Below are 458,743 nucleotides of genomic sequence, written 5' to 3'. Positions count from 1 at the left end.
TGGCGGCGCTGCCGCCCGATCCGGCGGTCGGCGTCATCATACTCGATGCCTGCCGCGACAATCCGCTCGCCAGGACGCTGGCCGCCTCGCTGCCGAAGTCGCGCTCGTTGGGGTCCGGTCTGGCACCGATCGAAGCAAGATCGGACGGCGTAGGCACGGGCGGCATCCTGATCGCCTATGCAACCGATCCGGGCGCCATCGCTTTCGACGGCAACGGCGTCAACAGCCCTTACTCCACGGCGCTCGCCAGGCACCTGACCGAACCCGGCATTGAGATCCAGAGCGCGCTGACGCGCGTGCGCGGCGAAGTGACCGAGACGACGCAAGGTCGCCAGAGGCCTTGGCACAACGCGTCGCTGGGGCGCGAGGTCTTCATTGGAAAACCCGTTGTCGTGGCGGCGCCTGAAGCAAAGCCTGCCAATGCCGGGGCGGCAACCGCTCCCACGCTGGTGGTTGGTGACCCGCCTTCCTGGGAAGTCGAGCAGCGGCTCTGGGATGAAGCCTCCAAGCGCAACTCGGTGCCGTTCTACGAGGCCTATCTCGAGCAGTTCCCAAACGGCCGCTTCGCGACGGTGGCGCGGCTGAACATCGACGAATTGAACGACCCGGAAGCCCAGAACCGGCAGGTCGCGGCACTCGATACGGACCAAGCGAACGCCAGTTCCGGCTCCGCAGTGCGCACCTCGGTTGGCGTCCCCGACGAGGTGAAGCAAACACCGGGCACCGAGTTGACGGAAAATGCCATTGGCCTCGACCGCCAGGGTCGCATCGACCTGCAATTGCGCATCGAAGCGTTAGGCAACGAGCTTGGCCGCGTCGATGGAAACATAGGCCCACAGACCCGCCAGGCGATCGGCATCTGGCAAGTGGAGAACGGCCTGCCGCAGACCACCTATCTGACACGCGAGCAACTTGCATTCCTCGTGATCCAGACTGATCCGATGATGGAAACCGTGCGCGCCAGATATGCTGCCGATCAGGCCCGTGCGACGCAGCCGAAAAAACAGGTGGTAAAGAAGGTCCGCACGCAGAGACCGGTGGCACAGAAACCCCGCAAACAACAGCAGGTCGTTCAGAAGCGGCGCAACCGGGACACCGTGGTGCGGCAGGATGATGATCTTCCGCCGCCCCGGGATAACAACGACTTCCTCACCAAGGCGCTGATCTTCGGCACCGGTGTGGCTGTGGGCGGCGTGCTCAAGAACTGACCGCCGGCGTTCCTCGAACAGTGGCACGCGGCAGCGTGCTATTGCGTCTTTATCCGCATTTCCACGCGGCGGTTAACCGGATCGTACGGATTCGGGCTGCGCGAATTCTTTTCACCCATGCCGATCGCGTTGATGCGGGCAGCCTCAACGCCGCTGGCTGTCAGGAAGGCTGCCACCGATTGCGCTCGTCGTTGCGACAGGCCCTCGTTGTAGTGGACCGTGCCGGTGGCATCGGTGTAGCCTTCGACAACGAAGTTGAATGTGCTCAGCCGCCTGTCCTTCAGGGCCTTGGCGAACTCGTCGAGTTCACTGCGCGCTGTCGCGTCGAGTTCGGCCGAATCCAACCCGAAATTGATCAGCATATCGAGGCTGGATTTTTCGGCCGGCGTGTCTTTTGCCTTGGTCTTGCTCTTGCACTCTTCCTCGGTTCCTACACAAATTCCTCGCGACTTGCCGAGGTCGGCGGCGCCAGCAAAAAACTTCACGATGTCTTCTGATTTCTGAACAGGGTCGGCGGAAGCGTGAGTCGAGAAAAACACGACTGCCAACACAAAGGCTGAACTGCCCCACTGCATAGCGGTTACTCCTGTTTGAGCATCCGATTTCGATGGTGGTGATCATACCAAATTCCGGGGCAATTGTCTGTCGATAAACGCCAGGGGATGCGGCGATGCCGGCAGTTGTTGCAGCGTCACCGGTTGAGACTTGACCCGCGCCGCGCCTGGGGCTTGAGTGGTTAGAGCTTCTCGATGAAAGCGTGGCGGTCATGGCCAATGAGCTCCGATTCAAAACGGCACAGGATCTCTTCATGGCTTGTCCCGCTATTGCCCGGGACATGAGAACCCTTCCGACCGAACAGCAGTCGATCGAGTTTTGCCGCGACCTGCTCGCCGGGCGCGTTCCCGAAGAGGCGATCACGTTCTGTGCCTACCTGCTTCCCGATCGGGCTGCGGTCTGGTGGGCGCATGAATGCCTGAGCCATCTGAGCGAGTTGCTCGATGGGACTGATCACGAGTTGCTCGCCAATGTTCGCGACTGGGTTGGTGAACCGGACAGCCCCCACCACCGCGCGGCAGTGAGCCAGACAGAGGCAACGCCGCCAACAACGCCGGGCGCCTGGATTGCCCGGGCGGCGGGATGGCGTGACAATGGTTCTTTTATTGTCGGATCTGTTGTCGGCACAGAAGCACCATCGGCCTTGCAGCCGTTTCCTGCCGCCCATGCAGTCAATGCGGGTGTTCTGGCCGGGCTGGCGCGTGTCGCACTGGCGGACCGCTTTGCCGTTCTTTCCGCGTTTGTCGAAATGGGCATCCAGATGGCCGAGATCGAGGCGCTGCGCCAATCGGCGGATGCCTACTTGCAGCCACCTTGAGCCCATTTGGCAAGCGCCACCTTGAAGCGCGTTCCAAGTGGATGTTGCAGGCGCAAAACAGAAGCATCGTTGGTGGCGAAATTTTTCGCCTGTTCGCACAGCCGTGCCTCGTCCCATTCATGGCAGCCGTCGCAGTGTTTGTCCTCCCATACCGACTTGTCCAATCCCTCCACCGGGCTGAACAGGGGTTTGCCCTTGATCAGCTGGGCGATGCTCTTGCCGTCGATTGCCGGATCGCCGAAATCGATCGGATGGTCGAAAAAGATCGGGGCGTCCGACGCCAGCCTGGGGATCTTCTGACGCAGCACATCGAGCGCAAGCTGGTCGTCGCTTTGGCCTGATGCGCTTGCAGCGCCGGTGTTGCGCGCGTCGGATCCGCCTTCGGTCTGAGGCGCGCTCGCCTCGCCCACGATCAATGGCGCATTGAGATCGACCTTGTGCAGAACGACCTCCGTGGTCAGCGACACGTTGATCCAGGGACGCTGCTTGCCGGCGGTTGCCTTCAAGACGTCGCTGGTGACCCCGTTCATGGCCTCGGTGATAGAGACGTTGGGTGCGCCGATATGCTTGAGGAGCGCCGAGGTGAAAGGCGTATGTTCGCCCGACCCGTCATAGGCGAGTTGATTGGGACTGGCGGCGAAAGCGACGAGCGTGCCGGCGCCACCTTTCTCTATCGGGATTTCGGCAAGACCGCTGCTTGCGCCTTTGCCGCCGGCGGTCTTGGCCAGCATCTCCGCGAGGTCGCGGCAAGCGTCGAGAAACACCAGCCTGATGCTGGTCTCTCGCGACATCTGGCGCAAAACGAAATCAACTGACACGGCCTCGAAGTCGAGGGAGGTTTCGTCCTCAAGCGCCGCGTCGACTGGAAGTAGGTAGTTCTTGCCCGAAACCTGCAAGCCGTGGCCGGCGTAGAAGAACAGGGCGATGTCGGCACCGCGCCCCTGCTTTGCGAACTGGGCGATCGTTGCCTGTGTCTGCAGCTTGGTCAGGTCGAAGCCGGAAAAGACCTCGAAGTCGAGTTTCTTCAAGCGTTCGGCCATGGCCTGGGCGTCGCGCACCGGATTGGCGAGCGGCGCCGCGTGCTGGTACTGGGAATTGCCCAGGACCAGCGCGACGCGGCGCTCGGCACTGGCGGCCGTTACAGTCAAAAGCAAGGCAAGCGCGGCAAGCCCGGCGGCACGAAAGAGGCCACCGCAACAGGCGATCAGATCGGACCTCACCGGACCCTCAGTTCACGAGCTTGGTGGCGGAAAACTCGATCCGCCGATTGAGCGCCTTGTTCTTCGGCGTATCGTTGGCGGCAACCGGCCGATCTTCGCCATAGCCGGCGGCTCTGATCTGATTGCGCGGAATGCCCTCGGCAATCAGGGCGTCGGCAACCGCCTGGGCCCGCCGCTCCGAGAGCAGCTTGTTCGCGTCCGGCGACCCGTCGGAATCGGTATAGCCGGAGACCTCGACCTTCAAGCTCGGGCATTTGCCGACGACACCTTCGACCTCCGTCAGCAACGGGCGGCTTTTCGCATCGAGCCGCGTACTGGCGGGACGGAAGTAGATGGCGCCGGTGCGCGAGAGCACGGTAAACCTGTTCAGGCATTCCTCATCGCTGAAATTCGCCTTCGCGGCATCGGTGGCAACGGGGCCGACGTCGGCCGTGCTTGCCGCGACCGTCTGGGCGGCGGCGGGCTTGCTGCCGTCGGCGGTGAAGACGAAATCGAAGGACACCGACGCAGTCGGAACGATGTTGGTCACATTGGCCGCCTGCTGAAGCTTGTCGACATTTGGCAGCAGTCCGAAATCCTCGACATGGACAGCGACCGGAGTCTCCGAAGCGACGGAGACCATGTTGTCACTGATCATGGTGACGACGATGCTGGCCTCGAGGTCCTTGTCGACGCCGTGCAGATTGAGACGGAAAGGCAGCGTTGACTTCACCCTGCGCTTTGTCGCGAGATCGGCGAATGCGGCGGGATCCACCTTGGCCGTCAGCTCGGCCGTCGGGTACTTGAATGTCTCGAAGAACAGGAAGCGCATGCGGACGTTGCGCAAGTCGACGCCGGTATCGACCGAATTGAGGTCGAATGTGACCTTGGCATCACCCGCCGAACTAAGCGTGCCGGTGATGTTCCTGATCTTGTTGGTCTCGACGATCGTGTTCTTCTTGACCGACTGGTAGGTGATGACTGAGGCGGACGGATCGAGCGTCCAGTTCGGCGCGGCGTTGGCGGCTTGCGATCCGAGAAGCAGCAAGCCGGAAAGCGCGACGATCAGGCAAAGACTTCGTGTCGCGGGGCCTTTCAGCCTTGTCATCCACCAGAATGCGACGACTTCGAACATGGAACGCCCCTGCCCAGGACCACCGTATCGACACGACACCTGGCGGGAGCATAGAGCAGTTGCACCCGCTTGGCGAGCAGGTGCGCCGGTCGTCGCGAAAGCGTGAAAATGTCGCTCGCGCTCGAGTTGCGGGATGGCGCACAAAGGCAGGTATAGGGACGCGAAGGCTGCATCCTGGGTAGCAGCGCTTGTTGGCGGATCGGGGTGATTTGGCGTCTGGATTTACTGATTGCGGCGGAAACGCCTCCCCCTTTTACACGTACTGGTCAACCTCCTCCCCAGCCGCCGCCACCGCCGCTGCTTCCGCCTCCACCCGCAGTGGGAAAGACAGGCGGCTTTACAGGGGCTTCTTCAACCGGCTGGACCTCCTCAACCGGTTGGACCACTTTCTTGGCGATCTTCTTCTTGACGACCTTTCGCGGCGGCGCCGTGCGAACGACCTTCGGCTGGGGCTTCGCCACAAGCGGCGTCGGTTCAAGCTGGGGCACCAAGGACGTGCAGCCCATGAGCCCCGCCAGGACGCCGGACAGAATTGTTCCGATGATTGCTTGCTTCGATATCCTGCCCACCTTTGCCTCCCAATTGATCAGAACAAGTCCCGACGCGGATTGGCTTCTTCCCAGACTCGCCTGGCCACGCTGACCAGTTGTGCGTCCAGCGAACCGGACGCGGGAAGCTTCGACTTGAGTTCCTGGCGCAGCGCTTTCAACGCCGCCGTTTTCGGCTTCGCCCCGAATTGTGCCAGTATCTTCTGGGCGTCCGGCAGTTCCTTGCGAAAATCGAGCGCGACCGCGAATGCAAGGAAACGCACGGCGACGGCCTGGTCGGCCTTGTCGGCCTTTTGCATTTCGAGGGCCGCGCGGTCATAGGCACTCGACTGGTCGCCCCGCGCGGTCGCCAGTTCGAACAGCCTTTGCGCTTCGGCGACGTTCTGCTCCACCCCGACGCCGTCCCGGTACATGCGCGCAAGGCTGCCCGGAGCGTAGGGCTGGCCGAGGTCCATGGCCTTCTGGAAGAGCCCCAGCGCCGTCTTCGGATCCTTCTCAACGCCCTGACCGTTGAGATAATTGCGCCCGAGCAGGTTCATCGAATACATGTCCTGCCGCTGCACGCCGGCCTCGAGGAAAGCAAAGGCCCGGGTCGCATCGGCGGGCACGCCGTTGCGGCCCTCGGTGAAGATCGCGGCGAGATCGTTCATGGCATAGGTGTGCCCCATCGCCGCCGCCTTGAGCAGCAGGTCCAGGCCCTTGGCGGTATCGGGCTTGACGCCCCTGCCGTTGAACAAGATACGGCCCCAGGACGTCATGCCGTAGGGATCGCCCTTGTCGGCCGCCGCCTTGTAGAGGGCGTTGGCCTGCGTGCGGTCAATCGCCATTCCGGTTCCGGTCGCATACAGGTAGCCGAGTTCGAAGACGGCGCGGACATGCCCTTTCTTGGCGGCCTGCTCGATGGCCGCCTTGGCTTCCTCGACCTTGCCGGCTGCAAGCAGCGCGCGCCCCAGTTCGTAGCGGAAGCGTGGGACATCGGGATAAGCCTTCACAGCGGCTTCGCAAACCTCCACGGCGCTGGCGCCAATTTCGTTCGGCAGCAGGCCGGGAACGACGCCCTGCAGGTCCAGAGGCTCGCCGGCGGCGGAGTCGCACGGATCGACGGTTGGCGACAGTTTCATCGTGGCGGGCTTGGACGAACTGCTGTCCGCACGGATTTCGAAGCCGACCTCGACCGGCGCGGCTATGCCGATCTGAGGTTCGTAGCGCAGCCGGTCGACCTCACTGGCCATCAGGCTCGATTCCGGCGACAGGGTTCGATCCGGCAACGAGAGGGTTCCCGTCGCCGGATATCCCGAGACCTTCAGGCTGACCACGGGATCGTCAGTCGGGAAATCCAGGTTCAGCGCAACCGGGCCCACGCCCACGAGAACATCGATGTCGCGGTTTTCGATCGCCTCGGCGGCACCGATGATATGAATGCCGCGCTCCAGCACCTGTTGCTTCTGTTCGGCCTCGAGCGAGGCCATGATCTGTTCGCCATGGGCGCCTTCGCCGCTTTTGACGCGGAACACCAGGATGCCCTGGGTTTGGCCACCCCAATTGTCATGCGTGGCGTAGGCCAGCATATCCACCTCGTCCTGCACGGCGACCCCCTTGGGCACATCCATCTGCAAACGCGGCAGGTCCTTGCCCTGGATCGGTTCGCCCACCTCGACAGGTTTGCCGTCCAGCATCAGGCGGCCGAGCGCCGGTGGTCTCTCGATGCTCACGGTGATCGTTCCGCCGTCGACATCGACCGGTTCCGGCAGGCCGAGATCGACCGGGCCGACCCCCGACAACACGACCTTTTCAAGCACCGGCGGCAGCGAGGGGCGGTTGCTGCGGCGCATCAGCACGACTTCGTCGATCAGCGACGAATTCTCCCAGGGGACCTGCAGGCCGTTCGTTGCCTCCACCACATCCCGGCGCACCGCCGCCATGACCGTGCGGATCTCCTGGTTCGGGGCCAGCGCACGACGGGAAAACGCCGCCGAAAACGGGCTGAGATCGCCGTTGCCGTCATAGGCCGCCGCCCCGGGCTCGGTGGCGAAGGCAATCAGGGTGTTCAGCGAGCTTCTGACCTGCGCGAGGCCGGCGTTGCCGGCGGTGATAAGCTGATCTCTCAGCCAGTAATTCTTGCGCGGGAACGGATTGTTGCGGCAGGCATCGAGGACGATCACCTGGATCTTCGATTTCGAACGCATCTGTTCCAGCACGTCGTTGAGCTTGATGGCCTGGACCTCGATGTCCGCCGCCTGCTTCAACGAAGCATCGACCGGGATCAGGAAATTTTCGCCGCCGATCTGGAAACCGTGACCGGAATAGTAGACGACGGCCAGATCGGCGCCGTCGACGGCGGCAAGATAGTTGCGGAACTGCTCTTCGAACTGCAGCTTGGTGAGATTGCTTGCAACGAAAACCTCGAACCCAGCCAGTCGAAACGTCTTGGAGACGTCCTCGGCATCCTTGACCGGGTTCTTCAGCGCCGGGAATTGCCGGTAGTCGGAATTGCCGATCACCAGGGCGACCCTTCGATCGGCCGACGCATCGAAGGTCGTAAAGGCCGCCAGGAGGAAGACTGCGATGAATCCGCAAAGCCGGAGCATGGCAAATCCCTTAACCGCTGCTACCTGGCGACCACAAGAACGCAGCTTGCGGCATCAGGGGCTGTTAATCAGCTCACAATCTGCCGAGACAGGAATAGAACAAAGCACCGTCGCGACAGCAGGCATCTTTCCCATCCGGGTCTAAATTACCTCAGAGCCGAACCATCCGCAATGAGTGTCAAGACTGCACCGGCGTGCCCGTCCGGATCTGACCCGTCCGCCAAGCTTCAATCCGGCAGACGCCGGTCTCGCCATGAAAATGACCAGTCGTAGGACGAGCGGCAGTTCCGTGCCGAACTGCCGGCTCGGTTCAGCGGAGGCGCACCGGCGGACCGGTTCGTGCGATCTTGATAGTCGCCATGCGTCCCGGTTCCTAGCCGTGCATCGCTGTCTGACCATAGCGCCAGACGCCCACCACAAAGCGCGCCGCGTACTGGGCAGCAACATGCGCCTTCACGCTGGATGCGCAAGTCGGCTTAGGAGCCATGCGCACCCCCCTGTACGGCTTACTGCCCGCGCGCAACCAGCCAAACAGATGCTAGCCGGGTGAGTGGGCCGACGATCACGCCAGCCCAGGTGGTGGCGTGCTGTCGGCGGTCTTTGCATTCTTGGCGGATCATATTTTGGACATCGGAGTAACCAAGTGGGGTCAATATCCAGCTGTTAAGCTGGGACGATCTTCTCCACATTGGGCTGTTGTCGTCCTCACAGCTAATCGGAATATTGAGACGATCCGCCTTCCGGAGCAGTCGCCGCGTTTTTATCTCCGCAATCTGTTCATAGTATAGGAACGTTTCCCAATAATGTCGGTACTCAGCCTTTTCCCGCTCCGCGGGCGTGCAAGCATTTGCCAGGTCGACGTCATAGGCGTGGTCGAGCGTCCTGATGGTTCGCCGGTACGCGTCAATTTCCAACAACTCTTTGATTTGTAGGGGTATCATACGGCTCCCCAGCCTGCGCGCCCAAAAGAGAACGCTACAAGCTCATATGGCGTTCAGTCCATTCCACTACTTGGATGAGCTCACAACGCAAAAGAACTAGGCGGCGAGCAGCACCAGGCGATCTGGTTCCGAAAAGCTCCGGCTCGCAAAAAGCCGCCACGAACCGGCGCTGGCAAAGGCAAAGGGGTCTGGGCAGCAAGGCTGGTAGGACAGTATTCCGACCGTGCGTTCGGACCAATTGCGTTTGAAAGTCCGGCTTCTGGTCCGGACTTCCAGGTGCCCGCTGTAAAAGGCAGCAGTTGCCGCCGCTGATCGGGAAGTGTGGATTGGTCGGTCGCCCGCGCCTGCCGATCGGCGCGGACCATGTCACCGGATTGGACATGACAAAAATTGTTCTCGAAAAGAAAGCTCGCCAAGGCGGATGGCGGCCGAACTATCCCGATATCAGCACTCCCCTATACCGGGAACAACCGATAGGCTTAATTGCGCGGTTGCTAATGTGCCTGTAAATTGACAAATGCGGGTGCGTAACCCCAAGCCCGCCGTAGTGGCCGGTGCGGTCCTCACGTCCCCCGGAGGGTTACCCACCCGCACCGGCCATTTCTCTTACGCTCTGGGTAGCGCTTACGGCTCGGTGCGTTACCGACCGGACAAAGCGCGAGAGGGTGGCGTTGACCACGCAGGGGACCGATCTGATGACTGACGCGCAACGAAGCCCACCTGATGGGGCTAACGGCATCGGCAGCGGCTTGCTAACATGGCAACCTGGCTGTCTTCGATAGCATCCACCCGGCAATGGGATGCATTATGTGCTCGAACCTAGCTGCCGACCTCGGGGCGAAGGTTGATGTGCTGGGGAACCTTGTCTCCGACTCGCATCAGCGAACCGCCATCGCAGCCTTTACGCCGCTGGAGACGTCGTCAACGAGATCCGGTCAGATCGCCGTCGCATTCGGTCACGCGGCAGTTGCTGCGACCGACATCCACAATTACCTGAGCAAGACCGACTGCGAGCACCGGTTGCGCGGCGGCATCAACTCGAAATGTAAGACCGATCAAATCCGGCTGTTTTGATAAGTCCAGCATGATCATGCAACTCGACCACACCATTGCGGAATGAAGCCAATCCGCTTTCTCGCAAATCCTTCAACACGCGACTTACATGCACAGCTGAAAGCCCCAACGCGTCGGCCAGCTCGGCCTGCGTCAGCGGGCATTCAAAGCGGTCCGGATAGGTCGTTGCTGATCGATGTGCGCGGCAGGCCAGTTCAAGAAGAAAATGAGCCGTGCGTTCCACAGGATCCCTTCTACTGACTCCTGCCAGATGTTCCGCAACCCTGGAGTACCGCCTTGCCTCAGCCAGCAGGATAGCCTCGCAAATGGACTGCGGATAGCGCGATAAACAAGTACGGACAGGACCGATCAACTCGATCGCGGTCACATCGGAGAGAGCCGTTACCGTCTCGCCCCCTTCTCCGCTGAACTCGATCGAGGCAATTTCACGAGGAAGTGCAAAATCGACGATGAGTCGCGAGCCATTCGGCAACGTCTTGGCGAATGCGGCCCACCCCGCAGTCACTACCAGGATAAGGGATCTAGCCTGATGCTCGCGTGCAATCGTCGTGTTCGCTGGATAGAGGCGGCGCACAGCTCCCGGCAGTACAGAGAATTCCTTTTCCCAACTCGCGTCAGCAAGCGTAGGTTCCCTCGCCAATCCAAGAGCCTGTTTTGATAAGCTCATTTCGTCCTGATAACCCCACCCCGTGATCGCCCCTTCGATCAACCTGAAGCTGCAAACCATCAACTAGACAAAAAGTTCCCTCTATCCTTTCAGCCGAATGGCATCGCAGTGTACCACGGTTGGGTATAGCCTTACCACTTTGGGTGGATCCGGACGTTCATCAGGCAGGTCGGCTTGAAGACCGCCTTGCCTCTTGAACAATCGTCACCATGCAGCGCCGGCATTAGGCGCAATGACGTCGTGGCGCGCTGGTACGAAATCGACATGCTGGAGGATCGCGGCACTTTCGTCGCGCTCACAGCGACTGTGTGAACCATTGGCAAGGATTTTTCCGAGGGAAACTGGGATGAAGGTCGAACCAAGCGCCGGTCATCTCGGTCGAAGCCGGCTCCTATAATCCACCTACCGGATCGGCTTCGGCAAGTTGCCGTGGGCCTGCCCGCAGCCAACGCCCGCGGTCGAACTTGTCCTTTGGGCTGCGCCCGGCGGGACCGTCACCGCTACTTTTGCGGGTCGCTTCAGCTGGTTAAAACCTCGCCAGACAGAACTGCTCAACTTGAAAGCAGCCTTGTTCGACGCTCTTCTGAAAGCACGTCGGGTCCTGCTGGTCGCGTTGATGCCGGAAGCGCGGATCCCACTGGCGGATCGGGCGGTTGCAACTCTTGCCAAGGCGGACCAGGGATCACCTGCGTCTCACATTCGAGACTCTCCGTTGCGCCTGCCGAAACGATTTGCTCCATTGTTCTGGCTGCCGGTTTTCGGCGCGGGTGAAGCAGCGAGGGACGCCGGGCGTTGTAAGTCTGCCGTCTTTCTTCGGCAACTTCCAGGTCATCGAGTGCCGATATGACCGATGCAAGGCGATCCTCGATTTGGCTAAGACGCTTCCGGGTGGAAAGCAGTGCAACTGAAACCAGCAAACTGTAGGCAAGTACCACAACGACTGCTCCTACGGGGGTTTCGATGCCGAACACAATCAAAGTGCCAGCCCCAATAAAAACGGCAGGGGCCCCATAGCCCAGCAACCTGTCTTTCTTCAGAAGAAGGATCAGCGGCCAGGTTGCGGACAGCATCAGAATGGCTGCCGGTCTGTTGACCACCCAATCTAAAAGCCCCGGAACAATGTCGCTGTAAGTATCCATTTCAACCTCAGACTAGACGAGGCCGGCCGCTTTCTTGTCGTCTGGGAGCGCAGGCTCTCCTGCGCGCGCCTGATCGATGATAGCGTTTAGGCCTCCCGGATAGATGCCCCGGCGAATGTCCTAAGGTCTGAAAGGCTTGTCGGGTAGACCAGATCGACCTTTAGCCGATTTACTACTCAATAATGGTAATGGCGGCGATGTACGCGAAGCTGTTATGTTTCCGGCTGACCGGCGACGCGATCGGTCTTTGGGCGGGAGCGATTTGGACATGCCGGATGGCGGGGCGCGAACCCTGTCATGCGCTTTCAGCGCGCTTAACAGGCAACTGCCCGAACTATTTTGAAGTGAAGCACATTCAGCCGACGCTGAAGGGGTGGGAGTTGTTCTGCTGATCGCTAAGGATTCGGAAATGGCAAGTCCAACTGACAATCCGATCATAACCCGAGAGTTGCTGCCGCTCGACGTCAGAGAAATCCTTGATTTCTTTCTCCGGCGATGGAAGCTGGTGTGCAGCATTGCAGCGCTCACCTTCGGCGTTTTTGTGGTCGCTGCCTATGTCCTCCCACCATCGTACACGGGGACCGCACAAGTCTTACTCGATTCCCCGATCGATTATATGACTCCACAAGATTATCCCAATTCTGATTTTACCGACAAATCAACATTTATCGAAAGTCAGATTGCAGTTCTGAGATCCACTTCGCTCCTTCGTAAGGTCGTCGACAGTGAAAAGCTGACGGAAGATCCAAAGATCGGGTTGGGGGCATTGGAATGGCTGAAGGGCGCGCTGGGAGTCTCGCGCGTCGGGATGGCGGACGTTATTGAGATTTCCGTGACCGCTTACGACCCGGGAAAAGCAGCATCCCTGGCGAACGCGATTTCCCAAACCTACCTCGCTGATCGAGTAAAGTCCCGCTACGAAGGGGCCAGGAAAGCGTCCACATGGCTCAGTGAGCGGGCCGCATCTCTGCGAGAGGAACTGAGCCGTTCGGAACAAGTTGTCCAGAAGTTTCGGATCGATCACAATTTATTGGCGACGCCAGCAGGAAGTTTGACTGACCAGCAGCTGTCCGAATTGAATATCGCGTTAATTAACGCGCGCGCCGAATTGTCGGAGAAACGGGCACAATTTCAGCAAGTTGACAAATTGCTGACCAGCGGAGGCGACATCCAGTCGATACCGGACGTGTTGCAGTCCGTGGTGATCAGCGCACTTCGGGCTCAGGTCTCTGGAGTGACACGGCGGGAAGCCGACCTTAAATTGAAATATGGCGAACGGCATCCGGATGTCATGACGGCCCAGGCCGAACGCCGCGACATCGAGGGACAGATTGCCGCCGAAGTCCAGCGTCTCATCGGCAACCTGAAGAATGAAGTCGACGCCGCCGAAGCCCGGGAGGCTTCTTTGGCTCGGGCTTTGGATTCGGTATCCAACCGGTCCGAAATCGAAGGTCAGGTTGGCGTCCAGTTGCGTGATCTGGAGAGGATTGCCGCCGCCAACAAGGAACTGTTTGAGACATTCCTGTCACGCGCCAAGCTCACCGAGGAGAAGGCCACCCTCCTCAACAGCGGCGCACGTGTGATCACCGATGCGGGCGTTCCGGACTCACCAAGCTTCCCGAACAGGCCTCTTTTTGCGGCCCTGGGACTTGTCCTCGGCCTCTTCGTCGGGGGCGCTGGCGCCGTTCTTCGCGAACTTTTCGCTTCCGGCTTCATGGCAAAGAAACAGATAGAAGACGAGCTGGCAGTCCCAGTTCTTGCGTCCATGCCAAGGATGTCCGGCTGGTCGAGAGATGCTCAGTCCCACGCCCAGCCTGTGGCCTATCTCGAACGCAGACCACTATCCAGGTATAGCGAAGCCGTGCGGCGGCTCCGCCTGGGTCTCGATGCGACACCGGAGCTGGTCCGTTCGCCGCGCCTCATGCTGGTGACATCGGCGATGCCCGGCGAAGGGAAGACAACCCTGGTATTGAGCCTGGCCTGCTCCGCCGCGGCCGACGGCGAACGGGTTCTGGTCGTCGATGCTGACTTGCGGCTTTCGGCGACCACGGCCTTCTTCGGCATGGCGGACAAGGTCGGGTTGGTCGACCTTCTGACTTTGCCGGTAAAGGCCGCAAACGCGATTCATCTGGACGAACGCTCGGGGATTTCCCTGCTCCCTGCCGGCGCAAGGACCCGGAACCCGCCTGCCCTTCTTGCTTCGGCGCGAATGCGCTCGGTCCTCGACGAGCTTCGCGGAAAATTCGACACGGTGATCATTGACGCACCACCTGTTGGACCTGCGGCAGATGCCTCGATCCTAGCGAGGTATGTCGACAAAGTCCTCTTTGTCGTGAAGTGGCGTGAAACCTCGCGCGAGGCCGTTGCCGAAGGAATTCGACATCTTGGCGGCCGGTCCAAGATTGCCGGCATCGCCTTGACAATGGTGGACGAACCAAAGCTGCCGAAATATGGCCGCTACACGTCCCTCGAAAGTAGTGTTTCGGACAGTTACTATCTTAACTAGAGAAATATTCCGCCATGCAGCGCGTTGACTTATACCATAATCGCTCTCCAGAGCCGGTAGGAAAAACTCACGACGGGGACCCTGCGCGTTGGTGCGTGGTGCAGACGCACCAACATTCCGAGAGCTTGGCAGAGCGGCACCTGCTATCGCAAAACTTCCGAACCTACCTGCCCAAACGGAGGCGAACCGTCCGGCACGCTCGCATTGTCAGAACCGTCTCCGGTGCGTATTTCGACTGCTATCTGTTCGTCTCGCTGGCTGTTCAACAGCAGAGCTGGTACCCGATCAACTCAACCGTTGGCGTCCGGAAACTTGTCATGAGCAAAGGAATGCCGATACCAGCACCATACGGTGTGGTTGAGTCTTTGATATCAGCAACCGACGACGACGGAATCTTGCACCCGGATATTCTATTGAGGCCAGGTCAAAGAATTAGGATCATAGACGGGCCGTTTTCTGAGCAGCTTGGCGTTCTTGATCATGTTGGGAGTGCTGGAGCAGTCAGAATTCTTCTTGATATTATGAACCGTTCGATACCAATTACGATCGATCGGGATAAATTTTCGGTAATTTCCTGATTCTATGCGTTAGTTTTCATTTAATACTTTTTGCACGGAAGATGCCGAAACCACCCGGCAAGGAGGGATGAGTTGGCACCCAATTCACCCTCGATGCGGCAGCTTGCAAAGGCGACATCCGAGCCTGCAGGCCGGCATTGAGAACATTGGGTGCTGCGTTCCAACGAAGTCAGCCGCCAATGGGTTGGCTAGGCCAATTCGACGATCTTCCGGCGACGATGACCGAATGACCCTCGACGCGATCAACTAGGGGAAACCCCTTGCAACCTTCACGCAAATCCAAACCCGGAAGCTGCCGTCCCGCGGACCCTGGAGAGCCTCGGGATGGCCTGCAGCCGCAACAGTATCGTCGCTGGGCTCCAGAGGCCAAGGCAAGCATGCTGGCCGAAGCGTTGACGCCGGGGGTGAATGTTCCAGCGCCAGCCAGGGTGGTTGGGGCAAGCCCGTCGAGCAGCAAAGCAGATGCGGGTCTTTCTCAAATTGACGCAAGCGCCCCCTTCCTGGCCCTCGAAACGGTACCGCCCCTGGCGATCGCCATCGAACTGTTTCGAGCATTCAATGAGGGCGGCCTGAAGTACGGAATAATTCAGGATCTCGCATCCCTGCAAAACGGACTTGCGGGCCGGGACGATCTGGACGTTCTTTTGGACAAACACGACTACCCGGTCTTCTGCTCGATCGTGAGCAAGCTGCACGGCTGTCGCGGCGTGAGCCTGTCCTGCTACGACAATGTCTGCGCTGGCCGAGAGGACTGGTTCCTGCCCGACTTTTCGCGTGGCTGCTATCTCCATCTCGACATGCATATCGGGGTCCGGGTCGGCTGGGAGTTTCGCAAGCGATATCCGGTATTCGACTATGCGGCGATTACACGATGGGAGTCGGTTTGTGTGGACGGCGTATCGATTCCGGTCGTCTCTCCCGAAGACGAGATCCGGATAGCGATTGCCCGCTTCGCCTTTAGGGCCTGGGCACTGCCTTGGAGACAATGGACCACGGTCGGTGATGGGTGGAGGGACCAATTTGCACGCCTGCCACTTCCGTCAGGCGAGCAAGGCTTGCATGTCGTGGAATACTCGCTTGGCGGCGAGAGGACGGCGAGCTGCAGGTTTCTGCAAAGCGCCGACGGTTTGGTCGCGCACCGCAGAGATCTTGCCAGGCTTCGGCGTTCAATCCGAGAAATGTGTGGTTTCACGGGACGTTACGGAGTCGCCGATGCCGGCGTTCATCTGGCCCGCAAAACCTCGTATCTCGCGTTGAGGTTCCTTCAGCGCTTGATGCCCGGCAGATTTCCACCAAAGAGACGGCCTGCTGCTGGTGGCATTGTGGTGGCGCTCATAGGCCCTGATGGCATGGGGAAGAGCACTCAGGTTGATCGGCTGACACGGATATTTCGATGGAAATTCGGGTGTGCGCAAGCATATGTCGGAATCGGAGACGGCAATGGGTGGTGGCTTCGCAAGGCGTTGCAGTCTCTGGTTTTTCCCCATAGACGCCGCCTTAAGTCCTTGGCCCAGCGCGATAGCAACAATTCCCTCAGCCGAAATTGGTCGAAGGGGGGAGTTGTCGCCGCCGCGTTGGCATTGTGGGCAGTTTTGATCGCGTTTGAGCGATATGCTGTCGTGAAACGTGCACATCGATGGGCGACGCGCGGCCTGATCGTCATTTGTGACAGGTGGCCGCAGGCGCTCTGTAGAGGATATCTGGATGGGCCAACCATCCCGCCGCACCTGTTCTCCGTCCCAGGCCTGTCAGTTCTCGCCCGCCTCGAGCAAAGGCTCTATCAGAAGATGGCAGAATGCCGGCCACAACTCACTTTGCATCTCGTATCGGATTTTGCCGTCTCCGAGCAGCGAAAGCCGGGAGAAATCAGGAAAGAAGCGTTCGATGCGCGGCTATCGCTGATGGCGGAGCTGCGAGCCAAGGACAAGAACATCCGAACCATTGACGCGAGCGCCGGCATAGAGGCGGTCGGCCAGGAACTGTTCAGGCATATCTGGTTGTCTCTGTAGAGACAGAGCTGGCGCCTCAACCGCCGACATTCAACACCATAGCAGACGCGAACAGGCAGCCTTGCCACGATCGCGCCAAGCGACAGTCGATCCCGCCGAAGGAGCTGCCGAACGCTCCCGCTCGATGCGCGCGATCTTTCACACGGGATGCACTGCCCCGGATTTCCTGTCCCCTGAGGTATAAGCTAATGAAGATCGTTCATGTGCTCACCCGACTGCTTCGGGCAGGCTCCGAAGAGAACACATTGGCCTGCTGTCTCGCTCAGGCCCGGCACGGCCACGAAGTGCTTTTGGTCCACGGCGAGGAGTATGATCCGAGTTTACGGGCGTCCGCTGCCGAAGCCATTCAAGTTGTGACCCTTGAAAAACTCATCAACTCGATTTCGCCATCCCGTGACATTTCTGCATTTGGGCAACTCACTCGCCTTATGCGCGATTGGCGGCCTGACATCGTGCACACACATCAAAGCAAGGCCGGCATCGTCGGCCGCCTTGCCGCCAAGGAAGCCAATATCCCTTGCATCATCCATGGCGTGCACATTTTGCCTTTCATGCATGTGGGAAACGCACAGAGGCTGATATTTCTGGGTGCCGAACGCCTGGCCGCGAAGTTCACACGCGCATTCATCGATGTCAGCCAGGCTATGCGCGACATTTGCGTCGCCAACCATTTGGGCAACCCCGATCAGCACCACGTCGTCCACTCCGGCTTCGATCTGACCCGCTTCGCGAACGCGCAATGGCCGCAAGAACCGCATCTGCTCCTGGGGACGGCTGTCGGAGAGCCAAAGCCACCGGTGGTCCTGATGCTGGCTGCACTGGAGTCGAGAAAACGCCATGTCGAGTTCATTGAAGCGTTTGGGCAAGTGGTCGACCGAATTCCGAACGTACGACTGCTCCTGGCCGGTGAAGGGCCGGCTCGAGCCGCTGTTGAATCGGCGATTGAACGATCCCCGTTCGCAAACAACGTGCGCATGATCGGCTACCATTGCCAGCCTGAACGACTGATCAGCCTGGCGGATGTGTGTGTGCTGACATCGATGCGAGAAGGATTGCCTCGGGTCATGATGCAGTATCTGGCGGGTGGTCGAGCCAGTGTGGTCTCGCACTTGCCGGGAGTGGAAGAGGTCGTCAAGCATGGCGTGAATGGAATTGTGACGCCTGCAGAGGACGTGGGCGCCGCAGCGGGAGCGGTCGCCGATCTTCTCCAAAACGAGCACTACCGCGCTCGACTGGCTGACAGCGCGAAACTCACCGACCTTTCGTCCTGGGGACTGGATGCCATGTGCGACAGGGTCGAGCTGATTTATCAGTCCGTTCTTGAGTCGGCCCTTTCAGCCGCAAGGCCAAACGACGTTCGAATCCGCGATGGCCTCGCCAAGCAAACCTTGGGACTGCACGGATTCTGATCCCTTTTGCTCGTTCGACCGAGAGCGGATTTCCAAGGCTTACTTCTCGAACCCACCGAATACCCTGCTGTCACGTTCCAGCCGACGAATGTCGATTGGTCCTCACGGCAAGCAAGACAACCGGAGTACAACGATGCGTACTGACCAGCAATTTCCTTCCCAGCCTTTGCGAATGAAGGATTGGGGCCGACGGCTATTTCCCAGATCCGAACCCGCGGCCGGCCGTATGCTCGCAATGATTGGGGGCCTCGCCATTGCCTTTGTCCTGCTCACGGCAGACGCAACCCGTGCCGATGGATATACATTCGACACCGGCGACGTCCTGCGGGTGACCGTGATTGGCGAGGAATCCTATCCGCTGGAAGTCGTGGTCGATGATCGGGGCTCGATATCACTTCCCATGTTGGGCGATATCCAGGCGCGCGCCCTCACCACCGTTGCCCTTTCGCAGGCCATTCAGCGTGCATTTCAGCAGCAGAAGCTCATCCTCGAGCCCTTCGTGAAAGTGGAGATCGGTCAGTACCGGCCATTCTTTATTTCCGGGACGGTGGCTCATCCCGGATCGTACCCGTTTCAACCCGGAATAACGGTTCGCCATGCACTCGCCATAGCAGGTGGCTTTCGGGCTACCGCCGTGGGAAACATGGAGCCCGCCCTGCAAATAGCAGATCTGCGCAGCGCGCGCGCAGGTCTGGCGATCGAAGAATATCGTCTGAAGATTCGGCTCGCCCGGCTCCAGGCGGAAAGCCGGGGGGACAAATCCTTCGTTGCTCCGGCGGATCCGCCGGTCGAGTTTGGCGGGCACTTGATCGCCGACATCATAGCGTCCGAACAAGCGCAACTGGACGCCCGGCTTGCCGCATATCGGGATGACATTTCCTTCCTCGAAATCTCGGTGGATCGGGCCAGGAAGGAAGCAGATATGGTCGCTGCCACGCGAAAGGAACGCGAAAAGACTGCGAACATTCAACTCGAGGAACTGCAGTCTGCCCGGTCGCTGCGGGAAAAAGGTCTGATAACCAACTCGAATGTCATGACGGCGGAAAGAGCCCATACGAGCTATCGCGCCGAACTTGCGCAGACTGAACTGCAGCAGGAGCAGGCGCAGCAGGCGATGCTGAACTCGGAGAGCGAGCTGAGAAAAAAGAAGCAGAGTTATGAAATGGACTTGATCTCGCAAACCCAGGACACGCAGGTCGATCTGGGAAAAATTCAAAGTCAAATAAGGTACGTTGCCGACAAACTGCTCTTTATCTTTACATATGGCGAACAGAGGACCTTCGACGACTTGCAAGGTTCCGTGAAGATTTCGATTTTCAGGCGAGACCAGAAAGCCGCTCACGACATCGTCGCCGATGAAAACACGGAAGTCCGAGCTGGCGATGTCCTCGAGGTTTCGATTGTGGCCAACAAAGGGTTCTACGCACCAGACACTTCGGGAACAATAGTGGCCCCAAATGCGGAAGGCCCCGCCCTCCAGCCAAGCATTATCGGCCAATAGCACGAACACGTGCCCGCTTCCTCGGGACAAGGCTTTGCTTCAGGGCTACGGTCGTCGCTTCGCAACGCTCCTGCGTTCGTTGTGCCTTGGGCTAGCGATCGCAGCCTGGGCTTGCTGCCCATGGTAGCCGCCCGCAAGGCAAGGCGAAGGGGCGGGTTGCCAGGTGCCTTCGCGAACGCCGGCGCAAAGCCCTCGATAAGAGACATCCAGCCACGCACTGGCGACCGCAGGGTGCTCTCCTACCTGATGAAGCCTTTGACGGACCAGATGATGCGTGCGTTCAGGGACCAATAGCCGCGCGGCGCAGCTTGTCGTGCGGACCAGTGCAGTTCTGGCTCACCTTTAGCGACGGAGACTTGTCATGACAGCAACACAGCTGAAACCTCCGATTTTTCTGATCGGCAACTATCGGTCAGGCACTACAATTGCGCAAAAATTGATCGGGCTGCACCCCGACATCGTTACCTGGTACGAGCCAAAAACATTGTGGCTATATGCCGACCCGGCGCGGCGCCATGACGAATTTGGCGAAACCGATGCCACCGAAAGAGTCGCTCGTTACATTCGTGGCCGGTTCCTTGAATACCAGTCGCGGCACGGCGACCGACAAATCATGGAAAACACGCCTGCCAACGTCTTGCGCGTGCCGTTTGTCCACGAGATTTTTCCGGACGCCATATTTCTCTATATTACGAGGAATCCGTTTTCATACATAAGCTCTATGGAGCTTAAGTGGCAGAGAGCAAAGTCTTTCAAAGGTCTAATACGCCTCTTAAAAATCACTCCCGTGACGCAGATCCATTATTATGTAAAAGATATTATAAAACAGGTGGTCACAAAAAGGCTGTTGGGGCGAAAATACACATCGATCTATGGGCCGCGCTACAACGGAATAGATCGGGATTTGAAAGAGAATGAAAAATTGACGGTGATCGCGCGCCAGTGGGCACGCGGCAATCGAAAGGCTCGAGAAGATCTCGCCAGGCTGGGCAACGGCCGCGTGCTGTCCTTTCGTTATGAGGATTTGATACAGGATCCCGAGTTGGTCTTGCGCCGCGTCTATGAGCATTGCGGGCTGAACTGCACCGACGATATCGCTCGCCAGGCCAAGGAGATGATCGACCCCGGCCGCCAGCAGAAATGGCTCCGCCTCGAACGGAAGGATCTAACCGCGATCATACCGGAGGTCCGGGATGAGATGGAGTTCTATCGCTACGAAATTCCCTCGCTTCTTCAGTAGGTAAGGCGCGCCAGGACGGGCGGCACCACAGCCGGGGCCCTTCGTGACCAATGCGATCGTGACGTCGTGCGGCTGCGGGCGCGTCGCCGAGCATCACCCAATCTAGTCGTGTCGCTCGGCGAACCCCAGGAAGACGCAATTGCCGCCTGTTTGGGTCGGCCGAGGATTGGAGAAAAGCGTGAGCAAAAACCGGGGGCTGGCAAAACAAAGTGTCGTGGGCATGTTCTGGACGTCCCTGTCCATGGGCGCCCTCGCGGTCGCGGAGCTTGTCGCTCTTCTCATCCTGGCCCGGCTTCTCTCGCCCAATGAGTTCGGCCTTTACTCCGCGGCGCTGATCGTCATCAAGTTTTCGGCGATCTTCCAGGGGCTTGGCATTACCCCCGCGATCGTCCAGCGACCTGTGCTGGAAGAGCGGCATCTTCGGGTCGGGTTCACCTTGTCGTGCCTCCTCGGCCTCGTTGTGTTCGCGTTGGTCTGGGCGATGGCACCGGCAATTGCCGGCTTGCTTCGACTCGCCGATCTGGCTCCGGTCGTTCGTGCCATCTGCTTCGTGTTTCTTTTCCAAGGGGCTTCCATGGTGGCATTGGCCGCGGCTCAGCGCGCGCTGCGATTCCGCTGGCTGGCGCTCGTCGATGCCTGCGCCTTCGCGACGGGCTACGTCGTTGCCGGTCCGGTCCTGGCTTGGCTTGGCTTCGGCATCTGGGCCCTTGTCGGCGCGCTCCTGATCCAGCAATTCATCCGCATGGTTGTGCTGCTCGCTGGCCAGCCGCATCCGATGCGGCCTTTGCTGGAGCGGCGCGCCATCAGCGAACTGCTCTATTTCGGAAGCGGTTTCACCATTGCCCGGCTATGCAATTACCTCGCCACCCAGGCGGACAAGCTTGTCGTGGGCCGCTGGCTCGGCGCCGATGCGCTTGGCCTGTACGGCCTGTCGTCACAGCTGATGACGACGCCCGCGGTCATCGTCGGTCAGGTTCTCGATCGGGTGCTGTTCCCGACCATGGCGCTGGTCCAGGAGCAGCCCGCGCGGCTTGCTCGTGCCTATCGCAGCGCAGTCGCGGGTTGCGCTCTGCTTGTCCTGCCGGCCAGTGTGGTCGTGGCGATCGTCGCGCCGGAGTTGGTTGCGGTCATTCTCGGGCGGGGATGGGTAGGGGTTGTCGCCCCGCTCCAGATCCTGGCGTTCAGCATGCTGTTCCGCACGAGCTACAAGCTTAGCGATTCCGTCTCGCGCGCAACAGGAACGGTCTACGCTCGCGCCTGGCGCCAGGCGGTTTTCACCATCGGCGTCTTCGCCGGCTCCCTCATAGGGCAATTCTGGGGCATAGAGGGCGTGGCGTTCGGCGTCGGCGCGGCCTTCGGGATCAACTTCTTCCTGATGGCACAGTTGAGCCTCCGCGTGACCGGGATGACATGGGGGGACTTCCTTGTGGCACACCTGCCCGGGCTCGCGCTCGCGGGCGTTGTCGGAACCGGCGTCTGGGCACTCGTGGAATGGCTGCGCGAGTTCCATCTATCTCCGCTTCCCCTGCTCATCGATACGGCATTGCTGGCATCTGCCGGCGGCTTGCTGCTGTGCTGGATCCTGCCGTCAATGTTCCTTGGGCGGGACGGGCTATCACTGCTGCGCCTGCTCGCCTCGGTAGCGCCCGGCTGGCCCAGGATGAAGAAGGCAACAGACTGATCAACGCAGACATTTGACCGCGGCTTTCGTGCGCTGCGTTGCCGTCGCCATGCTCGATCTGGGTGTCGGAACTGACGCCCTGTCGGGCACGTCGCGATTCCGGTCTTAGTCGAGAAAAATGCGGAAAGGAAATCCAACATGGCTAAACTGGCCGAGCTTCCCTGGGGTGCCGCGAAACTCTTGATGACGGAGTTCGGCATCGACGCCTGGATCAAAGGCGACTGGCTGAACATCGACAATTGGACCCAGCCGAGCGGAGCAGCGAGCGGTAGCGAGCCGGCTCGCGTGCTCTCCGATCTTGGCGATGGGCTCGCTGCCGAAACCGGCAAGGGCAGTCACACTACCAGCTTGGATTCCGCCGCGAACCAGCTCGATCTCGTCTCCGCGCATGGGATCACGCCGACATGGGGGAGCGACGGCGGATTGAAACTGACTGGCCTCACCGAGGCGGCAGCCAGACTTGGCATTCATCTGGACAGCACCTTTCTGGATAGGCTAACGGCGAAGGTCTCTGGCTTATGGCACAATGTGGAAATGGGTCACGCCGACCGCTTTCTGACCTCCACCTCCACTACCTCCCCTGAGGCAGTTGCTGACATCGGCACGGTCTCGACGCACGCCGCGGTCACCAGCAGCCTCCTCGCCGCCAGCTCTAGTGCGATCGACCCGATCTTCGAGACAAGGGTGGCGGCCGCCGGCGACGATGTCGAGGAGAAGGGCTCGGGCTCGATCTCGAGCAACATCAACGACCTGGAGCTGGGCTATGACAGCAGCACCCGCCAGACGGTAGGCATCCGCTTCACCGGCATCGACATCCCGCAAGGCGCCATCATCACCAGCGCCTACATCCAGTTCCAGGCCAATGAGGTGAAGACCGGTGCGACCTCGCTGCTGATCAAGGGCGAAGATGCCGACGACGCGAGCGCCTTCACCAGTGTCAGCTTCAACGTGTCCTCACGCGCGACGACGGACGCCTCCACCGCCTGGACGCCGGACCCGTGGACCACGGTGGGCGCCCACGGCTTGGCCGAGCGCTCGCCGGACCTGTCGGCGATCGTGCAGGAGATTGTCAACCGCTCGGGCTGGGCGGCGCTCAACGACATGGCATTTATGGTCAGCGGCACCGGCACGCGCACGGCCGATTCCTACGAATATTCGCCGACCAGCGCTCCGCTGCTGCACATCGAATATCTGCTGCCTGTATCCGGCAATCCGGTGGCCTTCAACACCCCGGCCGACGCCGACGCCGACGCCAACCAGATCGCCGAGCTTGCCGCGGCAGGTGCACCCACCGGGATCACCGCCTCGGCCACGGATCCCGATGCCGGCTCGACCGTCACCTACAGCATCAATGACTCGCGCTTCGCCATCAATTCCAGCAGCGGCGTCATCACGCGCTCAGCCACCGGCGCGCTCGACTTTGAGACCCAGTCGTCGATCAATCTGACAGTGACGGCAACCTCGTCCGACGGAAGCACCGCCAACCGGGCCTTCAGCCTCGCCGTCCTCAACAGCGCTGAGCCGGTCGTCTTCAACTCCTCGCCGGATGCCGACACCGCCGTCAACCAGATTACCCAGAACGCCGCCGCCGGCACGGCGATCGGCATCACCGCCTCGGCGACGGATCCCGACGCCGGATCGACCGTCACCTACAGCCTCAACGACTCGCGCTTCGCCATCAACGCAAGCAGCGGCGTCATCACGCGCTCGGCCACCGGCACGCTCAATGCTGCAACCGAGCCGATGGTGGTGCTCACCGTCACGGCCACCTCGTCCGATGGCAGCATCGATACCCATGCCTTCAACGTCGACGTCACGGCCAACCAGCTGCCAGTGGCCTTCAACACGCCGCCCGACGCCGACCCCATTACCAACCAGATCGCCGAGCTTGCCGCGGCAGGGGCACCCACCGGGATCACCGCCTCGGCGACGGATCCCGATGCCGGTTCGACCGTCACCTACAGCCTCAATGATGCGCGTTTCGCCATCGACGCCAGCAGCGGCGTCATCACGCGCTCGGCCACCGGCGCGCTCGACTTCGAGACGCAGTCGTCGATCAATCTGACGGTGACGGCAACCTCCTCCGACGGAAGCACCGCCAACCAGGCCTTCACCCTCGCCGTCCTCAACAGCCCTGAGCCGGTCGCTTTCAACTCCTCGCCGGATGCCAACCCCGCCGCCAACCAGATCGCCGAGCTTGCCGCGGCAGGTGCACCCACCGGGATCACCGCCTCGGCCACGGATCCCGATGCCGGCTCGACCGTCACCTACAGCATCAATGACTCGCGCTTCGCCATCAATTCCAGCAGCGGCGTCATCACGCGCTCAGCCACCGGCGCGCTCGACTTTGAGACCCAGTCGTCGATCAATCTGACAGTGACGGCAACCTCGTCCGACGGAAGCACCGCCAACCGGGCCTTCAGCCTCGCCGTCCTCAACAGCGCTGAGCCGGTCGTCTTCAACTCCTCGCCGGATGCCGACACCGCCGTCAACCAGATTACCCAGAACGCCGCCGCCGGCACGGTGATCGGGATCACCGCCTCGGCGACGGATCCCGATGCCGGCTCGACGGTCACCTACAGCATCGGCGACCCGCGCTTCGCCATCAATTCCAGCACCGGTGTCATCACGCGCTCGAGTACCGGCACGCTCAACGCCCAGTCCGAGCCGTCGGTCGCCCTCACCGTCACGGCCACCTCGTCCGACGGCAGCATCGATACCCATGCCTTCAACCTCAACGTCACGGCCAACCAGCTGCCGACGTCGGTGACCCTGGCACATACTATCCTGACTTCGCTGTGGTCGCCGCCGAGCCCCGACCCCACTGATATCGTCTATATCTCCCACCTGGGCACGCTGCTGGTTGCCGACAGCGAAGTCGAGGAGATGTCCATTTTTACCGGCAAGAATCTCTACCAAACGACTCTGAGCGGCAATCTGGTGGGAACGCTCACATCCATCAAATTCTCCGACGAGCCCGCCGGGATCGCTTATAATCCTGCTAACCACCATCTCTTCTTCGCGGACGATACCGGCACGAAGAGCGTGTACGAACTGAACCCCGGCAATGATGGACTTTACAACACGTCCGACGACATCGTGACCTCGTTCAAGACGTCGGCATTCGGCAGCACGGATCCGGAAAGCATTGCCTATGATACCAACCGTGGCGTCCTGTATGTCGCGGATGGCTCGACACAGACGATCTACACCGTCGCACCGGGTCAAAACGGCAAATTCGACGGCGTCGCGAGTACCGGCGGCGATGACATCGTGACGAGTTTTTCTGCTCGTGCGCTGGGAACTCCCTCGGACGAAAGCATCGCATACGACCCGGTCCACGACCTCCTTTACATCATTCAGTCGCGCAACTCGGTGGCAATGGTGACAACGACAGGCGAGCTGTTGGATACGCTCGATATCTCCTCGGCCGACGCGAAAAAACCGGCGGGATTGGCGCTGGCGCCGAGCAGCGATGATCCGAGCCATACGAGCCTCTATATCGTCGATCGGGGCGTGGACAATGACTCGAATCCAACCGAGAACGACGGCAAGATCTATGAATTCCATTTCAATGATTGGTTGATCGTCTGAACCCCGGCGCGGCGCGATGGTTCAATTGCTCGGCGCGCGTCACGCCGGCCGAAAGGTTGAGTGGGTACCGAAGCGATGATGCTCAATGCAACGTGAGGCGCGTCGGCGCGGGCGAACAAATGCCCGAGCCGCTCGCGGCACTCTGGGTGCGACGAGCGATCCGGGCTTGCTCCTGAAAGATTAAGGCTCTTCGTCCTTCGCAACTATTTATTTTTACCCACCTGGCCGGGAGGGCCGACGTGAATATGGTTCTTGTCTCCCCAACCGTTGCCCGGGCGCGATCCGCCCGATTTGGCAATCGCCCTGGAGTTCAAGCTTGTGCCGAGCAAAAGCGTCACAGCCGGCGGCGTAACCGCCGCAAAACGCCCCGCCCTCTTGAGAAAGTCACGGCGCGCTTGAGCCTCCGAGACCAGGGTCTCCTGAATCCGTTCCGAGCGTTTTGTGCTTTCAGTTGACATGTCAAACCTCTCCACAACTGTCTCAAGTTCAGAGATTGAGTTTATGCTTTGTGATACTGGGGCTCTAGTTCTCCAAAAGGCTTAGATTTTCGTGCGAGGGTTGAAAAGCGTGCGGGCGATGCGACGCAAGAGGTCGGACGGTCCACGTCGCGCCAAACCGTAGGCACGTGAAAACCGCCATGTCCCCCACACCAAATTGCCGGCCAGGCGCAGCGGGGCACCGATGATGGGGTGGGTCGCCGTGAAGATGCGCCTCCAGTGCTGGAAACGGACCATCCGGCTTTGTCCAGACTTTGCCGGGATTCTGGTTCCAAAGAAATGGTGCAGGGCCAGCAGCTGGGTGTCGAGCGCATTGCGGGCGCTTCGATCCGACATGGATGCCTGCAGTGCCGTCCAGTCCACGTCTTCGCTTTCCGCCAGGCGTGCCAGATCGTGAAGGTGTCTGAGATCTATCCTTCCGCGCCAATAATCTCCCTCCTTGAGAAGGTCGTGCACCACCCAGTGCAGGGCGCGAGACTGAGCGGGAGGAATTTTCACCCGAAGGCCGTCCCGGCGGACGAGCTTGGGGGGGGCAAAGCCGTTCGCCCGGCTCGTCCGGAGTTCCAGCATTCCGGCGTCCTGGTGGCGGGCCATGCCTCGAGCGCCCGCCACATCGACGTAGCCAAGCTCTTCAAGACAGGCTCGGGCGATCGTCTCTTCGGGCAATTCCACGGCTAGATCGAGATCACTCGTCATCCTGCTGGGAACCCGGCCGGCCGGCGAAAGGAACAGGGGAATGGCCCCCTTGAGCAGGAACGGAACGACGCCGCGGCTGTTGAGGGCCGCAACAGCTTCACGCAGTTGGGTACGCAAGCGCAGGTTCCGTTCCCGATTGCAGTCGTGAACGAACTGAAGGTACTCGCGCACGTCCTGCGGAAGATGGTGGATCTGTCCGGCGCGCGCGAGCGACGAGAACAAATCGGGGGTGAGCAGAGTGTGATTCGCCAGAGCAATCACGGCCCGCCAATCGGTCCGGTTGGTCGGACTACCGCGCAGTCCAGCGATCAACGCCTCAAGCGCGTTGCCCCTGCTGATCATCGGCACGCTTTCGTGATCAGTTGTACTGCATCATCAAGCCTCGAATAGGTCAGGCGATAGGTTTCCGCCGATGCGATGAGTTGGATCAGGACGTCGAACGCGGTGCCGCTCAGCTCTCCGCCGGGTGCAAGCGCGCCATTGAGAAGACCGCGCAATGCATGAGTTGGATCGACCGGCTCCAGGCTAGCTTTCGAGTCGCGACCTCGACGGAGCAGGACCACACAGCCGATAGGTAGGGGAGCGGGAGGCAAGGGCACGAACGCCTCGGGCACAGCAAACCGTACACGCCTGCGATCTGGGCGGCGACAGACTGGGACGGCATCGAGGTCGGGGCAGTATTCGGCCAGCAGCGGCCATGCTCCTGCCTTGACTGCTGGGGCGAACGGAAGACCGACGCCATGCCCCCTAGAGTCCAGCAGCGTCACATCATCGGCGACAAAGCCGAATCCTGCATGGACCAATGCCAAGGTCAGCGTTGTCTTGCCCGCGCCCGGATTGCCACAAAGAAGGACGATACGTTCATTTCTGAAAAGCGCTGCCGCATGGAGAGCAAGTTCATAGGCGCCGTAATCCAGAACCTCGGTCAGCAATTGCCCCTTCAGCATGACGGGTAGTTCGTCGAGAGAGCACGACAAAATCCATTCGCCATCCCGCAACAGATGGACCCTCCCCCCTTGCTCGACCACTTCGAGCAGAACGTCGGCAGTCTCTCTTTGGACCTCAAGGTGCCGAAATACGGTGACCGCGGGATAGGCGCAGGCTGCCGGATAGACGATGCGTATGTTGAGGCCCGCAACGGCGACCACCTGGCTCACAGGCTTTTGAGCTGATGAAGTAGACAAAGGCGCGCAGGGCCGTATCAGGTTCAGCCGCTGCCAATCCCCAAGCGCAGCCTCGACATGCCTGTTAGCCTCAAGCCTATCAATGCCATTGCGCATCATCTCGACCGAGATGGCTTGCGGTGGCATGCCTTCTTCCAGAGAGCGCCAGATGTCGGCAGCAGTATCGTTGACGGCGAAAATGGCCTGCTGGGATGGGCTGAACAGGATGTTTTGTCCTCTGACGCGTACCAACCGCCCCTGGATCACAAACGTCCCAGGACTGTGATCGGCGGGGCCTGATGCCACGTTTCTGTCAATCGTCTCGTGCTGGTTCATCGCGGTGACGGTCCAAGCTGTTGTTGCAAAGCAGGTGCATTCAAAGGGCGAGAGCCACTGCCTTCGCAGTTCGGATAATCATTGCCGACGGCTGCTACTTCTCACAGCACTTCGTCGGAGAACCGGACCACGTCCTGATGCGCCGAGATCCACTGGCGATGCGCCTTGTTCCAATATTCGCGGGCGTTGGCGCCCGTCAGCAATCTGAAACCAGACGGCGGCAGCGGCAATGCGGAAGGGATTGGATCGTCGGGCAGCCACAGCAACACGTTGTCCCGGCTTTCAATCGTCAGCCTCCATGTTCGTTCCAGGCGACGAAATCCACGCATGTTAGCCGCAGCCAATGCAAAAACCGATTCCGTGATCCTCAACCTGGGTGACTGATCGACAGCCTTGATCGGCGCCTGATGTGTGATTTCGCCCTTGGAGAGAAAGGCGTGCATACGGATGAGGGATCCATCGATCCGCACCGTTTCCCCTGTTCCGTCCCGTTCGTTAGACGCAGGATCCAGGCTGATCCCCGAGAAACATCCGTCGAACAGGCAATCTTCGATGATACCGCTGAGGAGATAGTCGTTCTCCACCGCATCATCCCTGATTTCGCTGAGCCAGCACCCTTTTAGGCGAAAGCCGTCGGCGTGCTCGGCAAAACGAATACCATCCCAGCAGCGACGCGCACGCACACCCTCTATTGTCGCGTCGGTGGTTCCGTCCCTGACAAGCAGAGCCGCGCTGTTGCAGTAGGTGTCCCGCCAATCAGACGTTAGCGGCACCTGGCCGTCGAAGCGGCCGCCGATAAAGCGAACGCCGGGGCAGTTGCGGATGACGACGGGATAGCGATTGACCGGCAACGACCCCTCGTCGCAGCCCATCATCGCGCTGGGATCGCTGTTTCTGCTGTTGGCAACTGTGAAGGCAGCATTGCGAGCGTTGATAATTGCTCCCGGCTGGAGATTCCGGATCGATTGCTGTTCGAAGCCATACTCACCTGCCAGAACGAACTCCTTGCCTTCCGGCGTTTGTCCACCTTGGGCTTGGCACAAGCCCGGCAACAGGACGATTACAGGATACAAGCCGGCGACGCCCATGAATGAACGGCGGTCCATTCTCGTGCTCATTGACCTACCGAATCGCACAGCCGATGCCGTTCGAGGCAGGCCAGAAGCACAGCATCGAGAACCCTTTCGGCGACGTCTTCGGGTGATGCAAACCTTTCCACGACGACCGCCGCCAGTACGCCGGCGTGATCTTCCGTCCCCATCCCCCCCTCAAGATCGGCCGCAATCTCGCGGCAAGCACGGTCCGCCGTCGACCAGAGATCAAAGTCGCGGTCAGGAGATGCCCTTTGCATCCGCGAGGACCGATCGCCCCTTTTCTGAAGTCGATCTCGTGCCACGCCGACCTCGCCGCGCAGATGGACAAAAGCTATGTCGTGCACGCCAATGGCGAACAGAATATCAAGCCACTTCTCGGATGTTGCCCGATGCCGGCTCTTGAGCAAGATGGACAAGAACCCCTGCAACAGACCCTGATCCATGATAGTAATAGTATTTTTTTCTGGTCTCTCGCTTTGGACATAGGCAACCAGAAACGAAAGGTTCCAGATGACTTTGGCTGCATCGACAATTGATGATTGCCCGCTTTCGATGACAAAGCGTGCAATTCGCGCGAACAGGGAGCGAAACTCACGATCCTTAAATCTTGGTGCAACAATACCGATCCTATAGATCTGGCGGCCGATGAAATTTCTTGTCTCCCACGCTATTCGCACATCACCGACCAACGGACCGCACCGACGCAAGCCGTTCGCTAACAGGGTGGATGCGGTTGTCTTTCCAATCCCGGGAAGACCAAAGAATTCCACAAATCGAATGTCTGTTTGAAGCGCGCATGGTTCGGCGCTTGTCGGCAAGCCTGCCGTCAGGTCACGAACTGTGTGCGTAATCATTGGATTCAGGTGGTAAAGTTGATTTCTCGGAAGATTGAAAAAACAGCTCAATGTTGAAATAGCTGGGACCCGGTCACCGCGTACAACTTTGGACGCTCAAGATCGGTCTGCAGTGATCGTTGCATGCCGCGGTAGAAGATGAGCAAAGCCAACGGCAGCCAGAAGAAAGCCGCCGTTGACGGACCGAAAGAGTCGCTCATCTGGTTTGCGAGGATGTAGTTCCACACGGAAACCGATGTTCCGAGCACCATCACATTCACCTCCGTCGCGTGGTCGCCCCTGTCATTGCCAAGCAATGTGCTGAGGACGGCGCTGACCAGATATGCCATGACCAAGAGAACCATCATCGACACCAACGCGACGCCGGGCACTCCCAGTGTTCTAAAGAAGTCGATGAACAAATTATGGCTATGGGGAGCGATATCACCCACCGGCTGCCCTGCCCCCACTCCCATGAACGGATGCGACAGGCCGAGATCCATCGATATAGACCACAGTCGCTGCCGCGATACCACCGAATGCGCCTCGCCTCCGGAAAGTTGAAGGGCCAGGAGGTTGTAAGCCCGTGGGTTCAGGGACTGCAATGCCACCAGGCTCACTTGGAGCAATATCGGAGCGGCAACGGTCCCCACGATTACTTTTATTGGGCTCTGCTTTCGTCTTATCAGATATATACTGTATAGCCCAAAGAAAGCACCGAGTCCTGCCACGCCGAGAACGAAGTTTGTCTTTGAACCCGATTTCACCAAACCCAAGAGCACCGCAACGAGGCAGCCTAAGAGGAGAACTCGATGCTTGCGAGATGAGACCATCTTCGCGGCGATAAGCGGCAGACCAGCCGATAAGGCGATCCCGAGTTGGTTCGAGTGCTTGAAATAGCCTTCCGCCCGATCGGCGAATCTGGCATCGCCCAGCCCGATTGCGACAAGACAGGATGTTACAACACTCATGATGACTATCGTCATCACAACCCTGTCGATTGCCACGAGACCCTTTGGTCTCGTGGAGATCGCTGCGACTGCTGGAATAATAGCGAAACCAAACACTTGTGCGAAAACCGCGCGCATCGTCCTGATCGGATTGTCTGCGTAGAGCATCGACAGTAGGGACAGAATGATGATGAAAGCAGATATCGTCAGCACCGCAGTCGCCAAGGCCGCTTCGGCCCGATGCAGGCGTCTTGCCGTTTCGGCATAGGCAACGATACTTACGAGGGCGCAGAACAGAGCCAGCAAGAAGGAAAGCGAGCCATCCGTTCCGGCAATCCGCGTTGCGCCAGGGAACCAGATGGACACGATCAGCAAAAGAACGGATGCCTGCAGCATAGATGGGATGTCACACCGAAAGCTTTATGCTTCGCGCCGACGCAGCCGTGCCCCGATGCGCACCGTCCAGCGCCTTGTTGTCCTGAATAGCAACACTGATAAACACAGGCTCAGCGTCCCTTCCCGGATTATGATTCATTTACATGCTGCCGCACGGCGGGTGAATCTCCGCATTACCTATTTACGAGCAGCGTAGGCTCGGCGGGTGGACAAGGAAATGAGCGAAAAGGGGGCATTGGGACAGGGTGCCCTACGCCTTTTGTGCAAAGCGGCGGCGTTGCAGCGATTTCCCGCCACTTGATCGAGCGTCAGCGAGGTGCAGCCGGATTGAGTGTTGGTACCGATTCGCAGATGTGGGAGACTTAGGCATGGCACACTGAGTCTTCCACCCATAGGAGATCGCCGTGCTTTGGGGCCTTGTCGCCGTCGGTGTGATCGGCATTTTGCTGGGATTTCGTTTTCGAGCAGCTGCGCTCATCATCATGACCGCGGTGACTGTCGTTGGCGGCGTCGTTGCAGGCGGCATCGGCAGTGTATTTAATTGGCACCATCTGCTTTCAATCCTGCTTCTCGTTGTCGTTCTGCAGTGCGCCTACTTGCTTGGCCTCTTCCTTGGCGTCATCTGGCACCGTGGCATGTCACGTGAGCAGTGACGGTCCACGGCTGCCATTTCGCCGCGCCCGGCGCCGCAACCTGTTCGCCATTGCGGTCGCGAAAGCACGCTGCGGTTTTGGGGCAAAGACATGCATGAGGGCAAGAATTTGCGATGCGCTTTAATCACGACGCACGGTCGAATTTCATCACGGCGAAGACAGTCCGGACGAGAATGACGACATCGGCCCATAGAGACCATTCCCGCACATAGCGGCTGTCGATAGAGACACGACTGGGATAATCCATTGCGTCTCTGCCCGTCACCTGCCACAGGCCGGTTAGCCCAGGCCGGGTTTTTAGATAGTCGATCGCACAGGAGCCGTAACGTTGTAGCTCGTCGGGAACGACCGGACGAGGGCCGACGCAACTCATCTCGCCGCGTAGCACGTTGATGAGTTGAGGCAGCTCATCCAGGCTCGACTTCCTGAGAATGTGCCCCAGGAATGTGATGCGCGGGTCCTTCTTGAATTTCCAATTCTGCTCCCACTCCTTGGCGGCTTCGGGATTGCTCGCGAGATAGTCGGCCAGAACCCGCTCCGAGTTGGCCATCATGGTCCTGAACTTGTAGCAGGCGAAGCGCTTGCCGTTGAACCCGACCCGGGTGTGGGAGAATACCGCCGGTCCCCCGTCGGTTACCAATATCAACAGGGCAACCGCCAGCATGACCGGAGCAGCGAGGATAAGCGCGACCAACGCGATAGTCATGTCCATCATCCTCTTGGGCCGGCCTCCAAGCGGATGGACGTCTTGGCCGATGCGGATGCCGCGCCTGCGGCGCTTTAAGTCAAATGCGCTGATTGTCACGGGTTTCACCAAGAAACGCTGCTGGTATTGCTGCCCAACTTCACAGCGGCTTGTCATTCTCGGCAAGAGAAGCAAAGGAGGTAGCGCCATACCCTGCGCTCGTTACCCCCTTAGCCTGATAAGCGCGTCGCTGGCGTAGCGTCGGTAAGCCTTCTGATCAAACGGCGTATACCTGCATCCATTTGCTGCGGTAGCAGATCGGGCAGGTTCGGCTGTATTGCCGGAGCCTGCATTCTAATTCGTTCGGCGACCATGAGGTCGGAGTGCCAACCAAATTCAGGCCGTCACGCTCCTGGCGAGGATAGAATATACAGGGATCACGTCTGCTAAATGCGCAGGGCCGCTAAGGCGTCCGTCAATGCAATGCAGGAAGTGCACATGCATGCACTGAGACGAGACCCGGCAGGCAGTTGATCCGCTCAAAGGACATCGCCGGCCTATCTGATAGTGGGAGCGCGCAACGTGGTGCCCAGCTTGATGCCTTCATCACGTGATTTTCCCGCAAGGTCGTTTGCTGGTGATGTCGCGGAAATCGACATTGCCGGAGTGCTTGCTATCGTGCGCAAGCAGATAGCCTTGCTTGATCTCGATCTCTCTGGCCTCACCGTTGTCGTTGGCGCTACGACAGGGTACCAAGCAGTGACTGCCACGGTGGCGGCGCTCGCCAATGCCAGCCGTGTCGTTGCGCTCACCCGCATATCCTCCAGACATCCGAGCCTGGCGGCAATTGCAGACGCGACGTTGGCATTCGCCAAATACGCCAAGGTCTCCGAACGCGTTGAAGTGACGAACCACATCGACAGCCGCAAATGGCAGGACGTCGACCTCGTTACCTACTGTCTCCAGGTCGGGCCGATTTCGAGATCGCTCATCGAACTCTTACCCTCGCATGCGGTTGTTTCGCTAATGGCTGAACCATGGGAGCTTCGGCCGGGCGTCGTGGACTTCGACGCCTGTGACGAGGCCGGCATCAAAGTTGCGGCTCCCAATCTCAGTCACCCAGCCATAAACCTGCTGCCTGAATTCGCGCGGTTATGCTGCATCTTGCTCGGCGATGCCGGTGTCGATCAACGTGCCGCGAGGATCGCCATCGTCTGCGACACGCCCTGTGCACCATCGCTTGAGCATGCGCTACGCGAGGGTGGGGCGAGAGTAAGTGTTTTTTCGCACCCCGTGCTCCTGACCGACGATGCATGGGATGTGATCGTGGTCGCGATGAGGCCCTCCGAAAAACCACCAATGGACATCAACAGCCTAGGCCGTATTGCCCGGACCTCGCGCCAAGCGCTGCTGGTGCAGTTCAGCGGCGGGATCGATCGCTCGGCCGCCAGCTATTTCGGCCTCGGGGTCTGGCCACCGAAGCGACCCACCCGCGGTCAGTTAGGCCTTCCACTTGATATACTCGGATCGGCTCCACTGGTCCGCAGACTGACGGGAGGGCTGAAGGCCGCCGAAGCCGCATATCGGGGCGCGGAGCTCGGAGGGGACAGCGTTGGATTTCTGGTGAAGGCAGGGTCCGCGACGGTTGGCCGGGAGCGTGCCTAAACACCCGCCAAGCGTGCCTCTTTCGCGAAAAGGCTTGGACGAGACGATCGACCTTCGGAATCTTAGATCAGAACGGCGAACCTGTGGTCCCGCCTTTTACGCATCCAGCAGTTGTATTGCCAGAGCGTCAGGGCAACGACCGATCGAGGCAGCCGTCAAAGCAACATCTGTCTAAGCTTGTACGCTACCTCCGTGCGGTTCGTAGCCTTCAGTTTTTTCATGATATTGCGGATGTGGACCTTGACGGTGCTCTCGCAGAGGTTGAGCTCGTAGGCAATTATCTTGTTCGCCTTGCCTTTCCTGAGCGCCTCCACGACCGCAGCCTCTCGTATGGTGAACATGCCGGCGAGCGGGCGGGCACCGTTTGCGGCCGAGTGGATGATCTCTCGAAGCGCCAGCACGCAGCTGGCGGGTACAAAGATCCCTCCGGCGCGAGCGAGACCAATGGCCTCGGCAGCGACCTTCACCTTCACGCTTGTGGGAATGTAGCCTCGGGCGCCGCATTCGAGTGCGGCGAGAACCTCCCCCGGCTCGTCGGAATCCACCACGACGATTACGGGTACGGCGCCAATCTTAGCAATGAAATGCGCAAGTTCCACCTGAACACTCTGGTCGGAGACCTTTCTGGCGCCAAGAATGACGAGGATCGCGGACGGCTCCGCTTCCCCGGCAATATGCTGGATCTCGTCGAGCGATCCTACCGCGCTAACGCGCAAAGTGGGATTGTGTTCGATAAGACCACGAGCAAGGCATTCACGTTCAAGTGCTCGCTTGTCGACAATCATGACAAGGCCTTCGGTTCGATGTCCTTCTTCGAGATCGGACCTGCTAAGGCCATTCGCGTCCGGCATATGCCCGTTGTGTAGCGGTCTTGTCGCGTCATTCGAAAAATCGGAAGTTTGGAGGTGTCCCATTGACTTACCTGCTCCTCTCCGCCGCTGACTTTGCCTTCTCTCTCTTGGTTTGGCTCCCTCGCAAAGCTTGTCAGGGCGTGAACTGATACGCTCGTTTATCGTGTGTCAGGGCTGTTTAGATCTTAGGAATGGATTCAAGGAGTAGGGCATACGCCGCCCCAACGCACGGACGTATGGCTTCCCTGCCCTTTAGAGGTAACCCAACCTGGACGGCATACTACGATGCTGTGGAAAAGACGCATTAATCCTGGTTAACAATTTGTAATTATATCTTAGCTAGCTAATATACCAGGCCCTATAACAACCTGGAATTGCGTAAGCCTGATTTAACACCAAAAAGTGTATGCGGAATTGTCTCGACCTAAGAGCGCAAACTTGCGATTCGAAGGAATCGGACCGCGATTTTAGAACCGCACTGACCGCTGCCGGTGCCACACTCCCGTCGCGAGCGCGTCCCCATGCTGCTCGACCCTAATTCGTCGTACGCCAAAAGGAGATTGCGCGGAGGACCAGAAAAACGCTCGTAACCCATGCCGGCCGGAAGACCGCCACGTCCCGGCCTTCCCCTCGTCGGGCACGTGTACAACGCCAAACACATTGCCTAAGGCAAAAGCCGGTCGTCGGCTGCTTCCGCCTCGCTGAGATTCAGATGGAAGATGCAACGCAGTCCGGATTTCTCGAAATCCAGGACGACTCCGCCGGCGGAGTCGTAGGCAAAAACCCGTTTCAGCAACTGTGTGCCAAATCCCTTGCGCACAACCCGGGCGACGGGGGGACCTCCTTCCTCACGCCATTCAAGCTCGAGATGGCGAACGCGGTCATCGCCGACAATGTTCCAGGCAACTGAAACCGTCCCGGTTGAATTCGACAGCGCCCCGTATTTTATGGCGTTGGTGGCAAGCTCGTGAAGAGCCAACGCGAACGACAAGGCCACGTTTGGCGGAAGCCAGACGTCCTCTCCGCTAATCTGGAAACGGTCAAGCGCTGCGTGCGGCTTGATCGAGTTCATGATCAGATCGGCAAGATCGGCGCCGCTCCAATTCTCGCGGGTAAGAATATCATGCGCCTTTGCCAGCGAGACGAGCCGACTGGACAGGTTCAGTCCTGCCTCGGTGAGGTCGGAGGCGTTGCGAATCGTCTGGTTGGCGATGGATTGAACGACAGCCAGCGTGTTCTTCACACGGTGGTTGAGTTCATTGACCAGCAACTGGCGCTGCTCTTCGCCGCGCTTGCGTTCGGAAATGTCCAAACTGATCTGCACGGCGCCTATGATGGAACCACCCGGATCGCGAATGGGACGCGCGCTGGAGAGCAAATGGCGCTGCACGCCCGATGGAAGCGTATAGGCGAATTCCTGATTGTCGATAGTCTCGCCGCGCATTGCCCTGCTCAAGGGACGGTCTTCACGAGTAACCGTGTGACCATCCTTGACTGCAACGGTGTCAATGACGCGGTCGGGCGTGCCGAACGACTTGCGGGTCAGCAGCCCCATGAGCTCCGCTGCAAAGCGGTTGCGAATAACCTGGCGAGCCTGAGGGTCATAGGTGAACCAAACTGCCGCTGGCACCGTTTCCAAAACAGTCTCCAGTTCGCGCGTTCGCTTCGCGATTGCTCGCTCTGCATCGACCATCGCCTTTGCAACGGTGGCGAACTCGGCGACCGAGGTGGACATCGGTTCCACCTCACGGCCAAGGCCAAGTGCCTCGGCGCGACCAGCCAGATCGATGGTGGCTTCGGTCAGTCGTTTTCCAACGACGTAGGCAAGAGCAAGGGATAGCAGCAGCGCTGCAAGGCCTATTCCACAAATCGCCGCGAGCGAGCGCCAAAGCGGCGCCTGTACATCCGAAAGCGGCACATTGGCCGCGTAGAACCAACCGGAGTAGGTTGACCGATAATAACCCGCCAGCAGCGTCGCGCCCTCGAAATTGCGAGACTTGAAGCTGCCGGCCGAGCCGACGATTTTGTCCACATATTCGGGCAGTCCTGGCTTGCCGGTCACCTTCTCGTGCTGGGTGGACCGCGTAATGTAATTGCCGCCGCGATCGCCGATCCCGACCGTCCAGCCCTCTGGCACGGCAGGCAGCATGACATCGCGAATGCGGGTAGTCGGAACCGAGATCGAAAGAAGCCACTGTTCACCCTTGGGTCCGAGTACTCGCCGTGAGACAGCAACGCGATAGCCGCCCGAGCCCCGGTCCGCAAAGACATTGCTTACCAAGACACCAGCGGACTTCAGCTTTTCACTCTCTTCAGCCGTTGCCGGTTCGACGAGGAGCAAATTCTCACCTTGCGCGATGTCGGTGTTGGTCAGCTGATTGCCACCGGCATCATTCAAGGTGAGGACCTGATCCGTGCCTTGCACAAGGCGACTCGTCTCATCGTGAAACGCTTTCAGATCGCCGTTGGCGAGAGTGGCCGATTTAGAGAGACCGTCAAGAATGGTCTGCAGGTTGACAAGCTCTGCCTCGACCACCAGCGAGACTTGTCGTGCCGTCCGCAACGCGTCCTGTTCGAAGCGAGTTTGCTGTTGCAGTGCATACTGGACGAGCAGATATGCCGCGAACAGCCAGACCGGCAGAACTGCCGCGGCGATAAGACCAAGCAGATGGGCTCGAGCCGATCGACGAAGCACGCCCGTACCCTCTTATTTTTGAATTCGCTAAAGCATAGCGGCAAGCGGCGAAACGACAAGCGCTAGCTATGGCGAACCGAAGGCGGTCGGCGACGGGATTTACTTCCGAAGCAGCGATGTGCCAGATCAGCAAAACAGTCAGGAAGCAGCACAAAAGCGGTGGGGCTCTAGCGCGCCGTGAAAAACGGAAAGCGAGAGGCCCCATTCCTACGCTGTCGCCGCCGTTCCCCTACTCCCCCTCTGTTTTAGTCAGCGCCAGTGTGGCTTCTCGAATATGCTCCCGACGTCGGTCGTCACCGGCTTATTCTCCATCGGTTGACCCCCGAATTGTTGCTCTCATACTTCGTTCGTATGCTTTGCGCATATTTAGCATGATCGCATATAGTCCCCCAGCCCCCGGCGCCGTTTCTCACAAACTGCCCGTCGGTTAGGCCCGGTGTCCTAGCCCCATCCCAACAAGGGGTGCCGGGCCGCTCCATCCAAACCCTCGTTGACTAAAGACCCGCCGCCCCATTTGCGAGGCGACGGGCCCTCGCCCCAGCCCACACCTATCAACGCAATTGCGGTGCCAAGCGTACTGACCCATAACGGGTCACGTTTGGCCCAGCGGCGGATGGGTTTCACATCAGGGCTGGCAGCAACGACAGCTCAACCTGATTGGCATGTTTGGTCGCGATTTTCAGCAGAGTTTTAGCCGTTTCACTGGGATCCACCCCTGCGCTTTTTAGGCAGTCACCAAGGTTGCGGAGGCGGCTCCAAGGTTACCTCGCAGTTGACCTCTCTATCTGTCTATTCTCTGGCAAGAATGGGGGTTCAACCGTCTGGGACATTGCGCAGCAAGTGGCTCGCGGACAGGTTGCAAATGCATTGTGGCGCAACGCCTGCCAAGAAAGCCCGCGCCTCTGGCGGAGAGCGCGGGCCGATCAGGGGGTTATTGCCCCGATCTTCGGCAGGTGATGGAGGGCATCCCCTGCTGCAAGCACAACATTTTAGAAGTCACTAATGTTCCATCAGGCCGATTCTTTACGCTTCCCCTCGTCGCAAGTCGCGTTCCAGTCTGGGTGGGGCCCCCCACTGCAGGCCTTCGTAGTCGGGAAGCATCTGAAGAACACCGGCCGGCGATCGCGGTCCCGCGGCCTTGCAATCCGAGCCAAAGCCCGAGTGCATCTTAAGGCAACCCGACTAAACCGATATTACTCTTGGACGGATTGCAGGCGAGTTCTCCGGCTTGTTCCGCGGAAGGAAAACCTCCGTGCCGCTATCGCGGGTTGCTCCGGTCTTCGCGCTTACTTCAATGGTCGTCATGACCATCAGGCAAACCTCAGGCGCCGGTTTGCGCCATGCTAGCGCGCCGGGCGATCGCCGTCATGGCGGCGCCACTGCTCCACGATGGCGTCGTTGCCAGACTGCTTGGTGACGTCCAGTTCCTGGTACGGACCGCCGCCACTGGCCTGACCCACGCTGGCGATCTGCTTGAGCTTGTCGGTGCGGCGAGCCCCGAGCACGACCTTGGCGCCCTTGCTGGCCAGCAGCTTAGCCGTAGCCTCGCCAACGCCGAAGTATGCGCCGGTGCTGATAGCGACTTTGTCCTTGCTCATGATGATCCTGTTGCAGCTTCAGGCGGACCTGACCCATTGATTGACCATTTCATGGACGCCCCCATGCGGTATAATGATAAGTCTTCTTGCCTGATCTTCCGGAAGCGCAGATCTTGGGAAGACAGCGGCGGGCAGGAGGGTTATGAAGAGCCCGTGATAGGCTTGGAGATGACTATGTCCATCAGGGACCAGATCGGATCGCCTGGTACATTGCAGGCCGCCTTTCGGATTGCATCATTGTTCCGCCGCGAGAAGCGCTATTCGCCAAGGAACGGCCGGTGGTGGAACGCGGCGACATGCTGATCCTCAAGGATGACGAGCGCATGAAACTGCGCCCCGGCGAGAAGCGCGAGGGGTACTTTTGACCATGCGCCACATGGCAAAGAACCTCGCACCCACCGACGGCGTCCGCGACTATCTGGCGGCGCAGGAGAAGAAGTCGCTGCTGCGCTTCCTGACCTGCGGTTCCGTCGATGACGGCAAGTCGACGCTGATCGGGCGCCTGCTGTCCGACACCAAGCAGATTTTCGAGGACCAGCTCGCCGCGCTCGAACGCGATTCGCGCAAGCATGGCACGACCGGCGACGACATCGATTTCGCGCTGCTGGTCGACGGCCTCGAGGCCGAGCGTGAGCAAGGCATCACCATCGATGTCGCCTACCGCTTCTTCGCCACGCCGAAGCGCAAGTTCATCGTTGCCGACACGCCCGGCCACGAGCAATACACCCGCAACATGGCGACCGGCGCCTCGACCGCCGACCTGGCGATCGTGCTGATCGATGCCCGGCAGGGTGTGCTTCGCCAGACCAGACGCCATTCGATCATCGCCTCGCTGCTCGGCATCCGCCACGTCGTGATGGCCGTCAACAAGATCGATCTCGTCGGGTTCGACCAGACGGTCTTCGACCGCATCGTCGAAGACTACCGGCAATTCTCGCGCGATCTCGGTTTCCAGACCATCGTGCCGATCCCGATGTCGGCCCGCTATGGCGACAATGTCAGCCGCCGCTCCGAAAGCATGGAATGGTATTCCGGCCCGACGCTGATCGAGCATCTCGAAACCGTGTCGGTCGACGAAACGGTGGTCGAGCTGCCGTTCCGTTTTCCGGTTCAGTATGTCAATCGCCCCAATCTCGACTTTCGCGGTTTTGCCGGTACGATCGCCTCAGGCTCGGTTGCGTCAGGCGACGAGGTCGTCGTTGCCAAGTCCGGCAAATCCTCGCGCGTCAAGCGGATCGTCTCCTATGGCGGCGACCTCGCCCAGGCGGCGGCCGGCCAGGCGGTCACCCTCGTCCTTGACGATGAGGTCGAGATCTCACGCGGCAACATGCTGGTTTCGCCTGCCGCACGGCCGCAGGTCGCCGACCAGTTCGCCGCCAACATCGTCTGGTTCGACGAGCATGCCCTGTTGCCCGGCCGCTCCTACATCCTGCGCACCGAGACCGACCAGACCAGCGCCACCGTCACCGACCTGAAATACCGGATCAACGTCAACAATTTTGCGCATGAGGCGGCCAAGTCGCTCGACATGAACGAAGTCGGCATCTGCAACATCTCGACGCGGACGCCGATCGCCTTCGATCCCTTCGCCGAAAACCGCACCACCGGCGCCTTCATCCTGATCGACCGCATTTCCAACGCCACGGTCGGCGCCGGCATGATCCTGCACGCGCTGCGCCGCGCCGAAAACATCCATTGGCAATCGCTCGATGTCGGCAAACACGTCCGCGCCGACATGAAGAACCAGCGGCCCGCGGTGTTCTGGTTCACCGGGCTGTCGGGCTCCGGCAAGTCGACCATCGCCAACCTGTTTGAAAAGAAGCTGTTCGCCACCGGCCGCCATACCTATATCCTGGACGGCGACAACGTCCGTCACGGTCTCAACCGCGATCTTGGTTTCACCGACGCCGATCGCGTCGAGAACATCCGCCGCGTCGCCGAAGTGGCGCGTTTGATGGCCGATGCCGGGTTGATCGTCATTGTTTCGTTCATTTCGCCGTTCAGCGCCGAGCGGCGCATGGCGCGCGAATTGATGGCCGACGGCGAGTTCATCGAGGTGTTTGTCGATACGCCCTTCGAGGAATGCGCCAGGCGCGACCCGAAGGGCCTCTATGCCCGCGCCCTGAATGGCGAGATCAAGAATTTCACCGGCGTCGATTCCCCTTACGAAGCGCCGGAAAACCCGGAAATCCATCTCAAGACGATCGGCAAATCGGCCGAAGAGATGGTAGACGCCCTGGAACACTGGCTGATCGAGCGCGACATTGCCGAAGACTACGACAGTGACGGCATCTGACGATGAACCGACGGGCGCGAGGTGATGCGTGTGTTCCACAGCCGGCTGTCCGGTCGACCGCGGAAGGAACCGTGTGTCATCGGCTCTTGCTGATGCAGCATATAGCAATGGCCATGTGTCATTTTTCCAGCGTAAGATCGCGAGTTGGCTTTCTACGCTCGATACTTCGCGCATTTCGTCGCGCGACTCTGAGTTCGACAAGCGTCGGCTGCCACCAACCCCTAGAATATTCGCTCGATCCGGCCGCATGACGGGCTGGCCATGTCTCGATGAGCTCCGCCAGCGTCGCTGAGCGCCAGGCGCCCCAGACGTAGTCGAGGCCCGCTCTCACATGCGGATAGACAGCGGATAATTCAGATGGCTCCACGAGTTCGCCCGATACCTCAGCGAAGACCACAACACCGTATTGCTCCGTGGCAACGGCGCGGCCGACCGGCGGCAGGTCTACGGCCAGCACCGGATAGCGATGGCGGCGCCGTTCGGCAGCCCGCGAGTGAGCTGCCCTCCCCGCTTCGGAGATGCTCTCCTCCGCTCGTCGCCGCTGCCTTGCTTCAGGTTCGGCTTGTTGGGCGGCCTGTTCAATTTTCGGCCAGTGCTGCCGCAATTCCTCGTAGGATCGAAACGGTACACGCCACGCGCGTAGTTCATCGTCCCACCTGGCCCAAGGAATTTCGCGCAGTTCCTTCAGGACGGTCCTCGAGTAAGGCGTGCGAATGCGCAGGTCTTGGGCAACTTCGAGATATGGGCTTGAAATCGGATCGAATGTGAAGGCGTCACGCCCCTTGCTGTCTGCGTGGATCGAAACCCGCTCGGCTTCGCGCGCCAGCCAGCGGGCGATGCGCCGGGCGGCCGTCTTTCCCGGTACAAACCAGCTCTTGCGCTCATCGCTCCACCGCGCTCCCGGAAAGGCCTGGCGGAAACGTTCGACCGTCATTCGATCATAAGCAAAGTCAGCAATGGCACCTGGGGCGTCTTGCTCCTGCGGCGCGGAATGGGTCTCAGATACTTTCATTGTCATGCGTCAATCATGTCGACTTGCGCAGGAAACGTCTGATCGGGTGCAATGGTTCACGCGCAAGCATGAAGCGAATTCGATCAAGGTCGCGACAGCCTGCGTGGCTCCCTTCTCCTCTTGAGACGACTGGGGTGCACCCTCTAAGTGTCTGACCCGAAAAGAAGTTGGGTGATATCAGCGGCTTGTGATTCAGTCGGTGTTGCGAAGCATCGACGGAGAATCCCATGTGGACCGATATCACCCGAGCCAAGCATGCCCGCAAAGGGCTGCGGTATTCAAGCGATTTGACGGATATGGAGTGGGCGGTTCTTGATCCGGTGATTCCGCCCCGGTCCCGACTTGGGCGCCCGCCGAAATGGTCGCGGCGCGAGATCATGAATGGACTGTTCTACGTGCTGCGCAGTGGCTTGCCATGGCGGATGCTGCCCAGGGACTTGCCGCCGGTGTCGACGCTGCAGCGCTACTTCTACGCTTGGCGCGACTGCGGCCTTTGGAGCACCATCAATCATCTGCTGCTGATGAGCGTGCGTCTGGCCACCGGTCGCCAAGCCTCACCCAGCGCCGGCGTGATCGACAGTCAAAGCGTGAAAACCACGGAGAGCGGCGGGCCTTGCGGTTACGATGCCGGCAAGAAGATCAAAGGCCGCAAGCGCCATATCCTCACCGACACCCTGGGTTTGCTCGTCGGCGCGGTCATCCATACCGCCGATATCCAGGACCGCGACGGCGCTCCCGACGTTCTGGCCTCCATTCGAGCCAGCTTTCCTTGGCTGCGCCACGTCTTCGCCGACGGCGCTTACGCCGGTGAGAAGCTTGAGACCGCCCTTCATGGGAAAGGCGACTGGACGCTCGAAATCATCAAACGATCCGACACCGCCAAGGGCTTCGAAGTGCTTCCACGTCGATGGGTCGTCGAGCGCACCTTTGCATGGTTCGGACGAAACCGACGCCTGGCCAAGGACTTCGAGGCCACGATCGAAAGTTCCACCGCATGGCTCTTGCTGGCCTCCGCTCAGCTCATGACGCGCAGGCTGGCAAACCATTGATCCGCTTCAAAAACATTATGAGTCAGACTCTAAGGTCGGGTTTCCTTCACTTACGCAGGAAACATGATGGACCAGGAGGCCGCAAGGACCCTGTCCGGGCTCGGCGCTGGGCATTGCGTTGACCGAACAGAAAAGCGTCACCGGGAGCCCTCTTCTGATGCTGTATTTTCGGCCGTTAACTGTTCCTCCTTTTGGATGTTGACGCTTACTCTTCATTAGCGTTAAGAATGTGCTAATATAAGCATCACCTAAAAAACCTGACCGGCAAATCAGGGAAATGGGCGACGCCAAAGGGAACGCAGCGCGGCCAGGAAAACTCGTCGCAGCTACCGTCGTTGAGATAAGACCCGTCTGTGGACGGCCATGTTGATACATGGCCGATCGCGGAATTGCGACGACGCCTGCAATTCCTGTGGATTGTGCGCTGACAATAAACGTCGGTCAAAACCAGCATGTCGATCATCCTACAAGTTTAAATGGAGAGTAGATAGCCGACCGATGCGGCACTCAAATAGATGATGGGGCATCTTTTTTGTGCTGATGTAAGAGTAAAAAAGGGGTGGGGATAAATGGCTTCTTGTCAAAGCACAGATGCCGACGGAACTGCGACATCGTTTCCAAATACTCCGCCGACCGGAGACGGCGCCTGCAGCTTTGCCGAAAATACGACCATCCTCATTTCCACAGCCCTGACCGTTATTTCCCTCGATGTGTTGAGCAACGATTTAGCCGGAATCGCACTTTGCTCCCTCGATGATGGGTTTCCTGCCTCGACCGATACGAAGAGACCCGGGGGCGCCGATTGCGAAGATCCAGCCGACATCAGGTATTCGGCGGACTCGCGAGCGGGGGCGTTTGGCGGCGGTGCAAATGTCAGTGGTCTGAACGCGAACTCATTGGTCCTGGCGCTCTCGCCCAGGATCAAGCCGTTTGTTGGCGAAGGCGAACTTGCTTGCATAGATTCGCAATTTTTGAGCGACCCCGCCGCAAGCGGCAGGTCGACATCGGCAATTCTTGACCGACAAGAACAACTGGCGAGATAGGGGACGGGACATGGCAACGACCATTGGCACAAGCAGCAACGACAATCTGGTCGGCGGCAGCGGAGACGACCTGCTTTTGGGGGGCGCCGGAAGCGATCGCCTGAATGGCGGATCAGGCGCCGATACGCTCGATGGAGGCAGTGGTTTCGATACGGTCCTGGGCGGATCGGGGGCGGACACGCTTATCTATCGTGCGTGGGAGAATCAGTACAAGATTGGCAGCCAAATCTACGGCACTGGGGCAACGGTCGGACAAACAACCTTTTCCGGCAACGACGTCTACGACGGCGGTAGCGGCAATGCTGCGAAAGGCACTGCCGAGATCGATACGCTCGTTATCCATCTAAGCAATGACCAACTAGCCAATGCGTCATTTATGACGGCGTTTAACGCTGAAATTGCTCAGTTTCGTGCCTTCATTGCTGCGAACTCGAACTCGAATACCGGTCAAGCAGGTCAAGCGGAATTTACATTCACCAGCATCAATCTGAAAGTCTCCGCGATCGAGCAAGTTATGGTTCTCGACAGCGCCGGACATGTCCCTGTATCCGTAAATATTGTCGACTCCTCCTTAAATGATAATGACAACAACTCTGTCGTGACGTTCACTTTTCTTGGCCCGGTGACAGGCTTCACTTCAGCCGACGTTACGGCGACCCACGGCACGCTGACTGATTTTGTGGTGATCGATGCTTCGCATTACACGGCGAAGTTCACGGCAGCAGACGGTTTCGATGGCCTTGGCTCCGTTTCGGTGACAGCCGGCGGTTACACCGACACTGCCGGCAACGCCGGCGCTGCGGGCGGCGATACGGTCAGCATCGACACATCGGCGGATCTGGGCCCGGCCCTGGCGCTGACCATCGATGCGGCGAACCTCGTCACCAACAACGCCGAGAAGACCGCGGTCGGCTTCACCGTCGCCGGCCTCGATGCCGACGCCACCGGCGTCGTCACCTTCACCGACGCTTCCAGCAACACCGTCACGGTCAACGTTTCGGCCAACGGCTCCTACAGCGCCAACCTGTCCGCGCTCACCGACGGCCCGATCAGCTCGGTCCTCAACGTCACCGACGACGCCGCCAACACGGCCAGCGCCAACGGCGCCGCCATCGACCTCGACACATCGGCGGATCTGGGCCCGGCCCTGGCGCTGACCATCGATGCGGCGAACCTCGTCACCAACAACGCCGAGAAGACCGCGGTCGGCTTCACCGTCGCCGGCCTCGATGCCGACGCCACCGGCGTCGTCACCTTCACCGACGCTTCCAGCAACACCGTCACGGTCAACGTTTCGGCCAACGGCTCCTACAGCGCCAACCTGTCCGCGCTCACCGACGGCCCGATCAGCTCGGTCCTCAACGTCACCGACGACGCCGCCAACACGGCCAGCGCCAACGGCGCCGCCATCGACCTCGACACATCGGCGGATCTGGGCCCGGCCCTGGCGCTGACCATCGATGCGGCGAACCTCGTCACCAACAACGCCGAGAAGACCGCGGTCGGCTTCACCGTCGCCGGCCTCGATGCCGACGCCACCGGCGTCGTCACCTTCACCGACGCTTCCAGCAACACCGTCACGGTCAACGTTTCGGCCAACGGCTCCTACAGCGCCAACCTGTCCGCGCTCACCGACGGCCCGATCAGCTCGGTCCTCAACGTCACCGACGACGCCGCCAACACGGCCAGCGCCAACGGCGCCGCCATCGACCTCGACACATCGGCGGATCTGGGCCCGGCCCTGGCGCTGACCATCGATGCGGCGAACCTCGTCACCAACAACGCCGAGAAGACCGCGGTCGGCTTCACCGTCGCCGGCCTCGATGCCGACGCCACCGGCGTCGTCACCTTCACCGACGCTTCCAGCAACACCGTCACGGTCAACGTTTCGGCCAACGGCTCCTACAGCGCCAACCTGTCCGCGCTCACCGACGGCCCGATCAGCTCGGTCCTCAACGTCACCGACGACGCCGCCAACACGGCCAGCGCCAACGGCGCCGCCATCGACCTCGACACATCGGCGGATCTGGGCCCGGCCCTGGCGCTGACCATCGATGCGGCGAACCTCGTCACCAACAACGCCGAGAAGACCGCGGTCGGCTTCACCGTCGCCGGCCTCGATGCCGACGCCACCGGCGTCGTCACCTTCACCGACGCTTCCAGCAACACCGTCACGGTCAACGTTTCGGCCAACGGCTCCTACAGCGCCAACCTGTCCGCGCTCACCGACGGCCCGATCAGCTCGGTCCTCAACGTCACCGACGACGCCGCCAACACGGCCAGCGCCAACGGCGCCGCCATCGACCTCGACACATCGGCGGATCTGGGCCCGGCCCTGGCGCTGACCATCGATGCGGCGAACCTCGTCACCAACAACGCCGAGAAGACCGCGGTCGGCTTCACCGTCGCCGGCCTCGATGCCGACGCCACCGGCGTCGTCACCTTCACCGACGCTTCCAGCAACACCGTCACGGTCAACGTTTCGGCCAACGGCTCCTACAGCGCCAACCTGTCCGCGCTCACCGACGGCCCGATCAGCTCGGTCCTCAACGTCACCGACGACGCCGCCAACACGGCCAGCGCCAACGGCGCCGCCATCGACCTCGACACATCGGCGGATCTGGGCCCGGCCCTGGCGCTGACCATCGATGCGGCGAACCTCGTCACCAACAACGCCGAGAAGACCGCGGTCGGCTTCACCGTCGCCGGCCTCGATGCCGACGCCACCGGCGTCGTCACCTTCACCGACGCTTCCAGCAACACCGTCACGGTCAACGTTTCGGCCAACGGCTCCTACAGCGCCAACCTGTCCGCGCTCACCGACGGCCCGATCAGCTCGGTCCTCAACGTCACCGACGACGCCGCCAACACGGCCAGCGCCAACGGCGCCGCCATCGACCTCGACACATCGGCGGATCTGGGCCCGGCCCTGGCGCTGACCATCGATGCGGCGAACCTCGTCACCAACAACGCCGAGAAGACCGCGGTCGGCTTCACCGTCGCCGGCCTCGATGCCGACGCCACCGGCGTCGTCACCTTCACCGACGCTTCCAGCAACACCGTCACGGTCAACGTTTCGGCCAACGGCTCCTACAGCGCCAACCTGTCCGCGCTCACCGACGGCCCGATCAGCTCGGTCCTCAACGTCACCGACGACGCCGCCAACACGGCCAGCGCCAACGGCGCCGCCATCGACCTCGACACATCGGCGGATCTGGGCCCGGCCCTGGCGCTGACCATCGATGCGGCGAACCTCGTCACCAACAACGCCGAGAAGACCGCGGTCGGCTTCACCGTCGCCGGCCTCGATGCCGACGCCACCGGCGTCGTCACCTTCACCGACGCTTCCAGCAACACCGTCACGGTCAACGTTTCGGCCAACGGCTCCTACAGCGCCAACCTGTCCGCGCTCACCGACGGCCCGATCAGCTCGGTCCTCAACGTCACCGACGACGCCGCCAACACGGCCAGCGCCAACGGCGCCGCCATCGACCTCGACACATCGGCGGATCTGGGCCCGGCCCTGGCGCTGACCATCGATGCGGCGAACCTCGTCACCAACAACGCCGAGAAGACCGCGGTCGGCTTCACCGTCGCCGGCCTCGATGCCGACGCCACCGGCGTCGTCACCTTCACCGACGCTTCCAGCAACACCGTCACGGTCAACGTTTCGGCCAACGGCTCCTACAGCGCCAACCTGTCCGCGCTCACCGACGGCCCGATCAGCTCGGTCCTCAACGTCACCGACGACGCCGCCAACACGGCCAGCGCCAACGGCGCCGCCATCGACCTCGACACATCGGCGGATCTGGGCCCGGCCCTGGCGCTGACCATCGATGCGGCGAACCTCGTCACCAACAACGCCGAGAAGACCGCGGTCGGCTTCACCGTCGCCGGCCTCGATGCCGACGCCACCGGCGTCGTCACCTTCACCGACGCTTCCAGCAACACCGTCACGGTCAACGTTTCGGCCAACGGCTCCTACAGCGCCAACCTGTCCGCGCTCACCGACGGCCCGATCAGCTCGGTCCTCAACGTCACCGACGACGCCGCCAACACGGCCAGCGCCAACGGCGCCGCCATCGACCTCGACACATCGGCGGATCTGGGCCCGGCCCTGGCGCTGACCATCGATGCGGCGAACCTCGTCACCAACAACGCCGAGAAGACCGCGGTCGGCTTCACCGTCGCCGGCCTCGATGCCGACGCCACCGGCGTCGTCACCTTCACCGACGCTTCCAGCAACACCGTCACGGTCAACGTTTCGGCCAACGGCTCCTACAGCGCCAACCTGTCCGCGCTCACCGACGGCCCGATCAGCTCGGTCCTCAACGTCACCGACGACGCCGCCAACACGGCCAGCGCCAACGGCGCCGCCATCGACCTCGACACATCGGCGGATCTGGGCCCGGCCCTGGCGCTGACCATCGATGCGGCGAACCTCGTCACCAACAACGCCGAGAAGACCGCGGTCGGCTTCACCGTCGCCGGCCTCGATGCCGACGCCACCGGCGTCGTCACCTTCACCGACGCTTCCAGCAACACCGTCACGGTCAACGTTTCGGCCAACGGCTCCTACAGCGCCAACCTGTCCGCGCTCACCGACGGCCCGATCAGCTCGGTCCTCAACGTCACCGACGACGCCGCCAACACGGCCAGCGCCAACGGCGCCGCCATCGACCTCGACACATCGGCGGATCTGGGCCCGGCCCTGGCGCTGACCATCGATGCGGCGAACCTCGTCACCAACAACGCCGAGAAGACCGCGGTCGGCTTCACCGTCGCCGGCCTCGATGCCGACGCCACCGGCGTCGTCACCTTCACCGACGCTTCCAGCAACACCGTCACGGTCAACGTTTCGGCCAACGGCTCCTACAGCGCCAACCTGTCCGCGCTCACCGACGGCCCGATCAGCTCGGTCCTCAACGTCACCGACGACGCCGCCAACACGGCCAGCGCCAACGGCGCCGCCATCGACCTCGACACATCGGCGGATCTGGGCCCGGCCCTGGCGCTGACCATCGATGCGGCGAACCTCGTCACCAACAACGCCGAGAAGACCGCGGTCGGCTTCACCGTCGCCGGCCTCGATGCCGACGCCACCGGCGTCGTCACCTTCACCGACGCTTCCAGCAACACCGTCACGGTCAACGTTTCGGCCAACGGCTCCTACAGCGCCAACCTGTCCGCGCTCACCGACGGCCCGATCAGCTCGGTCCTCAACGTCACCGACGACGCCGCCAACACGGCCAGCGCCAACGGCGCCGCCATCGACCTCGACACATCGGCGGATCTGGGCCCGGCCCTGGCGCTGACCATCGATGCGGCGAACCTCGTCACCAACAACGCCGAGAAGACCGCGGTCGGCTTCACCGTCGCCGGCCTCGATGCCGACGCCACCGGCGTCGTCACCTTCACCGACGCTTCCAGCAACACCGTCACGGTCAACGTTTCGGCCAACGGCTCCTACAGCGCCAACCTGTCCGCGCTCACCGACGGCCCGATCAGCTCGGTCCTCAACGTCACCGACGACGCCGCCAACACGGCCAGCGCCAACGGCGCCGCCATCGACCTCGACACATCGGCGGATCTGGGCCCGGCCCTGGCGCTGACCATCGATGCGGCGAACCTCGTCACCAACAACGCCGAGAAGACCGCGGTCGGCTTCACCGTCGCCGGCCTCGATGCCGACGCCACCGGCGTCGTCACCTTCACCGACGCTTCCAGCAACACCGTCACGGTCAACGTTTCGGCCAACGGCTCCTACAGCGCCAACCTGTCCGCGCTCACCGACGGCCCGATCAGCTCGGTCCTCAACGTCACCGACGACGCCGCCAACACGGCCAGCGCCAACGGCGCCGCCATCGACCTCGACACATCGGCGGATCTGGGCCCGGCCCTGGCGCTGACCATCGATGCGGCGAACCTCGTCACCAACAACGCCGAGAAGACCGCGGTCGGCTTCACCGTCGCCGGCCTCGATGCCGACGCCACCGGCGTCGTCACCTTCACCGACGCTTCCAGCAACACCGTCACGGTCAACGTTTCGGCCAACGGCTCCTACAGCGCCAACCTGTCCGCGCTCACCGACGGCCCGATCAGCTCGGTCCTCAACGTCACCGACGACGCCGCCAACACGGCCAGCGCCAACGGCGCCGCCATCGACCTCGACACATCGGCGGATCTGGGCCCGGCCCTGGCGCTGACCATCGATGCGGCGAACCTCGTCACCAACAACGCCGAGAAGACCGCGGTCGGCTTCACCGTCGCCGGCCTCGATGCCGACGCCACCGGCGTCGTCACCTTCACCGACGCTTCCAGCAACACCGTCACGGTCAACGTTTCGGCCAACGGCTCCTACAGCGCCAACCTGTCCGCGCTCACCGACGGCCCGATCAGCTCGGTCCTCAACGTCACCGACGACGCCGCCAACACGGCCAGCGCCAACGGCGCCGCCATCGACCTCGACACATCGGCGGATCTGGGCCCGGCCCTGGCGCTGACCATCGATGCGGCGAACCTCGTCACCAACAACGCCGAGAAGACCGCGGTCGGCTTCACCGTCGCCGGCCTCGATGCCGACGCCACCGGCGTCGTCACCTTCACCGACGCTTCCAGCAACACCGTCACGGTCAACGTTTCGGCCAACGGCTCCTACAGCGCCAACCTGTCCGCGCTCACCGACGGCCCGATCAGCTCGGTCCTCAACGTCACCGACGACGCCGCCAACACGGCCAGCGCCAACGGCGCCGCCATCGACCTCGACACATCGGCGGATCTGGGCCCGGCCCTGGCGCTGACCATCGATGCGGCGAACCTCGTCACCAACAACGCCGAGAAGACCGCGGTCGGCTTCACCGTCGCCGGCCTCGATGCCGACGCCACCGGCGTCGTCACCTTCACCGACGCTTCCAGCAACACCGTCACGGTCAACGTTTCGGCCAACGGCTCCTACAGCGCCAACCTGTCCGCGCTCACCGACGGCCCGATCAGCTCGGTCCTCAACGTCACCGACGACGCCGCCAACACGGCCAGCGCCAACGGCGCCGCCATCGACCTCGACACATCGGCGGATCTGGGCCCGGCCCTGGCGCTGACCATCGATGCGGCGAACCTCGTCACCAACAACGCCGAGAAGACCGCGGTCGGCTTCACCGTCGCCGGCCTCGATGCCGACGCCACCGGCGTCGTCACCTTCACCGACGCTTCCAGCAACACCGTCACGGTCAACGTTTCGGCCAACGGCTCCTACAGCGCCAACCTGTCCGCGCTCACCGACGGCCCGATCAGCTCGGTCCTCAACGTCACCGACGACGCCGCCAACACGGCCAGCGCCAACGGCGCCGCCATCGACCTCGACACATCGGCGGATCTGGGCCCGGCCCTGGCGCTGACCATCGATGCGGCGAACCTCGTCACCAACAACGCCGAGAAGACCGCGGTCGGCTTCACCGTCGCCGGCCTCGATGCCGACGCCACCGGCGTCGTCACCTTCACCGACGCTTCCAGCAACACCGTCACGGTCAACGTTTCGGCCAACGGCTCCTACAGCGCCAACCTGTCCGCGCTCACCGACGGCCCGATCAGCTCGGTCCTCAACGTCACCGACGACGCCGCCAACACGGCCAGCGCCAACGGCGCCGCCATCGACCTCGACACATCGGCGGATCTGGGCCCGGCCCTGGCGCTGACCATCGATGCGGCGAACCTCGTCACCAACAACGCCGAGAAGACCGCGGTCGGCTTCACCGTCGCCGGCCTCGATGCCGACGCCACCGGCGTCGTCACCTTCACCGACGCTTCCAGCAACACCGTCACGGTCAACGTTTCGGCCAACGGCTCCTACAGCGCCAACCTGTCCGCGCTCACCGACGGCCCGATCAGCTCGGTCCTCAACGTCACCGACGACGCCGCCAACACGGCCAGCGCCAACGGCGCCGCCATCGACCTCGACACATCGGCGGATCTGGGCCCGGCCCTGGCGCTGACCATCGATGCGGCGAACCTCGTCACCAACAACGCCGAGAAGACCGCGGTCGGCTTCACCGTCGCCGGCCTCGATGCCGACGCCACCGGCGTCGTCACCTTCACCGACGCTTCCAGCAACACCGTCACGGTCAACGTTTCGGCCAACGGCTCCTACAGCGCCAACCTGTCCGCGCTCACCGACGGCCCGATCAGCTCGGTCCTCAACGTCACCGACGACGCCGCCAACACGGCCAGCGCCAACGGCGCCGCCATCGACCTCGACACATCGGCGGATCTGGGCCCGGCCCTGGCGCTGACCATCGATGCGGCGAACCTCGTCACCAACAACGCCGAGAAGACCGCGGTCGGCTTCACCGTCGCCGGCCTCGATGCCGACGCCACCGGCGTCGTCACCTTCACCGACGCTTCCAGCAACACCGTCACGGTCAACGTTTCGGCCAACGGCTCCTACAGCGCCAACCTGTCCGCGCTCACCGACGGCCCGATCAGCTCGGTCCTCAACGTCACCGACGACGCCGCCAACACGGCCAGCGCCAACGGCGCCGCCATCGACCTCGACACATCGGCGGATCTGGGCCCGGCCCTGGCGCTGACCATCGATGCGGCGAACCTCGTCACCAACAACGCCGAGAAGACCGCGGTCGGCTTCACCGTCGCCGGCCTCGATGCCGACGCCACCGGCGTCGTCACCTTCACCGACGCTTCCAGCAACACCGTCACGGTCAACGTTTCGGCCAACGGCTCCTACAGCGCCAACCTGTCCGCGCTCACCGACGGCCCGATCAGCTCGGTCCTCAACGTCACCGACGACGCCGCCAACACGGCCAGCGCCAACGGCGCCGCCATCGACCTCGACACATCGGCGGATCTGGGCCCGGCCCTGGCGCTGACCATCGATGCGGCGAACCTCGTCACCAACAACGCCGAGAAGACCGCGGTCGGCTTCACCGTCGCCGGCCTCGATGCCGACGCCACCGGCGTCGTCACCTTCACCGACGCTTCCAGCAACACCGTCACGGTCAACGTTTCGGCCAACGGCTCCTACAGCGCCAACCTGTCCGCGCTCACCGACGGCCCGATCAGCTCGGTCCTCAACGTCACCGACGACGCCGCCAACACGGCCAGCGCCAACGGCGCCGCCATCGACCTCGACACATCGGCGGATCTGGGCCCGGCCCTGGCGCTGACCATCGATGCGGCGAACCTCGTCACCAACAACGCCGAGAAGACCGCGGTCGGCTTCACCGTCGCCGGCCTCGATGCCGACGCCACCGGCGTCGTCACCTTCACCGACGCTTCCAGCAACACCGTCACGGTCAACGTTTCGGCCAACGGCTCCTACAGCGCCAACCTGTCCGCGCTCACCGACGGCCCGATCAGCTCGGTCCTCAACGTCACCGACGACGCCGCCAACACGGCCAGCGCCAACGGCGCCGCCATCGACCTCGACACATCGGCGGATCTGGGCCCGGCCCTGGCGCTGACCATCGATGCGGCGAACCTCGTCACCAACAACGCCGAGAAGACCGCGGTCGGCTTCACCGTCGCCGGCCTCGATGCCGACGCCACCGGCGTCGTCACCTTCACCGACGCTTCCAGCAACACCGTCACGGTCAACGTTTCGGCCAACGGCTCCTACAGCGCCAACCTGTCCGCGCTCACCGACGGCCCGATCAGCTCGGTCCTCAACGTCACCGACGACGCCGCCAACACGGCCAGCGCCAACGGCGCCGCCATCGACCTCGACACATCGGCGGATCTGGGCCCGGCCCTGGCGCTGACCATCGATGCGGCGAACCTCGTCACCAACAACGCCGAGAAGACCGCGGTCGGCTTCACCGTCGCCGGCCTCGATGCCGACGCCACCGGCGTCGTCACCTTCACCGACGCTTCCAGCAACACCGTCACGGTCAACGTTTCGGCCAACGGCTCCTACAGCGCCAACCTGTCCGCGCTCACCGACGGCCCGATCAGCTCGGTCCTCAACGTCACCGACGACGCCGCCAACACGGCCAGCGCCAACGGCGCCGCCATCGACCTCGACACATCGGCGCCATCAGTTGTGATCACGGACGACGAGCCTAACACAGCCAACATTGCGGGCGGCAACGTTGTCTACACCTTCCAGTTCAGCGAGGCGGTAACCGGCTTTGATGCCAGCGACGTCACAGTCGCAAACGCCACCAAAGGCCTGTTCACCGCAATCGATGCCGACACCTACACGCTAGCGGTGACGCCGAGCGCGGGTTTCGTAGGCAATATGACCGTCGATGTGGCGGCGGCTGCCGCTCTCGACGCGGCCGGTAACGATAGCACGGCAGCGGCGCAGTCGGTGCAGGCGGTCGACACCTTCGCGCCGACGGTGTCGATCGGCACCGATGACAGCGCCCTGAAGATCGGCGATGTCGCGCACCTGACCTTCACCTTGAGCGAGCCATCGACCACCTTCGCCAGCGGCGATGTCGCCGTCACCGGTGGCACGCTGAGCAATTTTGCTGGCAGCGGCACCAGCTACACCGCTGACTTCACGCCCACCCTGGCTAGCACCACCACCGCCACCATCAATGTGGCTGGCAGCACCTTCACCGACGCAGCGGGCAACAACAACACCGCCGCCACGCAGCTAAGCATGACGGTCGACACCGTCGTGCCGACGGTCTCCATTGGGATCAATGATACCGCGCTCACGGTCGGCGATGTCGCGACGGTGACCTTTACCTTCAGTGAGGTACCGTCGAACTTCACCGCTGCGGACGTGAGCTATGACACCACGAGCGCAACCTTGGGCGCAATCACGCCCACGGGCGATTCGAAGGTCTTCACCGCCACTCTAACGCCGATCGCGTCGATCAATGACCCTACCAACGTCATCACCGTCGGTACTTCCTGGCAAGACCCGGCAGGCAACGCCCCGACTTCTTCAAGCAACTCTGTCAACTATACTGTTAACACCGCTGACTCGACACCGCCGACTGTAACAATAACTGGTACGTCCTTGGGCGGTACAGTTGGCTCTACCTCAACAGTAACATTCCAATTTAGTGAAACCGTGACTGGTTTCGACCCCAGCAGTGCGACCGATGTTACATTGACACGCGGCACGCTGAGCAACATTATTCACGTAGACGGTGATACTTGGACAGCGACTTTAACTAGAACAGCTAACGGCTCTGTAAAGGTTGACGTGCTAGCAGGTAGCTATACGGACTCGGCGCTTAACCCGGGCGCTGCAGGGAGTCTAGGACCCCTCAACCCCGCCGGCATCGCCGGCGAGCCTATCAATCTGGCCCTGACCGATCCATCCCATGAAGGCGCGCTCATCACCGTCACGGTGAAGGACGTGCCTTCGGGCTGGACCATCGACGGCGCAACCCACAACGCCGACGGAAGCTGGACGATACAGACCAACGGCCTGCAAGCCCTGACGGTCACCACACCGTCAGAATTCACCGGTGCAGCAGTGCTTGATGTCTCGATGACCTGGATCAACGCGGACGGCACGACGGGAAGCATGTCGGTTGCCGACAATGTCGAGGCCTATACTCAGGGTTCGCCGATCTTTGCCTGGTCCGGCGACGACGTGCTGACCGGGTCGAGCGGCAACGATCTCTTTGTCTTCTCGCAGCCGATCGGCTTCGACACGGTGCATAATTTCGACGCCGCGGCCGACCAGATCGACCTTATCGGCTACAACGGATTGGCAAGCTTCTCCGATCTCCAGACCCATATAGCCGACGATGCCAACGGCAACGCGGTGATTGCGCTCGGCGACGGGCAGTCGATCACGCTGGATGGCGTGCACTCGGGCGCGCTGACGGCAAGCAATTTCGTCTTCGACCAGACACCCGTGGTCAACAATTCAGGCACCATGACGATCGGCGACGGCGCCTTGCTGCCGCTGAGCGGCACGATCAACAATACGGGCCTCATCTCGCTCAATTCAACGGGAAGCGAAACGCTGCTTCAGGTCATCCAGCATGGCGTGACGCTGCAGGGCGGCGGACAGATCCTGTTGTCCGACAGTGCCGCCAACGTCATCTCCGGCACGGGGCCGGACGTCACTCTGGTCAATGTCGACAACACGATATCGGGCGCCGGCCAGTTGGGCGGCGGGATGCTGAGCCTCGACAACAGGGGGACCATCATCGCCACCGGCTCGAATGCGCTCGTCATCGATACCGGGGGCAGCGTCGTCAGCAACTCCGGAACATTGGAGGCGACCGGTTCAGGTGGCCTGACGATCACCGGCGGGTTGGCGAATTCCGGCATGCTGTTGGCCAATGGCGGCGACATCGTCATCCACGGCCAGGTTACCGGCGACGGCGATGCCATCATCGGAAACATGTCGCAGCTGGAGTTTCACGCCGCCTCTTCCGCAGACGTCATTTTCGGAGCGGATGCAGCTGGCACATTGCGGCTGGACGATTCATTTGATTTCAGCGGCAGCATCGCCGGCATGACCAATGACGACAAGATAGACCTCGGAGATATCTGGTTCAGCACCGGAACATCCGCTGTCTATCAGGCAAACCAGGATGGAAGTGCAGGAACGTTGACCGTTTCGGACGGCACCCATGATGCTACGCTCCACATCCTTGGCACTTACGATGCGGGCAGCTTCACCGTAGCCGACGACGGCACTGGGCGGACAGTGGTTGGATATAACCCGGCGGACGACTTCCACTTCGTCTGACGTTGAAGGCCGCAGGCTCCAATGTGATAGCGGGCGCCTGATTAATCCGGCGCCCGCTTCACATCGGAGCCTCCGATATCTAGCAGGCGGGGCGGGCCTATCTCTCCCGGAAGGCGCGTTGGAACGAATCCATCAGGGGCTTGGCCAGGTAGGCCAGAAACGTCCGTTCGCCGGTTGAGATGAACGTTTCGACCGGCATGCCTGGATAGATCTGTTCGGGCTTGATCTGCGGCGGCAGCTTGTCGGCCATTTTAAGCCGGACGGTGAAGTAAGGCAGTCCCGTGCTGGGTGTGATCAGCCGGTCCGCCGAAATGTAAAACACCTTTCCGGGCACTTTCGGCGTCGTGCGCGCGTTGAGCGCCGTGAACATCATGTTTGCGTCCTGCCCCACCCGGATTGAGTCTATATCTTCGGGCTTGATCCTGGCCTCGACAATGAACTCGTTGGTGGTCGGCAGAAGCTCCATCGCCACCTCTCCTGGACGGATGACGCTGCCTTGGGAATTGTAGAGCGATCTAACGATGATGCCGTCCACCGGCGCCCGGATGGTCGTCCGGTCCAGGACCGATCGACCAGCGTTGATTTGTTCCTCGAGATCAGCGACCTGCGCCCGTGCTTTGTTCAATTCCGTAACGGCATCCTCGACCCGGCTGGTTGTAAGTCGTTCAATCTGCTGACGCGCTTCCACAGTTTGCGTCGCCGAGCTGGCAATCTGCGCCTCCAGAGACCCCGCCTGGCCTACCAGCTCGGCGGTGCTGCGCAGAAGATCGGTGTATTCAGAACGATTTGTGAGTCCTTTTTCCAGCAGGTCTTTTTTTCGCTCCGTCTCCCCGGTGACGATCGCAATTTGATTTTCCGCTGCCTTCTTTTGAGCCCTTAGCCCAACAATCGCGTCCTGGAGAGCCGTTACCCTTTGCTTCAGAATCCCCTGTTCCGCGGCATAGCGCGCCAACCGAGCCTGAAATTCCTTGTTTTGCTCTCCGAAGACATCGCTATATTCGGAAGCGCCTGAATAGGCTCCGAGGTCGCTGGACAAGACAATTTTCTCGAGGCCGTCCCGCTCTGCCTCGAGCCGCGAGATTTCAGCTTTTTGTGCAACCCACTGCTTGAGAACGCGGTTGAGCTGGGACTGCGCCACCGTCGGATCGAGCACAATCAGGGCCTGGCCTCTTGAGACCCTGTCGCCCTCCCGGACCTTGATCATGTTGACCACGCCTCCTTCGAGGTGCTGGATCATGACATTTTGCCCTGCTGCTGCTACCACCCCTGGCGCGATCGTTGCTCCTGCAATCGGTGCAGTGGCTGCCCAGAATCCGAAGCCGAGCAAGAAAACGGCCACGCTTCCATACCCCGCCAGCGTGATCCGATCGGTGCGTGTATCGACGTCGCGTTGCCAGCGATACGTCTTGGCGCCCGCCTGAATGGTTTGGCTAGGAACCGTCATTGGCGACCTTTATCTCCACGCGTGTCGGTGACGGGAAAGGCACCACTCCTACGTTGTCACGTGACTGGGAGGTTGCGGGCGATGTGGCTTGGCCCTGTCGCTCGGCAAGTTTGTCGAGCACGTCCTTGGTCGAACCGTAGATCTCGACCTGACCATTGCGCAGCATAAGTATGCGATCGCATTTGGCTGCGAGGGAGGGTCGGTGGGTGATGACAAGCACGGTGGTTTTTCGTGAACGCGCCTGGATGATCGCGCGCACGAGCGCGGCTTCGCCATAAGTATCAAGATTTGCATTGGGCTCGTCGAGCATCAGGATCTTGGGATCGCCGTAAAAAGCGCGCGCAAGGCCAATACGCTGACGCTCACCGCCGGAGAGACGAACGCCAGCGGGGCCGATCACCGTCGAGTACCCGTTCCTCTGCCCCAAGATGAGCTCATGCACCTGCGCCTGCTGGGCCGCCCGGACTAACTTTTCGTCGGCTGCATCCGGCTCAAAACGCGAAATGTTCTGGGCGATTGTTCCTGGGAAGAGTTCCACATCCTGCGGAAGGTAGCCAATGTGACGGCCGAGCTCCTCGGGATCCCAGTTTCGAATATCGCCGCCATCGATGCGGATCGCGCCAGAACGAGGTTGAATGGCACCGACGATAAGCCGCGCCAGCGTCGATTTTCCGGCCTGGCTCGGACCGACGATAGCGACGGTTTCGCCAGCGGGGACCTCGAAGGTCACCCGTTTTATGAGCGGCAGCGCGCCGTCGGTCGATCCGGGAAGCTGATAGACTATCTGATCCGCGCTCAACGCTCCTTCAGGGGCCGGCAATGCTATGTTTTCCTGCTTGTCCGGTCCAGATCGGGAAGCCGAAAGCCTCTTCCATGCGAGATTGGCGTCGGTGATCTGCCGCCAGCTTCCAACGATCTGATCAAGAGGTTGCAAAGCGCGCGCGGAAATCATCGAGGACGCAAATATCATACCGGCGGTCATCTCGTTGTGCAGAACCAGATAGGCGCCGACACCTAATATCGCGATTTGCAGTACCGATCGCGTGGTGCGGGACACACCGCCATAAAATGCGTTGATGCGAGCGAGCCCATCCGAGGCGTGCAGCGAGCCGGAAAAACGGGCACCCCAGAACTCTATGGCGTTGGACACCATGCCGAGTGCACGGACCGTTTCGAAGTTTCGCGCGAAGGCCTGCGCCGAATTCATTGAGGCACTGAGATTCTCCGCCGCCTCCTTGCCAGGTCGCGAACTCGCGACCTGGTTCAGCACCGCGATGGCAACCATGAGAACCGCTCCGACGACCGTTACAAGGAAGAGCAACGGGTGGATAAAATAGAGGAGGCCCACGAAAATGGGCCCGAAAGGAAGGTCGAAGAGAAAGAAAATGGTTCGTGAAGCGATGAACCCCCGCAGGGTGGCCAAGTCGCGCAAGGCCTGGATATCGCCGAGCCCAGCGCGGGGGCCGCTCATTGCGGCGAGAAAAGACGATGTGCCCAAAGAGACATCCAGTCGCGCGGCCAGTCGGCTCGCATATACCCCCCGTACGATTTCGAGCACGCCGAAGAGCAAGAGCGACGAAAGCGCAAGAAGGGTCAGGTAGGTGAGAGTATCCAGATTGGCCGCGGGCAAGACGCGATCATACACCTGCAACATGTAGAGAGGCAGAATTAACACCAGGGTGTTCATCACCGCGGAGAAGAGGCCCATTTCGACCACGCTCCTCGATAGCACCCTTCTGTTCGTAAAGCTGGGCATCCAATCCCTTCTGTTCGTAAAGCTGGGCATCCAATCCCTTCTGTTCGTAAAGCTGGGCATCCAAAATTGCCCCCCGGACAAGCGATCACATTAGACAGTCTTTATATATCATACGGTGTCGTGATGCCACCGATTCAGATTCTTAGTAAAGCGCCGAAGCGGGCTGAGGCGCTCCGACAGGTAGGCCTGCTGCGGTTTTGAATACTGGATGACTCTGTTGGCTTGGTGCAGACAAAGACATTGCCTGTGCCTTCGTCCCACAGGCACGCCGAGCAAGACAGAAGGCGATTAGCCCGCTGAAACTGCGCTATTGACGTCTTCCCCGTACTCCACTCGACTGTTCAAAATATTGTATAACCAATTGAAATCGCTGTTAAATATTTTTCAACGCCGCGCAAATGCAGACATCAAGACCGTCATGAAGTTGGTCGGTGTCGCAGTTCAGCGGACATACGCATATTCCGCAGGGCACAGGCGCAGTTCGAACACTTGATCAGGGGGGAGCATCCGGCGGTCGATGAGACATTTCCGCCGGGCTACCGCGTGATCTTAGAAGCCTGATGAGATGACGGCACGCTCCATCTGCCCGATTTCGACTGGTCGCGGCTCTCGCGCTTTCGCGGGCGAGTTAAGCACTGCTCAAGTTTGGAAGTGCTGCCAAATCAATTTCCGTGATGTGCCAGCGACCAAGATTAGCGGTGTAGAGTTTGTCGCCCTTGAAGGCGATGTTGGTGGGGTGAGCCAGGGTGGTCGCCGTTGGATCCTCGATCAGCACTTCGAGACCTCGGTCTTTTCGCCAGCGATAGATCCGGCTTGGCTCGTAGCATGAGATGAACAGCGAGCCGTCAGGCGCGAAGGCGACGCCATCTGGAACATTGTGCACGCCTTCAACGACAAGTTTGCGCGCCCCTGCCGTGCCGTCGGTGCGGATCGGTACATAACTGATGCAAGGCGCGTTGCTCTCCACGACATAGAGGCCGTTGCCGTCCGGCGCCATGGCCATGCCATTGGCGAACGACATCGCCTCCTGGCACCACAGACCGCCCTCGCCCGTCTTGAGATCGTAGCGGAAGATGCCCGAGCGATTGTCCTCGCCGACACTGTCGGACACGTAAAGCCAGCCTCTCGCCTCGTCGACGATCGGATAGTTCGGCACACGGATGCCAGACGACGCGAAGTGCTCCATGCGCGCTGTCGCGGCATCCCAACGAAAGATCGCAGCATGCTTCAGGTCGCAGGCAAAACAGTTGCCGGCGCTGTCGAAGGCAATGCCCAGCAGAAAGCCATCCGTGCCGCCGATGCGCTCGACCGAGCTACCATCGGCGGTCAGCCGCAGGAGATCGCCGGTTTCAGTGCCGCACCAGATGGACCCATCGCTGTGGATGGCCACGCCCTCCGGATGCGCGACGCGTGGGCTGGTGAAGATGCCGTCGAAGAAGACGCGCGCGGCGGACATGTCGAGCAGCGGCTTTGCCATGAATCAGCTCCTTACGGTGCGCGCGCTTTGCTGTGCGGCGATACAGTGCTCGACCATGGCGCGGTCGGCGGCCAGAATCTCGGCGATGAGTGCACCACGCTCCTTCGCGCTGACGAATTCCAGGCGACGCAGGCCGAGCGGGTCGATCCGATTTCGCAGGACGGCGAGCGTGTCGTTGGAAGGCTGCGATATTTCCCGGCACCCGGCATCGAACGTCACCGCAAATCCTGTGGTGTCGCGGATCTGCTGATGCGTGATGCCAGGCATGGTTTCGATGACGGTCAATTCCCTGGATGTCGGATCGAGCCGAAAGACGCAGAGATCGGTGAAGACCAATGCCTTGCCGGTGCGATAGCCCATCGGCTCGCGCTCAGCCGGCGTCAGCAGCCCGCGAGCCGAACTGACGATCTCGACGTTGTCCACTAGTGACTGAACCGAATGTCGGGGGACGTAGAGAAGGTAATCGCGATGCATGTTGGCGACGTCGGCCATGCCGCCTTGCCCAGGCAGCCGGATGAGGCCACCATCACGCTTGCGCAGCGCGATGGTGTTGACGCGGCCGCGCCGGTCGACCTGTGCCGCGCCGACAATTTCATGCGTCACGGCACCTGCCTGATAATAGGTCGAGTAGGTGTCGTCGCCGCCGGCATGCGCCACCGCCGTCTCGCAGTCCAGACTTTCGATCAGCGAGAGGATCATCGGGCTCGGCGCGATGTCGAGATGGCCGCAGCTCATCGTCGCGATGATCATATCAGGCGCGTGCGTCGCCTTGGCCAGTCGGTAGGCGACGTTGGCCAGCGGCGACACCGCGCCAGCGCTGGCAAAGCTTTCATTGTCAAGTTCGGCGGCGATGCGTGCGGCAATGATCTCGTCAACGGAGGACGTTAGTTCGCTGCGCGCGAGTGCTGGCATGGCAAGGATCGTCTCAGCGCCGACCTTTGCAGCTTCTTGAAGCAGAGCCGGCACGCCTCCGGAAGGTTGGCGCAGATTGTCCGACAAAGGTGCTTCCCTGGTCGCGAATGCCTCCGACAATGCCTGATAATCGGTGACATAGAACGGTAGGCAAGACGCCGGATAGGCGCCGCCCGGCGCCAGCGCTATGGCCGAGACCTGATTGCGGGTGAGGATGCTCTGGCGCCCGTCCTGCCGCAGTGCCCCAACCGGGACGATTTCCTCGACCGTGACCAGCACCTGCCGCGCCGCGCCCGCCATTGCGAAGTCCAGTGCGCGTGGCCCGATGATCTGGACGTTGCCGCTTTCGTCCGCGCGCTGCGTGTGGACGACGAATGTATCGAGCCGCAGCGGAGGGATAAATCCGGTAGCGCTCCCTGAAATCGGATCGGGCCTGCCGCTCGCACCCGGCACGCGCGCCAACATGTCCGATCCCAGCGGAATCTGGAACGGCATGGAAGGCAAGTTCTGCTGCGCCGCCCGCAGCGCCTGAATCATCGCCAGCGCTGTCCAATCGCGGACTGGAATTGCCCCGGTCTCGGCAGCGGCACGGAACCGCGGTGGAAGGCCAAAAACATCCAAGCTGGAAAAGCAGAGGTCGATCTCGGCCACCGCATCCGCCTCGAGCAGCAGTTCAAGCGGCAAGCCGCCGGCCCAGCAAACATAACGCAAGTCCTTGGTGCCGGACCGGGCGATCGCGCGCAGCAATGCGATCGGCAGGCGGGCAAAATGGTGACCACCGACGCCGAAGGAGTCGCCTTGGCTGACCATCGCGGCCAGTCCCTCGACATCGGTGAAGCGCGGCCGGTTCGACTTAACCAGAGAGACTGCCGTACGATCTTTCACAGCGCGGATGCCTCGATGCGATAGCGGGTCACGAACGGTCTTTCGGGCGAGAATTCCAGCGCCGTCGCAATGCCGGCTTGCGCGATCGGATTGTCGGCCAGTGCGGTCGCCGGGCCGAGCCCGAAGGGCGAGCAGATCGGCTCGATGCCGATGGCGACATGGCGCCCATTCCATGGCGCAGCCTTGCGGCCGCGATTGGAGTACCAGAGCAGAAGGCTCGGAAAATGCTCCTTCTGCCAGGAGAGTTTTACCCTGTAGCCGTCCTCGTGGTTGGCGAGCGCGGCCGTGCCGTCGAGGCCTTCGATCTGCAGCAGTTCCTCCGTGTCGGCAGCCAGAGGCAGCAGTGAGGCATCGATCGCACCCCCGGTGCGCGATGGCACGGCGATCAGTTCGAAGAAGGTTTTGTTCCTGGCAAACAGCGCCGCGCCGGGCTCCACATCGTGTGGATAGGTACGGCCCTCATCGAAGCCGCCGAGTTCGAGCGTGGCAGCGCCGGTCTCTGCCGGCAACCGGAACACCGGGTGCAGGCCGATCGGCAAGCGGCAGGCACGGCGGACGACGATCTTGAATTCAATGTCGATGGCCGGCGCCGATGGATCGGGCGTCACTGTACGCTCTACGCGCTCGACCGGGCTTTCCTGGGGATAGGCCAACACCAGGGACAACGACCCGCTGTCGCTGTCGCGCCAGGTCCAGTCATGATTGGAGCCATGGCCGTGGACTTCTTCGTCCGGCTCCGGCGGCCCCATCACGCGCGCCCAGTCCTCGGGCCATCCGTCGGCAGGCACCGAATAGCCGAACGGCACGCAAGGCCACTCGCCGCGCAACCGGCGCAGAATGCCCGGCAGCGCTTCCGCTCCCGGTTCGTTCGACCAGGGTGCGATATGCATCGGCGATATCTGACGGCCGCCCGCCAGCACGAACGTGACCGGCGCCAGCATCGCGCCGAGCCGCTGGACCGTCAGCGCGCCGTGCGCCCAGCCCAGTCCGCGATGGTCGTCGCCGGCCTTCATGGGCCGGCCTTCTTCACTCGCGCGGCGCTCTTGTCGGCGAACTCCTTGACGCGCTGCTGGCCGATCTCGCTGCGATAGAGGTCGCCCAATTTGACACGTTCCATGGCGAGACCTTCGGCCAGATCACCAGACACGGCATGCGCCGTCAGGGCTTTCAACCCTTCGATCGCGTCGCCGGGCTCGGCGGCGATCATCTCAGCCAGTTCCAGCGCGCGCGGCATCAGCCTGTCGACATCGACGATCTCGTTGACCAGGCCGGCAGCGACGAATTCGGAGGTCGGTACGATGGCGCCGGTCATCAGCAGAAGATTGGCGCGGTTGCGGCCGAGCTTGGCGACGCTGCGCTGCGTGCCGCCTCCGCCAGGAGCCAGCCCGAGCTTGATCTCCGGCAGGCCGAGTTTTGCAAACTGGTTCGCGATCACGATGTCACAGCACAACACCAGTTCCATGCCGCCGCCCAGGGCGAAGCCGTTGACCGCCGCGATCACCGGCTTGCGGTTGTTCTCGATCGCCGCATACATGCGCGTGCCGGCAGCCTGGAACGTGTCAAACTCGGAGGCGGTCTGGGCGGCATATTCCTTGATGTCGGCGCCGGCCATGAAGCCGCGTCCTTCGCCGGTCACCACGATCGCGCCGACGCCCGAGTCGTCCGACAACGCCTCGAAGGCCTCGGTGATCTCACCTTGCATCACCCGGTTCATGGCGTTGAGCTGGTCGGCGCGCCGGAAGGTGACGATCGCAACGCGGCCCGAAGTTTCGACCGTAAGTGTCTGATAGGTTCGCATCGTCAGGCCGCGTCCACGGTCATGTCGCCGGACGCTTCCAATGCGGCAATCTCGTCCTTGGACAGGCCGAACTCGGCCAGGATCTCGCGGCCATGCTGGCCGACCAGCGGCGCTGGCCGCTCGATGGTTGCGGGCGTCTCGCTCATCTTGACTGCGGGTGCCACCACTCGCACCTTGCCGCCGCGCGGATGATCATAGCTGGTGATCATCCCCATATGCTTGACCTGCGGGTCCTCCGCCGCGCGGCGGATATCCTTCACTTCGGCGCACCAGATGTCGACTGCCAGCAGCCGCGCCAACAGATCCTGCGTGGCGAACTTCTTGGTCTCGGCGTTGACCTTGTCGAACACCTCGTCGCGCTTGTCGAACAGGGTTTTCAGGTCGTCGTAGACGGCAAGCTGCGGCGCCTCCAGCACCTCGTAGAGCGTCTTGAACGGGCTCATGGCGATAGATATGTAGCCGCCGTCCTTCGTCTCGTAGATGCCGAACGGCGCCTGCATGCCGGGATGGCCGATGCCGGAATTCGGTCGCGCGAAGTCCTCGCCGAGATTGAGAACGGCGACATATTCCTGGTTGAGATGCGCCAGCAGACCAGCCAGCAGGTTGACCTCGATCTTCTGGCCCTTGCCGGTCTTCTCGCGATAGTAGAGGGCCGAGAGGATACCATAGACCATGTTCATGGCGCCGATCTGGTCAGCGAGACCGGCGCCGGCGGGAACCGGGGCCTGGTCTCCGCGGCCGGTATTGGCAATCAGCCCGGCAAGCCCCTGGATCAGCATGTCCTGGCCGGGGCGCTCGACATAAGGGCCTTCCTCGCCATAGCCGGAGCCCGAGCAGTAGATGATGCGCGGATTGACGGCCTTGAAGTCCTCATAGCCATAGCCGAGCTTGGCCAGCACGCCGGGACGGAAATTCTGCACCACCACGTCGGCGCTCTTGGCCATCTCCATGAGGATGGCGTGCACCTTGCGGCTCTTCAGGTTGAGCGCGATAGAACGCTTGTTGCGGTTCCAGGCGAGGAAGTTCGGGCTCTCCGAACCACCCACCCATTTGGCGAAGAAGGTCATGCCGCGGAACATGTCGCCGGCGCCGGCGCGCTCGACCTTGATGACGTCGGCGCCCATGTCGCCCAGCAATTGCGTGGCGAACGGCCCCTGCAGCAGATGGCTGAAATCGAGGATGCGGACGCCTTCGAGGGCCTTGTTCATTTCATGTCTCGTTTCGTGTTTTCAAAGCAGTTCAGGAACGTAGCGCGGGGCGGCGGTCAGGCCTCCGTCGACGCGCAGGTCGGTGCCGGTGGTGAAGCCAGCAGCGTCGGAGGCGAGATAGACAGCGGCCTCGGCCACTTCGGAAGGCTCGCCGATGCGGCCGAGCGGATGCATCTTGACCCACGCCTTGGCGAGGTTGCCGCCGATCTCCTTGATCAGCCTGTCGTTCATCGGCGTGTTGATGGTGCCGGGCGAAATTGAATTGACGCGGACGTTCATCGGACCAAACTCGACCGCCATCTGGCGTGTCATCGCCATCACCGCGCCCTTGGCGCCGGCATAGGCGGTCCAGCCGTCGAGGCCGATATGGCCCTGCGCCGAGGCCATGTTGATGATCGAGCCCGATCTTTGCGCGATCATGTGCGGCAGCGCGTATTTGCAGCCGCGAAACACGCTGGTCAGGTTGACCGCGATCAGCCGGTGCCACTGCTCGTCTGTCATCTCGTGCACCGGCATGCCGCCAATGGCGATGGCCGCGTTGTTGACCATCACGTCGAGGCGTCCGGTCTTCTTGACGGCGCTGTCGATGAGGCTGACGATATCGGCCTCCTTCGACACGTCGCAATGCACATAGTCGGCACGGTAGCCGGCCGCGCGCAGCGCCGCCGCAAAATCCTCGCCCGCCTTGTCGGCGATGTCGCCCAGGAAGACATGTGCGCCCTCCCGCGCCATTGCCTCGGTGATCGCGTGGCCGATGCCGTCGGCGGCGCCGGTGATGACGGCGATCTTTGCTTCGAGTCGAGCCATATCAGTCTCCTTGCGCCCGGCGTCGCTTCGCCTCGTCGAAGGCGACGGCGGCGATGATGATCATGCCGGTGATGACCAGTTGCCATTCGGTCGGCAGGCCAAGCCCGCGCAGTCCGTTGGACAGGAACTGCAAGATCAGCACGCCGAGCGCCATGCCGGTCAGGCTGCCGATGCCGCCGGCAAGGCTCACCCCGCCAAGCACGGTTGCGGCGACGACCTGGAATTCAAAGTTCAGTCCGGCCGTATGCTGTGCCGAGCCGACGCGTGCTGCCAGGATGATGCCGGCAACCGTTGCCAGCAGCGAGCTGATGATGAAGCAGATGAACTTGACGCGCCGCACGTCGTAGCCGGCCAGCCGCGCCACTTCCGGATTGCCGCCGACGGCGTAGATCTGACGCCCGAACGGCCGGTGCCGCATCATGTAGGCGAAGACGGCAAGCAGGACGATGGCGATGACAGCCGAATACGGGATGATGTTGAACAGGCGGCCGTCCGACAGTGCGATGAAGCTGTCGAGGGAAGCATCGTCCGGGATCGCACGCTGGCCGGTGTAGAGATAGACGCCGCCACGCATGATGAACATCGTGCCCAGGGTCACTATCAGCGAGTTGATGCCGGCATAGGCGGTGAGATAGCCGTTGACCGCACCGATGATCAGACCGAACAGCAGCGCGCCGCTGACGCCGAGCAGCAGCGAATTGGTGTCGTTCATGAATGATCAGAGGCAGGGCGATGGTCGCCAGCAACGATCCGATCGAGATGTCGACCTCGCCGGAAATGAAGACGATGGCGCAGCCAATGCCGGCGGTGAGCGCGAGCGAAGCCTGCCCGAGGACGTTGGTCATATTGCGCACGGAAAAGAAATTCTCGACCGTGAAGGAAAAGAACGCCAGCACCAGGATGAGGCAGGCGAGCAGCGCCAGTTCCTGGCGGGCTAAGAGCCGCGCCAGCATAGATGGCTGAGCTTTCACGGCACCGGTGCTTGCAAGGCTCATCGCCTGCTCCCTTCGAAGACGTGATCTGGACCGCAGGGAGTGCTGCCACAAAACATCATGGTCTTATCCGATCGCCGCATTGAGGATTTTCTCCTGCGTGGCTTCGTCGCGCGACATGATCGCGGTCAAACGGCCTTCGCACATCACAGCGACCCGGTCGGCAAGGCCCAGCAGCTCCGGCATCTCGGACGTCATCATGACGACCGCCAGGCCTTCACCGGCGAGCCGGTCGATCAGCGCGAATATCTCCGACTTGGCGCCGACATCGATGCCGCGGGTCGGCTCGTCGACGACGATCACCTTCAGCCCCCGCATCAGCCAGCGCGAAATCAACACCTTCTGCTGATTGCCGCCGGACAGATTCTTCACTTGCTGGAACAAGCTGGGGGTCTTGATGCGGAAGCGGTCGACATAGTCCTGCACCGCCCTGTGTTCTTTCGTCTCGTCGATGAAACCCATGCGGGCGAAGGAGCCAAGCGAGGCGAGGCTGGCATTCTGGTAGACGGGCAGCTCGCCCATCAGCCCTTCGCTCTTGCGGTCCTCGGTGAGCAGGCCGATGCCGAGCCTGACGCCGGTGCGCGTGTCGTGTGGCGCAAGCCGCTGCCCCTCGACGACGATCGTGCCGGAGGTAATCGGGTCGTAACCGACCATTGCCTTGGCGAGCTCGGTTCGGCCCGCACCCATCAATCCGAAGAAGCCGAGGACCTCGCCGGCGCGTGCCTCGAACGATACATCCTTGAGCTTCCTGGCGGTGCTGAGCCCCGCGACCGAAAGAGCGACCTTGGTTCCAGGCTCGCCACGCTTGCGCGGAAACAGATTGTCGATGCGCCGGCCGATCATGTCCTGGATCAGCGTGTCGTTGGTGTGCTCGCCGATCGGCTTGGTCGAGATGTGGCGTCCGTCGCGCAGCACCGTCACCGTGTCGGCGATCTCGAAGACCTCGTCGAGTTTGTGGCTGACATAGACAACCGCGATGCCGAGTGCGGCCAGCCGGCGAATGACGGTGAAGAGCAACGAGACTTCATTCGGGGTCAATGAAGACGTCGGCTCGTCCATCACCACGACACGGGCTTCATGGGCGAGTGCACGGGCGATCTCGACCATCTGCTGCTGGCTGACCGGCAGCGATCCCGTCCGCGCCGCCGGATCGACGTTGAAGCCGATGCGGTTGAAGAGTGCTGCTGAATCGGCGCGGATCTTCTTCCAGTCGATCGAGCCGGATTTGCCGGTCGGATAGCCTTCGAGGAAGATGTTCTCGGCGACGGTGAATTCGGAGATCAGCGCGATCTCCTGGAACACGACCTTGATGCCCTCTTTCAGGCTGTCGCGCGGCGACTTGATGTCGACCTCGCGTCCGCGCAGGCGCATGGTCCCGGCATCCTTGCCGTAGACGCCGGCCATGATCTTGATCAGCGTCGACTTGCCGGCGCCGTTTTCGCCCATCAGGGCATGGATCTTGCCGGGTTCCAGGGTGAAGTCGACATTGTCCAGCGCCACGACGCCCGGAAAGCGCTTGTCGATGCCACGCAGTTCCAGCGCCGGCACGTTTGTGTCGATGGCCGCGCCTTCGCCGGGGTGGAGGAAATCAACGGACATTGGCTCTGTTCCGGATGATGTCGAGATAAGTTGCCAGGATGATGACGACGCCCGGCACCACCATTTGCAGGTCCTGGTTCCAGCCGAGAATAATGATGCCGTTGTCGATCACCTTCAGCACCAGCACGCCGAGCAAGGTGCCGAACAGCGAGCCGCGGCCGCCGAGCAGGCTGGTGCCGCCGAGGATGACGGCCGCGATAACCGTCAGCTCGAAACCGCGCCCGGCGGTCGGCTGCCCGGCGTTCATCAGCGACGACAGGATCATGCCGGCAACGCCGACACACAGGCCCGTGACGACGAAGGCAAACAGCTTGAGGCGTTCCGAGCGCACACCGGACAGGCGCACCGCCTTTTCATTGGCGCCGACCGCATAGAGGTAACGGCCAAGCGTGGTGAAGCGCAAAGTGACATAAGCAACCACGAAGATCAGGGCTGCCAGGATGACGGGCACCGGCACCGCGCCGACATAGCCAGCGCCGAGATCTGTAAAGCTGGTCAGCCGATTGTGGTTCTGCACCGCCTCGCGTGTGAACAGATAGACGCCGCCCTGCAGCATCATCATCGTGCCGATGGTGGCGATCAGCGAATTGACCCTCAGCCTGGTGACGACCAGCCCGTTGAACAGGCCAACCCCGCCAGCAAAGGCAAGTGCCGCCAGCATGCCGAGCGCGAAGCTGTGCGTCGAATTGAGCACGGCCATCCCGATACAGCCGACAAAGGCGAGCGAGGCGCCGACCGACAGGTCGACCTCGGCGGTGATGATAAGCATGGTCATGCCCGAGGCGACGATCAGCACCAGCGCGCATTGGCGCAGGATGGCGATGATATTGGCCTCCGAATAGAACTGTGGCGCCGCGATCGAGATGGCGATGCACAGCACCGCCAGGATGACGCCCAGCACAAGCTGGCTGCTGCCCAGAAGCTGGCCGCCGATAAAACGCCTGGGCGCGGAGGCGTGTGTGAGTTCGCTCATTTCAGTTCGTTCCCGAGCAGGCGCTGAATCCCGACGCTTTGTCCATGCCGCCAGCAGCACCTGGCGCAGGCCCTCCCGCGACGCGGGAAGGGCAATGTCGACCAGCCTTATTTCTTAAGGTCGGCCGAAGTCTTCATGCACTTTGCCGGCGGCTGCAGCGCATTGACGGCATCCCATTTGATGGTGCGGGTGGTGCCGTCGTAATCGTAGAACTTCTTCCAGTCCTCTCCGTTCATCGGCGCGGTCGGGCTGACGATGTGCTCCGGCACTTCCTCGTTGTTGAAGAGCTTGACCGCGGCATCGATTGCCGTGAAGCCTTCCTTCTCCGGGAACATCGCGGCCTCGATCCGATAGGAGGGCTCGTTCTGCATCGCGTTGATGAAGGCAAGCCCCTCGCCGCCGGTGCCCACTGTCAACAGGCCATCCTGCGACTTGCCGGCCGCCTTCCAAGCCTGCAGGCCGCCCAGCGACGATGAATCGTTGATGCCGTAGATGATGTTGACGTCGGCGTTCTTGGCGAGCGCCGCCGAAGACACTTCGAGCGCGCGGTCCGGATTGCCGCCGCCGTCGAGGTCGTGGACCATGACCGCATCCGGCACGATGGTCTTCAGGCCGTCCATGAAGCCCTGCGAGCGCAGCACTGTGGCGGAGAGCAGAGGCAGGCCGACATTCATCACCTTGGCAGTGCCGCCCAGCTTCTCCTTGGCGTATTTGCCGGCTTCGACACCGGAGAAATAGCCGGTGTCATAGTCGCAGATGGCAACCATTGTGGTCATGCCCTTGACCGGGTTGCCCTCAAGCACCACGGGGATGTTGGCAGCTTTGGCTTGACGCAGCAGCGGCACCACACCTTCTTCATTCACCGGGGTGATGATCAGCACGTCAACGCCCTTGGCGATGAAGTCTTCGGCCGCGGCGACCTGCTTGGATATGTCGAGATTGGCGTCCTGTACCTCGACCTCGATCCCGAGTTCCTTGCCGTGAGCCTTCATGCCCTTGATGACGTTCTGGTACCACTCATGGGTGGCGTAATTGGTGACGTAGCCGATGCGCTTGGGCATGTTCTCGGCATGCGCGGCTGCCGCGCCCATGGCAAGCACAGCCGCGGATGCAAACAGGATTGACTTGGACCAATGCATTTTTCTTCTCCCAGGTTTGTCGCTTTTTGTTAATCGCTGAACGGGTAGTCCCGCCGTTCCGGGTCGGCACGTAACGCAGAGGTGGCTTCGCCCCAGCCGAGTGTTGCCGATATTTTCTCGGCGGCAGCACGGGTGCGTTCGAAGACGGTTTCGCGATCAAACCGCGCCGCCTTCTGCGGCAGCAGTGGCACGGTGAGCGCGGCGATGACGGCGCCGGTGTGATCGCGCACCGGCATGGAAATATTGGTGCAGGCCTCGACGGCCAATGAGGCGCGCATCTCGTAGCCAAGGCTGGCAACCTCGTTCAGCCGTGCTTCGATCTCGGCCCGCGTCCCCTGCCCTTCGCCGGCGGCCATGATGCGTTCGACGATACGGTCGCGTTCGGCCGGGTTCGAATGAGCGAGCAGCACCGCGCCAGAACTGGTTTCGAGCATCGGAAAATGCGACCCCAGCGCAACCGAGTAGCGCATCGGCAACGGCGAATCGATTTGCAACACCACCAGCGCGTTCTGTCCTTCGCGCACCACCAGGTGGCAGCTTTGATCGGCATTGGCGGTCAATTCGCGCATCACCGGCAGCGCGCATTCCACAAGCCGGTTTACCGGCGGATGCATGTGCGCCAGTTCGAACAGCTTCAGCGACAGCCGGAAGCGGTCCGATTGGGTGCGGAAGATGTAGCCGCGCTTCTCCAGGAGAAGCAGGATGCGGTAGATTTCGTGGATCGAGCGGCCCAGGCCGGCCGCGATCTCTGTCTGGGTCAGCGTTTCGGCGCTGGCAGCCATGAACTCCAGAACGTCGAGCGCCTTATCCACCGCCGGCACGCGGTAGCCGTTGCGGCCGCTTTCTTCGTCGAGTGTTTCGGCAATGCTGGTGGCCATCACGCAACGCTCCGTTCCGGCTGACCCTGCCTGGTTTCGTGGTAGAGGCCATTGACGTGGTCGGCGAGTTCGGCCGCCGACATGTCACCGGCGATGGCAGCGGCCGCATGCGGAGCGCATTCGCGGAAGAAGGCGATAAATCCCGGATGCGTCGGACGCAGATAGGACGAGCCGATCGTCCGCAGCGTCGAGGTGAAGAAATCGCCGGAAAGCTTGTTGACCTCGGCATCCTTCCAGGCCGCCAGAGATCCCGGCTGTCCGCCTGCCTTCACATAGTCGCCCCGCTGATAGGCGGACGAGCACAGGAACAGCGCGTAATCGACGGCCGCCTGCTTGTGCTTCGACTGGGCGCTGACCCCAATGCCGGCACCGCCGAGCAAGGCGCCGGCGCAGCGCGGTGTCGGCACGTCGGCGAAGCGCAGATTTGGCCTCTCGGGCTTCGAGGCGTAGTTTACATAGCCGAAGGCGAACGGCACATAGACAACATCGTCATGCGCGATCATGTGGTCATAGCAGCGGATCGGATTCCATTTCGATGAGTTCGGATGCGACAGCGCGGCGAGCTGGCGCAACTGCGCGATGGCCTGCTCAACCGCCTCCCTTGCCATGAACTGCTCGCCGTTTTCCTGCGGATGGCCGAGCGTCAAAAGCATGCACATGGCATCCGTAGGTACGAAGGGAAGTCCGAGCCACTTCCCGTCCTTGCGCGCCTGCCGGCCAAGTTCGACCACCTCGTCATGCGTATGCGGCACTGGTCCATAGCGCTCCAGAAGATCCGGGCGGTAGGAGGCGACCTGGCAAGGCGCCCGTTCTTTTCGTAGGAACGCCAGGATGCACCAACTGAATCCTGTTCGAAGAGGCGTATCTGCTCCGCCGACAAATAGGCGTCGAATGGCACCATCAACTCGTCATGCGCGATGTCGCCGATGAAGGGGTGGTCGAACACCACGAGATCGTAGGTGCCGAGCACCGGACCAAGCGCGCCCTCGCCGAATTCATAGAGGCTTCGGCGATCCCATTCGATTTCCAGGCCGCCATTGCCAGCGCAATACGGCCCGACACTGGCGTCGAGCGGACCCCAGCAGCGTCGATGATCCCACGCAAGACCGCGCAGTCTTGTCATATCCGGCAATTCCTCCCTGAACCGAGCACGCGCCCGGCCCGCCGACTCCTAGCAGGTATTTTCACATAGACAAGTAACTTTTACATATGCAAATTGATCGCGCGACCGCTTGATAGAATCAAGCCAACCCGAACTGCTCGACGGCGCGCATGATGCCGCGCAACTCGGCGAGGCCTTTCAGCCGGCCGATCAGCGAGTAGCCGGGATTGATCCTGGTCTTGCCGATGTCGTCGGCGAGCAGATGGCCATGGTCCGGCCGCATCGGGATACGCCAGTCGGCACGGCCTTCCCTGCGGCGGCGCGCCTCTTCCTGCATCAGAGCCAGGATGACATGCGCCATATCGGTGCCGCCCTCGAGATGCTCGGCCTCATAGAACGAGCCGTCATCCTCGATGGTGATGTTGCGCAGATGAGCAAAATGGATGCGGCCGGCGAATTCCTTGACCATGGCGACGATGTCGTTGTCGGCGCGTGTCCCGTAGGAGCCGGTGCAGAACGTCAGGCCATTGGCCGGACTGTCGACGGCGTTGAGGATGAAACGTGCATCCTCGGCGGTCGAAACGATGCGTGGCAGGCCATAGAGCGAGAAGGGTGGGTCGTCGGGATGGATGCACATGCGCACCCCCTCCTCTTCGGCCACCGGAATGATCTCGCGCAGGAACCAGGCAAGGTTGTCGCGCAACTCCTTCGGTCCGATCGCATGGTATTCCGCCAGGGCCTCGCGAAAACTGTCCCTGTTATAGCTGCGCTCGGTCGCCGGCAGGCCGGCGATCAGGTTGCGCTCGATCCTGTCGATCGCCTCGCTGCTCAACTCCTTCAGCCGCGCTTCCGCCTCGGCGATGCGGGCGGCACTGTAGCTGGCCTCGGCATTGCTGCGCTTCAGCACGAACAGATCGTAGGCCGCGAAATCGATCGCATCGAAACGCAACGCATAACCTGTCGTCGGAAGCCGATAGGCCAGATCCGTGCGGGTCCAGTCGACCACAGGCATGAAATTGTAGCAGATCGTCGCAATGCCGGCCTTGGCAAGCGCGCGGATTGAGTCGCGATAGTAGCCGGCGTAGCGCTCGCGTTCCGGTGCGCCGATCTTGAAAGAGTTATGGACCGGGATGCTCTCGACAACCGACCAGGTCAGGCCAGCGGCCTCGATGATCCGCTTGCGCTCCAGAATGCTCTCGAGCGGCCAGGCGCGCCCGTCATAGATATCGTGCAGGGCCGAAACCACGCCCGTCGCACCTGCCTGCCTGACATGATCGAGTGTTACCGGATCGTTCGGTCCATACCAGCGCCAGCACTGTTCCATAAAGCCTCCTAAACGTCAGAAGGCAACCTTATTTGTTGGACCACAGACCTGTCAACAAGCAAAAATTTGGCTCTATCCAGACCAATCTAACTTTTTCTAGCACTTTCTGTTGATTTCTTATCTGCTCGGCCTTAGCCTTGGTCCAACAAATACCCAGGAGGCAATCCCTTGGAGCAGGCTGATCACGACCCGGCGGAAGCGACGGACGATGCTGGGCCGAGCAGTTCGGCCGTCGACCAGACGGTGCGGCAGATTCTCGACCTTATTCGCAATCGCGCCATGTCCGTCGGCGACGTCCTGCCTACTGAAAGGGAGCTCTGCGAACTGTTTGGCACCAGCCGCAATACGATACGCGAAGCGCTGCGCACCATCCGCACCTATGGCCTGATCGACCCCAAGCCGCGTGTCGGCGCGGTGCTGGCCGATCGCCAGAATGTCGCGATCCAGAACTTCTTTGCCGCGCAGATGGACATCTCGAGGACGTCCTTCAACGATATCCAGGGGTTTCGCCGCATCATCGAAGTGAGCATCGGCGACCACATCATTCTCAATGCCAGCGCCGCCGAACTCGACGCCCTGGACGAGGTCAACGGCCTTATCGAAACCAGCAAGGATGTCCAGGAGGCGGCGCAGCGCGATTTCGATTTCCACCTGGCGCTGATGAAGCTCGCCGGCAACCGCATGCTGGTGCAGACCTATCAGTTCCTGTCGCCGGTTATCCAGCACATCATGACCGTCGGGAAATCCATCCGGCCGGTGCTCAGCGAAACACGCCGCGCACATGGCGAGATCATTGCGGCGCTGCGCGCGCGCGATCGCATCGCCTATTGTTACCTGATGAGCCGGCATCTCGATTTCGGCTTGCGCTTCGTTCCCGACGACCTCGAAAACGCGCGGACCTCGCCGGCGCAGCCGGACCAGATACCTTCCAAGGATTTGCACCATGTCTGATTTTGAGAACAAGGTTGCGCTGATTACCGGCACGACCGGCATCGCGCTCGCAACCGCAAGGCGCTTGGCGCAAGGCGGCGCCGCGATTGTCGCCTGCGGCATCGACCGGGCGGCCAATGCCGCCATGCAGGAAAGCCTGGTCAAAGCCGGAGCAAATGCGCTGGTGCAGACAGTGGATGTCTCCGTTTCCGATCAGGTGCGCGCCGCAGTCGAGGCCGGCGTTGCGACGTTCGGCGGCATCGATATCATCGTCAATTCCGCGGCGATCCATCCGTACGGGACCGCGACAACGACCGACTGGGAAACCTGGAACCGGGCGATGACGGTCAATATCGGCTCGATCTATCTGACCGCGCATTTCGGCATCCCTGAAATGATCAAGCGAGGCGGCGGCGCCATCGTCAATGTCGCCTCGGTGCAGGGTTTCGCCTGCCAGCAAAACGTCGCCGCCTATGCCACGACCAAAGGCGCCATCCACACGCTGACGCGCTCGCTGGCGCTCGACTACGCGGCGGCCGGCATCCGGGTCAATTCGGTCAGCCCGGGCTCGATCCGCACGCCGATCCTCGAGAAGGCCGCGCGCGGCGACAATGGCAGCGACGCCGATGTCGATGAGGCCTACAGGCGCTTCGGCGCGGCCCATCCGCTTGGCCGCATCGGCGAACCCGAGGAAGTGGCGGAGCTCATTGCTTTCCTGTGCTCGTCGAAAGCCGGCTTCTGCACCGGCGCCGACTACAAGATCGATGGCGGCCTGACCGCCGGCATTGGCGTGAAATGATCATGAAGATCGGTCTTGGCCTTTACCGGGAGTCGCTGACATCAGGCAATTTCCGTTTCGCCCGTCAGGCTGGCGCCACCCACATCGTTGCCCACCTCACCAACTATTTTCGCGGTCGCGACCCATCGCTGTCGGCCGGCAGCGAAACGGAAGGCTGGGGCGACTGCTCCACCGATGAACTCTGGAGCTACGAGGACTTCGCTGGCCTGGTGAAGACCGTGCGCGACAATGGACTGGAGATCGCGGCGATCGAGAATTTTTCACCCCGCTTCTGGTCCGACGTGCTGCTCGGCGGGCCCGATCGCCCGGCGCAGATAGAAGGGTTGAAGCGCCTTGTTCGCGATGCCGGGCGCGCCGGCATTCCATGCATCGGCTACAACTTCTCGATTGCCGGTGTCTGGGGCTGGTCGCGTGGCCCGTTCGCGCGCGGTGAGGCCATGTCGGTAGGGCTGGACCTTGCCGCCATTGATCCCGATCTGCCCATCCCCGACGGCGTCGTCTGGAACATGCGCTACCGCCCCGGTCGGCCGAATGCCGAGCCGGTGAAGGTCAGCACCGATGAGCTTTGGCAGCGGCTCGGTGTCTTCCTGCGCGAGATCGTACCGGTGGCCGAAGAGGCCGGCGTCGTGATGGCGGCGCACCCCGACGATCCGCCGGCCGAGGCGCTGCGCGGTGCTGCGCGGCTCGTCAACCGGCCGGAAAAATACGACCGGCTGATGGATATAGTCGACTCGCCGTCCAATGGACTGGAACTCTGTCTCGGTTCGCTGCAGGAAATGCCTGATACCGATGACATTTACGAGCACGTCCGGCGCTTCGCCCGACGCCAGCGCATCGGCTACATCCACTTCCGCAACGTGCGCGGCAAGGTGCCTAGTTACCACGAGACCTTCGTCGATGACGGCGATATCAACATGGCCGAGATCGTCCGCATCCTTCGCGATGAAAACTATGACGGCGTGATCATCCCCGATCATACGCCGGAAATGTCCTGCGACGCACCGTGGCACGCCGGAAAGGCTTTTGCCCTGGGCTATATGCGCGCGCTGGTTCAGAACGCCGCGGCGCTGGGACCTTCCCGCACCGCCAATTCCACGAGCACCCAAAGGCAAGGTTCATGACAAGATCGACGCGCCTCTATGCCGACGACGCTGAAATGTATCGTTTGTTCGAAAAAGAACTCTTCGTCGCAGTGGTCGGGGACGTGATGGATACGCTGGGGCTGCAGCATCAGTTCCTTCCGCCGGTGTTCAAGCCGGTCGACGAAAAGACACGCTTGCTTGGTCGGGCCATGCCGGTGCTCGAATCCGACATCTTTCTGTCCAACGAACCGACCCGCAATCCGCTGATGACCAAGCCGTTCGGGCTGATGTTCGAAGCGCTGGATGATCTGAAGCCCGGCGAAATCTACGTCGCCAGTGGCGCTTCACCGCGCTACGCACTGTGGGGCGAGCTTATGTCGACCCGTGCGAAGATCCTCGGCGCGCATGGCGCGCTGGTCGACGGCTTTGCTCGCGACACGGACGGCATCAAGGCGCTGGAATTCCCGTGCTTCTGCACCGGTTACTATGCACAAGACCAGGGCGTTCGCGGCAAGGTCATAGACTATCGCTGCGCACTCGAGATCGGTGGTGTGCGGATCGAGCCGGGCACGCTCCTGTTCGGTGACAAGGAAGGGGTCCTCGTTATTCCACGGCAAGTGGAGGAAGACGTTGTCCAGCTGGCCCTCGAAAAAGTACGTGGCGAAAGGCTCGTCGCCAACGCGATCCGCGAGGGCATGAGCGCGGTACAAGCCTACAGAACCTTCGGCATCATGTGACACGGTGGTTGATCGACCTGCGCAAGACGGTCGACACCGTTTGCCGAAGCAACCATACGAAATGATCCCGAAGCTGCTCAGATTGTGTTTGATGACCAAACTGGATCTCGCGACCCTTGCCAGATGGTCTGCAAAATTCGGTGGCTTACTCGCGTCCCGGCAGCGCCTCTCGTCAGCAGCGGCACCTGGAATTCGGCGCACTTCAAAAACGCCGAATATGACAACGTGGTGAAAGGCTATGTCGCCGCTTTGGACCTCGAATCCCAACGCTGGCCGCCCATCGAGGCGGCCTTTTCATTAATTTTCATTGACATGCATGGTTCACCAGGTCGGGTCGGCCCGATTTACGAAGCTCCGCAAGCAACTTCGCTGCCACCCTGCCGTAACTAACACAAACCTGCTCGGCCATCGGCAGCGAAGTCCATGCGGTTAGTTCGGCAACCAGGGCGGCGTTGTCTCCGTTTATCGGCGCGGAAATAAGCTGTTCGTTCTTATCCATCATGATTGCGACGGTGCCGTCTACACCAAACCCAATGGCCGCCATTCTCTGAATTCGAATGTCATTCTCTACGCGAACATCGAACAAGACAGATCCGCCAGTTTTCTCCGCAACGTCACCCAATCGATCCGAAAACGGCCGATACATGCCGTCTGTGTTGGCGAGCGACTGCTCCAGTAAGACCAGCTCAACATACTCCGCCTGCATGCCGTGAGAGTGCCCGGCGGGCCGCGCGGGACCAATAGGCCATGGATGGCTATCCACACAAAACGGCCGCCTTTGGTATATGGCCTGTCCGTTGGGGTCACGCCTTCTTCACGAACTCGGTTTTAAGCACGAGGCCCTTCACCTGCTTGGTGTTGACCTCGATCTCACCGGGATTTCCATTGAGGCGGATACCGTCAGTCGCGCGTTACGGACAGTCCCGCGAGAAGCGGAGCGTACGCGGCGAGCCTGCGGGATACGAATTCCGTGAAGAGCCGCACGCGCTTCGTCTTGCGTGTCTCCCCCTGTGTGAGAAGCCAGAGCGTTCCGTACATGTGCAGGTCGGTGCCCGGCACCCTCACCAGTAGGGGGTCGGCATCGCCAATGAAGCACGGCAGTGTCGTGATCCCGAGCCCTTGCCGTACAGCAACGATCTGCGCCTCGCCGTCCGTGATCCTGAATGGAACCCCCGTGGTGCGAACCTCACCCTCGCTGGCCCAGTCCGGGATGCCATGAATGCTTATGACGATCCACCGGATGGGATCAGACGCGCCCGCACGCCACGCGGCTAGTCGATCGCGAGACATGTAGACGCTGCCGAACAGCTCCGGTCCCTTCAGGCCGTGAAGATTGAGCGGCAGGGTTTTGCGGTCGTAGACGACGCGGATCGCCACGTCGGCCTCTCGGTTGGTCAGATTTGCCAGCTCGCCGGACGACAAGATTTCCATCTCGATGTCCGGATGCAGACGCGCGAAATCGGCGAAGTCCGGCATGAGCAGGTGTGTCGCGAGGGTCGGAGCCAACGTCACCCGCAGAAGCCCGCGCACGCTCTGGTCGCGCCCGAAGACGCGCGTCTCCAGTTGGTGCGACGACGCTTCCATCTGGTTCGCGAACTCGAGGACCTCCTCGCCCGCAGCCGTCAGGCGGTAGCCCGAAGGCAGCTTTTCGAACATCTGCGCCCCGAGGCGTTCCTCGAGCTGTGCGATGCGTCGCAGCACGGTCGAGTGATACACCCCGAGGCCCTCGGCGGCACCCCGCACTGAGCCTCCGCGCGCGACGGCAAGAAAGTAGCGAATATCATCCCAGTCGATCATGGTGCAATCCGGCACCGCGCGGTGCGCCTTCCAAAGCCCGTATCTAACACATCGTACGGCAGTACGGGCGGTCATCATAGCTTACGTCGACGAGCGCGGCCTAATTCCGAACGGCGGACACCGATCGTCGCGGCTGGCGTCAGTCGTCCAGCCGGATCGATTTTGCACCACCGATGTGCGCGCTTCCGCACTCAACAACTGACGGCGGCGGACCCATTTCGAGGTTCTCGGAGGCAGATGCTGTCTCGACACCACGAAAGGAAAAGTCATGGGAAAGCTTGAGGGTAAGGTTGCAGTCATCACGGGTGGATCGAGCGGCATGGCGCTGGCGAGCGCCAAGCGGTTCGTTGAAGAAGGCGCCTATGTTTTCATCACGGGCCGGAAACAGGAGGCGCTCGATGAGGCCGTCAAGCTGATCGGCCGGAACGTGACCGGCGTGCGCGGCGACGCGTCCAATCTCAACGACCTCGACCGCCTGTTCGATACAGTCAAGCGGGAAAAGGGCAAGATCGACGTCCTCTACGCGAGCGCCGGCATGGGCGAAGCCGTCCCACTGGGCGAGATTACCGAGCAGCACTTCGATGCGGCCTTCAACCTGAATGCGCGCGGCACGCTGTTTACGGTTCAAAAGGCGTTGCCGCTGTTCAACGATGGCGGATCGATCTTCATGACCGGGTCAGTTGCTTCGATCAAAGGTTTTCCCGGTTACAGCGTCTATGCGGCGAGCAAGGCGACGCTGCACGCATTCGCACGCGGGTGGCTCAACGAACTCAAGGGCAGGAATATCCGGGTGAACGTGCTGCACCCAGGGCCGATCGCCACACCGATGCAGGACCAAGTTCTCACCGAGGAAGCGAAGCAGATGTTCGAATCCCTGATCCCGCGGGGAAAGATGGGGCGTCCTGAGGAAATTGCGGCGGTCGCGCTGTTTCTTGCTTCCGACGATTCGAGCTTCGTGAATGGGCTGGAGTTGTCTGTCGACGGAGGCTTCTCGGCCATCTGAAATCGCGCCGGATCGCGGGAATGGTGAAACGACTTCCGCGCTGAAGGATCGGCCGGCCGCGCGAAGTCGTTCACGGCCGGACGTCTACGCGAAGATCGCCATTCAGCGAAACGGACAGCCCAGCGCCGTTGAGGGCCGGGGAATCAATATCAATACGGATCGGAGAAACATTATGAGCTATGCGATTGTAGGATTCGGTAAGATAGGCCAGGCCCTCGCCCACGCCTTCGCCCGTAGAAACATCGACGTGACCGTCGCGAGCCGCCGGCCGCCCGAGGCGTTGGCGCCGCAGGCTCGTGCGATTGGACCCACGGTCGTCACCAAGTCGCTGCGGGATGCACTCGAGGCCGACACAATCATCTTGGCGGTCCCGTTCGGGGAACATCGCGAGGTTGCGGAGGCCCTGCCGAGCTGGAAAGGCAAGACGGTCATCGACGCGATGAACGCGTTTCCAGTCCCTGAAGAGCTGGGCGGTCTCCCGTCCTCCGCCTTCGTCGCGAAGGCGTTCACCGGCGCCAAATTCGTGAAAGGTTTCAATCACCTGATTGCGGCCACCCTGGCTGCCGATCCGATCGTCGAGGGCGGGCACCGGGTCGTCTTTCTGTCGAGCGACGACGAGGACGCGATCGCTCCCGTGGCGGATTTGGCCAAACAACTCGGGTTCGCACCCGTCAAGCTGGGAAAGCTCAACGAGGGTGGCGCGCTGGTGCACGCACGCGGCCGCACTTGGGGCCAGCTCATCTTCCAGGACCTGTTCAAGAAGGAGCAGTAATCGATCTACGACGGTGTGATCGACGCCGAGAACTGGTCGCGCGCGCTAACGTCTTCGAGCAGCGCGCGACCAAATATTTGAAGGCCACAAAGTCGCGAAGGTTGGGGTGGGCCTAACGGCGTATTGGCGCCGTTCGAAGAGCGGGGAGACGCCCGACAGAGCGGCAGATCTGCGGGTCGCCTAGAATCTATCGACTGCTATCGATAGCCTAGGCTTCGCCCTGGTGTCCTCTGCTATCCGATACTACTCCACCGTACTCCCCTCACTCCCACTCGATTGTAGGCTACCCGCTGCTCAACCAGCCAGCCTGAGGTAAAGCGTCTGTCTGACGGGCCGGCGGTTAGCCGCCGCCGCCCATGGTCACGGACATGAAGGCCCGGAAGGCCGCCGCCGCCGGGTCGATTGGTCTGTCACGCGACCAGGCCAGGCCGACATCCATAGTGGGGATCGGCTCGACAAGCCCGCGCACTTCGATGCGCTGCCCCTCCAAGGACCAGGGGCGGTAAACCATGTCGGACAGGACAGTGACCCCCATGCCGGCAGCCACGAGCGACCGCACGGCCTCGACCGAACTGGTAGTAAGGACGGCGCGGAGCGAAAGGCCCGCGGCATCCCAGTAACGGGCGGCCGTCGTGCGTGCCTCGTCCACCGTCAGCATGACATAATCTTCCGCCGCCACATCGGCGAGGCTGATTTCCTGCCGCGCGAGCAGATGATGATCAGCCGAAAGCCAGAGCCGGCGGTTCGATCGCATCAAGACCTCCTGCGCCAATTCCTCGGTGTGCTCCAGGTTGGACACCAGCATAACGGCCATGTCGATGTCCCCGCACATCAAGCCGCTTTCGAGGGCGTCTCGGGGCAGTTCCAGCACCTCGACCTCGATCTCGGGATAGGTCTTTCGAAACCGCGCGTAGTGGCGCGACATGTAGTAGCCGACGACCGTGTAGCTCATGCCCAGCCGCAGCTTGCCCGCCAGGCCTTTCCTATCGCGCAACGGGCTTCGGACGGCGGCTGCGACGGCCCCGGTGATAACACGCGCATGTTCAAGAAACCGCGCGCCCTCCATCGTCAATCTTACGCCAGCGTGGTTACGCTCCAAAAGCCGTACGCCCAGGTCAGCCTCAAGCGTCTTTATCGCAGCAGTGACCGCCGATTGTGAGATGTTGAGTTCCACCGCGGCATGACTGACCTGTCCGCTCTCGGCGGTCGCGATAAAATAATCAAGCTGTTTCAAGGTGATGGTCATGGTGCGCTCCGGCCCAGAACCATTATCTGTTTTTTTGATATCACAATCAATAAACAACTATTTCACAAATTCCCTGGTATGCGCAAAAATGCTGCAACGCCGCAAAGACGGCAGCTTCGAGGGGTAACAATGCGATGGCAGTGACGCTAAACTGTGACATGGGCGAAAGCTTTGGCCTCTACAAGGTTGGCGATGATGTGGGCATGATGCCGATCATCGACGTTGCCAATGTCGCATGTGGTTTTCATGCCTCCGATCCGGATCACATGCACGCCGCTGTCCGCAGCGCCAAGGCGAGTGGCGTAAAGATTGGCGCCCATCCAGGCTTGCCGGACATTCAGGGTTTCGGTCGGCGCGAGATGCGGATGACCCGCGACGAAGTCAGGAACACCATCATTTACCAGGTGGGAGCGCTTGCCGGCTTCCTCAAGGCCGAGGGTGTGGAACTCCACCATATCAAGCCGCATGGCAGCCTTTACTTCATGGCCATGCAGCAGGAGGCAATCGCCCATGGCGTGTGCGACGCGGCAGAGGTTTTCGGCGTACCCCTCTTCGGCATGACGGGCACCCTGCACGAGAAGATCTATCAAGAGCGCGGTATCCCATTCGTCGCCGAGTTCTATGCCGATCTCGACTACGATGCCTCCGGCAAGCTGATCTTGACACGCGTTCATGACGCCAAGGACCCCGCAGAGATGGCCGAGCGTTGCGTACGCGCCATCAGCGAGGGCGAGGGCACGGCAGAGGACGGCAGTTTCTTCCCTGTACGCTGCGAAACCATCTGCGTGCATTCCGATACGCCGAACGCCATCGAAATAGCCAGGGCCGTGCGCACCGCAATCGCCCCTTGGCACTGAACTCGACCGAACCCGCCCGCGCAGGCGGTTCCCAATTAGTCTGTCTGCAGTTTTCCGGAGCTTTTCATGGCCCAGATTCTTTCGCCTCTTCCCGGCACTTTTTATCGGAGCGCTTCGCCAGACCAGCCGCCCTACAAGGCGGATGGCGACGCGGTTTCCGCCGGAGACGTAATCGGTCTCATCGAAGTGATGAAGTCGTTCCACGAAGTGAGGGCCGAGACGGCCGGTACGAACATCCGCTTCATTGCCGACAATGAGGACCCCATCATGGCCGGCGCACCTATTGCGGATCTCGACTGATGCTGAAAAAGCTTCTGGTTGCCAACCGGGGCGAGATAGCGGTCAGGATCATCCGGGCCGCACAAGATCTGGGCATCCCCACCGTGGCGGTGTACTCGGCCGCAGACGCCGAGTCGCTCCACGTCCAGCTTGCGGACGAAGCGGTCAACATCGGCCCACCAGCAGCAAAGAAGTCCTATCTCAACGTCGAAGCACTTCTGAAGGCCGCCCGCGACACCGGTTGCGACAGCGTTCATCCTGGCTATGGTTTCCTTGCCGAGAATGCCGCGTTTTCCGACGCTGTCACAGGCGCTGGATTGGTCTTCGTCGGCCCGTCGGGAGATGCGATCCGGATGATGGGAGACAAGGTCTCGGCGCGATCTGCCGCTGCCGCCGCGGGTGTCCCTGTGGTGCCTGGCTCGGCTGGCCGGGTCGAGGGCCTCAAGGCTGGCCACGAGGTGCTGACCGAAACCGGTTTTCCGGTGATGATCAAGGCTGCGGCGGGCGGCGGCGGGCGGGGCATCCGCATTGCGAACTCGTTCGCCGAGTTCGAACAAGCCTTTCCTCAGGCCGAAGCAGAAGCCCTCGCCGCCTTTGGCGACGGTGGTCTCTACATGGAAAAGGTGATCGGCAAGGCCCGCCATATCGAGGTGCAGGTGCTGGCAGACGGAAGCGATGCCATCCACTGCTACGAGCGGGAGTGCTCGCTGCAGCGGCGACGCCAGAAGGTTTGGGAGGAGGCGCCGTCGCGCGCACTTTCCGACAGGCTGCGCGAGGAGCTCTGCGCTTCGGCGGTCGCTTTGGCCAAGGCGGTCAAATACTCTGGTGCCGGGACGGTAGAGTATCTTTATGACGATGAAGCAGACCGCTTTTACTTCATCGAGATGAACACCCGTATCCAGGTTGAGCACCCGGTCACCGAGGCGATCACCGGCATCGACCTCGTTGCGGAGATGCTTCGCATCGCCGGCGGCGAGAAGCTGCGGATTCGGCAGGGCGATGTCTCCGTCAAGGGGCATGCGATCGAAGTCCGGCTCAATGCCGAAGACCCGGCGAAGGAGTTCGCTCCATTCCCCGGGCAGGTGGCCGAGCTTCGCATCCCCGGCGGTCCGGGCGTACGCTTCGATTCGATGCTCTACCAAGGCTATCAGGTGCCCCCCTTTTACGACTCGCTGCTTGCCAAGCTGATCGTGCATGCAGAGACGCGCGAGGCGGCGATAGTGCGCCTGATCCGCGCGCTCAACGAGTTGAAGATCGGCGGGCTCAAGACCACCAAGCCGCTGTTTCTTGCGCTGGCCGCCGATCCGGCGGTGCGGGCGGGAGACGTGCATACCCGCTGGCTGGAAGGCTGGCTCATCGAAAACGCCGCAGCATTGGCGGGTTAAGGAGGACCGATGTCGATACGATTCAACTTCGGCGGTGACGAACATATCTTCGGCGAGGTGTCCGAGGAAATGTCGCTCACCTCCTTCTTTACCGGCCTTTCGATGACCAACGCGGTGCGTACGGCAGGCATCCGAGGTGTCACCGAGATCTGCCCAGCCAACGCCAGCTTCCAGATTCGCTTCAACCCCGACATCGTCAAGCCGCAGGATTTGCTCAGCGAACTGAAGTCGATGGAAGAGGCGGCCTCAAAGGCGGACCCGGTGCTGAAGACCCGGATCATCGAACTGCCGGTTTATTTCCAGGATCCATGGACGCGTGAAACCTGCTTGCGCTTCCGCGAGCGCCATCAGGACCCGTCCTCCACCGATCTTGAATATTCGGCACGCATCAACGGCTACGCCACGGTGGAAGAGTTTATCGCGGCCTATTCCGGCCAGCCCTGGTTCGTATCCATGGTCGGCTTCGTCGCTGGACTGCCCTTCCTGTACCAGATGGTTGAGCGCAAGAAACAGATTCAGGCGCCGAAATACTTGCGTCCACGCACCGACACTCCCAAGCTCACCATTGGCCATGGCGGCTGCTTTGCAGCGATCTATTCGGTGCGCGGCGCTGGCGGCTACCAGATGTATGGCATAACCCCGGCCCCGATCTACGACCCGACCAGGAAGGTGCGCTACCTCTCCGATGACATGTGCCTGTTCAAGCCAGGCGACATCGTCAAGTTCAAGGCCATTGGCCGCGATGATTACGACGCCACGCTGGGGGAAATCGAAGCCAATCGGTGGCAGCCGACGGTTCGCGAGTGCACCTTCAGCCTGAAGGACTTCAACAGCGATATTTACGGCACCAATGCAAAGCTGATGGAGCTTATCAATGGCCGTTAAGGTAATCTCTCCCGGCCTCTCCACTTCCGTGCAGGACCTTGGCCGACCAGGCCACTATCATGTCGGCATTCCCGAAGGCGGCGGCATGGACCGCTTCGCCACACGCATCGCAAACCTGCTTGTTGGCAACGATCCGGGTGCTGCGGTGCTCGAAGCCACCTTCATGGGCCCCGAACTCGAATTCACCCAATCCGCAGTCATCGCCGTCACGGGAGGAGAACTCCCACCCAAACTTAATGGCGAGGAACGGCCGACCTGGGAAAGTTTTCCGGTGAAGGCGGGTGACCGGCTTTCCTTTGGCTTCCTCAAGGGCGGCGCGCGCGCTTATCTGGCCGTCTCCGGCGGCGTCGACGTACCGGTGGTTCTCGGTTCGCGCTCGACTTATATTCTGGGCGCACTCGGCGGCCATCAGGGCCGCACGCTGAAGGCGGGTGATGAGCTTCCCGTCGGCGAAGGTTCCGGCAAAGCCGGTCTTTCACTGCCTGCAAATCTGCGCCGCGCGCGGAATAATTTGGCGGAACTCAGAATGCTTCCCGGCATGTACTGGCATCGGATCACTGAAGCTGCCGGCAATCGGTTCTTTGAGGAAACCTGGAAGGTCGCGCCCGAAGCTGACCGCATCGGCTATCGCTTCCGTGGCGGAACGCCGCTGGAGTTCGTTGAGCGCGAGCAGCCTTTCGGTGCAGGCTCCGACCCCTCGAACATCGTCGATGCCTGCTATCCTTATGGATCCGTCCAGGTGCCGAGTGGCACAGAGCCGATCGTTCTTCACCGGGACGCGGTTTCGGGTGGCGGGTACATGATGCTGGGCGTGGTAATATCGGCCGACATGGACCTGATCGCCCAGCTCCAGCCGCACACCCCGGCGCGCTTCGTTCCGGTGACGCTGGAAGACGCGCTTGCCGCGCGAACCGAACAGCGCGCCGCGCTGGCGCGTGCTGAAGGGCATCTGGCCGGCTGACGTCAGCCGGGAAAATGCCGGCGGAGGAGCCGGAGGCGAGGAGATCGGTCGGCCAAAACCGACCGCGCGTGGCGGAAGACAAAATCCGGTGCGCGAAACGACAAGACGACGCCGGGCAACGGCGTGAATTTGGCATCCGAGCAGTCCGCTAGAGACCGCCGGAACCGACAGGGGAAGACATTTGCAACGTGACTGGCCGCAAGGCCGGATGCTTCGCGCCTTTCCGTCGGTAAAAAGAAGGAAAGGGACATGAGTCATCTGAGCGCGGAGAACGTCTCGGTATCGTTTGCGGGGCTGAAGGCCCTGTCATCGGTAGACCTCCAAATTACGCCCGGCCGCATCAGTGGCCTCATCGGCCCGAATGGCGCCGGCAAGACCACGCTCGTCAACGTGCTGACCGGCTTCCAGGCACCGACGGAAGGCACCATCAAGCTCGACGGGGCAGCACTCACGGGTCTCAAGCCGCACCAGGTCCGGCGGCGCGGCATTGCCCGCACCTTCCAGGGTGGGCGGCTCTTCCGCGACCTGCCTGTGCTGGACAACCTGGAGGTAACGGGGGTTGGTCTGGGAATGAGCCGGCGCGCTGCCATCGCCGAAGCGGAAGCGATGCTCGACTGGATAGGCATCGGTGCGCTGGGCACCCGCATCGCCGGAACGTTGCCATATACGGACGAGCGCCGCGTCGCCATTGGCCGCGCCCTGATGGGACGGCCCGCATACATCCTGCTCGACGAGCCCGCGGCTGGCATGAGCGCGCTGGAGGCGCGGGAGCTTTCGGCCCTGATAAGACACATCGCCGCCGATCTCGGCTGCGGTGTCCTGCTCATCGAGCACAATGTCGGGCTGGTGCTCGGCCTTTGCGAGCATATCGTCGTGCTCGATTCCGGAGCGATCATCGAGGAAGGCCCGCCTGCCGCGATCCGCGACAGCGAGAAGGTGCGCCACGCCTATATGGGCACGGCCGCGAACACCGACCTGCCTGTGCTGGAGGCGATGGAATGAGCCTGCTCGCCCTTTCCGATATCACCATCCGCTACAGCCGTCTCACGGCGGTCCGCAATGTCTCCTTCTCCATGGACGAGGGAGAAATCCTGTTCATCACCGGCCCGAACGGAGCCGGGAAGTCTTCGCTGCTGCGCGCGATCGCCGGTGTTACGCCGGTGGCGGGCGGCCGGATCGACCTTGCAGGTCATGAGATCACCGGCCAGGCGCCGGAGAACATCGCCCGGCTCGGATTCTCCATGGTGCCGGAGGGGCGCGATGTCTTCGGCTCGCTGACGACCGAAGAGAACCTTCTGGTCGGAACCGGCATGCACGCCCGCGAACGCGGCTGGCGCAGCCGAGCGGCCGACGAACTCGAAGCCGTCTACGCAACCTTCCCGATGCTGAAAGAGAGGCGGCACGGGCAGGCCGGATTGCTGTCCGGCGGGCAGCAGCAAATGCTGGTCATCGGACGCGCGCTGATGACCAATCCGCGGCTTGTAGCCATCGACGAGCCTTCGCTGGGCCTCGCCCCCAACATCAACGACCAGGTCTACGAGCGGCTGATCGCGCTGCGTGCGCAGCGCCAGCTCACGCTCCTGATCGTTGAGCAGAGCTCGGCCCGGGCGATGATGGTGGGCGGGCGGATGATCCTGATGCGTGGCGGACAGATCGTGCTCGATGGCGACGCCCGGACGCTCGGCAACGGCGAGGCGATCCAGGCTGCTTATTTCGGTTACGAGGACCACTGAGATGCTCCAGATCCTGTTCGACGCACTCTCGCTTGGTTCGCTCTACGCGCTCGGGGCGCTTGGCATTGCCCTCATCTTCGGCGTCATGCGGCTCGTGAACTTCGCGCATGGCGACGTCATCGCCTTCTGCGTCTTCGCGCTGCTATGGCCGTCAACAGACGCCATGGCCATCGTCTTCGCTGGCCAATTGCCGTGGTACCTGCTGGTGCCCTTCGTGCTCCTCTGCGGGGCCGGGCTATCGGTGCTGTGCGAAATCGTCGTCTTCAGGCGGTTCCGCAAGGCAAATCCGGCAACGATGATGATCGCCTCCTTCGCGCTCGGTTTCGTAATTCGCTACTTCCTGCTCATGCTTTTCTCCAGTCGGCCGAAATCGATCTCGCTGCTGCCCGAACTGTCCCAGCCGGTGGAGATCCTTGGTGCCCGGCTTCCCCTCCTCCAACTCATAACGATCGTCGCCACGATGATCATCCTGATCGGCCTGACGCTGTTCCTGCGTCAAACCCGCTTCGGCCTGGAGATGCGGGCGGCGGCCGAGAACTTCTCGATGGCCCGCATGCTGGGTGTGCGTGCGAACCGGGTCATCATGGGCGCGTTCGCCCTCTCCGGCGCGTTGGCCGCCGCCATTGCGCTGATCTTTGGCGCACAGACAGGCACGCTGGACATCCAGATGGGCGCCTCGATCATGTTGATGGCCTTCATCGCCACCGTGATTGGCGGCCTCGGCAGCCTCGGGGGGGCAGTGCTCGCCGGCTTCCTGCTGGGTGCCGCCTCGGTGATCATGCAGGTCATGCTGCCCATCGACGCCCGGCCATTCCGCGATGCCTTTGTCTATGGAGCGGTCATCCTCGTTCTCCTCTTCCGCCCGCAAGGGCTTATTGCCGCGCGCGGCACCAAGGAAAGGGTCTGATTTCATGGCTGTCGCCGCCTCCCTAGCCAACTCTACCGCTCCTGGTGCCGCGGCTGCCGAGCGAAAGCCCGCCCGCTTCGCGCTTGCCCGCCGCACAATCCTGACGCCGGTCCTGCTTTCTCTGCTGCTGCTGGCCATCGCGCTGATCACGGTGATGACCGGATCGCGGCCCTTCAACCAGACGGTGATCGACGTGTTCGTCCGTGTCATCCTCGTCGTGGGTCTATACATCTTTATCGGAAATTCAGGCGTTCTCAGCTTCGGGCATATCGGCTTCACCTGCCTTGGCGCCTACGCGGCCGCGTGGCTCACCATCAATCCGATGATGAAACGCGGTTCGCTGCCGGGACTGCCCGAATGGCTGCTGGCGACCCGTTTGCCGTACTGGCAATCGGCTGTGCTGGCGGCGTTGTTCGCCGCCCTCGCCGCTCTCATTTTCGGGCGTGTGCTGATGCGGCTATCGGGCATCGCAGCATCGATCGCGACCTTCGCGATGCTCGCCATGATCAACACAATTTATTCCAACTGGGAGAGCGTGACCGGAGCGACCTCATCGGTCGTCGGCATTCCGATCGTGCGCGTGATCTGGCCGTATCTCATCGGCGCCGTGGTCGCAATCTTCATCGCCTGGGCGCACGCGATCTCCCGGTCCGGCCTGGCCCTTCGTGCTGCCCGCGACGAGCCCACCGCCGCCGCGGCTTCCGGAGTCGACATTCCTAGGGAAAGACTGGTGGCGTTCGTCGTATCAGGCGCGGTGATGGGGCTGGGCGGTGCGCTCATGGCTCATTCCATCGGCGTGGTCACACCCGATACATTCTATCTCGGTCTCACCTTCATCACCCTTTCCATGCTCGTCGTCGGCGGCATGGGCAGCCTGTCGGGGGGTGTGGTGGGTGTCGTCCTGCTGTCCGCCCTCATCCAGGCGCTGCGCTGGCTGGAGGCAGGCGTATCGCTCGGCGAGTCCACGTTCGCCCTCCCGAAAGGGGTTCAGGAAATAGCCCTCGGCGTCATCATGATCGTGATCCTCGCGCTTCGCCCCTCCGGACTCATGGGCAACCGCGAGCTCACCTTACCCCGCAGTAGTCGCAACAAGTGACCGGCGGCACAAGCCCGACCGGAAAACAAAAAAGGAGACGTGCATGGCATACAAAATGAGAATTGTCGCAACCGCTCTGGCCTCGATGTCCATCGCATACCCGGCCCTGGCCGATGACAAGACTATCGTCATCGGCTTCGCCACTGCGGAGTCGGGCTTCATGGAAGCCTATGACAAGCCTGCCCAGGAGGCGGCCTTGATCCGCATCGACGAGATCAATGCGGCTGGCGGTCTGCTTGGAAAGCAGATCAAGGTTGTCAAGGCCGACACCAAGTCCGACCGGGCCGAAGGCGCCAAGGCGGGCCTCTCCGTGCTCGACCAGGGTGCGGATCTCGTGGTCGTCTCCTGCGACTACGACTTCGGATCGCCGGCTGCGCTCGCGGCCGAGGACGCAGGCCGTATCTCCTTTTTCCTGTGCGCGGAATCGGTCAAGGCCGGTATCCAGGGTGTCGGCCCGCACAGCTTCTCCGCGTCGGTGCTGGCAGCCGTGCAGGGCGCGACCATGGCCGAGTGGGCATTCAAGGAAAAGGGCGCAAAGGACTTCTACCGTCTGCTCGATACCTGGACGGCCTACAACAAGGGCATCTGCGACGGCTTCGACTGGATGATGCCGAAGCTCGAAGCCCAGGGCGCGAAGCTTGTCGGTGAAGACACCTTCAAGAACGAGGATGCCTCCATCGCCGCGCAGATCACCCGCATCAAGTCTCTGCCGAAGGAGCCGGATGCGATCATGCTTTGCACGATGATGCCGGGCGCCGTCTCGGCCATCAAGCAGCTTCGCGCCGCGGGTATCAACTCCATGATCCTGAACGGATCGGGCGTCGACGGTAGCTATTGGCTCTCGGCTGTGCCCGATCTGACGAACTTCTACGTCCCCGTTCAGGGATCGATCTATGGCGACGATCCCAATCCGGCCGTGCTGAAGTTCAATGCCACCTACAAGCAGAAGACAGGCGCCGATCCCTCGAGCCAGTACGTCTTTCCGGGTTACGTCATGGTCGACGTCTGGGCCAAGGCGGTGGAGCGTGCAGGCACGACCGATGCTGACGCGGTCGTCGCGGAACTGGAAAAGATGAAGAATGAGCCGACGCTGTTCGGGCCTCGTACCTTCACGCCGGAACTGCATCACCAGAACCAGACGCGGTACCTGATCGTCGAGACCAAGGCCGGCAAGCCGGGTGTTGTAGGCAACTGGACGATTTCCGAGCCGGTACCGATGGAAGCCTTGCTCAAGTAGGAGAAGATGGGCCGGATAAGCCCGGCCCTTCATATGCGAAAGACCCTGTTCCTTTGGGACGACCGGGCCTTTCGCCTTTTGAGGATCTTGCCTTTGGACAAAAAATGAGGGCGGCCCGCTTGGACCGCCCTTGTCGCCCGATGAATTCAGATTTTCGCTACGCTCGCGCTTTGCGATAGGAATCCTTGAGCGCTATGAGCTCCCCCGAGAAAGCGAAGATATCGCAGCCGTCGACTTCGATTTTCTGCCCCGCTGCCGTGGTGCCTGCGAAGCGCCATGATGAAAGCCCGGTGTCGCCCGTCACGACGTGCCGTCCCCTGGTCCACTCGGCTTTCGGGAAGGCATCGAACAGCGCTGCATAGGCGACGCGCACGGCGTCACGCCCCATATGCTTGCGCCCTTCGGCATCGGGTCCAGCCGAGCCGTGGAAAGCGCAATTCTCAGCCATGCAGTCCATCAGCGCGCCCACGTCGCGAGCGTTCCAGGCCGCGAGGAACCGGTCGAGCACGGCGAGCCGCCTGGCTGCGAGGTCGCCAGCCTCAACGACCTCGACCTCCAGGAAGGCGAGCGGCGCATCGCCGGCATTGATGACGTTGTGAGCCACACCCGTCCGCCGCGAATAGGGCACCCCTTGGGTGAGAGCGGCTTGCGACTGCGCGCCGTCTGGGCCTTCGAGACCGAGCTTGCCGTCCGTAAGCGGCACGATGACGTAGTCATGGCCATGGATGTGCCAGCCGGTCTCGGCCCCGGTGGCAAACCGCCATTCGGTGACCCGGAAGCGTTCGTCGTCGATATGGACGACCGGTTCGGCTTTCATACGGGTCATTCAAGTCCCTCCTTGGCAACCGCACCGGTCAGGCGCTCAAGCGTCCGGCCCATGCGCGTCATGATTTCCTTCACATCGTCTTCTGTCGAGATCATCGGCGGACAGAGCGCGAGCTGGTCGCCGATGGCGCGGAAGATGAGGCCTTCCTCGTGGCCGATCCCTGCTGCGATACCCCCTGCGCGCCCAACCTTGGCGAAGGGGCGTTTCGTCGCCTTGTCTGCCACCAGCTCAACCGCACCGATAAGACCGGCGCCCCGCGCTTCGCCGACAAGCGGGTGATCTGCGAATAAGCGGATGCCGGCCTGGAACAACGTCTCAAGGCGTGCCGCGTTTCCGATCAAGTCCCGCTCCTCGAAGATGGCGAGGTTTTCGAGACCCACCGCCGTGGCAACCGGATGACCTGACGCCGTGAAGCCGTGACCGAAATTGCCGATCGTTGCGGTGTTGTCGGCGATCGCCTGATAGATCGCCTCCGAGAACATCACCGCGGCCAGCGGCATGTAGGAGGAGGTGATCTGCTTGGAAAGCGTCATGATATCAGGCGTGAAACTGAATTTCTGGCAGCCAAATGGCGTACCAAGCCGCCCGAAACCACAGATCACCTCATCTGCTATCAGAATGATATCATTTGCCCGGCAGATTTTCTCCACGCCTTCCCAGTACCCGACCGGCGGTGGCAGAACGCCACCGGCTGCCATAAGCGGCTCGCCTATGAAGGCTGCGATGGTGTCAGCCCCTTCTTCCGCGATCACCGCTTCCAGCTCAGCGAGCAGACGCGCCGTGAAGGCGGCTTCGTCTTCGCCTTCCATGCCGAAACGATAGAAGTGCGGGCAGGTCAGGTGGCGAACGGGAATCGCCGGCAGATCGAAGTCGCGATGGTTGATCGGCAGGCCTGTCAGGCTGCCGGAGGCCACGGTGATGCCGTGATAGCCCTTGGTCCGTGCCAGGAATTTCTTCTTTTTGGGCCGGCCCAGCGCGTTGTTCATGAACCACATCATCTTGACGATGGTGTCGTTGGCTTCCGAGCCCGACGACGTGAAGAAGACACGCGTCAGGTTTTCCGGCGTCATCTCCACGAGTTTCTCCGCGAGCCGGATGGACGGCTCATGCGCCTTGGAGGAGAAGGTGTGGTAGTAAGGCAGCTTCAGCATTTGCTGATAGGCCGCGTCGGCCAACCGCTTTTCCGAAAAGCCGACGGCCACCGACCACAGCCCGGCGAGCCCTTCGATATATTCCTTGCCGCGCTCGTCATAAACACGGATGCCGTCGCCGCGGCTGATGATCAGCGGTCCGGTTTTTTCGTGCTGACGCAGGTTGGTGTAGGGGTGCATTGTGGTGGCGATGTCGGCGGCGGCGAGAGAGTTGGAAAGCGCGTCCATGGAAGTCCTCAGCGGCTTGTGGAAATGGTTCGGGCAGTGAGTTCGAGATAGTCCCCGATCCCGTGCGTGGAGCTTTCACGATTCGGAAGAATGAATCATGGGAGGCCGTTGGAATGGGTGTCGATGATCCGCCGCATCAGCGCGGCGACGTCGCGCGCATTCGGCGGATCGGAGTGGATGCAGACAGTGTCGAAGTCGACCGGGCGGACCGTGCCGTCTGTCGTGACGAGTTCGCGTCGGCTGAGTGCCCCCACCATTCGGTGCTCGGCAAGTGTCAGGTCGATGGCCGACTGGACGCGCGGGATGATCAGGCTGCCGCCGGGAGCGTAGGCAAGATCGGGAAAGAACTCGCCCACGAAGGCAACGCCGAGTTCGGCTGCCGCCGTCTCGTGACAGGTTCCCGCCATGCCGAAGAGCGGGATGCCGAACGGCTTGACCGCCGCGGCAATCGCCCGGGCAGTGTCCATGTCTTTCGCGGCCATGCCGTAAATGATGCCGTGCGGCTTGACATGGCTGAGCTGCCCGCCCTCGGCGGCCAGCATTCCTGTCAGCGCACCGATTTGGTAGAGGAAGGCGGCTGTCAGTTCCTCCGGCTGAAGTTTCATTTCGCGCCGACCGAACCCCTCACGATCGGGAAGGGAGGGATGCGCGCCAACTTGCTTTCCGTGCGAAAGGGCGAGCCGCACGGTCTTCCGCATCGTCCATGGATCGGAGGCGTGGAAACCGCAGGCGATGTTGGCGCAATCGATATGAGGCATGATGCCGGCATCGTCGCCGAAGCGCCAGTTGCCGTAACTTTCCCCCATGTCGCAGTTCAGGGTGACCATGGTTTGCTTGCCTTAGCCCAGAGTGTTTGCTGCCCAGCCGGGGGCGATGTGCGGGAATTCCGGCGGTGGTTCGCGCTCGTGCAGCAGTCGAAGCACGCGCGGCGGCGTCAGTGGCAGCTGCTGCACCGGCTTGCCGATGGCGCGCGCCACCGCACAGCCGATCGCCGCGCCCACGGCCAGGATCGGCACCTCGCCCGCGCCCTTGGTGCCTAGAGGCCCCATCGACGGTGCGCCCTCGTAGAGGTCGGCGGCGACCGGAACCACGTCCTGCGCCAGCGGCAGGCGATAGGTTTCGAAATCGTCCTGCGCGATGCGTCCGTCGGCGGTGAGCGTCACCTCCTCATGCAACGCATAGCCCAGCCCCTGCACCACGCCGCCCTGTATCTGGCCCAGGATGGCGCGCGGGTTGAGCGCGCGGCCGACATCTTGAACCACGCGATAGGCCAGCACCTCGACATGACCAGTGTCCGGATCAACCGCCACCTCGGCCTCGTGGACAACGAAGACGGGGATGTCGAGCGCATCGATGAAATGCCCCATGGCGCAGCCGGACATTGCCGGAGTGTTCTTGGCGGTAAAGGCTCCGCTTCCTGTGATCGGGCCGGTGGTGGCCTGCGCATGGGCGACGACGGCGGGGATCGACATGCCGGAACCGGGACGTCCGGTGATCTCGACACGACCCTCCCGCAGCACCAAGTCTTCCGGTCGGGTCTGGAGCATCTCGCCGGCGGTCCGCAGCAGCTTCTCCCGCACCTCTGCACAGGCGGCGATGCTCGCAGCACCAATGGACACGGTGGTGCGCCCACCGCCAACGCCGACATCGAGACCGGCGGCATCTGTATCGGCTTCGCGCACGATCACCTGGTCGGGAGCGAGGCCGAGCTGCCCAGCCACGATCTGCGGCAGGGATTGTACCATCGTGCCCGATCCGATCTCCACACCCGACGTGACCAGCGTTGCGCTGCCGTCGGAGTTCAAATTCACCGTCGCCGCCGAGGGTCCGACGAAAACGAACCATGTGCCGACCGTGGTCGCAATTCCATAGAGCCTGCCGTCGGCCTTCGCTTCTGTTGTGCCGGTACTGGCACGCAACGCCTCCATACGATCGAGCATCGGACCCAGCACGTCGGCTTCGAAAACCTGGCCAGTGGCACCGAGATCGCCATCTCCCAGGACATTTTTCTTCCGGAACTCCATTGGGTCGAAGCCTAGCGCATCGCAGATTTCGTCGGTGTGTCGCTCCAACGCGAATGTGTTGTAGACGCCGTTGCAAGCTCGGAAAGCGCCGTTGGGTGGTGTGTTGGTGTATACGGCGCGGCTGACGAGCCGCGTTGCACCGACCTTGTAATTGCCGCCCAGCGTGTGCGCCGTCATCGTCGTCAGGAAGACCTGCTCACCGCCATACGCACCGCAATCCATCAGCACGACCGCCTCGCGCCCGGCGATGTATCCTTCGGCGGTGACAGCGGACCGAATGCGGATTTCCGCATTCTCGCGGCAGAGGCAGGTTGCCATCTCTTCCTGCCGGGTATTTTCCAGGACCACCGTGCGCCCGGTCATCCGCGCTAGAAGTGCCGTGATAGGCTCGATGGACGCATCGAATTTCAGGCCGAACCCGCCACCGACAGGGGGTACAGTGACCCGCACCCGCCCGGGCGGAAGCTGCATGACCCTTCCTGTGACGTTGCGCACGGTCCAAGGCACCTGCGTCGAGGTCTGTATGTGAGCACGGCCGTCCTCCCAGGAGCCGATGGCAACGCGCGGTTCGAAGGGCACATGGCTCTGCCGGCCGACGGTGAAGCTGCTCTCGACAATGCGTATGTCGGGACGGGCGAAGGCAGCATCGACGTCGCCGCGACTGGATTTTGCCTCCCATGCGATGTTGCCGGCACGTGCACCACCCTCCGTGATCACCTCGTAGCCGCGCCAGCCCTCGTGGACGAGGCGGGCGGCGGGCTGGAGCGCTTCGGCCATGGTGAACACCGGTGCCAGCGGCTCGACCTCGAGCATGATGGCGGCAAGTGCCGCCCGCGCCTGCTTCTCCGTCTCGGCGGCGATGACGGCGATTGGCTCGCCGTGATAGCGGATCGTGTCGATGGCCAGGAGCGGATGATCGGCAATGCCGATGCCGTAGAGCCCTGGCGCATCGGCGCCGGTCGCCACCGCGCGCACGCCAGGACAGCGAAGTGCCGCCGAAACGTCGAGCTTGCGGATACGCCCAGCGGGAACGGTCGACCGCAGCAGCACGGCATGCAACATGTCGGGGCGAACCCGGTCGTTGGTGTATTTCGTCCGCCCGCGCAGCTTGTCCTGCGCATCGCGGCGGGGAAGATTCATCACCGTGGCGGACAGCTCAGACATGGATGCCTCCCACCAACTGGCCAGCCTTCCGCGCTTGGTCGAGGCAGTCGGCCACGGCGTCGACGATCCGCTCATATCCCGTGCAGCGGCAGATGTTGCCGACCATCGCCGCCTTGATTTCGGGACGGCTCGCATGCGGATTGTCACGCACGAACGCCGAAAGGCTCATGACCATTCCTGGAAAACACATGCCGCATTGCACGGCATCGGCCGCCTCGAAATTGGCCTGGAGCGGGTGCAGCGCCTGGTTTCCGGAACTCAATCCCTCGATGGTCGTCACCGCGCATCCCTGGACGAGTCCAACCGGCTTCAGGCAGGACGGCACCGCTTCGTCGTTAACATGCACCGTGCACGCGCCGCAAAAGCCTTCGCGGCACACGGCTTTGGTCCCCGTCAGGAATCGTTCCTGCCGCAAGATGTCGACGAGCGGCGTCATCGGATCGCCATCAAAGCGGCAGTCCTCGCCATTCAGCTGGAATGTCACGGTCATGCCAGGCCCCCAGTCTTGAGAAGTGCGGCAACACCGCGCTTGACCAGCGGCGGAAGAACCTGGCGCCGGTACCAACCCTCCGCTTCCTTGCCGTCGCGGCCCTGAAAATCATTGTGCTCCAGTGCAAGCTCGGCGGTGCGTTCCGGATCGAGCGCAGAGGCCGGGCCTGGCCTCATGGCCTGTTCGAGCGCCGTCCAGCGCCGCGCTACCGGCTCCACCGAGCCGACGGCGATGCGACATCGTTTGTCCTTGTCCACCCCGAGGGAGACGATGGCGACCGGATAGTCGCCGGCTTTCCGAAGCGGCAGGCGGATATGAGCACTTGCGACAAGGTCGCGGCGCAGATGAATTCTCGTCACAATCGCTTCGGCCAGCAGCGTATGCCTGTCTTTGAGGAAATCTGAAATACCGAGGAGTTTTGGGCCTTCGAACGTCTCCAGTTCCACCGCCGCCTCACAGACGAGAAGCGCAGGGGCGAGATCGGCGGCGGCAAAGTCGAGGGCACAAAGGTTGCCGCCCACGGTGGCGACCCTTCGGATGCCGGGATTGGCCGCATTCTCCGCCGCGGCAACCAGACCTTCGAAGCCCGCTGCCCCGTGCAACGCGCGGCCAAGGACTGCATGGGTAACGGCTGCGCCGATCACGACATGGTCCGGTTCGATTTCGACCTTGGACAAGGCGGGTATTCGGTGGAGTGCGACCACCGCCTCGGGAAGGTCGACCCCGCGCCGTGGATCACGCATCATCCAGGTGCCGCCGGCAAGCACAGCCGCGCCTTGCCGGCGTGCGGCCATTGCCTCTTCAATAGTGCTGGCTGCGGTGAACGATCGTTCCACGCTTGGTGCCATCTGTCATACCCCTCGGAAGCAGCCAACTTTCGCGGCGCTGCAGCATTGTTGCTCCAGCTTTAGGCTCCTGTGAAATAGTAATTCTTTGAGTATGGTATCGAAAAAACAGATAACTCTGGCGGCGCGCTCCTTGGCGCTCAGGCCCAGTGAGCGACCGTGCGTTTCTCAAAGCTCTCACGGAACTGGGCGGTGGTTTTGGGGAGGAGTTCGCCAGTCTCCCAGTCGAGGATCACGGCATAGTGCCGAACCGCATCGAGCGTATCGATCTCGCCGGAGCGGTATTTGCGCGCGACCTCCTCAGGATCCATGCGTGCCCAGTCCTTCCGTTTCGCCCGGATGTCGGCACGGCAGGCTTCGGTTGCCGTCCCGTCGATTTCGTATTGGCACAGGTCGCGGTCGATTTCGCGGATCACCACGCCGTAGTCAGTCTTGGCGCGCTCCAGAGAAACGTAGTCGTCGATCACGTCCTCCATCACCTTGCGGGGCTCGCGCTCCAATGGATCGCCGAAACCGCCGCCGCCGGCCGTCGGACGAGCGAACTGGTCGCCTGTGTGGACCGAGTAATCGGAGAACACGGAGCCGAGCCAGATCTCGGTCTCTTCTCCGGCGCGCTTCATGGTCAAGCCGTGGGGCATCGACGGCAGGCCTCCTTCGACACCCCAGACGACAGCGCGCTCGCGGTCGCAAATATAGGACATGACGGCATTTTCAGCCTCAAGCAGCAACGAGGTCTTCTGCACGCCGACGCCGCCCCGCCATTTGCCGGGCCCGGCTGAATCCTGCTTGATCTGGAACTCGACCGTCCGAGTGGGATTCACCCGTTCGTTGCCTTCGTTCGGTTGCGACATCAACCCGGTTCCGAAGCAGGCGGTGGTGACATCGGCACCATCCTTGCCGTGGCGCCCGCCCCAACCGCCGGGCAGCCATTCGTAGAACATGAAGATCGGCTTTTCGGGTTTGCGCGCGTCCCGTCCCCCGGCCAGCAGATATTCGAGGTTGAAGGCGCAGGCGATAGCGCGTTCGGGCATGATCTTCGACCACATCTCGAAGATCGCGTTCATGATCTTTTCGAACGGCATCAGGAACCCGGTCACCGCCACCGGCCATTCCGCGCTGACGATGCTGTTCTTTGGCGCGGTCACCTCGATCATCCGGTAAAACCCGCTGTTGAGTGGAAGGTCCGGAAAGAAGGTCTTCATGCCGGCGACCACGGCCGAGAAGGTCGCGCCCGGGGCGGAATTGTACATCGAGGCAATGGTCGAATGGCTTCCCGTAAAATCGTAGTGGATCGTGTCGCCCTTGATCGTCATCTTGATGCGGATCGGGATCATGCCTTCGCCGGCACCGAGATCCCGGTCGATGTAGTCGACCGTCTCCCAAGTGCCGTCGGGCAGCTCCGCGAGACGCTTTCGCACGGCACGTTCGACGTAGTCCTGAACCTCCTCCATACCGCGCATGACCTGGCCGCGTCCGTACTTCTTGACCAGCCGCAACAGTTCGCGCTCGGCGGCCTGCGTCGCCTGCGCCTGGGAATGGATGTCGCCAATGATCGATGCGGGATCGCGCGTGTTGGCTGCGATCATGTTGGCGACGTCGGAGCAGAAGCGGCCGCGCTGGAAAAGGCGCAACGGCGTGATCCGCAGGCCTTCGCGGAACATGTCGCGGGCGGTGACGTCGAAGGAACCCGGCACCGAGCCGCCGAGATCCGACCAGTGTCCGTTTGACTGGGAGAAGCCGATCAGTTTGTCTTCATCGAAGATCGGCCGGACGAGCCGAACATCGCTGAAATGCGTACCGCCGGCATAGGGATCGTTGATTGCGTAGACGTCGCCGGGTGCCATATCGCCTTCGAAGACTCGGATCACCTCCTTGCACGTGTTGTGCAGTGTGCCGACATGGACCGCGATGTCGTAGTTGCCCTGGGCGACGGAGTTGCCATCGGCGTCGTGCAGGGCGTTCGAAAAGTCTCGGTTGTAGATGACGAAGGAATAGCAGGTGCGAAGCATCTGTTCGGCCATCTGGTCGACAGTGGTGATGAAGGAGTTCTTCAGCACCTCGAACGTTACCGGATCGAGGCCAGGGCTCGTTTCAATCAGCTTTGTCATGTCTCAGCCTTTCGTCACGATGAGAATGTTCAGGAAGCCATCGACGGTCGCGCTCATTCCCGGCGGAACCACGGTGGTGGAATCGAACTGTTCGACAATGGCAGGCCCTGTGAAGGCAGCGCCGGCGCTGAGTTGCTCACGCTCATACACGGCTGCGTCATGAGATACGCCGTCGAACCAGACGCGGCGGCGGCCGACCGGCTGTGGCTTATGCGGCAAGACTTCATGCCGCGGTATCTCGGCTTTCGGGACGATGCCGATCGCCTTGACCGCGATGCGGAAGATCGACACCGGCGCCTCTTCGCGGCGGTAGTTGAACTCGCGTTCGTGCTCGTTGTGGAATGCCTCGATCAGCGAGCAGATGCTCTCGATCCGCGCCGGGGCTGACACCGCGAGCGAGCGCCACTGGCCCTGGTACATCATCTCGACCGTACGCTGCAGCGCCATGTCTTCCCGCGCCACGCCCTCATGGGTCAGACGCTCAACGGCCTGTTCTTCCATCAAAACAAAGGCCGTCTGCATCTCGGCGGGCGAGACCGTCGAAGCATCGGCCATGAAGCTTTCGGAGAAATCGTGCTGCACGTCGACGAGAAGGCAACCGAGCGCGGAGGTGACGCCAGGATTGGGCGGCACGATCACGGTTGGAATCGAAAGCTCCTTCGCCACGGCCGCTCCGTGCAAGGCGCCTGCACCGCCAAATGCGACGAGCGCAAAGTCTCGTGGGTCATAGCCCCGGCTGATGGAGAGAAGCCGGACGGCATTGCCCATATTGGCGTTGGCGACGGCGATGATCGCCTCGGCCGCTTGGTGGAGTTCCATGCCGAAGGGTGCCGCCACAGTCTCCTGCACCGCCTGGACGGCCAGGGCGGGGTCGAGCGTGATCTTGCCGCCCGCAAGGCTGGTGCCGAGACGGCCGAGCACGACATTGGCATCGGTGTTGGTGGCGGTGCGGTTGCCATTCTTGTAGCAGGCCGGGCCCGGAAAGGCGCCGGCGGACTGCGGTCCGTTGCGCAAGCTGCCGCCCTCGTCCTGCCATGCCAACGACCCGCCGCCCGCGCCGATGGTCAGCACCTCGATGGAGGGGAAGCGGATCGGATATCCGAATTCGATGTACCAGTCTTTTGTGATGCGCGACTCCCCGTTCCATGCGAGCGAGACGTCGGTGCTGGTGCCGCCCATGTCGAAGCCGATCGAGTTCGGGAAGCCACAGAGATTTCCGATGAAGCGGCTTGCGATCGCGCCGGCAGCAATGCCCGATCCTGCGAGCCGGGCTGAGAAGTCCCTGACGCTTGCGGGTGTCATGACCCCGCCACCGCTGTGCAGCAACAGGAGATCTCGCTTGTATCCGGCCGCGGCAAGCTTTTCTCCAAGACGCGACACGTAGTCGACGACGACCGGGGCGCAGACGGCGTTCGCCATGGTGGTGGAAAAACGCTCGTGCTCGAAGATTTCCGGCATCACCTCCGAGGAGATCGAGACCGGCAGATCCGGCATGGCCTCCTTCAGAATCTCACGCATGCGGCGCTCATTGGCGCCGTTGACATAGGAGTTCATGAAGCAGACGGCGATGGACTTGACCTGCCGTTTCACGAGAATTTCCGCGACGCGGTGAGCCGCCTCTTCGTCCAGCGCTTCCAGGATCGTCCCCTCGGCACTGACCCGTTCCCGGACTGTCAGCCGGTCACGGCGCGGGATATAGGGCTTGGCGACATCCTTGTAGGTGTCCCAGAGGTCTTCCTTGTTGGCGCGGCGGATCTCGACAACATCACGGAAACCCTCGGTGCAGACCATTGCGGTGCGTGGCAGGCGGCGGGTGATCAGCGCATTGGTGGCGACCGTCGTGCCATGAGAGAACATCGTCACCTGGGAAAGATCGATGCGGCCCTGCTCCACGCCATTCATGATGGCCTGCATGGGATCGTCAGGCGTGGAGGCGGTCTTCTCGATGCGGATCGCGCCGCTATCTTCGTCCATGATGCAGATGTCGGTGAAGGTCCCTCCGACATCGACGGCAACTCTTATTCTGCTCATGACAGTTCCTTCGCGGGGTCTTTGCGGGCAAGGCCCGGCTTTCGCCGCCCCTTGCAGGGGTGACGTCGCAATAGATTATGGAATTGGCCCGGATTTCGTCGGGTCTAGTGCCGCTCTCTTGAGGTCGAAGCGCGGCCTGCCCGGTTCGCCGCTTCGCGACGGGTATCGGTCGGTGCGCAGCCGAACCGCGTCCGGTAGTGCTTGCAGAACTGAGACTGGTCGGCGAAGCCCCAGCGGTAAGCGATCTCGGCAACGCTGCTGATGTTGGTCACCGACATCAGTTCCTCGGAGCAAAGTTCAAGCCGGGCGTCGCGGATGAAGCCGTTGATCGACTGGTTGCTGTCCTGAAAAAGAACCTGCAGGTAACGCAGGGAAATGCCGCAGGCATCAGCCACCGCCTGCGGCCCGAGGCCGGAATTCTTCAGGTTGTCGCGAATATACTGCTCGGCACGGTGCAAATGGCCGGCCCGGATCGACGAGATGCTGCTGTCCAGCACGCGATCGTCGCTTACGATCGAGAGGCACAGCATTTCCAGGATGTGCCTGCCCATCATCTCACGAGCGACTTCAGTGATCTCATCGACATGGCCGATCGTGGTTCGCACCGTGTCGAGGAAGAGCGCGGCGACGCCTTGGGTCGCGTCGAAACTGAGTGCACTGAGCCGTTCGGCGGATCCGATCCGCGCCCGAACGCTCGATGACGGCACCTTCAGGACCCACAGCGCGTTTGGCTTGCCGTGCCAGAATTCGTAAGGCGCATCTCCCCTCTCAACGAGGAAGCCGCCCGGACCGCAATTGACGGTCCTCGACCCTTGCGAGAAATTCACCTCCGACATCTCCGGGATGGTGATGAGCAGGCTGGCGTCACGCTCGTTGAGGAAGTGGCGGCGATGGCGGCGATAGCTTACGGCATCGCAGCGCATTTTAGACACGCTGACGAGCCCAAGCGAGAAGGTTTCCAGCGTGCCTGAAAATTCACGACGGTTCCGATACTCGGTGTCGAGCGGAAAATAGGCTTCGGTAACAGCGGCTTGCCAGGCATCACCGCCGGCGGGACCGCCGATCGTATCGACGACGTATTTCATTCCCCGACCTTTCTGGTTGGCCCCGGTTAGCCCGGTGTTTTTCTGAAGATTACAGGAATCCGCCGGCGCGTATTGGTCAAAAACGAATAAACTTATGTGGTCGTTGGCAGATGGCTCGCTTTCCCATGCCGTCGCGATTGTCTCAAACTTTCCCCAAGCGCGCAGTTTCGCGGGCGCGCACGCAATTTATCGAAGCGGCATCGCCACCGGCCGCATCGGCGTTCCCGTGGCGCCGCGCAGCTTGATGCAGGCACCGAAAAAGGCAAACTCATAGACCTTTTCCGCCGCCAGTTCCTCCAGTTGGGCCATTTCCAAGATGGGAACGCCGGCTTCGGCCAGAAGATAGGTGTGAACGGGGAAGAAATTCTCCTGATGTGCCGAAGGTGTTTGTTCCAGTGTCAGATTGTCGGCGCCGATCATGATCACGCCGTGCTTGGCGAGATACTCGGCGCCTTCGCGATTGAGCCCCGGCGTGTTGCTGGCGAACGCCTTGTCGGGCCATAGCAGCATTTGGCCCGTGCGAAGCAGAACGACATCACCAGGCTTGATCGACAGGCCCTGTTTCTTCAGGCAACCCTCGATATCGGCCTTGCCGATCGGATGGCTCGGCGGCAACGTATCGACGCCGTGGAGAGCCGCGACATCCAGCAGAATGCCGCGCGCAAAAATCGGCGGATATTTTTCCGGTCCGCATTTTTGCCACGCGCGGCTGCCGAGATGGTCCTGCGCGGTAAAGCCGTTGAATATCTCGCCATTGTAGCCGAAGTGGTTGAAGGTATCGATGTGGGTCCCACAATGGGTGTACATCGATATCGCATCGCCGGAATAACCGACGAGCTTGTTGGCTTCGGGGGTGACGCCCATGGCGTTGGCAACGATCTCACCCTGCGGCGTGTGCGTCATCCAGATCTGATATGGCTGATCGCCGGCACCGAACCAGCCGGGCATGCCGATGAAATGATCCACTGACAGATCGAACACCTTGGATGGATCGGTGCGACTCATGATGGCCGAGCGCGACTCGGCATCGATGAGGTTCAGCATGCCGATCTCGTCGTCGCTGCCGTAAGGGCTCTTGGTAACCTTATGGAATTCGGCATTGTAGGCAATGATCCTGCTCTTCATCGCCTCGTCGACGTAACACGCCATGCACATTGATGTTCTCCTTGTTGTTCGGTTGGGAAACCCGACTGAAGGCTTCCATAGTCGTCTGAGTGGCAGCGCTTATTCGCCGCGAATGACCGCTTCGGCACAAAGCGCCACCGACAGCAGCTGCTCGTCGCGCGCGGGCAGCGCCGACAACAGGAAGCCGACCGGCATGCCGGCCTCGCCCGTGCCGCAAGGTATGGAAACCCCGCACCAGTCCAGGAAATTGCCGAGCAGCGTATTTCGCAGCGTGCGCATATTGGTTTTGACGAACAGGTCGTCATCGGTTTTCAACGGTTCTATCGGCGGGGCGACATGGACGACGGTCGGGAAGGCGATCAGCGCTCCGGCATCCACAAGTCGAGCGACCTCCCCGATCAGCCGGGTGCGCGAATTGACGATCTTCAGATAGTCGACAAGCGTAATCTTGGCGCCGAGCCGCGTCCGTGTCACCACGCGCGGATCCATGTCAGCTGCCTCCGGACTGGCAAGCCGTTGCTGATGCAGGGCATAGGCCTCCGCCGTCACCAGCGCGCCATGCCGCGCCGTCATATCCAGAATCTCGTTGAAGGCGGGGATGGCAAAACGCACGATCTTGACGCCTGCCTTGGCAAGACGGGTTATTGCCGCCTCGAACGCGTCCAACACGCCGGGCTGGACATCGTCGAACACCACGTTCTGCGGGATCACGATGGTCAGGCCCCGGAGGGTGCCGTGGCCAATCGAGGGCGCCGACAGGCCGCGCATGGCTGCATCGATCCAGACGGCATCCTGCACCGTGCGGCAGAGCGGCCCCAGTGCATCGAGGCTCCGCGCCAAGGGAAAGACGCCGCGCATCGAATAACGCCCGCGGGTGGCCTTGTATCCGACAATTCCGCTGAAGGCGGCAGGGATGCGCACGGAGCCGCCGGTGTCGGTTCCGATCGAGACCGGAACCAGACCGGCCGCGACAGCAACGCCAGAGCCCGACGAGGAGCCACCCGGAATACGCGGCACATCTGTACTTCTGGGGTTCTTCGGTGTGCCGTAGTGGGGATTCATGCCGAGCCCCGAAAACGCAAACTCGCTCATATTGACGCGGCCGGTGGCAACCATGCCGGCCGCCTTCAAATTCGAGACAACATCGGCATCCTCGAGTGCCGGTGCGTCATGGGCAAGAACCTTGGAGCCCGCCGTCGTTGCCAAGCCGGTGATGTCGAACAGGTCCTTCCAGGCAACCGGAATGCCATCGAGAAGGCCAAGTGAGCGGCCATCCCTGATCCGGCGTGAGGCAGCACCCGCCTCGCTCATTGCCCGGTCGCGTAACAGGCTGATGAAAACGGCCGGATCGGCATGGGCGGCAATTGCGTCGAACGTCGCTTCGGCCACCTCGATCGGGTCAACCGAACCGGACTGGATCATCACCGAGAGTTGGGCAACAGACAGGGAATTCAGTTTTTTTGTGATGGCTATGTTTCCTTTCCGAGGCGCTCTCAGGCCGCGACAAATTGCATCCAGCGGCGCACGAGATAATTGTGTTCGTCCATGGTGGTGTTCCAGACGGCAATGGAATTGGCACGTTGCCAGTATGAGCCGCCGCTTCTGACCGCTCCCGCCTTGACCCGAAGCAATCCATCCGGCCCCGGAAGGTCGTTCGCCGCCGGCAATCCCTGGTACCAGTAGTCCCACTCGGCAGGCGTCATGTGCGCCCGGGACCGTTCGGGCGTCGACATGTAATAGCCCTGGCGCGCAACCACGGCGCCTGGCCATCCCGACAGCCACCAGTTCAGATACTCGTAGGCCGCGTCCAGCATGCGTCCGTTCAGCCGCTTGGACAGGCATAGCCCGCCGTGCCACGCGCGGTAGCCCTCCACCGGATTTGCCAGCTCCACGGGAACGCCGCGCAGGTCCAGCTTGCTGATGCCGAGCGACCACATGCTTTCGATGACGGCGTCACCGCAGGTCATCAGATCGGCGGCATCTTCGGCCGACCTCCAGAACCCCTTGAAGAATCCGGATTTCTTGCGCGCCTCCAGAATATCCATCAGCTTGTCGATTTCCTCGACCGACATGTTGCCGAGATTTTTGAAAGTCATCAGGCCCGCCGCCTGGGCTGCGAGCGCCGCGTCGAAAATGCCGATCGCCGGCTCGTTGACCAGCGCCGCATGTCCGTGAAATTCCTCGTCCAGCAGCGCTGCCCACGAGGTCATCCGCGCAGAGTTTTTGTTTATAACCTCGGGACTATAGGCAAAGCTGTCGAAATTGTGGGTCGTCGGCAGCATGGAAATCCAGCGCGACGGCTTTTCGTCCAGGGCAAGGTTCGGTTGTACGAAAAGCTTGGTGACCGGCGCATCGCCCTGGCCGATCCGCGCGTTCGGACCGATGCGCCCCGTCTTGGTCAGATCGGTGATTTCATCCCAGAGGCCGATCCGATCGATATCGATCGGCTGCACCGCCCGCCAGTACCAGACGATATCGAGATTGTGAAAACACTGGTCGTAAATATCATAGGTGTCCGGTTCCAGCGCCGCCTTGTGCTGCGCCGTCATGAAATCCTGATTGTCGAATTCGATATCCATGCTGAGATCGCGCTCGGCGCCGAGTCGTAGTTCCTCCAGCAGGGAAATTGCCGTGCCGAGAATGCGAAGCTTCGGCCGGCCCTCTGTGTGAAGTGCGGGCGACGACAGCGCCGATGGCTTGTGATGCTTGTTCATGGCCTCTACGCGGTCTCGGTGATCTTCACTGCGGGCTGTGGCAGCCCGAGCCGGTTGAAGGCAGAAAAAGAGCGTCGGATCAAATCGGCATCCAGTCCGTCAACAATGAAAACGATGCGGGAACGGCGATCATCCGATGGCCATCCCGTCATGTGAACAGGGCTATGGACGAGATGCTGGACGCCGTGAATGGCGACGGGGTTGTCCTCTCCCTCGATATTGAGGATGCCCTTGACCCGCAGAACCTTGTCGCCATGCCGATTGAGCAGCATGGTCAACCACAGCCCGAAGGCGGTCCAGTCGATACGAGCGTCGATGGTCATGACGAAGGAATGCACCGGCTTTTGGTGGGCGCTGCCCGCTTCGCCAATGGCGGACACCGGCTCCTCGCAATAAAAGCCACCCTTTGAAGGCGCGCCCTCACCCGAACCCGATGCTCCGCTCAGCAGACGATCGACATCGAAGTGATCGCCTTGCGCGTCGACAAAGGGGGCATCCGGATTGATCCGGCGCACGCGCTGCATCAGCCGGGCGATCGCCGGCTCATCGGTCAGATCGGTCTTGGTCAACACGATCGCATCGGCGATTGCCGCTTGCCGCACCGATTCGCCATGGGTTTCGAGCTGGACCAGGCCATTCACCGCATCGAGGGTGGTGATGACATTTGCCGCCTTGAAATGATGGCGCAGCACAGGATCGGATTTGAGAGTGGACAGAACCGGGAACGGATCGGCAAGCCCGGTGCTTTCCATGATCAGCCGCCGGAAGGGCGGGACGATGCCGCGCTCGCGCTTTGACAGCAGGTCGCGCATCGCCTGCGCCAGTTCGCCCCGGATGGTGCAGCACACGCAGCCCGATTGCAGCAGCACCATGGTGTCGTCGATCCGCTCCAGCAGATGATGGTCGAGGCCGACTTCGCCGAACTCGTTGATCAGCACCGCCGTATCGGACAGGGCCGGATCCTGCAGCAGACGGCGCAGAAGCGTTGTCTTGCCGGAGCCCAGAAACCCGGTCAGCAGGTTGACCGGCGTGAAGTCGGGGAAAGCATCAGGCATCGCCGCCGCCCTCCAGCTTCTCGATCAGCGAATGAGACAGCGGATCGCAGACGCGGCCGGATATCTTTTCCGCCAGCGGCCACAGATGTCCGAGGTCTTCGACCATCTCCGTCTTGCCCGTCCGGGTCGACAGCAGGAACGAACTCCCCTGCCAGTCCGACAGGGTCATGCCGAACTCGGTGAGAATACGGCCGGCGATGCGAACGCGCTTGGCCCGCTCACGGCGGCGGTCGACACGCTCGGTGTTGCGTGTAAACACGCCCGGACGCGCCACCGCATCGGCCCAGTGCTCATTGCTTCCGAGAATTCCGCACAGCGAACACATGACAACGACCTCGTGACGGACAAAGCGCAGGCATTATCGACCTTATTTCCGACGCGGAAAGCGCTTGGCGAAATCATCGGCGATCTCGTTCATCGTAACGAATTTGACGCCGGGATGACTGCTGATATGGGCGTAGAGCCGTTCTAGCATCATCAGAACCTGTGGCCTGCCGGCGACATCGGGATGGATGGTGATCGGGAAGACCGCGTAGTCCATCTCCCGGTAGACCCAGTCGAACTGAGCCTTCCACATGTCCTCGATATCGCGCGGATTGACGAAGCCGTGACTGTTGGGTGACTTCTTGATGAACATCATCGGCGGCAGATCGTCGAGATACCAGGATGCCGGGATTTCGATCAGGTCCGTTTCGTGGCCGCGCTTCAGCGGCACCATCCAGTCGGCGGGCTTTTTGGAATAGTCGATCTTGGTCCAGCTGTCGCCGACACGCACGTAATACGGTGTGAAATCATTGTGCATCAGCGAGTGGTCGTACTTGATGCCGCGTTCCAGCAGCAATTCGTTGGTGACGGTCGAAAACTCCCACCATGGCGCCACATAGCCGGTCGGGCGCTTGCCCGACAATTTCGTCACCAGTTCGATGCACTTGTCGAGAACCTCGACCTCCTGTTCGCGTGTCATCGCGATCGGATTTTCGTGGGTGTAGCCGTGAATGCCGATTTCATGGCCCGCGTCCGCCACGGCCTGCATCTGCTCCGGGAACGTCTCGATCGAGTGACCGGGAATGAACCATGTGGTCTTGATGCCGAACCGTTCGAACAGTTTCAGAAGGCGCATGCTGCCGACTTCGCCGGCAAACAGGCCGCGTGAAATATCGTCCGGCGAATCCTCGCCGCCATAAGACCCGAGCCAACCGGCAACCGCATCGACATCGACGCCAAAGCTGCACAGAATTTCCTTTGCCATGTCATTTTCTCCTTGGGGTTTTCCGGTCCATTTATGGGCTCGATGTTTTTCAGGTCGCCGGGATGACTGTTGCCTGACCAGGGTTCCAGGTAAGCAGGATGTGCGATCCCGCGGGAAAGACGCCCGGCGGATACTTGTCGATATGCGCCTCGAGCGCGATCGCCCGCCCATCCGGCAACTCGACCGAAAGATGGGAAATGTGGCCGACGACGTCGAAGCGGCTGACCTTGGCGTCGATGACATTGCCGCCTGACTGCCCGGAGATCGCGGCGCGCGTGGCGCTGCTCAGCGTATGAACTTCCATGGCCTCGGCCGGAATGACGACATTGACCGCGGCACCTGGGCTCATATCGCCATTGGCGCCGCCGGCAAGCGTTCCAAGCGGCGTGTCGACGATGATGCGTCCGTCTTCAATGCCCTTGACCGCGCCGGTGAAGATCGTGTTGCGGCCGATAAACCGGGCAACAAACGGGGTGTTGGGGCGTGTATAAAGCTGATGCGGCGGGCTGATCTGTTCGACCCGGCCCTGGTTCATCACCACGACGCGATCGGACAGCGCCAGGGCTTCCGACTGCGCATGCGTCACGAACACGAAGGTGATGCCGAGCGTCCTTTGCAGCAGCTTCAACTCGTTCTGGATGGCTTTACGCAGATTGGCGTCGAGCGCACCCAGCGGTTCGTCCAGAAGAAGAATATCCGGCTCGACCACCAGGCCGCGGGCAAGTGCGATGCGCTGGCGCTGGCCGCCGGAAAGCCTGTCGGGTTTTTTCTCGGCAACATCATCCAGGCCAAGCGTCGAAAGCATGCGATCGACCTTGGCGTCACGCTCGGCCTTCGCCATGCCCTTGACCTCGAGGCCATAGCCGACATTGCGGCGGACCGTCATGTGCGGGAACAAGGCGTAATTCTGAAAGATCATCGATGTCGGGCGGTCGGCAGGGCGCATGTCGTTGATGCGAACGCCCTTGACCATCATGTTTCCGGAGGAAATGCTTTCGAACCCGGCGATCATTCGCAGGGTCGTTGTCTTGCCGCAGCCCGACGGGCCGAGGAATGCGATGAACTCGCCCTTGTTGACGGACAGATTGAAGTCGATCACGGCTGGCGTGCCGTTGTCGTAAACCTTGCCGATCCTGTACAGCTCGAGATCGTAAATCATCGCACTCACTCGCAAAAAAGGGCGTGGGGCGGGCAAGCAAGGCTGGTCGCCCGCCCGCCCCGTCAGACATCAGGCGCTCAGGAACTCATCCCACTTCTGCACCAGGTGATCATATTCTTCCGGCCATTGGTGCCAGTAAGCGACGTTGGCCGCGCGTGTTTCGAGAGAGCCACCATCACGCAGGTCGCCTTCCTTGATGCCGCGCTCTTCAGCGCCGACCCAAGGCTTGCCTTCATACCAGAAGGCATATTTCTCAGGCGACATGACCTCCTTGATGTTGGTCGTCGGCGAATAGTAGCCCTGCTCGGAAACGGTGATGCCCGGAGGACCTGACAGCCAGTAATCGGCGTAGGCTTCGACAGCGGCCTTGTTGGGCGTGCCCTTCAGCATCGTGTTGCCGATCGACCAGCCGCGATAGCCTTCCTTGGGGATGGCGTATTTGCACGCCTTGCCTTGAGCCTTGACGGCCATGACGGCCGGCTGCCAGGCGTCGCACACGACGATTTCGCCGGAGGCGAGGAAGTTGACGAGTTCGCCGAAATCGCCCCAAAGAGCGCGGAACTGGCCGTCCTTCTTCTTGGAAATCAGGAATTTCGCCGCTTCGTCGATCTCGGCCGCCGATGCATTGCCTGGGTTCTTCACATCCGAGAGGCCAAGCGTGTTCATCGCCATCACGGCTTGGCCGAAAGCGGTCAACGGGTCGGTGTTGAGGCCGGACTTGCCCTTCCACTTGGAATCGAAAATAGCCGTCCAGCTGTTTGCCTCTTCTTCGGAAACGATCTCCGGATTGTAGCCAATGGAATCGAAGTTGAAGACGGAAGGCACCATCCACAACGCCGTCTGTGTTGCGTCGGTCCAGATCTGGCCGACGATCTGCGCCGAGGCCGGCCACTTCGGATCGGGAGTCTTGAAGATGTCACGGATGTTCGACCAGTTCTTCAGCGCCGAGGTCGCGATCGGATCGGCATTGTCGGTCATGACAACGGACGGCAGACGCTCGCCTATGGTTTCCCAGACGTCATAGTCCTTGGAACCGGACAGGATCTTGGTCTGCGCATCCGGAAAGGTTGCCGCCGTGCCCGAGGTCGTGCCGACGCCGCTTGCCTTCTTGAAGTCGGCCAGGATGCGTTCCTGAACGGTCACCGAAAGACCGATGGTGCGCAGCTGCTCGGATGCAAGCGCGGTGCTCTGCGCGTAAGCGGCGCTGGAAGACAGGAAATGCGTGCCACCTCCCATCGCAAGCGCCATGGCGCCCGCGGAACGCTTCAACAGTGAACGACGATTGATTTCTGACGAAACTGACATTGCTTTGTCTCCAGTTGTTCTTGTGTTCCCCGGAGCATCCCCTTGTGGACACCCCTAATCTGTTGTTCTGGCGTAATAATTCCGAAGGCCCGTTGAGGATTTTCGGAGGACGTCGTGTGCTAGTACCGGCCTACAAGGAGGCCACCATCCACGACCAGCGTCTGACCGGTCATGTATCTCGCGCCGCGTGATGCAAGGAATGTGATCACGTCGGCAATTTCCTCGGGCTCGCCGATGCGCCCCATTGGAATGAAGGCGCCGGCGGCTTCGGCGCCCGCCGCCCCCAGCGAATTTTCCTCCGACAGAAGCTGGGCGGTGCGGATATAGCCAGGCGCCATGCCGTTGACGCGGATGCCGTCACGGGCGAGTTCCACGGCAAGGCCGCGCACCAGGCCGACGACGCCGGCCTTGGCGGCGGAATAGTGCACGTGTTCGTCCCAGCCGTAGGACGTCCCCATGATCGAGGAGAGCGCGACGATGGCGCCAGATTTGCGTGCCTTCATTGCGGGGACCGCGGCACGCGCAACGCGGAAAATGCCCTTCAGATCGATATCGAACGTCAGGTCCCACTTATCGTCGTCAAGCGTTTCGAGCGGCGCCTTGTGGGCGATGCCGGCATTGGCAACGACCACATCGATCCGGCCCAGACGCGCCTCCACATCGGCGACCAGCGCATCGACGGCGGAGGTCGAGCGCACGTCCAGCAGATGGAATTCTGCCGACCCGCCAGCCATCCGGACGGCCTCGACCGTGTCGTTGCCCTCGCGCTCCAGCACATCGGTGACGACAACATGGTCGCCAAGTGTTGCGAAGGCCTTGGCTGTCGCATGCCCGATGCCGATGCCGGCACCGGTGATGAGAACGACACGGGAAGAAAGCGGCGTATCGGTCATGATCGTCATTTCCTCGCTCACAGCATCACATCGCCAGAATTCGGACCGAGCGTCTGGCCGACAAACAGGCTGGCCTGCGGCGAAGCGAGAAAGGCTACGGTTGCCGCCACCTCCTCAGGCTCGCCGAAACGGCCAAGCGGCAGTTCGGATGCCTTGCGGGTGCGCCATTCCTGCGACAGCTCCCGAACGAGCGGCGTGTTGATGGGCCCGGGCGCAACCGCATTGACGCGCACGCCGCGGGTCGACACCTCTCGGGCCAGCGACTTGGTCATGCCGATGATTGCCGATTTGGCGGCCGCGTAATGCGAAAGCTCAATGCCGCCGACCTGGCCAAGCTGCGACGCAACATTGACGACGACGCCCTTGCCGGCCTTCAGCATCGCCGGCAGAACCATCTTCGTCATCAGGAAGGTTCCGCGCACATGCACCGCAAACATGCGGTCGAAATCCTTCAGCTCGAGATTTTCAAACAGCGACTGATGCACGATGCCGGCATTGTTGATCAGCAGGTCCGTGTCGCCGAAGGCCGCGACAGCCGCCGCATGGATGGCCTTTGCGTCCGCTTCGGATGAGACATCGCCGGCGGCAGCGACAGCCTTTCCGCCGGAGACGGCAATTTCCGAGACCATAGCCTGCGCGCGCCCGAGATCGAGGTCGTTGACCAGTACGGCGTAGCCATCGGCGGCGAGGCGGATGGCTATTGCCCTGCCGATACCGGACCCGGCGCCGGTGACGATTGCGCTCGCTGTCTCGCCGGGCATCATGCCTCCTCCTGAATGGCGACCCGGCGGGCGCGGCGGATCGACAGCATCATCAGCGCCGCATAGGTTCCGAGCAGTGCGAAGGAAAACAGCGTCGTCAGCACGCCGAACGCAAAGACGTTCGGATGGACCTCCACCGAGAACGTTCCGTAGATCGCGAGCGGCAGCGTCAGGTCACGGCCCGAGGCAAACAGGGTGCGCGAAAACTCATCGTAGGACAGCGTGAAGGCGAACAGCATGGCCGAGAGGACGCCAGGAAAAATCAGCGGAAACGTCACTTTGCGGAACGTTTTCACCGGCGACACGCCAAGCGACCAGGAGGCCTCCTCGACGGTCTGGTCGAAGCGGTTGAGGATTGCCAGCATGACCAGGAACGCGAAGGGATAGGTGTAGACGACGTGCAGGACGAAGGTCGTTCCCCACCAGTGCCGGTCGATATCCAGTGCATTGGCGATCAGCACCATGCCAAGCCCGACAAGCACACCGGGCACCATCATGCCGAGCACGATCAGGTAGAAAGCAAAGCCGGAGCCGGTGAATTTCTTGCGGAATGCCTGTGCCGAGGTAACCCCGAGAACGGTCGAGACGATCATCGTCATCACCGCCAGGACGAGCGAGCGGACGAGCGCCTCCTCAATCGGCAGCGGTGCGATGCGCGTCGGCGGTGTCATGCCGAAAAGATGCTTGTACCAATAGACCGACCATTCGATGATCGGAAACTGCGGACCGCCTTCCGGCCCCGTCTGGAAGGACAGAATGGCGAGAACCACCATCGGGCCATAAAGGAACACGAGGAACAGTGCCGTGTAGATGCCAAGAGCCAGCTTCGTGCCGCTTGCCTGCATGATCAGAGCTCCTTCCTGAGATCGACCACACGCAGCAACGCAGCCACGACGATACCCATCAGGATGGTCAGGATCACGCCCGCCACCGCCGCGAAGGCCCATTTCAACGATCCGACCTGCGTCACGATGATATTGCCCAGAAGATTGACCTTGCGGCCGGACAAGGCTGCCGACGTCGCGAATTCGCCAAGCACCATCACCGACACGAAGATCGCGCCGACCACGACGCCTGGCATCGACAACGGCAAGATGATGGTGCGGAAAATCCGCCAGAAGCCGGCACCGAGATCCTGTGCGGCTTCAATGACGCTTTGGTCGATGCGGCCCATCATGAAGGCGATCGGCCCGACCATGAACACGCAATAAATCTGCGTCATGCCGATGATGACGGACAGTTCGGAAAACAGCAGCACCTCGATCGGCTTGTTGATGAGGCCGACACCCTGAAGGATGAGGTTGATCGCGCCCTCCTTGCCGAGCATGGGACGCCAGGCGAGAACGCGGATCAAGAACGACGTCCAGAACGGAATGACGCAAAGCACCAAGAGCACCGTCTGCAGGGTCTTGTTGCGCACGAAGAGCCCGACAAAAAGGGCAGCCGGATAACCGACGATCAGGGTAGCGGCCAGGACGATGAGCCAGATGCGAATTGTCGTCCAAAGCGCGCTGAGATAGGTGTCGCTTGAGAAAAACGTCACCCAGCTCTTGATCGTCAGCGTCGGCGTTATCGCAAATGTGGTCTGCGTCCAGAACGAGACGTAGACCATCATCAGGATCGGCACGACGAGAAAAAGAACCATCCAGATCACGCCAGGCGCAAGCAGCCAAAACGTCCTGTCGGGCATTCTCTTCGCGGGCCGGTCAGCGGACACAGGTTCAGCCGTGGCGGCAGTCATCGCCATCGTTCAATCTCCATTCCGCCGGCAAAAACAGGACCCAAGCGCGGTTCATGCATAGACAAGCGCATTCTGGCGTCTCCAGACGAGGGCGTAGCGACCGTGCGGCACGCAACTCTGTGGTGCGGCCTGGCTGAGATGCGACTCGACTTCGATCACGCGCCCGTCATCGAGCGCGAAAAAGGAGTTGATGGCCGCGCCTGAATACTCGTCGGCAATGAACGTGCCCTCGATGCGGACTTCCTCTGCTGCAACGGGGGCTGCGAGCGGCCTGACGGAGATTCGATCGTAGCGGATGGCGTAGGCTGGCTGACCGCGCACATCGGCCTTTTGACCCTGCAACGGAAATCTTCCCACCGGACTGACAAAATCATCCTCCGAGAGCTGTCCCTCGAAGAGATTGTAGCAATTGAGAAATCTTGCCACCGCCGCCGACCGCGGCCGGTTGTAGACGGTGTCGGCGTCATCAGCCTGTGCGATGCGTCCGCGATCCAGCACGAGAACGGTGTCACCCATCGCCAGTGCCTCGGTTTCACTGCCGGTCACATGCAGGAACGTCACGCCGCAGCGCTCGCGGATTGCCCGCAGTTCGGCGCGCATGCGCGTGCGCAAATTGGCATCGAGCGCACCAAGCGGCTCATCCAGCAGGACCAGCGATGGCTCGGTTATCAATGTTCGGGCCAGCGCCACGCGCTGACGCTGGCCGCCTGAAATCTGTGCGACGCCGCGGTCTTCAAGACCGGTTAGACCGACGAGAGCGACGATATCCCTAACCTTGGCGCGAACGACGGCCGAATCCGTGATCGGATTCAATTCCCGGTTCTCCAGGCCGAACGCTATATTCCCAGCGACGGACAGATGCGGAAACAGAGCGAAATTCTGGAACACGAAGCCGATGTTGCGGCGATGCGGCGGAACCGCTTCGACGCGCTCGCCCTTGAAAAGGATGCTGCCGCTATCGGGAGCCTCGAAGCCGGCAATCACACGCAACAGGATCGTCTTGCCCGATCCACTCGGACCGAGAAGCGAGATATAGGCATTGTCGGGCAGTGAGATATCGATGCCATCGAGCGCCCGCAGAGCGCCGTAAGCCTTTGTCACCTGAGAGAGCTGCAAAACTGCCGCCACGATTTCCCTGCCGGTTTCTCGCAAGTAAACTGTCGCTTACGTCACCGCGTGGTGCTGCGGAAACGCTTCCGCGAACGGGCAAGCCGATAGCGGGCTGCGCGCATGATTGGCGCGCGCATCGAAGCATTCGTTTCTTGTGGTTTGTGGTCATCCACCTCGGGATGCTTCTTCCGGCATCCGCTTCAAAATTTATGACATAAATGATTTTTGTATTCAATAGGCTTTTTAGCATTTCGCTATTTGAGCGCATCGAGTCAAATAGCGCTGACCGGGCGCTGGCGCCTGCATCGACATTTCACAAGCCCCTTTCGCCCTGTCGAAATGGAGCAATGGGCTTGTAACAAAGTAACGGTTTATGCCTAGGCAATGCGAAAACGCTGCCTGTTTGGAGCAAACAGAGCCTAAATTTACGGCACGAATCGACTCTCTAGCGCAGATTCGCTGGCCGCCATGGGTTCAAAGCAATCGCCATGCCAACTGTACGCGCGCCGAAAATTCCAGTGCTGTCGGCCAGACTTTTCATATTTTGTATGCAAAAGTCATTATTTGTCGATGTGAAACGTTCGCAAAATAGCGTACACACAGACATCCAGTTTCCTGTCCTCATCAGGGTCAAAGACGGAGAATGCCTCTCGCCATGACACGCAGCAATGCAGGCCAGAACACGCAGCGGCGCTACGAAATTGCCGAAGATGTGCTGCGCAACAATATTAAAGACGGGTTGCTTCCTCACGGGCTGGTTCTTCTCGAAGGACCGATCGCAGAAATCCTGCAGACCTCTCGGGCTCCCGTTCAGCGCGCGCTTCTGCGTCTCGAAGCCGAAGGCCTTGTCCACCGCTTCAAGGGCAGAGGGTTTCTTGTCGGCCCGCAAGGTCGCGATATCGTGCCCAATCGCACCGACATAAAGTCGCTCGGCCTTGTCGTTCTGCAGCATGCCGATGAAGCGCTTCAAAGCCGCTCGTCCTGGGAGCGCATCTACAACACGGTCGAAGCCGACGTTGCCGGTTGCGTCGTGTTCGGCAAGTACCGGATCATCGAGATAGAAATCGCCAATCACTTCAATGTCAGCCGCACGGTGGTGCGAGACGTCCTTAGCCGCCTGCAGGAACGTGGCCTTGTGCGCAAGAACCAGAGTTCCCATTGGATGGCCGGCCCCCTGACCGCCCAGACGATCAAGGATCACTTTGCGCTCCGCCGCATGCTGGAGCCGTCGTCGCTGCTGGCGGGTGCACCGCTCATTGACCGCGACAGGCTGACGAAACTTTTTAGCCAGCTTGTGACCCTTGAGGAACTGGATACCACCGATCACCTCAAGAATATCGAGGAGCTTCAAACGCGACTGATCGAAACCTGCATACTGACCACGGAGAACGAGCAACTGCGCGAGCTCATCCGCAACAACTTGCTTCCCGTCGGCGCGTCCGAGCGGCTGCTGCGCAAGCTCGGGCTTCCCGGCGATCCGACGGTCATCACCGAACTGCGCCTGATTGTGGAGCTTCTCATCCGCGGTGCCGTGACAGCCGCGGCTGCGATGCTGGAAACACATCTCGACGCCGCGATGAAACGCATGATTGCCCAGATGAAAATCGTCGCGATCATTCCAGGCCCGAGTGTGACCGCCGGCTACCTGACGCGGGTCGAGTAGCCGGACCACAATTATCTTCCCGTGCGCTCAAGCAAACACGCTGATGCGATCCCGCAATGCCAGACGGGGGCGGTTTCATGGCAGGGTATGGTCGTCACAGAGATCGCTATCAAGGCCTGCGGTCAAACAGCCGGAATGCTGTCGCGGCATTTCCGGCGTTCAAACCATCCCATCCTATTCGCATGTCGTTGCCGCCCTCTGCCGCGCGCATCGACCAAGGGCCTTTCCAATCTTGAAACAGCTGCGGCATGTGTGGCTGCAAGCAATCTGACCGACGAACAGGAGCAAGATTAGAAGACAGAGATCGGCACCAGATCGCTCTTCCCTGTGCTGGAAGGCATTCCTGCGGAAAACAATCAAACCGGGTGCTATGGTGTAGCGAAACTAGATTGACCCACGTCACATCCGTCAGCACCCTGATTCACCTAACGGTATGTGTCAGCCCTGTTGGATGCTTCCGAATACCCCGTCAGATTTTCTCGCTGCTTTCTTGATCGCCAGCAGCGCCGTTAATCAACGAGATCGCAGGTAATACTACTAAAATGGCCGTTTCGCCGAATTTCCCAGGTCGTTACCCTCACTCCCACTCGATTGTTCAAACAGCATATAACCAATTGAAATTGCTGGCAAATATTTTTCAGCTTCGCGTAAATTCCGACATCAAGACCGTCAAAAAGCTACGCTTTTGATTTCAAAGGGAAAATCACCGCAAAAAATATCTTCAGGTTTCACCAACAATCGGGACCAATCGGGCGATTTCTTTCACATTGGGACGTTGGGCCACGTGCCCAAGCTGTCTCGAAAAGTACCGTCATCGCTCAAAACCAGGGCATTTTTTCGTTGCAAGATCACGGCGGGGCCGGGGCGCGCAATGGAAGGATTGCTTTCATTGGTTTTTTCGTGGGCTAGAATCATCAACATCCCAGCATTATTCCGTACGGTCCCGTAACCCCGGCCATGAGGTCCCGGCCATCTCGCGACCGGTGACAAGACCTCATGTGGGGCACGGCGTTTTCGAGCAAAGCGGAAACCGGTTCGCTCAAAGAAAACGCGACGAATCGAGAAGCTCGGCTACGCCGTCCAGTTCCTTGTGCAGGCGATGCCAGCGACGGTCGAGATAAACCAGCGAATGCGCCTCCGGAGGGACCTCGTCCGGCTGCACCTCGCCGTCCAGAAGCTCGGCCGCGACCAGCGTCGCGCCCTCGATCGGCAGGACGCCGAGCCGGCGGGCGCGGAACCAGGTCGAAACGCCGGTATAGCGCGGTTCGCCCGTGGGCAGCCGCGCCCAGGCGCCCCCCGGCGGGAAGCGTTCCGCGCCGCTCGAGGCGCAGAGTTGCGCCAGGTCGATGTCGGTGAAGCGCAGCAGGTGGATCACCATGGTCTCGGCCCGCAGCATGGGCTCGGACGAGGTGGACTTCATCGAGAGGGAGAACGCGACGACCGGCGGTGCGGCGCTTACCGAGATCAGCGAGGACACGGTCATCGCGACCGGCTGGTTGCCGGGGTCGGCGGTGATCACGGCAACGCCGGCCGGGTGGTGGCGAAAGGCTTCGCGGAAGGCGTTGGTCATCGGATGCGGGAAACTCATCGACATCTCTCTTCTGCCTCATGAAAAAGGGGCCGGACGGCATCCGCTGTCCGGCCCTTCGAACTACTTCTTCTCGATCAGGTCGTAGAACTGCCAGGTGCGATCACTCCACACGCCGCCGATGTCCCGGCCGGCCGAGGTGACGATCGACGGTGCGATCGTGAAGTGGTTGGCTGCCACCATCATCTCGCGGAAGGTGCGCTGGATCACACCGGCGCGCAGCGACGCGCCGCCGCCCGCGCGGTAAGCGAAGTTGCAGATATCGACGCCAACCTCGTGAATCTCGGATTTGGCCAGATGGACAAGGCTGATCTGCCGCGTCGATACGCTGTTGCCGGCTTCGACTGTCGCCTCGATGTCGCGCCAGACTTCGAAGACAAAGGCGCGGGCAGCGCGATAGCGGGCTTCGGCGCGGCCATAGTCATGCCAGAACTTCTCGCTCTCGCCGATCAGTCCGGCGCGGCCTGACTTGGTGCGGGCGAACTTGGCGATCTCGTCCAGCATCCGCCGCCCGGTGCCGAGCGCCCAGCCGATATGACCGATGGCGGCGAGACCCACGACACCGAGACTGAAGAACTCCTTCTGGCGCAGCGGCGGTGCGGTCAGGATCGGGAAGACGAGATCGTCGGCGATGAAGACGTCCTCGGCCGCATAGTCGATGCTGCCGGTGCCGCCGAGGCCCAGAACGTCCCAATTGCCGAGCTGCTTGTGCTGCGAGATCGGCGCATGGGCGCACATGATAATCACATTGCCCTTGTCGTCCTTCGCGGGCTTGCCGGTGCCGTCATCGACGAAGGCGGCACTGTGGCTATAGGTGGCGTGGCTGAAGCCGCTGCCATAGCTCCACTTGCCGTTCAGCCGGTAACCACCGTCGACCTTCTTCAGCATGCCGAGCGGCGCGCCCTGCCCCGAGAAGCGGTTGTCGGTGCCCGGCGCGAACAGCCGCTCGACCGCGCTGTCCGGCAGAAAGGCCGCCGACATCGCACCGATGCAGCAATGCACCATGGAAACCCAGCCGGCCGCTCCCGAATACCAGGTGATCGTCTCCAGCAGTTCGAGACCCTGGGTGGGTCGCAACTGCGCGCCGCCGAGGCTCTCCGCGGCGAAAATATGCGACATCCGCAGCGGCTTCAGCAGCGCGAACGTGGCCGGAGTCAGTTCGCCGCTCTCCTCATCGGCGGTGGCGTTGGCTTCCAGGGCCGGCCCGATCTCCGTGATCTGCCTAAGCAAATCGCGATAGTCGGTGGTCGTCCCCCACGAGCTGTGCTTGATGGGTTTGTTCATGTCTTCTCCTCCTTTTTCAAATGCGGTCAGCCGGCGAGGAAGTCGCCGATCTTCCTGAGCGTTTCGGGTTTTTCCTGCATGACGAAATGGCCGGCATCCTCGACCAGGATCAGCCTTGCATTAGGCAGCGCCTCGACAAAAAGCGGCGCCTGGCTCGCCGGCAACAGACGGTCCTTGGTGCCCCAGACGACCAGCGTTGGGTTGGTGATGCGCGCCAGGAAGCGGCGCAGGTTCGGATGGCCCATGCCGAATGGCGTCAGCAGCCGGCCGAGCGTCTCGCCTTCGCGGTCGCGATCGGCGCCGAAGGCCTCCGCGAAGGCGGGGTCCGAGCCATCCGGGAAATAGCGCAGCGCCACCGAGACATCGTGCGCCAGATAGGCCGGCAGTTCTTGCGGTGCGACCGCGCCCAGATTGGTGGCCGGGTGCGCGGGATCGTCGAGCCCTGCCGGCGCGATCAGCACCAACTTGTCGAAGCGTTCGCGCGCAAGGCCGGCAAGCTCGGTCGCCATCCAGCCTCCCATGGAAAAGCCGATGAGATGAGGCTTCTCCGGCAGGTCCAGAACATCGAGCAGGTTCAGGTAGTGCAGAACCATGTCGGACATCCCGGCCACATGCGGCGCCGGAGCCGAAAAGCCGAAGCCCGGATGGCTCGGGCACAGCACGCGGAAGCGGTCGGCGAGGCCTTCGGCAAAGTCGAAGCGTTCAAGCGTCGAGGCGCCGTGCAGGAACAGCACGGGCTTGCCTTCGCCGATGGCCTTCACCACCGTTTTCGTGCCACCGATATCGTATTCGAGCGTTTCGAATTGAACGGCCATTTACACTCTCCTCAAACAAGGTCCGGCCTCAAACAAGGTCCGGCTGGATCAGCACTTTGCATTGCGTGGTGCGGCGGCGAAGGCTCTCGAAGACCTGCGGAACCGGCGGGAGATCGATCCGGTCGGTGATCAGCGCCTGAGGTGCAAAAGGTCCGCCGCTCAGCGCATCGAGGGCAACGCCGAATTCGTTGCGCTGATGGAAGAAGACCGAGAACAGCAGGTTCACTTCCTTCATCAGCGCAATGAACGGGTCCCACTGATCCCCGCCAATGCAGAGGCCAACGCCGACCACCGTGCCTTGCAGCCGGACGGCTTCGACCGCCGCGCCGATGAGGCCGCGCTTGCCGACGCATTCGAACACGATATCGGGTGCTCCGCCGCAGAGATCGGCGAGGTTCTCGGCCAGCTTTTCGCCCGAAAGCGCGACGCCGGTCGCCCCGAGAGCAAGCGCTCGCTCGCGCTGATGGCCGTGGATGTCGGCGACGACCACGCGCGACGCCCCCATCCGCCGCGCCCAGAAGGCGACGAGCAGACCGATCGGTCCGGCGCCAAGGATGGCGACCCGGTCTCCCGGCTGCATGCCCGAGCGGATGATGCAATGCAGCGCGACCGAGAGCGGTTCGGCCAACGCACCATCCTCGAGCACCACGTCGTCGGGCAGGATATGGCACTGGCGCGCGGCGACGGTCGCGTATTGCGCATAGCCGCCGCCGATCAGCTCCATCTCGCGACAGCGCCCCGGATCGCCTCGCCCGCAGGCCTCGCAATGTCCACAGCCGCGCATCGGTACGACGGCCACACGGTCGCCGATCCGAAGGCCGGTCACTTTCGATCCAACCGCGACGATGTCGCCGGCGAATTCGTGGCCGAGCACAAAGCCTGCCCCGATGCCGAAGGGCACCGGATCCTCGGTGATGTGCAGGTCGCTGCCGCAGATGCCGCAGGCGGCGACACGCAAGACGACCTCGTCCGGTGCCGGCGTCGGATCCGGCACCATGCCGATCCGCAGCGGGACGCCGACCGTATCGAAGATAGCCGCTTTCATGAAATCCTCTCTCTCAATGTTTCGGATCGACGAGCTTGCGCCGGATCGGGAACCATGGCGCATCCCATCGTTTCGAGATCAGGCCCCAGATGCCCGTGCGGGCGTAGAGCGCCACCAGAAGCGTCATCAGGCCGAGGACGACGAAATAGGTTGCGCCGTACTCGCCGAACCAGCGGTCCGCGATGAAGAAAATCAGGGATCCGATCAGAACGCCCTCAATGGAACCGATCCCGCCGACCATGACGATGAAGATCGCGACGTTCGCCCACATCGGATCAAAGGCCGAACCCGGTGTGATGCGCAGCTGCGCCATGAAATAGATCGCGCCCGCAAGGCCGCAGCCGACCGCTGACGCGACGTAGATCAGGAAGCGCAGCTTCACGACATTCACGCCCTGGCTGGCAGCCGCGACCGGATTGTCGCGCATGGCGATCAGCGCAAGGCCGAAGCGCGAGCGAAGCAGCCAGTAGCTGCCGCCCAGCGTGACGAGCAGCATTCCCGCGCAGAGCAGCGACATGGCGACATTCCGCTCGAAGGCCGAATAGTCCTTCATCACGCGAAGCGACATGCCCGCCCCGGAATTGACGAGCGGCAGGTTCGAGGCGGTCAGCCGGAAAACCTCGGCCACGACCCATGTGCCGATCGAGAAATAGGGGCCATCCAGGCGATGAAGCAGCAGGTAGATCGGCACGGCCAGCGCGGCCGGCACCAGGAGCGAAAGGAAGACCGCCACGAACGGATTGATGCCGTAAGTCTGCGCCAACACGAAAAGCGCATAACCGGCCGCGCCCATGAAGGCGTGCTGGCCCACCGAGACGAGGCCGGCATAACCGGCGAGCAGGTTCCACATCTGGGCGACGGCGATATAGCAGCACAGCACCAGAACCGATCGGATGGTGCCGGTCGAGGCCCACCACGGCATGGCGGCGACACCGATCATCGCCAACACCGCCAGCGTCATCGCGATGCGACCGGACCGGGTCTGGCGCTGGACCAGGACCTCGGGCACCTCGGTTGCCGTATAGGGGATCGCACTCATGACAATGCCTTTCCGAACAGGCCCCGCGGGCGGGTCGCCAGCACGATCAGGAAGACGATATGTCCGGCAAGCACGCCGAAGCCCGGATCGATGCGGAAGCCGATGGCTTGCGAGATGCCGAGCACCATCGAGCCGGCGAAGGCGCCCCATACCGTACCCATGCCGCCGATGATCACCGCTTCGAAGGCGTAGATCAGCTGGGCAGGTCCATCGGCCGGTGCAACGGTCGACCGCAACGCCTGGAAGACGGCTGCAAAGCCTAGAATGCCGACCGCCGCCGCTGTCGCCGTCGCATAGACGGCGCGCGGGTTGATGCCGGTCATCGCCGCCGCCTCGACATCGGCCGACGCGGCGCGGAGCGCGCGGCCGAAGCGCGTGCGCTTCAGCGTCAGGTCGAGGCCCCATGTCAGCCCTGTCGCGACCGCCAGTACGATCAGCGGCAGGAGGCCGATATAGATACCGCCGATCTCGATGGACTGGCTCTCGATCCCATGGCCTGGCAACGATCGGCTGTTCGCGGACCATATCTGGAGCATCAGATTCTGCAGCGCGATCGACAGTCCGAAGGTCGCGATCAGCGAGGGCAGCGGATCGCTGCCCACCACCCGGTTCAGCACGGCCTTCTGCAACACCCAGCCCATCAGCACCGCGAGCGGCACCAGTACGATCAGGACAGGCAGCGGCCCCAGCCCCCAGGCCGTGGCGATCGAGATGCCGATCAGCGACAAAAGGATCACCAGATCGCCATGGCTGATGTTGACGATCCGCATGACGCCAAACATGAGCGCCATGCCGAGCGCATACTGGGCATACATGCCGCCCAGCAGGATCCCCTGCACCAAGGCGTCAAACCACTCCATGGCCCGCTCCAAAATAGGCTTTGCCGATCTGCTCGCGCGTGATCTCGGCGGACTTGCCGGTCAGGGTCACGCGCCCCTCCAGCATGCAGTAGAGGCGGTCCGAGGCGGTTCGGGCGAGGCCGACATCCTGCTCGACCACGATCATCGCCGTTCCGGTGGCGCGGATTTCGGGCAAGGCGGCATAGATCTCGCGGATCACCTTGGGGGCGAGGCCGAGGCTGATCTCGTCGCAGAGCAGCACGCGCGGCTGGCACAGCAGCGCGCGGCCGATCGCCACCATCTGCTGCTGCCCGCCCGAGAGGCTCTGCACCTGTGTGCGGGCCTTCTCCTTGAGGATCGGGAACAGCTGATGCAACCGCGGCAGCGTCCATCCGCCCTTGGCGCCCATACGCGCGGCCTGGTCGATGGCGACGCGAAGATTGTCCTCGACCGACATGCCGGTGAAGAGGCGGCGGCCCTCCGGCACGATGGCGACACCCTTCTGCACCATGCGGTCGGTGGCGGTGCCGCCGACGGGCTCGCCGTCCAGCAGCACCATCTCGCGCCCGACCGGGAGCAGGCCCATGATCGAACGCAGGAGGGTGGATTTTCCTGCCCCGTTGGCGCCGATCAGAGCCACGGCCTCCCCCTGATGCAGTTCGATGTCAACGCCGTAGAGCGCCTGGAAGTCGCCATAGCGGGCCAAGAGCCCGTGGGTGGAAAGAACGGCCGTCATGCCTCGATCCCCATGTAGACGCGCTGAACCTCGGGCAGCGCGATCACTTCGGCGGGCACGCCTTCGGCGATCTTCTCGCCGAAGTTCAGCACCAACAGACGGTCGGCCACCGCCAGCAGCGCGTGCAGCACGTGCTCGATCCACACGATGGTGATGCCGCGGTCGCGAATGCGGCGCACCAGCGCGACCAGCGCCTTCGATTCATCATCGGTCAGCCCGCCCGCGATCTCGTCCAGCAGCAGCAGCTTCGGATCCGACGCCAGGGCGCGCGCCAACTCCAGCCGCTTGCGGTCGAGCAGAGTGAGAGCGCCCGCCGAGACATTGGCCTTGTCGGAGAGTTCGCAATCGCGCAGGACCTGGGCGCAGAAGGCATAGCTCTGCTTCTCGGACCGGCCGCCGCCGAAAGCGGCGGCGACCAGCAGATTTTCGAAGGTGGTCATGCCGGAATAGGGACGGGGGATCTGATAGGTCCGCCCGATCCCCATCTGGCAGCGCCGGAAGGGCGGCTCGCCGCGAAGTGCTGTGTCGCCGAGTTGGATCTCGCCGCCTGACGCCTTCAAATCGCCGCTGATCATGTTGAACAGCGTCGTTTTACCCGCTCCGTTCGGGCCGAGGATGCCCAGCACCTCGCCCCGATGCACGTCGAAGCTCACCTCATGCAGGACGCGGACAGCGCCGAAGGATTTCGACACGCCGTGCGCTTTCAGCAGGATTTCTCTATCCATAGCTCTGCCCGCGTCCCCGCTCATGTCACCAGGCGATCGGCTGAATAGCCTGTTGGGGCGCGAAGAGCTGATTGACCGTGTTGTCGACGATCTTCAGGTCATAGGGCCATTTCTCGCCCTTCACCCACTGGCCGCCGAAGATCGGCGTCTTGCAGATATTCTTGTGGGGCGCGCCGTCGAACTTGATATGCCCGACCAGCGTCTGCAGATCGGTAGCGACCAGAGCGTCACGGTTGGCCGTACGGTCGAGCGGATTGGAAGAGCGCTTCAGGATGTCGAGCGCGACCTCGAGCAAGGCATGCGAATAGCCCAGCGGCTGCGTCCACTGGCGCTTCGAATCGGCTTCCCATTGGCTGGCGATGTCGCTGCTGACCTGCCCGGTCAGCGACGACTTGAACGGGAAGGCCGGCGTCCACCAGACCTCCGAGGACATGCCATTGCCAAGCGGCCCCATCGCTTCGACGCCGCCTGGAAACAGCAGCGCCGCCGCCACCGTGACCGCCTTCGGCTTGAAGCCCTGCTGGTTGCATTGGGTGACGAAGGTCTTCAGATCGTCGGGATATGTGATGCCGCCGATGATCTCACAGCCCTCCTTCTTGAACTCGGCGATCTGTGCGGAGAAATCATTGGTGCGCGGCTGGAAATAGCCGGGCACCACGACCTCGTAACCGGCCTTGCGGGTCGGCGCCGGCAGGCCGTATTCGTCGTTGCCCCAGGTCTCGCCGTCGATGTTCTGAGGAAACAGCATACCGACCTTCTTGTTGGTCTCCAGATGGTTCCAGAGCCCGACGAAAGTGTTCAGCGCCTCGTCGAGGCCCCAGAAGAAATGATAGGTCCAGTCGAAGGTCTGCTTACCGCCGCCGCGCGGCATGATCACCGCTTGCCAGGGAGCGCCAGAGGAGATGCAAGGGGTCTCATAGAGCTCGGCCTGCTCGGCCGCGGGCAGGATCGTGTCGGTGGTCGAGGCCGGCACGAGCAGATGCACCTCGTCGTTCAGGATGAGGTTGCCGGCTATTTCCGATGCCTTGTTCGGATTGGACTGGCTGTCGCGATCGAGGATCTCGATCTCGTAAGTATTGCCGTCGGCGCATTGCAGCTGGCCGCCGAGCAGAGCGCGGATCTTCTGCAAGGTATAGCCGTCCGTTTCGCCAAACAGGGCGAGCGGCCCGGTCGTGGGGCTGAGATAGCCCAGCTTGATCTTTCCCGCGGTCGCGGCGCGCACATAGGCCGGCATGCCCAGCGTGCTGGCGGCAAGGCCGGCTCCAATCCCCTTCAGCACGCTTCGGCGGCTGGGCCGCAAGCCCGATTTCACCAGTCTGTTGTAGTAGGTCATCGTCGGTTCCTCCCGTTGTTAAGCTCTCCCCGGCCCGCCCCCAATCGGCAGTGCCGGTCTCCGTTCATTGCGGCTTCAGGTCATCCTCAGCAGCGAGCCGCCATCGATGACGATCAGCGAGCCCGTCACGTAGGACGCGGCCGGCGACGCCAGATAAAGCGCCAGGCCCTTGATCTCTTCCGGGTCGCCGATCCGGCCGAGCAGCGACTGGGCCTCGAAGGCCTTGCGGTCCGCCGGATTGCGCAGCCGGCCGCCGGCGATGTTGGTGATGAAGGGTCCGGGCAGGATGGCGTTGATGCGGATGTTGTAGGCGCCGAGCTCCATTGCCATGTGGCGAACGAGATGGTTCACCGCGGCCTTGGCGGGCATGTAGGGCGTGCCCACGATGCTCTCGTTGATCAGCGAGGCGATGGACGACGTGACGATGATCTGGCCGCCGCCATTCGGCTTCATGTGCCGGACGGCATGCTTGATCGTGGTGTAGACCGAGGTGAGGTTGATCTCGATCACCTTGTCCCAGTGCGCATCGGGCAGGTTCTCGATGGCGCCCTCGGGGTTCCTTTCGCCCGTCGGGGTGTTGAAGCCCGGCCCGGCATCGATCCCGGCATTGGCGAACACGACATCGATCGAGCCGGCCTTCTCGGCCACCTTGTCGAAGGCTGCGGCCATGGCCGCACGGTCGCCGACGTTGACGACCTGGCCCCAGACATCGCCACCCGCCGCCCTGATCGCCGTCACGGTCTGCTCCAGCCCGGCAGGGTTCAGGTCGAAGATGCAGACCTTCGCCCCGTGCTCGGCCATGATCTCGGCATAGGCCTGCCCGATGCCGCTGGCGCCGCCGGTGACGATCACCGACTTGCCTCTGACATCGAACATCTTCTCGAGTGCGGCCATCAGTTTCCTCCCTTGCGCGACAGCACGAAATCGAACTCCACGTCGTAGAACGGGGCCGCGACCTGGACCCTGGCGGCGGCTTCGGCGTCCTCGACCTTGCGGAATTCGGCGAGCAGGCTCTTCTTCACGCCGAAGACGGCATCTGAATCGATGTACGGGTCGTCCGGATCGAAGATGTGCGTGGTCAGCGCCTCGAAACCTTCGGCCTCGACGATGTAGTGGAGATGCGCCGGACGATAGGGGTGGCGCCCCAGCGCGCCCAGCAGCTTGCCGACCGGGCCGTCATCCGGGATCGGGTAGTATTTGGGCTTCACGCCGCGGAACCAGTAACGTCCGTCCGCGCCGGTGCGGAAGACGCCGCGCAGATTGAAGTCGGGCTGGATGCCCTTCTGCTGCACGTCGTAGAAGCCCTCGTCATTGGCCTGCCAGACGTCGATCTTGGCGCCTGCGATCGGCTTGCCCTCGGTGTCGAGGATGCGGCCATGCACGAACATCGGCTCGCCCTTCTGGTCGAGGCAGATGTTCGAACCCATCGGCAGTTCGGGTGCATCGGCTACGTGGAAGGGTCCCAGCACCGTGGATTCCGAGGCGCCCGACGGCTTGCGGTTGTTGATCGCATCGACCAGCATCGAGACGCCGAGAACATCCGACAGCAGGATGTATTCCTGCCGCCACTCGTTGCAGATCTGGCCCGTCTGCGTCAGGAACATGATCGCGCCGAACCATTCCTCCTGTGTCGGCTCGATCTCCTTCACCGCCTCGTGCAGCTTGCGGGTGATGACCTCCATCACCTCTTTAAGCCGCTCATCCCCAGCGTTCCGGTTCCGCGCCACGACGACCTCTGCCGAGTTCGCTTCGGTGAAATAGCCGGATTCGTGTTCGTCGATCATGGGATCCTCCTCAGCGCGCCAGAACGGATTTGAAGACTCGGCGCAGTTCGGCCGCGAGGTCGGCCGCCAGCGTTTCGGAGCGCCAGGCGACGTGGTGGTCGGGACGGACGATCAGGCAGCCGGTGTCGCGGATCTCCCGCGCGCCGGCCCAGTCGCCGGTATGATCCTCGATCGCGCGGCGCGGGCCGATCACATGGCTGCGGATCGGCAGACCGAGTTCCGCGCCCACCGTCTCCGCCGCGGCGACCCACGCCTCGCCACCAATACCGGTCAACAGCGTGAACTCGCCATGCCCGCAAAGATCGAGTGTCGAGACCTTCCTGCCCGAGCGCTCGAAGACCCAGACATGCGGCAAGCGCGCGCCCGGCCACGTCGTCGGCGCATAGTACAGCTCGCGATCCTTCTCGAAAGCCGGCTCGCCCTGGCCGTCGGTCACCACCGCTCCCGACGCATAGCGCTGGTTCATCTCGACGCCATGGGCGTCGAACTCGTACTTCTTGAAGGCGATGGCCTTGCGGAGCGCCTCACGCTGCGCTTCGGCGGCGGGCGTCGCGTCGGCGCGAGCCTCCATGTTCCTCTGGATCTTGTCGTGATCGACGCCGCCATCCATGCCGAGCGCCTCGAAGATCGGTCCGAATTCGGCGATGGACTGGTTCGCGCGCGTCACGATCTGGCGCGCGATCGGTGCGCGCTCGGCCGAGTAGCTGTCCAGAAGCCCGATGCCTGCCTGCTCTTTGACGACCTTGGCAAGCTTCCAGGCGAGATTGAACCCGTCCTGGATCGACGTGTTCGAGCCGAGCCCGTTCGAGGGCGGATGCCGGTGCGCGGCGTCGCCCATGATGAACACCCGCCCCTTCTGCATCTGTGTGGCGAAGCAGTTGTTCACGGTCCAGGTGTTGGCGCCCAGGAGCTCGATCTCGAGCGCGGGATCTCCGACCAGCTGACGCGCGACCTCGGTGGCCAGTTCCGGCGTCACCTCCGGCGGCGGCTGGTTGATGTCATAGCCCCAGACGATCAGCCACTCGGCCCACGGCCGCACCATGCGAACGAGACCCATGCCGATGCCGCCGACGTCGGCGCCGGGCTGCATGACCCAGTAGAGGACGCTTGGCCGGTGGGCGACATACTTCGAGAGATCGGCCCTGAACAGGATGTTCATCGAGCCGCCGACGCCCATCTTGCCCTCGAGCGGCAGGCCCAGATGCTCGGCGACCAGCGAGTTGCCACCGTCGGCGCCGACGAGGAACTTCGACCGCACGGTGAAATCCCTGCCCGACAGCCGATCGTGGCAGGTGGTGGTCACGCCGTCCGCATCCTGGACATGGCTGACATATTCCGTGCTCATGCGTGCCTGCGTCCCGCGGGCGCAGGCCGACTTGAACAGGATCGGCTCCATGAAGGTCTGCGGCAGATCGTTCATGAGGCAGGGAGACGACAGGAGATGTTCGGCCTTCGAGAGCGGGTGGATGCCCCAGCTCTTCATACGGCCGATCTCCTCGCCGGCCAGGCTTTCGCAAAACACGTTCTCGCCCATCAGCTCCTGCGGCGAGGCGTGCATCATGGCCTCGGCCTCGACATCCGGACCGAGATCGCGCAGCACTTCCATGGTGCGCTGGTTGGTGATGTGGGCACGCGGCGTGTTCGACAACCAGCGATAGCGATTGACGATCATGTTGGCCACGCCATAGCTGGACAGCAGCGCCGCCGTGGCCGAGCCGGCCGGGCCCGTGCCGACAATCAGCACGTCGGTTTCGATATCCGCCATCAAATTCCTCCCTCGATCTTCGGACCGGTCAGCCTGCGGCGGACCGGAAACAGGTGCAGGCCATTGCGGGACGCGATCAGCCCCCACAGCCCCTTTGGTGCAAAAAGCATCACGACGACGGCGATGAGGCCGAGCGTCATCAAGTACCAGCTGCCGTAGTCGGCCAGCGCCGAACGCAGCGCAAAGAAGACCAGCACGCCGAGGATCGGGCCCTCGATGGTGCCGATGCCGCCAATGACGACAATGAAGATGACGTTGGCGGTCCAGTCGGTGACGGCAAAGGCCGCTCCCGGTGAGATACGGGCCGTCTGCAGGAAGATCAGCGCGCCGGTCAGCCCGGTGGCGGCCGCGGCGATCAGAAAGACCGCCCATCTGAGCCGACCGGTATCGACGCCCACCGATTGTGCCGCGTCGACATTGTCGCGTACGGCCGCCAGCGCCAGCCCGAGGCGACTGCGCAGCAGCCAATAGATGCCGCCCGTCACGGCCACGACCAACGCCAAAGCCAGCCAGTAGGCCAGGACGTCGCGTGCCGCGGCCTCGCGGACGCCGAACAGCGCCCGGATCGCATCGGTGCCCAGGATGCTGCTCGTCGCCTCGCGCGGCAGCGAGGTGCCGGTGCCGCCACCAAGCGCCTTCCACTGCGCGACCAGCAGGCGCGTTACTTCAGCGATCACCCAGGTGCCAATGGCGAAATAGGCGCCCTGCAAGCGGAATGCGAAGAAGGCCGTCGGAACCGCCAGGACCAGCGCCGCAAGGCCGCCCAGCGGGATCGCCAGGACCGGATTCCAGCCGAGCAGGATCACGCCAGCGAACATCGCATAGGCGCCGATGCCGACGAAGGCCTGCTGGCCCACCGAGACAAGGCCGCCATAGCCCGCCAGCAGGTTCCAGATCTGTGCCAGCGTCAGCATGGTGAGGATGAAGAACAGATTCTGTATGACGCCACGCGAGGCCACGGCAGGCAGCGCGAGCGCTGCGACGATGAAGATCGGCACAATGATCGCGGTTACGGTTCCGGCGCGGGTGCGGGTTGTCAGTCGATACATGCCGCCCCTCAATCCACCGCGCGCGGAAAAAGCCCGCGCGGCTTGAGCAGCATCACGGCCAGGAAGGCGATGTGGCCGGCCAGGATCTGCCATTCCGGATTGAGCGCGGCGCCAAACGTCTGCGCCACGCCGATGATGATCCCGCCGGCGAGCGTTCCCCATAGGCTGCCGAGGCCGCCGATGATCACCGCCTCGAAGGCATAGATCAGCCGCGCCGGCCCGATCGAGGGATCGAAGTTCGCCCGCATGCCGAGATAGAGCGCCGCCAGCGTCACCACGACCATTGCGATCCCGGTGGCGATCGCGAAAATCCGCTTCGGCTCTATCCCCATCAGCCCCGCCGTCACGGCGTCGTCCGAAGTGGCGCGGAAGGCACGGCCGAGGGCGGTGTGATAAAAGAGCCCGTTCAGGGCAATGATCATCACGATCGCCGAGGCAAAGGTCATCAACGGCATGATCCCCACCGTGACCAGCCCGAGATCGAGCGACGCCCCCTCCAACGCGCCCACCGGAATGCGGCGGCTGTCGGCGGAAAAAACCTCGAGCAGCCCATTCTGCAGGGCGACCGACAGGCCGAACGTGACGAGAAGCGGCGGCAGGATGTCCTTGCCCAGCACGCGGTTCAAGACGGCGGCCTGCAGCAGCCAGCCGAGCGCGAACATCACCGGCATGGCGATCAGGGCAGCGATCCAGGGCGACAGGCCGAGCAGCGTGACGCCCATCAACACCAGGTAGGCGGCAAGAATGATGAGGTCGCCATGGGCGAGGTTCACCAGCCGCATGATGCCGAAGACGAGGCTCAACCCTGCTGCAAACAGGGCATAGAGCCCGCCCAGCAGAATCCCCTGCACGAGGGTGTCCAGCCAGATCATCGCCGCGCCACCTCGATCAGGCCACAAGAGCGCTGCGCGAGCAGACGACGGAGCCTCGGTTCCCGCGTCATGCCGCCACTCCGAAATAGGCGGAATGGATTTCTTCGCGCGTGACCTCGGCCGCCCTGGCGGCCAGCGTGACGCGGCCCTCCATCATGCAGTAGACGCGATCGGCCACCGCCAGCGCCTTGCCGATATCCTGCTCCACCAGCACTATCGCGGCGTCGCCTTCGCGGATCCTGGGAAGGGCTGCGTAGATATCGCGGATGATAACGGGCGCGAGGCCGAGGCTGATCTCGTCACAGAGCAGCAATTCTGGGTTCGACATCAGCGCCCGGCCGATCGCCACCATCTGCTGCTGGCCGCCCGAGAGCGCTGTGCCGGGGCTCTTGCGCCGCTCGCGCAGGATCGGGAAAAGGTCATAGACCGCGTCGAGGCTCCACGGCCCCGGCACCTTGCGCGCCTGCCCGCCGACCAGCAGGTTTTCCTCGACGGTCAGCGAAGGGAACAGCCGGCGCCCCTCCGGCACCATGGCGATGCCGCGCTTCATGATCTCGGCCGAAGACAGCGCGCCGATCGGCTCGCCCCTGTGCAGCACCATGCCGGGCTCGTTGCCGAGCACGCCCGTGATCGAGCGCATCAGCGTGGATTTCCCGGCGCCGTTGGCGCCGATGATCGCCACGCATTCGCCTGCGGCCACGGTGATATCCACACCGAACAGCGCCCGGAACTGGCCGTAATTCGCGGTGAGGCCGCGCGTTTCCAGCATCAGACCTCGAGCCCCAGATAGATTTCGCGAACCTCCTTCGAGGCCATGATCTCATCGGGCGCACCGATCCCGATCACGCGCCCGAAATCCAGCACCAGAAGCCGCTCGACCACCGACGTCAGGGCATGCAGCACATGCTCGATCCAGATGATGGTGGTTCCCCTAGCGTGGATGGCTCTGATCGTCGCGACCAGGGCCTTGCATTCGCCCTCCGTCAGGCCACCCGCGATCTCGTCCAGAAGCAGAAGCTCGGGGCCTGTCGCCAAGGCGCGGGCGAGTTCCAGGCGCTTGCGGTCGAGAAGGCTCAGCGAGCCGGCCACGACGTTGGCCTTCCTGAGAAGCTCCGTCTCCTCGAGGATGCGCGCGCAATCGTCGACCATCTCGGCTTCGCGTCCGCCCCGGCCAAAGGCGGCGGCGGTCAAGAGATTCTCGAACACCGTCAGCCCCTCGAAAGGCTGCGGTATCTGGAAGCTGCGGCCGACGCCCATGCGCACCCGCTCCATCGCCGGAGCACGGGTCACGTCGCGGCCGAGGAATTCGATGCGACCCTCATTCGCAAACAAGTTTCCGGTGATCAGGTTGAAGAGCGTCGACTTTCCCGCGCCGTTCGGGCCGATAATGCCCAGCGCTTCGCCGCGCGGCACGCTGACGGTCACGGAATCCGCAACCTTCAAGGCGCCGAAGGACTTCGAAACGTTTTCCAGCCTGAGTATCATCACTGTCATCCTTGGGTCGCGCTGGACGAGGGCGGCGGTATCAGCCGCCCTCGGCCGCGTCAGGCCAGGGCTTCCATCTTGCCGGCGGTGGGAATCTCGGAGGCGCCGGCGTTTTCGACGATCACCAGATCGAAGCCGCCGCCGGCCTTCTTCCGCCACTGCCCGCCAACGAGCGGCGTCTTGCAGACGTTCTTCGCGGCGAAAGGCGGCAGTCCCGCACCGCTCCAGGCCACCTTGCCGACCACCGTCGTCATGTCGGTGGCCGCTATGGCCGCCGCGATCGCCTCGGCATTGGTCGGATCCGAAACGCGGCCCATGACATTGGCCGCCACCTCGAACAGCGAATGGACAAAACCGATCGGCTGGGTCCAGGGACGCCCGGTCTTGGCGGAGAAATCCGCCGCGAGTTCCGCCGAGCTCTCGCCCGTCACGGACGATTTGAACGGATGCGAGGCCGACCACCAGACCTCGGATGAGAGGTTGTGCCCGGCGTCGCCGAGCGTTTCGACCGATTGCGGGAAGAGGATCGCCTTGGCCACCGTCACCGCCTTGGGCTTGAAGCCCTGCTGGCGGGCCTGGTTCCAGAAGGTGGTGAAGTCGGGCGGAATGACCACACCGGTGACGATCTCGGCATTGGCCGCCTTGAAGGCGTTGACCTGCGCGGTGAAATCGTCCGAAAGGTTCTGGTAGCGGCCGGGATCGGCAAGGCTGAAGCCGGCGGCGTCGAGGCCGGGCTTCAACCCGTTTTTCGGGTCACCCCAGGCATTGCCGTCGGCATCGTTCGGGAACAGCCCGCCCACCTTGCCGTTGGTGGAAAGCTGCTTCCACATGCCGGTGTAAACGGCGATGATGTCTTCGAGACCCCAGAAATAATGATAGGCGAAATTGAAAGGCTTCCACGAGGACGGATCGGCCGGATTGCCCTGCTGGCCGATGAACCAGGGCTGCCACGGCGCCATCGTCGAGATGACCGGCACGCCCTCCGCCTCGCAGGTGGTGGCCACCGGGTTGGTGTTCTCTGGCGTCGAGCCGACGAGCATCAGGTTGATCTCGTCATCGACGATCAGGCTCTTCGCCACCTCGGCCGCGCGATTTGGGTTCGACTGGCTATCCTTGACGATGACCTCGAAGTTCTTGCCCGCCTCGGAAGCGAGGAAGGCCTTGATGTTGTAGGCATCGCTCTCCGCGAAGCCGGCGAGCGGCCCTGTCTGGGGCGAAACATAGCCCAGGCGGATCTTGGCGCCTTGCGCGATGGCCGGCGTCGCCAGGCGCGAACCGGCGAGCGCCAGGCCTGTCGCCGCCGAGGCTTTCAGTAGGCTCCGTCTTGTGATCATGTGCAGTTCCTCCCTCTTGGTTTTATTCTCAGTCCCCCGGACGGCGTCCCTCCCACGCCGCCTGAAGGAGTTCCCTTATCGATCCCGGATCGATTGGCCTCGGATTCGCATAGGCATTCTTGACCGCGATCGCCGCCGCGCGGTCGAGATCGGTCTCCTCGATGCCGATCGCCTTCAGGCTCAGCGGAGAACCGACCGACTGCGCGAAGTCCCAGAGCCCGCCGCCCGCCGAGCCACCACCGAATGCCTCAGTGATCGGGCGCAGCAGATCGGGCACCGCCGCTTCGTTGAAGGCGGTCGTGTACGGCAGCAGGATGGCGTGGGTTTCGGCATGCGGCGTGTCGAACGAGCCGCCGAAGACATGCGCCAGCTTGTGATGCAGCGCCATCGAGACATAGCCGAGCGCGGTCGAGCAGCACCACGCCGCATAGAGCGCCTGCGTCCGCGCCGCGCGGTCCTGCGGATTGCCGATCAGCCTTGGAATGCCGTCCCGGAAGGCAACCATGGCATCCCTGCACATCAGCACGATCACCGGATTGCGATCGGGGGCATACAAGGCCTCCATCGCATGAGCGATCGCGTTCATCGCCGAGGTGACGGTGAGACTTACTGGTAGGCTCAGTGTCAGATCGACGTCGTAGATCACCGTCTCGGGGCGAATGTCCGGAGAGCGGCGGGTGGTCTTCTCCCCGGCCGCCGTCTCGCCGAGGATGTCGGTCATTTCCGAGCCGGCATAGGTGGTGGGAATGACCACCTGGTCGGCGCCCGTGCGCACGGCAATGGCCTTGCCGAGCCCGGTGGTCGAGCCGCCGCCGAGGCTGACGACCGCAGAAGCGCCGCTGGTGCGGAAGGCATCGACGGCTTTTTCCGTAACCTCGACCGGGGTGTGCATGGCCGCGCCGGCAAAGACCCCGGCGGCGAGGCCGCCAAGGCTTGCGGCCAGTCTTTCCGCATCGCCCTTCTGATGCGGTGTCGACAGCACCATCACCTTGTCATGACCGAGCCGCCGGACTTCCTCCTCGACGCGAGCCATGGTGCCGGCACCGAAGACCACCCGTGTCGTCAGGCCCGGAAAGATGAAGCTGTCCATCATCGCGCCGCCTCCATGCGCGGACCACGCCCGGCCGCGAGGTCGTCGAGAATCGTGCCCAGCATGGCAATCTCGGCGTCCGAGACCTCATGGCCGCGGCCCGGGAACAGATCGGCCCGCAGGCTCGCGCCAATCCGGCCCAGCGATTGCGCGGCATCGGCAAACGCCGAGACCGGAATCCAGGGATCGGCATCGCCGCCGGAAAGATAGATCGGCATTCTGGCCGGCGCGGCCTCGGATCTCTCGTCCGCCGGAACACCGACACGGCAGCCCGTGAAGGCCACCAAAGCGTCCGGCGGCGGCAGCCCAGCGCAGAGATATTCGATCGAGAGACACGCCCCTTGCGAGAAGCCGGCGAGAAGCAGCGGCAGTCCGGGCAGTTCCGCCCGCGCCGCGACCACGGCGGCCGCAAGGTGGTCGAGTGCGTCGGAAAGCTGCGCGCGGGCGACCGGCGTCAACGGGTCGACGGCACGCGCCTCCCACCACATGCCGTGCGGTGCACGCGGCAGGATGAAGGCCACGGCAGTCGCGGAAAGCCGCGACAGCACATGGGACTGCATCTCTTCGGGCGATTGGCCGCGGCCGTGGACGAAGACGCAAATCGCCTTCGCCTCCGGGCCCCTTGGCCCAAGCCGGAGCGGACCGCTGCCTGAACTCACGCGAAATCCGCCTCTTCCAGGCCGGCCTGCAATTCGCTCTCGCGGTCCTTGAACCACGGCGGGAAGACCAGCGTCTTGCCGATCTGGCCCGGGGGCTCGTCCTTGGCCCAGCCTTCCGGCGTGGTCCAGGCAATTTCGAACAGCGCGCCTCCGGGCGAGCGGACATAGCAGGACTTGAAGTAGTTGCGGTCCTTCTGCTCCGATATGTCCGTGAAGCCGAGGCCCTCGATATGAGCGCGCAGCTTCAGCTGGTTCTCTTCGTCGCCGGTGTTAAGGGCGAGGTGGTGGATCGTGCCGCCCGCCAGCGTCCAGGTGCCCTGCGGGCTGTCGCGGTCGACAATGACCTCCACGCGCTGCGCGACGCCAGTCGCGTCGGGCACGCGGAACACGAGCCCCTCATGGTCGTCGGCCTCTTTCTCCAGCGGCAACGCGATGGTCAGGAAGTCGTCCATGGCGGTGCGGTCCATCACCGCCACCACGGCGCCGTAGATACCCTTGATGCCGTGCGCCTTGCCGATGCCCTGCGCCTCGTTGGTGATGGGCGCGCGTGGATCCCTGTCGCTTTCCACCAGCTCATGCGGGATGCCGCAGGGATGTGCGAAAGCCGCACGGTCGGCGCCAAAACGGGTGATCTTGATGGCCTCGATGCCGCGCGCGTTCAATCGGTCCACCCAGAAATCCGCGGCCCCCTTGGGGATCGACTGCATGATGGTGCGCGACTGGTTGGACCCGCGGCGGCCATAGACGCCTGGCTTGCGGAACGGGAAGGTGGTGATGATCGTCGAGGCATCGCCATTGGGCGAGCCGTAATAGAGGTGGTAGACCGGGATGACGCCGTCGAACAAGACGGTGCGCTTCACCGAATGCAGGCCCAGTGCCTTGGTATAGAAATCAAAATCGTCCTGAGCGCTGTCGGTCGAGAGCGTCAAATGGTGGTAGCCGCTGATACGTGCCATCGGTCATCTCCTCCCAGAGGTTTCGGTTTCGCCCCGCCGCTGCGAGCAGAGCACGAGGTTGAGGTCGAGCGCGTGCTTCCGTTTTCCTGCATTGGGCGGCAGCGCGCGGAACTCGGCCATGAGTTCGGGTTTGACCCCGAAAATGGCATCCCGGCCGATCGCAGGGTCGGACCGGTCGAAGATGTGAGTCGTCAGCGTCTCGAAGCCCTCCGCCGAGACGCGAAAATGGATATGGGCCGGGCGCTCGAGGCCAAGGCCAAGCGCTGACATCAATTGACCGACCGGTCCGTCCGACGGCAGCGTGTAGCCCTTCGGCTTCACCGTCATGAAGCGGAACCGTCCCTGCGGATCGGTACGGAACCGTCCGCGCAGATTGAATTCCGGCTGCCTGTCGGGTTCCTGGTTCTCGTAAAGACCCTCGGCATTGGCCTGCCAGATCTCGACCACCGCATCGCCGATCCCCGCGCCGTCGAGCGCGACGATCCGGCCCGCAACCTCCAGCGGCTCGCCCTTGTGATCGCGCGAGATGTTCGCGCCGGGCGCCATCTCCGGCACATCGGCCCGGTAGAAGGGTCCGGCTAGGGTGTTTGGTGTCGCCCCGGCGGGGCGCGGGCTGTTCTGATCCTCGATCAGCGAAGACACGCCTAGGACATCGGCGAACAGCACCCATTCCTGGCGCCGCGCATCGGCGTAGTGGCCAACCTCGGTCAGAAAATCGATCGCCTGACGGAATTCCTCGCCGGAGGGCCGCAACTCCACGATCAGCGCGTGCAAACCATCCACAGCAGCCTGCGCCGCCGCCGCCAGACGGGACTGGCCCATTGCTGTCAGGCGCCGCGAGAATTCCTCGGCCTGCGTCGAGATCGCCTTGGGGAACTCATCCCTCTTCGGGTCGTGCTGGCCGTGCATTCCGCCAGGGGCCTCCCTTCCCCTTGCCAAGCGGGATAGCACGGCCCGACGCGATGCTTGATGAGATGTGACGTCCCTTGTATAGCGTTTTGCTATGAAGCTGAACGAGCGCCACCTCATGCAGCTCGCCGCGGTGCTGGATGCCGGCGGCGTGTCGGAAGGAGCCGCCATGCTGGGCCTGACCCAACCGGCGGTCAGCCGATCGCTGGCCATGCTGGAGGCGCGGGTGGGTGAGCCGCTCTTCCTCAAGGGCCGCCGGCCGCTGCAGGCGACACCGCTCGGCTTCCAGCTGGCGGCCCAGGGCCGCACGATCATCACGGCGTCGCGCAAGGCGTCGGATGCGGTCCAGGGCTTCATGAAAGGCACGAAGGGCGTCGTCCGTGTCGGCGGCGTGCCTTTCTTCATGGATGCGATGATCAGCCGGATGATCGGAGAATTCCAGAAGCTCGAACCCGAGGTCACCGTTCAGCAAAGCTATATGAACCTGCCCGAGATGGTCGCAGCACTGGAGAGCAACCAGATCGATCTCGGCATCGTGCCGATCGGCGTGCTCGATCTTGGACCAGGCTTCGAATTCACCGAGATCCTGCCCGGGCGCAACGTCGTGGCTTGCCGGCCCGACCATCCCCTGCTGCGAAATCGCCGCCTCAGGGCGCATGACCTGACCAGTTTTCCCTGGGTGGCTCCCCTGCCCGGCTCTCCGCTGATGTCGGACCTGCAGATGATCCTGATGAGCATCGGCATGTCGGACCTGAACGTCCGCTATTCGGGAGGCTCGCTGATGAGCGTTATCAACTTCCTTGCCGAAACCGATGCGCTGGCCGTGCTGCCATTCTCCGTAGTCTTCGCGCAGCGCAAGGAGAACCGGGTGACGGTGCTGCCCTATGAAATCCCGCAGCCCAGCCGCTCACTCGGCATCCTGCGCCGGGTCAGCGGGCCACGCTCACCCGCGGCAGAGCGCTTCGCGGGCCACGTCACGACCGCCTTCGAGAACCTGAAGCACATCATCAAGCGGCATGAGAATGCCGTTGTCTGGGGGCGGTAGATGTGAGCCTCCGTAAGGTTGTCCATTCAAACCGATCCGAGGAGACCAGATCCATTCCCCCAGTGATCCGATGGCCCATCAGCCTTATCGATGCAGGCTGGCGTGGCGGGCACGCTCGCGGATCTCTTCGCGAGAAATGCCAGCATCCGCCAGTGTGCGGTCCGGGACATGCCTCAAGCGCGCAACCGTCTGGCGATAGGCAAGCCAGCAGGCGAAACGGTGTCGAAGTTCATACAGCATGATCGTCTCCTTTGGCGCGCAGAATGCCCACGCGCTTGGGTTACTTGAAAATGCAAAGCGTCTGCGCAGGGCGCTTGCGTGATCGAAAGGATTGCGCTGGCTTCCTGGCCAACCGAGGCGCTTGTCACTGTCCGCAGAGCAGGATTGTCCAATGCCGCCAATGCCTGCATACTTGCGCGTGATGCCCGCTTCGCGCTACAGCCATGGTCGCAAGGAGTTTTTCATTTCTGCAAAATGGATATCGGCTGGGACGATCTGAGGTTGTTTCTCGACGTTGCGCGGCTGGGTGGCTTGAGCGCAGCGACGGCAACTACGCGCCTCAGCGCAGCCACTCTGGGACGACGCGTCACCGCGCTCGAAAGGCAGATCGGTGAACCGCTGTTCGTGCGCCAGCAGACCGGCTACCGGCTGACCCCGGTCGGTGAAGAACTGCTGCGGCGCGCCGAAGACGTCGAAGCCGCAATGCAGTCATTGACCCGCTGGCGCGAAGGAAACCTGCCCGACCGCATTGTCCGCGTCTCGGCTGGGCCATGGACCTCGGCCTTCATTTCTGCCCATATCGGTGAGATCTGGACGGTCGATGACGGCATAAGGGTGGAGTTCGTCACCACCACCGATCGGGTCGATATCGGTCGCCGTGCCGCCGACATCGGCATCCGCAGCGAGCGCCCGACCGAGCAGTGGCTAGCCGGCCGTCAGAGCGGCAAGGTCGCCCACGCCATTTATTCCGGACGCCATTTGATCAACGGCATCGCCGCCGGGTTGTTCGTCGGCGTCACCGGCGAAGGGGCAAACATCGCCTCGGCGCGCTGGCTGCAAGCCCATCATGGCGACCGCATCGCCGTGCGCGGCAACAACACCCATTCGGTGCGCGAACTGGTGGCCGCAGGCGCCGGCCTTTCGATCTTTCCGTGCTTCGTCGGCGACAGCGATCTGCGGCTGGTGCGCGTCGCTCAGCCCATCCCCGAACTCGAAACCGACCAATGGATCGTCACCCATCACGAGGAACGTCACTCTCCACCGGTGCGAAAAGTCGCCGACCGGATTGCCGGCTTGATGCGGGCGCACCAGCCGCTATTTCGCGGCGAGACGCCGATCCGATAAGCCCCAGGCGCCGATCGGGCGTCAGCTGAGCCGCGTGCTGGCACTCATGCCCTGGCCGGACAGTGAGGCCGGCGCCGGCGTTTCGCCGGCTCGGGTATGGCGCGGATATCGAAGGCCGCCCGATGGTGAGCCCGAATTTCGATTTGCCGGTGCTCACTGCAGCTTTACAGGCCGGAATGGTCCCTTCATGGACAAAGGAGACTGCTCGCTTCCACCCCACGACTGTTTCCAGCCGTGGCGTGGAGCGAGCGTTCGAACACTCCCTTGGTCAAATGTTGGCGAGCAACTCGTTGACGCGGCTTTCCATGTCGGCAAGTGCTGCATCGACGTCTTTCTGGCCTGTAATTGCAGCGCTCATCTCTTCGCCGACAATGTCCTGGATCGCAAACTGGCGCTGCACCGCTGACGGCAGCGGCCTGCCGAGATCGGCGACGGCGGCGATTGTGTTGCGATGCGGCAGCGCCTTGAAGGCGTCCGAGGTGATGACGGCCTTGTATGCCGGCAGGTGGCCGGTGCGCGACCATTCGAAGTCGTTGTCGGCGAAGAACTTCAGGAATTTGCCGATAGCCGCGGTCTGTTCAGGCGTGCGGTCCTTCTGCGAGACTGCCCAGGTGTGGCCGTCGGCATATTGCGCATGGGCGCCGCCAAAGAGCTGCGGATACGGGTAGACCGTATAGCCGCCCTTGTTGAGCGCCGTGCCCTTGGTTTCGGACTGGGCGTTGTTGTCGCCGACAACCCACGTGCCGTTGAGCTGGACGCCACCCTCACCGGCAAGGAAAGCGTTGATCGCGCCGCCGTAGTCGAGGTCCTTGGTGGTGTAGCCCTTGTCGAAGATCGCCTTGTACATCTCGACGACCTTCTTGGCTTCCGGCGTATTCAATTTCACATGCTTCGGGTCGGCAAAGAAGTCGGAATCCTGCTGGAACAGATAGGTATAGAGATTGCGCGTGTAGAGTGCTGTCTCATTGGCCAGGTTCTGAACGAAGTAAGGCTTGCCGGTCTTCTGCTTGAACTGTTCGGCCTGGGCGAGCAGTTCCTCGGGCGACTTCGGAAGCATCGGCGTGCCGTCGGCATTGACGAGGCCGGCTTGTTTGAAGAGATCCATGTTGATGTGATAGAGCATCGTCCAGCTGTCGATCGGCAAGCCGTAGATCTTGCCGTCTTTGGTGGCGCCTTCGCGCGCTGCATCGGTAAAGGCGTCAGGCGTCACGCCAACCGACTTCAAGAGATCGTCGAGCGGCATCAACAGGCCCTTGGACTGGTAGTCCGACAGCGCCGATTCATGGATGGTGACGATGTCGGGAGCATCGCCCGAAGCGAACTGCGCCGTTAGCTGGTCATAGCCCGGCCATTCCACCGTGGAGACGTTGACGTGCACATCGGGATTGTCGGCATTGAACTTGTTGATCAGCGAAGTGATGATGCCGCATTCGCCAACAGCCTTGGTGACATCGGTGTTGGTGCCGAAATCGGCATCGCAGGCGCCGAAAAAGCGCTGCACGGTCAGTTCCGTTGCTGCAAGGCTCGAGCTGGCCAGCATCATGACGCTGGCAGACACTGCGGCAAACAGTATTTCCTTCATTTTCATGTCAGTTCCTCCTACTGAGTTTCCGCCACTCCACCCTGGATTGGCGTCATGCTTTCCATCGCCGCGGCACACTCCCCGCCGCAGGCAATCTCGTCATCGCACCGCAGCGCCGGAGACGGCCGTGACGATGTATTTCTGGAAAAACAGGTAGACGATCAGGATCGGCGCGCCGGCGAACACCGCCTGCGCCATCAGGAAACCGATGCCTTCAGACTGGGCGAAATTGGTCTGCGTCGAGGCCATGCCCACAGTCAGCGTGTACATCTCCTTCCTGGTCGCCGAGATCAGCGGCCACAGATAGTCGTTCCACGCGCCGAGGAAGGTGAAGATGCCCAGGGTTGCCTGTGCAGGCACAGTGAGCGGCAGAAGCACCTTCCAGAAAATCCTGAACCGGCTGGCATTGTCCAGCATGGCGGCTTCGTCCAGCTCCTTCGGGATGGCCTTGAAATATTGGGTCATCAGGAAGACGCCGAACGAAGCCGACAGGCCCGGGAGGATGAGCCCGTGATAGGTGTTGTGGAACTTCAGCATGCCGAAGATCTGGTGGCGGGCGACAAGCACGGCCTGTTCCGGAACCGCCAGGCCGAAGAGCACGATCACGAACAGGATGTTTCGGCCGGGGAAGTTCAGCCGGGCAAAACCGTAGCCGGCGAGCGACGACAGGATCAGCGTGCCAAGTGTCAATCCGCCCGAGACGATGATGCTGTTGAACACCCAGACGAATACCGACGAGGTACCGATGGTGTTGATGTAGTTCTTGAGCGTATAGGGCGCGTGAAATACCGAATTCGGATTGGCCATCAACTCGGCGTTTTCCTTCAGCGACAGGCCGATGACCCACAGCACCGGTGCGATCATGACGATCGAAAGCAGGATGACGAGAGCCAGCAACACGCGGTCGCCAAATGCGCGTCCCCTGATGGAAATTGCTGGCGCTCTCATGCCTGATCCGCCTTGTTGCGCGTGACGAGATACTGGGCCATCGCCGCGATCAGGATGAGGATGAACAGGATCTCCGATGCCGCGGCACCCAGGCCCAGATCCCAGCGCCGGAATGCGGTGTCGTAGATGTAGAGCACGATCGGCTTGGTCAGGTTGTTAGGGCCGCCGCGCGTCATCAGCCAGGCCTGGCCGAACAGCTGAAATTGCAGCACGATCTGGACAATGATCACCAGGATGAAGGTGCGCTTGATCGACGGCAGCGTGATCGAGCGCAGCGTCTGCCAGCGATTGGCATTGTCCAGCGCCGCCGCTTCGTAGATATCCTGCGGGATCTGCTGCAGGGCTGAAAGAAAGAGCATCATCGGCAGGCCGATGCACCACCAGACGGTGGCAATGGCGATGCCGATCATGGCAAGGCTGGGATCGGAAATGAAAGCCGGAGCAGTCGCTCCGAACCATCCGTAGATCGTCGACAGCAGACCGACATTCGGAATGAACACGATGCGCCAGATCAGTGTCACGATGGTGACCGACAGCACCGAGGAAGAAAAGAACAGGGTGCGCAGCACCGCGGCAGTGCGCGTGCGGCGGTTGAGGCAAAGCGCGAGAAAAAGGCCGATCAGCGCCAGCGTCGGCACGGTCAGAAGCACGAAGTAGAAGGTGTTCCAGACCGATTGCAGGAACACCTTGTCGTGGAACAGCCTGACATAGTTGCCTAGCCCGACAAAATTTCCGGACGAGAACGTATCGGCCTTGTGGAAGCTCAGCCACATTCCCCAGAGGAGTGGGAAGACGAGCAGCGTCGTGAAGAAGAACAGGAACGGCGCGACGAACATGAAGTTTCGCCATTGCGGCGCGTAGATGTCGACGCTGGGAGCCCTGACGCCTGGCGCCGGCGTCGCGGTCTGCGGCATCGTCAACCGATCGGCCATATCAGACCTCCCTCGCGTGCCAGGCGCGGCCGGTTTCGTCGAACAGATGCGATTTCTGGCCGTCGAAGGCGAGCCCGACCTTGTGGCCGACCGCGACCCGGCTGTTGCCCGCATCGGAGCCGACGATCTGCTGGCCATCGCCCAGCCGGGCGTAGACCAACGTGCGTTCGCCGAGCCGCTCGAGCACATCGACCACGCCGACGGCATTGCCCTGTCCGGCGGCAACGATGCGAACATCTTCCGAACGGAAGCCGAAAGTGTGCTTGCCATCGCTCAACTGATCGGAAGCAATCCCGGTCTGGACCGATATACCGTCCGAAAATCTAGCCACGGCCTTTTCACCCGATCTGTCGAGTATCGCCTCGACAAAATTCATCGCCGGTGCGCCGACGAAGCCGGCGACGAATTTGGTCGCCGGGCGTTCGTAGATTTCCATCGGAGAGCCGATCTGCTCGATCCTGCGATTGTTCATGACGACGATGCGGTCGGCGAGCGTCATGGCCTCGACCTGATCGTGGGTGACGAAGATCATCGTCGATTGCAGGCGCTGGTGAAGCTGGGCAAGTTCGAGACGGGTGCGGGTGCGCAGAGCCGCGTCGAGATTGGAGAGCGGCTCGTCGAACAGGAAGGCCTTCGGTTCCTTGACGATCGCGCGGCCGATGGCGACACGCTGGCGCTGGCCGCCCGAGAGCTGGCCAGGCTTGCGCTCGAGCAGATGCGGCATTTCGAGAATGCGGGCGGCTTCGTTGATCCGCGCGTCGATGACCTCCCGCGACATGCCGATATTCTCAAGCCCGAAGGCCATGTTGTCGCGCACGGTCATATGCGGATAGAGCGCATAGGACTGGAACACCATGGCAATGCCACGCTTGCCCGGCGGCAGATGATCGATGCGTTCGTTGTTGATGGCGATCTCGCCGCTGTCGACGGTTTCAAGGCCGGCGATCATGCGCAGAAGCGTCGATTTCCCGCAGCCGGACGGTCCAAGAAACACGATGAATTCGCGTGCCTTGATGGAGAGGGACAGATCCTCCAGTACCGCCATGGCACCGAAATGCTTGTTCACATTCCTGATCTCGATATCGGCTGTCACGTCGGCGCTCCTCCTCGGCGCATGCACTTTCGATGATCCGCCAGTCAGAGCTTCAGGCGGATCATCTGGTAGGAATAGGCTGGCAGCGACAGGCGGAGCTTGCCGCCAGCCACCGAGGCGCCGGCCCCTTTCCTGGGGCTGACATTGCCGGGGTTGCCGGCCGAATTGACGGCTTTCAGATCCGCATGCGTCATCACCTGGTGATCGACGATGTCGGCCGCGCCGAAGCCGCTAATGTCGATCACGGTTTCGATTGCCTCGCTCGAATGGCGGTTGACGGCAAAGAAGGTGACATGTCCGGTCTGCGTGTCGTGCACGCCGGCGACGTCGACATAGGAAACGTCGCCAGCGACGGTGGACTTGTAGGTCGGGCATTCCACCTTGAGATCCAGCGCATTGCCGCGGCCATAGATCGAGGCAAAGAGATAGGGATAGTAGATCGTCTGGCGCCATGCCGGGCCATTGGGAACGGTCATGATCGGCGCGATGACGTTGACCAGTTGCGCCATGCACGCGATCTTGACCACGTCGGAACGGCGGATGAAGGTGTTGAGGATCAGGCCGACCTGCAGCACGTCCTCGAAATTGTAGATGTCTTCAAGCAGTGGCGGGGCGAAGGGCCAGCCGTCATTGCCGCCGAGGATCTTCTTGTCCTGCTCCTTGGAATGGTACCAGACGTTCCATTCGTCGAACGAGATGTAGACCTGCTTGCTGGAGCGCTTCTTCGCCTTGATGTAATCGATGACGCCGGCGACCGAGACGATGTAGTCGTCGAGCTTCTCACTCATGGCGAGGTAGTTCGGCGCATCATTGGCTTCGTTGTCGAAATACATGTGCAGCGAGATGTAGTCGACCTCGTTGTAGGTGTGGTCGAGAACGACCGCTTCCCACTCGGGATAGGTCGGCATCTTGGCATTCGAAGAGCCGCAGACCACAAGTTCGAGCGACTTGGAGAAGGCGCGCATGGCCTTGGCGGTCTCGTGGGCCAGGCGGCCATACTCGTCGGCGGTCTTGTGGCCGATCTGCCAGGGGCCGTCCATTTCGTTGCCGAGACACCAGAGCTTGACGTCGAAGGGCTCCTTGCGGCCGTTGGCGATGCGCTTGTCGCTCCACTCGCTGCCGCCGGGATGATTGGTATATTCCAGAAAGTTGCGGGCTTCATCGAGGCCCCGCGAGCCGAGATTGACGGCAAGCATCATCTCGGTGTTGGCGGAGGTGCACCAGTCCGCAAATTCATGCAGTCCGACTTCGTTGCTTTCCGATGTGTGCCAGGCGAGATCGAGGCGCACCGGGCGCTTTTCCTTGGGGCCGATGCCGTCTTCCCAATTGTAGGCGGACACGAAATTGCCGCCGGGATAGCGGACGATCGGAACATTGAGTTCCCTGACCAGATCGATGACGTCCTGACGCATGCCATTGGCATCTGCCGTCGGGTGGCCCGGCTCATAGATGCCGGTGTAAACCGCACGCCCGAGATGCTCGATAAAGGATCCATAGAGCCTCGGATCGATTTTCGAGACAACATAGTGCGGATGCGCCGTGACGGCTGCCTTCATGCATTCCTCCCACAATATCACAAATGATGATTTAAATCATCTTGTTCGATATCAAAGGGAAGCATCACTCATTCGTCAAGTCAAAAACAGCCAAATGTCTGACAATTAAGCGGCGGCATCTACCATAGATGGAAGCAAGATGCTGACATTGTTACACTATCTTTGAAACCCGGTTTAATGATATCAACCGGTTTTGATCCTGAGCAGGATGTCCTGATCGTAATTTCCAAATCCCTTACCGAAAATATTGATCCCACCGGGGCGCTTGGCGTCGTCCTTGACGCCGATACGGATGCGGATTGAATGGTGGCCCTTGAGGTCGAGGACAGCGAGGCTGGTTTCCGAAATCCTGACGCCGTCGACATAGGTTCCGTCCGTGGAAATTCGCCAGTTCTTCAGCTTGCCATATTGCGAGCCCTTGAGCTTCCACCAGGACGGCGTGAAGACGCCGCGCTTGTCGCCGAAATCGCCGGGCGATGTCCAGGTGCCGACATCGACGCCATTGATCGTGAGCGTGATGTCGGAGGGCCAGTCGGCGCTGGTGCCCGGTACCTCCGAGGACAGTTCCATCACCACTTCGAGTTCGGTGATCTCGGCATTGGCGAGCTTGGCATTGTTGGGGAACTGGTATTCGACAAAGCCGCGCGTGAACCACAGCAGCCCGGCTTTCATACGGTCCGGATCGAGAAAAGTGTTCGGCACGTCAAGCAGACCGATGATGCCGTCCGGCGAACACAGGCCGCAGGGCGCCGTCACCTCGAAACCAGTGTAGAGCCCGATCGGCATCGATACTTCGATGGCATTGTTCTTGACCGCACGATACTCGCTCTTGAACACCACGAGCACTTCCTCGGCGGTCGGATAGCAGATCTTCTGGCTGCCTTTTTTCGCCCTATGGTTCTCGGTACGGATCAGGCCGGCATCCTCAAGCACCTGGATATTGGTAGAGACAGTCGATTGCGGCAGCGACAGCACTGCAGCGATGTCGTTGACATTCATCGGCCCCTTCTCATGCAGCAGTTTCAGCATGGAAATGCGCGCCAAAGAGGCCAGCCCCTTGAGGACGGCGATGCCTTCCTCAGGTTCGATCACCAGAAAATTGCGACTCATGAATCTGCCAATCTATGCCAAAATCTATACCCGAAAAATATCTTGTATATCGGGATATCTGATTTAATCAATGCGTTGGCCAAACACATGCCACTTTGGTTGATCCGCGACTGTTGAAGACCTGTGCCCGGCAGGATCAAGAATGATGATCGATCCGAACGAGGACCTCGAAGGAGGCGCTCATCAAACTGGGCGCGATCCGCGATGCAGGCCACGATGTTCTATGGGTCGAGGATCCGATCCTGTGTCACACCACGAAGGATTTGAGAACTCAGGCATGCAGTGAAATGGACCAGGTCAACAGCGGCAAATATGGTGAGCCTGGAGGGACGTTTCCGAAACTTGGATACGTCCATGACCCACATTGATCCGCGCCCGCCTCAAGCAATTTCGAAGACTTCCAGTTTAGCCCTGCTGCGTTTGATGCTCCAGCGCCACAAGCGTGACGGCGAGGCGTGGTCTGCCGCGGTGGCCCGCGTCCTGGAATCAACTACCCGAGAGTCTGACTGGCGAGTGCGTAAGTCATCGGTGCAACTGCGCCGTCGACGGCAAAATCGGAGAGGCGTTTGCCCATCGACATGGTGAGCACCGTGTCGAAAACAGGCATTCCGCTGTGCGACAGAAAGGCGGCGAACTCGCCATGGTCCATGTGCGTGTCGATCCGCAGGAAAGACCCGGAATGGTCGGCCACGTGCGGACGGACGATCGCCAAAGCGTCGGCGTCGCTTTCCGCCACGACCGGCCCCACGACGTGGCCCCGTCCGAACGGCCGGCAGAGCGCGAATGCGTTCAGCCTGCCATCCTTGAAAAGACCATAGCCGGCCGAGTGTGCGAAAAGCCTTTCGATGAGTGCCGCCCGCCTCACGCCAAATCCTGCCGCGTCGAGCGCGATCGCTGCGGGAATATCACTTGGGTCCAAGGTCCTAACATCGCGCATGTCTGTCGGGCTACTTGTCGTCTCCAGGCGGGCGATGCCCTGGCATTGATAAACGGTCTTCTCCGGCTGGAAGTCGAGCGAGAGATAGAGCCGCCTTGCCGCGCGCGTTGCATTGAGACGCAGATCGCAGCCGATGACGTTCTCGAAGACCCGCTTCATCAGCCATTGCCCCGCCCCCAGCGTCTGAAGTCGCGGCGAGGTGATGACCATGCCCACGGTTGCGAAATCGGTACCATGCGCGAACCACATGGCCGAACCGAGAACCCGGCCGATCTCATCGAGCGCCACGAACCCGTGTCCCGACTGGCGCAGGAATTGCCAGTCTTCAGCGCGATGCGGCCATCCCACGGAGAGCGAGAGCGCGTGCAAGCGGTCCAGTTCAACGCCTTCGATGTCGCCAATCCGCATCGAGAAGGTATCGATTTTCAAGCTTCCGGACGGCTTCAATTCCATGCCCCTGAAAGATTATCGTACTGGAAGGCGGCGCGCCGATGGCAACCTTCCGCCTGCCAACGCTAAACAAGCAGACCGGTACGATTTGCTCGAAAGCCGCGCAGCAACGCTAGATTCAACTGAAACACTTCCGCTTTCGGCACGCAATCGCGAAAGAATGCGCACATCCTCTGCCGAAATCGAGCAGCCGACGGCATCGATCCCGGCAAACCCGAAATGCTTTGAGGGCTGGAATGGACGTCTTCGATATCCTCGACCGTCTTGTCGCCTTTCCATCGGTCGCCGGCAAGCCGAACGGCGATATCGCCGGCTGGATCGAGGCCTATCTCGCAAAGCACCGAACGCAGGTTACCCTGCTTCGAGGGCCGGAAGGCGACCGGTCCAATCTGTTTGCGACGATCGGCCCCGCCGACGTCCCTGGGTACATTCTGTCCGGCCACATGGACGTCGTCCCCGCCAGTGAGCCGCAATGGAGTTCGGCCCCTTTCGCGCTGCGTCGGGAGGGCGAACGGCTCTACGGACGCGGCACCACGGACATGAAAGGGTTTCTTGCCGCGGTGCTCGCGGCGGTGCCTACCTTGGCGGGGCTGCGTCTTGCCAGTCCAATCCACCTCGCCTTCTCCTACGACGAAGAGGTGGGATGCCGCGGCGTGCCACATATGATCGGCCGCCTTCCCGAGCTTTGCGCGAAGCCGCTCGGCGTTATCGTCGGCGAGCCGAGCGGCATGCGCGCCGTGCGGGGCCACAAGGGCAAGGCGGCCGCCCGCGTAACCATCAAAGGGCGCTCCGGCCATTCTTCACGGCCTGACCTCGGGCTGAACGCCATCCATGCGATGTCCGAAGCGCTGAGCACGGCTGTGAGCGAGGCCGAACGGCTGACGCACGGTCCGTTCGACGCTGCCTTCGAGCCGGCCTATTCCTCGCTGCAGGCCGGTGTGATCGCAGGGGGACAGTCGGTCAACATCATTCCCGACAGTTGCACGCTGGAGCTGGAGGCGCGCGCCATACCCGGTATCGACCCGGCCAGCCTGCTCGCGCCCGTCAAGGTGCGGGCCGAGGCCCTTGCAGCCCAAGGCTATGTTGTCGAGTGGACACCAGTCAGCGCCTATCCGGCGCTATCGCTGCCGCAGGATACGGCACTTGCGGCACTGCTGGGCGAACTGACCGGCGAAGCGCCGCTCGCCGCCGTCAGCTACGGCACGGAGGGCGGGCTCTACCAGGCCGCCGGGCTCGATGCGATCATTTGCGGCCCCGGCGACATCGATCGCGCCCACAAGCCGGACGAATACATTCTGACCAGCGAACTCGCCGCCTGCCAGCGGGTGATCGAGGCACTGGGCGCACGTTGCGCGGCCTGAAAGGGAGCGGAATGACATTCCTTTTCAATTCCGATGCGCGCCGCGGGGCGATCTTCGCCGAGGCATTCGCGAGAGAACTACCGGACGTCCCCTTCACGATGGATGCCGCATCGGTCGACCCCGACGCCGTGCGTTATCTGATCAGCTGGATCGCACCGCAGGACATTGGTCGCTACGGACGCCTGGAAATCCTGTTTTCCATCGGCGCCGGCGTCGATCAGCTTCGCCTCGATAGGGTGCCTTCAAACGTGAAGATCGTGCGCATGATCGACGACGGCACCGTGCGCATGATGCAGGAATATGTGACGTTGGCCGTGCTCGCGCTCCACCGCAACCTGCCGGCCTATCTGGCGCAGCAGCGCGCTGCTGAATGGGCAGATATCGCGCAGCTCCCGGCCATGTCGCGCCGGGTCGGCGTGCTCGGCCTCGGGCAGCTCGGCCAAGCCGTCCTCGACCGGCTGAAGCCCTTCGGCTTCCCGCTCGCCGGATGGAGCCGCTCGCCGCGGCAGATCGAGGGTGTGACCTGTCATCATGGAGAGCTTGGACTGAAGAGGATGCTCGCCGCCAGCGACATACTGATCTGCCTGCTGCCGCTGACGGAAGACACCCGCGGTTTGCTCGATGCCGGCCTATTTGCGGAACTGCCTGAAGGCGCGGCGCTCGTCCACACCGGCCGGGGGCCGCAACTCGACCACGAAGCCCTTGTCGCCGCGCTCGACAGCGGCCACCTTTCGGCGGCGATGATCGACGTCACCGATCCTGAACCGCTGCCCGCGAGCCATCGGTTCTGGTCGCATCCGAAGGTCATCCTGTCCCCGCATGTCGCCAGCGTCACCCAGCCCGCGACGGCCGCACTGACCGTCATAAACAACATCCGGCGCCACCGCGCCGGCCTCGATCCGATCGGCCTCGTTGACCGGTCGCGCGGCTATTGAAGTTCCAACCTGAAAGGTCTTCCCTTGTCCCTGCTCAAAACCGTCGATACCAACCCAGCCTTCCCGCCGCTGGAATACGAGGCAACGCCCGAACTGCTGGTTGCCGGCAGTCCCGCCTTCAAGACCTGGGCGCAGGACGCCACGGAGGGCGATCGTGTCCGTACCGGCGTCTGGGAGGCGACACCGGGGGAGACGCGCTCGATCAAGGGGGACACTTTCGAGTTCTGCCACATCCTCTCGGGCGTGATCGAAATCACGCCCGACGCCGGCGAGACGGTTACCTACCGTGCCGGCGACAGCTTCGTGATGAAACCCGGCTTCACCGGTGTATGGAAAACCATCGAAACGGTGCGCAAGATCTACGTGATTGTGAGCTGACAGAACCAACGCGAGGTGCCGGCCTGCGCGGAAGATTTTGCCGTCTCTCGTGCCTGGCACGCAACATTCGTCGGTAGCGGATCGGCGAACAGCGCATGCTGCGTGCCGGTAAGCTTTAGGCTTCAGCCGATGCCGCAGAGTGGTTGTCGATGAGCCTGAGCTTTGATCCCGATACAATCCCGCTTCCCGTCGGCCACTTCATCGGCGGGGAGTTGATCTCGGCCGAGGGTGCGATCGAGATGTGCCGACCGTCGGACGGCAAGGCATACGCCGCTTGCCCGGTGGCCGGCGTCGATATGGTCAGTTGCGCAGTGGAAAGCGCCAAGGCGGCGCTGAAGTCCAGCAACTGGGGCAGTGTTCGGCCGCGCGAACGGACGAAGGCACTCCAGGTGTGGGCTGACCTGATCGAGACAGAAGCCGAAACGCTGGCCAGGATCGAGGCACTGTGCTCCACCCGACCCATCGGCCAACTCATTGCCGGCGACATCGCTGTCACCGCCGAGCAGATCCGCTTCTTCGCCGAATTCGCCGACAAGGAAGGCAGCGAGCTCGTGCCGACCGACGACGCCAGTCTCGGCATGATCATGAGCGAGCCTTACGGCGTTGTCGGCGCGATCACGCCCTGGAATTTTCCCATCTCGATGGCCGGATGGAAGCTTGGTCCAGCACTGGCCGCGGGCAATGCGGTCGTGCTGAAGCCGTCGGAAATGACGCCCTTTTCGGCCGTCTACATGGCACAACTCGCCGTTAGGGCAGGCTTGCCGGCCGGGCTCATAAACGTGGTGCTGGGAGACGGTCCGACGACCGGTACGGCGCTGACCGGTCATCCTGAGATCGCCAAGGTCAGTTTCACCGGCTCGACCCGCGCTGGCTCGGCCATCATGGAAAACGTCGCTCGCACCGGCGTCAAGCCGATGACGCTGGAACTCGGCGGCAAGAGCCCGCAGATCGTCTTCGCCGATGCCGATCTGGAGAAGTCGGCGACGGCCATCGCCGGCAGCGTCACCTTCAATGCCGGTCAGGCTTGCGTCGCCGGCACGCGTCTGATCGTCGAGAGAAGCGTCGCCGACAGGCTGACGGCTGCGATCCTGCAGAAGATGAAGGCGGCGCGGCCCGGCCCGACCTGGGAAGAGGCGACCCAATATTCGCCTGTTATCTCGGAACGTCAGCGGGCGCGTATCGATGGCATCGTGCAGGCCGCGATCAAGGTCGGCGGCGAATGCCTGACCGGCGGCCACACCATGGACAGCCCAGGCTATTTCTACGAGCCGACGCTGATCGCTAATGTCGACCAGGCCAATCCGGCGATCGTCGAGGAAATCTTCGGCCCGGTCCTGACCGTCCAAACCTTCCAGACCGAGGAAGAGGCGCTGGCGCTGTCCAGCCATCCGACCTACGGCCTGGCTTCCGGCCTGTTCACCGCCGACCTGTCCCGTGCCATCCGTTTCGTGCGCAAGCTCGAAGCGGGCACCGTATGGGTCAACCGCTACAGCCGCTCGCGCGACCATATCCTGCCGACCGGCGGCTACAAGCGCTCCGGCATCGGCAAGGACCTCGGCCGTGAGGCTTATCTCGCCAACCGCAGGACCAAGAGCGTCCTGATCAGCCTGTGAAGAGATGCCGATGAAGTCCTATTCGATCGCCCTGATCCCCGGTGACGGCATCGGCCGCGATGTGACCGCCGCCGCCTGGACGGTGCTGGAAACGGCGGCCAGAAACTTCGGCTTTGCCCTGGCGGGCGCCGAATTCCCCTGGTCCTGCCGTTTCTTCAAGGACACCGGCCGCATGATGCCCGACGATGGTATCGAGACCTTGCGCGGCTTCGACGCCATCCTTCTCGGCGCCGTCGGCTGGCCGGCGGAGGTGCCGGATTCCGTTTCGTTGCACGGGCTGCTACTGCCGATCCGCAAAGCATTCGTGCAATATGCCAACATCCGGCCGCACCGCTTGCTGCCGGGCGTGACAGGCCCGCTGCGGGCGGAGAACTTCGACATATTGTGCATTCGCGAGAATACCGAAGGCGAGTATTCGGGCGCCGGCGGGCGCGTGCATCAAGGCACGCTGGACGAGGTCGCGGTGGAGACCTCGATCTTCACCCGCGCCGGTGTCGAGCGCATCCTGCGCTTCGGCTTCGAGCAGGCGCGGACACGGCGCGGAAAGCTCGCCTCCGTCACCAAATCCAACGCGCAGAAATACTCGATGGTTTTCTGGGACGAGATCACGCGAAAGCTGGCTGCGGAGTACTCTGACGTCGCAGTGACCAGCTATCACGTCGACGCGCTTGCCGCGCGCATGATCATGGCGCCGGAGAGCCTCGACGTGGTCGTCGCCTCGAACCTGTTCGGCGATATCCTCACCGACATCGGCGCGGCGATCCAGGGAGGACTCGGTTACGCCGCCTCCGCCAACATCAATCCCGACCGCTCGGCGCCGTCCATGTTCGAGCCGGTGCACGGCTCGGCGCCCGACATCGCGCATCTGGGCATCGCCAATCCGATCGCCACCATCTGGTCAGGCGCCATGATGCTCGATCATCTCGGCGAAAAGGTAGCGGCCGGCCGCGTCATGAAGGCGGTCGAAGCCGCAACCGCCAGAGGCATAGGCACCATTCCCGGCAAGGACCGGACGGAGGCCATCACGGCCGCGGTCGTCGCGGCGCTCACCTGATTGCAAGGTCGTTTTCGATGAAGAACCTGAAAGACAAAAGCCTCTTACGCCAAGCCGGCCTGATCGGCGGCGAATGGGTCGCCGCCGGCTCCGGCAGGACGGTCGACGTCGTCGATCCGGCGACCCAGGCGGCGATCGGCACGGTGCCCGACATGGCCGGTCCGGAGACCCGCGCGGCGATAGAGGCCGCGGCTTCCGCCTATGCGGATTGGAAGAAGAGGACCAACGCCGAGCGCGCCGGCCTCCTGGAGGCATGGCACGGCCTGATGCTGGCGCATCTGGACGATCTCGCGCTGATCCTGACGACGGAACAGGGCAAGCCGCTGGACGAGGCCAAAGGCGAGATCCGCTACGGTGCGTCCTTCGTCAAATGGTTCGCGGAGGAGGCGCGTCGCATCAATGGCCACACCATCCCCTCGCCGACGCCAGACCGGCGCATCATCGTTCTGAAGGAACCCGTCGGGGTTTGCGGCATCATCACGCCGTGGAACTTCCCAACTGCGATGATCACCCGCAAGGTCGCGCCGGCGCTGGCCGCGGGCTGCACGGTGGTCATCAAGCCGTCCGAGTTCACACCCTATTCGGCGCTGGCGCTCGGCGTGCTCGCCGAACGGGCGGGCATCCCCGCGGGCGTCATCAACATCGTCACCGGCATGCCGGCCGAGATCGGCGACGAGATCATGGCGAACGAGGCCGTTCGCAAGATCTCCTTCACCGGCTCCACGCGGGTCGGTGCGCTGCTGATGCGCGGGGCGGCGGACAGCGTGAAACGGCTCAGCCTCGAACTCGGCGGCAACGCGCCCCTGATCGTCTTCGACGACGCCGACCTCGATCTCGCCGTCGAAGGCGCGCTCGTCTCGAAGTTCCGCAACGGCGGCCAGACCTGTGTCTGCGCCAACCGCATCCTCGTCCAGGCCGGAGTCTATGAAGCCTTCGCCGAGAAGCTCAGCGCCCGCGTCAACGCCATGACGGTGGGGCCTGGCACTCAGCCCGGCGTCGCCATCGGGCCGATGATCAACATGGCGGCGGTCGAGAAAATCAACCGCCACGTCGAGGACGCGCTCGCCAAAGGTGCGGCGATCATCACAACGAGGCCGGCATTGCCCGACGGTGCTCAGTATGTCGCGCCGCTGGTGCTGACCGGCGCCACAAAAGAAATGCAGCTTGCCGGCGAGGAAACGTTCGGTCCGGTCGCGCCACTCTTCCGGTTCGAGACGGAGGAAGAAGCGATCACGCTGGCCAATGGCACGCCCTACGGGCTTGCCTCCTATTTCTACACCGAGAACCTGAAACGCGCCTGGCGCGTCGGCGAGGCGCTGGAATTCGGCATGGTGGGGCTTAACACCGGCTCGGTCTCGATGGAAGTGGCCCCTTTCGGCGGCATTAAGCAGTCCGGCCTCGGGCGTGAGGGGGCGCAGGCAGGCATCGAGGAATATCTCGAGATGAAGAGCTTCCACATGGGCGGACTCAGCTGAGGCAATTTGGCTGAAGCCCGACCGGGTCGAACCGACGATCACTGAATCCGGTCGAGCGCCTTGTAGTAGAGGCCGACCATCGGCAGGAACCAGGGCTTGCCGGAATAGCCGGGAATGGCAGGCCACTCGAACCCCTTCATCGGATTGCGATCCTCGCGGCCGAGCATGGCATCGGCCATGATCATGCCGAGATGCGTGGAAAGCTGCGCCCCGTGGCCGGAATAGCCCATCGCGAACCAGACACCGTCATGGTAACCGGCCCGCGGAAAGCGGTCCTTGGTCATGTCGACCAACCCGCCCCAGCAATAGTCGATCTCGACCTTGGCGAGTTGCGGAAAGATCGCGGCGAGGCTTGCCCGCAATATCTGCCCGCTCCTGGCGTCGGAGCGCTGGTCCGATGTCGCCGAGAAGCGTGCTCGGCCGCCGAAGATCAGGCGGTTATCCGGCGAAAGACGAAAGTAGTTGCCGATGTTCATCGAGGTCACGCATGTCCGGTTGCCGGGCATGGTCGCGGCGATCACGGCGTCGCTCAACGGCCGCGTGGCGATGATGAAGCTGCCGACGGAGATGATCCGTCGCCGGAAATAGCCGAAATTCGGCGTGGTGTAGGCGCCGGTCGCCACCAGCACATTGTCGGCGCTGATCCGGCCGCGCGAGGTAGTCAGCTCATGCCGGTTGCCGGCCTGCTTGCGGTCTGTCACCGCCGCGTTCTCGTGGATGATTGCGCCGTGACGGACGGCTGAAGTGGCCAGGCCGGCCACATAGCGGCCCATATGCATCATGGCGCTCTTCTTCGACAGCATCGCGCCATGGAAGGGCGAACCGATCTCGGATCTGAGGTCGGCCGCTGACAGCAGCGCTGTATCCGGATCGACGTCGGCATGGACGGCTTCGAAGTTGCGGGCGATTGATTCAAAATGCTGCGGCTTGGAGGCAAGCTTCAACTTGCCGGCGCGACGGAAGTTACAGTCGATGCCTTCCTCGGCGACCAGCGCCTCGATGGTGTCGACGGAGTCGTCCAGCGCCCGGTAGAGCGCGATCGCGCGTTCCTTGCCGAGCTCCGCCTTGGCCGAGAGGTAGCTGTGGGCGAGGCCGTTGTTCAGGTGCCCGCCATTGCGTCCGGACGCACCCCAGCCTACCCGCTCCGCCTCCAGCACCGCCACCCTGGCGCCGGCCCTCGCCAGTCGGTGCGCGGCGGCAAGGCCAGTAAAGCCGCCGCCGATGATGGCAGCATCGTAGTGCCCCTCGACAGGGCCCTGTGCCCCGCCGGAAAACACCGGGGCCGTGTCGTGCCAGTAGGAGACCAGTTTCATCGGCAATCCGCCTGTTTCAAAGCCCGACCACGCCTGGCAGGCCGGAAATGTCTGATATCTCGACATAGCCGTAGTACGGGTTGGCCGGTTCGTGGCCGCGATTGACCCAGACCTTGTTCTTGATGCCGAGATCGTGTGCCGACATCAGGTCGTAGCGGAATGAGGACGAGCAGTGAAGAACATCCTCCGGGCCGCAACCCAACCTATCGAACATGTATTCGAAGGCTTTGAAACGAGGCTTGTAGGCCTGCGCCTGCTCGGCCGTGTAGACGGCGTGGAACGGTGCGCCGAGCTTCTCGACATTGGACATGATCTGCGCGTCCATGGCGTTGGACAAAATGACCAGCGGAATTTCCTTGGCGACCTTGGCGAGGCCGGCCGGGACGTCCGCGTGAGGACCCCAGGTCGGGACGCGTTCATAGACCATCCGGGCGTCGTCGGGGCTGAAGGCGACGCCGTTGCGCTTGCAGGTGCGCTCGAGCGCATTGTGGACGACGTCGGCATAGGGCTTCCAGTCGCCCATGATCTCGTCGAGCCGGTAAGCCGCGAAGTTCTTGATGAACTCCTGCATACGCGGTTCGTCGAGCCGGCTGCCGTAAAGGTCGCGCGCCGCTTCCGCCATCTGGAAATGGGTCAACGTGCCATAACAGTCGAAGGTGATGTATTTGGGCCTGAAAGAAGCCATGTCCGTCGATCTCCGGTGGAAGCACACAAACGTTGCGATGCGCTTCATCATAAGCCGGCGGGCGACGAGCCACCTGACCGAAATAGGCCTCCCGAAAGCAGAAAGTTCCGTATCCGCCGTCGGGTTTGGCACGCTGTAGCATCTTGACGGCCAATGAGAGCGCCTTTCGCGACCTCAAGCGCACCCATTGCGGGCGGCGCCAGCACAAGATGCGGCGCACCCCTCGCGCTACGGCGAAAGATACCGCCGAAACCAACGCCTTCAGACGATCTGCGGCGCGCCGATGGTCGAGACTTGGCTTCAGACGGAAGGATGCCTCATGCAGCAGGACGAGATCGAAATCCGGACCTTCGCACCGGAGCATATCGAGGGCGCGGTGGCGCTTTCTCGCCAGGAAAATTGGCCGCACCGCCCGCAGGACTGGCAGATGGCGCTGCAGCTTTCTAGCGGCGCGGTCGCGCTCGACGGCCACGGCCAGGTCACCGGGACCATCCTGGTTACGCCCTATGGCGCGGATTGCGCCATGATCAACATGGTGATCGTCGACAGGAACGTGCGAGGCAAAGGGCTCGGGCGCCGGCTGATGGAACAGGCCTTCGCCCTTGCCGAAGACCGTCCGCTGCGGCTCGTCGCGACGACGGACGGCATGCCTCTCTATGAGAAGCTGGGCTTCGTGCCCTCCGGCGCCATCCTGCAGCATCAGGGCAAGGTCGCGGCGCTTGACGCGCCTGACGGCGTGGAGGCCGCAGGCAACGGCGACCTGCTTGAAATCAAGGCTATGGATCGCGACGCCTATGGCGCCGACCGTGGGGCTCTGATCGACGCGTTGGCCGAGCGAGGGCAATTCGCCGTCGTCCGCCGCAATGGCGTCATCGAGGCCTATGCCGCGATCCGCCCGTTCGGGCGCGGCGAGGTGATCGGTCCGGTCATCGCCGGAAGCGCCGACGAGGCGAAGACCCTGATCGGCTTCTTTGCCGCGCCGCGTCCCGGCGCCTTCCTGCGCGTGGATACCGGAAGCGGGGCCGGCATAGCCGACTGGCTCGAGGAAATTGGCCTCACTCATGTCGGCGGCGGCGTGGCCATGGACCGTCCGCCCAAGACGAGCGCGGGACACGCCAGGCCAAAAGTTTACGCCCTCGCCAACCAGGCGCTCGGCTAGTCCGGAGGAAAACAATGCTCGCCAATTCCCTGATCGAACTCGACCGCGCCCATCTCATCCATCCGGTCGCATCGTATCGCGGCCATGAGGCGCGCGGCGTGCGCGTCTTGAAATCGGCGAAGGGCGCGACCGTGACCGATGCATCTGGCCGGCAACTTATCGACGGTTTCGCCGGTCTGTGGTGCGTCAATGCCGGCTACGGCCACGACAGCATCGTCGAGGCAGCGGCCCGGCAGATGCGCGAGCTTCCCTACGCCACCGCCTATTTCGACCTCGGCTCAGAGCCAGCCATCCGCCTCGCCTCGGAACTGGCTGAGCGTGCGCCAGGCGACCTCAACCACGTCTTTTTCACGCTTGGCGGGTCGGACGCGGTCGACAGCACGATCCGCTTCGTCCGCTACTACTGGAATGCCAGGGGCGAGCCGCAACGCGACCAGTTCATTTCCATTGAGCAGGGCTATCACGGGTCGTCGGTGGTCGGCGCCGGCCTGACCGCCCTGCCCGCCTTTCACACCGGTTTTGGCATTCCCTTCGAATGGCAGCACAAGATCCCCTCCCCCTATCCCTATCGCAACCCGGTGGGCGAGGACGGCAACGCGATCATCGCGGCATCGCTCGCTGCGCTGAAGGCCAAGATCGAAGCGATCGGGCCTGAACGGGTCGCCGCCTTCTATGCCGAGCCGATCCAGGGCTCGGGCGGCGTCATTGTTCCGCCGAAAGGCTGGATCAAGGCGGTGCGCGAACTCTGCCGGGCATACGGCATCCTGTTTATCGCCGACGAGGTGATCACCGGCTTCGGCCGCACGGGTCCCCTGTTCGCCTGCACGGACGAGGAGATCGTTCCCGATTTCATGACGACCGCGAAGGGATTGACCTCGGGCTATGTTCCGATGGGCGCCGTGTTCATGGCCGATCATGTCTACGACGTCATCGCCGATGGCGCGGGCGCTTCAGCCGTCGGTCACGGCTACACCTATTCCGCCCATCCCGTCAGCGCCGCCGTCGCGCTCGAGGTGTTGAAGCTCTACGAAGACGGCCTGTTGGAGAACGGCATCAAGGCCGGCGCTCGCCTGATGGCGGGCTTGGAGAGCCTGAGCGACCACCCGCTCGTCGGCGAGGTGCGCGGTCGCGGCATGCTTGCCGCGATCGAACTGGTGGTCGACAAAGAGAAGAAGACACCGCTCCCCGCGGCAGCCATGCCGGCGCGGCGGGTCTTCGACAGGGCGTGGGACAACAACCTCATCATCCGTGCCTTTGCGCATGGGGTTATCGGCTATGCCCCGCCGCTCTGCTGCACCGACAGCGATATCGATGCGATCATCGAGCGCACGCGCCGGACGCTCGATCAGACGCTGGACGATCCCGATGTCCGCCAGGCCCCGGCATGACAGGCGACGAATACCGCGTGTTTCGAAATAGCGCCGGGGCAGACGATTTCGCAATTTTGTGCCGCCCCCTCACGCCTTTTCGGCGAATCCAGCGCGGGGGAAGTGCCAGACTGCTGATAAGACAAGGCCAGAAAGCCCGGATTTCCGGGTCTTTGAAAAAGGCCCACGCCCCGGACAGCACGGAATTTTGTTCTGTTCAACACATGCAAATCGGCCGCGCGCAGAGGAGAGCCAATCTTGGCCAGGCGCTTTAGCGAATTCAAATATATGACCTTCGACGTCGTCGGCACGCTGATCGACTTCGAAGGCGGCATCACGACCTGCCTGGCCGGGATTGCCGCCGACGCTGGCGTTTCCATCGATGGCGAAGCCGCGCTGGCCCTGTACCGGCAAGCCCGATACATGCCCGATGCAGGCCTGTTTCCCGACGATCTCGTCCGTGTCTACATGGTCATCGCGCCGCGGCTCGGCCTGCCGGCCGAGGAGAAATACGGTGTCCGCCTGCGGGATTCGGCCAGAGTCTGGCAAGGCTTCCCCGACAGCGCGGCAGCATTGGCGGACCTTGCGAAGTCGCACAGATTGATCGCCATGACCAATGCCCGGCGCTGGGCGCTCGACCATTTCGAGAAGCAGCTCGGTTCGCCCTTCTTCGCCACCTTTACGGCCGACGACACCGGCACGGAGAAGCCGGACCCAGCCTTCTTCCAGAAGGTCTTCGATTTCGTGGCCTCCCGGGGCGACAGCAAGGACGACATCCTGCACGTGGCGCAAAGCCAGTACCACGACATCGGCATATCCCGGGCGCTTGGCATGACCAATTGCTGGATCGAGCGTCGGCACGCCCAGAAGGGCTATGGCGGCACGATCGAGCCCGAACGCTTCACCGCGCCGGACTACCACTTCACGTCGATGGCGGCCTTGGCGGCGGCCGTGCGGGAAAGCCTGAAGGAACCAACCTGAGCCAAGCCGGAAAGCCCGCAGCAAGACGAGCACCCGGACAAAACCAACAGAAAGGGGAATGATATGACCGACAAGATCACGAACTGGACCGAAGCAGACGATGCGATGGTCGAAAATGCCATTCGTCGGGGCGCGAGCCGCCGCGAACTTCTCAAGATGCTGTTGGCCGGCGGCGCCGCGGTTGCCGCGGGCAGCGTGGTGCTTGGCCGTGCCACCAATGCCGTCGCGGCCACGCCGGTTTCCGGCGGCAGTTTCAAGGCCGCCGGCTGGTCGTCCTCGACCGCCGACACGCTCGATCCGGCAAAGGCGTCGCTCTCCACCGACTATGTCCGCTGCTGCTCGCTCTATAATCGCCTGACTTTCCTCGACAAAGATGGCGTCACGCAAATGGAGTTGGCCGAAAGCTTCGACAGCAAGGACGCCAAGACCTGGACCGTGAAGCTGCGCAAAGGCGTCACGTTCCACGACGGCAAGGATCTCACCGCCGACGACGTCGTCTTCTCGATGAAGCGCCATCTTGATCCGGCGGTCGGCTCCAAGGTCGCCAAGATCGCCGCGCAGATGACCGGCTTCAAGGCGGTCGACAAGTCGACCGTGGAAATCACCCTGGCCGATCCGAACGCCGATCTTCCGACCATCCTGGCGCTGCACCACTTCATGATCGTGGCGGACGGCACCACCGACTTCTCCAAGGGCAACGGCACGGGCGCCTTCGTGCTCCAAACGTTCGAACCGGGCGTGCGGTCGGTCGTCACCAAGAACAAGAACTATTGGAAGTCGGGCAAGCCTTATCTCGACTCGTTCGAATTCATCGCTATCAGCGAGGATAGCGCCCGCGTGAACGCGCTCTTGTCTGGCGACATCAATTTCGCCGCCTCGATCAATCCGCGCGCAATGAAGCTCATCGGTGGCCAGCAGGGCTTCGAATTGTCGAAGACGACCTCGGGCAACTACACGGACCTCAACATCCGGCTCGACATGGATCCGGGCAGCAAGGCCGATTTCGTGGCCGGCATGAAATATCTCGTCAACCGAGAGCAGATCGTCAAATCGGCGTTGCGCGGCCTCGGCGAAGTCGGCAACGACCAGCCCGTCTCGCCGGCGAACATCTTCCACAATGCCGACCTCAAGCCGAAGGCCTTCGACCCGGACAAGGCCAAGTTCCACTTCCAGAAGTCGGGCCTGCTTGGCCAGTCCATCCCCGTGATCGCCTCCGATGCCGCGACCTCTTCGATCGACATGGCCACGATCGTCCAGGCCGCCGGTGCCGAGATCGGCATGAAGCTCGATGTCCAGCGCGTCCCCTCCGACGGCTACTGGGACAATTACTGGCTCAAGGCACCGATCCATTTCGGCAACATCAATCCGCGCCCGACGCCGGACATCCTGTTCTCGCTCCTCTACGCTTCCAACGCGCCGTGGAACGAAAGCCAGTACAAGTCCGAGAAATTCGATAAGCTGCTCGTCGAGGCGCGCGGCTCGCTCGACCAGGCCAAGCGCAAGGAAATCTACAACCAAATGCAGGTCATGGTCTCCGAGGAGGCCGGCACCATCATTCCGGCCTATATTTCCAACGTGGATGCCCTCTCCAGCAAGGTGAAGGGTTTGGAAGCGAACCCGCTCGGTGGCATGATGGGCTACGCAATGGCGGAATATCTCTGGCTTGAAGCCTGAGAGGCGCCTGCCGGGGACAGGACATTCGGTCCCCGGCACCCTTTTGCGCAACATGGCTTGGCCGAAACGCAACGCAGGAGCGCTTCCATGACGTCTGGGGTTCTCAACCTCGTGCTGAAGCGGCTGGCGATCGCGGCCGTCACGCTTTTGATCGTGCTGTTCGCCGTTTTTTTCGCCACCAGCATGCTGCCCGGCGACACCGCGTCGATCCTGCTCGGCCAGGCGGCGACTCCGGAAGCCGTCGCCGGCCTGCGCGAGGCCATGCATCTCAACGATCCGGCAATCCTGCGCTTCCTGCGCTGGCTTCTCGGCCTGCTCCACGGCGACCTCGGCACCTCCTATGCCAACGACATGCCGGTCGCCGCACTGATCGGCGGACGCTTCGTAAACACCATGAAGCTGGCTGGCATCACCACACTGCTCTCGGTGCCGCTGGCGCTGACGCTCGGCATCACCGCCGCCATGTTGCGCGGTTCTCTCTACGACCGCACCGTCACCATTCTTTCGATCGGCATCATCTCCGTGCCGGAATTCATGGTCGCGACCCTCGCGGTCCTGCTTTTCGCCGTTTACCTCAAATGGCTGCCGGCACTGTCCTCGGTCAACGAGGCGCATTCGCTGACCGACCTCGTGCGCATCTATGCAATGCCGGTGATCACGCTCACCTTCGTCATCTCCGCCCAGATGATCCGCATGACGCGCGCCGCCGTGCTCGAAACGCTCTCCACGCCTTATGTCGAGATGGCGCTTCTCAAAGGCGCCTCACGCAGCCGCATGGTGCTCAAGCACGCGCTTCCGAACGCTCTCGGGCCGATCGTCAATGCCGTCGCGCTCTCGCTGTCCTATCTCGTCGGCGGCGTCATCATCGTGGAGACGATCTTCAATTATCCCGGCATCGCCAAGCTGATGGTTGATGCGGTCGCCACCCGCGACCTGCCGCTGATCCAGAGCTGCGCGATGATCTTCTGCCTTGGCTACCTTCTCCTCATCACGACCGCCGACATCATCGCCGTCATTTCCAACCCGAGGCTCAGATAACGATGGCGCGCGCCACAGCCTCCCGACGGTCCTTCCTGGGCCACAGCTATAATCTCGTGGGCGTCGTGGCCTCGCTGGTCATACTGGCGTGGACGCTCGTCGCGATCTTCGCGCCCTACATCCTTCCCCATCCGATCGGCGAGATCGTCGACGACGACTATTTCGGCCCGATGCGTCAGGGGCTTTGGTTCGGCTCGGACTACCTGGGACGCGATATGCTTTCGCGGGTTCTGATGGGCGCACGCTACACTGTCGGCATATCGCTTGCGGCCGTCTGTATCGCCTGCTTTTCCGGCGTCGTGCTGGGGATGATCGCGGCCGTCACCGGCGGCTGGCTCGACAGCTGCCTCAGCCGCTTCCTGGACGCCATGAACTCGATCCCCAGCAAGCTGTTCGGTCTTGTGGTCGTCGCCGCGGTCGGCTCGTCGATCCCGGCGCTGATCCTGACGCTCGCCGTCATCTATATTCCGGGCGCCTACCGCTTCGCGCGGGCGCTTGCTGTCAACATCAACACCATGGACTTCATGACCGTCGCTCGCGTGCGCGGCGAAAGCACCGCCTATCTCATCGGGTCCGAGATCCTGCCCAACATCATCCGCCCGGTGCTCGCCGACTTTGGGCTGCGCTTCGTCTTCATCGTGCTGCTGCTCTCCGGCCTCTCCTTCCTGGGGCTCGGCCTACAGCCGCCGCTCGCCGACTGGGGCGCGCTGGTGCGCGAGAACATCGGCGGCCTGCCCTTCGCGGCGCCAGCCGTTATCGTGCCTTCGCTGGCCATCGCCAGCCTCACCATCAGCGTCAACCTGCTGATCGACAACCTGCCGCAAAAGATCAGGGACAGGAACGCATGACCAATCTCGTCGAGGTCAGGAACCTGAGGATCGAGGCGACGACGGACGCCGGACGGCTTATCGAAATCATCAGGGGCGTCAGCCTCGACATCGCCGACGGCGAGATCGTCGCCCTTATCGGAGAGAGCGGCTCCGGCAAGACGACGGTAGCGCTCTCGCTCATGGGCTATGCGCGCCCCGGCTGCCGGATCACCGGCGGCGAGATCAATGTAAACGGCAAGAACATGGCAGCGCTCTCCGAAAAGGAACGCGCCAAGTTGCGCGGCACCGATATTGCCTATGTTCCGCAAAGTGCTGCCGCTGCCTTCAACCCCTCGTCGACGATCATGGAGCAGGTGATCGAGGTTACGCGCATCCACAGGCTGATGCCGCCCGAGCAGGCGCGAAAGCGAGCGGTCGAGCTGTTCCGGGCTTTGTCGCTACCGGATCCGGAAGGGATCGGCGCGCGTTATCCGCACCAGGTTTCGGGCGGGCAATTGCAGCGGCTGTCGGCGGCCATGGCGCTCATCGGCGATCCCAAGCTGATGATCTTCGACGAGCCGACGACTGCACTCGACGTGACGACGCAGATCGACGTGCTGAAGGCATTCAAGTCGGTCATGCGGGCGGGCGGGATAGCAGGTGTCTACGTTTCCCACGACCTCGCGGTTGTCGCCCAGATCGCCGACCGCATTGTGGTGCTGAAGGGCGGCGAAGTACAGGAAACCGGCACCACGGCTCAGATTCTTTCGGCCGCCCAGCACCCCTATACGCGTGAACTGCTGGCTGCCTTCGAGCCGAAGCCGAGGCAAGCGCATGCGGACGCGGATGCCGGCGCGAAGCCGTTGCTGCGTATCGACAATGTGACTGCAGGCTATGGCGCGGTGCGGGATGACGGACTGCCACTCATCCGCGCTGTCGATTCCGTCAGCCTGGTCGTCGAGAAGGGGCGCAACCTAGGCGTCATCGGCGAATCCGGCTGCGGAAAATCGACGCTCGCGCGTGTCATCGCCGGCATCCATCCAGCGGCGGCCGGCGACATCGTCTTCGACGGCAAGCAACTGGAGCGCGCCGCCAGGAAACGCAGCCAGGACCAGCTGCGCGAGATGCAAATCGTGTTCCAGTATGCCGACACCGCGCTCAATCCAGCCAAGCCGGTGGAGGACATCATCTCCCGCCCGCTGGCCTTCTATCACCGGCTAGACCGGCAGGCGCGCTCGAAACGCGTAGACGAGTTGCTCGACATGGTGCGCCTGCCGCGGGGCCTGCGCTACAGACATCCGTCGGAGCTCTCGGGCGGCCAGAAGCAGCGGGTGAACTTCGCGCGCGCCTTGGCGGCCGGACCCAAGCTCATCATCTGCGACGAAATCACCTCGGCGCTCGACACGGTGGTGGCGGCCGCCGTGATCGAGCTGCTCAAGGAACTGCAGCGCGAGTTGGGCCTTTCCTACATTTTCATCAGCCACGACCTCTCCGTCGTCGAAGCGATCTGCGACGAAATCATGGTCATGTATAACGGCGAGCGGGTGGAGCAGATCACGCCCGACAAGCTCAAGGCGCCCACCCATCCCTATTCCAAGCTTCTGTTCTCCTCCGTGCCGAAGCTCGATCCGACGTGGCTCGATGGTCTCGTCCGCGACCCCGAGCTGGTCAAGCAGTACGGCCATCGCTGACTATAAGGGAAAGAGGCTGGGCAACGGCATGTGCGCCTTGACGATCGGGGACTTCAGCACCACGAAGCTGGAATACTTGTCGATGCCGATATCCATGTCGGACAGCCGCTCCATGGTCGCCTGGTACTCGCCGATGCCGGCGACCACGAATTTCATCAGATAGTCGTAACGGGCCGAAACGCGGTGGCATTCGACGGCCGCATCAACTTTGTCGATGGCGGCAAGGAAACGCGCGAAGTCGATCTTGCGATGGTTTTTTAGCGTAATTTCAGTGAAGACGGTGAGCGTCCGCCCCAGCTTTGCGATGTCTATCTGCGCCGAATAGCGAACGATAAAGCCTTCAGCCTGCAGCTTCTTTACCCGCATCAAACATGGGCTGGGGGAGAGATTGACCCGTTCGGCCAGTTCCACATTTGTGATCCGGCCGTTCTTCTGGAGTTCGTTCAGAATCTTGATGTCAATCCGATCGAGTTTCATGGGCTGCCTAAGAGCAAGGTTTTGGGAGCCGCCATCCGGGCTAGTGTGTTGTCCATGCTGTGGTGGTTTCCCGATGCTGCATTCCAGCTCCCGGCGAAGTGTCTAAAGAGGCGAGCCCTGTAAGGCATAGATCTCCGATCTGGCTTGAGAACCTGAAGTTTCTTGAGCCGATGTATTTCTAGACGAGGTGACGCGCTTCCTGTTCGGGGCAAACCTGCATGTCACAACGGGCTTTCGCTCGGTCTACAACTGCGAGCAGATGCGGTAGGCCTCATAGATCGACGAGTAGATGTCCCTGCTGGCAACTGCGTCTCCAATGCGGTGCAAGACGAACGATCCGGCAGCTTGGAAACCATTGTCCCCCCTCGTTTCCGTTCCCGTCATAAGTGCTATGTCGGTGACGCCGTTGTTGGCGGAGCGGACACGCAATTCCTGGTAGGTATCCTCCATGGGCACCGTGCCGCGCTCGACAATCAGTTGTGCTGCCGTCATTTCCGTTTCCGCACCGGTGAGCTCGTGTCGGAACGTGGCGGCGATGCCGTTGCCTTGGCGCCCTGCCTTGACCAGGCGCACGTCGCTGACGACGCGGATGCCGCGTTCCGCGGCGCGTTTGCGAAAACTCACTCGGTCCGGATAGGGCGTCTCGATCGCCAAGGTATCGTCCGCTATGGCCAGGCTGACCACGCGCCCCAAGCGAGCAAGATGCAGGGCGCAGGAAATTGCGGCCTGGCGTCCGGTCTCGTCGTAGATGAGCACATCGTCCTTCGCCGGCACGAGCCCGGTCAAGACATCCCAGACGCTGTCGCAATGTTCAGCGCCCTCCAGCCATTCCATGTCCGGAATGCCGCCGGTTGCGATGATGACAGCGTCCGGTTTCTCGGCAAGGACGATTTCTGCGTCCGCATAGGTGTTGAGATGGACTTCCACGCCCAGGCGAGCGAGTTCGCCGGTACGCCAGTCGACAATGCCGATGAGATCCTTGCGATCGAAGGCGGAGGCTGCGACGAGCACCTGTCCGCCAAGTCGCGCCCCGGCTTCGAGCAGGCTCACCGTGTGTCCGCGCTCGGCGGCAACCCTTGCCGCTTCCATTCCACCCGGACCACCGCCGACCACGACCACCCGTTTCTGCGTTTCGGCCCGCTCGATGGTGTGGCTGATGATCGTTTCATGACCGCTGGCCGGGTTGTGAATGCACTGCACCTTCTTGTAGAGGCAGTAGGATGCACCGACGCACGGGCGGATGCGTTCTTCTTCTCCGCGCATCACCTTGTTTACGATATGGGGGTCGGCAATATGCGCCCGCGTCATGCCGACCAGATCGACGAGGTTTTCGCGGATCGCATGCCGGGCCGTGGCTACATCCCGGATGGCTGCGGCGTGGATGATAGGCAGGCTGGTCTCACGCTTGAACTGTCCAACCAGCGGCAGAAACGGCGCGCTCTGACTGAACATTCCGGGCATGTTCTGCTCGGCCAGGGACAGGTCGGTGTCCATGCTGCCAAAGATACAATTGAAGAAATCGATATGGCCTTCGCGCTCGAACAGCCTGGCGAGAGCGAGGCATTCCTCGAAGTCCGACCCGCCGTCGACCGCCTCGTCGATCACGAACCGGATGCCGACAGCAAAGTCGTCGCCCACGGCCCGACGGATCGCCTCATGGACCATCAAGCCGAAGCGCGCGCGGTTTTCGAGTGAGCCGCCGAAGGCATCCGTGCGTCTGTTTGTTCTGCGCGACAAGAATTGACCGATCAGATGACCGCCGGTGACCGTCTCGATGCCGTCCAGACCGCCGTCACGGCAGCGCTTGGCGGCACTAGCGTAATCCTTGACGATCCTGTCGATGTCCGCGCGGTCCATCTCCTTTGGAAAATTCCGGTTTCGCGTCTCGCGAACACGCGACGGCGCCACCGGCGGCAGCCAGTTTCCAGCATAGGCGGTGGCGCGCCGGCCAAGATGTGAGACCTGGCACATGACCACCGCGCCGTGGCGATGAATTCGCCGCGACAGCGACTGCAGATGCGGGACGATGCGATCGCTGGAAAGGTCCAACTGACCGCCGCCCCAGCTCGAATCAGGCGAAGTCATTGCGGAGCCGCCTGCCATCGTCATCGCCAGGCCGCCGCGCGCCTTCTCCTCATGGTAGAGCTGATAGCGCTCGAGCGGCAGGCCACCATCGTCCAGCATGGAGGCATGACTGGTGCTGACGACGCGGTTGCGCAGCGTCAGACCCTTGAGCCGAAACGGCTGAAGCAGAGGATCGCTGGATGTGCTGCCTGCTTGAGATGCTGTCTTCACGTCCTGCTCCGCCCCATTCATAATGGTTATAGTTCGCCATTTACAGGACTGCGGAAAGCTTGAAAATTATTGGGGTGGCTATACGCTGGGCGTATGGCTGGTTTCGCAAAACTCGTTCCTTCCGCGCGTGGACTGCTTGTTTTCGAGGCTGCTGTCCGGTCGGGGAGTTTCACGGCCGCAGCGCGCGAGTTCAACGTCACGCAACCATCCGTCAGCCGTAGCATCGCCCAGCTCGAGGCCGATTTTGGCGTGGCTCTTTTCACGCGGCGGCCAACAGGATTGGTCCCGACCCAGGAAGGGCGCGCCCTCTATTCGGCTGTGCGTGAGGGATTTGACGGCATCGAGGAGGCGATCCGCAGAATAAAGCAGATCAGCGCCGCAAAGCCGGTGGTAACCCTTTCGCTTTCGAGTTCCCTCGCAACACATTGGTTCGTTCCCCGGTTGGGAACGTTCAGCACGAGATTTCCTGATGTGGACCTCAGGTTCGAACTGATTGCGGGCGTTCTGCGGGGACCCGCCGAGAATGTCGACCTTGCCACGAGAATCCTCGCCGATGACGACACCCTCTATCACCACTGGGCATTCTCGCCGGAAATCATCGTTCCGGTGTGCAGCCCATCCTATCTGTCGGCCCACGGTCGGCTAATGCATGCCGCAACCGGGGAAGGTCATGTCCTGCTTCATCTGAGCGACGCGAAGGAGCAGTGGCTGGACGCCTGGGGCAGCGTAGGTGACCGCAGGACCAGCAAGGCGAAGTGGCTCGAATTCTCGGACTATGCGGTCGTGCTTCAGGCCGCGATGAATGGAGAAGGCGTGGCGCTCGGCTGGCTCAGCAACGTTTCAAGGGCATTGCTTCAGGGAACGCTTGTTCCGGCCTCGGACAGGCACATCAGCACGGGCCGGATCCATCAACTGATCGCACCGCGCTCACGGCCCGTACGACCTGTCGTCTCCGACATCCGCGCGTGGATGATCGGCGAGATGCAAGCCGAATTGGAAGCACTGCACCCGATCTTGCGGCCGAACATCTTGTAGCGGGCTACGGGCGACAAATGCAGCGCGGGCGCGGCAATCGCTGACTACCTCGGAAACAGGCTGGGCAGCGGCATGTGAGCCTTGACGATGGGAGACTTCAGCACCACGAAGCTGAAATATTTGTCGATGCCGATATCCATGTCGGTCAGCCGCTCCATGATCGTCTGGTACTCACCGATGCCGGCGGCGACGAATTTCATCAGATAATCGTAGCCGCCCGACACGAGGTGGCACTCTATGACCTGGTCGATCTTGTCCACGACGGCGAGAAAGCGGGCGAAGTCCACTTGGCGGTGGTTCTTCAAGGTGATTTCGGTGAAGACCGTCAACGTCTGGCCGAGCTTGCCGATATTGATCTGCGCGGAATAGCCCTCGATGTAGCCTTCCGACTGCAGTTTCTTGACCCGCATCAAGCACGGGCTCGGTGACAGATGCACCAGATCAGCCAGTTCCACATTGGTGATGCGGCCGTTCTTCTGCAATTCGTGAAGAATTTTGATGTCGATCCGATCCAGTTTCACGGTCGTCTCCGCACAACGCATACCACAGCACAAAATGCTGCCTTGTCAGGAACCATTGACACTACCACAGCCCGTTGGCCTGTCCATCAGGTGGATACCGCTTTGAAACGCAGCGGCTCCCGATTTCGACCGAGCTGCCGGAATAAAATTCTGCTTCGGCGTCAACTGCGGCAGCGGCTGCCTGCGCAACACGCTAGATTGTAGCTTCAAAGGTAGAGGGACCATGCGCGCGCCGCTGCAGCAAATCGAGACATCCGGAGAACTGCCGCAATCCGCCGACGCGGTGGTGATCGGCGGCGGCATCGTAGGCATCTTCGCGGCCTATTACCTGGCACGGGGCGGCCTGAAGGTCGCGCTCGTCGAAAAGGGACGCGTCGGTGCCGAGCAGTCCTCGAGGAACTGGGGATGGTGCCGCCAGCAGAACCGCGACGCCCGCGAGTTGCCGATGGCAACCCGAAGCCTCGATCTGTGGGACAGCTTCGCGACGGAAACCGGCGAAGACACCGGCTTTCGCCGCTGCGGCCTGCTTTATCTAAGCAATGACGAGATGGAACTGGCCGGCTGGGCGCGCTGGCGCGACTTCGCCAGAACGGCCGGCGTCACCACGCACATGCTTGCCAGCGCCGAGGCCAGCGAGCGGGGTGGTGCCACGGGCCGGACATGGAAAGGCGGCGTCTTCTCGCCGACCGACGGCACCGCCGATCCGTCGCGGGCAGCACCGTCGGTCGCCCGGGCCATCCTCAAGCTCGGGGGCACCGTGCACCAGAATTGCGCGGCGCGCGGTATCGAGACCGAGGGCGGACGCCTGAGCGGCGTGGTCACGGAAAGCGGAACGATCCGGACGAAGGCGGCGGTGCTGGCCGGCGGCGCCTGGGCGTCCTCCTTTTGCCATCAGTTCGGTTTCCGTTTTCCGCAAGCGTCGGTCCGCTCCTCCATCCTGTCCGTGTCGCCCGGCGCCAAGGGCCTGCCGGATGCCCTGCACACGGCAAGGATCTCGGCCACGCGCCGCAGCGACGGCGGCTATACGCTCGCCATAAGCGGACGCGGACGCGTGGACGTGACGCCGCAACAGTTGCGCTTCTCCTCGCAGTTCCTGCCCATGTTCCTGAAGCGGTGGCGAAGTCTCGCGCCGGGCGGCCTGCAGGGCATGCGCTCTGGCCACGAGGCACTCCAGCGCTGGCGTCTCGACCGGCCAACGCCTATGGAGCGGATGCGCGTCCTCGATCCGGTTCCGGATCGCGCGACCATCCGCCTGACCCACGCGCGGGCGCTCGAGCTACTGCCGGCACTGAGCCAAACAAAGATCAGCGCAGCATGGGCCGGCTACATCGACAGCACGCCGGACGGCGTGCCTGCAATCGGCGAGATCGATAACGTTCCGGGTTTCTTCCTGGCTGCCGGGTTCTCGGGGCATGGCTTCGGCATCGGACCCGGCGCCGGGCACCTCGTCGCCGACCTGATGACTGGCTCTAAACCAATCGTCGATCCGAAATCCTATGATCCTCGGCGCTTCGACGCTTCGGCCTGGGGGAAGGTTGCCGACTTCTAATCCAAAGCTAAACATCAGCCCGGGGCGAAGATCGGCTGTGAAACCGCGTCAGCCGTGCCACAGAAAAGCGCCGATAGGCGCCGGCCGGACCGGCGCCTGGCCGCGAAACCGGCCGACAGCGCCGGGCGCGCAGCCGGCTTGCGCCGCGACGAGCTCAACGGCAGCCAACTGACAATAGCGCCCCTGGCAGCGCCCCATGCCGACGCGCGACAGCGACTTCACCCTGTTGGCCTCGCTGCCGCCGAAATCCACACTCTGGCGTATCTCGCCGGCACTCACATTCTCGCAGCGGCAGACGACGGCTTCGTCAGGAAGTGCCTGCACCATCGCCGCCGGCCAGGGAAAGGCGCGAGCCAGACCGCCGGCAAAGCGTTCGAGCCGCGCGAGCTTGCGCAGATCGGCACAGTGGGAAGGTGCCAGCAATCCGAGATCGGCAAGGCATGCCGCCGCCGCCAGGCGCCCGGCGATCTCCGCGCCGTCCGCTCCCAGAAAACGAACCCCATCGCCCGCAAGATAGACGCCGTTGCCGGCACGACCCATCTCGTCGGTCTTTGGCAGCCATTGCCGCCACTCCTCGTCAAACGTGAAGGCGCATCCCACAAGGTCGGCCAGATGGGTTTCCGCGCGCAGGTGCCACCCCATGCCTATCATGTCACATGGGGTGAGGCGGTCCCGGCCACCAGCTTCGCGCCAGCGCATCGCTGTGACACCCTGCCCGTCGGCCTCGATCCGTTCGAACGTCACGCCCGCATGGTAGCGGCCGCCGAGCCTCGCTCGCAGGGCCAGACCGCGCAGCGCGACAATTGGACGGGCGGCAAGCTGCCAGACCCCCCGCATCTGCTGGGTCCAGGAAGAAGTGTCCAGCACTGCTGCCACATCCGCTCCAGCCTTGACGAGCTGGGCGCCGACCAGCGTCAGCAGAGGCCCCGACCCCATCAGGACGATCCGCCTCCCGAGGGCCACGCCTTGCGCCTTGAGCGCGATCTGCGCCGCGCCAAGGCTGTAGACGCCAGCATTCTGCCAGCCGGGGACCGGCGCGACGCGGTCGGACGCACCGGTGGCAAGGATCAGGCGGTCGTAGCTGGTCACCTGCACGCCGCTCTCCCCCAGCACGTGCAGCCGTCCCTCATGCACAGCAACGACCGAGCTCGCTGCGCAATGGGTGAGCCGCCCCCCTTTGGCCAGCCGGTCGAAAAGCGCATGCAGTGCGCCCGCCTTCGCCGCTTCAGACCCGTAGAGCTGCTTCGCGGTGCGGGTGAACCCGACAGGCGGACGGCGATAGATTTGCCCGCCAGCGCGATGCCCTTCGTCGATCACCACTGGGTGGAGCCCGGCCTCGACCAGCGTAGCTGCCGCCCTTATGCCCGCGGGACCAGCGCCCACGATCACGACCCGCGGCGATAAGGTCTCGCTCACGGCCAGCTCTCGGATGGCGTCGTGCGCAACCGCATGCCTTCGGTGACAAGTGTCGAGCACGCCCGCAGGCGCGGCCCCTCGTCTTGCCACACCCAGCAATCCTGGCAGGCTCCCATCAGGCAGAAACCTGCACGCCATTCGGGCCCGAATTCGGACTTCCGCAACGCGTGCCCTGACGTCAGCATGGCCGTCAGCACAGTGTCGCCCGCAAGCGCTCCAAACATCTGCCCGTCGAGAAAGAAATGCACCCCTGCCCGGCCGAACTCGGCCAGCCGGACGATGCCGCCGGCCGTGATCATTCCGCGGCCTCCCGTACCGGGCCTGAACGCGGCAATTCGGGGAACCGTTCGCAGACCGCATCGAAAGCCGCCTGGACGCCTTCCGGCCCCGAGCGCCCCTTCATCCGACGGAAGATCTCCGTCTTGGCGAAGAACCGCCAGTGGATCGGCAAGTCCTTTAGTATGGCGGTGAGCCGGTCATAGGTGGTCGGCGTCCACTGCGCTTCGTAGCCTTCACGCTCGAGACCGAAATGGAAATGGCTGGCGGCTGGCCTCTGCCGCTCGCGCAGCCTTTCCGTCGCCTGTTCGTCAACCTCACCGCCGCGGATGACGACGCCGTAGTCGCGTTCGGCGGCAGTCGGCGAGACATATCCGCGCCGCACGTCCTGCACGACCCGCCAGGGTTCGCGCTCATACGGATCGCCGCGCCCACCGCCTCCGGCGGAGCGGAGATCGAGCACGTCGCCGGGCTGCAGAACCGCGGTGTCGATGTTGCCCAGTCGCCGCTCATGCCCGGTTCCCGGATTGACGACCATATCCGACAGGCCGGCCGCCTTGCCGCCCAGCACGCCCCAGGGCCGGAAGAAGCTGCGGTCGCGGTTGCGCGCCGTGATCCTGGAATCAGGGGCGAAGACGCGGAAGGCCATCTCGGTCGCCAAGCCGCCGCGCCAACGCCCCGCACCACCGCTGTCTCTGGCGAGCCCGTATTTCACGAATTCGACCGGGGTCTCGGTCTCGGTGATCTCGATTGGCGTGTTCTTGAGGTAGGCTGCATCAGCGCCCGATCCGTTCGTTCCGTCGCGATGCGGCATCGCCCCGCCACCCCCCACCACGGGGTTCACCGCCGCGATGACGGTCCGGCTGGTGCGCTCGTCCGTGGTCATGACGTTGACGATGCAGTTGTTGCCGGCCGGAGCAGCAGGCAGGCGCTCCGGCACCGCCTGCGAGAAGGCGCCGAAGATGACCGACCGCAGCCGGGCGCAGGTAAGCGAGCGCATGCCCACGGCAGCGGGGTGCACCGGATTCAGCACGGAGCCTCGCGGTGTGATGCAGGTGAAGGGCCGGGTGAGGCCCGTGTTGAGCAGGATCTTCGGGTTGAGCGTATAGAGCACGTAATAGACACCCACTAGCAGCATGGTGTGTCGCGGGTCGCCGCCGGACGGCACGTTGAGCGAGGAGCCAAGCTGCGGATCGGAACCGGTGAAGTCGAGCACCGCCTTGTCCCCCTTGATCGTTAGCGTCAGCTTCAGCCGGCAGGGATTGGCCTCGACCGAATCCTCGTCGGCATAGTCCGCGAATTCCCACGTGCCGTCGGGCATGGAGCGCAGCACGTCGCGCGCCTGCGCCTCGGCATGGTCGAGAAGGGCGGCAACGCCTTCGATGAAGCCGGCTTTCCCGAACTTCCGCACCATCGCCTGGATCTTGCGCTCGCCGGTGTTGAGCGCGCCGACCAGCGCCTTGATGTCGCCGATGTTGAGATCTGGCTTGCGCACATTGGTGCTCATGATACGCAGGATCATCTCGTCGAAGACGCCCTCCCTTACCAGCTTCATGGGAGGAAAGCGGATGCCTTCCTGATGGATTTCGGTCAGCGCCCGGCTGAGCGAAGCCGGCACCGCCCCGCCTATGTCGGTGTTGTGGATATGCCCTCCGGTCCAGGCGACGATCTCACCCTCGACGAAGACCGGCTTCCACAGATGCGTGTCAGGCGCATGCGTGGCGACGTAGCCGGAATAGGGATCGTTGGTAAAAGCGACGTCGCCCGGCCGGTAGTCGTCCACCATCGCGATCGCGCGGTGATACGAAAGCCCCGGATACCAGGTGGCGCCAAGTTCCATCGGGACGGCGAAGGTTGCCCCCGAACGATCCATCAGCATCACCGTGAAGTCCTGCGTCTCCTTGACGAAGGCGGAGTGCGCGGTGCGGTGCAGCGTGTGCGCCATGTTCTCGGCCGCCGCGCGGGCGTGGTTTGCCAGAACCTGCAGGTTTGTCCGGTCAAACATGGTGTCACTCCGGGAAGGTCAGCAGAAGGTTGAGGTGGCGGTCGACCCGTGCCTGCGTTCCGGCGGGAATGGCAAAGGTTGTGTCTTCCTGCACCACCACAGCGGGCCCGTGGAACGTGCTGCCGGGTACGAGCGTCTGCCGGTCGTGCAGATCGACGGTCTCGATGCTCAGGCCAGTATAGACCGGCAGCCGGCGCGCCGGGCTGGCGGGGACATCGATCTCATCGGTCTCCGGGAAGGAGAGCGTCGGACCCGCGCCGACGGCGGACAGCCTGATATTCACAAGCTCGATTTCGCCGTCCGGATCGTGGAAATCGTAGAGCCGCTCATGGGTGCGGTGGAAGGCCTGCTCGATGGCTGCGGTGTTGCCGTCCGCCAGCCATTCCGGCGACAACACGACCTCGATTTCATAGCTCTGCCCGATGTAGCGCATGTCGCAGGACAGATTGAGTTGCGCGGCCGCGTCGTGCCCCTGCGCTGCAAGCCAATCGCGGCCCTCTTGCGCGAGGGTCTCGAAGGCCTCGCGGATTGTTGGTAGCGATGTGCCCGACAGCGGGCTGAAGATGGTGCGGATGAAATCTCCGCGCAGATCCGCCACCAGTCCACCCAGCGCCGACACCACGCCGGGGCGGCGGGGCGCCATGACGCGCTTCATGCCGAGTTCGCGGGCAAGAAAGGCGCCGAGCATGGGGCCGCCGCCGCCAAAGGGCATCAGCGTGAAATCACGCAGGTCGACGCCGGCGCGCGAGGCAAGCTTCTCGACCTCGACGAACATCTCCGACACCGCGATGTCGAGGATCGCCTGTGCGGTCTGCTCGACCGGGCGGCCGAGCCGGGCGGCAAGATCGCCGATCGCGCGATGCGCCAGTCCGGCATCGATGCTGAGCTGGCCATAGGCCATCTCGCTGTGGCCGAGCCATCCGCACACCACCATGGCGTCGGTCACCGTCGCCCGCTCGCCGCCACGGCCGTAGCATGCCGGTCCTGGCGTGGAACCGGCCGACTCCGGCCCGACGCGCAGCACCCCCTGCGCGTCGACACTGGCGATAGAGCCGCCACCGACGCCGATCGAGCTCACCGAGACAGAGGGGATGTGAAGCGGAAATTCGCCGATCAGCTCGCCGGTCCCGAACTGCGCCTCGCCGCCGATGATGAGCGCGAAGTCGGCCGAGGTGCCGCCGATGTCGAGAGTAAGGACCTTGTCTTCGCCTGCCTGACGCGCCAGCCATGAGGCGCCGATGACGCCGGAAGCCGTTCCCGACAGCAGCATGTTCACGCAGGCGTGCTTGCCTTCAGCAGCGTTCATCAGCCCGCCGTTCGACTTCGTCAGCATGGGGCGGGCTGGCGCGCCGAGACCCTTCAGCCGCTCTTCCAGCGCCGTCAGATAGGCCGAGACGCGCGGATGGACATAGCCATTGAGAATGGCGGTCGAGCTGCGTTCGTATTCGCGGATGACCGGCCACACCTCGGCCGAGCAAAAGACGAAGAGGTCCGGTGCAAGGCGCGCGACCGCCGCTTTCACCGAGGCTTCCTGCGCGGCATTGCGCCATGAATGGAGGAAGGACACGATGACCCCTAACGCCCCGTTTGCCTTCGCCACTGCCACCGCCCTCTCCACCGCCGTCAGGTCCGGCGCCTGGGATTCGCTTCCATCGGCACGCATGCGAACCGGAATGCCGAAGACCATGTCGCGCGAGATCAGCGGGTCCGGCCGAGAGCAGAACAGCGAATACATGTCCGGCATTCGCAGCCGCGCGAGTTCGATCACGTCCTCGAAGCCGGCATTGGTGAACAGCGCGAGAGACGCGCCCTTGCGCTGGATGATGGTGTTGATGCCGACGGTCGTGCCGTGCACGAAGCGCGTCATATGGGTCGGATCAAAGCCTTCGCGCTCGGCCAGAAGAGTGAGACCCGTCATCAGCTCGGCGCCCGGATCCTCCGGCGTCGTCAGCACTTTCAGCGAGGCGACACGACCAGAACGGGCTTCCAGCGCGCAGAAATCGATGAATGTCCCGCCGATATCGACGCCGACCTTCCAGTCGGCTCCGTTCTGCGCTTCGTTCGCCGCGATGGCACCATCCATGATGCGTCCCTTCCTGTCTGCGGCCTGAAGCTGGCATAACTGGATGGTTCGGGTCCAAGATGGATGACGGGCAAGGATATAAGTCTGGCTTATGCTCTTGCGGAATTTTCACCCAGGACAGTTGAACAGGCTGCGCGAATTTCATCGCGCATCATCTCATCGGCACGTGAAAGCCCTCGTGCGCGCGAGGTGAGCAGCGCGATCGGAAATTCCGGCCCCGCCGCGAGCGGCCTGATGGCAAGCCCGGCAAACTGGCGCCACGGGAGCAGCGCGTCGACGAGCGCGATACCCAGACCGGCCTGCACGAAGCCGACGGCGGAGATCGATACGTCGATCTCGAGCGAAGGCGAAAGCGTGACGCCCTGTGCGCGCGCCGCATGGGCCAGTTCGTCGGCGGGACGGGTATTTCCGCGATAGGATATCAATTCTTCGCCGGCGAGATCGGCGAGCGTCAACTCGGTTTTCTCGGCTAACGCATGCCCAGTGGGCAGCAGGCATGAGAAGCCTACGCTGCCGATCACTTCCGCCTCGATATCGGGAGGCAGACGGTCGTCCATGGCCACGCCGACGCTGGCATCCCCCGCGCGCAGCATGTCGACGATCGCGGCGATCGGCGCGCTATGGGAACGCAGCAAAATATTAGGATGCTGCGCCCGGAATTTCGTGAATGCGCGCGGCAATATCGCCATGGCCGGCGGCGGCGACGCTGCAACCCGCACCAGCCCGGCGCGCCCCAGTCGCAGATCCGTGGTCTTGCGGCGCAAGCCTTCAAGCCCCGCCGACAACCTCTCGGCATCAGGAAAGATCTCGAGCGCCTCCGGGGTCGGTCGCAACCGGCCTTTCACCCGCTCGAACAGGGTGAAGCCGAGTTCATCCTCGGCGTGGAGCAGGATCTGGCTCAAGGCAGGCTGGGAGATGTTCAGCATCCGCGCCGCCGCGGTCACGGTGCCCGCACGCATGACGGCGATGAACACTTCGAGCTGTCGCGCCCGCATTGCAACTCCATAGGTAAAACTTATGGCTCTTATCCAAACCCATCTTTGACGCAATACCGCGGTGCGGACAAGATTGGCGTTCAGGGATCATCGGCTCCGCAAAAAGGATGACTATGGATGTGATCGTGCTGGGCGGCGGACTGATGGGGACGGCTTGCGCATATTTCCTTGCAAGGCGCGGCGCGCGCGTGACGTTGATCGAGCGCAACCGGATCGGCACTGGAGCAACGGTTGCCTCCTTCGGCAACATCCGGCGCACGGGGCGTCATCTGTCCCAGCTTCCGCTGGCCCATCGCTCGCTCAGGCTGTGGGGCGAGGCCGAAAAAATGCTTGGCCGCGACGTGGAATTCCGCGTCACCGGCCATATCCGGCTGATCTTCGATGAAGATAGCCTCGCCGACATGCGGGCCTATGCCGAGGCGGCGCTGCCCTGGGGGCTTGAACTGGAGGAGCTCGGCCTGCGCGAGATTCGCGCCCGTTTTCCTGGTCTCGGTCCTGATGCTATTTCGGCGTCGTTCTCGCCGCACGATGGCAGTGGCAATCCGCGGCTGATCGCTCCGGCCTTTGCCGAGGCTGCCCGCAGGCTGGGCGCCGAAATCGTCGAGGAGACTGAGGTCGAGACGATCCGGCACACGGGCTCCGGCTTCCTTGTCGCCAGTTCAAAAGGTGCATTCGCTGCCGAGTGTCTGCTCAACACCGCCGGCGCCTGGGGTGCGCGCATCGCCGCGCAGTTCGGCGAAGCGGTTCCGCTCGACGCCCGCGGCCCGCAGATGGGCGTGACCGAGCCGCTGCCGCATCGGATCGTGCCGGTGGTCGGCATCTGGACGCGCAATAAGGACCATGGCGCCTATCTGCGTCAGGTCGAGCGAGGCAACATCGTCTTCGGCGGAGCGGCCGAAAGAGTAGCAGTGGACCTCGATCCAGGCCGCGCGGCCGCCGACCCCATGCGCCTGCCGACGCAGTTGCGCGCCGTAGCGCGACTGCTGCCGGCGATCGCGCAGGCTACGGTGATCCGCACTTGGTCCGGCTGCGAGGGCTATGTGCGGGACATGCTGCCGGTTATGGGGCGCTCGGCGACGACGCCAGGCCTGTTCCACGCCTTCGGCTTCAGCGGACATGGTTTCCAGCTTGGCCCAGGCGTGGGCGATGCCATGGCCGAACTTATCATGACCGACCGTTGCGAAACGCCGCTCGACGATTTCAGGGTCGATCGCTTCGGCCGCGCCGCCTGAAGGTGCAAAGGGCGACATCCACGCAACGACGGCCCTTTGGCTGCGAAAACGCGGAATAGTCCGTCTAGCCGGCGCCTTCGAGTATGAATATCTCAAGCGCGCGCTGCCTCTAGGCACAACGATTCCTCGATGGTTTGGCCACCGACAGCCACGGTGCACGGCCAAAGTCAGAACCCGCCTAATTGCACGTCGTTGCCGCCGATACATCACGCATCGCTGAAGGGTCTTTCGAAGCCGCAGTCAGGTCGGTTGAGGCCCGACGGGCCAGAGCGGAGCAGCTTACTGCAACGCGCAGTTTGCAACTCAACGTGAGAGAAGTAGAGAGATCTTGGCACGAGGTGCGAAAAAACAACGCAAATACAGCTGATTGGTTACGACGTAGGCACTCTCGCAGATATGGTACTGGTCGTCCGGGGATTCCTGTACACGGTCCCGTGGGATGATGAAATTATGCGGCAAGTAAATGTAGCCACCATCGATCCTTAACCGCACCGAAGCGCGAGGTATAGCGCGGCAATCAGAACCGCCGCAACACTTGAATTTTGTTTGCGGGTCAATCTTGCCTTCGTACCAATCGTGGGCGCTAGCGGCCGTCGCCGCAGCGATGCACATTGCCGTGAAGATGAATCTCCGCATGGCATTCCTCAAGTGTCTGGCAGGCGCTGCTCCTTCGGGCGTCTATGTATATCAGCGTTCCATTAAAAATAGCATTGGCCTCGACTAACCAACGCAGCTCCAGCAAGCGATGCTCGCGGATGGCTCAATCAATGGTCATGGTGGGCGTGGAGGTTACCGCAGCGTTCGTATGTGAATGCCCGGCCACGGCCGCTCGCGCTCTACTATTTCTGTGCCGATGACCAAGACCGCCGTAAGGTGCTGAGCCAGACAACCTCAGGCAACGTCACCATCAATGGGACGATCATGCACCTCGCCCAGGATGACCTGCCTTTCGGCGGTGTCGGTCCCAGCGGCATGGGCGCTTACCATGGCATCGAAGGCTTCCGCACTCTCAGCCATGCCAAGGGGATCTATGAGCAGGGCCGCTGGAACCTCGCCAATCTCCTGCACGCCCCCTTCGATGCCATCCTCAGCATGATGCTGCGGTGACCGGAATGTCGTCCTCACATGTAACCCAGGAGCATCAGCACATGACCACCACCAACACATCGTTGCCACTGCGCGGCTCATGCGAGTGTGGCGCCTGCTCGTTCGAGGTGCATACCTCGCCGAACAGCAGGTTCCACTGCCACTGCCTGATCTGCCAAGCGTTCAACAGCAAACCGTTCGCGGATGTGGTCGCTGTTCAAGGATGTCGTGCTGAAAAACGCCGGCAACATCTCGTTCAAGAAGTACCGTCCGCCACCGAACTTCAATCGTGGGGTCTGTCGGACTTGCGGCAAGCCAGTCGTGGAGGTTGCAGGCTTCGGGCCCTTCAAGGTGATGTTCATCCCGGCAAGCAATTTTGAGCCGGAGGGCCAACTGCCACCCGTTCGGATGGACATATTCTATCACCGTCGGGTGCAGGACATGCACGATCGCCTGCCCAAGCACAGCGGCTACTTCCCGAGCCAATTGGCGATCGGGAGGATGATCATGAGCGGCTTGTGAATTAGCGCGTCCGGTCCAAGCCGGAGCAAGGTGCCCACAGCGAGCACCCGTCGTTGAGCGCTGCCCACGTGGGCAGCGCTCAGCCGGTCTCCTGCCTCATCGAGGTCTTGGTAGAAATATTTTGTTTCGTTCGGCGAGCCGAAATTCGAGCCGATCGACGGCACGTCGGTGACCTATGCCGTCAACACCAACGAAACCGTCATCCAGGTGGGCGGGAAATATTTCGTGCTCAAGCATGGCGTCTGGTTCGTTGGTGATAGTCCCACAGGACCGTTCAGCGTCGCCAAGGTGGTGGCGGACGAGATCTACAAGATCCCGCCCTCCTCGCCCGTCTACAACGCTACATATGTGCGGGTCTACCGGACCGAAGACGATGCCGTTTGGTTCGGCTATACGCTCGGCTATCTCGGCGCCTATCTAGCCTGGGATGCGGTGGTCTATGGCACGGGATGGTATTACCCGGCCTACTGGGACTATGGCTGGCACGGCGGCTATTGGCCGTATTATGCGCGCCCGGTCACCTATGGCGTGGGCGCCTTCTACAATCCTGCGCGCGGGGCGTTCGGCCGCTATGGCTACGCCTACGGCCCCTATCGCGGCATCATCGGCGGCGCCAGCTACAACCCGCGAACGGGCACCTATGCGCGCGGTGCGGCAATCGCCGGCCCGGCCGGTGAACGAGGCTTCATCGCGGCCTACAATCCGCGCACCGACACCGGGGCGTTCGCCCGTGGCGGCACCAATGTATACGGCTCCTGGGGAACCGCGGGCGTGAAGCACGGTTCGGACTGGGCGCGCAAGCAATAATAGGGAGTCTCGGCCCGCTCCTGCAGAGGCGATATTCGCCATTCCATCCAGTTTCGGGCTCAGGTAATCAGAAAGCCTATCTGACAGGCATTCCACAGGATACCTTCGAATTGGTGATAGCTGGCGCCACTTTCAGCCACGAGGCGCTGTCACGCGGCGGCTCGGATTGCCCGACCTTTGGAGTGATTATAAGCTTTGGACGACATCGTCGAACGTCGTATAGCGGACGACGATCAGCCTGAAGGCACGATCAAGAAGTGCGTCATCCTTGGACCCCTTGGGTAATACAAATTGAAAATTGCGCCATCATGTTTCAAAACAGGTCGGTAGACCGATGATGGTTTCGAAGCCGGCGGGTCGCTCACGGTCCTCCATGCGAGAATTCTAAGAGACGTTCAACAATGACACAGCACGTACAAAACGCTCGAATTCTCATGTACAGCCACGACACGTTCGGGCTCGGCCACTTGCAGCGCTGCCGGACGATCGCGCATTCGCTGGTCGAGGATTTTCGCGGACTTCAGGTGCTTATCATCTCGGGTGCGCCTATCGCTGGCGCCTTTGACTACCGCGCCCGTGTCGACTTCGTGAAGATCCCCAGCGTCATCAAGTTGCGCAACGGCGAATACACCTCGCTGGAAAAGGATATCGATCTGCATGAGACACTAAGGATGCGCCAGTCGATCATCCGCCACACAGCCGAAACCTTCAGGCCGGATATCTTCATCGTCGACAAGGAGCCGCTCGGCCTGCGCGGTGAGATCGAGGACACGCTGTCCTACCTCAAGACGCGGGGCACCACGCTCGTGCTTGGCCTGCGCGAGGTGATGGACGCGCCGCATCTGCTCGAAGCAGAGTGGGCACGCAGGGATGTGATGCGCAAGATAGGCCTGTTCTACGACAAGGTCTGGGCCTATGGTCCGCCGGATTTCTACGATCCGTTGACCGGCCTGGATGTGCCGCCGGCTGTCAGGGCAAAGATGAAGTTTGTCGGTTTCCTGCAACGGAGCCTGCAGAAGAACGAGTTGCCCGGCCACCGGCCCGAGGGCGACTATATCCTCGTTACCACCGGTGGCGGTGGTGACGGCGCCGAACTGATCCACGACGTCATCGATGCCTATCAGCAGGATCCGCAGTTGCAGCATAGGGCGCTGATCGTGCTTGGGCCTTACATGCCAGCGCGCAAGCGCAACAAGCTGCTCAAGAAGGGGTCCAAGATCCCCTATATCAAGATCATCGAGTTCGACAACCGCATGGAAGAGCTGATTGCCGGCGCCAGGGCGGTTGTGGCGATGGGCGGTTACAACACCTATTGCGAGATACTGTCTTTCGACAAGCCGGCGCTGATCGTGCCGCGCGTCGAGCCCCGCGAGGAACAACTGATCCGCGCACGGCGCGCAGCCGAACTCGGCCTCATCGAGATGCTTTTGCCGGAAGAAGCCAAGGATCCCCAGCGGTTTGCCGATGCACTGGTGGCGCTGCCGGACCGGCCCCGCCCATCACAGAGCAATCCGCATCTGACGCTGGAAGGGCTGCCTCATATTTCCGAAATCGTCGCGGAACTGCTCGACCGGCGGGCCGGCCATCACCTTTCGGTCATTGAGGGAATGAACTGAGTTGCAACATCGCAAGATCGTCGTGGTTCTGAAGGGCTATCCGCGGCTGTCGGAAACCTTCATCGCGCAGGAACTGCTCGGTCTGGAGCGTGCGGGGTTCGATCTGATACTCTTCGCGCTCAGGCGGCCGACCGACGCAAAACGCCACCCCGTGCATGACGAGATCAAAGCGCCCGTCCATTATCTGCCGGAATATCTGCATGAAGAGCCGCTGCGCGTGGTTCGCTCGCTGTTTGCTTATCTGCTGCGGCCGGGCTTCTGGCGCGCGCTCGGATCGCTGGCGGCCGATATCCCCCGCGACTTTACGCGCAATCGCGTGCGCCGCTTCGGGCAAGCGCTCGTGCTGGCGGCCGAATGGCCGGAAGATGCGGGCTGGCTGCATGCACATTTCGCGCACACGCCGGCATCGGTGACGCGCTATGCCAGCCAGCTTCGTGGCCTGCCCTGGAGCTGCTCGGCCCATGCCAAGGACATCTGGACTTCGGCGGACTGGGATCTGGCTGGCAAGCTTGCCTCGGCGCGCTGGACGGTCACTTGCACGAAAACCGGCTTCGACCGTCTGAAAAAACTCGCTAACGGCAACTCGTCTGTGCATCTGAGCTATCATGGGCTCGACCTTGATCGCTTCGGCATTTCCGGCGAGGCACGAAAACAGCATGACGGCTCGGCGCCGGACGAACCGGTTATCGTTCTGAGTGTCGGGCGCGCCGTTGCAAAGAAAGGTTACGATACCTTGCTGGAGGCCCTTGCCCTGTTGCCCGGTGATTTGGCGTGGCGTTTCGAGCATATTGGCGGCGGCGAGGAACTGGAACGGCTCAAGGCGCTGGCGCAAAAGCTCGGACTGGATGGTCGCGTCTCTTGGAAAGGCGCGCTTGCGCAGGAGGAGGTGCTCGAGCACTACCGCTGTGCCGACATCTTCGCCCTGGCCTGCAGGATCACCGCAAATGGCGACCGGGACGGTCTTCCGAATGTTCTGGTGGAGGCGGCCAGCCAGCGGCTTGCCTGCGTGTCGACCGATATTTCCGGCGTGCCGGAGCTTTTATCGCCGGATGAAACCGGGCTGCTGGTTCCGACGGAAAACCCAATTGCCCTGGCACAGGCGCTGGAGCGCCTGATCCGTGATCCCGTGCTGCGTGCCCGCCTCGGCGACGCCGCAGAGGCGCGCGTGCGCGGCAATTTCGATCATATGGCAAGCATTGGACAGCTCAAGGAACTGTTCGAACGGGAGTGGCGGGCCGCCGAATGAAGCGGCTGCGCGCTTTCTTCTATGTCCAGCACCTGCTCGGCATCGGCCATCTCGCGCGCTCCAGCCGCGTCGCGGCGGCTCTGGTCGATGACGGGTTTGACGTAACCGTCGTCACTGGCGGAGCGCCGGTCGCGGGGTTTCCGGGATTGGGGGCAATATCTGTAACCCTGCCACCTGTCACCTCCGGTGATGAAGGATTTTCCGGACTTGTCGACCTGCAGGGCAAGCCCATCGACGATGATTTCAAGAAACGGCGTTCAGAGATGCTGCTGCTGGCATTCCGGGATTGCAGGCCTGATATCGTCATTGTCGAGGCGTTTCCATTTGGACGCCGGCAGATGCGTTTCGAACTCTTGCCGCTGATCGAGGCCATCGACGCGGCGTCGCCCAGACCGCTGCTGGTGACGTCCGTCCGTGATATCCTTCAGGAGCGCGTCAAGCCGGGCCGAAACGAGGAAACGGTCGATCTCGTCAACAGGCATTTTGACCTTGTCATGGTCCATGGCGATCCGGCTTTCGCAACCATCGACAAGACATTTCCACTGGCGGGAGCGATCAGGGCCGAGGTTGCGTACACGGGGCTCGTTGCCGCGCCACCAGCGCCCGCGGCCTCCGAGCGTTTCGACGTTGTGGTGTCGGTTGGCGGCGGGGCCGCCGGAAAGAGCCTTGTCCGATCCACCATCGCAGCAGCGCGGAATGCCGACAACGCCTGGAAATGGTGTCTGATCACCGGCCCAAACCTGCCGAAGGACGAGTTTGACGCGATTTCACGCGATGCCACGCCGGGCCTGTCCATCTTCCGGTTTCGCGAGGATTTCGCCAGCTTGCTGACCGGCGCCCGCCTGTCGGTCTCGCAGGCGGGTTACAACACGGTCTGCGATGTCCTGCGCGCGCGCTGTCGCTCGCTGCTCGTTCCCTTTGCAGCCGGCGGGGAAACGGAACAGACGGTTCGCGCCCTGATGCTCGAAGAGCTCGGTCTTGCAACGGTGCTGATGGAAAAAGACCTGACGCCTGAAGGTCTGGCGCAAGCGATCGAACAGGCGCTTGCGGGACCGACGCCAGCCGCGCATCGTCTCGATCTGGAAGGCGCCCGTCGCTCGGCGCAAATCCTGCGCGAGCGGCATCGAACCTGGTCCTCGAAATCCTAGCGCAGGTCGCATCTTGGTTGGATTCGCGCAACGCGCTTCAAACAGTTCCAATCAGCATGAAGCGCGTATATTTTTTTGTCGGCAGTTCGCCGGAGAACCTAATCTCCCGTAGCGCCGCCATTGCTTCGAAGGCTGCAAGCGAAGCCACGCAGTTGATGTGCGTCGGCTCGCTGAAGTAATCGTTCGATTGCAGTAGCACATTCGTGCCCCGCGGAAGCAGGGCAAGCCATGCACCCAGGTCGGCTATGTGTTCGCAGCTCGTATTGACCACTAGGTCGGGCCGCCCGGCCGCATAGTCGAGTGCGTACATATCTTCCGTCAGCGCCCGGAAGCGGTCGCCGGCTTCCCGGTTGAGGGTCCGGGCGACCGGCCCGACTTCAGGATCGATGTCGATGCTGTCGATCGCTGCGATGTCGAAACGGGCGTCGTTGAAAAGCATTGCCGGCAATACGCCGTACCATCCGCCCAGAACCCATATGCGCCCGAACCGGCCGCCGTCGCTTTCGAACAGCTTGTCGAGCGCCCACATCTTGCAGGCGACCTGCTTGTGGTTGAAGGCGTTGGCGATATCGGCCTGCGGATGCTTGGCGATGACGCGCGCCAGCCCGGCCACGAGAGGGTGGTTGACATAGGCAGCAATTCCCCGCGTGAGGTCCAGGGCTTGCTCGTGCCCGTCCATGCCGGCATTGCGTGGTTGCGTGACATCCATCATATTCGTCTTGTATGGTGGGATTTCGGGCGACACAACGCAATCTTGCCCCAGCAAGGCTGTTTGATCCACGGACATGAATATGCTGCTAGCCGCTTCTCCATTGCCCGCTGCCGGAGAGTGCCGGTTGCATCTGCCCGGACCGTCGGCGTCCTCCATGCACTGCAGCTTCGAGCTTGTCGCCGGCGACGAAGAAATCGCCGATACACCATTCGCCAGCAGGTGCCTCTCCATCCTGCATCCTTCCAGCTGAAGGGTCCACAGTCGCATATGGAACCCAGCCTAGCCCGCTATATCTGGAAGCACACCAGGAAGCAGCAGATCTGGATATTGATGATCGTCCTGCTTTCGATGATCCCGTATTTCATGTCCTTCGACCTGCCGAAGCTGATCGTCAACGGCCCGATCCAGGGCAAGGGGTTCGAGCAACCCGGCGCGACCCTGCCCTTCATGAGGCTGCACTATAACCTGCCGTTCATTGGCGAGGTCCAGTTCTTCTCCGGCTTTCAGCTCGACCGCACGGCGACGCTGCTTGCCCTGAGCCTCGTGTTCCTGCTGCTGGTCGTCATCAACGGCCTGTTCAAACTCTTCATCAACACCTACAAGGGCCGCCTCGGCGAACGCATGCTGCGGCGTATCCGCTTCGATCTGATCGATCGTGTGCTGCGTTTTCCGCCGATTTACTTCAAGCGGGTGAAATCCGCCGAAGTGGCGACCATGGTGAAGGACGAGGTGGAGCCGCTGGGCGGCTTCATCGGCGATGCCTTCCTGCAGCCGGTGCTGCTCGGCGGCCAGGCGCTGACAGCCATGCTGTTCATCATGGTCCAGAACGTCTGGCTCGGAATGATAGCTGTCGTGATCGTGGTGATCCAGATCGTGCTCATCCCGCGAATGCGGCGGCGGCTGATCGTGCTCGGGCGCGAACGGCAGTTGACGGCGCGCGCGCTTTCGGGCCGGGTTGGCGAAATCGTCGACGGCATCGGCGCGGTTCACGTCCACGATACATCAAACTACGAGCGCGCCGACATAGCTGCTCGGCTCGGGCTCATCTTTAAAATCCGCTTCGATCTTTACCAATGGAAATTCATGGTGAAGTTCCTCAACAATTTTCTCGCGCAGCTCACGCCCTTTCTGTTCTACATGATCGGCGGGTATCTGGTCATCCAGGGGCGGCTGGACGTCGGCCAGCTCGTGGCCGTGATCGGCGCCTACAAGGACCTGCCCGGACCGATGAAGGAACTGATCGACTGGGATCAGGCGCGGCAGGATGTCCAGGTCAAATATCAGCAGGTCGTTGAACAGTTCACCGTCGAGGATATCATTGCGCCGGGGATCGGAGCACTAACGATCGACGATCCCGGTCCGATGACAAACCCGCTGTCGGCGGTCGGTCTGTCCATCGCAGACGATGGCGGTGCAATGCTCCTCAACCGTATCTCCATGCAGGTCAAGCCGGCTGAGACGGTGGCGCTGGTCAGCACCCCAACAGGTGGAGCGGAGGCGCTAGCAGAAGCCTTCGCGCGGCTGAACTGGCCGGAAAGCGGAAAGGTCGCTTCGGGCGCCGATGACCTGCTTGAACTCCCCGAAGCAGTGACCGGCCGGCGCATGTCCTACGCCTCGTCGGATGTTTTCCTGTTCCACGCAAGCCTGCGCGATAACCTGCTCTATGGGTTGAAGCATGCACCGCTGACATCGGTGACTTATGACGGCGCTGCGGCAGACCAGCAGCGCTGGAACATCGACGAGGCGCGCCGGTCGGGCAATCCGGATTTCGATATCCACAGCGACTGGATCGACTATGCTTCCGCCGGTGCTACCGGCCCGCACGACCTCTTTGAAGCGGTGCGCCGGGTGCTCGACGCGGTTCTTCTGTCGCGCGACATTCTGGATCTTGGCTTGCGCTCTTCGGCCGACCTCACGCGTCACACGAAGCTTGCCGGGCGGATCGTCGAACTGCGTGCAGCGCTGCGAACCCGGCTGGAACAGGAAGGGCTGCGCGAACTGGTGGTTCCTTTCGAGCCGGGCGCTTACAACACGGAAGCGACGATCGGTCAGAACCTGCTTTTCGGTGCTGCCGCCGGCCCCGAACTGGCCGACAAGGCTCTGGCGGCCAATCCCTATTTTGCTTCCGTGCTGAAGCAAGCCGGCCTTGACCGCACGCTCTACGAAATGGGCATGGAGATCGCCGAACAGGCGATCGAGCTGTTTGCCGATCTGCCGCCCGATCACCAGTTCTTCCAGCAGCTCGCCTTCATGAGCGCCGAGGAGATCCCCGCCTACGAGACCTTACTGCAGCGGCTCAAGAACCGTCCCTACGAGGCGGTTTCGGAGGCCGACCGCGCCATGATCATCACCTTGAGCTTTGCCTATATCGAGCCCCGGCACCGCTTCGGCCTGCTGACCGACGAGCTGATGAGCAAGATCGTCGCCGCACGCAACCAGTTCTATGAAAACCTGCCGCCCGAGCTGCAAAACGCGATCGAACGGTATGATCCTGCCAAATACATCGCCGCGGCCACCGTCATGGACAATGTCCTGTTCGGGCGTGTTGGCAACAACCATCCCGACGCGCCGGACCGCATACGCTCCATCGTCTATGAAATTCTTGACGAACTGGGGCTTTATGCCGAACTTCTGGATGTCGGCCTGGACTTCAACGTCGGCGCCGGCGGCAGGCGGCTGACCGGTGGACAGCGACAGAAGCTCGATATTGCCCGGGCCCTGCTCAAGCGTCCCGATTTTCTCATTCTCAACCGGCCGCTGTCGGCGCTCGACCAGCGCATTCAGGACAAGGTGCTGCGAAACGTGCTTGTGGAAGCCAGACGCGACGGCCATTCGCCGGCAATTGTGTGGGTCGTGACGAGTCCGGCAATGGCGATGATGTTCGATCGCGTTATCGTCTTTGACTCGGGTCAATTGGTGGAAGACGGTACACACGAGACACTTTTGGCAGAGAACGGTATCTTCAAGGAACTTCTGTCATAGTCTGGCAGACGCGAATTTAGGAAGGTTTGCGACAATGCTGCTCAAGGATGAAGTTGGAATGCTGCAACGCGTTCCCTTGTTCTCTGGCATCGAGCCGGCAAAGCTCAAGCTGCTTGCGTTCACATCCGATCGCGTGAACTACAGCGCCGGCCAGATTCTTTTCCGGCAGGGCGACGAAGCAGACGCCGCCTATGTCATCCTTTCAGGCAGGGCGGATATTCTGGTCGATTCCGACAGCGGGCAGATAAAAGTTGCCGAACTGCTGCCAAATTCGATCGTCGGCGAGATCGCCATATTGTGCAACAGCTCCCGCACTGCCACCGTCAGAGCGGCAAGTGATCTGGAGGCCTTGAGAATCCGCAAGGATCATTTCCTAAGGCTTATGAAGGAGTTCCCGGAAATGACCATCGAGATATTGCGGGTTCTTGCCGATCGGCTAAGCCATACGACCGCGGATCTGATCGACGCACGAACCGCCTAGAGCTACGATGGGCGAAAAGTAGCATGGACGACGATTTTTTCCTGGTCAGATTTTGGGGCGTGCGCGGCAGCATTGCGGTATCCGGGCCAGAATTCGCTCGCTATGGCGGCAACACAATCTGCATCGAGATGCGATGCGGCAAGCATACGCTTCTGTTCGACGCGGGCTCTGGCCTGCGGCCTGCCGGCAGGGCGCTTCAGGCGTCGGATGTGACCGATTTCGACCTGCTTTTCACCCATTGTCATTACGATCACATCATCGGGCTGCCGGCTTTTGCGCCGATCTTTGACCCAAGCGTCAAGTTTACGCTTTGGTCCGGGCATCTTGCAGGACGCATGACGACCCGGCAGATGATCGATGAGTTCATACGGCCGCCCTGGTTTCCGGTGAAAATGGACGTCTGCAAGGCAAAGCTCGACTGCCGCGATTTCGTGTCCGGAGACGTGCTTCGGCCGCGCGAAGGGGTGGTGGTTCGGACCGGCAGTCTCACCCATCCGGGTGGTTGCATAGGCTACCGGGTCGAATGGGGCGGCCGCGTCGTGGCGGTGATCACAGACACCGAGCACGAGCCGGACAAACTCGATCAGTCGGTGCTCGGTCTGATCGAAGATGCCGACCTCGTCATCTACGATTGCACCTACACCGAGAAGGAAATGGAACGGCGCCGCGGTAACGGCCACTCGACATGGCAACAGGGCGTCAAGCTCTGTGAGGCGGCCGGTGCGCGGGGGCTCGCGCTGTTTCACCACGATCCGACACGCACCGACGAGCAACTGGACGAGATGGAGAAACTGGCCAAGGACAGGTTTGCCGGCGCTTTTGCCGCGCGGGATGGCCAGACGCTCAAATTTCCGGTCTCATTGCACAAAAAGCGCTGAGCTATTTTCCGCAATTCCCCAGGGAAAGCGCTACGTGCTTCCTGGAATTGCTCTAGAGCGGGATGAGATTAGTTTCGGTCATAGCCGGAGTTTTCGAAGTAGTGTGAGCACTCTGCCGGTGTGACGCGATTGAGGGTTTGGCCGATCGCGTCGCAGACGGCTTCGACGGTTCGGCTTGCGGCCTTTCTCAGCCAGTGCTTGAGCTTTGAAAAGAGCTGCTCGATCGGATTGAGGTCGGGCGAGTATTTCGGCAGGAAGAAGAGCCTTGCGCCGGCGGCGCGTATGGCGCGGCGCACCGCCTTGCCTTTGTGCGAGCCGAGATTGTCCATGATGACTATATCCCCCGGCTGGAGGGTCGGCGCGAGAACCTTCTCGACATAGAGGAGGAACCTCTCGCCGTTGATCGGCCCATCGATCAGCCAAGGCGCATCGACGCGATCGTGGCGCAGCGCGGCCAGGAAGGTCATGGTCTTCCAGTGGCCGTGCGGCACTTTGGCCTTGATGCGCTGGCCCACCGGCGCCCAGCCCCTGAGCGGCGACATGTTGGTCTTGGTCCAGGTCTCGTCAATGAAGACCAGTCGCGTGGGATCGATCCGGCCCCGATACTTCGTCCACTGCAGCCGCCGTCGCGCGACATCGGGACGATCCTGTTCGGCGGCGATCAGCGTCTTTTTTTGTGAGTGAGCTTCTCGGCATGCACGAACTCCCATACCGAACGGTAGTCGACCTTCAGACCACGCTCACCAAGCTCGGCCACAAGGCCGCGCAAGGTGAAGTCCCCGTCGTGACAGCGCTCGATCAGCCAGTCGCGCCACGCTCCCGAGAGTTTCTTCGGTTTGTAGCCGCCCACCTGGCGAGGCGCGGCACTGCCAGTCTCTTCAACACGCTTAAGCCACGCAATGGCCGCGCTATAGCTGACGCCAAATCGAGCCGCCGCGGCGCGCCGCGAGAGCCCTTCCGTCTTAACCGCGGCGACAACCCGCTCGCGAAGGTCCATCGAATATCCTGCCATCCATACTGGCCTCCTCCAGTATGAAGGTTGAATCAGAACAAAGGTGATTTGGGAATCCCACGACTCTTACAAATCCCATCCCGCTCTAGGGCGCTGCGCACGATCAATGAATGTCCTGATCGGAAGCCATGCGCAGGCTTCAGTCTGTGCGGTGACTGTGAACAGCCGTTCGAGGAAAAGCCAGGCCGATTCATCATGTACGAGATGGTGGGTGAGCAGGCCGACCGGCTCGCCCCCGTCGAATGCGTGCTGCAATTGCGCGATGATAGCCTGAACCAACAGGCCATGATCGTGGCAACCGCGGCTGCCACGCCAATCCATGATGTCGACATTGCTGTTGATGACGGCCAATGGAGCCGGCTTCGGCGGACCATAGACCGACAATGCCGCAAATCCTATCGACCCAAGGTCGGATACAACGCCGGCGTCGATCCTGTTCCAGGGCGGCACCAGCATCGGAACGGCACGTGCGCCGTGCAGGCCGGTAACGCGCGACAGCCCGCGAGCCAGATCATCGAGCACCGCCTCGCGTGGCCGATGCGCGCCGAGCTCCTGCCTTTTCTGGTCCGCGGGCGCATGATTTCGGTGCGCCCAGCCATGGACGGCGACCGTGGCATGCGGCGCCTCGTCAAGCCGCACGACAAGCTTCCCGTCGGTACGGGCCGGAATGACGGCCAGAGTGGCCGGAACCGCGAATTCACCGGTGAGGTCGAGCAGCCGATCAAGTGCCGGCGTCGGATCCACGGCGTCGTCGTCGCGCAGCCAGAACTCCGCCTTGCGGCCCGCCCGTTGCCGGCGCGCCAGTTCTTCCACCAAGCGCTGCCAGATCGGATCGGATGTCATGAGACCGGGATCTTCTTGAGAAGTTCGGCCAGTCGCGCCGCCGCACCGCCAAGGGAACGTTCTTCGAGGACGAAACGTCTGGCCTCCACGGCCATGACGGTTCTTTCGTCGTTACGGGCCAGTAGCCTTTCAATGGCGGAAGCGAACGCCGCGACATCGCCCGGCGGGGTGAGAAACCCGGTCTGGGCATCCCGCACGACCTCCGGCACGCCGGCAATGTCCTGAGCCACCACCGGAAGGCCGGCGGCCTGTGCTTCAAGATAGGCAACGCCATAGGCCTCGCCGTAACCCGGCCAGACGTAGATTCCCCCGCTGTAGAGGACATCCGGCACGGCGGCCGGCTCGATCGCGCCAAGCCATTCCATACGGTCGGCGGGCAAGCCGGCGAATTGCGCTTTGACCTCGTCACGGGCAGGCCCGTCGCCGACGACCGACATGGTCCAGGGCAGGTGGCCGATCGAGCCGAGCGCTTGCGCCAGCATGCGATAGCTGTCGAGTTTGTCGCCCGGGCGCATCATGGCGACGGTAACGAGACGCGTCGGACAACCCCGTGCCGGCATTTCCCGGAATGCCGATGTGTCGATGAAGGGCGAAAGCATACCGAGAGCGGCGTCGGGAATCGCATCTGCCAGTCCTTGGCGATCCCTTTGCGTGAAGCAGATGTTCAGCGCTGCCTGTTCGATGGCTCGCACCACCAACGCTTGGCTATCGGCCCACAAACCGACGTTGCGCCGCCTCGAATAGGAGGCTTCCACTGTCACATAGGGGACACCAGAGGCCGATGCCAGCTCGGGCCCGATCAGGTCGGGCGCCTTGTAGTAGGGATGATAGGAGAACCAGAGATCGGGCTTGCCGTCACGATGCCAAAGCTTTGTCAGCCGCGCGGCTTCCTCTTGGGCCTCGATCTTGAGCGCATCGAAACTTTTCGGCTCCGGTTGGCGTAGATAGAAGCGCAATTCGGATGCCAGTTCGACGCTATGCCCGCCATGCTCCAGCGCCTTGACCAGCATCCGTGCCATCTGGCGGTCGCCGGAGACAACGGGATGATTGGGTGACTTCAGCGGCGCGTAGAAGGCAATTCGCATCGCCGGACCCTATCATCGGAAAGCCTGCGCAAGTCAATTTCCAAGCGTGATCGACTTCACCTTCAAGCCGTGGAATGTGCTATCTGATGGTCATGGAAACAGCTGCCGCGTCCGACCCGTTTGTCGCTTCTTTGCCGGTCTTCGCAAAGTTCGAAAGCGTTGCCGACATCGATAACTATCGGCCCCTCCCCGATGGCTGGGCGCTGGCCACCGCCGACATCGTCGGCTCGACCAAGGCGATCGAGGCTGGGCGCTATAAAACCGTCAACATGGCCGGCGCCAGCGTCATTTCGGCGCTGCTCAATGCGCTGGGTCGGCAAGATCTTCCCTTTGTCTTCGGCGGCGACGGCGCGCTCGTGGCGTTTCCCGGCTCGGCGTTGGAGATCGCCCGCAATGCGCTGGCGGCCGTCCAGAGATGGGTGGCGGACGAACTGGACCTGACCTTGCGTGCGGCAATCGTGCCGATAAAGGATATAAGAGCGCAAGGCCTCGACGTTCGCGTGGCGAGGTTCCAGGCCTCCGAAGCGGCGTTCTATGCCATGTTTGCCGGCGGTGGCGGCAGTTGGGCGGAAGCTGAGATGAAAGCGGGGCGCTACCGCATCGATCCCGCGCCGGCCGGCGCGCGGCCGGATCTGACCGGCCTTTCCTGCCGTTGGAACCCTATCGAAGCCCGGCATGGCGAAATCGTCTCGATCATAGCCATACCGGGGGCGTCGCGCGACTTGCGCGGTTTTCAGTCTCTGGCTTCCGATATCATCGCCCTTGCCGGCAGGCAGGAGCGTGATGGCCACCCGGTGCCGGTGAACGGGCCGGACTACAGTTTTCTGCCCGCCGGCCTCGATGTCGAGGCGCGGGCCATGGCCCCGGTAGGATGGCGGTGGCGGTCGAAGCTGTGGATCGTGTTCCTGATGACGCTTACGGCTGTCACCGATAGATTTGGCTGGACGATCGGCGGCTTCGATCCGAAGATCTACAAACGCGACGTGGCCAGCAATTCGGATTTCCGGAAGTTCGACGACGGCTTGAAGATGACCATCGACGTCGACGCGGATGTGCTGCAACGGATCGAAGACCGGCTGAAGCAGGCGGAAGAGGCGGGCATCTGCAATTATGGCCTCCACCGCCAGAAGTCGGCCTTGATGACATGCCTCGTCATCTCGCCGCTGCAGCGCGATCACGTTCATTTCATCGATGGCGCCGCCGGCGGCTATGCGATGGCTGCCGCAAGCCTGAAGGCGAAGGCGCCGGTCTGATGACGGCTTGCGGAAATCGATTTTCCGCAATATGCCCTCGCCCATGGTTCTTGGCACCCGGTGAGCCTCGCCATGGGAGCGGATAGCCTGTCCGAATTGACGGGAAAGCAGATTTTTGGACGCCTCACGATCGACATATGACCGTCTTCTGAACCGGATTTCGACGCGCGCCGCGCAAGTCGGCGTGATCGGACTGGGCTATGTCGGGTTGCCGCTGTCGGTTGCAATCGCACGCGCCGGCTTCCCGGTTTCCGGCTTCGACATCGAAGCCCGGAAGGTCGAGAGCCTGAACAACGGCCAATCCTACATTGAGGCAGTGACGTCGACAGCCCTTGCCGGCCATGTGGCGAGTGGGCGGTTCCGCGCCACTGTCGATTTTGCCGAACTGGCCGTCTCGGATGTCATCATCATCTGCGTTCCGACACCACTGACGAAACACCGTGAGCCGGACCTCTCCTTTGTCAGGAACACGGCAGCCACCATCGCGAAGCACCTGCGTCTCGGCCAGCTGATCGTGCTGGAATCGACCACCTATCCCGGCACCACCGACGACGTGATCAAGCCGATACTGGAAGAAACCGGCTTGCAGTCGAAGATAGACTTCTTCCTCGGCTTCTCGCCCGAACGCGAGGATCCCGGCAACCGCAGCTTTGAGGTCTCGACGATCCCCAAGGTCGTGGCAGGCGACGGCATTGAAGCGGCGACGCTCGTGAAGGCTTTCTACCAAAGCGTGGTCAAGACCGTCGTTCCGGTTTCCAGCACGGCGACCGCCGAGGCGGTCAAGCTGACCGAGAACATCTTCCGCTCGGTCAACATAGCCCTCGTCAACGAGTTGAAGGTCGTGCTCGGTGCGATGGGTATCGATATCTGGGAGGTGATCGAGGCGGCAAAGAGCAAGCCCTTCGGCTACATGCCTTTCTATCCCGGCCCCGGACTTGGCGGGCACTGCGTTCCGATCGATCCCTTCTACCTGACGTGGAAGGCGCGCGAATACGAACTGCCGACCCGCTTCATCGAGCTGGCGGCAGAGATCAACACGGCCATGCCGCGTCATGTGGTCGATGAACTGGCGAAGGCGCTGGACCGGCGCTGCGGCAAGGCGCTCAGCCGCTCGCGCATTCTCATCATCGGGCTCGCCTATAAGAAGAATGTGCCCGACATCCGCGAAAGCCCCTCATTGCGGCTCATCGAACTCATCGAGGAGTGGGGCGGCAAGGCGGAATTCCACGATCCGCATGTTACCGAGATCCCGACCACACGCGAGCATATGGCGATCAAGGGGCGTCGCTCGGTCGAATTGACCGAGGCGGCCTTGAAGGATTTCGATGCTGTCGTCGTGGCAACCGACCACGACGCGATCGACTATCAGGCGATCGCTGATCACGCTCCTCTGATCGTCGACACACGCAATGTTTTTGGCCGCCTCGGGCTGGCCCGAGAGACGGTGGTGAAGGCCTGACGGTGTCTGAGACGGCGAATTCTTTGCCCGATGTCAGGATCGGGATTGCACTCCACCGGCAGCCTCGCCACATGATGCTGCAGGTGATAGATGCAGTTTACGCCTGCTTCCTTCCTGCAAGGACAGTCATTCGGGAAGTTCTTCGCCGGCTTTTGTCGCCGAAGCCGGCTTCACTGACTTCGATTGTGTGGCGGATCAAAGGAGATGGCTCGTCTTCGACGGGTTCGAGATAGCATGAGCACAGCGCAAGCAGAAATTTCCACCACTCTCATGGATAAGGTTGCCGACTGGCTGACGCAATCGGCACTGGCGGGCAACGACCTGGAAACATTGGTAAAGGGCTTTTGTGAACGGCTGGCTGCTGCCGGCCTGCCGCTGAAGCGGGTGCACTTGAGCTTTTCGATGCTTCATCCGCTTTATGACGCGCTTGGCTTTACCTGGCTTCGCGGCCAGGGCCTGGAAGTGGAAGGCTTCCGCAGTGAGAACGGCGTTCATTCCGACAGATTCCTGACCAGCCCATACTACCATCTGCTCAGCAACAAGCTCGACCACCTGCGGCGCCGGCTCGACCCGTCGGTGCGGTCGGAGTTTCCTGTTTTCGATGACCTCGGGCGTATGGGCGTCACCGATTACATGGCTTTCGTGCATCCCTTCAACGGCGATACCAGTCAGGGCATGTTGGGGTCTTGGTCGACCGACAGTGCTTCAGGCTTCAGCGACAGCATGATTTCGGCGCTATTGCGGATCCAGAACTATCTCGCTATCGCAACCAAGATGGCGGTGCTCACCAAGCTCGCCGACAACATGATGACCACTTATCTTGGCGGCGACGCCGGCAGGCGCGTGCTGGACGGTCAGATCAAGCGCGGCGAGGGTGACACAATCCGGGCCGCACTGGTCATGGGCGATATGCGCGGGTCGACAAGGCTTGCCGAAACCTCCGGTCGCGAAATCTATATCGATACGCTGAACCAGTTTTTCGATGCCATTGCTGCACCTTTCAATCGCAAAGGCGGGCAGATCATGAGTTTCCTGGGTGATGGCTTCATTGCCGTCTACCCCTGCGAAAGGCACCGCTCGCAGTCCGAGATCGCCTGCCAGGCTGCTCTTGCGGCAGCGCACAAGGCCAGCGCGCGCATGATGGAACTCAATCTGCGCAGAAAGGAGCAGGGGTTGGGCGACATAAAATTTGGTATCGGCCTGCATGTCGGCAATGTGATGTTCGGCAATGTCGGGCTTACCGACCGGCTCACATTCTCTGTCTTCGGCTCGGCCGTAAACGAGGTCCAGCGTCTCCAGACCCTGACCAAGAAATATCCGCACAGCGTTCTCGCCAGCAAAGATTTCGCCGGCTATTGCGGCACCAACAGCTGGCTGACGCTTGGCACGGAGGAACTGGCGGGTATCAAACAGAAGCTGACGGTGCTTTCACCCGATCTGTCGGGTGCTCTCGCACTCGATGAAGACGCTGCGCCGATTCACGACCGGATATCGGACGCCGAGCAGGTCATGCTGCTTCATCGCGATGCCGCACGGCTGTCGGCGGGCGACCGGAGGAAGCTCCAGTAACCGCCACGATTATCCGAACGCCTTGGTATGCAGTCCGGTCGCCGGTTCCGCCGGGGAACTCGTTTCGAATCCAAGTTGCTCTAGGCTGGCAATGCGCTAGTCTCGCTTTCTGGACCTGCCGCCCGGCAGGGTCGCCAGAGTGGGGCTGGTGTGAGAATGGATTCGGGTGTTGATCTGTTGCGGATCGAGGATGTTGGCATCTCTTTTGCCATTATCGGCGGACCGTTGCATGCTGTCAGGCGTGCAAATCTTCGCGTCCTGCCCGGCAAGGTTACCGCGCTTGTGGGCGAGTCCGGTTCCGGAAAATCGGTTCTCAGCCAGGCAGTGATGGGCATTTTGCCGAGGACAGCCCATGTTCGCGGCCGTATCCTGTTTTCCGATCCTGAAAAGCCCGGCACGACGCAGGATATCCTGCAGATGCCGCGCGACGGGCCCGAAATCCGGGCATTGAGAGGCAGCCGCATCGGCAAGATCTTTCAGGAACCGATGACATCGCTGTCGCCGCTGCACACGATCGGCAACCAGGTCAGCGAATCCCTGCAGATTCATACGCCCATGGCTCGGGCGGAGCGCAAGGCGCGGACCGAGGAAATGCTCGGCCTTGTCGGCTTTCCCAATCCCAAGCGCGCCTATGACATGTATCCGTTTGAACTTTCGGGAGGATTGCGGCAACGCGCCATGATCGCCATGGCGCTTATCTGCCGGCCCGCTTTGTTGATCGCCGATGAGCCGACGACGGCGTTGGACGTCACCATCCAGGCGCAAATCCTGCAATTGCTGCGCGGGCTTCAGACCAAGCTGAACATGGCAATGCTGCTGATCACACACGACCTCGGCGTTGTCGCCAATGTCGCCGACGAGGTGGTGGTCATGTACCATGGCGAGATCATGGAAGCGGGACCTGTGGAGGCGATATTCCGCAGGCCAGGTCACCCCTACCTGAAGGGCCTGATGGCAGCCGTTCCGCATTTCGACCTGAAGCCTGGCGAAAGGCTAAAGGCGCTCCGCGAGGTGCCGGTGAATGTCGAGAACCTGCTGGGCAAGCAGACGGCGCCGGCATCGAAGGGGTCGGACGACATCCTGCTGTCGGTCAGGGATCTGAAAAAGGTCTACACCACCCGCAAGTCCGGATGGTTCGGCGGGAGCCATCAAACCTCTGTTCGCGCCGTGGACGGCGTGAGCTTCGACATCAGGCGGGGTGAGTGCCTGGGTCTGGTCGGGGAAAGCGGCTGCGGCAAAACCACCGTCAGCAAGATCCTCATGCGGGCCGTCACCCCTAGCGGCGGCTCCGTGGTCTTCAACGGCCGCGAAGGACCGATCGACGTCCTGGCAGCCGAGGGAGAAGCCCTGCGGTTGCTGCGCGCGAAAATCCAGATGGTCTTCCAGGATCCGGTTTCGTCGCTCTCACCTCGCATGACGGTGGAGAACATCTTGAGCGAGCCGCTGGAAATCCATCAGCGTGGCAATACCGCGTCCCGGCTCGCCACGGTCAAGAGCCTGATGCAGGCAATCGGGCTCGATCCGCGCTTCATCAAGCGTTATCCGCACAGTTTCTCCGGCGGGCAGCGTCAGCGCATCGGCATCGCGCGCGCATTGGCGCTGGGGCCTGAACTCCTGATCTGCGACGAGCCGGTTTCGGCGCTCGATGTCTCTGTCCAGGCGCAGATCCTGAACCTTCTGAAGGACCTGCAGAAGGAACTGGGCCTGACCTACCTGTTCATATCCCACAATTTGGCGGTGGTGGACTACATGGCGGACCGCATCGCGGTGATGTGCGGTGGGCGTATCGTCGAGCTTGCGCCGCGCGAAATTCTGCTCAGGAAGCCGATCCACCCCTACACGCGCTCACTGCTTGCCGCGGTACCCTTCCCCGATCTCGACCGGCCGATGGATTTCAAGACGCTGAAGCTCGGCGGCGCTTCCGACACCAGCGCATGGGGACCGCAATTCCGCGACGAGGGCGAAGAGGATATGCTGTCGCCGCTCGATCTTGGCGGCGGCCACCTCGTGCTGGCCCGACGTTCGGCCGATGTCAGCGAGTTACGCCATTGATCAGCCGGCGCACCCTCCTCGGGCTCATGGCTTCGGCACTTCTGCCGGGCACATCGCGCGCCGGCGATCTGGAGCCGGACTTTCTTCAGCCGCAGTTGAAGGCCAGGGCGCTGCCGGCACTCGCCGAACGCCTGCCCAAGAGCCCGCGCGCGTTGAATCTCGCTGCGATGGGCCGGCAGCCCGGCGAGTATGGCGGCACGCTGCGGACGATCATCGGCAGCCAGAAAGATATCCGGATGATGACGATCTACGGGTATTCTCGGCTGGTCGGCTATGACGAAAAGCTTAGCTTGCAAGCCGACATCCTCGAAAGTTTCGACGTAGCGGATGATCGCATCTTCACGTTCAAGATACGGGAAGGACATAAATGGTCCGACGGCAGCCTGCTGACGCCGGAGGATTTTCGCTATTGCTGGGAAGATGTCTGGCTGAACGATGAGCTTTCGCAAGGCGGGCTCGCCCCGGCCCTGCTGGCGGACGGCAAGCCGCCACGCTTCGAGATCGTCGATCCGTTGACGGTGCGCTACAGTTGGGATGCGCCCAATCCCGACTTCCTGCCCAAGCTCGCTGCCGCTTCGCCGATATCGGTTGTTCTGCCGGCCGCCTATCTCAAGCAGTTCCACAAGAAATATCAGGATCCATTCCGGCTCGCCGGCCTGATGAAGGAGAACCGGGCCAAGAAATGGACGCTCCTGCATATCCGCATGTCGCGGCAGTATCGCCCGGAGAACCCGGAACTGCCGACGCTCGATCCCTGGCAGAACCGGACCAAGCCGCCGGCCGAGCAGTTCATCTTCGAGCGCAACCCGTTCTTTCATCGAATAGACGAGAATGGCCGGCAACTGCCCTATATTGACCGGATCATCATGAATGTCAGCTCGTCGGCGATCATCTCGGCCAAGACCGGTGCGGGGGAGAGCGACCTGCAATGCATGGGAATTGACTTCAGCGATTACTCCTTCCTGAAGGACGCGGAGAAGCGCTACCCGGTGAAGATGCATCTGTGGAAACGCACACAGGGTTCGCGGCTGGCGCTGCTGCCCAATCTGAATTGTGCCGATCAGGTGTGGCGTGGCCTTTTGCGTGACGTGCGCGTACGCCGCGCACTTTCGCTCGCTGTGGACAGGCGCGAGATCAATTTGGCTGTGTTCTACGGATTGGCGCAGGAAAGTGCCGATACGGTGCTGCCGGAGAGCCCGCTCTACCGGCCGGAATTCGCGAAAGCCTGGGTCGCCCATGATCCCGACCAGGCCAATGCCCTGCTCGACGAGGTTGGGCTTCAGGCACGTGACGATGACGGCCTGCGGATACTTCCCGACGGACGCTCTGCGCAGATCATCGTGGAAACGGCCGGCGAAAGCACGCTGGAAACCGACGCGCTCGAACTCATCACCGATCACTGGCGCAAGATCGGCATCGCTTTGTTCATCCGGACTTCGCAGCGCGACATCTTCCGCAGCCGCGCGCTTGGCGGCCAGATCATGATGTCGATGTGGTCGGGCATCGACAATGGCGTGCCGACTGCTGACATGAACCCGTACCAGCTGGCCCCCACCATCGATGACCAGCTGCAATGGCCGCTCTGGGGTGCTCACTATCTGTCTCATGGCAAGATGGGTGAGGCGCCCGATCTTCCTGAAGTGGTCGAGTTGATGGCTTTGCTCAAGCGCTGGAACGGGTCGACCGAAGCCACGGAGCGCGCCGAAATCTGGAATTCAATGCTGTCGATCTACACCGATCAGGTGTTTTCAATCGGCACGGTGAACGGAACGTATCAGCCGATTCTGGTGTCCTCGCGGCTTCGCAATCTGCCTGACAAGGCGCTCTACGGCTACGACCCGACCGCCTATTTCGGTGTCTACATGCCGGATACATTCTGGCTTGGAGGCTCCTGAGCGTGCTTCGATATCTTGTCTGGCGCATCGCCGTGATGGTTCCAACGCTGCTGGTCATATCGGCGCTGGTGTTCACCATCATCGAACTTCCGCCGGGGGACTATTTCGACAGCTATGTTGCCGAGCTTCGGGCTCAGGGCGAAGCGGTGGATTCCGATCGCATCGAGATGATGCGCAAGGAATATGGTTTCGACCAGCCGCCAGTCATTCGCTACTTCTACTGGGTCGGCGGGATGCTGCACGGCGATTTCGGCTATTCCTTCGAATATGAGCTGCCGGTTCGCGACGTCGTCGGGGATCGAATGTGGCTGACCGTGCTGGTTTCCTTCGTCACGATCATCTTCACCTGGCTCATCGCCTTTCCGATCGGCATGTACTCCGCCACGCATCAATACAGCTGGGGCGATTACGGCCTAACTTTCTTCGGCCTTCTCGGCCTTGCCATTCCGAATTTCATGCTGGCGCTGATCCTGATGTATTTCGCCAACATCTGGTTCGGCACGTCCATCGGCCATCTCATGGACCAGCAATATCTCGGCGAGCCGATGAGCTGGGCCAAGGCGAAGTCGATCCTCGCCCATCTCTGGATCCCGGTCCTGATCATCGGCACCGGGGGCACGGCAAGCATGATCCGGCGGCTGCGCGCCAATCTGCTTGATGAACTCCACAAGCAATATGTCGTGACCGCGCGCGCCAAAGGCCTTCATCCCTTCAAGGCGCTGGTCAAATATCCGCTGCGCATGGCGCTCAATTTCTTCATTTCCGATATCGGCTCCATCCTGCCGGCCATCATCTCCGGCGCCGAAATCACGGCAATCGTGCTGTCTTTGGAAACGACCGGGCCGATGCTGATCAAGGCGCTGCAAAGCCAGGACATGTATCTGGCAGGGTCCTTCCTCATGTTCCTCGCCTTCCTGACGGTCATAGGTGTCCTGATTTCCGACCTGGCGCTGGCGCTGCTTGATCCACGAATTCGTTTGCAGGGCGGCAGCACCAAATGAACACGCAATCGCCCCTGCCCGCTCCGGGCGCTCCACTGCAACACTACGTTTCCATCGCGCCCTTTGACCTGGAGTCGGTCGAGGCGATGACGCCGGAGCAGTCGAAGGTCTTTCAGGCGTCGCAGTTGCGGCTGATGTGGTGGAAATTCCGAAAACACCGGCTTGCGCTTGTATCCGGCATATTCTTGGCAGTGCTGTATTTCGGGATACTGATCTGCGAGTTCCTGGCGCCCTACAATCTGCACTCGCGCAACATGGACTACATCTATTCGCCGCCGCAGAAGGTACACTTGTTCCACAATGGCGAGTTCGTCGGGCCGTTCGTCTATGGCCGCCAGATGATGCTGGATATGGACACGCTCAAGCGGAACTACATCGAGAACCACGACGATGTTCAGCGGCTCCATTTCTTCTGCAAGGGCGACAGTTACCAGTTCTGGGGCCTGATCGAAGGTGACAGGCATTTTGTCTGCCCTGCCGAAAACGGCCAGCTTTTTCTGGCCGGCACGGACAGGCTGGGGCGCGACGTGCTCTCGCGCATGATCTATGGCGCACGCATTTCACTGACAATCGGCCTCGTCGGCATCAGTTTCAGCTTCCTGCTCGGCATCTTCATCGGCGGATTGGCCGGCTATCACGGCGGTATCTTCGACCTGATCGTTCAACGAATAATCGAAGTTCTGCAATCGATTCCCAGCATTCCGCTATGGCTGGCCCTGGCGGCGATCATGCCGATAACCTGGAGTCCGATCCTGATCTATTTCGGCATCACCGTCATCCTCGGGCTGCTCGACTGGACCGGACTGGCGCGGGCCGTGCGTTCAAAGCTTCTGGCCCTGCGCGAGGAGGATTACGTTCTGGCCGCGCAGTTGATGGGCGCCGGGAGCAGCCGCATCATCAGGCGGCATCTCATTCCGGGCTTCATGTCGCATCTGATCGCGACGGCGACGCTCTCCATACCCGGCATGATCCTGGGCGAGACGGCACTGAGCTTCCTCGGGCTCGGCCTGAGGGCGCCGATAACCAGTTGGGGCATCCTGCTTACCGAGGCGCGCAGCGTCAGCGTGATCGCGTTCTATCCATGGCTGCTTTTGCCGATGCTGCCCGTCATTCTCGTCATCATGGCGTTCAACTTCCTCGGCGACGGCTTGCGGGACGCCGCAGACCCCTACAAGTGAGATCGCTGTTCCGCCGCACGCCGTGCCGAACGACTCCACCCGGTATGACGCTTGTCGGCGGCCGGTTGCGTTATTGCAGGGTTCGTCGTTCGCCTCTATATGCAGCAAGCCTCGATCGGGGCTGCTGGTTCAGGACATACAATCGCATATGAGTCGCCTCGATAATTTCATCAGCAGGATGACCGCACAGCGCGACATTCTCAATCAAATCTGCCCCGAGGTGGCGAAGATGGAGGGGCTTGTGCTCGAGCTCGGCCTCGGCAATGGCCGGACGTTCCACCATCTGCGCGAGCGCCTGCCCGGGCGCCGCATCGTGGTGTTCGACCGCGAAGTTGGCGCACACGCCAGCTCAATTCCCGAAGCTGAAAACCTCGTGCTCGGCGAAATACGCGAGACGGCCCGCAAGTTCATTGGCATCGACGCCGCTCTTGTTCATGCCGACATCGGCACCGGCTATGACGATCGCGATGCAGTGACCGCTACCTGGCTTCCCGATCTGATTGCGCGCCTGCTTCGCGTCGGCGGCATCGCGGTCAGCGGCACGCCGCTCGACCACCCGCTGTTGCAACGCCTCCCGCCACCGCCTTCGGTATCAGCCGATCGTTATTTTATCTGCAGACGCGTGTGAGGGGCCGAGACGACCCAAATCCTCATGGGCCAAGTCTTCAGGGGATCGTATAGACTGCTATCTCCCGCTCAATGCCGCGCAGCGAGACCTCATGGGGCACGGGCGTCAGCGCGTTCCTGCGCAACAGGTCGGCGGTCAGATTGTCGTCGACCACCGCATTCGTGGCGAAGATCGCCTGTGCGTCGGCGAGGTTCTGGACCCGTGAAGCAATGTTGACCGTCTGGCCGAAATAGTCCTGTCGCTCGTTCATGGATACGGCGATGCAGGGGCCGGCATGGACTCCGATCTTGAGCACCAGATCCTCGCGCCCGCTCTTTTCGTTGAGCGCACGCATGGCATCGCGCATCCTGAGGGCCGCGGCAATCGCACGATCAGGGGTCGCGAAGGTCGCCATCACCGCATCACCGATCGTCTTCACCACCGCGCCCGCCTCCGCCGCGACGATCTCGTGCAGAACCTGGAAATGCGCGCGTACAAGATCGAAGGCCGAAAGGTCGCCCACCCGCTCGTAAAGCGCGGTCGATCCGCGCAGGTCGGTGAACAGGAAGGTCAGGCTGGTGATCTTCAGGCGCTGGTTGATGTCGAGCGTGTCCGTGCGATAGAGATCGCGGAATGTATGGTTGGTGAGCAGGCGCTTGGCGGTGAGGAAGGGCCGGCGTTTGCCCAGGAAATCATGCAATGCATGGCCGGCGATGAAGACCGTCGGCAGCACGCGGGTTTCGGTCCTGTTTTCCAGCGAAATGCGCAGCGGGCCAGGTTGCATCTCCAGCGTCTGGTTCTGGACATGGTCGCGGTCGAAGACCAAAGAGAGGCTTCGGCGCTCCTTTGTGGGTTCGCCCTTCCCGTCGATGAACTGCACTGAATGGGTGACCGGCTCGAAGACGATGACGAATTCGGATGGAAGCTGTATGGGCAGAACCGCCTTTTCACCGGGCGCGAGCTCGATATCTTCCAGCGTGAACGCTTCCAACGTTTTTGCGAAATCCTCGCCCGGCAGATCGACGCCGGACGCCCAGTAGATCTGGCGGAAATATTCCATCAACGGCAGTTCGTGTGGATTGTGGGCGGCAATCCTGCGTATGCGGGGACTGATGGTGAATGTCACCTCGACCATCTCGTCGAGGGTCGGCGAATAATCCTCGGAGCATAGCGCGCAGGTATATTCGTCCTTCTGCAGGGTTTTCAGCGTGGCGTTGGTGTCGAGCACGCCGCCGCAGCCGGGGCACAGCACATTCCAGGAAATGTCGAAGATGCCCACCCGCGCCGCATGGAGGAAGGCGCCTATGGCGCGCTCCTCGTCGAGGCCATGCTTGCTGGCGAAGGCTGGCACATTGATGCGGCAAAGTTCGCGGTCCTTGCCCTCCGCGATGGTTCGCCGGATGGCGTCGATTGCCTGCGGATCGACATCGGTCGATTGCCGCAGAAGCGAGAACAGATCCTGAGCTTCGTTCATCGTGCAGGCTCCGGAAAATGCGCCCCGAGGCGTGTTGGCCGAACCGGTCTTCGGTCCGAGCACCCCATTCTACGTCGAAACGGATCGAACGGCCATTCGAATGGACAAGCCTGGTGACAGGTCAATTTCCATTCGGCGGATTTTCACCGGCCGCAAGCGGCACTATGGTGGGCCCATGGGGAATTCATCTTTGGGGCTTTCGCCCGTGCCGACACCCGACAACCCGCCATTTCCCGCGGCCCTGCGGCTTTTCTCGGCGGGGGTCATCATCGTCCTGATCGTCGGCGCCGGCCTGTTTTTCGCGCCGGCACTGGTCAAGCCGCGCTGGCCCTGGCCCGTCACGCCATTCAGTGCCCGCTTCCTCGGCGGCTTCTACACCGCCGAAATGGCGGTAATGGCGGCGCTCTTGTTCTGGAATCGCTGGTCGCCCGGCAGGCTGGTGCTCGTCATGGCCTTCATCTTCACCGTCATCGTGTCGGCGGTTTCGTTGATCAATCTCGGCTATTTCAACTTCGAGCGAAAAGCGACCTGGCTCTGGTTCCTGGTCTATCTTGCCTCGGCTGCGGTGTCCGGGCTGTTCCTGTGGCGGGCCAGGGCCCGTCCTTCAGCAAAAGGCGTGACCCTAAACCCAGCATGGCGCCGCTACATGTTGGTGGAAACGGCGATCCTCGGGCTCTATGGCGTCGGCATGTTGCTGTTCCCCCTAATGGTCAGCAGCACCTGGCCATGGCCGGTAGATCCCTTCCACGCTCAGGTTTACAGCGCCATCTTCCTCGCCGGCGCTGGCGGCACCTATCTCGTCTGGAAAAGCGCGCCGCGCGAAGAATTGCTGGTGCTAGGCCTGGCGCAGTTTCTGGTCGGCCTGCTTTCCATCCTTGGCCTCGTCATCACCGACGCTGCGGCGCACCGGATCGACTGGACGGCGGCCGCTACATTGTGCTGGCTCGCTCTTTTCGGCTGGATCGGCGTCAGCGGCGTGCGCAAACTTTACGCGGCCTCCAGGTATTTTAGCCCGCGATTGGGATCATAGATCGCACGGACGGCTGGATTTTCAGGCGATGTCCGGTGCATCGTGCCGATTGCCTTTGCCGGGAACGCCATGACCAACGCGCCATCCTCCGAGAAGATCCAGCCGCAGCTCCGCGCCGTGCGGCCAAGCGATGCGGAATCGCTTTGCGCCATCTTCAACATGCCGGGCTTCCGCTGGGGCACGCTCAGAATGCCGTTCGAAATGGTGGAACAGGTGGAGCGGCGCATCGCCAAATCCGGCCAGGAAACCACCTGGATCGTTGCCGAGCTGGACGGCAAGGTCGTCGGCCATGGCAGCCTGGTGGTGCAGGGGTCGCCGCGCCGTTCGCATATAGGCGAGATCAATATCGGCCTTGACGATGCCTTTGTCGGCAAGGGGATCGGCTCTGCCATACTTGGCGCGCTGCTTGACGTGGCCGACAACTGGCGCGCCCTGAAGCGGGTCGAATTGAGCGTCTATGCCGACAACGAACCGGCCATCCGCCTCTACACCAGCCACGGCTTCGAGGTAGAAGGCCGGCATGTGAAGGCCGGTTTTACCGACGGGCGGTACCACGACCTCCTGACCATGGCGCGGCTGCGGTTCTGATGACCGCCGTCTTTGCCCCAGCCCCTGCGCCTCCGGTGGAAATTCTGGCTGTGCTGTCGCTGCTCTGCCCGGAAGTCGTGCGCGACATCGAGCAGAACTGGAATGCACCGGTTTCCGACTATGCCCGCCATCTGTGGCGGCCGGTGGCAAGGCCTGCATCGGGCCCGGCGATCGCTGCCCGCTCGATCCTGCGCGACGTCCTGCATCAGTGCCTTGCTGCTATCATGCAGCCCGAAGAGATCGGCAAGGCCCTCGACGAATTCGAGCACAGACCGGTGATCCAGTCCGGCTTGCACTGCCTGCTGCTGATGGACCGTATCACCTTCGATGCGCTGCTGCTTGCCTGGCTCGGCGCGGTCGAAAACGGGCTGTCGGCCTTCGTCGGCTTCATGGGAACGACGATGACCATGGAGACAATCGGCCGGGAGGGGCCGGGATGGCTCGATGTCGGCGAGGACAAGGTCAACCTGTTTGGCATGGGGCGCCACAAACTGTGCCGCAAAAGCGTCTGCGCGGCCGGTCCCGTCTCCCTCAACAGGCGCGCGCTCGAAGCGGTGGGCAATGAGACGGACGCCGGCCGCTGGCTGGGCACACTGCTTGCCAGCCAGGACAAGGTGTTTGAAACCGCCGCCGATGCGCTGACAGCCCTCAACGAAGATCTGGTCGCCGATTGGGATCGTTCCGGCATGGCTCTGCCGGTTTTCATCGATGATCGGCTTGCCGCGGTTGCCATGGCGCGGCATCTGGACAATGACGGCAGCCTCCTTTCCAGGCTGCTCATTGAGCCCGCAAGGCGCCAGCGTCTCGAACGTGCCTTGCAAGAGGCCGCATCGAGCCCATTTGGCAGATTCCTGCCCAATGCCACGGCCTATTTCTGGGGCATCCGCGAGGAGCGCGTGCGCAAGCTCGTCCTCGAGAACGGGCACCTGATCGAGCCTGACAGGCCGCATGGTCTTTCCATCCCGTTCGAGCGGCCGCATCTCAAGCAGGCGCTGCTGGACGGCGTGCTGCTACCGAACTTGTTCCTGATGTTCCTCGTCCTTGCCATATTGCCGCGCGTGCGGGTTGTGGGCGGCCTGAGACAGATTGGTTATGTAGCGCTTTTCCACTCGATCCTGCTGGCCGTGCTGGATGAAAACGTGCCGGAAGAGCGCGACCTGGCCGCGGAGCTGCAGGTTCGGGAAAATGCCTGGGGCATGGGGGTCATCGATGAAAAGATCTCGGTCCGCGAGCAGCTTGCCGGCCTGCCGGAAGGGGCCCTATTCCCGGACCTTTTGCGGCAATACCGTTTGCGGACATTTGCCGAGACGACCGACGACCTGAAACCGGTTCGCGAAAACGCCCGATGGCGCAAGATCGGCAAGGCAGGGATCAAAGCGACCTGAGCCTCACATGCCCTCACCGGTCACTGGACGATACCGGCCTTGCGGAGCCCGTCCACCACGAGTTCGAAATCGGCGGGGTTCTTGTAGGGCAAGACTTTGCGACGGTATTCCAGCGAATAGTCGGGGTTGAGGCGAAGCACTTCCTGCCATGCCGCGCGGGCCTCGGCGAAACGGCCCAGATGGCCGTAGCAGGCGGCCAGAAGCGCGCGCGAGACGTCGGTGACAGCGTTGCGAGCCAGCCGTTGCAGCAAGAGGTCAACGGCCTCTTCGTACCTTCCCAGTTGGAACGCTGCCAAAGCCTGGAAATGCAGAAGCACATCCGGAAAGTATGGATTCAAGATCTTCCCCGGGCGAAACTCTCGAGGGCCTCCTCGGGTCTGCCCGAATAGTACAGCGCCTCGCCGAGGATGACGTGCCCTTCGGCGAAGTTCGGATTGAGGACGATCGCGCGCTCGGCCTCGTTGATGGCCCCATCGTGCCGTCGTGTGTACAGCTTGACTATAGCCAGCGCCCAGTGCGCCCAGGGATCGCTGCCATCCAGCGTTACCGCTCGCGTTGCGACCTCTTCCGCTTGCGCCATCGATTCCGGCGGCGAGGCACTCCACCTGTTCAGGTAATCGAGACCGTGCGTGAGCGCGAGGAAGGCGTGGGCAGATGCAAAGTTCGGGTCCTGTTCGATGGCACGTTGCAAGAGGTCGCGGGCTGCGACGTTCGTCTCCTTCGTCAGCCGGTACCACAGCTCCCGGCCCCGCAGGAAACAGTCATACGCCTCCATGTCGCGCGGGTGCTCGGACGCCAGCCGCTGACGGTCACCCTCGGTCAGATTGAGCGCCAGCGCACCGACGATCTGCTGCGTCACGTCGTCCTGCACTGCGAATATGTCGGTCAGGTCGCGATCGAACCGCTCCGCCCAAAGATGCCCGCCCGAAGTAGCATCGATGAGCTGCGCGGTGATGCGCACCCTGTTCCCAGACTTGCGTACGCTGCCCTCAAGTACATGCCGCACGCCGAGCTTCGTGCCCACCTCCTGCACATGGACGTTCTGGCCCTTGAAGGTGAACGACGAATTGCGTGCGATGACGAAGAGCTGCGACAGCTTGGACAGCGCTGTGATGATGTCTTCAGAGATGCCGTCGGCGAAGTAGTCCTGTTCGGCGTCACCGCTCATGTTGGCGAACGGTAGGACGGCGATCGACAGCTTCGGCGGCGCTGCCGTTGCCGGCCGGTTCGTCGCGGTTTCCGAAGTCGCGGCCGCTGTGGTCCCGGCGCTGCCGACTTGCAGCGAATAGACCCGGATCGGCTCGGCGATGTTCTTGAGCTGCGTGCTGCCGAGATCGCTGACCGCCAGGTCGAGCCTCGCCTTGACCTGGCGATAGGCATCCTCGGACAGGCAGATGGCACCGGGTGCCGCGACGCCCTCCAAACGCGAGGCGATGTTGACGCCGTCGCCCATCAGGTCGCCGTCGCTTTCTTCGACCACATCCCCCAGATGGATGCCGATCCTGAACTCGATGCGGCGGTCCTGCGGCACGCCGGCATTGCGCTCGACCATGCCATTCTGAACCTCAATGGCGCAGCGCACGGCATCCACCACACTGCGGAACTCAACCAGCGCCCCATCCCCGGTGCGCTTGATCACCCGCCCCTGGTGCACTGCGATGGTCGGATCGATCAGGTCGCTGCGCAGTGCTCGCAACCTCGCCAAAGTACGATCTTCGTCCGCGCTCGCGAGCCGGCTGTATCCGACCACATCTGCAGCCAGGATTGCGGCTAGCTTACGATTCTCGCTCAAGGATCCGTCTCCTCATCTCCACGATAGCAGGAAGACGGAGGCAAGAGGGAACTTTCGCAAACGACGGCCACGCAGCCGCCCGAATCGGCAGCGCTCTGCCACCGGACCCACACGGATCGCTCGATGCCCATTTGCGCTGCCGCTTGCTGGTCGACGGTTATAGGTTCATCCTTGTGAGTACCTTGGCCGCGAAGTGCGTAGCGAGATCACGCCGTCACGGCCGCTTTAGGTCTTTGTTTTTATGCATGTCGTTATCCCAAAACCGGGTTCACTTTTGGGCGACATGCATTGGTGAGGTCTTGTTCCATGGACTGCTCGGGCTGCGGTTTCGAGGTTGAGGGCGGTTACGCTTTCTGTCCGAGATGCGGCAGGCGCCAGCCCGTGCCATGCGCCAGTTGCGGCTACCTGTGCGCACCTGATTTCGAGTTCTGTCCGAAATGTGGTGCAAGCGTCGGGGCGCCCGCAAAAGCCGTCGAACGGCCTGCTCCGACACCAAGCCGGACCATCGTGCCACCTTCTCGCACTCCGTCGCTGCTTGCGAACATCGAAAGCGAAGAAGGGCCGCATCCCGTCTCTGACGCCGATCGCCGGACGGTAACGGTCCTGTTCGCCGACCTTTGCGGCTTCACGACACTCAGCGAGCAGCTCGACCCCGAGGTCATGCAAGCGCTGCAGAACGAACTGTTCAAGGAATTGACGGCGGCCGTGCGAAACTTTGGTGGTTTCGTCGACAAATTCATCGGCGATGCACTGCTCGCTTTGTTCGGTGCGCCAGTCGCGCATGAGGACGACCCGGAACGTGCGCTTCGCGCCGCTCTCGACATGATCGCCCGGACGGCGCGGCTCGGTGAAAGCACCCCCCACTCCGGCTCGCCTCTGTTGCTCCACATCGGCATAAACACCGGTCCGGTCGTTACTGGCGGATTGGGCATCGGCACCGCCAAATCCTATTCGGTGACCGGCGACACCGTGAATACGGCGCAACGCCTGCAATCGCTGGCTGCACCGGGTGAGGTGCTGGTAGGCGAGCTCACTCACAGGCTGACCCGGCATGCCTTCTCTTACGAGTCGCTGGGTGATGTCGTGCTTCGCGGCAAGGCCGGCAGCGTGCTCGTCCATCGACTGGATGCACCGCTTGCGGCGCCGCGTGCAGCGCGTGGGCTCGAGGCGCTCGGCCTCAGCGCGCCGATAATAGGTCGTGGTGCGGAGCTTCATAGAATGCTGGCGAGCCTTGACCAGGCGTGCGGCGGCTCGGCCCAACTTGTCCGTCTCGTCGGAGAAGCCGGTATCGGGAAATCGCGGCTGGTGAAGGAGTTCGTCGCCCGCGTCGGCGACGAGGATCGTTTTCGCAACGTCGCCGTGCGGCAAGCCACGTGCTCACCGCTGGGCGAACGATCATTCGGCGCCTTGGGCGCAGTCGTGCGCAGCGCCGCCGGGATGATGCAAAACGACAATGGGGACGAAATGCGGGGGAAGCTCGCAGCCCTGCTTGCCGATCTCGGCCTACAGGGCGAGGAGGCGAAGCGGCTGATGCCTTTGCTCTACCATGTGCTTGGCCTTGGCGACCCCGATGCCACCTTGCAGCATGTCGAGCCCGAGCAGCTGCGGCGGCAAATTCTTTACGCCGTCCGCACAATCATCGAACGGCGGCTTGCGTTGTCGCCGCTGTTGATTGTCGTGGAAGACCTGCACTGGGCCGACGCCGTGTCGCTCGAGGCACTGCGTTTCGTGATGGACAGGCTGGAACGCACGCGGTTGATGTTGCTGGTCACGCATCGTCCGGCGCCGGACAACGACCAGCTCGATTCAAGTCGGGTCAGTCACACGGCGCTCAGGCTTTCGCCGCTCAACAATGATGACGGACGCAGCCTGCTGGCGGCGCTTTTCGGCGAGAGCTGGGTAAACTCCGCAGGAGGGCTTCTCGGCCAGATCCTCGAGCGCGCGGGCGGCAACCCGCTTTTTTTAGAGGAGATCGTTCGCGGCCTTATCGATCGCGGGGTATTGATGCGCGAGGGCCAGCAATGGCGGACTGTGGCAGGCGAAGTCGCAACCGGCATTCCCGCCACGATCCAGGCAATGTTGCTTGCTCGGGTCGACCGGTTGCCCCAAGAGGTGCGCCGGTTGGCCCAGGAAGCCGCGGTAATCGGCCCGCGCTTCGATGCCACACTTCTGAAAACCGTTACAGTCGACCCCGGCCGGCTAGAAGCCGGCTGCGAACTGCTTTGCGATGCGGAAATCATCGAGGAAGTTGCTGGATCGGGCTCGGTCTCGTCGCAAAGCTACCGCTTTACGCAAACATTGCTGCAGGACGTGATCTACCAGAATCTGCTCCTGCAACGCCGGACCGACATCCACGGGCGGGTCGGTGCTGCCTTGGAGCAACTGTGCGGCGACAAGCCGGAACGGCTCGAGGATTTGGCCGCGCTCGGTCATCATTTCGCACAGAGTGCCGAGCGAGAGAGGGGCGCGCATTACCTGCAGGTGGCGGGCGATCGCGCTCGCATGATATACGCCAACGACGACGCCCTTCGTTTCTACGAGCGAGCACTGGCTCCGTTGGGCGCGATCGGGCAAACACCACTCAAACTGGCAATTGCAGAGCGCATTGCCGATCTGAGCGGCCCGGCAGGCCGCCGCGAGGTCGCGCACCACCACTACGAGACGGTGTTGCAGGCATACCGCAAGTCAGCCGATCGTGTCGCTTCGGCGCGCGTTTTGCGCAAGATCGGTCGGCTGCTCTGGGACGTCGGCAAGCGGGACAACGCAGAATCCCGCTATGCTGAAGCGGCAGCGCTCCTCGATGGAGCGGATGCCCCGATCGAGCAGGCGCATCTGTGGCAAGAACGTGGCCGACAGGCGTTCCGCAGCGGAGATCACTCCCTCGCGGCAAAATGGGCGGACGCGGCGCTGGATTGCGTACGCACTTTGACAACGGAGCATGTCTCCGACGTAGGGCGCGATGCCACTCTTGTGACCGCCGAGGCACTTAATACCAAGGCTGTTGCGCTGGCTCGCCTCGGGCGAAACCGTGAAGCCGTGGGTCAAGTCGAGCGCAGCATTGAATTGGCCGAAGCCGCCGGTCTACTGGGCGCGGCCTGCCGAGGCTACACCAATCTCGGCGTGCTTTGCACGACCATCGATCCGGCAAAGGCGATGGAGGTCTGTCGGCGCGGTCTGGACGTGGCGCGCCATATTGGCGATCTAGGTTTCCAGGCCCGCCTCCTCGCCAATCTGGCGGTCGCTTGTTGTACTTTCACGGATCGCTGTCCAACGGAGGGCGTGCCTGCTGCCGAGAAGGCCATCGAGATCGACCGGGCGCTCGACCAGCGCGAGCACCTGCCGGTGCCGTTGATCGTGCTTGGGCAGATCCACCAATGCAACGGCCGTCCGGAACTGGCGGTTGGCTTGTTCCACGAAGCACTGGACGTAGCCCGCGAAACAGGCGAGCCCCAACTGCTGTTTCCGTGCTATGATGGTCTTGCAACGCTTAATCTCGACCTCGACAATCTGGCCGAGGCCGAACGCTATTTTTCCCTGGCGCAGGGTATATGCGCCCAGCACGGGCTCGACCCGGAAGCGCTTGTGGTGCTGCCTTTTCTCGACTAGCCGGGGTGGGAGGTTGGAAATGTCCGCGCATAGTGACTTGGTACCGCTTCAACCGGGCGACCGTGCGCCGAACTTGGTACTCGACGCCATTACCCAGGAAGGCAAGATCGCGCTTGACGACTTTCGCGGACAAAAACCGGTGCTGGTCGGCCTGTTTCGAGGTCTGCATTGTGCGTTTTGCCGGCGCCATATCGCAGCCCAGGCGCGGCTTGATCCGGAGCTGCGCGAAAGGGGCGTGGAGAGCCTGACGGTGGTCAACACGCCGATCGAACGGGCGCGTCTCTATTTCCGCTACCACCCGATGCCGAACCTGCTTGCGGCCTCCGACCCTGAACGCGCTTCACATCGTGCTTTTGGGCTGCCGAATCTCGAATTCACCGAGAACGAGACGAACTGGCCGTACAAGGTCGCGATGGCAGTGGCACAGGATATGCGGGTTGAGATACCAGGCGAGTTGCCCGGTCCGATGGATCCCATGACGGCCAGCGAAATCCTCAACAAGAAGGACAATTACGAAGTGACCGAAGCCGACGAGCAGATGATGGCAACGGGACACGGACAACTGATAGGTCAGTTCCTGCTGGACCGTCAGGGAATCGTTCGCTGGAGCTTCACGGAGGTTCCAGAGGGTGGGCGATACATGTTTGGGGCGCCAAACCCGCAGGAGCTGATGTCAGCCGTTTCCCAAGTCGCCCAATAGGCTTGTGAACGAACGGGCGGCGGCCACACCGGCGTTTGCCCGCTCGATAAGCTCGCGCTTGTCGATCTCACCGTTCATTCGAGCACGGCCTCGACGGTGGCGACAAAGTCATCGAGCGAGCGATCCCCGCGAATCTCGATGCGCGGAAGATCGATGGGATCGCAATTAAGGTCCGCCGGCCCGTGTCTGCCGCCGAAGCCGATCCGATAGCCAGACTCCTTGGCCAGCCTGCCGAGCCGTCGGTCGGTGACAGAGAAGGGTGCCGCGAACGCCGAGGTTGGCCGACCGGTCCACCGTTCGATGAACATACGAGAGCGCAGCAGCTCGGCGGCCAAATCAGAGCTCGACAGACCATCGATCGCGCGATGCGTCGCCAGATGGCTTCCGAAGAACGCACCTTCGGCGGCGAGACGTCGCACCGTTCCGGCGTCCATAAGCCGCGTCGGCGGACCGCTGACGGCGTCCCACTTTGCACTTTCACCCACCAGGTCCGTCACCAGGAACACTTCCGCGGTCAGGTCGTTCGCGCGCAAGGTCGGCCAGGCATGGTCGGCAAAATTCTGGAAGCCGTCATCGAAGGTGATGAGCACTGGGCGGCCAGCGAAAGGCTGACGGTTGGCGATGGACCGTTCCAGTTGCTCGGACATGATCGCGTGAAAGCCATTGGCGCGCAGCCATGCCATCTGGCTGGCGAATGCGGCGGGCGTGAGCCGGAAACGGGCGAGCGCGGTCGGACCATCATCAGCGATGCTGTGATACATGAGGACAGGGATACGTTGCCGCCGCTCGGTACGCGCGACGTCGTGGCGCAAGGCCCGCGCCCCGCCCCAGACGATATTTCGCGCGACCCCGATTCCGATGGGCGCGCGGATCGGCACATGATCTATCACCGGTTCCGTCGCCACCTCGCCAGGTGACAGGCGGCGGAAGCGGTCTATGCGGTAGAGCTCGGTCCGGATCGATTGCTCGAGGACGAGGCCTTCGGTCGCCGCCAGCGTCTCGGAGATCGCTTGTGCACCGAATGTATTCCAGTCGAAGCCCGTCCTGTCGACATTGTCACGCAACACGAATGCGTGTGCGCTGATGAAACTGCCGCCAGGCGCCAACGCCTCAGCGAATTTTTGGGTAATGCGCCGCAACTCGGCGAGATCATCCAGGTAGTAGAGCACTTCCGAACAGAAGATCAGATCCATCTCACCCGGCAGCGTGTCGGCGGAGAAATCCAGTACGCCGAATTCAATATTCGGCTGATCGCCGCATCGCGCGCGAGCCCGTCCGATGGCTATGGCGGAGATGTCGGTTGCGGTCAAATGGCCCACTCGCGGCGCCAGCTGCCGCGTGAAGTGGCCCTCCGCGCAGGCCAGCTCAAGCGCCCGTCCGATGGGACCGGCAGGCAGAATCTCGAGCTGCCGCTCATATTTTTCCTGCTCATAGGACGAACCGTAGTTCCAGGGATCCTCGGTCGCGAAATAGCCATTCCAGAATGACGTGCGATCCTTGTCGTGCCTGGCCCGTGCGCGGCGCGGCGCCACAGGAGGCTCCGCTGGTTCGGCGCTCGACCGAACCAGCTCCCGCGCTTGCGCTGCCAATCGCTCGAGTTTGCCGAAGTGGCTGTCCGGATCAGGCCGGCGCTCCGCGGTGGTCAACAGTGCCTCGGCTGCAAGCGTGTTTGACGTGTCGGCACCGGCGTCCTTTTGCGGTGCGATCAGTTCAATCCAATGATCCCTTGTCACTGTCCCCAGTACGCCGAACTGCACGACGGCTTCGATCTGGCCATCCATCATCAGGTAGGCATAGATTTGATCGATCCCTTCCGGAAGCTCAGTCGAGGTTGGATTTCGAGCGTCGACGCGAATTCCGAGTGTCCGCGCCAGCCTGCGCGGCGCGGCAAGATCGTCGGCATCGAGAAGCATTTGGTCAAGATGATACTGGACGCGACGACCCGCGACCGGATCGCCCCAGACCTTGCCGAGTTCGATGATCAACTCGGTGAGGGCGCCGCCGAACCTGTCCCACCTGGCAGCCAATTGCGCTGGCACCGATAGGCTTCCTACCATGAGGCCATCGAAGGCCACCTTGGCGATCTCACGCGCCCACTTGCGTCCTGCCGGGAGCGCGCGCAGGGACTGCGGGTTTATCGAGCCCGAGCCGCCGCCGCAATCCGACGCGGCATTCCACAATGCGAACCACGCGAGTGCTTCGGAAGCGGTGCGGCCGATCGCCTCGATCGCTCCATTGGCGTGAGCCGATCCTGGGTGTTTGACCCTGGGATCAGGAGAAAAGCCGCGGGCGATCACGATTTCCGCGTCTGCCAGCATCTGCGTCGAATTGCGGGAGAGCGCGTTGGGGCTGACCCGATAGAAAGCGAGCGGCTCGTCGACCATCACCCAATTTTTGCCTAGACGTGCGAGGCGCTGCCACAGATCCCAGTCCTCGCAGGTGCGCAGCGACACATCGAAACCGCCCAACTCGACGATTGTCGCCCGGTCGACCAGCAGCGCGTGAGTGGCGATGGCACACTGGCGGGCGAATGTTTCAAAGGGCTGGATCGCAACCTCTGGTGAGATGCTCGACGGGATAAGTTCGCCATCGGGCATCACGCGCTGAGAACCGCAATAGGCGGCCACCGCATCGGGAGCGGTTTTCAGTGCGGCCAGCATTTTCGTAAGGAAGCTGGCATCCACCCAATCGTCGGCATCCAGGAACATCAGCCAGTGGCCGCGCGCCGTCGAAATTCCGCTATTGCGCGCGCCGGCGGGACTATACGCGCAAGAACTCAACGTCCGAAATCGGGTATCTTGTTCCACATAGCCGGCGATGATCGCGGGGGTGCGGTCCGTGGAGGCGTCGTCGACGACGATCGCCTCCCAATCCACGATTTCCTGATCGAGAAGGCAATCGAGTGCGCGCGCCAGCGTTACCTCCGCGTTGTGCGCAGGAACCACGATTGAAACCAATGGATTATGCGCCACGCCGTCTTACCCGCGCCTGGTTCGAAGATAGAGCAAGGGTCCCGAGACATAGCCGGCGATCTCCTGCCAAAGGAAACGGTCCTCGAGGACGCTGCGTCCAAACAGTCTCCTGCGGACTCGTCCGAGCCGTCGCGACGCCGCCATTTGGCTGCAGTGCGAGCTTGCTCCTGTCGTGCTACCGATGTTGGAAGCCTGGCGCAGCATTCGCATCCGTGCCGCCGAGCTTGCGCGCCAGCTGTCGCAGATGCACGTCAAAGCCAAGCATACCGCATACTTATGTCGATCCCCGAAATCGGCACCATGACCACAAGCTGCGGTCCCTGGCACCTAGCTATGGCAAACTGACGTCCTTTGCAATCGGGGGCGCACCAAAGCAAGCCCACTGAAGCTTTGGTGTGAATGACTGCAGCTATTGGGACTATCGCTCCCCTCCTATCGACCGAAACGCCTCGATTCCGAGGTGCATTCTCGAACAGCCATTCTTCGTGCGAAAGAAGACCCTCCTTCTACTGTTGAGCCCCCCATCGGGGGCTGATGGCCGCAGTATACAGCCGGGCGCGAGACAGTATGCTGGCCGCCGGAATAGCTAATTTAGCTGTTTCTAATGAAAACTACGTTACTTAATTTCACTCCAGTAGCTGTATCCTGACATTGTATTACTCATTTCGATCGTAGATTGCGTCCAATGGTCGATTAGATTAGCCGGTTATGGCTGCTATCACAAAGAGGTGCGAGAGCGACACCAATCGGCACTCGTGCTTTTGCTGCCAGTCCAAGAGATGTAAAAGGGACGCACGAAATCGGCATAGGCCAAAAGTCCGGCTTGCGGGCCGGGTATTTTGCTGACATGTTTGCCTGTTTATGGGTTTCTGCACTGTGACAGGTGTTCAAATAGAGGGGCATAAGGATGGCTAAGGAATCTTCGAGCACTTCGAGTACCGCTTCTTCCGCAAATAAGGCGGACGCAAATCTGATAGGTAATGCAGAAGGAAGCGGGCTGAACTTCATGGCGGCCCAGGCTCGCGAGAACGGGGGGGCTGGCGACGCCGTAGGTGTCGACAAGATACGTGATCTGCTGTTCGGCAACCAGATGCAGGACTATGACCGCCGTTTTTCCAAGCTTGAAGAACGGGTGCTGCAGCGCTTCAAGGATGTCGAATCCGAAGCCAAGCGCAATCTTGACATGTACGAGTCAAATGCAAAGAAGCAAGTCGATTCGCTTGCGGCGCAATTGCGGAACGAAAAAGATTCACGAGCCGATGCCGACAAGGAGATCGACCGGAATCTTCGCGAGCAAAACCAGGCACTTGAAAAGCAGGTGCGCGCGTTGTCGGATCAATTGAGCGCGCTTGAGCGCGACGTTTCGGACCGGATAAATCGAAACGATCATTTGCTGCGTGAGGAAATCAAGCAGAAGAATGAAGGCGTTCAGATGCTGATAGAGAAAATGTTTGCCGATCTCAGCAACGTCAAGACCGACCGAAATCTTTTGGCCGGCCTGTTTGTCGAGGTTGCAAAATGTCTGAATCAGGATCCCGTCGGCAGCAAGGGCAACTCGGAACGTAGCTGGAAAGTGAGTTGATGGGACCTTGACGTCAACCGTCGACCCAATCAGCCTCCCGCAAAGAACAGCCTCGAACGATACAGAGATTGATCGCGAGGCTCTGGCTCGTCTTTTGATCGAAATTGCCCGGAACGTTGATCCGGACTATCGCGCGCGTTTCGACGGAGTTCCAACCGCCGATCCTCGCATGGAAACGCTGCGCCAGTTGCTGGTCAGCCGCGAAATTTCGGAGCTTTCACGAGTTACGCATCTGCTGGACGAACCCGAGCAGCTTGCGGCAGCAGTGGGCGACATTCTTCCCAGTGCGGCCGCGCGAGCGCCTCATGCGCAGCTCGGCGAGGCGCTTGCGCCAGCTGTCGAAAGGGCTGTGCAACGGTCAATCCAGAAGAGCCCGCGCACACTGACGGATATATTATACCCGGTGTTTCTGCCGGCAATTCGCAAGTCGATCGGGGAAAAGATCGACCAGACCTTTCAGTCGCTGAACGAAACTTTAAGACATATATTTACCTGGCATGGGCTCAAGTGGAGATTTGAAGCTTGGAGAACAGGAGCAAGCTTTTCTGAAGTTGTTCTTAAGCACTCTCTTGTCTATCGTATAGAGCACGCCTTTCTCATTCACCGCAACTCCGGTCTTTTGATAGCGCATGTAACCGCCGATAATGCAACGAGCGAAGATCCTCAACTCATCTCTTCGATGCTTAGTGCAATTCAGGATTTTGTGAAGGACTCGTTTAACGAGAAAGAGCAGAGCGGCCTGGACACAATCCGTTTTGGCGACCTTCGTCTCTGGTCGGAAGTTGGACCATTTGCGACCCTGGTTTCGGTGATCCGGGGAAATCCGCCAGAGGAATTGCATGAAATAGTTCGCGATGTATTGCTTCGCATCCATGAGGAAAGCTCACAGGCTTTAGAGCAGTTTGACGGCGACGGTTCGCAGTTGGCCAGCGTAGAGGCGCAGTTGCAGACCTGCGTCGAGCTCAAGCAGGAGGAATCAAACGAGGGATTTCCGTGGCTGGTGGCGGCCGTTGCCCTGCTGCTTTTGAGTCTGGCAGGCGGTTGGTACTTTCTTTCCTGGCAATCAGCGCAGCGCTGGCAAGCTTACGTGTCGCGCTGGCAGGCTTACGTGTCGCGACTGGAGGCCCAGCCGGGCATCATCGTTGCCGAACAACAGGTACGCGATGGCCAATTCTATATTGCCGGCCTGAGAGATCCGCTTGCCGCCGACCCGCAGTCGCTGTTGTCTGGAACGCAGGTCGATCCCGCCCAGGTTCATTCGCAGTGGCAATTCTATCAGAGCCTTGAACCGGAGTTCGTGCTGAAGCGGCTGACGGCTTCGCTGGCTCCGCCGGATTCAGTACGACTATCGATCGACAATGATCGCATCGTTGCCGAAGGTGAGGCTCCCGACACCTGGATAGATCGGGCGCGCGCAGCGGCCCAGCAGCTTTCGGCAGGCGGGCCGGTCTTCGATATTTCCAGGGTTCGTGACGTAAGCCCTGAAGTACTCGAGGCGGAGCGCTGGCAGGCCTATGTGTCGCGGCTGGGGACCCAGCCGGGCATCATCGTTGCAGAACAAAAGATACGCGACGGCCAATTCTATATTTCCGGCCTGAGAGACCCGCTTGGCGCCGACCCGCAATCGCTGTTGTCTGGAACGCAGGTCGATCCCGCCCGGGTTCATTCACAGTGGCAATCCTATCAAAGCCTTGAGCCGGAGTTCGTGTTGAAGCGGCTGACGGCGTCGCTGTATCCGCCGGATACAGTACGACTTTCGATCGTCAATGATCGCATCGTTGCCGAGGGCGAGGCTCCCGACACCTGGATAGATCGGGCGCGCGCAGCGGCCCGACAGCTTTCGGCAGGCGGACCGGAATTCGACATCTCCAAGGTTCGTGATGTGAGCCCCGAAGCACGCGCGGCGGAGCACTGGCAGTATTATGTGTCGCGACTTGAGGCCCAACCGGGAATCATCGTCGCCCAACAAACGGCGAGAGGCGGGCATTTCTACATTTCCGGCCTGAGAGACCCGCTTGCCGCCGACCCGCAAGCTCTGCTGTCCGGAACGGAGGTTGATCCTGCCCGCGTTCATTCACAGTGGCAATTCTATCAGAGCCTTGATCCGAAGTTCGTGGTGAAGCGGCTGACGGCGTCGCTGACCCCGCCGAAATCGGTCCGGCTTTCGATCATCCAGGGTCGCATCGTTGTCGTGGGTGAGGCTCCTGCCACCTGGATCAACCGGGCGCAGGCCGCCGCCGAACAACTTTCGGCAGACGGAGTGGTTCTGGATGTCTCGCAGCTGCGTGAGCTGGACCTTGCAGAACTCAATCATTTGAGAGAGGCCATCCAGACGACCGATATTTTCTTCTCTTCCGGCAAAGTTGTGCCGGGACCAGAGCAGACGCCGGTTCTCGACAGATTGGCGGATCAAATAAAGGAATTCGCCCAAAATGCCCGCAAGTCAGGCGTAACAGCGCGGTTCATGTTGACCGGCCATTCGGACACCACGGGCCGTGAGACGGCCAACGCGTCGATCAGCGCCGCCCGCGCCGAGACAGTTCGTGCGCTTCTCAACAAGCGCGGCGTCGCTCCGGAACTGCTGCTGGTTCGGGGCGCGGGCACCTTTGAACCGGCGGTGCCTGAAAATAGTCAAACTGGTAGCTCCACCAATCGCCGGGTTTCGGTTACGGTAAACCTGGACTAGGCGGAGCCCAAGATGTTGCAAAAAAAGATCTGTATGTTGGGCGGGTTCTCTGTCGGAAAGACGAGCCTGGTTCGCAGGTTTGTGAAAAGCATCTTTTCAGAAACCTACTTGACCACGGTGGGAGTGAAAATCGACAAGAAGAGTGTCGCACTCCCGGACAAAACAGTGGATCTGATTTTGTGGGATTTGGCCGGCGAAGACGATATCGGCTCATTCCGCGTCAGCCATGTGCGAGGTGCGACAGGGCTCGTGCTTGTCGTCGATGGAACCCGCGCCGCTACTCTTGCCGCCGCGCTCACGCTGCGCGAGCGGGTCGAGGCCGAATTCGGTGCTATGCCGTTTGTATTGCTGTTCAACAAATCCGATCTGGCCGATCGGTGGGTAATACCAGATAGTGAGGTTGACGAACTGAGGCAACGTGGATGGAAAATCTATCTGACAAGTGCGCTTTCTGGTGAGCATGTCGATGATGCGTTTCTTCAACTTGCTTCGATGGTCACCAAATAGACCATGCATAGATTGCCAAGAGAAGTCGGAAACTGGATTTACAATTTCTTCTACAACGAGCACTCTATCGCATATGTGAAAATTGACGCCCAGCTTCGCATAGCGGCGAAGGGCGGTAACGTTGAACATTACGGGCTCTCATCCCTTCGCATCGGTAAGCCTGTTACCGATCAGCTTGAATTCATGGAAGGTCTGCTGCCTTGCCAGGAGCTTCCATATCATATGGCTATGGTCGAACTGCCCAGCGGGCGTGTCGCGGACCTTCATCTTTTTGCTGACGACAACTGCGTGTGGCTGCTCTTTCTTGACGCCACTGCCGAACGCGACAACAAGCAGCGGCTTCAACAGAAGGCTTATGAAATGACGCTCCTGCAAGAGAGGGAGCGTCAACTCAACGAGAAATTACAATCGACGAACGAGGCGTTGAGGAAGAGCCAGGAGGGATTGTCGCGTGAATACCAGCGCGCCGAATCCCTGCTCCTCAACATTCTTCCGGCGTCGATCGCGGAGCGGTTGAAAGCGCACAAAAAAATTGCAGACAACCACGCGGAGGTGAGTGTGCTTTTTGCCGACATCGTCGGTTTTACCGAAAGAGCGCGGAGCGTCGGAGCCGTAACGACGCTCGCTATTTTAAATTACTTCTTCAAGGCGGCGGATCGGCTCTCGGAACGACACGGCTGCGAAAAGATCAAGACAATCGGCGATTGTGTGATGGTGGTCGCTGGCCTGCCCACCGCGCGATCCGATCATGCAGAAGCCCTTGCGCGCTATGCACTTGAACTGCGGAGGGCGGTCAAGCGCGAACGCTTCGCGGGAGAACCGATAAGACTGAGAATTGGAATTCACTCGGGACCAATCGTCGCTGGCGTCATAGGCAAAAGGAGGTTCGCCTATGACCTGTGGGGCGAGACGGTTAATCTCGCCTCACGTATTCAAACGTCCGCGGAGCCCGATGAAATCCGTATTTCCGATGCAACTCGCCAACTGCTCGGACCAAAATTTGCTTGCGACCCGCTCGAGGAAACGGAACTGCGTGGTGCAGGTCGTGTGCGAATGTGGCGGCTCCCGCCCTGATGGGTGAGCCCAGCACCTGGTGCAGACGCTCGGAATGTCGGCATAGGGTCGGTCATATCGACTAGCGCTGGAATTTCGCTTAGCAGTCGCGGCCTGACCGCCATCTCGCCGCATTTGCATAGGGCTGGGCGTCCAGGCTGGACCGCCTCGGACGGCGCGTCGCTTGCCGGGAGGTCCGTAGCCTGCTTGGCACCGGCGGAAAAGGAAACAATCCTCGGCTCTTAAGTTATCATGGAAAGGCTCGCCGAGGTCGGCTGCAACACGCCGGGGAACGGCCCGATCCTGGCCGGGCGATGCCCGGACTGGAAGAGGTTGCTGTGGAGGTTTGCGATCCACTGCTTGCCTTCCGTCGTCAGCTCCAGATAGCGGATCGCGTCGCCGATATAGGGCTCGACCTGCAGCGTGAAGAAATCGGTGAAGATGGCGCCGAGATCGGCGGCGGTCTTGCAGCCGAGCTTTTCCACCATCCCGATCTCGGAGAACTCGGCAAACAGCGCCGGCAGCTTGCGGTGGTAGAAGGGATCAGCGAGCTGGCCGATCAGATCCGCAGCCCTGACCAGCGCCGGCTCGGTGTTGGTGACCTGGTCGGATCGTTCGGTACCGGAAAGCGCGTCATCTCGATCGCCTCGACAATGCGCTCCTCGTTGATGAACTTCGAGGAAGCAAAACGTTGGCGCGCATACATCTTGGCGCGCTCGATATGATAGGGCGCAAGGACCGCGTCGGAGGCGCCGCGCGGTGGCGTATAGCGGTCGCCGGCCTCGTTAATGACGAAGCTGTCCTCGGTGTCGCCCTGGCACACGCCGTGCACCATGCCAATGTCGTGGACCAGCAGCGCGCAGGTATAATGCAGCCAGTCATCGGGGGTCAGGGATTCCGAAAGCAGCCGGCCGCGGATGATCTGCTGGCCAGCGAGCGTAACCATCAGCGTATGCTCGATGTTGTGATAGAGGGCGTTCGAATTGCCGATGCGCTCCAGGACAAGGCGCGCCGCCCCGCCTATGTAGCTCGCATATTCCGAATTGCGATGCGAGAAATACTGGAGATAGAGTTCTGACAGATAGTCGCCGAGCCGGTCGGTGGCCTGGGATCTGGTGCCAGGCGTTCTGCATCACGGATGCCCAGTTCATAGAACGGCTGGAAGCCTAGGCCAAGGTCGGAATGCCCTGCCCCCGGCGGCTAAATAAACACCGCCAACGCCAAGTACCCGGCGCAACGGTCTGGCTCGCAACGATGACGCCTTGCGCCGGAACATCGGTTTCTTCAAGGTAGGGCAACGACGGACATAGAAGTCGTTGCTTGCCGATTTAACCCGAAGGTTAACAGCACGATGCCACTCATGATTCGACGATTGGGAGCCAGGAACCCGGCACGACGTCTCGGCGGTCTGACGGCGATGTTTGTCCTGATTGCCAGGCCGCTTGTCTTTGGGATCGCCCTCTTGTTGGCCGGTCCGGCGCAGGCGCAGGCGCAGGCGCCGGCGCCGGCGACCGTCCCGCCTGAAAGGGTCAAACAACTATTCGAGCTTCTCGACGATGCGTCAGTGAAGGCCTGGGTGGCCGAACAACGAAATCAGAACGCCGGGTCAACGGGAGCGCCGACCGAGGCAGGAGCTTCGCCGGCCGACGCATCGTCCGGCGCTGCGGCGGCACCAGGCCAGATGAATACGATGGCATCCTCGACGCTCGATCGGATCAGGCATCATATCGAAAGAATCGTCCAAACTTTGCCCCTGCTGCCAGGCCAGTTCGCGCGCGTTCGGGCAGAGACCATGGAGGATATGTCCAGCAAGGGGTCTGCAGGCGTATTTATGCTGATTGCGATGTTCATCGCTGCAGGCCTGGCGCTCACTTGGGCAACGTACAGGCTCACCCGTCCATTTCGTCTTTGGGTTATCGCGCAACCGAAGGATACGCCCATCGGGCGAGCCAAGAAGATTGGTGGTCGCGCGCTTTATTCCAGCATGCTGATCGTCTCGTTCGCACTGGGCAGTGCCGGCGCGTTCATGTTGTTCGACTGGCCAATGCTGATCCGCGAGATTGTCCTGACATTTCTGATGGCGGCGGTCGTTACATGGGGTGTGCGCCTATACGTGATGGCCACGCTCGTCCCTTCCTTCATGAACGTCGAGAACGCCGTCGAGGTTCGTGCTTTGCCGATCACCAACGAGACGGCTGACCATTGGTCCTATTGGCTACCCCGGATCGTCGGCGTCTTCGCCTTCTTCGGCGCCGCGTTCATCCTCTTGCCGGGTCTCGGCATCGATCCGGACGGAATGATGGTCCTGGCACTTGGCGCCGATATCGTACTGCTGGTGCTCTTGCTGCTTGCCATCTGGCGCCGGCCAAGAACGCAGCGAGACGGTGTGCGCCATGGCGGCCATACGGAAGCGACATGGTTGTTGACTGCTTATTTCGTCGTTCTGTTCCTGCAGCGCAACGCTGGCCTTTATACATTCTTCTGGTTTACCTTCGCCGCATTCTTCCTGCCTTTGGCAATCGTGCTGACGCAGCGCGGGGTTAATTTCGTCCTGCGGCCGGGTTCGGAAGAAGTCGGCCGGCCTACGATCCCGGCGGTGACGATCGCTGTCATCGATCGCGGAATCCGGATGGTTTTGATCCTGGCGGCGGCTTACTTTCTCGCGCGTGTCTGGGGCCTGAACATGCAGTCAATGCAGGAGGGCAATGCGACCGCGACGTTCATATTGCGCGGCTTGATCAATGTAATGGTCATTGCCCTCGCAGCCGATTTCGGCTGGTCGATCATCAAGGCGTTGATCGAACGAAAGCTGGGCATCGAAACACCACACGCGGTAATCAGCGACGAGGACGTCCCGGTCCTCGATCCGCAGCAGGCGCGGCTGCGCACGCTCTTGCCGATCCTCCAGAACATGCTGCTCGCATTGATCATCGTGATGGCGGTGCTGATGATGCTCGCCTCAATGGGTATCCAGATCGGCCCACTGATCGCCGGCGCCGGCGTCGTCGGTGTCGCCGTGGGTTTTGGCGCACAAACCGTCGTCAAGGACGTCATTTCAGGCGTGTTTTTTCTGCTCGATGATGCGTTTCGTGTCGGCGAATATATTTCCTCGGGCAATTACAAGGGTACCGTGGAAAGCTTTTCGCTGCGCTCGGTGAAGCTGCGCCACCATCGTGGTCCGCTGTTCACGATACCGTTCGGTGAACTCGGGGCAGTCCAGAACCAGAGCCGGGACTGGGTTATCGACAAATTCAACATCACCGTCGGCTATGACACCGATATCGACTTCGCACGCAAGCTGATCAAGCGGATCGGCCTCGAACTGGCGGAAGATCCCGAGTTCAAAAATTGGGTGCTCGACCCGATCAAGATGCAGGGCGTACAGGAATTCGGTGAGTACGGCATCGTACTGAGGGTCAAGGCCATGACCAGACCCGGAGGCGCCTTCGGTATGAAACGCAAATTCTATGTGCGGCTGCGCCAAGTCTTCAAGGAGCAGGGCATCGAACTCCCATTTCCGACCGTCCATGTCCAGGGGCTGCAGAATCCACATGGGGCAGAGAATGCGCCGTTGGAGATCACACCCGAGTTGCAAATGGCCGTCGCGCAGTCGCACACCAATCGGCGCAGAAAAAAGGCGAGTACAACGGCGTAGGAAAGCGGTGACACCCGCCGGTCACAGCGCGGCTTTCCGCGCATCGGCCCGTGGCAGGGATACTCTTTTATCTTCAACCGTTTAAGGCGAAAAAGTACCGTCACGAGCCTCACCGACCCCGACGGTACTTGAAAGATTCGTGCCGGCAGTATGCCAGAGGTCCGTTGGACGTGGCGTCGGCGTCAAACTCTACATGCAGATAGATGCCGAACGCCAACGAACGGATTTACTTCAATGCTTTGTGGCGTACCATAGCGTATTTTCGGATGGGCCCGAATCATTCCCACTCGATTGTTTTCAGCCCAGCTAGATCATTGATCTAGCTGGGTTTTTTCTTTCTTGCTGCACTGAAAGCCGACTCATGGTCCGTCAAAAAGTTACGCTTTTGATTTCAAAGGGAAATCGGCGCAAAAAAATATTTTGAGGTTTCACCAACTATCGGGACCAATCGGGCGATTTTTGCACTTTGCGGCGTTCGACGGCGTGCCCAAGCTGTCTCGAAAAGTACCGTCACCGCTCCAACTAGTACATTTTTTCGTTGCAAAATCAATGGTGATGATAGGCCCGGAGGACGTGACAAGAAACTTGATTTCATTGGCTTTTTCGTGAGCCTGAATCAGAAATCTTCCCTTATTGTTCCGTACGGCCTCGCCGCAATGGACTTGTGCGAATGCAAGCAAAGGCTGGCGCGACGTTCACGCCGATCGGATTGAACGACGAAGGTGCGCCGCTGCCGCGCGATGAGCGCCCACACTGCCTGGCAAACCGTTTGATGTCAGCGCCTCTTCCAAGCCTAGTGTTTGTCGGGCAACAGCACCCTGAGCGACACCCAACTCTTCCGAGGCAACCCGGAAATTGAGCTGGCGCGCTTCTCTCTCAAATATGAGTAGTGAGTTTAGCGCAGCACCAAGCCGCGATAATCTTGTGAAAAATCCGATACTAGGGCACAATTTGTGAACGGAAGTGGACAGCTATCTCAAGTCCGGCCCTGTCGCGCCGAGTGACAGTTCGCATCGGAGGAGCGGCGTCGATGGATCAGGGGTTCTTTCTTCTGTTCGCTGCGGCGTCCGTGGTCACGGCACTGACCTTGGTCCTGGCGCGCAATCCTGTTCACAGTGCATTGGCGCTGATGGCATGTTTCCTACAGATATCGGCGATCTTCGTCTTGCTCGAGGCGCCGTTGCTCGCGGTCATCCAAATTTTCGTCTATGTCGGCGCGATCATGGTCCTGTTCCTATTCGTGATCATGATGATTGATGTGCGCGAAGCGGTGTTGCAGCGGTTCTTGCCGGGCAGCAACCTGCCTGCTCTGGTGCTACTCGTCCTGCTTGGGGTCGAGATGCTTGTACTGGTGCTCAGGAGCGACCGCTTTTCGGTCGCGGAGCCCGTCGCAACGCGCACCGGCGGTGAGGTCAGGCAGCTCAGCACGACGCTTTTCGCCGACTATCTCCTGCCGTTTGAAGTCGCCTCCGTCATCCTGCTGGCGGCCCTGGTAGGCGCCATCGTGCTAGCGCGGAAGGAGCCGGAGTGATGGTGCCGCTCTGGTGGTATATCGTGCTCGGAGTGGTCCTGTTCGTGATCGGAGCGGCGGGCGTACTGCTCAGGCGCAATATCCTGGTCGTGCTGATGTCGCTGGAACTGCTGCTCAACTCGGTCAACATCAATTTCATCGCTTTCGGGCATTACTACGACGACTTCCGCGGGCAGATTTTCGCCATCTTCGTCATCGCAATCACTGCAGCGGAGGTTGCCGTCGCCCTCGGCATCTTGGTCGCCCTCACGAGGAACAAGTCCACCCTCAAGGTCGACGAAGTGACCATGATGAAAGGATAGCGGCTTGGACCCGGTGATATCGATCCGGCCGCTGCTTGCCGTTGCCGTCGCAGGTCTGGCGGCCCTTGCAGTTCTCCTTCTAAACAACCGCGAGAAACTCCGCGATGTCGTCTCGCCGTTGGCCGCGATCGCCATGTTCGCAATTGTCGCCTCAATGGCGCCCACGGTGCTGGCGGGCGGGACAGTCGATTTGCGCCTGTTCGAGATTCTGCCGGGGATCGACTTCGCTTTCCGGGTCGATGCGCTCGGCATGGTGTTTGCCACCGTCTCGTCGCTGCTGTGGATCGTGGCGTCGATCTATTCCATCGGCTACATGCGGCACTTGAATGAGCATGCGCAGACCCGGTTCTTCGCCTGCTTCGCCGCCAGCCTCGCGGCAGCCGCCGGGGGCGCCTTTGCCGCCAATCTGTTCACGTTGGTGATCTTCTACGAGGTGCTGAGCCTCGTTACCTATCCGCTTGTCTACCATCACGAGGACGAGGAGGGATGGACGGGCAGCCGCAAGTACCTTGTCTATTTGATGGGCGCGTCGAAAAGCGTGCTTCTGGCCGCGCTGGCGTTGACTTACCAGATTGCGGGGTCGCTCGACTTTGTGCCGGGGGGGCTGCTGGCGGGGGTCGACGCCTCGGCGCCGCTGCTGACCGTCGTCTATTTCTGCTATCTCTTCGGCTTCGCCAAGGCCGCGGTGATGCCTATGCACGCCTGGCTGCCTGCCGCGATGGTGGCGCCGACACCGGTTAGCGCGCTCTTGCATGCGGTCGCCGTCGTCAAAATGGGTGTGTTCTGCGTGCTGCGCGTCGTGTTCCACGTCTTCGGCGCAGGGCTGGTGGGCGGGCTGGGGCTCGGCATCGCTACGGCCTATGTGGTCTCGTTCACGATCCTGATGGCGTCCATCTACGCCCTGACGCGGGACGACCTGAAGGCGCGGCTCGCCTATTCGACGGTCAGCCAACTCTCCTACATCGTGCTGGGCGCGGTTCTGCTGTCGCCCGTCGCGATGGTTGGCGGGATCATCCACATCGCGGCGCATGCATTCTCGAAGATCACGCTCTTTTTCTGCGCCGGGTCGATCTATTGCGCGTCTGGCAAGCGGAACATCAGCGATATGGCCGGCATCGGCCGCAGGCTGCCCTGGACGATGGGGGCGTTCTTCGTCGGCTCGCTCAGCATGATCGGGGTGCCGCCGACTGCGGGCTTTATCAGCAAGTGGTATCTGGCGCTCGGCTCGGTGGAGGCCGGGGAGATCCCGTTCCTTATCGTACTCTTGGTAAGTTCGGTTCTGAACGCCGCCTATTTCCTACCGGTCAGCTATGTCGCTTTCTTCGGGACGGAGGCGCAGGAGAGCCCGGCGACCGTTCGTGAAATTCCGATGTTGACGATCCCGCTGGTCGCGACAGCCATCCTGTCGGTGGCGATGGGCATCTTCCCGGACTATTTCCTTGCCCTGGCGGAGAGAGTCGTCAGATGATCAAGCGCGTCGTTGATTTCTTTGGCGATGAGAGACATGCGAAAAGGCGTCGCCGGCTATTCTATCTGGTACTCGTCCTGATCGTCATCGCCGACTTTCTGGTCTTCCGCGAACACGCCGAATACCTGTGGGAGCGACTGCCTGGCTGGTCTGCCCTCTACGGCTTCGGCTCCTGCGTGCTTCTGATCTTCGTATCCAAGTTTTTTGGCCATCAGTGCGGGCTGATGCGGCGCGAGGACTATTATGACTGAGTTCGTCCATCCCGGCCTATTGTTCATTCTCGGCGCGCTTCCGATCCCCTTCCTAAAGGGGTCTGTCCGCAAGGCCTATGTGCTGCTGATCCCAACGCTGGCGATCCTGGCCGTGCTCACGATGCATCCTGGCGGCTACGGCGCGGCGCGGTTCATCGGGCAGGAAATCATTATGGCGAAGGTCGACAAGCTAAGCATCCTCTTCGCCACCGTTTTCAGCATCATGGCATTGATCGGCATGGTCTATGCCTTGCATCTGACGCACGCAGGACAGCATGTGGCGGCATTCGTCTACGTCGGCAGCGCGCTCGGGGTAGTGTTCGCCGGCGACTACCTGACACTCTTCCTGTTCTGGGAGGGTATGACGTTTGCCTCTGCCTACCTGGTCTTTGCCCAGCGCAGTGAGCAGGCGTTCCGCGCAGGGTTCCGCTACCTCATGGTCCATATCACCGGCAGCGTTGCCCTGCTCGGCGGCATCATTCTCCATGGGTTCGCCACCGGTTCGTTGCTCTTCGGCCCGATCGAGGGGGGGCTGGGCTTCGCCACCTACCTGATCCTTGCCGGGTTCATGCTCAACGCCGCGGTGCCGCCACTCAACGCCTGGCTGACCGACGCCTACCCGGAAGCGACCGTCACCGGGGCCGTATTCATGAGCGCCTTCACCACGAAGACCGCCGTCTATGTGCTGGCGCGGGCGTTTCCGGGGACCGATCTTCTTGTCTGGCTCGGCACTGTGATGGCGCTTTACGGCGTTATCTACGCGGTGCTGGAGAACGATTGCCGGCGGCTCTTGGCCTATCACATCGTCAGCCAGGTGGGCTACATGGTGGTGGGCATCGGCATCGGGACCGAGATGGCGGTGAACGGCGCCGTCAGCCATGCCTTCGCGCATATCCTCTACAAGGCACTCCTCTTCATGGGCGCGGGGGCGGTGATCCACGTCACCGGGCGGCGCAAGCTCACCGAACTCGGAGGGCTCTACAAAACCATGCCGGTAACCCTTGCGCTCTACATGGTTGGCGCCTTCGCGATCTCGGCATTCCCGTTTTTCTCAGGCTTCGTCACCAAGTCGATGGTGGTGGCCGCCGCCGGACAGGATCATCGCGCGCTGGTGGTGCTGGCGCTGACGATGGCGTCGTCAGGGACGTTCCTGCACACCGGGCTCAAGCTCCCGTACTACATGTTCTTCGGCACGGACCAAGGGCTGGAAGCGCGAGAACCGCCGCGCAACATGCTGGTTGCGATGGGCATGGCAGCGGTGCTCTGCATTGCGATCGGGGTGTTCCCCCAGACGCTCTACGCGCTTCTGCCCTATCCGGTCGACTTCGAACCCTACACCGGCGTCCATGTCACAGAGAGCCTTGGCGTACTGATGTTCACCGCCTTGGGCTTCGTCATGTTCCTCAGGGCACTTGACCCCGAGAATACGATCAGCATCGATACCGACTGGTTCTATCGCACTGGCGCGCGGCACTTCATGTGGCTCGCCGAAAAACCGCTGGCGCGCTACGAGAAGGCGGTGAGCGATGTGTCCGAGACCGCGGCGCTGCCCTTTCTGCACGGGATGGCACGGGCAGGACTGCGGATCGATCTCCACGGCGTGGACGCCTTCGTGAACGCCGTCGCTCGCGCGATCCTGCTCGGCGGCGGGGCGCTGCGGCGGCTCCAGAGCGGCGTCGTGACCCATTACGCGCTGGCGATGATAGCTGGTGTGATCGCGGGGATCGCCGTATTCGCTGTGGCGTGGCGGTAGGGGGCGCGATGGAGCTCCCGCTACTTAGCCTCATCGTGTTCACGCCCGCCGCCGGGGCAGCGGTGCTGTTGTTTCTACGCAATGACGATGCGGTGCGCTGGACGGCGCTGGCTGTCACTGTCCTCGACCTCACACTCTGCATCGCTATGCTGACCGGCTTTGACACCACTACCCACGAGATGCAGTTCACCGAGACGCACCCGTGGGTGCCCGCGCTCGGGATCACTTATTCGCTTGGTATAGACGGAATCAGCGCGCTCTTCGTGTTCCTGACCGCGCTGTTGGGCTGGATCTGCGTGCTTGCCTCGTGGGTCGCGGTCGACCGCAAGGTGAAAGAGTTCTTGGTCAGTCTGCTGGTCATGCAGGCGCTGATGCTGGGCGTGTTCTGCGCGCTCGACCTGTTCCTGTTCTACGTCTTCTGGGAGGCGATGCTGATCCCGATGTACCTGATCATCGGCGTCTGGGGCGGCGACGGCCGGGTCTATGCAGCGTTCAAGTTCTTCCTCTACACGCTGGCAGGCAGCCTCATGTTCCTGATCGGTGTCATCGTGCTCTATTTCCACGGTGGTGAGACCTTCGACATCCGCGCCCTGATGGCGCAGGATTTGCCGTTCCAGGTCCAGTCATGGCTGTTCTTCGCCTTCCTGATCGCCTTCGCGGTCAAGGTGCCGATGGTCCCGGTCCATACCTGGCTGCCGGACGCCCATGTGCAGGCGCCGACGGCAGGCAGCATCATCCTCGCGGGTGTGCTCCTGAAGATGGGCGCCTACGGGTTCCTGCGGTTCTCGCTGCCGATGCTGCCGGAGGCGTCGGTGCACTATTCGACGCTGATGCTGGCGCTTTCGGCGCTTGCGATCGTCTATGGTGGGTTGCTTGCTCTGGCACAGGACGACCTGAAGAAGCTGGTGGCCTATTCCAGCATCAGCCACATGGGCCTCGTGACGCTGGGGATTTTCACGCTGAACCTCCGTGGGCTCGAGGGCGGCATCCTGCAAATGTTCAATCATGGCATAACGACGGGCGCGTTGTTCCTGTTCGTGGGCCTTATCTACGAGCGGACCCATACCCGCAGCATCGCGGATTATGGCGGTCTGATGAAGGCGGCGCCGGTCTATACGACGTTTCTTGCGCTGTTCGCCCTGTCGTCGATGGCGCTGCCGGGAACGAATTCGTTCGTGGGCGAGTTGCTGGTGCTGTCGGGCGCGTTCGCAGCCAACCTGGCTGTCGGCGGCGCTGCCGTTCTTGGGGCTTTGCTGGGCGCGGCCTATCTGCTTGGCATGTATAGGAAAGTCGCGCTTGGTCCGGCCAGCGTCGGCGTGCGGTTCAATATCCGCGACGTGAACGCCCGCGAGATGGCGGCGATCCTGCCGCTAGCCGTCTTCGTTCTTTGGGTCGGGCTCTATCCGAAGCCCTTTCTCGAAATCATCGACGCCTCGGTGAAGCATCTGCTAGCGCAGGTGCACGGTAAGGGGAGCGCCCAATGACCGCCGCCGCGCTTTTCCAGTCGATTCTGGCGAGCCTGCCCGAGATCGTCGTGGTTACCGGGGCCTGCATCCTGCTGATCCTGGGGCAGTTTGTGCGGAAGGGGCAGGAACATTTCCTTGTCTGGGCTTCAGGCGCGGTCGTGCTGATTGCCGCCCTGGGGACACTCATGCTGGCGGGCGAGGTGCGGCCGGCCTACTCGGGCATGTTCGTCGCCGACCGCTTCGCGGTCTTCTTCAAGGTCGTGTTCTACATGGTCACAGTTCTGACATTCCTTCTTTCGCGAAAATATGCCGAGATCGAAGGGATCGGGAGCAGTGAATACTATGTACTGCTGCTCTTGGCGCTTTCGGGAATGATGATCATGGCCTCGGCGACCGACCTCCTGTCGATCTATGTAGGCCTCGAACTGATGGTACTCTGCACCTATGTGCTGACCGGCTTCCTGCGGCAGCAGCGGCGGTCGAACGAAGCGGCGCTGAAATACGTGATCCTTGGCGGGGTCTCGACCGGGATTTTCCTTTACGGCGTTTCGCTGATCTACGGGCTCACCGGCACGACGCAGTTGGACAGGATGGCTGCGGCGGTGACCGGTGATCCGCTCGATCCCGGATTGCTCCTGGCTGTGGTTTTTATCGTCGCGGGGTTGGTATTCAAGGTCGGCGCGGTGCCGTTCCATATGTGGGTGCCGGACGTCTATGAAGGCGCGCCTACGACGATCACTGCCTTCATGTCGGTGGGACCCAAGGCAGCGGGGTTCGCTGTGATCCTGCGGGTGTTCCTCAACCCACTGGTCGCAGCCTCGAACGTCTGGATCATCGTCGCGGTCATTGCAGCAGTGACGATGGCGCTCGGCAGTTTCGTGGCACTGGTGCAGGACAATTTCAAGCGCCTCTTGGCCTATTCCAGCATCGCCCATGCCGGGTTCGCCATGTTCGGCGTGGCGGCCGGCGGTGCGGACGGGGTCGCCAGCGTGATGCTCTATTTGCTGATCTATGCGTTCATGAACCTCGGCATCTTCGGCATCGTCATCATGATGCGGAACGGCGATTTCTCGGGCGAGGTCATCGAGGACTACGCTGGTTTCGCCAAGTCGCATCGCGGGCTGGCGCTTCTGATGCTGCTTTATCTGTTCTCGTTGGCCGGCATTCCGCCGACAGCCGGGTTCTTCGCCAAGTTCTACGTGCTGGTCGCACTCGTCGAGCGGGGTTTCGTCATGCTGGCGGTGATCGCAGTGCTGCTGAGCGCCGTTGCCGCCTACTTCTACATCCGCATCGTGATGGTGATCTACATGCGCGAGCCAGAGGGCGCGTTCGACCCGGTGCTGACGCCCGCGGTCGGCGCCACACTCGCCTTCACCGCTGCCGGCACCATCGGCATCGGCCTATTTCCGGCGTGGTTTCTGAGGCTTGCTCAACATGCCGCAGTTGGCGGCTGATCGATTGGATTTGCAATGATCCGGCCGACGGAATACTCTGGCCGTGCAAGAAAGGAATGCCCAAGTCGCTTTCCAGGGCGCCCGCATCACTGGTCCCAAAGGGGTCGGTAGTGGGCTGAGCAAAGCCCTCGGTGGGTGACCGGGCTACGCGACGTGACCGGAATGGAGTTCCTGCCGGTTCTTTTCATGGTCGCCGGAATTGTTCTGGTGGCGATGGGTACGCTTTTTGTCTCCTCGCTACTGCGCCCATCCAATCCCTATCCCGCGAAGAACATGCCCTATGAATGCGGCATGGACCCGGCGGGCGAAGCCGCCGGAGGCCGCTTCAGGGTGCAGTTCTTCATCCTCGCGATCCTATTCGTCGTCTTCGATGTCGAGACGATGTTCCTCTTTCCCTGGGCCGTTGTCCTGAAAGAGATCGGGCTGGTCGGTTATGTCGAGATGTTCATCTTCATATTGCTGCTTCTCGTGGGCTTCGCCTACGCCTGGCTGAAGGGGGCGCTGGAATGGGAGGCGTAAACAACGCAATCCGCGACAGCGTGCTGTTCACCACGGCCGAAAGCGTGATCAACTGGAGCCGAAGTTCGGCGCTGTGGCCCGAGACCTTCGGCATTGCCTGCTGCGCCATCGAGATGATCTCGGCGGGGTGTGCCCGCTACGATCTCGACCGCTTCGGCGTGGTGTTCCGGCCTTCGCCGCGCCAGTCCGACGTGATGATCATCGCCGGCACCATAACGCGGAAATTCGCGCCCGTGGTGCGCCGGCTCTATGACCAGATGCCGGAGCCGCGCTGGGTCATCGCGATGGGCACCTGCGCGATCTCGGGCGGGGTCTACAACACCTATGCCGTGGTGCAGGGGGCGGAGACCTTCGTGCCGGTGGACGTGCATGTGCCCGGCTGCCCGCCGCGGCCCGAGGCGCTGATGCACGGCTTCCTTCTGCTTCAGGAGAAGATCAAGAAATCCAGGGCGCTTGCCGGGACGCCTCTGGACCGGGTCGCGGTGCCATGAGTGTGGAGACGTCCCTCATCCGCACCCTGATCGCGGAACGTTTCGGGGGGGCAATCGAGGAGCTTGGCTTCTCGCATGGGGTTCACGCTTTCGCCGCTCCGCTTGACATGATCGTCGAGCTTTGCCGGTTCCTGAAGGAACACCCGGCGCTGCGGTTCGATTTCCTGTCCGACATCTGCGGGGTCGATCACTACCCCGAGGCACCGCGCTACGAGGCGGTGTACCACCTCTATTCGCTGCCGAACAAATGGCGCGTCCGCATCAAGTGCCGCCTCGGCGATCCGCCGCGGGTCCCGTCAGTGACTGGGGTCTGGCGCACCGCCAACTGGCATGAACGCGAGGCCTGGGACATGTACGGGATAAGGTTCGAGGGCCACCCCGACCTGCGCCGTATCTATATGTGGGAAGGGTTCGAGGGCTTCCCGCAGCGCAAGGACTTTCCGCTCCGGGGCTACAGGGACAAGCTGAACCCGTTTGGCGCCGAAGGCCCGCCGCCGACGCAGCCCGACCTTGCCACCAAGGACATTCCATAGGGAGGCCGTTCCACACTGGGGACTTGAGATGACCGAAGTCACGGAACTGAGCTGGCCAGAAGCCGATGCGCCCCACACCAAGGAGGTGCTTCTCAACCTCGGCCCGCAGCATCCCAGCACTCATGGGGTGCTGCGGCTCGTCCTCGAGTTGGACGGCGAATATGTCGCACGCGTGGACCCGCATATCGGCTACCTCCACCGCGGCACCGAGAAACTGGCCGAGAGCTTCACCTACACCCAGATCTTCCCGCTGACCGACCGGCTCGACTATCTCTGCCCGCCCTCGAACAACCTGGCCTTCGCGATTGCAGTGGAGAAGCTCCTGGGCATCCAAGCGCCGATCCGCGCGCAATATATCCGCGTGCTGATGGCCGAACTGGCGCGGATCTCCGGTCATCTCATGATCACCGGCGCGCTGCCGATGGACCTGGGCGCCATGACCGCGTTGCTCTACGCCATGCGCGAACGCGAAATGGTCATGGACCTGATGGAGATGATCAGCGGCGCGCGGATGCACACCTCCTTCTGCCGGGTCGGCGGTGTGCGCGAGGACCTGCCCGACGGGTTCTTCCCCAAGATCAGGGAGTTCTGCGACATCTTCCCGAATCGAATTCGCGACTATGAACGGCTGGTCGAGAACAACCGCGTGTTCCTGAAACGCACGCAGGGGATCGGCGTGATCTCAGCCGAGGACGGCATCGATCTCGGCCTGAGCGGCCCGAACCTGCGCGCCTCGGGCGTCGACTGGGACATCCGCCGCGACGAGCCCTATGAGATCTACGACCGGCTCGCGTTCAACGTTATTACCCGCGATGAAGGCGATTGCTACGCGCGCTGGCGATGCCGCGTCGAGGAAATGCGCGAGAGCGTCCGGATCATCGAGCAATGCCTCGACCAGATGCCCGACGGGCCGTTCCAGATCGACATGCCGACAATCGCCTTCCCGGTGGACAAGGATCGGGTGCACTGCTCGATGGAGGCGCTGATCCAGCATTTCGACCTGTCGGCCTATGGCTTCAAGGTGCCGAAGGGCGAGGTCTATTCGGCGATCGAAGCGCCAAAGGGTGAGCTCGGCTTCTACATCATCAGCGACGGGTCGCCAAAACCGTTCCGCATGAAGGTGCGGGCACCCTCGTTCGTCAACCTTCAGGCACTCTTCGGGGTCACCAACGCGCGCTTCCTGGCGGACATGATCGCCGTGCTGGGCAGCCTCGACCCGGTGATGGCCGAGGTGGACAAGTAGCAGGGATCTGGACGCAATGAACATGCGCGAAGAGATAGAGGCGACGGCGGCGCGGTATCCCGACCAGCGCTCGGCGATCATGCCCGCGCTTCTGATCGCGCAGAAGGAACATGGTCATCTGCCCGGCCCGGTGCTGGAAGAGGTCGCCAACATCCTCGGTGTCGAGCGGATCTGGGTCTACGAACTGGCGACCTTCTACACCCTCTTCCATACCGAGCCGGTGGGTATGTTCCACCTGCAACTCTGCGACAACGTCTCCTGCATGCTGCGCCGATCCGAGGACCTGCTGAGGCACCTAGAGGCTGTGCTGGGGATCAAGAATGGCGGCACGACCCCGGACGGGCTGTTCACGCTTTCGACCGTCGAATGCCTCGGCGCTTGCGAGATGGCCCCGGTGATGCAGGTCGGCGACGACTATCACGGCGACCTCGACATAGCGCGGGTCGACGCGCTCTTGGACAGGCTCCGGGCGGCGGCGGAGCAAGTGGCTGGCCCCGACCTCGCCGCAGCTGCACTGGCGGGTGAGTAGTCCCATGTTCGAACCGGTCCTTCTCAGGAACGTGGACGTGCCGGATGGCCATCTGCTCTCGACCTACGAGGCCGGCGGTGGCTACCGGGCGCTGGCCAAGGCGCTGCGGGAGCACACACCCGACGAGATCATCGACCTCGTCAAGAAATCCAACCTGCGCGGGCGCGGCGGAGCCGGATTCCCCACGGGCATGAAATGGAGCTTCGTGCCCAAGCGTACCGGCAAGCCGAAATACCTGTGCTGCAACGCCGATGAAGGCGAGCCGGGCACCTTCAAGGACCGGATCATCATGGAGCGTGACCCACACCAACTGATCGAGGGCATGGCGATCAGCGCCTACGCGATAGGGGCGGAAACCGCCTATGTCTACATCCGCGGGGAGTACACGCTGGCGATCGCGCGGCTGGAGCAGGCGATCGCCGAGGCCCATGCGAAGGGTTATCTGGGAACACGGATTCTGGGCTCGGATTTCAGCTTCGTCGTGTACATCCATTGCGGCGCCGGCGCCTATATTTGCGGCGAGGAGACCGCGATGCTCGACTCGCTCGAAGGCAAGCGGGCGCAGCCGCGTCTGAAACCGCCGTTCCCGGCGGTCGAAGGGCTTTACGCCAGCCCGACCGTGATCAACAACGTCGAGACGCTGGCCTGCGTCCCGCATATCGTGGTGCGAGGGGCCGACTGGTTCCGCGGCATCGGCCCGGACAAGAGCCCCGGCCCGAAGCTCTATTGCCTCAGCGGACAGGTGCGGAAACCGGGCCTTTACGAGCTGCCGATGGGGATACCGCTGCGCGAACTGGTCTGTGACTATGCCGGCGGGCCGCTGCCGGGGCGCAAGCTCAAGGCGGTGATCCCAGGCGGGGTCTCGGCGCCGCTGATCCCGGAACGCGGGCTGGACGTCCGGATGGACTTCGACTCGCTGGCCGCCGCTGGCTCGATGCTCGGCTCGGCCGGGGTGATCGTGATCGACGACTCGACCTGCATTGTCAAAGTCGCCACCCGGATCATCGAGTTCTTCCATCACGAGTCCTGCGGCAAGTGCACCCCCTGCCGCGAAGGGTTGAACTGGGTCGTCAAGGTGCTGCGCCGGGTCGAGGCGGGCCAGGGCGCGCCGGGCGACCTGGAACAGTTGGCGGCGCTCTGCAAGGGCATTTTCGGCAACACGTTCTGCGCTCTGGGCGACGGCGCGGCGATGGGCCTGCGGGCGGCACTGGCGCATTTCGAGGGTGAATTCGTCGCGCATATCGAGGAGCGGAGGTGCCTGTTTCACTGAGGAGGACGCAGCGAGAGGACCGCGAGGAAAGCCATGGTTAGCGTGACAATCGATGAACGAATGCTGCAAGTGGAGGCGGGCTCTACGGTGCTGCAGGCCGCCGAGCGTTTGGGCATCGACATCCCGACCTTCTGCTATCTGAAGCGGCTGCCGGCGCTGGCCTCCTGCCGCATGTGCCTCGTGGAGATTGAGGGACAGCGGCGGCTACAGCCTTCTTGCGCCACCGCGGTCACCGACGGCATGGTGGTGCGGACGAACACGCAGTTGATCGACGAAACGCGCTCTTCCATGCTCGACATGCTGCTCGCCAACCACCCCCTCGACTGCCCGATCTGCGACAAGGGTGGCGAGTGCGAGCTTCAGGACATGGTGATGGCATACGGGCCCCGCACGAGCCGGTTCCGCGATGCCAAGCGTGTGTTCCACTCCGAGGACATCCGTCTCAGCCCGGTCATCATCATGAACGTCAACCGCTGCATCCAGTGCCAGCGCTGCGTCCGGATGTGCGAAGAAGTCGTCGGCGCGGTCGCCTTGGGAACCGTTGAAAAAGGCATGGATACCGCCATCACCGGCTTCGAGGGCAGTCTCGCGAGTTGCGATCAGTGCGGCAATTGCGTCGAGGTCTGCCCGGTCGGCGCGCTGATGAGCTTCCCCTATCGCTACAAGGCGCGGCCCTGGGATCTGGTCGAGACCGACACGGTCTGCCCGCATTGCGGTACCGGCTGCCAACTGACCGTCGGCGCGCGCAAGGGCGAGTTCATGCGGGTCCGCTCGAAGGCGGAGCACGGGGTCAATCGCGAAACGCTCTGCGTGCGCGGGCGCTTCGGCCTCGACTTCGTCGGGAGCCGGGACCGGATCAAGCGGCCGATGATCCGTCGTGACGGGGTCCTGGTCCCGGTTTCCTGGGACGAAGCGGGGCACTACCTGCGCCGGCGCCTGTCGGCCGTCGAGAGCAAGGCTGCGGGGGGCCTGGCCTCGCCGCGCCTGCCCAACGAGGTGCTTTATCAGTTCCAGAAGCTGATGCGGACGGCATTCCGGACCAACAATATCGACTGCTCCTCGCGCTGGTCCACGCCCTTTGATGCGCTCGGCCCGTTGGTGGCCGCCTTCTACACCCGCGCGCCGCTGGAGGAGGTGATCGGCAACGACTGTGTGCTTGTCGTCGGTGGCAACGTGACGGACGAAAACCCAGTCACCGAATATCTGCTGCGAGACTGTGCACGGCGGCGACAGACCGGCTTACTCATGCTCTCGGCGCGGCCATCCCGCCTGGACGCCGATGCGCGGGCGGTCGTTCGCGTGCCGCCGGGCGGTGAGGCTCAGGGCCTTGCCGTGGTGGTGAGCGCACTGGGGGCGGCTGGTCAGGCGTTGCCGGGCGATGTTTTTGCGGACATGGGCGCGAAAACCGGCCGGCCGGCAGCGGCCACCGACGGTGACGGTCCGGACCGTCTGGCCGCGGCGCTGCTGGAAGGCCGCAGCGTCACCGTGCTTGTCAGCGCTGACCTCTTGAGATCGCCCCAAGCGCGCGCGACGTTGTACCAGCTCAACAACCTTTTGCAGGTTCTGCGCGCACTCGGCAAGGGCCTGGCGATGCAGTTCCTGTTCGACCGTGCCAACCAACTGGGTGCCTGGGACATGGGCGTTCTGCCGACGGCGCTGCCGGGGCTGTGGGCGCTCGCCAATGATGCGGCGCGCGCAACTCTCGAACGAGCCTGGGGCGTCGAAATCCCATCTGAACCGGGCGTGGATTTCGACGCCATGCTGGAGCTCTGTGACAGGAAGCGAATGGGTGCGCTCTATATCGTCGGAAGCGACCCCCTGATGTCCTATCCCGACCGGGGATTCGTGCAGCGGGCGCTTCGTGCCGCCGATCTCTTGATCGTGCAGGACGCGTTCCTCACGGATACGGCGGGCCTGGCGGATGTCGTGCTGCCCGCGGCGAGTTATGGCGAGGAATCCGGCACGTTCACCAACAACGAAGGCCGCACCCAGAAGGTCTGCAAGTTCCGCGAACCCGCCCTCGAGGCGCGGGACAGTCTGGCGATATTCGACTTCGTAGCGGCGCTTCGCGGCCAGGCGTTGCGGCCGTCGATCCAAGGCGAAATCTTCGGCGAGATCGCCCAGCTGGTTCCGGCCTACGAAGGATTGACGCAGGACGGGCTTGGCGCCGACGGAGCTTTCACGAAGGCGGCCCTTGTGCCACCGGTTGGCGAGTTCTTCGCCCTCCCGCCTGCCCCCATTGCAGCCGACCGGCTCATACTGGTTACCGGCAACTGCCTGTTCCACAACGGATATCTTTCCGAGCGCTCGGAGATCCTGAATACGGTCGCGGATGACCCGTATGTCGAGATGAGCGCGCCGGATGCAACGCAGCTTGGCCTTGCGGATGGCGATCAGGTGGTCGTGCGGTCCGCCCAGGACGAACTGACGGCGAAGCTCAAGATCAACAAGCGTTTTCCCAGGGGCCTCGTGTTCGTTCCCGAGAACTACAGATCCCTGCGTCTCAACAGCCTGATGCGGCGGGGCGAATACCCATGTCCGGTGGAAGTTGAAATGGCGCACGCCGCTTTCGAGATCGCCACTGTCGCCGTGGCCGAGGCGCGGCCTGACAATCCGATCTGAGGCATCACGGGTTCCCTGTGCAGCCTGCCCTGATCCTGCCTTGAGCCGGTGTCGTCAGTGATAGCCGGTCCCGGCAATGTAATCGTGCAGCACTTGCTCGTTGCTCATCAGTTCGTCGAGCCGGTGCTTGACCACGTCGCCGATGCTCACCACGCCGACAGTAGCGTTGCCATCCATGACCAGCACATGGCGCGTACGCCGTTTGGTCATGGTCGCCATCACCGACGGCAGCAAATCCTGTGTCGAACAGGTCGCCACACTGCGGTTCATGATGTCGGCGACCCGCATCAAGGGCGCCTCGGTTCCGTATTCAGCCACCGCATTGCAGCAGTCCCGCTCCGAAAGCGTGCCCAGGCATTGCCCGGGGAAACGGCTGACGACCACGAAGCCGATGTTGTTCTCCCGAAACAGCCGTAGCACTTCCACCATCGTCTGACTTGGAGTGACCGAGATGACCTCGGGAGCCTTGGTCTTCAAGATATGGCAGACCAGCATTTGAGCCTCCTGTCTGCGCGCTCCGGCTTGCCAGCTGGCGCGCCTTCACGTTCGTCTGATATTCCGCCACCAGTTGTACCCCTGCGGCTCGCTCGTCTCGACCAGCACGTCCTGCTCGGTGTTCAGACGTGCAGCGACCACGCCGCCGCCGGTCATCGCCTTGCCCGGTTTGCCGAGCAGATCGTCGCGCCCGATCACTAGGTCACGCGAGGAAAAACTCGAGAACTCGTACTGTTGGCCAAGCGCGATCGCGTCCGCCGGACAGGCGTCTTCACACAGCCCGCAGAATAGGCACCGGGCCATGTCGATCTCGAATTTTGCCGGGCGTCGGTTGCCCTTCTCGTCCTCGTAGGGGATGACTTCGATGCAGTCGCAGGGACAAATCCGCGCGCAGAGTTCGCAGGCCACGCATTTGATCTCGCCCTCTTCGTCACGCTTCAGGAAGTGATGCCCGCGGTAACGCGAATAGGGCAACCATTTTTCCTTGTCAGGATACTGCATGGTCACGGATTTGGAGAACATGTACCCGAAGGTCAGCGCCAAGCCGTTCGCCAGATCGGCGAAGAACGCCCAGCCGATCCATGTTCCAATTCTGTCCAGTGCGCGCGACATCGTCGCCCCGCTGCGGAGCCGCTACGGCCCCTAAAGGAAAGCAACACCGGTTATGATTATGTTCGCCATTGACAGAGGAAGCAAGACTTTCCAACCGATCGCCATCAGTTGGTCGTAGCGATAGCGCGGGAAAGTGAAGCGGAACCAGATAAACACATAGACGAAGAACGCGACCTTGAGCACGAACCAGACGAGCGGTGGCAACGGGACCAGCACGCCGTTCCAGCCGCCGAAGAACAGGATCACCGCCAGGACCGACGTCAAAAGCATGATGGCGTATTCACTGACCATGAAGAACGCAAAGCGGATACCGCTGTATTCGGTATGGAACCCGGCCCCCAGGTCGCCTTCCGCTTCCGCCAGGTCGAAGGGAATGCGCTGGGATTCGGCCAGCCCGGCGACGAAGAACACGAAGAACCCGACCGGTTGGTAGACGATGTTCCAGACATTGGCTTGCGCCCGCACGATGTCGAGCAGGCTCATGGATTGCGCCAGCATGACCACGCCGATGACCGCGAACCCCATCGGGATCTCGTAGCTGATCATCTGCGCGCAGGTCCTGAGACTGCCCAGAACAGCGTATTTGCTGTTCGCTGCCCAGCCTCCGAAGATGACGCCATAGACCTCGATCTCGATCACCGCGAAGACGAAAAGCAGCGCGACGTTCATGTTGGAGACGTAGAGAGTGATCTCGGTGCCGAGGACCGAGACGGATTCGCCGAAGGGGACCGCGACGAACACCACGAACGGCGGGGCGAGCGCCAGGATTGGCGCCAATTTGAACAAGAAGCGGTCGGCCTCGGCCGGAATGTGGTCCTCTTTGGTCAAGAGTTTGATCCCGTCCGCCACAGGCTGCAGCAGCCCATGCCATCCCACACGCATCGGCCCCATCCTCTGCTGGATGTGCCCCGCGATCTTGCGTTCCAGCCAGGTCAGCGGCAAGGGCAGCAGCAGCAGGATCGCAATCAGCAACGCGACCTTGAAGACGATCAGCCCAAGAGCAACGACGAGTTCCATGATCCGAGGCCACTCGTTCAACGGGACGAGACCCGATTAGCACTGCGCAGTGGTCAGGCTGCGCGGGCGTGGTAATTGCCAACGGTGGCGCAACCTGTGCAATGATATCACAGCCTTGCCATCGCTGGCTACGATCCGTGCGGTGCGGCGCTTAGCCGGGACGGCAAGGCGAAGCGAACTGCCATTCAATATTGTCTCGTACATTTTCGATAGAGCGCTTATCCTCGCGCCCGATAAACCGTGAAGCTCGTGTCGGAACGCAGCCTCAAGGCGACGCCCGCGCTTCCTACCAGTTTTGCCTGGCACCTGGCGTTTTGGGACTGAGTGTTGCGCGGCGCGGCAACAGCGTAAGGGGCGACCCATGCAGCTCAGTTCAAGCAGCTTTGCGAACGGTACGACGATCCCGCGGCGCTTCACTTGCGACGGTGAGGATCGCTCCCCTCCCCTCGGCTGGACTGGCGCTCCAGCCGGAACCGGCAGCTTTGTCCTTCTCTGCGATGATCCAGACGCTCCGGCGAAGATCTGGCATCACTGGGCGGCCTATGACATTGCGGCCGATTGTGTAGGGTTGGCCGAAGGCGCCGCCCAGCACGCCGGCAAGCAAGGCTTCAAGCAGGCAACCAACGATTTCCGGCGACCAGGTTACGGTGGTCCCTGCCCACCGCATCGCCACGGCCGACACCGCTATCACTTCCGGTTGCTTGCGCTGTCGATCGAGCACCTGCCGCCCGGCAACGACCCATCGTGTCAGGCGGTCGAACGAGAAGCGCGCAAGCATCTCCTCGCCGAGGCGGTTCTCGTCGGAGTATATGAGCGATGATGGTCTTCGCTCGTGTGAACTCTGGCAATTGAGGAAGGCCTGCGGGTCATGAGCGGCATGACTGATCGTGATGGGCCCGGCTGGTACGCGTCATGCGGATCTTTCTCTGTGGCGATGTGATGACGGGGCGAGGCATAGACCAAGCGCTTCCACATCCGTGTGACCCTCGTCTTCACGAGCGCTATGTGCAATCGGCCATAGACTACGTCCGGATGGCGGAGGCTGCGAACCAACCGATACCGACACCGGTCGACTTCCCCTACATCTGGGGCGCTGCGCTGCAAGAATTGGAGCGGGCTCGGCCGGACGCGAGCATCATAAATCTCGAGACCAGCATTACGCGCTGCGACGCCTATGTCGCCAAAGGCATCAACTACAGGATGAGCCCCGAGAACGCCGACTGCCTCGTCGCCGCGGGGGTCGACTGCTGCGTGCTCGGCAACAATCACGTTCTTGATTGGGCGCGCGCTGGGCTGCTGGAGACCCTGGCGACGCTCGAGCGTTTGCAAATCAAGACCGCAGGCGCGGGGCGCAATGCCGCCCAGGCAAGCGCCTTTCAAGAACCCGCTTTCACTGTTCATCGGCGGCGTCACCGCCGTGATCATGGAGCTTGCAGAACCGCGGGTGCGCACCGGCGTATGGGAGCATACGTCTTTCCGCCTGAATCCAATTCGGCGACTGCACAGCACGGGGCTCGCTGCCATGGTGACGATCTACGGTTCCCGCACCACGGCCGAGGCCATGATCGCCCGCGTTCGGCGGATACACGACCGGGTCGCAGGCGTAACATCGTCAGGCGAGGCGTATTGCGCCAATGACCCCGACCTTCTGAACTGGGTTCACGGCACGGCGGCGTACGGCTTTGTCCAAGCTTATCACACCTATGTGCGGCAGCTCTCCGCATCGGAGCGCGACCGCTGTTATGCCGAGGGCGTTCCCGCCGCGCGCCTTTTCGGCGCCACAGGCGCACCGGAATCGGAAGCCGAGCTTGAAACGCTGTTCCATGCGACAGCCGGACGGCTGGATCGCTCGGCCATCGTGCTCGAATTTCTCGAGATCATGCGTTCGGCGCCTATCCTGCCGCTGCCACTGAGGCCGGCACAGCACCTGCTGGTGTCGGCTGCCGTTGATCTGGTGCCTGGTTGGATGCAGGCGCTGTTGGGGCTCACCGGGCACGGCTTGCACAGCTGGGAAGCCGAGACGGTCCGGCAGGCAGGGGCTTTGGCGGATCGCCTCGTCATGGAAACCAACCCGGCCGTTCAGGCCTGCCGGCGGATGCGCCTTCCGGCCGACTATCTGTATGTCCATCGCAGCGCAGTCGGCGCCCGTCCATGATTGTCTTGTTCACGGATTTCGGCTTGCACGGCCCCTACACGGGCCAGATGAAGGCTGTGTTGCACCAGATGGCGCCGGGCATCCCCGCGATCGACCTCTTCTCCGATGCGCCGGTCGGCAATCCCAAGGCGTCGGCCTACCTGCTGGCAGTCTATGCGGAGTGGTTTCCTGCGGGAACCGTCTTTCTCTGTGTCGTCGATCCAGGCGTCGGAGGGACACGGCCGGCCGTCATCGTCGAGGCCGACAGTCGCTGGTATGTCGGCCCCGGCAACGGCCTGTTCGAGTTGATCCAGCGCCGCGCGGCTGAGACGTTCAGTTGGGATATCGACTGGAAGCCAGAACGCCTGTCTGCCAGCTTCCACGGACGTGACCTATTTGCCCCGGTCGCGGCCATGCTGGCACGCGGTGAGCCGCCGCCCGGCAGGCCGCGCCTGGATGAAGCAGATCGCCGTAGAGACTGGCCGGAGGACCTCGCCGAGATCGTCTATATCGACCATTTCGGCAATGCCATGACCGGCCTGAGGGCGGCCAGGCTGCCGGCGGGCGCAAGGCTCGCCGCAGCAGATCGCCTGCTGGAGGCCGCGACGACCTTCAGCGATCGGCCGCCAGGCACGGCCTTTTGGTACGAGAACTCGAACGGGCTTGCCGAGATCGCTGTCAATCAAGGGCGGGCGGACGGTGAGCTCGGTCTCGTGATCAGCAGTCCTGTGGAAATCGTCCTTTGAACGAAACCGGTTGTCCGTCACGGCGTTGATCTATTGCGATGCGCAAATCAACGAAACAAGGCCCGTGCGCCGATCTGCCGAAGCTGCAAAAAGACGATGACAAGGCGCGGGCGAAGACCGGCAACAAGCGCCTTGCCGAGCAGATTCGCAAGGTTCTTGCCAAGCACTATGCGAGCAAATACCGGGCGAGGTGAAAAACGCGATCGCTACACCCGGAATGAGCACGAAGGGAGGTTGTCATGACCGATGGTATTGCTCAGAAAACCTGTACGCCCTGCCGCGGTGGCGTCGCGCCGCTAACGCAGGAGGCAGCCGAGGGCTATCTGTCCCAGACCCCTGGCTGGGAACTGGAGGAGGGGCGCCTGCTGCGCCGCAAATTCAAATTCGCGGACTTCCGTCAATCGCTCAGCTTCGTCGACAAAGTTGTCCGATTGGCGGAAGAAGAACGGCATCATCCCGACATCTGTTTCGGCTGGGGTTATGCGGCAGTCTCGCTGCAGACACACAAGATCAAGGGATTGCACGAGAACGACTTCATCATGGCCGCGAAGGTCAACCTCATCGCCGGTTCGTAGAGAGGGCACCCGGCACCCAACGGCCGGAACGGGGTCCAAAAGCTCGCATTCACGATTGGCCGGTTAGCGCGATTTCGGACACTCAATCGTGGCGCCTGAGTACGGAAGAAGGTCGTTGATCAGGGATTACGCAACATCTCCTGGAGTATTTCCTCGACCGGGTGCAGCGAAATGCCAAGTTCTTCAAATCCGGGCATCTGCGGCGATGACACGTTGTCGACCTGCATCAGTTCCACCTGATTACGAGTGACGGGCGGACTCGCAAGCATTTCCGCGGCCCATGCCAGTGCGTGCCAAGCGGCAAATGGCACTGGGACCAGTATGGGTCTAAGATCGGCTTGGTGTGCAACGGCTCTGAGAAATTCCTTGTAGGAGCAAATGCGGGGACCGCCGAACTCATACGTGATCGCATGCGGTTCCGTCCCCTGCAGCGCTCTTGCGGTAACCTCTGCCACATCGCCTACATAGGCCGGCTGCAATCTCGTCAGGCCGCGACCGAACATCGGATAGATTGGAAGCCGGCGGAGAAGTTTGAGGATAATAGTGAGAAACGCGTCATCCGGTCCGAACATCACCGCCGGGCGGATGATGATGGCGTCAGCAAACGCGGCACGCACCGCCTGTTCGCCTTCGCCACGCTTGCGGATGTAGAGCGACGGCGAGGCAACATCCGAGCCGATTCCTGAAACGTGAGCGAGCCGTTCAACGCCAGCTCGGTGTGCTTGAGCCGCAACCCGCCGGGCCGACTCGACATGCACGGAATGAAAGGTCTCCTGTCCCCGTTCGACATAAAGACTGACCGCATTTACAACACCGAAAGCACCGGCAAGTGCATAGGCGATCGCCCGCTCATCATGGATATCGGCTTCGACCGATTGAAGTTGCGGATCATCAGAACCAAACAACTTCTCGGCCCGTTCCGGATGTCTTGATGCAATCCGAACGAAAAAACCGCCATTGCGGAGATGCCGAACAACGCGGCGGCCGAGAAACCCGGTTCCACCGAACACGGTGACGACGCGATGGTTCATGGCAGCCATGGCCTGGACTTTGTCAGCTCATGTCAGCCGCCTCGACCCGGCGGTTCAGGTCACTTGGGCGGCACGCCTACTGACCACTATCTGCCATCCGGGCTACCTCGTACAGATTGCTATCGATCTCGTCCGTCAATTGATCTGGTGGAGCGCCGTAGCGCGACAGGTCGAAAGCCTTCATGACCGCAGTGGATTGAGGGAGGGCGGCGATGCGTGCCAACACAGCGGCAGTGCGAATGCGGGTTGCGAATTGTCTGTTCCAGACCTTTGAGTAGCGACTGCCCGCGACAACGCGCGCTGCCCGATCCCATCGGTCGAACCTGGCCAATTCGTTGGCCAACAGCCAGCCGGACTGCAAGGCGCGGGGCCGCTTGCCAAACCCGCTTCGTTCGATCCGTTCCTCGAGCGCCGCTCCCATCGCATCAAGCGCCGAAACTCGAGAGACCATAATCCAGGCAGTGCCGGCAACCACGGCTGCTCGCGTACAGCAGCGCTGAGTGCTCTCCCGCTCTACGGACGAAGCAAGTCGGAGAGATTGTCAGACTTTTCTATCTTGTCTGTGAGGTCGAGCCCCGACAGGAGGTCGACCAGATGACTGGTCATCAGCTCGGCCGCTTGGGAACTACGCCCTGCTTCGATTGCATCGACCAGCGCGTGATGGGCGTGTTTCTCACAGGTCGCGTCGCGCCGTTTCCAATAAAGCGCGATGATGAGGGAAGAATGCGAGACAAGGTCGCGAACGAATTTGGTGAACACCGAATGTGCAGCGATCTCAGCGATGCCAACGTGGAAACGTGCCGACAGCATGATCGCCTCGCTGTCCCGGCCAGCGTGAAGTGCTTCATGCTCCTTCTCAAGATGCTGCCGCAACCATGCAATGTCGCTTGGTACCGCCGCGCTGGCGGCGAGCCAAGCCACCTTGGGTTCGATCAGCGCCCGTGCCTCGAACACCTCGCGGGCTTCAATTTTCGACGGCTGTGCCACGAAAGCACCGCGGTTTGGCTCCAGCCGCGCCAACCGGTCATGGGCCAGAGCTTGCAGGGCAGCACGAATCACGGTGCGGCTCACCGAATAGATCGTCGCCAACTCATCTTCCGGCAGCTTGGTGCCAGGGGCGAGACGATGACTGACGATGGCATCTCTCAGACCATAGTAGATCGGCGACCAGCGGGTTGCCGGTTTTTCGTCACGATCCTCTTCTCTGAGCACTGTCAACATGCTTTTCAACGCGCAGGCACAACACCGCCTGATCCATCCCAAACCGCTTAACGGTCGATGCAATCTAGTATCGCTTGCGCGGCGGTCAATCCCGGGACACAGGATCTCAATTCGTAAGGCCAAGCGCGTTCTAGGTCGGTGATATAACCGCTGCGGCAGCTCCGGCCGGAGACAGCGATTCATAGATCCCCGAAAACCGTTTGCTGCGGGGAGCAGCGTATCCGCCGACCTTCGACGTCCTCAAACCGACTCTGAACAGGCTCTCTGCCAACGTCACCGCGCAGGCGACACCGTCGAGTACGGGAACGCCGTGTTCCTGCGACAGGCTGCTTGCCAGGTCGGCCATGCCCGCGCAGCCAAGGACGATCGCCTCCGCCCTGTCTTCGCTGATGGCGCGCGCGATCTCGTCCGAGATTCTGCACCTGGCGTCCGAGCCCGGCAGTTCGAGATCGAGCACCGCAACCTCCGACGACCTGACTTTGGCGCAGCGTGACGCGAGGCCGTATTTCGCCAGATTGTGCTCGATCGCTGGAACGGAGCGGGCGAGCGTCGTCACGACACTGAACTTGCCGGCGACAAGGCTGGCAAGGTGGAAGGCGGCCTCACCGAGGCCAATGACCGGTGCCTCGGCGGCGCAACGTGCCGCGTCCAGCCCGGTGTCGTCGAAACACGCGATCACATAGGCGTCGACGGCCGCCGCCTTGTTCATTTCGGCGATGATACCAGGAATGGCGAAGACTTCGTCGAAATAGCCTTCGATGCTCGGCGGACCGTCGCCGGGGTTCACCGCAATGATTTCCGTCCCGGCAGAAGCGACGCTCGCTGCGACCTTGCCGATTTTGGCGGTCATCGACGCGGTCGTGTTGGGATTGATGACGAGTATGCGCATGCGATCAGCCTCAAATCTCGCCGCCGAGATAAAGATGCTTGACCCGTTCGTCGGTCAGCAAATCAGCGGAGTTCCCATTCAGCGCGACGCTGCCGGTCGTCAGAGCATAGGCGCGTTGGGAAATACGCAGCGCCATGCGGGAGTTCTGCTCGACCAGCAGAACGCTGACCTTCTCGTCGCGATTGATCGCTACGATCGAGCGGGCAATGTCCTGGACGAGCTTCGGCGCGACGCCCAGCGACGGCTCGTCGAGCAGCAGCAGGCGCGGCTTGGCCATCAGCGCGCGGCCGATTACCAGCATCTGCTGCTCGCCGCCGCTCATCGTACCGGCGGCTTGCGAATAGCGCTCCTTGAGGCGGGGGAAGCGGCCGAGCACCATCTCCAGTGAGCCGGCGATCTCGGCCTTGTCGGAGCGGGTGAAGGCGCCCATCAGGAGATTGTCCTTGACCGACATGTAAGGGAAGACGCGGCGTCCCTCCGGCACCATGGCGACGCCCATCTTGACGATGGCATCGGGGGCGGCGCCGTCGATGCGTCGGCCGCTGTAGTGGATCTCACCGGACTTGATCTTGCGCAGGCCGGTGATGGCGCGAAGGATCGATGACTTGCCGGCGCCGTTGGCGCCGATCAGCGCGACGGTCTCGCCCTCGTTGACCTCCAGCGATACGCCTTTCAGCGCGTAGACGTGATCGTAGTAGAGTTCGACATTGGCGAACTTCAGGATCTGGTTCATAGGCCGATAGCCTCGTCTTCGCTGCCGAGATAAGCCTCGATCACCTTGTCGTTATTCTGGATTTCCGCCGGCGTTCCCTCTGCGATCTTCTCGCCGAAATTCAAGACGACGATGCGATCGGAAATCTTCATGACCGCAGGCATGTCGTGCTCGACCAGAAGGATGGTGAGGCCGAGCTCGCGCAACCGTTTGACCATCGCCACCATTCTCATCGTCTCTTCGTGGTTCATTCCGGCGAAAGGCTCGTCAAGCAGCAGGATCGACGGGTTCGTGGCAAGGCCGATGGCAATGCCGAGGGCCCGCAAGTGACCATGCGGCAAGTTTCGGGCGGTCTCGCCGGCGAGCGACGAGAGGCCAAGCAGCGCCAGAATCTCGTCGGCCGAAATGCCAAAGGCTGCCTCGTCGGCCTTGGCCGCGCCGGTGCCGAGGAAGAAGCCGAGCAGGCTCGCCCTGGAGCGCAGATGGTGTGCGATGATGACGTTCTCGCGCACGCTCATGTTCTTGAAGATCGTCGTTTCCTGAAACGTCCGGACGACGCCTTTGCGTGCGGCGATGTGCGGCGCGAGGTCGGAGATGCGCTCGCCCTTCAAGCGCACTTCGCCCGATGTCGGCCTGAGGAACGACGAGATCAGCTTGAACAGTGTCGACTTGCCGGCGCCGTTGGGACCGATGACCGACAATATCTCCTTCTCGCGCACCGAGAAGGAGATATTGTTGACCGCGACGAGACCGCCGAAGCGTTTCGTCAAAGCCGAGACTTCGAGCAGATCGGCCATGGCTCACCCCTTCTTCCGGGTCGTGGCGACGAGGCTGAGCAGCCCATTGGGCAAGAACAGCATCAGCACGATCATCAAGGTCGAGTAGATCAGCAGCTGAAACCGGCCGGTCTGGAAAAGGAGGTCCCAGCCGAAATAGAGCACCAGCGTGCCGAGCATCGGTCCGAATACGTAGCCGAGCCCGCCGAGGAAGCAGTTCAGCATGAAGTTGACGGAGTCGGTGACCGTGAAGCTCGACGGATAAATCGACTGCGAGATGGCGGCGAAGATCGCGCCGGCCACGCCGCCAAAGAAGGACGAGACGGCATAGGCGATGACGCGCAGATAGGCGATGTTGACGCCGATCGACGAGGCCAGTTCCTCGTTCTGCTGGAGCGACTGGCAGAGCTTGCCGACGCGCGAATGAACCAGCCGGTACACTACCGCGAAGCAGACCACCATGAGCGCGACCGCCAGCAGGTAGAAAGCCAGCCGGGCATTATGCAACGTGGCGAAATCCGGGATGATGGTGAGGCCGAAGACCGACAGCGCCCCGGGCAGCGGGATGCTGACCATGCCCTTGGCGCCGTTGGTGATCGGCAGCGCCAGAGCCAGAAGCCGCGCGACCTCGGTCAGCACCAGTGTCACCATGGCGAAGTAGACACCGCGCAGGCGCAGGATCGGCAGGCCGATAAGGACGCTTGCCGCCGCGCAGAATAGACCGGCGACCGGCAGCGTCGGCCAGAACGACCAGCCGTGGGTCACCACGAGTATGGCCGAGACGTAGCCACCCATCAGCGCATAGGCGCCCTGGCCGATGTTGATCCGGCCGATATAGAAGGTAAGCCACACGCCGGCACTCGCGATGCTGAGCAGCGCCACCGAGGTGAACGTATAAAAGAGGTCAGTCCGACCGCTCGTCGCGATCAGAACCGGCACGGCGATGAAGACGATCGCCAGAAAGGCGGCAACCGAGGCGATTTTCACGTTACGCGTCATGGCCCATCAACCCCACGGCTTGCCCATCAGCCCGTTGGGGCGGATCGAGAGGAACACCATCAGCGCGGCGAAGATGACGAGGTAAGTGACATCGCCATATTCGCGCAGCACGGTGAGGCCGACCGACTCCATCATGCCAAGGATGAAACCACCGGCGATCGCACCGCCGACGACGCCGGCGCCGCCGATCATCACCATCATGAAGGCCTTGATCGAGATTGGCCCGCCGATGCCGGAATTGACACCGGTGATGGTGACCAGAAGGCCGCCGACAATACCTGCCAGCATGGCTCCCATCGCGAAGCCGATCATCGAATAACGGTCGACCTGGACGCCCATCAATTGCGCGGCGACACGATCCTGGGCCAGCGCCCGCATGGCGCGCCCGACCCTGCTGTACTGCATGTAGAGAACGAAGGCCGCGATGAAGACCAGTGCGAGCACGCCGACCAGCATACGGTCATAGGGCATGATGATACCGCCCTCGTTGAATACGCCCTTGACGATCTTGGGTACGCCGCGCTGCTTTTCGCCGAAGATGAGCAGGATGACGGCATCGAAGAAGAATGCCGTCGCAGCCGCCAGCAGCATCGTGCTTTCCTCGCGCAGACTTCGCTTGATGACGGTTCGGAAAAGATATTTCTCCATCAGCGCGCCGATGATGGCGAGTGTGACGCCGGACGCCAGCAAGGCGACGACGAAGGGCAGCCCAAGCTGGCCGTATAGTGTGTAGGTGATGAAGCCGCCCAGCACATACATCTGCCCGTGGGCAAAGTTGAGGACATTCATCAAGGCGAAGATGAGCGTCAGCCCCAATGCGATCAGCGCATATTGGGCGCCGAGGTAGAATCCGTTTGCGATGACCTGTTCCATTCCATGGACGCCTTCAATCTTCCGAGGGACCCGGAGAATGCTCCGGGTCCCCGGCAACGCGGGAGGAAGAAACCGCAGGGAAGCTAACCCTAGTCGACCGTGCCGACGAACAGGGTCTGGAAGGCACCGTCCTTGTACTCGTTGACCACCATCGGCACCGCGAGCTGGCGCTTCTGGCCGAAGGAGGTCGTGCCGACATAGCTCAGCTTGGCATCGCCCTTCAGGTAGGGGTTGGGCGCCGAGAAGGTGTCCATGGTCTTCTTGAATTCGTCGACATTGTCGATCGCCGCCGGATTGGCCTTCAGCGTATCGATGATGTACTCGAGCGCATAGACCTTGGTGTTGGACTCGTCGTTGTACTCACCGAACATCTTGGTGTAGCGGTCGACGAATTCCTTCATCGCGTCCGAGGCGATCTCGGGTGTGGAGGCGCCACCGACGGAGATGAAGCCGTTGGCGTATTCGCCCGCACCTTCCTCGAGAACCTTTGCGTCCTGTGCCGTTTCGGTCGAGATCAGGCCCTCGAAGCCGAGCTCGCGGGCGGCGCGGATGAGCAGCGGCGCATTGGCCGGCGCGACGCCTGACAGTACGAGCAGGTCGGGCTTCAGCGCAACGATCGGCGTGAGCACCGGCGTGAAGTCGCGCGTATCGTTCTGGTAGGTGTCGTTCTGGGCGACAATCTTGAGGCCGAGCGCCTTGGCTGCCTCAACGCCGCCGTCACGCTGGCTCAACGGATCCGATTCATTGGCGGCAACGAAGGCGATCGTCTTCACGCCCTTGTTTTCCTTGAGGTATTTGTAGATCGCCGGGCCCGATTGATAGTTAGCGATCATGCCGAGCACGGCATTCGAGGCAGGCTTCTGATAAAGCGCCTTGGGGAAAGCGTAAGGGAAATAGATGATGCCGTTGGCCTCGGCGACCGGGCGCACGGCGGCAGCACCGTCATCGACATTCGGGCCGACCACATAGTGGATGCCCTCCTGCGCCATCTTTTCCATGCCGGCAATGGCGCGCTTGGGGTCTTTCTGATCGTCGAACGTAACGATGTTGACGTTGTAGGTGGCGTCGCCAATCTTGACGCCGCCGGTCTCGTTGATCCAGGCGGCACGCGTCTGCATCGAACGTACGTTCGACGTGCCCCAGGCGGCGGCGGGGCCACTGGTGACACCGACGAAACCGATCTTCAGTTCCTTGTTCTGGGCCTCCGCGGACGGCATGCCCGCAGCGGCCATAGCGAGAGCGGAGACGGCGCCAAGCACCATCGATTTGAGAGTCGAGCGTCGGTTGATCATTCTGGCATTTCCCCTTCTGGTTATCGCGCTTTGTGTTTGCTCTTTGGCTGCGCGGATGCCCTAAGGGAAACCTCTAGCGCAAGATTGTCAACACAGTTTTGATATTTTGTGTACAATCTTATCGCGGATTGCAGACCGAGGGGCAGAGAAGACGCATCCTGCACTGCTGCGGCAAGCGATATCCTCTCGCCCGCAGGCAGTTGGAGATAGCCTTCAAAAGCGTTCCCCAAGCCAAGGACCCCGGGGAACCTCAACTTCCATGGATCGATAACGCTGGACCTGCCCACTGCGATGCGGCCTGGATCCTGCCGATGGAATTCGTGGAGATATGGAACAAGAATTCCGGGGCGCGGATTTCGACCTATGTCATTCTCGGTAAGCGCGGCTCACGGTGCTGCATCCTCAATGGTGCGGCCGCCCGCACCTTTCAGCCCGGCGACCAGATCATTGTCTGCAACTCCATCTACCTGGACGAAACGAAAATCACCTCGCTGAAGCCGAGGATCGTCACGTTCGACCAGGATAACCACATACGCGACCGCTTGAGCTACTCGGTCGATCTTGATGCGCACGGCCGATACAGTTTCTCCATCCTTGACGAGACGAATGCGGCTTTGGCCATTCCTGCCTTGGTCTCCGGGGCGTGACCTGTCCCCGACGCATGCGCGAGCTTTTCTGCCCGGTCTGATTGGCCGCCGATCAGCGCCGCGGGCCGAATGCGCTTGACAAAATAGCGCCGGCCCGTTCAATTCGGCGCATTCACCAGGGGAGTCCCGGCAAGGGGCTGAGATACTGCTGGCTTTCGCGGCGCAGTGACCCGTTGAACCTGATCCAGTTCATACTGGCGTAGGGACGGTGCAAGCGCTTTGCGGGAGTTCACGCCCGAAGTCCTGTTTCGAACAGGCGGCCAAAGCGTCTTTTCATCCTTCCGGCACAGAACTGGGTCTCCAATGCAGATGAGCAAAGGAGCCTCAAATGAATGCCTTGACCCCAGCGGTTTCGACGGGGCCGCTACCTGCCTCACGAAAGATATACAAATCTGGCGTCATCCATCCGCAGATCAGGGTGCCGATGCGCGAAATCTCCGTCCATCCGACGGCGGGCGAACCGCCCGTGACGGTCTACGATCCGTCCGGCCCATACACTGATCAGACGGTCGAAACGAGCATAGAAAAAGGCCTCGCCCGGCTCCGGCAAGACTGGATCGCTGCGCGCGGCGATGTCGAGACTTATGACGGCCGCCATGTCCGGCCGGAAGACAACGGCTTCGCGGCGGGCGAGCGCTTGACGCCGGAATTCCCCGTTCGCAATAGACCGCTCAAGGCCAGGGCCGGCAACGCGGTGACCCAAATTGCCTATGCGCGCGCCGGAATCATCACGCCCGAAATGGAGTTCGTCGCCATCCGCGAGAATCTCGGCCGCGAGATTTTGCACGGCAAGCTGTCGCGAGACGGCGAGAGCTTCGGCGCGGACATTCCCGATTTTGTCACGCCGGAATTCGTGCGCGACGAGGTGGCGCGGGGGCGCGCAATCATTCCCGCCAACATCAACCATCCCGAAAGCGAGCCGATGATCATCGGTCGCAATTTCCTGGTGAAGATCAATGCCAATATCGGTAACTCCGCCGTCACGTCGTCGATGGCCGAAGAGGTCGAAAAGATGGTGTGGGCGATCCGCTGGGGCGCCGATACGGTGATGGACCTGTCGACCGGCCGCAACATCCACAACATCCGGGACTGGATCGTGCGCAACGCGCCGGTACCGATCGGCACGGTGCCGCTTTACCAGGCGCTCGAGAAGGTCGGCGGCATCGCCGAGGATCTGACTTGGGAGGTCTACCGCGACACGCTGATCGAACAGGCCGAACAGGGCGTCGACTATTTCACCATCCACGCCGGCGTGCGGCTTCACTACATCCCGCTGACCGTTGACCGTGTGACGGGCATCGTCTCTCGCGGTGGGTCGATCATGGCCAAATGGTGCCTGCACCATCACCGGGAAAGCTTCCTCTATGAGCATTTCGCGGAGATCTGCGACATCTGCCGCGCCTATGATGTGTCCTTCTCACTTGGCGACGGCCTTCGTCCCGGCTCGATCGCCGATGCCAACGACGCGGCGCAATTCGCCGAATTGGAAACGCTCGGCGAGCTGACGAAGATCGCCTGGGCGAAGGATTGCCAGGTGATGATCGAAGGGCCTGGCCACGTGCCGATGCACAAGATCAAGGAGAACATGGACAAGCAGCTCACTGTCTGCGGCGAGGCGCCGTTCTATACGCTTGGACCGCTGACGACCGACATCGCGCCGGGCTATGACCACATCACCTCAGGCATCGGCGCCGCCATGATCGGCTGGTTCGGCACCGCCATGCTCTGCTACGTCACGCCGAAGGAACATCTCGGCCTTCCCGATCGCAACGACGTCAAGATTGGCGTGATCACCTACAAGATCGCCGCCCATGCCGCCGACCTGGCGAAGGGCCATCCCGCGGCGAAAGTCAGGGATGATGCCCTTTCCCGCGCGCGCTTCGAGTTCCGCTGGGAGGACCAGTTCAACCTGTCGCTCGACCCCGAAACGGCGCGGTCCTTTCACGACCAGACCTTGCCCAAGAAGGCGCATAAGCTGGCACATTTCTGCTCGATGTGCGGGCCGAAATTCTGCTCCATGCGTATTTCTCACGACATCCGCGCCGAGGCACAGAAAGAGGGCATGGCGGCGATGGCGGCGAAATACCGCGAGGGCGGCGATCTCTACATGCCTGCTGACGAGACCGGCGTACCGCTCATGCCAGAGGCGCCGGAACCGTCATGAGGGTGCTGGTCAAAGGGGCCGGCGTCGCCGGCCTCACCGCCGCCTTCGAACTCGCCGCTCGCGGCGCGGCGGTGACCGTCGTCGAGACCCGGCATGGCCTCGGTGGCAATGCGTCGTGGTTCGCCGGCGGCATGCTGGCGCCATGGTGCGAGCGTGAAAGCGCCGAGCAGCCGGTGCTGGATCTCGGACGCGACGCCGCCGACTGGTGGGATGCGGCACTGCCGGGTCAGGTGACACGGGCCGGAACGCTGGTCGTTGCGACACCGCGTGACACTGGCGAGCTCGACCGGTTCGCCAGTCGCACGTCGGGGCATCGGCGTGTCGAGGAAGACGAAATCGCGATCCTGGAGCCCGACCTCGCCGGCCGCTTCCGCTGCGGACTGCTGTTCCCCGGCGAGGCCCATCTCGACCCGCGCCAGGCGATGGCGGCACTTCATGACAAGCTCGCAGCCATGGGTGTCGAATTCCACTTCGGCGCCGACGCCCGGCATGTTTCCGGTTTCGATCGACAGATCGACTGTACGGGAATGGCAGCCGTCGATGACAGGCTGCGCGGCGTTCGTGGCGAAATGCTGATCCTGCGCACGCCTGATATCTCGCTGTCGCGCCCGGTCCGTCTGCTTCATCCGCGCTTTCCGCTCTATGTGGTGCCGCGCGCCGACCACCGTTTCATGATCGGCGCGACGATGATTGAAAGCCAGTCAGCCGGACCGGTCACGGCGCGTTCGATGATGGAGCTGCTGGGTGCCGCCTATGCCCTCCATCCGACCTTTGGCGAGGCCGAGATCGTTGAAACCGGTGTCGGCGTTCGTCCGACCTTTCCCGACAACCTGCCGCGCGTCGAAACGAACGGTGAGATCATCGCGATCAACGGGCTCTATCGTCACGGTTTTCTCCTCGCCCCCGCCATGGCGCGCCAGGCTGTCGACCTGGTTTTCAGTCAAGACAGACCCAAGGAGCTTTCTCATGAAACTGACCGTCAACGGCGAAGCGCATGAGGTTGCCGCCACCACGCTGGCCGAACTGCTTGCCGCGCTCGACTATGAGGGCGACTGGCTCGCAACGGCCGTCAACAGCGATCTCGTGCACAAAGCCAACCGCGCGGAATTCCAGTTGAGCGACGGCGACCGGATCGAAATTCTCTCGCCCATGCAGGGGGGTTAGACCATGTTCGATCTTCTTGGAACGATGCTTCCGTCGCGCCTGCTTCTCGGTACCGCTCAATATCCTTCGCCGGCCATCCTTGCCGAGGCAGTCAAGGCGTCGGGCACGTCGGTGGTGACCGTCTCCTTGCGCCGTGAAATGGCCGGTGGCAGGGCTGGCGAAAAATTCTGGTCCCTTATCCGCTCGCTGGGCGTCAGTATCCTGCCCAACACTGCGGGCTGCCACTCCGTCAAGGAAGCGGTCACGACCGCGAAAATGGCGCGTGAGGTCTTCGGTACGAACTGGATCAAGCTCGAAGTGATCGGCAACCACGACACGCTACAACCAGACGTGTTCGGCCTGGTCGAAGCCGCTCGCATCCTGTGCGAGGACGGTTTTGCGGTATTCCCCTATACCACAGACGACCTCGTTGTCGCCGAGCGGCTGCTCGAGGCGGGCTGCAAGGTCTTGATGCCATGGTGCGCGCCGATCGGTTCCGCCCTCGGGCCGATCAACATTACGGCGCTGCGCTCGATGCGCGGACATTTCCCTGGCGTCCCGCTGATTGTGGATGCGGGGCTCGGACGACCTTCGCACGCGGCAACCGTCATGGAACTCGGCTTTGACGCCGTACTCCTGAACACGGCGGTCGCCAAGGCGGCTGATCCGGTCAGCATGGCGCGTGCATTCGGCAAGGCTGTCGATGCCGGCCGAGAAGCCTTCAGTTCGGGAATGCTCGAACCGCGCGATGTCGCCGTGCCATCGACGCCGACATTCGGCAGGGCGGTTTTTTCATGAAGCTCGATTCCTTCTATCTGATCGTTGACAGTGCTGCCTGGGTTGAACGGCTTGTGCCGCTCGGCGTCAGGCTGGTGCAGTTGCGCATCAAGACCACGGATGAGGCCGCGTTGCGCACCGAAATCCGCAAGGCGAAGGCCTTGTGCGCTGCGCAGCAATGCCAGCTCATCATCAACGACCACTGGCGTCTGGCAATCGAGGAGGGCTGCGACTTCGTACATCTGGGCCAGGAGGATCTGCAGACCGCTAACCTCTCGGAGATACGGGCAGCCGGCATCAGGCTCGGACTGAGCACGCACGATCATGCCGAACTGGAAAGGGCCATGGCCGTCGCGCCCGACTACATCGCATTAGGCCCCGTCTATCCAACCATCCTGAAGAAGATGAAATGGGCACCGCAAGGACTTGAGCGGATCAGCGAGTGGAAGCGCCAAGTTGCGCCGATCCCGTTGGTCGCCATTGGCGGCCTTAACACTGACCGGCTCGACGGTGTTTTCGAGGCCGGCGCCGACAGCGCCGCAGTGGTCACCGACATCACGTTGAATGCCGACCCCGAAGCGCGCACACGAGAATGGATCGAAAAGACGACCCGATGGCGCTGAGGCGAGATCCGCATGTGCTTGTCGTTGGCGGATCGGATTCCAGCGGGGGTGCTGGGATCGCGCGCGATATCGAGACGATCTCTGCCCTGGGCGTGCGCGCCTGCCTTGCCGTTAGTGCAGTGACGATCCAGACACACCAAGCCGTGACGGCAATCCATCATCTGCAACCCAGCTTGGTTGCCGATCAGATGCGCGCGGCGCTGCGGGCCAACAAAGTGTCGGCCATCAAGATCGGTATGCTTCCAACCAGGCGGGTCATCATGGCGGTTGCGGCCGTGCTCAGCGAAAACCTACGGATACCGGCAATACTCGACCCGGTGCTGGCTTCCTCGTCAGGAAGACCGCTGGTTGAAGCGAATGCGATCGACGTCATGAAGCGTGATCTTATTCCGCTCTGCCGTCTCGTCACGCCAAATCTCATCGAACTGGCAGTGCTGACTGGCTCGGAACTGGCCGTGGACGACGAGGACACGCTCCGGCAGGGAAGACGATTGCTCGCGGCCGGGCCGCGGGCGCTGTTGCTCAAAGGCGGTCACGCAGTAGGGCCCAGATCAACGGATATTCTATTGCTCCCAGATCAGGACCCGATCCGCTTCGACACACCGCGCCTTGCCACATCGATGCGGGGGACGGGATGCATGCTGGCTAGCGCAATCGCCGCGTATCTGGCCAATGCGAGGTCGTTGGATGACAGTGTGTGCGAAGGCAAGCGGTTTGTCTTCGACAAGCTTCGGAAGAATTCAGCGGAATGATCGAGCTGTGCTGAGTCTAGGCCAAACCGCAGTTCCGCGTGCTGCGTCGTCTCCGTAAAGCCCGCCCGCTCACGTCGTCGATCATCGCTCGTGCGGGACGCTCTCGGATGTACGCGAAAGATGATGGGCCGACATGGGGAGGTTCCTCCAAGCGAGTGGGTTCGTTTCGCTGCCGCAGATCGGGTGTTGCTGCGGTAGAGAAAAATCGTCGCCAATGGCGGTCCGCTCCTCGATTCGGCTTGCTCTTGGCAACGGTCCGGGCAGCTCAAAGCCCGAGTCCTCGTTTCCTGCCGAGTGTCCAATCCACGCCACCGCTGGCGCGTACAACGCCGGCGAGGTGACTGCCGAGACGCTTCTCGATCGATGTTGACCAAGGCACAAGCCTGAAGCCGAGCCCGTCGTCGATCAAGGCAAAACGCCCGGAGGCGAGCGTGAAGCGCTGCCGATACGAACCCGCGACATGATCGCCTGCCGCGGATTTCTGGAACGGCAAGTTTGTGTCGGCCGAGAGTTTTTCGGCAAGCGCCTTGAGCTCGCTTTGCCGGAGCGTGCCGAGAAGGTTCCGGGCGAAACTGATCCGCGGCCCCTGCCGCCGCGCAAGTCCAGCGTCGACCAGATAGTCGGTGCGTGCTTCCATTGCTTTACTGACTTGCGCGCCGAAACCGCTTTCGCCCAGCCTGGCCGGTTCGTGTGCAACGAGTTGGCGATCGAGCCAAGTCGCACCAACGGCATGAATCTGATGTTCAATCGCGAAGTCAGAACGAACGGCCAGTGCCACACGTGCACGGCCTTTCGAATCTTCGTAGTGACGAAGCTCGACGATGGAGCCCGGTGCGGAATCTCCAGCCGCGTCGAGATCATGGAACCTGATGTGATGAGTGCCGCCATCGATGCTGTCGACGATGGCGTAGGCCGAGCCGCTGAGTTCATCGTAAAGGCCGCGTTCCAGCAGACGTCCTATGACCGGAGTTGCATTCCGCTCGCCAGCAAGCACGTAGTCGACAGCACCTCTGTCGAGCCGGTGCTCAGCGAGGCTGCGATGCATGCGCTTAATGATGTCGCCCCGTTCGCCAAGCCCACGCAAGGTTGTCTCGGCCTGTTCTGCCATCGTCCACTGACCAGGACGGATCTCGTCGGCAAGCCCCAAGGCCTCCAGCTTGCGCAGCCGACCAACCTTCAGCGTCAGATATTCGTCGGGCTGATGGTCTGGTGAAAGCGCGACGTCGATGATGCCATGTCGGCCGGCATCGCGAACAAGCTGCCGGTCGAGTTGCGTCCAACGTTCTGAGTCAATCTGTTGTAGGAGCGACCGCCGGATGTCGAGATCAGTGCGAGGACCAAGCTCCTGATTGATCAAATCCTGTGCGCGGCCGCGCATGCCATCCTTGATGTAGTCGCGCGAGATGACGAGATCCTGACCGTCATCTGCTCGACCGCGAAGGATGACATGGACATGCGGATTGTCGGTGTTCCAGTGATCGACCGCCAGCCAATCAAGCTTCGTGCCGAGATCCTTTTCAGCCTGGGTCATCAGATCGCGGGTGAACCCTTTCAGGTCGGCCATATCAACGGCGTCTTCCGGAGAGACGATGAAGCGGAAATGATGCCGGTCGTCCTGGCACCGCTCGGTGAATTCCTCGGCGTTAACGCCTTGGATTTCTGGCCCGAGCATTTGTGCTTTCTCGCCATCGCGGGTGACGCCCTCGCGACGCAGATAATTCAGGTGACGCGCGAGCGGATTACCTTGTCCCCGATGGCGAACGACCAGCGCTTTGACCGTCACGGAGCGAGAACGACTGGTGATGAAGCGATTGGCTCGGATGCTCGCCACCCTACCCCGCCCAAAGTGGGAGCGGCGCCCGGCTGTGATCCTGCCGTCGCGCGACACCTTCCCGCCGGCCTTCTGTGTGGCGGCGAGCACTTGGGCGATGAACGGACGTGCCCGTTGGCTCTGGTGTGAGCGGATGCGACCAGGACGGATGCGGAATTCATTGTCCTTGCTCATGGCGCCCAATCCGCGATGTGCGATTTTCGCTGAACTGATCGGAGAAGTTCGTTTTGTGCGAGGTGCGGGTGTTGCCCGCGAGGTGCGGAAAACTCCGGAAAGACCAATCCAAACAACCAACCGACCGAGCCGCACATCGCGGCCTTTTATCTTGCCATCCTAATCGCCAGTTCTTGGGATAAACTTTCCTGCATCGTCGTTTCTCCTTCTTTGTACTCCAGAACAGTTCAGAGCTTTCCGCAACAGGCTTTTGTGCGAAGGGCGAGAGTTCCGGTGCGCCGTGCAATCCTCCGCGCTCGTCGACGGGGTGTCTGGGCTGCAACAAAGCAGCGCTCGAACCGTCGCGGCGCACTTTTCCATCGAACCCACGGGGCATCGTCACAGGCAATCCAGCGCGGTCCGTTGCGCCACTTTCGTGGCCGGCCGCAGGCAAGATAACGTGCTTCCCGTCGTTTCTGGTCTGCACCAGTCCTCATCCGCCGCAGCGGAGCTCCTTGTGTTCAGTCGACGTTCGTCATCATCACGAGACGCTGCATTCGTTCTGCAGACAACGCGTTCATCGATGCGCACCCAGAAGCTTGCGCGCCTTCAGATGCGCCCGCGCCGCGACATCCGCCGCACTGGCCGCCGGATCGCCGGCATAAAACGTCCCGTCCGTCCACATGGCATGCATGATCACCGCCAGCTTGCGCGCCACCGCGACCGTCGCCTTGCGCTGGCAGCCGCGTTTGGCCAGCACCAGGCCCCAGCTTTTGACCCTGTCCCTGCCCTTGAACCGCGTCAGCAGCGCTGATGCGGCCTCGTAGAGGGCACGCCGCACATCGCCATCGCCGGCCTTAGAGATGCGGCCCTGGACGTCGATCGAGGTGCCAGACTGCCAGCGCCGCGACGTCAGCCCGAAGTACGCCGCGACATCGCGCGAGCGGCGGAAGCGCGACGGATCGTCGACCGCCGTCATGAAGCTCAGCGCCGCCACCGGACCGACGCCGGGGATGGCCATGAAGCGGCGGCACAGCTCGCTGCCGGCGACGACCTTGACCACCAGCTCGTGCAGTTTCCTGTACTGCTGCCACAATGCTGCGCGGGCCGACAGCATGGCTGCCATCAGTTCCTCGGTCAGCGTGTCACCGGCGACCGCCTCGCGCACTGCCTTGTCGAAGCCGCCGCGGCCGCTACCCTTGAGACGGATGCCGAACGCCTTCAGCGAATGGCGGATGGTGTTCTCGATGTCCAGAAACTTGCGCTTCAGCGTGCGGCGCTGCGTCAGAAGCAGCCGCAGCCGATAGCAGTCTTCGCTTTTGACATGAGCGCTGCGGAACCAGCCGGTGCGCATGATATGGGCGATGCCGAGCGCGTCGGCGGCGTCGGTCTTGTTGCGTTGCGCCGACATCGCGGCGCGCACATGCCTGGTCTCCAGGCACACCACCGGCAGGCCGAGTTTCAGCAGTTCCGGATGCAGCCATGGCGACAGCGACCCCGCCTCGTGGCCGGCTCGTCGCAGCCGCGCCACGAACGGTTTCAGCGCCTTCAGGATCGCCTGCGGATCGGTCACCACCTTGGTCTCCAGATGCACTTCGCCATGATCGTCGACCACGCAGATCGCCGTCTCCTCCATCGCCACGTCCAGTCCTGCAAAGAATTCCATGGTGCGCCTCCTGCGTCGTTTCTCAGGCGCAGAATTAACCGCCGAGTCGTCGCCTTCGGCCAGCCGGTCCGCATTCGGCCCACAGCTTTGCCGTCCGGCCAGGCGCCCGCCCCGATTACGGGCGGCAATCCCTCCCCGACTTCCCCGGTCACCCACCCTTCCGCCGCCAATCCCGCGACACAACAAGCCAGAGTGCGATTTGCGATGAATCCGGCGATCATCGCGACGCACCGAGAGGTCGCGGGATGAACAGGTTGTTGGCACCCAGCTTCAGTGAGGGACGAGCTTCTTCGGGTGCAATATCCGACGGCGGTTCAAGCGCCGTTAGATCGTCCACCGCAGTGCCGATCCGTGACGGCATGTCGCCTGAACGAATTTCCGTGAAAACAGTCTGGTCGATGCGATCAACGCCTCCGTCGCCACGCGAAGCGGCGTCGTTCATGGCAGCAGCGCCGCGCTCGAAAAGCTGCGAATGATCTGCACTCGACCTGCTTCCCAATCCTCGCGAGCGGGGTGGAATCTCAACAGCTCCCTCGATCAGTGGCATAAACTTCGCGACGTAGTTGCTCGTCTCTCGGGGCAGCGGCCGACCTTTGGAAAGATGCTCCTGATAGCGTTGAGGTCCGGCATTGTAGGCGCCGAGAAAACCCTTCGGACCAAACCGGTCAAGCATCTCGCGAAGATACGCGGCGCCCGCCAAGATGTTGTCACGAGGTTCGAACGGATCGTTGCCGAGACCGTGTCTGATGCGCAGTTCTTCCCATGTGGCGGGCATGATCTGCATCAGGCCCATCGCCCCCTTCGGGGAGACGGCATCGACATCACCAATGCTCTCGACATGCATCACCGCGCGGATCAAGCGCTCCGGAAGATCGAAACGTTTGGCCGCCTCGCAGACGTAAGCGGACCAGTCGCCCCTCGTCACGATTGCTCTTCCGGCGCAGGATTTTAGCACGGGTGGTGACGGTGCTTCCGCCGCGCCGGCCGCAGAACCAAGCATGAGCAACGCACATACCGAGAGAATTGCGGTGCATTGGAGATTGATGGCGCGCGCACCACCGTCCCGACACGCCGACAGCCTGCCGCCGCGCTCGCCTCCGCCAAGGGCAAGGCTTCGCCGACCGGACCTGCTTCCTATGCGTGGCAGCGCAAACAACGCTTCAATCGATGGAGAAGCGTCCGGCCGCCCTTGACCTCCGCTGCGCGCGACGGCCGCCTGATCGGCGATCGGGTCGAAGGGTTTGACCGGCGCCCGATCGATCAAAGGGTTTGCCTGGGCAAGCTTGATGACGCGCGATCGGAACATAGAACTCAGGCTCGCTCTTCGCGTTTCGACGGCCGGCTCCAGTGCAGGTTCCAGACGTCCTGTTCGGTGGCGACCTGGAACAGGTTGGCGCGGATTGGCTGTGTGAACGACGGATCGTCGATGAGCACAGAGAGATAGGCGCCAGCCTTTTCGCCCGTGCGATCCCAGGCCGCGCCGATTTCGACGCCATCGCAGTAGATGCGGTGTTCGGGCGCGTGTTCGGCGTCCGATTTCTCGATAGGCAGGATGGCGAGCTTTGCATCGATCGTCAGCGTGCAGATGTTGCCGAAGAAGCCGTCGTCGTTGCGGGTAAAAATGCCGATCTGACTCATGCCGATATCCTTTCGTGGTGAGGGGAACGAGCCGTCACGGCTCGCCAGAAGCCGGTTCGCCGGAAGCATCCGGTGCCGGGAAAATACGGTTGGTGGTCCAGACGGGAACAGCCAGACCGACGATGGCGGTGTCTGGAAGCGGGCCGAAATAGCGGCTGTCAAAACTGTCGGCGACGTCCCAGTTCATGAGGAACACTTCGCCGTCGACAAGCACACGGCAGCCCTTCCAGACGGGCAGTGGTCGAGCACGACTGTCGCGCTCGCGCGCATATCCATAGGTCTTGCCATGCGCGATGATCGCCGTCCCTTGGCGGCAGACGGTTTCACCGCCGAGCGCCAGGATATGCTTCAAGAGCGGCACGCCGCGCGGCAGATATTGTCTCTCAGCGAGGAAGCCGGCCAGTGGTTCGGCCGGCATGACGACGGCGAGATCACCGACACCGATCCCGTGACCTGGCTCTACGCGATAGAGTCCGATCGGCACGCTCGCTGACGCGTTCCAGATCAACCACGGAGTACATCTGCTCAAGGCAGGAGCGACGATAAATGCCGCGCCGGCGAGCATTGCCGCGACGATCTTGCCACGCGCGTTCATGGCTCGACCCGGCGGCGCAGCAGCCACGCCTCATGGCGTTGGCGAGTGTACGGCCGTGGGTTCTCACGTGCGGCAAGCCGGCTGTGGACGTGACGCCAGTATTCCGGGGACACGTCGACGGGATCGATGCCGATCGCCTCAATGCCGTCGATGACCTGCAGCACTCGCTCGACGTTCGGCCATCCGATGACGGTCAGCAGGATATCGGCGCCGGGCCGCACATAGGCGACTGTCGAGCAGCGCTTGCCGGCACCGACAGGGCGCAGAATGTCGATGCGCGAGGCGATGGTGCCAAAATCGTTGGCCGTCCAGCGAACGAAGGCGAAGATGCTGCCAGGCGCGAATGCGACGACGCGGCGGCTTTTGTCGATGATCCTGTTCTCGACGGTTTTGCCGAAGCGAATGTAGTTCTCGGTCCGCTTCTTCAGCCAGAGCAGTTCGACATGGGTGAGCTCGCTCATATCGTCCTCCACTGCGAGAAACTGGCTGCTACATTGGCGTGCGAGGTGGTCGGCCGCGCTCCCGTCTCGTCGAGATGGGAGTGGCTTTCGATCGCTCTGTAGGCGAACCGGCGGCCGAGTTGCGGAGGTCGTTCACAGGGTTCCGGAACCGCGCGCTCCGTTAGAAAGAATCCGAAGGATTCGAAGTTAGGTAAGTTAGAGGCGCGATTTCGGCTTTCGATTCCATGGGATGATCGCGATTTGGGTTCCTGAAATGACGAGGATCGGGTTCCCGAAATCCCGTGCCGCCGGGTTCCTGAAATGACGAGTTGATTCACAGCTTGTCCTCCGTCGTCCTAGTCTTTCCGAAGCGGTTGAACGGATCCCGGTGACAGGCCTTGAAAGTCAGCAGCGGCGCGCCGGCCTGAGTCATACCGAGCGTGAGCCGATAGCCCGGCAGCGATTGCCGGCGAACAATGCCGCGAACCTCGAAAGCGAAGCGCTTGTAGGCTGACAGGCTGCCGGATTTGACATGGAGATGGCGCAGGTCGAACGACCAGCCATGCGCCTGTCGTCCGCCGTGCTTGCGCACAAGGCGATAGAGCCAGCGCTCGATGCCACCGGTCAGATCAAAATAGGCCCGGTCGATCGTAAGTACGAAGGCGTCGACCATGATGCCGGCGTAGAACCAGTCGGGCAGAATGAGCTCGATGCCGAGCGGTCGCCCGCGATGGTCGGCCCGCTCCTTCCATTCGTTGATCCATGAGAAGCGGTGCATGCGCCGCTCGGTCGGCTGGCGGATCGAGGTGGCGACCGTGGTCGACTGAAGCCGGTCGAGTGCCGCCTTGAGCAGCAGATATTCCCGGGCTGACGTGCCGCGACCGACGAAGGTCAGGATCTCATGTGGCGTTGCCGCCATCATGCGCGAGGTTCGCAGCCCGTGGTCACGGGCATCGACAATCTGCGAGGCGGCCCAGATCAGGATGTCCGCATCCCAGATCGTCGCCATGCCATGCTCGATCGTTGCTTCGACGCGGATGGCGATTTCGCCCATGCGGAAATCGATCGGCCTGATGCGGCGCGATTTAGCCAATGAGAAGAATGGCCAGGCCATCAAGTCCTGCGCATCGCGCAACGCCATCTTGCCGGGCCGCGCATGGAAAAGCGCGATGGGTTCGAGGTCTGTTGGTGGTGGCCGCATGTCCATATCCGCAGTAGGATGTCTCAGCGCGACTTGCCGGCATAAGCCGGCGCGCGGGCCGCGTGCGGCTTGGCCGGCGGAACGTAGGTCGCGTTGGTATCGCTGGTAGACGTGCGTGCACCCAGCTCGATCCAGGCGTGCAGATCGTCGATGTCGTAGAGAACACGGCCGCCGACTTTGCGGTATTTGGGACCGGTGCCGTAGGTCCGGTGTTTTTCCAGCGTCCGGGCGCAGAGGCCGACGATGGGCGCCGCTTCCTTCGTCCGGAGGTATTTTTGGGGCGCGTCCGCGGGACCCTTCGACATCGTTCGATCTCCATTCGGTTCTGCTGTCGTCCTGGCCTGCCGGGACGCGCGAAACGGACGATGGCCGAATTGAGAAAAAGGCAGGGAGGGCAAAGATCGGGGCGCATGTTTCTGCTACCCCTTGCCGAAGGATCTCAGCGGACCGGTTTGCGGCTGCGACTTTGGGGATAGAGCAGAAGGTCACGATAGCCGCCCGCGACCAGGCGGTCGGCGCGGCGCAGGATCGCTCGCACCTTGTGGCGAAGATGATGGTCGCGCCAGTCGCGCGCAGCTATGGGATCGCGGGACAGAAGCTCTTCGGCAATCCGCCGGTAGGCCGCCTTCGCTCGCCTCGCATCATGGGCGCGCAGATTGAGGATATGCCTCAGCTTCGTTTGTTGCGGCAGGGAGCCATAGGGGACACCGGGCGGTCGGCCGTTCAGCGCACGCCAGAACCGGCGGGCTGCGTCGAGACGGGTTTCGAAGTTCTCGTCGAGCCGTAGCACCATGGCATCGATGCTTTGGGCGCCGCCCGGCGTATCGATGAGGATGTGGTGCTTCTCGGAAGCGCCTGGCCACACGACATGACGTTGCTCCGCCTCGGTCAAGGTGTGGGCCGTGCTGAGTTCAGCAAGTCGAACGGCAGGCCGCGAAGAGTCCGCGGAAGCTGCCAACTTCGTCGCGCGAAGAACTCGCGGTGAGGCCTGTTCTGTCCAGACGATATGTTCGGGTGATAGACGCTCGTCAGCAGAGATTGTGAAATCGGGCGCCCCAGCGAGCGGCGAAGTCGGGCGAGCCGGCGAGTTCTCCTACCGTAACTAGGCGGTGTGCCAGCCGGTCGCATTCGGCAACGAAATCATCGTTCCGGATCAGATACTCGGCGGCGAATTCGGCGGCTTCATAGCCGCGCATGTGCTCGTATCCCGCCGGATCGGTCCAATCGCTCCGCGACATGGCAACGGTCCTCTTCGGAGGCCCGCGTTCGGTCGCGAGCTTCGCAATTAGCTTCCGAGACGACAGTTCGCTTGGGTAGTCAGAGAGTCGGCAAACCGCTTTGCTGAATCAACACAGCTCCGCGTTCGAGTGCCTAGTGTGGTGCACCGCCAGCCAGGAGATACCGGTAGCCGTTGGTCGTCATCCAACGAGCCCGAGCGAGATGTGTTTCCCAAGCCCTGAAAGCGCGATCGGGCTCCTTCTCGGGATCGATATGCAGAACGATTCTGGCCACCTCGCGCCAATCAGCGTCCTCGGCTGCGGCATCGAGAAGGCGGATGTAGGTGAGGAGACGCTCCTCGTCGTAGCCGGTCAGGATGGAGGCGTCCGGCGCAACGTCGGCGACATCGGGATCGAGCAGAGGTTTAAGCACAGTGCGAACTGTCCCGCTTCAACAGAACCATTCTTCAGATTGGCCTCTGACTATAGCGAATAGGAACGATCATTCCTAGAACGATAGTTCCTCTTCTGGTCCGTAGTCGTCATGGATCTCAAGGAGATCATGGCGATCAATTTGCGTCGGTTGCGCCATGATCAGGATGTGACGCAGGAGGAATTGGCAGCCCGCTCTGGGTTGAGCATGCGTTACGTCGGTTCGATCGAGCGTGCTCGAGTTTCGGCCAGCGTCAGTGTTCTCGGCAGAATCGCCGCTGCGCTTAACGTGGACCCATGCGAGCTCATCAGAATATCAAAACGGTAAGTCGACGCTGGTAGCTCTTAGCAGATCGTTGCGGACCGGGGGGCGGTACATAAGTCCGAAAATGCATTCGACAGCCAACATGACCGCAGTCGCATCGCGAGCCGGGCGGAGCCCGGCGAGCGGCGGCCGCCAGGCCGGCCGCGACGGTCGATCCGCGTTCGCGGATCGACCGCAAATTGCGTGAACATCTGCGCGGCCGAATGTCCGACCGCGCAGTGTCGGACGGTCAGGCCGCCTTTTCCAGCAAAGCCTTCGCTTTCCCTTCAAGCTCAAGCCGACTGTCCTGATGGGATTTGGTGCGGGCGTGCGCGGTCATGCCTTGCACGAAATCAAAGATGCTCTCGGGCGGCCTGCCTTCTTCGTGCAAAACGGCCTCGATGATCGTGCCGGTTTCGGCCTTGGAGAAACCGCGCTTGCGCAGAAACGTTTCGCGGTCGTCATCGCTGCGGGCGACGATCTTCTCGCGAGCAGACTTGATGCCGGCGATGAACGGCGCCGGCGAGGAGTTTGCAAAACTCGTCAAGGCCGGCGCTGCCTCATGGGCAAACCGCTGCGCCGCAAACTTCGAATGCCGGATGCTGATTTCTTCGAAACCTTCAACACCGTCGGGTAGGGGCGAGGGTTCCCGATGGGCTTGACCTCTACCCCTCCCACGGAACCGGACGTGATAGTTTCCCATCATCCGGCTCCTACGCTTGCATTCATACGATCAAGTCTTGCCTGTAACCGTCCAGCATGGTGTGCAACATGGCAGTCGCGGCAGAGCACAACACGCTTGCGCGTGCGTGCAGCTTTGACCCGGACCCACAGCGTGGTGCCCTGCATGTCACTCATTTTTCGGACGTGATGCACCTCCACCGGCACGTCTTTCGTCCCACACGCTTGGCATGCCCTCGCCTTAAGCCGATCGACAAAGTCGGTTCGGCCAGCAAAGTGGATATGCGTCTGCGTCTGATGATCGACGTGCTGGGATGCCGACATGGGCTCGACATCCTTGAGGAGGAACATCGGCATGAAGCGCCGCTTTTGGCTGCCTTCATACCACAGGCCGAGGCGATCCCCGTTCCGGAGCCGCTCTGCCGTCACCTTGACCGAGCACTTATGCTTACGGGACAGGGTCTTCATAAAACTCCACCACCATAGATGGTGAAGCCGTCCGACCTGCTGTTTCCAGAGCGTGCCGAGCTTGTAATACTCGGCCAGCCCCCGCAACATCGCATTGTATCCGGTCAGGATGGCAACGTCAGAGTTGTTGATCACTTCGCATCGAGCCTCGCCACGGTTGGTATGGAGATTTCCGAGGCGATTGCGTTCTGCAAAGCGGGCGAGCTTATCCACCGGCACATGAAGCTGCATCCGGTCTCCGGGCACACGCTTCGTTACAGCACGACTGCGCTGCATGAGACGTTTGGTGCGACCATCGCCGTATGTTTTCAGCTGGTAGCCGAGGAACATGGCTCCCTCGTCAGCTTTCCTGATACCGCTTTTCTCCGCGGACACCTCCAGTTTCAGGGTTTTGGCCAGATACGTTCTGACCTCGGCCATGACACGGCGAGCGTCCTCTTTGCTGCCGATCACGCCGATTACGAAGTCATCGGCGTAGCGACAGTAGCGAAGTCGGCGGTAGTTCGGATCGAACTGATCGACGGACGGCTTTTCGAGCCGTCGCCGCTCCCACTCCCTGATTTCCTCGATCAGCCGGGGAATCTCTTCCTCGTTGCCATTGGCGCGCCGTCGATTGATCATATTGCGTCGGATTTGGATCCGCTTTGAGGCTTCAAGGTAGGCGGCACTGCGTCGCCTTCCCTGCCCTTTGTCGAACCGTGCTTTCATCTCTCCCACGAACAGATCGAGTTCATGGAGGTAGACGTTGGCGAGGATCGGCGAGATCACGCCACCTTGCGGGGCTCCACTGAAAGTTTTGTGGAACTTCCAGTCTTCGAGATAGCCGGCCTTGAGCATCCGCCCGATCAGCTGCAACAATCGCTCATCATCGATACGCTTGCGCAACAAACCGAGCAGTATGTCGTGGTCGATGTTGTCGTAGTATCCGACGATATCGACCTCGACCAGCCACTTCATGCCATGCCATGTGCGCCTGATTTCGGTCAGGGCCGTGTGACATGACCGCCCCCGGCGGAAGCCGTGCGATTGTTCCGAGAAGATCGGCTCGTAGACATGTTCGAGCAAAATCTTTACGGCCGCCTGCACCAGCTTGTCGTCGGCAGTGGGAATGCCCAACGGGCGTTTCTTCCCGTTGGCCTTGGGGATGTATTGCCTGCGCGCCGGAGAGAAACGATACGAACCGTCCAGCACGGACGCCATTACCTCCTGCATCCTTTCAAGCGAGAAGCCATCAAGGGTGTTTTGGGGGTCGACGCCCGGTGTCAGTGCTCCTTTGTTGGGAGCGATCTGCTCGTAGGCTCTTTCCCACATGGTCGGAGCCGAAAGCAGCCTGAACAGGCCGTTGATACGTTTTCCCTGACGAGACAGGTCGATGATTGAGTCCAGTCTCTTCTCTACGGTGTGCGGTTGCATCAGCAAACCTCCGTCATGAAGTTGAAAGACCCAGCAAACGCGCCGCCCTTCACCCATGCAGTGAGGATTCCCCATCCGGTTGCCCGGTCGGTTTCACCCGTGCATGTCCATCCTTGGATGGTTGTCCCGGGCATTACCCCGGGCGTTTGGCTACTATGGCGGCTCCGTCGCCCTACGGGACATCGGAGAGATGCCCGCTTAGGCGATCCCGTGTTTACGCGATCAGTGAGAAACGACGTGGTTAGGTGGCCCGTTCGATCATTGGCCCCTCGACGAGGGGTGAGCCGTGCGACCAAGTTTAGGTGGGTCTCATGGGGTACCCCACCCTTCGCACGGCATGACGCGTCAACCATTGCTGCGTCACGACTCGCATAAAGTCTCTGATCTGGGCTTCACGCAATCCAGCATTCACCATGCACGTCTTGCCCTGACGTCCCGATGGCCTACAATGGTTTCGGCCCGGATGACGCCTTTTCCCAACATGCTATTGTCCCCTGCCGGTTTCCCGGTCGCAGCCATTTCTGGCCAAGGTAAGTCGGGTGGACATCAGGCAATTCTTGGTTTCCTGAGAAGTCTCCTTCACTCAATTGATCGCGCCGACACGGCGCACCCAAAGGTTGCGGTTCATGCAAACGGCGCGAAGGTAGAAAGAGGCGATGCCAAGCGTCTTGCTGCCAACTTCCGAATTCCAGCAATAGAAGCCACGGAAATACAAATCCGGCTCTCCGTTGGGCAGGCGTCCCGCTTCGATGGGGTGGGTATCGTCCACCAGAAACAGGAACACGTCGCGGTCACTGGCATAAAGCGTGGTGGTGTCCTTGGTGATGTCGACAAAGGGGTTGTGCGTCATGGTTGCCCAGTCCAGCACGCCCGGCACCTTCCACATGGTGTCCCCGGTGCCGTTGCCCGCGATCTTCATGACGGCAGCGACAAGTTCATGATCCCAGATGCGGCCATAATCCGGGCCCGTGACGGCGCGAAGCTCGACCCGCCCGTCTTCTGCTTCCAGGGTTTTTACAAGCTCGGCGCGATGAGAAAGCAGGCCGTGCTGCAGGTTGATGCCAGCCAGCGGCGCGGGAAGCTGGCGCATGTAGGTAGCGGGTGCACCGACAAGGCTGCACAACTGCCCGAAGCTCCAATGTGTAGGCGCAATCGGCTGTTCTTGTCCGGGAACAATCAGCGAAAGCCGCTCCGCATTTTCGCGGCTTGCCTCGACCTTCACCGCGCGGCTCTCCACAGTCCGAGCCGTGGCGTGATCCGCACGGGCGCGCACAGCGTCGTAGAGTTCGGTAAGCGACAGATAGCGCTCATCATTGGGCCGGGAAAACCATTCCGACGAAACGCGACCGACGCGCTCGCCGCGCGAGATGTCCACCCGAAATCCGCCGGAAACAGGCTGCTGGCCATTCTCGGTGACGTTGGTATTCGTGATCATGTTCATTGCTCTCAATCCTTTTCCGTCAAAGCCGAAGGCATGTCCCCCGGCATGCCTTCCGGGGGCGCGTGAGCGCGCGGGAGTGATGGGGGCCAATGCGGTCGCGCGGAGCCGGGCTGCGCGGTCGAGCGGAGCGGACGGAAATGATTTCGAGAGTTGTTGGATCAGTCAGCCGCTTTGCGAGCCGGCGGCCCTGCTCTGCAACAGACGGCATTGGCGGGGAAGCGAGGGAAAGTCCCCTCGCTTTCCTGAAGGCTATGGGCAAGGTTATCCGCAATCGATCAGAACGATGAAAACGAAGCTTGCCATTACAATATTGGCGAGAGGAGTGGATTGTAGAAAGGAAACGGACTATTTGCCAAATTGGCGGAACGGGTAAATCACACGTCTTTAGTGCGTCCGATGAGACAAGAGGAAAACTGCATGACCATTTCACCCGAACAAGACGGCCAAACAGATATCGTGTCGATCGCCGCCGACATTGTCGCCGCCTATGTGTCGAACAATCCACTGCCGGTCGCGGAACTGCCAAAGCTTATCGGCGACGTTCATGCCGCATTGCAAGGGATCGTCACAATTGCGGCTGAACCCGTGGTGAAACTGGAACCAGCGGTATCGATCCGGAAGTCGGTGACGCCTGACTACATCATCTGCCTGGAGGATGGGAAGAAGTTCAAATCGCTGAAGCGGCACCTCAACGTGCACTACAATCTCAGCCCTGACGAATACCGGGCGAAGTGGAGCCTGCCTTCCGATTATCCGATGGTGGCGCCGAACTATGCTGCCGCTCGCTCGGTGCTAGCGAAGGCGATCGGGCTCGGCCGCAAGGCAGCAGAGCCGGCACCGGCGGTGACGCCCAAACCGAAACGGACTGCTCGCGCGGTCGCCGCGGCGACCGCGCCGGTTGTCGCGAAATCTGCGGTTAAGAAACTGCGCAAAGTTGCTGCCAAGGCCTAGCCTGCCGCATCGTACTGACTATGTTTGGGGCGGTGGCGGATCTGAACATGGCGAAGCCCCGTCCACCGGACGGGGCTTCTCTTTTGCTTGGTGCCGATTTCACTCGGCGGCGCGGCGGGACCAGATGAGGGAGAATTCGCCCTGCGTTTCGGTCTCGACCAGGCTCGCGTAGATCGGAGCGGGGAAGCTCGGGTCGTCGAGCTTGACGGAGTGGTAGTCGCGGCCCTCCCGCGAAGTCTTCTTCCATGCCGCACCGAACTCGGCGTTATGCGGTGCACCGCATAATGTCGATTATGCGTAGCGCGGGATTATGCGGAGTTGTGTGCCGGCGGCCCCGGTATTCCGGGGCTTTTGTGGTTTTTCGCCCCACATAATACCGGGGTGATGTGCGCGGCGCCCCGTTGTGACCGGGGCGCCGCGGTGTCGATCAGCGCGACCAGATCAGGGCATATTTGCCATCGTCGCCTTCGAAGAGGTTGGCGTAGATGGGTGCGCTGAAGGAGGGATCGTCGAGCTTGACCGAGTGGTAGGTCCGATCCTCCTTGGAGGTCCGGCGCCAGGCGGCACCGATCTCGACGCCGGAGACGATGACCCTGAGGTCGGGCGCCTTGTCGCTGGTGGCGGCGGGATCGCTGGGGATGAGACGCGCCTTGGCGTCGATGGCGAGGGTCTTGATGGTGCCGGTGTAGGTGCCGTCATTGCTGAGGGTGAACGAACCGATCTGGGACATGGTGTGAACTCCTGTGCTGTGTTCAAGCCCGCGACCATCGCGGCCTTGTGGCGATCTGGAGCCCCGGGACGGCCAACCCGCACCATCAGGCCGCAGCGCATGCGAAGGACGGCGCGTGGCGATCTTGTTGTTGCGCGAGGAGCGGCGCAGCCGCGGGGAAGAAGATCGCCACGCGCTGTTGTGGGGAAGAGGCCGGGTCGCAGACCGCATCGCGGGGCAGATCCGCCCAGAACAAGGCCCGTCGGTCGCAGGGCATCACGGCACCCGGCAGAACCATCCAGCTTCGGTCGGGCTGCGCTGCCATGATGACCATCCGACCCCTTCCGCCTCACGTCGGCACGGTATGCGCATCGGCCATCAGCGACGCGATCAATGCGTCGGGCGCTTTGAACCGACCGCGACGAAGCTCCGGCGGCAACACCGCCTCGACGGCCTCGAGCTTTTCGGACGGATCCATCCGCAGGTACACCTCGGTCGTGCGGATATCGGCGTGGCCGAGCCATAGCGCGACCTTGCGGATGTCGCGCGTGGCCTGCAGCATGAGAACCGCACAACTGTGCCGCAGAAGATGGGGCGACAGCGACCGGCCGATCAGCTTCGGGCATCGAGCCGCGGCCGCCTTTGCATGCTTTTCGAGGATATACTCGAAGCCGGCGCGGGTCATTGCCATCCCTTGAGCGTTGACGAACAGCTCCGTCGCCGGTGGCTTTCCGCGTACCGCAAGCCAGGCGCGCACGTCGCGGGCCGTTTCTTTCCAGAGCGGAAGGCTGCGTTCGCGCCGGCCCTTACCGAACACCAGGATGCTCGGACTGGGTTGCAGCGTCACGTTGTCCAGGGTGAGGCCGACCAGTTCGGAGACGCGCAGGCCACCGGCGAAGCAAAGGTGCAGCATCGCCCGGTCCCGTAGCCCCAGGCGCGTCGTTGTATCGGGCGCATCGAGCACGGCTCGGACCTCGTCCATGGTCAGGTGACGGATGAGCTTGTGGTCATGGCGCTTGCCGGGGATAGCGTTGATCTGGGCGATCTGCTCCAGGGCGCTTGGGTGCCGCAGCTCAACGTAGCGCATGAACGCCTTGATCGCAGCGAGCCGCAGGTTGCGGGTCGCCGCGCCGTTGCCGCGATCATGTTCGATGTGATGCAGGAACACGAGCACCATCTCCGCGTCGATCTGCTCGAGCTGGAGCAAAGACGGGCGCGTGTGCAAGCGCCCGGCAGCGAAGGCGAACAGCAGCCGGAAGCTGTGTGCATAGGCCTCGCAGGAGTGCGGACTGTAGCCGCGCTGCTGCGGCATGTGCTCGCGCATGAAGCGGGTGATGAGCGGAGCGATCGGCGTCATGGACGCCTCCCGTCGATCAACGCCTCGGCGGCGGCGGCGATATCGCCCATGAGGTTAGGCGTGGCTTCCAGATACCAGTAGGTATGCCGGATGCTCGCGTGGCCAAGATAGGTGGAGAGCGCGACGAAGTCCCGCGCAACATCATCCCGGCGCATCGCGCATTGCTCCAGCACGCGGGTCGCGAAGGTGTGGCGCAGATCATGGATACGTGGGCGACGTGACCGATCTTGACCGACGCCAGCCTTGCGCAGGATCACATGGAAAGTACTCTCGACAGTCCCAAGCGGCATCTGTTTAGCATCCACCGAGAGGAACACATGGTCGTCCGTCCCGGCGAACCGCCGGCGGACCTCAAGATAGACCCGCAGCGCCTCGACCACGCTGGCATGCATCGGCACGAGCCGGCTCTTGTTGAACTTGGTCTGGCGGATGTGCAGCACGCCGTCGGGCAGCAGATCGTCCAACCTCAGGTTCAGAGCCTCCGATATCCGCAGGCCCGTCGACGCCAGCAGCCCGATCAGCATCACATAGATGTGGCGCCTGAGCGGGCTGGGCTTCTGGCGCCGCAGATTGCCCGCGGCGTCGAGCATGCGCGCCAGTTCCTCGGATGTGTAGATATAAGGCGCGGGACGTGTTGCAGCACTGTGGTTGGGATGATGGTGCGGCACCTCGTGCGCACGATCCTCGGCGTGCAGGAAGCGCGCGAAGAGCGCGATCTCCCGAAGCCGCCGCTGGTGACTGCGCGGGGTCGACGAGACGGCCGCCGTCCAGGTGATCGCGGTCTCGCGGCGAACATGGGTATCGCCCCAGTCGACCGCATAGCGCGTGAACGCGGTGAGGTGTCGGGCCGTCTTTGCGAGCTTAAAGCCGAGCGAGCGGCGCAGCTCGATGTAACGATCGGCATCATCGGTCAGCATGGCGACCTCCCCGGCCAGGGCTGCGCGATAGCCGCCAGAAGCGCGATATCGACCTTGGCGTAATGCGCCGTCATCTCCGGCGACCGATGGCGCAGCACCGTGCCCACATTGGTCAGGCTGACGCCGTGGCGCAGCATCGCCGTGGCCGCCGAGTGCCGCAGGATATGCGCGCCTTTATAGTGGCTCTCGACACCCCCGCGTTTCAGCGCGCGCTTGACCAGGCATTTGACCGTGATGCGGTCGATCGGTCGCAGCGGCGCATATTCGGTAATGAACAGGGATGGCACGGCCAGCGTTGGCCGGCTGCGTGCGTTCGATATAGGCAAGCAGCGCGTCGCCGATCTCCTGGGTGAGCGGCAGCAGTTCTTCGCGCCGGCCTTTGCCGAACAGGCGGATGCTGCCCTGCCGCCAGTCGATATCGCCGAAGCTGAGCCGTGCCACCTCGCTCGCCCGAAGTCCGAGCCGGACCAGCATCAGGATGATAGCCCGGTCGCGCAGGCGACGCTCTCCCTCGCACGCTCCGATGATCCGCGTGATATCGGCATCGGGCAGAAAGCGCGGGATCGAGGCCAGCCGCCAGCCAGCAACATTGGGCATGGCGTGGTCGAGCCCAGGCCGGCATCGTCCTGTCGCGATCAGGAAGCGCAGGAACGCGCGGATGCCAACCGATATCCCCTTCATCCGAGCGATCGATACCGCTTTCGCGCGTTCGGTCATGTACGCCCGGATCGTCACCGCGTCGTAGGCGCTCGGCGTCTCCCCCAGCGCATCGATGAAGGGAGTGATCGTCCCAAGATACGTGGCCAGCGTCGTTTCGGCCAGACCGCGCTGCTCACGGGCCCAGGCCGCAAACTCAGCCACGAGGGCCCCAACCGACTTAGCCGGCAGGCACGCCAACACGCCGCGATCCTCGAGATAGGCGATGAACAGCTTGGCGATCTCGACCGCATCCTGGTTGACGTCGCCTCGGAAGCGCGGGCGCTGTCCCGCTGCGATCAAGGCGAACGATGCAGCATATGCCTCACGGATCGCGGCGAGCGTATAATTCTCAGCGCGCGCCCAGTGCGTCCAACTCGCAAGCAGCCGCATCTTCTCGATGACGGTGCGTGGCGTGTACCGTCGGTCACGCAACCATTGCGCAAAGTCCGCCGCGTGGTCCGCAGCCATCCCCGCCTTCAAGCGGTTCTCGACCGCGTTCTTACGAACATAAACACCTGTCGGCATGTCGCCTCCTTTTGCATGTGGAGGCGGGACTATGATCCGAGGTCGCTGTCATTCGGAACGTGAGCGATTGTACCTGGTGCTGTCATGCGGCGTGAGAACGCCCACCCGGATCTGGGAGGTTCTGCCGGGTGCCGTGATGCCCTGCGACCGACGGGCCTTGTTCTGGGCGGATCTGCCCCGCGATGCGGTCTGCGACCCGGCCTCTTCCCCACAACAGCGCGTGGCGATCTTCTTCCCCGCGGCTGCGCCGCTCCTCGCGCAACAACAAGATCGCCACGCGCCGTCCTTCGCATGCGCTGCGGCCTGATGGTGCGGGTTGGCCGTCCCGGGGCTCCAGATCGCCACAAGGCCGCGATGGTCGCGGGCTTGAACACAGCACAGGAGTTCACACCATGTCCCAGATCGGTTCGTTCACCCTCAGCAATGACGGCACCTACACCGGCACCATCAAGACCCTCGCCATCGACGCCAAGGCGCGTCTCATCCCCAGCGATCCCGCCGCCACCAGCGACAAGGCGCCCGACCTCAGGGTCATCGTCTCCGGCGTCGAGATCGGTGCCGCCTGGCGCCGGACCTCCAAGGAGGATCGGACCTACCACTCGGTCAAGCTCGACGATCCCTCCTTCAGCGCACCCATCTACGCCAACCTCTTCGAAGGCGACGATGGCAAATATGCCCTGATCTGGTCGCGCTGATCGACACCGCGGCGCCCCGGTCACAACGGGGCGCCGCTACTCGATCACGTAGCCCAGCGCGCGATAACCCGCTCGTCGCTTCCCAGCCATCCGGGCGAGAACCGGAACCGTCTGATCGACATAGTCCACGACCAGAACATCCCTCTTTCCGTCATGCTCCCGATGCAGCCGGCCGACATACTGCGCCAGGGTTCCCTTCCAGGCGATCGGCATCGTCAGGAACAGCGTGTCGAGACGAGCATCATCGAAGCCTTCGCCGATATAGCGGCCTGTCGCGAGTATCAGGCGCTCATGATCATCGGAGACATTCAATGCGGCGTTAGCTGTTTTGCGATCGGTCGCCGACATGCCGCCGCGCAGGACCACGAGATTTCTCACGAATGGCGAGAACCTCTTCTGAAGATAATCGAGGTGGTCTTTCCGCTCCGTCAGAACAATGGGCGAACGCTTGGCCTCAAGCGATTTCAGCACATCATCGAAGATCAGATCATTCCGACCATCGTCATGCGCCAGCGCTGCATAGATTGCAGGCATTGATGGTCGTTCGGCGGAGGCCAGCGATGCCGGGAGTTCAAACTGCGTCGAGCGATCGCGCGCGCGGTGGCGGATACCACGTTCGGCGGCTTGAACCCGTGCATCGACCCTATGGCGAACAGGGCCGCATTGCATGAAGATGATCGGATGGTGCCCATCTTTCCGGGCAACCGTCGCCGACAGGCCGACGACGTATCGCGCCTTCGACCGCCGGGCGACAAGCTCAAAGCTGGCTGCGGACAGGTGATGACATTCATCGACGATCAGATGGCCGTAATCGGCGACCATGTCCGCAACTTCACCCTTGCGCACCAGGCTCTGGATGAGCGCAACATCAATGACACCCGTCGGCTTTCTTTTCCCGCCGCCAATAACGCCGATCTGCTTTGGATCTATCTGCAAAAAGGTTCGTAGACGTTCCACCCATTGATCGAGCAGCTCTCGTCGGTGGACCAGAATGAGCGTGTTTCGAGCACGGTGCGCAACGAGCGCCGCCGCGACGACCGTCTTGCCAAAGGCGGTCGTCGCGGCAAGCACGCCGTTCTCATGCGCGGCGAGAGCATCGAACGCCGCCAACTGCGGCCGTCGTAATTCGCCCTGGAAGGATACGTCTGCGGGAAGTGCCGTGCCGATTTCGCGCAGATCTTCCAGATCGGCAACTGCGCCATGGCTTTTGATGAGATCGATTACTTCCTCAAGGCAACCCCGAGGTAGAGCGACATGCTGCGCATATAGCTCGGCGCACGAGACGACCCGAGGCTTGCCGAACGTCGGCAGCCGCATTGCCTGGGCGCGATAGAACTCCGGATTCTGGAACGCTGCCAGACGAACAAGCTGCGCAATCAGGGCCGATGGAAGTTCTGTCCTGTCGATGTAAACCTGATCGGCGACCACGATCCTGATGTAGTGCGGTATCGCGGCCTCAATACGCCGCGGCGCACTGCGGCGCGACGGCGACATCTTCCACGGCTCGTCGGCATGTTCGTCGTCCACCGGCATGCGGACGCCCAAAACCCGACCTGACAGCTCCGCCTCGTCCGCGATCCTGAAGGCCAGGTCAGCCGACAATCTGGGCAGGGACGACAGATACGCCCATTGGTCGTCGTAAGGTCGCAAATCCTTGTCGACAAAAATGCTGTTGCCGCTCTCCCGTGCCTTTCTCTGCAACGGCAGTGCAATCAGATTGCCAAAGCCCCCAAGGGGCATCGTGTCCTGATTGGGAAAGAAGCGATCATAGGATTTAAAGCCGATCTCGGGGCGTTTTTCCATCGTCTCCGTGATCAGGGCAGAGCCCATCTGCCTGGCGGTCCTTGCCGGAACAGGCTCCGAGAAGAATATCCAGACATGGCCACCATTCCCCGACCTCGACCGCTCCAGGGCGGCGGCAATTCCTTTCGAATGACAGGTGCTGAGCAAGGCCCTGGCGTCATCCGCCCAGCTATCCTTGTCGAAGTCGGCGGCAAGGAACCAGCATGTCTCGTCTTGCAGTAATGGATACACCCCGGCGACAAAATCCCCCGAGCGAGCATCGCCGCCGCGCAGATGCTTTTCGATGATGTCCTCGGATGGCGGTACGAACGCCTGATGCGGGCATTCCCCGCATTTCACCTTCGGCTTGCCGCAAATCCCCTTGGCCCACTCGTTCGAGCATGCCGGCGAATATCCTGAACCTCCCGTCTTCCTGTTTTCCCATCGAACCGGAAAGACATCGGGACGCCCAGCAAACAGACGGCGGAACAACTCAATTTTCTCTGCCGATGACGAGTTATTGGTGACAAGCGCATCGGCAAAGGCTGTGCGCTCGCCAGCATGGCTGTCGGATATCAGCTTCTGCTCAAGTGTTTCCAGTTCGCGCGCAAGCGCCAGCCGCTCCGCATCCAGAGCAGCCAACCGTCGCCGGATGTGCGCGATTTCATCAGAAACTTCGTCAGCCAAGCTTCCGCCTGCGTCTCTACGTTCATCTTGTTGCCCAAACATAGCCCAAAACCACCTCGGGCTTAAGACGCGCAGTGCCTGACCGGCAGCTGTTCAATCTGGGATTATGCGGAGCAGAACTCGCCGAAACTGACGGAAAAACAAGCCTTCAGAGGCCGGCACTCCGCATAATCCCGCGCTACGCATAATCGGTGGCGCCGGCGAAGATGCGGTAGTCCGGACCCTTTTCATTGTCGCCTTCGGCGGGGACGAAATCGACTGCCTTGACGTTGAGGTTGAGGGTCTTGACCGAGCCCTTGAAGCCCTTTGCGGTGCTGGTGAACATGCCGATGGTAGCCATTGTGGTGTTTCCCTTGGTTTGACCGGGCCGCGCCCATCGCGACCTCGATGGAGGTCTTGAGACCGGAGAGGATCGGCCTGCACCCACCGGGGTCCTCGTTGCGCTTGCGCAATGGGGTGGTCCTTCGGGCTGGAACGAAGTGGAAGGCGGCCAGCGATGGCTTTTTTGCTTCGCGATGCAAAGCCGGCCTTTTGGGCCGGCGGCGGAAAAAAGTCAGCGCTGGACGTTGCAGGAAGACGATCGAGGCGAAGCCGGTCTTCGGTCAGACCCAATCCATTCGAGGACGCAGTGGGCGTGTCCAGCCAGCAGGCGAGGAGGAACCGCCGCAATGGCTATGTGGCAGCACTTCTCATCCGGACCGCAAACGCTCCTGGGCCGATCTGAAAGCTAGACCATCCTTGCCGGCAAGACGGCGATTGCCGCCGCCCCCGGAGAATGGAAATCAAGGCAAGACGCTCGCGCTGGCGGTACTTCATCAGTCGCGGCATGGATATCAGACACATCCCTGAGGGTCAGACGATCACAGCTTCGAGCCTTCCAACGATCCAAGGGGCTCATCTGGATCACGCAATGCGGGCATGGTCGAGATCAGCAACAGGGCGAACACGCGTCAAGCTGAACCGATGGGCTGTCGTGCCATTCGCCTCAAGCAGAAAACAGGCTTGCGGCGGCCGAGGCATCGCCATGGGAGGAGCCGCCACACCTTGCTGCTGTCCCCTATGCCGTGCAGTCGAGGTCCCCGGCCACGCTGACCAGCGTGGCCGGAAAATTCTAAACAGGTGTCCGGGAGCCGCCTTGGCGGCTCCGGGTTCTTCCATCACTCGGCGGCGACGTCGAAGCCCTCACCTGCCCCGCTCGCACCGGCGCCGTCAGAAGATGCAGGATCTGCATCGTCCAGGGGCACGAGGTCTGTCATGGGAGGCGCGTCCGTCATCACTTCCCCGGCTGTCAGATCAAGCGGATCGGCAACCGTCGCGGGGTCGATGGTCCGTAGCAGCACCGGCAGCCAGCCGGTCTCGGCCAGCAACTGCTCAGCGGCTTCGGCCATCGGATGCTTCTTCAACGCCACAAGCCTCTCCGCTGCTTCGTCGCTGGCAGCTTCGCTCACTGCGGCGAGGATGTTCGCCTTGGTGATCCGCCCGAGATAGGTTCGCACGGTGGGCGTCCAGTGTGCCGTCATGTCAAGGCCAAGCGCTGCCGCCAGTCTGTCCGCCGTCTCATGAGCGCGCGGCTTGCGCTCCCAAGGCTGCTTCACGGCATTGACGGTGAGCGAGGCGCAATGCGCGAACAACGCCATGACACTTGCGTGGTCGAGCGCGGCGATGAAGCCCCACAGGTCCGCGACGTTGGCCGGCATGTCCGCCGCCCATCCCACATGACGATCCGCCAGCGCCTTGGCCGCTGCCGTGTCCTCGATGCCATCGGCGTGACCGCCGAGATGCGTGCTCGTCGGCCGGACTTCCAGGCAATGGGCTTCCATGCCCTGATAGAACGCCTGCACTGCCAGCGTATGCGTCACGGCGATAAGGGCAATGTCTGGCTGTTCGCCGAGTGCAAGGCGAAGGCCGAGTGTCCTGTGGGCAGTCAGGTCGCGGACGAGAAGGTCGGAAAGCGGCTTGCCATCTTCCTCCGCATCTTCGTCGCTTCCGCCATCGGGGTCCGACCCGACATCCGCCTCGATGATTTCGCCATCACCATCGATGATGGTGTGGCCGTCTGCCTCCAGTTCCGGCACTTCGTCTTCGGCGCGAATGAAACCACGCTCAATGCGAGCCGTCCCGTCATGGGAAAGCATGACGAACACGCCACCGCGCGTGATGACATCCGGGTCGTAAGCGTGGCGCATGGCGTCGATGCGCTCAATCTCAGCCTCAAGCTCGCCGAAACGCTGATCGACATCGTCAGGCAGTTCCTCGGCGCTCTTCCACTCCTCCGTCAGTTGGTTGAACGTGGCGAGCACCGCCTGATAGGCTGCTTCGTCTTCTTCCGACAAGACCACCGGCTTCGGGTAGGTATGGCGCAGGCCGTGCGCGTGCGGATAGTCGATGTGGACATCAGCCCATTTCCAGCCCTCGGCCTGGCTGATGGTTTCGGCAATACCTTGCAGCTTCTCAATGACCATGCGGTCGAGCAAAGCCGCATCGTCATAGAAGCCGCCACGATCATCGGTGAACAGGTCGCGGATGATCATGCCGCCTGCCTCGATATAGGCTTCCGCGCCGACGAAGACGGCACGCCGATCGCCAGCCGCGACATGGGTTCGCGTCAGTTCGCGACGGATGATGTAGGGCTCGCGGTTGTAGGTGAGGCTGTCGAAAACCTGTTCCTGCCGGGCGTGATCGTCAGTAATGGCAAAAGCCATCAGATGGTCTAGCGTCAGATCACCGTCACGATAAACCTGCATGAGCTTGGGGCTGACGGCTCCGAGCCGCAGACGCTGCCGCACGACATGCGCGGTGACGCCGAAGCGGGCGGCGATTTCCTCCGCACCCCATCCGCGTTCTACATTGAGGCGCTGGAACGCCTCGAACTGGTCGGCGGGGTGCATATCTTCGCGGGTGATGTTCTCGTCCAGGCTGATCTCATGCGGATCGTTCTTGATATCGATGACGCAGCGGATCGGTTCGGTCTTCTTGATCTGCTTGCGCTTCACCCGCAAAAGCTGCGCCAGCCTGCGGCCTTCGCCGATGGTGACGAAGTAGAAGCCGGTTGCGGTCCCCTCGTCGTCAAGCTCAGGCTCGATCACTAGGTTTTGCAGGATGCCTTTGGCGGCGATGCTTGCCGCATAGGCTTCGATGATCGCCTCGCTATGCGGCGTCTTGCGCGCATTGCGGGGCGACTTCTTCAGTTTGTTCAGCGCAATGAAAACTTCCGCACCGCTCTCGCCGGCTATCGTGGTTTGCGCACTCTTTGCATGGATGGTCATGGTTCTGGTCCTTTCCCGTTACATGCCGAAGGCATGCCCCTCGGCATGCCTTCCGGGGGCGCGCGAGCGCGCGGCAGAGAGGGGGGCGAATGCCGGCGAGCGGAGCTGGGCTGCGCGTCGAGCGGGGCGGATCGGATCAGTTCAACGGATGATAATCAGCGCCGCCTTGCGACCGGGCGGCCCCGCTCTGCGCAGGCGGCATTCGCGGGGGAGAGACGGCCAAGACCATCTCTCCCCCAATTTGCGACGTCGGAAATCGAAATTAGCTCAGTCGACGGTTGGCCGGCCAACGATCAAATTCCAGACTGCCTTTTTGTGCGGCTTTCGAAGCACAAAAGGCGAGCATGGGGCGCCCACCAGGTAAGCATAAAAACTCAAAGCCACCTGAGCCATCGAGCTGAACATTAGCCCGCGTCTTCCCAAAGCCTGCTCACGCCTCGAGCTATTTTTGCTTCTTTTGTGCAGTTAGCTTCAGCGGCTTTGCGATCGGCGGCGCACTCGCTGCCGGTTGCGCCGCTCCGCCCCCATGAACGAGAACAATCCGCCAATGCGGCCCTATCCCGCTGGTCTGAAATTCTCGCCTGACCTTTTCGATATGCGCGTATTGGTCACTGCAATAGATAACAGCGAAAAACGTGCTGTAGCCGCTGTCGTTCACATATGCTCGCGTGTCTGTGTAAAGTTCATCCACTTTTGTCTTCAGATCATTTTCACTCCTGGAGAATTTGTATTCTACGAGGGACTTGACTGACTTAATCGCGAACTCTGGCTTGTAAGTTTTCAATGGTCGCGGAAGGCTATACTGCGATATCACGTCGTGGAATGCGTAGTTCAAGACCTTTTCCACCGCGTCATAAATTTCTTTTTCGCTCCTTGGAGCGGGGATACCGGACTCCACGAGGATCTTGCGTGTATTCTCAAGAATATTCTGAAGGACGGCGATCGAGGAAATGTCTTTCCCATCGATCATAACATCGATCGAATTGAAAATGCCTCGTATTTCGTCGAAGGAAGGGCATTCCATATATTCGTCGAAAACAGCGCTCGCCTGTGTGAGGGTATCCCTGTGCCGATTAAGGGCCTTTGAAATCTGCCGGCAGAGCAACGGGAGATGCATACGCTCGGCCAATATTGCAACATCGCGGTAAAGCTTTTTGATGTGGAAACTGAGTTCCTCGTCCAGCTCAACCATTTCGTCAGAGGGGTCCTCGTCTGCCTCCTGCAGAGATCGAGGTTGGAGCTGTAGAAGGCGCCACAAAACATTCGAAGTCTCGCCGATCGATGTTCTGATGCTCTCTGCAAGCAATTGTTCTTCGGTGCCCATATGTCGATTTCCGTTATGATCTTCCAGGGACATTTATGACGGCTGGATATGAATACTTTCCGTATCTCAGCATCGCCCTCTACGCGACTGAAGCAGCTGCTCAACCAGGAGAGATGCGCACGGTTTAATGTGCGGAAGAACAAATGAAAAGCGTTTGCGAGGTCTTTCAATCGCCAACCGACTCTTCCATCTTGTCGGAATTGAGCGTCAGTGGCGGAAACGACGCCTAAAATGACATGGACGGAGCGCGAGATGAAATGGGGAGATAGCAAGCGGGATTTTGATACCGTCTTGGCGGTGTGGCCAGCCTACAATTCCCTCAACGGCTTTTGGGAAATGCACGAACTTGCCGTCGGTCAGGCGGGTGCGCCGAAGTGGCGTGACCGCCGGATTCCCACTTCAGACGGTGGTGTCAGATTGGACCGCCATCCTGATGCCGAATCCGCCTTTGCCGCGAGCACAAGTTTGAATGCGCGCTATCCTTCAGACCTCCTGCGAATCCCGATGGAAGAAAATACCCGGCGTTCGCTGCAGCTGAAAGCATTAAAGGCCCTCCAGGCGAAACAACGATTGCTTTCCGAGGAAGCGCTCATGCTCGCCGAAGCGAAGCGGCGAAAAGCCGCGGTGCCGGCGCCCCTGGCGTCGGAGCTGCAGCTTACCAAGAGGGCTGAACCGTTTCGGCAAGCTCTGGCAGTTGCCTTGGCTGCATTTCCCTACGTGACTGGTATTCGCGTCGGCGAGTTGCGCGAAAGGCTCGCGATGGGCAAGTCCTACGAGGGCGTCTGGGACGTGTTAGCAAACGGTTCCCTTCACAAGCGTGGCGCCGCGCTTATCGAACGATCGAAGATTGCATCCGGCTTTGATCTGAATCCGACGGAACACTGGGGAGAGGTAAAGGCCAAAATTCGCCAAATCCTGCTTCCCCGCGCCAATCAGCTGCTGCAGCTGGCAAGCGTTAGGCGGCTGCTCGACGAAGCCCTTGCACGCGGCGAGCGTGTGCTCGTCTGCAACGGGGTCGTCTTCTGGTATGAGCAACACGGTCAAGTCGGCTGGCAGGTCAAAACGACAAATAGCGGACAATCCGATGATGGAACGACCCTTTGGATTGAAGGGACCATCGTTTCTGCCAACCACGGCCGCTTAGTGATTCTGCCGTTCATTAAGGAAAACGGCGACCGAGTTAAAGGACATACAAGAAACGCCCCAAATGATGGTCCTGCCAAGCCAAGACATCCGAGCCAGTACGTCGAGATTCCCTTTAAGGTATTGGACGGCGATCTTATGATCGACCTTTTTGGAGAACTACCGTACGAATGAGTTTAGCAGCGGCACAGGAAAAGGCCATTTCAGCAGCGTGGCAATCACACTGACAGAGACCGCCCAAGCGAGCGTCTGGGCGGACGGCCAGGATCGCCGCCACAAGGTCCGCCGCGGCGAAGGGTGTCGACCGGCCCGACTGCAATGCGCCGTCGGCATTGTCCACGGCAGCCGCCAGCCGGTCGTCCCAGGCGAGGCCCAGCAGGCGGCGAGTTCGGCGACGTCTTTCGAGGAAAAGCCGGGTTTTCTGCTCGCGATCCTTTGTAGGCCGAAAACACCTTTCCGGTGAGGCCGGGGACGTCGCCAGCTGCGGAAAGCAGCACGGCGTCGCGCAGCGCCTTCTCATCCTCGTTCCGGCCCAGCAATCGCATCGCCGTGGCGGCACATTTGAGGGGCTTGACGGGAGCGCCATCAGCCGGCCCAAACGGGCTCGGAGCGAACGAGATCATCAAGTGATTTCAGCGCGATACCAGCACTAAAGGCGGCAACCGCTTCCGTCATCTCGCGCCCACGCGGCATTGCCCATGCCGGCAGAGGGCAAGGCACCACAGACGTCGAAGAAAGCTAGCGAATCCATGCCGGCAAGGTTACACCGTGCGTGCAGCTCGTGCCAATATTTTTGATATTAACCGCACGGTATGTCTTGATCACATAATGAATGATATTGCTACCTTATCGAATATGTCAGAGCGGCAGATATTAATTTGGCTATACAAGGGCGATCAACTAAGAACCAAAACTAATAGTTATTTCGTAAAAAGTTTCTGCATACGAGAATCTACGCACCCGCGGCAATTAAATATTATCACACCGCTTATAATCTGTGATTTGTATCGACGACGTGTCACTTCACTCAGCCGTGGCAGCGAATCCTGAATTGGCAGTTCGGCGAGTGTGGGGAATGGCGATAGCGTTCTAGTACTACCATCGTCTCACACACCAATCTCTTGAGCCAGCGCATCCACTGGCTCCCAAAATTGATGGGGCCCCTTTCCATCCATGAAAACGACAACCCTGCCCCTAAGCTGCGAGGCTTGCGCTTGCGTATGGTTTCGGCAATCCTGACAAGATGCGACGTTCGCCTCTTGGGTTTATGCTGGCGCTGGCAAAAATACGGTCGGCTGAAAAGCCCTCCGCCCGTGCGGAGGAATGGAAGCCGTTTTCAACGGCCGCTACAGACTCCGCGACTGTCCCCAAGGTGTACTACCCGCCAGAGGAGTTGGAACGGCAGCGAGAGAACATGAGGCGAGCGACCGAACATGCCACCGCCTACATCGCCGTTGAATTGGAAAGAGCAAAAGAGCGCAGACAACGGCGCCACAGGCGACAATGACCCGAGTATCCTTTGCTGAAGAGCTTGAAAGCGCCGCGGATCGCATAGCGGACATGTCGCGGCCGGATCTGCAGATCATCTTGCGTCGCGCTGCCTTGATGCTCAGGAATGTTGCCGGTTTGTCCCTGGAGCCGGCGACTGAGGATGCGCTCAACAGCATAGCTGCCGAGATGAAAGTGAGCCGATCCGACCTCATACAGATTGTATTGCGCGAGTGGCTGGAGACGAACGCCTATCTCCCAGTGCGTACCATCGACGAGGAGAGCGAAACCGACGGGAGCGCATAAGGAGGGTGACGCCGCGGTTGTCATTCATCTCCAGATGATTTGCCGCGCCCTCCTCGATTTCCGCGTCGGCGACCGTCGGCGCCCTAAAGAAGAACGGCGTATAAACCGCAGTCCTTCGCGCGCTGACCTGCCCCTAAGAATTTCCTCCATCTGAGATTAGAGTCCGGCCCTTGATCGAAGGACGGACTGATGAAGAGAAAGCGGTTCACAGAAGAGCAGATCATTGCGGTTCTGCGCGAGCATGAGGCGGGTGTAAAGGCGGGCGATCTGGCCCGCAAGCACGGGGTCTCGGAGGCGACGCTGTATAATTGGAAGGCGAAGTATGGCGGGATGGACGTGTCCGACGCCAAGCGGCTGAAGGCGCTGGAAGACGAGAACGCCAAGCTGAAGAAGCTGCTCGCCGATCAGATGCTGGAAGCCTCGGCGCTGCGTGAGCTTCTGTCAAAAAAATGGTAGGGTCCGCCGCCAAGCGCGAAGCCGTCGCGCATCTGCAGGCCGTCATGGGTCTGTCGGAGCGTCGGGCCTGTTCCTTTGTGGGCGCCGATCGCAAGATGATCCGCTACCGGTCAAGGCGTCCGCCCGAGACGGAGCTGCGTGGCAGGTTGCGCGACCTCGCCAACGAGCGCCGACGCTTTGGCTACAGGCGGCTGTTCATCCTGCTCAGGCGCGAGGGCGAGGCATCTGGGGTCAACCGCATCTATCGTCTGTACCGCGAGGAGGGCCTGACGGTGCGCAAGCGCCGGGCAAGGCGGCGAGCGGTCGGCACGCGGGCGCCGATCCTGGTCGAGGCAAAGCCGAACGCGCGCTGGTCGCTGGATTTCGTGCATGACCAGTTCGCCTGCGGCCGCAGGTTTCGCGTGCTCAACGTCGTCGACGACGTGACGCGCGAATGCCTGGCGGCGATCCCGGACACCTCGATCTCCGGCCGTCGGGTTGCCCGTGAACTGACGGAACTGATCACCCAGCGCGGCAAGCCGCGCATGATCGTCTCCGATCACGGCACCGAGTTCACCTCGAACGCCATCCTCGCCTGGTCGAAGGATTACAGGATCGAATGGCACTACATCGCGCCGGGCAAGCCGATGCAGAACGGCTATGTCGAGAGTTTCAACGGCCGGATGCGCGATGAGCTGTTGAACGAGAGCCTGTTCTTCGGTCTCGACCACGCCCGAAGCGCCATCGCCGAATGGAGGGAGGACTTCAACACCGCGAGGCCACATTCCTCGCTCGGCTACCAGACCCCGGCAGCCTATGCCCAGGTCATCACCGCAACCGGCTCCGACGCTGTGCTGATGGAAGGCTCCGCGCCTCCGCCGGTTGCTCAACCCGCGCCACAAGGCGTAACAAAAACGGTCGAGGCTCTAATCGCAGCTGGATGACAGTTCAGTGGCAGGTCACGCCACGTCGAGGCCGGCGTGAACGCTGCCATCGATGATGGTCTGTGGCGGTATCTTCACCCCGCCCGGTGTCAAGATTTTCTCCATCACATGCCGACTGTTGTAGTGGATTAGCAACATGCCCGGCCGACGCCGGATGGCGGCTTGCCAGGCCGCCTGACTCACCGTGGAATCGGGGGAATGCGAAATAGTTTCTGACAAAGCCTGCTCCTCGCGATCCCAGACCTCGATCCGAAAATTGTCTTCCGCTGTTTCCGCCATAGCTTCGCCGGCAAGCGCGATTGACGCCGAGCCATGGTCCTTTGCTGCTCAAGATCACGCTGAAATAAGGAACAAATAGCGGCGGGAAGCTGATCTAGGAATGTTGATTCTTGCTGGATCAAAGCGCGATGGAGTCGGTTCTAGGCTTTTGTCCTTGGCTCGGCTGAAAGCGGTTTTTGGTTGGCGTCGCACGACGCGTCGGTGATCGAAGACCTGATCCAGAACCTCTAGGGGCATCGACGAAGTTGTCGGCACGAGATGTTTGCACGATAAAGCCTGTGTTAGGAAGCTTTAGGGAAATGTCGACTTGCACCAGCTTGCATCCATCTATGCCACGGATGCAGTGTCGGGATTTATGCGACGAAGTGAGCAGGCGATTCGTGCGAGGGTTGGTTTAGGCGAAAGAATGCTTCAAGGGTTGGGGACGCGAGGTGATCCGTTGGGACGGTTTTATACCGATCCCCTAATTGGACAAGCTTTTGTCAGCCTGTTCGATCGCCGGCACGCAACTTCAATTCTAGACCTCGGTTCGGGGAGAGGTTCGCTGACCGTCAGCATGCGTGTGGAGTCGATGTCGTCGACCTTGAGGTGCGCGACCTCGGATACGCGCAGGCCTGCGCCATAGGCGACACCGAGCGCGGCCTTGTACTTGATGCCTGGCGCCGCCTCGAGCAGCCGCGCCGCTTCCTCCACGCTCAGCACGTCGGGCAGCTTGCGCGGATATCGGGTGACCACCAGTGCGCGGGCCAGATCGCGTCGCTTCAGCGTCACCGTGAACAGGAAGCGCAGGGCCGAGACCGCGCCGTTGATCGTCGCAGGACCGACGCCGCTCTCATGCTGATGCAACTGGAAGCACCGGATGTCCTCGGTCATGGCGGTGTCGGGAGCGCGGCCAAGGAACGCGGCGAAGCGCCGGATATGACGAACATAGTCCTGCTGCGTATGCGGTCCCAGACCCCGCATCAGCATGTCTTGCTGCATGCGCTGGCGAAGCGGCGTGGTCGGAGCATCGGTCGACAAGGTAGCCATGGCAAGTTCCTCTCGTTGAAGGGAACTCCATGGTCGGATCGCGGGCTCTCCCCGCTCAAGGCCTATGAATACCGCGCCATTTCAGAAACAGGCGACCTCCCGCGAAGCGGGTTCGTGCATGGGGCCGGAAGCGGACTAACGGCTTGGGACCTCGGAGTGTCAGAAGCGGACATTCCGGTGCCCCATGCATCGACTTGAACTGGCTAGAAGTTGCCGTCAAGCTTATCTGCTGTTGGTACGGTCTTCAGTCGACGAATGCGCAAAGGCTTGACTCAGAAATGGCAAGACCCAGCAGCCGACACAGGGCTTCGGTACTATTCCGTTGGCGAGTTGACTGCCCATGGCATCTCGGCGACCGATAAGCGTTTCCCGATCCGTTTCTTCCACGTTTCCAAAAGACCACTCGGTATTCTTGATGTGGCAACACGGCATCATCTCGCCCTCGGCCGATACATAACCAGCTTTGGACAACCACGGGCACGTGTTCGGCCGGGTTGGGAGTTCGGCAAAAAGCCGCGCATAGAAGCCGACATTGCTGCCGCTTTTGTTGATTGTCGCATTCGATAGGAAGCGCACCAGAAACTGCCCCAAAGTGCGTTTCTCATTCTGCGAAAGGATTTCGCCGGTCAGTTGCTCGGAATAGCAGTCCGAATAGCTTGGCATCTCTTGGAGGCCCTGAAACGAGATGCCGCCATCAAGGCCCAACTCCCGATATAGAGCGACGATAGAATCCAATTGATCGAGCGTGCTCTTCAATACGGTTACGTTCAACCCGATCACCGGCAGCTTTAGCCCTTCAGTATCCCTCGCCTGCTTCAATCGCCTGATGCCCTCAATAACCTTCGGGAAGCTCCCACCTCGAATTTGCTCGAACTTGGCATCGTCCGGAGATTCCAGGGAGAAACCGATCCTCTCAACGGGCCTTTTCAGAATTTGCTCGACACGAGCAGGGCTCATCAAACTGCCATTGGTGATCAGGGATATCTTCGCCCCAAGGCGTGCTGCGCCGTCCGCGATGTCGAAGAAGTCCCGGTTCAGCAGTGGTTCGCCTTCGCCCTGCAGTTCGATCGCCTCGATGTTTGGAAAGAGTTCAAAGACACGTACACTGGTGCTGAGTTCCAGGTCGAGCTGATGCATGTGTCGACCAACGCAGAATCCGCACGTGAAATTGCAGCGCGTCGTTGGCTCCATCTGCAACAAGGTCAAATCTGACATCGTGGTTCGGCTCGCGTTCACCGCAGGCTGACCACTGCCGCCGCAGACACCTCGATATAAAGCGGGTTCATCATCAAGCTTTGCCTCTCATGGAGTTCGGCTATTCCTCAACAAAAGCCCGATGGAATGAATCCATAAGCGGCCTGACCAGATATTCCAGGAAGGTCCGGTTCCCGGTGCTGATGAATGCCTCGACCGGCATGCCTGGATAGAGTTGGTCGACTGTTACCGGCGCTGGCAGATCGTCTGTAATCCGAAGCTTCGCCCGGTAGTATGGTTCATGGGTAGTTTCGTCCATGAGCCGATCGGCGGAGACGTCGATGACTGTTGCCGCGACATCGGGCGTGAGCCGGGTGTTGAGCGCGGTTAGCCGCAGCCTCGCATCCTGACCTGTGTGCACGGAATCGATATCTCTGGGGCTGAGCTTCGCCTCGACGATCAGATGCGAGCTTGTCGGCAGGATTTCTATGACTTTCTCGCCCGGTGCGACAACGGCTCCTGGGGAATTGTATACTGCCGAGACAACGATGCCGTCGGTGGGCGAGCGCACGATGGTACGTAGAAGCACCGCTTTTGCCGCCGACAACTGCTCCTCGATGTCTGCAAAAGAGGCGCGTGTTTCAGCCAATTGGCTGACGGCCTGCTCGACCCTCTGCGTCTTGCTGCGCTCGATCTGCTCCCGCGCTTCAACAATCTGGCTGCGGGTTGATGCCAGTTCGGATTCGATCGAACCTGCCTGGCCGATCAGGTCTGCCTGGTTGCGCTGGATTTGCGTGTACTCAAAATGGTTCGTCAGTCCCTGATCGACGAGCGACTTCTTGCGTTTCAGTTCATCCGCCACAATCGATAACTGATTGTCGATCGCCTGTTTTTGGGCAGCCAGTCCAATGAGCGACTCCTGCAACGTGGCTACGCGTTGATTGAGGATGTCCTGTTCCGATCGGAAACGGTCGAGCCGCGCCTCGAATTCCTTTCTTTGCTCGTCGACGAGATTGACGAGTTCGCCGTCATTGAGAGCGGTGGCAACCGCATCATCCAGAGTGAGGTCGGGTGCACCGTCGCGCTCTGCTACAAGGCGCTGGGCAGTTGCTGACAACGATATGAACTGTTTGCTGAGCCGATTGACCTGTGTCTTGGCCGTCGTATCGTCGAGAAGGATCAACTCTTGGCCTGCCTTGACCCGGTCGCCTTCCTCAACACGCGTACTCTTGATGATGCCGCCCTCAAGATGCTGGATACGAACATTGCGACCGGCGGCCGCAACGGTCCCGGGCGCGACAGCCGCTCCTGAGAGTGGCGCGGTTGCTGCCCAATAGCCGAAACACCCGACGAGCAGGGCGATGGAGCCATATCCGGCAAGTGCCACCCATCGGGTCTGCGAGCGGATGTCTCTTTCCCACGCGAAGGCGGTCGCAGCCATTTGTCTAGCTCCGCCCTGGCTTGAGTGATCCGCTCCAGCGGCCGCTGCCCTGGCTTACGGTGCTGAATGCGACGAGTTGCCTGTGGCCGTTGATCTCCGGCGTGGCTGGGGCTTGGGGCTGTTCCTTGATGCCGGCGATCTGTTTCAGGACGTCGGCACTGGGTCCGAAGGCCTCGATTGCGCCGTTGCGCAGCATCAGGACACGATCACAGCTCGCCGCGAGAGACATTCGATGGGTTATCACGATAGCCGTCGTTCCGGCCTTGCGTGCGCCGGCGAGCGCGAGTCCGAGCGCCAGTTCTCCGTCCTGGTCGAGATTGGCGTTGGGCTCGTCAAGGACGAGGATTTTCGGCTCGCCGTAGAACGCACGAGCCAAACCGATGCGCTGGCGTTCACCGCCCGAAAGCGCGCCATTTGAGGCACCAACTTGCGTTTGATAGCCTTCTCGCTGCGACAGGATCAATTCGTGTGCTTGCGCCCGTTTTGCCGCTTCGACAATTGCGTCGTCAGGCAGAGCCGGATCGAAGCGCGAAAGATTTTCGGCGATCGTGCCAGGCAGCAATTGCACATCTTGCGCGAGATATCCGACATGACGGCCCAGTTGATCTTGATCCCAGGTGCGCAGATCCGCCCCGTCGATTTGCACCACTCCAGAGCTTGGGCGGACCGCACCCACGAGCAGCCTGGCCAAAGTCGACTTCCCGGCCCGGCTTGGCCCGATGACGGCGATGGCTTCGCCTTCGCGGATCTCGAAGTTCAGGCGCTTGATGATCGGCTCTGTGCCGGGCGGCGACCCGGGCGGGACATAGACCAGGTCGCGAACCGTCAACCTGCCTATCGGCATCGGCAATAGAAGCTTGGGGCTGTCGTTGGTGGTTTCATCCGGCAATGCCTTTTTCAGACGACGCCAGGCGCGTCGGGCGTCGATTGTCTGGCGCCAGCCGCCAATGAGTTGGTCGAGAGGCTGTAAGGCACGACCCGATATGATCGACGAGGCGAAGATCATGCCGGCAGTCATCTTACCCTGAAGGACCAGCCAGGCCCCCAAACCCAGAATGGCAAGCTGCAACAGCATACGGGTTGCTCGTGAAATTCCGGCAAATGTCGCTCCGATCGCAGCCGACCGGTCTTGCATGTCGAGCGCGTTTCCAAAGGCCCGACCCCAAGCTTCCGTCGCGTTTCGGTTCATTCCCATGGCACGCACTGTCTCGGCATTGCGGGCGAAAGCCTGGGCCGCAAGATTGGCCTTGGCCGATTGTTCGGACGCCTTTGCTGAGTTCTTTCCATTGGTGAACTGCGTCAGCATCACCAGAACGATCATGACAACCGCGCCGCCGATGGTGAGCAGGCTGAGCGCTGGATTGATGAAAGCCAGAAGCACGATAAAGAGCGGGACAAAGGGGAGATCAAACAAGGTTGCCAGTCCGCGGGAGCCGATAAAGGTCCGAACGATCGCCAAATCCCGCAATGGCTGTATGTCGCCCGTATCAGCCCTCTGACCTTGCATCGAAGCGATGAACGCCTCCGAGGCACGTTGCCTGTCGACAGATGCAGCGACGCGCTGGGAATAGATCGAGCGGATGATTTCAAAAAGCCCGAGAAATGCCAGCGCCAGCACGGCCATGATCGACAGGTAGACAAGCGTATCGACGTTGGCCGCCGGCAGCACCCTGTCGTACACCTGCATCAGGAACAGCGGCATCACCAGCAACAGCACGTTGATGATGACCGAGAACAGCCCGATGTCGAAAATGCTCTTGGCAAACGAAGCGGTAGCGCTCTGTGCGCGCATGTATGTCAGCCCCCGAGAAGTTCAGAGGCGTGGCGTTGAAGCACCAGCGCCGCGCGAAGGAGAGGAGATCGGCGGCGCTTGTTTGTGACGCCGCCAGGCAGGATCAGACCAGCCCGCCGATGGGCTCGGAATCGAACCAGAAGTCACCGGGGCTGTGGTTGGCGGCGGCGACGACGTCGGCGAGGGAATAGGCCGCCGTCCCGTTGAACTGGATGTATTCGACGTTGGTGAATTCGATCACCTCGGACTGACTGGGATTGCTGTCGTTGTAGATCCAGAAGCTGTCGCCATTGCCTTGTATGCGGAAATCCTGGATATCGCCGTCAAAAACGATGATGTCGTCGCCTCCCTTGCCGTCGACAAAGGATCCATTCCCGGCGCTATAGTTGACGATATCGTTGAAGCGCGATCCGCCGAAATAGCCCGCGGCTCCCACGGAACCTGACACGCCCTCATCGTTGTTGGGATCGTAGGATTGCCCAACATGGATGATGCCGAAGCCGGGGACGTCTGTTTTGACCTCATCGTTGTTGTCCGCATCGGTCAGGCCATAGGTGAACCAATCCACGCCGGTGAAACCGCTGTCCGGCGTGTAGACGTAGTTGGTCCCGTTGAAGCTGATGGACCCATGATGAGGTTGATCCCAGACCGAGGCGTTGTAGTGCGCACCCGTGGGGACGGTGTCGTTGCCGGTCATGTTGAGAACCACCGACGTTCCGGACGTGGTCCAGAAGCGATCATCGTTCGCCACCCACGTACCGCCGTTGGCGCCTGGAACGTTGATCGGTGTCGAATCCGGCCAGACGTCACCTGGTTCATGCCCGGCGGCAACAATGATATCCGATAGTGCGAGCCGCCCGGCGTCGGCGAATTGCAGGTGTTCGAAATTGGTGAATTCGATCACCTCGGAGCTGGCGTTCGCTGTGTTGTAAACCCAGAAATGATCGTCATTGCCCTGGATGCGATAGTCCGCGACGTCGCCTGCGAAGACCATGGTGTCGTCACCAGCCCCGCCGTCGGCGAAGGACGTATTGCCGCCGGTAAACAGCGCGGTGTCGTCGAAGTTTGTTCCTCCGAAATAGGTGCCGTTGCCATTGCCAACGCTCTCGGTGACACCAGCGGGCGGCCCGCTGATCGGCTGTGCCTCCGCCCAGCTTTCGCCAGGGTCATAGCCGGAATTGGCGACGATATCCGCCAACGATATCAGGGAGCTATCATTGAAGATGATGTGCTCCACATTGGTGAACTGTATACTTTCACCCGTCGCGATGTCGCTGACAGTGAAATGTTCGCCCTGCGCTTGAATTTGGTAGTCCGCTTCATTGCCGCTGAAAGTGACGACGTCGTTTCCTGCCTTGGCGTCGATGTAGTTTCCATTGCCACCACTGAAATTGACCGTGTCATCGAAATTTGAACCGACAATGCTGTAGCCCGCACTTATGGTGAGCCCGGTGGTGCTGTTCGGATCGAAAGGCTGACCGACAAACACCACAGCCATCGCGCCACCGCTCGGCGTCATTGAGTTGCCGCTCGCATCGAGTAGCTCGTATTGGAACATATCGATGCCAATGAAGCCTGTATCCGGGCTATAGTCACTGTAACCACTGTCACCCCAACCAGTAACTGGGTCATACTGGCTGCTGTTGATGAATCCGTGCGTAGGCTGGGACAGGATGTGCACTTGATAGCCCACACCGCCGGGAATGATGTCGTTGCCTGTTAGATCGGGCGCCGCAGGCATATTCGCCGCTACGCCGAACCTGTCGTCGCTGACGGTCCACTGATCCTCGGGCAGTACAACTGGCTTGGAAACGACCCACGCATCTCCAACGTTGAAGCCCGCATCGGCCGCAATGTCGGCAATCGACAATGCCGCCGTGTTGTTGAATTTCAGGTACTCTATATTTTTGATATCTATGGATTTTCCATCAATGCGGCGATCGTTGACGACGAAGGAATCGCCCTGGCCTTGGATGCTGTAGTACTCTACGTCGCCATCAAGGACGAGCGTGTCGTCGCCACTCCTGCCATCGGCGTATGCGTTGGTGTTGTCATACGGATCTTCGCTGGGCGTGAACGTTACCGTGTCGTCCAGTCCAGTACCGAAGAACGTGTAGCCATTCGTGCCACCCACGTTCGCCGAAACGCCGGTATGATCGCTGGGGTCGTAAGGCTGTCCGACATGGATCGTAACGACAGCCCCCTCGCCAGTCATGTTCTGGTCGTGATTGTCGCCGTCGTACAATCCGTACGAGAACCAGTCTATTCCCGAAAAACCTGCATCTGGCTGATACGTGTATGCAGAGCCGTTCCAGAAGATAGATCCGTGCGCCGGTTGCCCTGACGTATAGGCGTTAACGTCAACGCCAACGGGGACCGTGTCATTGGCTCTGAAGTCAATGACGATCGATGTTCCCGCGTCGGTCCAGAAGCGATCATCGGCGGCGGCCCAGGTTCCCGCTGTCGGCGGCGCCGGGGGCGTGACGGCAACTGGATTTTCGACGTCGGCGACGTCGACCAGATAGTCGTCGAATTTCAGGAATTCGACGTTTTCCACGTAGTCGAATTCCACGTCATTGTAGACGAGGGCATAGCCGTATTGGGTATCAACCTCTATCGTGAAGTTCGCCAAATTGCCCGAAAAGATCGCGGTGTCGGTGCCATCGCCTCCATATATGCTGTCGTCACCGGCTCCAGCGAAAATCGTGTCGTTTCCTGCGCCAGCATCGATCTGATTGTCGCCGCTGGTGCCTGTTAGTACGTCGTCGCCGCCCCCTGAGGTGACATCCTCGAACGCACCTTGAGCGAGGGAATAGATGAAGTCCACATTTCCTTCGACGATCAGAACATCGTGTCCCTCGCCACCCGAGAAAGCGGTGTCATTGATATCGGCGACGATTGTATCGTCGCCGGAACCGCCTATCAGGATATCGGCACCAGCTCCGCCGTCGATGTAGTCATCGCCGAGCTCACCCTTTAAGTGATCCGCGCCATCATCGCCGTACAGCACGTCAGCGCCATAGCCTCCGACAAGAACATCCTCGTCGGAGCCGCCGATCAAATAGTCGTCCCCATTTCCGCCTTCGAGATAGTCGGCACCGTCGCGACCAAGCAAAGCATCGTCACCATCGCCGCCATAGAGGCTATCGTTACCGCTTCCACCATCGAGATAGTCGCTGCCACCGTATCCGGAAATGTGGTCATTACCGCCTTCGCCGTAAATTTCGTCATCAAGCACGTCGCCAGCAAGCGTTTCATTCGTGCCATCGCCTATGAAGAAAACAGGCTCCGGCGAATCCAGGAGTGTCTGCATTTGCAAGGCTTGGAGCTGCTGCCCCTCGGGCAGATGAGGTACCTCGATTGCATAGAGCGGCTCATGGAACCCTTCGGTCATGACGTTTCCGTAACCGCCGAGCATGATCACGTAGTCGGACTGTACGCTCGGATCGACCATACTCCGCATTTGTATGGTCACGCTTCCGGACACGACGCCCCAATATTCTCCGGCGTTCGGATCGATTAGATAATCCGGATTGTAAAGAACGGACAAGCCGCCCAAAGTCGAGGGCGCGTAGTAGCCAGGATGCAATGTCTGATACTCTTGCGCTGTGACGAAAGACGCATAGGCATCGTAGGCAAGCGTATTGTTAAGTGCGTTTCCTGTCCCGAATATGTTCGTTATTGTTCCGTCCCCGTCGGCGTCGTAAATTGTATCGACATAGAAGCCTATTCCAAGTTTCAGCCATGCCGCGCTCCCAGTTCCGATGTTCTTGTCAAAGTAAGGGGAGACTCCGCCACCAGAAGCTTGGGCGCCAGTCATTATGTATGTGTCGTGGCCGGTTCCTCCCGCCAGATAATCTGCGTCTCCGTCGTCAGCTGACGGAGTTATGTTGGCGGGAACTCCATCCCAGAGAGCAGGGTCCCGTCCGCCAATGAGAATGTCGTCGCCAGCGCCGCCGTAGAGATGGTCAATTCCGTTACCCCCAATAAGAAGATCGCTCCCATCTCCGGCCATCTCCTTGCCGCCTTCGATGAAATCGTTTCCATCGGAGCCTCGGATGGTATCCACTCCAGTTCCGCCATACAGAAAATCATTCCCTTGGCCAGCACGAATAAAGTCGTCGCCATGAAGACCGAGAACCAAAACCGGATTGACCTTGTCGAACAGATCTACAGCATTGTAACCTGGTATATCACAGATAATAGTGTCAACGCGCGCGTTAGGCACCAAATCCGATGTAACATCAATTTGCTCACCGACAACGTTGGCTTCAAGAAGTGCACCTGTGTAGGAGCGCCTCTCGTTGACGTCCCCGAGCTCATGCATCACGCCATTTTCGAAAATTATGGATTCAGTCGCATAATCTCTACCGGGCGTAGTGTAGTTGGGGATTGCGTCGCTTGGGCTTATACCCACCGCATGGCCCAATTCGTGCACGAAGAAGCGCTGATCGCTAATTCGAAACATATCGCCATTTGCAGTAACAAAATAATCTATGACACCAGCATCCCAATAGATCTTGTACCCCCCAAGATCAGATCGATTTCCCCCGCCAGGGTCATATACTACATCAAGGAATTGGCCATTGGTAACCATGTTATCAAGAATATTCTTAACAGTCGGCGATCCGTTGTAGCACGACTCGATCATTTTCAAGTAAACATCGTTGAATAGATCGTCTGGAAAATATATATCTGGCCGTATATGCCCTTTTACGTCAGAAAATTCCATCGATCTTCCCCTTTTCGCCTACCAAGGTGATGATTTTTTCACGAAGCTTTTTGTCCTTTTCGTCAAGTTGACCTAAGCTTTGTTTGCTTGCGACCGACTTAAACCTGAGAAAAGCATATTCGCAATTGTCGCTTATGGTGTTTCCATCCATTTTATAATCTATATAGCAATACAGAACGCGCTTATCGACAAAACCCCCTTTGAATAATATGTGAACAAATGTCTTCGGGTCGGAAGAAATCGAAAATTGAACGGTGGTTGCAGATGAGTGTGTCGCAGACGTCAGTAATAGGCATGACATCGATATCAACGAACTCGCAAACCTATTCATCGTAGACCTCCATCTTGGACCGCCAGACCTGGCGTTGCACAATGCGCTACTGCGATGGTCGTATCTCCTGCACGAAGATATTAGTCACCGCGTCCGCGCAAGCCGCTATCTAATCTCGTAGCGCTATGCTCTCACTGGACTCAATCGGCCAGACATGCGTGAGCAGATTTCAGCTCGCCTCGAAGCCTTGGAATGTCCTCGCTAGTGGATTGATTCCAACGTTTGGTGCCCGCGCCTGACGGCGGCGATGATTTTGTGTGGGTCGGCTCTCCAGACGAACGGTCGGGATTGCTGATTGTGCTCGGTGATGAAGCGATTGATGGCGGCCTGGAGATCGACGACGGAGTAGAAGACACCGTGCTTCAGCCGGCGGCGTGTGAGCTTGGCGAAGAAGCCCTCGACAGCATTGAGCCATGAGCAGGATGTCGGCACAAAATGGAAGGTCCAGCGCGAATGCCTGGCCAGCCAAGCGCGTACTTTGGGCTGCTTGTGAGTGGCATAGTTGTCGAGGATCACATGGACGGCCTTGTCGGGCGGAAGTTCAGCCTCGACGGCGTTGAGGAAGCGGATGAACTCCTGATGGCGATGGCGCTGCATATTACGGCCGATCACCGAGCCATCGAGGACGTTGAGCGCGGCGAACAGGGTCGTCGTGCCGTTGCGCTTGTAGTCGTGCGTCATTGTCGCCCCGCGACCGCGCTTCAGCGGCAACCCCGGCTGAGTGCGGTCGAGCGCCTGGATTTGGCTCTTTTCGTCGACCGACAGCACGATGGCATGAGCGGGGGGCGAGACGTAGAGCCCGACCACATCGTGAAGCTTCTCGGCAAACGCCTTGTCGTTGGACAGCTTGAAGCTGCGCCAGCGGTGAGGCGCAAGGCCATGGTCGTGCCAGATCTTCACCACCGAAGACGCCGCGATGCCGACCGCCTTCGCCATCGCGCGGACCGTCCAGTGCGTCGCCTCGTGGTCTGGCGGATCGAGTGTCAGCGCCACGACCCTGTCGACCAGCACAGACTGAAGCGGTGCAATGCCCGGTGGCCGCGTCTTGTCGCGCAGCAGGCCGTCGACGCCTTCGTTCATGAAGCGCTCCTGCCAGCGCCACACGCAGGTCTTCGACTTGGCTGTCATCGTCATGATCGCGGCGGTCCCCAGGCCATCACCGCTCAACAGAATGATCCGCGCTCGCCAGACATGCTTCTGAGGCGAACTCCGTGCTGCGACGATCCCTTCAAGCCGAATTCTGTCCGAAGCCGTGATGTCGATGCTGATACCAGTGCGCATCCCGCAATGTCGCATGCCGAAGCGATCCGGGGAATCCCAAAAAGGACTCTTCTGTCCCGATCAATCCACTAGCATCAGAGCCCACCCGACAGTTCAACCGCTTTTGTTGTGACGTTTAAGGAAATCAGCCATGACTATATTGACTTCAAATTTCGTTTCAAGCTGAAATGACTATAAGCGAGGAAAATTCTTTTTTGGTAGCGGTGAGGTACATTAGTACTAACTAATACTGTTCTGATAGGCTATCTGGACAATTAAAAATTATACAAAATCTCATACTTCATAGAACCAGTTGATTAATGACGTCAGTCATTGCCAAAGAAGCCAGAAGATGATGGGAAATGTATCAATGAGGAAGAGTTGCGGTTCTCGAGTCGTATTCGCTTGGGAACTAGGCGACAATCACGGCCATCTCCTTCGCCATGTCCACGTTGCGGGCGCGCTACGGGGCTGCGGGCATCCGGTTCTCTTTGTGGCACGGAACACGACAATTGCCCGCAATGTGCTCGCGCAGCCCAACTTCCACTTTTTGCAAGCGCCCATATACCAAGCGAAGCCGCAGACACTTCCACCCACAAACAGCTACGCCGATATCCTTTTGGCCTCGGGCTATGACGGTGCTGACGAATTGGACGGCCTCCTGCGCTCTTGGATCACCACCTTGTCTCTCTATAAACCTGATCTGCTGATCGCAGACCATGCACCGACTGCACTGCTTGCAGCGAGAGCGTTAGGCATTCGGGCGATGCTTGTAGGGACAGGCTTTGAAATCCCTCCCGCATTCGACCCGTTTCCAAGCCTAATTCACTGGCGGCAGGCAAACCCGGACCATTTGCTGCAGAGCCAAAACCGCGCGCTCGCGGCGGTAAATCAGGTTCTTTCACGGCGGGGGATTGCGGCGCTTCCTTCGCTCTCTTCGCTATTTGCCACAACACCACGCCTCATCAGCAGCATCAAAGAGCTCGATCCCTACGGCGTGAGACCCGACGTTCGCTACATAGGGGCTATCGACTCCCCCCAATCGGGCAAGCGGGAAAAATGGGTCTCAAAATCAGACTCCAAAGTCTTTGCCTATCTTCATGATGGATTAGAACAGTTGCTGCCACTCATTGATGGGCTGCGAAGAGCCGACGTAGAAGCGATCTGCGTCTTTCCGGGTGTACCCAAAGGCGAATTGCCGCCTTCAGGCGCCAATGTGAAGATCTACAACGACATGCTAGACCTCGAGAACCTCCTTCCGGAAACATCGCTTTGCATTTCCAACGGCGGTAACGGCCTGGCCGGCAAGTGCCTTGCGCAAGGCATTCCGATGCTCCTTATGCCTATCTATTTGGAACAGTTCATCACGGCCGATCGCATCGTGAAACTCGGCGCTGGAATGGTTGTTTCCGGACCACAGACAACCGAGCAGTACAGCTCGATCATCAGGGCGGCCCTTAAGGCGCCTGGCATCAAATCATCCGCAATGAAGATTATGCAGGCGACTGCGAATCCGGACAGCGCTGGCGAACTCTATCTCGCGACCGTGGAAGCGCTGCTTGCGTCGCGAGGGTGACGGGAAGTTCTGGGCCACACCGACATGAACGAATTGTGGTCGACATCTCCCGACAGGTGTGAATATTGCCCAACGAGTACCCGCGGAAGCGCAGCCAGGACCTCCTGTGTCGGCGCCCACGATGTCTGCTTTCAGGCCGCCGCAGAACTGACCTCGACGTCCGACCTTGGGAAGGGTTTCGGGTGCCGTCAGGCGTACGAAAGCCACTCATGCAGGAACCCGCGGGGCCACAGTCGATGTCTATGGGGATTTCGATTTGCAGCTGATGTCGGCGATGGCGCGACCGCCGTCAGGAAGCTCTGGGGTGAATGCGGACAGACCGCTTCGTTGCGCCTCCGCGCGGTGTTGTCGGGACGGTGAGCGGCTGGGCGCGGCTCTGTCGGCGTCGATAATCACCATAGACGTGCGTCGATCCGTTGCCGGAGGCTGAGTGCCTGCAGCTGAAGGCTGAACCATTCCATGCCGGGTCATGGCGTGCTGGTCCCGGTCGACGGGGAACCGTGTGGCGGCCCGCGCGGCTGCCTCCATCGTTCGAAGGTCTCGATGATGATCATGCGGCCGCCACAGCAGGGGCATGGCGGGCGGAAGTCGTCCGGTTCGTCCGTGGTGTCGTCATCGGACGGTGCGGCGACGTTCAGGAGTTCGCGCGCAAGCGCGAGGCTAGCCTTGCGAGCGGAGCCGGCAAGCAGGCCGTAGTGTCGGATGCGATGGAAGCCACGCGGCAGGACATGGAGCAGGAAGCGGCGGACGAACTCGTCGGGGCCAAGCGTCATGACCTGCTGCCGGTCCACGCCGTCGCGGCGGTAGTTCTTGTATCGGAAGGTGACGCCGCTCTCGTCGAAGGCGATCAGGCGGCTGTTCGATATCGCGACCCGGTGAGTATAGCGCGACAGGTATGCGAGCACCGCCTCCGGTCCCGCGAACGGTGCCTTGGCGTAGACCACCCAGCGCTTCTTCCGGACTGGCGACAGGTGCCGCAGGAATGCCCGCCGTTCCGCGAGATGAGCAATTGCGCCGAAGAAGCTGAGCCGCCCGGCGTCGTGCAGCGCCATCAACCGGGTGAGGAAGAGCCGGCGGAACAGCTTGCCGAGAACGCGCACCGGAAGCAGGAAGGCCGGCCGCGACGAGACCCAGCGCTTTCCGCCGGGCGCGATGCCGCCGCCCGGTACGATCATGTGCACGTGCGGATGGTGTGTCATCGCAGAGCCCCAGGTGTGGAGCACGGCGGTGATGCCGATCCTGGCTCCAAGGTGCTTCGCATCGGCCGCGATGGTCAGCATCGTCTCCGACGCTGCCTTGAACAGCAGGTCATAGGCGAGCGCCTTGTTCTGGAACGCGATGTCGGCGACTTCGGCAGGCAGCGTGAACACGACGTGGAAGTAGCCGACCGGCAGCAGGTCGGCCTCGCGCTCGGCCAGCCATGTCCGTGCCGCCGCGCCCTGGCATCTGGGACAGTGCCGGTTGCGGCAGGAGTTATAGGCGATCCGCCATTGGCCGCAGTCCTCGCAGGCCTCGACGTGACCGCCGAGCGCCGCGGTGCGGCAATGCTCGATCGCCGACATCACCTTCAGCTGATGGAAGCTCAGGTGACCTGCATGGGCGACCCGATAGGCGGGGCCGGCAGCACGGAAGATGTCGGCGACCTCGATCGAGGCGCGCACGGTTCAGCCGGGAGGCGTCTTGCCTTCCATCAGCGCCATCAGCCGGTCGAGCGGCCCTGCGACCGCATGGATCGTCCGGGTCGAGACCTTGGTGTAGAGCGCGGTGGTATCGAGCTTGCTGTGCCCGAGCAGCACCTGGATGACGCGGATGTCGACATCCTGCTCAAGCAGGTGGGTGGCGAAGCTGTGACGCAGCGTGTGCGGGCTGACACGCTTGCGGATGCCGGCGACTTCGGCTGCCTCCTGGACCGCGCGGTGCAGTTGCCGCGACGAGATCGGCGCCGTGCAGCCGCGCCCCGGGAACAGCCAGCCATGGGGGAGCATGACCCCGCGCCGCTTGCCTTCGCGCCACCACAGCCGCAGCAGTTCCAGCAGTTGCGGCGAGAGCATGGCGTTGCGGTCCCTGCGTCCCTTGCCCTGTTCGACGCGGATCAGCATGCGTGTGGAGTCGATGTCGTCGACCTTGAGGTGCGCGACCTCGGATACGCGCAGGCCTGCGCCATAGGCGACACCGAGCGCGGCCTTGTACTTGATGCCTGGCGCCGCCTCGAGCAGCCGCGCCGCTTCCTCCACGCTCAGCACGTCGGGCAGCTTGCGCGGATATCGGGTGACCACCAGTGCGCGGGCCAGATCGCGTCGCTTCAGCGTCACCGTGAACAGGAAGCGCAGGGCCGAGACCGCGCCGTTGATCGTCGCAGGACCGACGCCGCTCTCATGCTGATGCAACTGGAAGCACCGGATGTCCTCGGTCATGGCGGTGTCGGGAGCGCGGCCAAGGAACGCGGCGAAGCGCCGGATATGACGAACATAGTCCTGCTGCGTATGCGGTCCCAGACCCCGCATCAGCATGTCTTGCTGCATGCGCTGGCGAAGCGGCGTGGTCGGAGCATCGGTCGACAGGGTAGCCATGGCAAGTTCCTCTCGTTGAAGGGAACTCCATGGTCGGATCGCGGGCTCTACCCGCTCAAGGCCTATGAATACCGCGCCATTTCAGAAACAGGCGACCCTCCCGCGAAGCGGGTTTGTGCATTGGGCGCGAAGCAGCCATCCATTACTTGGCGTTCAAAGGTGAGCTACGGTCAATTCTTCGCCTTCATCCATAGGCTATATCCTCACGACCAGCGCCGGATCGAACGCGCCGTTTTCATCCTCATATCCGCGTGGATTGCAGATGATGCGCGTACTGTCGACCTTGTAATCACAGCTATCATGCGTGTGCCCATGGACCCAGAGTGCGGGTCGACCACTCTCGATCACCTCGGACAGGTCCGACGCAAAGGCGGCATTCAGCAGGTCACCCTTGAATCTCGAAGGAATCGATTTCGCGTGCGGGAGGTGGTGGGTGACGACGACGGTCTCGATCGGATCGGCCTTCAGGGCAGAGTTGATGAACGCGCGTGACTCGCGATGCATCCGAAACGCCGTCTCCGGCAAGAATCTTTGCCAGGGATTCCGTTGTTTCGCGATCAGCCTGTGATCGTTCATGCGTTCGCGCGCGTGGACCATGGCGAGTTCCGGATGCCCCTCGATCCGATAGTCTGTCCAGAGCGTCGCGCCGACGAAGCGAACGCCCTCGATAACGACAGCGTCGTTCTCCAGGAAATGCACGTGCTCGAACTGCGCGGCGGCGGCGCGCCCGTCTTCCAGGGCCTCTTTGATCGACCCTTTATAGAATTCGTGGTTGCCCGCGACGTAAACGCACGGCATGGAGGGCGCTATGTGCTTGGCCAGCCAGTGGGCGCCATTGGCTGGAGCGCGGTAAAGGTCTCCCGCCACGACGCAGACGTCTGCGCCCGGGATCGTCAGCGGCTGCCGCAGATCGGCAAATTCAAGATGCAAGTCAGAGAACAGCCAGATTTTCATAGGATCGAAGCCTTGATTTCATTCATGCGGGCGCGCCAAAGCTCCACGAATCCTGGACTCGTCAAAGCACGGTGTTTTGCGACCGTTTGTCGGATCACCCGGGCGTCGCGACGATCCGCTGCTTCACTTCCTGGAGCACGGCGTCGAGTTCATCTCCCTCCAGCGTCTTTCGTGCCAGCAAGATCTCGCCAAGGAAATCGATCGCGATCTCCTGGTTGACGACCATTTTTCGGGCGACGGCATAGGCGCTCTCCAGCCGCGCATTCACCCGCTCCGCCAGATCTTCGTCTGTCGCGAGAAGCGATGTCCGGTCCTCGACCTTGCGGTAGAGCAGCGGCCATTTCTTCGAAAAGCCCATCACGGTCTCCATGTCGAACGCCAATGCGGTCGCAGCTGCTAGATCGCAGGACTCAGAGCCGGATCCGGCGGCGACCGACCCCACGATCACTTCCTCCGCTGCTCGGCCGGCGAGTGCTGTGATGAGAACGCCGGTGAGCATCGCCTCGGTCTGCTCTTCAGGCATAGTCCCGGTGACATAGCCACCTTCCGGAGCCTCGATGGTAATCTTCACGATGGTTCCAAGATCGAGATGGAGGCGCGCTACCGCATGGGCGGCTTCATGGACGGACGTCCGGAACTGGAGCTGCAGCAATCGCAAAAGCAGAGCGTCCCCGAGAACACTGTCCGCGCTGCCAACAGCGTCTGCAGCCCTTTCAGCGGAAATGCCGGCGTCACCCGCAGCCTCGACAGCTCTGGTCTTCTTGCTACGATGCTGTCGCGAGAGACGTGGCATCCGACGCTTTTTCATCTTCCAATCCTTTCGATCGTTGCCGTGCCCGATGGAACTGGCTGGCCTCGACGAGCTTCCCGACGATGGTTCATGAATGGTCCGCACCCTGGTGATTGTTCGCCTGCGGCGGGGGGTCCAGAAGACCAGCGCCTCAAGCCATTCCGCCAACTCGGTACAGGCAGGGTTTGCGTCCATGACGTGGCAGGTCAGCAGTTCGAGGATCACCGTCGGGATCGGCCACCCGGTCGCGATGGCTATGCGGGCATAATGCCTCGTCACCTCGAGGGCGATCGCTGGATCCTCCATGTGCGCGGTTCTGCAGTCACAGGAAGCGATGGGGCCGGCCCTGATGAGGGCGAGGCAGCTTTCGGTATGGCCAAGAAGCCCGAGCAGCGCTTCGCTGGCCATGTACCTGCCGAACGCGAGTGGCCGCTGTGATGCAGGCGCCGACGGATTCGCCATAGGAATCCCGCGCTTCATCAAGTTGTGCTTTGATCTGCCCTGGGGCGGATGATCGACGAGCGATGATCCTTCCACCTCACTGCGGGGTCGGTGCAGAAAGCCTCTTGCTTCGCGAGCATTCATTCAGTTGCGTCCTGTGCCAGCCCCTATCGCTGCCGATTGTTTTCCCGGCGCCAGCTCATTGCCGGCCCCAATGTCGTTCACGCGCCTCGACAAGCTTCTCGACGAGCCGCTCAAGTTTCCTGATCGACCCGCCTGGCCAGTTGTTGGCCAGCGCTGCGAGTTCGAATCCTTCGAGCGGCGTTACCCAACGCGGATCGTGCCCTGCCTCGAAGTAGAGGCGTTCCAGAATGCGGGATGCCAGCAACGGCAACTGGTCGCGGCCTGGCTCCGGAAATCGCAGGATCCGACATCTATCCCGCATCACCGCCGGGACACTTCCCACCTCATTCGCCGTCATCACCCAGGACACATGCGAGAGATCGCAGTTAGCCTCGACGTAGGGATCGAACCAGCGCCGCGATGTTTCCTTCTCGAGCAAACCGATCAGGACATCATGCACATTGCCGTTGTGACGACTGGTGCCCACCTTCTCGATCTCATCGAGGATGATTGCGGGCCCAGCGCATTCATGCCGGCGCACCGCCATGATGGCTAAGCTCGGTTCACCTGACGACCATCGCCGCGCTGTACCTCCGACGGCACTGTCGCCCAAGCCGCCGCAGGGAACCAGCTCGTATGGGATCCGGAGTTCCTCGATCAGCCTTCTCGCGAAGCGCGTCTTGCCGCATCCGGGCGAGCCGACCAGGATTGTTGGTCGTACGTATGCATGTCCCCTGCCGACGAGGCGGTTCAGGATGTCGTCGGCCAACGCTGCGACCCAGGGGAATTCGGACACAAGCTGCATGCGAGGAATGGAGAGGTCGGATGCAGCTGGAAGCGGCAATCCGCGCTGGACGAGTTCTTGGAACTCGCTCAATACGCGCTTTCCTTCCGATGTTGTCGCGTTGCCGATGGAAGGAATGACAACCACGGCAGCATTCGGCGCGGGTTTGGTTTCCGCATCGTCCTCGATGAGGTACTCGATCTCGACATTTCTAGACGCCTTCTTGGCCGACGCCTCTTTGTTCGTCGGTTCGTCCGTCAGCCGTGCGTGCAGGATCGCGGACTTGAACTCGGCTTCAAAATTCAGAAGCATCCGGAACAGCGAATGCTGCGGATGCGGGACATGGAAGATTGCGAGGTAGCGCGAAGAGACGAGAGTACGTGACAGCATGCTCCACGCCAGCGCGCGCCAAAGCATTCGCGGGCCTCTGCTCTCATCGAAGTCGCGCATCGCCATCGATGCCGTTTCGCTTGCTATCACAGCTGCAGCCTGCGGATCGCCAAACACCCCAAGGTAGAATTGACAGCGCAGGCGGCAGGCCTCGGTCGGAATCCCCTTTACGACTTCGATCGCCATCGATGCCGTTTCGCTTGCTATCACAGCTGCAGCCTGCGGATCGCCAAACACCCCAAGGTAGAATTGACAGCGCAGGCGGCAGGCCTCGGTCGGAATCCCCTTTACGACTTCGGCGGTGTCGAGCGCGGCTTCGACACTTTTGACGCCCTCCTCGGATTGCTCGGTGGCGAGGTCGTCGAGACAATTGGCAAGAGCCAAAAGTTCGACGCGACCGCGCTTCTTCATCCGCCGTGACAGGCGGCTAGCGTATTCCCGGATATCGTCTTGGAGACGATCGCCAAAGAACGCCATGCCGCGCAGCAACTCATCCTCACTCGGAAGATGCAAGCGGGCTTTCGCAGCCTTCTGGCGTCGGTCGAAATGACGGTCGAAAGTCGAATCCTTGAATGTCATGGCCGGGGCAGTCAAGAATCGAGGCCGGACTGTTCGGCAGGACGCCCGAGGCGGTACCATCTTGAGAGCGTCCGCGCCCAGGCCCGGTCTTCGGATAGCAGCCAGAGATCCGACGTGCCGATCAGCCGGTTCTCGCCTCCGAGCCGCGGATGGCCGGTCGAGAGCCCGGCAAGGGAGGGAACAATCCTTTGGGCAAGAATCCATCGATCGAGGATGGGGGCATCCTCATTTGCCATCGCCGCCGGAAGCACGCCGAGGCGGACGCGCTCCAAATCAGCGGCCAATGCGACAAGGCGGGCGACCTGGAAGGTGAACATCGCATCGGTTGGCGTTTGGAGACCAAACAGCAGCATCATAGTCCTCCGATGTCCGATCAAGGATCCGGTCCATTCGGATCCTTAGTGATTCGCGGGAAGCAGCGAGACAGACATACGGCGTCGGTCAATCGGCGTCCATACGCATATAATTGGCGTGAGGACGCCAATTTGTGACGGAAGGATTCGTGTGATCGAATGCGCCGATCATCGAAACCCGGCACGGCAAACTAAATGATTGTTCCCAACGAAATGCTCTATGCAGCTCGAGTCGCCCTTGGCATCAGCCGTCCCGACCTCGCCAAATTGTCCGGCCTTGCGGAACGGACCATTCTGCGACTTGAAAGCAACGATCGTGTCACAGTCAGGACGTTGCAGCGCGTTCAAGCCGCACTAGAGGCACGAGGGGCGGAGTTCATGGCGAGTGAAGGCAACAAGGGACCGGGAATACGGATCCCATTGTCGCTGCTGTCGCGCGATGATCTAAGATTTTGATTCAGCTTCCTTTGGATCGACTGAACGTGTCGAAATTTGACGCTTTTCGACCTCGTGGCAGCCCAAAGCTCGATCTGTCATTCACCAGAATCCACTCTCTTTTGTTGAGGGAGTGGCCTCCGGTCGCGTCAGAGAACAATTGTGGCACGAAGCAGCCGTGATTTGCCGCCTCAGCAGTACGAAGTGCACTTTGATTCAAGTGATTTGCAACAGACAGCGATCCAGTCTTTTATATGGCGAAACTGAGGCAGCCGCACGAAATATGGAGGGGAGACCACGGGAATTTCTTTACGAACCATAGACTTAGAGCGCATTTCTATTGCGCCTGCGTCAAATCAAATTGTGGCGCGCATCAAAACTAATTTGGCTGTTCATAAAATCAAAGGTTATGGTGGGCCCGGAGGGCGAATAAAAAACGTTGATTTTGTTGAGTTTTTCGTGGGCCAAAATCAGAAATCTTCCCGCATCCGTTCCGTATGGTTCCGTGACGCCAAATAGTCGACTGTAGCTAACCTGGTTTATGAACGTTCGGAGACATGCTCCAGACGGCGGCAATTGGGCCGACGATCGGGATAGGGGGACGCCTCGCGACGCCGCCCCTCCCACACCACCGGGCATACGGGTCCGTACCACGGCGGTTCGATCGTATTAAGCTTGGGCAGAGACATGAAGTCGAGGGAGACCGAGAGACTCGAAGTAATGGTTGCGCAGGGCCTGTTGGACCGCCGGGTGTCCTGACATGCGCCAGAATCCCGTCGGTGAACCGGCGGCAACCGCAGCTCCGAACTTTGGTACGCCATGACGACGTAGTTCCTTGAAGCGGTTGTGCCCGTTCCCCCATTGCCACCAGAGATACATGCGTAGTCTCCGGCGGGTCCACGCTTCCAAGTTCGTAAGCACCCGTGGGGTCTGGCAGAAGCCAAAGTAGCCGCGCCATCCGATGAGGTATGACTTCAGCTCCTTGATCATCTGCGGCAGACTGATTCCCCGTGTCCGGCGTGTCATGTCCCGGATCAGCGCCTTGAATTTGTCGAGGGCCTTTGGCGCGATGCGCCGTTCGCTCCCGTCATTTGAGATGCTGAACCCAAGGAATTTCCGCTCCTCCGGTCGCGCCACCGCGCTCTTCGCCTCGTTGACCTTCAGCAGCAGCTTCTTGGTCAGGAACCGGCCGACAGAGGTCATGACCCGTTCGCCGGCGCGGCGGCTGCGAACATAGATGTTGCAGTCATCCGCATAGCGGCAGAAGCGGAGACCCCTTCGGGCCAGTTCCTTGTCGAGGTCGTCGAGCAGGAGATTGCTTAGGAGGGGCGAGAGCGGGCCACCTTGCGGGGTCCCCTCGTCCACCGGACGGACCAAGCCATCCTCCATCACCCCCGCATTGAGGAATGCGCGGATGAGTTTGAGCACGCGCTTATCGGATACCCGCGCGGCGACGCGCGCCATCAGGCTGTCGTGATTGACTCGGTCGAAAAACTTTTCGAGATCGATGTCAATCACGTGGCTGTAGCCCTCGGCAACGTAGCGTTGCGATTGGGCTACCGCCTGATGGGCGGAGCGTCCTGGGCGGAAGCCGTAGCTGTGCTCGGAGAACGTCGGGTCCCACTGCTCCTGGAGAACCTGCAGCAGGGCTTGCTGGATCAGTCTGTCGACGACGCAAGGCACGCCGAGTTTTCTGACCCCGCCCTCCGGCTTGGGGATTTCGACCCGCTTGACCGGCTGCGGCTGATAGGTTCCTTCGAGCAATCGAGACCGGATGCTTGGCCAGTGCTCACGCAGGTAGCCCTTGGCGTCATCGATGGTCATCCCATCCACGCCTGGACCGCCCTTGTTGCTTCGAACGCGTTTCCACGCTGTTTCCAGATTCTCTCGGCTACATACCGTCTCCATTAGTTGTTCTGTCCAGGCCGGGCTTTCGGGTGCCGACTTCGCCACGAGTGGTTCGGCCCCTTGGTAACCGCTGACAGGGGCTTCACCCCGGTCCCTCGGTTCCAGGGCCAGTGAGTACTGGGTCTTCTGCCGCTTTCCACTCATGAGTTGCCAGTCCTATTTGCCACTTCCAATCGTTCGGGCCTTCGGTCATCGTTTCCGGCTCGGCCTATCCGTTTGCTCCGCCTTTCGGCTTGGAGTGCCTCACTAGCCTTGCCGACAGCATCACCTACTACGCCCTCTGCTGACTCCTGCATCACGGTCAGGTCACCTTGCGGTTCCCTCAGTTCCGAAGTCGGAACATGACGCAGGCCTCCCCAGGTAAGTTCAATCGCCTTCCCCGCGCACCTGCCGGATCTACAGCCCTGCCCCTTGATGGATATGGACTTCGCGACACGTTGCCCGCTCGTCCGGCCAGGGATGCCTCATATCCGGTTTCTGTTCGTCAGGTCGCGGTTTTGCTCCACGCTTCCTTCAGACACCACCTCGCGGTAATGCCCTTGCGCTTTGCTAAGCCTTCACCTCCATCAGGTTGGCAAGGGGACTTTCACCCCCAAGCGGTTGAACATGCTGGGCACACAACGAACCCGCTGCGCGGGATGGGCGCGTGGGGTGAGGTAGAGATCACGAGCCGGGCGTCGCGCTCGCATTGAGGGTGGTTCGGCAGCAGCAGAGCATCGCGGGCTTCTTCAACAAGGAGCCTGACCATGCCCTATCCTGTTCTTGATGCACCTATCAGTCCACTTCGCCAGCGGCTGATCGACGACATGAACATGCGGCGTTTCTCCGGGGAGACGCAACGCAACTATCTCCGCGACATCGGACGCTTGGCGACGTTCCTTGGGCGATCACCAGACACAGCGACCACCGATGACCTGCGCCGGTTTCAGATCGAGCAGCAGGAGGACGGCGTTCCGGTTCCGACGATGAACAGCATCGTGTCAGCGCTGCGCTTCTTCTTCACCCACACGCTCGACCGCCCGGACCTGGCGCGCCGGCTCGTCCGGCTGTCGCATCCGCGTAACCTGCCCGTGGTGCTGAGCCGCGACGAGGTTGCCCGGTTGCTCAACGCCACCACCTGCCTCAAGCACCAGGCGGCACTCTCGGTCGCCTATGGGGCCGGCCTGCGTGTCGCGGAGGTGTCGATGCTGAAGGTCGCCGACGTCGACAGCGAGCGCATGCTGCTGCGCGTCGAACGCGGCAAGGGCGGGCGGTATCGCAACGCCATGCTCTCGGAGGATCTGCTCACGCTTCTGCGTGAGTGGTGGAAGGTCGGGCGGCAGCAGGGCGTAATGCATCGCGACGGCTGGTTGTTTCCCGGGCAGCACGCGATGAAGCCGATCAGTACGCGGCAGCTCTATCGCATAGTCGTCGAGGCGGCCCAATCCGCCGACATCGCCAAGCGGGTCGGGCCGCACACGCTGCGTCACAGCTTCGCCACCCACCTGCTGGAGGACGGCACCGACATCCGGATCATCCAGGTCCTGCTCGGGCACGCCAAGCTCAACAACACCGCCCTTTACGCGAAGGTTGCGACCCGGACGGTGCGTGCCGTGACGAGCCCGCTCGACAAGCTCGGCCTGTTCAAGCCGGGAGAGACCTCGCCCGGTGGCTAATCCGTGCGCGCCTCGATCGAGGTCGCCGACATCTTCCGTGCTGCCGGACCCGCCTACCGGGCCGCCCATGCAGGTCACCTGAGCCTCGTCCAGCTCAAGGTGATGTCGGCGATCGAGCATTGCCGCACCGCAGCCCTCGGCGGTCACGTCGAGGCCTGCGAGGACTGCGGCCAGTGGCGCATCGCCTACAACTCCTGCCGCAACCGGCACTGCCCGAAGTGCCAGGGCGCAGCCGCGCGGACATGGCTTGCCGAGCGCGAGGCCGACCTGCTGCCGGTCGGCTACTTCCATGTCGTGTTCACGCTGCCCGCCGAGGTCGCCGACATCGCCTTCCACAACAAGGCGCTGGTCTACGACCTGCTGTTCAAGGCGGCATCGGAGACGATGCTGACGATCGCGGCTGATCGGAAGCACCTCGGTGCGCGCATCGGCATCACTGCGGTCCTCCACACCTGGGGCTCGGCGCTGACCCACCACCCGCACGTGCACATGATCGTGCCGGGCGGCGGCATCGCGCCGGACGGGAGCCGCTGGGTCTCGTCGCGTCCAGCCTTCCTTCTCCCGGTGCGCGTGCTCGGCAAGTTGTTCCGACGCCTGTTCCTCACCCGGCTGCTCGCGCTGCACGACGCCAGCCGGCTCGGCTTCTTCGGCACACTTGCTCATCTCACCGAGCGGCAGACATTCCTGCGCCACCTTGCTCCCGTCCGGAAGACGCGCTGGGTGGTCTACGCCAAGGCGCCGTTCGCCGGACCGGAGGCAGTGCTCGCCTACCTGTCGCGCTACACCCACCGGGTCGCGATTTCGAACAGCCGCCTGATCGCCTTCAACGCGAGCGGCGTCACCTTCCGCTACAAGATCCCATGAGGGTATGGATAGCGACCGGAGCTGTAATAGAGCGAGGTTGTTTGAACTCTCTGGAGACCCACCATGTCTATTACAACTGATCAATCTGCAGCGCCTGCCGCTATCCGTGTCGAGCTTGACGCAATTTTTATCTCTTTGGAACTGAGCAAATCAGCCTGGCTGATCACCTCGCTGTCGCCGGGTGCCACCGATAAGATGTCCCGGCACACGGTTGTCGGTGGCGACATTGCCGGACTGTTTGTACGTATCGACGAACTCCGTTCCAAAGCGCTGGCCAGGACTGGCAGGCTCTATCGAGTGGTATCTATTCACGAAGCCGGACTTGATGGATTCTGGCTTCACCGCTTACTCGATCGCGAAGATTGGATAGAAAGCCATATCGTGGACGCCGCCTCGATTGCCGTCTCGCGCAAGCGCCGGCGGGCGAAGACAGACCGGATCGACGGCGAGACGCTTATCCGGACGTTGTTGGCCTACAAGCGAGGGGAGCCCCGCGTCTGCTCTATGGTGCGAGTTCCAACCTCGCAGGACGAAGACCGTCGCAGGATCGGTCGCGAGCGCAAAGTACTCGTCGACGAACGAACGCTCCATATCAACCGCATCAAGGGTTTGCTGTTTAGCCAGGGCATTCGGGGCTATGAGCCTGGGCGCCGCGATCGCCGCGAGCGCCTTGAGGAGCTCCGCACGGGTGATGGTCGCGATCTGCCTCGGCACACCAAGGCCCAGCTTCTTCGCGAGCTCGGTCGCCTCGAATTACTGATCGAACAAATCAAGGCGGTGGAGGCCGAGCGTGACGCGGTTCTAGCGCAGGAGAAGGCGGCCCTGACCGAACCCGCAACGATGCTGCTCGGCATAAGGGGGATCGGCCCAGAATTCGCCAATGTCATCTACAGCGAATGCCTGTCCCGGCACTTCGACAACCGAAGACAGGTCGCATCCTACGCAGGACTTGCCGCAAGTCCCTGGCAAAGCGGTTCAATCAATCGTGAGCAGGGTATCTCGAAGGCAGGCAACCCACGTCTTCGAACAGCAATGGTCCAACTCGCATGGCTGTGGTTGCGTCACCAGCCGAATTCGATGCTGAGCCGCTGGTTCCAGGAACGGGTGAAGCACAATGCCGGAAAGCGCAAGGCGACGACAATTGTTGCCCTGGCCCGCAAGCTGCTGGTGGCGTTCTGGAAATATGTGACGTTCGGTGTTCTCATCGAGGGAGCCGCCATCAAAGCCACCTGATGCGACGACAGACGTAAAGTTATTCCCATCCCCAGGGCCTGATTAGCCCTGACGGATCCAGGGGGACGAACCGTGGTAGTCCATGGCTCAAAGCAAGCCGCCTACAAGAATGGTCTCGTCCTTCTGAGCCCTTGCCCGCCGAAAGCGGGATAGTGGTGCAGCCGCTGGGCGGCGACCGGATGTGAGGTTGATCAGGCCCGGATATCGGGCAGTGTCGTGCAACCGGGCTCAGACCGTGGATACCGTCTTCGAATAAGGAACGAATAATGTCGCCATGATGCCCCGACTTGACGTGATGACCCTCATGTGAGGACTATCGCCGCAACGGCGCCGACCGGCAGCAGTTCATGACGCTTGCGACCGACGAGTTCATCCGCCGCTTCCTGCTCCACGTGTTGCCAAAGGGATTCCACCGCATCCGGCATTGCGGCCTGCTGGCCGGCTCTGCTCGCAAGGCCAGCCTCGCGCTTGCTCGTGAACTCCTGAACGTCGCCGCACCGTCCGACGATGACACCAGCGACGAACCGGACAACTTCCGCCCGCCATGCCCCTGCTGTGGCGGCCGCATGATCATCATCGAGACGTTCGAACGGTGGAGGCAGCCGCGCGGACCGCCACACGGTTCCCGGTCGACCGGGAACAGCACGCCATGACCCGGCATGGAATGGTTCAGCCTTCAGCCGCAGGCCCTCAGCCTCCGGCAACGGATCCACACGCGCCAATGGTGATCATCAAGGCCCACAGAGCCGCGTCCAGCCGCATACAGGGCCGACAACACCGCGCGGAGGCGCAACGAAGCGGTCTGTCCGCATCCATCGCGCTGCTTCCCTACGGCGGTCACGCCATCGCCGACATCAGCCGCAAATCGAAATCCCCATAGTCATCGACTGTGGCCCGCGGGTTCCTTCCTCGGGGACTTTCGTACGCCTGCCGGCGCCCGAAACTCTTCACGTGAACGGTCGGTCAGCTTACGGGCAATGAAGCCGAAAAGCGGTCATTTGAAGTCCCGACAGAGCCCGGAAGGAGTGTCACTCCTCTCGAAACGCGCGAGCTATCTGATCGGCCAGCGGTTTTACGAGATAGGACAGCATGGTTCGGCTGCCGGTGGAGAAGAACGCCTCGACGGGCATGCCCGGCGCTAGGGTCAGGCCTTTCAATTTCTTCAGCTCCCTGCGCGGCAGGCTGACGCGAACCGTGTAGAAGCCCGCGCCGCTGCGCTCGTCGATGCTGAGATCGGCGGAGATTTCGTTGACCACGCCGTTCAGTTCCGGCGTCACACGCTGATTGAATGCCGAGAGCTTTAGTGCCACGTGCTGACCCTGCGAGAGTTGATCGATGTCCTGCGGGGCAATGCGAGCCTCGACCGTCAGATCATCCGCCACCGGCACCACGAGCATGATGACTTCGCCCGGCGAAATGACGCCGCCGATCGTATGGACGGCAAGCTGGTGGACCACGCCATCCTGCGGACTGCGGATATCGATGCGCTTGAGCTGGTCTTCGGCCGAAACCTTGCGTTCGACGAATTCGGATAGTTTTCCCTGGACGTCGCGGAGCTCGGTCGCGACCTCGCTGCGCAGGTCCTGGTCGACCTGGATGATCTGCAACCGGGTTTCTGCGATGCGGCCCTTGGACTGGGCGATCGATGCGGTCAGTTGCCCATGTTCACCGTCGAGCCGAACCGCGTCGCGCTCCAGCGCCGTCAGGCGGTCGATCGAGACGAGTTTGCGCTGCCATAGCTTGCGGATGCTGTCGAGTTCGGTGCCGATCAGCTCTATTTCCCGGCTCTTGGCCGTCCGCTGCTCGGTGAGCCCCGAGGCCTCCTCGGCAAGCTGCGCGACGCGCTCTTCCAGCTGCGCCTTCTGCCCGGCGCGAGCCTGCCGGCGAAACTCGAACAGCGACTGTTCGCCGGCCATGGCGCGAGCAACAGCGGTCTCATCCAGCCTCGAGGTCAACGAGGTCGGAAAGGCAATGTCGGCATGGTCGTCGCGCTCGGCTTCAAGACGTGCGAGACGCGCCTCGAATTCGTCGAGACCCTTGGTGACGATTGCCAGGTTGGCGCGGGTGACGGTTTCGTCGAGACGGATCAGAACCTGGCCGGATTTCACGGCATCGCCTTCGCGCGCCAGAATGGCGCCGACCACGCCGCCGGTGGGATGCTGAACCTTCTTGACGCTGGAATCGACGACCAGCTTTCCCGGTGCGATCACCGCGCCGGAAAGCTCGGTGACCGCCGCCAGGCTGCCCGCGCCACCGACGAGAAGGATGCAAGCAGCCACGCCGCCAAGCAAATAGCGCCGGATGGTTCGATCGATTGTGGGGGCCGCAGCCATCAGGATACATTCTCTTCAGTTGCGGGCACGACCTTCAAGGGGACACTGGCCGGCCGAGTGATCTTGTTCAAGACTTCGTTCTTCGGCCCAAAGGCCTGGACCCGGCCATTGGCCATGACCAGGACCTGGTCGAGACTTGCCAGCGCGCTTGGGCGATGCGCCACCACGACGGCGATGCCGCCGCGGGCGCGAACACCCTGGATCGCCTCGGTCAGGGCAGCCTCGCCTTCGGCATCGAGGTTCGAATTGGGCTCGTCGAGGATGACCAGGAACGGATCGCCGTAAAGAGCCCGCGCCAGCGCCACCCTTTGCCGCTGGCCGGCCGACAAGGCCGATCCGGCCTCGCCGATGCGTGTCTCGTAGCCTTCCGGCAGATGGACCACCAGGTCGTGCACGCCCGCCGCCCGAGCGGCCGACAATATCTTGTCGGAGGGTGCCTCCGGTTCGAAACGCGCGATGTTTTCGGCAATGGTGCCATCGAATAACTGGACATCCTGCGGCAGATAGCCGACATGCCGGCCAAGGTCTTCCGGCGACCACTGATCAAGCGTTGCACCATCCAGCCGGACGGCGCCGCGGCCCGGCAGCCAGATACCGGCAATTGCCCGCACCAGTGAGGATTTGCCGGAAGCACTCGGCCCGATGATGCCGAGGCCGGCGCCCTTCTCCAGCGCAAAGCCGGCATCCTGCACGACCACGCGCCGCTCGCCCGGCGGGCTGACGCTGATGCCCTCGACTACGAGTACAGCCGTTGGCGCCGGCAAAGAAACGGTCGTCGCCGCCTCCGGAAGCAGCGCCAGGAGCTGGGTGAGCCGCGCCCAGGCCTGGCGGGCGGTGATGAAGCTCTTCCAGTGCGCGATGGCCAGTTCGATCGGCGCCAGCGCCCGGCTCATCATGATGGAACTTGCAATCATGATGCCGCCGGTCGCTTCCTGGTGAATGACGAGGTAGGCGCCGATCGCCAGGATGCCGGACTGCAGCATCATGCGCAGGATCTTTGAGATGGTCCCAAGCGTGCCGGCGAGATCGCTCGCTTTCGCGTTCGTGCCGAGATAGGCGGCATTGATATCGGCCCAGCGCTCGGCGATGCGCGAGCCGAAACCCATCGCCTGCAGCACCTCGACATTGCGCCGCGTCGCCTCGGCCAGCGTGTTGCGCGCGGCGGCCTGGCGGTTGGCCTCTTTTGCGGGCTCGCGGGTGCGGGCCTCGGCAAACAGCGTCAGGCTGAACAGGATGATGGCGCCGGCGAGCGCCGTCATGCCGATCCAGAAATGGAAGAGGAAACAGATGCCGAGATAGAGCGGCATCCATGGCAGGTCAAAAAGCGCAGTCGGCCCCGCGCTCGACAGGAACGACCGCACCTGATCGAGATCGCGCAGGGATTGCAGGCCATCGCCTGCGAGCTTTGTACGCAGCGGCAGCCGCATCAGCGCGGTATAGACTTGGCCGCTAAGCCGCGTGTCCAGCCCCATGCCGATGCGCACCAGCAGCCGCGACCGGATGAGTTCGAGCACGCCCTGGAAGACGAAGAGCGTGCCGGCAAACACCGCAAGCCCGACCAGCGTCGGCACGCTGCGGCCGGGGATGACCCGGTCATACACCTGCAGCATGAAGAACGAGCCGGTCAGCGCCAATATGTTGACGACACCGCTCATCAGCGCGATGCCGGCGAAGGCACGCCGAAAGGAACCAAGAACCGCCGCGAGGGTTGTTCGCGGCGGTTCGGATGGACGGGACTGCGGCATCGCGTTCAAGTGAATTCCAGTTCAGGCATCAGGCGGCGATGAACTGGAAGTCGTCCTGATGAAGATTTGCGAGCGCAACATTCTTCAAGGTCAGCACGTTGCTGGAGTCGTGGGTGATCACCGTATCGGCGCCGACCTGGGTCGCTACGGCGAGGACCGAGGCGAAGTCGTCGAAGACGGTGTTGGCGAACTGGATGATGTCCGGTGAGCCGGCGCCAGCAGTGAAGTCGATGATCGTGTCCTTCCCGAAGCCCGCCTGGAAGATAAACGTGTCGTTACCAGCCCCGCCGGTCAGCGTGTCGCCGCCGGCGCTGCCATTGAGTGTATCGTCGCCATCAAAACCATACAGTGCCTCTTTGGCACTACCCCCGTTGAGGGTATCATTGCCAGCGCCGCCGACGATCGGCAGGCCGCCGGTCAGGCTGATCGACGTGCCGTCGCCATAGATCAGGGTCTCGATCTGGTAGCCGGCGCTATAGTACTGGTTCGTCAGCTTGATCAGGTCGCCGCCGACGCCGTCGCTGATCAGCAGGTCGTTGCCGGAGCCGGAGACGTTGAAGAACACATTGGCGGCGGTTAGCCCAGCGCCGAGTTGGATCGTATCGGTCCCGCCGGTGTCATAGACTGTGTCGGAGCCATCGCCCGAATTGAACACGTAGGTGTCGTTACCCGATCCGCCGTTGAGCGCATCGGTACCGATGCCGCCGGTCAGCGTGTCGTTGCCGGCGTAGCCGTTGAGTGTGTCGGTGCCGTCGCCACCGCTGAGTGTGTCGCCGAAGCCCGTGCCGTTGAGGGTATCATTGCCAGCGCCGCCGACGATCGGCAGGCCGCCGGTCAGGCTGATCGACGTGCCGTCGCCATAGATCAGGGTCTCGATCTGGTAGCCGGCGCTATAGTACTGGTTCGTCAGCTTGATCAGGTCGCCGCCGACGCCGTCGCTGATCAGCAGGTCGTTGCCGGAGCCGGAGACGTTGAAGAACACATTGGCGGCGGTTAGCCCAGCGCCGAGTTGGATCGTATCGGTCCCGCCGGTGTCATAGACTGTGTCGGAGCCATCGCCCGAATTGAACACGTAGGTGTCGTTACCCGATCCGCCGTTGAGCGCATCGGTACCGATGCCGCCGGTCAGCGTGTCGTTGCCGGCGTAGCCGTTGAGTGTGTCGGTGCCGTCGCCACCGCTGAGTGTGTCGCCGAAGCCCGTGCCGTTGAGGGTATCATTGCCAGCGCCGCCGACGATCGGCAGGCCGCCGGTCAGGCTGATCGACGTGCCGTCGCCATAGATCAGGGTCTCGATCTGGTAGCCGGCGCTATAGTACTGGTTCGTCAGCTTGATCAGGTCGCCGCCGACGCCGTCGCTGATCAGCAGGTCGTTGCCGGAGCCGGAGACGTTGAAGAACACATTGGCGGCGGTTAGCCCAGCGCCGAGTTGGATCGTATCGGTCCCGCCGGTGTCATAGACTGTGTCGGAGCCATCGCCCGAATTGAACACGTAGGTGTCGTTACCCGATCCGCCGTTGAGCGCATCGGTACCGATGCCGCCGGTCAGCGTGTCGTTGCCGGCGTAGCCGTTGAGTGTGTCGGTGCCGTCGCCACCGCTGAGTGTGTCGCCGAAGCCCGTGCCGTTGAGGGTATCATTGCCAGCGCCGCCGACGATCGGCAGGCCGCCGGTCAGGCTGATCGACGTGCCGTCGCCATAGATCAGGGTCTCGATCTGGTAGCCGGCGCTATAGTACTGGTACGTTAGCTTGATCAGGTCGCCGCCGACGCCGTCGCTGATCAGCAGGTCGTTGCCGGAGCCGGAGACGTTGAAGAACACATTGGCGGCGGTTAGCCCAGCGCCGAGTTGGATCGTATCGGTCCCGCTGGTGTCATAGATTGTGTCGGAGCCATCGCCCGAATTGAAGACATAGGTGTCGTTACCCGATCCGCCGTTGAGCGCATCGGTACCGATGCCGCCGGTCAGCGTGTCGTTGCCGGCGTAGCCGTTGAGTGTGTCGGTGCCGTCGCCACCGCTGAGTGTGTCGCCGAAGCCCGTGCCGTTGAGGGTATCATTGCCAGCGCCGCCGACGATCGGCAGGCCGCCGGTCAGGCTGATCGACGTGCCGTCGCCATAGATCAGGGTCTCGATCTGGTAGCCGGCGCTATAGTACTGGTTCGTCAGCTTGATCAGGTCGCCGCCGACGCCGTCGCTGATCAGCAGGTCGTTGCCGGAGCCGGAGACGTTGAAGAACACATTGGCGGCGGTTAGCCCAGCGCCGAGTTGGATGGTGTCGGCCGCTCCGCTGTTCTCGTTGATCGTGTCGGAGCCATCGCCCGAATTGAAGACATAGGTGTCATTGCCGCTGCCGCCATTGAGCACGTCGTTGGCGATGCCGCCGTTGAGCGTGTCATTGCCATCATTGCCGTTGAGCGTGTCGGTGCCGGCTCCGCCGGTGAGCGTGTCGGCGAAGTTGGTGCCGTTGAGGATGTCGTTGCCGGTCCCACCGACGATCGGCAGGCCACCGGTCAGGCTGATCGTGGTGCCGTCGCCGTAGATCAGCGTCTCGATCTGGTAGGAGGTGGAGGCCCAGTAATATTGGTTCACCAGCCTGATCTGGTCGCCTGCGCCATAGGTGATCAAAAGATCGGAGCCGGAGACATTGAAGGTGACATTGGCGGCGGTTAGCCCAGCGCCGAGTTGGATGGTGTCGGCCGCTCCGCTGTTCTCGTTGATCGTGTCGGAGCCATCGCCCGAATTGAAGACATAGGTGTCATTGCCGCTGCCGCCATTGAGCACGTCGTTGGCGATGCCGCCGTTGAGCGTGTCATTGCCATCATTGCCGTTGAGCGTGTCGGTGCCGGCTCCGTCGGTGAGCGTGTCGGCGAAGTTGGTGCCGTTGAGGATGTCGTTGCCGGTCCCACCGACGATCGGCAGGCCAGCGGTCAGGCTGATCGTGATGCCGTCGCCGTAGATCAGCGTCTCGACCTGGTAGGAGGTGGAGGCCCAGTAATACTGGTTCACCAGCCTGATCTGGTCGCCTGCACCGTAGGTGATCAAAAGATCGGAGCCGGAGACATTGAAGGTGACATTGGCGGCCGTCAGTCCGGCGCCCAGCTGGATGGTGTCGGCCGCTCCGCTGTTCTCGTTGATCGTGTCGGTGCCATCGCCGGAACTGAAGACATAGGTGTCATTGCCGTTGCCGCCATTGAGCACGTCGTTGGCGATGCCGCCGTTGAGCGTGTCGTTGCCATCATTGCCGTTGAGCGTGTCGGTGCCGGCTCCGCCGGTGAGCGTGTCGGCGAAGTTGGTGCCGTTGAGGATGTCGTTGCCGGTCCCACCGACGATCGGCAGGCCAGCGGTCAGGCTGATGGTGATGCCGTCGCCGTAGATCAGCGTCTCGACCTGGTAGGAGGTGGAGGCCCAGTAATACTGGTTCACCAGCCTGATCTGGTCGCCTGCACTGTAGGTGATCAAAAGATCGGAGCCGGAGACATTGAAGGTGACATTGGCGGCCGTCAGTCCGGCGCCCAGCTGGATGGTGTCGGCCGCTCCGCTGTTCTCGTTGATCGTGTCGGTGCCATCGCCGGAACTGAAGACATAGGTGTCATTGCCGTTGCCGCCATTGAGCACGTCGTTGGCGATGCCGCCGTTGAGCGTGTCATTGCCGTCATTGCCGTTGAGCGTGTCGGTGCCGGCTCCGCCGGTCAGGGTATCGGCGAAGTTGGTGCCGTTGAGTGTGTCATTGCCCGTCCCACCGACGATCGGCAGGCCACCGGTCAGGCTGATCGTGGTGCCGTCGCCATACATCAGCGTCTCGACCTGGTAGGAGGTGGAGGCCCAGTAGTACTGATCCACCAGCTTGATCTGGTCGCCTGCGCCGTAGCTGATCAAAAGGTCGGAGCCGGAGACGTTGAAGAACACATTGGCGGCCGTCAGTCCGGCGCCCAACCGGATGGTATCGGCCGTTCCGCTGTTATCGTTGATGATGTCGGCGCCATCGCCCGAACTGAAGGCATAAGTGTCGTTGCCGCTGCCGCCATTGAGCACGTCACTACCAACGCCACCAGTCAGAACGTCGTCGCCATCGTTGCCGTTGAGCGTGTCATCCCCAACAAGTCCATAGAGCGCATTGTTGCCGTTCGTGCCGTTGAGTGTGTCGTTGCCAGTCCCGCCGACGATCGGCAGGCCACCGGTCAGGCTGATCGTGGTGCCGTCGCCATAGATCAGCGTCTCGACCTGGTAGGAGGTGGAGGCCCAGTAGTACTGATCCGCCAGCTTGATCTGGTCGCCTGCGCCATAGCTGATCAAAAGATCGGAGCCGGAGACGTTGAAGAACACATTGGCGGCGGTTAGCCCAGCGCCGAGCTGGATCGTGTCTCCCGCCCCGCTGTTCTCGTTGATCGTGTCGGAGCCATCGCCCGAATTGAAGACATAGGTGTCATTGCCGCTGCCGCCATTGAGCACGTCGTTGGCGATGCCGCCGTTGAGCGTGTCATTGCCATCATTGCCGTTGAGCGTGTCGGTGCCGGCTCCGCCGGTGAGCGTGTCGGCGTAAGCGGTGCCGTTGAGTGTGTCATTGCCGGCGCCGCCGACGATCGGCAGGCCAGCGGTCAGGCTGATCGCGGTGCCGTCGCCATAGACCAGCGTCTCGACCTGGTAGGAGGGCGAGGCCCAGTAGTACTGGTTCACCAGCCTGATCTGGTCGCCTCCACCGTAGGTGATCAAAAGATCGGAGCCGGAGACGTTGAAGAACACATTGGCGGTGGTTAGCCCAGCGCCGAGCTGGATCGTGTCTGTCGATCCGCTGTTTTCGTTGATGATGTCGGTGCCGTCGCCCGAACTGAAGACATAGGTGTCATTGCCGCTGCCGCCATTGAGCACGTCGTTGGCGATGCCGCCATTGAGCGTGTCATTGCCGTCATTGCCGTTGAGCGTGTCGGTGCCGGCTCCGCCGGTGAGCGTGTCGGCGTAAGCGGTGCCATTGAGGATGTCGTTGCCGGTCCCACCAACGATCGGCAAGCCACCGGTCAGGCTGATCGTGGTGCCGTCGCCATACATCAGCGTCTCGACCTGGTAGGAGGTCGAGGCCCAGTAGTACTGGTTCACCAGCCTGATCTGGTCGCCTGCGCCATAGGTGATCAATAGATCGGAGCCGGAGACGTTGAAGGTGACGTTGGCGGCCGTGAGTCCGGCGCCCATAAGGAGCCAGTCTTTTCCGCTGCTGTCGCTGATGGTATCGGTGCCATCACCCAAGTCGAACACATAGGTGTCGTTGCCGGTGCCGCCATTGAGTGCGTCGTTGCCCTCGCCACCGAGCAGGGTATCGTTTCCGCTGCTGCCGGTCAGAGTGTCGTTTCCGCCGTGACCCGCCAAAACGGAAGCGACGACAGCACTCAACGAATCTGCATCAACCGTTCCATCGATGATGGCGTTGAGGTCGAATGCTTCGATAATGGTCGCGTTGTCGATGTCATCAAACAGATCTACGGCAAGCGCCACGATTGGAGCTTCCCCCTTGAACACCGACAGCAGCGTAAGTGCGTCCAAGTCAGACCCAAGGTCTTGAACGCGGAACATGTCGACTACTTGAAGCATTAGGCTTCTGAAGTCTCCATCTATTTGATCGGTTAGTGGATTAACGAAGATATTCTTGAATGGAGCCAGCGCGCCAAGGTCCGCCTCGGGTCCCTCCCGTGCGATAATCGACCAAGCGGCCTGCGCAAGGAAGTAACTGGTATAGTAGTCTCTAACCTCGGAGAACGACTTCATTAACGCTACAGCGTTCTGCGCGGTCGGCTCTCCGACCATAACCGAGTCAGGGGCCAGGAAATTTCCTGCCACGCGGTAATCCTGCCCCATGATCTTTTGCAAAAAGGCCAAAGCCGGAGCCGGCATGATCGAAGTCGGATCGGGGGGCGGCTGATTTCCCAGGTCGTTCAGCGATAGCGTAATTCGGTTTCCTGCTCTTCCACCACCGCCTCCGCCGCCCACTGTGATGGTGGGCAAGGTGGAATTCAACATTACACCTCTGAAGGATCCAGCCATCCCAGCCGGCGGCAGGGCCAGATCGTTTTCCGACAACCACGCCTGGAGCTCTGCGGCGCCCACGCTGTCCAATGAGAATACGTATCCCTTGGGCGCAGGTGGCGTAGGGCCACTTCCGCCAGAGTATACAACAGTTAGCGTGTCCTCCAAATATTCGGCCAACTCACCGGCGTCATAGGCAAAATGAACATAGAGATCGTTTATTTGCCCCATCCAGCGCACGCCTTCGACGCCCGCCCAATCGAACAGAAAGTCGTCCATGTCGGCCAGGAATTCGCCAAAGTTGCCGCTGCGGGCGGTCTCGATCGCAGCCTCGGCCTCAGCCTTGAGGGAGCCATCCTGTGTCATTGCGACCCATAGGTCGGCAAGGTCGCCATAGCCGGCAAGCTTCGGCAGGTCGTACACGTCAGCGTCGTACGCAAAATTCTCCGGCAAGACGTAGCGGCTTTGAAACTGCGAGAGTGTGAACACGATCTCCGCGGACTGCGTCTGCGCGCCGTTGCTCCAGGTGACATGGCTGGTATTCAGAACCCGGTTGCCGCTCAGCGACGCCCCGGAAACGGAGGCCTCTAGACTAAGCGACCTGATACCCAACTCATTCAGGGAATGAAGCTCATCCGGCGCCGACACGCCATCGCCATTTGCATCTCTCCAGACCTGGAGAGAGAGAAACGCCGCATCGTTGGCATCAATGACATTGTCATGGTTGCTGTCGAGGCGGCTGAGCTCCTGAAACCCTTGTGACGTCGCCGAACCGAACAATTCGGCAATATCGTCAATGCGGCCGTTTCCATTCTCGTCCAGGACCAGCAAACCGTCATCGGCTCCGACCCAGCCTGTCCGTTCGGCGAAGCCATCGCCATCGAGATCGAAATAGGCCGAAGACGAACCAAGGCTTGTCAGTTCGATACCATCCCCGTCGAGGTCAATGACAAGCGGGTCCCGGGGAGGCGGATTGAACAGTGCATTAAGCGCAGCGTACCAATCAGGAAGATAGGGGTGGTCAAGCACCCCGAGATCCAGCAAAATCTTCTCGAGCAGCTGCGCACCATTGGAAATCGCATCAATAACACCGCCAACGGCCCAGGCAGCAGCCACGACCGCAGCAGCCCCCGCCGAGAAATAGCCAGCGATGGCGATTGTCGCGGTTATTACCACGGCACTGAGGACCATCGACACACCGTAGTTGGCAATAACCGATGCGAGAGGGGCGAAATCTCCCTTTGCAGCATCCTTGATGGCATCGTAAGCTAGATTGAGGAATTCGGCTGTGTCGCCGAGGAGCCCGCCGCCCAATCCAACAATTTTGCTGTCGAGAATTGCCGACATCTTGTTTATGGTGGCCTGATCGAGATGGGAGAGACTACTAGGCAGTTTGTCCGCGAAGCTCCCCAAGAGATCCGAAAATTTTGATATTCCTTCCATTGCTTTGTCTAATTGATTTAGATCAATATAACCATCCTCTGAAAGAGCAAAATACGTCAACGTTTCCTTAAGATTTACTTCGATATTAAGATTCTTCTTGAGCTCGTAGTTGGTGATAATACCAATTTGAGTTATGGCGGAGCTCGCCTTCAGCATCCCTGTTAGATTGTTTAAATACCCTCCTGATTGATCAAGTCCGAGCTGAACGGCCGAAATCCGAGACACTGCGGCGTTGTACTGATCAAAAGTTAGATGCCCGGCCACGGACGCATGTTCAACAAGCGAACTGATCGAATCGAGCCGCGCCTGCAGATTATGATCCAGTCCGGCATCGGTTACTGTTCGGTCCAGCCCATCAGTGTAGGCTTGCAACGAGGCATCACTGACTGCCCAGCTGTCATAGGCATTGGCGAGGATCGCCGCATAGACCGCAGTTCCCCCTACGCCCAATGTCTGGCCTTCGAAAGTGACAAGTCCTTGGCTCACCTGTGTCGCGAAGTAATGGAGCTTATACACCTCTGATAGCTTGGCTTCGGGGCTTCCACTCGACTTTAAAATTGTATCGAGTTGATCGATCAGAAATTCGGTGTATCCCGGGTGGCTTCCGTTGTGAACTACACTGCCGAAACCACTGTCGTAGTAGACGTTACTTCCGTCGACTGCTGTGAGCGCCCGCACATAGGCAGCAACGTCAGGATCGCTAAAGAGCGCGATCTCATTGCCGGCCATGTCCATTGTGAAATTGGCGCCGGTCTCGGTAAACAACAGCGGCAGAAGTTCCGAGATTCTCGGATCGTCAAACAGTTCTACTGGAAAGATATGATGTATCTGAAAAGCAAAAGGTACTGGCATCAATCTGCCCCCCTCGGGCGATGTTAGTCAGCTTCGACAATGCGGCAGGCGCGGAAACCAAAGACTCGTCCCATTTTTGCCGCGCGTAGCGCCTGGGTCAGCCGGTCACTCAGGAAAAAAATGCGGATCAAAGGTGGACTAACCCATAAATCAGGGCCCTCAAGTGCAACTGGGCTGACCGCCACATTGCCGTCTTGCAGGTAAGGCGGCATCTTCATGCTCTTATCGCCCAACACCTTTACCAGCGGAGAATGATCGGGCAGAAACGCATCCTTGCGCTCGCCGATATTGAGGCAGAAATACTCGCCCTCGACCGGCGTCTTGCGGTCATGCTGGAAAAGCTTGATTGGGTAGAGCGAGGAGTGGCCGAGATCGAATTGCCGCAGCACATCGGCGCAGGCCGCCGAAACCACCACCGCGCCGGCAGCAAGTACGAGATCCGCCTGCTTCTTTTCCTTCTTGTCTGGATATTTGGCGAAGATCTCCTTGGGAAAATGCTCTGCCGACATCCGCTCGCCGGTTTCATTCAACTCGGCCATCTGGCCAAGACGCATCCCAGTCGGCAAAGGATCAGCAGTGAATCCCTTGATCCGTGATGAGTCCATGAAGGCGCGGCTGGCCCAGACCCTTGCGTTTTGAGACTGCGTCATTGCAACAATGATCTCCTGGGGTTCAGTTCACCGCGCGCAACGGTGGGATAGCCGCCGCGTTGTGCCAAGCGAATTGGCCATGCGACGTATACCTCTTGATGTCTGACAGTCGTCTTTCGGTATCAAATACTCAGAGAAACATGGCTTGAAACAAACTGCCCTCGCCTTTCACGGAGGTTGTGAACGACGCCTGCAGCATAGCGCAAAGGGGGATCGAGGTTGCGTGCGGCCTTTGGTCCGCTCAGTTTTGGCGCGCACAAGACCGACAATGCCAAGCACGGCGCCCGACACCATAAAAATCCCCCACCGCTTTTGGGTTGGTCGTGGATATCGCGCCCTTACCCCCAGTAAGGATCGGTAACACATTCGTGATCGCTTGTTAAGGGCTTCGTGAAAGAGCAGACGCAGAACGTTATTTATTGCTATCGTCCAGCATGAAATATACAGCTCTATACATAGCATAGATATCTTTTTATATATAATTGATATATTGTAGATGATATCTCTTATTTCGTATGAATTTCGGGGAGATAATGAAGTGCAGTTACAGTAAAATTCTTCTCCGATAGCCCGCTGAACCAAACGATGCCTCGACCTGATACGGACATACTGGAGCCGGTTGCGATAGGCTCCGTCCCGACAACGGAGCTGTCATCATGAACGAGCCGAGCGCAGGAAAGCCCGCCTACGACCCGCAGCAGCTGGAACCCATGCTGACAGCGAGTCAGCATGGGGGCGATGTCGACGGCATGGTCGCGCTGTTCGAGGAAGATGCGGTGATCGATTGCGGCGCCGGACGTTTTCTGCGCGGTCACGAAGCCATCCGTGATTACTATGCCGGGATCGTCGCATCTGGAAGGAAGTTTGCCGTAGGAGAACAGCGGCCGGCGCCTGTTTGCGGCGACCTGGCGCTCACCTCCACCAGCCTTCCAGGTGGGGATGTCACCAGCGAGATCGCCCGGCGGCGAAGCGACAACTCCTGGCTTTGGGTGATCGACCGCTATTCCGTCGCTTGGGATTGAGGCCTTGGTCAAAGCCAACCATTTGGGCCGTCCGGAAAGCCCGGCCGGCCCTGTCACCGCAGACGCACAGACACCCTCCCGCGGCCATCACGGACGCAGTCCGGCGCTCGGCACTCCGGTGCGGCTACCGCCCCAGCGCGTATACGCCCGCTATGGTTGCGCCATGTCATCGTCGAGAAGCCGCGTGATCCGGGCAAAGCCGGTGAAGGCCTTCCTTGCTTCCTCCGCCGACATCTAACCCGACAGGGCGGCCGAGCAGCAATCAACGCGCAGTGATACACTCGCCCGCGTCGTCCCGTGGGCCATTTGCGCCTCGGCTGCAACTTCGATGCGATCCATTGTCGGCTCGCCGAGCAATGTCCGCTTTCAGGCGCTGACAAGCGCTTGCTAAGTTGGAGAAGAGGCGCAAACCGGCCGCCCCTTTTGCGCCTGGCCTAGGTCAACTATGGGGTCAAGTCGGCCATGCCACACGTCCGATCCAGTGATCCGTAACGACTCAAAGATCAACTTCGCGGCAGGCCTCGAAATCGTTCTCGAACACAATCCGATTTGAAATTTATGGGGGGTTCGAGTCCATAGTGTGGGCAAGGAAAAAATAGATAAATAAAATCAAAGAGCTAGATGGGTATTCTGGTGGGCCCGGAGGACGTATCAATAGTATTGATTTCATTGACTTTTTCGTGGGCCAAAATCAGAAATCTTCCCGTATCGTCTCGTATGCTTTCGCAACGCCCACCGCCTGAAATACCCTCGCGTCACTCGGGCATTCACTTTGTCAGCGTTGATCGAGTTTGGCGACCAAATGCTCGGATATCCGGAAGTGAAAGGACCTGCCCCTCCGCGGACATAGACGAGCCCCGCCTCCTCGACCGCAGAGATCCAGCCAACCAGCCACTTGACAAAACCTGAACATTGTTCCATTTGGAATATAGTTCAGGAAATTACGATGGCACAGAACCTCATCGACCGCACCTTGCAAACCCTGTCGCTGATGGCGACGGAGGTTGACGGCATCAGCGTCACCGAACTGTCGGAGCGGATCGGGCTTCCCAAGGGCGGCGCGCACCGGCTGCTCAACGAGCTAGTTAGGCTCGACTATGTCCGCCAAGATCCGGTGTCGGAGCGCTACATCCTGACAACACGGCTGATCTCGATCGGACTGGCGTTCCTGTCGGCCAGTGGCATCACCGATGTCATGCAGCCGATCCTCGACAGGCTCGCCGAAGAGAGCGGCGAACTGGTCCGGCTCACCGTCGTCGACGGCGATCGGCTGACTTGGGTGGCCAAGGCGCAAGGCGCACGCTCCGGCCTGCGCTACGACCCTGAGATGGGCGGCCATCCGAAACTCCACTGCACCGCCACCGGGCAGTCCTGGCTGGCCAGCATGAGCAACGAAGAGGCGCTGATGCTCACGGCCAAAGAAGGCTTCGGCAAGCTCAGCGAACATGGCCCGAATGCGCCGCGCACCGTCACCGCGCTGCTCGAGGCGCTGGAGCTGGCGCGCGCCAACGGGTACGCCCATGTCGATCAGGCGGCCGAAGCCGGAACCGCCGCGCTCGCCGCCGTCATCCGCCATCCCCGCAGCGGTGCCGTCATTGGCACCGTCAGCATCGCCGGGCCATCGTCGCGGCTGACCGGCACCCGTGCGCACGACCTTGCACCGAGGCTGGTGTCCTCGGCCCGCGAACTCGAGTTCGCCAGCGTCAGCGCGCCGGCACTGTTGCAGCCAAGGCGCCTCCAGGCCAACAACTGACAGGAAGAACCATGCCCCTCCACCAAACGCCGACCGCGATCGCCGAACCGCGTCACGCGGTGCTCAACCGGTCGTTTCGCGGCATCATCTCGGCACCGTTCCTGCCGATGGTGGGCGACGGCAAGATCGACTGGGAATCGCTTCGCCGCTACATCGACTGGATCACCGGGCAGGCGCCCGGCGTGATCGCCGTCAACATGGATGCCGCCGAAGCGCCGGCGCTCACCGCTTGCGAGCGCGTCGAGATCATACGTGTCTGTGCCGAGGTAGTCCGCGGCCGCGTGCCGCTGATCTGCGGCTTGATCGGTGGGTCCACCGACCAGATGATCGCACATGGCCGCGATCTCGTGGCCGCGGGTGCGCAGGGCTTTTGCGTCTTCCCTCCGTTTCCGGTCTTCATGGGCGCGCCGATCCAGCCGGAGATGATCCGGCGCTTCCATGGCGACATCGCCGACGCGCTCGATGTTCCCCTCGTCGCCTTCCAGTTTCCGCGCGGCTGGGGGCCGGACTATTCCGGCGAAATGCTCGATGCGCTGGCTTCGGTGCCGCAGGTCATTGCCATCAAGGAATCCTCCTTCGATGCCAACCAGACGATCCAGACCGTGCAGGCCGTCGCGGCCTTGCCCGATCGCATCGCCGTGCTCACAGGCAGCGACACCTTCATCTACGAAGCACTGCTGATGGGATGCGACGGCGCCCTGATCGGCTTCGCCGGAACCGCGGTCTCCGAGCTAGTCGCCATGCAGCGCGCCGTCGACGCGGGCAACGCCCAGCTCGGCCGCGAGATATGGGAGCGGTTGGCGCCGCTGGCCCGCTACTGCTGGCGCGCGCCGATCCGGGATTTCCGGCCACGCATGAAGGAGGTGCTGCGGCTGCAGGGGCTCATCGCCGACAGCGCCGTGCGGCGGCCGCAGCTCGGCATCGCCGATGCCGAAAAGGCTGAGCTCAGGCGCATTGCCGAGGCAGCCAGACTGATCTGATAGGGAAATCAGCCCGGTCGGCAACGGGCATCCCCAAACAAGTCGAAACCAGGGAGGTAACAATGTTGGAATTCAAGCTTTCCCGCCGTGGGCTGCTCGGAGCGGCGACCTCGGCCGCAATCGCATCCGCGTTCCCCGCGCCTTTCGTTCGCGCCCAGTCGGAACGGAGAATCGTGTTCTGGCATAGCTATTCGCAAAAAGAACGGTCAGACCACATGCGCCTCGTGGCCAATCGGTTCGAACAGGCAAATCCGGGCGTAAAGGTCGACATCGAGGTCGTGCCATGGCCGGCCTTCCCGCAGAAATGGCCGGCAGCGGCCGCCGCCGGCACGCTGCCGGACGTGACCATTCTGCTTGCAGAGAATGCCGTTCCGATGTCGCTGGCCGGCGCCCTCCTTCCCATGGACGATGTGCTGGCCTCACTCGGCGGCGCGGATGCCTTCAAGGGTAACATCGCCATCGCGACCGGCCGCTTCCGCGACCAGCAGATCTCTATTCCCCACTATGTGCACAACCGCTTGCTCGTCTACCGCAAGGACCGCCTGGCCGAAGCCGGCCTCAAGCCGCCGGTGACATGGGACGACGCGCTCAATGCCGCGGTGGCCACGACCAGGGCGCCGGACCATTTCGGCTGGATCCCGAAGCTGGCCAAGGGCGATGTCGGCGGCGGCTACCTCCTGTGGATGATGACGCGCTCGGCCAATGGCTCGTTCTTCGACAAGGACGGCAATGTCAGCTTCGATTCCCAGCCGGTGAGAGACGCCACGCAATTCATAATCGAGATCGCCCGCAAGTCTGGCGGCCCCGGTGTCACCGACTACAAGATCAGCGACAATTTCAACTTGGTGAACAGCGGCAAGACCTCACTTGCCGAGGATTCGGCCGCGATTGTCGCTGGCGCTGCGCAGAAGGCCCCCGACGTCGCCGCACAGCTCGATGCCACCTTCATGCCCAAGCGCGAACGTGTCGGCAATCTGATGGGCGGCATCTCGGTGGCGCTGCCCAAGGGCAGCAATCCCGAGGACGGCAACGCCTTCGCGAAATTCCTCTTCACCGAAGAGAACTATCTACCGTTCCTGCTCACCATTCCGCTGTTCATGTTTCCGGCTTTGAAAAGCGCCGAGGGTCCCGCCTTCTTCGACAACCCGACGATCCAGCGCTTCCGCAACGTCGTCGACGTGACCCTCACGGGATTGCAAGACTCGACGCTTGCCGGAATGGAGGACGGCCTCAATCCCTATGCCGGGCCAGTATTCAACAGCTATGCCGTCGAGGACATGTTCCAGCGTATCCTGCTGCAGGATGAACCGGTCGAGCAGGCTGTCGCCCAGACAGCCAAGGCGATCGAAAAGGTCGTCGGCGACGTCAAGACAAGGCTGGATCGAGGCTGATGTCTCAGACTGCCGCGCATGATCTGGATACGCTCCGGCCGCCCTCGGCCGGGGCGAAACTGCTTGGCTGGGCGGACGACCGGCTAGCGATCTTGTTCTTGATCCCGGGCCTCACTTGCCTGTCCGCCGTCATCCTCTACCCCGTCTTCTACAATGCCGTGCTCGGCTTCACCAATGCCAGCCTGATGTTTCCCGGCTGGAAGTTCATTGGAACCACGAATTTCCGGCTGACGCTGACCGATCCACTGTTCTGGACGGCGACCGTCAACACGCTGGTGTGGACCGCGACATCCGTCGCCGGCCAGTTGCTGCTCGGACTGGTCGCCGCCCTTGCCCTTGAGCGGGTGACAGCGGGCCGCACCGTGCTACGGCTGGCGCTTATCGTGCCCTGGGCCTTTCCCTCCATCGTCATGGCCTTTGCCTGGAAATTCATGCTCGATCCGCTCTACGGCGTGATGAATTATGTGCTGATGCTGCTTGGGATGATCGACGCGCCGCAGCAATGGCTGAGCTCACCCGAATTCGCCATGCCGACGGTCATCATCATGAACATCTGGTTCGGCTTCCCTTTCATGATGGTGGCTATCATCGCCGGCCTGCAGACCATCCCGCAGGAGCTTTACGAAGCCGCCGGCATCGACGGCGCCAACAGCCTGCAGTCCTTCTGGTACATCACCTTGCCCTCGCTCTGGCGCATCATCGCCACCTTGGTCATCCTGCGGACGATCTGGGTCTTCAACAATTTCGACTTTATCTACCTGACGACCGGCGGCGGCCCCATCGACACCACCACCACCTTGCCGGTCTACGCCTACACGGTCGGCTGGCAGCAATACGATCTCGGCCGCATGGCCGCCGTCGCGCTGATCATGATGGTGCTGCTGGTACTGATCCTGCTGGTCTACGCCCAGCTGTTGCGTAGCCAGGCAAAGAACGGAGCGGCGGAATGAACCTGCGCGCCCATGGACTGACGGCGGCAGCCTATGCCTGCTGCACGGTGGTCGCCATCTTCGCGTTGGCGCCGCTTGCCTGGATGTTCATCTCCTCGTTCAAACCTTACGATGAACTCTACAAATTTCCGCCGACCTTGAATGTCGCGACGCTCGGGCTCCAAAACTACGACAAGGTCATCACCGCCTCGCCGTTTCCGCAGTTCCTCACTAACAGCCTGATCGTCTCCATCGCCTCGACCCTGATCAGCGTGCTGTTCGCCGCCATGGCCGGCTGGTCGCTGGCCCGGGCGCGATTTCGCGGCCGCTCGGTCATCCTCAACACCGTGCTGCTCGCCTATCTCTTCCCGCAGGTGCTGATCGTGCTGCCGCTGTTTACCGCCATCGCGAAAATCGGCCTCGCCAATTCCTATCTCGGCCTGATCCTGGCTTATGTGACCTTCACCTTTCCGTTCTCGACCTGGATGCTGACGGCCTATTTCGCCAAGGTGCCGCTTGAGATCGAGGAAGCCGGCCGTGTCGACGGCGCCAGCAACCTGACGGTGTTCTGGCGCCTGGTGCTTCCCCTGGCCGCCCCCGGCATCGCCACTGTCGCCATCTTCTCCTTCATCAACGCCTGGAACGAATTCCTCTATGCGCTTGTGATCATCGGCGGCGGCGACAAGCGGACGCTGCCGGTCGGCCTGTTCAATTTCATCGGCGGCGAGTTCGCACAGTGGGGCGAGATGATGGCCGCCACCAGCCTGACCATGCTGCCGACGCTGATCCTGTTCCTGTTCATCCAGCGCAAGCTCGTCGCCGGCCTCACCGTCGGCGCCGTTAAGGGTTGAAGCCGTGCCAACAAAGCCGACGCTCTCGATCGCTCTCAACCCAGAACTGGCGCCGGACCTGATTTCGACGGAGCATCTCTTGCGGCTGGCGAACAGTTGCGAGGTGCTTTCGTCCGAGCCCCTCACCGGCCTCTCGTCACCGGATGAGCAGCAGCGCCTAGCAGCAAGCGACATTCTGCTTACCGGATGGGGGGCTCCGCGACTTGACGCCGCCGTGCTGGCGGCCGCGCCACGGCTGCGGCTGATCGCGCATGCGGCAAGCTCCGTCAAAGCCTTTGTCGCCCCGGAAGCCTGGGACCTCGGCATCACAGTGGTTTCGGCGGCGGCCGCCAACGCCGTGCCGGTGGCGGAGTTCGCACTGGCGGCCATTCTGCTCGCCAACAAGGGTGTCTTCGTCGCCCAGGCCCGCTTTGCACGGGAGCGTGCCTTCTGGCTGCCGCAATGGATGGCGCCTGGTGAGCCCGGCAATTTAGGCGCGACCATCGGCATCGTCGGTGCGTCGCGGACCGGCCGCAAATTGCTCGAACTGCTCAAGCCGTTCAACCTGGAGGCACTGGTCTATGACCCGTTCCTGACCAACGAGGAGGCACATGGGCTGGGCGCCGCCAAGGTATCGCTTGCCGAACTTCTGCGGCGTTCGCGGAGTGTCTGCGTCCAGGCGCCGGCGCTGCCCGAAACCTTCCATATGATCGGCCGCGAGGAACTGCGGCTGATGCCGGACGGCGCCACGCTGATCAACACCGCGCGCGGCACGCTGGTCGATCACGCTGCCCTTGAAGCCGAACTGCTGTCGGGCAGGCTGAATGCCGTGCTCGACGTCACCGACCCCGAGCCCCTGCCGGCGCAGTCGCCGCTCTATGACTTGCCCAATGTCTTCCTGACGCCGCACGTCGCCGGCGCCGTCGGCGACGAGACACGGCGCATGACCTATCTGGTGATCGAGGAGATTGAGCGCTTCGTTGCTGGCCAGCCGCTGCACCACGCGGTGACCCGCCAGATGCTGGCCAGCATCGGATAGGAGAGAAATGCGGCTTCTTCTGCACACCATGGCCACCCCCGAGCTGACGCCGGTGCAGGCGCTCGACCGGGCAATGGAATTGCGACTCGACGGCCTCGACCTGATCTGCCAGGCCGGCTATCGCTGTGCCATTGCCCCCGACGCAAGCTTGTCGGAAGCGCGCGCACTACGCGCCGAGGCGGAGCGGCGCGGCGTCGCGATCGCGGCGCTGACGCCTTACGAAAAAAGGATCAATAGCCCCGACCCGCACCAGCGCGCCGAAGCCGTGACAGCACTGTGCCACGCTGTCGATCTCGCCGAAGCGCTCGGCGCGGCGAGTTTGCGCATTCTGGCCGGCGAGGCTGTCGCAGATCGGGAGTGGCAGGACCGCGCCGCGCCGATGATCGAGGTGCTGCGCGCGGTCAGTCGCCATGCCGCTGGCAAGGGGATTGCCCTCAACATCGAGAACCACGACGGCACCATGGCCGATAGCGCACACCGCAGCGCCGAGATCTGGCGCCGGGTCAGCGCCGGCAATGTCGGGATCGTCTATGACCCCGCCAATCTCATCCGCGACGGCAAGGAGGGATTTCCCGAGAGCTTGGACCTGCAGCGGCAAGCAATCGGGCTGGTCCATGTCAAGGATTACCGCTTCACCGGCGATGTCACCCCAAGTGCGGCGAACGAGGCCGGCCGCCGGTCGGTTCCGGTCGGCGATGGCGACATTCCGTGGGCCGGCATCATCCATGCGCTGCGCGATGCCGGATACGCCGGCGACTTCAGCTTCGAATATGAAATGCGCTGGGTGCCGGAGCAGTTGCCGCCAACCCGCATCGGCGTGGCCAGATCGCGCGCCCACCTTCTGGCCATTTTCGGTCTTTGGCCGGCGCCGCAAACCGAGGAGCAAGCACCATCATGAGTTCACTGACGATCAGAGAGGTCAGCAAATCATTCGGTACCGCCTCCGTGTTGCGCAAGATCAACGTCGATATCGAGGACGGTGAATTCGTCATCCTGGTCGGCCCGTCAGGCTGCGGCAAGTCGACCTTGCTACGGATGATCGCCGGTCTCGAAAAGACCACCAGCGGCGAAATCAGCATCGGCTCCCGCATGGTCAACGATCTGCCGGCTAAAGCGCGCGACATCGCCATGGTATTCCAGAACTATGCGCTCTACCCGCATATGAATGTCGCCGAGAACATGGCTTTTTCGCTCAAGCTGAAAGGCGCGGGCAAGGACGAGATCAAGCGCAAGGTTGATCGCGCCGCCGAAATCCTCGGGCTTGGCGCGCTTCTCGACCGCTATCCGCGGCAGCTTTCCGGCGGCCAGCGCCAGCGCGTGGCCATGGGCCGGGCCATCGTGCGCGATCCTCGCATCTTCCTGTTTGACGAACCGCTCTCCAATCTCGACGCCAAGCTGCGGGTGCAGATGCGCACCGAGATCAAGGCGCTGCACCAGCGGCTGAAGTCGACGATCGTCTATGTCACCCATGACCAGATCGAGGCCATGACGATGGCCGACAAGATCGTCGTCATGCACAACGGAACCATCGAGCAAATCGGAGCGCCGCTCGATGTCTACGATCGGCCGGCGAACCTGTTCGTCGCCCAGTTCATCGGCAGTCCGGCCATGAACATGTTCAGGGGCAGACTGGCCGCGGATGGCAGGCCCGGCGTCGAAACCACGGAAGGGATCAGACTGCCGATAACCCACGCGCCGGCCGGTGCCCAGGGACGCCACGTCGTATACGGCGTGCGTCCCGAACACATCGCACTCGACCCCGACGGACTGGCGGCGGAGATTGTTGTCGTCGAACCGACCGGACCCGAAACGCAGGTGACGCTTCGCATCGGCGTCGCCGAATGCGTGGCCATTTTCCGTGAGCGGATAATGGCCGGCCCTGGCGACACCATCTTCGTCAAACCGGATTCAAAGCTCTGCCACCTTTTCGACGCCGAGACCGGCGAACGGCTAACCATGCAATAATTTGAGCACTGCACGACGCTGACTGGGGCGGCCGACGCGACATTCGAACTTGAGGAACAGCGGCAGCGCTCTCTCGCTGTCATCGCTCCCCGGAAGGGAGGCGCGAATGGGGGTTCGAGTCCACGTTTTGGGCCAATTGAAAAAATATAAAGAAATCAATATATTAGGCTGGTATTTTGGTGGGCCCGGAGGGTGTAAGACTCCCGAGGAAAATCAATGGCTTAGCGGATGGTTAGCCAACCCATATCCTTCGTATCGTCTCGTATGGTCTGGCGAACCCGAGGATCAGTAGGACGACTAGTTTTTCAATGCAACGGCATTTCTCTTTCCTACAAGGGGTTCGGTGAGCGACCATAAGGGGTATGAGCGCGGCTGGTTTTGGACAGGCTCGTCGTTCACCGCGAACCCGAGAGCGGCCATCTCGAAACGCCGGCCATGCGCGCTGCCGTGGCCAGCTTCTTTCGCAAGCACCTTGCCGTCTAGGCAAATCCAGGAAAGTGCGTAGCGGTTTTCCGTCCGGAATTGCGCAAAATGACAGTCAGAGCGAAGGCGCCCGCAGCCCGGCGGAATCGAACAGGTGCATCCGTTCCGGGTTGAGCCGCAGGCTGATCTTGTTGCTGCCGGAATCGATGCCTTGCCGGTTCAGCACCGCGACCATCTTCTCGTCACTGGCGATGGTGGCATGAACAACCGTCTCGGGCCCCAAAGCCTCGACCAGCGTGACTTGCGCATCGACGCTGCCCGGACCGCCTGGCGAAATGTCGACGTCATGCGGGCGGATGCCGAGCGTCGCATAGTCTCCCGGCTTCAGGGCAGCGCCATTGACCGCTATCACCGCCGCCAGTCCGCCCGGGCCTTCCACCGCGACTTCGGTCGCGCTGGCCGAACGCACCTTCACCGACAGCAGGTTCATGCGCGGCGCGCCGATGAAGCCGGCGACGAACAGGTTCGCCGGCGCGTTGTAGAGGTCGAGCGGCTGGCCGACCTGCTCGATCTTTCCGGCGCGCATCACCACGATGCGATCGGCCAGCGTCATCGCCTCGACCTGGTCATGGGTGACGTAGACCATCGTGGTCGCCAGCCGCTTGTGCAGGGCCGCCAGTTCGGCGCGCGTCGAAATGCGCAGTTCGGCATCGAGATTGGACAGTGGCTCGTCGAGCAGGAAGGCGGTCGGGTTGCGCACCACCGCGCGGCCGATCGCCACGCGCTGCTTCTGTCCGCCTGACAGCTGGCCCGGCCGGCGGTCAAGATAGGGCGCGATTTCCAGCATGCGCGCCGCTTCCGTGATGCGCGCATCGATCTCGGCCTTCGGCATGCGGATGTTTTCCAGTCCGAAGGCAAGGTTCTGGCGCACGCTCATATGCGGGTAGAGCGCATAGGACTGGAACACCATGGCCAGTCCGCGCTGCGCCGCCGAAACCTCGGTGACGTCGGCGCCGTCTATCTCGATCCTGCCGGCGGTCGGCCGGTCGAGCCCGGCAATCAGCCGCAGCAGCGTGGACTTGCCGCAGCCCGATGGGCCGACAAGCACCAGCATCTCGCCGTCGGCGACGTCGAGATTGATGCCGTGCAGGATCTTCACCTTGCCGTAGGCGCGATCGATATCGGTCAGCGTTATCCGTCCCATGGCGGCCCTCACTTCAGCCCGGTGCCGGCGATGCCGGAGGTGATGTAACGCTGCAGGAAAACGAAGACGAGGACGACAGGGATCATCGTCACCACGGTCATCGCCAGTATGTAGTGCCATTGCACGTTGAGCTGGCCGGCATAGGTGTTGAGGCCAACCTGCAGCGTGTAGAGTTCCTTGCGCGACAGCACCACCAGCGGCCACAGAAAATCGTTCCAGCGCCAGACCACCGAGAAGATCGCCAGCACAGCGAGCGCGGGTGCGGCCAGCGGCAGCACGATGCGCCAGTAGATCTGCCATTCCGACGCATTGTCCATGCGCGCCGCGTCGAGCAGTTCGTCCGGTATGGTCAGCATATACTGGCGCAGCAGGAAGACGCCGGTCGGCGTCGCCACGGTCGGCAGGATTACACCCCACAATGAATCGAGCAGGCCGACGGCGCTGACCACCGAATAAAGCGGCACCAGGATGACCGACAGCGGCACCATCAGCGTGCCGACGATCAGGATCATCGTAAAATCGCGACCGCGAAACTTGTATTTCGACAGGGCGAACGCCGCCATCGAATTGGTCAGCAGCGTGATTAGCGTCGCCATCGCGGTGACGAAAACCGAATTGCGGAGATAGCGCAGGAAGTCGAAATGGACGAAGGGCTCGGTGTAGTTCCCGGTCGCGAAGCCGATTTGGCGTACCGGCTGGCGGTCGGCGATATTGACCTTGAGGATGTCCTTCGGCGCCTTAGGATCGACCATCTGTGCCACGATGCCGACGCGGCGCACCTCGGCCATGACCCTGGTCGAACCGTCCGGCAACTTCACCGAGTAGAGAGGGAGCGGCTTGTCGTAGCCTTCGACGCTGGCTTGCTGGCTGACATAGGGCAGAATGGTCGGCGGGAACTCGGCAAGCTGCGCCGGCGTCTTGAACGAAGAGCCGACCAGCCAGACGGCCGGGCCGAACATGATGACCAAACCGCCGACGAGCCACAGCCAGCTGACGATATCCGTCCAGTGCCAGGAACGGCCACCGCGCCGGCGGGTCAGGAATGTCGTGACGCCGCTCATTGGCGCGCCCCTTTGCGTTCGCCCCGGCGCCCGACCTGCAGCTGCAGCAAGGTCAGCACGACCAGCACCAGTCCCATCAGAATGGACGCCGCCGAAGCCAGCCCCGGATTGCGCAGCAGCGAGGCGAAGCCGATCTCGTAGATGTACTGTGTGAGGTAGAGGGTCGAGGTTCCCGGTCCGCCGCCGGTCAGCACATAGACCTCGTCGAAGATCTGCACGGCGCGGATCAGCGCCAACACGATGACGACAAGCAGGTTCGGCATCAACAGCGGCAGCGTAATGCGCCAGAACACCCGCGCCGGCCTGGTGCCGTCCATCTCGGCCGCCTCGTAAAGATCGCGCGGGATCGCCTGCAAGCCGGCAAGCAGGATGAGCGTGTAGAAACCCATATGGGCCCAGACCGAAACGCTGACGGCGGCGGTGAATGCCCAGAAGCGGTCGGTCAGCCAGTTGTAGGGCTCGCCGCCGAGATCGTGCACGATCAGGTTGAGCAGCCCCTGGCGTTGCAGGATCCAGCGCCAGATCAGGCCGGTAACGACCGGCGACAGCAGCACCGGAAAGAAGAACACCGCGCGCCAGAACGAGCGTCCGACGATCTCGCGGTTGAGGATCAGCGCGGTTGCGATCGACACCACCGTCATCAGTGCCACCTGCACGACGACGAACAGGCCGGTATTGTGCACCGCCTTCCAGAAAAGGTCCTCGCGGCAGGTGGCCGTATCCAGGTAGTTGCTACAGTCGAGCAGCCGCTGATACTGCTCCAGCCCGACATAGGAGCGGTCCTGCAGGAAATAGGCCGTACCCGACGTCGCCGAATAGAAGAAGTTGATAACTAGCGGCACTAGCACGAAGATGCCGAAGATCGCCATGTTCGGGGCAAGGAAGAACGCAGCCATACCGCCTGTGCCCGTTGCGCGCTGCCAGGCTTTGAGCGGCACGTTGACGACGGATGCAAGCCAGATGACCGGCGCCGCAAGCGCGGCGCCAGCCCATGCCTTGAGTGTCGCGGCGGCGCTCACTTGGCCTCGGCGACCTTGTCGGCGATATCCTGGTCGATCTTGGCCCAGGCAGCGTCGAGCGTGAGCTCGCCGGCCATCACCTGGCTGACGCGGGTCACCAGCGCGGCGAAATAGGCATTAGACCATTTCCACGGCGGCAAAGCATCGGCCGCGGGCAAGGTCTCACCCGCCGCCTTGACGAATGTGTCGAGCGCCGGACCGACATTCTTGTCGGCCGAGCCCCATTTCAGTCCGCCTTTCGCGATAACGCCGTTGTGCGCCGGCAGGAACAGCGTGCGCTCGCTGAACTCCTTGACGATGTTTTCGCTGGCCAAGTAATCCATTACTTTGGCGACGTCCTTGGGATTCTTGGTGTATTTGATGGCGACAAGGGCGGCGCCGCCTTTCACGCCCGAGCACCCGGCGGGGCCGCAGGGCGAGCCAGTCGCCACCCAGTCGAAACTGTCGCCGATCTTGGTCGACAGATTGGCGACCTGCCAACTGCCCGAGTAATAGAACGGGATCTGCGCGTTGATGAAATCATCGGCAGCCGCGCGGTAGGTCGAGCCCGCCGCCGAGACCCAGGTATCCTTCAGCATCAGGCCCTTGGCCGTCCAGTCGACGAGCTTGCCAACGAACGCCTTGGTGCCGTCATCCACTTTCGCCGGTTTGCCGTCGGCGCCGATATAGTTCGCGCCATAGGAGACGTTGGCGCCCGAAATGCGGTGGCCGGAGCGGTCGATGGCAAAGGCAGCCGGAAGCTGCTGGCTCTTCGCCACTTGCGCGGCGGCTTTGATCCAGTCGTCCCAGGTCGCCTTGTCGCCGGGCAGCGCCACGCCGGCCTGTTCGAACAGCGTCTTGTTGGCGAAGCCGCCGGTCAAGGTGAGCTGAGTCATGAAGCCGGTAATGGCTTTCGAGCCGTCCGGGCGCATCCAGTCCAGCGTGTCGCCGAAATTCTCGTCCCAGTATTTCGGGTCCGCCACCAGCGGTCGGAGATCGAGCCAATGCTGGGCAAGCTCCTTGATGTTGGTGACGCGAGCGATATCCGGGCCCTGACCGGCTTCGAGCTGGATCGGCAGCTGCTCCTGAATCACCTTGTAGGCGACATTGTCGAGGGTGACATGGATGTCGGGATTGTCCTTCATGAAGCGGTTCAGAAGGTCCTGGATGACGTCGCCTTCGACGCCGTCCGAATACCACATGATGCGCACGTCGCCGGCAAACGCGCTGGTCGATGCGAGTAGGCTGACCGATATCGCGGCCAGCAAGGTGCGGGTCTTGGTCATGCTTCGTCTCCTCCTTTGTCGGGGGCTGCGCCCCTACCATTCAAGCCGCCCGCCCTCTCCTCTCGAGGACGCGGCCTGATCCTCCCTATTGCTTGTGCCTCATGCGCATCGCCTCGCCACGCACGGTCCAGCCGGCCGGATCGAGTGTCCGTCCCTCAGCCATGATCCTCGCGTCGGCGAGGAAACGCACGGTGCCGTATTCCGGATCCTCAACGATCAGTTCGCCATCCGCGCCCGACCGCACCGCCAGGTCCGTAAATGCGGCCGCCCAGGCATCGAGTGTCGCCTGACCGGCGTGCCGGTCGCCGAGGCGTATGATCCACGTCGTCCTGCGCCCGGGCGCCCGCAATTCGTTGCCCGCTGTCGGACCGCCCTTGACCTCGACCAGCGGCACATCCGTCTTCAGCATGGCGAAGGCCTCGCCCGATTGCGCGAACGCCCGATGGCCATCCACCTTCGCGGCGTCGAAGACATCGGCCGGAAACCAGGCGTGCGTGAAGTCGGGCTGTTCGTCCGAACAGATGAAGCAAACGACGGCAAGGTCGCGATATTGGTGAACCCTCGGCAAGGTGCCGGAGCCGCCCCAATAGGACGGCCTGCCATAACCCGACTGCAGCACTTCGCCCGGATGGTTGATCCAGATCTGCGCATCCGGATTGTTGCCCAGCCGGGCGTGAATAACGGTCTCCTGGTATCCCCATTGGTTCCAGCGATAGCCGGCTGCACTGCCCATCGCATGGTCGCGCGTCTTGTGGTGGTAGAGCCGGGCGAAGCGGTCTTGGCCCTGTGCGAAACTCCACTCCCACGCCGTATCGTCAGCGACGGAAGCAATCGCCTCCAGTTCGTGGGGAACACTCAGGCCGTGATCGCGCAGGCACAGCGCCAACTGCGGCAAGGCATGAAAGCGCACGCCGTAATTGCCCTTGCCCCAGACCATGCGGCAGATGCCCGATAGTTCGAGAGACCGGGCAGCGCGCAACGTGTGCTCGTAGGAGCGCCCTTGCGCGCCGGTCAGCATGCCGTGATGGGCCGAGCGGGCGACGATCTCCAGCAGGCGTATCACCGCCTTGCCGGCCCGTTCGGCGATGTCCTTGTCCGGCGCCAGCGCGTAGAGCGCGCACAGGCCCTTGAGGTCGATCGGGAAATAGGGCGCCGAGTTGAACTCGGCCATCTCCCATGCCTCGAAATGGTCGAGCCACGCCCGCACCCGCCCGGCCCCGACGGCAGACTGCTCGAGGCCCAGGCGGCCCGACCGTACGAAGCGAGCCTCTGGCAAAATCCCGCCGGCGAGATAGGCAGCGGTGTGGAAGAGCAGCGCGTGGTTCTCGGAAAAATACCACTGGACGTCGTTGCCGGGCTCGTCCATCCAGTAGCGGTAGCCGAGGATGGCGCTGTCGACACGCGCGCGCAGTCCAGCCTCAAGCCGATCGCCATATGCGCCACGACACCACAGCAGCGGCACCAGGATGAAGTCCGCGCAGTCGTGACAATCCTCGATCGCCGGCAGCGCGCGGGAGATCATGGCGTCGGTCTCGGCGCCCTCCTGCCCTTTTGCCAGCCGCGCCAAGGCGCGCACCGTGTCGGCCTCGGCATGGGCAGCCACCTCGCTCAGTGCTTCATCAATGCGCGCGGCAAGCGTGTCCGGTGCCATACCTTGACGGCGTGCGTGGCAGATCTCAACCCCGAAGACGCGCGATGCGGCATGGCCGTCGACCGTCAGCGTCACCTTGAAATGGCGAAAGTCGGCCGGCAACCGCTCCGTATCGGCGATGGGCAGACGGGTCCGGCCGGCGGGCAGTTCGAAAGCGAAGCGCACCGGCGTCTCGATCGACATGAAGTCGCCCTCGATCTCGACCGCGACCTCGGCATCGCACGGCAGCGCCACGCCAGTCACCAGCGCCACCTCGCCGCCATCATAGGCGGGGCGTTCGAAGCGCATGTCGGCGAGCGCCGCTTCCATCGCGTCGGCGGCTGCGCTCACGACCTCGATCGGCAGCGCGATCGAGACGGCTGGACCCCAGAGATAGTCGAGCTGGAAGTAGTAGCGGGCGTCGCGCTCGGCGAGGTCGTCGAACCAGATGCGGATATCGTTTCGCCCGGCCTTGAGCGCGACCTTGAGATCCTCGGCACTTTCCAGATTGCGGCCATAGGGCGCCATCCAGCCGGCCTCGTCACCATTGACGAAGAGCACGGCGCCGCCGCATGTGCGCAGCCGCAGCAGCACCTCCCCGGCCGACACTGCTTCGATGATCGTTTCGGCCCAGGTTCCGAGGACGGTCGGTCGGAACCAGAAGCCCGACAGGTCGACACGCGGCGAGGCGAAGGGCAGCCAGATACGCCCGGCGTCGAATTCGGAACTGACCTGGGGATGCTTGCCGCGGCGCTCCGCTGCGAACTCCGTGCGGCAGGGATATTCGTGCGGGATGAAATTCTTGTGCTTGGTCAGGAAGAAGAAGGGGTCCATCTCGCCCTTCATCGGCTGGTCGGCCACGTCGTAGCGCTGCTCGGCGATTGACCCGAGCCGCCAGTAGACGACCGGCTGTCCCGTCGCCAGCGGCCGGCGCAGCGTAAAGTCGGTTCGGACACTTTGGGCAGCCACACTCATCGCAAATCCTTCACGGCAACCGGGTCGACATCGGTGTAGGCCTGGTTCTCGCCGGTCATGCCCCAGACGAAGGCGTAGGGGCCGGTGCCGGCGCCCATATGGATAGACCAGGCCGGAGACAGGACGACGTCACCGTCGGCGACCATCAGATGGCGGGTGTTGTCAGGCTGGCCCATCAGATGGACGACGCGGTCAGCCGCGGCGAGGTCGAAATAGCAATAGGCCTCCATGCGCCGCTCATGCAGATGCGGCGGCATGGTGTTCCAGACGCTGGCCGGCGCGAGGTCGGTGATGCCCATCAGCAGCAGGCATGACGGCGCGACCTCGGGATGGATATACATGCGCAGCGTGCGCTTGTTGGCGCGCGCCACCTCGCCCAGCAGCAGCGACTTGGCCTCGCCCCTGGCGATCAGACGATGCGGGATGTCGGCGCCGGCCGGCACCGAGTTCATGTAGAAACGCGCCGGCTGCTCCGGATCGTCGCTCTCCAGCATCACCTCGCGCGCGCCGCGCCCGACATAGACGGCGTCGCGGCTGGCGACGGCGAAGCGGGCGCCGTCGACAGTGACGGTGCCGCTGCCGCCGAGATTGGCGATGCCCATCTCGCGTGCCGTGAAGAACAGTTCCGTACCGACATCGGCGCCGTTGCCGAACAGCAGCGGGTTGGCCAGCGGCACCGCGCCGCCGACAATCATGCGGTCGATATGGGTGTAGGCGAATTCGATCGCGCCCGGCCGAAACAGGCCCTCGACCAAGAATTCGGCCCTCAGCCGCTCGGTATCCATGCCGGCAATATCAGCTGGCGATGCGCCGTAAAGCGTCCGCATCATGCCGTCTCCACCTTCGCCTGCAGGCGCAGCGAGCCCTCGGTCAGGCACAATATGGCCAGCGCCTGGCCGTAGCCGGTCGGATGGATCGGGATGTCGCGATAGAACTGCAGATCGTGACCCATGCGCGTGCCGTAGGAGACGTTGGCCACCATTCCCTCACGATCGATGTTCGCGACCACCGCCGCCAGCGCACGCAGGCCTGCGGCTTCGCACTGTGCCGGCCCGATCCCAAGCCTTGCCGCCTTCATCAGCCCATAACCGAAGCCGGCCGTGGCCGAGATCTCTTCATAGGAGGTCGGATCGTCGAGCAATGTATGCCATGCGCCCGACTTCGCCTGCATTTCCAGCAGCGCCGCGACCTGCGTCTCCAGCATGCCGAGCAGATGGGCTTTTACCGAAGGCGTAATCTCGGCGAACTCCACGAGGTCGAGAATGCCGACCGTGATCCAGGCATTGCCCCGCGCCCACAGCGCCCGAGCGAAATTGTGCCGGCCTTCGAACGTCCAGCCGTGGAACCACAGCCCCGACGCCGGATCGCCGAGATAGCGCGCATGGACGAGGAACTGTCGTTCCGCCTCCTCGACGAAGCGCCGCTCACCGGCGGCCTGGCCGAAGGATGCGAGAAACAGCGCCACCATGAACAGCGTGTCGTCCCACAATTCGCCGTCGTTGACGCGGTCCGAGACATCGTGCTGGAAGCCGCCTTCGGGCGTCCGCGGCATGGTGGTTGCGAGCTGCTCGGCCCAGTCGCGCAAGACAGGTTCGAAACGCGGCTGGCGCCGGCGCCGCCACAATTCGCTTAGCGCCAGCAAAGGCGCGGTGGTGTTGACGTTCATCGCCGGCAGCCCGGCGGCGATGCGCCGGTCGTACCAGGCCTCGATCGTCCGCAGCAGCTGCTCGTCGCCGGTCTGCGCCCACAGCCGCACTAGCCCGTAGAGCCCGACGCCTTGCGGCCATTCCCAACTGTCGAAACTGACATAGTCGCCCGGTGTGCCGTCGAGATTGGGCTCGTCGAACCGCCCGTCATGACGCAGGCCGGTCATGCCAGCCACGAGACTGGCGAGCGCTGAATTCAGGCGTTCGGGCGACAGCGGCATCACTCCTCCGGGTTTTTCCGCTTCCGTCAGAACTGTCCCACATGCATTTTTCTTGCGCAATCTGAAAATTTTTTGCAGGATTGAGCAATATTGCTGGAGAGGCACATGACAGTCCAAGGCAAAAGGGGCCGCCCCAGCCGCCGCATTCGACTCGAGGAGATCGCGGCGCGCTGCGGTGTCTCGGTCAGCACCGCCTCGCGGGCGCTGAGCGGTGTCGGCGGCGTGCGCGAAGAACTGCGCACCACGATCATCGAGACGGCGAAATCGATGAACTACGCCATCCCGGCCTCGGTCGCCGGCCGCAAAGTGATCCTGGCCGCAAGCAGTGTGGCCATGGTCGACAGCGCCCGCAGCCAGTTCACCTACCACGTGCTTGACGGGCTCAACGAACGCGCCCGACTGCTGGGTGTCGAGCTGGTGACCCGGCCGGTCTCGACGCCAGAGGATGAAATCGCGCTGCTGCGCGAGTCCGAGCGCGACGACAGCGTCGCCGGCTGTCTGTTCCTGACGCTGGATGATGACGATGTGCTGACGCTGACGGCCGGATTCTCCAAGCCGATCGTGCTCGTCAACGGTGACGATCCCTCGATGCGCCATTCCTCGGTCACACCCTGCAACCGCTCCGCCGCCATGCTTGCCGCGCAACATCTCATCGGCCTTGGCCACCGCCGCATCCTGTTCCTCATGCGGCGCGGCCGGCGTACCATCGAGCGCCGCTACGAAGGCTGGCGCGATGCGTTGGTGGCCAGCGGCGCGGCCGGCTTCGAGGATCTCGTGGTCGAGGTGCAGGATTGGCTGCCCGAACTTGCCAGCAAGGCAGTGAAGGAGCGCATCGCCGCGCGCGGTCTCGACTTCACCGCCGTGCTGACAGCCGGCGACAGCCTGGCCTTCGGCGCCATCGCCGGCGTCCAGGAGGCCGGCTATTCGGTGCCGTCCGATGTCTCGGTCGTCGGCATGGACGATTTGCCGCTGGCGGCCTTCTGCAGCCCGCCGCTGACGGCGATGCACATTCCCATGCGCGAGATCGGCTCGGCGGCACTCAGCCTGCTGCTCGACGACATGGCTCATTCGGGGCTGCCGCGCCGCGTCGAGCTTGCCTGCAATCTGGTGGTGCGCCAGTCGACGGCGCCAGCCCGGAGCGGCGCCGGCTGACATCACCCTGCACCTTGAGCCTGCGACGTGCCGCCGGCAAACAGCAGCGGCGAACCGTCCTGCGTCTCCAGTTCCAGCACGCGCCCCAGCAGGATCATGTGATCGCCGGCCGGGAAGCGGTCGGCGACGCTGCATTCGAACCGCGCCAGCGCCCGCGGCAGCAGCGGTACCCCATGAGCGTTCCAGGCGAGGTCGAGACCGGCAAAGTCGGAGCCGGATTTCGAGAAGCGCCAGCACAGATCGGCCTGATCCTGCGCCAGCACGTGGATGGCGTAGTGGGCGGCGCTGGCAAAAGCATCGAAGCGGCGTGAGTGGCGCCCGATCGACCACAGCACCAAAGGCGGATCGAGTGACACCGACGAGAAGCTGTTGGCGGTGATGGCAAGCGGCCCGCCGGCCGTGCCGGCGGTGACCACCGTGACACCGGTGGCGAAGCGCCCGAACGCGTTGCGCAGACTGCCGAGATCAAACACGACATGTTCCATCAGTGCCGCTCCCCGGTTCCCAACGGCGTGGCCGGCATCTCGTCCGGCACCCGGCCATAGGCATGCGGCAGCGAACAGGTCTTGAGCTGTGGCAGCACCTTGGTGCCGAAATGCCGCGCCTCATCGAGATGCGGATAGCCGGAGAAGATGAAGGCGCGGATGCCCATTTTCATGTACCCCTCGATTTCCGACAGGACCTGATCGGCCGAGCCCACCAGCGCCGCGCCGCAGCCCGAGCGGGCACGACCGACACCGGTCCACAGATGCGGCTCGACATAGCCTTCCACATCGGCAAGTTCCCGGTTCCTGGCCTGGTGCGACACGCCCAGCGATCGGGCATCGAGCGCCCGCTCGCGGATCGCCCTGCCCTGCTCGTCATCCAGTTTTGAAACCAGTTCGCGCGCATACTCCTTTGCCTCGGCCTCGGTATCGCGCACGATCATGTGGATGCGCAGGCCGTAGTCGAGCGTCCGCCCGTGCCGCGCGGCGCGCTCATGCACGGCCTTCATGCGCCCGGCGAGTTCTTCCCTGGTCTCCGGCCACATCAGGTAGACGTCGCACTGCTCGGCGCAAAGCTCCAACGCATCCGGCGAATAACCGCCGAAATAAAGCAGCGGGCCGCCGTTCTGCTGATAGGGCTTCGCCGGTGCCGTCGAGACCCCTTTGAAACGATAGATCTCACCCTCGAAATCGATGCTGTCCCGTGTCCAGGCCTGGCGCAGGATCTGTACCACCTCGCGCGAGCGCTGGTAGCGGTAGGCGCTGTCGGCTGTCTCGCCGGGAAAATCCGACGAGATGACGTTCAGCGTCAGCCGGCCTTCCAGCATATGGTCCAGCGTGGCAACCGTACGCGCCAGCATGATGGGCTGCATCTCGCCGCAGCGCACGGCCGCCAGCAGATTGATCTTCGACGTGATCGGCGCGCTGCCGGCGACGAAGCTCAGCGTGTCCTGCCCGACCTGATAGGACGACGGACACAGAATGTTGCGGAAGCCGAGTTCCTCGCACGCTTTGACGATCGAGGAGCAATGCGCCCAGTTCGAGCGCAGCGCGCCGTCCGGCACGCCGAGATAGCGGTAATCGTCCGAGCAGAGCGCGGCGAACCAGGAGACTTCGGCAGCGTCGAGATCCGGCGAGGTGATGGGGACGATGGTCATGGCCGCTCCTGGAACAAGGTCGCTGGCTTGGGCTCTGCGAATGAGGCTTGCGTAACATCTGGTTTCATGTAGATCAATACTGTATCAATTCCAGGCAGCGGCCGGAGGACGGATCACTTGAGAAGGGGGATGCAGTTGACCAGAGCCGACCCGGGCCATCGATCCAGCCAGATGCGCGGCCCCCTGCCCGTGCACCTGCAGATCAGCGAAATGCTGATCCGCGAAATCGCCGCCGGCCGCCTGGCCGACGGCGCGCGGCTACCGACCGAGCGCGAAATGGCGCAAAGCCTGGGGATCGCCGTCGGCACGCTCAGGCGCGCCCTTGCCGACCTGACCGAGAAAGGCTTGCTCGATCGCATCCAAGGATCGGGCAATTATGTACGGGCGAGCGGCGACCTGCTCGGGGTCTATGCCTTCTTCCGGCTGGAGCGCATCGACGGCGGCGGGCTGCCGACCGCCGAGGTGCTGTCGGTCGAGCGCCTGCACAAGCCTGCCGACCTGCCGGAATTCGGCAGCGCGCACGAAGCCCACCGCGTCCGACGGCTGCGGCGGCTCGATGGCGATCCGGCCGCCGTCGAGGAGATTTGGCTCGACGCCAGCCGTGCCGACCAGCTCGACAGCGAAGACCTGTCGGAATCGCTCTATCTCCACTACCGGCTGGCGCTCGGCTTCTCGATCGCGCGTGCCGAGGATCACATTGCTGTAGCAACGGTGCCCGACTGGACCCCCGCCGATTTCGGGCCGCCGCCGGGGACGGTCGTAGGATTCATCGAACGCATCGCCTGGGCCGGCGACGGAGCCAGTGTGGAATATTCCCGTACATGGTTCGATCCCGGCCTAGCGCGCTACGTGACGCGTTTCAGATAATTTGGAAGGAAGGACGTGAGCAAATCATCGATCGGCTACGGCATCGTCGGCTGCGGCATGATGGGCCGCGAGCACATCCGCAACATCGCCCTGTTGCCGGACGCGCATGTCGCTGCGATCTTCGAGCCTGATCCCAGCATGTTGGCGGCAGCACTGGCGTTGGCGCCGGATGCCCGGCCGGCAGGGGCGGTCGCCGAGCTGCTGGCCATGGACGGGGTCGACTGCGTTCTGATCGCCAGCCCCAACCACCGCCACCTTGCCCAGTTGGAGGAGATCGCTGAACGACGGCCGCTGCCCGTGCTGGTGGAAAAGCCGCTGTTCACCGACGCCGCCGACGAAAAGCGGATCGCCGCGTTGAAGGCCAAGCTTCCGCTTGTCTGGGTGGCGATGGAATACCGCTACATGCCGCCCGTCGCAGCCTTCCTTGAACAAGCCGGCGACGCCACCGGCGGCATCCGCATGCTGACCATTCGTGAGCACCGCTTTCCCTTTCTGGCCAAGGTCGGCGACTGGAACCGCTTCAACCGCAACACCGGGGGCACCTTCGTCGAGAAGTGCTGCCACTTCTTCGATCTGATGCGGCTGATTCTCAAATCAGATCCCGTCCGCGTGATGGCGAGCGCAGGACAGGCGGTGAACCATCTCGACGAACACTACGGCGGCGAAATGCCCGACATTCTCGATCATGGTTATGTCCTCATCGACTTCGCCAGCGGCGCGCGCGCCATGCTGGAACTCTGCATGTTCGCCGAGGGCAGCCGCTACCAGGAGGAGCTCAGCGCCGTCGGCGGCAACGGAAAGATCGAATGTCGGGTGCCGGGACCCGGGCGCTTCTGGCCACAGCATCTGGGCGCCACCCCCGTGCCGGAGCTCATCATCAGCCCGCGCAATCCGCCGGGATCGCGCCTGCTGGAGATTCCGGTCGACCCGCAGTTGCTTGCGGCCGGCGATCACAACGGCTCGACCTATTTCGAACACGCCCGCTTCGTCGCCGCGGTGCGCGGACAAGGCAAGGTGGAGGTGACCCTGCAGGACGGTTGGTGGGCCGTCGTCATGGGCCTCGCAGCTCAAAAATCGGCCCGCGGAGGTCGTACCATTAACCTCGCCGGTGAATTCGCGTTGCCAACTTAGGGAGTGCTGCCCCGGCAAGATGGCGGCCAGCGGCCACCATCGTTTCGGAATTCATTATGTGCCTGTGGAGAACGAAAAGCGAGCCCGACGGCGAGCGGATGGTATGCGCATGGCGGGGCTAAAGTAACCGGTCGTGCGAAGTTCGGATTGGCAAGGCCGAATATCACTTCGGAGACCTGCAGGCTGCAGTTATTCGGGAACTCCACCGGGCAAGTCTTGCCGCGGAGCCGTGGTGTAGCGGAAAAGCGCTGCTACATCGGGCCGGCGCGCACAGCAACAACATCGGCGATCTCTTCCACCGTCACATAAATCCGAACTGGCGGGAACTCATTGAGTATCGTCACCTCGGGAGTACCGCCTGTTCGTAGCGCCGCGCGAATAGCAGGCGTCAGACCTGCGTCCGATCTGCGTCAGGGGACACTGACGGGGGTGCACGGGCACGTTCTCCAGCGAACGACATCGCAAGAGGAGAAACATCATGTCCCCCATCTCACGCAGATTGAACTGGCCGATCGTTGGCGCCTGAGCGAGCGTACATTGGAGCGGTGGAGGTGGCGCAAGACGGGTCCGAGTTACATCAAAATTGGCGGCAAGGTTGTCTATGCGATTACTGATGTGGAGGCATATGAACGCCGGCGCCGCGCCGAGACCCATTCGTCGATCATCGGCTCGTGGGAGTGACCGGCGGTGTCGTCCACGTGTAAAGACCAGGCAACGCAGTCAGTCTCTCACCCGGCCGATGTCACCATGCTTCCCGGCAGTTTTGACGTCTCGGGGTATACGGCGAGCGCGATCGACCTCCAAGTTCAGAGTTGTCGCCCGCTACGCCGTCTCGATCTCGCTGGGGCTTGTGATCGCAGAACTCGCCTTCTCGTCGGGGAGGCAAGCATGAGCGCAATTTGGATTGCGGCAAGTGCATCATGATGGCCACCGCGGTTGCAAAAGCGCTCGGCGGAACTGTGATTGGTCCGCACCGCATCGTCGCACCGGGCCCGGGCCACTCGCGCGCAGACAGGTCGATGTCGGTGTTGCTCGATTCTAACGCTGCCGACGGTTTCCTGGTCAACAGTTTTGCAGACGACGACTGGCGCATCTGCCGTGACCATGTCCGGCAAATGCTGGGCATTCCGGAGACAATGCGCCAAACGAAATAAATCAGTCTAGCACACGCAACAACTTCGTTGCCGGCCCTCCGGCTATTCACCCTGTTCCAAGTTACGCCGTATCCAGCCGTAAATTTTGCTGCAAACACCAGCTTCGCATGTCAAGATGGGCTTGGGTAAGGGTGGGGATTTGTAAATGTACACGGCAATGAGCCAGAAACTGGCGAGCTATGGCCAGTGGACGTATCGCGGTGCGTGGGCACTTGAAATCGTTGCGGCGATCATCGGTCTAGCAACCGGCATCGCTCTGAGTTACCGCGGCTTTGTTGCCAACGAGGCGGCGGACTCAATGGACCTTGTCCTTGCGAGTGCCCCCTTCTTTATGATCGCGATTGCTGAGCTGACGAAAATTCCAATCGCCACGCTTCTGTTCGGCGCCTCGTGGATCTGGAAACCTGTTATCCTGGCGTTTTTACTCGTATTGGCCGGCATCACGTTTGAGACAGTTCTACTCGGATTGGAGCGTGCCAGCACAATGCGCGAGGTGCAGTATGCCAACTTCGCCAACCAAACCAAAGCACTCCAGCAAGAGCTCGGGAATCTCAAGGCGGCAGCCGAAAGTTTGCGAAACACTGACGACGAGGCGAAGGCCCGGAGCGATCTGGAGCAGCTAAGTGGATTGGCTGACACCGAGCGCGACAAATTGCGTGCACGGATAACTGAGGTTGACGAAGAGCTTCAGGCCGCAACCACCCTTTCGCCTGCGGCGGCGAGAGCCAAAGAACTTCTCGAGGAGAAACAAGCAGCGCTAAGCGCGCTGGTGGAACGGCGCGATCGAGAGATCAAGGACGCGGTGGAGCAGTTCGAGCGACAGCGGGATAGCTACGTTGATCGCATAAAGAGCGCGCGCGAAACGGGCGACCTTGCATCAGTCCAGCGCAACGAAGAAGGGCTGAACAAGTTAACTAATCCGCGGCTCAAAAAAGAGGCCGAATTCGCGCCGAAATTGGCCGAAATGGAGCTTGCAGTCGCCGCAGCCCGCGCTGAATATGAGAAACTGCGACAAGCCAGTCCCCCGATGACTCTCCAAGACAAACAACGCCTTGAGGCTAGGCGCAACGATCTGGAGAAGTTGTACGACGGCACCGCTGCCGATTGGGATCGTAAGCTTGACGAGGCACGTACTGCGCTAGCGGCCGCTCAGGAAGCCGCAAATCGCAAGTCGGAAACGCTCGCCAAGAACCAGCAGCGGCAAGAGGCCATCGCGACGGAACTCAGCCGCCTGGAAACAGAGCGCCTCCCAGTTGCTCGCAACGATCAGATCCGTAGGCTGGCAGCTCGCTGGTACGGGTTGAAGCCAGAAGACGTTACAGACGCTCAGGCTGGCACGGTATCGACGATCTGGTTCGCCTCGCTTGCATTCATCGCGGCATTAGCGGGGCCGATCACGGCGATGGTCGCGCTGGCCCTGCAACGTATCGGCGCCCAACCTGAAGTCCGGCGTGACAGCAAACTCTCGCGTTTGCTACGCCGAATGCTGCTACGCTGGCGTTGGCGCCGTGTCCGGAAGGTACCCATGCAGGTGCCGGTCGACAGAGAAGTCGAGAGGCGCGTCGAAGTTCCTGTCGAAGTCGAGAAAGTCGTCAAAGAGATCCTCTATGTTCCCATCCTTACTGACGACCCGGAAGCGTTGCGCCGGGCATTGGATCGGGAACTGCCCCCGGAAGTAATCGATCTGGTGAAGATTTCTGCAAAAGGGCAGTACGACCAACTAGAGAAAGACTTGGAAGGAGAACTGAAATTAGACCTTGACCAGGCGGCAACGAGGGCGAAACGGGGTGGTAGACGTGCTCGTACGACATAACACCAAGCTGCTCGAACAGGCGATCGATCTGCAGATCAAGCGGTCGGCCATTCCAACTCTGCAGGCAGAAGCAGCAGCGCACGACAAGATCGCTCGCGCCAATGCATTTCGGCGAATGGCTAGCGGCGCTGCTATCGCAATGGCCGCCATTGGAATCGGTGTGGGTGTATGGCTGGTCTTTGATCGCGACCCAACGGTGACCCAACAGGAGCCGCCGGTGGCTCAAAACCAACCGTCAAAGACAAACGAGAACCAGCCAACGGAGACGAAGAAATCAGAAGACAGAATTCCGGGTGGCGAGACAATCGCGCAGGGAGGAAAGACCGACAAGCCGAAGTCGCCGCCAATCGACCAGCGAACGTTGCCGCCGGCAGACCCAGCCAATCCAGATACGTTCGATTTCGTAAAGTTCGCCTATCGCCAAGTGACCTACGCTGGCAGCACTTGGCAACTTGAGTCAGGTCATCATTTTGACAGTGAGAAAGCTCCAACTTGGAACACGGCTTGGTGCTACACGCGGAGGCTGGCAAATACCGGAGTCGAGGTTCAGGTAAGTCTTGTCAACAGATCCTCACCTACATCGAAGCCGCAGGCACCGGTGTCTTCAACCGAGACACTCGCATCGGTTGGCCTTGACGACAATTCGGCGCGAGAACTCGCCAGCCGTTGCCTCTGGCTCGACAAGGTCAGTTTCGCGCCAAGCGATTTCGACATGGACCATGAACGGAAAGAAGCAGCTGCCGCGGCCGAAGAACTGTCCGTGCAGCAGGACGGATGGGACGCGATCGGAAACGATTTGCCGGGTATGCCCGCCTGGAATGTCTCGTTTGAAAAGTGCCAAGCCCAATGCGAAGCAGATCGCCGCTGCTTAGCACTCACCTACGACAAGAAACATGCCGCCTGTTTCATGAAGAGTAACGGGTCAATTTTGGTTAGAAGTCCTGACGCAGTGATGGCGGCGAAGGGAGCAATCAAAGCGAATCTCCAGTACTCCACCCTCGTTTTCGGCAAGGACACGGTAGTCGTTGGGGGCGCTTACGCGAACGTGCGGAGCGGCTATGCCGACTGCGTATTGGCCTGCGCCGCTGATCAGAGATGTCTAGGCTTCAACTTTGACGGTCCGAACAAGATGTGCGCCATGCTCGACAACGTGACCTCATCGTCTCCCTTCAAGGGCGTGACCTCGGGCGTTAAGGAGACCCGCAGTTGAATTGGCACCGGCCCGAAAGCTGCGCAGAGAACGGAGCCATGACCGACAATGACTAGAACATCCGTCACTGAGGAGCTTGAAAGAGCTGCCGATGTGTCGCTGTCGAATCTACAGATCATCCTTCGACACGCGGCATCGATACTCTTGTCCGCCGCCCTGCTCACTGTAGCCCAGCCAGCCACGGCCAAACCGATGGTTGGGGTTCCGTCTGTCGTAGACGGCGACACGATCGAAATCCATGGGCAGCGAATTCGTCTCAATGGTATCGACGCCCCCGAGAGAGCTCAACTCTGCCTGGACGCGGGCAGAAAGAACTATCGTTGTGGACAAAAGGCGTCCCTCGCCCTAGCGGACTTCCTAAACGCTCATCGTCCGATTTCGTGCATTGAGGTCGACCGAGACCAGTTCAGGCGCATGGTTGCCGTTTGCACGGCGGGAGGTGTTGATATTGGGGAGTGGATGGTTCGGAAGGGCTACGCGCTTGACTGGCCGAAATACAGTGACGGATTCTATGTCCGGGCTCAAACTGAAGCCAAAGCGGCAAAACGCGGCATGTGGGCCCGGTCGTTCGAAAGACCTTGGGAGTGGCGAAAACAGATGACGGCGCAATAGCCTACTTGTGCAAATAGCTCTGCCCCCATCCCTGCCCTGCCCGGCGGGAGCATTCGACTTCTTAGCCTTTCGGGATATCGGTGTCAGAAATGCGGCCGTACGTCGGTCGTGAAATCCGCGTGCTCGACTACTATGAGGCGGTCCGCCAGCCACTGGCAGCCCATCTCGAATGGCTGCGATCGAAGGGCTACGGCAATGCGGAGTGCTTTCTGCCGCATGACGGCTCGCAGGAGGACGCGATCTCCGCCATCCGCTTCGAGGACCATGTCTGCTCCGCCGGGTTCGATGTCACTACCGTTCCCAACCAGGGCAAGGGCGCAGCGCTCAAGCGCGTAGAAGCGGGTCGCCCGCTGTTTCCGGCTTTCTGGTTTAACGAGGCGACGTGCTCGCCTGGTCTTGATGCACTGGGCTGGTACTACGAGAAGCATGATGAGGCTCGCAACCCGGGACTTGGCCCAGAGCACGACTGGTCAAGTCATGGCGCCGATGCGTTCGGCTTGATTTGCGTAGCTTACGAAATACCGCGAAAGCCGCCCGTCTATCCGAAGCGCGATATGAGTTGGGTGGTTTAAGACCGCGTCTACCAACTGGCTTCACTAGAATTGAGATCGCCTTCACCCAAAAAGATCTGCGCATCCTTGGCGGCAGCAATGAACGCGTCTCGCGCCAGACTCGGCGATTTCCGGCCTTGTATCACGTCGAGGCAGATTTTCATGGCCCTGACGCACTTTTCGGATTTGGGCTCAGGCCACTCTCGCAGCAAAAGCTCGGCCGCGTCGGTGACTGTGATTACAACCCGGTCTCGATCTATGCGCCTCGGTTGAATGATGACTGGTTTGTGGAAGCGCTTGGTTTCCAAATTGGTTCTCCTGCGACGAGCTCAAACGCCGACAGGCCACTAAGGTTCCACCTCGGCCTGGAGCCGCGACGCAGATCCTGCCCTTGGAGATTATGGGCCGCCGACCACGCTTTTTGTCAGCGGCGATGTGCCGGACATGGAATAGAAGCAGCCCCAGCGAGGCTAGTGGCGACACGGCATGAAGGGTCTAAGCCCGGGCGGGCATGTCTAGCCCCTTTGTTAGAGGCATGGCATCGACAAGCGGTGGAACTCTTCAAAATGACCCGGAAAGTTCCGGGCGAGATATCGCACCACTCTGGAATTATCCATCATCCGGTCGAAAAAACGGTTGGCTGCGACAAGCTCCAGGCCCACTTGGCCATGATTTTCCACGGCGCTTAGAACCGCAAGGCTCAGCTCGCCGACCTCGCACACCATCGCGCCGCGCTGGTCTTCAGCCTGTGTGGTGATCGTTGAGAGATTGCAATCCTTGGCCAGCAGGGCTTGTGGTGTCAGAGCGACGAGTAGCCTCGCGTAGGTGATCCTGACCCGGTCCATCGCCACCATCAGCCGGGCAATCTCCAATTGCCTGGCTGGCAGCACCTTCTGGAGAAACCCGAAGGTTTTTGTTTTCACCGGCGCGTCCCGAAGCAGGTCGAGGACATCAGGGCAAATTCCGTTAACGGGTTTCCGGTTCTCGCCGGTCTCGGAAGCGGGTTTTCCGGGAGGGCAAAACATTTGCGGCTCGCGGGTCGCGCCACGCAACCTATGTGCCAGTAGCCTTGGCATTGTCCCGAGGCCCTCAGACACCAGCACGGCGCAAAATTGCTTGTCGCGCATCACCAGGTGGAGCGCCGCGACGATCCGGTCCAGGCTCTGTTCAGACTTTGCCGCTTCGGCGACGAAATCGCGCATGCGTTTGCATTCTGTATCGTAGGTCGCCAAAAATTCGTGCGAACGAAGCCTCTTCTTGGACCCTATTGCGCCAGCAGCAATATTCCTCGCATGTCTGTCGCCACCGTTTTCCAGTGCGCGGTAGGCGGCGTCCTTCGGCAAGCGCTTGGCTACCAAGTCGCGCCCCCGACAGGCTCTCGCTCTGCCAGCCTGATAATTGGGTTGAGCGCGGGAAAAATATAGGTGTCCAGCGGTGCCCCATTGATGGCGTGCAGTTCCGATTTGCCCGCGATCTCATGCGGAGGAGCAATCAAATAGTCCCGAATTGTCAGGTCGCCGGGATTCATACGGATCAGGACGAAAATATCCGGTAGCGGCCGTTGATAGGCCTTCGAAAACCAGCGTGGATAGCCGAAGCCGGAAACCCTGCATCGCCCTATTGTAATCGCCACGGTGATCTCCTCGTTTATCCGCAGGAGGTCCGTCGCCATGTCATGGGCAGCAACCCCGCCCCGCCTTTCCATCGCGCCCACGAGATCCCGGATAACCTGCAGCCTCATTGTTTCCAAGCGCCGGTTCACGCCGATGTAGCGGTAGTTTTTGGATGGCTCGTATCCGATAAGTTCATAGGCTTTGACAATGGTTCCAAAACGCCACTGGTAGCGTTGGGACGGCGGGCACTCGGAATCAGCGTCGATCATGGCTAACGACAAGGCGCCACGGCGAGCCAAAAGTGCCCTAAGGGCGGCCAGCATCTCGTCATTGGTCATGTGGCGATAGATGGTCTTGAGGACGATCTGCGCCCGGTCGAACAGTTTGCGGTCGACGATAGGCTCTAACAGGCTGTGGAAAAAGGGACGGAGATACCCGTTTTGAATCTGGTTTGTGCTCGGTCTGATTCTGATACGTTCCGTGAACAAAACAGTTTTTCAACAGCCTGCTAGGACGTTTTCCACCCGCACCCACTGTTCCGGGGGATTGTGGACTTGATGGCTTCTCAGCCGGGCCGAATGCTTGTTCCAGACGCAAGCCGGCTTCTCAGCATCAAGACAGGCGGCTGCCCAGAAGATTGCGGCTATTGCAGCCAGTCGGCGCATCACGAAACCGGCCTGAAGGCGTCGAAGCTGATGGAAGTCAGGCGCGTCATCGCCGAGGCGAAGAAAGCGCGCGATGCAGGCGCCACGCGCTACTGCATGGGCGCGGCCTGGCGAAATCCCAAGGCGCGCGACATGGACGCGGTCGTTGCCATGGTCGAAGGCGTCAAGGCGCTCGGCATGGAGACCTGCATGACGCTGGGCATGCTCGATCGGGGCCAGGCACAACAATTGAAGGAGGCCGGCCTCGACTACTACAATCACAACATCGACACCTCGGAGCGCTACTACAACGAGATCATCTCAACGCGCACCTTTGCCGATCGGCTGGATACGCTGGCCAATGTCCGCGACAGCGGCATCAAGGTTTGCTGCGGCGGCATTGTCGGCATGGGCGAACAGCCGGTGGACCGGATCGACATGCTGGTGACGCTGGCCAATCTGCCTGAACATCCCGAAAGCGTTCCGATCAACATGCTGATCCCGATCGCCGGCACGCCGCTTGCCGAAGCTAAGCCCATCGAGCCGATCGAATTCGTGCGCGTGATCGCGCTGGCACGCATCATGATGCCGAAATCGCACGTCCGTCTTTCCGCCGGCCGCACCGCAATGAGCGACGAGATGCAGGCGCTGTGCTTTCTTGCCGGCGCCAACTCCATCTTCGTCGGCGACACGCTGCTGACAGCGGACAATCCCGGCGAGGACAAGGATATGCTGCTGTTCCGGCGTCTCGGCATCGAACCTATGGAACGCGATGCACAATGACCGAGGCACCTCTTGCCCGCTATGACGCGACCTTGCAGGGACTGGCGCGCAAGGACCGGCTGAGGATGCTGTCGCCGCGTGCCGGTCTCGATTTCTCATCGAACGATTACCTCGGGCTTGCCGCGTCCAAGAGGCTTGGCAATGCGGTGGCGGCGGCCATTGCCCGCGGCACGCCTGTCGGCGCCGCCGGCTCACGGCTGCTACGCGGCAACGCTCCGGAGCACGAGGAATTGGAGGCGGACGCGGCGAGGTTCTTTGGGGCCGAAAGCGCGCTGTTCTTCGGCGGCGGCTACATCGCCAATTTCGCTCTCCTGACCGCGCTGCCGCAGAAGGGCGACTTGCTCGTCCTCGACGAGCTCGCCCATGCCAGCATGCATGAAGGTGCGCGGGCTGGACGCTCCGAGTTCGTGCTGGCCGCGCACAACGACGTCAATGCTGCCGAGGACGCCATCAAGCACTGGCGTGCCGAAGGCGGCATGGGGAGGGTCTGGATCGCGGTCGAAAGCCTCTACAGCATGGATGGCGACTGCGCGCCGATGGCCGGCCTGATCGCGCTTGCCGATCAGTATGAGGCATTCATCATCGTCGACGAAGCGCATGCCACCGGCGTCTGCGGACCGGGCGGCCGCGGCCTCGCCGCAGCGTTCGAGGGCCGCGAAAACATCGTCGCGCTCCATACATGCGGCAAGGCACTCGGCGCCTCCGGTGCGCTCGTCACCACGCCGAGAACGCTGTGCGACTATCTCGTCAACCGTTGCCGGCCATTCATCTACGCCACCGCGCCGTCGCCGCTGATGGCCGTGGCTGTGCGCGAAGCACTCGCCATACTGGCCGAAGAACCGATGCGCCGCGCCCGGCTGCAGGAAATCGTTGCTTTCACAGGCGGGCTACTGGCCGAGCGATGTGGTGTGGTGCCCAGCGGCTCGCAGATCCAGCCATTCATCATCGGCGACGTCAGGCGTACCATGGCGGTAGCGGCGGCGCTCCAGGCGCGCGGCTTCGACATCCGCGGCATCCGCCCGCCGACTGTGCCTGAAGGCACATCGCGCCTGCGCATCTCGCTGACGCTCAACGTCGACGAAGCAGCCATTTCCGCCATGGTCGAGGCACTCGTCGAGGCTCTGGCTTCGGCATGACCAAAGGCATCGTCATCACCGGAACAGACACCGGCATTGGCAAGACGGTGTTTTCTGCGGGCCTGGCTGGCGTTCTTGACGGTTTCTACTGGAAGCCGGTGCAATCCGGCCTCGATGAGGAGACCGACAGCGAGGTCGTTGAGCGGCTCGCCGGTCTGCCACCAGGGCGCGTGCTGCCGGAAGTCTACCGCCTGAGGAGCCCACTTTCGCCGCATCGTTCAGCCGAGCTCGACGGCGTCGCGATCGAGGCGGCAAAGCTCTCGCTTCCAGCCTTGCCGGGTCCTATCGTCATCGAAGGTGCCGGCGGACTGATGGTGCCGCTCAATCGCCAGACAAAGTTCATCGACATATTCCAGCAGTGGCAGCTACCGGTCGTTCTGTGCGCCCGCACTGCGCTTGGAACGATCAACCACACGCTGCTGTCGATCGAGGCCCTGAGAGCCCGTTCCATTCCAATCATAGGCATCGCCTTTGTCGGCGATGAGGTGGCGGATTCGCAAAAGACGATCGTGGAATTCAGCGGCGTGCCACAGCTTGGTCGGCTGCCATACCTCGATCCGCTGACGGACGAAACGCTAAGGGAAGCGATGGTTGCCGGCTTCGACCTCGCCCCGATCGCCGGAGTTTAATGATGCCACAGTCTCAAGTCTGGCATCCGTTCACGCAGCACGCGCTCGAGCCAGCGATCCCTGAAATCGTCCTGACGGAGGGGGCCTATCTCTATAAGGCTGATGGAACGCGCATCCTCGACGCCATTTCGTCCTGGTGGGTCATAACCCATGGCCACCGCCATCCCCGCATCATGAAGGCCATTGGGACGACCGCGTCGAGCCTGGACCAGATCATCTTCGCTGGCTTCACCCATGAGCCGGCCGAGCGACTGGCCAAGGCGCTTGTCGACCTCACGCCGTCCGGGCTCGACAGGGTGTTCTATTCCGACAGTGGCTCGACCTCCGTCGAGGTCGCGCTGAAGATGGCGCTCGGCTATTTCCGTAATATCGGCGCGCCGCGCTCGCGCATCGTCGTCATGGAGCACAGCTATCATGGCGATACGATCGGCACGATGAGCGTCGGCGCCCGCGGCGTCTTCAACGCCGCCTACGAGCCCTTGCTGTTCGAGGTCGACACAATCCCCTTCCCGGCCGCTGGGCATGACCGAGTGGTAGGTCCGGTCCTCCTTGGAGGTCCGTCGCCAGGCGGCACCGATCTCGACGCCGGAGACGATGACCCGCAGGTCGGGCGCCTTGTCGCTGGTTGCGGCGGGGTCGCTGGGGACGAGGCGCGCCTTGGCGTCGATGGCGAGGGTCTTGATGGTGCCGGTGTAGGTGCCATCGTTGCTGAGGGTGAACGAACCGATCTGGGACATGGTGGAACTCCTGTGCTGTGTTCAAGCCCGCGACCATCGCGGCCTTGTGGCGATCTGGAGCCCCGGGACGGCCGACCCGCACCGTCAGGCCGCAGCGCATGCGAAGGACGGCGCGCGGCGATCTTGTTGTTGGGCGAGGAGCGGCGCAGCCGCGGGGAAGAAGATCGCCACGCGCTGTTGTGGGGAACAGGCCGGGTCGCAGACCGCATCGCGGGGCAGATCCGCCCAGAACAAGGCCCGTCGGTCGCAGGGCATCACGGCACCCGGCAGAACCTCCCAGATCCGGGTGGGCGTTCTCACGCCGCATGACAGCACCAGGTACAATCGCTCACGTTCCGAATGACAGCGACCTCGGATCATAGTCCCGCCTCCACATGCAAAAGGAGGCGACATGCCGACAGGTGTTTATGTTCGTAAGAACGCGGTCGAGGACCGCTTGAAGGCGGGGATGGCTGCGGACCACGCGGCGGACTTTGCGCAATGGTTGCGTGACCGACGGTACACGCCACGCACCGTCATCGAGAAGATGCGGCTGCTTGCGAGTTGGACGCACTGGGCGCGCGCTGAGAATTATACGCTCGCCGCGATCCGTGAGGCATATGCTGCATCGTTCGCCTTGATCGCAGCGGGACAGCGCCCGCGCTTCCGAGGCGACGTCAACCAGGATGCGGTCGAGACCGCCAAGTTGTTCATCGTCTATCTCGAGGATCGCGCCGTGTTGGCGTGCCTGCCGGCCAAGCCGGTTGCGCCCCTGGTGGCTGAGTTTGCGGCCTGGGCCCGTGAGCAGCGCGGTCTGGCCGAAACGACGCTGGCCACGTATCTTGGGACGATCACTCCCTTCATCGATGCGCTGGGGGAGACGCCGAGCGCCTACGACGCGGTTACGATCCGGGCGTACATGACCGAACGCGCGAAAGCGGTATCGATCGCTCGGATGAAGGGGATATCGGTTGGCATCCGCGCGTTCCTGCGCTTCCTGATCGCGACAGGACGATGCCGGCCTGGGCTCGACCACGCCATGCCCAATGTTGCTGGCTGGCGGCTGGCCTCGATCCCGCGCTTTCTGCCCGATGCCGATATCACGCGGATCATCGGAGCGTGCGAGGGAGAGCGTCGCCTGCGCGACCGGGCTATCATCCTGATGCTGGTCCGGCTCGGACTTAGGGCGAGCGAGGTGGCACGGCTCAGCTTCGGCGATATCGACTGGCGGCAGGGCAGCATCCGCCTGTTCGGCAAAGGCCGGCGCGAAGAACTGCTGCCGCTCACCCAGGAGATCGGCGACGCGCTGCTTGCCTATATCGAACGCAGCCGGCCAACGCTGGCCGTGCCATCCCTGTTCATTACCGAATATGCGCCGCTGCGACCGATCGACCGCATCACGGTCAAATGCCTGGTCAAGCGCGCGCTGAAACGCGGGGGTGTCGAGAGCCACTATAAAGGCGCGCATATCCTGCGGCACTCGGCGGCCACGGCGATGCTCCGCCACGGCGTCAGCCTAACCAATGTGGGCACGGTGCTGCGCCATCGGTCGCCGGAGATGACGGCGCATTACGCCAAGGTCGATATCGCGCTTCTGGCGGCTATCGCGCAGCCCTGGCCGGGGAGGTCGCCATGCTGACCGATGATGCCGATCGTTACATCGAGCTGCGCCGCTCGCTCGGCTTTAAGCTCGCAAAGACGGCCCGACACCTCACCGCGTTCACGCGCTATGCGGTCGACTGGGGCGATACCCATGTTCGCCGCGAGACCGCGATTGTCTGGGCGTCGGCCGTCTCGTCGACCCCGCGCAGTCACCAGCGGCGGCTTCGGGAGATCGCGCTCTTCGCGCGCTTCCTGCACGCCGAGGATCGTGCGCACGAGGTGCCGCACCATCATCCCAACCACAGTGCTGCAACACGTCCCGCGCCTTATATCTACACATCCGAGGAACTGGCGCGCATGCTCGACGCCGCGGGCAATCTGCGGCGCCAGAAGCCCAGCCCGCTCAGGCGCCACATCTATGTGATGCTGATCGGGCTGCTGGCGTCGACGGGCCTGCGGATATCGGAGGCTCTGAACCTGAGGTTGGACGATCTGCTGCCCGACGGCGTGCTGCACATCCGCCAGACCAAGTTCAACAAGAGCCGGCTCGTGCCGATGCATGCCAGCGTGGTCGAGGCGCTGCGGGTCTATCTTGAGGTCCGCCGGCGGTTCGCCGGGACGGACGACCATGTGTTCCTCTCGGTGGATGCTAAACAGATGCCGCTTGGGACTGTCGAGAGTACTTTCCATGTGATCCTGCGCAAGGCTGGCGTCGGTCAAGATCGGTCACGTCGCCCACGTATCCATGATCTGCGCCACACCTTCGCGACCCGCGTGCTGGAGCAATGCGCGATGCGCCGGGATGATGTTGCGCGGGACTTCGTCGCGCTCTCCACCTATCTTGGCCACGCGAGCATCCGGCATACCTACTGGTATCTGGAAGCCACGCCTAACCTCATGGGCGATATCGCCGCCGCCGCCGAGGCGTTGATCGACGGGAGGCGTCCATGACGCCGATCGCTCCGCTCATCACCCGCTTCATGCGCGAGCACATGCCGCAGCAGCGCGGCTACAGTCCGCACTCCTGCGAGGCCTATGCACACAGCTTCCGGCTGCTGTTCGCCTTCGCTGCCGGGCGCTTGCACACGCGCCCGTCTTTGCTCCAGCTCGAGCAGATCGACGCGGAGATGGTGCTCGTGTTCCTGCATCACATCGAACATGATCGCGGCAACGGCGCGGCGACCCGCAACCTGCGGCTCGCTGCGATCAAGGCGTTCATGCGCTACGTTGAGCTGCGGCACCCAAGCGCCCTGGAGCAGATCGCCCAGATCAACGCTATCCCCGGCAAGCGCCATGACCACAAGCTCATCCGTCACCTGACCATGGACGAGGTCCGAGCCGTGCTCGATGCGCCCGATACAACGACGCGCCTGGGGCTACGGGACCGGGCGATGCTGCACCTTTGCTTCGCCGGTGGCCTGCGCGTCTCCGAACTGGTCGGCCTCACCCTGGACAACGTGACGCTGCAACCCAGTCCGAGCATCCTGGTGTTCGGTAAGGGCCGGCGCGAACGCAGCCTTCCGCTCTGGAAAGAAACGGCCCGCGACGTGCGCGCCTGGCTTGCGGTACGCGGAAAGCCACCGGCGACGGAGCTGTTCGTCAACGCTCAAGGGATGGCAATGACCCGCGCCGGCTTCGAGTATATCCTCGAAAAGCATGCAAAGGCGGCCGCGGCTCGATGCCCGAAGCTGATCGGCCGGTCGCTGTCGCCCCATCTTCTGCGGCACAGTTGTGCGGTTCTCATGCTGCAGGCCACGCGCGACATCCGCAAGGTCGCGCTATGGCTCGGCCACGCCGATATCCGCACGACCGAGGTGTACCTGCGGATGGATCCGTCCGAAAAGCTCGAGGCCGTCGAGGCGGTGTTGCCGCCGGAGCTTCGTCGCGGTCGGTTCAAGGCGCCCGACGCATTGATCGCGTCGCTGATGGCCGATGCGCATACGTGCCAACGTGAGGCGGGATGGGCCGGATGATCGTCATGGCAACGAAGCTCGACCGGATCTGGGAGGTTCTGCCGGGTGCCGTGATGCCCTGCGACCGACGGGCCTTGTTCTGGGCGGATCTGCCCCGCGATGCGGTCTGCGACCCGGCCTGTTCCCCACAACAGCGCGTGGCGATCTTCTTCCCCGCGGCTGCGCCGCTCCTCGCCCAACAACAAGATCGCCGCGCGCCGTCCTTCGCATGCGCTGCGGCCTGACGGTGCGGGTCGGCCGTCCCGGGGCTCCAGATCGCCACAAGGCCGCGATGGTCGCGGGCTTGAACACAGCACAGGAGTTCCACCATGTCCCAGATCGGTTCGTTCACCCTCAGCAACGATGGCACCTACACCGGCACCATCAAGACCCTCGCCATCGACGCCAAGGCGCGCCTCGTCCCCAGCGACCCCGCCGCAACCAGCGACAAGGCGCCCGACCTGCGGGTCATCGTCTCCGGCGTCGAGATCGGTGCCGCCTGGCGACGGACCTCCAAGGAGGACCGGACCTACCACTCGGTCAAGCTCGACGATCCCTCCTTCAGCGCACCCATCTACGCCAACCTCTTCGAAGGCGACGATGGCAAGTATGCCCTGATCTGGTCGCGCTGATCCACACCGCGGCGCCTCCCAACACGGCGGGGCGCCGCGCGCATCAGCTTGTTATTATGCGGTGCGAAAAACCCCAAAAGTCCTGGAATACAAAGGACTCCAGCATAAGACTCCGCATAATCCCGCGCTACGCATAATCGGTGGCACCGGCGAAGATGCGGTAGTCCGGAGCCTTTTCGTTATCGCCTTCGGCGGGGACGAAATCGACGGCCTTGACGTTGAGGTTGAGGGTCTTGACCGAGCCCTTGAAGCCCTTTGCAGTGCTGGTGAACATGCCGATGGTGGCCATTGTGGTGGTTCCTTCCGTTTGATCGGGCCGCGCCCATCGCGTCCTCGATGGGGTCTTGAGACCGAAGACGATCGGACTGCACCCACCGGGCTGGAACGAAGTGGAAGGTGGCCAGCGATGGCTTTTTTGTTTCGCGATGCAAAGCCGGCCTTCTGGGTCGGCGGCGGAAAAAAGCCAGCGCTGGACGTTGCAGGAAGACGATCGAGGCGAAGCCGGTCTTCGGTCAGACCCAAGCCATTCGAGGACGCAGTGGGCGTGGCCTGCCACATGAGGAGGAACCGCCGCGATGGCCATGTGATCGCGCTTCTCATCCGGACCGCAAACGCTCCTGGGCCGATCTGAAACCCAGCTCATCCTTGCCGGCAAGACGGCGATTGCCCCCGCCTTTGGAGAATGGAAATCAAGGCAGGACACTCGCGCTGGCGGTTACTTCGTCAGTCGCGGCATGGATACCAGACACATCCCTGAGGGTCAGACGATCACAGCTTCGAGCCTCTCCGATCCGAGGGGCTCATCAGATGACGCAATGCGGGCATGGTCGAGATCGGCAACAGAGCGAATACACATCAAGCTGAGCAGAGGGACTGTCGAGGCGTTCACCTCAAGCGGAAAGCAGGCATGTGGTGGACGAGGCATCGCCACGAGAGGAGCCGCCACCGCCTTGCCCTGTCCCCGATGTCGTGCGGTCGAGGTCCCCGGCCACGCTGAACAGCGTGGCCGGAAAATTCTGACAGTACCCGGAGCCGCCTTGGCGGCTCCGGGTTTTGCCATTCATTCGGCGGCGACGTCGAAGCCCTCACCTGCGTCACTCGCGCCGGCGCTATCAGGGGATGCCGCATCCTTCAAGGGCGTGTCCTCCGCAATGGGAGGCTTGTCCGCCATACCTTCCTCAGCTGCCAGATTAAGCAGATCGCCAGCCGTCGCGGACTCCAAGGTCCGTAGCAGCGCGGGCAACCAGCCGGTCGCGGCCAGCAACTGTTCGGCGGCTTCTGCCATTGGCTGCTTCTTCAAGGCAGCAAGCCTTTCCGCTGCTTCATTGCTGACAGCCTCGCCGACTGCGGCGAGGATGTGCGCCCTGGTGATCCGCCCGAGATAGGTGCGCACGGTCGGCGTCCAATGTGCCGTCATGTCGAGCCCAACCGCCGTCGCAAGCCTATCTGCCGTCTCGTGGGCGCGCGGCTTGCGCTCCCAAGGCTGCTTCACCGCATTGACGGTGAGTGACGCACAATGAGCAAACAACGCCATGACGCTGGCAGGATCGAGCGAGGCGATGAAGCCCCACAGGTCCGCGACGTTGGCCGGGATGTCCGCCGCCCATCCTGCATGACGATCCGCCAGCGCCTTGGCCGCTGCCGTATCTTCGATGCCATCGGCGTGGCCGCCGAGATACGTGCTTGTCGGCCGGATTTCCAGGCAATGGGCTTCCATGCCTTGATAGAAGGCCTGCGCGGCGAGCGTGTGCGTGACGGCGATAATGGCAATGTCCGGCTGCTCGCCGAGCGCAAGGCGAAGGCCAAGCGTCCGGTGGGCTGTCAGGTCACGGACGAGAAGATCGGAAAGCGGCTTGCTGTCTTCCTCCGCGTCTTCATCATTTCCGCCATCGGGGTCCGGGCTGATATCGCCCTCGATGATCTCGCCATCACCATTGATGCTGTGGCCTTCGTCGCCTGCTTCCGGTGCCGGCAATTCGTCCTCGGCGCGAATGAAGCCGCGTTCGATGCGAGCCGTCCCGTCATGGGAAAGCATGACGAACACGCCGCCGCGCTCGACGACATCCGGGTCGTAGGCGTGACGCAGTGCATCGACGCGCTCGATCTCAGCTTCAAGCTCGCCGAAACGCTGATCGACATCGTCGGGCAATTCCTCGGCGCTCTTCCACTCCTCCGTCAGTTGGTTGAACGTATCGAATGCCGCCTGATAGGCGGCTTCGTCTTCTTCCGACAAATCCGCTGGCTGCGGGTAGGTACGGCGCAGGCCGAGCGCATGCGGATAGTCGATGTGGACATCCGCCCATTTCCAGCCCTCGGCCTCCTTGATGGTTTCCGAGATGCCTTGCAGCTTCTCGATGACCATGCGGTCAAGCAAAGCCGCATCGTCATAGAAGCCGCCACGATCATCGGTGAATAGGTCGCGGATGATCATGCCGCCCGCGTCGATGTAGGCTTCCGCGCCGATGAACACGGCGCGACGGTCAGCAGCCGCGACATGGGTCCGCGTCAATTCGCGGCGGATAAGGTAGGGCTCGCGATTGTAGGTGAGGGTTTCGAAAACCTGCTCCTGCCGGGCGTGATCGTCGGTGATAGCAAAAGCCATCAGCTGGTCGAGGATCAGGCCACCATCGCGGTAGACCTGCATCAGCTTGGGGCTGACGGCACCAAGCCGCAGACGCTGCCGCACGACATGGGCGGTCACGCCAAAGCGGGCAGCAATTTCCTCCGCACCCCATCCGCGTTCGACATTGAGGCGCTGGAACGCCTCGAACTGATCGGCAGGATGCATGTCTTCGCGGGTGATGTTCTCGTCCAGGCTGATCTCATGCGGATCGTTCTTGATATCGATGACGCAGCGGATCGGTTCGGTCTTCTTGATCTGCTTGCGCTTCACGCGCAAAAGCTGCGCCAGCCTGCGGCCTTCGCCGATAGTGACGAAGTAGAAGCCGGTTTCCGTCCCCTCTCCGTCAAACTCCGGCTCCACCACAAGGTTTTGAAAGATGCCCTTTGCGGCGATGCTCGCGGCATAGGCTTCGATGATTGTCTCGCTGTGCGGGGTCTTGCGCGCGTTGCGGGGCGACTTCTTCAACTTGTTGAGGGGAATGAAAACCTCAGTGCCGCTCTCGCTGGCTGTCGTGGTTTCCGCACTCTTTGCATGGATGGTCATAGTTCTGGTCCTTTCCCGTTAAAATGCCGAAGGCATGCCCCTCGGCATGCCTTCCGGGGGCGCGTGAGCGCACGGCAGAGAGGGGGGCGAATGCCGGCGAGCGGAGCTGGGCTGCGCGTCGAGCGGGGCGGATCGGATCAGTTCGGCGGATGATAATCCGCGCCGCCTTGCGAGCGGGCGGCCCCGCTCTGACGCAGGCGGTATTCGCGGGGGAGAGATGGCCAAGACCATCTCTTCCCCTGTTTGCACTATGCCTTCCATGGCAATGCAATTGTGGCTTACGCTCGGCGCTATGGACAGCAGGCCGTTTGAAGTTGGCTATCGCGATTTCATAGACGTCAGGGCGGGTAGGCGGGCCGGCCTCCGCGCGCCCCGTAAGCGCGCGCTGAGCGCGTTCTTGCCGGCCACTTTCTATACTGCCGAAGCGTCCCGCGCGTCCTGTCGCAGGGCCGGAGAACTAACTCTAGCGCTCACGGCCTTGACCTCTTTGCGTTGCTTGGTGGCGTTCATTTGTTGGCCGCGAAGCTGATTGCAGTGGAAGCAGGCCGCGGCCAGGTTTTTGAGATCGTCCTTGCCGCCCTTCATCTTCGCCTTCAAGTGCTCGATAGTCATGCGAGTTGGGCCGGTCTTCGTTAATTCGCGGCTACAGTAGATGCATCTCCCGCTCTGGCGTCTATGAAGCTCGCGTCTTGCAAACGCTCGGTACTGCGAATCTCTCAGCGTCGGCATATTCTTTCCCCTCACGAAAAGAGGAGCACGGCAGCGACGAGAGGTCAATCCGCACATTAGCAAACGCTTGACGAGCTCTCTGGACTCTATTTCGGGATGGAAGCATTCTCCCGCTAGGGAGAGAGGGGCTTGGATAGATCACGACACGACAAACGCTCTGATCCGTGGCGAAAGCGCACGGGCGCCAGGCGCCGTCGCGCACTTCTTTTGGCCAGTGCGCCAAAGCGGCTTGTCTTCATAACGGTAGCAGCGACGGCGGCTTTGGTAACGCAGTTCGTCACGCATAACAGCGGATCGGTGCCAGAAATCAATCTGCAGAACTTGATCAAGCCAAGGCCGATAGCGATTGCTGGCGTAGCTTCTGTGATCGATGGCGATACAATTGAGGTGCACGGGCAACGCGTTCGCTTCAATGGGATCGACGCGCCGGAGAGTCACCAGTACTGCAACGACGCGAAGGGCTTTGAATATCCCTGCGGCAGGCGTTCCGCCGAAGCCTTGGACGGTTTTCTAGCTGCTTCTAGGCCGGTCCAATGCATCTTCGTCACATGGGACCGCTACGGCCGCTTTGTCGGCGACTGCCGGCGTGCCGATGGTGCCAGCGTCGCCGCCTGGATGGTCGAGCACGGCCAGGCGCTGGATTGGCCCCGCTACAGCCGCGGCGCCTACGCAGCGCAGCAGTCGAAGGCGGAGGCAGCGAAGATCGGTCTGTGGGTCGGAACGTTTGAGGCGCCTTGGGATTGGCGCGCGTCGCACGCAGATGGTGCAGCGCCGCCGTCGAGCCAGCGGCTTGGCATTGTCAGTCGCCCACTGGTCGCCCAGAGCGGCTATTCTTGCGACCCACGGCGGTACTGCTCGCAAATCGGGGCCGGGCTGCCGGTTCTAAACATGACGGACGATCTAAGTGTGGGCGAGCGTGGCACCTTCGTTTTTCCGGGCACGGTCGAGGGAAAGCCGCTGGTTGGCTTTCCTAAATACTGGAAGAAGGTTCTCAAGGGGACCACACTTGAGGGCATAACGCCTCACGTGCTCCGCCATAGCTTCGCGAGCATAGCCAACGACCTCGGTTTTACAGAAGCAACCGTTGCGTCTCTGCTCGGTCATTCGCGTGGCACGGTGACGAGCCGATACATCCATACTGTTGATACTGCGCTGATCATGGCGGCTGACACGATTGCAGGCTACATCAACGGACTTCTGGATGGGGTTCACTTTACGCGGACCTCATACGCCCTCGATCGCCCTGTCAGAGAGGCCGCCCTTTCGCGTCTCTTTTCTGAGGTCGTGGTTGACGAGGATGCTGTGGTCGAAGCACTCGCGGCATAGACGAGCGCCTCTTTACCAAATGGGACTGGCATCGACGCGACCCACGTCCCACTGGCAGACATGTGCTAGCACATTGCAATCGTTGACGACCATGCTGAGATTCGCGAACTGGTTGCGCGCTATCTCACCCAGCACGATTTCCGGGTCAGCGAAGGGGAAAGCGGCGCGGAACTAAGGCGCCGGCTCGTGCGTGATCCACCAGACCTGCTTGTCGTCGATATCATGATGCCAGGCGAGGAAGGGCTTTCACTCTGCCGCGCCATCCGCGCCGAACAGATCGTGCCGGTGATCTTCCTGACGGCAATGTCCGACGACACCGACCGGATTATCGGACTGGAGCTTGGCCCATTCTTATGAATAGGAGGATCCAGGGTGAACAGGAGGACCCAGGTTAGACGGGCACCTTGATTGCTCAGCGATGCGGCGGCAACGGTGCAGGCGCCCAGCGCGACCCCGATGGTGCCTATCCGCGCGGATGCCGACCGCGCGCGCTGCGCCACCTCGGCCAGTGAGAGTCCGGCCGCCGCGGCTGCTCCCGCGATCTTGTGTACGAGCACCGTGCCGGCGATGCCGCGGCGCCTTTCTGGCGCGACGATGCCTGCCAGGGCCACGTCATCGGCCACGACTGCGATCTCGACGGGAATACCCTCGGCGCGCGCGAGTTCCGCGGCAATTCCGAAGTTCAGCCGGTCTCCGGTGTAGTTCTTGATGATGAGCAGCGCGCCTGCGGGTCCGGCGGTCGCGCGGATCGCCGCCAGGACAGCATCGGAGCTGGGCGAGGTGAACACGTCCCCCGTCACCGCCGCGCTCAGCATGCCTGACCCGACATAGCCGGCATGGGCTGGCTCGTGCCCGGCGCCGCCGCCCGAGATCACGGCTACTGACCGCTCCGCTGCAGGCGGCAGGCCGGCGCGCAAGGCGACATTCTCGGTATCCAGCAGGGCCAGGTCCGGCGTCAGGTCGGCAAGACCCTCCAGCATCTCCCGTACAATGTTCCGGGGATCGTTGATCAGCTTCTTCATGATGTTCAGTCGACCTTCCTGAGGAAATCAACGAGGCGGTTGGCACCTTCCTGGATGAGTTCGGGATCGACCGCAAAGCAGACACGCAGATAGGCCTCGCCGCCCTGGCCGAAGGCCGAGCCGGGCGCCACGCCGACGCTCGCCTCACGCAGGATGCGCCGCGCCACGTCGTAGGCGCTGTTCATGCCATGGACGGAGAAGAAGAAGTAGAAAGTTCCCTCGGGCCAGAACACCCGCACGTTGGGCAGGCTGTCGAGCGCTGAGCAAATGATCGCTCGGCCCTTGGCCGAGCGCGCCACGAGCGCCTTGATGAAGTCGTCGCCCTGGTCGAGCGCGGCGACAGCGGCATGTTGGATGAATGTGGCAACGCTGGTCGTGTTGTACTGGCTGAGATTGTCGAAGATCGTGCTCATGCCCTGGGGATAGATGAGCCAGCCGATGCGCCAACCGGTCATGCACCAGTTCTTGGAGAAGGTGTTGGTGACGATCAGCCGGTCCGTGGGCGCGGCGAGTTCCAAGAAGGATGGCGCGATCGTGCCGTCATAGGTGAAATGGGCGTAGACCTCGTCGGACACGATCCAGATGCCGCGTGAACGCGCGAAATCCAGCACCTGCCTCATCTGCTCGCGCGGCATGATCCAGCCCGTGGGATTCGACGGCGAGTTGATCGCGATCACGCGGGTGCGCGGCGTGACGGCGGCGAAGAGGTCGTCGAGGTCCAGGCGAAAGCCCCCCTGTTCGGCGGTGCGGTAATTCACCGGCACCACTTTGCCACCGAGGATGCGGACAATCTCGACAAGGTTGGGCCACGCCGGCACCGGAACGATCACCTCGTCGCCGGGACTGAGCACCGCCTGGAAGGCCTGCATGATTGCCTGCACCCCGCCCGCGGTGACGCTGAAGCGGTCCGCCCCGACATCCACCTTCCAATGCCGCCTGTGATAGCGATCGAGCGCCTGGCGAAGGGCGGGCACGCCATGGGAGTAGGTGTATCGCGTCTGCCCCGCGGCCAGGGAAGCGACCGCCGCCTCGCGGATGAAGTCCGGCGTAGGAAGATCACCTTCGCCGATCCAGAGCTTGATCACATCCGGGTCCTCACGGGCGAGGTCGGCGATGTCGCAGATCTGGTTGAGTTCGATCCCGCTGATTCTGTCGGGGCTGCCTGCTACAGGCCACAGGGACGCATGCCAATCCATATATTCTGTTCCTCTGGGCGAGCCGCCCGCCTTCGTACGTTTGTCTGCAGCGATGGCGGGACGCTTCATGACGTCCCGCCATCGCTCACGGCTTAAGCGAGAAGCGCCTGCAACGCCTCATTGATACGGCCCTTCTGGCTGTCGCTGACCGGCGACATCGGCGCGCGCGGCAGGTGCAGAGCCAGTCCCTGCCGGTGCTGGCAGTATTTCACGCAGGCGGGGAGATTGTCGTGGGGCAGCGCGTCCCAAAGATCGGCCAGGCGATGGTGAAGATCGAGCGCAGCCTTGTGATCGCCGGTTCGGACAAGGTTCCAGAGCTTTGCGGTGACCGCCGGAACCGCCGAGGTCAAAGCGCTAATCGCACCGTGCACGCCAAGCGAGAATGCCGGATAAAGCAAGGCATCGGTGCCCGTAAGCACGACGTTTTCAGGTTTCAGGCGGTGGAGCAAGTCCGATACGAGCTTGAGATCGCCCGCGCTCTGTTTCATGCCGATGACGCCCGGAACCTCGTCCATGATGCGGAGCATCAGGTCTGAACTGAGATAGTTCCACGGAACCACGTTATAGATGATGATCGGGATGCCGGTTTCCTCCCAGATCGTGCGGAAATGCTGGACCGTGGCGTCCTCGTTGGGCTTGAAGAGGTAGTGCACGGGCGTGACCTGCATGGCCGCGATGTTCAAGCCCTTGAGCATGCGGGCACGTTCGATGGCGCTGCGCGTGCTGTTGATGATCAGCCCGGCCAGGAATGGGACACGGCCATCGATTGCGTCATGGACCGCCTTCATCGATGCGGTGAAGTCGACGTCGTTGAGCGTGTGGCCCTCGCCAGTGCTGCCTCCCGCCACCATGCCGTCGACACCCCGCTCGATCATGAAGTCGACTTGCTCGGCGATCGCGCCTGGGATCAAATTGCCGTCCGCGTCGAAGGGCATGGTGATAGGCGGGATGATGCCCGTGAGCTTCTGGCCGGAAACGGATTGTGAGGACATGTCATTCTCCAAGAAATTAGCGATTAAGCTGCATATCCCACAATACGGAATATGATGGCGTTACGACCTATTTAAAACCCATATAATTCGATTTCGTCAAGGGCTAGGCTTGCGCATTTCGGAAAAATGTGGATGCATGGCGATGTCAATTCCGCACTTGTTCCGATATGCGGGATAGTTAGCTTGATCAATGGGAGTGATCGATGAATTTCAAGAAACTTGTTCCGTTGGCGCTCGGATTGCTGGTGACAGCGGGCGCTGCCCGCGCCGAAGACGAGAGTCCGACGCTTGCGAAGATCCATGGCGACAAGAAGATCGTCATCATGAACGATTTATCCGCGGCGCCCTGGCAATTCCGCGATGCGAACGGGAATGCGGCGGGCTTCTCGATCGACCTCGATCGCATGATCGCCGCCAGGCTCGACGTCGACCTTGAACTGAGGAATGTCGAATGGGCCGGCCTTATTCCGGGGCTGCTCACGCGCAAGTCGGACATTCTTGCCACCAGCATGACGGTCACGCCGAAGCGCGCCGAGCAGATCCTGTTCACGAAAGAGAATTGGTACTCCACCGGCGTGGTGGCGATCGTGAGGCCGGACGGTCAGGCGGCCTCCTGGGAAGATCTGAACCAGCCGGGCAAGCGGATCGCGGTAAAGGCGGGCACCAGCGCGGTCGATATCGCCAAGCAGTTCTTCGCCAATGCCGAGATCCAGAGCTATCCGAACGACACTGACACCTACCAGGCGCTTAAGACCAATCGCGTCGATGCCGCGCTGAACGACTTGGCGGTGCTCGGGGTCGTGAGCCGCGAATATGGGTTCGTATCGCTGAAAAAGCCGCGCGAGCTGATCAGTTCCGACGAATGGGCTTTCGCCGTCCGCAAGGACGATGCCGGCGCGCAGAAATATCTCGACACTTTCCTCGCCGAGATCAAGGCCAACGGCAAGCTCGAAGCGCTGCGCGCCTATTGGGTTGACGGAGACGCCTGGAAGAAGGACTTCCTGGAGAAGAACAGCGGCGTGTCCGAGGAACGCAAGAAGCTGGTCGAACAGACGGGTATTTCCGCCTATGTGCCGGAAAGCGGCGACGGCAAGCGCACTACGCTGGAATAGCCACTTGCGACGCCGGACGCGCTTTCGCGTCCGGCTCCTCTTCACTCAGGTAAGCGAATGACCTTCTTCGAGGCGAGAAACGTAAACCTTCACTTCGGCAGTTTCCATGTGCTGCGCGATGTTTCGTTCGAGTTCGGCAAGGGAGACGTTTTGGTTGTGTGCGGCCCTTCCGGCTCGGGGAAAAGCACTTTGATCCGGAGCATCAACCGTCTCGCCAGTCCGCTCACCAGCGGCTCGATGTCGATCCAGGGATGCGATCTCATGAGCCTGCCCCGTCAGGATCTCTATCGCCGGATCGGAATGGTCTTCCAGCGCTTCAACCTCTTCCAGCACCTCACGGTCCTGGAGAACGTCGCGCTACCACAGCGAAGGGTGCTGGGGAGAAACAGGCGCGAGGCCGCCGACCGCGCCCGGGCGCTGCTCGATCGTGTCGGCCTGGCCGACAAGGCGGATACCTATCCCGTGCGACTTTCCGGTGGCCAGCAGCAGCGCGTCGCCATCTGCCGTACGCTCGCAATGGAGCCGGAGTTGCTGCTGTTCGACGAGCCGACTTCGGCACTCGATCCCGAAATGGTGGGAGAGGTGCTGCAGGTCATGCGCGGCTTGGCATCCGGCGGGATGACAATGATCGTGGTGACTCATGAGATGGGTTTCGCCCGCGAGCTTGGCACCGAGATACTCTTCATGGAACAGGGACAAGTCGTGGAGCGGGCTTCGCCTGTCGATTTCTTCGCCAGTCCCCGCGAGGCGCGCACCCGTGCCTTCCTCGACCAGATATTGCATCACTGAGGCCCGCGATGTTCACAACGGCCTATGACCTTTTCTGGCAATATCGGGACGTTTACCTGCGCGGACTGGCCAACGCCTTGACAGCCGCCGCCTTTGGCCTCGTGCTTTCTCTTTTTGTCGGTGTTCTGGCCGGTGTCGTCCGCTTCTCCTCGAGAGGCATCGCGGGACGCATCGTCGGAATCTATGTCTCAATCGTGCGCAATACGCCGATGCTCGTGCAAGTCTACTTCATCTATTTCGGGCTGCCGGCGATCGGCATCACCATGTCGGCGTTCGCCACCGGTGTCGTCGCACTCACGTTCAATTCGGGAGCCTACATCGCCGAGATCGCCCGTGGCGGGCTCGCCGCCATCCCCCAGGGACAGACGGAAGCGGCGATGGCGCTCGGTCTCAACCAGCGCGTACTGCTGGCCCGCGTCCTCGTTCCACAGGCCGCGCCGACCGTGCTGCCGGCGATCACCGGCCAATTCGTTCAGCTGATCAAGGATACCTCGCTGCTTTACACGATCGCGGTCCTGGAGATCACCAAGGCCGCCGACGACGTCGGCAACGAGACCTACCAATTCCTTGAGGCTTATCTGGCAAGTTGCGTGATCTACGTCGTCATTTGCGCCGTGCTCAATCTGCTTGTCGATCAGTACGAGCGTCGGGCCGGCTTCTCCAGGCATCGGAGGGTATGAGCGTGATGATCTTCTCGCTCGTCTACGACGCCGCCACCCTCATCCTTTCCGGGATGCCGATCGTCATCGTGCTTATCGTCTCGGCCTTCTTTCCCGCGCTCGCGCTGGGTGTCATGGGCGGTGTGATGGGCAGTTCCAGCTCCAGGGTGCTGCGCTTCATCGCGGCTATCTATGTCTATATTTTCCGTAGCGTCCCCTTCCTCATGTTCATCTTCCTTATTTACTACGGCCTGCCATATTACGACATAGACATCGGCCCGGTTTCGACCGCGATCATCGCGCTCGCCCTGAGCCACGGGGCCTACATGACCGAGATCGTCCGCGGCGGGTTACTGGGTTTCGACAAGGGCCAGAACGAGGCAGCGATCGCGCTCGGCTTCACCCTGACGCAGCGGCTGAGGGATATCGTGCTGCCGCCAACCCTGATGGCAATTATCCCCTCGCTTCTTGGCCAGGCGATCCTGATGGTAAAGGATACGTCGCTGGTCTCGGTCGTGGGAATCAGCGAACTGACGCGTCTGGGGCGAGAAGTCGTCATCAGGACCAACGAGCCTTTCGTGGTTTTCACGGTCGTCGCCGCGGCCTATTTCGTCCTATGCTTCGGTCTCGAACTGATGGCGCGGCGTCTCGAGACTCGGGTGCGCGGGATAATGTCGAGGCAATGAGCGATATGGAAAGGAAAACCATGGGCCAGGCCGAAGTCATTACGGCGGCTCGCGTTCCGTCCGCCGACGGACCTGATGAAGACGCCCGCGAGAGCCGGGACTCCGGAGCAAAGTCGCTCAGGAAGATGTCCGCCGTGCTGGACTGCTTCACAAGGCTTCATCCTGCCCTGACCGTGGGCGAGATCTCGGATGCCACGGGCATGCCCCGCACGACAGTCCATCGCATTGTTGCCTCCCTGAGAGAGGTCGGGATGCTCGATCAGGACGGCCGCCGCCAGAGCTACAGGCTCGGCCTGAAGATGTTTCATTACGGCAGCAGCGTGCTTGCCAGCCTAGACACGCCAAGACGGGCACATCCCCACATCGCCAAGCTGCAGCTCTTTACCGGCGAGGTGATCCATTTCCACATGTTCGACGGTAGCCAGATGGTTTGCGTGGAGCGGGAGGAGATGGGGAGCTCGCGGCTCACCACATTGACCACCATCGAGGGCGCCCCGACGTATTGCACCGGCGTTGGCAAGGCATTCCTCGCGTTCCAGGACGAGGCGCTGGTGCGTCGGATCGCGCAGGAAGAGGGTCTGAAGCGCTACACCCCCACTACGATCACCGATCTCGGCGAGCTCCTTGAAGAGCTCGCACTCATTCGGTCCCGCGGGTTCGCGATCGACAACGAGGAAAACCAGGTCGGTCTTCGCTGCATTGGCGCGCCCATCCGGGATGCGGCCGGCAGGGTTTTTGCTTCGGTCAGCGTATCGGGACCCGCGGAGCGTATGCCTGACATGCGCCTCGAAGGTCTTGCTCCGCTCGTCATTCAGACGGCGGACGACATCTCGAAAGCGCTGGCATGAAGCGCGGTCCAGTCGCGCCCCCTCGTGTTGTACATGCACGTTCCAACAACGGCATGGCGCAGAAGCGAATTGTAGAAACGCGCCAATAAACATGCGGATCACGCCGGTGTTTGCTGTTTGCGTACTCGTGTCACAGGCCTAAGCGTCGGTTCTTCCCAAGGCCCCAGTCGACGCTGCCATTTGTTTGTGCAATCCCCGAGACGTGTTTGCCAACGTGCATTTCTAGCGATGGAGACCATGGCACCAACTTGAACCCTAGCCCGTCATCGATCATGGCAAAACGGCCCAAGGCGAGCGTGAAACGCTTGCGATATACGCCAACGATCTGATCACCCGCCGTCGATTTCTGCGCCCGCAAGTTCAGCTCTGTCGAAAGCCTCTCGCCAAGGGCTTCAAGGTCCCGTTGCCGGAGTGTCGCAAGAAGGTTTCGGTCAAAGACGATCCGCTGGTCCTGACGCCTCGCAAGGCCCGCGTCCACGAGATGATCGGCTCGGTCGTCCATTGTCTTTCTGACTTGCGCGCCAAACCCGCCTTCCCCCAGTGGCTGGCTCGGATGCAACAAGTTGGCGATCAAGCCAGGTCGCCCCGCCGGCATGGATCTGGTCGATGATCGGAAGGTCGAGCGAAACGCGATCCCGCCCTTTCGCATCGGCATAGCTCCGAAGTTCGACGATGGAGCGCGGTGCTGAATCTCCGGTGGCGTCGATATCCTGGAATCTGATGTGATGCGTGCGTCCATCGATGCCGTCGACGATGGCGTAGGCCGATCCGCGAAGCTCATCATAGAGCCCGCGCTCCAGCAGGCGTCCGATAACCGGAAAGCCATTCTGCTCGCCGACAACCACGTAGTCGGCAGCACCTCGGTCGAGTCCGTGCTCGGCCAACTGCCACGATCTGGCCGAGTTTAATACCTTGCTATCCTCGCGGACGTACTTTCCTCCGACATAGCGCATGGTGGTTCGTTCGGTCATCTCGGTAAGCGCAAGGCCGATGGGCACGGATCCAATGTAGGTGATTGTCGGTCGATGTGGCGACCAGATACTCCGCGAGGAGTAGCGCCCATACTTCCTATCTTTCCTGGGCGCTTCACGCTCTTCTAGGCGGACACGACCCATTTTCTGATCGGGTGGCGCCCTCTTCGACCTTTCGCGATTTCCGGAAATGCCCCTCCACTCCGATCAGCATCGGGTGACGACCCGATCTGATGGTCTTGGTCATGGCCGCGCCATCTCGCTTTCGTCTGACGCGGTTTTGACAGGTACTGCGATGGGCTTGTCCCTCGACCAACTCAATTGATCGCCGGGAAGCGCCGTCGGCAGCTCGGGACGAGGCTTAGCCTTCCCAACCGCCTTTTTCTGCCAATAGCCCACTGGCGGACGCGGTACATTGAGTGCCTCACAAACACGTGCAAGGTAGGAGCCTGACACTCCGAATTTTTCAGCCAAATAGTTGATCGGTGTTGCCCAGACCTGCTCGTATAGGTCTTCTCGCGCGAACAGGACGCGATGTCCCTTTCTGTCAAAAGCAGTGTCGACCTCATTTGCAAGATCGAGCGCTCGAACCAAGAAGGCTTCCGAGGCGACAACGTCCGGCAGAAGGTACTTGTAAGGCCTCAGGAACTCGCGAAATCTCGAATGCTTCTGGGCGTGGGGCTTTTGGGATCATGTCGTTGGTTGCCATTAGAAATCCTATGCCCAGCCACCGAGCGACGAATGATCTCTGGCCCACTGCAAGCCAAGGACATCACGAGATAACTGTCGTCCTAGCAGCCCGTCCAGAGGCAAATTCGACGCATTGAAACGACAGGCCGCCGTCCCGGGCCATTGGCAGGGTGAGCCTTGCTTCGGAAATTATCTGTCGATGCCATCGACAGATTCACTCAACATGTCGATGAGATCCCGAGATGTCGACAGGACGATAAGCTTGGGGAAGGGCAGTAGCGCTGCAGCGCTACCATCATCAATCACACCAATCCCATGATCCGGTGCATGTTTGCGGTCGATAGCGCTTGCCAAAGATCAACTGACAACGAGGCCTCTCGTAGGCTGATCGCCAGTATCGCCACCCAACGTGCCGACGATACATGATCGGATTTTGCACGCCACAACCATTGCTGTGGCCATGCAAGGTATTACAAGCTCAACGTCCTCTTTCCGTACGCCAATCTTCGTACTTTTGCTGATATTCGTCCTTCGTGCGAGGGTAGAGGCCAATGATCGAATCTCCGCCCTTCAACTGCTCAAGCACGAAATCCTCGTAGCTTTCCATGCCCGTGCATTCTTCGGCAACTTCTTCCGCGAGATGGGCCGGAATGATCATCACGCCGTCGCGGTCGCCGACCACAACGTCGCCAGGGAATACCGCGACGTCGCCGCAGGCGATCGGCACGTTGATGTCAAGTGCTTCGTGGTGGGTGAGGTTGGTTGGGGCAGACGGCCTGGCGTAGAAAGCAGGCATGTCCAACGCCCCGATACCTTCGGCATCCCGAAAGCCGCCGTCGGTGACAATGCCGGCGGCCCCCCGAAGCGCAAGCCGTGTAATGAGTATCGAACCGGCGGTGGCGGCGCGGGCATCCTTACGCGCATCCATCACGAGGACTTGGCCAGGTGGGCACGATTCGATCGCGACGCGCTGCGGATGTTTGGGGTCTCGGAACACGGCAATCGAGTTGCGGTCTTCACGGGCCGGGATGTAGCGCAGGGTAAAGGCTTGGCCGACCATAGCCTCCGCCTTCGGCGCCACCGGCACGACGCCTTGGATGAACTGGTTGCGAAGGCCGCGCTTGAACAGCGCCGTGGCGATCGAAGCGGTCGAGATTTTCTTGAGCTTAGCGCGGGTCTCGTCGCCCAAGGTGTAGTCGCTCATCGTCGTTCCTTCCTCAATAGATATCCGGTTCGCCGGCTTTTTCGCCAAAGCCAGTTTCAAGAAAATCGAAGTCGCAGCCCTGGTCGGCCTGGGTCACATGGCGGGAGAACATCCAGCCGTAACCGCGCTGGAAGCGGGGGCCCGGCGTTTTCCATTCCAGTTTGCGGCGGGCAAGCTCGTGGTCGCTCACCAACATCTCGAGGCTGCGATTCGGCAGGTCGAGCCTTATCGTGTCGCCGGTCCTCAAGAGAGCGAGCGGGCCACCGACATAGCTTTCCGGCGAAATGTGCAGGACGCAGGCACCGTAGGATGTGCCCGACATACGTGCGTCGGAGATGCGCAGCATGTCGCGATGGCCTTGTCTGATCAGCGACTTGGGAATGGGCAACATACCCCATTCTGGAAAGCCCGGTCCACCAAGCGGGCCGGCATTGCGCAAAACCAGAACGTGGTCGGGCGTGACATCAAGATTTTCATCGTCGATCGCCTTCTTCATCTCTAAACAGCTGTCGAATACGAGCGCCGGGCCCTGATGCACATGGTATTTCGGATCGCACGCAGCCGGCTTGATGATGGCGCCGTCGGGGCAAAGATTGCCGCGCAGGACAGCGAGCGAGCCCTCGTGATAGACTGGATTGGAAAGCGGTCGGATGACGTCGTCGTTGTAAACCTGCGCGCCTGCAAGGTTCTGGCCCATGGTTTTGCCGGTCACGGTCATGGCGGACAGGTCGAGCCGGTCGCCGAGTTGCTTCATCAGCGCCCTGAGGCCGCCGGCGTAGAAGAAGTCCTCCATCAGGTAGTCCTTACCGGCGGGGCGGACATTTGCGATCAGCGGGGTCACGCGGCCGAGCGCATCGAGATCGTCGAGCGTCAGAGCGACGCCGGCGCGACGCGCCATGGCGATGAGGTGCACGACGGCATTGGTGGAGCAGCCGGTGGCCATGGCGACGATCGCAGCATTGCGGCAGGCTCCATCGGTCACAATCCGGTCCGGCGTCAATTCCTCCCAAACCATTTCCACGATCCGCCGCCCGCAGGCGGCCGACATCCGCTGATGGTTGGAATCCACCGCGGGGATCGACGAGGCGCCAGGGAGTGTCAAACCCATGGCATCGGCGATCGCGGTCATGGTCGAAGCCGTGCCCATCGTCATGCAGGTGCCGGCGGAGCGGGCGATGCCGCTCTGGACGCCTAGCCATTCCTCGTCGGGAATGTTGCCCGCACGGCGCTCGTCCCAGTATTTCCACGCATCGGAGCCGGAGCCGAGGATCTTTCCGGCATAATTGCCGCGCAGCATTGGGCCGGCAGGCAGGTAGATCATCGGGATTCCGGCGGACAATGCTCCCATCACAAGGCCAGGCGTGGTCTTGTCGCAGCCCCCCATCAGTACAACGCCGTCGAGCGGATGTGAGCGGATCATTTCCTCCGTCTCCATCGCCAACATGTTGCGGTAGAGCATGGAAGTCGGCTTGGTGAAGCTTTCGTCCACCGAAAGAGAAGGCATATGGACAGGAAAACCGCCCGCCTGTAAGACCCCGCGCTTCACGTCCTGCACGCGCTCCTTGAAATGGGCGTGGCAGGTGTTCATCTCTGACCAGGTATCGAGAATGCCGATGAAGGGTTTGCCGCGAAAGTCCTCCTCGGCATAACCGAGTTGCATCAAGCGCGAGCGATGGCCGAAACTGCGCAGGTCGTCCGGCGCGAACCAGCGCGCGCTTCTCAGCGTTTCGGACGTTTTTTTGTTTCGCATCGAGATTGCCCTAAATTGCGAGAGAAGGGAGCAACGCAGTTACTCCTTCATCCCCCATTTCTGGATGGTGTGGCGCTCTATCGTCTGAAAGACGAGGTTTTCGACTATTAGGCCGATGATGATCACTGTCAGCAGACCAGCAAAGACCGCCGGAATGTCCAGCAGGTTGCGGTTCTCAAAGATGAACCAGCCGAGGCCGCCCTGTCCGGATGACACCCCGAAGACGAGTTCGGCTGCGATCAGAGTACGCCAGGCGAAAGCCCAGCCGATTTTCAACCCTGTGAGGATGGAGGGGAACGCGGCCGGCACGAGTATGCGTAGCACGTAGGACATGCCGCTCAGCCCGTAATTGGCACCGACCATACGCAGCGTCCGCGACACACCGAGGAAGCCGGAGTGGGTGTTGAGCGCGACGGCCCACAGCACTGAGTGGACGAGCACGAAGACGAGGCTGGATGCGCCCAATCCGAACCAGATCAGCGCCAGCGGCAGAAGCGAAATGGCCGGCAACGGGTTGAACATCGCCGTCATCGTTTCGAGGAAATCGGTTCCGATGCGAGTGTTGATGGCAAGCACGGTTAAGAACGCGGCCAGCACCGTACCGAGGGCGTACCCCATGAACAGGATTTGCAATGTTGTCCAGATGCGAGCCGGCAGCGTGCCATCCTGGAATCGCTCGACCAACGTCACGAGGGTGTCACTGAGCGTGGGAAACAGGAGCGGATTGTCCAAAAAAGAGGCATAGACTTGCCAGATTGCCGCGAGCATCAGGATGAGCAGCGTCTTGCGCAGCGCCCCGATGCCCCAAAGCGTTTCGGCCAAGCTGAGCTTCTGCTCGACCGGCTTGACGTTCTCATACGGTTTCATCGCTTCGATGTCGGACGCGATGATGATGTTTGCGGAGAGCATTGCTCTATTCCTTGTGACCGAGCTCGGTTGAGAATAGCAGGTTGTGGATGTCGCGTTCGAGAACGGCGGCGCTGCCGTCTTCGTGACTCACCTTGTCGACATCGACGACCTCGGCCTTCACTCGGCCGGGATGCGGCGAGAGCAGCAGAATGCGGTTGGCAATCTTGATGGCTTCGGCGATCGAATGGGTGACGAAGATCACGGTGAACTTCGTGTCTTCCCAAAGCTGCAGCAACTCGTCCTGCATTTGCCGTCGGGTCAGTGCGTCGAGTGCCGCAAACGGCTCGTCCATCAGCAGGATATCCGGCTGCATGGCCATGCCACGGGCAATCGCCACGCGTTGCTTCATGCCGCCCGACAGCGTGTGTGGATAGCTGTCGATTGCGCGGGTCAGTTTTACCTTGTCGATATACTGGCGAGCCAGCGCCTCGGCTTCTGCCTTCGGCAGCTTGCGCGCCACCAGCAGCGGGAACATGACGTTTTCCAGCACCGTCTTCCACGGCATCAACTGATCGAATTCCTGGAACACCATCATGCGGTCCGGCCCGGGACGCTTTACCTGGCGGCCGTTGATGTGGATCGTACCTGCTGAGGGCATCATGTAGCCGCCAACAGACTTGAGCAGCGTGGACTTGCCGCAGCCGGATGGCCCCAGCAGGACGAAACGATCGGATTCGCGGACGTTGAAACTGACGTCGTCGGTGGCGGTGACAAGGAGGTTCGGCGTCTTGTAGCTGAGCGTCACGCGATCGACTGAAAGAAGGGGCGCCTTGTCGGATGCCGGCGCAGGGCGCTCGGCGGCAGCAACGGTTGCTTCCATCATGGGATCACTCCGTGAGAAAGGCAGCCGCGGCGTCGCCGCTGCGGCTGCCGGGACATCCATCAGTTGCCGTTCAGATAGACGCTGTCGGGCAGGTAATAGTCGGTCCAAGTCTTTGGCATGCTCTTGAGCGTGCCGATCTTGTAGAGGTGTTCGGCGAATTTCATCGTGCCTTGAGGATCGGTGCGCCATTCATCCATGCCGGGCTCCTTCAGCATGGCGAGGAGGTCGTCGAGACTGGTCTTGTCGCCGGAAACGGTTTTATAGGCTTCGAGAGCGGCTCGCGGGTCCTTCTTGATGAAGGCGACGGCCTCTTCGGTGGCGCTACGGAGCGCCTTGACAAGTTTTGGATTGGCTTCGGCAAAAGCGGTCGTGGTGAAGAAGGTGGCCTGGGTCAGCGCGCCGCCGATGATTTCGCGAGAGTCGGTGACACGATGGACACCCTGCCGCTTCAGCTCGACATATTGAAAGGGCGGGGCAGAGAAGTGGTTCTTCACCTCATGGTTTGGATTTGCGATTGCCGCGACAGCATCCGGATGACCAAGCTGGACTGTGTTAGCGTCGAACTTTCTCACTTGGTCGTCGCCGTACATCTTGGCAGCTGCTATCTGCAGCAGGATTGCCTGTGTAGACACCCCCACGGTGGGCACGGCGATCTTGTCGCTCGGCTGGATGTCTTTCAGCGTTTTCACGCGGGGGTCGTTGGAGACCATGATGACAGGCTGGGCCGAACTGGTGATGATGCCCTTCACTTTGCCGCGGGTGCGATCCCAAAGCAGAAGAAGGTTGCCGGTGCCGGTGTTGACCACATCGACATTGCCGGCAAGCAGCGCGTCTGTTTGGGCGCCGCCGCCGCTAAAGGTCCGCCATTCAACGGTGACGCCCTCGAGCCCCTCCTTGGCGGCGTCCTTCTCGATGAGCTTCTGCGTCTCCATCACATGGCTAGCCAGATAGAGAATGCCGGGCTGCCGGGTGATCGAGATGTTGGTCTTCTCTTGCGCATGACTCGGCCACGCAAGGCCCAGAGCAATGGCAAGTGCGGTCATCCCGCTGATGAACAGACGCATGGTTACCTCCCAATGGTTCGGGCACGCCGGCCCGGTTCCGCTTACTCCCAAAGCGATGATGCACTAAAGCACTAAAACATTAGTGCATCAACTCAAAATTTGTGGTTTAGTGATTTGGCAACAGAGGGATGGAAGATACATGAGTGAAATGATCAGGAGCGGACAGCTGGATCGCTCCAGGCAAGTTGCGATCCAAGTGCACGAAATCCTGAGGGAAAGGATCATCAAGGTGCAGCTCGTGCCGGGCACGGTTCTATCGCGCGGCGCTCTGCAGCTGGAATTCGGAGTGAGCCAGACCCCGGTGCGTGACGCCCTGATGCGGCTGCAGGAGGAGGGCATCGTCGAGGTTTATCCCCAATATGCGACGGTGGTAGCGAAGATCGACATTGACCACGCCAAGCAAGCCCAGTTCCTGCGGCTGTCGATTGAACTGGAAGCGGTGCGGCGGCTATCCGAGCAAGCGCCGACGGAAACGGCAGCGGAACTTCGCGAGATTCTTGCCCGGCAGAAGGCAGTCGCGTCGCGGGAAACTTATGACATTTTCGACCGCATCGATCATGATTTCCATCGAAGGATCTATGAAAAGATGGACATTTTGCAACTCTGGGCGAACGTCCGGCGTCAGAGCGTGCACCTCGATCGGCTGCGTCGTCTCAACCTGCCCATGCCGGGCAAGATGCAGACCGTGCTGGCCGACCACGAGGCGATAGTCGAAGCAATCGCATCAGGCAATCCGGATGCCGCCACCGCTGCGATCAGAAAACACCTCTCAGGCACACTGTCGATTATTGATCTGATCAGAGCAGAATTTCCCGACTACATCCGGAAATAAGGCTTCCGAATCAGTTCCTTTTACCCATAGCGCACAAGGCGAGACCGCGCGTTCCGACCAGATTGTCGTTTCCCGAACTGCCATTGCTTCTTCGGCTGTCGGGGTCGAACTTTGCCGCGCCCATGCGGCTCGATCGATGATGGACAGTCGGCAGGATTTTCTGGAGCAGCGCAGGGGAAATTCCCGGCCCCTTATAAGCGCAGATATCCCCTTCCCATTCTCCCGGCAGGCCAGCCGCCTACGTATCTTCAGGGCTGCGGAGTCGAGCTACGAGGAACCAGTGTTCGGTGACACGGATCCCTACAAGCTCCAGCTCGAAGCTTTCGCTGCCGCAGTTCTCGAAGAGCGGCCAGTTGATCCGGATGCGCGAGACGGCCTCAAGGCGTTGGAGATCGTCGAAATGGTCAATTCGCTTACGGCTCAGCAGGAGCTCAACCACCTGAAAAGCGCGTAGACGCTCCATGGCAAGAAAATTGAAACCTGTAGCCGTGATCGGGAACATCCAAGCCGACCTCGTCCTGCGGCCGGTGACAATGCTGCCTCCACCGGGGAAGAAGGATTTGTCGATCAGGTCAGCTTCCGGCCCGGCGGCAGCGGCGGAGTGGCCCGCATGGTTCTGGCAGCAGCCGGAGCCCACGTTCGCGTTTTTGGTACGCTCGGCTGCGATCCCATTGGAAGCGTGATCCGCTCGATGCTTGCAGACGCTGGAGTTCGCACGTCGGATATCCGGGAGGCCGATCTGCCGACAAGCATAACGGTTGCCCTAGAAGCCGCCGAACGCGAACGAATGCTTCCTGACGTCGCGCGGGCACATGGACATGTTTTCGAGAGACGATCTGGCCGACGAGGCGCTTACCGCGCCGATCACTTTGCTGACTGGGTACTTCACAACACCGGCGATGCAAGCGGATGGCCGAATGATCCTGCTGCGGTCACGCCTCACGCACGGTGAGGCATTGCTGGGAAAGGGTCGCTTCCACGCCGGGCGTCTGATGCCGAGGTGATGCGCTGCGTGACTTTCGCGAGAGGAGTGGTGGAAATTCCCAGCTCGAGCGTTGATTTGCACCGGATTCCGCTCCTTGACGCGATGACAGTGTGGAATTGCCTGTGCCATAAGGCCAATCGTTGAACCAACTCAGAAGGGATGGAAACGATGGCTGTAAACACGATCGATATTGCCGAACGCCTTGCAGACGCGCACGGCCTGTCGAAAACCCAAGCGAAATCCGTGGTCGAGGATGTATTGAAGGGCATTGCGGAAGCCGCTGCCAAGGGCGAGGAAATCAGCCTCAATGGCTTCGGCAAGTTCAAGGTCCAGAACAAGCCAGCACGTGATGGCCGCAATCCGTCGACTGGCGCCGCGATCAAGATCGCTGCATCGAAGAAGATCGTCTTCCAGCCGGCAAAGGCTCTCAAGGACTCGGTGAACGGCTGATCATCTAATGACGATACATCTCGTCTGATGGTAACGCGCTGTCCTGTTGGGCGATGGTGTCTCAGGGCCGAAGACACGATTTGCGCATCTGCGGCTTTGGGATTTCAAGCTGAGATCTCACGCGTCGTCCCAATGGGATGGTGTGGCGGCGCCGCGGAAAGAAACATTCGCTGCAACCGCTATCTCACGGCTTGTTGGCAATCGGACACGGGTAGACGGCTATCTTGTATCTGGTCGCTCTTCGCGCCGACGACCGTCGGCGCTCTAAGAAAGAACGGCGTATAAACCGCAGTCCTGCGCGCGTCTGCGACAGCGGATGATTGTCGCGCGTTGGACGGAGGAAATTCGCCCCCGCCGCGGGCGGTGAACGGGACAGCCGTAGGAGCGTCAGCATAGCGCCGGCCGCAGGACGGGACGCGGGACCGACTGTACCCGTCCGCGGTGGTCCGCATATGTTGCAGCCGAGTGAAATGCCGATCAGCCGGCATCGCCGGTCATGCTGCTTTCTGCCGGCTTTTGCCCAGTGCGATCGATACCGAGCCAAGCCCCTCGTCAGCTTGAGGACTGCGCCGAACAAGGAACATATTTCTCCATGTCAAAGCAACGTGCCTATTGCGGCAGCGCCTGAAGGTTCCGTCGACTGAAAACCAGCCAACCCAAACCGCATGCCAGCACGAAATTCATAAGCGCTAAGCCGGAAAGTGCCGCTAAAGCTCGGCCACTATTCTGGGCCACCGCTTAGAGTCAAGAAGCGGCAAGCGATCTGTCAGGCAGCTGCTCTACGACGAGGACTTTCGTCCCGACGCCCATTTATTCCGCCGCCGCAGCTCGTCGCGAAAGATGCGCCTCGCCTCTTTCAGGTTTCGATTGCCGAGGAGCCTGGCGAATCGAGCGACTGTCGTCTTCGAGACGCCTGTTTGCGCAGCGATCTTGTTCGCACTCTCAAAGGCCAGGAGCTCAGGATGCGCGAAGGCGGCCGCCGCCAACTTCTTGACTTGCGGCGGGAGAACGATCTCGCGACCAGCGACCCATCTCTTCAGGTCTGCAAAACTCGCCGCCCGATTGGTGCCATCTTCCGAAACGGACATGTCCCCACCTTCGCGCCATCCATCAGACTTCGCTCATCGACACGGTGCGCCGCTCTTCCACCGACTTGATGCATGCAAGAGCGATCGCAAGCGCGACGCGAGCATCCTGACCGGTCGGCCCCTTGACCACGCCGCTGCGAACCGCGCCAACAAAAGCGGCGAGCTGCGCGGTGTAGCCATGCACGAAATGATCGGTGTCGCGCCGCCAGGTGTCGCTTGAGACGCCGTTCTTGTCGAACAGGGTCATGCTCGAGCGGCGCACGTCGCCCATGGTGATCATGCCGCCAGAGCCGAAGACTTCGCCGCGAATGTCGTAGCCGTACATGGCGGAGAAATTAGCTTCCGCGACAGCAATCGAACCATTGTCGAAACGGATGGTGACGACAGCGGTGTCGTGGAAACCCCTGTCCTTGAAGTCGGGGCGCACGAGCGCATCGGCTAATGCCGTCACCTCCACGGGCCGGGCTTCAGGATTGAGCCAGACAAGCGTGTCGAAGTCGTGGATCAGCGTCTCGTAGAAGATCGTCCAGCGCGGCGTCTTTTCCGGACTGCCGCCATAGGGGCCTGGGTCGCGGGTCAGCGACCGGATCAACTGCGGCGTTCCCACCTTGCCCGCATCGATCGCGGCGCGCCCTTCGGCGAAAGCCTGGTCCCAGCGGCGGTTGAAGCCGACTTGCAGCGGCACCCCGGCGCTGGACGCGGCGGCGATCACGCGATCGGCCTCTTCGAGGGTCAGCGCCATGGGCTTTTCGCAGAACACGGCCTTGCCGGCCTCGGCCGCCTGAACGGCAAGGCTGGCATGGAAGCGCGCCGGCGATGCAATGATGACGGCCTCGACCGCCGGGTCAGAGAGCACCGCCGAGACGTCGGTCACGGCGGTTGGGACCTCCAGCTTTGCGGCGAGCGCCTCCGCCGCGCCCTTGGCCGGGTCGGCGATCGCGACCAGGTTTGCGTCGACAAGCCGACGCACGACGGATTCGGCGTGAAAGGAACCGATGCGGCCAGCCCCGATCAGGGCGACGTTCACAGGGCGTTGGGCAGGCATTTGATGCTCCGAAATTTGATCGATGAAAAAGTGGCTGGCTAGACGGTGAAAGCCTGGCGGAAGCGACTGAGCGCGAGCTCGTCGTCGCCCGACGGCCAGGCTTCCATGCCGATGACGCCACGATAGCCCATCGCGTCGAGGGCGCGGGCGATGGCCGGGTAGTTGATTTCTCCGGTACCGGGCTCTGTGCGGCCGGGAACATCGGCCACTTGGATCTCGCCGATATGGGGAAGCGCCAGGCGGCAGAGCTCGATCAGATTCCCTTCGCCGATCTGTGCGTGATAGAGGTCGAGGTTGAGCTTGAGCGACGGCCGGTTGATGGACGAGACCAGCGCGATCGTATCGGCGGCCCTGGCGAACGGCGTTTTCGGGTGGTCGACGGCCTCATTGAGGTTTTCGAGGACGAAGGTCACGCCTTCCTGCTCGCCAAGGTCGGCGATGCGCTTGAGTGTGTCGCGGGCCTTGAGCCACATCGCACCGGTCACGACTTCTGATTTGACGATCGGAAGGCCTTGCCCGTCGAGCCCGGTGCCGTGCAGGTTGAGCCGTGGGCAGTTCAACTCCTTGGCGACTGGGATCGAGAGTTTCGCCGTCCTGATCAGCTCGTCCGCGCCGGCGTCATCGGCAAGCGTCCCCGTGACATAGCCGGTCATCGAGGAAAACGAGGTGCCGGACTTGGCCAGCGCGGCGATGTCGTGCTTCGTCCAGTCCCAGATTTCGGCGACGAAGCCGAGTTCGGTGATCCGCTTGAGTCGGTCGAGAATGGGCAGCGAGCGGAACACCATTTCCGCGCAAACCGCGAGCGTAAAGGGTCCCGAGGTTTCAAGGGCCGTGGTCATGATCAATATCCTGGTTTGAAAGTTAGATCGTTCCGCCGAGTTCGTCGGACAGGGTCTGTAGCTCCTTGCCGCCCGCCATCATGTTTTGCAGTTCATCGATGCTGATCTCGCCTTTCGCGCAGGTGGCCAGCGTCTTGCCGCGGTTGAGCACGGTGAAGCGGCTGCCGACGGCATAGGCATGGCGGACATTGTGGGTGATAAAGATCACGCCGAGGCCCTTTTGCTGCACCTGGTGGATGTATTTCAGCACCATCGAGGTCTGGGCGACGCCAAGCGCCGATGTCGGTTCATCGAGGATCAGCACTTTGGCGCCGAAGTAGACCGCGCGCGCGATCGCCACGCATTGCCGCTCGCCACCGGAGAGCGTGCCCACCGCCTGGTTGGGGTCGCGGATGTCGATGCCAATCTTGCGCATCTCGTCATGCGTCACCGCGTTGCAATGCTTGAAGTCGATGTAGCGGAATGGCGCAATGCCCTTGCGCGGCTCGCAACCCATGAAGAAATTGCGGGTGATCGACATCAGCGGGATCATCGCCAGGTCCTGATAGACCGTGGCAATGCCGGCATCGAGGGCATCGCGCGGGCTGTTGAAGGTGACCCGTTTGCCATCGACGAGGAAGTCGCCGCTGGTTGGACGAACCACGCCAGAAAGCGCCTTGATGAGGGTCGACTTCCCGGCGCCATTGTCGCCGAGCAGACACAGCACCTCGCCCCGCGACACCTTCATCGAAACGCCCGAGAGCGCGATGACGGAACCATAGTGCTTGACGATATTGTTGACCTCGATGAGAGGCGGCGAGGTCGCCGCTTTGCTATCAGCCATGATCAGCGCTCCCCTGTCACCTTGCGGCGGATGAAGTTGTTGAAGAGGACGGCCAGAAGCAGCATCGAGCCCAGGAAGACCTGGAACCAGTCGGAATCGAACTGGGTGTATGTCAGGCCGATGGAGACGAGGCCAAAGATGATGGCGCCGAAGAAGGCGCCGATCGCCGAACCATAGCCGCCGGTCAGCAGGCTGCCGCCGATGACGGCGGCGATGATCGCCTCGAACTCCTTCTGGAAGCCGCGGCGTGCATCCGTCGAGCCGGCATCCAGCACCGTGATGATGGCGACGAGCGCGGCGGCGCATGCCGTCAGCGCGAAAAGCCCGGTCTTCACACGGTGGACAGGCACGCCGGAGTTTCTCGCCGCGACTGGGTCGCCGCCGGCGGCGAAGATCCAGTTGCCGACGCGCGTGCGCAACAGCACCCAGGTCGCGACCCCGGTCACTCCGACGAACCACAGGACGGAGACAGGCACACCCGTGACCTTGGGCACGCCATTGTCGAATTTCTCGATGAGGTCGTGCTCGGCCAGCCAGGTGAACAGGGGTTGGAAGGCGACGCCTGAAAACACCTGCTTCAGCACTCCGTCGCCGACGACATCCTCTATTCCACGCAACTGCGTCGAGCCGCCTGTGGCCCATTTGAGGCCGACCAGGGTCAGGCCGCGCAGGATGAACAGGAAGGCAAGCGTCACGATGAACGACGGCAGCCGCGTCCTGATGACGATTTGTCCGTTGACCGCACCCATGACCGCCGCAAGCAGCAGCGTGAAGGCGATGGAGATCCAGAGCGGCTGGCCGAAATTGGTCAACAGCGCGCCGAAGATCAGGCCCGTGAAAGCCACCATCGAGCCGATCGAGAGATCAAACTCGCCGCCGATCATCAGCAGCGAGGCGGCGATGGCGAGGATCCCCAGCTGCGACGCCGGCGCCAGGATGGTCATCAGGCCGGACAGCGAAAACATCGAGGGGTCGGCGGTGAAGAAGAAGAACACCACCACCAGGACAAGCCCGGCGACGGCGCCGAGCTCGGGCCGGCGCATCATATGCGTGAGAAAGCCGACTTGCCGGATCCGTTCGTCGGATTTCGTGGCAGTCGCTGGTGTCTGTTCGTTCTGAACCATGATTTCTCCCTCCCAAAGCGTGCCAAGTTGCCGAAGCGCTCGTGTCCGAAAACCGGGAGATTGCCTGATCCAGCGCCTGGCCGGCCAAATACCCCTCCCCGAAAACCGGAGAGGGGTTTCGACAATCACAGAGGATCGGCAGCCCGCGATCAGCGGATGCCCTTGGCCGACAGTTCGACGACCTGCGCCGCCTTGTCCTTGGTGATCAGGTTCGGGCCGGAAGGCACATCGCCACCCGGGATCAGGCCGTATTTCGCATAATTCGCCAGGAAGACGACCGGCAGATATCCCTGCAGGAACTGCTGCTGGTCGATGGCAAACGCAGCTTCGCCGGCGGCGACCGCCTTCAGGAAATCCGCCGAAAGGTCGAAAGTGGCGACATTGATCTTGCCCAGCTTGCCGACATCCTTGACGGCGGCAAGCGAGGGTTCGCCGGCGGTGCTGGCGCCGAGCGCCATGATGGTGTCGATGTCGCCGTTCGCACTCAGCGCTGCCTTCACCTTGGCACGGACGTCGGCGGGATCGTTGGAGACCGGCAGCACCTTCACATTGCCTTCAAAGCCATCGCCGAAGCCCTTGCAGCGCTGGTCTAGTGCGACGTTGCCGACCTCCTGGTTGACACAGATGGCCGCCTTGCCGCCCATCTCCTTCAGCTTCATTCCCGCCGCCTTGCCGGCACTGTACTCGTCCTGGCCGACATGCAGAAGCGCACCCAGGGACTTCGAAACATCGGAGCCAGAGTTTATCGAGATGACCGGGATTCCGGCGGCGACCGCCTTCTTGATCGACGGCCCGAGCGCCGAAGCGTCCGGTATCGAGACGATCAGGCCGTTCGGCTTCTGGTTGACCGCGGCGTCGATCAGCTGGCTCATCGCCACCATGTCGAACGTCTCGGGGGCACGATAGTCGACCTTGACGCCGACATCCTTGGCGCCGGCCGTCACGCCGTTCTTGACCACAGACCAGAAGGGGTCGTTGGCCTGGCCATGGCTGACGACGATGATCTTGATGTCCTTCGCCGAAGCCATCTGGGCACCGGTCATCAGGCCGCCGAGCACGGCGGCGCCGAAGGCAAGCTTCCTCAACATCGATTTCATTTCGATTCCTCCAAATTGGGCGCGGCTTTGCGGCGCCTCTCCTCCGTATTTCGGCGCATTCACACGCGCCGATGCTCCCGTCTGGCTACCAATCGTCCTTTGCTACCGGTAGCTAACGTGCATATTCATAGCCATGGGCAAAGGAATGTCAATGTTCATTTCATTTTGCGATGAAATGAAATAGGCATTCCATATGGCGACGCGGACGGGAAGAGTGATGGTCAAGAGGGCAACTGCAAGAGACGTCGCGGAGCAGGCGGGCGTCTCCAAATGGACGGTCATCCGCGCCTTCACGCCGGGCGCGTCGATTACCGAGACCAGCCGCGCCAAGGTGATGGCCGTCGCTGAAAAGCTGAACTACCGGCCCAATCTGCTTGCCCGAAGCCTGGCGACCAACCTTACGCATCAGGTGGCCGTTCTCGTCGACGACTTCGAAAATCCCTACAAGCTGTCATTCCTCGAGCGGCTCACCCTGGAACTTCAATCGGAGGGTCTGGTTGCCGTTCTGATTAACATCAACGAGCACTTTGATCACGTGCATGCGCTCCTAAACGCCGACCAGCGCCAGCTTGATGCCGTGGTTATGTGCGGCACCGCGTTCAGAACCGAAATGCTGCAGGATGTCAGGCTGGATGGCGCGGCCCCGATGTTCGTTCTCGCGCGCGACAGTCAGATCCCGGGTGTGCCCGCGATTAACTGCGACTCGACGTTGGCCATCAACGAGCTATGCAGGCATCTGCATGGAAAAGGATACAGGCGGCCTGGCTTCATGGCCGGAGCAAAGACGCTGTCGACAGCGCTTGGCCGCCAACGGGCGTTCAAGGCATTCTGGCAACTTCACGGCATCGACGAGGTCGCGGAACTGGCGGCGCAGTCCTACAGCGCAGCCTCCGGCGCGGCCGCCGCAAGGCGCTACCTGAACGAAGTCTCGCCCGCCGACCGCATTGATGTTCTGTTGTGCGAAAACGATGTCCTGGCGTTCGGCGCCATGGACGTCATCCGCGGCGAATTCGGGTTGAAGGTGCCGGCGGACATTGCCGTGGCGGGATTCGACAACACGCTGTTCGCTGCCGCGCCAGCCTATGATCTCACGACATATGAACAACCCGTCGAGGCAATGGTGAAGGCAACCGTTTCCATGATCCTGGGCCGCGAGCCCAAAGTATCGGTAATCCTGCCAGGACGATTGGTTGTGCGTGGATCCGCATAGGCTGCCTAGTCCGACTTGCCGAGAGCTTTCAGGGTAAAGCGAATCTGCTCGCGCAGGCTCGCCTCGGTGTCTTCGCCGTGTTGGAGGCAATGCTCGATCAGAGTCGGATGGAAGAATGGCGTAAACGCCGTCTTGACCGAACGTGCCGCCGCCGCGGGATCTTCGACTTTGAATTCTCCCGCCTCAATGCCATCACGGATGATCGCCTCAAAGATCGATGTCATCCGCTCGACATGCGCTGTGATGGTCGCCCAGTTCTCGTGCACCGCGGCGACAATTATGTCGTGCATGCGCTTTTCCCCAATCAGTATCGTCTTGCTGTGTTGGTGAACCGCGGTCAGAAGCCGGTTGAGTCTCTCAGAGGCTGGTGCGCTTGTGCGTGCAATCGTAAAGGCAATCTCAGCGACCTCGTTCATGACCCGCCCAGCGATGGATTCGATGATCGCAACCTTGGAAGGAAAGAACCGGTAGATGTTTGCCGGACTCACGCCGAGTTCTGAGGCGATGTCGGCCACCGATGTCTTATGGTAGCCGATGCGGCGAAAGTGCACCTCCGCCACCTCCAGGATACGCGCGCGCATCTCGTCGGGATCAGTTCGCGTTCGAACCGGACGATTCATGGATGTCTCCAGAACTGATGACTCGAACCGCCCCGGCTGGCGTGGACGATAATCTGTAAGCGGTAAGATCGTGGAGCTGGCCCTGCGCATGTCCAGGCAAGGCCAGCGCGCGAGAGCTGGATCGTCTCATCCACAACAGAGCCTACTCGGCCGCCATTGCTGTTCGCTCTTCCGGTTCCTCCGTCGAGTTTTGATGGATTTCATCCGCGGTCGGCTTGATCCGGAACCACGCGGCATAGAGCGCAGGAAGGAACAGAAGGATCAGCACCGTGCCCGCCGCGGTGCCGCCGATCAATGTGTAGGCCATCGATCCCCAGAAGACGGAGTGCGTGAGGGGGATGAAAGCCAGCACGGCGGCAAGTGCGGTCAGGATTACGGGCCTCGTGCGTTGCACCGTGGCCTCGATGACGGCGTGATAGTCGTCAAGGCCGGCTGCTTTGTTCTCCTTTATCTGTTCGGTCAAGATCAATGTGTTGCGCATCAGGATGCCTGCCAATCCTATCAATCCGAGGATGGCATTGAAGCCGAAGGGTTGATGGAAGATAAGCAAAACTGGAACCACTCCGGCCAAACCAAGCGGTCCTGTCAGCATAACCATGCTCATTGTGGAGAAGGATCGCACCTGCAACATGATGACGATCAGCATGGCGGCAATCATCACGGGAAAAACCTTGAATAGGGCGACATTGGCTTTGAGCGATTCCTCGATGTTTCCACCCATCTCGATGCGATACCCGGCTGGAAGAGACGCGATCAACGGCTTAAGCGCGGCCATCACTTGCTGTGAGACTTCTGGGGGCTGCGTCGCTTCATTGATGTCGGATCGAACCGTAATCACCGACGTTCGGTCACGGCGCTTCATGATCGGCTCCTCGAACCGAATTTCGGCGTGGCCGATCTGATCCAGTGGGACCTTCCCCCCTTCCCGGCTCATCAGCGAAAAGTCTCCGAGCCTTGCCGGATCGAGGCGGCTTTCTCCAGCACTCCTGGCGACGACAGGAACGTTGCGGATGTTCTCGCGAACCTGCGTGATCGGGATACCGCTTAGCAGCAACTGCAACTGCTGCGCTGCCTCCGCGGGCGACAGGCCAATCAAGTTGAGCCGGTCCTGATCGGGAATGAATCGAATTACCGGAGTACGGTCGCCCCAGTCGCGGTTCGCCTGCCGGACATCCTTCACGCCCTTCATGATGGCAAGGGCTTTTTCGGAGATCTGATACAACTGCGCGGCATCCGGTCCCATGATCCGGAATTCCACTGGAAACGCTGTGTAGGGGCCGAATACAAGCTGGGTAACGCGGACATTGGCTTCGGGGGCAAGGCCTTCTGACAGCGCAGCGCGGAGCCTACGCTTGAGGATTTCGCGCTCTTCAGCGTCAGGCGTGAGCACGACGATTTTAGCGAAAGCTGGATCCGGCAGTTCCGGAGCCATGGCAAAAAAGAATCGTGGCGCGCCCTGCCCGATATAGCTGGTGACGATCTTTGCTTCGGGCTGTTTCTGCAGCCAGCGCTCGAGATTAGCGACAGTGGCCGTAGTTGTCTCGATGCTGGTGCCTTCAGGCAAACGGACTTCAACAAGTACCTCTGGACGGTCCGATGTAGGGAAGAACTGCTGTTTCACAGCTCCCATTCCCACAACCGACACCACCATGACCATGCCGACGGCGGCGCAGGTCATGAACTTGTGACGCACCGTAAATGTGATCAGTCGGCGCAGGCGCTGGTAATTTGGTGTCCCATAAATGGCTTCATGGCCACCAGCCACGGGCTTGATCTCTGGAAGCATCTTGACGCCGAGGTAAGGCGTAAAAACCACCGCGACGACCCAGGAGACGATGAGCGCGAAGCCGACAACCCAGAAGATGTTGCCGGCGTACTCGCCGGCGGTTGATCTAGCAAACCCGACCGGCATCAGCCCGACGATTGTCACTATTGTCCCAGACAGCATTGGCGCTGCCGTATGGCTCCAAGCATAGGCCGCGGCTTTGATGCGATCCATGCCCTCTTCCATCTTCACCACCATCACCTCGATGGCGATGATGGCATCGTCCACGAGTAGGCCCAGCGCCAAGATCAGGGCGCCAAGCGTAATGCGGTCGAAAAACCTGCCAGTTTCCAGCATGATGAGAAACACGACCGCAAGCGTAAGCGGAACGGCCAAGGCAACAACGATCCCGACACGCCATCCGAGGCTGACGAGGCTGACGAACAGCACGACGCCAAGCGCCATGGCGAATTTCAACATGAACTCGCCGACCGCAGCTTCAATATTGACAGCCTGGTCGCTGACTTTTGCCAACGTCATACCGAGCGGCAGTGTCTTGGCTATTGCCGCAGACCTCTCTTCCAAGGCCTTGCCGAGTTCCAGCCCGTTCCAGCCCTGCTGCATCACCGCGCCAAGCATGATGGACGGCTCGCCCTCATGGCGGATGATATATGTTGCGGGATCCTCATAACCTCGCCGGATAGTTGCGAAATCGGAGAGCTTCAACGTGCGTCCGCCAGCGGCTATCGGGGTGTCGGCAATCGCCTGGATGCTGTCATAGGCTCCATCGAATCGAATGAAGACCTGGGGGCCACGAGTATCGATTGAGCCCGCCGGTGTGACCGTATTTTGCCTTTGTAAAGCAGCAGCTATGTCCTGTGCCGATATGCCTAAAGTAGCCAGCTTGTCATAAGAGAATTCAACGAATATCTGCTCAGGCCGCTCTCCGAGAATGTTGATCTTCTTCACTCCGGGCACATGGAGAAGATCTTGACGGATCACTTCGGCCTGCCGTGCGAGATCGCGCATCGGCATTCCTTTGGCCTTTAGTGCGTACAGGGCGAAACTCACATCCGAATATTCATCGTTCACGAAAGGCCCTATCACGCCAGGAGGTAGCTTAGGCGCCTCGTCTCCGAGCTTCTTGCGGGCTTGATAGAACTCTTCCTCAACAGCAGTTGGGGGCGTGCTGTCTTTAAGCGTTACCGTCAAAAAGGCGTAGCCCGGCCGGGTCGTCGTTTCGACGCGATCGTACCAGGTCAATTCTTGTATTCGCTTCTCCAACGGTTCAGCTACGAGGTCCTGCATCTCGCGGGCAGTCGCCCCTGGCCATACCACCGTGGCAGTAAGGGTTTTGATGGTGAACGACGGATCCTCTCCACGCCCAAGGTTGATAAAAGCGTAGGCGCCCGCGGCGGCAAGTAAAATGATGAAGAACAGGGTGACGGCTCGCTCGCGGACAGCGAGTGCGGAAAGGTTGAAATTCATTGGTTGGCCGCCTTCACGTCATCGACGTTCGTCCTGACACTTGTCCCGTCCTGCAAGAGATGGGCGCCTAACGCGACGACAGGCTCTCCTGCTTGCAGCCCGGACACCACCGCCACCTCTTCACCCAAGCGTTCTATCTGGACGGGTTTGAAGTGCACGGTCGATGAATTTCGATCAAGTATCCACACACCCGTTCGACTACCATCATCCAACACCGCGCCCACAGGCACGGCTGCCTCGGACTGAGCGCCGCTGCTGGCAATTCTGATCGTTACCGTTGCACCGAGCGGCGCTGCGGCAGCCTCACCTTCCAGAACATAACGCGCTTCGTAAGTACGAGTCCTGGCATCCGCTGCATCTGAGATTTGCCGGAGGCGGGCCGTCGAGAACTGCCCGCTATCGCCATAGACGGTCGCGTTGGCAACCGACCCGATCGCGGGGCGGATCGTTTCCGGAAGTGAGACAACCGCTTCACGGGATCCAGCCTGGGCAAGCCGGACCACAGTCTGTCCTGCAGCCACAACCTGTCCCGGCTCGCCAAGCGTTTCAACCATCGTTCCGTCGACGTTCGCCTGCAAGACCGAATAGGTCGCCCCGTTCTCTGCGACCTTCGCCTCTGCTTGGGCTGCATTGAGCTGAGCCGTGGCGGTATCAAGCGCGGCCTTCGCCTGCTCGTATTGCTGCGGGGTTGCTGCCAATTCCTTCTTGACTAGAACAGCGTAGCGCTTCTCGTCCGCGGTCGCCTGAACCACGACAGCCCGAGCCGCCGCAACCGCGCTGTTCTTTGCCGATAGCACAAGTCGCAAGTCGGTCTCATCGATACGCATCAGGGGTTGGCCTGCTTTGACCTGCTCCCCGACATTCACCATGCGCTCAACAATTTTGCCAGGCACCCGAAAGCCCAGATCACTCTGGACGCGAGCGGCAACTACACCCGTAAAGGCGCGCTCGGCGTTTTCTGGCCTTGTCGATTCCACGATTTTCACAAGAGGTGCAGCGAGGCGCGGGTCCGCCGCCTGTGCGCTGTGCTCGAACGCTCCAGACAGGATAACGACCGCGGCGCCCCCGGCGACGGCCAGAAGAGTGATGCCTATTAGAAGTGGTTTGCGTTTCATCTGAGTGCCCTCGGCGGATATTGCGATTCAAATTAGATTGCGATCTAACTCTAATCGTGCTATATATGTCAAGTGAAATCTAATTGGAGATCGATATGAGAGTCAGTCGCGCACAGGCGGAAGCAAATCGCGAAGCGGTCATCAACGCGGCGAGCCGGCTTTTTCGAGAGCACGGCTTCGATGGCATCGGGCTGAAGGATCTAATGAAGGGCGCCGGCCTCACTCAAGGTGGATTCTACAAGCAGTTCAAATCCAAGGACGATCTGGCGGCACAGGCATCAAGGCGAGCGATGGAGCACGCGATCCGCAGATGGTCGGCTGTTGCTGCCGTTGGCGCTGATCCCTTTGAGGCCGTCATCGGACTCTACCTTTCCACGGGACATCGCGAAGAGAAGAGCGACGGTTGTCCGCTGGTAGCGCTTGGTTCTGACGCGGCGCGTCAGAGCGAGGAGGTTAGGGTGCCATTCCAGGATGGCATCGAAGCTCACCTCGAGATTCTCGACGAATTGATGCCTGCGGCGGAAAGCCCAAAAACCCATCGCAAAGCCATGGCGATACTGTCGCTCATGGTGGGTGCCGTCACACTCTCTCGTATCCTGAAGGACGAAGAGACGTCGCGGCATTTTCTCGATGTCGCTGCCGACGAAGTCAGGCGGATCGCGGCCTCCCCGGAAAAAGCATGAGACGTCCACCTCGGGCCAGCGGCGGCATTGCCACAGCCGCTGGCCCGACGTGAATGAGCAGTGATCGCGATCGAGCGCACGCACGGCGCCGTCGCAAACGGATCAAACAGAACAACAGCTGGAGTACACATGCGTCGTATCGTTATTACAGGCATGGGAGCGGTTAGCCCCCTCGGAGCCAATGTGACGAGTTCTTGGTCCCGGCTCCTATCTGGTCGCTCGGGCATCCGGAGACTTCCGGACGATGTGGTGGGAGATCTGCCGGCGAAGATCGGCGGGACAGTTCCCTCCGTGGAAGAAGACCCCGAAGCCGGCTTCGATCCGAATACCGTGTTGGCTCCGAAGGAACAGCGCAAAGTAGACCGGTTCATTGTTTTCGCACTGGCGGCGGCGAAAGAGGCACTTGCCCAAGCGAGGTGGAAGCCGGTGTCGGACGATGACAGGACCCGCACCGCGACGATCATCGCCTCGGGGATTGGGGGGTTCCCCGCCATAACCGAAGCGGTGCGAACGGTCGATCAGCGCGGTGTTCGACGTCTCTCACCGTTCACGGTGCCATCTTTCCTGGTGAACATGGCAGCAGGACAGATTTCGATCCGACACGGCTTCAAAGGTCCGCTCGGCGCGCCTGTGACTGCGTGTGCGGCCGGCATTCAGGCGATCGGCGATGCGGCTCGACTTATCCGTGCCAATGAAGCTGACATCGCGGTGTGCGGCGGAACGGAAGCCTGCATCAATACAGTCAGTCTCGGTGGTTTTGCCGCGGCACGCTCTCTTTCGAGCTCCTTCAATCACCGTCCTGATCAGGCCTCCCGTCCGTTCGACATGTTGCGTGACGGCTTCGTCATGGGCGAAGGGGCTGGCATCCTGGTCGTCGAAGCATTGAGCCACGCGCTTGCGCGCGGCGCGAAACCGCTTGCGGAACTCGTCGGTTACGGCACGACGGCGGACGCTCATCACATCACTTCCGGTCCCGAGGATGGCAACGGTGCGCGTCGAGCCATGGAGATCGCGATTGCCCAAGCCGGCATTTCGGCGCGTGAGGTCCGCCACCTCAATGCGCACGCGACTTCCACGCCGGTGGGCGATCTGGGTGAAATCGAGGCGATCAAAAGAGTTTTTGGCGCGGATTTTTCCGTGGCCGTCAGCGGAACAAAATCGGCGACCGGACACTTGCTCGGAGCCGCCGGCGGGCTTGGAGCCATCTTCACGATCCTGGCGCTGAAGGATCAGGTAGCACCGCCGACCCTCAATTTAAGCGCTGCCGATCCGGCTGCGGAGGGGATCGACTTCGTCGTAAACCAAGCCAGGCCAATGGAGATGGACTATGCGATCTCCAATGGCTTCGGCTTTGGAGGAGTCAACGCCAGCGCGTTGTTCCGGCGTTGGCCGCAAAATGAGTTCAGCCCGAACCTCGCGTGAGTCAAGCCCGCGGGTGGTAGCCACCTGCAAGGGCTTTTCGTGCGGCTTTTACAGACTTGGATACCGACTTGTTGGAGATTGGCCATGACTGCTACCCTAAATATCGCTGAGCTCAAGCCTAGGATCACTGTGATTGGTGTTGGCGGCGGCGGTGGAAACGCCGTCAACAACATGATCGCGCAAGGCCTCAAGGGCGCCGAGTTTATTGTTGCAAACACCGATGCCCAGGCGCTGTCGATGTCGAAGGCCTCGCGCCTAATCCAGCTAGGTGCGAACGTTACAGAGGGGCTTGGGGCGGGTTCCCATCCTGAAGTGGGTTATGCGGCGGCCGCGGAATCGATTGATGAGATCATGGATCAGCTTGCCGGTACGCATATGTGTTTCGTCACCGCAGGAATGGGAGGCGGGACTGGAACCGGTGCCGCGCCCGTCATCGCGCAAGCTGCGCGTAGGGCCGGAATTCTTACGGTGGCCGTGGTGACAACACCGTTCGCATTCGAGGGTCGACAGCGGATGAAGGCGGCGAGGCAGGGTATCGAGCGCCTGAGCGAATGCGCCGACACAGTTATCGTCATACCCAACCAGAATCTTTTCCGGGTCGCCGACGCGAAAACAACTTTCGCCGATGCCTTCGCTATGGCGGATCGGATCCTCTATGCGGGCGTAGGGTGCATCACTGATCTGATTTTAAAAGAGGGATTGATCAATCTCGACTTCGCCGACGTGAGAGCTGTGATGCGCGAAATGGGCCCTGCTATGATGGGCACTGGCGAGAGTTCTGGGCAGGGTCGCGCGAAGGCCGCCGCCGAAGCCGCGATCACCAACCCACTTTTTGACGGAGCCTCGGTGGGCGGGGCCAAGGGCGTCCTCGTCTCAATATCCGGTGGATCGGATATGACGCTTTTTGAAATAGACGAAGCCGCAACCTGCGTCCGTGAGAACGTCGATGCCGACGCTGACATTATAGTCGGTGCTATTTTCGACAGCACCCTAGACGGAAAATTCAGAGTATCGGTCGTTGCAACCGGGCTTCGTCAGACAGCAGATATAATTGAACTCGGTCAGAGAAGACGAGGAGACAGTGATGGAAGAAGCACAGCGTAAAACCGGCCTTAGACGCTGGTTGTCTGACGCCATCGGGGGGCTTTCCACCATGGCCAAAGCGATTGACACCAGCGAACTGGAGTTGCTGGAGCGGCGCGTGAAGGCTCTCGAAACTAGGGTCTATGGTGGGGGCGATGCCGAGACTATTCCGCGTGGCGAAGGATGACCATACTCCACGGGTGACGCAGATGAGGCCGCGGGCGGTCGGACTAGAGGCATCGCAAAACTCTGGTGACGTGGCATCCACTGGCATCGGGCACACGATGGCCAAAGCCTTCGTTTCGGCCGGCAGGCTGGCGTTGCGAGCGGGCTCCGGGAGTTGGTACACTCTCGGCATTGCGCGACGGGAGGCGGCGCAGCGATGAGGCGTCCGGGGCTGAGGCGGCCGCTCTTTCACACTCATGAAAGGACATCCTATGAAGATCGGAAACATCGGCGCTGGTAACATCGGCGCCACTTTGGCGCGAAAACTTGCCGCCAATTTCGACGGTCTTGTGAGATGTGTTTACAATGAGACGCCACCATGACGACACGCGGCATCATCGACGAAATCGCTCACAATTGCCTGTTGTCAGCATCGCGAAGGTTATCGCGCATTGTGACGTCCCTCTACGAGGAAGAGCTGCGCCCGCATCACATCAAAGCCAGCCAGTTCAGCCTGCTCGTTGTCGTCGCCAAGGCAGGGCCGGTGCGGCGCTCGGACGTTGGCCGCTATGCTGACATCGATCCCTCAACATTAACGCGCAATCTCGCCGTTATGGTCGCCAACGGCTGGATTGAGGAGGTGATCGCGGGAGATGACGGTCGCGGAAACCCTCTACAAATCACTGCGAAGGGCAGGCGCCTCATTGTGGCGATTGCTCCTGGTTGGCGACGAGCTCAGCAGCGCGTTCGCAAGCTGCTTGGCAGCGACCGCGCCAACATTCTGACTTCGCTGTTCAGCGTCTCGAACGTCTAAGACAGCTGACTTTTTTTGCCCATATAGTTGCATATGCAATAACAAGGAGAGATGAAATGCCTACCCCGCCGAAACCCCAGCCGAGCCTCTTGGAAATATCGGATGCGCTTAGTCTGCGTTATGAAAAGACGGGCGACGGGCCACCGTTGGTCCTTATGCACACGATCCGCACGCAGCTCGAATATTTTCGCAGTTTGGCGCCCCTCCTCGCCAAGTCGTTTACGGTTTATGCGATCGATCTCCCTGGACACGGCCATTCGCCGATCGACGCGCTCGCGCGCCTTGATGAGCCGTATTTCAGGCAAGGCGTCATTGGCTTCATTGAGAAGCTCAATCTCACCGACGTCACGCTTGTAGGCGAATCGATCGGGGGGGCATTGGCTCTCACGGTTGCTGCCGCAATTCCTCAACGGGTCGAGCGCGTCTTCGCGATCAACCCTTACGACTACGATATCCGTTATGGAGACGGCATCCGACGTGGCAACTGGTTCGCGAATCTCATCATTGGAAGTTTGCAGATCCCGTTTCTAGGCGCATTCAATGCGTGGGCGGAAAACAAGATGGTGCTCGGCAAGATCATGGGCGGCGGATATCACGATCCGCGTAAACTTCCTGCCGACCTTCTTGCCGAGTTCGGCCGGGTGGCTCAACGTCCTGGATACAAGCGGGCCGCACGCAAGGTACTGGCAGGTTGGCGATCCTGGAGCAAGGCGCGCGATCAGTACCGGGAAATCTCAGCGCCCGTAACGCTCATCTACGGGGACAGCGATTGGTCGCGCCCCAACGAACGGGAGCGAACCCGGGCACTGCTTCCTAACGCGCGCATGTACACACTCAAGGACAGCGGGCACTTTTCGGCGGTTGAAAATCCATCGGAACTGGCGCGCATCATACTGGCGAGCTAGCCAGAGCGTGTTTGCCGCCGGCCTCGAATGCGCGGATATGCGATTGCGCGGGAGGCCGAGGTCTTAGCGATGACCGAAGCCCTGAAGCTTCAAGATATTATCCCCGAGGTGGCGGCTTCATCGCTCGCTGGTGTCATAGCCAAGTTGGAGATGATCGTCGGCGCAGATCGAGATATCGGTGACCCGACTGACTTCCCGTGGCCGCACATTGCTTCGGTGCTACACGACCTCAAAGCCGTTGCGGGCGAATTGCCCCCTTATCGGCCGGACCGCGCCTCGACAAGGGCTGATGCAGCGCGTTATTGGCAGGATGCTTGTAAGCTCATCAGGGTGCTTGCGGACGAGGATGCTCGGCCGAACGAATCCGCTTTATAAATCTCGCTAGCTGTCCAAGGCTTGGCACGGTGCCAAGTTTTCTAACGTGGGCATGTTGAAACTGGCCGTTGTGCAAAAGCATCGTCACCGCCATACGCCTAGCTATTGCCGAAATCGCTGGTTTGTTTGACGGGAAGCCGGCGCCTGACTGGATAGCGTCCGGCCTATAGCTAGCCCGAATATCCTGCCGACTGCTTCCGTGGTGCTTCCGCCACGTGTTTCCCGACCTCGTCACAGAGAAACAGGGCCTTGCTAACGAACTGTTTTTGCAGTATAAAAATGGCGCACCCGGCAGGATTCGAACCTGCGACCTCTGCCTTCGGAGGGCAAGTGGACAAGCTGGAGCCTCGCAAGCTTGTGTGCGGGCGACGCTCCGCCTGAGCTAAAACAGCCTCACATTGCCACTTCGGTTGTCTTCAAGCGCCGTTCGGAACTCCCGTTCGAATACCTGCTGCAGCATCGACGACACCTGCGTGCGGTTGCGGGTCATGTAGATGTGACAGGGAAGTCGAGGAGCGAAAGGTCGGATGGTGAGTTGGCCTTCCCACCGGGCTGCAGAAAACGGATCGACGATTGAAACGCCCAGGCCTTGCGCGACGAGCGCGCAGGCTGTGTCGGCGAAAGGGGTTTCAAAACGGCAGTCGATGGAAATGCCCGCGTCGACGAGCGCGCGATCAATATCCTGCCTGGTACGATCGTCTCGTCCTAAGGCGATGAATGCCTGCTCCGAAAATTGTATTGGGCTAATGATTTCTTCGTTGGCAAAGGCATGGTCGAGAGGCGCCACGCAGACACACTCGGCCTCAAAGATCAGATCGCAGGTGATCGCAATGTCGACCACCGGCGCCTGGATGAGACCAACGTCGATCTGCCGCCCAGCGGTCAACTCGGCGATCCTCGGTGAGGCGCTGGGGAAAATGCTCATCCGAGCCTTCGGATGGCGCCCGGCAAAATCCTTGAGAAAACGCGGCAGCACGATACTTGCAAGTGCTGGATAGACGCCGATGGTGAGGCGGCCGGCCTCGAGCTGGGTAATGTCGTCTGCCAGGCGGCGAATGCGAGTCATACCCTTGACGATCTGGCCGACCTCCTCGTTGAGCAGCAGCGCTTCCGCGGTTGGAACCAGGCGACCCGCACGCCGTATGAACAGCTGAATCTTCAAGGCGTGTTCAAGGTTGGAGATGTGCGCGCTGACCGATGGCTGGGCGATATGCAGAAGCTCACTTGCGCCGGTCACGGTTCCCGCCTCCATCACAGCGCGGAATGCCTCAAGCTGCTTGTAGTTCATGGGTCGCACTCCTCGGAAGTCACGAGTCAAACCCATAGGTAAATCCTATACGCTGCGCAACTTTTCGTATTGGAACGGAGCAGCGATCTGTAATTAACTCCGGCAAGGTCTGCACAAAGCAGGCTAAATCGAACAGTTTCACGAGCTTGGTGCAGGTGCGGGTCGAGTGTCGCTCGCACCGAACCTATCCAATTTTCCGATTCATTTCGGACCTGTCGGTCGCTGTTCGGCAACAAAAAGGGGTTCACATGATCAAGAATATTCTGTTGTCGGCCGTGCTTTCTCTTGCCGTCATGCCGTCGGCCAGCTCAGCTTGGGCTGAAGACGTCACGCACATCCGTATTGCCACCGAAGGTGCCTATGCACCTTGGAACTACACGCTCCCCGACGGGAGCCTGGCCGGCTACGAGATCGATCTTGCCAAGGAATTGTGCCGTCGCATGAAGGCCGAATGCGAGATTGTGGGGCAGGACTGGGATGGAATGCTGCCGGCGCTGAACGCAGGGAAGTTCGACGCCATCATTGCGTCCATGGGGGTAACACCCGATCGTCAGAAAGTCGCTGCTTTCTCCGATCCATATTCCAGGGCACCGAACGCGTTCATGGCCATGAAGGAGAGCGGCCTCGACAAGGTCGTTCCGGCGCGGGAGGATTTCAACCTGCGCACCAATCCCGACGGCTCCAAAAAGGTGGTCGAAAATCTGGCTGCTTCCCTCAAAGGAAAGGTCCTTGGCGTTCAGGGATCGACGACGGCAGGGCTCTTTGCCGATGCCTACCTGAAGGATGCGTTGACCATCCGTTCCTACAAGACGATCGATGAGATGAACCTCGACCTGGTGGCAGGCAGGGTTGATCTCGTCATGGCGAACGTCACGGTTCTCAACGCGGCTTTGGCCAAGCCCGAGTTGAGTGGTGCAGCGTTGGTCGGGCCAACGTTTGTCGAAGGCGTGCTCGGCAGCGGTACGACGAATGTTGCACTTCGCAAAAGCGACACCGCGCTCAAAGAGAAATTCAACACGGCGATCCATTCGGTGGATTCCGACGGGTTCAACAAGGCACTGACTGAAAAATGGTTCGGGGCCGATATCTCGGTCAAGGACTGACACGACCCGGTCCGAGCGGCCCTGGTCGCTCGCACCACACGGCATGATGAGCGCCCCGCGGCGGTTGCCGTGACGTTGCCTCATTCCCAGTACGAGCTCCGGCTACAGCGACAACCGAACTCGAGAAATGCGCCATGAAATTTCGACGCCTCGGCGAAGCGACGGCGACGGCGACGATCGTCTTCGATGGTCGGACGATTTCTTGCCAGGCCGGGGAAAGCGTTGCCGCGGCGTTGCTTGCCGCGGGTGTCGATCACTTCCGCACGACACCTGTTTCGGGAGTCCCGCGCCTGCCCTTCTGCATGATTGGAAACTGTTTCGATTGCCTGGTGCAGATCGACGGACGGGCGGACTGTCAAGCGTGCCTGTCGATTGTTGCAGACGGAATGATCGTTCGGAGTCAGTCGGGCGCAGGCAGATTGGAAGACAGATGACAGCCCCAAGAACATGCCAGTTCGCGGTCATTGGCGGTGGTCCAGCAGGCCTGGCGGCCGCCACACTTGCCGCGCGGCTTGGCATAGACACTGTGCTTCTGGACGAGCAGCCGACTCCAGGCGGCCAAGTCTATCGCAATATCGAGGCCGTCAACCGCGCTTCCGGCCGCCTGTTGAAAATTCTGGGAAAGCATTACGCGCACGGAAGCGCGCTGGTGGAGGCTTTCCGTCAAAGTGGAGTTCGTTACGAGCCTTCGAGCTCGATTTGGCAGGTCACGCCCAATGGCAAGATCGGGGTTTCACAATCCGGGCAGGCCTATCTTCTCAAGGCCGATCGAGTGCTGATTGCAACCGGAGCCGTCGAGAGGCCGGTGCCGGTGCCGGGATGGACGCTGCCAGGGGTCATGACGGCAGGTGCCGTTCAGACCTTGATGAAAGCCGCCGGCATCGTGCCGGATGGAGACACGGTTCTCGCCGGCTCTGGACCGCTTGTCTATCTCATCGCTCTGCAACTGCTTTCCGCCGGTGCACCTTTGCGTGCCATCCTTCAGACGCAGAACCCGACGTCGTGGTTTTCGACAATCCGGCTTCTCTCGCAAGTGCGTGCTGGCGCCGGCGACATGCTTGACGGGCTGAAGTGGATCCGAGCGATCAAATCCTCCGGTGTTCGGATACTTCATGCGAGTGACATCCGAAGTGAAGGTCGGGACAGGTTGGAAGCGGTCACGTTTCAAAGCCGGGGGCAGCGCCATCGCATCGATGCGTCCGCCCTTCTTCTGCACGAGGGCGTGATCCCGAACATCCAGTTGACCGCAAGCCTGCGGTGCGCACATCGGTGGGATGAGGCGCAAGTGGCCTGGGCACCGGTTGCCGATCAATGGGGGACCACCAGCCATGAGCGTATCGCCGTTGCCGGCGATGGAGCGGGCATCCGAGGTGCAAAGGCCGCGCCGCATTCCGGCCGACTTGCCGCGCTGGAAACAGCGTTTCGACTTGGGCTGATATCTATGAAGGAACGAGACCGGCTGACAACCGGGCCTAAGCAGGCGCTCACCCGTCAAGTCGGCCTGCGCAGCCTTCTCGACCACCTCTATTCCCCTTCCGAAGCGATCAGGACCCCGGCCGACGATGACATCGTCTGTCGATGCGAGGAGGTGTCTGCCGGGGAGATCAGGCAACTGGTCGACGGCCAAGGCTTTGTAGAACTGGATCAGCTCAAATCCCAAAGCCGTTGTGGGATGGGGCTATGTCAGGGCCGTATGTGTGGCCAGACGATCGCGCGAATCCTGGCTGAACACCGCAGCCTCTCGATGAAGGATGTGGGCTATTTCCGGCTCCGCATTCCAGTCAAACCATTGCCACTCGAGCAACTGGCTCATCTGCAGAATGCCGAATACGGCCCTGAGCTGTCCGCCAGTTCCGGCGATCCCAGCCAGAGAGTCTAGGGACCATGCAAACAGACGTCATCATCATCGGCGGAGGCCTGCACGGTTGTTCCACCGCACTTCATCTGGCGCAGCGGGGCTTCAAGCCGATCGTGCTGGAAAAGAATATCGTTGGCCGCCATGCATCGGGCGTGAATGCCGGCGGCGTCAGGCAATTGATGCGGGATGCAGCTGAAATCCCGCTGTCGATCGCGGCGATGGATATCTGGGAAAACCTGGACAAGCTGCTCGGACCGCAATTGGCTGAAACCTGCGAATTCATCAGGCGTGTCGGACAGGTGGGGGTAGCAGCAAGCGCCTCAGAGCTCGCCTGGTGCGAGCAGCGGACCGCCGACATGAAAGCGCTGGGCTACGATTTCGAGGAAATGCTCGATGCCAAGGGCGTCAGGCAACTGGTTCCGTCACTATCGGACATCTGCATTGGCGGCATCGTTTCCCGTCGCGACGGCCACGCCAATCCGTTTCGCACGACGCAGGCCTTCCGTGCCAGGGCAGAGCAGCTTGGTGCCCGCTTCTACGAGCAGACCTGCGTCACCGATGTGGCCGCGACTGGTTCGAAATGGCAGCTCGATACTACACGCGGCCAGATGCGTGCGGACATCGTTGTCAATTGTGGTGGTGCGTGGGCGTGGCGGATCGCCGAAATGATCGGCGAACAATTACCGAGGACCCATCTCGCGCTGACCCTTATGGTAACCTCCCGCATACAACACTTTCTCGATCCAGTCGTCATCGGCATCGACCGCAAGCTATCCCTGAAGCAGACGCAAGTCGGCACGGTCGTCATCGGCGGTGGGGTGCTTGGCGATCCGGACCTCGATGCCGGCACCACGCTGACTGTGGCTGACCGCATGGTCGAAAGCGCGCAGACAGTCTGGGATTTTTTCCCCGTTCTGCGTCAGGCGACGATCGTTCGAACCTGGGCGGGGCTGGAGGCGGTCACGCCCGACATCCTTCCAATCATCGGTGCAAGCTCGGTTGCCAAAAATTTTTGGCACGTCTTCGGATTTTCGGGTCATGGATTTCAACTTGGGCCGATCGTCGGGTCGCTTGTCTCGGATATGATCACCGACGGCAAGAGCGCGCTCTCAATTGCGGCTTTCAGCCCCGACCGATTTTCGAACGGTGCAGTCGCCCGTGTGCCAATTCATGCCGCGCAGCACGAGCAGCCGGGAGCCGCAGGGTGATGGGCTCCGGTTTCGTATTTGGCTTTGGCGAGAATGGCTGGGGGCCGTTGCTGCTACATGGGGCCGCAATGACCCTTGCGGTGGCACTGACGGGATTCGGGATCGGCCTGCTTATTGGTACAATTGGCGCCTGGGCAAAACTCAAGGGCGGATATTTCTGCCGGAGCCTTGCCGACGCCTATACAACGATCATGCGCGGCATACCCGATCTGCTCGTGATCTATCTCTTCTATTTCGGCTCAAGCGCCGTGCTGACACCGCTGGGCGGTTTGTTTGGAGCGTCGGGCTTCATAAGCATACCCGGTTTCCTGGCGGGTTCGCTCGCCATCGGCCTGGTATCTGGCGCCTATCAGACGGAAGTCATGCGCGGGGCCTACCGGGCGGTCTCTTCCGGCGAGATCGAGGCGGCGATTGCAAGCGGCATGTCGCAACTGACACTGTTTCGCAGGATCGTCGCCCCGCTGGTGCTCCGGCATGCGCTGCCAGGTCTCGGTAATGTCTGGCAGCTGGTGCTGAAGGAGTCCGCGCTCGTCTCTGTCACTGGCCTCGTCGAAATTCTGCGGACGGCGCAAATCGGGGCCGGTTCGACAGGCCAGCCGTTCACGTTTTTCCTTGCCGCTGCTGTTTTGTATCTGGTGATTTCGTCGATCTCGGGATGGCTGTTACAGCGTACCGAATGGCGCCTCACGCGTGGATCGAGGCCAGTCTGATGGACTTTTCTTTCCTGTACGGCACGCTGCTGACGCTCCTGACCGGTGTCCCGCTGACACTGCAGCTGGCGGTTTCGTCGGTGGCGCTCGGAACCGTGCTAGCCATCGTGCTGGCTCTGGCGCGCTTGTCCGGGCTGCCCCTGTTGGCGTGGCCAACCCGATTTTATGTCTTCGTGTTCCGCTCCACTCCGCTGCTTGTGCAGATTTTTCTGATCTACCATGGTCTCGGCCAGTTTCCGGCGATCAGGACGAGCTTTCTGTGGCCGATACTGCGCGAACCATACTGGTGCGCCCTCATCGCCCTGACCCTGAACACGGCTGCCTATTCGAGCGAGGTTATTCGTGGCGCTCTGCTGTCAGTCCCCTCAGGCCAGATCGAAGCGGCACGAGCCTGCGGCATGCGCACGACCGTGCTGTACCGGCGGATTGTCTTTCCTCTAACCCTGCGTCAAGCGCTGCCAGCATACGGCAATGAGTTCATCCTCATGGTCAAGGCGACGTCGCTGGCATCGATCATCACGTTGATGGAAGTGACAGGCCTTGCCGCCAAACTCATCTCCCAATCCTTCCGCGCCATCGAAATTCTTGTCGTCGCGGGGGCGATCTACCTCCTGATCAACTTCCTCGTCACGCGGCTCCTCCAGTGGGCTGACTACGGTCTAACCGGTCATTTGAGGCTGCCACCGGTGTCCGTTGACGCCCAGCAAAGAGGTGCACGATGACAAACCCACATCAATCGGCCGTCAGCGTGACCGGGCTTCGCAAACGTTTCGGCAATCTGGAAGTTTTGAAGGGCATCTCCCTGGAGGCCAGGGAGGGAGAGGTGGTGACCATCCTTGGTTCTTCCGGATCGGGAAAGTCGACGATGTTGCGCTGCATCAATATGCTGGAGGTTCCGGATGAAGGGCGGATAGAAGTCGGGGGCGAAACTATCCTGCTTGAGAAAAAGGGCGGGAAGACGCGGCCGGCCAACATGCAGCAGCTCCAAGGGATACGCGCGCGCGTCGGCATGGTGTTTCAAAGCTTCAATCTTTGGTCCCACATGACGATCCTTGAGAACTTGATCGAGGCGCCTATCCACGTCCAAAAACGACCTCGCGCTGAGTGCGTGGAAGAGGCGGAGGCGATGCTGGCCAAGGTGGGTATTGCCGACAAGCGCAACCACTATCCGGCGCACTTGTCCGGCGGCCAGCAGCAACGTGCTGCAATCGCTCGCGCGCTTACCCAACGGCCCAAAGTCATGCTGTTCGATGAGCCGACCTCTGCGCTCGATCCCGAACTTGTCGGCGAAGTCCTGCGCGTCATGCGCGCGCTTGCCGACGAAGGCAGGACGATGCTCGTAGTAACCCACGAGATGGGTTTCGCCAGAGATGTCTCCAGCAAGGTCGTATTCCTGCACAAGGGACTGGTCGAGGATGAAGGTCCGCCAGACGAACTCTTTGCCGCCAGCCGATCGGACCGCTTCCGTCAGTTTCTGGCCGGTAGCAACGGCCAGGGCCAGAGCTAGGTCAGTCGTGCTCGGGCGTGCGCGGCGAGCAGGCTGGTTTCGCTGCCCGTTATCCCGGCTATGAGGCGGATGCGCCGGAGCACAGCATTCGAAATCGGTCAGCGAGGCCGTTCCAAGTTCGACAACCAGATCCCACCCGGCCGTTTTCTGTGTGAATTGTCGAGACAGCCGCCCAGTGCCCGGACCACGCGGTCGGCGGCACGACCCTCAATCTCAATGAGCTTGATACCGCGGATGCGGCAATGCTTCGTTTTGCGCTCTCAGGCGGCAAGCTTACCCTCACGCCAGGCATCGCGAAGGCGGGCGCCGACGCGAAGCGCCTGAGCACAAACCGTCAAAGCCGGATTCAATGCGGCTGAAGACGGAAAAAAGCTGGCGTCGACGACATGGAGATTAGGATGGTCCCATGATTGGCAAAGGTTGTTAAGCGCGGAGGTCGCCGGGTCGTCGCCCATACGAACAGTACCGCACTGGTGAACCGGGCCCTTGATTCCGGATGGACGATGCAGAACGAGGGGGAAGATCTTGCGGAGACGCGTTCTTACGTGGCCCACGAACTTGTTGTGGGCAGCGAGACCGCCAGGATAATAGGCCACTTCAACACGGTCCCCCGGTAGCAATCGGACCCGGCTTGCGGCGCTCGGTAAATCCTCGGACATGCAGAGCCAGTCGACGCTGTGCCGAGCAACCACATCTGCCATCCGCTTTGGCATCCATGGGATATTCGAGCTGATCATTGGTCCCTTGAGATTGGCGAGCATTTGGATGTTGCCGCCCGCATCTGGATCGTCGGGCAAACCGTAATAGAAATCATTGATCGCCATCGTTTTGGTGAATTTAGTCTCGTTCACGCGGAACGGCATAAAGCCTACCAACCCCGTGAGATGGTGGTTCATCAAGTAGCGGCCGACAACGCCCGAGCGATTGGCGATGCCATCCGGATAAGCCTCGTTCGCGGACCGGAGCAAGATGAGCGCCGAGTTGATCGCGCCTGCGCTCAACACGACCGTGCGAGCTTCCACACGTGAAAGTTGGCCTTCACACAACACTTCGACAGCGGCAATGCGGCCGTCGGAAGCCGGAATAAGACGAGTAGCCTGCGCCTTGGTCCATAGCCGGACGTCAGGATGGTTGAGGATCGGCCGGATAAGGCGTGTCTCACCGTCCCCTTTCGCTCCGTAGCGACATGCGAAGGCATCGCATGCCCCGCACCGGATGCAACTCCCGCCTGGACCAAAATCGATGGCGACAGGATTTGGGAATGGCCGCAAGCCCTGGCGAGCCAATCTCTCTGCCATTTCGGCGATCAAAGGTTCGTGGGGAACCGCGTCATGTGTGTATCCGGCCGAACGCGGCGGTTCAGTCGGATCGATGCCGGCCCGGCCGCGCACGCCGAAGACGCGCTCAGCCTCATCATACCAGCGTTCTAGATCGCCATATGAGACTGGCCAGGCAGGTGAAATTCCGTCCTCATGGCGGACTTCGCTAAAATCGCGTTCACGAAAACGGAACATTGCTGTGCCGTACCACTTTGTATGGCCGCCTACATAATAATACTGTGACGGACGATAGCGGTTACCAGCTTCGTCCTGATACTCTTCGTGGGTCCGATAGCGCCGCTGGGTGTAAACTGCTTCCGGATCGGAATTTTCTGGCTCGTTCGGCACGAAATCGCCGCGCTCGATGATCAATATCTTGGCACCCGATCCCACCAACTGCCGAGCTACCGAGCCGCCGCCGACACCCGACCCAATGATGATGACATCAGGCTTGAATTCTTGAGTCACGTTTGCCTCCAATGCGCCTGCGTCTCCGCGAGCCGTGTTGATGCACAGCAACGACAGCAAGCCGAGACCACATCTCCCGCTGAGAAACGCGTTTCGCCTGCACTAACTTGTGAGCAAGGCATCAGGTCCGCGGAAGAGCTTGCAGCAATGCCTCGCGCATTGCGGAAATGGGCGCATCGACGTTCGTGTAGAGTGTAAATTGGTGGACTGCCTGATGCAGCAACATCAGCCAGCCGGGCACTGAAATGAGGCCACGTCGTTCGGCCTCAGCACAAAATGGCGTGTGAACGGGGTTGAATACAACGTCAAACACAATCTTCACATCCGGAAAGCGGTCCAGATTAAGAAGTTCGTCGGACAACGTCGCAACGGGCGTCGTATTAACCACCAAATCGAACCCCGGAAAGTGCGACCTTTGCAGGTCAATCGGAGACGCTAGTGGATTGATCGGGACAGAAGAGTCCTTTTTGGGATTCCCCGGATCGCTTCGGCATGCGACATTGCGGGATGCGCACTGGTATCAGCATCGACATCACGGCTTCGGACAGAATTCGGCTTGAAGGGATCGTCGCAGCACGGAGTTCGCCTCAGAAGCATGTCTGGCGAGCGCGGATCATTCTGTTGAGCGGTGATGGCCTGGGGACCGCCGCGATCATGACGATGACAGCCAAGTCGAAGACCTGCGTGTGGCGCTGGCAGGAGCGCTTCATGAACGAAGGCGTCGACGGCCTGCTGCGCGACAAGACGCGGCCACCGGGCATTGCACCGCTTCAGTCTGTGCTGGTCGACAGGGTCGTGGCGCTGACACTCGATCCGCCAGACCACGAGGCGACGCACTGGACGGTCCGCGCGATGGCGAAGGCGGTCGGCATCGCGGCGTCTTCGGTGGTGAAGATCTGGCACGACCATGGCCTTGCGCCTCACCGCTGGCGCAGCTTCAAGCTGTCCAACGACAAGGCGTTTGCCGAGAAGCTTCACGATGTGGTCGGGCTCTACGTCTCGCCCCCCGCTCATGCCATCGTGCTGTCGGTCGACGAAAAGAGCCAAATCCAGGCGCTCGACCGCACTCAGCCGGGGTTGCCGCTGAAGCGCGGTCGCGGGGCGACAATGACGCACGACTACAAGCGCAACGGCACGACGACCCCGTTCGCCGCGCTCAACGTCCTCGATGGCTCGGTGATCGGCCGTAATATGCAGCGCCATCGCCATCAGGAGTTCATCCGCTTCCTCAACGCCGTCGAGGCTGAACTTCCGCCCGACAAGGCCGTCCATGTGATCCTCGACAACTATGCCACTCACAAGCAGCCCAAAGTACGCGCTTGGCTGGCCAGGCATTCGCGCTGGACCTTCCATTTTGTGCCGACATCCTGCTCATGGCTCAATGCTGTCGAGGGCTTCTTCGCCAAGCTCACACGCCGCCGGCTGAAGCACGGTGTCTTCTACTCCGTCGTCGATCTCCAGGCCGCCATCAATCGCTTCATCACCGAGCACAATCAGCAATCCCGACCGTTCGTCTGGAGAGCCGACCCACACAAAATCATCGCCGCCGTCAGGCGCGGGCACCAAACGTTGGAATCAATCCACTAGGTCAAAATCGATCGCCAGCACACTGGCGGATTTCACGTTTCTTGCCGCGACTTCTACGTGCCATCCCGCATTCTTGAGTCCAAATACCAACGCACGCGCCGCGCCACCTGCGCCGAGGACAATTGCGCGACCCGGCTGATCGACGCCACGCTCGCGTAATGCGTCCATCGCACCGCGCCAGTCGGTGTTATGTCCCGTAAGGCGGCCATCTGTGTTGACTACAGTGTTGCAGGCACCGATAGCTGCAACATCCGGCGAGATTTCGTTCAAATACTTAATGATTTCAAGCTTATAGGGCATTGAGACCGCGAAGCCTCTGAAGCCCAATTCGATAAACGAAGCGACGGTACCTCTAAGATCCTGGCTCTCAGCGGCAGCATATCCAAAATCCAGGTCTAGGGCCTGATATCCCGCTTTATGCATCTTAACGCCCAACACCGGGGGAGTTACCCGCCCCGAAACAGAGCCGCAAAGTGTGGGGAATGTACGTGCCATCGTGATGTTTGCCTTGCTCAACTCTCACACGATGTGAGAGCGCTCTCCTTGTGATACCGCTCTCACATTTTGCCTCTGTTCGTCAAGAGCTGCGGCAGGAGTTTCGTCCATCGGATGCGCCGGAGCACGGCATCAGATCCCAGCGGCCGCTGGCGGTATGGATGGTCGAGACTTCGGGAAAGCCGCCCAGCACCCGGACCACGCGGGTGCCGGTGGGCACCCGGGAGGTTGGTGCCCACCAGCGTCCTGGCCGCCGCCGCCACGAGGCCAGGATGGGATCAACATTGGAATGAGTTTCGACCGAGGCATAAACGGCTGCTCCGGGTGAGAAGCAAAGCGTTCACAGTACTTCCGACGGAGGTAGGTCCTGCACATGCTTGATCTTAATTCCGCACTCGTACCTGCGCCGCTTGTCCGAGTTCCGCTCTGAGGTCGGTCAAGAAGACCGATTCAGGAACGCGCTTGCAACGACAACAGAGCGGTTTTCCGGCGCCCGAGGACAACCGCCATGCCGGCTATGACCACGACGCATGTCACGCCAAGCAGCATGACGGAGACGGCCGCGGATTCGGGGCTTGTGTTGAAGCGGATACCCTCCCACAATTTTCTCGGCAGTGTCTTCACCGACAGATCGCTGAGGAAGATCGAAGCCACCGATTCATCGAACGAAAGAAGCATCGCAAGCAGAGCGCCAATAGCCAGGCCAGGAAGCAGCAGTGGGAAGACGATCGTTCGAAAAATGCGCCAAGGGTTGGCGCCAAGGCTTGCTGCGGCAAGTGACAGCCATGGATCAATGGAACTGTGTGTCGCCGATGCGACGAGGTAAACCACCGGGAAAATCAGAACCGTGTGGGCTATGATGATGCCTGCCTCGGTATCAACCAGTCCCACGCGCGCAAAGGTCAGATAGGCCCCCAGCGCGAAGACAACGCTCGGTACGGTCAAGGGCGAGAGCACCGAAGCTTCGGCAGCACCCTGAAACCGGAAATGACGACCAAAGCCGAGCACCGTTAGAGTGGCCAGGACGAGGGTCGCAACGCAGGTGGCAGATCCGATGCGAAGGCTGGTGAGTGCTGCCGCAATCCATTCCGGGCTGCCGAGGATCGCTTCGAACCATCGCATCGAGTAGCCTGGAGGCGGAAAGATGAGCACGTCCGCCGCACTGAACGAGACCGGAATGAGCACGACCAGTGGAAGGAGAATGAAGACAGACATAACGCAAAGATAGGTCGGTTCGACAAGCGGCGCGGCGAAGCGCCAGATCGTGGGACTGTGTGGCCGCGGGGTGGGCTGGGCCACCGGCTGGCGAAGAAGTGCTTTGTCCACGTTCCGTGCCTGCTGTTGCGGCAAGGTCGGCGGCAATGAGCCCGGACGCTGCCACCGCGAGAAGAATCGCGCCATTGTGGACATTGCTACGACAATGATCGTGGCCGTCACGGCGAGCGTAATGCCGAGTGCTGCGGCGAAACCCCAGTCAGCCCCGGTCTCGATTTCCGACTGGATCACTTGTGCAAGCATTTGCTGGCGCTGGTTGCCGAGGAAGGCAGGCGCGATAAAGCTCGCCATGGTGAAAAGGAAGATGATGACGACACCGGATTGGATGCCGCGAATTGCAAGCGGAACAACCATGCCCAGCCAGGCGCGCAGCGGGTTGGCCCCAAGCGTATGAGCGGCCAGGAGAATGCGTCCGTCGATGCGCCGCAGGACACTGACGAGAGCGAAGACCATCATCGGAATGGAGGAGTGCACGAGGGCGAGAACGACCGCCGGCTCGCTGAAGAGAAGGGGCAGCGGCTCCGAAATCAGCCCGAGGCTGAGAAGCGCCCCGTTGACAAGGCCACGCTGTCCGAGGATCGCCAGCCAGGCGAAGGTCCGCACCAGTACGCTGGTCAAAAAGGGAACCAGCACCAATAGTCCAAGAAGCAGGCCCTTCACCCCGTTCGCCCGGCTCAAGAGCCACGCCAAGGGAAACGAGACGACGAGCGTTATCGCAGTTGCTTCCAGACTGATGCGAACCGTCGTCCAGATGACCGTTCGGTACACCGGACTTCCGAAAATTCGCAGGAAGCGCCCGACGGCATCACCGCCGAACGCTTCCGGCACAATGGCAAGCAACGGTAGAGCGAAAGCGAGGAGGAGCAGCAGGAATGCTGGAGCGAGCAGGCAAAGCCGCCCCCAATCTATGATACCGCTCCGTCTCATCATCGTTTTTCCCGTCTAAGTTCTGCTACTGCATGATGGCCGTGTTCCAGCGGGTCTTCACAGACTCGCGGTTCTCGTTCCACCATTTCGAATCGAGAACTGCGCCAAGCTTCGCGTTGTCCGGATAGCTCGGCAGATCCTTGGCGACGGCAGGGTCGAGAAGCTTCAGCGCGTCGACATTGGTAGGGCCGTAAGGGATTTGGCGGGTCAGTTCTGCCTGCTGCTCGGGCTGGACGGCGAAGTTGATGAACTTCATGGCCTCGGCTGCATGCGGAGCGCCTTTCATCACCACCCACCATTCGGTATCGGAGACGGAAGCGTCCCAGCCATAAGCCCATTTAGCTCCAGCCTTTATGGCATCATTGACCCGACCATTGGGGATGTAGGCCAGGTCTACCTCTCCCTGCTGGATGAGCGCTTGGGTATCCGCGGCCCCCTTGTAGGCGACGATCTGGTCCTTGATCCGCTCGTAAACCTTGAGGGCGCGATCCACATCCAGGGGGTAGAGATCGGCGGGCTTCACACCGTCGGCCAGCAGCGCGAATTCGAGAGTGTATTCCGGTTCCAGCGGAACCGCGCGACGAGCCTTCACCGCCGGGTCGAAGAACTGAGCCGGAGTAAGTCCGCTCGAAAACTTGTCTTTGCTCCACGCGAGGTTCATGCCGAACTTGATGTAGCCGACACCGTATTTCGTGCGGAGTTCCGCCGGAATGCCGTCGGCCTTGATGACCGAATAGTCGAGCGGCTGAAGAAGATCGTCCTTCACCTCGTTCGCATGAGCCGAGCTCTCTGCCGAGACGACATCCCAGGTGACGTTGCCGCTCTCGACCATGGCCTTCACCTTGGCGTAGCCCGAACCGGTGGTGCCGGTCACCTTGGCGCCCGTGGCTTTGGCGTAAGTGTCGAAGAAGGCCTTCGTCTGCGCGTCCTGGAACGAGCCGCCGTAGGAGGCGACCACAACTTCCGCCGGATCGGCGGCAGGTGCCGATTGCGCAAAGAAAGTGACGCTGGCCGCCGCGAGCAAGGCAGCGGACACACCCATGTAAAGTCTGTTTTTTGTCATGATTTTTTACTCCCCTTTGAATCCGCTTCAGGGTGATCCTTCAGCCGGAAGAACAGCGACGGATGCCGGCGCCCATCGCGCAATGACGGGTTTGCCGGGAGCCAGGTGTCCGGCCCCGTCATCTCCACGCATGATGCTGGCGAGCAGGGACTGTCCGTCGGAAAGTTCGAGCGTTACGCGCCAGCCGGCGCCGAGGTAGGTGACATCGCGGATCGTCGCGGGAACGCCAAAGGCACCGTCTGATACGACTTCGGGTCCGGGGCGGACGGAGACGGTCTCCGGTCTCACCACAATATCGAAAGGCGCCGTCGCGGGAGACGGCAATGGCTGGCGCACGCCAGCGATCTCGTATCCGCGGCCGCCATCCGTCGCGGTGACGCGCAGAATCGAACACTCGCCGAGGAAACGTGCGACGAAGTGATTGGACGGCGCGGCGTAGATGGTTTCCGGATCGTCGACCTGGAGAAGCCGCCCCCCCGCCATGATCCCGATCCGGTTCGCCATTGCCATGGCTTCCGACTGGTCGTGCGTTACGTAGATGACCGTGATGCCGAGTTCGCCCTGAATGCGCTTCAACTCTTGCTGCATTTGGTCGCGGAGCCGCCGATCGAGAGCGCCAAGCGGTTCGTCCATGAGCAGGAGGTCGGGGCCGAAGACGAGGGCGCGGGCAAGCGCCACGCGTTGCTGCTGCCCACCGGACAACTGCGAAGGATATGAAGACCAGCGATCGGCAAGATTGACGAGACCGAGCGCGGCATTCACTCGCGCCTCGCGCTCGGCACGCGCGACGCCGCGCATCCTCAGCGGGTAGGCAACGTTTTCGGCAGCCGACATATGCGGGAAAAGCGCATAGTTCTGGAAGACTACCCCGATCCGCCGCCGATGCGGAGGCGTGTCCGAGACAGAGGTGCCCGACATCAGCACGCGACCTTCGGTCGGCGTGTCGAACCCCGCCAGAAGCATAAGAAGCGTTGTCTTGCCGGAACCGCTCGAGCCGAGCAGTGCGAAGAACTCCCCCGACGAGATGTCGAGGGTAACGTCGCTCACCGCGCACACGCTACCATAGCGTCGGGTGACACCTTGAAAGGAAACGGCGGCGAGTGGCTGGCCTGTCATTCCACGGCCCTTCCCAGGTCAAGCGGCGTGAGCGGCTCGTATCCGGTTTTGGTAACAAGGATCGTGTCGCCAAAGCGGGCGCCACCAATACCGTCGACATAGACGCCCGGCTCGATGCCGAGGAGCATGCCCGCTTCAAGCACGGTCGGGTCGCTGGCCTTGATCTCGGGAAACTCAGGATCGGAAAGGCCGATCCCGCGACCGGTGCGATGCTGCATGGCACGGTCCCAGCCGTGGCGTCCGATGACCGCGACGGCGGCGGCGTGAACCTCGCCGGTCGTCACGCCCGCGCGCACCTTTGCCAACGCCGCTTCCTGGGCCTTGCGTGCGACGTCCACGATCTTGCGAACATCCGCCGGCAAACCCGTCGACCCCACCTGGACCGGTCGGTCGAAACAGATGCCGTGCCCAAAGAACGGCCGGCCGCAATAGCAGAGCTGCAGGAGTTCCCCTTCCCGCATAGACCGGCCGGCGGCAACTGCATGGGCGCGCCCTGAACGGATGCTGCCGCTACCCATGACATGGATGCCCTGGAGAAGCGGCGAATGGTTCTCATCGCCGTTCCACCATTCCGCGGCACGCCGCATCGCGGCCGTGCGGGAAGCAAGCGCCACTTCCCATTCGGGAACACCGGGGGCCACAGCTTCGCAGCTTGCCTTGAACTGGTGGGCAGCGATGTCGGCGCAGCGCCGGACGACGTCGATCGTTGCGGCATCCTTGCGGCGACGCACCTCACGAAGCGTGACTGTCACGTCCCGGATACGTTCGGTACCAAGGGCATCCCTGACCAGGTCGAGATTGCGCGCCGAGGTAGCGTCGAAGTCGACGCCGATCGTGCGGGCTTCCGGAGCTACTTTTCCGATATGCTCGGCGAGCGCGGCTGAGAACGACATGGGCGGCTTCGCCGGCTCTTCCCATTCGACCCATTCGATAGCCACGGGCACGCTGCATTGCGCCCTTATCTCAGGTGCTTCGATGCGGGGCGAGACAAAAGCCGCCGCGCCATCCTGTGGCAGCACGAACCAGACCGGCCGCACCGATGCGATGCCATCCAGTCCGGCAAAGAAACGATGATTGTCGAAGCTCGACAGCGCGAGAACGTCGATGCCGTCCTGCTTCATCGCAGTTCGGGCGCGTTCGAGGCGTTTGCCGTAATCCGCCTCGGAAGGAAAGATGAGCCTGGAGTTCGAAGGGTTCTCGTTCATTTTGCTCTCACGATGGTATTTCGCGTGTGATGGGACGGGCATGGCCGAAGGCGCCACGCGTGCCGCAGATGAGCGCGGAGTATTGCGCTGCGTCGCTGGCCGCTTCGGCAAGCGGTACGCCGGTCAGCACGCGGTAAGCGAGGCGGCTTACAAATGCGTCGCCCGCGCCGAGCGTATCGACGGCATCGACAGGCACCGCGGGCGCGAACAGGATCTCGCCTTTGTGGCACACGGTGGCGCCACGCGCGCCCTGGGTGATCGTGACCAGTTCGACGCCGGCCGATTGGGCGGAATCCAGAACACGCGCCACTTCGTCGTCGCCGGCACTGCCGCGCGAGAAGGCAGCTGCCCTTAAATAAGGCAGGACACCAGCAGCATATTCCAAACTCCGTTCGGAAAAATCGAAGGAGATCGCAACGCGCTCGCGAATGTCGGGAAGCTGGTTGTCCAACCGGCTTGTCTCACCGGTGTGAACCAGGTCGAAGCCGGCAAGATAGTCGAGATCGGCGTTGTCGAGTCGGAACATCGATACGCCTTTCTCGCAAAGGCCCCATCTGCGGTTGTTGCCGCTGTCGTCCATATGAACGGTGGCAAAGGCATTGGGCCCGTCCTCGACACGCAGCCGCTCGAGCTCAATGCCTTCAGCCTGCAGGCTCGAGCGGATCAGATCGCCATCGGCATCGGTGCCGATCACGCCGAGATAGGCAGCGTGCGCTCCGCTTCGCCGGGCGTGAACAGCGAAATTCACCGCGTTGCCTCCCGGAAACATCAGCCTTTGATTGAAATATCGGTCGACAACATTGTCACCGACGCCACAGACACGCATACGAAATGCCTCAGTAGGTTGTCTTGAACATGTAGCGGCGTTCTGTGAGCGAATGCCCGGTGACCGCCTGGTAGTGTTCGGCCAAACGCTTGGAAAGGGTCGAGAGAAGGAGCGGGGAAATGTCCCCACGCATCGACGCCGGCACGCCGGGCAGGCTGTAGTCCATCGAATCGATCACGCGGCAGCGCCGGGTGTTCTTGTTAAGGAAAGCCTCAACTCGGTTGATCACCGGGCGGGTTTCGTCTTCGCCCTTGAACAGAAGAACCGCCGTATCGGGCTGAACAACCTCGAAAGCCCCATGCAGAAATTCGTTCGCGTTGAACCAGGACGCGTGCTTCCACTGCATCTCCATGAGATAACACATGGCGAATCCGTAGCCGGCGCCCTGGTTGGGACCGGCGGACAGGACGTAAGTCAGGGTCTCTGCCGCGAAGTCAGTGGCGATCTCGTGGAGGCGCGCCTCCGCCTCCTGCACAGCCAGTTCAAAAGCTGCCGGCACCGCAGCGAAAGCCTGTTCCAATGCCGCGAAATCGAATTTTGCCCCGGCTTCCTTCAGAAGCGCCGTCACCATCAGGCCAATCAGCACTTGCTTCGGCGCCAGGATAGTTCGGTCGCTGTGGTACGTGAAGACGTCATCGCATTCGGCGGCGAGTTTGGTCGTCTCGTTCTTAGTAAAGCCGATGACGCGGGCGCCGGCGGAGTGCGACCAGCGAGCGGCTTCGATCGTTTCTCCCGTCGTGCCGTTGTGCGATGCGACAAGCGCCACTGATCCCGGCCCGAGCAGAGCAGGACGGCGGCGATTGAACTCTTCGCTATTAAGGCAGAAAGTCGGAAATCCGGCGCTTCGGTCGCACTGGTACGATGCGGCAGAGAAGTCGTTCAGGGAGCCACCGCAACCGATCAGGAAGAGGTTGCGCATTCCATCAGCTGCGGCCTTGGCCACTTGCCTGATCCGTTCGCGTTGCTCGACGGCGGCTTCAGTGATGCGACGGAAATCGACATCTGTTGGGACAAGATTGGGGTATCGATTCACAGTGCCTCTCTTTTTGCGATCAAGATGTGATAGCGCTCTCATGTGATAACGCTCTCACACTTCCCAATGGGTTGTCAAGGGGCGTCGCGGCGGTCTATTTGTCCGCCATGCACGGGCACGAGTCCCGCAACGCGGATGCGATCAGACCATGAAGGATAATGGACGCTCCAGCGCTCAGCCGACGATCGCCCACGTTGCGCGTGCGGCGGGTGTCTCAAGCGCAACCGCGGCGCGGGTGCTTGGCGGTTACGGCTATGCCGGTGCTGAGACGCGCCAGCGCGTCTTCGACGCCGCAAAACGCCTGGCGTACCAGCCCAACCAACTCGCTCGCAGCATGGCGACCGGCCGCAGCGAGATGATTGGCGTCGTTGTAGCCGATATTGAGAATCTGTATTTTGCGCGAGCCATTCGGGCTATCATAGACACAGCCAGTGCAAATGGCTTCGGTGTGGTTCTAGCCAACACCGACGAGGATATTGAGCTTGAGCGTGACGCGGTGCGCGTGTTGCTCGCCAACCGTGTCGATGGCCTGATTGTTTCGCCAACCTCCAGCATCGAGGTGGATCACCTCATCGGCGCGCGGGACATGGGCTGCCCCTTTGTCCTTCTCGACAGACGCGTGCCGGTACTCAATGCCGACACCTTTGCGATTGACAACTTTCGCGCGGCCCATCAGGCGGTGGCATCTCTCATCAAGCAAGAACACCGACGCATCGCGCTGGTGTCCAACGCTCCTTCTCGTGGGGAGCAACATTACCTGATTTCCTCTGTTCGCGAGCGTATCGACGGTTACCGCGCAGCGCTCCACGACGCCGGCATCCAGATTGTCCCCAAGCTGATTATCCTCGGAGGTTGGGACACTGAGAATCTTGCTCGCCAGTTGCGCCAGCTCTGTCAGTCTGCGAACCGTCCGACCGCTTTTCTCGCGACAGACAGTTCCGTCGCCCTCGTCCTTCTCAACGTTCTTCGGGAGCTAGATTTATCGATACCCGACAAGGTTTCGCTCATCTGCTTTGACGACGCCGACTGGACGGCGGCGGTGACGCCGCCCCTGACCGTTGTGTCGCAGCCCATCAGAGACTTAGCCAAAGCTGCGACAGAAGATCTGATCGCTCGTTTGCAAGGCGAGGCTACAGGTCCTGCCAAGGAAACCTTGCTACAGGCGACGATGATAGATCGTGGCTCAGTCAGCAGTGCCTTGGCAAGGCCGAGTGTTAAGCGACGAACGTCAGCGGCTGGGAACTGACATTCGTCAACTCTCCTGTTGTTGCTGCCCTTTGCTTAGAAAGCCGGGGGCTCAGCCGAAGCCAATGCATACTGCAACATCTGAAGCTCAAGACCCGGTCAGACTTGTCCCTTTCACAGGTCGAAACCGCCGATGACACGAGGCCGGGGCTGAAGCTCTTTTCTCATCGAACACAATCGCCTTCAATTTCGACTCGTTGCTGAGGAGTACGAGATGACCCGATCGAATGAAGAAGCGCTCAAGCGCACAATCCGGAGACGCCAGCTGCGTGAAATAGTGCCGCTTGCGGACAGTACGATCTACGACATGGAACAGCGGGGCGAATTCCCGCGACGCTTCGCCTTGACTCCAAGATGTGTGGTTTGGGATCTGGGCGAGGTTCAAGCATGGCTCGCGGCCCGTCGCTCAAAGCCAATCCTGCGCGCTCCGAAACCGGACCTTAAGCAGCGTCGGGCTCGGCCGATCAGAGAGCCGGATCAGGCTCCAAGAGGGGCATCGACGGCGGGATGAGCGTCGGGACGAACTTCTTGCCAACGACCCAGGCGTCGATGATGTCCGACCATTCCTGCATCATGTGGCGGCGCTGCATTTCGTATTCGGCCTTGTTGTAGACGCCACGCGACGAGCGTCCGTCCTCGTGGGCCAGGCACTTTTCAATCCAATCGCTGTTGAAGCCAAGTTCATTCAACAGAGTTGAGCCCGTTCGCCGCAGGTCATGAACCGTGAACGGCTCGAGGGGCAGCCCCTCGGACTTCGCGCGCTCGACGACTGCGTAAGTGATCCGATTGAACGTTGCACGCGACATCGGAGCATCCGCATCGTACCGCGATGGAAGAAGGTATCTGGAATTTCCCGCACAGGTCTTCAGGGCAATCATGATGTCGAGCGCTTGGCGCGACAGGTAGACGCTATGCGCCTTCGACCGCTTCATGCGTTCCTTCGGGATCGTCCAGACCGCATTCTCAAAATCGACCTCGTCCCACACCGCGTCCTGCAGCTCGCTCTTACGCACCATAGTGAGCAGATAAAGCCGCATTCCCAAACGGATCGTGGGAAGTGTGGGGATGTGCTCGAGCTGCTTTAGCATCACGCGAATTTCGGACGGCGAGAGCGAGCGATCCTTTGGGACGAAGGTAGCAATCGACGCCGGCCCAACTTCATCAGCTGGATTGGCGACCTTTTCCCCGTGCAGGATCGCAAAGCCGTAAATCTGTTTCACGATATCTCGCACGTGAATAGCTGTCGCCGGAGCACCACGTTCGACGATGCTGCCGCACAGGGCCCTTAGGTCGTCCGGCGTGATTTCCGGCAGGAGGCGATTGCGCCAGACCGGAAGAAGCTCCCGTTCGAAAATGGCGCGCCGCATGGCGCGCGTGCTGTCGGCCATCGGCCCGGCTTTTAGCCATTTCTCGCCGAATTCGCCAAAACTCTTTGCCTCTTTCAGGCGGCGCTTGTCGCGCTGCTTCTCGATCGCCGGCGATCGCCCTTCGCCAATGGCGCGCTTGGCGTCGAGGCACTTCTCTCGGGCCAACGCGAGCGAGATGCCGTCTCTGCCATATCTGCCGAGATAGACCGTCTCGCGGCGTCCATTCAGCCTGTAGTCCAGCCGAAACGAGATCGCGCCACTGGGCATGACGCGGACATACATCCCGTCACGGTCAGCAATCTTGTAGATTTTTTCTTTTGGTTTCAGTGCCTTAAGGGTGGCATCCGTCAGCATACCCATTGCCTCTTGAAAAGTACCGTCAGTACGATTTCGAGGCTCTGCGGCAGGAAATTCCTTTTTCCTTCAATGCCTTAAGGTACACAAAAGTACCGTCACGAGCCTCATTCGCTCCGACGGTACTTGGAAAAATTCGGGTGGGCAATATGCGGAAGGTCCGTCAAGCGGTCCGTCAAAGCCAATCTATGCGTACCGATTGTCGCTGGTTGTCCCTGAAAGGATTTATTTTTGTTTTCAGTGCGTTACGTCGCAGATCGGCGTATTTTCGGCTGCGTTTGAGTGGGTCTGAATCATTCCCACTCGATTGTTCCAGGCGGCTTCGACGTCACGTCGTAGACGACGCGGTTGATGCCGCGGACCTCGTTGATGATGCGCGTGGCGGCAGCGCCGAGGAAGGCCATGTCGTAGTGGTAGAAATCCGCCGTCATGCCGTCGACCGAGGTGACGGCGCGTAGCGCACAGACGAACTCGTAGGTGCGGCCGTCGCCCATCACGCCGACCGTCTGCACCGGCAACAGCACGGCGAAGGCCTGCCAGATGGCGTCGTAAAGGCCGGCCTTGCGGATTTCGTCGAGATAGATGGCGTCGGCCTCGCGCAGGATCTCCAGCTTTTCGCGGGTGATGCCGCCCGGGCAGCGGATGGCAAGACCGGGGCCGGGGAACGGATGGCGGCCAATGAAGCTCTCGGGCAGGCCGAGCTCCTTGCCGAGCGCCCTCACCTCGTCCTTGAACAGTTCGCGCAGCGGCTCGACCAGTTGCATGTTCATGCGCGCGGGCAGACCGCCGACATTGTGGTGCGACTTGATCGTCACCGACGGGCCGCCGGTGAACGAGACGCTCTCTATGACGTCGGGATAGAGCGTGCCTTGCGCCAGGAATTCGGCGCCGCCGAGTTTCTTGGCCTCTTCCTCGAACACCTCGATGAACAGCCGGCCGATGGTCTTGCGTTTTTTCTCCGGGTCCGACTCGCCCTCAAGGGCGTCGATGAAACGGTCCGATGCGTTCACCAAAATGAGCGGCAAATTGTAGTGCTCGCGGAACATCGCCACCACGCCCGCGGCCTCGTCCTTGCGCATCAGGCCGTGGTCGACAAGGATACAAGTCAGCTGGTCGCCGACCGCCTCGTGGATCAACAGGGCCGCGACAGAAGAGTCGACGCCACCCGACAGCGCGCAGATGACCTTGCCCTTGCCGACCTGCTTGCGGATGGTCTCAACCGCGTGCTCGCGGTAGGCGCGCATGGTCCAGTCGCCCTCGATGCCGGCGATGTTGTGGACGAAGTTCCTGAGCAGCCGGGCACCATCGGGCGTATGCACCACCTCGGGGTGGAACATGATGCCGTACATCTTGCGCTCGATGTTGCCGAAGATGGCGAAGGGCGAGCCTTCCGACTTGCCGAACACTTCGAACCCCTTGGGCAAGGAGATGACGCGGTCGCCATGGCTCATCCAAACCTGGTGGCGCTGGCCGGGCGCCCACAGGCCCTCGAACAGCGGGCTGTCCTTCTCGATCTCGACGAAGGCGCGGCCGAACTCGCGATGGTCGGAGCTTTCGGCGACGCCGCCCATCTGCACGCACATGGCCATCTGGCCATAGCAGATGCCGAGCACCGGCACGCCGGCGTCGAAGACGATCTGCGGCGCGCGCGGGCTGCCGATATCGCTGGTCGAAGCCGGGCCGCCGGACAGGATGACAGCCTTCGGATTGATGCGCTTGAATGCCGCTTCGGCCGACTGGAACGGCACGATCTCGGAAAATACACCGGCCTCGCGGATGCGGCGGGCGATGAGCTGGGTGAACTGGCTGCCGAAATCGACAATCAGGACGGTGTCGGGATGATTGGCTGTTTTCATGGCGAGCGTTTAGAGAAAGAAATGAGTCGGCGCAATGGGTTGCGAGGCTGCGGGCCTCCATTCAATTCTGCTGCTTCGCAGCAGCTCTGTCCGATGGTTCGGTCCGCTCCACGCCTGAGCTGGAGTCGATAGCGGCTAGCTGAACTAGCGTTCCACTACGGTCGGTTTGTCGGCCAGATGCGATTCCAGTTGGGCTATCAGTGCGGCAAATCGGGCATGCATGGCGTCGAAAGCCGTCCAGCGTCCGTTAAACTTATTGAGGCGATAGCCGGGTTCGGAGCCGTTGCCCCTGATATAGGCTAGCAAATCGGCTTCACTGATATTGACTGGCGCACCGCTGGCACACTTGCGGAGCCATGCCACAAATTCCTCGCCGCGCGCTCGTGCCGCCTCCTGTTCGCGCTGTGAGGCGGTTCTGGTAAGAACGTGCCCGTATTTGGTGGCGAATTCGAGTGGCGTTCCCTCGAAATCCGGATCGACTTCTTCCGGCGTCAGAAAGTTGGCTTTCGGAATGTTGCGGCGGAATTCTAGCCCACGTTGATAGATTTCCTCGGCGGCGGTCTCCTTGGCGGCGGATCGCCTAGCAACGGTCCCCTTGACGTGCGTGGCCTTCGATGGATGCGCTTTCTCGGCCGCAGCTTGAAGCCCGAGTCTCCTGTCCACGACGGCCTTTTCCAGTTCCGGGGCGTACTGAATAACGGTGCGGGCACGGGCAAGCGAACCCGTAGAAACATCCATGATCAAAGCCGCTTCTTTGACGAAACGATTGTGACCAGGAAGGCTAGGATCACGCGTTGCGCCAGCAGGCATTTCTACCTTTTCTTGAAATTGAGTTTGTTGCTTAAAATGCGCCAGCCTTGCCGCCGCGAAGGCCCGGCGTTCAAAGGTTGAATGTTGCCGCCGATAGTCGTTGAGTGAAACGACCAAATTAAGCGCGTCAACATCGTTTGGCGTCCCTATGCCTTCAAAGCGCGGTTCAATGCCCGCTTCAATGCAGGCGCGGTAGCGGGCGCGCCCGTCCAGAATCTTTCCCTGATAGAGCACGATCGGCACCTGCACGCCGTTTGCCCGAATATCGGCCACAAATTTCGCAAAATCCTCACCGTTCGGCAGAGGCCAGATTTCAGCGAAACGATGGTCTTGGTAGTGAACAGCCATTTGGTTCTGTCCTTGCAGGAAAAGTGGTGGCGCATTCGCGCGCCTCCCCGTTGAAGTCTTATGCAGCCTCAGCTTGTTTCGGCATGAAACGCGGGAACGCTTCATCGACTCTCAGACTGATTTTTTTGACCTGCTCGCCAGCCATCCAAGCATTGAATGCCTTAATGACATGTGCCAAGACTTGGTGTTTCTGCATCGGTTCCTTGGCAACGCTGTTGACTTTCAGCACATGCTGCAAAGCCGCAATCGGACTTCCTGCGCCGAACTCCTCACCCTCAGTGCCCACGTCGTTCATGAACTCGTCGAGCGTGAATTCATCATGTAGGTCGAGGATTTTGACCGCCGCAAAGGCCGCGATATCGTTATGGCTAATCATCGCGGATGCGGAAGCATGCTCGCCCGCCATCAGTTGGGCGCCCCGGCGAATGTTTGGATTCGCCTCGACGTAGTCAATGAATTGCTTGGGCGACATGCGCGGAAGCCGGTGCTTCTTCGTCGCCGTATATGCTTTGTTTTCGTAAAGCTGGGCGATAGTCACCGTTTGCGCTGTCAGAGCCGAAAGGCCATTCAGGCCCGCCGTGGCTAGCGCATCCTTGGCGGTACGCGCCTTGACATTGTCGATGTAAGCGAAAGCCGATTTGATAGGCTTGCGCTGATTAACAACGTAAGTTGCGAATGGCACCCCGGAAAGGTAGCAAGCCCAGAGACGGTGCTGACCATCTAACAGCTTGCCGTCGACATCGAAAATCAGGGGCTGGCCGGTTTCGGGCCAATCCTCGGCGGCCATCTGCTCCGCGTAATAGACGATGTTCGACAGTACGGTCTTGCGATTCGACCCGGCTGGGTTCTTGAGCAACAACCTTTCGGCCATTTCCGGGGTGATCATATGCCAGCCATTGGCGACCTTGTCCTCGTTTTCAGGTTGGATTTTCCTCCATTCCTCGAACTGATCAACCAGAGCATAGAATGTGGCTGAATTGGCGATTTTGAGGTCAAGATGGAATTTTGGCTCCCATGATGTGGTCGCTGTAATGTTTTCGACGTCACTCATAAGTTCTGCTCCCGTTGCCGCGCCTATCGGAAACGACGGCTGCCCGGCAACCAGAGAATATAGGTTGATAGTGCCTATACTGCAAGGCTGAAAAAGCCTAGCCGCCAAGTTGCGTCATGGCGGCATGCTGCAACTGTTTCACCGTAATTCGCTTGGTCGCCAGCAGGCGAGCGATCATGGCGGCGTGCGGTGGTATTTGCCGCTCGGCCAGTGCCCAAGAGCGTACCGTACGCGGAGCCACGCTTAGCAGTCGAGAGAAAGCCAATTGGGAAAGCGGGATGGCGGCGAGGCAAGCGCGGAATTCGGTTGCCGTCATCGGGACGTAAAGCATCATGATGCGAATCGATATCTCATGGTTGTCACTACATGTAGGCGAAATCGGCCTAATAAAAAAGCCCGGCGACATGTCCAGGCTGCTTTCCAATTATCTATTTCAGACGGCACAAGTCAGAAACAAAATACGGATAATTATCTGTTAATCCATTGAAAAAATACATATTTCTGCAGTAGGCGTTAGAGGAGCGAAATGGGTGGCGCAATTGGTGCGAGGTTGACTGCTCAATCCGGTTCGGCGCCTGGGGATGGAGCAAACAGCAGTGCGCCGGATTTGATTGCCGGCTCAAGTTGCCTGACTGCCCCGGCCAGCTTCTCGTCGATGACATGCAGATATTCGGTCCAGTCGCCGACGTGCCTGAGATCAGCCGCGCCGTCGGAAATGCCGCGCAGCCCGATCAGCGGGATGTCGAACAGCTGGCAGGCACGCAAGCAAGCGAAAGTCTCCATGTCGACCATATCGGCGGCGATCGCATCATAGGCCGCGCCGGTGATGACCGCGCCGCCGGTCGACAGCGTCGCCTCCCTTACATCAGGAATCCTAAACGGCAGCGGCACCGTCACCGGCAGGTCGAGGAAGGGCGTCGCCCCTTTCTCGAAACCGAGCGGCGAGGCGTCGATATCTCGGTAGCTGACCGAGATGGCTTGATAGATTTCCGCCTGCTCCAGCGTCCGGCTACCGGCTGAGCCGAGCGACACGACGAGATCCGGCAGCGCCTTCTGCGACTTCAGCCAGGACAGTTCGGCCGCCAGCCTGACGCCGGCCTCGACCGGTCCGACGCCGGTCATCAGCGGCGCGAACAGCTGTTTGAGGTGCGGGCCGTATTCGGCCTGCGCCGCCATGACGAAGAGGACGTCCTTGCCGCCAAGTCGCACAACGCTGCCCATCGGATCAGCCTTCTATGCCGTCACGGCCGACTACCGTCATCATGGTCCCGGTCATGGTGGCGATCAGCTTGGCCTCGCCATCCGCGGCGAAGGCATAGGCTTGGCCATCGGCGACGATGATGGTGCGGCCGGGCTTCGTCACCGAGCCGCGGAACAGGAAGCGCTCGCCGCGGCCGGGCGCCAGCAGATTGACCTTGAACTCGATGGTCAATACGCCGGAGTTTTCCGGCATCAGCGAGAAAGCGGCATAGCCGCAGGCCGAGTCCAGCGCCGTCGAAATGACGCCGGCATGCAGAAAGCCGTGCTGCTGGGTGAGTGCTGCCGAATAGGGCATCTCGATCTCGATGATGCCGGGCGTCACCAGCGTCAGCTCGGCGCCGATCGTCGCCATCGCTTTCTGGCGCGCGAAAGAGGTCCTGACGCGATCTTCATAGTCCGGGGCGGGTACGATCTTTGCTGCCATGGCCGCTGCCTTCCTTTATGCGGATAAGCTTATTGCAGAGGCATAGGCGGCAGGCAAATGCTTTTGCTGCACTGCAGCAATCGACCTCCCCCGCCGGCTGGTGGCACGCATCCATCAGGAATTGGCGATACCCAATCGGATTCAGGCCGACCTGCGCAACGCACAGAAGTAAAACCCGTCGGTACCGCTCAGCGCGGGCGACAGCGAGATGTCCCCTTTGGCACCGATGCGTGCGGCTGCCTCATGGCCAGGAAAACGGCTGTCCCAGAGCGCGCGATGATCTACCGGGACAAAACCGCTGTTGCGGTCCCGGAAGGCCGCGACCTGCTCACCATTCTCCTCATCGAAGACCGAGCAGGTGATGTAGACCAGCAGGCCGCCTGACTTGACATAGGCCTTGGCCGCATCGAGGATTGCGGACTGCTCACCCTTGCGGGCATCGAGCTGTCTTTGCGTCAGCCGCCATTTGGCATCGGGACGGCGCCGCCAGGTGCCACTGCCGGTGCAGGGCGCATCGACCAGCACGATGTCCATGTGGTTGCCGAGCGGGGCGAGTTCAGCCGGTTTTGTGACGATCTGGACATTGCGGTTTTCCGAGCGGCGGATGCGGTCGAAGATCGGCGCCAGCCGGGCCTTTTCGGCATCGTGGGCAAAGATCTGGCCACGATTGTCCATCGAAGCCGACAATGCCAGCGTCTTGCCGCCGGCGCCGGCGCAGAAATCCAGCACCTGCATGCCGGCTTCGGCCCCGGCAAGGGCGGCCGCCACCTGCGAGCCTTCGTCCTGGACCTCGAACCAGCCTTTCTGGAAAGCCGGCTCAGCCTGCACGTTCGGGTGCCTGCCGTCGCCGTCGATAGGCGGGATGCGGATACCCTGAGGGGCGATGGCGGCGGGTTTCGCGCCGGTTCCCGTCAGTTCGGCCAGCACCTTGTGGCGATTGGCCTGCAAGGTGTTGACCCTGAGATCGAGCGGCGGGCGTGTCGCCAGCGCGGCGCCTTCTTCGACCCAGGCGGGGCCAAAGGCTCGCTCGAAAAGCGGCGCGCACCAGTCGGGAACATCCGCCCGCACCGCGTCCGGCGCATCGGCAAGCCGGCGCTCGGCGGTTGCCTGAAGCTCGGCGGCGGTCAGCAGCGGCGGCGCGAACTTGTCGCCATCGAGCGCATCGTTGAGCGACTGGGCCGTCTGGCCCCATTCGAGCAGCAGTGCGCCGAAGCCGATGGCGCGCGGCGTGTCTTCGCCCAGCAGCCAGCCGGCGGAACGCTTGTGGCGCAAGGCGTCATAGACGATGTTGCCGATCGCCGCGCGGTCACCACCGCCGGCGAAGCGATGCGACAGGCCCCAATCCTTCAGCGCATCCGCCACCGGCCGATGGCGCCGGCCGATGTCTTCCAGCACTTCGATGGCCGCAGCCAGCCGTCCACCCAGTCGCATTCGTCATTCCATCAAATCGAGCACGTGATCTCTGAGCCTGCTCTTAGAGCCTTTTGGGGCTGGATTGAACCCCGCTTCCGCCTTGCGACGAACGAGGCAATCCTGATCGCGGCCGGCATCCAAAAGATGATTGTCCTCGGCGAGCGGTAACAGACAAATCAATAGATGAAAGCTCTCTAATGTTCGTAACTGGGGACTACAAGCACGCAATCTGGCGCAACTGCACTGCTTCCCAAGTTTTTCGCCAGGGAATACTCTTGCCGACATGATTCGCGGCGTGGAAAACGCGGACCGGCGGATCGCTACGAGGAGAGGGCAATGAAGACTTATCTGGCGGAAGTTCTAGGCACATTTCTATTGGTGTTCATCGGCACGGCGTCGGTGGTGACGGGCGGCTTCGGCGGTGCGCTGCCGCTTGGCCAGGAAGGCATCGGTCTGGCGTTCGGCATCGGCCTCATTGCGGCGGCCTATGCGATCGGACCGATTTCGGGCGCGCATCTCAATCCGGCGGTGACGCTGGGTGTCTTCCTCGCCGGCCGGCTACCGGCCAAGGACGTCATCCCCTACTGGATCGCGCAGATCATCGGCGGCGTCCTTGCTTCGCTGGCATTGTGGATCATCGTCTCCGGCCAGGTTGGCGGACACACCACCGGCTTCGGCGCCAATGGCTGGGACGTGGCAAAATGGGGTGTCAGCTCGGCATTCCTGTGGGAAGTGATCGGCACCTTCACCTTCGTCACCGTGATCCTGGGCGTCACGGCTGAAAAGCACTCAACGGCGTTCGCAGGGCTGGTCATCGGCCTGACGCTGGCGGGATTGCACTTCGCCATCATCCCGGTGACCGGCACGTCGCTCAATCCGGCCCGTTCGATCGGCCCGGCGCTGTTTTCGGGAACTGCGGCGATCGGCCAGCTCTGGCTGTTCATCGTTGCACCGTTGATCGGCGGCGCCATCGCCGGCGTCGTCGCCAAGGCGCGCATCTTCGAGAAGGACTGAGCTTTGGAAGGCTGAACACAAAAAGGCGCGGGCCAGATCCGCGCCTTTTTCTTTGGTGGATCCTCTCTTGGGTGGATTCTCTTGCCGTCAAAGCACCCGCGACAGGAACTCGCGGGTTCGCGGCGATACCGGATTGGCAATCATCTCGCGCGGAACGCCGCGTTCGATGATCACGCCGCCATCCATGAACACGAGCTGATCCCCGATCTCACGAGCAAAGCCGATCTCGTGGGTAACCACGACCATCGTCATGCCGCTTTCGGCCAGATCGCGCATGACCTGCAGCACCTCGCCAACGAGTTCGGGGTCGAGCGCCGATGTCGGCTCATCGAAGAGCAGGACCTTCGGCTTCATCGCCATCGCCCGGGCAATCGCCACACGCTGCTGCTGACCGCCGGACAGTTCCCTCGGATAGCGGTTGACCTTGTCCAGGAGACCGACGCGCCGGAGCAGTATCTCCGCTTCGGCCTTTGCCTGGTCCGGCGGGATGCGCCGCACCTGTGTCGGCGCCTCGATCAGGTTCTCCATCACGGTCATGTGCGAAAACAGGTTGAACGACTGGAACAGCATGCCGGTCTCGGCGCGCCGCTGGCAAAGCAGGTCGTCATTGACCTCGTAGAGCTTGTCGTCCCTGAGGTCGTAGCCGACGAACTGACTGTCGACGAGCAGGATGCCGGCGCTGAGCTTCTCGAGATGGTTGATGCAGCGCAGGAATGTGCTCTTGCCAGAACCCGAGGGGCCGATGATGCAGGCGACCGATCCGACAGGCACATCGAGATCGACACCTTTGAGGACCTCGAGCGGACCATAGGACTTTCGCACCCCGCGCGCGAAGACCATGGAGTCGGCTGGCACGCCGAAGCGGGCACGATTCTCTTCCTTCACATCGCTCATCGGGAAATGCCACGCAGGCTGATGACATTGCGCAGGAAGCGCATCGTCATGGGATCGCGGCGTGTGTCGCTGCGACCGAAATGGCGTTCCAGGAAATGCTGTCCCACCGACATGATGCTGACCACCGCGAGATACCAGAAGGCGACCACGATCAGGAGCGGGATCGTCTCGAAGGTGCGCGCATAGATGCTCTGGGCAGAATAGAACAGGTCGTCGACGGCGATGAACGTCACCAGCGAGGTCATCTTCAAAAGGTTGATGGCCTCATTGCCGGTTGGCGGCAGCACGAAGCGCATCGCCTGCGGCAGCGTGATGCGCTTCAGGATCATGCGGTAGGGCATGCCAAGCGCGCTCGCCGCCTCAGCCTGGCCAGATGGCACCGACTTGATGCCGGCCCTGATGATCTCGGCCATGTAGCCGGCCTCGCACAGGGAAAGGGCGACGACGGCGGAGAAGAATGGCGTCATGAAATCATTGGTGCGCACGGAAAACAGCGTGCCGACGAAGGGGATGGTCAAAGAGACTTCGCGCACGAGCAGCGACAGGTTGAACCAGAAGATCAGCTGTATCAGGGCCGGTACGCCACGGAAAAACCAGACGTACAGACCCGCGAAGGCACGCAGCACCGGGCTTGGCGACACGCGCATGATGGCAATGACCGTGCCGACAACGATCGCCAATATCATGATCACCGCGGTCAGCATCAAGGTGTTGCCGAGGCCGCGCATGACAGAGGGATGCAACAGGTAGCCCACCACCGTGGGCCAGGCAAAGGCAGGATTGCTGGCGAAGGCCCGGATGATGAGGAACGCCAAAAACAGGGCCAGCGCGGTGCCGACCCAGATGCCGTAGCGGCGCTGCGGCACGACGGTCAGGCGCGAAACCGCCTCGGCGACGCCTGGCTCGATGCGTATCTCGGTTGGGTGGGCCACGCCCATCGCTGGTTCTCCTGGTCTTCATCCGCAAACGGCGCCCGATACGAGACCGGGCGCCGACAGCCGCTATCGCATCAGCCCGAAAATCGATTTCGGAAAGCACGATCAAAGTCTTAGAACAAAGTGCGTCCAAATGGACAAACTTTGTTAGTCGGCGCGCAACGCCTCCATGCTGCCGACGAAATAGGGCTCCTTGATCGCGTAGGCGCCCATGCCATATTTGTCGAGAACAGCCTTGTAGGTGCCATTCTTGAACAGCTCGGAGAGTGCGCCCACCATCATGTCGGCGGTCTCCTTGTCGTCCTTGGCGATCGCCATGCCGAGCGGGGCGACTTCATAGAGGGTCGGCAGCACCACGAGTTGGCCCTTGCTCGTCACCTCGAAATAGCTCGATGCGGTCGCATCGTCCATGCGGGCGTCGACGCGGTCGGACAGCACCGCCTGGACGATATCCGTCGACGAGTTGAAGACCGATTTTTCGATCGCTGCCTGGCCCTTGCCGGTGCACTCCGTGCTCAGCTTGTCGACCAGGAAATCCGATGCGCTGCCTGCCGAAACACCGATCCGCTTGCCGCAGAGCGGGGTGTCGCCGCTGAAACTCGCCTTCTTGTCCGGCGACGTCGAAACAGCCAGGCCGGCCTTCAGGAACATGACAAAATCGACCTGCTTGAGCCGCTCGGGCGTGGCGGAGAACGTCTCCCAGGCGACCTTGAAACGGCCAGCCGCCAAGCCCGGTATCATCGAGGGGAAAGGTGTGCGCGCCACGTCCAGCTTGGCGCCGACCAGCTTGGCCACCTCACCGGCCAGTTCTATGATGATCCCGGTCTGCTTGCCGTCGGCGTCGAGATACTCGAACGGCGCATAGTCCAGCGTGTTGGCGACGGTCAGCATGCCGGTCCGCTGGACCTCAGCCGATTTCGTCACCTCGGCGGCGCCCGAAGGTCCGCCCCAGGCTACGGCAAGTGCGGCCAGCGCCAAACCTGCCATCTGCAAATGTGCTCTCATTTTCGTTCCCCTTTTTTGATTACAACGGTTCCTGCAGTCTGCTCTCCAATCCGGGCCTCGCGTCCGCACCGACGCAGCCGCGCATCGATCCGTCTATGAACTGGCTGTCTCCGCGGCCTTCTTCTTGCGGTAGTGGTAGTTCTTGTCGATGCGCTCCATCAGATAGTCGCCGTAAAGCACCGGCTCATATTTCGGCCGGCTACCGGCCGGCACGCAGACCGGCAGCGCTTCGATCGTTTCATCCATGGACGGGTCGAAGAAGAAGGGCTGGGAATAGCGCTCGCGCCCCGACCGGTTGATAACGCGATGCGGTGTCGAGACGAACTGGTCGTTCGACCAGCGCGCCAGGATGTCGCCGACATTCATCACGAAGGAGTCCGGGACCGGCGGCGCGGGAACCCAGTCGCCCGCCTTGTTCTTGACTTCCAGGCCGCCGACATTGTCCTGCGCGAGCAGCGTGATGAAGCCGTAATCGGTGTGTGGGGCCGAGCCGAAAAGCCCCTCTTCCTGGGGCTGCGTCGGATAGTGCAGCAACCGCAGGAAGGTCGTCGGCCGATCGAAATAGCGGTCGAGACTGTCGGTCGGAAGTCCAAGCGAAAGCGCGATAGCGCCGACCATCTTGCGGGCGAGCGTGCTCATCTCATCCACATAACGTTCAATCGTCAGCCTGAAGCCGGCGAGCGCCGCCTCGTCCGGCCACTGGTTGGGGCCCTGCAGCGGCTTGTCGGCCAATGCCCTGGGGTCGTCGGCCTCGACCTCGTGCATGAAGAAGATCGATTCGCTCTGGTTCGGCTTGCTCACGGTCGCCACCGACGACGTCACGATGGTCGAGCCAGCAAAGGGCAGATAGCCGCGGAAATTCCTGTCGATCTTCAGCGCCAGTTTCTGCTCCTCGGGCAGAGCGAAGAAGCGCTTGCTGGCTTCGCGAACCGCCTCGACGTCGGCACGCGGGATCGGGTGCCCGACGACATAGAGGAAGCCGATCGTCTCGAGATGCCGGCGCAATGTCGTCGCCGTCGCGGCGATCGCATCCTGGTCGCCGCCGTAAAGCGCCGACACGTCGAGGATCGGAATTTCGGAAAAGTCGCCGCGTGCGTCCATTCGAACACCTTGTCTTGAACATAAGATACAGTACTGTATTTCTACACATCCAAATCGCCTCAGCAATAGGCTTTCGAGCGCAACGGGAAAATCGCGGCACAATGGCACCACGCAAGATAATCATCGACACCGATCCTGGTCAGGACGACGCGTTCGCGATCCTTTTCGCGCTTGGTTCGCCAGCCGAACTCGAGGTGGTCGGCATCACGACGGTCGGCGGCAACGTGCCACTCGCCTTGACGGCCAAGAACGCGCTCAAGGTCGTGGAATTGGCCGGGCGGCCCGATGTGCCGGTCTATGCCGGCTGCCCGGCGCCGATGGTGCGCAAGCTGATCACGGCCGAATATGTTCACGGCGAAACGGGCCTCGATGGCGCCGATCTGCCCGAACCCGTCACGCCGCTGCAGAGCGAGCACGCGGTCAACTATTTGGTGCGCACGATCATGGACGCGCCGGAAGGCGAGTTGACCGTCTGTACGCTCGGCCCGATGACCAACCTGGCCATGGCCATGACCATGGAGCCGAGGATCATTCCCCGGCTACGCGAAGTCGTGCTGATGGGCGGCGGCTTTTTTCAGGGCGGCAATGCCACGCCTGCCGCGGAATTCAACATCTTCGTCGATCCGCATGCCGCGCACAAAGTGTTCGACAGCGGCGTGCCGGTCACGATGGCCGGCATCGACTGCACCTACACCGCCCTGATGACGCCTGAATGGCTCGACGCCCTGCGTGCCACCGGCAGTCGCGCGGCGATCGAGGCCGCCAATCTGGCCGACTTCTATCGCCAATACGGCACCCATAAATTCGCGACGGCGGCTCGCCCCATCCACGATGCGTGCGTCACCGGTTACCTACTGGCTCCCGAGATCTACGAGCAGCGCCAGTGCGCCGTGACGGTCGATATCGTCTCGCCGGAGACCATAGGCATGACCGTCGTCGACTGGTGGCACGTCACCGGCCGCCGCAAGAACTGCAACGTCCTGCGCCGGATCGATCCGGCTCCGTTCTTCGCGCTGATGCTGGAGCGGATCAGTGCACTGCCCTGAAAATGCGTGTCCGGCGATAGACGGTGACACGGAGAATTGCGAAGCAGTCACGGGTCGGTTCGATTGGCGAATCGGCCATGCGCGTTGCGCGCGGCAACGAAGGTCTCGAATTCCATGAACGGGAAAGGCGCGCTGGCGAAAACGAAAAGACCGCCTCGACCGGCGGCGCGATCAAAAGCGGCGCGGCAGACGCTCAGCCGTGAGGCCTGGATCGCAGCGGCGCGCAAAGTGCTCGAAAAGCGCGGCATCGGTGAGGTCAAGATCGACCGCCTGGCGCAGCAACTGAAGGTCACGCGCGGCAGCTTCTATTTCCATTTTGCCAGCCTGGCGGACCTGCGTGGCGGCCTCTTGCAGGAATGGCGAAACAGCAACTGCGCGCCGTTCTGGGCAATGCGCGAGATCCGCGACATCGACGGCCTGCAGTTCTTCACCGACATCGTACATGTCTGGGTGGATGAAGCCCCTTTCAGTCCCCTGCTTGACCTGGCCGTGCGCGATTGGTCGCGGACATCGAAAAAGCTCGCCCAGGAGGTCAAGGATATCGACGATCTGCGCATCGAGCTGCTCATCCGGTCGTTCCGCGCCATGGGCTATTCGCAGGACGAGAGCATCGTGCGGGCGCGCATCACCTATTTCCACCAGATCGGCCAGTACGCGCTGTCCTTCAAGGAGGACCCGGCCGTGCGCCGCCGCTACCAGCCGCTGTTCGGAGAAGTGCTGCTCGGACCGCTTGTGCAGGAACCTGGTACGGCGCCGAGGCCGACGGAGATGCGGGGGGGACGGCGTTAGGACCTCCAGATGCGCGAGGAAACAGTCGCACCGTCTGCGATGGCTTGGGTCGCGTTCTGGTGGGGACGTAGCAGAAAATAGAATGCGGCGACGTGCGTGATCATCAACAGCGGCACGTAGAGGATCGGGATCGCGTAGGCGGCGCCCAGTTCCCCCGCATGTGCAGGAAGGCCGACCTGGATGGCGTGGTAATAGTCGACGACGAGCTCGACCGTCCCGACGAGATTGAAGGCGACGACCAACGGCCAGAACAGCCGAGGTAGCCTCACCGTGAGCAGCGCCAGCATGGCCAGCAGCCCTGTCGCAAAGTCACCATAGGCGGCGAACACGGTGAAGTCGGCTGGGAGATTGGGGCTTACGACGCCCGGCAGGATGAAGACGAGCCCGAAGAAGCGGAAGCTGTGCAGGGTGGCGATGGCACGTTGCGCCGCGACCCGGTCCATTGAGCTCAGCCGCGGCAGACCGTATGCGCCGAAGCAAAGCAGCCACGCGACGTAGCCTAGAACGAGATGGGTTTGGAACAGCATTCCCGTGGACATTTGGCCTCCTGTCAGAAGCTGGTTCACGCGGCCCCTGCTTCGGTCGGTTACCTCTAAGCCCGCTTCCATAGTTCGACTATCCGCTGTAATCACAACAACCTATGAAGCAGAACTACACAGTCCGACACGGTGCGCTGGAGGGCGTCGAGGTGTTCCTGGCAGTCGCCAGGCGCCGCAACTTTCGCCGGGCCGCCGCCGATCTCGGCGTAACGCCATCCGCCGTGAGCCAGGCGGTGCGCACGCTGGAAGCCCGCATGGGTGCGGCGCTGTTCGTCCGCACGACGCGGAGTGTCGGGTTGACCGAGGCTGGTCAGCGGTTCCTCGACCGTGCCGGCCCTGCCTTCGAGGAGCTCGTCGCGGCAGGCGAGGCCGCGCGTGATGTCGGCCAACGGCCGACCGGTCTGTTGCGCCTGTCCGTACCTCGCGCCGTCGTGCCGTTGATCCTGGAGCCGATGATCGCGTCGTTCTGCCAAGCCTATCCCGAGATCGAACTGGAGATCGCCGCGAGCGACGAGATGGTCGATCTCGCGGCCGGCGGGTTCGATGCCGGCATCCGCCTTGGCCAGTTCATCGCGCCCGACATGGTCGCTGTGCGGCTGACGCCGTCGTTTCCGTTCGTTGTCGTCGGCAGCCCGGACTATCTCGAGCGCCACGGCAACCCCGAGCATGTCGAGGATCTGCGCCACCACGCCTGCCTGCGCTTGCGCCGTTCGAACGGCGCCATCGCGCCCTGGTCCTTCGCCGATGGCAACGGAACGATCGAGGCGATGGTCTCCGGCCCACTCATCGCGCACGACTATCCGACGTTGCTTGGCGCCGCGATGCAGGGCATTGGGCTGGCGCAGACGCCTCGACCCGTCGCCGAAGGTCCGATCGCCCAGGGAAAACTCAGATCGGTGCTGGACGGGTCGCCGCCACGACGCCGGGCGTCTTCCTCTATCATCCCGGCAAACGCCAGATCCTGCCGAAGCTGCGCGCCTTCATCGACCACCTCAAATCCGCGGCGTGAGGCCTCGGCTTCTGGCGAAGCGGACAAATCGAGGCGCGCCCTGCCCTCAAGCCGTCTTCTGCACCACCAGCCCCCGTTCCTCGGCCATCGCATTGCGCATCAGGAACTTCTGCGGCTTGCCGGTCACCGTCATTGGCAATTCGGTGCGGAAGCGGAAACGCCATCTCAGGCAAAGGGCGGTCGTCTGCAGTTCGCTATCGGTTTCCAGGCTGATGAACCCAAGCAGTCCGTTGACGACCGGTCTCGTCGCCGCATCTAATTGCCAGCCTGAGCCAAAGTTTTCATGGTACAAATATAAGAAATAAATAAGTAAAAAATACCACGATATGAACCGTACCCGTCAAAAACGTTGTTCTTTCGGTACTAAAGCTCACGTTGCATATGAAGAGCGCTAAAATCAAAAGCACTGTGTCAGTCGCTGGAAGCCCCAGGGTTAACCCTCTTCCCGTCAGCAGGCTGGCGGCTGCGACCGCCGGTATTGTCAAACCAATTGTAGCGCAAGCGGAACCCATCGCGACATTCAAACCGCGTTGCAGCTCATTGTTGAGTGAAGCGCGAACCGCCGAAATGGCCTCTGGCATCAAAACCAGCCCGGCGATCAATGCCCCCACAATACTGTCAGCCTGTGTCACCTGATAGGCAACGAGCGTATTTTCAACACTTGCGGCGACTTGCTCGGCGAGCATGACAATGCCAATCAGCCCGATTAACAGGAGCAAAGTGCTGGCAGAGATGCTTTCGTGAGGGGCAGTCCGCAGCGAAACGCCGTGCGCCTGCCCTTCGATAAAGTCGTCTCGGTGCCGGACAGTCTGCGCGAACACAAAACTTGCATAAAGCAGCACCGAAAGCACGCTCACAAAGCCAAGTTGAGCTGCTGAAAATGTGCCCGGCCCCGTAGTTTGTGTGTAGGTTGGCAGAATAAGCGTCATGATGGTCAGTGCGATCAGAACCGCCAAATATGCGCTGGTCCCTTGTCGAACAATTGCCTGCTTGCGATGACGCCAGCCGCCAAGCGCGAGACACGTGCCGACAACGCCGGTAGATGTAATCATCACCGTTGAAAAGACGGACTCACGTGCAAGCGTAGGGTTGTTCTCTCCATGCAGCATCATGGAAACGATGATCGACACCTCGATTGCCGTCACGGCAAAAGTCAGCACCAATGTGCCGTAGGGCTCTCCTACACGCCGAGCCACCGCCTCGGCGTGGTCGAGCACCACGAAAATGGTGGTGAACATTATCGCACTCGAAAGCGCTCCGACGAGTATCCTGACGCTCAGCGAACCTTCGTCTGCCGACAGCCCGCCTGCCCTGACTGCAACAGCCATCGCCAAGGCGGCCATGGGCATCGCATAAGAAACCACCGATCGTCTGAAACCACTCATTCAAGCCCCTATGCGTTTCTGCGAACCTTGCGGAAAACCCATGTGGAGTGTGTGGAGCACCTTGGAGAATATCCGGCAGGCCCCGACGGCCGGCGTTCGCCCCCCTCACAAACAACGCGCTCCAAATGATGCCGCAGGATCGCGACCTGGCTGAACTCAGCGCCCCGGACAAATCGAAGCGCCGCCTTCGCTCACGCCGTCTTCTGCGTCACCAGCCCCAGCTCCTCGACCATCGCTTCGCGCATCAAGAATTTTTGCGGTTTGCCGGTCACCGTCATCGGCAATTCGGTGCGGAATCGGATGTGGCGCGGGATTTTGTAGTGGGCGATCTGGCCGGCGCAGAAATTTTTGATCTCCTGCTCGGTGGCGATCTGGCCGGGCTTGAGCACGATCCAGGCGCACAACTCCTCGCCATATTTGGCGTCGGGAATGCCGAACACCTGCACTTCCCTGACCTTGGGATGGCGGTACAAAAATTCCTCGACCTCGCGCGGATAGACGTTCTCGCCGCCGCGGATGACCATGTCCTTGACCCGGCCGACAATGTTGCAATAGCCCTCGGCGTCGATGGTGGCGAGATCGCCGGTGTGCATCCAGCCGTCGGCGTCGATCGCCTCGCGGGTCTTATCGTCGTCGTCCCAGTAACCCTTCATCACCGAATAGCCGCGCGTGCAAAGCTCGCCCGGCGCGCCGACGGCGACGGTGGCGCCATCGGCATCGACCGCCTTGACCTCGACATGCGGGTGGATGCGGCCGACGGTCGAGACGCGCTTTTCCAGCGGGTCGTCGACGCCGCTCTGAAACGAGACCGGGCTGGTTTCGGTCATGCCATAGGCGATGGTCACCTCTTCCATGTGCATCAGCGACACCACCTTCTTCATCACTTCGATCGGGCAGGGCGAGCCGGCCATGATGCCGGTGCGCAGGCTGGAGAGATCGAAGGATGAAAAATCCGGATGATCGAGGAGTGCGACAAACATGGTCGGCACGCCGTAGAGCCCGGTGCAGCGTTCCTGAGCCACCGCCTTCAGCGTCGCGCCGGCATCGAACCCCTCGCCCGGGAACACCATGGTTGCGCCCTTCGTGACGCAGCCCATCGTGCCCATCGACATGCCGAAGCAGTGATAGAGCGGCACCGGGATGCACAGCCGGTCGTCGACGGTCAGCCTGATCGCCGAGGTGACGAAATTGCCGTTGTTGACGATGTTGTTGTGGGTCAGCGTCGCGCCTTTGGGGGCTCCTGTGGTGCCGGACGTGAACTGGATGTTGATGGCGTCGCCGGGCTTCAGCCCCTCCGAGATGCGGTCGAGGCTGTCATGCTCATCGCGCCCGGCCATGGCCAGCACATCACCGAAATTGAACATGCCGGGCGAGTTCTCGTCACCCATGCGGATGACGATCTTCAGCGCCGGCAGTTTTTGCGCCTTGAGCTTGCCGGGCGTGGCCTTGGCGATCTCCGGCGCCAGCGTCTCGATCATGCCGAGATAGTCCGACGTCTTGAACTTGGCCGCCGTGACCAGCGCCTTGCAGCCGACCTTGTTCAAGGCGTATTCGAATTCGGTCAGCCGGTAGGCGGGGTTGATGTTGACCAGGATCAGGCCGATGCGGGCGGTGGCGAATTGCGTCACCAGCCATTCCCAGCGGTTGGGCGACCAGATGCCGACGCGATCGCCCTTTTCCAGGCCAAGTGCGAGGAAACCGGCGGCCAGAGCGTCGACCGTGTCCGACAGTTCGCTCCAGGTGAAGCGCTTGTCCTGGTCGACGAAGACGGCGGCGTCTTGCGTGGCATATTTGCTGGCTGTGTCGGAAAACAGCGCGGGAATTGTCGTGTTGAGCAGCGGCACATTGCGCTCGCCTGAGACATGCGCCTTGCCGTCGACGGGTGCGACGAAGACACCGCCGCTGCGCGCTCCACGCCCACGCAGATTGGAGGCATTCTT

The 458,743-nt window shown here is 61.5% G+C and carries 390 protein-coding genes, 1 tRNA gene, 20 pseudogenes and 1 riboswitch (2 of these 412 cut by a window edge); of the genes and pseudogenes, 181 read left to right on the top strand and 230 right to left on the bottom strand.

Going from position 1 to position 458,743, the window contains the following annotated elements; genetic code table 11:
* Nucleotides 1-1,208, top strand: the 3' portion of a protein-coding gene (locus ACFOJ9_RS07440) for a caspase family protein (RefSeq protein WP_378978107.1). Its footprint begins 406 nt before the window's first position; 1,208 of the gene's 1,614 nt are visible here — the last part of the coding sequence; its start codon lies beyond the left edge, outside the window; the stop codon is at nt 1,206-1,208.
* Between the two features lie 38 nt (nt 1,209-1,246).
* Here the strand turns inward: ACFOJ9_RS07440 and ACFOJ9_RS07435 are convergent, their stop codons facing one another.
* Nucleotides 1,247-1,783, bottom strand: coding sequence for an OmpA family protein (locus tag ACFOJ9_RS07435; protein ID WP_378978105.1), 537 nt, complete (start codon nt 1,781-1,783; stop codon nt 1,247-1,249).
* A gap of 191 nt (nt 1,784-1,974) precedes the next feature.
* On the opposite strand from ACFOJ9_RS07435, the gene ACFOJ9_RS07430 reads away from it, so the two are divergent.
* Nucleotides 1,975-2,580 (top strand): DUF6931 family protein, encoded by a 606-nt coding sequence (locus ACFOJ9_RS07430; protein ID WP_378978103.1) that lies wholly within the window; start codon nt 1,975-1,977, stop codon nt 2,578-2,580.
* Here the strand turns inward: ACFOJ9_RS07430 and ACFOJ9_RS07425 are convergent.
* From ACFOJ9_RS07425 to ACFOJ9_RS07405, 5 genes are all read right to left on the bottom strand, one after another.
* Nucleotides 2,562-3,800, bottom strand: a complete 1,239-nt coding sequence (locus ACFOJ9_RS07425) for a caspase family protein (protein ID WP_378978101.1) — start codon at nt 3,798-3,800, stop codon at nt 2,562-2,564. The genes ACFOJ9_RS07430 and ACFOJ9_RS07425 overlap by 19 nt on opposite strands.
* 7 nt (nt 3,801-3,807) lie before the next feature.
* On the bottom strand, nt 3,808-4,914 hold the full coding sequence (locus ACFOJ9_RS07420) for an OmpA family protein (RefSeq protein WP_378978099.1): 1,107 nt from the start codon (nt 4,912-4,914) through the stop codon (nt 3,808-3,810).
* A 586-nt stretch (nt 4,915-5,500) separates the two neighbouring features.
* Nucleotides 5,501-8,050, bottom strand: a complete 2,550-nt coding sequence (locus ACFOJ9_RS07415) for a caspase family protein (protein ID WP_378978097.1) — start codon at nt 8,048-8,050, stop codon at nt 5,501-5,503.
* A gap of 1,974 nt (nt 8,051-10,024) precedes the next feature.
* Nucleotides 10,025-10,774 carry a Crp/Fnr family transcriptional regulator gene (locus ACFOJ9_RS07410; protein WP_378978095.1) on the bottom strand — a complete coding sequence of 250 codons (750 nt, stop codon included), beginning with the start codon at nt 10,772-10,774 and terminating at the stop codon, nt 10,025-10,027.
* A gap of 509 nt (nt 10,775-11,283) precedes the next feature.
* Nucleotides 11,284-11,871, bottom strand: a complete 588-nt coding sequence (locus tag ACFOJ9_RS07405) for a hypothetical protein (RefSeq protein WP_378978093.1) — start codon at nt 11,869-11,871, stop codon at nt 11,284-11,286.
* A gap of 197 nt (nt 11,872-12,068) precedes the next feature.
* Between ACFOJ9_RS07405 and ACFOJ9_RS07400 the strand changes: the two genes are divergently transcribed.
* From ACFOJ9_RS07400 to ACFOJ9_RS07360, 9 genes are all read left to right on the top strand, one after another.
* Entirely contained in the window at nt 12,069-12,263 is a 195-nt protein-coding gene (locus ACFOJ9_RS07400; protein WP_378978091.1) for a hypothetical protein, read from the top strand.
* A gap of 17 nt (nt 12,264-12,280) precedes the next feature.
* Nucleotides 12,281-14,377 carry a GumC family protein gene (locus ACFOJ9_RS07395; RefSeq protein WP_378978089.1) on the top strand — a complete coding sequence of 699 codons (2,097 nt, stop codon included), beginning with the start codon at nt 12,281-12,283 and terminating at the stop codon, nt 14,375-14,377.
* Between the two features lie 14 nt (nt 14,378-14,391).
* Nucleotides 14,392-14,955, top strand: coding sequence for a transcription termination/antitermination protein NusG (nusG, locus tag ACFOJ9_RS07390; protein WP_378978087.1), 564 nt, complete (start codon nt 14,392-14,394; stop codon nt 14,953-14,955).
* 377 nt (nt 14,956-15,332) lie between these two features.
* Nucleotides 15,333-16,964 (top strand): hypothetical protein, encoded by a 1,632-nt coding sequence (locus tag ACFOJ9_RS07385; protein WP_378978085.1) that lies wholly within the window; start codon nt 15,333-15,335, stop codon nt 16,962-16,964.
* Nucleotides 16,965-17,152: 188 nt separating this feature from the next.
* On the top strand, nt 17,153-18,373 hold the full coding sequence (locus ACFOJ9_RS07380) for a glycosyltransferase (protein ID WP_378978083.1): 1,221 nt from the start codon (nt 17,153-17,155) through the stop codon (nt 18,371-18,373).
* A 133-nt stretch (nt 18,374-18,506) separates the two neighbouring features.
* Complete coding sequence (locus tag ACFOJ9_RS07375) at nt 18,507-19,874, top strand: polysaccharide biosynthesis/export family protein (protein ID WP_378978081.1); 1,368 nt, start codon at nt 18,507-18,509, stop codon at nt 19,872-19,874.
* A 361-nt stretch (nt 19,875-20,235) separates the two neighbouring features.
* Nucleotides 20,236-21,114, top strand: a complete 879-nt coding sequence (locus ACFOJ9_RS07370) for a sulfotransferase family protein (protein ID WP_378978079.1) — start codon at nt 20,236-20,238, stop codon at nt 21,112-21,114.
* 178 nt (nt 21,115-21,292) lie between these two features.
* On the top strand, nt 21,293-22,795 hold the full coding sequence (locus tag ACFOJ9_RS07365; RefSeq protein WP_378978077.1) for a lipopolysaccharide biosynthesis protein: 1,503 nt from the start codon (nt 21,293-21,295) through the stop codon (nt 22,793-22,795).
* Between the two features lie 138 nt (nt 22,796-22,933).
* Entirely contained in the window at nt 22,934-26,389 is a 3,456-nt protein-coding gene (locus tag ACFOJ9_RS07360; protein WP_378978075.1) for a hypothetical protein, read from the top strand.
* Nucleotides 26,390-26,592: 203 nt separating this feature from the next.
* Here ACFOJ9_RS07360 and ACFOJ9_RS07355 read toward each other — a convergent pair whose 3' ends face one another.
* The 6 genes from ACFOJ9_RS07355 to ACFOJ9_RS07330 form a co-directional block, all read right to left on the bottom strand.
* Complete coding sequence (locus tag ACFOJ9_RS07355; protein ID WP_378978073.1) at nt 26,593-26,847, bottom strand: hypothetical protein; 255 nt, start codon at nt 26,845-26,847, stop codon at nt 26,593-26,595.
* 81 nt (nt 26,848-26,928) lie between these two features.
* On the bottom strand, nt 26,929-27,924 hold the full coding sequence (locus ACFOJ9_RS07350; RefSeq protein WP_378978071.1) for a nucleotidyltransferase family protein: 996 nt from the start codon (nt 27,922-27,924) through the stop codon (nt 26,929-26,931).
* Nucleotides 27,921-29,081, bottom strand: coding sequence for a PqqD family peptide modification chaperone (locus tag ACFOJ9_RS07345; RefSeq protein ID WP_378978069.1), 1,161 nt, complete (start codon nt 29,079-29,081; stop codon nt 27,921-27,923). The genes ACFOJ9_RS07350 and ACFOJ9_RS07345 overlap by 4 nt, the downstream gene beginning before the upstream one ends.
* A gap of 101 nt (nt 29,082-29,182) precedes the next feature.
* The gene (locus tag ACFOJ9_RS07340) at nt 29,183-30,187 is read right to left on the bottom strand and encodes a hypothetical protein (protein WP_378978067.1); all 1,005 of its coding nucleotides are present in this window, start codon (nt 30,185-30,187) and stop codon (nt 29,183-29,185) included.
* 8 nt (nt 30,188-30,195) lie between these two features.
* On the bottom strand, nt 30,196-31,029 hold the full coding sequence (locus tag ACFOJ9_RS07335; RefSeq protein ID WP_378978065.1) for a hypothetical protein: 834 nt from the start codon (nt 31,027-31,029) through the stop codon (nt 30,196-30,198).
* Between the two features lie 47 nt (nt 31,030-31,076).
* The gene (locus tag ACFOJ9_RS07330; protein ID WP_378978063.1) at nt 31,077-32,354 is read right to left on the bottom strand and encodes an O-antigen ligase family protein; all 1,278 of its coding nucleotides are present in this window, start codon (nt 32,352-32,354) and stop codon (nt 31,077-31,079) included.
* Nucleotides 32,355-32,758: 404 nt separating this feature from the next.
* Here ACFOJ9_RS07330 and ACFOJ9_RS07325 point away from each other — a divergent pair, with 404 nt between their 5' ends.
* Nucleotides 32,759-33,007 carry a hypothetical protein gene (locus ACFOJ9_RS07325; protein WP_378978061.1) on the top strand — a complete coding sequence of 83 codons (249 nt, stop codon included), beginning with the start codon at nt 32,759-32,761 and terminating at the stop codon, nt 33,005-33,007.
* A 124-nt stretch (nt 33,008-33,131) separates the two neighbouring features.
* Here ACFOJ9_RS07325 and ACFOJ9_RS07320 read toward each other — a convergent pair whose 3' ends face one another.
* Nucleotides 33,132-33,812: a sugar transferase gene (locus ACFOJ9_RS07320; RefSeq protein WP_378978059.1), complete on the bottom strand. Its 681-nt coding sequence runs from the start codon at nt 33,810-33,812 to the stop codon at nt 33,132-33,134.
* A 462-nt stretch (nt 33,813-34,274) separates the two neighbouring features.
* On the opposite strand from ACFOJ9_RS07320, the gene ACFOJ9_RS07315 reads away from it, so the two are divergent.
* Complete coding sequence (locus ACFOJ9_RS07315) at nt 34,275-35,357, top strand: hypothetical protein (protein ID WP_378978057.1); 1,083 nt, start codon at nt 34,275-34,277, stop codon at nt 35,355-35,357.
* A 155-nt stretch (nt 35,358-35,512) separates the two neighbouring features.
* Here the strand turns inward: ACFOJ9_RS07315 and ACFOJ9_RS07310 are convergent, their stop codons facing one another.
* The 3 genes from ACFOJ9_RS07310 to ACFOJ9_RS07300 all read right to left on the bottom strand — a co-directional run bounded on the left by ACFOJ9_RS07310 (nt 35,513) and on the right by ACFOJ9_RS07300 (nt 40,501).
* Entirely contained in the window at nt 35,513-36,142 is a 630-nt protein-coding gene (locus ACFOJ9_RS07310; protein WP_378978055.1) for a LuxR C-terminal-related transcriptional regulator, read from the bottom strand.
* 730 nt (nt 36,143-36,872) lie between these two features.
* On the bottom strand, nt 36,873-38,903 hold the full coding sequence (locus ACFOJ9_RS07305; RefSeq protein WP_378978053.1) for a sensor histidine kinase: 2,031 nt from the start codon (nt 38,901-38,903) through the stop codon (nt 36,873-36,875).
* A gap of 1,343 nt (nt 38,904-40,246) precedes the next feature.
* A complete protein-coding gene (locus ACFOJ9_RS07300) occupies nt 40,247-40,501 on the bottom strand; it encodes an SDR family NAD(P)-dependent oxidoreductase (RefSeq protein ID WP_378978051.1) in 255 nt (84 codons plus the stop codon).
* A gap of 257 nt (nt 40,502-40,758) precedes the next feature.
* Between ACFOJ9_RS07300 and ACFOJ9_RS07295 the strand changes: the two are divergent.
* Both ACFOJ9_RS07295 and cysN read left to right on the top strand, forming a co-directional pair.
* Nucleotides 40,759-40,854: pseudogene (locus ACFOJ9_RS07295) on the top strand (sulfate adenylyltransferase subunit CysD); the annotation flags it as partial.
* Between the two features lie 14 nt (nt 40,855-40,868).
* Complete coding sequence (cysN, locus tag ACFOJ9_RS07290) at nt 40,869-42,797, top strand: sulfate adenylyltransferase subunit CysN (protein ID WP_378978049.1); 1,929 nt, start codon at nt 40,869-40,871, stop codon at nt 42,795-42,797.
* 118 nt (nt 42,798-42,915) lie between these two features.
* Here cysN and ACFOJ9_RS07285 read toward each other — a convergent pair whose 3' ends face one another.
* Nucleotides 42,916-43,809 (bottom strand): hypothetical protein, encoded by an 894-nt coding sequence (locus tag ACFOJ9_RS07285; RefSeq protein ID WP_378987638.1) that lies wholly within the window; start codon nt 43,807-43,809, stop codon nt 42,916-42,918.
* A 227-nt stretch (nt 43,810-44,036) separates the two neighbouring features.
* Here ACFOJ9_RS07285 and ACFOJ9_RS07280 point away from each other — a divergent pair, with 227 nt between their 5' ends.
* Nucleotides 44,037-44,858 carry an IS5 family transposase gene (locus tag ACFOJ9_RS07280; protein WP_378976343.1) on the top strand — a complete coding sequence of 274 codons (822 nt, stop codon included), beginning with the start codon at nt 44,037-44,039 and terminating at the stop codon, nt 44,856-44,858.
* A gap of 1,053 nt (nt 44,859-45,911) precedes the next feature.
* Nucleotides 45,912-46,073: pseudogene (locus ACFOJ9_RS07275) on the top strand (calcium-binding protein); the annotation flags it as partial.
* 198 nt (nt 46,074-46,271) lie between these two features.
* On the opposite strand, the gene ACFOJ9_RS07270 reads toward ACFOJ9_RS07275, so the two are convergent.
* The gene (locus tag ACFOJ9_RS07270) at nt 46,272-46,439 is read right to left on the bottom strand and encodes a hypothetical protein (protein ID WP_378988335.1); all 168 of its coding nucleotides are present in this window, start codon (nt 46,437-46,439) and stop codon (nt 46,272-46,274) included.
* Here ACFOJ9_RS07270 and ACFOJ9_RS07265 point away from each other — a divergent pair.
* Nucleotides 46,416-58,583, top strand: coding sequence for an Ig-like domain-containing protein (locus tag ACFOJ9_RS07265; RefSeq protein WP_378987635.1), 12,168 nt, complete (start codon nt 46,416-46,418; stop codon nt 58,581-58,583). The two genes, ACFOJ9_RS07270 and ACFOJ9_RS07265, sit on opposite strands and share 24 nt — an antisense overlap.
* Nucleotides 58,584-58,680: 97 nt before the next feature.
* Here ACFOJ9_RS07265 and ACFOJ9_RS07260 read toward each other — a convergent pair whose 3' ends face one another.
* The 9 genes from ACFOJ9_RS07260 to ACFOJ9_RS07220 form a co-directional block, all read right to left on the bottom strand.
* Nucleotides 58,681-60,027 (bottom strand): HlyD family type I secretion periplasmic adaptor subunit, encoded by a 1,347-nt coding sequence (locus ACFOJ9_RS07260; protein WP_378978047.1) that lies wholly within the window; start codon nt 60,025-60,027, stop codon nt 58,681-58,683.
* Nucleotides 60,014-61,783, bottom strand: a complete 1,770-nt coding sequence (locus ACFOJ9_RS07255) for a type I secretion system permease/ATPase (protein WP_378978045.1) — start codon at nt 61,781-61,783, stop codon at nt 60,014-60,016. The genes ACFOJ9_RS07260 and ACFOJ9_RS07255 overlap by 14 nt, the downstream gene beginning before the upstream one ends.
* A gap of 628 nt (nt 61,784-62,411) precedes the next feature.
* Nucleotides 62,412-63,260: an SMP-30/gluconolactonase/LRE family protein gene (locus tag ACFOJ9_RS07250; protein ID WP_378978043.1), complete on the bottom strand. Its 849-nt coding sequence runs from the start codon at nt 63,258-63,260 to the stop codon at nt 62,412-62,414.
* A 3-nt stretch (nt 63,261-63,263) separates the two neighbouring features.
* Nucleotides 63,264-65,057 carry a CoA-transferase gene (locus ACFOJ9_RS07245; RefSeq protein WP_378978041.1) on the bottom strand — a complete coding sequence of 598 codons (1,794 nt, stop codon included), beginning with the start codon at nt 65,055-65,057 and terminating at the stop codon, nt 63,264-63,266.
* Nucleotides 65,054-66,070 carry a hypothetical protein gene (locus ACFOJ9_RS07240; protein WP_378978039.1) on the bottom strand — a complete coding sequence of 339 codons (1,017 nt, stop codon included), beginning with the start codon at nt 66,068-66,070 and terminating at the stop codon, nt 65,054-65,056. Before ACFOJ9_RS07240 ends, ACFOJ9_RS07245 begins: the two co-directional genes overlap by 4 nt.
* Nucleotides 66,067-66,855, bottom strand: a complete 789-nt coding sequence (locus ACFOJ9_RS07235) for an enoyl-CoA hydratase/isomerase family protein (RefSeq protein WP_378978037.1) — start codon at nt 66,853-66,855, stop codon at nt 66,067-66,069. Before ACFOJ9_RS07235 ends, ACFOJ9_RS07240 begins: the two co-directional genes overlap by 4 nt.
* 2 nt (nt 66,856-66,857) lie before the next feature.
* Nucleotides 66,858-68,063 (bottom strand): CaiB/BaiF CoA transferase family protein, encoded by a 1,206-nt coding sequence (locus ACFOJ9_RS07230; RefSeq protein WP_378978035.1) that lies wholly within the window; start codon nt 68,061-68,063, stop codon nt 66,858-66,860.
* Nucleotides 68,064-68,084: 21 nt separating this feature from the next.
* Nucleotides 68,085-68,870 carry an SDR family NAD(P)-dependent oxidoreductase gene (locus tag ACFOJ9_RS07225; protein ID WP_378978033.1) on the bottom strand — a complete coding sequence of 262 codons (786 nt, stop codon included), beginning with the start codon at nt 68,868-68,870 and terminating at the stop codon, nt 68,085-68,087.
* A gap of 1 nt (nt 68,871) precedes the next feature.
* Nucleotides 68,872-69,582, bottom strand: coding sequence for an ABC transporter permease (locus tag ACFOJ9_RS07220; RefSeq protein ID WP_378978031.1), 711 nt, complete (start codon nt 69,580-69,582; stop codon nt 68,872-68,874).
* On the opposite strand from ACFOJ9_RS07220, the gene ACFOJ9_RS07215 reads away from it, so the two are divergent.
* Nucleotides 69,581-69,808: a hypothetical protein gene (locus ACFOJ9_RS07215; protein WP_378978029.1), complete on the top strand. Its 228-nt coding sequence runs from the start codon at nt 69,581-69,583 to the stop codon at nt 69,806-69,808. The two genes, ACFOJ9_RS07220 and ACFOJ9_RS07215, sit on opposite strands and share 2 nt — an antisense overlap.
* A gap of 120 nt (nt 69,809-69,928) precedes the next feature.
* Here ACFOJ9_RS07215 and ACFOJ9_RS07210 read toward each other — a convergent pair whose 3' ends face one another.
* The 7 genes from ACFOJ9_RS07210 to uxuA all read right to left on the bottom strand — a co-directional run bounded on the left by ACFOJ9_RS07210 (nt 69,929) and on the right by uxuA (nt 76,877).
* Entirely contained in the window at nt 69,929-71,461 is a 1,533-nt protein-coding gene (locus ACFOJ9_RS07210) for a sugar ABC transporter ATP-binding protein (RefSeq protein ID WP_378978027.1), read from the bottom strand.
* A complete protein-coding gene (locus ACFOJ9_RS07205; protein ID WP_378978025.1) occupies nt 71,451-72,434 on the bottom strand; it encodes an ABC transporter permease in 984 nt (327 codons plus the stop codon). Before ACFOJ9_RS07205 ends, ACFOJ9_RS07210 begins: the two co-directional genes overlap by 11 nt.
* 107 nt (nt 72,435-72,541) lie before the next feature.
* On the bottom strand, nt 72,542-73,573 hold the full coding sequence (locus tag ACFOJ9_RS07200; RefSeq protein ID WP_378978023.1) for a sugar ABC transporter substrate-binding protein: 1,032 nt from the start codon (nt 73,571-73,573) through the stop codon (nt 72,542-72,544).
* 29 nt (nt 73,574-73,602) lie between these two features.
* The gene (locus ACFOJ9_RS07195; RefSeq protein ID WP_378978021.1) at nt 73,603-74,451 is read right to left on the bottom strand and encodes an IclR family transcriptional regulator; all 849 of its coding nucleotides are present in this window, start codon (nt 74,449-74,451) and stop codon (nt 73,603-73,605) included.
* Nucleotides 74,451-75,203: a hypothetical protein gene (locus ACFOJ9_RS07190; RefSeq protein ID WP_378978019.1), complete on the bottom strand. Its 753-nt coding sequence runs from the start codon at nt 75,201-75,203 to the stop codon at nt 74,451-74,453. The genes ACFOJ9_RS07195 and ACFOJ9_RS07190 overlap by 1 nt, the downstream gene beginning before the upstream one ends.
* Entirely contained in the window at nt 75,095-75,574 is a 480-nt protein-coding gene (locus ACFOJ9_RS07185) for a hypothetical protein (RefSeq protein WP_378978017.1), read from the bottom strand. The genes ACFOJ9_RS07190 and ACFOJ9_RS07185 overlap by 109 nt, the downstream gene beginning before the upstream one ends.
* A 118-nt stretch (nt 75,575-75,692) precedes the next feature.
* Nucleotides 75,693-76,877: a mannonate dehydratase gene (gene uxuA, locus ACFOJ9_RS07180; protein ID WP_378978015.1), complete on the bottom strand. Its 1,185-nt coding sequence runs from the start codon at nt 76,875-76,877 to the stop codon at nt 75,693-75,695.
* Between the two features lie 168 nt (nt 76,878-77,045).
* Between uxuA and ACFOJ9_RS07175 the strand changes: the two genes are divergently transcribed.
* From ACFOJ9_RS07175 to ACFOJ9_RS07160, 4 genes are read left to right on the top strand one after another with little or no spacing between them, the layout of a single operon-like run.
* Nucleotides 77,046-77,828, top strand: coding sequence for a FadR/GntR family transcriptional regulator (locus ACFOJ9_RS07175; RefSeq protein WP_378978013.1), 783 nt, complete (start codon nt 77,046-77,048; stop codon nt 77,826-77,828).
* A complete protein-coding gene (locus ACFOJ9_RS07170) occupies nt 77,821-78,606 on the top strand; it encodes an SDR family NAD(P)-dependent oxidoreductase (RefSeq protein WP_378978011.1) in 786 nt (261 codons plus the stop codon). The genes ACFOJ9_RS07175 and ACFOJ9_RS07170 overlap by 8 nt, the downstream gene beginning before the upstream one ends.
* 2 nt (nt 78,607-78,608) lie before the next feature.
* Complete coding sequence (locus tag ACFOJ9_RS07165; protein ID WP_378978009.1) at nt 78,609-79,727, top strand: mannonate dehydratase; 1,119 nt, start codon at nt 78,609-78,611, stop codon at nt 79,725-79,727.
* Nucleotides 79,724-80,425, top strand: coding sequence for an RraA family protein (locus ACFOJ9_RS07160; RefSeq protein WP_378978007.1), 702 nt, complete (start codon nt 79,724-79,726; stop codon nt 80,423-80,425). Before ACFOJ9_RS07165 ends, ACFOJ9_RS07160 begins: the two co-directional genes overlap by 4 nt.
* A 304-nt stretch (nt 80,426-80,729) precedes the next feature.
* Here ACFOJ9_RS07160 and ACFOJ9_RS07155 read toward each other — a convergent pair whose 3' ends face one another.
* The 3 genes and pseudogenes from ACFOJ9_RS07155 to ACFOJ9_RS07145 all read right to left on the bottom strand — a co-directional run bounded on the left by ACFOJ9_RS07155 (nt 80,730) and on the right by ACFOJ9_RS07145 (nt 82,222).
* On the bottom strand, nt 80,730-81,131 hold the full coding sequence (locus ACFOJ9_RS07155) for a hypothetical protein (RefSeq protein ID WP_378978005.1): 402 nt from the start codon (nt 81,129-81,131) through the stop codon (nt 80,730-80,732).
* A gap of 97 nt (nt 81,132-81,228) precedes the next feature.
* A pseudogene (locus ACFOJ9_RS07150) lies at nt 81,229-81,324 on the bottom strand (PhnA domain-containing protein); the annotation flags it as partial.
* 1 nt (nt 81,325) lies between these two features.
* A complete protein-coding gene (locus ACFOJ9_RS07145) occupies nt 81,326-82,222 on the bottom strand; it encodes a LysR family transcriptional regulator (RefSeq protein WP_378978003.1) in 897 nt (298 codons plus the stop codon).
* Nucleotides 82,223-82,490: 268 nt separating this feature from the next.
* Between ACFOJ9_RS07145 and ACFOJ9_RS07140 the strand changes: the two genes are divergently transcribed.
* Nucleotides 82,491-83,225, top strand: a complete 735-nt coding sequence (locus ACFOJ9_RS07140; protein ID WP_378978001.1) for an SDR family NAD(P)-dependent oxidoreductase — start codon at nt 82,491-82,493, stop codon at nt 83,223-83,225.
* Nucleotides 83,226-83,397: 172 nt separating this feature from the next.
* Nucleotides 83,398-83,997 carry an NADPH-dependent F420 reductase gene (locus ACFOJ9_RS07135; protein WP_378977999.1) on the top strand — a complete coding sequence of 200 codons (600 nt, stop codon included), beginning with the start codon at nt 83,398-83,400 and terminating at the stop codon, nt 83,995-83,997.
* 340 nt (nt 83,998-84,337) lie between these two features.
* Here ACFOJ9_RS07135 and ACFOJ9_RS07130 read toward each other — a convergent pair whose 3' ends face one another.
* Nucleotides 84,338-85,243, bottom strand: coding sequence for a LysR family transcriptional regulator (locus ACFOJ9_RS07130; protein WP_378977997.1), 906 nt, complete (start codon nt 85,241-85,243; stop codon nt 84,338-84,340).
* Between the two features lie 134 nt (nt 85,244-85,377).
* On the opposite strand from ACFOJ9_RS07130, the gene ACFOJ9_RS07125 reads away from it, so the two are divergent.
* From ACFOJ9_RS07125 to ACFOJ9_RS07080, 10 genes are all read left to right on the top strand, one after another.
* Nucleotides 85,378-86,100, top strand: a complete 723-nt coding sequence (locus ACFOJ9_RS07125; protein ID WP_378977995.1) for a LamB/YcsF family protein — start codon at nt 85,378-85,380, stop codon at nt 86,098-86,100.
* Nucleotides 86,101-86,166: 66 nt separating this feature from the next.
* The gene (locus ACFOJ9_RS07120; protein ID WP_013533152.1) at nt 86,167-86,400 is read left to right on the top strand and encodes an acetyl-CoA carboxylase; all 234 of its coding nucleotides are present in this window, start codon (nt 86,167-86,169) and stop codon (nt 86,398-86,400) included.
* Nucleotides 86,400-87,764 carry an acetyl-CoA carboxylase biotin carboxylase subunit gene (locus ACFOJ9_RS07115; protein ID WP_378977992.1) on the top strand — a complete coding sequence of 455 codons (1,365 nt, stop codon included), beginning with the start codon at nt 86,400-86,402 and terminating at the stop codon, nt 87,762-87,764. The genes ACFOJ9_RS07120 and ACFOJ9_RS07115 overlap by 1 nt, the downstream gene beginning before the upstream one ends.
* A 9-nt stretch (nt 87,765-87,773) precedes the next feature.
* Nucleotides 87,774-88,649, top strand: coding sequence for a 5-oxoprolinase subunit B family protein (locus tag ACFOJ9_RS07110; RefSeq protein WP_378977990.1), 876 nt, complete (start codon nt 87,774-87,776; stop codon nt 88,647-88,649).
* Nucleotides 88,639-89,610, top strand: a complete 972-nt coding sequence (locus tag ACFOJ9_RS07105) for a 5-oxoprolinase subunit C family protein (protein WP_378977988.1) — start codon at nt 88,639-88,641, stop codon at nt 89,608-89,610. Before ACFOJ9_RS07110 ends, ACFOJ9_RS07105 begins: the two co-directional genes overlap by 11 nt.
* A gap of 249 nt (nt 89,611-89,859) precedes the next feature.
* Complete coding sequence (locus ACFOJ9_RS07100) at nt 89,860-90,612, top strand: ABC transporter ATP-binding protein (protein WP_095483665.1); 753 nt, start codon at nt 89,860-89,862, stop codon at nt 90,610-90,612.
* Nucleotides 90,609-91,343, top strand: a complete 735-nt coding sequence (locus tag ACFOJ9_RS07095; protein ID WP_027036290.1) for an ABC transporter ATP-binding protein — start codon at nt 90,609-90,611, stop codon at nt 91,341-91,343. The genes ACFOJ9_RS07100 and ACFOJ9_RS07095 overlap by 4 nt, the downstream gene beginning before the upstream one ends.
* Nucleotide 91,344: 1 nt before the next feature.
* The gene (locus ACFOJ9_RS07090) at nt 91,345-92,250 is read left to right on the top strand and encodes a branched-chain amino acid ABC transporter permease (protein ID WP_378977985.1); all 906 of its coding nucleotides are present in this window, start codon (nt 91,345-91,347) and stop codon (nt 92,248-92,250) included.
* Nucleotides 92,251-92,254: 4 nt separating this feature from the next.
* A complete protein-coding gene (locus ACFOJ9_RS07085) occupies nt 92,255-93,346 on the top strand; it encodes a branched-chain amino acid ABC transporter permease (RefSeq protein ID WP_378977983.1) in 1,092 nt (363 codons plus the stop codon).
* 43 nt (nt 93,347-93,389) lie between these two features.
* Nucleotides 93,390-94,583: an ABC transporter substrate-binding protein gene (locus ACFOJ9_RS07080; protein ID WP_378977981.1), complete on the top strand. Its 1,194-nt coding sequence runs from the start codon at nt 93,390-93,392 to the stop codon at nt 94,581-94,583.
* Between the two features lie 157 nt (nt 94,584-94,740).
* Here ACFOJ9_RS07080 and ACFOJ9_RS07075 read toward each other — a convergent pair whose 3' ends face one another.
* From ACFOJ9_RS07075 to ACFOJ9_RS06970, 22 genes are all read right to left on the bottom strand, one after another.
* Nucleotides 94,741-95,409 carry a nuclear transport factor 2 family protein gene (locus tag ACFOJ9_RS07075; RefSeq protein ID WP_378977979.1) on the bottom strand — a complete coding sequence of 223 codons (669 nt, stop codon included), beginning with the start codon at nt 95,407-95,409 and terminating at the stop codon, nt 94,741-94,743.
* Entirely contained in the window at nt 95,406-96,788 is a 1,383-nt protein-coding gene (locus ACFOJ9_RS07070) for an aspartate aminotransferase family protein (RefSeq protein ID WP_378977977.1), read from the bottom strand. The genes ACFOJ9_RS07075 and ACFOJ9_RS07070 overlap by 4 nt, the downstream gene beginning before the upstream one ends.
* Nucleotides 96,789-96,883: 95 nt before the next feature.
* Nucleotides 96,884-97,615, bottom strand: coding sequence for a LamB/YcsF family protein (locus ACFOJ9_RS07065; protein ID WP_378977975.1), 732 nt, complete (start codon nt 97,613-97,615; stop codon nt 96,884-96,886).
* 12 nt (nt 97,616-97,627) lie between these two features.
* Nucleotides 97,628-99,976, bottom strand: a complete 2,349-nt coding sequence (locus ACFOJ9_RS07060; protein ID WP_378977973.1) for a xanthine dehydrogenase family protein molybdopterin-binding subunit — start codon at nt 99,974-99,976, stop codon at nt 97,628-97,630.
* Nucleotides 99,969-100,466, bottom strand: a complete 498-nt coding sequence (locus ACFOJ9_RS07055) for a (2Fe-2S)-binding protein (protein ID WP_378977971.1) — start codon at nt 100,464-100,466, stop codon at nt 99,969-99,971. Before ACFOJ9_RS07055 ends, ACFOJ9_RS07060 begins: the two co-directional genes overlap by 8 nt.
* Nucleotides 100,463-101,314 (bottom strand): FAD binding domain-containing protein, encoded by an 852-nt coding sequence (locus ACFOJ9_RS07050; protein ID WP_378977969.1) that lies wholly within the window; start codon nt 101,312-101,314, stop codon nt 100,463-100,465. The genes ACFOJ9_RS07055 and ACFOJ9_RS07050 overlap by 4 nt, the downstream gene beginning before the upstream one ends.
* Before the next feature lie 137 nt (nt 101,315-101,451).
* Complete coding sequence (locus ACFOJ9_RS07045) at nt 101,452-103,419, bottom strand: hydantoinase B/oxoprolinase family protein (RefSeq protein ID WP_378977967.1); 1,968 nt, start codon at nt 103,417-103,419, stop codon at nt 101,452-101,454.
* A gap of 3 nt (nt 103,420-103,422) precedes the next feature.
* A complete protein-coding gene (locus ACFOJ9_RS07040; RefSeq protein WP_378977965.1) occupies nt 103,423-105,450 on the bottom strand; it encodes a hydantoinase/oxoprolinase family protein in 2,028 nt (675 codons plus the stop codon).
* Nucleotides 105,451-105,554: 104 nt separating this feature from the next.
* On the bottom strand, nt 105,555-106,535 hold the full coding sequence (locus tag ACFOJ9_RS07035) for an AraC-like ligand-binding domain-containing protein (protein WP_378977963.1): 981 nt from the start codon (nt 106,533-106,535) through the stop codon (nt 105,555-105,557).
* A gap of 186 nt (nt 106,536-106,721) precedes the next feature.
* Entirely contained in the window at nt 106,722-107,690 is a 969-nt protein-coding gene (locus tag ACFOJ9_RS07030) for a cyclase family protein (RefSeq protein WP_378977961.1), read from the bottom strand.
* Between the two features lie 69 nt (nt 107,691-107,759).
* Nucleotides 107,760-109,127, bottom strand: a complete 1,368-nt coding sequence (locus ACFOJ9_RS07025) for an amidase (RefSeq protein WP_378987632.1) — start codon at nt 109,125-109,127, stop codon at nt 107,760-107,762.
* Between the two features lie 26 nt (nt 109,128-109,153).
* Entirely contained in the window at nt 109,154-110,374 is a 1,221-nt protein-coding gene (locus ACFOJ9_RS07020) for an ABC transporter substrate-binding protein (RefSeq protein ID WP_378977959.1), read from the bottom strand.
* A gap of 5 nt (nt 110,375-110,379) precedes the next feature.
* A complete protein-coding gene (locus ACFOJ9_RS07015; RefSeq protein WP_378977957.1) occupies nt 110,380-111,429 on the bottom strand; it encodes a CobW family GTP-binding protein in 1,050 nt (349 codons plus the stop codon).
* Nucleotides 111,422-111,754 (bottom strand): hypothetical protein, encoded by a 333-nt coding sequence (locus tag ACFOJ9_RS07010; RefSeq protein WP_378977955.1) that lies wholly within the window; start codon nt 111,752-111,754, stop codon nt 111,422-111,424. Before ACFOJ9_RS07010 ends, ACFOJ9_RS07015 begins: the two co-directional genes overlap by 8 nt.
* Nucleotides 111,755-111,796: 42 nt before the next feature.
* Complete coding sequence (locus tag ACFOJ9_RS07005; protein ID WP_136619234.1) at nt 111,797-112,678, bottom strand: polysaccharide deacetylase family protein; 882 nt, start codon at nt 112,676-112,678, stop codon at nt 111,797-111,799.
* Nucleotides 112,679-112,727: 49 nt separating this feature from the next.
* A complete protein-coding gene (locus ACFOJ9_RS07000) occupies nt 112,728-113,837 on the bottom strand; it encodes an ABC transporter ATP-binding protein (RefSeq protein ID WP_378977953.1) in 1,110 nt (369 codons plus the stop codon).
* Between the two features lie 69 nt (nt 113,838-113,906).
* A complete protein-coding gene (locus ACFOJ9_RS06995; protein ID WP_378977951.1) occupies nt 113,907-115,142 on the bottom strand; it encodes an ABC transporter substrate-binding protein in 1,236 nt (411 codons plus the stop codon).
* A gap of 119 nt (nt 115,143-115,261) precedes the next feature.
* On the bottom strand, nt 115,262-116,035 hold the full coding sequence (locus ACFOJ9_RS06990; protein WP_378977949.1) for an SDR family NAD(P)-dependent oxidoreductase: 774 nt from the start codon (nt 116,033-116,035) through the stop codon (nt 115,262-115,264).
* Between the two features lie 17 nt (nt 116,036-116,052).
* Nucleotides 116,053-116,799, bottom strand: coding sequence for an SDR family NAD(P)-dependent oxidoreductase (locus ACFOJ9_RS06985; RefSeq protein WP_378977947.1), 747 nt, complete (start codon nt 116,797-116,799; stop codon nt 116,053-116,055).
* A complete protein-coding gene (locus tag ACFOJ9_RS06980; RefSeq protein ID WP_378977945.1) occupies nt 116,796-117,641 on the bottom strand; it encodes an ABC transporter permease in 846 nt (281 codons plus the stop codon). Before ACFOJ9_RS06980 ends, ACFOJ9_RS06985 begins: the two co-directional genes overlap by 4 nt.
* 2 nt (nt 117,642-117,643) lie before the next feature.
* Entirely contained in the window at nt 117,644-118,543 is a 900-nt protein-coding gene (locus ACFOJ9_RS06975) for an ABC transporter permease (RefSeq protein WP_378977943.1), read from the bottom strand.
* A gap of 45 nt (nt 118,544-118,588) precedes the next feature.
* On the bottom strand, nt 118,589-119,665 hold the full coding sequence (locus ACFOJ9_RS06970; protein WP_378977941.1) for an ABC transporter ATP-binding protein: 1,077 nt from the start codon (nt 119,663-119,665) through the stop codon (nt 118,589-118,591).
* Nucleotides 119,666-120,290: 625 nt separating this feature from the next.
* Between ACFOJ9_RS06970 and ACFOJ9_RS06965 the strand changes: the two genes are divergently transcribed.
* Nucleotides 120,291-121,310: a GntR family transcriptional regulator gene (locus ACFOJ9_RS06965; RefSeq protein WP_378977939.1), complete on the top strand. Its 1,020-nt coding sequence runs from the start codon at nt 120,291-120,293 to the stop codon at nt 121,308-121,310.
* A 1,039-nt stretch (nt 121,311-122,349) separates the two neighbouring features.
* Here the strand turns inward: ACFOJ9_RS06965 and ACFOJ9_RS06960 are convergent.
* From ACFOJ9_RS06960 to ACFOJ9_RS06860, 21 genes are all read right to left on the bottom strand, one after another.
* Complete coding sequence (locus ACFOJ9_RS06960) at nt 122,350-122,898, bottom strand: flavin reductase family protein (protein WP_378977937.1); 549 nt, start codon at nt 122,896-122,898, stop codon at nt 122,350-122,352.
* A 63-nt stretch (nt 122,899-122,961) separates the two neighbouring features.
* Nucleotides 122,962-124,182 (bottom strand): acyl-CoA dehydrogenase family protein, encoded by a 1,221-nt coding sequence (locus ACFOJ9_RS06955; protein WP_378977935.1) that lies wholly within the window; start codon nt 124,180-124,182, stop codon nt 122,962-122,964.
* 26 nt (nt 124,183-124,208) lie between these two features.
* A complete protein-coding gene (locus tag ACFOJ9_RS06950) occupies nt 124,209-124,997 on the bottom strand; it encodes an alpha/beta fold hydrolase (protein ID WP_378977933.1) in 789 nt (262 codons plus the stop codon).
* A 28-nt stretch (nt 124,998-125,025) separates the two neighbouring features.
* Nucleotides 125,026-126,042, bottom strand: coding sequence for a zinc-dependent alcohol dehydrogenase (locus tag ACFOJ9_RS06945; protein WP_378977931.1), 1,017 nt, complete (start codon nt 126,040-126,042; stop codon nt 125,026-125,028).
* A gap of 13 nt (nt 126,043-126,055) precedes the next feature.
* Entirely contained in the window at nt 126,056-127,081 is a 1,026-nt protein-coding gene (locus tag ACFOJ9_RS06940) for a branched-chain amino acid ABC transporter permease (RefSeq protein ID WP_378977929.1), read from the bottom strand.
* Nucleotides 127,078-127,941, bottom strand: coding sequence for a branched-chain amino acid ABC transporter permease (locus ACFOJ9_RS06935; RefSeq protein WP_378977927.1), 864 nt, complete (start codon nt 127,939-127,941; stop codon nt 127,078-127,080). The genes ACFOJ9_RS06940 and ACFOJ9_RS06935 overlap by 4 nt, the downstream gene beginning before the upstream one ends.
* Nucleotides 127,928-128,656, bottom strand: a complete 729-nt coding sequence (locus ACFOJ9_RS06930) for an ABC transporter ATP-binding protein (protein ID WP_378977925.1) — start codon at nt 128,654-128,656, stop codon at nt 127,928-127,930. The genes ACFOJ9_RS06935 and ACFOJ9_RS06930 overlap by 14 nt, the downstream gene beginning before the upstream one ends.
* On the bottom strand, nt 128,653-129,381 hold the full coding sequence (locus tag ACFOJ9_RS06925) for an ABC transporter ATP-binding protein (protein WP_378977923.1): 729 nt from the start codon (nt 129,379-129,381) through the stop codon (nt 128,653-128,655). Before ACFOJ9_RS06925 ends, ACFOJ9_RS06930 begins: the two co-directional genes overlap by 4 nt.
* Before the next feature lie 25 nt (nt 129,382-129,406).
* A complete protein-coding gene (locus ACFOJ9_RS06920; protein WP_378977921.1) occupies nt 129,407-130,714 on the bottom strand; it encodes an ABC transporter substrate-binding protein in 1,308 nt (435 codons plus the stop codon).
* Between the two features lie 75 nt (nt 130,715-130,789).
* On the bottom strand, nt 130,790-131,608 hold the full coding sequence (locus tag ACFOJ9_RS06915) for an SDR family NAD(P)-dependent oxidoreductase (protein ID WP_378977919.1): 819 nt from the start codon (nt 131,606-131,608) through the stop codon (nt 130,790-130,792).
* On the bottom strand, nt 131,608-132,498 hold the full coding sequence (locus tag ACFOJ9_RS06910) for an intradiol ring-cleavage dioxygenase (RefSeq protein WP_378977917.1): 891 nt from the start codon (nt 132,496-132,498) through the stop codon (nt 131,608-131,610). Before ACFOJ9_RS06910 ends, ACFOJ9_RS06915 begins: the two co-directional genes overlap by 1 nt.
* A gap of 10 nt (nt 132,499-132,508) precedes the next feature.
* Nucleotides 132,509-134,263, bottom strand: coding sequence for an FAD-dependent oxidoreductase (locus ACFOJ9_RS06905; protein WP_378977915.1), 1,755 nt, complete (start codon nt 134,261-134,263; stop codon nt 132,509-132,511).
* On the bottom strand, nt 134,263-135,312 hold the full coding sequence (locus ACFOJ9_RS06900) for a branched-chain amino acid ABC transporter permease (protein WP_378977913.1): 1,050 nt from the start codon (nt 135,310-135,312) through the stop codon (nt 134,263-134,265). Before ACFOJ9_RS06900 ends, ACFOJ9_RS06905 begins: the two co-directional genes overlap by 1 nt.
* 8 nt (nt 135,313-135,320) lie before the next feature.
* Nucleotides 135,321-136,184: a branched-chain amino acid ABC transporter permease gene (locus ACFOJ9_RS06895; RefSeq protein WP_378977911.1), complete on the bottom strand. Its 864-nt coding sequence runs from the start codon at nt 136,182-136,184 to the stop codon at nt 135,321-135,323.
* Nucleotides 136,185-136,251: 67 nt separating this feature from the next.
* Nucleotides 136,252-136,953, bottom strand: coding sequence for an ABC transporter ATP-binding protein (locus ACFOJ9_RS06890; protein WP_378977909.1), 702 nt, complete (start codon nt 136,951-136,953; stop codon nt 136,252-136,254).
* Nucleotides 136,953-137,669 (bottom strand): ABC transporter ATP-binding protein, encoded by a 717-nt coding sequence (locus ACFOJ9_RS06885; protein ID WP_378977907.1) that lies wholly within the window; start codon nt 137,667-137,669, stop codon nt 136,953-136,955. The genes ACFOJ9_RS06890 and ACFOJ9_RS06885 overlap by 1 nt, the downstream gene beginning before the upstream one ends.
* A gap of 59 nt (nt 137,670-137,728) precedes the next feature.
* Entirely contained in the window at nt 137,729-139,003 is a 1,275-nt protein-coding gene (locus tag ACFOJ9_RS06880; RefSeq protein ID WP_378977905.1) for an ABC transporter substrate-binding protein, read from the bottom strand.
* A 28-nt stretch (nt 139,004-139,031) separates the two neighbouring features.
* Nucleotides 139,032-140,096, bottom strand: coding sequence for a maleylacetate reductase (locus ACFOJ9_RS06875; RefSeq protein ID WP_378977903.1), 1,065 nt, complete (start codon nt 140,094-140,096; stop codon nt 139,032-139,034).
* Complete coding sequence (locus ACFOJ9_RS06870; protein ID WP_378977901.1) at nt 140,093-140,752, bottom strand: alpha/beta hydrolase; 660 nt, start codon at nt 140,750-140,752, stop codon at nt 140,093-140,095. The genes ACFOJ9_RS06875 and ACFOJ9_RS06870 overlap by 4 nt, the downstream gene beginning before the upstream one ends.
* Nucleotides 140,749-141,708 (bottom strand): VOC family protein, encoded by a 960-nt coding sequence (locus ACFOJ9_RS06865; protein WP_378977899.1) that lies wholly within the window; start codon nt 141,706-141,708, stop codon nt 140,749-140,751. Before ACFOJ9_RS06865 ends, ACFOJ9_RS06870 begins: the two co-directional genes overlap by 4 nt.
* Nucleotides 141,709-141,711: 3 nt before the next feature.
* On the bottom strand, nt 141,712-142,617 hold the full coding sequence (locus ACFOJ9_RS06860) for a dioxygenase family protein (protein WP_378977897.1): 906 nt from the start codon (nt 142,615-142,617) through the stop codon (nt 141,712-141,714).
* Between the two features lie 94 nt (nt 142,618-142,711).
* Between ACFOJ9_RS06860 and ACFOJ9_RS06855 the strand changes: the two genes are divergently transcribed.
* Nucleotides 142,712-143,662, top strand: a complete 951-nt coding sequence (locus ACFOJ9_RS06855) for a LysR family transcriptional regulator (RefSeq protein ID WP_023808937.1) — start codon at nt 142,712-142,714, stop codon at nt 143,660-143,662.
* An 84-nt stretch (nt 143,663-143,746) separates the two neighbouring features.
* Here ACFOJ9_RS06855 and ACFOJ9_RS06850 read toward each other — a convergent pair whose 3' ends face one another.
* Nucleotides 143,747-143,902 (bottom strand): DUF1127 domain-containing protein, encoded by a 156-nt coding sequence (locus ACFOJ9_RS06850; protein ID WP_378977895.1) that lies wholly within the window; start codon nt 143,900-143,902, stop codon nt 143,747-143,749.
* Between the two features lie 78 nt (nt 143,903-143,980).
* On the opposite strand from ACFOJ9_RS06850, the gene ACFOJ9_RS06845 reads away from it, so the two are divergent.
* Entirely contained in the window at nt 143,981-145,006 is a 1,026-nt protein-coding gene (locus ACFOJ9_RS06845) for a LysR family transcriptional regulator (protein WP_378977893.1), read from the top strand.
* A gap of 268 nt (nt 145,007-145,274) precedes the next feature.
* Here the strand turns inward: ACFOJ9_RS06845 and ACFOJ9_RS06840 are convergent, their stop codons facing one another.
* From ACFOJ9_RS06840 to ACFOJ9_RS06810, 7 genes are all read right to left on the bottom strand, one after another.
* Complete coding sequence (locus tag ACFOJ9_RS06840; protein WP_378987629.1) at nt 145,275-146,588, bottom strand: ABC transporter substrate-binding protein; 1,314 nt, start codon at nt 146,586-146,588, stop codon at nt 145,275-145,277.
* Between the two features lie 99 nt (nt 146,589-146,687).
* Entirely contained in the window at nt 146,688-147,536 is an 849-nt protein-coding gene (locus tag ACFOJ9_RS06835) for a carbohydrate ABC transporter permease (RefSeq protein WP_378977891.1), read from the bottom strand.
* Complete coding sequence (locus ACFOJ9_RS06830; RefSeq protein WP_378987626.1) at nt 147,533-148,450, bottom strand: carbohydrate ABC transporter permease; 918 nt, start codon at nt 148,448-148,450, stop codon at nt 147,533-147,535. The genes ACFOJ9_RS06835 and ACFOJ9_RS06830 overlap by 4 nt, the downstream gene beginning before the upstream one ends.
* Before the next feature lie 19 nt (nt 148,451-148,469).
* A complete protein-coding gene (locus ACFOJ9_RS06825; protein ID WP_378977889.1) occupies nt 148,470-149,561 on the bottom strand; it encodes an ABC transporter ATP-binding protein in 1,092 nt (363 codons plus the stop codon).
* A 44-nt stretch (nt 149,562-149,605) separates the two neighbouring features.
* A complete protein-coding gene (arfA, locus tag ACFOJ9_RS06820; RefSeq protein ID WP_378977887.1) occupies nt 149,606-151,117 on the bottom strand; it encodes an arabinosylfuranosidase ArfA in 1,512 nt (503 codons plus the stop codon).
* A 183-nt stretch (nt 151,118-151,300) separates the two neighbouring features.
* On the bottom strand, nt 151,301-152,227 hold the full coding sequence (locus ACFOJ9_RS06815; RefSeq protein WP_378977885.1) for an ArsR/SmtB family transcription factor: 927 nt from the start codon (nt 152,225-152,227) through the stop codon (nt 151,301-151,303).
* Between the two features lie 490 nt (nt 152,228-152,717).
* Nucleotides 152,718-153,617, bottom strand: a complete 900-nt coding sequence (locus tag ACFOJ9_RS06810; protein ID WP_378977883.1) for a GNAT family N-acetyltransferase — start codon at nt 153,615-153,617, stop codon at nt 152,718-152,720.
* A 233-nt stretch (nt 153,618-153,850) separates the two neighbouring features.
* On the opposite strand from ACFOJ9_RS06810, the gene argE reads away from it, so the two are divergent.
* From argE to ACFOJ9_RS06780, 6 genes are all read left to right on the top strand, one after another.
* Entirely contained in the window at nt 153,851-154,975 is a 1,125-nt protein-coding gene (gene argE / locus ACFOJ9_RS06805; RefSeq protein WP_378977881.1) for an acetylornithine deacetylase, read from the top strand.
* 11 nt (nt 154,976-154,986) lie between these two features.
* Nucleotides 154,987-155,910 (top strand): 2-hydroxyacid dehydrogenase, encoded by a 924-nt coding sequence (locus ACFOJ9_RS06800; RefSeq protein WP_378977879.1) that lies wholly within the window; start codon nt 154,987-154,989, stop codon nt 155,908-155,910.
* 24 nt (nt 155,911-155,934) lie between these two features.
* Nucleotides 155,935-156,288, top strand: coding sequence for a cupin domain-containing protein (locus ACFOJ9_RS06795; RefSeq protein WP_378977877.1), 354 nt, complete (start codon nt 155,935-155,937; stop codon nt 156,286-156,288).
* 149 nt (nt 156,289-156,437) lie between these two features.
* A complete protein-coding gene (locus ACFOJ9_RS06790) occupies nt 156,438-157,901 on the top strand; it encodes an aldehyde dehydrogenase family protein (protein ID WP_378977875.1) in 1,464 nt (487 codons plus the stop codon).
* 10 nt (nt 157,902-157,911) lie between these two features.
* Nucleotides 157,912-158,955 carry a tartrate dehydrogenase gene (locus ACFOJ9_RS06785; RefSeq protein ID WP_378977873.1) on the top strand — a complete coding sequence of 348 codons (1,044 nt, stop codon included), beginning with the start codon at nt 157,912-157,914 and terminating at the stop codon, nt 158,953-158,955.
* Nucleotides 158,956-158,972: 17 nt separating this feature from the next.
* Nucleotides 158,973-160,430: an NAD-dependent succinate-semialdehyde dehydrogenase gene (locus tag ACFOJ9_RS06780; protein WP_378977871.1), complete on the top strand. Its 1,458-nt coding sequence runs from the start codon at nt 158,973-158,975 to the stop codon at nt 160,428-160,430.
* Between the two features lie 38 nt (nt 160,431-160,468).
* Here ACFOJ9_RS06780 and ACFOJ9_RS06775 read toward each other — a convergent pair whose 3' ends face one another.
* Together ACFOJ9_RS06775 and ACFOJ9_RS06770 are read right to left on the bottom strand one after the other, a co-directional pair.
* Nucleotides 160,469-161,743, bottom strand: a complete 1,275-nt coding sequence (locus tag ACFOJ9_RS06775) for an NAD(P)/FAD-dependent oxidoreductase (protein ID WP_378977869.1) — start codon at nt 161,741-161,743, stop codon at nt 160,469-160,471.
* A 16-nt stretch (nt 161,744-161,759) separates the two neighbouring features.
* On the bottom strand, nt 161,760-162,428 hold the full coding sequence (locus tag ACFOJ9_RS06770) for a haloacid dehalogenase type II (protein ID WP_378977867.1): 669 nt from the start codon (nt 162,426-162,428) through the stop codon (nt 161,760-161,762).
* Nucleotides 162,429-162,747: 319 nt separating this feature from the next.
* Between ACFOJ9_RS06770 and ACFOJ9_RS06765 the strand changes: the two genes are divergently transcribed.
* From ACFOJ9_RS06765 to ACFOJ9_RS06735, 7 genes are all read left to right on the top strand, one after another.
* Entirely contained in the window at nt 162,748-163,587 is an 840-nt protein-coding gene (locus ACFOJ9_RS06765) for a GNAT family N-acetyltransferase (RefSeq protein ID WP_378977865.1), read from the top strand.
* A gap of 14 nt (nt 163,588-163,601) precedes the next feature.
* Nucleotides 163,602-164,975 carry an aspartate aminotransferase family protein gene (locus ACFOJ9_RS06760; RefSeq protein WP_378977863.1) on the top strand — a complete coding sequence of 458 codons (1,374 nt, stop codon included), beginning with the start codon at nt 163,602-163,604 and terminating at the stop codon, nt 164,973-164,975.
* A 267-nt stretch (nt 164,976-165,242) separates the two neighbouring features.
* Nucleotides 165,243-165,935 (top strand): HAD-IA family hydrolase, encoded by a 693-nt coding sequence (locus ACFOJ9_RS06755; RefSeq protein WP_378987623.1) that lies wholly within the window; start codon nt 165,243-165,245, stop codon nt 165,933-165,935.
* A gap of 63 nt (nt 165,936-165,998) precedes the next feature.
* Nucleotides 165,999-167,609 carry an ABC transporter substrate-binding protein gene (locus ACFOJ9_RS06750; protein ID WP_378977861.1) on the top strand — a complete coding sequence of 537 codons (1,611 nt, stop codon included), beginning with the start codon at nt 165,999-166,001 and terminating at the stop codon, nt 167,607-167,609.
* An 87-nt stretch (nt 167,610-167,696) separates the two neighbouring features.
* Entirely contained in the window at nt 167,697-168,647 is a 951-nt protein-coding gene (locus tag ACFOJ9_RS06745; protein WP_378977859.1) for an ABC transporter permease, read from the top strand.
* A 2-nt stretch (nt 168,648-168,649) separates the two neighbouring features.
* The gene (locus ACFOJ9_RS06740; protein WP_378977857.1) at nt 168,650-169,495 is read left to right on the top strand and encodes an ABC transporter permease; all 846 of its coding nucleotides are present in this window, start codon (nt 168,650-168,652) and stop codon (nt 169,493-169,495) included.
* Nucleotides 169,492-171,147: an ABC transporter ATP-binding protein gene (locus tag ACFOJ9_RS06735; RefSeq protein ID WP_378977855.1), complete on the top strand. Its 1,656-nt coding sequence runs from the start codon at nt 169,492-169,494 to the stop codon at nt 171,145-171,147. Before ACFOJ9_RS06740 ends, ACFOJ9_RS06735 begins: the two co-directional genes overlap by 4 nt.
* Here the strand turns inward: ACFOJ9_RS06735 and ACFOJ9_RS06730 are convergent, their stop codons facing one another.
* Together ACFOJ9_RS06730 and ACFOJ9_RS06725 are read right to left on the bottom strand one after the other, a co-directional pair.
* Nucleotides 171,148-171,624, bottom strand: coding sequence for an Lrp/AsnC family transcriptional regulator (locus tag ACFOJ9_RS06730; protein WP_378977853.1), 477 nt, complete (start codon nt 171,622-171,624; stop codon nt 171,148-171,150).
* 243 nt (nt 171,625-171,867) lie between these two features.
* Nucleotides 171,868-173,940, bottom strand: coding sequence for an oxidoreductase (locus tag ACFOJ9_RS06725; protein WP_378977851.1), 2,073 nt, complete (start codon nt 173,938-173,940; stop codon nt 171,868-171,870).
* A gap of 72 nt (nt 173,941-174,012) precedes the next feature.
* Between ACFOJ9_RS06725 and ACFOJ9_RS06720 the strand changes: the two genes are divergently transcribed.
* Nucleotides 174,013-174,954, top strand: a complete 942-nt coding sequence (locus ACFOJ9_RS06720; RefSeq protein WP_378977849.1) for a LysR substrate-binding domain-containing protein — start codon at nt 174,013-174,015, stop codon at nt 174,952-174,954.
* Between the two features lie 44 nt (nt 174,955-174,998).
* Here the strand turns inward: ACFOJ9_RS06720 and ACFOJ9_RS06715 are convergent, their stop codons facing one another.
* Nucleotides 174,999-175,475: an Lrp/AsnC family transcriptional regulator gene (locus tag ACFOJ9_RS06715; RefSeq protein WP_378977847.1), complete on the bottom strand. Its 477-nt coding sequence runs from the start codon at nt 175,473-175,475 to the stop codon at nt 174,999-175,001.
* A gap of 223 nt (nt 175,476-175,698) precedes the next feature.
* On the opposite strand from ACFOJ9_RS06715, the gene ACFOJ9_RS06710 reads away from it, so the two are divergent.
* The gene (locus ACFOJ9_RS06710) at nt 175,699-177,024 is read left to right on the top strand and encodes an NAD(P)/FAD-dependent oxidoreductase (protein ID WP_378977845.1); all 1,326 of its coding nucleotides are present in this window, start codon (nt 175,699-175,701) and stop codon (nt 177,022-177,024) included.
* A 48-nt stretch (nt 177,025-177,072) separates the two neighbouring features.
* Here the strand turns inward: ACFOJ9_RS06710 and ACFOJ9_RS06705 are convergent, their stop codons facing one another.
* From ACFOJ9_RS06705 to ACFOJ9_RS06685, 5 genes are all read right to left on the bottom strand, one after another.
* Nucleotides 177,073-178,440: an FAD/NAD(P)-dependent oxidoreductase gene (locus ACFOJ9_RS06705; RefSeq protein WP_378977843.1), complete on the bottom strand. Its 1,368-nt coding sequence runs from the start codon at nt 178,438-178,440 to the stop codon at nt 177,073-177,075.
* Complete coding sequence (locus ACFOJ9_RS06700) at nt 178,437-178,739, bottom strand: (2Fe-2S)-binding protein (protein ID WP_378977841.1); 303 nt, start codon at nt 178,737-178,739, stop codon at nt 178,437-178,439. Before ACFOJ9_RS06700 ends, ACFOJ9_RS06705 begins: the two co-directional genes overlap by 4 nt.
* Nucleotides 178,736-180,721, bottom strand: a complete 1,986-nt coding sequence (locus ACFOJ9_RS06695) for a hydantoinase B/oxoprolinase family protein (RefSeq protein WP_378977839.1) — start codon at nt 180,719-180,721, stop codon at nt 178,736-178,738. The genes ACFOJ9_RS06700 and ACFOJ9_RS06695 overlap by 4 nt, the downstream gene beginning before the upstream one ends.
* 4 nt (nt 180,722-180,725) lie before the next feature.
* On the bottom strand, nt 180,726-182,804 hold the full coding sequence (locus tag ACFOJ9_RS06690) for a hydantoinase/oxoprolinase family protein (RefSeq protein WP_378977837.1): 2,079 nt from the start codon (nt 182,802-182,804) through the stop codon (nt 180,726-180,728).
* Nucleotides 182,805-182,893: 89 nt separating this feature from the next.
* Nucleotides 182,894-183,799, bottom strand: a complete 906-nt coding sequence (locus tag ACFOJ9_RS06685) for a LysR substrate-binding domain-containing protein (RefSeq protein ID WP_378977836.1) — start codon at nt 183,797-183,799, stop codon at nt 182,894-182,896.
* A 113-nt stretch (nt 183,800-183,912) separates the two neighbouring features.
* On the opposite strand from ACFOJ9_RS06685, the gene ACFOJ9_RS06680 reads away from it, so the two are divergent.
* The 8 genes and pseudogenes from ACFOJ9_RS06680 (at nt 183,913) to ACFOJ9_RS06650 (ending at nt 191,456) form a co-directional block, all read left to right on the top strand.
* Nucleotides 183,913-185,031 carry an NAD(P)/FAD-dependent oxidoreductase gene (locus tag ACFOJ9_RS06680; protein ID WP_378987620.1) on the top strand — a complete coding sequence of 373 codons (1,119 nt, stop codon included), beginning with the start codon at nt 183,913-183,915 and terminating at the stop codon, nt 185,029-185,031.
* 807 nt (nt 185,032-185,838) lie between these two features.
* The gene (locus tag ACFOJ9_RS06675) at nt 185,839-186,138 is read left to right on the top strand and encodes an aldehyde dehydrogenase family protein (protein ID WP_378977834.1); all 300 of its coding nucleotides are present in this window, start codon (nt 185,839-185,841) and stop codon (nt 186,136-186,138) included.
* A gap of 5 nt (nt 186,139-186,143) precedes the next feature.
* Nucleotides 186,144-186,278: pseudogene (locus ACFOJ9_RS38835) on the top strand (hypothetical protein); the annotation flags it as partial.
* 43 nt (nt 186,279-186,321) lie between these two features.
* On the top strand, nt 186,322-186,639 hold the full coding sequence (locus ACFOJ9_RS06670; protein ID WP_378977832.1) for a hypothetical protein: 318 nt from the start codon (nt 186,322-186,324) through the stop codon (nt 186,637-186,639).
* Between the two features lie 168 nt (nt 186,640-186,807).
* Nucleotides 186,808-187,446: a hypothetical protein gene (locus tag ACFOJ9_RS06665; RefSeq protein WP_378977830.1), complete on the top strand. Its 639-nt coding sequence runs from the start codon at nt 186,808-186,810 to the stop codon at nt 187,444-187,446.
* 401 nt (nt 187,447-187,847) lie between these two features.
* Nucleotides 187,848-189,062 (top strand): glycosyltransferase family protein, encoded by a 1,215-nt coding sequence (locus tag ACFOJ9_RS06660; RefSeq protein ID WP_378977828.1) that lies wholly within the window; start codon nt 187,848-187,850, stop codon nt 189,060-189,062.
* A gap of 1 nt (nt 189,063) precedes the next feature.
* Nucleotides 189,064-190,308, top strand: coding sequence for a glycosyltransferase (locus ACFOJ9_RS06655; RefSeq protein WP_378977826.1), 1,245 nt, complete (start codon nt 189,064-189,066; stop codon nt 190,306-190,308).
* Nucleotides 190,305-191,456 (top strand): glycosyltransferase family protein, encoded by a 1,152-nt coding sequence (locus ACFOJ9_RS06650; RefSeq protein ID WP_378977824.1) that lies wholly within the window; start codon nt 190,305-190,307, stop codon nt 191,454-191,456. The genes ACFOJ9_RS06655 and ACFOJ9_RS06650 overlap by 4 nt, the downstream gene beginning before the upstream one ends.
* A gap of 37 nt (nt 191,457-191,493) precedes the next feature.
* Here ACFOJ9_RS06650 and ACFOJ9_RS06645 read toward each other — a convergent pair whose 3' ends face one another.
* Nucleotides 191,494-192,165: a class I SAM-dependent methyltransferase gene (locus ACFOJ9_RS06645; protein WP_378987617.1), complete on the bottom strand. Its 672-nt coding sequence runs from the start codon at nt 192,163-192,165 to the stop codon at nt 191,494-191,496.
* Nucleotides 192,166-192,435: 270 nt separating this feature from the next.
* On the opposite strand from ACFOJ9_RS06645, the gene ACFOJ9_RS06640 reads away from it, so the two are divergent.
* Genes ACFOJ9_RS06640 through ACFOJ9_RS06630 form a run of 3 tightly spaced genes read left to right on the top strand, consistent with a single transcriptional unit; the run spans nt 192,436 to nt 196,509 of the window.
* Nucleotides 192,436-195,150, top strand: a complete 2,715-nt coding sequence (locus ACFOJ9_RS06640; protein ID WP_378977822.1) for an ABC transporter transmembrane domain-containing protein — start codon at nt 192,436-192,438, stop codon at nt 195,148-195,150.
* Nucleotides 195,151-195,184: 34 nt separating this feature from the next.
* The gene (locus ACFOJ9_RS06635) at nt 195,185-195,631 is read left to right on the top strand and encodes a cyclic nucleotide-binding domain-containing protein (protein WP_378977820.1); all 447 of its coding nucleotides are present in this window, start codon (nt 195,185-195,187) and stop codon (nt 195,629-195,631) included.
* A 23-nt stretch (nt 195,632-195,654) separates the two neighbouring features.
* A complete protein-coding gene (locus ACFOJ9_RS06630; protein WP_378977818.1) occupies nt 195,655-196,509 on the top strand; it encodes an MBL fold metallo-hydrolase in 855 nt (284 codons plus the stop codon).
* 68 nt (nt 196,510-196,577) lie between these two features.
* Here ACFOJ9_RS06630 and ACFOJ9_RS06625 read toward each other — a convergent pair.
* The 3 genes from ACFOJ9_RS06625 to ACFOJ9_RS06615 form a co-directional block, all read right to left on the bottom strand.
* Nucleotides 196,578-197,521, bottom strand: a protein-coding gene (locus tag ACFOJ9_RS06625; RefSeq protein WP_378977816.1) for an IS630 family transposase whose coding sequence is annotated in 2 segments (ribosomal slippage) — nt 196,578-197,186 and nt 197,189-197,521 — 942 coding nt in all. Because the reading frame shifts where the segments join, the coding sequence is not laid out codon by codon here.
* Nucleotides 197,522-197,587: 66 nt separating this feature from the next.
* The gene (locus tag ACFOJ9_RS06620; protein WP_378977814.1) at nt 197,588-198,364 is read right to left on the bottom strand and encodes a polysaccharide deacetylase family protein; all 777 of its coding nucleotides are present in this window, start codon (nt 198,362-198,364) and stop codon (nt 197,588-197,590) included.
* A complete protein-coding gene (locus ACFOJ9_RS06615; protein ID WP_378977812.1) occupies nt 198,361-199,449 on the bottom strand; it encodes a glycosyltransferase family 4 protein in 1,089 nt (362 codons plus the stop codon). Before ACFOJ9_RS06615 ends, ACFOJ9_RS06620 begins: the two co-directional genes overlap by 4 nt.
* Nucleotides 199,450-199,541: 92 nt before the next feature.
* Between ACFOJ9_RS06615 and ACFOJ9_RS06610 the strand changes: the two genes are divergently transcribed.
* The 8 genes from ACFOJ9_RS06610 to ACFOJ9_RS06575 all read left to right on the top strand — a co-directional run bounded on the left by ACFOJ9_RS06610 (nt 199,542) and on the right by ACFOJ9_RS06575 (nt 210,484).
* Nucleotides 199,542-200,702, top strand: a complete 1,161-nt coding sequence (locus tag ACFOJ9_RS06610) for a DUF3095 domain-containing protein (protein ID WP_378987614.1) — start codon at nt 199,542-199,544, stop codon at nt 200,700-200,702.
* 115 nt (nt 200,703-200,817) lie between these two features.
* Entirely contained in the window at nt 200,818-202,161 is a 1,344-nt protein-coding gene (locus ACFOJ9_RS06605; protein ID WP_378977810.1) for a nucleotide sugar dehydrogenase, read from the top strand.
* Nucleotides 202,162-202,395: 234 nt separating this feature from the next.
* Nucleotides 202,396-203,730 (top strand): adenylate/guanylate cyclase domain-containing protein, encoded by a 1,335-nt coding sequence (locus ACFOJ9_RS06600; RefSeq protein WP_378977808.1) that lies wholly within the window; start codon nt 202,396-202,398, stop codon nt 203,728-203,730.
* A gap of 156 nt (nt 203,731-203,886) precedes the next feature.
* Nucleotides 203,887-205,782: an ABC transporter ATP-binding protein gene (locus tag ACFOJ9_RS06595; RefSeq protein WP_378977806.1), complete on the top strand. Its 1,896-nt coding sequence runs from the start codon at nt 203,887-203,889 to the stop codon at nt 205,780-205,782.
* Entirely contained in the window at nt 205,779-207,677 is a 1,899-nt protein-coding gene (locus tag ACFOJ9_RS06590) for an ABC transporter substrate-binding protein (RefSeq protein WP_378977804.1), read from the top strand. Before ACFOJ9_RS06595 ends, ACFOJ9_RS06590 begins: the two co-directional genes overlap by 4 nt.
* 2 nt (nt 207,678-207,679) lie before the next feature.
* Nucleotides 207,680-208,678: an ABC transporter permease gene (locus ACFOJ9_RS06585; RefSeq protein WP_378977802.1), complete on the top strand. Its 999-nt coding sequence runs from the start codon at nt 207,680-207,682 to the stop codon at nt 208,676-208,678.
* Entirely contained in the window at nt 208,675-209,856 is a 1,182-nt protein-coding gene (locus ACFOJ9_RS06580) for an ABC transporter permease (protein ID WP_378977800.1), read from the top strand. Before ACFOJ9_RS06585 ends, ACFOJ9_RS06580 begins: the two co-directional genes overlap by 4 nt.
* Before the next feature lie 148 nt (nt 209,857-210,004).
* Complete coding sequence (locus ACFOJ9_RS06575; protein ID WP_378987611.1) at nt 210,005-210,484, top strand: class I SAM-dependent methyltransferase; 480 nt, start codon at nt 210,005-210,007, stop codon at nt 210,482-210,484.
* Nucleotides 210,485-210,521: 37 nt separating this feature from the next.
* Here ACFOJ9_RS06575 and ACFOJ9_RS06570 read toward each other — a convergent pair whose 3' ends face one another.
* Nucleotides 210,522-211,937 carry an adenylate/guanylate cyclase domain-containing protein gene (locus ACFOJ9_RS06570; RefSeq protein WP_378977798.1) on the bottom strand — a complete coding sequence of 472 codons (1,416 nt, stop codon included), beginning with the start codon at nt 211,935-211,937 and terminating at the stop codon, nt 210,522-210,524.
* A gap of 205 nt (nt 211,938-212,142) precedes the next feature.
* Here ACFOJ9_RS06570 and ACFOJ9_RS06565 point away from each other — a divergent pair, with 205 nt between their 5' ends.
* The 3 genes from ACFOJ9_RS06565 to ACFOJ9_RS06555 all read left to right on the top strand — a co-directional run bounded on the left by ACFOJ9_RS06565 (nt 212,143) and on the right by ACFOJ9_RS06555 (nt 214,940).
* Nucleotides 212,143-212,967: a hypothetical protein gene (locus ACFOJ9_RS06565; protein ID WP_378977796.1), complete on the top strand. Its 825-nt coding sequence runs from the start codon at nt 212,143-212,145 to the stop codon at nt 212,965-212,967.
* 69 nt (nt 212,968-213,036) lie between these two features.
* Nucleotides 213,037-213,555, top strand: a complete 519-nt coding sequence (locus tag ACFOJ9_RS06560) for a GNAT family N-acetyltransferase (RefSeq protein ID WP_378977794.1) — start codon at nt 213,037-213,039, stop codon at nt 213,553-213,555.
* Nucleotides 213,555-214,940, top strand: coding sequence for a hypothetical protein (locus ACFOJ9_RS06555; RefSeq protein ID WP_378977792.1), 1,386 nt, complete (start codon nt 213,555-213,557; stop codon nt 214,938-214,940). Before ACFOJ9_RS06560 ends, ACFOJ9_RS06555 begins: the two co-directional genes overlap by 1 nt.
* Before the next feature lie 20 nt (nt 214,941-214,960).
* Here ACFOJ9_RS06555 and ACFOJ9_RS06550 read toward each other — a convergent pair.
* A pseudogene (locus tag ACFOJ9_RS06550) lies at nt 214,961-216,732 on the bottom strand (adenylate/guanylate cyclase domain-containing protein).
* A 306-nt stretch (nt 216,733-217,038) separates the two neighbouring features.
* Between ACFOJ9_RS06550 and ACFOJ9_RS06545 the strand changes: the two are divergent.
* A complete protein-coding gene (locus ACFOJ9_RS06545; RefSeq protein ID WP_378977790.1) occupies nt 217,039-220,338 on the top strand; it encodes an adenylate/guanylate cyclase domain-containing protein in 3,300 nt (1,099 codons plus the stop codon).
* Between the two features lie 19 nt (nt 220,339-220,357).
* Nucleotides 220,358-221,038, top strand: coding sequence for a redoxin domain-containing protein (locus ACFOJ9_RS06540; RefSeq protein WP_378987608.1), 681 nt, complete (start codon nt 220,358-220,360; stop codon nt 221,036-221,038).
* Nucleotides 221,039-221,112: 74 nt separating this feature from the next.
* On the opposite strand, the gene ACFOJ9_RS06535 is transcribed toward ACFOJ9_RS06540, so the two are convergent.
* A complete protein-coding gene (locus ACFOJ9_RS06535) occupies nt 221,113-224,010 on the bottom strand; it encodes a glycosyltransferase (RefSeq protein WP_378977788.1) in 2,898 nt (965 codons plus the stop codon).
* A gap of 160 nt (nt 224,011-224,170) precedes the next feature.
* Between ACFOJ9_RS06535 and ACFOJ9_RS06530 the strand changes: the two are divergent.
* From ACFOJ9_RS06530 to ACFOJ9_RS06510, 5 genes and pseudogenes are all read left to right on the top strand, one after another.
* A pseudogene (locus ACFOJ9_RS06530) lies at nt 224,171-224,322 on the top strand (IS110 family transposase); the annotation flags it as partial.
* A gap of 595 nt (nt 224,323-224,917) precedes the next feature.
* Nucleotides 224,918-225,592 carry a hypothetical protein gene (locus ACFOJ9_RS06525; protein WP_378977786.1) on the top strand — a complete coding sequence of 225 codons (675 nt, stop codon included), beginning with the start codon at nt 224,918-224,920 and terminating at the stop codon, nt 225,590-225,592.
* A gap of 7 nt (nt 225,593-225,599) precedes the next feature.
* On the top strand, nt 225,600-228,278 hold the full coding sequence (locus ACFOJ9_RS06520; RefSeq protein WP_378977784.1) for an OmpA family protein: 2,679 nt from the start codon (nt 225,600-225,602) through the stop codon (nt 228,276-228,278).
* Nucleotides 228,279-228,290: 12 nt separating this feature from the next.
* Complete coding sequence (locus tag ACFOJ9_RS06515) at nt 228,291-228,785, top strand: Rab family GTPase (protein ID WP_378977782.1); 495 nt, start codon at nt 228,291-228,293, stop codon at nt 228,783-228,785.
* Between the two features lie 3 nt (nt 228,786-228,788).
* Entirely contained in the window at nt 228,789-229,859 is a 1,071-nt protein-coding gene (locus ACFOJ9_RS06510) for an adenylate/guanylate cyclase domain-containing protein (protein WP_378977780.1), read from the top strand.
* A 221-nt stretch (nt 229,860-230,080) separates the two neighbouring features.
* On the opposite strand, the gene ACFOJ9_RS06505 is transcribed toward ACFOJ9_RS06510, so the two are convergent.
* Entirely contained in the window at nt 230,081-230,326 is a 246-nt protein-coding gene (locus ACFOJ9_RS06505) for a hypothetical protein (protein WP_378977778.1), read from the bottom strand.
* 71 nt (nt 230,327-230,397) lie between these two features.
* Complete coding sequence (locus ACFOJ9_RS06500; RefSeq protein ID WP_378977776.1) at nt 230,398-230,784, bottom strand: hypothetical protein; 387 nt, start codon at nt 230,782-230,784, stop codon at nt 230,398-230,400.
* 471 nt (nt 230,785-231,255) lie between these two features.
* On the opposite strand from ACFOJ9_RS06500, the gene ACFOJ9_RS06495 reads away from it, so the two are divergent.
* The 15 genes from ACFOJ9_RS06495 to nuoG all read left to right on the top strand — a co-directional run bounded on the left by ACFOJ9_RS06495 (nt 231,256) and on the right by nuoG (nt 248,925).
* Nucleotides 231,256-233,493: a mechanosensitive ion channel family protein gene (locus ACFOJ9_RS06495; protein ID WP_449288656.1), complete on the top strand. Its 2,238-nt coding sequence runs from the start codon at nt 231,256-231,258 to the stop codon at nt 233,491-233,493.
* Between the two features lie 1,030 nt (nt 233,494-234,523).
* Nucleotides 234,524-235,024, top strand: coding sequence for an NADH-quinone oxidoreductase subunit J (locus ACFOJ9_RS06490; protein ID WP_378977772.1), 501 nt, complete (start codon nt 234,524-234,526; stop codon nt 235,022-235,024).
* Entirely contained in the window at nt 235,024-235,326 is a 303-nt protein-coding gene (gene nuoK / locus ACFOJ9_RS06485) for an NADH-quinone oxidoreductase subunit NuoK (RefSeq protein ID WP_378977770.1), read from the top strand. Before ACFOJ9_RS06490 ends, nuoK begins: the two co-directional genes overlap by 1 nt.
* Nucleotides 235,327-235,330: 4 nt before the next feature.
* Nucleotides 235,331-236,794, top strand: coding sequence for a monovalent cation/H+ antiporter subunit D family protein (locus ACFOJ9_RS06480; protein ID WP_378977768.1), 1,464 nt, complete (start codon nt 235,331-235,333; stop codon nt 236,792-236,794).
* Nucleotides 236,791-237,045: a hypothetical protein gene (locus tag ACFOJ9_RS06475; protein ID WP_120018874.1), complete on the top strand. Its 255-nt coding sequence runs from the start codon at nt 236,791-236,793 to the stop codon at nt 237,043-237,045. Before ACFOJ9_RS06480 ends, ACFOJ9_RS06475 begins: the two co-directional genes overlap by 4 nt.
* Nucleotides 237,038-238,798: a Na(+)/H(+) antiporter subunit D gene (locus ACFOJ9_RS06470; RefSeq protein ID WP_378977765.1), complete on the top strand. Its 1,761-nt coding sequence runs from the start codon at nt 237,038-237,040 to the stop codon at nt 238,796-238,798. The genes ACFOJ9_RS06475 and ACFOJ9_RS06470 overlap by 8 nt, the downstream gene beginning before the upstream one ends.
* Nucleotides 238,799-238,806: 8 nt before the next feature.
* Nucleotides 238,807-240,282, top strand: a complete 1,476-nt coding sequence (locus tag ACFOJ9_RS06465; protein WP_378987605.1) for an NADH-quinone oxidoreductase subunit M — start codon at nt 238,807-238,809, stop codon at nt 240,280-240,282.
* Nucleotides 240,279-241,718: an NADH-quinone oxidoreductase subunit N gene (locus ACFOJ9_RS06460; protein ID WP_378977763.1), complete on the top strand. Its 1,440-nt coding sequence runs from the start codon at nt 240,279-240,281 to the stop codon at nt 241,716-241,718. The genes ACFOJ9_RS06465 and ACFOJ9_RS06460 overlap by 4 nt, the downstream gene beginning before the upstream one ends.
* A gap of 153 nt (nt 241,719-241,871) precedes the next feature.
* Entirely contained in the window at nt 241,872-242,237 is a 366-nt protein-coding gene (locus tag ACFOJ9_RS06455) for an NADH-quinone oxidoreductase subunit A (protein WP_378977761.1), read from the top strand.
* The gene (locus ACFOJ9_RS06450; protein ID WP_378977759.1) at nt 242,225-242,728 is read left to right on the top strand and encodes a NuoB/complex I 20 kDa subunit family protein; all 504 of its coding nucleotides are present in this window, start codon (nt 242,225-242,227) and stop codon (nt 242,726-242,728) included. The genes ACFOJ9_RS06455 and ACFOJ9_RS06450 overlap by 13 nt, the downstream gene beginning before the upstream one ends.
* Nucleotides 242,725-243,261: an NADH-quinone oxidoreductase subunit C gene (locus ACFOJ9_RS06445; protein WP_378977757.1), complete on the top strand. Its 537-nt coding sequence runs from the start codon at nt 242,725-242,727 to the stop codon at nt 243,259-243,261. The genes ACFOJ9_RS06450 and ACFOJ9_RS06445 overlap by 4 nt, the downstream gene beginning before the upstream one ends.
* A gap of 28 nt (nt 243,262-243,289) precedes the next feature.
* Nucleotides 243,290-244,504, top strand: a complete 1,215-nt coding sequence (gene nuoD / locus ACFOJ9_RS06440; protein WP_378977755.1) for an NADH dehydrogenase (quinone) subunit D — start codon at nt 243,290-243,292, stop codon at nt 244,502-244,504.
* A gap of 16 nt (nt 244,505-244,520) precedes the next feature.
* Nucleotides 244,521-245,033, top strand: a complete 513-nt coding sequence (gene nuoE, locus ACFOJ9_RS06435; RefSeq protein ID WP_378977753.1) for an NADH-quinone oxidoreductase subunit NuoE — start codon at nt 244,521-244,523, stop codon at nt 245,031-245,033.
* Between the two features lie 4 nt (nt 245,034-245,037).
* Nucleotides 245,038-246,303, top strand: a complete 1,266-nt coding sequence (gene nuoF / locus ACFOJ9_RS06430) for an NADH-quinone oxidoreductase subunit NuoF (RefSeq protein WP_378977751.1) — start codon at nt 245,038-245,040, stop codon at nt 246,301-246,303.
* A gap of 33 nt (nt 246,304-246,336) precedes the next feature.
* Nucleotides 246,337-248,925: an NADH-quinone oxidoreductase subunit NuoG gene (gene nuoG, locus ACFOJ9_RS06425; RefSeq protein WP_378977749.1), complete on the top strand. Its 2,589-nt coding sequence runs from the start codon at nt 246,337-246,339 to the stop codon at nt 248,923-248,925.
* 54 nt (nt 248,926-248,979) lie between these two features.
* Here the strand turns inward: nuoG and ACFOJ9_RS06420 are convergent, their stop codons facing one another.
* The 3 genes from ACFOJ9_RS06420 to nuoH are packed head-to-tail and all read right to left on the bottom strand — an operon-like array spanning nt 248,980 to nt 251,049.
* Nucleotides 248,980-249,420 (bottom strand): CBS domain-containing protein, encoded by a 441-nt coding sequence (locus ACFOJ9_RS06420; protein WP_111547960.1) that lies wholly within the window; start codon nt 249,418-249,420, stop codon nt 248,980-248,982.
* A 45-nt stretch (nt 249,421-249,465) separates the two neighbouring features.
* Nucleotides 249,466-250,032, bottom strand: coding sequence for an NADH-quinone oxidoreductase subunit I (locus tag ACFOJ9_RS06415; protein ID WP_378977747.1), 567 nt, complete (start codon nt 250,030-250,032; stop codon nt 249,466-249,468).
* 30 nt (nt 250,033-250,062) lie between these two features.
* Complete coding sequence (gene nuoH / locus ACFOJ9_RS06410) at nt 250,063-251,049, bottom strand: NADH-quinone oxidoreductase subunit NuoH (RefSeq protein ID WP_378977745.1); 987 nt, start codon at nt 251,047-251,049, stop codon at nt 250,063-250,065.
* 361 nt (nt 251,050-251,410) lie between these two features.
* Between nuoH and ACFOJ9_RS06405 the strand changes: the two genes are divergently transcribed.
* The 6 genes and pseudogenes from ACFOJ9_RS06405 (at nt 251,411) to ACFOJ9_RS06380 (ending at nt 254,504) form a co-directional block, all read left to right on the top strand.
* The gene (locus ACFOJ9_RS06405; RefSeq protein WP_136619156.1) at nt 251,411-251,869 is read left to right on the top strand and encodes a YbhB/YbcL family Raf kinase inhibitor-like protein; all 459 of its coding nucleotides are present in this window, start codon (nt 251,411-251,413) and stop codon (nt 251,867-251,869) included.
* A 92-nt stretch (nt 251,870-251,961) separates the two neighbouring features.
* Nucleotides 251,962-252,366 (top strand): annotated as a pseudogene (locus ACFOJ9_RS06400) (CapA family protein); the annotation flags it as partial.
* A gap of 37 nt (nt 252,367-252,403) precedes the next feature.
* A complete protein-coding gene (locus ACFOJ9_RS06395; protein WP_378977743.1) occupies nt 252,404-253,204 on the top strand; it encodes an oxygenase MpaB family protein in 801 nt (266 codons plus the stop codon).
* Nucleotides 253,201-253,929, top strand: coding sequence for an SAM hydrolase/SAM-dependent halogenase family protein (locus ACFOJ9_RS06390; RefSeq protein ID WP_378977741.1), 729 nt, complete (start codon nt 253,201-253,203; stop codon nt 253,927-253,929). The genes ACFOJ9_RS06395 and ACFOJ9_RS06390 overlap by 4 nt, the downstream gene beginning before the upstream one ends.
* A gap of 38 nt (nt 253,930-253,967) precedes the next feature.
* Entirely contained in the window at nt 253,968-254,123 is a 156-nt protein-coding gene (locus ACFOJ9_RS06385) for a hypothetical protein (RefSeq protein WP_378977739.1), read from the top strand.
* 45 nt (nt 254,124-254,168) lie between these two features.
* Nucleotides 254,169-254,504, top strand: a complete 336-nt coding sequence (locus ACFOJ9_RS06380) for a 4a-hydroxytetrahydrobiopterin dehydratase (RefSeq protein ID WP_378977738.1) — start codon at nt 254,169-254,171, stop codon at nt 254,502-254,504.
* Nucleotides 254,505-254,623: 119 nt separating this feature from the next.
* Here ACFOJ9_RS06380 and ACFOJ9_RS06375 read toward each other — a convergent pair whose 3' ends face one another.
* The 9 genes from ACFOJ9_RS06375 to ACFOJ9_RS06335 form a co-directional block, all read right to left on the bottom strand.
* Nucleotides 254,624-255,535, bottom strand: coding sequence for a complex I NDUFA9 subunit family protein (locus ACFOJ9_RS06375; RefSeq protein WP_378977736.1), 912 nt, complete (start codon nt 255,533-255,535; stop codon nt 254,624-254,626).
* A 76-nt stretch (nt 255,536-255,611) separates the two neighbouring features.
* Nucleotides 255,612-256,010 carry a hypothetical protein gene (locus tag ACFOJ9_RS06370; RefSeq protein ID WP_378977734.1) on the bottom strand — a complete coding sequence of 133 codons (399 nt, stop codon included), beginning with the start codon at nt 256,008-256,010 and terminating at the stop codon, nt 255,612-255,614.
* A gap of 38 nt (nt 256,011-256,048) precedes the next feature.
* On the bottom strand, nt 256,049-256,756 hold the full coding sequence (locus ACFOJ9_RS06365; RefSeq protein WP_136622356.1) for a GntR family transcriptional regulator: 708 nt from the start codon (nt 256,754-256,756) through the stop codon (nt 256,049-256,051).
* Nucleotides 256,757-256,886: 130 nt separating this feature from the next.
* Nucleotides 256,887-257,645 carry an aspartate/glutamate racemase family protein gene (locus ACFOJ9_RS06360; RefSeq protein ID WP_378977732.1) on the bottom strand — a complete coding sequence of 253 codons (759 nt, stop codon included), beginning with the start codon at nt 257,643-257,645 and terminating at the stop codon, nt 256,887-256,889.
* A 10-nt stretch (nt 257,646-257,655) separates the two neighbouring features.
* Entirely contained in the window at nt 257,656-258,378 is a 723-nt protein-coding gene (locus ACFOJ9_RS06355) for an ABC transporter ATP-binding protein (RefSeq protein WP_378977730.1), read from the bottom strand.
* Entirely contained in the window at nt 258,375-259,154 is a 780-nt protein-coding gene (locus tag ACFOJ9_RS06350) for an ABC transporter ATP-binding protein (protein ID WP_378977728.1), read from the bottom strand. Before ACFOJ9_RS06350 ends, ACFOJ9_RS06355 begins: the two co-directional genes overlap by 4 nt.
* A gap of 3 nt (nt 259,155-259,157) precedes the next feature.
* Nucleotides 259,158-260,132 carry a branched-chain amino acid ABC transporter permease gene (locus ACFOJ9_RS06345; RefSeq protein WP_378977726.1) on the bottom strand — a complete coding sequence of 325 codons (975 nt, stop codon included), beginning with the start codon at nt 260,130-260,132 and terminating at the stop codon, nt 259,158-259,160.
* Between the two features lie 6 nt (nt 260,133-260,138).
* Nucleotides 260,139-261,005: a branched-chain amino acid ABC transporter permease gene (locus ACFOJ9_RS06340; protein ID WP_378977724.1), complete on the bottom strand. Its 867-nt coding sequence runs from the start codon at nt 261,003-261,005 to the stop codon at nt 260,139-260,141.
* Between the two features lie 89 nt (nt 261,006-261,094).
* The gene (locus ACFOJ9_RS06335) at nt 261,095-262,297 is read right to left on the bottom strand and encodes an ABC transporter substrate-binding protein (RefSeq protein ID WP_378977722.1); all 1,203 of its coding nucleotides are present in this window, start codon (nt 262,295-262,297) and stop codon (nt 261,095-261,097) included.
* 267 nt (nt 262,298-262,564) lie between these two features.
* Here ACFOJ9_RS06335 and ACFOJ9_RS06330 point away from each other — a divergent pair.
* From ACFOJ9_RS06330 to ACFOJ9_RS06300, 7 genes and pseudogenes are all read left to right on the top strand, one after another.
* Nucleotides 262,565-262,944, top strand: a pseudogene (locus tag ACFOJ9_RS06330) (aspartate 1-decarboxylase).
* Nucleotides 262,945-263,051: 107 nt separating this feature from the next.
* Nucleotides 263,052-263,168: riboswitch (TPP riboswitch) on the top strand.
* Between the two features lie 104 nt (nt 263,169-263,272).
* A complete protein-coding gene (thiC, locus tag ACFOJ9_RS06325) occupies nt 263,273-265,108 on the top strand; it encodes a phosphomethylpyrimidine synthase ThiC (RefSeq protein WP_378977720.1) in 1,836 nt (611 codons plus the stop codon).
* The gene (gene thiO / locus ACFOJ9_RS06320) at nt 265,105-266,106 is read left to right on the top strand and encodes a glycine oxidase ThiO (protein ID WP_378977718.1); all 1,002 of its coding nucleotides are present in this window, start codon (nt 265,105-265,107) and stop codon (nt 266,104-266,106) included. The genes thiC and thiO overlap by 4 nt, the downstream gene beginning before the upstream one ends.
* Nucleotides 266,075-266,272 (top strand): sulfur carrier protein ThiS, encoded by a 198-nt coding sequence (gene thiS / locus ACFOJ9_RS06315; protein ID WP_111545250.1) that lies wholly within the window; start codon nt 266,075-266,077, stop codon nt 266,270-266,272. Before thiO ends, thiS begins: the two co-directional genes overlap by 32 nt.
* Nucleotides 266,273-266,275: 3 nt before the next feature.
* Nucleotides 266,276-267,049: a thiazole synthase gene (locus ACFOJ9_RS06310; protein WP_378977716.1), complete on the top strand. Its 774-nt coding sequence runs from the start codon at nt 266,276-266,278 to the stop codon at nt 267,047-267,049.
* A complete protein-coding gene (locus ACFOJ9_RS06305) occupies nt 267,046-267,651 on the top strand; it encodes a thiamine phosphate synthase (protein WP_378977714.1) in 606 nt (201 codons plus the stop codon). Before ACFOJ9_RS06310 ends, ACFOJ9_RS06305 begins: the two co-directional genes overlap by 4 nt.
* Nucleotides 267,642-268,403: a hydroxymethylpyrimidine/phosphomethylpyrimidine kinase gene (locus tag ACFOJ9_RS06300; protein WP_378987602.1), complete on the top strand. Its 762-nt coding sequence runs from the start codon at nt 267,642-267,644 to the stop codon at nt 268,401-268,403. Before ACFOJ9_RS06305 ends, ACFOJ9_RS06300 begins: the two co-directional genes overlap by 10 nt.
* A 265-nt stretch (nt 268,404-268,668) precedes the next feature.
* On the opposite strand, the gene ACFOJ9_RS06295 is transcribed toward ACFOJ9_RS06300, so the two are convergent.
* From ACFOJ9_RS06295 to ACFOJ9_RS06245, 11 genes are all read right to left on the bottom strand, one after another.
* A complete protein-coding gene (locus ACFOJ9_RS06295; RefSeq protein WP_378977712.1) occupies nt 268,669-270,408 on the bottom strand; it encodes a relaxase/mobilization nuclease domain-containing protein in 1,740 nt (579 codons plus the stop codon).
* A 556-nt stretch (nt 270,409-270,964) separates the two neighbouring features.
* On the bottom strand, nt 270,965-272,053 hold the full coding sequence (locus ACFOJ9_RS06290; protein WP_378977710.1) for an IS110 family transposase: 1,089 nt from the start codon (nt 272,051-272,053) through the stop codon (nt 270,965-270,967).
* Nucleotides 272,054-272,270: 217 nt separating this feature from the next.
* Entirely contained in the window at nt 272,271-273,359 is a 1,089-nt protein-coding gene (locus ACFOJ9_RS06285; protein WP_378977708.1) for a lytic transglycosylase domain-containing protein, read from the bottom strand.
* Between the two features lie 5 nt (nt 273,360-273,364).
* Complete coding sequence (locus ACFOJ9_RS06280; protein ID WP_378977706.1) at nt 273,365-273,691, bottom strand: DUF736 domain-containing protein; 327 nt, start codon at nt 273,689-273,691, stop codon at nt 273,365-273,367.
* 34 nt (nt 273,692-273,725) lie between these two features.
* Entirely contained in the window at nt 273,726-274,286 is a 561-nt protein-coding gene (locus ACFOJ9_RS06275; RefSeq protein ID WP_378977704.1) for a S26 family signal peptidase, read from the bottom strand.
* Entirely contained in the window at nt 274,283-274,747 is a 465-nt protein-coding gene (locus tag ACFOJ9_RS06270; protein WP_378977702.1) for a DUF2840 domain-containing protein, read from the bottom strand. The genes ACFOJ9_RS06275 and ACFOJ9_RS06270 overlap by 4 nt, the downstream gene beginning before the upstream one ends.
* Before the next feature lie 313 nt (nt 274,748-275,060).
* Nucleotides 275,061-275,933: a replication initiator protein A gene (locus ACFOJ9_RS06265; RefSeq protein ID WP_378977700.1), complete on the bottom strand. Its 873-nt coding sequence runs from the start codon at nt 275,931-275,933 to the stop codon at nt 275,061-275,063.
* 17 nt (nt 275,934-275,950) lie between these two features.
* Nucleotides 275,951-276,232, bottom strand: a complete 282-nt coding sequence (locus ACFOJ9_RS06260; protein ID WP_378977698.1) for a helix-turn-helix transcriptional regulator — start codon at nt 276,230-276,232, stop codon at nt 275,951-275,953.
* A gap of 134 nt (nt 276,233-276,366) precedes the next feature.
* Nucleotides 276,367-276,792, bottom strand: a complete 426-nt coding sequence (locus ACFOJ9_RS06255; RefSeq protein ID WP_378977696.1) for a DUF2285 domain-containing protein — start codon at nt 276,790-276,792, stop codon at nt 276,367-276,369.
* Nucleotides 276,793-276,955: 163 nt separating this feature from the next.
* Entirely contained in the window at nt 276,956-277,165 is a 210-nt protein-coding gene (locus tag ACFOJ9_RS06250; RefSeq protein ID WP_378977694.1) for a transcriptional regulator domain-containing protein, read from the bottom strand.
* A 133-nt stretch (nt 277,166-277,298) separates the two neighbouring features.
* The gene (locus tag ACFOJ9_RS06245; RefSeq protein WP_224585392.1) at nt 277,299-277,577 is read right to left on the bottom strand and encodes a DNA -binding domain-containing protein; all 279 of its coding nucleotides are present in this window, start codon (nt 277,575-277,577) and stop codon (nt 277,299-277,301) included.
* A 111-nt stretch (nt 277,578-277,688) separates the two neighbouring features.
* On the opposite strand from ACFOJ9_RS06245, the gene ACFOJ9_RS06240 reads away from it, so the two are divergent.
* Nucleotides 277,689-277,904, top strand: a complete 216-nt coding sequence (locus ACFOJ9_RS06240; RefSeq protein WP_378977691.1) for a helix-turn-helix domain-containing protein — start codon at nt 277,689-277,691, stop codon at nt 277,902-277,904.
* A 226-nt stretch (nt 277,905-278,130) separates the two neighbouring features.
* Here the strand turns inward: ACFOJ9_RS06240 and ACFOJ9_RS06235 are convergent.
* The 3 genes and pseudogenes from ACFOJ9_RS06235 to ACFOJ9_RS06225 form a co-directional block, all read right to left on the bottom strand.
* A pseudogene (locus ACFOJ9_RS06235) lies at nt 278,131-278,508 on the bottom strand (DUF932 domain-containing protein); the annotation flags it as partial.
* 74 nt (nt 278,509-278,582) lie between these two features.
* Nucleotides 278,583-280,442 (bottom strand): reverse transcriptase domain-containing protein, encoded by a 1,860-nt coding sequence (locus ACFOJ9_RS06230; RefSeq protein WP_378977689.1) that lies wholly within the window; start codon nt 280,440-280,442, stop codon nt 278,583-278,585.
* 610 nt (nt 280,443-281,052) lie between these two features.
* A pseudogene (locus ACFOJ9_RS06225) lies at nt 281,053-281,883 on the bottom strand (DUF932 domain-containing protein); the annotation flags it as partial.
* Between the two features lie 417 nt (nt 281,884-282,300).
* Between ACFOJ9_RS06225 and ACFOJ9_RS06220 the strand changes: the two are divergent.
* Nucleotides 282,301-282,834, top strand: coding sequence for a MucR family transcriptional regulator (locus ACFOJ9_RS06220; RefSeq protein WP_378977687.1), 534 nt, complete (start codon nt 282,301-282,303; stop codon nt 282,832-282,834).
* Nucleotides 282,835-282,933: 99 nt separating this feature from the next.
* Here ACFOJ9_RS06220 and ACFOJ9_RS06215 read toward each other — a convergent pair.
* From ACFOJ9_RS06215 to ACFOJ9_RS06185, 7 genes and pseudogenes are all read right to left on the bottom strand, one after another.
* Nucleotides 282,934-283,095: pseudogene (locus ACFOJ9_RS06215) on the bottom strand (DUF736 domain-containing protein); the annotation flags it as partial.
* Between the two features lie 166 nt (nt 283,096-283,261).
* Nucleotides 283,262-283,564: a DUF736 domain-containing protein gene (locus ACFOJ9_RS06210; RefSeq protein ID WP_378977672.1), complete on the bottom strand. Its 303-nt coding sequence runs from the start codon at nt 283,562-283,564 to the stop codon at nt 283,262-283,264.
* Nucleotides 283,565-283,649: 85 nt separating this feature from the next.
* Nucleotides 283,650-283,877: a hypothetical protein gene (locus ACFOJ9_RS06205; protein WP_378977682.1), complete on the bottom strand. Its 228-nt coding sequence runs from the start codon at nt 283,875-283,877 to the stop codon at nt 283,650-283,652.
* Nucleotides 283,878-283,892: 15 nt separating this feature from the next.
* On the bottom strand, nt 283,893-284,900 hold the full coding sequence (locus ACFOJ9_RS06200; RefSeq protein WP_378977680.1) for a tyrosine-type recombinase/integrase: 1,008 nt from the start codon (nt 284,898-284,900) through the stop codon (nt 283,893-283,895).
* Nucleotides 284,897-285,817, bottom strand: a complete 921-nt coding sequence (locus tag ACFOJ9_RS06195) for a tyrosine-type recombinase/integrase (RefSeq protein WP_378977678.1) — start codon at nt 285,815-285,817, stop codon at nt 284,897-284,899. Before ACFOJ9_RS06195 ends, ACFOJ9_RS06200 begins: the two co-directional genes overlap by 4 nt.
* Nucleotides 285,811-286,104 carry a tyrosine-type recombinase/integrase gene (locus ACFOJ9_RS06190; protein ID WP_378977676.1) on the bottom strand — a complete coding sequence of 98 codons (294 nt, stop codon included), beginning with the start codon at nt 286,102-286,104 and terminating at the stop codon, nt 285,811-285,813. Before ACFOJ9_RS06190 ends, ACFOJ9_RS06195 begins: the two co-directional genes overlap by 7 nt.
* The gene (locus tag ACFOJ9_RS06185; protein WP_378977674.1) at nt 285,992-287,041 is read right to left on the bottom strand and encodes a tyrosine-type recombinase/integrase; all 1,050 of its coding nucleotides are present in this window, start codon (nt 287,039-287,041) and stop codon (nt 285,992-285,994) included. Before ACFOJ9_RS06185 ends, ACFOJ9_RS06190 begins: the two co-directional genes overlap by 113 nt.
* 392 nt (nt 287,042-287,433) lie before the next feature.
* Here ACFOJ9_RS06185 and ACFOJ9_RS06180 point away from each other — a divergent pair, with 392 nt between their 5' ends.
* The gene (locus tag ACFOJ9_RS06180) at nt 287,434-287,736 is read left to right on the top strand and encodes a DUF736 domain-containing protein (RefSeq protein WP_378977672.1); all 303 of its coding nucleotides are present in this window, start codon (nt 287,434-287,436) and stop codon (nt 287,734-287,736) included.
* A gap of 36 nt (nt 287,737-287,772) precedes the next feature.
* On the opposite strand, the gene ACFOJ9_RS06175 is transcribed toward ACFOJ9_RS06180, so the two are convergent.
* From ACFOJ9_RS06175 to ACFOJ9_RS06160, 4 genes and pseudogenes are all read right to left on the bottom strand, one after another.
* The gene (locus tag ACFOJ9_RS06175) at nt 287,773-290,205 is read right to left on the bottom strand and encodes a TOTE conflict system archaeo-eukaryotic primase domain-containing protein (RefSeq protein ID WP_378977671.1); all 2,433 of its coding nucleotides are present in this window, start codon (nt 290,203-290,205) and stop codon (nt 287,773-287,775) included.
* 184 nt (nt 290,206-290,389) lie between these two features.
* A pseudogene (locus ACFOJ9_RS06170) lies at nt 290,390-290,545 on the bottom strand (DUF736 family protein); the annotation flags it as partial.
* 817 nt (nt 290,546-291,362) lie between these two features.
* Entirely contained in the window at nt 291,363-293,471 is a 2,109-nt protein-coding gene (locus ACFOJ9_RS06165; protein WP_378977669.1) for a ParB/RepB/Spo0J family partition protein, read from the bottom strand.
* 442 nt (nt 293,472-293,913) lie between these two features.
* Nucleotides 293,914-294,795 (bottom strand): PD-(D/E)XK nuclease domain-containing protein, encoded by an 882-nt coding sequence (locus ACFOJ9_RS06160; RefSeq protein ID WP_378977667.1) that lies wholly within the window; start codon nt 294,793-294,795, stop codon nt 293,914-293,916.
* A 231-nt stretch (nt 294,796-295,026) separates the two neighbouring features.
* On the opposite strand from ACFOJ9_RS06160, the gene ACFOJ9_RS06155 reads away from it, so the two are divergent.
* Complete coding sequence (locus ACFOJ9_RS06155) at nt 295,027-296,112, top strand: hypothetical protein (RefSeq protein ID WP_378977665.1); 1,086 nt, start codon at nt 295,027-295,029, stop codon at nt 296,110-296,112.
* 44 nt (nt 296,113-296,156) lie between these two features.
* On the opposite strand, the gene ACFOJ9_RS06150 is transcribed toward ACFOJ9_RS06155, so the two are convergent.
* Nucleotides 296,157-296,483: a DUF1403 family protein gene (locus ACFOJ9_RS06150; protein ID WP_378977663.1), complete on the bottom strand. Its 327-nt coding sequence runs from the start codon at nt 296,481-296,483 to the stop codon at nt 296,157-296,159.
* A 40-nt stretch (nt 296,484-296,523) separates the two neighbouring features.
* Nucleotides 296,524-296,613, bottom strand: a complete 90-nt coding sequence (locus ACFOJ9_RS06145) for a hypothetical protein (protein WP_378977661.1) — start codon at nt 296,611-296,613, stop codon at nt 296,524-296,526.
* A gap of 828 nt (nt 296,614-297,441) precedes the next feature.
* On the opposite strand from ACFOJ9_RS06145, the gene ACFOJ9_RS06140 reads away from it, so the two are divergent.
* Both ACFOJ9_RS06140 and ACFOJ9_RS06135 read left to right on the top strand, forming a co-directional pair.
* Complete coding sequence (locus tag ACFOJ9_RS06140; RefSeq protein WP_378977659.1) at nt 297,442-297,732, top strand: hypothetical protein; 291 nt, start codon at nt 297,442-297,444, stop codon at nt 297,730-297,732.
* Nucleotides 297,733-297,921: 189 nt separating this feature from the next.
* Nucleotides 297,922-299,111 (top strand): IS3 family transposase gene (locus ACFOJ9_RS06135; RefSeq protein ID WP_378977657.1). Its coding sequence is split into 2 segments (ribosomal slippage): nt 297,922-298,174 and nt 298,174-299,111, totalling 1,191 coding nucleotides; the frame shifts between segments, so codons are not numbered across the junction.
* A gap of 15 nt (nt 299,112-299,126) precedes the next feature.
* On the opposite strand, the gene ACFOJ9_RS06130 is transcribed toward ACFOJ9_RS06135, so the two are convergent.
* The 7 genes from ACFOJ9_RS06130 to ACFOJ9_RS06100 all read right to left on the bottom strand — a co-directional run bounded on the left by ACFOJ9_RS06130 (nt 299,127) and on the right by ACFOJ9_RS06100 (nt 311,190).
* Nucleotides 299,127-299,390 (bottom strand): hypothetical protein, encoded by a 264-nt coding sequence (locus tag ACFOJ9_RS06130; protein WP_378977656.1) that lies wholly within the window; start codon nt 299,388-299,390, stop codon nt 299,127-299,129.
* A 450-nt stretch (nt 299,391-299,840) separates the two neighbouring features.
* Nucleotides 299,841-300,419, bottom strand: a complete 579-nt coding sequence (locus ACFOJ9_RS06125; protein WP_378977654.1) for a tyrosine-type recombinase/integrase — start codon at nt 300,417-300,419, stop codon at nt 299,841-299,843.
* Nucleotides 300,420-300,641: 222 nt separating this feature from the next.
* The gene (locus ACFOJ9_RS06120) at nt 300,642-301,610 is read right to left on the bottom strand and encodes a radical SAM protein (RefSeq protein ID WP_378987599.1); all 969 of its coding nucleotides are present in this window, start codon (nt 301,608-301,610) and stop codon (nt 300,642-300,644) included.
* Between the two features lie 124 nt (nt 301,611-301,734).
* Entirely contained in the window at nt 301,735-303,054 is a 1,320-nt protein-coding gene (locus tag ACFOJ9_RS06115) for an HlyD family type I secretion periplasmic adaptor subunit (protein ID WP_378977652.1), read from the bottom strand.
* A gap of 4 nt (nt 303,055-303,058) precedes the next feature.
* Entirely contained in the window at nt 303,059-304,846 is a 1,788-nt protein-coding gene (locus ACFOJ9_RS06110) for a type I secretion system permease/ATPase (protein ID WP_378977650.1), read from the bottom strand.
* 103 nt (nt 304,847-304,949) lie between these two features.
* The gene (locus ACFOJ9_RS06105; protein ID WP_378977648.1) at nt 304,950-309,578 is read right to left on the bottom strand and encodes an Ig-like domain-containing protein; all 4,629 of its coding nucleotides are present in this window, start codon (nt 309,576-309,578) and stop codon (nt 304,950-304,952) included.
* A 532-nt stretch (nt 309,579-310,110) separates the two neighbouring features.
* Complete coding sequence (locus ACFOJ9_RS06100; RefSeq protein ID WP_378977646.1) at nt 310,111-311,190, bottom strand: IS630 family transposase; 1,080 nt, start codon at nt 311,188-311,190, stop codon at nt 310,111-310,113.
* A gap of 472 nt (nt 311,191-311,662) precedes the next feature.
* Between ACFOJ9_RS06100 and ACFOJ9_RS06095 the strand changes: the two genes are divergently transcribed.
* Nucleotides 311,663-312,745, top strand: a complete 1,083-nt coding sequence (locus ACFOJ9_RS06095; protein ID WP_378977644.1) for a glycosyltransferase — start codon at nt 311,663-311,665, stop codon at nt 312,743-312,745.
* Nucleotides 312,746-313,212: 467 nt separating this feature from the next.
* Here the strand turns inward: ACFOJ9_RS06095 and ACFOJ9_RS06090 are convergent, their stop codons facing one another.
* From ACFOJ9_RS06090 to ACFOJ9_RS06065, 6 genes are all read right to left on the bottom strand, one after another.
* A complete protein-coding gene (locus ACFOJ9_RS06090; protein WP_378977642.1) occupies nt 313,213-314,406 on the bottom strand; it encodes an IS91 family transposase in 1,194 nt (397 codons plus the stop codon).
* A 3-nt stretch (nt 314,407-314,409) separates the two neighbouring features.
* Nucleotides 314,410-315,315: a tyrosine-type recombinase/integrase gene (locus tag ACFOJ9_RS06085; RefSeq protein ID WP_378977640.1), complete on the bottom strand. Its 906-nt coding sequence runs from the start codon at nt 315,313-315,315 to the stop codon at nt 314,410-314,412.
* A gap of 195 nt (nt 315,316-315,510) precedes the next feature.
* Nucleotides 315,511-316,269: a metallophosphoesterase gene (locus ACFOJ9_RS06080; protein WP_378977638.1), complete on the bottom strand. Its 759-nt coding sequence runs from the start codon at nt 316,267-316,269 to the stop codon at nt 315,511-315,513.
* A 94-nt stretch (nt 316,270-316,363) separates the two neighbouring features.
* Nucleotides 316,364-317,467 (bottom strand): hypothetical protein, encoded by a 1,104-nt coding sequence (locus tag ACFOJ9_RS06075; RefSeq protein WP_378977636.1) that lies wholly within the window; start codon nt 317,465-317,467, stop codon nt 316,364-316,366.
* A 232-nt stretch (nt 317,468-317,699) separates the two neighbouring features.
* Entirely contained in the window at nt 317,700-319,376 is a 1,677-nt protein-coding gene (locus ACFOJ9_RS06070) for an AAA family ATPase (RefSeq protein ID WP_378977634.1), read from the bottom strand.
* 11 nt (nt 319,377-319,387) lie between these two features.
* Nucleotides 319,388-319,729: a DUF6634 family protein gene (locus ACFOJ9_RS06065; RefSeq protein ID WP_378977632.1), complete on the bottom strand. Its 342-nt coding sequence runs from the start codon at nt 319,727-319,729 to the stop codon at nt 319,388-319,390.
* Nucleotides 319,730-319,924: 195 nt separating this feature from the next.
* Here ACFOJ9_RS06065 and ACFOJ9_RS06060 point away from each other — a divergent pair, with 195 nt between their 5' ends.
* Nucleotides 319,925-320,185, top strand: coding sequence for a helix-turn-helix domain-containing protein (locus ACFOJ9_RS06060; protein ID WP_378977630.1), 261 nt, complete (start codon nt 319,925-319,927; stop codon nt 320,183-320,185).
* Nucleotides 320,186-320,833: 648 nt separating this feature from the next.
* On the opposite strand, the gene ltrA is transcribed toward ACFOJ9_RS06060, so the two are convergent.
* On the bottom strand, nt 320,834-322,072 hold the full coding sequence (gene ltrA, locus ACFOJ9_RS06055) for a group II intron reverse transcriptase/maturase (protein ID WP_378987596.1): 1,239 nt from the start codon (nt 322,070-322,072) through the stop codon (nt 320,834-320,836).
* A gap of 746 nt (nt 322,073-322,818) precedes the next feature.
* Between ltrA and ACFOJ9_RS06050 the strand changes: the two genes are divergently transcribed.
* The 4 genes and pseudogenes from ACFOJ9_RS06050 to ACFOJ9_RS06035 all read left to right on the top strand — a co-directional run.
* The gene (locus ACFOJ9_RS06050) at nt 322,819-323,727 is read left to right on the top strand and encodes a tyrosine-type recombinase/integrase (RefSeq protein WP_378977628.1); all 909 of its coding nucleotides are present in this window, start codon (nt 322,819-322,821) and stop codon (nt 323,725-323,727) included.
* 3 nt (nt 323,728-323,730) lie between these two features.
* A pseudogene (locus ACFOJ9_RS06045) lies at nt 323,731-324,582 on the top strand (IS91 family transposase); the annotation flags it as partial.
* Between the two features lie 72 nt (nt 324,583-324,654).
* The gene (locus ACFOJ9_RS06040; protein WP_378977626.1) at nt 324,655-325,824 is read left to right on the top strand and encodes an IS110 family transposase; all 1,170 of its coding nucleotides are present in this window, start codon (nt 324,655-324,657) and stop codon (nt 325,822-325,824) included.
* Between the two features lie 308 nt (nt 325,825-326,132).
* Nucleotides 326,133-326,477 (top strand): annotated as a pseudogene (locus ACFOJ9_RS06035) (transposase); the annotation flags it as partial.
* A gap of 375 nt (nt 326,478-326,852) precedes the next feature.
* Here the strand turns inward: ACFOJ9_RS06035 and ACFOJ9_RS06030 are convergent.
* From ACFOJ9_RS06030 to ACFOJ9_RS06015, 4 genes are all read right to left on the bottom strand, one after another.
* Nucleotides 326,853-328,157: an HlyD family type I secretion periplasmic adaptor subunit gene (locus ACFOJ9_RS06030; RefSeq protein WP_378977624.1), complete on the bottom strand. Its 1,305-nt coding sequence runs from the start codon at nt 328,155-328,157 to the stop codon at nt 326,853-326,855.
* Nucleotides 328,157-329,902: a type I secretion system permease/ATPase gene (locus ACFOJ9_RS06025; RefSeq protein ID WP_378987593.1), complete on the bottom strand. Its 1,746-nt coding sequence runs from the start codon at nt 329,900-329,902 to the stop codon at nt 328,157-328,159. Before ACFOJ9_RS06025 ends, ACFOJ9_RS06030 begins: the two co-directional genes overlap by 1 nt.
* Before the next feature lie 28 nt (nt 329,903-329,930).
* Nucleotides 329,931-337,256 carry a hypothetical protein gene (locus ACFOJ9_RS06020; RefSeq protein WP_378977622.1) on the bottom strand — a complete coding sequence of 2,442 codons (7,326 nt, stop codon included), beginning with the start codon at nt 337,254-337,256 and terminating at the stop codon, nt 329,931-329,933.
* Nucleotides 337,257-338,227: 971 nt separating this feature from the next.
* Nucleotides 338,228-338,854: an imm11 family protein gene (locus ACFOJ9_RS06015; protein WP_378977620.1), complete on the bottom strand. Its 627-nt coding sequence runs from the start codon at nt 338,852-338,854 to the stop codon at nt 338,228-338,230.
* 656 nt (nt 338,855-339,510) lie between these two features.
* On the opposite strand from ACFOJ9_RS06015, the gene ACFOJ9_RS06010 reads away from it, so the two are divergent.
* The 9 genes from ACFOJ9_RS06010 to ACFOJ9_RS05970 all read left to right on the top strand — a co-directional run bounded on the left by ACFOJ9_RS06010 (nt 339,511) and on the right by ACFOJ9_RS05970 (nt 348,763).
* The gene (locus tag ACFOJ9_RS06010) at nt 339,511-339,876 is read left to right on the top strand and encodes a YybH family protein (protein ID WP_378977618.1); all 366 of its coding nucleotides are present in this window, start codon (nt 339,511-339,513) and stop codon (nt 339,874-339,876) included.
* Nucleotides 339,877-340,822: 946 nt separating this feature from the next.
* Nucleotides 340,823-341,629 carry an IclR family transcriptional regulator gene (locus ACFOJ9_RS06005; protein ID WP_378977616.1) on the top strand — a complete coding sequence of 269 codons (807 nt, stop codon included), beginning with the start codon at nt 340,823-340,825 and terminating at the stop codon, nt 341,627-341,629.
* A gap of 11 nt (nt 341,630-341,640) precedes the next feature.
* Nucleotides 341,641-342,609 (top strand): dihydrodipicolinate synthase family protein, encoded by a 969-nt coding sequence (locus tag ACFOJ9_RS06000; protein ID WP_378977614.1) that lies wholly within the window; start codon nt 341,641-341,643, stop codon nt 342,607-342,609.
* A gap of 62 nt (nt 342,610-342,671) precedes the next feature.
* The gene (locus ACFOJ9_RS05995; RefSeq protein ID WP_378977612.1) at nt 342,672-344,000 is read left to right on the top strand and encodes an ABC transporter substrate-binding protein; all 1,329 of its coding nucleotides are present in this window, start codon (nt 342,672-342,674) and stop codon (nt 343,998-344,000) included.
* Nucleotides 344,000-344,950 (top strand): carbohydrate ABC transporter permease, encoded by a 951-nt coding sequence (locus tag ACFOJ9_RS05990; protein ID WP_378977610.1) that lies wholly within the window; start codon nt 344,000-344,002, stop codon nt 344,948-344,950. Before ACFOJ9_RS05995 ends, ACFOJ9_RS05990 begins: the two co-directional genes overlap by 1 nt.
* The gene (locus ACFOJ9_RS05985; protein WP_378977608.1) at nt 344,947-345,780 is read left to right on the top strand and encodes a carbohydrate ABC transporter permease; all 834 of its coding nucleotides are present in this window, start codon (nt 344,947-344,949) and stop codon (nt 345,778-345,780) included. Before ACFOJ9_RS05990 ends, ACFOJ9_RS05985 begins: the two co-directional genes overlap by 4 nt.
* A gap of 4 nt (nt 345,781-345,784) precedes the next feature.
* Nucleotides 345,785-346,798 carry a hydroxyacid dehydrogenase gene (locus ACFOJ9_RS05980; protein WP_378977606.1) on the top strand — a complete coding sequence of 338 codons (1,014 nt, stop codon included), beginning with the start codon at nt 345,785-345,787 and terminating at the stop codon, nt 346,796-346,798.
* A 7-nt stretch (nt 346,799-346,805) separates the two neighbouring features.
* Entirely contained in the window at nt 346,806-347,696 is an 891-nt protein-coding gene (locus tag ACFOJ9_RS05975; RefSeq protein WP_378977604.1) for a sugar phosphate isomerase/epimerase family protein, read from the top strand.
* The gene (locus ACFOJ9_RS05970; RefSeq protein ID WP_378977602.1) at nt 347,693-348,763 is read left to right on the top strand and encodes an ABC transporter ATP-binding protein; all 1,071 of its coding nucleotides are present in this window, start codon (nt 347,693-347,695) and stop codon (nt 348,761-348,763) included. Before ACFOJ9_RS05975 ends, ACFOJ9_RS05970 begins: the two co-directional genes overlap by 4 nt.
* A gap of 538 nt (nt 348,764-349,301) precedes the next feature.
* Here the strand turns inward: ACFOJ9_RS05970 and ACFOJ9_RS05965 are convergent.
* The 7 genes from ACFOJ9_RS05965 to bglB all read right to left on the bottom strand — a co-directional run bounded on the left by ACFOJ9_RS05965 (nt 349,302) and on the right by bglB (nt 358,267).
* A complete protein-coding gene (locus ACFOJ9_RS05965; RefSeq protein ID WP_378977600.1) occupies nt 349,302-350,390 on the bottom strand; it encodes an ABC transporter ATP-binding protein in 1,089 nt (362 codons plus the stop codon).
* Between the two features lie 8 nt (nt 350,391-350,398).
* Entirely contained in the window at nt 350,399-351,451 is a 1,053-nt protein-coding gene (locus ACFOJ9_RS05960; protein ID WP_378977598.1) for a carbohydrate ABC transporter permease, read from the bottom strand.
* A complete protein-coding gene (locus tag ACFOJ9_RS05955) occupies nt 351,448-352,470 on the bottom strand; it encodes a carbohydrate ABC transporter permease (RefSeq protein ID WP_378977596.1) in 1,023 nt (340 codons plus the stop codon). The genes ACFOJ9_RS05960 and ACFOJ9_RS05955 overlap by 4 nt, the downstream gene beginning before the upstream one ends.
* Nucleotides 352,467-353,735, bottom strand: coding sequence for an ABC transporter substrate-binding protein (locus ACFOJ9_RS05950; protein WP_378977594.1), 1,269 nt, complete (start codon nt 353,733-353,735; stop codon nt 352,467-352,469). The genes ACFOJ9_RS05955 and ACFOJ9_RS05950 overlap by 4 nt, the downstream gene beginning before the upstream one ends.
* Nucleotides 353,736-353,820: 85 nt before the next feature.
* Nucleotides 353,821-356,340: a hypothetical protein gene (locus tag ACFOJ9_RS05945; RefSeq protein ID WP_378977592.1), complete on the bottom strand. Its 2,520-nt coding sequence runs from the start codon at nt 356,338-356,340 to the stop codon at nt 353,821-353,823.
* Nucleotides 356,337-357,170: a 5-dehydro-4-deoxy-D-glucuronate isomerase gene (gene kduI / locus ACFOJ9_RS05940; RefSeq protein ID WP_378977590.1), complete on the bottom strand. Its 834-nt coding sequence runs from the start codon at nt 357,168-357,170 to the stop codon at nt 356,337-356,339. The genes ACFOJ9_RS05945 and kduI overlap by 4 nt, the downstream gene beginning before the upstream one ends.
* Complete coding sequence (gene bglB / locus ACFOJ9_RS05935) at nt 357,167-358,267, bottom strand: beta-galactosidase BglB (protein ID WP_378977588.1); 1,101 nt, start codon at nt 358,265-358,267, stop codon at nt 357,167-357,169. Before bglB ends, kduI begins: the two co-directional genes overlap by 4 nt.
* Nucleotides 358,268-358,372: 105 nt before the next feature.
* On the opposite strand from bglB, the gene ACFOJ9_RS05930 reads away from it, so the two are divergent.
* The gene (locus ACFOJ9_RS05930) at nt 358,373-359,419 is read left to right on the top strand and encodes a LacI family DNA-binding transcriptional regulator (protein WP_378977586.1); all 1,047 of its coding nucleotides are present in this window, start codon (nt 358,373-358,375) and stop codon (nt 359,417-359,419) included.
* Nucleotides 359,420-359,421: 2 nt separating this feature from the next.
* Here the strand turns inward: ACFOJ9_RS05930 and ACFOJ9_RS05925 are convergent, their stop codons facing one another.
* Nucleotides 359,422-359,904 (bottom strand): flavin reductase family protein, encoded by a 483-nt coding sequence (locus ACFOJ9_RS05925; protein ID WP_378977584.1) that lies wholly within the window; start codon nt 359,902-359,904, stop codon nt 359,422-359,424.
* A complete protein-coding gene (locus tag ACFOJ9_RS05920; protein ID WP_378977582.1) occupies nt 359,904-361,061 on the bottom strand; it encodes an LLM class flavin-dependent oxidoreductase in 1,158 nt (385 codons plus the stop codon). Before ACFOJ9_RS05920 ends, ACFOJ9_RS05925 begins: the two co-directional genes overlap by 1 nt.
* A gap of 171 nt (nt 361,062-361,232) precedes the next feature.
* Between ACFOJ9_RS05920 and ACFOJ9_RS05915 the strand changes: the two genes are divergently transcribed.
* The 8 genes from ACFOJ9_RS05915 (at nt 361,233) to ACFOJ9_RS05880 (ending at nt 368,420) form a co-directional block, all read left to right on the top strand.
* Nucleotides 361,233-361,928, top strand: a complete 696-nt coding sequence (locus ACFOJ9_RS05915) for a GntR family transcriptional regulator (RefSeq protein WP_378987590.1) — start codon at nt 361,233-361,235, stop codon at nt 361,926-361,928.
* 15 nt (nt 361,929-361,943) lie between these two features.
* The gene (locus ACFOJ9_RS05910) at nt 361,944-363,059 is read left to right on the top strand and encodes a Gfo/Idh/MocA family protein (protein ID WP_378977580.1); all 1,116 of its coding nucleotides are present in this window, start codon (nt 361,944-361,946) and stop codon (nt 363,057-363,059) included.
* 330 nt (nt 363,060-363,389) lie between these two features.
* The gene (locus ACFOJ9_RS05905) at nt 363,390-363,740 is read left to right on the top strand and encodes a helix-turn-helix transcriptional regulator (RefSeq protein WP_378977578.1); all 351 of its coding nucleotides are present in this window, start codon (nt 363,390-363,392) and stop codon (nt 363,738-363,740) included.
* A gap of 239 nt (nt 363,741-363,979) precedes the next feature.
* The gene (locus tag ACFOJ9_RS05900; protein WP_378977576.1) at nt 363,980-364,213 is read left to right on the top strand and encodes a hypothetical protein; all 234 of its coding nucleotides are present in this window, start codon (nt 363,980-363,982) and stop codon (nt 364,211-364,213) included.
* 145 nt (nt 364,214-364,358) lie between these two features.
* Complete coding sequence (locus ACFOJ9_RS05895) at nt 364,359-366,026, top strand: hypothetical protein (protein ID WP_378977574.1); 1,668 nt, start codon at nt 364,359-364,361, stop codon at nt 366,024-366,026.
* The gene (locus ACFOJ9_RS05890; protein ID WP_378977572.1) at nt 366,001-367,236 is read left to right on the top strand and encodes a PAN domain-containing protein; all 1,236 of its coding nucleotides are present in this window, start codon (nt 366,001-366,003) and stop codon (nt 367,234-367,236) included. Before ACFOJ9_RS05895 ends, ACFOJ9_RS05890 begins: the two co-directional genes overlap by 26 nt.
* Nucleotides 367,237-367,284: 48 nt before the next feature.
* Nucleotides 367,285-367,848 carry a thermonuclease family protein gene (locus ACFOJ9_RS05885; protein ID WP_378977570.1) on the top strand — a complete coding sequence of 188 codons (564 nt, stop codon included), beginning with the start codon at nt 367,285-367,287 and terminating at the stop codon, nt 367,846-367,848.
* Between the two features lie 89 nt (nt 367,849-367,937).
* Nucleotides 367,938-368,420 (top strand): hypothetical protein, encoded by a 483-nt coding sequence (locus ACFOJ9_RS05880; protein ID WP_378977568.1) that lies wholly within the window; start codon nt 367,938-367,940, stop codon nt 368,418-368,420.
* Nucleotides 368,421-368,428: 8 nt separating this feature from the next.
* Here the strand turns inward: ACFOJ9_RS05880 and ACFOJ9_RS05875 are convergent, their stop codons facing one another.
* The 3 genes from ACFOJ9_RS05875 to ACFOJ9_RS05865 all read right to left on the bottom strand — a co-directional run bounded on the left by ACFOJ9_RS05875 (nt 368,429) and on the right by ACFOJ9_RS05865 (nt 370,500).
* The gene (locus ACFOJ9_RS05875; RefSeq protein WP_378977566.1) at nt 368,429-368,707 is read right to left on the bottom strand and encodes a DUF982 domain-containing protein; all 279 of its coding nucleotides are present in this window, start codon (nt 368,705-368,707) and stop codon (nt 368,429-368,431) included.
* Between the two features lie 219 nt (nt 368,708-368,926).
* Entirely contained in the window at nt 368,927-369,757 is an 831-nt protein-coding gene (locus ACFOJ9_RS05870) for a plasmid partitioning protein RepB C-terminal domain-containing protein (RefSeq protein WP_378977564.1), read from the bottom strand.
* Nucleotides 369,751-370,500, bottom strand: coding sequence for a hypothetical protein (locus tag ACFOJ9_RS05865; protein WP_378977562.1), 750 nt, complete (start codon nt 370,498-370,500; stop codon nt 369,751-369,753). Before ACFOJ9_RS05865 ends, ACFOJ9_RS05870 begins: the two co-directional genes overlap by 7 nt.
* A gap of 69 nt (nt 370,501-370,569) precedes the next feature.
* Here ACFOJ9_RS05865 and bioB point away from each other — a divergent pair, with 69 nt between their 5' ends.
* The 4 genes and pseudogenes from bioB to ACFOJ9_RS05845 form a co-directional block, all read left to right on the top strand.
* The gene (bioB, locus tag ACFOJ9_RS05860) at nt 370,570-371,439 is read left to right on the top strand and encodes a biotin synthase BioB (RefSeq protein WP_378977560.1); all 870 of its coding nucleotides are present in this window, start codon (nt 370,570-370,572) and stop codon (nt 371,437-371,439) included.
* A complete protein-coding gene (locus tag ACFOJ9_RS05855) occupies nt 371,436-372,575 on the top strand; it encodes an 8-amino-7-oxononanoate synthase (RefSeq protein ID WP_378977558.1) in 1,140 nt (379 codons plus the stop codon). Before bioB ends, ACFOJ9_RS05855 begins: the two co-directional genes overlap by 4 nt.
* On the top strand, nt 372,572-373,204 hold the full coding sequence (gene bioD / locus ACFOJ9_RS05850; protein WP_378977556.1) for a dethiobiotin synthase: 633 nt from the start codon (nt 372,572-372,574) through the stop codon (nt 373,202-373,204). The genes ACFOJ9_RS05855 and bioD overlap by 4 nt, the downstream gene beginning before the upstream one ends.
* A gap of 2 nt (nt 373,205-373,206) precedes the next feature.
* Nucleotides 373,207-373,734, top strand: a pseudogene (locus ACFOJ9_RS05845) (aminotransferase class III-fold pyridoxal phosphate-dependent enzyme); the annotation flags it as partial.
* 54 nt (nt 373,735-373,788) lie between these two features.
* Here the strand turns inward: ACFOJ9_RS05845 and ACFOJ9_RS05840 are convergent.
* A pseudogene (locus tag ACFOJ9_RS05840) lies at nt 373,789-373,941 on the bottom strand (DUF736 family protein); the annotation flags it as partial.
* Between the two features lie 391 nt (nt 373,942-374,332).
* Between ACFOJ9_RS05840 and ACFOJ9_RS05835 the strand changes: the two are divergent.
* From ACFOJ9_RS05835 to ACFOJ9_RS05815, 5 genes are all read left to right on the top strand, one after another.
* Nucleotides 374,333-375,559 (top strand): tyrosine-type recombinase/integrase, encoded by a 1,227-nt coding sequence (locus tag ACFOJ9_RS05835; RefSeq protein ID WP_378977554.1) that lies wholly within the window; start codon nt 374,333-374,335, stop codon nt 375,557-375,559.
* Complete coding sequence (locus tag ACFOJ9_RS05830) at nt 375,553-376,473, top strand: tyrosine-type recombinase/integrase (RefSeq protein WP_378977552.1); 921 nt, start codon at nt 375,553-375,555, stop codon at nt 376,471-376,473. Before ACFOJ9_RS05835 ends, ACFOJ9_RS05830 begins: the two co-directional genes overlap by 7 nt.
* Nucleotides 376,470-377,495, top strand: a complete 1,026-nt coding sequence (locus tag ACFOJ9_RS05825) for a tyrosine-type recombinase/integrase (RefSeq protein WP_378977550.1) — start codon at nt 376,470-376,472, stop codon at nt 377,493-377,495. The genes ACFOJ9_RS05830 and ACFOJ9_RS05825 overlap by 4 nt, the downstream gene beginning before the upstream one ends.
* Nucleotides 377,492-377,719 (top strand): hypothetical protein, encoded by a 228-nt coding sequence (locus ACFOJ9_RS05820; protein ID WP_378977548.1) that lies wholly within the window; start codon nt 377,492-377,494, stop codon nt 377,717-377,719. Before ACFOJ9_RS05825 ends, ACFOJ9_RS05820 begins: the two co-directional genes overlap by 4 nt.
* Before the next feature lie 84 nt (nt 377,720-377,803).
* On the top strand, nt 377,804-378,106 hold the full coding sequence (locus ACFOJ9_RS05815) for a DUF736 domain-containing protein (protein ID WP_378977546.1): 303 nt from the start codon (nt 377,804-377,806) through the stop codon (nt 378,104-378,106).
* A gap of 127 nt (nt 378,107-378,233) precedes the next feature.
* Here the strand turns inward: ACFOJ9_RS05815 and ACFOJ9_RS05810 are convergent, their stop codons facing one another.
* From ACFOJ9_RS05810 to ACFOJ9_RS05800, 3 genes are all read right to left on the bottom strand, one after another.
* Complete coding sequence (locus ACFOJ9_RS05810) at nt 378,234-378,395, bottom strand: DUF736 family protein (RefSeq protein WP_378977544.1); 162 nt, start codon at nt 378,393-378,395, stop codon at nt 378,234-378,236.
* Between the two features lie 771 nt (nt 378,396-379,166).
* On the bottom strand, nt 379,167-381,272 hold the full coding sequence (locus tag ACFOJ9_RS05805; RefSeq protein ID WP_378977542.1) for a ParB/RepB/Spo0J family partition protein: 2,106 nt from the start codon (nt 381,270-381,272) through the stop codon (nt 379,167-379,169).
* 411 nt (nt 381,273-381,683) lie between these two features.
* Nucleotides 381,684-382,001 (bottom strand): HNH endonuclease, encoded by a 318-nt coding sequence (locus ACFOJ9_RS05800; RefSeq protein ID WP_378977540.1) that lies wholly within the window; start codon nt 381,999-382,001, stop codon nt 381,684-381,686.
* A 129-nt stretch (nt 382,002-382,130) separates the two neighbouring features.
* Between ACFOJ9_RS05800 and ACFOJ9_RS05795 the strand changes: the two genes are divergently transcribed.
* Entirely contained in the window at nt 382,131-383,327 is a 1,197-nt protein-coding gene (locus tag ACFOJ9_RS05795; RefSeq protein ID WP_378977538.1) for a tyrosine-type recombinase/integrase, read from the top strand.
* A gap of 72 nt (nt 383,328-383,399) precedes the next feature.
* Nucleotides 383,400-383,684, top strand: a complete 285-nt coding sequence (locus ACFOJ9_RS05790) for a response regulator (RefSeq protein ID WP_378987587.1) — start codon at nt 383,400-383,402, stop codon at nt 383,682-383,684.
* A 65-nt stretch (nt 383,685-383,749) separates the two neighbouring features.
* Here the strand turns inward: ACFOJ9_RS05790 and ACFOJ9_RS05785 are convergent.
* From ACFOJ9_RS05785 to ACFOJ9_RS05775, 3 genes and pseudogenes are all read right to left on the bottom strand, one after another.
* A pseudogene (locus ACFOJ9_RS05785) lies at nt 383,750-384,349 on the bottom strand (dihydroxyacetone kinase subunit DhaK); the annotation flags it as partial.
* A gap of 5 nt (nt 384,350-384,354) precedes the next feature.
* Nucleotides 384,355-385,614, bottom strand: a complete 1,260-nt coding sequence (locus ACFOJ9_RS05780; protein WP_378977536.1) for a pyridoxal phosphate-dependent aminotransferase — start codon at nt 385,612-385,614, stop codon at nt 384,355-384,357.
* A gap of 23 nt (nt 385,615-385,637) precedes the next feature.
* A complete protein-coding gene (locus ACFOJ9_RS05775) occupies nt 385,638-386,537 on the bottom strand; it encodes a dihydrodipicolinate synthase family protein (protein ID WP_378977534.1) in 900 nt (299 codons plus the stop codon).
* A 203-nt stretch (nt 386,538-386,740) separates the two neighbouring features.
* On the opposite strand from ACFOJ9_RS05775, the gene ACFOJ9_RS05770 reads away from it, so the two are divergent.
* The 5 genes from ACFOJ9_RS05770 to ACFOJ9_RS05750 are packed head-to-tail and all read left to right on the top strand — an operon-like array spanning nt 386,741 to nt 390,631.
* Nucleotides 386,741-387,649 (top strand): substrate-binding periplasmic protein, encoded by a 909-nt coding sequence (locus ACFOJ9_RS05770; RefSeq protein ID WP_378977532.1) that lies wholly within the window; start codon nt 386,741-386,743, stop codon nt 387,647-387,649.
* A 57-nt stretch (nt 387,650-387,706) separates the two neighbouring features.
* On the top strand, nt 387,707-388,438 hold the full coding sequence (locus ACFOJ9_RS05765; protein WP_378977530.1) for an amino acid ABC transporter ATP-binding protein: 732 nt from the start codon (nt 387,707-387,709) through the stop codon (nt 388,436-388,438).
* Nucleotides 388,439-388,446: 8 nt separating this feature from the next.
* On the top strand, nt 388,447-389,118 hold the full coding sequence (locus ACFOJ9_RS05760) for an amino acid ABC transporter permease (protein WP_378977528.1): 672 nt from the start codon (nt 388,447-388,449) through the stop codon (nt 389,116-389,118).
* Nucleotides 389,115-389,783 (top strand): amino acid ABC transporter permease, encoded by a 669-nt coding sequence (locus ACFOJ9_RS05755; RefSeq protein ID WP_378977526.1) that lies wholly within the window; start codon nt 389,115-389,117, stop codon nt 389,781-389,783. The genes ACFOJ9_RS05760 and ACFOJ9_RS05755 overlap by 4 nt, the downstream gene beginning before the upstream one ends.
* A complete protein-coding gene (locus ACFOJ9_RS05750; protein WP_378977524.1) occupies nt 389,780-390,631 on the top strand; it encodes an IclR family transcriptional regulator in 852 nt (283 codons plus the stop codon). Before ACFOJ9_RS05755 ends, ACFOJ9_RS05750 begins: the two co-directional genes overlap by 4 nt.
* 130 nt (nt 390,632-390,761) lie before the next feature.
* Here ACFOJ9_RS05750 and ACFOJ9_RS05745 read toward each other — a convergent pair whose 3' ends face one another.
* From ACFOJ9_RS05745 to ACFOJ9_RS05710, 8 genes and pseudogenes are all read right to left on the bottom strand, one after another.
* Entirely contained in the window at nt 390,762-391,205 is a 444-nt protein-coding gene (locus tag ACFOJ9_RS05745; RefSeq protein ID WP_378977522.1) for a DUF3363 domain-containing protein, read from the bottom strand.
* Between the two features lie 115 nt (nt 391,206-391,320).
* A pseudogene (locus ACFOJ9_RS05740) lies at nt 391,321-391,584 on the bottom strand (DUF3363 domain-containing protein); the annotation flags it as partial.
* Between the two features lie 261 nt (nt 391,585-391,845).
* Nucleotides 391,846-392,196: a hypothetical protein gene (locus ACFOJ9_RS05735; RefSeq protein ID WP_378977520.1), complete on the bottom strand. Its 351-nt coding sequence runs from the start codon at nt 392,194-392,196 to the stop codon at nt 391,846-391,848.
* Nucleotides 392,197-392,770: 574 nt separating this feature from the next.
* On the bottom strand, nt 392,771-393,496 hold the full coding sequence (locus ACFOJ9_RS05730) for a ribonuclease activity regulator RraA (protein WP_378977518.1): 726 nt from the start codon (nt 393,494-393,496) through the stop codon (nt 392,771-392,773).
* 13 nt (nt 393,497-393,509) lie between these two features.
* Complete coding sequence (gene araD / locus ACFOJ9_RS05725) at nt 393,510-395,246, bottom strand: L-arabinonate dehydratase (protein WP_378977516.1); 1,737 nt, start codon at nt 395,244-395,246, stop codon at nt 393,510-393,512.
* Between the two features lie 39 nt (nt 395,247-395,285).
* The gene (locus ACFOJ9_RS05720) at nt 395,286-396,113 is read right to left on the bottom strand and encodes an ABC transporter permease (RefSeq protein WP_378987584.1); all 828 of its coding nucleotides are present in this window, start codon (nt 396,111-396,113) and stop codon (nt 395,286-395,288) included.
* Nucleotides 396,114-396,159: 46 nt separating this feature from the next.
* Complete coding sequence (locus ACFOJ9_RS05715; protein ID WP_378977514.1) at nt 396,160-396,978, bottom strand: ABC transporter ATP-binding protein; 819 nt, start codon at nt 396,976-396,978, stop codon at nt 396,160-396,162.
* 59 nt (nt 396,979-397,037) lie between these two features.
* Nucleotides 397,038-398,042: an ABC transporter substrate-binding protein gene (locus ACFOJ9_RS05710; protein WP_378977513.1), complete on the bottom strand. Its 1,005-nt coding sequence runs from the start codon at nt 398,040-398,042 to the stop codon at nt 397,038-397,040.
* A gap of 139 nt (nt 398,043-398,181) precedes the next feature.
* Between ACFOJ9_RS05710 and ACFOJ9_RS05705 the strand changes: the two genes are divergently transcribed.
* Nucleotides 398,182-398,874 (top strand): GntR family transcriptional regulator, encoded by a 693-nt coding sequence (locus ACFOJ9_RS05705; RefSeq protein WP_378977511.1) that lies wholly within the window; start codon nt 398,182-398,184, stop codon nt 398,872-398,874.
* A 238-nt stretch (nt 398,875-399,112) separates the two neighbouring features.
* Here the strand turns inward: ACFOJ9_RS05705 and ACFOJ9_RS05700 are convergent, their stop codons facing one another.
* Complete coding sequence (locus ACFOJ9_RS05700; RefSeq protein ID WP_378977509.1) at nt 399,113-399,376, bottom strand: hypothetical protein; 264 nt, start codon at nt 399,374-399,376, stop codon at nt 399,113-399,115.
* Nucleotides 399,377-399,484: 108 nt separating this feature from the next.
* On the opposite strand from ACFOJ9_RS05700, the gene ACFOJ9_RS05695 reads away from it, so the two are divergent.
* A complete protein-coding gene (locus tag ACFOJ9_RS05695) occupies nt 399,485-399,826 on the top strand; it encodes a hypothetical protein (RefSeq protein WP_378977507.1) in 342 nt (113 codons plus the stop codon).
* A gap of 201 nt (nt 399,827-400,027) precedes the next feature.
* Nucleotides 400,028-400,309: an HU family DNA-binding protein gene (locus tag ACFOJ9_RS05690; RefSeq protein ID WP_378977505.1), complete on the top strand. Its 282-nt coding sequence runs from the start codon at nt 400,028-400,030 to the stop codon at nt 400,307-400,309.
* 779 nt (nt 400,310-401,088) lie between these two features.
* On the opposite strand, the gene ACFOJ9_RS05685 is transcribed toward ACFOJ9_RS05690, so the two are convergent.
* The 6 genes from ACFOJ9_RS05685 to ACFOJ9_RS05660 form a co-directional block, all read right to left on the bottom strand.
* Nucleotides 401,089-401,397, bottom strand: a complete 309-nt coding sequence (locus ACFOJ9_RS05685) for a MurR/RpiR family transcriptional regulator (RefSeq protein ID WP_378977503.1) — start codon at nt 401,395-401,397, stop codon at nt 401,089-401,091.
* A 22-nt stretch (nt 401,398-401,419) separates the two neighbouring features.
* A complete protein-coding gene (locus ACFOJ9_RS05680) occupies nt 401,420-402,442 on the bottom strand; it encodes a Gfo/Idh/MocA family oxidoreductase (protein ID WP_378977501.1) in 1,023 nt (340 codons plus the stop codon).
* A 38-nt stretch (nt 402,443-402,480) separates the two neighbouring features.
* The gene (locus ACFOJ9_RS05675) at nt 402,481-403,281 is read right to left on the bottom strand and encodes a TIM barrel protein (protein WP_378977499.1); all 801 of its coding nucleotides are present in this window, start codon (nt 403,279-403,281) and stop codon (nt 402,481-402,483) included.
* Nucleotides 403,282-403,303: 22 nt separating this feature from the next.
* Nucleotides 403,304-404,104 (bottom strand): ATP-binding cassette domain-containing protein, encoded by an 801-nt coding sequence (locus ACFOJ9_RS05670; protein WP_378977497.1) that lies wholly within the window; start codon nt 404,102-404,104, stop codon nt 403,304-403,306.
* A gap of 2 nt (nt 404,105-404,106) precedes the next feature.
* Nucleotides 404,107-405,228, bottom strand: coding sequence for an ABC transporter permease (locus ACFOJ9_RS05665; RefSeq protein WP_378977495.1), 1,122 nt, complete (start codon nt 405,226-405,228; stop codon nt 404,107-404,109).
* 149 nt (nt 405,229-405,377) lie between these two features.
* Nucleotides 405,378-406,325, bottom strand: coding sequence for a sugar ABC transporter substrate-binding protein (locus ACFOJ9_RS05660; RefSeq protein WP_378977493.1), 948 nt, complete (start codon nt 406,323-406,325; stop codon nt 405,378-405,380).
* Between the two features lie 217 nt (nt 406,326-406,542).
* On the opposite strand from ACFOJ9_RS05660, the gene ACFOJ9_RS05655 reads away from it, so the two are divergent.
* Complete coding sequence (locus ACFOJ9_RS05655; protein WP_378977491.1) at nt 406,543-407,535, top strand: LacI family DNA-binding transcriptional regulator; 993 nt, start codon at nt 406,543-406,545, stop codon at nt 407,533-407,535.
* Nucleotides 407,536-407,540: 5 nt separating this feature from the next.
* On the opposite strand, the gene ACFOJ9_RS05650 is transcribed toward ACFOJ9_RS05655, so the two are convergent.
* From ACFOJ9_RS05650 to ACFOJ9_RS05640, 3 genes are all read right to left on the bottom strand, one after another.
* Nucleotides 407,541-408,155, bottom strand: coding sequence for a TetR family transcriptional regulator (locus ACFOJ9_RS05650; protein ID WP_378977489.1), 615 nt, complete (start codon nt 408,153-408,155; stop codon nt 407,541-407,543).
* Nucleotides 408,156-408,297: 142 nt separating this feature from the next.
* Nucleotides 408,298-411,408, bottom strand: a complete 3,111-nt coding sequence (locus ACFOJ9_RS05645; protein ID WP_378977487.1) for an efflux RND transporter permease subunit — start codon at nt 411,406-411,408, stop codon at nt 408,298-408,300.
* A complete protein-coding gene (locus ACFOJ9_RS05640; RefSeq protein ID WP_378977485.1) occupies nt 411,405-412,523 on the bottom strand; it encodes an efflux RND transporter periplasmic adaptor subunit in 1,119 nt (372 codons plus the stop codon). Before ACFOJ9_RS05640 ends, ACFOJ9_RS05645 begins: the two co-directional genes overlap by 4 nt.
* A gap of 95 nt (nt 412,524-412,618) precedes the next feature.
* On the opposite strand from ACFOJ9_RS05640, the gene ACFOJ9_RS05635 reads away from it, so the two are divergent.
* The 7 genes from ACFOJ9_RS05635 to ACFOJ9_RS05605 all read left to right on the top strand — a co-directional run bounded on the left by ACFOJ9_RS05635 (nt 412,619) and on the right by ACFOJ9_RS05605 (nt 417,970).
* A complete protein-coding gene (locus tag ACFOJ9_RS05635; RefSeq protein WP_378987581.1) occupies nt 412,619-413,206 on the top strand; it encodes a TetR/AcrR family transcriptional regulator in 588 nt (195 codons plus the stop codon).
* A 129-nt stretch (nt 413,207-413,335) separates the two neighbouring features.
* Nucleotides 413,336-414,628 (top strand): beta-ketoacyl-ACP synthase II, encoded by a 1,293-nt coding sequence (gene fabF / locus ACFOJ9_RS05630; protein WP_378977483.1) that lies wholly within the window; start codon nt 413,336-413,338, stop codon nt 414,626-414,628.
* Nucleotides 414,629-414,712: 84 nt separating this feature from the next.
* Nucleotides 414,713-415,732, top strand: coding sequence for a cell division protein FtsZ (ftsZ, locus tag ACFOJ9_RS05625; RefSeq protein ID WP_378977481.1), 1,020 nt, complete (start codon nt 414,713-414,715; stop codon nt 415,730-415,732).
* The gene (locus ACFOJ9_RS05620) at nt 415,713-415,898 is read left to right on the top strand and encodes a hypothetical protein (protein WP_378977479.1); all 186 of its coding nucleotides are present in this window, start codon (nt 415,713-415,715) and stop codon (nt 415,896-415,898) included. Before ftsZ ends, ACFOJ9_RS05620 begins: the two co-directional genes overlap by 20 nt.
* 357 nt (nt 415,899-416,255) lie before the next feature.
* Nucleotides 416,256-416,690 (top strand): MarR family winged helix-turn-helix transcriptional regulator, encoded by a 435-nt coding sequence (locus ACFOJ9_RS05615; RefSeq protein ID WP_378977477.1) that lies wholly within the window; start codon nt 416,256-416,258, stop codon nt 416,688-416,690.
* A 56-nt stretch (nt 416,691-416,746) separates the two neighbouring features.
* The gene (locus ACFOJ9_RS05610) at nt 416,747-417,595 is read left to right on the top strand and encodes an alpha/beta fold hydrolase (protein WP_378977475.1); all 849 of its coding nucleotides are present in this window, start codon (nt 416,747-416,749) and stop codon (nt 417,593-417,595) included.
* A 69-nt stretch (nt 417,596-417,664) separates the two neighbouring features.
* Nucleotides 417,665-417,970, top strand: coding sequence for a hypothetical protein (locus tag ACFOJ9_RS05605; protein WP_378977473.1), 306 nt, complete (start codon nt 417,665-417,667; stop codon nt 417,968-417,970).
* 280 nt (nt 417,971-418,250) lie between these two features.
* On the opposite strand, the gene ACFOJ9_RS05600 is transcribed toward ACFOJ9_RS05605, so the two are convergent.
* Together ACFOJ9_RS05600 and ACFOJ9_RS05595 are read right to left on the bottom strand one after the other, a co-directional pair.
* A tRNA-Ser gene (locus ACFOJ9_RS05600) sits at nt 418,251-418,321 on the bottom strand.
* Nucleotides 418,322-418,352: 31 nt separating this feature from the next.
* Nucleotides 418,353-419,258, bottom strand: a complete 906-nt coding sequence (locus ACFOJ9_RS05595) for a LysR substrate-binding domain-containing protein (RefSeq protein ID WP_378977471.1) — start codon at nt 419,256-419,258, stop codon at nt 418,353-418,355.
* A 248-nt stretch (nt 419,259-419,506) separates the two neighbouring features.
* Here ACFOJ9_RS05595 and ACFOJ9_RS05590 point away from each other — a divergent pair, with 248 nt between their 5' ends.
* The 7 genes from ACFOJ9_RS05590 to ACFOJ9_RS05560 all read left to right on the top strand — a co-directional run bounded on the left by ACFOJ9_RS05590 (nt 419,507) and on the right by ACFOJ9_RS05560 (nt 425,644).
* The gene (locus ACFOJ9_RS05590; protein ID WP_378977469.1) at nt 419,507-420,361 is read left to right on the top strand and encodes a transporter substrate-binding domain-containing protein; all 855 of its coding nucleotides are present in this window, start codon (nt 419,507-419,509) and stop codon (nt 420,359-420,361) included.
* A gap of 134 nt (nt 420,362-420,495) precedes the next feature.
* Nucleotides 420,496-420,795, top strand: coding sequence for a (2Fe-2S)-binding protein (locus ACFOJ9_RS05585; protein WP_378977467.1), 300 nt, complete (start codon nt 420,496-420,498; stop codon nt 420,793-420,795).
* A complete protein-coding gene (locus tag ACFOJ9_RS05580; protein WP_378977466.1) occupies nt 420,792-422,240 on the top strand; it encodes an FAD/NAD(P)-dependent oxidoreductase in 1,449 nt (482 codons plus the stop codon). Before ACFOJ9_RS05585 ends, ACFOJ9_RS05580 begins: the two co-directional genes overlap by 4 nt.
* Before the next feature lie 5 nt (nt 422,241-422,245).
* Nucleotides 422,246-423,427, top strand: coding sequence for an NAD(P)/FAD-dependent oxidoreductase (locus tag ACFOJ9_RS05575; RefSeq protein WP_378977464.1), 1,182 nt, complete (start codon nt 422,246-422,248; stop codon nt 423,425-423,427).
* Complete coding sequence (locus tag ACFOJ9_RS05570; protein ID WP_378977462.1) at nt 423,427-424,137, top strand: ABC transporter permease; 711 nt, start codon at nt 423,427-423,429, stop codon at nt 424,135-424,137. Before ACFOJ9_RS05575 ends, ACFOJ9_RS05570 begins: the two co-directional genes overlap by 1 nt.
* Nucleotides 424,137-424,859, top strand: a complete 723-nt coding sequence (locus tag ACFOJ9_RS05565) for an ABC transporter permease (RefSeq protein ID WP_378977460.1) — start codon at nt 424,137-424,139, stop codon at nt 424,857-424,859. The genes ACFOJ9_RS05570 and ACFOJ9_RS05565 overlap by 1 nt, the downstream gene beginning before the upstream one ends.
* Nucleotides 424,856-425,644 carry an ABC transporter ATP-binding protein gene (locus tag ACFOJ9_RS05560; RefSeq protein WP_378977458.1) on the top strand — a complete coding sequence of 263 codons (789 nt, stop codon included), beginning with the start codon at nt 424,856-424,858 and terminating at the stop codon, nt 425,642-425,644. Before ACFOJ9_RS05565 ends, ACFOJ9_RS05560 begins: the two co-directional genes overlap by 4 nt.
* On the opposite strand, the pseudogene ACFOJ9_RS05555 reads toward ACFOJ9_RS05560, so the two are convergent.
* The 3 genes and pseudogenes from ACFOJ9_RS05555 to ACFOJ9_RS05545 form a co-directional block, all read right to left on the bottom strand.
* Nucleotides 425,641-425,880, bottom strand: a pseudogene (locus ACFOJ9_RS05555) (Lrp/AsnC ligand binding domain-containing protein); the annotation flags it as partial. The gene ACFOJ9_RS05560 and the pseudogene ACFOJ9_RS05555 sit on opposite strands and share 4 nt — an antisense overlap.
* A 24-nt stretch (nt 425,881-425,904) precedes the next feature.
* A complete protein-coding gene (locus tag ACFOJ9_RS05550) occupies nt 425,905-427,431 on the bottom strand; it encodes a GMC oxidoreductase (protein ID WP_378977456.1) in 1,527 nt (508 codons plus the stop codon).
* Between the two features lie 121 nt (nt 427,432-427,552).
* The gene (locus ACFOJ9_RS05545) at nt 427,553-427,819 is read right to left on the bottom strand and encodes a hypothetical protein (protein ID WP_378987578.1); all 267 of its coding nucleotides are present in this window, start codon (nt 427,817-427,819) and stop codon (nt 427,553-427,555) included.
* A gap of 119 nt (nt 427,820-427,938) precedes the next feature.
* Here ACFOJ9_RS05545 and ACFOJ9_RS05540 point away from each other — a divergent pair, with 119 nt between their 5' ends.
* Nucleotides 427,939-429,018 (top strand): IS630 family transposase, encoded by a 1,080-nt coding sequence (locus ACFOJ9_RS05540; RefSeq protein WP_378977454.1) that lies wholly within the window; start codon nt 427,939-427,941, stop codon nt 429,016-429,018.
* On the opposite strand, the gene ACFOJ9_RS05535 is transcribed toward ACFOJ9_RS05540, so the two are convergent.
* The 7 genes from ACFOJ9_RS05535 to ACFOJ9_RS05505 all read right to left on the bottom strand — a co-directional run bounded on the left by ACFOJ9_RS05535 (nt 429,007) and on the right by ACFOJ9_RS05505 (nt 436,958).
* Nucleotides 429,007-429,513 carry a shikimate dehydrogenase family protein gene (locus tag ACFOJ9_RS05535; protein ID WP_378977452.1) on the bottom strand — a complete coding sequence of 169 codons (507 nt, stop codon included), beginning with the start codon at nt 429,511-429,513 and terminating at the stop codon, nt 429,007-429,009. The genes ACFOJ9_RS05540 and ACFOJ9_RS05535 overlap by 12 nt on opposite strands.
* Before the next feature lie 450 nt (nt 429,514-429,963).
* Nucleotides 429,964-431,616: an ABC transporter permease subunit gene (locus tag ACFOJ9_RS05530; protein WP_378977450.1), complete on the bottom strand. Its 1,653-nt coding sequence runs from the start codon at nt 431,614-431,616 to the stop codon at nt 429,964-429,966.
* Nucleotides 431,617-431,740: 124 nt separating this feature from the next.
* Complete coding sequence (locus ACFOJ9_RS05525; protein ID WP_378977448.1) at nt 431,741-432,778, bottom strand: ABC transporter substrate-binding protein; 1,038 nt, start codon at nt 432,776-432,778, stop codon at nt 431,741-431,743.
* A gap of 27 nt (nt 432,779-432,805) precedes the next feature.
* Nucleotides 432,806-433,894, bottom strand: coding sequence for an ABC transporter ATP-binding protein (locus tag ACFOJ9_RS05520; RefSeq protein WP_378977446.1), 1,089 nt, complete (start codon nt 433,892-433,894; stop codon nt 432,806-432,808).
* Nucleotides 433,891-435,099: a M24 family metallopeptidase gene (locus ACFOJ9_RS05515; RefSeq protein ID WP_378977444.1), complete on the bottom strand. Its 1,209-nt coding sequence runs from the start codon at nt 435,097-435,099 to the stop codon at nt 433,891-433,893. The genes ACFOJ9_RS05520 and ACFOJ9_RS05515 overlap by 4 nt, the downstream gene beginning before the upstream one ends.
* Nucleotides 435,100-435,106: 7 nt before the next feature.
* Nucleotides 435,107-435,868: a PfkB family carbohydrate kinase gene (locus ACFOJ9_RS05510; RefSeq protein WP_378987575.1), complete on the bottom strand. Its 762-nt coding sequence runs from the start codon at nt 435,866-435,868 to the stop codon at nt 435,107-435,109.
* A 67-nt stretch (nt 435,869-435,935) separates the two neighbouring features.
* On the bottom strand, nt 435,936-436,958 hold the full coding sequence (locus ACFOJ9_RS05505) for an SIS domain-containing protein (protein WP_378977442.1): 1,023 nt from the start codon (nt 436,956-436,958) through the stop codon (nt 435,936-435,938).
* Nucleotides 436,959-437,106: 148 nt separating this feature from the next.
* On the opposite strand from ACFOJ9_RS05505, the gene ACFOJ9_RS05500 reads away from it, so the two are divergent.
* Both ACFOJ9_RS05500 and ACFOJ9_RS05495 read left to right on the top strand, forming a co-directional pair.
* Nucleotides 437,107-438,204, top strand: coding sequence for a LacI family DNA-binding transcriptional regulator (locus ACFOJ9_RS05500; RefSeq protein WP_378977440.1), 1,098 nt, complete (start codon nt 437,107-437,109; stop codon nt 438,202-438,204).
* Nucleotides 438,205-438,417: 213 nt separating this feature from the next.
* A complete protein-coding gene (locus ACFOJ9_RS05495; RefSeq protein WP_378977438.1) occupies nt 438,418-438,714 on the top strand; it encodes a helix-turn-helix transcriptional regulator in 297 nt (98 codons plus the stop codon).
* Here the strand turns inward: ACFOJ9_RS05495 and ACFOJ9_RS05490 are convergent.
* From ACFOJ9_RS05490 to ACFOJ9_RS05455, 8 genes are all read right to left on the bottom strand, one after another.
* Entirely contained in the window at nt 438,668-439,924 is a 1,257-nt protein-coding gene (locus ACFOJ9_RS05490) for a tyrosine-type recombinase/integrase (protein WP_378977436.1), read from the bottom strand. The genes ACFOJ9_RS05495 and ACFOJ9_RS05490 overlap by 47 nt on opposite strands.
* Nucleotides 439,925-440,217: 293 nt before the next feature.
* On the bottom strand, nt 440,218-441,780 hold the full coding sequence (gene guaA, locus ACFOJ9_RS05485; protein WP_378977434.1) for a glutamine-hydrolyzing GMP synthase: 1,563 nt from the start codon (nt 441,778-441,780) through the stop codon (nt 440,218-440,220).
* Nucleotides 441,781-441,924: 144 nt separating this feature from the next.
* Nucleotides 441,925-442,938 carry a hypothetical protein gene (locus ACFOJ9_RS05480; RefSeq protein ID WP_378977432.1) on the bottom strand — a complete coding sequence of 338 codons (1,014 nt, stop codon included), beginning with the start codon at nt 442,936-442,938 and terminating at the stop codon, nt 441,925-441,927.
* 58 nt (nt 442,939-442,996) lie between these two features.
* Entirely contained in the window at nt 442,997-443,989 is a 993-nt protein-coding gene (locus ACFOJ9_RS05475) for a hypothetical protein (protein ID WP_378977430.1), read from the bottom strand.
* 97 nt (nt 443,990-444,086) lie between these two features.
* Nucleotides 444,087-444,413, bottom strand: a complete 327-nt coding sequence (locus ACFOJ9_RS05470; protein WP_378977428.1) for a helix-turn-helix domain-containing protein — start codon at nt 444,411-444,413, stop codon at nt 444,087-444,089.
* Nucleotides 444,414-444,547: 134 nt separating this feature from the next.
* A complete protein-coding gene (locus ACFOJ9_RS05465; RefSeq protein ID WP_378977426.1) occupies nt 444,548-445,210 on the bottom strand; it encodes a 5'-methylthioadenosine/S-adenosylhomocysteine nucleosidase in 663 nt (220 codons plus the stop codon).
* Nucleotides 445,211-445,214: 4 nt separating this feature from the next.
* Complete coding sequence (locus tag ACFOJ9_RS05460; protein WP_013530371.1) at nt 445,215-445,673, bottom strand: PaaI family thioesterase; 459 nt, start codon at nt 445,671-445,673, stop codon at nt 445,215-445,217.
* Nucleotides 445,674-445,814: 141 nt separating this feature from the next.
* Complete coding sequence (locus ACFOJ9_RS05455) at nt 445,815-447,104, bottom strand: RsmB/NOP family class I SAM-dependent RNA methyltransferase (protein ID WP_378977424.1); 1,290 nt, start codon at nt 447,102-447,104, stop codon at nt 445,815-445,817.
* Nucleotides 447,105-447,422: 318 nt separating this feature from the next.
* Between ACFOJ9_RS05455 and ACFOJ9_RS05450 the strand changes: the two genes are divergently transcribed.
* On the top strand, nt 447,423-448,100 hold the full coding sequence (locus tag ACFOJ9_RS05450) for an MIP family channel protein (RefSeq protein ID WP_109669950.1): 678 nt from the start codon (nt 447,423-447,425) through the stop codon (nt 448,098-448,100).
* An 87-nt stretch (nt 448,101-448,187) separates the two neighbouring features.
* Here ACFOJ9_RS05450 and ACFOJ9_RS05445 read toward each other — a convergent pair whose 3' ends face one another.
* From ACFOJ9_RS05445 to ACFOJ9_RS05430, 4 genes are all read right to left on the bottom strand, one after another.
* A complete protein-coding gene (locus ACFOJ9_RS05445; protein WP_378977422.1) occupies nt 448,188-448,994 on the bottom strand; it encodes an amino acid ABC transporter ATP-binding protein in 807 nt (268 codons plus the stop codon).
* On the bottom strand, nt 448,991-449,932 hold the full coding sequence (locus ACFOJ9_RS05440; RefSeq protein WP_378977420.1) for an amino acid ABC transporter permease: 942 nt from the start codon (nt 449,930-449,932) through the stop codon (nt 448,991-448,993). The genes ACFOJ9_RS05445 and ACFOJ9_RS05440 overlap by 4 nt, the downstream gene beginning before the upstream one ends.
* Nucleotides 449,933-450,076: 144 nt before the next feature.
* Complete coding sequence (locus ACFOJ9_RS05435) at nt 450,077-450,934, bottom strand: ABC transporter substrate-binding protein (RefSeq protein WP_378977418.1); 858 nt, start codon at nt 450,932-450,934, stop codon at nt 450,077-450,079.
* 93 nt (nt 450,935-451,027) lie between these two features.
* A complete protein-coding gene (locus ACFOJ9_RS05430; protein ID WP_378977416.1) occupies nt 451,028-452,035 on the bottom strand; it encodes an isopenicillin N synthase family dioxygenase in 1,008 nt (335 codons plus the stop codon).
* 101 nt (nt 452,036-452,136) lie between these two features.
* On the opposite strand from ACFOJ9_RS05430, the gene ACFOJ9_RS05425 reads away from it, so the two are divergent.
* Nucleotides 452,137-453,081 (top strand): nucleoside hydrolase, encoded by a 945-nt coding sequence (locus ACFOJ9_RS05425; protein WP_378977414.1) that lies wholly within the window; start codon nt 452,137-452,139, stop codon nt 453,079-453,081.
* A gap of 114 nt (nt 453,082-453,195) precedes the next feature.
* Nucleotides 453,196-453,870 carry a TetR/AcrR family transcriptional regulator gene (locus ACFOJ9_RS05420; protein WP_378977412.1) on the top strand — a complete coding sequence of 225 codons (675 nt, stop codon included), beginning with the start codon at nt 453,196-453,198 and terminating at the stop codon, nt 453,868-453,870.
* On the opposite strand, the gene ACFOJ9_RS05415 is transcribed toward ACFOJ9_RS05420, so the two are convergent.
* Complete coding sequence (locus ACFOJ9_RS05415) at nt 453,867-454,409, bottom strand: hypothetical protein (protein WP_378977410.1); 543 nt, start codon at nt 454,407-454,409, stop codon at nt 453,867-453,869. The two genes, ACFOJ9_RS05420 and ACFOJ9_RS05415, sit on opposite strands and share 4 nt — an antisense overlap.
* 101 nt (nt 454,410-454,510) lie before the next feature.
* Between ACFOJ9_RS05415 and ACFOJ9_RS05410 the strand changes: the two are divergent.
* Nucleotides 454,511-455,418 (top strand): annotated as a pseudogene (locus tag ACFOJ9_RS05410) (LysR substrate-binding domain-containing protein).
* 46 nt (nt 455,419-455,464) lie between these two features.
* Here the strand turns inward: ACFOJ9_RS05410 and ACFOJ9_RS05405 are convergent.
* The 3 genes from ACFOJ9_RS05405 to ACFOJ9_RS05395 all read right to left on the bottom strand — a co-directional run.
* Complete coding sequence (locus ACFOJ9_RS05405; protein WP_378977408.1) at nt 455,465-455,710, bottom strand: hypothetical protein; 246 nt, start codon at nt 455,708-455,710, stop codon at nt 455,465-455,467.
* Nucleotides 455,700-456,803: a calcium:proton antiporter gene (locus ACFOJ9_RS05400; protein WP_378977406.1), complete on the bottom strand. Its 1,104-nt coding sequence runs from the start codon at nt 456,801-456,803 to the stop codon at nt 455,700-455,702. The genes ACFOJ9_RS05405 and ACFOJ9_RS05400 overlap by 11 nt, the downstream gene beginning before the upstream one ends.
* A 191-nt stretch (nt 456,804-456,994) precedes the next feature.
* Nucleotides 456,995-458,743, bottom strand: the 3' portion of a protein-coding gene (locus ACFOJ9_RS05395; protein WP_378977404.1) for an AMP-binding protein. 24 nt of this gene lie beyond the right edge of the window; only the last 1,749 of its 1,773 coding nucleotides appear in the window; its start codon lies beyond the right edge, outside the window — the gene reads right to left on this strand; the stop codon is at nt 456,995-456,997.

Source organism: Mesorhizobium cantuariense, from assembly GCF_042647205.1.
GTDB classification, from domain to species: domain Bacteria; phylum Pseudomonadota; class Alphaproteobacteria; order Rhizobiales; family Rhizobiaceae; genus Mesorhizobium; species Mesorhizobium cantuariense.
The sequence above is the reverse complement of the archived record's forward strand: the minus strand, read 5'-3'. Positions and strand labels throughout refer to the sequence as shown.

What these genes read in the sequence shown, in the direction of transcription:
- ACFOJ9_RS05535 (WP_378977452.1), bottom strand. Translation starts at nt 429,513, where the DNA reads ATGGCACGTACATTCCCCACACTTTGCGGCTCTGTTTCGGGGCGGGTA.
- ACFOJ9_RS06460 (WP_378977763.1), top strand. Translation starts at nt 240,279, where the DNA reads ATGACCGCCGCCGCGCTTTTCCAGTCGATTCTGGCGAGCCTGCCCGAG.
- ACFOJ9_RS05805 (WP_378977542.1), bottom strand. Translation starts at nt 381,272, where the DNA reads ATGACCATCCATGCAAAGAGTGCGGAAACCACGACAGCCAGCGAGAGC.
- ACFOJ9_RS06720 (WP_378977849.1), top strand. Translation starts at nt 174,013, where the DNA reads ATGGCTGGTTTCGCAAAACTCGTTCCTTCCGCGCGTGGACTGCTTGTT.
- ACFOJ9_RS05950 (WP_378977594.1), bottom strand. Translation starts at nt 353,735, where the DNA reads ATGACCAAGACCCGCACCTTGCTGGCCGCGATATCGGTCAGCCTACTC.
- thiC (WP_378977720.1), top strand. Translation starts at nt 263,273, where the DNA reads ATGAATGCCTTGACCCCAGCGGTTTCGACGGGGCCGCTACCTGCCTCA.
- ltrA (WP_378987596.1), bottom strand. Translation starts at nt 322,072, where the DNA reads ATGGAGACGGTATGTAGCCGAGAGAATCTGGAAACAGCGTGGAAACGC.
- ACFOJ9_RS07225 (WP_378978033.1), bottom strand. Translation starts at nt 68,870, where the DNA reads ATGGCTCGACTCGAAGCAAAGATCGCCGTCATCACCGGCGCCGCCGAC.
- ACFOJ9_RS05425 (WP_378977414.1), top strand. Translation starts at nt 452,137, where the DNA reads ATGGCACCACGCAAGATAATCATCGACACCGATCCTGGTCAGGACGAC.
- ACFOJ9_RS05880 (WP_378977568.1), top strand. Translation starts at nt 367,938, where the DNA reads ATGCGGCCGTACGTCGGTCGTGAAATCCGCGTGCTCGACTACTATGAG.
- ACFOJ9_RS05605 (WP_378977473.1), top strand. Translation starts at nt 417,665, where the DNA reads ATGACCGAAGCCCTGAAGCTTCAAGATATTATCCCCGAGGTGGCGGCT.
- ACFOJ9_RS07065 (WP_378977975.1), bottom strand. Translation starts at nt 97,615, where the DNA reads ATGGTCACCCTGAACTGCGACATGGGGGAAAGTTACGGCAACTGGCGC.
- ACFOJ9_RS07030 (WP_378977961.1), bottom strand. Translation starts at nt 107,690, where the DNA reads ATGTGCATGGCGTGTTACGTCGACGAGGCGATGAAGAGCAGGATCATT.
- ACFOJ9_RS05665 (WP_378977495.1), bottom strand. Translation starts at nt 405,228, where the DNA reads ATGGTTCAGAACGAACAGACACCAGCGACTGCCACGAAATCCGACGAA.
- ACFOJ9_RS06490 (WP_378977772.1), top strand. Translation starts at nt 234,524, where the DNA reads ATGGATCAGGGGTTCTTTCTTCTGTTCGCTGCGGCGTCCGTGGTCACG.
- ACFOJ9_RS06955 (WP_378977935.1), bottom strand. Translation starts at nt 124,182, where the DNA reads ATGAACAAACCCATCAAGCACAGCTCGTGGGGGACGACCACCGACTAT.
- ACFOJ9_RS05700 (WP_378977509.1), bottom strand. Translation starts at nt 399,376, where the DNA reads ATGTTCCCGATCACGGCTACAGGTTTCAATTTTCTTGCCATGGAGCGT.
- ACFOJ9_RS07085 (WP_378977983.1), top strand. Translation starts at nt 92,255, where the DNA reads ATGGCTGTCGCCGCCTCCCTAGCCAACTCTACCGCTCCTGGTGCCGCG.
- ACFOJ9_RS05570 (WP_378977462.1), top strand. Translation starts at nt 423,427, where the DNA reads ATGGGCTCCGGTTTCGTATTTGGCTTTGGCGAGAATGGCTGGGGGCCG.
- ACFOJ9_RS07120 (WP_013533152.1), top strand. Translation starts at nt 86,167, where the DNA reads ATGGCCCAGATTCTTTCGCCTCTTCCCGGCACTTTTTATCGGAGCGCT.
- ACFOJ9_RS05730 (WP_378977518.1), bottom strand. Translation starts at nt 393,496, where the DNA reads ATGAGCGACTACACCTTGGGCGACGAGACCCGCGCTAAGCTCAAGAAA.
- ACFOJ9_RS05765 (WP_378977530.1), top strand. Translation starts at nt 387,707, where the DNA reads ATGACCTTCTTCGAGGCGAGAAACGTAAACCTTCACTTCGGCAGTTTC.
- ACFOJ9_RS06495 (WP_449288656.1), top strand. Translation starts at nt 231,256, where the DNA reads ATGTTTGTCCTGATTGCCAGGCCGCTTGTCTTTGGGATCGCCCTCTTG.
- ACFOJ9_RS05575 (WP_378977464.1), top strand. Translation starts at nt 422,246, where the DNA reads ATGCAAACAGACGTCATCATCATCGGCGGAGGCCTGCACGGTTGTTCC.
- ACFOJ9_RS05565 (WP_378977460.1), top strand. Translation starts at nt 424,137, where the DNA reads ATGGACTTTTCTTTCCTGTACGGCACGCTGCTGACGCTCCTGACCGGT.
- ACFOJ9_RS05415 (WP_378977410.1), bottom strand. Translation starts at nt 454,409, where the DNA reads ATGTCCACGGGAATGCTGTTCCAAACCCATCTCGTTCTAGGCTACGTC.
- ACFOJ9_RS06240 (WP_378977691.1), top strand. Translation starts at nt 277,689, where the DNA reads ATGGATCTCAAGGAGATCATGGCGATCAATTTGCGTCGGTTGCGCCAT.
- ACFOJ9_RS05895 (WP_378977574.1), top strand. Translation starts at nt 364,359, where the DNA reads ATGTACACGGCAATGAGCCAGAAACTGGCGAGCTATGGCCAGTGGACG.
- ACFOJ9_RS05975 (WP_378977604.1), top strand. Translation starts at nt 346,806, where the DNA reads ATGCGGCTTCTTCTGCACACCATGGCCACCCCCGAGCTGACGCCGGTG.
- ACFOJ9_RS05830 (WP_378977552.1), top strand. Translation starts at nt 375,553, where the DNA reads ATGCTGACCGATGATGCCGATCGTTACATCGAGCTGCGCCGCTCGCTC.
- ACFOJ9_RS06075 (WP_378977636.1), bottom strand. Translation starts at nt 317,467, where the DNA reads ATGGCCAGCGAAGCGCTGCTCGGGCTTCTTGGCCATACCGAAAGCTGC.
- ACFOJ9_RS06915 (WP_378977919.1), bottom strand. Translation starts at nt 131,608, where the DNA reads ATGGCCGCACTCGAGAAGATGTTCGATGTCAGAGGCAAGTCGGTGATC.
- ACFOJ9_RS07070 (WP_378977977.1), bottom strand. Translation starts at nt 96,788, where the DNA reads ATGGACGCGCTTTCCAACTCTCTCGCCGCCGCCGACATCGCCACCACA.
- ACFOJ9_RS06105 (WP_378977648.1), bottom strand. Translation starts at nt 309,578, where the DNA reads ATGGAATTTTCTGACGTAAAAGGGCATATACGGCCAGATATATATTTT.
- ACFOJ9_RS05925 (WP_378977584.1), bottom strand. Translation starts at nt 359,904, where the DNA reads ATGGAACATGTCGTGTTTGATCTCGGCAGTCTGCGCAACGCGTTCGGG.
- ACFOJ9_RS07010 (WP_378977955.1), bottom strand. Translation starts at nt 111,754, where the DNA reads ATGTGTTCGCTGTGCGGAATTCTCGGAAGCAATGAGCACTGGGCCGAT.
- ACFOJ9_RS06210 (WP_378977672.1), bottom strand. Translation starts at nt 283,564, where the DNA reads ATGTCCCAGATCGGTTCGTTCACCCTCAGCAATGACGGCACCTACACC.
- ACFOJ9_RS06765 (WP_378977865.1), top strand. Translation starts at nt 162,748, where the DNA reads ATGCAGCAGGACGAGATCGAAATCCGGACCTTCGCACCGGAGCATATC.
- ACFOJ9_RS07105 (WP_378977988.1), top strand. Translation starts at nt 88,639, where the DNA reads ATGGCCGTTAAGGTAATCTCTCCCGGCCTCTCCACTTCCGTGCAGGAC.
- ACFOJ9_RS06555 (WP_378977792.1), top strand. Translation starts at nt 213,555, where the DNA reads ATGACCGCCGTCTTTGCCCCAGCCCCTGCGCCTCCGGTGGAAATTCTG.
- ACFOJ9_RS07205 (WP_378978025.1), bottom strand. Translation starts at nt 72,434, where the DNA reads ATGAGCGAACTCACACACGCCTCCGCGCCCAGGCGTTTTATCGGCGGC.
- ACFOJ9_RS07005 (WP_136619234.1), bottom strand. Translation starts at nt 112,678, where the DNA reads ATGGCAAAGGAAATTCTGTGCAGCTTTGGCGTCGATGTCGATGCGGTT.
- ACFOJ9_RS07080 (WP_378977981.1), top strand. Translation starts at nt 93,390, where the DNA reads ATGGCATACAAAATGAGAATTGTCGCAACCGCTCTGGCCTCGATGTCC.
- ACFOJ9_RS06690 (WP_378977837.1), bottom strand. Translation starts at nt 182,804, where the DNA reads ATGGATGGTGCCATCGCGGCGAACGAAGCGCAGAACGGAGCCGACTGG.
- thiS (WP_111545250.1), top strand. Translation starts at nt 266,075, where the DNA reads ATGAAACTGACCGTCAACGGCGAAGCGCATGAGGTTGCCGCCACCACG.
- ACFOJ9_RS05685 (WP_378977503.1), bottom strand. Translation starts at nt 401,397, where the DNA reads ATGTCCGTTTCGGAAGATGGCACCAATCGGGCGGCGAGTTTTGCAGAC.
- ACFOJ9_RS06850 (WP_378977895.1), bottom strand. Translation starts at nt 143,902, where the DNA reads ATGCTGTATGAACTTCGACACCGTTTCGCCTGCTGGCTTGCCTATCGC.
- ACFOJ9_RS05515 (WP_378977444.1), bottom strand. Translation starts at nt 435,099, where the DNA reads ATGAACGAGAACCCTTCGAACTCCAGGCTCATCTTTCCTTCCGAGGCG.
- ACFOJ9_RS06110 (WP_378977650.1), bottom strand. Translation starts at nt 304,846, where the DNA reads ATGCGCGCACAGAGCGCTACCGCTTCGTTTGCCAAGAGCATTTTCGAC.
- ACFOJ9_RS07265 (WP_378987635.1), top strand. Translation starts at nt 46,416, where the DNA reads ATGGTTCTCGACAGCGCCGGACATGTCCCTGTATCCGTAAATATTGTC.
- ACFOJ9_RS06015 (WP_378977620.1), bottom strand. Translation starts at nt 338,854, where the DNA reads ATGACGCAGTCTCAAAACGCAAGGGTCTGGGCCAGCCGCGCCTTCATG.
- ACFOJ9_RS06745 (WP_378977859.1), top strand. Translation starts at nt 167,697, where the DNA reads ATGACGTCTGGGGTTCTCAACCTCGTGCTGAAGCGGCTGGCGATCGCG.
- nuoK (WP_378977770.1), top strand. Translation starts at nt 235,024, where the DNA reads ATGGTGCCGCTCTGGTGGTATATCGTGCTCGGAGTGGTCCTGTTCGTG.
- ACFOJ9_RS06960 (WP_378977937.1), bottom strand. Translation starts at nt 122,898, where the DNA reads ATGAGTTTCCCGCATCCGATGACCAACGCCTTCCGCGAAGCCTTTCGC.
- ACFOJ9_RS06180 (WP_378977672.1), top strand. Translation starts at nt 287,434, where the DNA reads ATGTCCCAGATCGGTTCGTTCACCCTCAGCAATGACGGCACCTACACC.
- ACFOJ9_RS07015 (WP_378977957.1), bottom strand. Translation starts at nt 111,429, where the DNA reads ATGCCTGATGCTTTCCCCGACTTCACGCCGGTCAACCTGCTGACCGGG.
- ACFOJ9_RS06545 (WP_378977790.1), top strand. Translation starts at nt 217,039, where the DNA reads ATGGACTGCTCGGGCTGCGGTTTCGAGGTTGAGGGCGGTTACGCTTTC.
- ACFOJ9_RS06990 (WP_378977949.1), bottom strand. Translation starts at nt 116,035, where the DNA reads ATGACCGATACGCCGCTTTCTTCCCGTGTCGTTCTCATCACCGGTGCC.
- ACFOJ9_RS06125 (WP_378977654.1), bottom strand. Translation starts at nt 300,419, where the DNA reads ATGGCTACCTTGTCGACCGATGCTCCGACCACGCCGCTTCGCCAGCGC.
- ACFOJ9_RS06030 (WP_378977624.1), bottom strand. Translation starts at nt 328,157, where the DNA reads ATGGCTGCGGCCCCCACAATCGATCGAACCATCCGGCGCTATTTGCTT.
- ACFOJ9_RS05750 (WP_378977524.1), top strand. Translation starts at nt 389,780, where the DNA reads ATGAGCGATATGGAAAGGAAAACCATGGGCCAGGCCGAAGTCATTACG.
- ACFOJ9_RS05705 (WP_378977511.1), top strand. Translation starts at nt 398,182, where the DNA reads ATGAGTGAAATGATCAGGAGCGGACAGCTGGATCGCTCCAGGCAAGTT.
- ACFOJ9_RS05965 (WP_378977600.1), bottom strand. Translation starts at nt 350,390, where the DNA reads ATGGGACGGATAACGCTGACCGATATCGATCGCGCCTACGGCAAGGTG.
- ACFOJ9_RS06560 (WP_378977794.1), top strand. Translation starts at nt 213,037, where the DNA reads ATGACCAACGCGCCATCCTCCGAGAAGATCCAGCCGCAGCTCCGCGCC.
- ACFOJ9_RS05995 (WP_378977612.1), top strand. Translation starts at nt 342,672, where the DNA reads ATGTTGGAATTCAAGCTTTCCCGCCGTGGGCTGCTCGGAGCGGCGACC.
- fabF (WP_378977483.1), top strand. Translation starts at nt 413,336, where the DNA reads ATGCGTCGTATCGTTATTACAGGCATGGGAGCGGTTAGCCCCCTCGGA.
- ACFOJ9_RS05525 (WP_378977448.1), bottom strand. Translation starts at nt 432,778, where the DNA reads ATGACAAAAAACAGACTTTACATGGGTGTGTCCGCTGCCTTGCTCGCG.
- ACFOJ9_RS06620 (WP_378977814.1), bottom strand. Translation starts at nt 198,364, where the DNA reads ATGACATCCGATCCGATCTGGCAGCGCTTGGTGGAAGAACTGGCGCGC.
- ftsZ (WP_378977481.1), top strand. Translation starts at nt 414,713, where the DNA reads ATGACTGCTACCCTAAATATCGCTGAGCTCAAGCCTAGGATCACTGTG.
- ACFOJ9_RS06265 (WP_378977700.1), bottom strand. Translation starts at nt 275,933, where the DNA reads ATGGACATGCGGCCACCACCAACAGACCTCGAACCCATCGCGCTTTTC.
- ACFOJ9_RS06600 (WP_378977808.1), top strand. Translation starts at nt 202,396, where the DNA reads ATGAGCACAGCGCAAGCAGAAATTTCCACCACTCTCATGGATAAGGTT.
- ACFOJ9_RS07430 (WP_378978103.1), top strand. Translation starts at nt 1,975, where the DNA reads ATGGCCAATGAGCTCCGATTCAAAACGGCACAGGATCTCTTCATGGCT.
- ACFOJ9_RS07050 (WP_378977969.1), bottom strand. Translation starts at nt 101,314, where the DNA reads ATGGCACCAAGCGTGGAACGATCGTTCACCGCAGCCAGCACTATTGAA.
- ACFOJ9_RS06280 (WP_378977706.1), bottom strand. Translation starts at nt 273,691, where the DNA reads ATGAGTCAGATCGGCATTTTTACCCGCAACGACGACGGCTTCTTCGGC.
- ACFOJ9_RS05510 (WP_378987575.1), bottom strand. Translation starts at nt 435,868, where the DNA reads ATGTTTCCGGGAGGCAACGCGGTGAATTTCGCTGTTCACGCCCGGCGA.
- ACFOJ9_RS06310 (WP_378977716.1), top strand. Translation starts at nt 266,276, where the DNA reads ATGTTCGATCTTCTTGGAACGATGCTTCCGTCGCGCCTGCTTCTCGGT.
- ACFOJ9_RS05900 (WP_378977576.1), top strand. Translation starts at nt 363,980, where the DNA reads ATGATGGCCACCGCGGTTGCAAAAGCGCTCGGCGGAACTGTGATTGGT.
- ACFOJ9_RS07235 (WP_378978037.1), bottom strand. Translation starts at nt 66,855, where the DNA reads ATGCGAACCTATCAGACACTTACGGTCGAAACTTCGGGCCGCGTTGCG.
- ACFOJ9_RS06470 (WP_378977765.1), top strand. Translation starts at nt 237,038, where the DNA reads ATGACTGAGTTCGTCCATCCCGGCCTATTGTTCATTCTCGGCGCGCTT.
- ACFOJ9_RS05945 (WP_378977592.1), bottom strand. Translation starts at nt 356,340, where the DNA reads ATGAGTGTGGCTGCCCAAAGTGTCCGAACCGACTTTACGCTGCGCCGG.
- ACFOJ9_RS06640 (WP_378977822.1), top strand. Translation starts at nt 192,436, where the DNA reads ATGGAACCCAGCCTAGCCCGCTATATCTGGAAGCACACCAGGAAGCAG.
- ACFOJ9_RS06335 (WP_378977722.1), bottom strand. Translation starts at nt 262,297, where the DNA reads ATGATCAACCGACGCTCGACTCTCAAATCGATGGTGCTTGGCGCCGTC.
- ACFOJ9_RS06185 (WP_378977674.1), bottom strand. Translation starts at nt 287,041, where the DNA reads ATGCCGACAGGTGTTTATGTTCGTAAGAACGCGGTCGAGAACCGCTTG.
- uxuA (WP_378978015.1), bottom strand. Translation starts at nt 76,877, where the DNA reads ATGGAACAGTGCTGGCGCTGGTATGGACCGAACGATCCGGTAACACTC.
- ACFOJ9_RS05455 (WP_378977424.1), bottom strand. Translation starts at nt 447,104, where the DNA reads ATGCGACTGGGTGGACGGCTGGCTGCGGCCATCGAAGTGCTGGAAGAC.
- ACFOJ9_RS06165 (WP_378977669.1), bottom strand. Translation starts at nt 293,471, where the DNA reads ATGACCATCCATGCAAAGAGTGCGCAAACCACGATAGCCGGCGAGAGC.
- ACFOJ9_RS06860 (WP_378977897.1), bottom strand. Translation starts at nt 142,617, where the DNA reads ATGCACGGCCAGCACGACCCGAAGAGGGATGAGTTCCCCAAGGCGATC.
- ACFOJ9_RS05670 (WP_378977497.1), bottom strand. Translation starts at nt 404,104, where the DNA reads ATGGCTGATAGCAAAGCGGCGACCTCGCCGCCTCTCATCGAGGTCAAC.
- ACFOJ9_RS06140 (WP_378977659.1), top strand. Translation starts at nt 297,442, where the DNA reads ATGACCCGAGTATCCTTTGCTGAAGAGCTTGAAAGCGCCGCGGATCGC.
- ACFOJ9_RS06475 (WP_120018874.1), top strand. Translation starts at nt 236,791, where the DNA reads ATGATCAAGCGCGTCGTTGATTTCTTTGGCGATGAGAGACATGCGAAA.
- ACFOJ9_RS06205 (WP_378977682.1), bottom strand. Translation starts at nt 283,877, where the DNA reads ATGGTCATCATGGCAGCGCAGCCCGACCGAAGCTGGATGGTTCTGCCG.
- ACFOJ9_RS05500 (WP_378977440.1), top strand. Translation starts at nt 437,107, where the DNA reads ATGAAGGATAATGGACGCTCCAGCGCTCAGCCGACGATCGCCCACGTT.
- nuoD (WP_378977755.1), top strand. Translation starts at nt 243,290, where the DNA reads ATGACCGAAGTCACGGAACTGAGCTGGCCAGAAGCCGATGCGCCCCAC.
- ACFOJ9_RS05495 (WP_378977438.1), top strand. Translation starts at nt 438,418, where the DNA reads ATGACCCGATCGAATGAAGAAGCGCTCAAGCGCACAATCCGGAGACGC.
- ACFOJ9_RS06730 (WP_378977853.1), bottom strand. Translation starts at nt 171,624, where the DNA reads ATGAAACTCGATCGGATTGACATCAAGATTCTGAACGAACTCCAGAAG.
- ACFOJ9_RS06785 (WP_378977873.1), top strand. Translation starts at nt 157,912, where the DNA reads ATGAAGTCCTATTCGATCGCCCTGATCCCCGGTGACGGCATCGGCCGC.
- ACFOJ9_RS07040 (WP_378977965.1), bottom strand. Translation starts at nt 105,450, where the DNA reads ATGAGCAGAATAAGAGTTGCCGTCGATGTCGGAGGGACCTTCACCGAC.
- ACFOJ9_RS05540 (WP_378977454.1), top strand. Translation starts at nt 427,939, where the DNA reads ATGCGCACTGGTATCAGCATCGACATCACGGCTTCGGACAGAATTCGG.
- ACFOJ9_RS05990 (WP_378977610.1), top strand. Translation starts at nt 344,000, where the DNA reads ATGTCTCAGACTGCCGCGCATGATCTGGATACGCTCCGGCCGCCCTCG.
- ACFOJ9_RS05650 (WP_378977489.1), bottom strand. Translation starts at nt 408,155, where the DNA reads ATGAATCGTCCGGTTCGAACGCGAACTGATCCCGACGAGATGCGCGCG.
- ACFOJ9_RS06380 (WP_378977738.1), top strand. Translation starts at nt 254,169, where the DNA reads ATGACCGATGGTATTGCTCAGAAAACCTGTACGCCCTGCCGCGGTGGC.
- ACFOJ9_RS06865 (WP_378977899.1), bottom strand. Translation starts at nt 141,708, where the DNA reads ATGGCACGTATCAGCGGCTACCACCATTTGACGCTCTCGACCGACAGC.
- araD (WP_378977516.1), bottom strand. Translation starts at nt 395,246, where the DNA reads ATGCGAAACAAAAAAACGTCCGAAACGCTGAGAAGCGCGCGCTGGTTC.
- ACFOJ9_RS05985 (WP_378977608.1), top strand. Translation starts at nt 344,947, where the DNA reads ATGAACCTGCGCGCCCATGGACTGACGGCGGCAGCCTATGCCTGCTGC.
- ACFOJ9_RS06065 (WP_378977632.1), bottom strand. Translation starts at nt 319,729, where the DNA reads ATGCTGCTGTTTGGTCTCCAAACGCCAACCGATGCGATGTTCACCTTC.
- ACFOJ9_RS05720 (WP_378987584.1), bottom strand. Translation starts at nt 396,113, where the DNA reads ATGAAACCGTATGAGAACGTCAAGCCGGTCGAGCAGAAGCTCAGCTTG.
- ACFOJ9_RS05445 (WP_378977422.1), bottom strand. Translation starts at nt 448,994, where the DNA reads ATGAGCGATGTGAAGGAAGAGAATCGTGCCCGCTTCGGCGTGCCAGCC.
- ACFOJ9_RS06615 (WP_378977812.1), bottom strand. Translation starts at nt 199,449, where the DNA reads ATGCGAATTGCCTTCTACGCGCCGCTGAAGTCACCCAATCATCCCGTT.
- ACFOJ9_RS06670 (WP_378977832.1), top strand. Translation starts at nt 186,322, where the DNA reads ATGTGGTCGCTGTTCAAGGATGTCGTGCTGAAAAACGCCGGCAACATC.
- ACFOJ9_RS06935 (WP_378977927.1), bottom strand. Translation starts at nt 127,941, where the DNA reads ATGGAGTGGTTTGACGCCTTGGTGCAGGGGATCCTGCTGGGCGGCATG.
- arfA (WP_378977887.1), bottom strand. Translation starts at nt 151,117, where the DNA reads ATGAAGGCAGCCGTCACGGCGCATCCGCACTATGTTGTCTCGAAAATC.
- ACFOJ9_RS06755 (WP_378987623.1), top strand. Translation starts at nt 165,243, where the DNA reads ATGACCTTCGACGTCGTCGGCACGCTGATCGACTTCGAAGGCGGCATC.
- ACFOJ9_RS06575 (WP_378987611.1), top strand. Translation starts at nt 210,005, where the DNA reads ATGAGTCGCCTCGATAATTTCATCAGCAGGATGACCGCACAGCGCGAC.
- ACFOJ9_RS06770 (WP_378977867.1), bottom strand. Translation starts at nt 162,428, where the DNA reads ATGGCTTCTTTCAGGCCCAAATACATCACCTTCGACTGTTATGGCACG.
- thiO (WP_378977718.1), top strand. Translation starts at nt 265,105, where the DNA reads ATGAGGGTGCTGGTCAAAGGGGCCGGCGTCGCCGGCCTCACCGCCGCC.
- ACFOJ9_RS06985 (WP_378977947.1), bottom strand. Translation starts at nt 116,799, where the DNA reads ATGATGCCCGGCGAGACAGCGAGCGCAATCGTCACCGGCGCCGGGTCC.
- ACFOJ9_RS06570 (WP_378977798.1), bottom strand. Translation starts at nt 211,937, where the DNA reads ATGAACGAAGCTCAGGATCTGTTCTCGCTTCTGCGGCAATCGACCGAT.
- ACFOJ9_RS05780 (WP_378977536.1), bottom strand. Translation starts at nt 385,614, where the DNA reads ATGAAGCGTCCCGCCATCGCTGCAGACAAACGTACGAAGGCGGGCGGC.
- ACFOJ9_RS07035 (WP_378977963.1), bottom strand. Translation starts at nt 106,535, where the DNA reads ATGAAATACGTCGTCGATACGATCGGCGGTCCCGCCGGCGGTGATGCC.
- ACFOJ9_RS07145 (WP_378978003.1), bottom strand. Translation starts at nt 82,222, where the DNA reads ATGATCGACTGGGATGATATTCGCTACTTTCTTGCCGTCGCGCGCGGA.
- ACFOJ9_RS07335 (WP_378978065.1), bottom strand. Translation starts at nt 31,029, where the DNA reads ATGATTACGCACACAGTTCGTGACCTGACGGCAGGCTTGCCGACAAGC.
- ACFOJ9_RS05835 (WP_378977554.1), top strand. Translation starts at nt 374,333, where the DNA reads ATGCCGACAGGTGTTTATGTTCGTAAGAACGCGGTCGAGGACCGCTTG.
- ACFOJ9_RS06505 (WP_378977778.1), bottom strand. Translation starts at nt 230,326, where the DNA reads ATGGTGGAAAAGCTCGGCTGCAAGACCGCCGCCGATCTCGGCGCCATC.
- ACFOJ9_RS07045 (WP_378977967.1), bottom strand. Translation starts at nt 103,419, where the DNA reads ATGACAAAGCTGATTGAAACGAGCCCTGGCCTCGATCCGGTAACGTTC.
- ACFOJ9_RS07125 (WP_378977995.1), top strand. Translation starts at nt 85,378, where the DNA reads ATGGCAGTGACGCTAAACTGTGACATGGGCGAAAGCTTTGGCCTCTAC.
- ACFOJ9_RS06375 (WP_378977736.1), bottom strand. Translation starts at nt 255,535, where the DNA reads ATGAACCATCGCGTCGTCACCGTGTTCGGTGGAACCGGGTTTCTCGGC.
- ACFOJ9_RS05465 (WP_378977426.1), bottom strand. Translation starts at nt 445,210, where the DNA reads ATGGGCAGCGTTGTGCGACTTGGCGGCAAGGACGTCCTCTTCGTCATG.
- ACFOJ9_RS05930 (WP_378977586.1), top strand. Translation starts at nt 358,373, where the DNA reads ATGACAGTCCAAGGCAAAAGGGGCCGCCCCAGCCGCCGCATTCGACTC.
- ACFOJ9_RS07160 (WP_378978007.1), top strand. Translation starts at nt 79,724, where the DNA reads ATGACAAGATCGACGCGCCTCTATGCCGACGACGCTGAAATGTATCGT.
- ACFOJ9_RS06250 (WP_378977694.1), bottom strand. Translation starts at nt 277,165, where the DNA reads ATGTCGCGGAGCGATTGGACCGATCCGGCGGGATACGAGCACATGCGC.
- ACFOJ9_RS06965 (WP_378977939.1), top strand. Translation starts at nt 120,291, where the DNA reads ATGCCTCTCGCCATGACACGCAGCAATGCAGGCCAGAACACGCAGCGG.
- ACFOJ9_RS05970 (WP_378977602.1), top strand. Translation starts at nt 347,693, where the DNA reads ATGAGTTCACTGACGATCAGAGAGGTCAGCAAATCATTCGGTACCGCC.
- ACFOJ9_RS05885 (WP_378977570.1), top strand. Translation starts at nt 367,285, where the DNA reads ATGACTAGAACATCCGTCACTGAGGAGCTTGAAAGAGCTGCCGATGTG.
- ACFOJ9_RS06305 (WP_378977714.1), top strand. Translation starts at nt 267,046, where the DNA reads ATGAAGCTCGATTCCTTCTATCTGATCGTTGACAGTGCTGCCTGGGTT.
- ACFOJ9_RS06680 (WP_378987620.1), top strand. Translation starts at nt 183,913, where the DNA reads ATGGATGTGATCGTGCTGGGCGGCGGACTGATGGGGACGGCTTGCGCA.
- ACFOJ9_RS07415 (WP_378978097.1), bottom strand. Translation starts at nt 8,050, where the DNA reads ATGCTCCGGCTTTGCGGATTCATCGCAGTCTTCCTCCTGGCGGCCTTT.
- ACFOJ9_RS06230 (WP_378977689.1), bottom strand. Translation starts at nt 280,442, where the DNA reads ATGCAACCGCACACCGTAGAGAAGAGACTGGACTCAATCATCGACCTG.
- ACFOJ9_RS06815 (WP_378977885.1), bottom strand. Translation starts at nt 152,227, where the DNA reads ATGAGTCGCAATTTTCTGGTGATCGAACCTGAGGAAGGCATCGCCGTC.
- ACFOJ9_RS06500 (WP_378977776.1), bottom strand. Translation starts at nt 230,784, where the DNA reads ATGGTTACGCTCGCTGGCCAGCAGATCATCCGCGGCCGGCTGCTTTCG.
- ACFOJ9_RS07215 (WP_378978029.1), top strand. Translation starts at nt 69,581, where the DNA reads ATGAATGATCAGAGGCAGGGCGATGGTCGCCAGCAACGATCCGATCGA.
- ACFOJ9_RS07420 (WP_378978099.1), bottom strand. Translation starts at nt 4,914, where the DNA reads ATGTTCGAAGTCGTCGCATTCTGGTGGATGACAAGGCTGAAAGGCCCC.
- ACFOJ9_RS06925 (WP_378977923.1), bottom strand. Translation starts at nt 129,381, where the DNA reads ATGGATAGAGAAATCCTGCTGAAAGCGCACGGCGTGTCGAAATCCTTC.
- ACFOJ9_RS07170 (WP_378978011.1), top strand. Translation starts at nt 77,821, where the DNA reads ATGTCTGATTTTGAGAACAAGGTTGCGCTGATTACCGGCACGACCGGC.
- ACFOJ9_RS06345 (WP_378977726.1), bottom strand. Translation starts at nt 260,132, where the DNA reads ATGACGCGTAACGTGAAAATCGCCTCGGTTGCCGCCTTTCTGGCGATC.
- ACFOJ9_RS06355 (WP_378977730.1), bottom strand. Translation starts at nt 258,378, where the DNA reads ATGAACCAGATCCTGAAGTTCGCCAATGTCGAACTCTACTACGATCAC.
- ACFOJ9_RS06070 (WP_378977634.1), bottom strand. Translation starts at nt 319,376, where the DNA reads ATGACATTCAAGGATTCGACTTTCGACCGTCATTTCGACCGACGCCAG.
- ACFOJ9_RS07090 (WP_378977985.1), top strand. Translation starts at nt 91,345, where the DNA reads ATGCTCCAGATCCTGTTCGACGCACTCTCGCTTGGTTCGCTCTACGCG.
- ACFOJ9_RS05460 (WP_013530371.1), bottom strand. Translation starts at nt 445,673, where the DNA reads ATGGCAGCAAAGATCGTACCCGCCCCGGACTATGAAGATCGCGTCAGG.
- ACFOJ9_RS05450 (WP_109669950.1), top strand. Translation starts at nt 447,423, where the DNA reads ATGAAGACTTATCTGGCGGAAGTTCTAGGCACATTTCTATTGGTGTTC.
- ACFOJ9_RS06710 (WP_378977845.1), top strand. Translation starts at nt 175,699, where the DNA reads ATGCGCGCGCCGCTGCAGCAAATCGAGACATCCGGAGAACTGCCGCAA.
- ACFOJ9_RS06200 (WP_378977680.1), bottom strand. Translation starts at nt 284,900, where the DNA reads ATGACGCCGATCGCTCCGCTCATCACCCGCTTCATGCGCGAGCACATG.
- ACFOJ9_RS06220 (WP_378977687.1), top strand. Translation starts at nt 282,301, where the DNA reads ATGACCATTTCACCCGAACAAGACGGCCAAACAGATATCGTGTCGATC.
- ACFOJ9_RS06740 (WP_378977857.1), top strand. Translation starts at nt 168,650, where the DNA reads ATGGCGCGCGCCACAGCCTCCCGACGGTCCTTCCTGGGCCACAGCTAT.
- ACFOJ9_RS05475 (WP_378977430.1), bottom strand. Translation starts at nt 443,989, where the DNA reads ATGAGTGACGTCGAAAACATTACAGCGACCACATCATGGGAGCCAAAA.
- ACFOJ9_RS05710 (WP_378977513.1), bottom strand. Translation starts at nt 398,042, where the DNA reads ATGCGTCTGTTCATCAGCGGGATGACCGCACTTGCCATTGCTCTGGGC.
- ACFOJ9_RS05760 (WP_378977528.1), top strand. Translation starts at nt 388,447, where the DNA reads ATGTTCACAACGGCCTATGACCTTTTCTGGCAATATCGGGACGTTTAC.
- ACFOJ9_RS05590 (WP_378977469.1), top strand. Translation starts at nt 419,507, where the DNA reads ATGATCAAGAATATTCTGTTGTCGGCCGTGCTTTCTCTTGCCGTCATG.
- ACFOJ9_RS07210 (WP_378978027.1), bottom strand. Translation starts at nt 71,461, where the DNA reads ATGTCCGTTGATTTCCTCCACCCCGGCGAAGGCGCGGCCATCGACACA.
- ACFOJ9_RS06875 (WP_378977903.1), bottom strand. Translation starts at nt 140,096, where the DNA reads ATGATGGACAGCTTCATCTTTCCGGGCCTGACGACACGGGTGGTCTTC.
- ACFOJ9_RS06750 (WP_378977861.1), top strand. Translation starts at nt 165,999, where the DNA reads ATGACCGACAAGATCACGAACTGGACCGAAGCAGACGATGCGATGGTC.
- ACFOJ9_RS06880 (WP_378977905.1), bottom strand. Translation starts at nt 139,003, where the DNA reads ATGATCACAAGACGGAGCCTACTGAAAGCCTCGGCGGCGACAGGCCTG.
- ACFOJ9_RS07400 (WP_378978091.1), top strand. Translation starts at nt 12,069, where the DNA reads ATGTACGCGAAGCTGTTATGTTTCCGGCTGACCGGCGACGCGATCGGT.
- ACFOJ9_RS07220 (WP_378978031.1), bottom strand. Translation starts at nt 69,582, where the DNA reads ATGAACGACACCAATTCGCTGCTGCTCGGCGTCAGCGGCGCGCTGCTG.
- ACFOJ9_RS06450 (WP_378977759.1), top strand. Translation starts at nt 242,225, where the DNA reads ATGGGAGGCGTAAACAACGCAATCCGCGACAGCGTGCTGTTCACCACG.
- argE (WP_378977881.1), top strand. Translation starts at nt 153,851, where the DNA reads ATGGACGTCTTCGATATCCTCGACCGTCTTGTCGCCTTTCCATCGGTC.
- ACFOJ9_RS05915 (WP_378987590.1), top strand. Translation starts at nt 361,233, where the DNA reads ATGCGCGGCCCCCTGCCCGTGCACCTGCAGATCAGCGAAATGCTGATC.
- ACFOJ9_RS06885 (WP_378977907.1), bottom strand. Translation starts at nt 137,669, where the DNA reads ATGATACTCAGGCTGGAAAACGTTTCGAAGTCCTTCGGCGCCTTGAAG.
- ACFOJ9_RS07285 (WP_378987638.1), bottom strand. Translation starts at nt 43,809, where the DNA reads ATGAAAGTATCTGAGACCCATTCCGCGCCGCAGGAGCAAGACGCCCCA.
- ACFOJ9_RS06610 (WP_378987614.1), top strand. Translation starts at nt 199,542, where the DNA reads ATGGAAACAGCTGCCGCGTCCGACCCGTTTGTCGCTTCTTTGCCGGTC.
- ACFOJ9_RS06930 (WP_378977925.1), bottom strand. Translation starts at nt 128,656, where the DNA reads ATGACGGCCGTTCTTTCCACCCACGGGCTCTTGGCCCGCTATGGCGAC.
- ACFOJ9_RS06465 (WP_378987605.1), top strand. Translation starts at nt 238,807, where the DNA reads ATGGAGCTCCCGCTACTTAGCCTCATCGTGTTCACGCCCGCCGCCGGG.
- ACFOJ9_RS06700 (WP_378977841.1), bottom strand. Translation starts at nt 178,739, where the DNA reads ATGATCACGGCCGGCGGCATCGTCCGGCTGGCCGAGTTCGGCCGGGCA.
- ACFOJ9_RS06010 (WP_378977618.1), top strand. Translation starts at nt 339,511, where the DNA reads ATGAACGAGCCGAGCGCAGGAAAGCCCGCCTACGACCCGCAGCAGCTG.
- ACFOJ9_RS06130 (WP_378977656.1), bottom strand. Translation starts at nt 299,390, where the DNA reads ATGGCGGAAACAGCGGAAGACAATTTTCGGATCGAGGTCTGGGATCGC.
- ACFOJ9_RS07355 (WP_378978073.1), bottom strand. Translation starts at nt 26,847, where the DNA reads ATGTCAACTGAAAGCACAAAACGCTCGGAACGGATTCAGGAGACCCTG.
- ACFOJ9_RS05680 (WP_378977501.1), bottom strand. Translation starts at nt 402,442, where the DNA reads ATGCCTGCCCAACGCCCTGTGAACGTCGCCCTGATCGGGGCTGGCCGC.
- ACFOJ9_RS05435 (WP_378977418.1), bottom strand. Translation starts at nt 450,934, where the DNA reads ATGAGAGCACATTTGCAGATGGCAGGTTTGGCGCTGGCCGCACTTGCC.
- ACFOJ9_RS07115 (WP_378977992.1), top strand. Translation starts at nt 86,400, where the DNA reads ATGCTGAAAAAGCTTCTGGTTGCCAACCGGGGCGAGATAGCGGTCAGG.
- ACFOJ9_RS07230 (WP_378978035.1), bottom strand. Translation starts at nt 68,063, where the DNA reads ATGAACAAGGCCCTCGAAGGCGTCCGCATCCTCGATTTCAGCCATCTG.
- ACFOJ9_RS07000 (WP_378977953.1), bottom strand. Translation starts at nt 113,837, where the DNA reads ATGATTTACGATCTCGAGCTGTACAGGATCGGCAAGGTTTACGACAAC.
- ACFOJ9_RS05820 (WP_378977548.1), top strand. Translation starts at nt 377,492, where the DNA reads ATGATCGTCATGGCAACGAAGCTCGACCGGATCTGGGAGGTTCTGCCG.
- ACFOJ9_RS06120 (WP_378987599.1), bottom strand. Translation starts at nt 301,610, where the DNA reads ATGGAGCCAACGACGCGCTGCAATTTCACGTGCGGATTCTGCGTTGGT.
- nuoH (WP_378977745.1), bottom strand. Translation starts at nt 251,049, where the DNA reads ATGGAACTCGTCGTTGCTCTTGGGCTGATCGTCTTCAAGGTCGCGTTG.
- ACFOJ9_RS06760 (WP_378977863.1), top strand. Translation starts at nt 163,602, where the DNA reads ATGCTCGCCAATTCCCTGATCGAACTCGACCGCGCCCATCTCATCCAT.
- ACFOJ9_RS06980 (WP_378977945.1), bottom strand. Translation starts at nt 117,641, where the DNA reads ATGCAGGCAAGCGGCACGAAGCTGGCTCTTGGCATCTACACGGCACTG.
- ACFOJ9_RS05595 (WP_378977471.1), bottom strand. Translation starts at nt 419,258, where the DNA reads ATGAACTACAAGCAGCTTGAGGCATTCCGCGCTGTGATGGAGGCGGGA.
- ACFOJ9_RS06835 (WP_378977891.1), bottom strand. Translation starts at nt 147,536, where the DNA reads ATGAGAGCGCCAGCAATTTCCATCAGGGGACGCGCATTTGGCGACCGC.
- ACFOJ9_RS06945 (WP_378977931.1), bottom strand. Translation starts at nt 126,042, where the DNA reads ATGAAAGCGGCTATCTTCGATACGGTCGGCGTCCCGCTGCGGATCGGC.
- ACFOJ9_RS06415 (WP_378977747.1), bottom strand. Translation starts at nt 250,032, where the DNA reads ATGTCGCGCGCACTGGACAGAATTGGAACATGGATCGGCTGGGCGTTC.
- ACFOJ9_RS07435 (WP_378978105.1), bottom strand. Translation starts at nt 1,783, where the DNA reads ATGCAGTGGGGCAGTTCAGCCTTTGTGTTGGCAGTCGTGTTTTTCTCG.
- ACFOJ9_RS06895 (WP_378977911.1), bottom strand. Translation starts at nt 136,184, where the DNA reads ATGATCTGGCTGGACACCCTCGTGCAGGGGATTCTGCTGGGCGGGCTC.
- ACFOJ9_RS07110 (WP_378977990.1), top strand. Translation starts at nt 87,774, where the DNA reads ATGTCGATACGATTCAACTTCGGCGGTGACGAACATATCTTCGGCGAG.
- ACFOJ9_RS05715 (WP_378977514.1), bottom strand. Translation starts at nt 396,978, where the DNA reads ATGATGGAAGCAACCGTTGCTGCCGCCGAGCGCCCTGCGCCGGCATCC.
- ACFOJ9_RS07280 (WP_378976343.1), top strand. Translation starts at nt 44,037, where the DNA reads ATGTGGACCGATATCACCCGAGCCAAGCATGCCCGCAAAGGGCTGCGG.
- ACFOJ9_RS07095 (WP_027036290.1), top strand. Translation starts at nt 90,609, where the DNA reads ATGAGCCTGCTCGCCCTTTCCGATATCACCATCCGCTACAGCCGTCTC.
- ACFOJ9_RS06645 (WP_378987617.1), bottom strand. Translation starts at nt 192,165, where the DNA reads ATGGATGTCACGCAACCACGCAATGCCGGCATGGACGGGCACGAGCAA.
- ACFOJ9_RS06150 (WP_378977663.1), bottom strand. Translation starts at nt 296,483, where the DNA reads ATGCGATTGCTGGGCCGGAACGAGGATGAGAAGGCGCTGCGCGACGCC.
- ACFOJ9_RS06685 (WP_378977836.1), bottom strand. Translation starts at nt 183,799, where the DNA reads ATGCGGGCGCGACAGCTCGAAGTGTTCATCGCCGTCATGCGTGCGGGC.
- ACFOJ9_RS05610 (WP_378977475.1), top strand. Translation starts at nt 416,747, where the DNA reads ATGCCTACCCCGCCGAAACCCCAGCCGAGCCTCTTGGAAATATCGGAT.
- ACFOJ9_RS07060 (WP_378977973.1), bottom strand. Translation starts at nt 99,976, where the DNA reads ATGTCTGAGCTGTCCGCCACGGTGATGAATCTTCCCCGCCGCGATGCG.
- ACFOJ9_RS06115 (WP_378977652.1), bottom strand. Translation starts at nt 303,054, where the DNA reads ATGGCTGCGACCGCCTTCGCGTGGGAAAGAGACATCCGCTCGCAGACC.
- ACFOJ9_RS06360 (WP_378977732.1), bottom strand. Translation starts at nt 257,645, where the DNA reads ATGCGCATACTCGTCATCAATCCCAACACGACCGCGTCGATGACCGCC.
- ACFOJ9_RS06005 (WP_378977616.1), top strand. Translation starts at nt 340,823, where the DNA reads ATGGCACAGAACCTCATCGACCGCACCTTGCAAACCCTGTCGCTGATG.
- ACFOJ9_RS07155 (WP_378978005.1), bottom strand. Translation starts at nt 81,131, where the DNA reads ATGCAGGCGGAGTATGTTGAGCTGGTCTTACTGGAGCAGTCGCTCGCC.
- ACFOJ9_RS06920 (WP_378977921.1), bottom strand. Translation starts at nt 130,714, where the DNA reads ATGACCTACTACAACAGACTGGTGAAATCGGGCTTGCGGCCCAGCCGC.
- bioB (WP_378977560.1), top strand. Translation starts at nt 370,570, where the DNA reads ATGGCTTCTCAGCCGGGCCGAATGCTTGTTCCAGACGCAAGCCGGCTT.
- ACFOJ9_RS05675 (WP_378977499.1), bottom strand. Translation starts at nt 403,281, where the DNA reads ATGACCACGGCCCTTGAAACCTCGGGACCCTTTACGCTCGCGGTTTGC.
- ACFOJ9_RS07100 (WP_095483665.1), top strand. Translation starts at nt 89,860, where the DNA reads ATGAGTCATCTGAGCGCGGAGAACGTCTCGGTATCGTTTGCGGGGCTG.
- ACFOJ9_RS07195 (WP_378978021.1), bottom strand. Translation starts at nt 74,451, where the DNA reads ATGGCCACCAGCATTGCCGAAACACTCGACGAAGAAAGCGGCCGCAAC.
- ACFOJ9_RS07375 (WP_378978081.1), top strand. Translation starts at nt 18,507, where the DNA reads ATGCGTACTGACCAGCAATTTCCTTCCCAGCCTTTGCGAATGAAGGAT.
- ACFOJ9_RS05775 (WP_378977534.1), bottom strand. Translation starts at nt 386,537, where the DNA reads ATGTCCTCACAATCCGTTTCCGGCCAGAAGCTCACGGGCATCATCCCG.
- ACFOJ9_RS05645 (WP_378977487.1), bottom strand. Translation starts at nt 411,408, where the DNA reads ATGAATTTCAACCTTTCCGCACTCGCTGTCCGCGAGCGAGCCGTCACC.
- ACFOJ9_RS06295 (WP_378977712.1), bottom strand. Translation starts at nt 270,408, where the DNA reads ATGAGCAAGGACAATGAATTCCGCATCCGTCCTGGTCGCATCCGCTCA.
- ACFOJ9_RS07385 (WP_378978085.1), top strand. Translation starts at nt 15,333, where the DNA reads ATGCTGGCCGAAGCGTTGACGCCGGGGGTGAATGTTCCAGCGCCAGCC.
- ACFOJ9_RS05755 (WP_378977526.1), top strand. Translation starts at nt 389,115, where the DNA reads ATGAGCGTGATGATCTTCTCGCTCGTCTACGACGCCGCCACCCTCATC.
- ACFOJ9_RS06830 (WP_378987626.1), bottom strand. Translation starts at nt 148,450, where the DNA reads ATGCCGCAGACCGCGACGCCGGCGCCAGGCGTCAGGGCTCCCAGCGTC.
- bioD (WP_378977556.1), top strand. Translation starts at nt 372,572, where the DNA reads ATGACCAAAGGCATCGTCATCACCGGAACAGACACCGGCATTGGCAAG.
- ACFOJ9_RS06635 (WP_378977820.1), top strand. Translation starts at nt 195,185, where the DNA reads ATGCTGCTCAAGGATGAAGTTGGAATGCTGCAACGCGTTCCCTTGTTC.
- ACFOJ9_RS05690 (WP_378977505.1), top strand. Translation starts at nt 400,028, where the DNA reads ATGGCTGTAAACACGATCGATATTGCCGAACGCCTTGCAGACGCGCAC.
- ACFOJ9_RS07250 (WP_378978043.1), bottom strand. Translation starts at nt 63,260, where the DNA reads ATGGCAAAGCCGCTGCTCGACATGTCCGCCGCGCGCGTCTTCTTCGAC.
- ACFOJ9_RS06020 (WP_378977622.1), bottom strand. Translation starts at nt 337,256, where the DNA reads ATGTCGGCAATTCTCGACAGCAAAATTGTTGGATTGGGCGGCGGGCTC.
- ACFOJ9_RS06950 (WP_378977933.1), bottom strand. Translation starts at nt 124,997, where the DNA reads ATGGCCGTTCAATTCGAAACGCTCGAATACGATATCGGTGGCACGAAA.
- ACFOJ9_RS07020 (WP_378977959.1), bottom strand. Translation starts at nt 110,374, where the DNA reads ATGAACAAGCATCACAAGCCATCGGCGCTGTCGTCGCCCGCACTTCAC.
- ACFOJ9_RS06275 (WP_378977704.1), bottom strand. Translation starts at nt 274,286, where the DNA reads ATGAACGCGCGTGGCAAGATCGTCGCGGCAATGCTCGCCGGCGCGGCA.
- ACFOJ9_RS06595 (WP_378977806.1), top strand. Translation starts at nt 203,887, where the DNA reads ATGGATTCGGGTGTTGATCTGTTGCGGATCGAGGATGTTGGCATCTCT.
- ACFOJ9_RS06000 (WP_378977614.1), top strand. Translation starts at nt 341,641, where the DNA reads ATGCCCCTCCACCAAACGCCGACCGCGATCGCCGAACCGCGTCACGCG.
- kduI (WP_378977590.1), bottom strand. Translation starts at nt 357,170, where the DNA reads ATGATGCGGACGCTTTACGGCGCATCGCCAGCTGATATTGCCGGCATG.
- ACFOJ9_RS06195 (WP_378977678.1), bottom strand. Translation starts at nt 285,817, where the DNA reads ATGCTGACCGATGATGCCGATCGTTACATCGAGCTGCGCCGCTCGCTC.
- ACFOJ9_RS07345 (WP_378978069.1), bottom strand. Translation starts at nt 29,081, where the DNA reads ATGAACCAGCACGAGACGATTGACAGAAACGTGGCATCAGGCCCCGCC.
- ACFOJ9_RS05420 (WP_378977412.1), top strand. Translation starts at nt 453,196, where the DNA reads ATGAACGGGAAAGGCGCGCTGGCGAAAACGAAAAGACCGCCTCGACCG.
- ACFOJ9_RS06040 (WP_378977626.1), top strand. Translation starts at nt 324,655, where the DNA reads ATGTCTATTACAACTGATCAATCTGCAGCGCCTGCCGCTATCCGTGTC.
- ACFOJ9_RS05580 (WP_378977466.1), top strand. Translation starts at nt 420,792, where the DNA reads ATGACAGCCCCAAGAACATGCCAGTTCGCGGTCATTGGCGGTGGTCCA.
- ACFOJ9_RS05400 (WP_378977406.1), bottom strand. Translation starts at nt 456,803, where the DNA reads ATGAGTGGTTTCAGACGATCGGTGGTTTCTTATGCGATGCCCATGGCC.
- ACFOJ9_RS05560 (WP_378977458.1), top strand. Translation starts at nt 424,856, where the DNA reads ATGACAAACCCACATCAATCGGCCGTCAGCGTGACCGGGCTTCGCAAA.
- ACFOJ9_RS05430 (WP_378977416.1), bottom strand. Translation starts at nt 452,035, where the DNA reads ATGGACGCACGCGGCGACTTTTCCGAAATTCCGATCCTCGACGTGTCG.
- ACFOJ9_RS06285 (WP_378977708.1), bottom strand. Translation starts at nt 273,359, where the DNA reads ATGTTCCGATCGCGCGTCATCAAGCTTGCCCAGGCAAACCCTTTGATC.
- ACFOJ9_RS06060 (WP_378977630.1), top strand. Translation starts at nt 319,925, where the DNA reads ATGATTGTTCCCAACGAAATGCTCTATGCAGCTCGAGTCGCCCTTGGC.
- ACFOJ9_RS06855 (WP_023808937.1), top strand. Translation starts at nt 142,712, where the DNA reads ATGAAGCTGAACGAGCGCCACCTCATGCAGCTCGCCGCGGTGCTGGAT.
- ACFOJ9_RS05800 (WP_378977540.1), bottom strand. Translation starts at nt 382,001, where the DNA reads ATGCCGACGCTGAGAGATTCGCAGTACCGAGCGTTTGCAAGACGCGAG.
- ACFOJ9_RS05615 (WP_378977477.1), top strand. Translation starts at nt 416,256, where the DNA reads ATGACGACACGCGGCATCATCGACGAAATCGCTCACAATTGCCTGTTG.
- ACFOJ9_RS05815 (WP_378977546.1), top strand. Translation starts at nt 377,804, where the DNA reads ATGTCCCAGATCGGTTCGTTCACCCTCAGCAACGATGGCACCTACACC.
- ACFOJ9_RS06390 (WP_378977741.1), top strand. Translation starts at nt 253,201, where the DNA reads ATGATTGTCTTGTTCACGGATTTCGGCTTGCACGGCCCCTACACGGGC.
- ACFOJ9_RS06995 (WP_378977951.1), bottom strand. Translation starts at nt 115,142, where the DNA reads ATGTCAGTTTCGTCAGAAATCAATCGTCGTTCACTGTTGAAGCGTTCC.
- ACFOJ9_RS07380 (WP_378978083.1), top strand. Translation starts at nt 17,153, where the DNA reads ATGAAGATCGTTCATGTGCTCACCCGACTGCTTCGGGCAGGCTCCGAA.
- ACFOJ9_RS06395 (WP_378977743.1), top strand. Translation starts at nt 252,404, where the DNA reads ATGCCGCCCAGGCAAGCGCCTTTCAAGAACCCGCTTTCACTGTTCATC.
- ACFOJ9_RS05660 (WP_378977493.1), bottom strand. Translation starts at nt 406,325, where the DNA reads ATGAAATCGATGTTGAGGAAGCTTGCCTTCGGCGCCGCCGTGCTCGGC.
- ACFOJ9_RS07185 (WP_378978017.1), bottom strand. Translation starts at nt 75,574, where the DNA reads ATGACAAGACTGCGCGGTCTTGCGTGGGATCATCGACGCTGCTGGGGT.
- ACFOJ9_RS06735 (WP_378977855.1), top strand. Translation starts at nt 169,492, where the DNA reads ATGACCAATCTCGTCGAGGTCAGGAACCTGAGGATCGAGGCGACGACG.
- ACFOJ9_RS05620 (WP_378977479.1), top strand. Translation starts at nt 415,713, where the DNA reads ATGGAAGAAGCACAGCGTAAAACCGGCCTTAGACGCTGGTTGTCTGAC.
- ACFOJ9_RS05480 (WP_378977432.1), bottom strand. Translation starts at nt 442,938, where the DNA reads ATGGCTGTTCACTACCAAGACCATCGTTTCGCTGAAATCTGGCCTCTG.
- ACFOJ9_RS07130 (WP_378977997.1), bottom strand. Translation starts at nt 85,243, where the DNA reads ATGACCATCACCTTGAAACAGCTTGATTATTTTATCGCGACCGCCGAG.
- ACFOJ9_RS06975 (WP_378977943.1), bottom strand. Translation starts at nt 118,543, where the DNA reads ATGGCGATGACTGCCGCCACGGCTGAACCTGTGTCCGCTGACCGGCCC.
- ACFOJ9_RS06160 (WP_378977667.1), bottom strand. Translation starts at nt 294,795, where the DNA reads ATGGGCACCGAAGAACAATTGCTTGCAGAGAGCATCAGAACATCGATC.
- ACFOJ9_RS05440 (WP_378977420.1), bottom strand. Translation starts at nt 449,932, where the DNA reads ATGGGCGTGGCCCACCCAACCGAGATACGCATCGAGCCAGGCGTCGCC.
- ACFOJ9_RS07370 (WP_378978079.1), top strand. Translation starts at nt 20,236, where the DNA reads ATGACAGCAACACAGCTGAAACCTCCGATTTTTCTGATCGGCAACTAT.
- nusG (WP_378978087.1), top strand. Translation starts at nt 14,392, where the DNA reads ATGCAGCGCGTTGACTTATACCATAATCGCTCTCCAGAGCCGGTAGGA.
- ACFOJ9_RS06905 (WP_378977915.1), bottom strand. Translation starts at nt 134,263, where the DNA reads ATGGCGGATATCGAAACCGACGTGCTGATTGTCGGCACGGGCCCGGCC.
- nuoE (WP_378977753.1), top strand. Translation starts at nt 244,521, where the DNA reads ATGAACATGCGCGAAGAGATAGAGGCGACGGCGGCGCGGTATCCCGAC.
- ACFOJ9_RS06695 (WP_378977839.1), bottom strand. Translation starts at nt 180,721, where the DNA reads ATGTTTGACCGGACAAACCTGCAGGTTCTGGCAAACCACGCCCGCGCG.
- ACFOJ9_RS07075 (WP_378977979.1), bottom strand. Translation starts at nt 95,409, where the DNA reads ATGACCCGTATGAAAGCCGAACCGGTCGTCCATATCGACGACGAACGC.
- ACFOJ9_RS06420 (WP_111547960.1), bottom strand. Translation starts at nt 249,420, where the DNA reads ATGCTGGTCTGCCATATCTTGAAGACCAAGGCTCCCGAGGTCATCTCG.
- ACFOJ9_RS05920 (WP_378977582.1), bottom strand. Translation starts at nt 361,061, where the DNA reads ATGACCATCGTCCCCATCACCTCGCCGGATCTCGACGCTGCCGAAGTC.
- guaA (WP_378977434.1), bottom strand. Translation starts at nt 441,780, where the DNA reads ATGAAAACAGCCAATCATCCCGACACCGTCCTGATTGTCGATTTCGGC.
- ACFOJ9_RS06445 (WP_378977757.1), top strand. Translation starts at nt 242,725, where the DNA reads ATGAGTGTGGAGACGTCCCTCATCCGCACCCTGATCGCGGAACGTTTC.
- ACFOJ9_RS07360 (WP_378978075.1), top strand. Translation starts at nt 22,934, where the DNA reads ATGGCTAAACTGGCCGAGCTTCCCTGGGGTGCCGCGAAACTCTTGATG.
- ACFOJ9_RS07240 (WP_378978039.1), bottom strand. Translation starts at nt 66,070, where the DNA reads ATGAAGGCCGGCGACGACCATCGCGGACTGGGCTGGGCGCACGGCGCG.
- ACFOJ9_RS06775 (WP_378977869.1), bottom strand. Translation starts at nt 161,743, where the DNA reads ATGAAACTGGTCTCCTACTGGCACGACACGGCCCCGGTGTTTTCCGGC.
- ACFOJ9_RS06515 (WP_378977782.1), top strand. Translation starts at nt 228,291, where the DNA reads ATGTTGCAAAAAAAGATCTGTATGTTGGGCGGGTTCTCTGTCGGAAAG.
- ACFOJ9_RS06790 (WP_378977875.1), top strand. Translation starts at nt 156,438, where the DNA reads ATGAGCCTGAGCTTTGATCCCGATACAATCCCGCTTCCCGTCGGCCAC.
- ACFOJ9_RS05825 (WP_378977550.1), top strand. Translation starts at nt 376,470, where the DNA reads ATGACGCCGATCGCTCCGCTCATCACCCGCTTCATGCGCGAGCACATG.
- ACFOJ9_RS07405 (WP_378978093.1), bottom strand. Translation starts at nt 11,871, where the DNA reads ATGGATACTTACAGCGACATTGTTCCGGGGCTTTTAGATTGGGTGGTC.
- ACFOJ9_RS06660 (WP_378977828.1), top strand. Translation starts at nt 187,848, where the DNA reads ATGACACAGCACGTACAAAACGCTCGAATTCTCATGTACAGCCACGAC.
- ACFOJ9_RS07330 (WP_378978063.1), bottom strand. Translation starts at nt 32,354, where the DNA reads ATGCTGCAGGCATCCGTTCTTTTGCTGATCGTGTCCATCTGGTTCCCT.
- ACFOJ9_RS06155 (WP_378977665.1), top strand. Translation starts at nt 295,027, where the DNA reads ATGACATGGACGGAGCGCGAGATGAAATGGGGAGATAGCAAGCGGGAT.
- ACFOJ9_RS07200 (WP_378978023.1), bottom strand. Translation starts at nt 73,573, where the DNA reads ATGCATTGGTCCAAGTCAATCCTGTTTGCATCCGCGGCTGTGCTTGCC.
- ACFOJ9_RS07300 (WP_378978051.1), bottom strand. Translation starts at nt 40,501, where the DNA reads ATGAGCAAGGACAAAGTCGCTATCAGCACCGGCGCATACTTCGGCGTT.
- ACFOJ9_RS06260 (WP_378977698.1), bottom strand. Translation starts at nt 276,232, where the DNA reads ATGTCGAAGGGTCCCGCGGACGCGCCCCAAAAATACCTCCGGACGAAG.
- ACFOJ9_RS05635 (WP_378987581.1), top strand. Translation starts at nt 412,619, where the DNA reads ATGAGAGTCAGTCGCGCACAGGCGGAAGCAAATCGCGAAGCGGTCATC.
- ACFOJ9_RS05640 (WP_378977485.1), bottom strand. Translation starts at nt 412,523, where the DNA reads ATGAAACGCAAACCACTTCTAATAGGCATCACTCTTCTGGCCGTCGCC.
- ACFOJ9_RS06840 (WP_378987629.1), bottom strand. Translation starts at nt 146,588, where the DNA reads ATGAAGGAAATACTGTTTGCCGCAGTGTCTGCCAGCGTCATGATGCTG.
- ACFOJ9_RS06810 (WP_378977883.1), bottom strand. Translation starts at nt 153,617, where the DNA reads ATGGAATTGAAGCCGTCCGGAAGCTTGAAAATCGATACCTTCTCGATG.
- ACFOJ9_RS06510 (WP_378977780.1), top strand. Translation starts at nt 228,789, where the DNA reads ATGCATAGATTGCCAAGAGAAGTCGGAAACTGGATTTACAATTTCTTC.
- ACFOJ9_RS05695 (WP_378977507.1), top strand. Translation starts at nt 399,485, where the DNA reads ATGGTTCTGGCAGCAGCCGGAGCCCACGTTCGCGTTTTTGGTACGCTC.
- ACFOJ9_RS06940 (WP_378977929.1), bottom strand. Translation starts at nt 127,081, where the DNA reads ATGAGTGCGATCCCCTATACGGCAACCGAGGTGCCCGAGGTCCTGGTC.
- ACFOJ9_RS07395 (WP_378978089.1), top strand. Translation starts at nt 12,281, where the DNA reads ATGGCAAGTCCAACTGACAATCCGATCATAACCCGAGAGTTGCTGCCG.
- ACFOJ9_RS06365 (WP_136622356.1), bottom strand. Translation starts at nt 256,756, where the DNA reads ATGTTGACAGTGCTCAGAGAAGAGGATCGTGACGAAAAACCGGCAACC.
- ACFOJ9_RS06290 (WP_378977710.1), bottom strand. Translation starts at nt 272,053, where the DNA reads ATGGAATTCTTTGCAGGACTGGACGTGGCGATGGAGGAGACGGCGATC.
- ACFOJ9_RS05585 (WP_378977467.1), top strand. Translation starts at nt 420,496, where the DNA reads ATGAAATTTCGACGCCTCGGCGAAGCGACGGCGACGGCGACGATCGTC.
- ACFOJ9_RS07135 (WP_378977999.1), top strand. Translation starts at nt 83,398, where the DNA reads ATGAGCTATGCGATTGTAGGATTCGGTAAGATAGGCCAGGCCCTCGCC.
- ACFOJ9_RS05855 (WP_378977558.1), top strand. Translation starts at nt 371,436, where the DNA reads ATGACCGAGGCACCTCTTGCCCGCTATGACGCGACCTTGCAGGGACTG.
- ACFOJ9_RS07140 (WP_378978001.1), top strand. Translation starts at nt 82,491, where the DNA reads ATGGGAAAGCTTGAGGGTAAGGTTGCAGTCATCACGGGTGGATCGAGC.
- ACFOJ9_RS05490 (WP_378977436.1), bottom strand. Translation starts at nt 439,924, where the DNA reads ATGCTGACGGATGCCACCCTTAAGGCACTGAAACCAAAAGAAAAAATC.
- ACFOJ9_RS07350 (WP_378978071.1), bottom strand. Translation starts at nt 27,924, where the DNA reads ATGATCAGCAGGGGCAACGCGCTTGAGGCGTTGATCGCTGGACTGCGC.
- ACFOJ9_RS07310 (WP_378978055.1), bottom strand. Translation starts at nt 36,142, where the DNA reads ATGATTGTCGACAAGCGAGCACTTGAACGTGAATGCCTTGCTCGTGGT.
- cysN (WP_378978049.1), top strand. Translation starts at nt 40,869, where the DNA reads ATGCGCCACATGGCAAAGAACCTCGCACCCACCGACGGCGTCCGCGAC.
- ACFOJ9_RS07255 (WP_378978045.1), bottom strand. Translation starts at nt 61,783, where the DNA reads ATGCCCAGCTTTACGAACAGAAGGGTGCTATCGAGGAGCGTGGTCGAA.
- ACFOJ9_RS06385 (WP_378977739.1), top strand. Translation starts at nt 253,968, where the DNA reads ATGCGCAAATCAACGAAACAAGGCCCGTGCGCCGATCTGCCGAAGCTG.
- ACFOJ9_RS06540 (WP_378987608.1), top strand. Translation starts at nt 220,358, where the DNA reads ATGTCCGCGCATAGTGACTTGGTACCGCTTCAACCGGGCGACCGTGCG.
- ACFOJ9_RS06300 (WP_378987602.1), top strand. Translation starts at nt 267,642, where the DNA reads ATGGCGCTGAGGCGAGATCCGCATGTGCTTGTCGTTGGCGGATCGGAT.
- ACFOJ9_RS06025 (WP_378987593.1), bottom strand. Translation starts at nt 329,902, where the DNA reads ATGCCGCAGTCCCGTCCATCCGAACCGCCGCGAACAACCCTCGCGGCG.
- nuoF (WP_378977751.1), top strand. Translation starts at nt 245,038, where the DNA reads ATGTTCGAACCGGTCCTTCTCAGGAACGTGGACGTGCCGGATGGCCAT.
- ACFOJ9_RS05770 (WP_378977532.1), top strand. Translation starts at nt 386,741, where the DNA reads ATGAATTTCAAGAAACTTGTTCCGTTGGCGCTCGGATTGCTGGTGACA.
- ACFOJ9_RS06910 (WP_378977917.1), bottom strand. Translation starts at nt 132,498, where the DNA reads ATGATCGACGAACACGAATCCGGCTATTTCACCGAAGCGAACTCGGCA.
- ACFOJ9_RS06725 (WP_378977851.1), bottom strand. Translation starts at nt 173,940, where the DNA reads ATGAATGGGGCGGAGCAGGACGTGAAGACAGCATCTCAAGCAGGCAGC.
- ACFOJ9_RS06780 (WP_378977871.1), top strand. Translation starts at nt 158,973, where the DNA reads ATGAAGAACCTGAAAGACAAAAGCCTCTTACGCCAAGCCGGCCTGATC.
- ACFOJ9_RS06145 (WP_378977661.1), bottom strand. Translation starts at nt 296,613, where the DNA reads ATGACGGAAGCGGTTGCCGCCTTTAGTGCTGGTATCGCGCTGAAATCA.
- ACFOJ9_RS05655 (WP_378977491.1), top strand. Translation starts at nt 406,543, where the DNA reads ATGGTCAAGAGGGCAACTGCAAGAGACGTCGCGGAGCAGGCGGGCGTC.
- ACFOJ9_RS07260 (WP_378978047.1), bottom strand. Translation starts at nt 60,027, where the DNA reads ATGACGGTTCCTAGCCAAACCATTCAGGCGGGCGCCAAGACGTATCGC.
- ACFOJ9_RS06650 (WP_378977824.1), top strand. Translation starts at nt 190,305, where the DNA reads ATGAAGCGGCTGCGCGCTTTCTTCTATGTCCAGCACCTGCTCGGCATC.
- ACFOJ9_RS06080 (WP_378977638.1), bottom strand. Translation starts at nt 316,269, where the DNA reads ATGAAAATCTGGCTGTTCTCTGACTTGCATCTTGAATTTGCCGATCTG.
- ACFOJ9_RS06405 (WP_136619156.1), top strand. Translation starts at nt 251,411, where the DNA reads ATGCAGCTCAGTTCAAGCAGCTTTGCGAACGGTACGACGATCCCGCGG.
- ACFOJ9_RS07165 (WP_378978009.1), top strand. Translation starts at nt 78,609, where the DNA reads ATGAAGATCGGTCTTGGCCTTTACCGGGAGTCGCTGACATCAGGCAAT.
- ACFOJ9_RS06900 (WP_378977913.1), bottom strand. Translation starts at nt 135,312, where the DNA reads ATGTATCGACTGACAACCCGCACCCGCGCCGGAACCGTAACCGCGATC.
- ACFOJ9_RS05520 (WP_378977446.1), bottom strand. Translation starts at nt 433,894, where the DNA reads ATGACAGGCCAGCCACTCGCCGCCGTTTCCTTTCAAGGTGTCACCCGA.
- ACFOJ9_RS06270 (WP_378977702.1), bottom strand. Translation starts at nt 274,747, where the DNA reads ATGAGCGAGCTCACCCATGTCGAACTGCTCTGGCTGAAGAAGCGGACC.
- ACFOJ9_RS07340 (WP_378978067.1), bottom strand. Translation starts at nt 30,187, where the DNA reads ATGGACCGCCGTTCATTCATGGGCGTCGCCGGCTTGTATCCTGTAATC.
- ACFOJ9_RS06085 (WP_378977640.1), bottom strand. Translation starts at nt 315,315, where the DNA reads ATGGCTACCCTGTCGACCGATGCTCCGACCACGCCGCTTCGCCAGCGC.
- ACFOJ9_RS06340 (WP_378977724.1), bottom strand. Translation starts at nt 261,005, where the DNA reads ATGGAACAGGTCATCGCAAACGGATTCTACCTCGGCGCCCAATATGCG.
- ACFOJ9_RS07270 (WP_378988335.1), bottom strand. Translation starts at nt 46,439, where the DNA reads ATGTCCGGCGCTGTCGAGAACCATAACTTGCTCGATCGCGGAGACTTT.
- ACFOJ9_RS06630 (WP_378977818.1), top strand. Translation starts at nt 195,655, where the DNA reads ATGGACGACGATTTTTTCCTGGTCAGATTTTGGGGCGTGCGCGGCAGC.
- ACFOJ9_RS06890 (WP_378977909.1), bottom strand. Translation starts at nt 136,953, where the DNA reads ATGCTGGAAACGCGCGGCCTCACCGCGAATTACGGCCAGTTCCGGGCG.
- ACFOJ9_RS05960 (WP_378977598.1), bottom strand. Translation starts at nt 351,451, where the DNA reads ATGAGCGGCGTCACGACATTCCTGACCCGCCGGCGCGGTGGCCGTTCC.
- ACFOJ9_RS07055 (WP_378977971.1), bottom strand. Translation starts at nt 100,466, where the DNA reads ATGACCGTGACATTCCAGCTGAATGGCGAGGACTGCCGCTTTGATGGC.
- bglB (WP_378977588.1), bottom strand. Translation starts at nt 358,267, where the DNA reads ATGCCGCTGTCGCCCGAACGCCTGAATTCAGCGCTCGCCAGTCTCGTG.
- nuoG (WP_378977749.1), top strand. Translation starts at nt 246,337, where the DNA reads ATGGTTAGCGTGACAATCGATGAACGAATGCTGCAAGTGGAGGCGGGC.
- ACFOJ9_RS06100 (WP_378977646.1), bottom strand. Translation starts at nt 311,190, where the DNA reads ATGCGCACTGGTATCAGCATCGACATCACGGCTTCGGACAGAATTCGG.
- ACFOJ9_RS06800 (WP_378977879.1), top strand. Translation starts at nt 154,987, where the DNA reads ATGACATTCCTTTTCAATTCCGATGCGCGCCGCGGGGCGATCTTCGCC.
- ACFOJ9_RS06050 (WP_378977628.1), top strand. Translation starts at nt 322,819, where the DNA reads ATGCCCTATCCTGTTCTTGATGCACCTATCAGTCCACTTCGCCAGCGG.
- ACFOJ9_RS05810 (WP_378977544.1), bottom strand. Translation starts at nt 378,395, where the DNA reads ATGGCCACCATCGGCATGTTCACCAGCACTGCAAAGGGCTTCAAGGGC.
- ACFOJ9_RS06525 (WP_378977786.1), top strand. Translation starts at nt 224,918, where the DNA reads ATGGCTAAGGAATCTTCGAGCACTTCGAGTACCGCTTCTTCCGCAAAT.
- ACFOJ9_RS06350 (WP_378977728.1), bottom strand. Translation starts at nt 259,154, where the DNA reads ATGGCCGATCTGCTCGAAGTCTCGGCTTTGACGAAACGCTTCGGCGGT.
- ACFOJ9_RS06580 (WP_378977800.1), top strand. Translation starts at nt 208,675, where the DNA reads ATGAACACGCAATCGCCCCTGCCCGCTCCGGGCGCTCCACTGCAACAC.